This window comes from Micromonospora sp. NPDC049645, assembly GCF_040675155.1.
GTDB lineage: Bacteria > Actinomycetota > Actinomycetes > Mycobacteriales > Micromonosporaceae > Micromonospora.
This window is the reverse complement of the sequence record NZ_JBFAOI010000003.1, coordinates 154683-609439: the sequence shown is the minus strand read 5'-3', so window position 1 is coordinate 609439 and position 454757 is coordinate 154683. Positions and strand designations below refer to the sequence as shown.

Here is a 454757-nt window from a genome sequence, read left to right as displayed (position 1 = left end):
GTAGCCACCGGGCGACGGTTGGTCAGCGGCCTGGCGGGCGCCGAGCCGGTGCCCGACACCCGGCAGGGTGAGCAGGATCAGCGCCGGCATCAGGTAGCTGACCGCGTCCAGCAGGTAGACGATCTGGAAGGTGCCCGGTCGGTCGGTGTCGACGATCGCGCCGGAGGTCATACCGCCGATGCCGATACCGAGGTTGAGCAGCGCGAAGTTCAGCCCGAAAACGCGTTGCCGCTCACCGTCGTCGGTCAGCGAGGCGAGGATGGTGTTCTGCCCGGACCAGATCGCCGAGCTGCCGACCGCGATCACCGTCATCACGGCGAACGCCGAGGCGCTCGAATCGACCAGGGCCAGCGAGCCGGTGCCCACCGCCTCGATCAACAGGCACGGCAGCACCACCCGGCGGGCCCCGAACCGGTCGATCAGCGTCCCGCCCAGCGGCGACAGGGCCAGGGTTACCGCGCCGTACCAGCCGATCACCAGACCGGCCCGGGTGTCGGTGAGGCCGCGGACGTCGGTCAGGTAGATGAAGAGGAACGGCAGGGTGAGGCCACGCCCGATCGCCGACAGCAGGGTGCCGACGAGCAGCCGGCGAGCTTCCGGGCGGCGGGGTAGGGCGCGACGCAACATGACCGGCATTCTGTTCGCCGGGTCCGACGATCCGCCAATCGTTTACCGTGTCGGCGGCTGTCGGTGTGCTCTGCCATGCTGGCCCGGTGAGCGTGACCTGGCGACACCTGCCCGCAACCGCCCGCGAGATCGCCGGCGCCGCCACCGCCGCGGTCGAGGCCGCGAAAGACCAGGACACCGAGGCGTACGAGCTGGCTGCCGGTCGGCTCGCCACGGCCGAACGCTCCGGGTTGGTGCTCGGTGCCGTGGTGCGGCTGCTGCTGGAGACGACCCATCCGGACGGGCTCGACGGCGACGACGTACGCCAGGTGCTCCAGCGGTGCGTCCGCGCGGCGGCCCCGTGGCGACCCGACGTCGATCCGCACGTCGTGCTGGTGCTGCTGGCCGGGGCGCTCGGTGTGTACGACCCCGGCGAGGACGACTCCCCACCCGACCCGTCGGCGCTCGCCCGGCACGCCCCACTGTTGGTGGCCGACCTGCTCACGGTGGCGGGCCGCCCGCTCGACGGTTACCTGAGCGCGGCGTTCACCGAGATCGAGCGCACCGAACGGCACGACTGACCCCCAGACCGAACGGCCGGGGGTCCGGGCCGATCGGAGCTGATCACATCGTTCGGGGTCGCGCTACCCTCCTCTCGCTTGATCGACTTGCACGGGGGTGTGTGATGGACAGACGGATGATCGCGCGGCTGGCGGTCGTACCGCTGCTCGGTGGTGCGGGCCTGGTGGGGCCGGTGACGCCCGCGCTGGCGGCGGCCCCGGCGCCGGTCGCCCGAGCGGCGGCCAGCCCGGTGACCGAGCTGTACGTCAGCAGCAAGGACTGCGCGTCGGGTGCCAACGGCAGCGAAGACGCCCCGTACTGCACGATCTTCGCCGCGGCGGCGGTGGCGCAGCCCGGCCAGACGGTGTTGGTGCAGCCCGGGGACTACCCGGAGTCGGTGACCGTGACCCGCTCGGGGACCGAGGGAGCGCCGATCACCTTCCGCGCCGTCAACGGCGTGTCTGGGCGCATCAACGTCGGCAACATCGGCAACACCGTCGTGGGCACCGTCTTCCGGATCACCGGTGTACACGACGTGGTGGTCGAGGGTTTCGTGGTGGAGGACACGGACACGGTGGCGCCCATCGTGATCAGCGCGTCGACGAGGGTCACGGTCAACGACATCGCCGCGCACGCTTTCCGTGCCCCGGCGGTCGTGCACGTCACCGGGGGGTCCACCGACGTCACCATCAGCCGGGCGTTCCTGACCCAGATGGCGGCCCCGGCAATCCGGATCGATCCGGGTGTCGGCGGGACGGTGGTCGTCAACAACCAGCTGCACCTGGGCGGCCTGCTGGCCACCGACGCCCCCGGAACGGTCATCACCAACAACACGGTGCTCACCAACTGCGTTCGGGCAATCGACGTGGCCGGTGCCTCGACCGGGCTCTCGATCCAGAACAACATCCTGCGCACGAACATCTACCACGGCGCCTGCGCGACGCCGCAGGATGCGATCGCCATCGCGGTCGCCGTGCCGCCAGCGACGGGAACCGTCTCCGATTACAACCTGATCGACCCGATCAGCGGCGGTCCCGTCTACCAGTGGGCCGGCACGGCCTACGCCGACCTGTCGTCGTTCCGGACCGTGACCGGGCAGGGCGATCATGACATCGCCGGCGACCCGCTGATCGCCGGGAACACCAGCGGAGGGCTTCGGACCTTCTTCCCGGTCAGTCCCACCTCACCCGCCGTGGACTCGGCGAACGCCCTGGCGCCCGGCGTCACCCGTACCGACACGCTCGGCAACCCGCACAGTGACAATCCCGCCGTGGCGAACACCGGCACCGGCAACGGATTCCACGACCGGGGCGCGGTCGAGGCCCAGGGTTCCCCCGGGAACGGGCAGTTCGGCCTCCGGCACCGGTCGGGCACTGACTCGTTCGCAGTGACGGCCACCGGAACACCGCAGTTCGCCTGGCCGGTGGACGGACCGGGCGGCGTGATCTCGTATCGGTTCGACGGGAAGCGCTACCCCACCGTCACGTCGGCGCGCTCGGTGGACTCAGCCTTCCGGCAGGCCGGCGAGGGCTGCGTCACCATCGCGATCAGTTACACGGGTTTCCGGTGGGCCGAGACGAAGAGCGACCTCGTCTGCACGACGGTCGGGACGCGGTACACACCCACCGCGCCGAGGCGGCTGCTGGACACCCGGGCGGCGGTCGGCACCGCCACCACCACCCCGGTACCGGCCAACGGTGAGGTCGCCGTGCCGATTCCGGCCGTCAACGGTGTACCGGCGGCCGACATCGTCGCGGTGGTGCTCAACGTCACCGTCACCGCGCCCACCACCGCCGGTTTCATCAGCGTGCGCTCCCCGGGCGGTCAGCTCAGCTCGTCGAGTGTCAACTTCGTCGCCAAGGAGACCGTGCCGAACCTGGTCATGACGAAGGTGCACGGTGGAGTGGTCCGGCTGGTCAACCGCAGCGGCGGCACCGTCCACCTGCTCGCCGACCTGCAAGGCGTCTACGGCCGGCAGGGTTCCGGGTTCAAGGCGCTCGACCCGACCCGGGTGCTCGACACCCGTACCGGAAGCGGTGTCGCCCTGGCAGCGAACGGTGAGCGGCGGCTGGACCTCTCCGGGCGGCTGCCGGCCGACGCCACCGCCGCGATCCTCAACGTCACCGTGACGGGTCCGACGACGGCGGGCGTGCTCACCGTCTACCCGGACGGTTCCCCGGTGCCGCTGGCATCGAACCTGAACTTCGTGGCCCGGCAGACCATCCCCAACCTGGTCGTCGTACCCGTGGTCGCCGGGAAGGTCGTGGTCCGCAACGCCAGTTCGGGGACCACCCACGTCGTTGCCGACCTGGCCGGCTACTTCGGCTCGGCCGCCTCCGGAGCGGACCAGACCTTCGTGCCGTGGGAGGGCCGGATCGCGGACTCCCGCGACAACTCCGGGTGGCTCCGGACGACGAGCCCCGGCCCGTTCCCGGCCTTCGCCGAGGGCGGCGCGCCGCTCTGCGCGGGGTCGTGCGGATCGGGCGATGTCCCGGTGACCGCCGGCGTGTTGAACCTGACCGTCACCGGGCCGACGACAGCGGGCGTGTTGACCGCGTACCCGCGCGGGGCCGCGAGGCCGACCGCGTCGAACGTCAACTTCGTGGCCGGTGAGACCGCCTCCAACCTGGTGGTGTCGAAGGCGGCCGGCGGATACGTGAATGTCTTCAACAACAGCTCGGGTACCGCTCACCTCCTCGCCGACCAGGCTGGATACTTCATCGCCCCGGTGTCCTGAGCTGCCGAGCGTTCGGACGGCCGTCCATTTCACGTCCCGTGGACGGCCGTCTGCCCGCTCCGGGCCATCCGCCGCTCGGCGGCAACGCATAGCCAAACGTCGGTATAGGCTGCCCCGCGCAATGGCAATCTATATTCAGCGGGGGCTGTGGTGAGAAGAAGACTGTGGTCACTGGTGGTCGTACCAGTGGTTGGTGGGGTTGGCGTGGTCGGGCCGACGACGCCCGCGGGAGCGGCACCGGCCGCCGCGCAGGCCGCGCCGGCCGCGTCCGGGTCCGAGGTTTACGTCAGTAAGACCTACTGTCCGTTCCCAGCGAGCAACGCGGACGGATCTGTTGATCGTCCGTACTGCACTGTCTCGGCCGCCGCGGCGGTGGCACAACCGGGTCAGACCGTCCTCGTGCAGGCCGGCTCCTATGTGGAGAAGGTGGTGGTCAACCGGTCGGGCACCAGCGGTGCGCCGATCACCTTCCGGGCGGTGAATGGTCCGAACGGCTTCGTCACGTTGAGCGGGCCCTCGGGGGGCAACGCGTTCACGCTCGTCGGGGTGCACGACGTCAAGGTGGAGGGCTTCTCGCTGCGGTCGTCGGGCTCCGCCGAGCCGGTCCTGATCGACGGCGCGACCCGGGTGACCGTGAACGCGCTCACGGTCCGTCCGCCGGCCGGCGTGGCCGGCGTCCGGGTCACCGGAGCGTCGAGCGACGTGACCATCAGTCGGGGCTGGTTCGGCGCCTCCGGCGCGCCCGGGGTGGCGATCGACGCGGGTGTGGCCGGTGCCGTGGTCAGCGGCAACCAGTTCCGGGGCGGCCTCACCGTCACCGACGCACCCGGTACGGCGATCACCGGGAACACGCTGGTGACCGGTTGCACGTCCGGCATCACCGTGACCGGCGCCTCGCCGGGGGTGGAGATCCGCAACAACATCGTGCAGACCGCCGACGTGTCGGGCAGCGCCCCCGCCGCGTGCGCGGACCCGGCCACGGCCACCGCGATCGACGTCGCGTCCGGGTCGGTCGGGCAGAGCGTCGCCGACTTCAACCTGATCGATCCGGCGAGCGGTGGTGCCCTGTACGCCTGGGGTGACACCGACTACGCCGACCTCGCGGCGTTCCGGGCGGCGACCGGCCAGGGTGCCCACGACATCGCCGCCGACCCGAAGCTCACGCCACAGCAGGGCACCGAGCGGCCGTGGATCGCCCTTGATCGGACGTCGCCGGCGGTCGACTCGGCGGACGCGGGCGCCACCGGCTCCGACCCGGTTGACCTGCTCGGTCACTCCCGTGCCGATGTGCCGGAGGTGCCGAACACCGGCACCGGCCCGGGATACCGCGACCGCGGTGCGGTCGAGGTCGCCAGCCCGTGGGCCAGCGGTGGTACCGCAGCCACCGTCAAGCGGAAGGTGGGTGGCGGCGCGTACGACATCGTGACCCAGCTGCCGGTGACCTACCAGTGGCCGGTGGAGACGGTCGCCGGCACCTTCGGCTATCAGGTGATCGGCGAACGTTTCGTGGCGATGGCGGGCGGCCCGGTGCACGAGCAGACGGTGCGTCGGGCTGGGCAGGTCTGCATCCGGGTCTTCGTGAGCCCGGACGGTTACCGGACCATCCCCGAGTTCGACCTGCCCAGAGGCGGCTGCGCCATGGTCGGCGCCCGGTACAACCCGGTCACCCCGACCCGTCTGCTGGACACCCGGTCCGGGATCGGGGTCGGCACCTCCGTGCCGGTCGGGCCCAACTCCGAGGTGCTGCTGCCGGTCTCGACCATCGGTGGTGTGCCGGCGGCGAACATCGACGCGGTGGTGTTGAACGTGACGGTGACCCAACCGACGGCTGGGGGCTTCCTCACCGTCTACCCGAACGGTGCCCCGGCGCCAACCGCGTCGAACATCAACTACGTCGCCAACGAGACGGTGCCGAACCTGGTCACCGTGCCGTTGACGAGCGGGGGAATCCGATTCCGCAACAGCAGCAGCGGCACCGCGCACGTCGTCGCGGACCTGCAGGGGTGGTTCGGTGCTTCCGGGTCCGGTTTCAAGCCGCTCACCCCCGTGCGGGTCTCCGACAGCCGTGAGGGCACCGGCGGCCCGTACCTGCCAGACACCTCGCGGCAGCTGGACCTGTCGTCGAAGGTGCCGGCCGACACGACCGCCGTGATCCTGAACGTGACGGCCACCGCCCCGACGACCGCCGGCGTGTTGAAGGTGTTCCCGGGTAATTCCCTGGTGCCGCTCGCGTCCAACCTGAACTTCGTGGCGGGTCAGACGATCCCCAACCTGGTGATGGTGCCGGTCGTCAACGGCAAGGTGAACATCTACAACCAGAGTTCCGGCACCGTGCACGTGCTCGCCGACCTGGCCGGCTACTTCGGGTCCGCGGCGTCCGGCGCCGACCAGACGTACGTGCCGTACGGCCCGCGCCGGATCGCCGACACCCGGGACGGCACCGGCCTGTCGTACCGCCCGGTGGGACCCGTCGCCTCGAACTCGTCGATCGGCGTCATCCCGGCCAACGTGCCGAACAGGGTCTGCGCCGGCACCGCGTTCGACTGCCCGACCGCGGTGGTGGCCAACCTGACGGTCACCAGGCCGACCAAGGCCGGCCTCCTCATCGGGTACCCGTTCGACAACCCGCGGCCGGTGGCGTCGAACGTCAACTTCGTGGCCGGGGAGACGGCTTCCAACCTCGCCGTCATCGGGACCAGCGCGGGTTCGGTGTCGCTGTACAACGCCAGCTCGGGCAGCACCGACGTGATCGTCGACCAGGCCGGCTACTTCATCGCCGCCCCGTCCTGAGCACCGCTTCCGGAGCCGGCGCCGCCTGGCGGTGCCGGCTCCGGCCGTCTCGGCGACGAGCCTTCGACCGTTCGGTGGCCGCAGATCGGTTGCCGGTTTTGCGGTGAAGCCGGAAACGAATCAAGGCCCCTCGGTGGAGGGGCCTTGACCTTTGCTTACCTCTGTCGGGGTGGCCGGATTCGAACCGACGACCTCTTCGTCCCGAACGCGGGCATGGGGCGTCGTCTTCTGTCATCCCTTGTCGACCGATGCTGGTTAGCTCACCTGCATGCTCGCTTGTTGGTAGCAATTGTTCGCGGGAGGCGGTGGGTTCGCTGCCTCCCTGCTGCCTCGAACCGCTGCATAGCCCATGGCAACGCCGCTTGTTCCTGGCGCCAGACTGTACGGCTTAAGGCGCCCAAGCCGCACAGTCAGCCGAATGCACCGCTGACGGCCAGTTCGGTGATCGCCTGGGCAGCCCCGCCGGTTGCGGCGGCCACCGAGGCGACGCCGAGCTTGTCGGCTATGACGCGCAGCTTGCCAACCTTCTTGACCACGTCGCCAGTTTCAGGCTCATCACTCTCGACCGCGGCACGAAGCTCGGTCAGGGCATCGAGCAGCTCGGCGCGCTGAGCTTCCGCGATGTCAGCTGCCGCCACTTGGACCTTGTCGAGCAGCCGAAGTGCGTCCTCGACGGTCAAGCCCTCCATGCTGGCCGTTGCCTTGGCACCGATGGCTACAGGCCCCGTGGCTGTCTGGATTGTCGTGTTGTAGATGTCTCCGAGGCGGTGGCTCACTGCAGCATCGACCTGGCCTTTCTTGGGCAGCTCCGACATCGGCGTCTCCGCTGTGAGGTCGGCGACTACGTCCACGAGCTTGGTTCGAATTTGACCGAGGATGCCCACGACCACCGAGCCACTCATGACGTAGGAGAGGCCATCGATGTTCTGGAACGGACCAAGCTCCCTGCTCCAGATGGCCTGGGCAACGGCCAGGCCGGGTGCCGTGAAATTCAACTTCTTCTGACCTGCAAGGTGCTGCAGTTCCTCGATCGGCTGCCTGAACGTCAATTCCTCCGGCACGTACTTCCGAGCTTCAAGCGGTAGGTGGAGTCGGCTGATGGTGTCGCCCTGCCTCCAGAAACGCCCGCTCGTTGAGTCCACCGACATCGGCACATCGTGGAACTTGCGATACGTCGGAACCTCATCTTCCTCGCCGTACCCGTACAACTCCCTCCGAGCCCACTCCCGAAGGGACTCCGACCCGGTCTCGGCCCCAAGCAGCAGGCACTTGCGGAGCAACCCAGCGAGCGGCTCCGACTCGTCCAGTAGGTGCTCGCGCAGCGAGCGAAGCAACGTGTCGGTCACGTGCTAGAGGTTAGGGGAGGGATGCGACAGTGAGACCGCCTCACACAGACCCTTGCTGGCGTCGTCGCCGGATGCGTGCTGATGACCCGCTGCGTTTCCGAAGCTGCAAGCCGCCAAGGCGCCCTGCGGGAGGCAACACGCGGAAACCAAACGGCTATCGCGGATCGATGATCAAGCTGGTATGTTTTCCGGCATGGATTCGTACCCCTCGGCTGATGAGGTCTTCGACGATCTTGGCGACAAGGTGCTGAACGCCATCAGCGCTGCCGTCGCCTTGACCAAGGTCGACCTTGCGAGGTACCGCCAGGCTGAGCCAGGCTGGGTCGCCAGTCAGTCGATCCGAGGGCTGGCGAACTGGATTCATGACCGGCTGTGGTTCCACCTAACGGACAAGCTGGACAACGTGCCCGGCGTGACCTTGGTGGATGAGGAGCCGATCCGTGAGCTCTGGGTCGGTACGAAGTACAGGCTTCGAGCCAAGCGTCACCGTGAGGATGACGGACATGTCAGCACCTACCCGACGCAGGCGGCGCTGGACTTCCTCTCTCAGGTTCAGCCGGCGTTGGAAGGCTTGGAACGAGTTCATTTGATCACTGGCTACGAGTGGAACTCGGACAGCCGTGAGATGGGTGCAGCCGTAATATCGCTGCGCGATGGTAAGGAAAACGTGATCTGGTACGAGAAGTTGTCCCCGTCGGCCGCCGCTGGAAGCACTACGCGCTTCCCCGTGCCCTCGCAGCCTGGCCCCACTCCTCCCGTTATTGAAGTTGAGGGCGCCGCGGAGCGAGAGTCGCTTGGAGGGGCTGATTCGGCATGAGCCTTGGCGAGGCGTTAGAAACTGCGCGCCGAGCCCGCGGTCTCACCCAAGAGGAGCTAGCGAAGGCGATCGGAGTCAAGCAGGCAACCCTGTCTAGGTACGAACAGGACCGTAGGGAGCCGGATGACGAGACCCTCGCGAATCTTGCGGAGGCTTTAGGCGTAACTGAGTCGTTTCTGTTAGGTGCGGGGCGCTTGCATGGCGCGATGGCGATTGACGCCCACATGCGGAAAAAGGCCACAGCAAAGCCGACGGTTTGGCGTCAGCTTGAGGCAAAGCTAAACATGTACCGGATGCATGCGAGGCAGCTATTCGAAGAGGTATCGGTGAGGACCAGCCAGCACCTCCCAACCTTCGATCCGTTCGACACCGATCCGGCGTCAGCCGCTCGAATGGTACGGATGCAATGGAAGATGCCCATTGGCTCGGTTCGCAACCTTACGCAATGGGTGGAGGCCGCCGGGTGTCTAGTCATTGAGGAGGACTTCGGTACCGCTCGTGTCGACGGCTTATCGCAGTGGATCGGCGAATATCCGATCATGCTGATTAACATGCGCGCCCCCACTGACCGTAAGCGGCTCACAATCGCCCACGAGCTGGGGCATCTCTGCTTGCACGCCACTGATGTCTCCGAAGATATGGAGCAGGAGGCTAATGCTTTTGCTGGTGAGTTCTTGATGCCAGCGGAGGTGATTCGCCCGCAACTTCGAACACTTACTCTCGGTAAGTTGCATGACCTCAAGCGCGAGTGGGGCACCTCGATGCAGGCCCTGATCGAGAGGGCCAATGACCTCGGACTCGTTACACCAAGTCAGCGGACGAATCTCTATAAGTCGCTCAGTGCATACGGATGGCGGACGCGAGAACCCCTCAGCGAGGAGCTGGCGGTTGAGGCTCCGCAGTTGCTGCACAGCATCACCGATGCCTTGTCCTCGAAGGGTTTCACCGCTAGCGACATCGCTGAGAAGTCTGGCTTCGCGCCGGGAAATGTGGAGCAGCCGTTCCGCCCTGCACGCGCGCGACTACTCCGAGCAGTTTGAGACTTTGGTATAGAATGTCTGCGACTCTTCGAATGGAAGGAATGAGATGAGTCAGGAGCCTGCATCGCAACCACAGCCGGCGACCCCGCCGCCGCCCCCTCCTCCGCCGCCCCCTCCGGCCGACATCACTGGATTCATCACGACCGTGACAGTGCGCGGGAGCCGTGGCCCATCGGAGAGGGGAACGGAAGTCAGGGTTACAGAGCCGCACCGTGACCGAGCAAAGTGACATTTACTCAGGATTTATAGAGGCTGAGTTAAAGACGGAGCGGGAGCGCAAGTCGTCGCTTGATACTCGGGCGGCGTCGCTGGTCACCACGTCAGGCAGTCTTGTAACGATCCTGGCGGCTGTCGGAACATTCCTGGGCAAGGGTGACGAGTCAGCTTTTCCAAGGAAAGCGCTCGTCGTCCTTGTTCTGGCTTTAGCGGCTTTCTCCTTCGCTTCGCTTGCCGGCATTCTGAGTGGATGGAGCCGGCCTTATCTGGCGACTGACACTGAAGCCCTCAGAGTCATGTTGAATTCTCGGTGGGGCGATGATGAGAGGCTCGCGCGGAGAGAGATCGCAAGCGTTAATATCCGGTTCATTGATAGCCTTCGTCGCGTTAATCAGCGCAAAGAATGGTTTCTTCGCGCCGGTTGGGTGTGTCAAGTAATTGCCCTTGGATTGCTTTCTGCCGTCGTTCTGATCGTGCTTGCAACTCGTTGAGGCAGTTCGCTCGCCACAGTGGTGCCGCTCTTGCCATCCCGTCTGCCGCCGACCCACACACTGTGGAGCGGGCCAGGGTCAGGGTGACAAGGTGGAGCGCCCTACCGGACGTACGACCTTGGCGCCCTGACCCTGGTCTGCTCGGCTTGCCTGGGTCGGTGGTGGACGGGATGGCATCCCACCTCACCTACCCACCCACCGGAACCGTTCGGCAACTCCATCTCGGAGTCGTCTGGCCCCCGCCGGAGGCAGCTCTAACCCGTCCCTCCCTTACCTTCACCCTTCCCACCTCCTTCCTTCCTCTGGCCTCAGCGGTCCATGTGCGCCGTTCGGCAACTCCGACTGCCTGCGGTGACTACTGCATTCGTCGGTCTCTGGATCGCGGAGAACGGGTGGACGTACGTCCGCTTGCCCCGCGGTCATCCAGGACTCGTCACCGGGTCACCTCACTGACCCAGGCTGACGCGCGGGGCGGGCGTGGGCTTCGGGCCGGCTGACTTTCCGCCCCGCCGCCGAAGGCGGGCGGGGCGGCGGCTCCGTCAGGAGCCGGTTACCGCGCCCGGCCCGCGCCGCGCGGAGCGCCTTGATCTAGTACAGGCCAATTCGGCAACAGATCACAGGCAGCTCCGAGCGACCAAGGCCAGCGCGAGCCAACTCACCCGATCGAGCTTTCCACCGGCCGCGACGTGCCGCCCGGGTCACGCTCCGGGCGCGGATCTGGAAGCCTTCGCTGCAACGGGCCGGGCTGCCCCTCGCGCTCCGGTTTCACGACTTGCGGCACTCGTATGCGACCTGGCTCGTCTCCGATGGCGTGCCAATAAATGACGTTGCCAAGGTGATGGGCCACGAGCAGACGTCCACGACCCTAGACCGCTACACGCACTCGACCCGCGACCGCGATCGCAGGGTGCTCGCGTCGTTCGCTGCCTTCTTGCTGCCTCAGGATGAGCGATAAGCCCTGAAAACGAATCAAGACCCCTCCGTGGAGGGGCCTTGACCTGCTATTACCTCTGGTCGGGGTGGCCGGATTCGAACCGACGACCTCTTCGTCCCGAATTACGTCCGGCCACTCGACAGACCTCGGGTTCCCGTGATGCGCGCAGGTCAGCCCGTCGGTGTGCGTTGGTCCAGACGGGACGCTGACGCCAGCTTCTCCTAGTTCATCTCCCAGTTTTCTCCCAGCGGCGTGCAAGCCGCCGCATGGCCTGGGTAGCACGAAGACCGGCATAGCGGTTAGATCGACGCGCGCCACGGGTCGAACGAACGAACCCGACAGGATAACCTAGCGCAGCGACGATCGAGCGCCGTGTGGCATGATCGAGTCCGTGTACGCTACCCGGCTCGGTTACAGCGGGCGCGGGGTCAAGCGGGAGGCGGCCGAGCAGGGAGACGTGGTGGCGAGCGTGCAGACGGCTAAATCGGCAGAGCAGCAAGCTGAGGCCGAGGAACAGATCGTTGAGCAGTCGAAGCGCATTGACTTCTACATCACCGAGTACTCGGTCGAGATGCTTGCACACAAGATGCGAGCGCACGAGTACGTCGTCCCCGCCTATCAACGCGAATTTACCTGGGAAGACGAGCGGAAGTCCAGGTTCATCGAATCGCTAATCATGGGGCTTCCGATACCCTTCGTGTTCTTCTGGGAAATGCCGGATGGACGTCTTGAGATCGTGGATGGCTCGCAGAGACTCCGCACGATTGAAGAGTTTCTGTTGGGCGATTTTCGCCTAGGTGACCTCGAACAACTCGACAAAATTTCGGGCTTTCGTTTCGCAGAACTTCCAGAGTCTCGGCAAAGGAAGATTCGAAACAGGTCAATTCGGGGAATCGTCCTGAACGAGCATGCCGACGAGGCCGCCCGGCTTGATATGTTCGAGAGGATCAACACCGGCAGTAAAATCGCCAACAAGGCGGAGATTCGCCGGGGGGCGGTAGCCGGCCCCTTCCTGAACCTCATAATCGAACTTGCAAGCGATGAGCGGCTGGTAAGACTTGCGCCAATGAGCGAAAAGAGCAAACAGGAACGCGGGTATGAGGAGCTTGCCACTCGTTTCTTTGCATACGGCGACGGCTTAGCTGGCTACAAAGATCGCCCCGCCGACTTCATCTTCAACTATGCCAAGAAGATGAATGACAGATTCGAGAGCGATCCCTCCCTTGCTGAAACGTACCGTCAACGCTTCCATCACACGATGGATTTCATCGAACGGGTCTTTCCGCGCGGGTTCCGCAAGGGGCCTGCTGGCAAGGCCACCCCACGTGCGCGATTCGAAGCAATCGCAATCGGCTCTTACCTTGCTCTGCAAGAGAAGCCAGAGCTGGCTGATCGCACCTGGGCCAACCTCGACGTCACCCCCTGGATTGATGGGGAAGAGTTCACTGCGGTGACAGGCTCCGACGGAGCAAATGCTCGTGCGAAGCTAGAGGGGCGAATGGGCTTCGTTCGTGACCGGTTGGTTGGGTCATGAGCGCCGGCGATCTTCTTCCGTTCTTTGAGGAGCGCTTTAGCGAGGTCAGCGACTACCTCGACCTCCTAGAGCAGTTGGACGCTGTGACAGCTTCCTCGGGAACGCCGCGCTTAGCTGTTTCCAACTATCGAATTACCACATCCCAGCAGCGCATCCTTTATTCGAGTGTCTACCTTCAGCTCTACAACTTGGTTGAGGCGACAGTTGCGCGGTGCGTCAGCGCCGTTACTGATGCAGCCACCTCGGCAGGGCATTGGCTTCCTCACCAGCTCAATGAGGAGTTGCAGCGGGAATGGGTGCGAGCCGTGGCGCAAACCCACGTCGACATGACACCGGAGAAGCGGCTCAAGTTTGCGCTTGAGTTGAGTAACCACATTACAAACCAACTCCCGATCGCCGGGTTTGTCGTCGACACAGGCGGCGGTGGCAATTGGGATGACGAGGCGATCTTTAAGGTTGGGAAGAGGCTCGGGTGCCGTATCACGAATTCGCCTGAGGTCAGCAAAGCTGTGAAGAGCAAGACTTCTGGAAGCGAGCACGGTCCCCTCAAGCTGGTCAAGCTACGGCGAAACGACCTAGCGCACGGCTCGCTCTCTTTCGTGGAATGTGCTCAGAACCTCGTGGTAAGAGAATTGCGGGAGAATGCTAACCAAGTGGGTGCTTACCTGCGCGAAGTAATCGAATGCTTCACGCAATATATAAATTCCCATGCTTTCTTGCGGCCTGCCCACCAACCGAGCAATGGAGCAGCGTGATGGCAACCGAGTCGACGCCTGGCATTGTCGGAGTCGACCTTTTCTGTGGCGCAGGAGGCTTGACGCACGGATTGGCTCGCGGCGGCATCAACGTCAAGGCAGGGGTAGACCTGGACCCATCGTGCAGATACCCCTTCGAGGCGAACAACGACGCCGTGTTCCTAGAGCGAGATGTAAATGACGTCTCACCGGAGGAGCTTTCGCCCTACTTCGAGCAGGGCGATTTGTCGCTGCTCGCTGGCTGTGCCCCATGCCAGCCATTCTCCTCTTACAGCCAGGGCGGCCGAGGCAAAAGACGCGGGATGGATTGGCAACTTGTCTCAAGCTTCGGCCGGTTGGTGCAAAGTCTCCAACCCGACCTTGTGACGATGGAGAACGTCTCCCAACTCGCCGGGCACAGCGTCTTTGGGGAGTTCCTAGGACATCTAAAGGGCTACGCCGTCCAGTGGTCAGTGGTGGATTGTATTAAGGTTGGTATCCCTCAATCCCGTCGGCGACTCGTGCTCCTCGCGTCTAAGCTTGGATCCGAAGGCTTGGACATCGACTACGGATCTACTAACCCTGCACGCACGGTTCGTGATGAAATTGAAGGCCTGCCACCGATTGCGGCGGGCGAGCAACACTCCCGAGACCCCCTGCACATTGCCTCTTCTCTGAGCGAAATGAATTTGAGGCGCATCAGGGCGTCGAAGCCGGGCGGCACTTGGCGTGACTGGGATCCGGAGCTAATCGCGGCCTGCCATCGCAAAGACTCCGGATCCACCTACCCGAGTGTCTACGGACGCATGGAGTGGGACAACCCCGCACCTACAATCACAACTCAGTGTTTTGGTTTTGGGAACGGGCGCTTCGGCCACCCTGTCCAGGACCGTGCTATTTCCCTGCGTGAAGCTGCAATGCTTCAAACATTTCCAGAGTCCTACAAGTTCGTGCGGGATGGTGAGCCTATTCGCTTCAACAGGCTCGGCAGGTTAATTGGTAACGCCGTCCCGGTTCGCCTCGGGGAGGTTATAGGACGCACCCTAGTGAACCACGTTCGGATGGTCCGAGGCGAAACGGAAACTCCGTTGCCCGCTCGTCATGGCCGGCTCTTCTGAAGGGTCGCAGGGGCTTGGAGCAAGCGTGATGCAGGATCAGCAGCAACAATGCTGATCCTGCACGAACAGTCTCCGATGCTGCTTCCTAGCCAAGCAGAACCCGAGCTACCTCGCCCATACTCGTGATAACCACGTCAGCGTTGGCCGCTCGGAAAGCATCGACCTTCGAGCCCCGATTCGCGTAGCCGATCACCCGCACCCCGGCGGCTCGCGCCCCCTCAATGTCCGACAGCGAGTCGCCGACGAGGACGCAGCGGTCCGGCGGCTCGCCGAGGTGTCGAACGGCTCGCAGGATGGGATCTGGGTGCGGTTTCATCCGGGCCGGATCGGCGTACGCCCGGCCGACCACCGGCGACACGTGCCCGGCGAGCCGGTGCGCTGCCAGGTAGGCGCTGACCGCCTCTGCCGAATTGTTGCTGACTACCGCCACAGATAAGCCGGCCTGCCGAGCGGCCACAATGACCTCTCGACCGTACGACGTGGGTTCAGCCGTCTCGACGGCCCGGCGTTCAGCCGCGCAGAGAGCATCCTCGACGGCGGGCGTGACGCTTTGACCCATCGTTACCGATCGGCGCAGCACCTCAAGTGGGTCCGGCTCGCTAGCAAGTTCCGGCGGAACGTCAACGCCCCGTCGTCGCAGAACGTCAACCAACTCTGCGGCAACATGGGCCGCCGGGTAGCCCGCAAAAATGCTGCACACCGGCCCGTCGAAGTCGAGCAGCACCGCGCCGACCCCGCCGAGCAGTCGGCCAAGGTCGGCGCTCATCCGTCGTACCGGTAGGCGATGGTCGACCACACAGAGTCGAACCACTGGCGGGAAGCCTCTACGAACTGCGTGCCGTCGGACGTGTCGTCATCAGTCACGGCGTAGTGGAAAAGCGGCACGTCCTTGCCCATCAAGTCATAGATCGCCATCGGCTCACCCTTGATCGTTACGGTGCGCTCAACGGCCGGGTAGAAGCCGAAGAAGACCTCTTCCCCATTCAGCATGTAGAGCTTGAACAGGGGCGATGCACGATGCATCCGCACCTCTACCGTGGCCGATCGGACTAGACCGAGGTCGCCCAGCTCGGCCACCTGGTCAATGATTCCGTCCGCCGCCCGGCGCGTAATGCGCTCGGCCCGCTCGCGCACCGCCGGATCATCCGCCTGCGTCTCGGCGAGCGCCGGCAGCGCCATGGGCGCAGCCATGTCGGAGATCAGCACCCGCACCGCGATCGTCTCCGGTGCGAGCCGGCCGACCCGCACCTTGTCGAGCGCCTCGGCGAGCGCGTCCCGCAGCGTCTCGCCCGAGAACCCAGCGAAGTCGATGGTCACGTAAGGGCGTTCAAACGCCGCTTCGATATGCGGTCGCAACTCCACCGCCCGCTGCGTCTGCGCGCGCACGAATGCGCCACTCCCCTGCCTGGAAATGATCAGTCGCTCGGCACGTAGCAGCTCAAGCGCCCGCTTGACGGTCTCCCTGGCCACGCCGTACCGGGCAGCGAGATCGGGTTGCGACGGCAGCTTGTCGCCCGGGGCTAGCCGCCTCGTGAGGATCGCGGCCCGCAGCTTGTTCGCAATCTGCTGCGACGCCTGTTTTGGGTCGTCGGGGTCGAGTTCGCCAAGGAAGTCAAGGTTCTCGCTCACGAGGTCAGCCTAGCTCTGGCTAGCCAAGTTAGGGAAGTTCCGGCTTAGCGCTTGACTTGGCTAGCCAGGACGCCCTAGCGTCATCCGTGTTCGTACCTGGCTAGCCAGGTTGGACAAGCTGGCGAATCCTCAGCCGGCGGAGGTGGCTTCGGCTGCGCCGCTCGTGAATCTGCAGGACCGCCGTGGCGCAGGGCTCCACTTGAGAACTTCACAGAGGTCCGGGACGCAGGGAGATCCGTCTTCCTCATTGGTCCCGATGCATGCGACCTAGGGGTAGCTGCGGGTGTCAGCCGTGACGTGTCCGGCTGCAAGACGTGTCCGCTCGCTTGCTCAACCGAGGGTCGCCCGGCGTGCCAACACGGCACGCCCTTGTTGATCGCCCCCGGGGCGCGGCCGACCTGGCCGCGCTCCGGCTGTTCGTCCGACCTGATTCGAGCTGGGGAGAGGTGAGCCGACTTGTCCGTGAACATCGCCGCCGCCGTGCGGATTACGACCAAGAGCAACGCCGTCTGGCGCGACTGCAACGGGTGCGGCTCCCTCGCACCACTGGCCCCCGATGAGGACCGCTGCCGGCCGTGTCGTCAGTCGACCACCACCCGCCGCCGTCCGGCCGCGGGCACCCGTCGTTCCGGGAGGAACCGCAAGTGAATAGCTACGACCTGAACGACGCTGGCCCGGACGGGCCGAGCCTGGATGACCTGGCCGAGATCGAGCGGGAGATGCCGCTGATCGACGCCGAGGTGCTGTTGCTGGACGCGCAGATCACGATCCTGTGCGCCGAACCCGCCCCGTCGGATCTGGACTGGCAGCGGGTGCGCCGGGCGCGGCGGCAGGTGATGCGGGAGGCCCGCGCTCTGCTGGCCGTCCGCGCCACGTCCGGCCGCGGTATCCGGGTGGCCTGAATGGTCGCCCGGCTGATGCGCCCCGCTGACCCGGTACCCGGGCCGATCGTGGCCCGCCGCGTGGTCGGCACCCCGGGTGAGGTCGCCGCGGTGGTGGCGACGCTGCGCCACTCCAACCGCCTGATCGGCATGTCGCTGCCGGCGCAGATGCCAGCGGGTGACCCGCGCGTATGGGTGACGGTCCGCTTCATCGACCGCCCCCGCGCCGCCCGTGCCGCCGTTCCGGCTCGCACCGTCCGCCGCTGGCCGGTGGTGACCGCCGTTGCCGTTCCGGCCGCTACCACGGTGGCGGTGGCCGGCTACCTCGCCGTCCAGCTCGTGACGGCGCTCATCGCGCTGCTGCCGCTGCTGGCGGGCGGCGCGTTCGTCCTGGCCGTGCTGGGGCTGCTGCTGCGCCGCTCCGGGGTGTGCTGCCCCGGCCTGCACTGCCCCGGCTGCAACCACTGACCCGAAGGGAACCTCTGTTGACCGCACGTAAGAACCGCCGCGCCGTCATGGCCGAACTGCTCCTGCTCGCCAACCCGACCGCGATCACTGTCCGGGGCGACGGAACGTCCCTGCATATCGACTTCGACAGCATCGCCGAGCTGCGCTCATGGCTGCACCTGGCCGGGCTGAGCAGCACGGACCTGCTCACCACCCCGGAGCGCGAGTACACCGACTCCGACGGTCGGCCCTACCGGACGGTGTCCGCCTACCCGACGTGGCACGGCTGGGAGATCTTCGCCTTCGTCCGCGAATACACCGACAGCCGCACGCAGCTCGACGCGTCGACCGTCGAGCAGCTGGCCGCCATGGCGGTGGCCTGATGACCGCCCGCACCTACACACACCCGTCCGTGCTGGCTGGCATCGCCGCCGGGGCCGCGTGGGCGGACCCGGAGACGGACCCGACCCGCATCGACTGGACCGAGCGCCGCCACCGGGCCGCAATCCCGTTCCCGATCGTGGACGGCCGACCGGTCAACCCGTACGCGCCGACCGGCATCCGGTACGGGCGCAACGAGCTGGGCCACTGGGGCGAGGCGCAAGCCGCCGACGCCATCGTCGTGGCGACCACGCCGCACAACTGGCGGTGGATCGTCATGGTCGAGCGCGACGACGATCACGGGTGGGCGTTGCCCGGCGGGCACGTCGACCCCGGAGAGACCGCCCTTGCGGCGGCAGTGCGGGAGCTGGCCGAGGAAACCGGCCTGACCGTCGACCCGGACCGGGAGCCGTACGAGGTGCTGCCGGCCCGGTACGTGCCCGACCCGCGCGCCTCCGATGAGGCGTGGATGGTCACCACCCCGGTCGTGTTCGACGCGGGCATCTACGTGGGTGCGCTGCCTGACGTGACCGGCATGGACGACGCCCGCCGCGCCGTGTGGGTGCCGGCCGTCGACTACGGCTGCGTCGTGCGCCACCTGGCCGACGCCTACGGCGGCGAGGTGTTCGCCGCCCATCGCGATCTGCTCGCCGACATCCTCACCGACTGACCGGAAGGACACCGACCGATGTTTCGTCGTACGCCGGAAGACCCGGCGATCGTGGCCGCCCGCGCGGCAGCCAACCGTGAATCCGCCGCCGCCGAAGTCGAGCGTGCCCGCTTGGTGGCGCAGCTCGACCGGGAACAGCAGGAAGCTAACGCTGAGCACACCCGCCGGCAGGCCATCGCTGATGAGCAGGAGCGCCGCCGCCGGGAGGCCGCCCGGCGCATCGACCGGGCGGAGGCCAGCGCCCGCCGCCGGAAGGCGCGAGCGATGTTCCTCGCGAAGCTGCGACCGGTGCTGCCGCTGCTGCTGATCAACGGCGGCGCGGCCTATGCGCAGGCCGCCTACGCGTACTCCGAGATCGCCCCGGCCGCGTGGAACGGACCGTCTCGGGTGGCGTTCGCGGTGGCCTTCTCCCTGGCTTTGGAGTCCATCGCTGTCTACGTCCAGTGGCACGCGCACGACGCGCTGATGCTCAAGGCCCACGCGACCGCGGCGTCGCTGCGCCGGGCCGCGTGGGGAATCGCCGCGGTGGTGGCCGCGATCAACTACGCGCACTTCGCCAACGGCATCGCGCCGACGGCGGCGGCTATCGCGTTCGCGCTGCTGTCGCTGCTCTCCCCGTGGTTGTGGGGGCTGCACACTCGCCGCGCGCAACATGTGCAGTTGCTGGCGGAGGACGCGAGCCTGATCGATGACGCCGGGGTGGAGTTCTCTCCGAAGCGCCGCCGGATGTTCCCGATCCGCTCCCTGATGGCCGCCCGGTGGTCGATCGAGCACAACGAACGCGACCCGCGCAAGGCGTGGGACGGCTACAACGCCGAGCGGGCCGCCCGCGCTGCCGCCCGCCAGGCGGACAAGGCCATCCGGGCGGAGAAGATCACCGCGCCGCCAACGGCCGACCCGACGCCGGAGGTGCCGGAGCACGCCGAGCCGGTCACCCCGACCTCGGTCGCGCCGGTTCGTGAGCCGGTCCGCCCGGCGCGGGTCACGGCCCGCTCCCTGACCGCCAGTGAGCGGGTCGTCGCCGCCCACATCGCCGACCCGACCGCACCCCACGGGCAGATCGCACGGGCCGCGAACGTCAGCGTGAGCACCGTCAAGCGCCACCGCCCCCACCCCGAGATCGGGTCACCATTCCGCCCGGACGCTGCGGCAACGACGGTCAACGGCACCCCCGTGGAGGTGGCCGCATGACCGCCGAGAACTTCCAGGCGTTCCGCCGGTCCGGGCAGACCAACAAGACCCGCTCGGTGAGCCAACCCGGCACCGCCGAGCAGGCCCGACACGCGGCCGACGCGAAGCGGCGAAAGCTACCGCGCGGTTCATCGGACACGTTCGAGGTCCGCAAACCCCGCAAGAAGTAGCGCCGCCCGGCGGCACGGCCACCGGCTCGCAACCTGAGCCGTGCCGCCGGCCCACCCCCTCAAGCCTCATCGACCCTCGGGAGATACCCCTCATGTTCCCAGACCCGACCGGCGTGCACGCGGCGACGTTCGCCGCCGTGTTCATCGCCCTCTACGTCGCTCACCAGGTGGGCGACCACTGGATCCAGACGCAGCATCAAGCCGACTGCAAGGGCCTGCCCGGCTGGCCGGGCCGGATCGCGTGCGCCGCGCACGTCGCCACCTACACCGCCACGGCCCTGCTCGCGTTGGTGTTCCTGATCGCGGGTACCGGGCTGCGGCTCGACCCGTGGGCGGTCGGCGTCGGGCTGACCGTCTCGGCGGTGTCGCACTACATCGCTGATCGGCGCACCCCGCTCAAGCGCATCGCTGACGCGCTCGGTTCGGCCCGCTTCTACGCGCTCGGCACCCCACGGCCCGGCCGCGACGACAACCCCTCGTTGGGAACCGGCGCGTACGCGCTGGATCAGTCCTGGCACATCGGGTTCCTGTTCGTCTCCGCCCTGCTCATCGCGGCCTGACCGCCTCCGTCGCCACCGGCTCATCCCCCGGTGGTGCGCGGAGGCCGCCAGAACCGATCTGGACGACACGACCGGAAGGAATACCCGTGGGTAAGAAGTACCTGTTCAGCGAGGACAGCAACGGCCGCTCCCGTGAGATCAAGGTCGACCCGAAGTACCTCGACCGGCAGATCCGCGAAGAGCGGGCCGCCGGGCGTACCCCGACCGTCATGGACGAAGACGAGCGCATCCGCTTCGGCCAGCTCTCCCAGCAGTTCAAGGGCCGCCGCTGATGGCGCACCGCTGCGGCCGATGCGGCTGCCTCCACGCCAACTCCGGCGGCATCCCCGGTCGGGGGTGCCTGTCCTGCGGGTGCGCGTGCGCCCCGCTCAACCGTGGCAAGACGTGCCGCTGCTGCGGCGCGACCGACAAGTAGCCCCGCCCGGCGGCACAGCCCGAATGGCCTGGAAACCAGTGCTGTGCCGCCGGTCCAACCCCTCAACCCGCTTGGGATCTCGGGAGGACCACCAGTATGTCGGATCGTCAACTCCGCGAGCAGCACGACCGGATCGTCGCTCGCAACCGAGAAGCCCGTGAGGCGCAGATGCGTGAGGCGCAGCGCCAAGCAGACGAGCGCAACCGCGCCCGCGCCGCCCGCCAGGCCGAGCAGGGCCGCAAGCGGTGAGCGCCGACCGGTTCGCAGCAGCCTACGAGCGGTGGCGCGACACCGACGCCGCCGCGACCGCCACCGGCAGCAAGGCCGCGCGGCAGGACGCCGAGCGGCAGCGCAAGGCCCTTCACGACAGCGCGGAGGCGCAGCGCGCCCGGCAGCGGCTCAACGGCCGGGCCGCGCCGCGCGACCGCCGCTGACCTTCCCCACCCGCGTACCGCTGACCGTTTCCGCCGCCACCGGCTCATCACCCGGTGGCGTCCGGTGGCCGCCAGACCGTCTGGACGGCCGGGAAGGAACACCCGTCATGGGCAGCAAGAAGAACGTGGCTTCCGGCACTGACCGCGTGGCCGTTCAGGCCGGGCAGGTCCACGGTCGCCGCGACGCCGGCAAGACCTCGAAGGACACCCCGAAGGCCGACCCGACGCCGGGCCGCACGGAGAACGTGCGCTCCGGCAACGCCCGCGTGGGCCGGCAGGCCGACGTGATCAGCGGGGACCTGCACATCCGGTTCTGACCCTGCTACCCGGCGGCGCGGCCCCCCTGGTCTGGCAACCAGGGCCGCGCCGCCGGCCCCCATCCCGCTTGAGTTGGAGGAAGCCCCATCATGACGCCCCCACCCGATGACGACCGTTTCGACTGGCAGGCCGCCGAACACGACCTGACCGATCCCGCTGCCGCCTCCGCCGAGGTGGTGGACCTAGACGACGCGCGTGCCCGGCGTGCGCCCCGCCCGCGTCCCCCGGCGGGTAACGAGCGCACGCACTTCGACGTGCCCCTGGATGAGGAGCCGACTCCGGGCGGCGGGCCGGTCGACCTGCCGCCGCTGGCCCCGTCGGGGCGTCAGCCGGTGGTGCCGCCGCACCTTCAGGGGTGGGCGAACATCAAGGCATCGGCCCGCTACGGCCTCGCGGTGACCGCCTACCGTGTCGGTTTCCACGGGCTGCGCTCACCCTGGTACGCCGCGCAGGCGTCGTTCTGGGCGGTGGTCGGGGTGTTTCGGCTGGCCAACCGGCAGCGTCGCTGGTGGTGGGTCAGTGAGCAGACCGCGTTGCGGCAGGCCGCCGCGGATGCCAACGACCCGGCGATGTGGCACAAGCTGCACCGCGAGGTGAAGGCGACCCGGGCGTGGCGCGGCACCGTCCTGGCAGTCGGCACCGCCACCGCCGTCATCGGTGCGCCGATCGTGTGGGCGCTGGCCCCGGGGTGGGCGCTCACCGTCGCCGTGCTGCTGGCGGTGGCCGGGTTGGCGCACGTCGGCCGCCCGGCGGACCGGCCGATCATCACCGCGGCGACGGTGGCCGGACGCTTCCGGCGGATCAACTCCGATGTGGTGTTGCGCGCCTACTACGCCGCCAGCCTCGGGCACCCCGACCGGGCGAATCAGCAGATCACGTTCGGGTCGAACATGTCGCGCGACCGCACGGACACCGGCTCTCAGGTGCTCATCGACCTGCCGTTCAACGGCAAGACCTGGGAAGACGTACTCAAGGCCCGCGCGGCGATCGCCGCCGGCCTCGACGTGTCGGTCAACCAGGTGTTCCTCACCCGTGACAAGACCTCTCACCGGCGGCACACGCTGTTCGTCGCCGACCGCGACCCCCTGGCGGTGGCCGCCGGTCGGACGCCGCTGCTGGACGGTAAGGCCCGCGACATCTGGGCACCGGCACCGTTCGGCCTCGACGAGCGCGGGCAGCGCGTCGAGCTGCTGCTGATGTGGATCAGCGTGCTCATTGGCGCGCAGCCCCGCAAGGGCAAGACGTTCGCCGCGCGGCTGCTGGCCCTGTATGCCGCTCTCGACCCGTACGTGCGGATCCTCACCGTCGACGGGAAGATGTCGGCCGACTGGGACAAGTTCCGGCTCATCGCGCACCGCTACGTGTGCGGGGTCGTGCCGAACACCCGCGACACCGACCCGATCACGCACCTACTGGACATGCTGCGCGAGGTCAAGGCCCACATCCAGGAGGTCAACGACTTCCTGGCGAAGCTGCCCACCTCCGAATGCCCGGAGGGGAAGATCACGCGGGAGCTGTCGCGTAAGTACCCGCTGCTGCGGGTGTGGCTGCTGGTCATGGAGGAGTTCCAGAACTACTTCGAGACCGACGACCAGGAGGTCAACAAGGAGATTGCCGGGCTGCTGTCGTTCATCATGGCCGTCGGCCCGTCCGCCGGAGTCATCATCTTGTCCAGCTCGCAGAAGCCCTCCGGGGTGGGCGCGGGTGACGTGGCCCGGCTGTTCAACCGCTACCGCGACAACCACGCCGTGCGCTTCGCGCTCAAGTGCGGCAACGACGTGGTGTCCCGGGCGATCCTCGGCGGGGACGCCTACTCCGAGGGCTTCGACGCCTCCGCCCTGCCCACCGGCAAGGAGTACCTCGGCGTCGGCATCCTCTACGGCGCGGACGACAACACCCCGATCGTGCGGACCTACCTCGCCGACCACGGCGACGCCGAGAAGATCCTCACCGCCGCCCGGCGGCTGCGCGAGGCCGCCGGCACCCTGTCCGGCTACGCCCTGGGCGAGCAGATCACCCGCGAGGTCCGCGACGTCCTCGCCGACGTGCGGACGGTGTTCCGGGGCAAGGAACCCGGCTTGCACTGGAAGGTCATCGCCGCGCGGCTGGCCGAGGAGATGCCGGAGCACTATGCCGACGCCACCGACGAATCCGTGTCCGCGCAGTGCCGCGCGGTCGGTGTACCGAGCGTGAACGTCAACATGCGTGGGTCGGTCAACCGGGGTGCCCGGAAGGTCGACATTGTCCGCCTGATGGACGACCGCGAATCTGCCTGAGATGTAGCGGCGGCGCTGTTACATGTAGCGCCGCCGCTACATCCACCCGCTACATGCCTGGCCAGCCCCTATGCGCCGATGTAGCGGGTAGCGCCACCAACCCCCGCACCTGCCGAATCCGGCCCTGGAGGCACCCGCATGCCCTCGCTAGCCGCTACAGCTACACCCGCCGCCGGCACCGCCGCCGTCCTCCTGCTCACCCTCGCCGCGCTCACGCTCGGTTACCTCGCGGTGTGCTGGGTGCGGCCGTTCCGCCGCTGCCGCCGCTGCCACGGCACCGGCCGCCGCCGCTCCCTGATCCTGCGCGCCGGCCGCGCGTGCCGCCGCTGCGACGGCACCGGCGAGCACATGCGACCCGGCCGCGCCGCCCTCAACTACTTCCGCGAACTGCACGACAAGGGGACCCCGCGATGACCACCACCACGACCACCACGACGGCGGCGCGCTTCACCAACAGCCAGCGCGCCGCCATCATCGTCTGCGCACCCGCCCGGCTCGCCCCCGGCATGCTGGCGCACAAGGTCGCCCACCACAGCATCGGCACCGACACTGACGGCAGCCCTTCCGGCGGCGGCAGGTTGGTGTTCACCGCTGACCGGCGGTGGGTCATCGCCGCGGCCTGCCAGCCCGCCCCCGACCCCGCCGACCCGCACACGGGTCGGGGATGGGCGGAGTACTCCGCCGGGTGGGCCGACCACATGGGCGCGCTGGCCTGCCCGGCGTGCTTCCCACCCGAGGGCATCTGATGGCCGGCTACGGCGACCGGCCCTCGGGACGCGACGCGCCGCTGTCCGGCCTGGAGGTCTGGCTGACCGGCACCGCCGCCGAACTCGACGCCGCCGCCCGCGCCCTGGCCGCCGCCGGACACGTCGCGTGGCGCGGACCGCACCGTCCGCTGACCGGTGCCGACGCCGGCCGCGCCCGGCTCTACCTGCGCCTGAACGTCACCCCCGCCCGGCGAGCCGGACGGCCGGCGCGGCCGGCCAGCGGCGACGGCGGGACCGTGCTGCCGTTTCCCGACCTGCTCTCCGGTGGCGCGGCGTGAGCGGACTCAACGTGTTGTCGCTGTTCACCGGCATCGGCGGGCTCGACCTGGGCTTGGAGCGCGCGGGAATGCGCGTGGTGGGTCAGGTCGAGATCGACCCGTTCTGCCGCTCGGTGCTGTCCCGACACTGGCCGGAGGTGCCCTGCCATGACGACGTTCGCACCGCCCCCTCCTGGTGGGGGGCCGGTCGTTCCCCTGTTCACGTGGTCGCCGGAGGTTTCCCCTGCCAGCCGTTCTCCACGGCGGGCCGCCGCCGTGGGGTCGCTGACGACCGGTGGGGATGGCCGTGGTTCCTCGACGTGGTACGCGCAGTACGACCCCGGTACGTGCTCGTGGAGAACGTCGCAGCTCTCCTTCGAGACGCTGACGCCTTCGGCTGGCTGCTCGGTGACCTGGCCGCGTCAGGGTTCGATGCGCAGTGGTCGGTGCTTTCCGCGTGCGCCGTGGGTGCACCACACGTGCGGGAACGCCTGTTCGTGGTGGCCCACCCCCACGGCGAGCATGGGCCGCTCAGGGTGGCCGATCCGCGCGAACCCCGAAGGCGGCACCGGCCGGCGCATGCGCCCGTCGGTGACCGAGCGGGTGCGTGGGTTCATCCGGTCGACGGGCTCATGGAGGCCGAGCGGCGAAGCCGTCGAGTGGCTGATGGGCTTCCCGACCGGCTGGAGCCTGCCCGCGTCCGAGCCCTCGGCAACGCCGTCGTCCCCGCCGTCGGCGAAGTCGTCGGCCGCCTGATCGTCGCCCACCACCGGCAGCACATCGGCTGACGCCGAACACCTGACCGGCGCGCTTCGCGCGCTCACCTCCGTTGGTGGCCAGCGCCCGCGCGGCGCTGGCCACCTGCACGCCGCTGCCCTGGAAGGACCGTCATGCCCGACCTTTCGCTGTTGCTGGCCGCCGCGCTCGCCCACGCCGCACGCGGCTGGCACGTGTTCCCGCTGCGTCCCGACGACAAGCGGCCCGCGTTCCCCGACCACACCGCCGACGACTGCACCAGTCGCGACCCGCGCTGCCGTACCGGCCACACCGGGTGGGAGCATCGCGCCACCACTGACCCGGATCGCATCCGCCGGGCGTGGTCGGCGCGCCCCTACGGGATCGGCATCGCGTGCGGGCCGTCCGCCCTGGTGGTGGTCGACCTCGACGTGCCCAAGCATCCCGACGACACCCCGCCGGCCGAGTGGGCGGGGGCGTGTGACGGCCTCGACGTGTTCGCCGCCCTCGCCGCACGCCACGGCACGCCGGTGGACCCGTTCGACGGGTTCGGCCCCGGCGCGCCGCCGCGCGGGGGAATCGACGCCACGTACACGGTGTCCACGGCCAGCGGCGGCAGTCACCTCTACTACCAGCACCCCGACAGCGGCAGGGAGCTGCGCAACACCACCGGCGACCGGGGCGGGCTCGGGTGGAAGGTCGACACCCGCGCGCACGGCGGCTACGTCGTGGCCGCCGGGTCCACCGTCAACGGCCGCCACTACGAGACGGTGTTGGACTGCGAGCCCGCGCCGCTGCCGGCATGGGTCGCCGCGCTGCTCGGCCCCGCCCCGCGGCAGGTCCACCGGGCCGCCGCGGTGGTGTTGCCGCCGGACCGGCACGGCCGGTATGTCGCCGCAGCGATCCGCCGGCAGGTCGACCACCTCACCGCCGCCCCCGAAGGGGAGCGGAACAACGCGCTGTTCATCAGCGCGGCGGTACTCGGCGAGCTGGTCGCTGGCGGCGCGCTCACCGACACCGACGTGTACACCGTGCTGGAACCCGCCGCCCTGACAACAGGGCTGTCGGCGCGTGAGGTGGCCCGCACGATCGCCTCCGGCCTGCGTGCCGGCGCGCGGCGACCCCGCTACCTGCGCGACATCCGGGAGGCGGCATGACCGAGCGGCTAAAGATCGGCACCGGACCCGAAAGCATCCGAGCGCTCAAAGCCTCGCTGGTGGACGGGCTGCTGCCCGACACGTACGTCTCCGGCGGAGCGCTGGTGCACATGGAAGCCGTCTCCGGCGGAGTGGCCGCCGCCGCCGACGAAGACTCCCTACTCCCGGTGAGCGCAAGCACAATCACGCCCGCCAGGTTGGCCGGGCTACTCGCCGAGCATGCCTACGTCTACCGGATCAAGTCCCGCAAGGATGAGCAGGGCAACCCCACCACCTACGAGGAAGAGGCCACCCCGTCGCGCGAGGTGCTGTCGTCGGTACTGGCCGGCAAGACGTGGCCGGGCGTACCCGGTCTGCGCGGAATCATCGGTGCCCCCGTGCTGCGCCGCGACGGCACCCTGTTGCAGGCACCCGGCTACGACCCCGCGACCGGCTTCTACCTCGCCTCGAAGGTCGCGCTGCCGGCCGTGCCGGAGGCGCCCACCGCGGAGCAGGTGGCAGAGGCACGGCGGTTCCTGCTCGGCCGGTTCCTGCGCGACTTCCCCTGGGCATCCGCCGCCGATCGGGCGAACTACATCGCGTTGTTGGCCACACCGATCCTGCGGCACTTCACCCGCTCCCTGACGCCGTTCGCGCTGATCGACGCCACCATGCCCTCATCCGGCAAGTCCATCCTCACCGCCGGACCCGGCATGCTCTACGGCCAGCGCGTCATGCCCTGGGCCTACGCCGAAGAGGAACTCCGCAAGTCCATCACCGCCGTGTTCGCCGAACAGGTCGGCGTCGTCATCTGGGACAACCTCGCCGAAGGAACCGTCATCGACTCGCCCACCCTCGCCCTGCTCGTCACCGCCGGAGAGTGGTCCGACCGCCAGTTGGGCGCATCCCGCAACATCGCCACCGCCAACGACCGGCTGTGGATGGCCACCGGCAACAACCTGCAAGTCGGAGGCGACATGGCCAGTCGCACCGTGCGCGTACACCTCGACCCGGACATGCCCCGCCCCGAACTACGCGACCAGTCCGGGTTCGGCATTCCGCACCTCGACCAGTGGATCACCCGACCGGCCAACCAACTCATCGTCCTGTGGCACCTGCTCGTGCTCGTGCTCGACTGGACCCGCCAGGGAGCCCCCCGCGTGACGGGGGTGTCGATGCGACAGTTCACCCCGTGGGCGCAGTACCTCGGCGGTTTCCTGGCTCACCACGACATCGACGGGTTCCTTGCCAACGCCGCCGACGTCCGCGAGATCGACCAAGGCGAACAGCGCTGGGGGGCGTTCCTCGCCACCTGGCACGACCGCCACGGCGACCGACCGATGACCGCCGCCGAGCTACGCAGCGACGCCGAACCGACGCACTTCGGCAGCGACCTGCACGACCCGTGGGACGGGCAGTTCATCACCACCGACTCCGGTCGCCTGCCCAACCCGCTGCATCTCGGCAAACTCCTGACCGGACAGTCCGGACGGTGGCGCGGCCAGTACGTCGTACGCACCGGCACCAACGACCGAGGCCGCGCCGTCTACTGGGCCGAACACCGCGACGACTAAAACCGCTGAACCAACTCGGCAATTCGGCAACTCCGCACAACTGGCCTCCGAGCTGGGAAAACAACCTGCCGAGTTGAAGTCATCGACAAAAGGCCAACTCGGCAACTCGGCATGATCATGCCGAGTTGAACCCCGTTTGCCGAGTTGCCGAGTTGCCGACCGAAACCAACTCGGCACGCGTTTCCGCAGGTCAACGGCACGTTTGCCGAGTTGCCGAATTGCCGAGTTGGTTCAGCCCCGCTCGCAAACGAGAAGGGCAGAACCCGCCCGGCGCGGCCCGACTACGACGACGGCCGCGTGGCCGCGTCCCGGGCCGCCTTGCGCTGCGCAGCGACCAGGCGGCGCTGCGCCGCCAGTTCCTGCTCGTGCCGCCGCAGCGCGGGCAGAACGTCCGACACGCCGAACGCCACCTTCGCGCCCACCAACTCGGCAATGCCATCGCTGTCAAGGCCGTAGGAGTGCAGGCTGTCGACCGCGTGCACCAGGGCAGCCGCTTGAACCGCCGGAGCCCACCGCGCCAGCACGTCCATCAAGTCCCCGAAGTTGTCGACCTTGACATACGGCGATCCCTGGTTGACGTCCCAGACGTCAATCAGGAACTCGTCACGGCCATCGACCATCCGCCGGAACGACTGAATACGCAGAGCCGACTCATCACCGCCGATCCCCAAAAACTCGGACCAGCCCTGCTGCTCCAGCCACTCCCTCACATCGACAGTGTCCGGCGCACCCTCAAACGGATTGAAGATCTCATAGCTCATCACCACATCCTGCCGGCACGACCCCACCCCGCCCAGCACCCGCACACCGCGCCGCGCGCCAATCTCAGCAAGACCGGCCCGCTCATAGCCACAGAGAAGAACCGACGCGTGGCCTAACCCCAACCCACCGCAGATCTTGGCTGTACGGCGCTCTCAGCGGGCTGCTCTGCGTCGTTCTGTAGCGACGCCTCCCTTTCCCTCCGCAGATGACCCAAGTCGACCGGAAAGCCCTCACCGTGCGTCTCAGACGGCCGCAACCCACGATCCGCCACTAAGGAGGCTCGCGCGTGAAGCCGGACACCCCCAAGCTTCACCAAGACAAGCCAGGCCCCCCCGGAACGCTTTACCGCCCCGCCGAAGTCGCCAAAATCCTTCGCTGTTCTGAGTGGTGGGTAAAAGAGCAGGCCCGGAACGGTCGAATTCCCTATAGCTGGATCGGGGGAAGCTACCGGTTCACTGACGTGCATATTGCTGAGATCGTTCGGCTGTTCGAACGCCGACCTGCTGTCGATATGTCATTGGGCCGTACGTCCACCCCACGCCACAGTCGATCAGAAGGCACTGATCCGGCAGTCCAGCTCAAGGCGCGACCGCCCCGCCGGGCGCGTCGTGTGGCCGAACAAGCACCCCTCGCTGCCTAGAAATTTTGTTTCCGGTGCCGCCCGGCCTCATGTCGGGCGGCACCGTGCTATAAGGAGGCTGGTTTGGGATACGCCGAGAATCGCGGAGATTACTGGCGAGGGCGGTACAAGACAACGTCTGGCAAGTACGGCACCGTCAGTGACGCGACCGGCGCAACCGTTCGCTTCCGCAATAAACGTGAGGCTGAACGCGCCGCCAACGACGAAGAGGCCAAAGTGCGTGCCGGCCGTCTTCGCAACCCGGCGGCAAGCCGGATCACCTTCGGCCAGTACGTCAGCTCGTGGTACGCCGCGCAGGATCTGGCCGCATCGACGTTGCAGAACTATAAGCGGCACATCGAGGAACACCTGTTGCCCGCGTTCGAGCACACGGCGATTGTTGACCTGACAGCCACGGACGTGGCTGCCTGGGTAAAGAAGGAAAGAGCGCTCGGCTATGCCGAGTCGAGTATCAAGACATGGCGCGCGACCCTTCACCTCATTTTTGCTGACGCTGTAGAAGAGGGACTACGGGATTCCAATCCCGCCACCCGTCGCCGTGGGCGAGGTAAACGCGCTGGCCGCTCACGCAATCGAGGCCCGGAGAAGGCCGTTACGGACCCGCTTGGCATCTTGCTACTTGCCGAGCGTGCCGCGCTCCTGTCCGGTCGCGATGACGAATTCACGGCCGTTGTGCTCAAGGGTTACACGGGCATTCGGTGGGGCGAACTGGTCGGACTGGAGACGCAGTACGTGCGTTCGACCGGTTTAAGAGTGGAGTGGCAGCTATACGAACTTGACACCGGCGAACTGCACCGCTGCCCGCCTAAGGATGATTCCCACCGTACGATCGATCTGCCGCCGTGGCTATTCGGGCTGGTGTCCGATCACATCGCGAGCACGGAACCCAAGCCCTGCCCTTGCCACGGACTGAAGTACGTCTTCGGCGGCTATCGTGCCGCTAACGGGGCGGCGCAACGACCAGGGCCGAAGCTTGTCGACGTTGCCCGCCGCGCGGGCGTATCGACTGGCACCGCCTCTGCGGCCATGAATCATTCAGAGGTCGTGCGGGAGGCGACGCGCGTCAAGGTTCTGGCTGCGGCCGAAGACCTCGGATATGTCCGTGGCGCTGGATCGTCGGGGGAGTTGGCGGCGCATTGGCGGCGCAACAGCTTCGCTACGTGGCTTTTCCACCCGTCGGCTACTGGCTGGTATCCGAAGAAGGCCCCGCAGGAGGCGCGACCGGTGCCGCTGCTGGCTGACCCATGGCCAGGTGTGCCCGCGCGTGGCCGGAACGCTGCCGCACGTGCTGATTCGTGTTGGCTGCCGATCGCGCCCGGTCTGACGCCGCACGGGCTTCGGCACACGCACAAGACGGTCATGGTCGGCGCGGGCATTCCTTCGAAGCTGATGGATGACCGGATGGGGCACGAGGATGGTTCGGTACAGGCTCGCTATTCGCACGTCACGCAGGACATGCGGCAACGCCTCGTGGTCACCCTCACTGACCTGTGGGAAGCGTCGCTCGCGGCCCGCCGGGAGATGTCGCCCGGCTCGCCCGTGGGTGCGCTAGACCGGCTGTTGAGAGTGCCTGCGTAAGAGTGCCCTGGGAGCCGCGCTTCCCAAGATTTTCTCCCAGATTTCTCCCGAGGGCATTCTCGGGAGACAGTTCAGGGCCGGTCCCCTTTGCGGGAAACCGGCCCTGAACTGGCCTTACCTCTGGTCGGGGTGGCCGGATTCGAACCGACGACCTCTTCGTCCCGAACGAAGCGCGCTACCAAGCTGCGCCACACCCCGAGGCGTGCCGACAAATAGTAGCCCACCCGCCTCGATGGTCAAACTCGGTACCCCCGCCGCTTGGCGGCGATCGCGGGCGGCCTAGGTCGTTGATCGACTCGGCTTCAGGGAAGCCGGGGTGTCGGCATGACCAGGACACCCCAACTCCCAGGAACCGGAGTCGATCAACGACCGCCCGGACCCGCGCGGCGGGCCGACCACGGTCAGCGGGGGATGAGGGTGAGGACGCTGGCCTCCGGGGGGCAGGAGAAGCGGACCGGGGCGGTCGGGTGGGTGCCGAGGCCGGCGGAGACGTGCAGCCAGGAGTCCGACCCGGGCCAGCGGTGCAGGCCGCGCGCCATCGAGCGGGGCAGGCCGCAGTTGGTCACCAGCGCCCCGAAGCCCGGTACGCAGACCTGACCACCGTGGGTGTGCCCGGCCAGCAGCAGCCCGAAGCCGTCCGCGGCCATCTGGTCGAGCACCCGTGGCTCGGGTGAGTGTGTCACCGCGATGGACAGATCGGCCGAGGAGGAGACCGCGCCGGCCACCGAGGGGTAGTCGTCCCGGTCGATGTGCGGGTCGTCCACGCCGACCAGGTCGAGTTGCCGACCGCCGGCCTTCAGCATGGTCCGGGCGTTGTTGAGGTCGGCCCAGCCGGCGCCGGTGAAGACCTGACGCAGCTCCTCGTAGGGCAGCTCGACGCCCTCGGTGTACTCCCGGTCCGGCAGGAAGTAGGTGAAGGGGTTCTTCAACACCGGCCCGGTGTAGTCGTTGGAGCCGAACACGAACGCGCCCGGGTAGTCCAGCAGTGGTTGCAGGGCCCGTAGCACTCCGGGCACCGCGCCCGGGTGGGCCATGTTGTCGCCGGTCACCACCACCAGGTCGGGGTCGAGGGCGGCCAGCGACGCCACCCAGCGCTGCTTGCGTGCCTGGTCGGGCATCATGTGCAGGTCCGACAGGTGCAGCACGCGCAGCGGCTCGGCGTCGGCCGGGAGCACCGGCACGTCGTACCGCCGCAGGGTGAACATATTGCGCTCGACGAGCGACGCGTACGCGAGGGTGGCCGCGCCGATCGTGGCGGTTCCGGCGGCGAGCCGGAATAGTGTGCGCTTTCGCATGGCGTTCAGGGTAGTTTGACCGTCCATGAGCACGCTGAAGGACCGCCTCACCGCCGACATGCGTTCCGCGCTCAAGGCGCGCGACGAGCTGACCACCTCCACGCTGCGGATGGCCCTGGCCGCCGTGGGCACCGCCGAGGTCGCCGGCAAGGCCAAGCGCGAGCTCACCGATGACGAGGTGCTCGCCGTGTTGACCAAGGAAGCCAAGAAGCGTCGGGAGGCGGCCACCGCCTTCGCCGATGCCGGCCGCGCGGAGCAGGCCGCGAAGGAGAGCGCCGAGGGTGAGGTGTTGGACCGCTACCTGCCCAAGCAACTGTCCGACGCCGAACTGACCGAGCTGGTGTCGGGGGCGCTCGCCGAGGGCGGCTTCACCGGGAAGGCCCAGATGGGCCCGGCGATGAAGGCGGCCCAGGCCGCGGTGGCGGGCCAGGCCGAGGGCGGTCGGGTCGCCGCCGAGGTACGCCGACAGCTCGGTCTCTGAGCCGGCCTGAGCCGGCAGAACCGGCAGTACGGCGACGGTCGACGCGGCCGTTCCGGACAGACGAACGGGCGGGCACCCGAGGAGGGTGCCCGCCCGTTGTGTCCCGTTCGTCGGCTCAGCCGCCCGGACGGCCGTTGCCCGGTCGACCGGGCTGGTTGCCGGGCGGACCGCCCGGGGTGCCGTCGCTGTTGCCCGGCGTGCCGCCGCCGCTGCTGACCTGGATGGTGACCAGACCACCCTTGATCGTGCGGCCGTCGGGGCTGGTGCCGGCCGCGTCGCCCGCCTTGCAGGAGGACGGCACCTTCGTGCTGGAGACGACCGGCTCGAAGCCGGCGCCCTTGAGCCGGGACTTCGCCTGGTCCACCGAAACGCACTTCACGTCGGGGATGCTGCGCTGGTCGCCCTCGGAGATCTTCTGACCCGGCGGCTCGAAGTCCATCCGCGGTTTGCCCTTCATCGCGTCCCGCAGCGTCTCCCACACCGGCGGGTTGATGCCGTCCTTCTCAGCGTGCTTCATCTTCACGTTGGTCTGCGGCCAGTCCGGGTCGGCCATGATGCCGGCGACCGCGTACTGCTTGGTCATCGCGACCAGCGCGGCGGTCTTCTCCGAGTCGGTGGTGCCGGACTTGCCGGCCACCGGGTAACCGACGTCGCCACGGACGTTTCCGGCGGTCGCCCCCGTGCACCGGGAGGACGACGACTTGTCACCGACCGGGCACCGGGCCGCGTCCACCGCGGCGCGGGCCACGTCGGTGCTGAACCGCTTCTCGCAGCGCGGGTTGGCGATGTCGAGCTTGTTGCCCTCCGGGTCGCGGATCTCCTGCACCGGAATCGGTTCGCAGTACTTGCCGTCCGCGGCGAGGGTGGCGTAGGCGTTGGCCAGGTCCAGTGGGGTGGTCTGCGAGACGCCCAGGGTGAACGCGCCCCACTGGTGCGCCCCCTTCTCCAGGTCCAGGTCTTCCTCGGACCGGAAGTTGATGCCCAGCCGCTTGGCTGCCTTGACCACGTTCTCGGCGCCGACCTGCTGTTGCAGCGGCACGAAGTAGGTGTTCACCGAACGGCCGAAGGCGCTCCACATGTTGTGTACGCCGGCCATGCTCTCGGTCGAGTTGGTGGGGCAGTAGAGGTTGGTGCCGGGGCAGGCCGCCGGGCCGGGGCGGATGATGTACTCCGACCTGAACTGCTTCGGCGCGTTGATCGTGTGGCTGAGCGGGATGCCCTTCTCCAGGGCCGCGACGATGGTGAACATTTTGAACGTCGATCCGGCCTGGTAGCCGGTGATGCCGTCGCCGCCGGTGAGCAGCGGGTTGACCGTCGCCGGGTAGTTGCCCCGGATCTTCTTCCGGCTCTTCGCCGGATCGCTGGAGAGCTTGTTCTTCGGGTTTTTCGGGTCGTCCAGCTTGAACTGCCGGTTGACCGCCAGCGCCCGGACCCGGCCGGTGCCGGGCTCGACCACCGCGACCATGGCGGCTTCCTTGCTGTTCTCGCTCTTGGCCTTGCGGACCGCCTTGTCGGCTGCCTTCTGCGCCTGCACGTCGATCGAGGTCACGACGGTGTAGCCGCCGCTCTTGAGCCGCCGCTCCCGGTCGTACGTGGTCGAGCCGAACGTCTCCTGCTGCATCCACCAGCGGTAGAAGTAGTCGCAGAAGAAGCCCCAGCTGTTGACGTTGGCCGAGACGCAGCCGTTGGGGGTGCGCTTGTCCTTCACCTTCAGCTCGACGGCCTTGGCGGCGTCGGCCTCCTGCGGGGTGATGGCCTTGATGTCGACCATGTTGTCGATGACGTAGTTGCGCCGTTCCAGAGCGAGCGGGTAACCGGCCTCGGTGGTCGGGTCGTTCGTCGTCGGGGCCTTGACCATGCCGGCCAGCAGGGCCGCTTCCTCGATCTTCAGCTTGCTCGGCGGCTTACCGAAGTAGACCTGGCTGGCGGCGAAGACGCCGTACGCGCCGTTGCCGAACGAGGCGAGGTTGAGGTAGCGGGTGAGGATCTCGTCCTTGGAGAACTCCTTGTCGACCTGGAGGGCCAGCCGCATCTCGCGCAGCTTGCGGGCGCTGGTGTCCTCGGTCGCCGCCACCACGTCGGCCGGGTGGGTGGCCGAGTAGGCGATGGCCAGCCGGACGTACTGCATGGTCAGCGTCGAGGCGCCCTGCCGGCCGGCGGCCTCGTTCTGGTTGTTGACGAACGCGCGGGCGACACCGTTGATGTCGACGCCGTTGTGCTTGTAGAAGTCGTGATCCTCGGCCGCGATGATGGCCTTCTGCATGTACGGCGAGATATCAGCGAGCTTGACGTCGCGCCGGTTCTCGTCGTACATCGTCGCGAGCGGTGTCTTGCCGTCGGAGGCAAGTAGGTAGCTGATCTGCGGCGCGCGGGCCACCGTCAGCTCCGTGGGCAGGGCGCCGAATGTTTCGGCACCGGCCTTGGCCGCCAAGCCGGACATCGCCACCGCGGGAAAGGCCGCCGCAGCGACCACTACGCCGGCCAGCAGGCCACACACGAGTAGCGATGCGGCGTTGGTCAGCACATTGTGGTCACGTTTCCGCATCCAGGTCACCTCGACAGGGTACGCGAGTAGGGAACGAGGGGCGCTGGGGCGTTCTTTCCCCATTTCCTGCGCGCGCTGCCCTCGTTGTGCTAAACGCACGACCCCCGGTGCTTGGTTGCGTGTGACCTGGCGTGAGTCTCCTCCGATTCAGGGAGGCGGCGCAGCGTTATCGCTGACCTCGGCGGGGTAACCGGCGGTCGAAGGCCCGGGAAGCCGGGAGTGTCCGGAATGATGGATTTCGCCGACAACGTTGCGTAATCAGTCGACTACAGAGCATGATGGGGGCGGCGACAGCGCCACATGTCGTCCGCGCCGCCTTGGGGAAGGCGAGCCGGGCGATCGGGGGGAATTGCCGGCTGACGTGCATCGACGAGGTCGGTAGGTACTGCAAGGGGGGACGTGTACACATGGGCATGATCACTGACTGGCCGTCACTGGCGGCATGTCAGAACGGGGACCCGGACGCGTTGTTCGTACAGGGCGCCGAACAGAACGTGGCGAAGCGGATCTGCCGGAGCTGCCCAGTTCGGTACGAGTGCCTGGCCGACGCGCTGGACAACCGGATCGAGTTCGGTGTGTGGGGCGGCATGACCGAACGCGAACGGCGGGCGCTGCTGCGTCGTCACCCGCAGGTGACGAGCTGGCGCAAGATGTTCGAGGCCGCGATGAAGAAGAACAGCAAGGACAAGGCCGGCAAGGACAAGATTCTCGTCAGCGCGGCCAACTGACACCGGTCACGGCCGGCTGATCGCCGCGCCGATCGTCCGCAGCCCGTCGACGTCGTGCACGTCGGCGGGCTGCGCCGTCACCGAGACCGCCGGCACCAACGGGAACGCCTCGGTGAAGCGCGCGGCGACCTGCTGCTCGCGTACCGCCTGGCGAGCCAGCGTCGCGTGCGCCCGCAGCACGTCGGCGGTGGCCTCATGCCCACCCAGCTCGGTCAGCCGCTCGGCGGCGACCCGGCTCTGCTCGGCGCCCAGCTCCGGGACCACCGGGCGGTGCACCCGGTTGAGCACCAGGCCGGCAAGCGGCATCCGCTCGTCGCGCAGCCGACCCGCGAAGTAGGCGGCCTCCCGGACCGCGTCCGGCTCCGGTGCCGCGACCAGCAGAAAGGCCGTCTCCCGTGCCTGCAGGATGCGGTACGTCTGCTCGGCTCGCTGCCGGAAGCCACCGAACATCGAGTCCAGTGCGGCCACGAAGCCGGACAGGTCGGTGAGCAGCTGTGCGCCGAGCACCTTCTGCACCACCTTCGAGAACATCCCGAACGAGGCCGTGACCAGGCTGAACATGCTCCGGCCGCCGCTGCGCGCAGGGGCCAGCAGCAGGCGCAGCATCCGGCCGTCGAGGAAACGGGAGAGTCGAGCGGGCGCGTCCAGGAAATCCAGTGCCGAGCGGGACGGCGGCGTGTCGACGACGATCAGATCCCACTCGCCCCGGGCGTGCAGCTGACCCAGCTTCTCCATCGCCATGTATTCCTGCGTGCCGGCGAAGGTCGAGCTCATCGCCTGGTAGAACGGGTTCGCGAAAATCTCCGCGGCCTTCGTCGGATCGGTGTGCTGAAGCACCACGTCGTCGAAGGTGCGCTTCATGTCCAGCATCATGGCGTGCAACTCGCCGCCGCTGGCCTCGACGTCGATCCCCTTGACCTGGCGCGGGGTGTTGTCCAGCTCGGTCAGGCCCAGCGACTGGGCCAGCCGGCGGGCCGGGTCGATGGTGAGCACCACCGTGCGCCGCCCGTGCTGCTCGGCGGCGCGCAGCGCCAACGCGGCGGCCGTGGTCGTCTTTCCCACTCCGCCGGCACCGCAGCACACGACGATCCGCACGCCGGGGTCGGCGAGGATCTGGTCGACGTCCAGCTGCGGCGCCGCGTCTTCGGAAGGCACCAATCGAGCGTATCGGGCCGGTGGGTGTGCGCGCCCGTGCTGCGCTCAGGTGTGAGTCATTCGGCGCGGACGAGGGCCCGGGCCAGCGTCGCGAGCCCCGCCCGGTCCACCCCGTCGGGCAGCAACGGCAGCTCGATCATCGGCAGCCCCAGCTCCACCAGGTCGGCGCGGAGCGAATCCTCCAGTTCGCGCCGGATGAACTGGTCACGTGCCTCGTCGTGCAACCCGGCCACGATGTCGCGATCGGCCGGCAACCCGGCGGCGACCAGCCCGCGCTTCAACTCGGCGGCGGTGACCGCCCGGCCGGCGGGCAGCGGGGGCCGGGTGCCGTTGACGATCACCTTTCCGACGCCGAAGCCGAGCGCGGTCAGGTCGGCGATCGCGTCGACCGTCTCCTGGATCGGCATCTCCTCCAGCAACGTGACCACGTGCACTGCGGTCATCGGGGACCGCAACAACGCGGCGACCCCCTCGCTCTGGGTCTTGATCGGGCCCACCTTCGCCAGCCGGGCGGTCTCCGCCGTCACGTTGAGGAACCGGCCGATCCGCCCGGTCGGCGGAGCGTCCAGCACCACCGCGTCGTACGCGCGTCGCTGCCCGGTGGTGCGGGTGGTGGCCTCCTTGACCTTGCCGGTGAGCAGCACGTCCCGCAGGCCCGGCGCGATGGTGGTGGCGAAGTCGATGGCACCCAGCTTGCGCAGCGCCCGGCCCGCCGCGCCCAGCTTGTAGAACATGTCGAGGTACTCGAGCAGCGCCTCCTCGGCGTCCACCGCGAGCGCCCGCACCTCACCGCCGTCGGGGGCGTCGGCGAGGTGTCGCTCCTCGTAGGGCAGCGGGTCGATGCCGAACAGCTGGGCGATGCCCTGCCGCCCCTCGACCTCGACCAGCAGGGTGCGCCGGCCACCGGCGGCGAGCGCGAGGGCGAGGGCCGCCGCCACGCTGGTCTTGCCGGTGCCGCCCTTACCGGTCACCACGTGGAGGCGGGCTGACCATCCGGTACCGGCCGGGTCGATCGGCCTTTCAGCTGCACACACCCGTCGAGCCTATCCAGGCTCGGCGGTCACGCGACCTCGCAGACCCACCAACCCGTCTTCTGCACCACCGTGAAGCGCAGCTCCTGGTCCGCCACCTTCTCGTCGGCGGTGGTCATGGTGAGCCGGGTGGAGACGGTGGCCCGTTCCCCGGTCTGGTTGTCCACCTTTGGGGTGGTCCACCGGAAGCGGGGGTTCTGGTAGGTGGAGGCGTACTTCTGCACCTCGGCCACCTTGGCGGCGATCTTGTCGTCGTCGCGCGAGGCGGCGCAGACCCGGCTGGCGGCCTTGGTCGCGTCGCGGTCCTTGTAGACCGCAGTGAGGAACTCGTCGACGGCGACACCCGGCTCCTTGGCCCCCTCGCCGGTCTCGGCGTTGCGCAGCGTCAGGAACGCCACCACACCGCCACCCACGCAGAGCACCATGATCACGACGAGTGCGATCGCCGCGATCAGCAGGCCGCGCTTCTTCTTCGGCTCGGCGGTCCCCGGGTAGGGCGGGTATGCCGGTGGGGGCGGCGGGATCGCGGCGGAGTTCGGGGTGCCCGGCCCCGCCGGCACGGCGGCCGACGTGAGACCACCGGGCGCCTCCGGCTGCCCGCCGCCAGCGCCGGGCTGCCCCGGAAAGGCCGGTGCGGTGGGCAGGGTGGGGAAGGCCGGCGAGGTGGGGGCGGTGGGGTGCGCGGGAAGCGCCGGCTGGGCGGGGGACGTGGGGAGGGCGAGCTGACCGGGCGCGGCGGGGGCCGGCTGGCTGGGGATGGCCGGCGCGCCGGGTTGACCGTCCGGACCAGGGTGGGCCGGAGGGTGAGCGGGTGAGCCGGCCTGGTCGCCGCTGGGCGGTTGGGTCATGTCGTTCCCCCAGGGGTGCGGCGCCCGCCGCCACCCCTGGCGCCGAGCGTGATCGAGCGGGCGGCCGGGCGCTGTGCGACCCGTCCGACCGGAAGGGTAGCGGTCGATGACCGGATCGGTGTCGCCCCGGCAGTGCCGCGGGGGTGCATCGATTCGAACTCCGTACCCGCGTCGAAAGCGGTGTCGGGCCTCCGACCTGCGGTGTGTCGCATATGTGACTGTTGGTAACGCCTTGTGCGCGTCCTGTTGGCGGGACCGTGGCCGCAGACCTACCTTCGTCCCGGTGCGGGGGGCCGGAACGGACGAATGGGTCCGGGCCGGAAGCATGGTCCGAGAGGTACGACCGGAGGCAGTGCATGCGCGACGCGGACAACATCCCTCGCACCCAGTTCCCGACGAACGACCGGCCGCGCCGGCCCGGGTCCGTGGTCGAGGCCGGCGGGCAGGCCACCAGCCAGCCGATCAACGAACGGTCGTACCGCCGGATGCCGGAGCAGACGGAGGCGGCTCGGGTGCCGAGCCAGCCCGCCGAACGGGCCCGGGACGACGACGAGCCGGGCTTCGTCATCCACCTGCCGATCCGGGTGCCGGATCTGACGGCGGCGACCGTGCTGGCCGGCCGGGTCGCCGTGTCCCTGGGCTTCCTGCCCGAGCTGGACGCCGGCGAGACCACGGTTTCCAACGCCGACGATCAGAACAACAGACACCGGGTCTTCTGTGACCTGCTGCTGCCCGACCGGTCCCGCTGCCCCCAGGGGTACGAGCACGAAGGGCTCTGCGGGGAGTTGCCGGCCGCGCCGGAGCAGCGTCCCGTGCCTCGTCCGGCCAGCGGACCGTAGGCTGTCCCTCGAACAATTCCGCACCGAGAGGGAGCCCTTCAGCGATGCAGAAGTGGGAATACTCCACGGTCCCGCTGCTGGTCCACGCGACCAAGCAGATCCTCGACAACTGGGGCGAGGACGGGTGGGAGCTCGTCGCCGTGGTCCCCGGCCCGAACCCGGACCAGCTGGTCGCCTACCTGAAGCGGCCGAAGGCGTGAGCGCGAGGCGTGCAGCGCGGCGCAGCCCCACGGTCGAGAACACCGGGGTGACGCGGTGAGCAACGGTCCGCACGCGAAGCTCGCCGAGCTGGGGCTGGAACTGCCCGAGGTCGTGCCGCCGGTGGCCAGCTACGTCCCGGCCGTGCAGTCCGGGCAGCACGTGTACGTCTCCGGCCAGTTGCCGATGGCCGAGGGCAAGTTGCTCGCGACCGGCAAGGTCGGCGCCGGGATCTCCGCCGAGCAGGCGAAGGATCTGGCCCAGCGGTGCGCGCTCAACGCGCTGGCCGCGGTCGACTCGCTGGTCGGCCTGGAGAACGTGGTCAAGGTGGTCAAGGTGACCGGTTTCGTGGCCTCCGCGCCCGGCTTCACCGGTCAGCCTGCGGTGATCAACGGTGCCTCCGACCTCTTCGGCATCGTCTTCGGCGAGGCCGGCCGGCACGCCCGCAGCGCCGTCGGGGTGGCGGAGCTGCCCCTGGACGCCCCGGTGGAGATCGAACTGATCGTCGAGGTCGCCTGACGCGTCCGTCCAGCATTCCTGCGGTCTTGCACTTCCGGCCCGGACGAAAGCCCTGTACCGGGATGAATCAGGGACGGCAAGTGCAAGGTCGTGGGGTGTGGCGGGCAGGGTCGTACGATCGCAGCCATGAGCGGGCACGTGACGGGGGCGGTGGCGGCGCTTGCCGACGAACTGCCCCGCTGGGTGACACTGCTGCGCGCGCCCAACCCGGGGCCGATGACCCTCGACGGCACCAACACCTGGGTCCTGCGCGCCCCGGCAGCCCGGCACGCCGTGGTGGTCGACCCGGGGCCGGCGGACGAGGGACACCTGGCCCGGATCGCCGAGCACGGCCCGGTCGGGCTGATCCTGATCACCCACGGCCACCCCGACCACACCGAGGGCGCCGCCCGGCTGAGTGAGCTGCTCGGCGGCGTGCACGTCCTCGCCGTCGACCCGGCGCACACCATCGGCGCCGAGCCGCTGACCGACCCGGGCGATTCGATCGGCGACCTCGGCCTGCACATCCGTCTGCTGCGAACACCGGGGCACACCGCCGACTCGGTCTGCTTCCTGGTCGAACACGGCGACGAGCGGGTCGTACTCACCGGTGACACCATCCTGGGCCGGGGCACCACCGTGGTCGCCCACCCCGACGGGCACCTCGGTGACTACCTGGCCAGCCTGGAGCTGCTCTCCGCGTACCGGGGGATCGTGGCGCTGCCCGGGCACGGCCCGGCGCTGGCCGACTGCGCCGCCGCCGCCGACTTCTACCTGGCCCACCGCCGGGCCCGGCTCGACCAGGTCCGGGCGGCGGTCGCCGCCGGCGCCCACACCCCCGCGGACGTGGTGGCGACGGTCTACGCGGACGTGGACCGCTCGCTGTGGTGGGCGGCCGAATGGTCGGTCCGCGCGCAACTGGAGTATCTGGGTGTCGGCACCGGGGAATCCGCGCCCGGGGCCAGTGGGTTGGAGCACATGTGACCTGCCCCGTGTGTGGAACCGTTGCCGTTCCCGGTGCGCGGTTCTGCCACAACTGCGGTGCCGCGCTGCCGGCCGCCGCGACGTTGCCGGCGGCCGAGCGCCGGGTGGTCACCGTTCTCTTCGGCGACCTGTCCGAATTCACCTCCTGGTCGGAGGACCTCGACCCGGAACGCGTCGGCGCGGTCACCGACCGGGTGCTCGCGGCCCTCGCCGGTGCGGTGAAGACCTTCGGCGGGCACGTCGACAAGCTGACCGGTGACGGCATCATGGCGGTCTTCGGCGCCCCGGTGGCGCACGAGGACGACGCCGAACGGGCCGTCCGGGCCGCCCTGTCCATGCAACGGGCCGTCCGCCGGGTGCTCGACGACGAGCGGGGCGGCGGCGCGCCGCTCGGGCTGCGCGTCGGGCTGAACACCGGTGACGTCATCGCGGGGATCCAGGCCGCCATCGAGTACACGGTCATCGGCGACACGGTGAACACCGCGGCCCGGCTCGCCGACGCCGCCGCGGTCGGGGCCGTCTACGCCGGTGGGCGCACCGCCGCGGCCACGCGCCACGTCTCCTCCTGGCGGGCACTGCGGCCGTTGCGGCTCAAGGGCAAGCGCGAGCCGGTCGAGGCGTACGAGCTGCTGGGTCTGCTGGACGCTCCGGGCACCCGCTCGGGGCTCGGCGACGAAGCGCCGTACGTCGGCCGGGAGACGGAGATCGGTCGGGTCGCCGGCCGGCTCGCCGAGGTGATCGACCAGGGTGACCCACGGGTGCTGCTGATGACCGCCGAGGCGGGCATCGGCAAGTCCCGGTTCGCCGCCGAGGTGGAACGCCTCGCCGCCGGGTACGACGTGGGCGCCGGCCGGTACGCGGCGCACACCGGCGCCCGGGTGCTCTCGGTGCGCTGTGCCGCGTTCGGTGAGCGGCGACGGCTCGCGCCCCTGGCCGACCTGGTGCGCGCCGCCGTCGGCCTGCCCAGCGACGCCTCCACCGCGCTGACCCGCCCGGCCGTGGAGGAGCGGCTGCGCCGGCTCGGGCAGCGGCTGGCCCGCTCGGGTGCGGAGACCGCGCCGATCGCCACGGAGCAGCTGCTCGCCCTGCTCGGCTACGCCGAACTCCCGGCGCACGGTGGCACCGACAGCGGCGAGTGGGGTGGATCGGGGGCTCCGCCCGCGGACGCCGAGGTGGTGCCGAGCGCGGTCGCCGACCTGCTCAGCGGGCTCGCCTCGGAGGCGCCGCTGGTGATCGTGGTGGACGACCTGCACGATGCCACCACCGAGACGATCAGCGCCCTCGGGCTGACCCTGTCCAAGCTCACCGGCCCGGTGCTGGTGCTGCTGCTCGGTCGCCCCGAGTTGGTGCGTACCGCGGGGGCGTTGACCCGGGTCGCGGACGCCGAGGTGCACTCGCTGCCGCCGCTGCGCGGGGCCGACGCGGCGCGGCTGCTCACCAGCTACCTCGGTGGCGGCAAGCTGCCGCAGGCCGACGCCGACCGGTTGCTCGCCACCGCGCAGGGCAATCCGTTCTACCTGGCCGAGCTGGTCACCCTGCTCATCGAACGCGGAGCGCTCACCACGGAATCAACGCGCGGGGCGCGCGCGACGGTGGAGCGGCCCGGCACCGGCGAGCGGGAACAGGGTGGGTCGACCGGCTGGCGGTTGGTGCCCGGTTCGCTGGGCAGCCGACTGCTCTCCCGGGACCTCGCGGCCGTGCTCGCGGCCCGGATCGACGCGCTGCCGCCGGACGCCCGGTCGGTGCTGCGCGACGCCGCGGTCACCGGTGACACGGTGCCGACCGGCGCGCTGGAGGCGATGCGCGAGCAGCGCGCCGGCCGCGACGGTCGGCCGTCGGCGGTGGTCGCCGTGGAGCTGGACCGCGCCGTCGAGGAGTTGCTGCAACGCCGGATGCTGCACCGCTCGCGTGCCGGCTACTCGTTCGCGACGCCGCTGATGCGGGAGGCCGCGTACGCCGGGGTGAGCAAGGCCGAACTGGCCGAGCGGCACGCCGCGTTGGCCCGCTGGGCGGCGCCGGCGGACGACGCCACCCCCAGCACCGTGGGCGGGTTCACCGACGAGGCCCGGGACGACTTCGTGGCGACGCACGTCGAGCGGGCCGCCACGCTCGCCGACGCGGTGAAGCTGCGCCCGGACGCGTCGGCTCGCGCGGTGGTCCCGCTCGGCGTCGCCGCGCTCGGTCGGGCCGCCCGTCGGTCGCTCTCCGCCGGGGAGCCGGCCATGGCCGTCGAGTACGCCGAGCGCGCCACCGAGCTGGCCCGCGAGGGGGTGCCGGCGGCCGATCGGGTGGTGCACGCACGCGCGTTGCTCCAGGTCGGCCGGGTCTCCGACGCGTTGGCGTACGCCGAGAAGATCGCCGCGAACGCGGGAGACGAGATCACCCGGGTCAACGCCCTGCTGTTGGCCGGGCAGGCCCAGGAGACCCTCGGTGATCAGGGCCGGGCGGTGACCGCCTGGCAGGAGGCGTTGCAGGTGGCCACGGCGGGTCAGCTGCCCATCCAGCGCGCCACCGCGATGCGCCGGCTCGGCATGGCCGACTTCGTGGCGGGGCGGCTGAGTCAGGCGAGCAGCCGGTTGGCCGCCGCGTACCAGGTCAGTCTCGGCGCGCAGGACCGACGCGGGCAGGCGTGGTCGCTGCAGAACCTGGCCTGGGTCACCACCACCCGGGGTGACTTCGCCGGCACCGACGCGGTGCTCGGTCGGGCCGCCCGGCTCTTCGCCGAGCTGAAGGACCCGTACGGGCGGGCCTGGCTGCGCGGCACCACCGCGTTCGCCCGGTTGCTCGCCGGCCGTCTGCGCGAGGCGTGTCGGATGGCGCAGGTGTTCCTGCCGTTCGGCGAGCGGGTCGGTGAGGCGTGGGCGGTGGGCACGTTGCGGGCGGTGGCCGCGTTCGCCACCGCCGAGCTGGGTGACCTGGCCGAGGCGGACCGGGAGGCCCGGCGCGCGTACCGGGAGTTCGCCGCCGCCTCCGACGACTGGGGACGCGGGTTCGCCCTGGTGGTCCGGGCGGTCGTGGCGCGCGGGCTGGGCGAGCCGGAGCACGCGGCGGACCTGCTCACCGACGCCCTGGCGTACGCGGAGCGAACCTCGCACCCGCTGCTCACCGGGATGGCCGGCACGCTGCGGGGCTTCGTCGCGTTGGACATGGGCGACTGCGCGACGGCCGAACGGGTCGCCCGTGCCGTGCTGACCGCCGTGGAACCGCACAACCCGCAGGCGCCGGCGCAGGTGGCACCCCGGGTGCTGCTGGCGACGGCCCGCCTCGCCGCCGGCGACTCGGCGACCGCGGTCGGGTTGCTCGCCCCGGTGGCCACGGCCGCCGCGAACGCGCCTTCGCTGCTCTTCTCCCGCCGCCAGACGATGGCCCAGTACGCTGCGGCGTTGCTCGCTCACGGTCAGCGGGAGCAGGCGTTGGACTGGGCCCGCCGGGCGGTCACCGCACCGGCCGAGGACGTGCGGAGCCAGGTGATCGCGGCGAGTGTGCTGGCCGAGGCGCTGGCCGCCACCGGACGTCCGGCGGAGGCCCTGTCCTGCGCCGACGAGGCGGTCCGCCTGGCGTACGCGACCGAGCAGCGCAGCGAACGAGCGGCGGCGGACGCCCTGCGCGCCCGCCTGGCCGCCCTGGTCTGACCACCCGGCCGGGGTGGGCAGGTTTTGCCGGTTCCGGGGATGTGGTGGTCGGGGTGAGGGGCTAGCGTGTCACCACCGTGTGCGGGTCCACAGTGGTGACCCTCGCCGTGCCTGGGGAGGCTCTTCATGAAGCTGCCGCGATCCATCGCGGGCTGGACCATCGCGGTCTTCGGCGTGTTGGCGCTGGTCATGGGTGCGGTGGGGCTGCTCTGGCCGGAGGCGCAGCTGCGCATGCTCGGGTTCGAGGTGCCGGAGACGCGGGCCGTCGGTGACCACACCGGGACGTTCCTGCTGGCGTCCTCGATGGCGGCGTTCAACATGGGCGTCTACTACCTGCTCGCCACGGTGACCGAGTGGCGGGTGTTCTACCGGTTCACCGTGGTCTTCCGGCTGGTCACGTTCACCGTGTTCACCATCGCGGTGCTGGCCGACATCGCTCCCGACCGGTTCTTCGGGGTGGCGGCGTGGGAGGGGCTGGGGGCCGTGGCCACCGCCGTCGGCCTACGCCTGGACGCCCGCCGGGGTGTCCCGGCCGGCGGTGCCACATCGGCCGAGGGTGCCAGGACGACCGCGGTCGCCGAGGAGGGTACCGGTCCCGCCGATGCCGCTTCGGCGGACGCGGCGCGCTGAGCCATCGGTCGGGTTGGGTATTTTCGAGCGGTGACCGACACCCCGACCGGCGGCCCGCCAGTGCCGATCGTGCCCGGTCTGACCGATCTGCGGGTATTTGCCCGGGGTGGGTACGCGACCGTCTACCAGGCCACCCAGATCTCCGTGGGGCGCGAAGTCGCCGTCAAGGTGGAGAACCGGACGCTGGACAGCGAGCGCGACCAGGCCCGCTTCCTGCGCGAGGCGCGGGCGGCCGGTCGAATGTCGTCACACCCGCACGTGGTGGACCTCTTCGACGTGGGTGTCACCGTCGATCAGCACCCCTACCTGATCATGGAGCTCTGCGACGGCTCGTACGCCGAACGGATGCGCACCTCACCGCTCGGCCCGGTGGAGGCCCGTGACCTCGGCATCAAGATCGCAGACGCGCTGGCCCACTCGCACGCCGCCGGGGTGCTGCACCGGGACGTGAAGCCGGCCAACATCCTCTACTCGCCCTTCAACTCCGCGGTGCTCGCCGACTTCGGGCTCGCCGTTCTCGCCGAGCACCGGGACGCCTCGGTCACCCTGGAGGTGCTCACCCCGGCGTACGCGCCGCCGGAGATGTTCAGCCACAGCCCGCCGTCGCCCGCCGTCGACGTGTACGCGCTCTGCGCCACCCTGTACGCGGTGATGCACGGTCGACCGCCGCGCTGGCAGTCCGAGCGCAACCCGAGCCTGGTCACCGTCCTGGAGATGTTCAACCAGCCGCTCCCCGCCCTGCCCGGCGTACCGGACGAGCTGATCGACGTGCTGCGCGCCGGCATGGCCAACGACCCGGCCGAGCGTCCCTCCGCCCTGGAGTTGCACGACCTGCTCGCCAGCCTGCCGCTCGGCACGCCGGCGACGCCGGTCAGCGGCGCTCCGGTCGGCGGTGGCGCGACCCTCTCCGGCCCGTACGCGGCCAGCCAGCCGGTGCCCCGCCCGCCCGTCGAGGACACGCAGCGGGTCGCGCCCACCGGCCGGCGCTGGCGGCGCTGGCTCTTCGGAGGTGCGGGTGTGCTCGCGCTCGCCGCCTCCGCGACCGCCGGGGCCTGGGTCGCCGACCGGGCGCCACCACCCACCCCGTACCCGTCGGCCACCCAGATCGCCGCGCCGGCGACCGGGGCGCTGCCCGGCTGCGCCACCGGCGCCGGTGCGCCCACCGCGCTGCCCGAGGGCGCCCGGTGCCTGCCCGAGCTGGAATGCTTCGGCCCGATGCGGATCCGCGGCAGCCGCGCCGAGGCGGCGCGACTGTCCTGCGCCGGCCCACACACCTGGGAGACGTACGCCGAGGGCATCCTGCCGGTGTCACTGGTCGGCGCCGACTACGACGAGGTGGTCGCCGCCGAGCCGGTACGACAGGTCTGTAGCGCCACGACGTTTCGGCTGACCACCGGGATCAGCAAGCCGACCGGCTGGCATCTGGAGGTGCTACCGCCGGTCGACGGCAGCATCGACCGGACCTACCGGTGTCTGGCGGGGCGGGGCGTCGACGCGCTCACCGCGCCCACCCTCACCGGCCGCTGAGCCCGTTCGACCCGCGCCGCCGGTCACGCACCGCACGCAACGCGTCCCGACTGTCGAGTGCGTCGAGGGTGTCCGCGTCGATCCCGTACGGCATCAGCTCGGGCGGCCCGACAGTCGCCGACCGGTCCACCGGCTCCGGGTCGTCGACCTGACGAGCGGCGGAGACGGCGACCCCGGTGACCATGGTCAGCAGCACGCAGAGCAGCGCGAGGACCACGCCGAGGAGATCCTGCCGGCGCCACACGACCAGCATGACCAGCGGTGCGAGGGCGCCCAGCGCCGCGAGCACCGCCACCGTACGCGCATCGGGTCTGGACAATCGACTCACCCGTCCAGCATGTCGTCACGAGGCCGGCTGTCAACCGCGAAGCCGACCGCCGCGCCGATCGACGTCGATCCGAGCGGCCCGCCCGACATGATCGGTGGCATCCACACGGATTGGACGAGAACCGCTACTCTCGGTGTCCCGCAGGCTCTTTCAGCAGCGAGGTCGCCCATGAACTCACGCAGTTCGCAGTCCCGGCTCCGCTCGATCGCGTCGACGTTGGCGGTCGCCCTCGCGCTGGTGCTCGCCGCCGCCGCCGGGTGCGACAGTCGCAAGGAACCGGACCTGCCCTCGGTGCAGGAGAAGATGCGCGAGACACACATCTACGGCCAGTCGAAGCTGCGGATCGGTGTCGCCACGAACGAGCCACTCATGGGTGAGCTGCGCAACGGCCAGCACGTCGGGTTCGACGTCGAGATCGCCCGGTACATCGCGGCCTCCCTCGGCTACGAGGGGGACCAGCGGCTGGAGTTCGTCTCGGTGGCCACCGAGGACCGCATTCCGTCGCTACAGGGCGGCACCGTCGACCTCGTGGTCTCCAGCTTCTCCATGACCGAGGACCGTAAGCAGCTGGTCAGCTTCGCCGGGCCGTACTTCGTCACCACGCAGGAGGTGATGGTGCCGGTCCGACTCAAGGACAAGGTCCGCACCATCGAGGATCTGCGCGACCCGGTCTACAAGGTCTGCACCAGCGGTGGCTCCACCACCGAGGCCGAGCTGGAGAAGCACCAGGTCAAGACGTTCGTGGTCAAGGACGTCGGCGACTGCGTCGATGGCATCCGGAAGGGCCGGTACGACGCGGTCAGCTCCGACGAGTCGATCCTTGCCGGCTTCCTGGCCAGTTTTCCGAAGGAGTTCGAGATCGTCGACATGCCGTTCGGCACCAGCGAGTTGCTGGGCATCGGCGTGCCGATCGGCGATCCGGCTCTGCGGGACCTGGTCGCGTTCTTCCTACAGAAGAGCTACGAGCAGGGCCGCGACGGGCAGGCCAGTCCCTGGCTGACCGCGTACAACCGGACCCTGGGCCCGTGGCTGAAGGCCGAGAAGCGCCAGCCGCAGCCGTTGGAGGTGCCGAAGCTGGTCGACTTCGACGACAAGGCGCCGGCGAAGTGAGCGCGGCGCCGACCGCCACCGGCGGCGACGGCCCGGTCCCGCCGCCCCGCGCGTCCGTGCCCGACGACTCGACGACGGCCGACGGTACGGCGTCGTCGTCGATCGCCGATCAGCCAGCCACCGGCGCGTCGGGTGACGTCGCCTGGCCGGCCGGGGTGCCGGTCGCCGCGCCCGCCGCGCCGGTCGTCGCCGAAATCGAGCCCGGTCGGGTCCGCTGGGATCCGGCGGAGCGACGCGCCCGCGCCAGCCAGTCGTTCTGGACGGCCGTGGTGGGCGTCCCCGCGATCTTCTCGGTGCTCCGCCTCGGTGTGGAGGCCGGCGGCGAACTCCAGACCACGCTGCTCCTGGTGGCCAACGTCGGGCCGGTCAACCTGCTCGCCGGCTTCCTGACCACGGCGGCCCGGCTGCTCTCCACCGGGCTGGTCGCCGTCTTCGCGCTCGGCGCGGTGCTGGCGGTCAGCGCGGACCGCCTTCCGCCGGGCACCCGTCGTCGCCCGCTCTTCGCCCGCTGGGCCGACATCACCCCGGCCTGGGTGGTGCTGGCCAGCTTCCTGCTCGCCCTGATCACCTGGCCGTTGCTCTATCTTCCGTTGCTGTTGCCGGCGTTCGCGGCCGCGTTCCAGCTGCGCCCCGGGCGACTGCATGAGCGGCTCGTGCCTCGGCTGTTGCTGATCGGCGCGGTGCTCGCCGGGTACGGCTGGCTGATGCTGCCAACGCTGCGTGACGCGGTGCAGCAGGGCGATGAGTGGCTGGTGCTGGCGCTCCTCGTGGTGCCTCCGTTGCTGGCCCTGTTCATCGCCGGGCCGCTGCCGGGGCTGGTGATCCGGCCGCTGGCGTCGGTGACCGAGGTGGCGGTGCTGGCCACCCTGGTCTGGGCCGCGGTGCCGGTGATCAGCACACCGGTGTTGCCGCTGACCGTCACCACGGTGGGGCCGGAGAGCGGGCCCACCGAGGACGTACGCGGGCACGTGGTCACCACCGACGACGTCAACATGGTGATCCTCCAGGAGAAGGGCGGCGTCCGGTACGTCCCGGTCGGTCTGGTCCGCGCCCAGGTGCTCTGCCCCAGCGAGGAGGAGTTGCCCCGTCACCAGCTGCGCATCCTCGACTTCCACGTCGAGGATTCCCTGCTGGAGGGCATGGGCCGCCGGGTCCGCCCGGTGCACCGCATCGACGCCGCCTGCCGTACCCCGGCCTGACGGCCGTCGCCGGGCCGTCGCCGGGGCGTCGCCGGGCGTGATCGACTCGGTTTTCAGGAAATCGGGGCGTTAATGGCCCTCGAACACCCCGAAATCAAGAAAACCGAGTCGATCACACCCGGGCGGCAGGCAGGCCGGGGGTCAGTACGACTTGTCCTGGCCGAGGACGTGTTGGGCCACGAAGTTGAGGATCATCTCGCGGCTGACCGGGGCGATCCGGCCGGCCCGGACCGCGCCGAGCAGGGTCGCCACCCCGTACTCGGTGGTCATGCCGGCCCCACCGAGCACCTGGACGGCGGTGTCCACGGCGAGCGCGGCGGCCTCCCCGGCGGCGTACTTGGCCATGTTGCCGGACACTCCGGCCTCCAGGTCGCGGCCGGCGTCGTACAGGGTGGCCGCCTTCTGGATCATGAGGCGGGCCAGCTCCACCTGCACCGCCGCGTGGGCCAGCGGATGCGACACCCCCTGGTGCGAGCCGATGCTCCGACCACCCCAGACCTTGCGGGTGGCGGTGTACTCGCTGGCCCGCTCGATGGCGTACCGGCCGGTGCCGGCACCCATCGCGGCCACCGTGATCCGCTCCGGGTTGAGCCCGGCGAAGAGCGCCGGCAGCCCGGCGTCCAGCGACTCACCGAGCAGCGCGTCGGCGGGCACCCGCACGTCGTCCAGGTAGAGCAGGAACTGGTTCTCCGGAGACACGATCTCCATGTCCAGCTTGGAGCGGGTCAGCCCCGCCGCGTCGGTCGGCACCAGGAACAGCGCCGGCTTCAGCCTGCCGGTGGAGGAATCCTCGGTACGGGCCACCACCAGCACATGACCGGCCTCGTCGACCCCGGAGATGTAGCACTTGCGGCCGTTCAGCAGCCAGCCGTCGCCGTCGCGGCGAGCCACCGTGCCGAGCCGGTGGAAGTTCGACCCGGCCTCCGGCTCGGTGATCGCGAAAACGATCTTCTGGGAGCCGTCGGCGAGGCCGGGCAGGTGCCGCTTGCGCTGCTCCTCGGTGCCGTGCCGGTACAGCACCGTCGCCGCGATGGCGGGGGAGACCACCAGCAGCAGCAACGGGCAACCCGCCGCGGCCAACTCCTCGCAGACGATGGCCAGCTCGGTGATGCCGCCGCCCCCGCCGCCGTACTCGGTGGGGATGTTGACCCCCAGGTAGCCGAGCCGTCCGGCCTCCGCCCAGAGTTCGGTGGTGTGCTCGCCGGCCTTCGCCTTCTCGACGAAGTAACCGTGGCCGTAGCGGCGGCCCAACGCCCGCACGGCGTCGCGCAGCTGGTCCTGCTCGGGAGTGAGGTCGAAGGTCATCGGGGGTCCTCCTCGGGGCTCGACGGCTCCGGGTCGTGGTGCGACGCGGGGAGGTCGTCGAGAACGGCAAGCACGGCGCCGGTCCGCACCTGAGCGCCGGTCGGCACGGGCAGCTCGGCGACCACGCCGTCGACCGGGGCGAGCACGGGGTGTTCCAGCTTCATCGCTTCCAGGGTCAGCAGCGGTTCGCCGGCCGTGACCCGCTGGCCGACCTGGACGTGCACCCGGGTCACCGCGCCGGGCAGGGGCGCGAGCAGCGACCCGGCCGCCACCTCCGCGGTGGGCAACGGGAGGCGCGGCAGCTCGGTCAGGCTCGCCGACCCGTCCGGGCCGTCCACGAAAACCGCCGACCCCACCCGGTGTACGCGGTACCCGCGCCGAACCCCGTCGACGTCGAACACCACCCGGGCGGGGGTGGCCTCGACCAGCACCACGGTGGGCCGCTCGGCGGAATCCTCGGCCGGCGGGTTGCTGGACCAGTCGGCGAGCCGTCCGGCCCGGTCCAGCCGGTAGTGGATCTCGACCTCGTGGCCGTCCGGTCCGACGAAGCGGGTGACCTGCGCAACGGCGGGCACGTTGCGCCAGCCGGAGGGAAGCCCGGAGAGCACCGGCGCGGTGGCCCGACGGTGCGCGGCGCCCGCCAGCGCGGCGGCAAGGGCGGTGACCGGGACCTGGTCGGCGGGGAGCAGCGGTTCGAAGACCTCCGGGTGCCGGTCCAGGAAACCGGTGTCGATCTCCGCAGCCGCGAACTCCCGGCTGCGCAGCACCCGCACCAGCAGATCGCGGTTGGTGGCCACCCCGTGCAACTCGGCCCGGGACAGCGCGCCGGCCAGCAACCGGGCCGCCTCGGCCCTCGTCGGTGCCACGGCGATCAGCTTGGCGAGCAGCGAGTCGTAGTGGACCCCCACCACCGATCCCGCCACCACGCCGGAGTCGAGCCGCAGGCCTGACCGCTGGAGCCAGCCGAACTCGCGGTCCACCCCCGGCACGCTGAAGCGGTGCAGGGTGCCCGTGGCGGGCCGCCAGCCCAGCGCCGGCTCCTCGGCGCAGAGCCGTACCTCGATCGCGTAGCCGCGCGTGGCGGGGTAGTGGTGGGGCTCGGGCAGCGGGGCACCCTCGGCCACCAACAACTGCATCCGGACCAGGTCCAGCCCGACCGGGGTGATCAACTCGGTGACCGGGTGCTCCACCTGGAGCCGGGTGTTCATCTCCAGGAAGAAGAACTCGCCGGTCGGGGCCAGCAGAAACTCGACTGTGCCGGCCCCCACGTAGTCGACCGCCCGCCCGGCAGCCACGGCCGTCTCGTGCAGCCGCTCCCGCAGCCCCGGCGGGAGATCCCCGGGCGCCTCCTCGATGATCTTCTGGTGCCGGCGCTGGATCGAGCACTCCCGGACGCCGAGGGCCGCCACCGTCCCGTGGGCGTCGCCGAAGATCTGCACCTCGACGTGCCGGCCGCGCTCGACGTACCGCTCGATGAAGACCGTGCCGTCGCCGAACGCCGCAGTCGCCTCGCGGCGCGCGGAGGCGACGGCCTCGGCCAGGTCGTCGGCCGCCCGGACGATCCGCATCCCCCGGCCACCGCCGCCGGCGGACGCCTTCACCAGCACCGGGAAGCCCGTGACCTCGTCGGTGTCGGTCCAACTGGGCAGCATCGGCACACCCGCGTCGGCGAGCAGCGCCTTCGCCGCCAGCTTGTCGCCCATCGCGGCGATCACCTTGGCCGGCGGTCCGACCCAGGTCAGCCCGGCGTCGGTCACCGCCGCCGCGAACTCGGCGTTCTCGGCGAGGAAGCCGTAACCGGGGTGGACGGCGTCCGCGCCGCTGCGCCGGGCCGCCTCCAGGATCTTCTCGACCCGCAGGTACGTCTCGGCCGGCGTGTTCCCGGGCAGCCGCACCGCCAGGTCGGCCTCGGCGACGAACGGCGCGTCGGCGTCCGCGTCGGAGTACACGGCGACGGTCTGCACGCCCACCGCTCGGCAGGTGGCGAAGACCCGGCGGGCGATCTCGCCCCGATTGGCCACGAGCAGTCTGGTGATCATGTCAGCCCCTCAGTGCCGGAAGACGCCGAAACCGTCGGCGCCCCTCACCGGTCCGTTGTGGATCGCCGAGAGGCAGAGCCCGAGAACCGTCCGGGTGTCCCGAGGGTCGATCACCCCGTCGTCGTAGAGCCGGCCGGACAGGAAGAGCGCGCCGGACTGCGACTCGATCTGCTGCTCGACCATCATCCGCATCGCCGCGTCGGACTCCTCGTCGTAGTCACGCCCCCGGGCGGCGGCCGCCTGCCGGGCCACGATGGACAGCACTCCGGCGAGCTGCGCCGGGCCCATCACCGCCGACTTCGCGTTCGGCCAGGTGAACAGGAACCTCGGCTCGTACGCCCGGCCGCACATGCCGTAGTTGCCGGCCCCGTACGAGGCGCCCAGGTTGACCGTCAGGTGCGGCACCGTCGAGTTCGACACCGCGTTGATCATCAGAGCGCCGTGCTTGATGATGCCGCGCTGTTCGTACTCGGTGCCGACCATGTATCCGGTGGTGTTCTGCAAGAAGATCAACGGGGTGTCCGAGGCGTTCGCGAGCTGGATGAACTGGGCCGCCTTCTGCGCCTCCGCGCTGAACAGCACCCCCCGGGCGTTGGCCAGCACCCCCACCGGGTACCCGTGCAGCTCGCCCCAGCCGGTGACCAGCGCGTCCCCGTACGCCGGCTTGAACTCGTCGAAGTCACTGCCATCGAGGATCCGGGCCAGCACCTCACGGGGGTCGAACGGCACCTTCAGGTCGGCGCTGGTGATGCCGAGCAGCTCCTCCGGGTCGTACTTGGGTGGCCGCGGCACCGCCGTACGCGGCGACGGGCCCTGCTTGCGCCAGTTCAGCCGGCGGACGACCTGCCGGGCCAGCCGGATGCCGTCCCGCTCGTCGGTGGCCAGGTAGTCGGCCAGCCCGGACGTGCCGGCGTGCATCGCCGCGCCGCCCAACGACTCGTCGTCGGTGACCTCACCGGTCGCCATCTTCACCAGTGGCGGACCGGCCAGATAGACCTGCGACCGGTCCCGAATCATGATCACGTGATCGGACATCCCCGGCACGTACGCGCCACCGGCCGTGGCGTTGCCGAAGACCACGCTGACCGTGGGGATGCCCGCCGCCGAGAGCCGGGTCAGGTCACGGAACACCCGACCACCCGGGATGAAGATCTCCGCCTGGGTGGGCAGGTCCGCCCCGGCCGACTCGACCAGGTTGACCATGGGCAGCCGGTTGGCCAGGGCGATCTCGCCGGCCCGCCGGGTCTTGGCGAGCGACCACGGGTTGACCGCGCCGCCGCGTACCGTCGGGTCGTTGGCGACGATCAGGCACTCCACGCCCTCGACCACCCCGATGCCGGTCACCACGCTGGCTCCGACCGGGAAATCCGTGCCGTACGCGGCCACCGGCGACAACTCCAGGAACGGGCTGTCCGCGTCCACCAGCAGCTCGATCCGCTCCCGGGGGAGCAGCTTGCCGCGCTTGTGGTGGCGGGTCACGTACTTCTCGCCGCCACCCGCCCGCGCCTGGTCCAGCGCGGCGTCCAACTCGGCCAGCCGCTCCAGCAACGCCGCCCGGTTCGCCGCGTACCCGGGCGCGGACGGGTCGACCGCGCTGTCCAGGATCGTCACCGTGCCTCCTTCGTTCGCGACTGCGGGGCTCGCAAACCCGGCTCACTCCTCGCGCTCACAGACCCATGCCCTTCGCGATGATCTCGTTCATGATCTCGGTGGTGCCGCCGCCGATGCCGAGGATCCGCGCGTCGCGGTAGTGCCGCTCCACCTCGGCGTCGCGCAGGTAGCCGAAGCCGCCGTGCAGCTGCAACGCCTGGTCGACGACGTGGTCGCAGGCGGCCACCGCCACGTTCTTCGCCATCGCCACCTCGGTCACCACCGGCTCGCCGGCCGCGACCCGACCCGCCACCTCGTGCACGTACGACCGGGCCGCCTCGGCGCGCGTGTGCATCTCCGCCAACCGGTGCCGGATCAGCTGCCGGCTCGCCAGCGGACGCCCGAAGGTCTCCCGGTCCCGACACCAGCGGACCGCCAGCTCGACGCAGCGCTGCGCGGTCGCGTACGCCTGGGTGGCCAGCGAGAGCCGCTCCGCCGCGAAGTGCTGCATGATGGCCAGGAAACCGGTGTTCTCCGCGCCGATCCGGTTGGCCACCGGCACCCGCACGTCGACGAAGGACAGCTCGGCCGTGTCCGAGCAGTGCCAGCCCAGCTTCTCCAGCCGGCGTCCCACGGTGAACCCGGGCGACCCCTTGTCGATGACCAACAGGGTGAGCCCGCCGCTGCCGGGGAAGTCGGTACACACCGCCGTGGTCACGAAGTCGGCCCGGTGCCCGCTGGTGATGTACGTCTTCGACCCGTTCACCACGTAGTGGTCGCCGTCGCGCCGGGCGGTCGTGCGGATGCCGGCCACGTCGGAACCGCCGTCCGGCTCGGTGACGGCCAGCGCGCCGATCATCGTGCCGGACAGGGTGGGCCGGACGTACCGCTCGATCAGGCCGTCGTCCCCCGGGGACGAGGTGCGGCCGAGCCGACCGCCCAGCGAGCCACCGGTGCGGGCGCCGGCCGCCGCGACCATGTGCGGCAGCGCGATGCCATGCGTGAACAGGGCCGCCACCAGCCCGGACGAGCCGCCGGCGCGGATCATCTCCTCGGTCACGATGATCGAGTCGAGCAGGTCGCCGCCGCTGCCACCAACCGACTCCGGGAAGCCGATGCCGAGCAGGCCGAGCTTCGCGGCGGTCGCGTGCAGCGCCCGGGGCACCTCGCCGGCCCGTTCCCAGTCGTCCAGGTGCGGCAGCACCTCCCGGGTCACGAACGCCCGGGTCAGCTCGCGCAGCTGCCGACGCTCGGGGGTGTCCACGATGCTCACGGCTCGACTCCGGCGGGCAGGTCGACGATTCGGGCACGCAGCAGCTCACCGAGCGCCTTGGCCTGCGGGTCGAACCGGGTCGACGCGGCCACCCCCGCCCCGAGCAGACCCTCGATCACGAAGTTGACCGCACGCAGGTTCGCCAACTCGTAGCGCCGCACCGACAGCGACGCAATCTCCGGCAGGAGTTCGGCCAACCGCTGCACGGTCAACCAGCTCCGCAACCACGCGTACCCGGCGTCGGAGCGCGCCCACACACCGAGGTTGGCGTCCCCGCCCTTGTCCCCGGATCGCGCGCCGACCAGCTCGCCGAGCGCCCCGCGCCGGATCGGGCCGACGACCGCCGCGTCGCCCCCCGGGGCCGTCTCGTCCCGCGCCGTGGCTGCGGTGCGGATCGGCGGGGCGATCGGCACCCGCTCGCCGTCGGGCAGCACCGCGACGTGCGCCACCGCGTCCTGCGGCACCGCGTCGGCGGTGAAGACGCCGTACGGTGTCGCGTCCCCGGGCAGCGTGGTCAGCGTGCAGCCCGGGTACGAGGCCAGCGCCAGTTCCACCGCGGCGGCCGAGAACGCCCGCCCGGCCCGTGTCCTGTCGCCGTCACGCAGGTGTACGTGCAGTAGCGCACTGGCCGCCTCGGTGTCGGCGGCGTCCGGGTGGTCGGTTCGGGCCAGGGTGAACTCCAGCCCGTCCTTGCCCACCGCCTCCTCGATCTGTCCCCGGACCAGGGCCGCCTTCGCCTCGATGTGCAGACCGCAGAGGACGAACGTCATCGAGTTGCGGAAGCCACCGAGGTTGTTGACGCCCACCTTCAACGTGGGCGGTGGCGGCGTGCCCCGTACCCCGGAGACCCGGACCCGGTCGGGCCCGTCGGGATGCAGCGTCACCGTGTCCAGTCGGGTGACCACGTCCGGCCCGAGGTACGCCGGCCCGCCGATCTCGTAGAGCAGTTGGGCGGTGACGGTCTCCACGGTGACCGCGCCGCCGGTGCCCGGATGCTTGGTGAGCACCGTCGAGCCGTCGGGGTGCACCTCGGCGATCGGGAATCCGGGCCGGTGACCGCCGTCGGGCAGTTCGGTGAAGAAACTGAAGTTGCCACCGGTGACCTGGGCGCCGCACTCGACGAGGTGCCCCGCCACGGTGGCTCCGGCCAGCTCGTCGAGGTCGTCGCGCCCCCACCCGTACCTGGCGATGGCCGGGCCGACCACCAGCGACGCGTCGGTGACCCGGCCGGTGACCACCACGTCCGCCCCGGCGTCGAGGCAGGCGGCGATCCCGAACGCGCCGAGGTAGGCGTTCGCGCTTAACGCGTCCGGCCGCTGGATGGTGTCGCCCTCCACGTACCCGATCCGCGCCGGCAGGCCGAGCCGGTGGGCGAGCTTCTCGATCGCGGCGGCCAGGCCGGCCGGGTTCAACCCACCGGCGTTGGTCACGATCCGCACCCCTCGGTCGAGGGCGGTGCCGAGGCAGGTCTCCAGTTGCCGCAGGAACGTCTTGGCGTAGCCCAGGTCGCTGTCGCGCAAGCGGTCCCGGGCGAGGATCAGCATGGTCAACTCGGCCAGGTAGTCGCCGGTCAGCACGTCCAACTCGCCGCCGTCGAGCATCTCCCGCCAGGCGCTGAACCGGTCGCCGTAGAAGCCGGAGGCGTTGCCGATGCGGATCATGCCCGTACCCCGCTCCCGCCGGCCGGCTCGCGACCGTCACCCGGCGGCCCGGCGAAGGCCTGCGCCACGTCGAGCCACTCGTCGGCGACCGGACCGGTGGCGACCAGAGCGAGGTCCGCGCGGTGTCGGCGCTGGGTGACCAGCAGGCAGAAGTCCCGGGCCGGGCCGGTGAGCCGGTCGGCGGCGTCCGCCGGACCCCAACTCCAGGTGTCGCCGCCGGGCCCGACCAACTCGACCCGGACCGGCGCCGTCGGTGCCGCCCGGCCGTGCGCGGCGAAACCGTGCCCGAGGGTACGCACGCCCAGGTGCGCCACGTGTCGGAGTCGATCGCTGTCCGGGCGGACCACGTCGAGAGCGTCGGCCACGTCCGCGCCGTGCGCCCAGGTCTCCATGAGCCGGGCGGTGGCCATCGAGGTGGCCGACATCCGGGTGCCGTACCACGGCAGTTTCTCGTCGGCCGGAACGGCGGTCAGCGCGTCGACCAGCGCGCTCCGCCCGGCCCGCCAGCGCGCGAGCAGTTCGGCCGGCGGGGCGAGGAACTCCTCGACGCCGTCGTCGACGAGTCGGGTCACGTCCGGCGCGGCGGTCACCGTCGCGTAGAACGCTTCGGGATCGGTCGCGGCCAACAGCGCGACGTGGTCGGTCCAGGCGAGGTGGGCGATCTGATGCGCGACGCTCCACCCCGGCGCGGGGGTCGGCCTCGCCCAGTCGGCTGCGGGCAGTAGCGCCACCAGGGCATCCAGTTGGGCGGACTCGTCGGCCAGATCCGTGAGCAGATCGCTGAGGTCGACCATGGTGCCTCCGGTCGGTGGTGGCCGGTGCGGCCGGCGGTCAGGGCGTGAGCAGGGTGGCGAGCTGGCGCTTCCAGGTGGTCAACAGGGCGGTACGACGTGCGGAGTCGTCGCTGAGCAGGTTGGCCACCCCGAGCCCGCGGAGCAGGTCGAGCGTGGCCTGCACCGCTTCGCGGACACCGGGTCGCCGCTCGTCGACACCGAGCAGGACGACGGTGAGCCGGTGCATCTCCCGCCCGACCGTCGCCTCCAGCGGCACCAGAGCGTCGCGAAGCTCCCGATCGGTGCGGGCGGCGACCCAGAGTTCGAGCGCGGCCACGAACAGCGGCCCGGTGAACGCGACGGCGAGCAGGTCGACCACCCGGTCCAGACGTTGGGGACCGGCCGGCAGCGCCTCGGCCTCGGTGCGCAGCTCGTCGGCCCGCCGCTCGGCCAGATGGGCCACGGCGGCGGTCACCAGCGCCGCCTTCGTCGGGTAGTGATGCAGCTGGGCGCCACGCGAAACACCGGCCCGTGCCGCGACGACGGTGGTCGTGGTGCCGGACCAACCGTGCTCGATCAGGCAGTCGACGGTCGCCTCCAGCAGCCGGGTCTGGGTGGCGCGGCTGCGTTCCTGCTGAGGGACGCGCGTCGATGCGGTGGGCACGGGGACAGCCTGCGGCCTCCGAAACAAACAGTCAAGACTGACTTTTTCGAGGGTTCGGAGGTGCCGGCGCTTGGGTCCGGGTCCGGGTCCGCGTCCGGGTCCGGGTCCGGATCTGGCCCGGGTCCCGCGGGCTCAGCCGTCAGCGGCGGCCGGCAGCGGAATCGGCATCGGCATCGGCCGGCATTCGGGGGTCGGACGCCGGTGGACACTCCTGTAGAGCTGCCCCGGCAGTGGGGCAGGCCGGGCCGCGCGGCCCGGCCGCCCCGCCTGGCAGCACCCAAGCGCCGAGCGCGCCGACCGGGTTGGCCCTTGTCCCGCCGGGTTGGCCCTTGCCGATCGGGTTGGCCCTTGCCCGCTGGGGTTGGGCTTTGCCTCGACGGGGTTGGCCTTGCCTCGACCGGGGTGGTCCTTGCCCGCCGGGGTCGGCCCGACCGAGTTGGCCCGACCGTGGGCTGCCCCAGATCCGGGGCAGCTCTACAGGCAGCGAGCATGGACCCTCCCCGAGCCGACCCGGGCTCGCCGACCCGATACCACCCATTTCACTCTGACGCTGCCCGCACCCCGGCTGCCGCCCGCAGCCACGGTTGCCACCTCAGCGGCCGTCGCGGGGGCCGAAGGCGACCAGCGCGTCGGCGTCGCTGTGCTGGGAGCGCAGGTACTCGTCGGCCCAGGCGGTGGCGTCGGGGAAGGTCGACTCGGCGGCCACCCGGGCGCAGGCCGCGTCCACGTCGAAGGCGGTGCGGCGGAGTTGAGCGCCCGGCCCGAGCAGTGCCCACCACGCGCCCGCGCCCCCGTACGGCATGCCGATGCTGCCCGGATTGACCACCAGACGCCGGTCGACAAGTCGGGTGAAGGGCATGTGCGTATGGCCGCACACCACCGTGGAGACCTCGGCGGGGAGACCGTCGAACACCTCCGCCCAACGCGCCATCCGCGAGTCGACGAGCACGACCTCCTCGTCGTCGCGGGGGGTCGCATGGCAGAACAGCGTCGGGCCGAGGCCGTCGATCTCCAGCGTGGCCGTCGCCGGCAACGCGGCGAGGCGGGCCACCTGGTCGTCGCGCAGTTGCCTGGCGGCCCAGTCCGACACCTCGATCGACGCCGGGCGGCCGGCGCGGGCCTCGACCAGCTCGCGGTCGGCGTTGCCGCCGACCCAGCGCACCCGGTCGCCCAGGTCGGCGAGCACGTCCAGCACCTCGACCGGTTGTGGCCCCGCGGCGATGTCACCGGTGAGCACGATCAGATCGGCGGTGGCGACGTCCGGCTCGGCCAGTACGGCCTCCAGTGCCGGCAGGACGCCGTGGATGTCGGAGAGAACGGCAACACGGTTCACCATGGCCCCACCCTCACCGCTGGCGCCGCCCCGAGGCGAGTGTTTCTGCGCCAGGCAGACGACAACGTCCCCGCCAACCGTCGATGACGGCAGGCGGGGACGTCGGATTCTGCTCAGACGCGGGCGCGGCGGGCCAGCCGCTCCGGGTCCAGGATGATGATGCTCTTGCCGTCCAGCCGCAGCCAGCCGCGCGAGGCGAAGTCGGCGAGCGCCTTGTTGACGGTCTCCCGGGAGGCGCCGACGAGCTGGGCGATCTCCTCCTGGGTGAGGTCGTGGGTCACCCGCAGAACCCCGCCGTCGCGGGTGCCGAAGCGGCCCGCCATCTGGAGCAGGTTCTTGGCGACCCGGCCCGGCACGTCCGTGAAGATCAGGTCGGCGAGCGAGTCGTTGGTCCGGCGCAGCCGCCGGGCGAGCACCCGGAGCAACTGCTCGGCGATCTCCGGGCGGTTGTTGAGCCACGGCCGTAGCGCCTGCTTGCGCAGCCGCACCAGCCGGGTGTCGGTCACGGCGGTGGCGGTCGCCGTGCGCGGACCCGGGTCGAAGAGCGACAGCTCACCGACCATGTCCGACGGCCCCATCACCGCGATCAGGTTCTGCCGGCCGTCCGCCGCGCGGCGACCAACCTTGATCTTCCCGGACAGCAGGATGTAGAGACTGTCACCGGGCTCGCCCTCATTGAAGACGATCTCGCCCTTGCGGACCTCGATCGTCTCCATCTCCTTGGCGAGCGCCTCGGCAGCTTCCGGGTCAACACCCTGGAAGATCCCGCTGCGGGCCAGTACCTCGTCCATTGCGCACCTCCGGTTGCGCGTGCCGTCCGTCGGCCGGGGCCGCCGTCCGCTGATCCCCTCGCGCGCCGCCAAGTCTAGGCGCACGTGAGCATGAATCAGAGGTCGCCCCTGGAATCTTGATCGGTGGGCGTAACCTGCCCGACGTGCTGAGCGAGCCGACTCTGACCAGCCGCGCCGAGGACGGGCGGCACATTCCGCTGCTTGTCTGGCGCACCGAGGCGCCCCTGCGCGCGGTCAGCAGCGGCGCGTTGGGCGGTGGGATCGGGGTCCGGCGGTGGGTGCTGAACGCGACCGTACCGATGTCGTACGACCGGGAGGACCCAGCGGCGCACCTGGCCTCGCTCGCCGCCGAGCTGGCCCTCGACGGGCCCGGGGTTGGTCTGCTGACCGGCGTCGATGTGACCGAGGTGGTGGCCCGGACCGACGCCGGGGTGCGGGCCTGGGCGACCGTCGGGCTCGGCCTGCCGGTGCCCGCCGCCGCGCCCCCGCCGGCCACGCTCGTCCAGCGCGTCGGAACGGTCAACATCGTGGTGTACGTGCCGGTCCGGCTCGCCGACTCGGCACTGGTCAACGCGGTGGCCACCGCGACCGAGGCGAAGACCCAGGCGATCACCGACCTGGGGCTGCCGGGGACCGGCACGCCCACCGACGCGGTCACCGTCCTCTGCCCGGCGGACGGGCCGGAAGCCGCGTACGGCGGGCCGCGCTCCACCTGGGGCGCCCCGCTCGCCCGAGCGGTGCACGCCGCGGTGCTCGCCGGCGGCGCCCGACCGGTCGTACCGTGGTCTGAGCAGCTCAGGGGCACAAAGTCCAACCGATCGGCTGTCGTCGGCCCGTTTAACGACCGGTAGGGTCGCCGGCGATGTACGCTGCCGCCCCCCTCCTGTCCCGCCCGCGTCGCCGCGTCGCCCTTGGCGTCGCCGCGCTGCTGGCCGCCCTTCTCGTCGCCGGCTGCGCCGACCCCGGCGGAGAGGCGCCCGTCTGGCAACCCGGCGCCGGAGGTGGTGGCACCGGCGCGCCGGTCTCCACCGCCGGCCCGAAGGCCAGCGGGTCCGCGGCCGCCGGTCAGGGTGGCGCGATCTCGCTCTCCGCCACCGGCGACATCATCATGGGCAACGCGCCCAGTCGGCTGCCCGCCGCCGGCGGCAAGGGCTTCTTCGACTCGGTCGAGCAGGCACTCAAGGCCGACCTGGTGATGGGCAACCTGGAGGAGCCGCTGACCGTCGACACCGGCACCGGCAAGTGCGGGGCCAACTCCACCCGCTGCTACCAGTTCCGGGCCCCGCCGGAGTACGCCGCGCACCTGCGCGACGCCGGGTTCGACGTGCTGAACCAGGCCAACAACCACGGCTACGACTACGGGCCCAAGGGCTACGAGAACACCCAGAAGGCGCTGGAGAAGTACGACCTGGAGCACACCGGCGCACCGGACGAGATCACCGTGGTCGACGTCAAGGGCGTCAAGGTCGCGGTCGCCGGCTTCTCGTCGTACGTCTGGTCCAACAGTCTCGTCGACATCGCCGAGGCGAAGACGGTGGTCGCCAAGGCCGCCACCATGGCCGACCTGGTCGTGGTGCAGGTGCACATGGGCGGCGAGGGGGTCGACAAGACCCGGGTCAAGCCGGGCACCGAGATGTTCCTGGGCGAGAACCGGGGCGACCCGGTGAAGTTCTCGCACGCCATGATCGACGCCGGCGCCGATCTGATCGTCGGGCACGGCCCGCACGTGCTGCGCGGCATGGAGTTCTACCAGGGGCGGCTGATCGCGTACAGCCTGGGCAACTTCGCCGGTGGCGGCAACTCGTTGAGCAACACCGGTCGCCTCGGCTGGGGCGGGGTGCTGAAGGTGTCGCTCAAGCCGGACGGCAGTTGGGCCGGCGGCTCGTTCACCTCGACGTACATGAACTCCGCCGGCAAGCCGACGATGGACCCGGAACATCGGGGCCTGGGTCTGGTCACCGAGTTGAGCCGCGCCGACTTCCCGAAGGGCGGCGCTCGGCTGGACGGACAGGGAAAGATCTCACCGCCGACCGCCGGCTGACCCGAGCAGGACCGTCCGGGGTGCGACGTAGGCTGACCGTCGTGACCAGTAGCCCTCCCGGTGCCAGCGAGACCGACCTCGGGCGCAAACGCCGCGCCCGCAAGATCGGCCGGGTGTTGGCCGAGACGCACCCCGACGCGCATTGTGAGCTGGACCACACCAACGCCCTGGAGTTGGCCGTCGCCACGATCCTGTCCGCGCAGTGCACGGACAAGAAGGTCAACGAGGTCACCCCTAAGCTCTTCGCCCGCTACCCGAACGCCGCCGCGTACGCCGGGGCCGACCGGGGCGAGATGGAGGAGCTGATCCGGCCCACCGGCTTCTACCGCAACAAGACCGACTCGCTGCTCAAGCTCGGTCAGGCCCTCCTCGACCGGTACGACGGCAGGGTCCCGGGCCGGCTCGTCGACCTGGTGACGCTCCCCGGCATCGGCCGCAAGACCGCCAACGTGATCCTCGGCAACGCCTTCGACGTCCCGGGCATCACCGTCGACACGCATTTCCAGCGGCTGGTCCACCGGTGGCGGCTGACCACCGAGACCGACCCGGTCAAGATCGAGCACGCGATCGGCGCGCTGTACGACAAGCGCGACTGGACCATGCTGTCGCACCGGATCATCTTCCACGGGCGGCGGGTCTGCCACGCCCGCAAGCCGGCCTGTGGGGCGTGCACGCTCGCGAAGCTCTGCCCGTCGTACGGCACCGGCCCGACCGAGCCGACGGTCGCCGTCAAGCTGCTCAAGGGCCCCCGTGCGCGCGATCTCGCGGCGGCAGCCGGGGTCGACCCGGAGCTGGTGCCCGCGCAGGCCGTCGCTGCGGAGGTGCCGTGAACCGGCGCCTCGCCCCGGTCGTCCTGCCGCTGCTGCTGGCCGTCGCCGGTTGCACCAGCGGCCCGGCCGACGACGATCCGGCCCCCCGCCCGGCCGCCGCGGAACGGCCGTCGCCGTTCCGGGACTGCGCCGCGCTGAGCACGGCGCCCACGGCCGCCCCGTCCGGCGCCGGCACGACGGCCTCCGCCCCGCCCGGCGCCAGCACGACGGCCTCCGCCCCCTCCGGCTCCGGCACCACGGCCTCGGCCGCTGGCGGGCAGGCGCTGCCCGAGCTGACGCTGTCCTGCTTCACCGGCGGGGCTCCCGTCGCGCTGCGGGAGATGGCCGGGCCTGCGGTGATCAACGTATGGGCCTCCTGGTGCCCCCCGTGCCGCAAGGAGCTGCCCGCTTTCCAACGCCTCAGCGAGCGGGCCGGCGGTCAGCTCCAGGTGGTCGGGGTCAACAGCCGGGACAGCCGCGGCGGCGCCCAGTCCATCGGTGAGGACTTCGGCGTCCGGTTCCCGATCCTGGTGGACCAGGGCGAGGCGCTCCAGCGTGAGCTGAAGCGCAATGCCATTCCGCTGACCCTCTTCGTCGACGCCGACGGTCGGGTCCGGCACATCGACGCCAGCGGCGCGCTCGACGACGCCCAGCTCACCGCGTTGGTCCGCCAACACCTCGGCCTGACGGTGCCGGCGTGACCCGTCGACCGCCCGAGTGGATCGAGCCGTTGCTGACCCGGCTGGGCACCGCCCGCGCCGAGGATTTCACCCGGCTGACCACCCCTGCCGAGGGGGGCCGGGAGAGCGCAGTGCTGGTGCTGCTCGGCGAGCAGCCCGGCGCGGGTCCCGACGTGCTGGTCCTGCAACGCGCCGCCACCCTGCGCAACCACGCCGGCCAGCCGGCCTTCCCCGGGGGTGCGGCCGACCCGGAGGACGCCGACGTCCGGGCCACCGCCCTGCGCGAGGCGAACGAGGAGGTGGGCCTCGACCCGGCCACCGTGACCGTCCTGGCCGAGCTGCCGAAACTGTGGATCCCGGTCAGCGACTTCGTCGTCACGCCGGTGCTGGCCTGGTGGCACGACCCGCACCCGGTGCACCCCCGGGAGCCGGCCGAGGTGGCACACGTCGCCCGGCTGCCGGTCAGCGAGCTGGTCGATCCGGCCAACCGACTGCGGGTCCGGCACCCGAGCGGCTGGATCGGTCCGGCGTTCTCAGCCCGCGGGATGCTCGTCTGGGGCTTCACCGCCGGGGTGCTCGCCACCCTCCTCGAGATGGGTGGCTGGGCCCGTCCGTGGCCACGCGACCGGGTGGTGGAGCTTCCGCCGACCCGGGCCACACCGGCCCCGTCGGCCGGCACCGACGAGGCCGACGAGAACGCCCTGCGCTGACCCCACGGTCACCATCCGCAAGCGATGGTCATCCGGCCGGCGCACTGCCCGTACGCTTGACCCGTGTCCGTCGTGGATCTCGTCCTGCTACTGCTCATGCTCGTGTTCGCGATCAGCGGATACCGCCAGGGTTTTGTCATCGGCGTCACGTCGTTGTCCGGCTTCTTCCTGGGTCTGTTGCTGGGTCTCCAGCTCGGGCCGCTGTTTGCCAGACAGTTCGTGGACGCCGGCACCCGCGTGCTGATCTCGCTCGTGGCGATCTTCGGGCTGGCGGTGGTCGGGCAGGCGCTCGCCGGCTGGCTCGGCTCGCACCTGCGTAAGACGATCACCAGCGACGTGGGTAAACGGATCGACGACATCGGTGGGGCGTTCGTCTCGCTGTTCGCGGTGCTCCTGCTCGCCTGGCTGGTCGCCGTGCCGCTCGGCTCGTCCTCGGTGCCCTGGCTCGCCGCGTCGGTCCGCAACAGCGCGTTGATCACGGTGGTCAACCAGGTCCTGCCGGAGCAGGCCCACGAGTTGTCCACGGCGCTGGAGGACACCGTCGACACCGACGGTTTCCCGGACGTCTTCGGTGACCTCGCGCCCACCCGGGCCCGGCAGGTCGACCCGCCGGACCCCGCCCTGGCCGGCTCGCAGGTGGTGGTCAGCGGTCGGCAGTCGGTCGTCAAGGTGCTCGGCTCCGCGCCCAGCTGCTCACGCCGTATCGAGGGTTCCGGTTTCGTGTACGCGGACGACCGGGTGATGACCAACGCGCACGTCGTGGCCGGCACCCGTTCGGTAGCGGTGGAGTTGGGCGGCGAGCGGTACGACGGCAAGGTGGTGGTCTACGACCCGAACCGGGACCTGGCGGTGCTGCTGGTGCCCGGGCTGCCCGGCCCGTCCCTGCGGTTCGCCGCCGGCAACGCGGGCAGCGGCGCCGACGCCATCGTGCTCGGCTTCCCGCTGGACGGCCCCTACAACGCGCAGTCGGCGCGTGTCCGGGACGTCGACCGGATCAACGGCCCGGACATCTATTCCTCCGCCGACGTGACCCGGGAGATCTACACGATTCGGGCGCTGGTCCGCAGTGGCAACTCGGGCGGTCCGCTGCTCTCCGCCAACGGCCTGGTGCTTGGCGTGATCTTCGCCGCCGCGTCCGACGACCCCAACACCGGCTTCGCCGTGACGGCGGCCGAGGCGCGCCCGGTGGCGTTGGCCGGCGCCGAACGCAACCGGCAGGTCGGCACCGGCGAGTGCACCTGAGCCTCGCGTGGGGTCAGCTCAACTCCGTGCCGACAGCGTGGGCCGGCCGTCTGACGGTCGGCAGCTTCGCCCGCCCCCATCGCAGCCCCCGGTCCAGCACGGCACGAGCCATGATCGCCACGCAGGTGCCGCCGTTCAGGAAGGACGCCACCACGTCGCTCGGGTGGTGCATACCCCGGTACATCCGGGTCAGCGCCACGCCCAGCGGCACCATCAGCAGTAGCGTCCACCAGGCGACCTTCGCCCCGGTGCTCTGTGCCCGCACCGCCATCAGCACGGCGATGCCGACGTAGAGCGCCACCGCCGCCGAGGTGTGCCCGGACGGGAAGCTCGACGTGGGTGGCGAGACGTCCATGTGCTCCACCGCCGGCCGCCGTCGGTCGATCGCCAGCGTGGTCAGCAGGAACACCAACGCCTGGGCGGTCACCGCCGCGCACAGAAACAGAGGCTCCCGCCAGCGCTTCAGCCAGAGTCGCAGCGCCAGCGCCACCAGCACGGTGACCACGACGATCATCTGGGTGCTGGCCAGCGTGCTGAACACCAGCGAGACGTTGTTCCAGTCGCCGGTGCGGTCGGCGGCCAGCTCCCGGTTCACCGTGTCCTCCACGGTGAACGGCCAGGTCCGGGCGAACACCCGGGTGACCAGCACCCCGAGCAGCACCATGACTCCGAGCAGGAGGGACACCGGCAGCAGCACCCGCCGGACGATCTGGACCACGGTGTCGGACATGGGGTGCCCAGTACCCGGCCAGCTTCGTCGCCACTCCTCAGGCCGCTCCCGGGTGCCGCTCGACCTCGGGAGCGACGCCGTCGCGGGTCGGCCGGACCGGCCGGAGGCCGGTGTGTGCCCGCCAACTGGTGAACGCGGCGGTGGTCGCCGCGAGCACCGCCACGCCGAGCAGCCAGCCGCCCACCACGTCGCTGGTGAAGTGCACACCGAGCGCCACCCTGCTCAGCCCGGTCACCACGGTCAGCAGCACCGCGGCGACCCACAGCGCGGCGCGCACCATCCCCCGCCCGGCGTACGGCAGGAGCACCAGCACCAGCACCCCGGCGGCCAGGGTGGCGTTGAGCGCGTGCCCGGAGGGAAACGAGTAGCCGGCGGCCCGGGCCACCGGGTCCAGCAGTTCCGGCCGGTCCCGACCGACCAGGAGCTTGAGCAGCGGACCGACCGAGCCGCCGACGACCATGGTGGTGGCCGCCCACAGGGCCAGACGACGGGCGCCCCGGCGCAGCAACCAGACCACCAGGAGCAGGGCGACGGCGCGCAGCGGCATCGGCGCGAACACCTCGGTCCAGATCCGCATCAGCACCACCCAGGCCGGGTGATCCTGCGCGTAGTCGTGCAGCGTGTGGGTGACCCCCGTGTCCAGTCGATGCAGCGGGGCCCAGGCGCCGAGCACCAGCAGAGTGAGCAGGGAGAAGGGCACCAGCACCAGGAACGCCGCCGTCGCCGCCAGGGTGAGCCGCAACCCCAGCGCGTGGTCCCGGTCGAATCTCCGGTGTCGCCAGGACGGCTGGCCGGTGGGGGCGAGGGTGGGTGGCCGGTGCGTACTCATGGGTCCGTTCTACCCGGCCGGACGACCAGTCAGGCCTACCGGGCAAAGGGTGATCAACGGATCCGCTGACGAAGCCGGCGGAACAACAGGGCGGCACCGCCGGCCAGGGCGAGCAGAAGCACGAGCACGGTCCACACCTGCTCCGGCGCGGACGTGTCCTGACCGCCCGCCGCCCGGGCGGTCCACCGGCTCTGCTGACCGGGCGCGGCGAGGCCGAGCGGGTCGCTGCCGGCGCCGGCCACCGGGTCGTCGTCGACGGAGCCGGGTGCCGGACCGAAACCGGTCACCCCCGGCGACGTCTGGTCGTCGAGCGGATTGACGGTCACCGGCGGCACCTGGGCGGTCAGCGCGGCCACCGGGTCGACCACCCCGAACCCGAAGCGGTCGTCCCGCCCGGTCGGGCCCACGTCCCGCGCGGTGGCCAGCAACCGGTTGACGACCTCACCCGCGGGCATCTGCGGATAGCGGGACCGGACCAGCGCGGCGGTGGCGGCCACCAGCGGCGCGGCGAAGCTGGTGCCCTGCACCCGCCAGTACCCGCCGGGGGGCTTGGCGCCGACCAGCCCGCTGGCGGGGGCGGTGAGCACCGTGGCCCGGCCGGTGATCGACCCGGACCACAGGTTGTCGCTGCTGCGTTCGAGGCCGGCGACCGCGATCACGCCCGGTTCCCGGGCCGGATACCAGACCTTGCTGCTGGTGGAGGTGGCCAGGTTGCCGGTGCAGGCGACCACGACCACGTCCCGGACGAACGCGTAGTCCAGGGCCGCGGCCAGGGCCGGGCTGTCACCGCTGCCGCCCAGCGACAGGTTGATCACGCGGGCGCCGTTGTCGACCGCCCAGCGGACCCCCTGGGCGACGATCAGGGCGTCGTCGTAGCGGTTCTCCTCGTCCAGTACACGGACCGGCAGGATCCGGGCGTCCGGTGCCAAACCGACCACGCCCCGCTTGTCGTCCCCGCGCCCGGCGATCAGGCCGGCGACAGTGGTGCCGTGCCCCACCGGATCCGGGCCCGCACCGCCGCCGGCACCGACCAGGTCCTTGCCGGGCAGCACCTGACCGACCAGGTCGGGATGGTTGCCGTCCACTCCGGAGTCGACCACCGCGACCGTCACGCCCCGGCCGGTGGAGCTGCGCCACGCCGTCTCGGCCCGCAACTCGTCGAGCTGCCACTGCTCGTCGCGGACCTGGTCGCTGCGGGCGATGGTGTCACCGGGAGCGAACGCCATCGGCGCGCCGGCGAGCTGCCCCCCGCTGGTGGGCGCGGTGGCGGGCAGGGCAGCCGCGGTCGGGGCCACGACGGCGAGCGCCGCGGCCACACCGAGCAGCGCCCGGCCGGTCGCACGTCGGGCCGCTGACGGACCGCTGTACCGCACCCCAGTCACATCCCCAGCCATTCATCCCGACGGAACCATGACGATCGGAGATTACCGGTTTCCCCACCCGTCACGGGAAGAACCGGCGAGTCAGGTCACTGTGACGGCAGTTGGGCGAGCTGCACGAGGCGTACGCCCTCCCGCCGGGTGACCAGTCGACCACGCCCCGGCGGCAGCGGTCCGGGCCGTACCGGGCCGACGAGCGCGCCCTCCTCGGGGCTGCCCGCCATCACCAGCCCGGCGGTGGACAACTCCCGCAACCGCTGCACGATCGGCTCGTACTGGGCGCGGCCCGCCCCACCCGACCGGCGGGCCAGCACGAGGTGCAACCCGATGTCCCGGGCGTGCGGCAGGTGCTCCTCCAGCGCGCGCAACGGGTTCGCCGGCCCAGCCGCCACCAGGTCGTAGTCGTCCACCAGCACGAACAGCTCCGGCCCGGACCACCAGGATCGGTCCCGCAGCTGTTGCGGGGTGACCTCCGGCCCGGGGGCCCGACGTTCCAGGTAGCCGGCGGCCGACTCGACCAGGTCGGCGGTGTGTGCCGCCGCGGTGCCGTACCCGATCAGGTGCGGCGTCTCGATGGCGCCGAGCAGGCTGCGCCGGTAGTCGACGAGGATCACCCGGGCCTGCTCCGGGGTGAACCGGGTGATGATCGACGTGGCCAGCGCGCGCAGGAACGACGACTTGCCGCACTCCGAGTCTCCGAAGACCACGAAGTGTGGCTCGGTGGCGAAGTCGAGCAGCACCGGGCGCAGGTCGGCCTCCGCGATCCCGATCGGCAGCCGCAGCCCGGTCGTCGAGGTGAGGTCCAGATCGGCGTACGGCAGCACCGGGGGGAGCAGCCGCACCCGGGGCGCAGGCGGGCCCGCCCAGCCGTCGGCGGCCTTCTTGACCAGGTCGGCGGTGTCCCCGCCGGCGGTGCCGAGTTGCGGCAGCGCGGTGAGGAGGTGCAGGCCCTCCGCGGTCACCCCGCGGCCGGGGCGCTCCGGCACGTTCGCGGCCGCACGTCGGGCCACCAGCGAGTCGGCCGGGTCGCCGAGACGCAACTCCAGCCGGGAGCCGAACAGATCCCGGATCGCCGGGCGGAAATCCAGCCAACGCAGCGCGGTGGCGACCACGTGCAGCCCGTACGACAGGCCCCGGGTGGCCAGGTCGGTGACGAGTGGCTCCAGGTCGTCGTACTCGCCGCGGATGGTGCTCCACCCGTCGATCACCAGGAACACGTCGCCGTACGGGTCGGTGCCCGGCTGACCGGTCGCCGCCGCCCGGCGCTGCCGGTACGCGGCCATCGACTCCACGCCCAACTCGGCGAAGCGGCGTTCCCGATCGGCCAGCAGGGTGGTCATCTCGCCGACGGTGCGGCGTACGGCGGTCGGGTCGGCACGGCCGGTCACCCCACCCACCTGCGGAAGGTCGCGCAGCGCGGCCAGCCCGCCACCACCGAAGTCGAGGCAGTAGAACTGCACCTCGGCCGGTGTGTGGGTGAGCGCCAGCGCGCAGATCAGGGTGCGCAGAGCGGTGGACTTGCCGCTCTGCGGCGCGCCGACCACCGCGACGTGCCCGGCCGCGCCGTCCAACGCCAGCCAGAGCAGGTCCCGGCGCTGCTCCAACGGTCTGTCCACGACGGCCAGTGGCACCCCGAGTGCGCCGTGCAGCTCCGGGTTGCCCGCGGTGAGCCCGCGCTTCGGGTCCACCTCGACGGGGCCGAGCAGCTCGTCCAGTGCCGGCGGCTGACCGAGCGGCGGAAGCCAGACCTGGTGCGCCGGTGGGCCCTGCCCGACGAGCCGGTCCACCAGCAGGTCGAGCAGCGTCCCGCCGCCCTCCTCGTCGGTGACCACGGGCACGACCGGGGTCGCCGGCTCCGGCACCGGCACCACGTGGGTGGTGAACGTGAGCAGCCGCGCGCCCCCCTCGGCGGTGACGCCGCCCGGTGCGGTTCGACGGCGGACGGCACCGGACACGTACGCGGCCTTGAAGCGGGCCAGCGGGTCGGTGCCGGCGCGCAGGTAGCCGTGGCCCGGTGAACGGGGCAGCTCGTGCGCGTCGGCCACCCCGAGCACCGTCCGGGACTCCAGCGCCGAGAAGGTGCGCAACCCGATCCGGTACGACAGGTGGGTGTCCAAGCCGCGCAGCCGGCCCTCCTCCAGTCGCTGACTGGCCAGCAGCAGGTGCACGCCGAGCGAGCGGCCCAGTCGGCCGATCTGCACGAACAGGTCGATGAAGTCGGGCTTGGCGGAGAGCAGTTCCGAGAATTCGTCGCAGATCAGCAGCAACGACGGCAGCGGGGCCAGCGGGCTGCCGGCCGCCCGGGCCCGCTCGTAGTCACGCACGCTCGCGAAGTTGCCGGCTCGCCGCAGCAGCTCCTGGCGGCGGACCAGCTCCCCGTTGATCGCGTCCACCATGCGGTCGACCAGGGGCAACGCGTCGGCCAGGTTGGTGATCACCGCCGCGGTGTGTGGCAGCCGGTCGAACGAGGCGAAGGTGGCGCCACCCTTGAAGTCGACGAGCACGAAGTTGAGCTGCTCGGAGCTGTGCGTGGCGGCGAGCCCCAGCACCAGCGTGCGGAGCAGCTCGGACTTGCCCGAGCCGGTCGCCCCGATGAGCAGTCCGTGCGGGCCCATCCCGTCCTGGGCGGACTCCTTGAGGTCCAGCTCGATGGCGCCGCCGTCCGCGCCCACCCCGATCGGCACCCGCAGCCGGTCGCGTGCCGAGCGCGGCAGCCAGCCCTGTTCCACCGTGAAGCTCTCCGGGTCGCCGAGACCGAGCAGCTCGGGAAGGCCCAGGTCGGCCTGGAGCGGGGCGTCCGGTCCGCGCGCCGCACCGGCGAGCCGGAGCGGCGCCAGTCGCCGGGCGATCGCCTCGGCGTCCACCAGGTCCAACTGGTCGGCGGTGCCCACCTCGGCGTGCCCGTCGGACGACAACGAGTGCAGCCGCCGGCCGTGCAACTCGAGCAGCAGCGCGTACCGGTCCAGCAGGCGCGGCGGCGGGGTGTCCAGGTCCAGCACGGTGACCGCGTCGATGCCGCCGTCGCCGGTCAGGTCGCTGGCCCCGGTCAGGTCACCACCGTCGAGGACCACCACCACGTGCGGACCGTCGGTAGCCGGGCCGGCCGGGCTGAACCGGGACCGGGTGGCCAGCACGTCGGCCAGCAGCGACTCCAGCTCGGCGGCGGAGCTGGTGACCAGCCGTACCGGGCCGAGCGCGTCGGTGCGACCGGGGTGGTGCGCGTGCGGGAGCCATTTCACCCACTCCCAGCGGTTGCGGCGTTCCGGCCCCGCGCAGACCGCGATGAGCAGTTCGTCCGGGGCGTGAAAGACCGCCAGTTGGGTCAGCACGGCTCGGACCAGCGCCTGCGCCGCCGGGTCGCCGGTGGGTGGCCGGCCGGTGGCCGGGGCGTTCGCCCGGCCGCCGCCGGCAGGTCGGACATGCACCCGGGCGAAGCTGCGCAACGACAGCGCCACCGGCAGGTCCGGCACCACCGAGTACGCGTCCAGGAACCGCCGCAGCGCACCGGCGGTCATCGGTTCCAACTCCTCCAGGGGTCGGGTGACCGGCGCGACGAGCGGGGTGGCCAGGGTCTGCGGCCCGACGGCGACCCGTACCACCGCGAAATCCGGGTCGGCGGGCCGCCGTTCCCAGACCCGGTGGCTGTCCACCGTCGACCAGAGCCCGCCCGGGTCGGGGTGCCGGTAGTAGAGCCCGGCACGTTGCTGACCCGCGGTCCGCCGGACCCGGCGCCGCAGGGTGGCCAGGTGGCGCAGGTACTCCCTGCGGGCGGCCATCATCTCGGACTTCTTGGGGGTGCCGGACGCGCTGCCCCAGGACGTCACCAGCATCGCCAACGAGGAGAGCCCGAACATCCCACCCACCACGTACGAGTAGGCCCCGCCGCCCCGGCCGAACATCATCGCCATCGCCACCGTGCCGCCGAGCATGGGCAACAGCATGAGCATCTGCTGCCATCGTCCGCCGGTCACCACGGGGATCTCCGGCGGCGCCTCGACCGGCAGCTCACCGGCGGGGATCTCCGGCGCTGGTCGACGCGGCGGGCGCTTGATGACGACGGTGGACACTCGGCCTCCTGACAGCGCTGGGTAACCCGAGCCTGGCTCATGGTAGGTAAAGTCCTGTCGTCCGCGCAGCCTCCGATCCCCCTCGATATGGAGACCAGTCGATGACTACCGGGCTGGCACGCGTCACCATCAGCGCGCCGCAACGACGGGTGGACGTCGCCCTGCCGGAGCAGGTGCCCCTGGCCGAGCTGCTGCCCGACGTGCTCCGGCACGCCGGCGTCGGGCTGGCCGACGACGGCGAGCAGCACGGCGGTTGGGTGCTCCGCCGCACCGACGGCGCGCTGCTGGTGACGGCACAGGCGCTGCTGCCGCAGGGCGTCCGCGACGGCGAGGTGCTGCACCTCGTGCCGGCCCGCGCGCACTGGCCCGAGCTGGAGTACGACGACGTCATCGAGGCGATCGCCGACGGTGCTCGCCGCCGTGGCGGCGCCTGGTCGCCCACCGCCACCCGGGTCGCCGGCCTGGGCGGTGCCGCCGTGCCGCTCACGGTCGGACTGGCCGCGCTGCTCGCCGGCGGTCCGACGCACCGGGCCGGCTGGTTGGCTGCCGCCGCGGTGGCGCTGGTGCTCACCGTGGCGGGCACGGTGGCCTCCCGCGCCAACGGCGACGGCGCCGCCGGGGCGACGCTCGGCGGCTACGCGCTGCCCTACGCGTTCACGGCCGGCGCCCTCGCGGTCGGCTCCGGCGATCCGGTCGGGCCGGTCGGGCCGGCCCGCTGGGTGGGTGCCCCCGAACTACTGGCCGGCTCGGTCGCGCTGCTGCTGGTGGCGTTGATCGGTCTGCTCGGGGTGGCCAGCCGACTACGGGTCTTCGTGGGCGGGGTGACGACCGGCCTGATCGGCGCCGGGGCCGCGCTCGGTGGGCTGGTGATGACCACGGCCGGTACGGCGGCGGTGCTGCTCAGCGCACTGGTCTTCGCCGTCGGCGTGATCCCGCTGCTGGCCATCCGGCTGGGCAAGCTACCCCTGCCGCCGATCACCCTGCCGCCCTCGACCCCGGTGGAGCAGCCGGAGCGGGCCCGCGATCTGCCGGACCGCAGCCAGGTGCACGCCGCGGTGATCCGTACCGAGGAGATGCTCACCGGAATGCTGATCGGCCACGCCCTGCTGGCGGTGGCCACGGCCGTCGTACTCGCGGTCGCCGGTGGAACGGCCGGTCGGGTGCTGGTGGCGGTCACCTCGGCCGTGCTGCTGCTGCGGTCGCGGTTGTTCGTGGCGGTGCGACACCGGGTGCCGACGGTGCTCGCCGGGCTGGCCGGCTACGCGGTGCTGGGCGCCGCGCTGGTCGGCCGGGCCGACGAGGCCGGGCGGTTGGTGCTGGTCCTCGGCGGGGCGGCGCTGGCCCTGGTGGCCGTCGCCAGCGGCACCGGGTACGCCCGCCGACCGGTCTCGCCGTACCTCGGCAGGGTCGCGGACCTCACCGACACGGCCCTGGTGGTCGCCGTGGTGCCGATCGCCTGCGCGGTGCTCGACCTGTACGACCGGGCCCGAGGGCTGCTCGGTTGAGCGACCCTCGGGCCCGGTGCGTCAGCTGTCGTCAGTGGGCGGATTCGCCGCGCGCCTCGGCGTCCCTGGCCCGCTGGTAGGAGGCGTGGATCTCGGCCTCGGCCTCGGTGCGGCCGACCCAGGTCGCGCCCTCCACCGACTTGCCGGGCTCCAGGTCCTTGTACACCTCGAAGAAGTGCTGGATCTCCAGGCGGTCGAACTCGCCCAGGTGGTGGATGTCGCGCAGGTGCTCCTGGCGGGGGTCCTCGTAGGGCACGCAGAGGACCTTGTCGTCCCCGCCCTTCTCGTCGGTCATCCGGAACATGCCGATGGTGCGGCAGCGGATCAGGCAGCCCGGGAAGGTCGGCTCGGGAACCAGCACGAGCGCGTCCAGCGGGTCGCCGTCCTCGCCCAGCGTGCCCTCGATGAACCCGTAGTCGGCCGGGTACTGGGTGGAGGTGAAGAGGGTGCGGTCCAACCGGATCCGGCCGGTCTTGTGGTCCACCTCGTACTTGTTCCGGTGACCCTTGGGGATCTCAACCGTCACGTCGAAATCCATCTGCACGCTCCCTCGTCTGCCCACGCTGGCTAACGGAACCACTGGCGGCCCCCCGGACAGGTGAATGCCCACCCGCCGACTCCGGCCGCCGCATAGTCTTCGGACCGAAGTAGTGTCACCCAAGCCGTTTTTCGCTGGGGGAGGAGGGGGTCGTGGGGAGGGAAGATTCACACTACCGCCCGGACGGGGGCTCCGCGCACGGTACCGGACGTTCCGGCTCCGGCAGTGCCAAGGGGCGGGTCCCGGTGCCCGAGGCGCACCTTCCACGCGCCCCCGAACCATCGACTCCGACTCCCGAAACGGTGCCCGAGCGGCCCCCGCCGCTGCCCTGGCGCCCGCCGGCGGGTCCGGCATCACCCACACCCCCGAACACCGGTCACTTTCCGGTAGCGGGCGGCGACCGGCCGGTGAGCGGCCCACCGCGCGGCAACGCCACGGTTCCGGTCAGCCCCGCGCCGATCAGCCCGTCGTCCGGGCCGGCCACCTCCGGTCCGGGTGGGGTCCCCCCGCTGGGTCCGCCGATCTCCGCGTTGCCGGCGCCCGCCGGCGCCGCACCCGTACCCGCACCCGTACCCGCCACGCCGCCCCGCCGGAAGCGGCTGCCGGTGGTGCTCGCCGCCGTGCTGCTGCTGGTGCTCGTCAGCGTCGGAGTCGTGGTCACCCGTCCCGGCCCGGTCGCCGGATGGCTGGGCGACGACGCCGGGTCCGGGCCGAACGCGGCTGGCATGACCCCGGACCCCGCCCCGTCGGACGTGCTGGCCGGCCCGGATTCGAACGCCCCGGTGCCCACCCCGGACGGGGTTCGTGCCGCCCTCGACCCGCTGGTCGGCGCCGCCGCCCTGGGTGACCGGGTGAACGTCTCGGTCGCCGACGTGATCACCGGCCAGACGCTGTTCGCCAAGGGGGCGGACGACGGCACCGTCCCCGCATCGGTGACCAAGCTGGCGACCGCGGTGACCGTGCTGGCCGCCCGGGGGCCCGGCTACCGGATTCCCACCCGTGCGGTGGCCGGTACGAAGGCCGGCGAGGTGGTGATCGTCGGTGGCGGCGACCCGACGCTCGCGATCGACAAGAAGAGCTACTACCCGGGTGCGGCGCGCCTCGACGATCTCGCCGCCCAGGTGCGTACCGCGCTGGGCGGCACCGCGCCGACGAGCGTCACCGTGGACGGCTCGCTCTACTCCGGCCCGGTCTACGGCCCGGGCTGGGACGACGACATCCCCACCGGCGGGTCGGGCGGTGCGGTGACCGCGTTGATGACCGACGGCGCGCGTGTCGACCCGGGCGTGGAACACGGGTCCGCACCTCGGTTCGCCGAGCCGGACCTGGCGGCCGGCAAGGCGTTCGCCCGGTTGCTCGGTCTGCCGACCGACGCCGTGAAGCGTGGCACGGCGCCGGCCCAGGCCGCGGCCGGCGCCAACCCGGCACCCGGCACCGAACTGGGCGTGGTGCAGTCTCCGCCGCTGATCCGGCTGGTCGACGTCATGATCAGCGAGAGCGACAACCTGGTGGCTGAGGCGCTGGCCCGTCAGGTCGCGTTGGCCGGTAACCAGCCGGCCTCGTTCGACGGGGGCGCCGCCGCGATGGACGCCGAGGTGGCGGAGTTGGGCCTGCCGGCCGACGAGATCACCCTCTCCGACGGCAGCGGTCTGTCCCGCAGCAACCGGATCAGCCCGTCGCTGCTGACCGACCTGGTCCGGTTGGCCGCCAGCCCGGACCATCCGGAGTTGGCCGGCGTCTTCGGTGGTCTGCCGGTGGGCGGTTGGTCGGGGACCCTGAACGGGCGCTACCGCAGCGCCCCCGGCACCGCCGCGGGTGCGGGCAGCGTCCGGGCCAAGACCGGCACACTGACCGGCGTGCACTCCATCGCGGGTCTGGTCACCACCGCCGACGGTCGGCTGCTGACCTTCGCGGTACTCACCGACAAGGTGCCGGGTGGCACCGAGACCGCCCAACCGGCACTGGACCGGATCACCGCCGCGCTGGCCGGCTGCGGCTGCCGCTGACCGTCGCCGCTCCGGGGTGACGCGGGCGCCATCGGTGTCGATCGAGGGCGCGAGCCCGGGCCGGGGTGTCGCGGCGCGGGTACGGTGGGTCCATGGCGCAGTTCGTGGACTGGGATCTGGCCGCCGCCACGGCGGGGGCGTTGAGCAAGTCGGGCCCCCGGGTGTCGTACGCCGAAGCCACCGACGTGGTCGGCGACCTGCGCCGGCTGACCGACGAGGCGGCCGGGCACGTGGCCGACTACACCGGGCTGCGGGCGCAGGTGTCGCATCCGCCGGTCCGGGTGGTCGACCGCCGCGACTGGGCCGCGACCAACATCGCCGGGCTCCGCGAGGTGATCACACCGCTGATGAGCCGGCTCTCCGGCGACAAGCAGCCGGGCGCGTTGACCGAGGCGATCGGGTCCCGGCTGACCGGGGTGCAGGCCGGCACGGTGCTGGCCTACCTCTCCGGTCGGGTGCTCGGCCAGTACGAGGTCTTCTCGGCTGATCCCGGCCAGCTGCTGCTGGTCGCCCCGAACATCGTCGAGGTGGAGCGCAAGCTCGGCGCCGACCCGCGGGACTTCCGGCTCTGGGTGTGTCTGCACGAGGTGACCCACCGCACCCAGTTCACGGCCGTGCCGTGGATGCGGGCCTACTTCCTCAGCGAGGTGCAGGCGTTCGTGGACGCCTCGTCCAGCGGCGGTGAACACCTGGTCGAGCGGCTGCGGCGAGGGGTGGCCACGTTGTCCGAGGCGGTTCGTGACCCGGAGAGCCGCACCAGCGTGCTGGACATCGTGCAGACGCCGGCGCAGCGCGCCGTACTGGACCGGCTGACCGCGTTGATGACCCTGCTCGAGGGGCACGCCGAGTTCGTGATGGACGGCGTCGGCCCGCAGGTGATCCCGAGCGTGGAGCGGATCCGGGCGTCGTTCAACCGTCGCCGGGAGGCGGGCAACCCGCTGGAGAAGGCGATCCGCCGGCTGCTCGGGGTGGACGTCAAGATGCGCCAGTACGCCGAGGGTCGCAAGTTCGTGCACGGTGTGGTGGAACGGGTCGGCATGGACGGGTTCAACTCGATCTTCAACTCGCCGCTGACGCTGCCCCGGCTGTCCGAGCTGGGTGACCCGGATGCCTGGGTCGCCCGGGTGCACGGCCCGGCCGGCACCTTCCCGGCCGCTGGCTGATCACCCGCCGGTGGCCGCGCTCGCCCCGCCGGTGGCCGCGATCCGGGTGGCGGTCCGCCGCGCGCTGGCCGGTCTGCCGTCCGGCGGTCCGGTACTGGTCGCCTGCTCCGGTGGTGCCGACTCGCTGGCGCTCGCGGCGGCCACCGCGTTCGTGGCGCCTCGGCTGGGCCGCGCCACGGGGCTCGTCACCGTCGACCACGGCTTGCAGGACGGCTCTACGGAGCGGGCCGAGGGTGTGGCCAGCTGGGGGCGGGAGGTCGGGTTCGCGTCGGCGACGGTGGCTCGGGTGGAGGTGGCCGGGCGTCCCGGCGGGCCGGAGGCGGCCGCGCGCGAGGCCCGCTACCAGGCGTTGACCGAGGTCGCCCGGCGGCAGAACGCGGTCGCGGTGCTCACCGGGCACACCCGCGACGACCAGGCGGAGACGGTGCTGCTCGCACTCGCCCGGGGCGCCGGTCCACGAGGACTGGCCGGGATGCCCGCCCGACGGGATCTGGGCGGGGTGCCGCTGCTGCGCCCGCTGTTGGAGATCAGCCGGGACCAGACGCGCGCCGCGTGCGCGGTGCTCGGGCTGAGCCCCTGGCAGGACCCGCACAACACCGACCCGTCGTACGCCCGGTCGAGGGTGCGCGCCGACCTGCTTCCGGCGCTGGTGCGGGCCCTCGGACCGGGCGTGTTGGACAACCTCGCGCGTACCGCCCAACTGGTGGCCGCCGACAACGCCGCGCTCGACGAGTTGGCGGCGACGGCGTTGGCCGCGGCCCGGCACCCGGCGGGTGGACTCTCGGTGCCGGAGTTGGCCGGCCTGGCCCCCGCGGTACGCGGCCGGGTGCTGCACGCGTGGGCTCGTGAACTGGGTGCCGTGCCGGGTGCCCTGTCGTACCGGCACGTCGCCGCGCTGGACGCCCTGGTCCTCCGGTGGCGTGGTCAGGGCCCGGCCGACCTGCCGGGCGGTCTCCGGGTGCTTCGCCACGCCGACCGGTTGGCCCCGGTCGTCCCCGACTGAGGCTTCCGATCAGTCGCTGTGCGCCCGGTCAGTCGCTGTGCGCCCGGTCCCGAAAGGTGGTCCGGTAGCTGTGCGGGGTGGCGCCCACCCGGCGGCTGAAGTGGTGGCGCAGCGCCGCCGCGTCACCGAAGCCGGACTGGTCGGCGACCGCCTCCACGCTCAACGGGGTCTCCTCGAGCAGCCGCCGGGCGAGCAGCACCCGCTGGTTGGTGAGCCAGTCGTGCGGGGTGGTCCCGGTCTCGGCGCGGAACCGGCGGGCGAAGGTACGGGGTGCCATGCCGGCGCGGGCGGCCAACTCCTCCACGGTGATCGTCCGGTCCAGGTGACCCATCAGCCACTCCAGCACCGGTTCGAGGGTGGTCGCCTCGGGCGCCTTCGGGATGGGCGCCTCGACGTACTGGGACTGGCCGCCGTCGCGGTGCGGTGGGACCACCATCCGGCGGGCCAGCCGGGTCGCGGTGGCGGAGCCGTGCTCCTGGCGGATCAGGTGCAGGCACGCGTCGATGCCGGCCGCCGTACCGGCACTGGTGAGCAGCCGGCCGTCCTGGACGTACAGCGAGTTGCAGCGCACCCGGGCGCGCGGGTGCCGGCGTTGCAGTTCGTCCACGTACCGCCAGTGGGTCGTGCACTCCCGGTCGTCGAGCAGCCCGGCCTCGCCGAGCAGGAAGGCCCCGGAGCAGACGCTGAACAGGTGCGCGCCGCGGGCGTCGGCCCGGCGTAGCGCGTCGAGCACCGGGCCGGGGACGGTGGTGCCCTGGCTGTGCGCGGGGATGGCCACCAGGTCGGCCTCGTCGACCGGGCCGAGGTCCGCGTGGGGGGTCAGGTGGAAGCCGGACGAGGTACGCACGGGAGCGCCGTCCGGGCTGCACACCTGGAAGCGGTAGGCGGGAAAACCGTCGGCTGTCCGGTCGGTGCCGAACACCTCGGCGAGGACGCCGAGCTCGAAGGGGGCGACCTGGTCGAGGGCGAGGACGGCAACTGACCGCAGCATGTGACGAGGGTAACCCGACAGGTGGCAGAAAATCGATGAGCAATGGCATTTCTGCCACTGTCCCGGCGCTCCGAGTGGCCGCAGACTGGTCTCAGTCCGGTGCGCACCGGCGGCGAAAACGACAGCAACCATGCGAAAGCGAGCGCCGCCATGGAGTTCCTGCTCTTCCTCCTGTTCCTCGTCTTGCTCGTCGCCGCCTCGGCGGCCGGCCTCACCGCCGACAGCCACGATTCGGCCGACTGGAAGCCCAGCGACGACGGTCGCCGCTGGCGGTCACGCACCAACTGACGTGGTTAGCGTGATTTGCGCGGAAAATCCTCGGCGGGACCGCGCCAAAAGGTGCGGCCCCGCCGACGGAGGCCATCCGACGTACGGCAGGCTAGGAGTCATGGCTGACGGCTCCTGGTACGACGCCGACATCGACCACGTGATCATTTCTGAGGCGCAGATCCGCGAGAAGACGGCGGAGCTGGCCAAGCAGGTCTCCGCCGACTACGCCCACGTGAGCGACGGGCTGCTGCTGGTGTGCGTACTCAAGGGCGCGGTGATGTTCATGGCGGACTTCGCCCGGGCGCTGGGCCGTAACGGCCCCCCGGCGGAGCTCGACTTCATGGCCATCTCGTCCTACGGGCAGGGCACGACCTCCTCCGGGGTCGTCCGCATCCTCAAGGACCTGGACCGGGACATCGCCGGGCGGCACGTGGTCGTCGTCGAGGACATCGTCGACTCCGGGCTCACGCTCTCCTGGCTGCTGCGCTACCTGGAGTCACGCTCGGCGGCGAGCGTCGAGGTGGTCGCCCTGTTCCGCAAGCCGGACGCGGTGAAGGTGCCGGTCCCGGTGAAGTACGTCGGCTTCGACATCCCCACCGAGTTCGTGGTCGGGTACGGCCTCGACTTCGGTGAGCGCTACCGGGAGCTGCCCTACGTCGGGGTGCTCAAGCCCGAGGTGTACGCCCGCTCCTGACGCGGGCCCCGCCCCCTCGGGGTGCCCCGAGCAGCGCCGCGAGGTCGACTCGCATCGGCATTCATCAAGCCGACGTTCAGCGCGCTCTCAGGTGATGCGGTTACCGTGGAGCACGGTGGCCGGGAGGTTACTCCGGGCTCGACCCCCTCGATCGCGTGACCGGGCGTTCAGGTGGCCGAGCCGGACTCCCCGCCACGCCGGTCTCTACCCGGACCCGCCGTACGTTGGTTGCGGGGCTGGTGGGCCTGCCCACGGTGCGTGCCGTCGATGTCGAAGGCGCGCCGGGTGCGGAGGGCTCGCAGGCCCGCTGCTGGCGTACATGGTCTTTTGAAGGTGCACGACTGCGGGGCTCGCAAGCTCACTCCTCGCGTACACGGTGTACCGTCGAATGACCGCGGCGCGGCAGTTTTCGCGCCTCGGGGTCGAGGCCGGCCCGCACGGCGGCTCCGGCCGCCGCTCACCGCGGCGACACCATCAGACGGTCAGGACGTCGATCAGGAGGATGCGGGCGCCCCGGCGCTCGACAACAGTATGGAACGTACGCGTTTCTTCCGCCGACCGGTGGTCTGGATCATCCTGGTCATCCTCGGCGCCGTTGTGCTCAGTCAGCTGTTCACCGCTGGTCCCAGCTACCACCGCGTGGACACTTCCGTTGCGCTCGATCAGCTGCACACCGCCAAGATCAATAAAGTCGTCTTCCAGGACAAGGAGCAGACGCTCCAGCTGGATCTCGCCCAGAAGACGAAGTTCGGCAAGACCGAGACCAACAAGATCGAGGCTCAGTTCCCGTACCAGGCTGGCGACCAGATCTGGAACGAGGTGCTGGATGCCAAGGCGGCCAACCGCGTCACCGGCCCGGCCGACGCCAAGGTCTCCTCGGACAGCATCTGGGTAAGCCTGCTGGTCAACCTGCTGCCGATCGCGCTGCTCGTGCTTCTGCTGCTGTTCTTCATGTCGCAGATGCAGGGCGGCGGCTCCCGGGTGCTCAACTTCGGCAAGTCCAAGGCCAAGATGATCACCAAGGACACTCCGAAGACGACCTTCGCGGACGTCGCGGGTGCCGAGGAGGCCGTCGAGGAGCTGCACGAGATCAAGGACTTCCTGCAGAACCCGGCGAAGTACCAGGCCCTGGGTGCCAAGATCCCGAAGGGCGTGCTGCTGTTCGGCCCGCCCGGCACCGGCAAGACGCTGCTGGCCCGCGCGGTCGCCGGCGAGGCCGGGGTGCCCTTCTACTCCATCTCCGGCTCCGACTTCGTCGAGATGTTCGTCGGCGTCGGCGCCAGCCGGGTCCGTGACCTGTTCGAGCAGGCCAAGACGAACGCCCCGGCGATCGTCTTCGTCGACGAGATCGACGCCGTCGGTCGACACCGCGGCGCCGGCATGGGCGGCGGCCACGACGAGCGCGAGCAGACGCTCAACCAGCTGCTCGTCGAGATGGACGGCTTCGACACCAAGGGCGGGGTCATCCTGATCGCCGCCACCAACCGGCCGGACATCCTCGACCCGGCGCTGCTGCGTCCGGGCCGGTTCGACCGGCAGATCCCGGTGGACGCCCCCGACATGGAGGGCCGCAAGGCCATCCTGCGGGTGCACGCCAAGGGCAAGCCGTTCACCCCCGACGTCGACCTCGACTCGGTGGCACGGCGTACCCCGGGCTTCAGCGGCGCCGACCTGGCCAACGTGATCAACGAGTCGGCCCTGCTCACCGCCCGTAAGGATCAGCGGGCGATCTCCAACGACTCGCTGGAAGAGTCGATCGACCGGGTGATCGCAGGTCCGCAGCGACGGACCCGCGTGATGAGCGACCAGGAAAAGAAGATCACCGCGTACCACGAGGGTGGGCACGCGCTGGTCGCCTGGGCGCTGCCGCACGCCGCGCCGGTGCACAAGGTGACGATCCTGTCCCGTGGCCGCTCGCTGGGCCACACCCTGGTGCTCCCGACCGAAGACAAGTACACCCAGACCCGCGCCGAAATGATCGACACCCTGGCGTACGCGCTGGGCGGTCGCGCCGCTGAGGAACTGGTCTTCCACGAGCCCACCACCGGTGCCGGCAACGACATCGAGAAGGCCACCCAACTGGCCCGCGCGATGATCACGCAGTACGGCATGAGCTCCAAGCTCGGCGCGATCAAGTACGGCACCAGCGGGGACGAGCCGTTCCTCGGCCGCAACATGGGCCACGAGCGGGACTACTCGGACTCGGTGGCCGCCGAGATCGACGGCGAGATGCGGGCACTTGTCGAGCTGGCGCACGACGAGGCATGGGAGATCCTGGTGGAATACCGGGACGTCCTGGACAACATCGTGCTCGAGCTGATGGAGAAGGAGACCCTCTCCACGGCCGACATGGCACGGATCTGCTCCCGGGTGGTCAAGCGCCCGCCGCTGGCGCCGTACAACGGCTTCGGCAAGCGCCAGCCCTCCACCGAGCCGCCCGTGCTCACCCCCGCGGAGAAGGACAAGCTCAAGGCGCAGGCCCAGGCCGACGGCGCGCAGGCGGCGGTCGGCGGTGGGGCACCGTCCAACAACTCGGACGGTACGCACTGAGCAACGACCCGACGGCCAGCTCCCCCCACCGGGAGCTGGCCGTCTCCGCGACCGAACCCGACGGCGACGACGAGCTCGACTACGTGGCGGCGCGGCTGATCAGCGGCAAGCTGACCGGCCGCCCGGTCGAAGACGCGGTCGACCTCGGCCGGATCGAGAAGGCCGTCCGGGAGATCCTGATCGCGGTCGGCGAGGACCCGGACCGCGACGGACTTCAGCAGACCCCGGCCCGCGTCGCCCGCGCGTACGCCGAGCTCTTCGCCGGCCTGCGGGTCGACCCGGCCCAGGTGCTCAGCACCACCTTCGAGGCCAACCACGAAGAGCTGGTCATCGTCCGGGACATCGACGTGATGAGCCTCTGTGAGCACCACCTGCTGCCGTTCCGGGGCAGCGCGCACATCGGCTACATCCCCGGCCCGGACGGGCGGATCACCGGCCTGTCCAAGTTGGCCCGACTGGTCGAGGTCTTCGCCCGTCGACCGCAGGTCCAGGAACGGCTCACCTCGCAGGTCGCCGACCTGCTGATGAGCAAACTGGCACCACGCGGGGTCGTCGTCGTGCTGGAGTGCGAGCACATGTGCATGGCGATGCGCGGCATCCAGAAATCCGGTGCCAAGACCATCACGTCAGCCGTACGCGGCATCCTGCAATCCGACTCCAAGTCGCGGGCCGAGGCGATGGCGTTGATCATCCCCCGCTGACCCCCCGACGCACCACGGCCGGCCGACACCCCACCGGGGAACGGCCGGCCGACGCGTTCCCGGGGACTGGTCAGCCAGCGAGCAGAGCCAGCAGCAGACCCGCCGTGGCCAGCACCGCCGGCACCAGACACACCAACGCGCCGAAGCGCACCGTGCGGTCCAGCCGCTCGCTCGGGGCCACCCGGAACAGCCGCCCGATGCCGATCCAACCGGCGACGAACGCGACCGCCGGCATCGGCAGCCCACAGATAAGCGCCGCCACGGTGGCCGGCCCCACCCCCGTCGCCGCATACACCGCGAGCTGGATCAGCGGCACCAACAGCGCGAACGGCCCGTACACCAGCAGGTTGCGCGCTCGTGCGGGCCACGACCCCGGCCGGAGCCGACGGCGCGCGGCCAGCGCCGCGTCCGCCGCCTCGGCCCGACCCCGCGCGGCCCGCAGCGCCGCCAACACGGCCGCCGGGCCGCCCGCCATCGACCGGGCCGCCTCGGTCAGCTCCGGCGGCGACGGCACCAGCGAGATCGCCGGTACGCCCAACTCCCGCAGCCGGTCCTGCTGACTCGCCAACCCGGTGCGGACCACCGTCAACTCCTCCCGGGCGGCCTCCGCCGACCGGGCCTGCTCACCAGCGGCGGCAGCCGCGCCACGGCGTACCCCATCCAGCTGACGGGCCGCGGCCAGATACTCCGCCCAGGCCGCGCCCGGCTCGGCCACTGCCGACGTGGCGTCCCGCTGCCGCCCCGGCCCGGTCACCGTCGCGTTCGGATCCACCTCGACACCCCCCACGCGCGCCACCCGATCAGCCGGCCTCGTCGGCGAACGGCACCAGGACGGTGCCCCGCTCGCCCGGACCGTCCCAGAGCACCGCCCGGTCGGGCCGCGCCTGCCACTCCACCGGCCGACCGAAGACCGCGGTGAGCTGCGCGACCGGCACGTCCAACACGGCCACCGCGACCAACTTGTCGACCTCACCCGCCGGCTCGAACAGCGCGGCGAACGGCGGCACCGCACGCCACCAGCCCAACAGATGCCTCCCCGCCGGGGGGCCGTCCCGCAGAAGCGACCTCAGCCGCTCCACCGGCAGATCCCGAGCACCCGGCCGGTCCAACCCGAAGACCACCAGGTACGTCGGCAGGTCGTCGACCGCGTCCGCGAGCAGCGACGGCAGCTCCACCAACTCGGCCGAATGCCGGGTCGCCAACTCGGCCGTCAACGCCTCAGCCAGCGCCCGGGAGCCCGGATCCGGTGCCGCCACCAGGAAGCGGGCGGTGCCCGGCGCGTGGTGCGCCGACGCGCTCCGGGCCGCCGTCGCCAACAGCCCACCCGCCACCGTGCCCGAACCCAGCACCGCGAGGTTGCGCCCGGCCGCCGGCCCCAACGGTACGGCGACCGTCGAGCGGGCCACGTCCACCGCACGGCCCAGCAGCGCGGCCGGCCCGTGCGCCTGCCCCGCCAAGGCCGCCCGGTACCGCGGATCGTTGCCCAGCAGCGGTCGGGCGTAACCGGCGAAGACCACCGGCGGCACCGACCCGGCCGGCCGGGCCGCCCACAACTCGTGCCGCAGCTCCTCCACCACCTCCGGGTGGTCCTGCGGATCAGGGTGACGGATCAACCGCTCGTGACCCCGGATCGCACCCCGAGGACCGCCGAGCCCGCCGGCCGTGTTCACCACGGCGCTGCCCACCGGCAGACCGGCCGCCGAATCGTTCGTCGGCTCCAGCACCGGACTGCCACCGGGCAGCGCCACCCGAACCGGAAACTGCCCCAGCACCGAATCCCGGTGACCGGCATCGGCGCGCGTACTCAACCCCAACTCGCCCGCGCCCGCCAACACCAGGTGCACGCCGTACGCCCGACCGGCCCGGGCCAGCCCGTCCAACTGGGCGGCCACCTCGGCGGCGAGCCGGTCCCGCTCCGCGAAGATCAACGGCACATTGTCCAACACGCAGACAATCCTCGGCAGCGGCTGGTGCTGACGCAGCTCCGCGAAGCGTTGCCCGCCGGCCCGGGAACCCGCCTCCGTCCGGCGCTGAACCTCGGCCGTCAACTCGTCGAGCAGGTCCCGGACGTACTCCCGGTCGGCGGCCATCGCGGCCGCGCGTACCTGTGGAATCCACGACCGGTCCCGCTCGGTCTGCAGAAACTCCACGAAGGACTCGCCGGCACCGAGATCCGCCAGGTAGAACGCCAGATCGTCCGGGCCGTACCGGGCGGCCAGGCCGAGCAGCGCGGTGGTCAGGAACGCCGCACGCCCCGCCGCGGACCGGCCACTCACCAGCCAGTGCGGGGTCAGCTCGGTGAAGCCCAGCGACACCGACCGACCGCCGGCATCACCGACGGTGGTGGTCAGCCCGTCCGCGGAATCCGACTCCCACAGCCGCTCACCCGTCGGCGGCAGCAGAGCCCCCAACGCCAACCGGGAACCCGCCTCCACCTGCTCGGCGAGCCGTCGACAGACCGCGTCGACCAACTCTGCCGGTGGATCCGACTCGACGAAGACCGGCGAGTTCAAACCCCCCGGCGGATCGGCGCCCGGACCGGCGAACGACGCCCCAGGCGGGTCGCCGAGCAGCGCGTACGCGTTCCGCAGTGCCAGCGGCGTCGTACGCGGCAGCGGTGCCCGAGCCGAGTACGGGCCGGCGGGAGGCCAACCCGCCACCACCAGGTGCAGCCCCGCGGCCGGCCCCTGCTCGGCCAACGTCTCGATGCGGGCCAGATCGCTCGGCCCGGTCGACTCCGGCAGCGCGGCCACCACCAGCAACAGGGTGCGATCGTGACGGCGCCGCCCACTCGCCCCCGGCGTGACCCACTGCTCCGCCTCGGTCAGCACCGCGCGCAGACCCGCCACGTCCACCGCGGGCGGCGACAGCAGGCCCGCGTCCGCCAGCGCCCCGAACGGCGTCAGCGCAGCCCCGGTGGCATCCACCGCGCGAATCAGCAGCGCGCCCGCCGGTGCCGCACCCAACAACCGCAGGAGTACGGCCCGGAGCAACCCCGCCACCCGTGGCTCCCGTGCGTCGGCGTCCACGCTGAGGTGACCGGTGCCGACAAGCGGCACCAATGCGGGGAAGCGTGCGTCGTCCAACGGCGCGGCAGTGCCGACCCGGACGAACGGCGGGGGAGCATCACCCGCCGGAGAGTCCACAGTGAGCGAGTCCAGTGCCGCGCCCGACCAACCCGGCGCCAGCAACGCCGCTGCCGTCCGCAGCCGGTCGGCCACCTCGTACTGACGGCGTTGATCGGCCGGCGCCGGTCGCGTCTCGTCCAGGATCCCAGCGGCTGCCGTTGCGACGGCCGCCGCCCGACGGTGCAGGGCTGCGGCGCGGTTCGTGCGAGCATTCGGACCGGCCACCGCGTCCACCCCCTCTACCCGAGGCTGGCAACCCCTCCCCGAGCAGAGACGGTATCCCAGCCGAGGGCACTCCTCCGGGAGGTGCGTCGGCGCTGCGCCGGTGTTGTCGTGGATCTCACCGGTGGGGAGGGGTCCGTCACGATCCGCTGGATCTGAGGCATTGGCTCCGGAGCGTCCAGCCGATAACGTCAGGAGGTGGAATCAGTGCAGCCCCCCGCCGGTTCCCAGGTCTCCCGCGTACCGGCCCAACGGACCCCGTCCGAGCAACTGCCGCCCGCCCCGGCAACGCCGGCACCGCAGCCGCCCCGCCGTCGGATGCGGACGGTGCTCACGGTCGTCGCCGGAGTGCTCGCGCTGCTCTGTCTTGGCGGGGTCGCGACTGCCTACGTGTGGTACAACCGCGCGGCAGCACCGGATCGCAGCACACCCGACGTGGTTGTGATCAACTACCTTCAGGCGGCACTCGTCTCGCGGGACGCGAACCGAGCAAAGCTGTTTACCTGCGATGGCGCGGTCGCTTCGGTCGATAAGTTTGCTGCAGAGGTAGTCGCGCGAGAGCAAGAATTGGGCGTCTCGTTTTCGATCAATATCGAAGATGTTGCCGTTTCCGAATCCGCTTCCGACGCAGTTGTGACCGCTGTTGTCCGGCGAAGCGCCACAATTGACGGGATCCATCAGAGCTTGGCCGACAGGTGGCGATTCGATGTGGAAGACAGGGACGGCTGGCGCGTCTGCTCCGGCTCTCAAGTCAGCTGATTCTCATTCAATCCAGAGCAGGTGAACCGGGACCTCCAGGGTGGTGGGCGATTGCCCACGCCAGGCCCACCGGTACCACTCCACTTCGGGGGTGATGCGGACGCAGATGTCCCCCTCGGCTCCGGAGTAGGTCTCGGTGACCGCTCGAAGGTCACGGTGCTCCACGCCGCCCTCGACGTGCACCACCCGCCGACCGGTGACGGCGTCCGCCTCGAAGACCGGTGTGGGGGTGCGGTGCGCCGGGCCGTCCAGTGAGACCAGCCGGATGCCGGTTTCCCGGGGACCGTCCAATCCTGGTCGGCTGCCGACGGTTTCCACCCAGACCCGCTCCACCGGCACCAGCGGCGCGAACACCTCGACCTGGTCGGCTTCGGCCCGGTACCACTCGTGCTCGGGGATCACCGGCACGTAGGTCCGGGCGCTCTGCACCACCCGGTCGTCCGCGCGTAGGTCGCCGCGCCAGCCGAGCCCCGGCAGCCCGACCAGTACCCGTCGGCCGCGCAACTCCACCCGCTCAGTTGCGGGAACGATGGCCAGCGGTCGAGGGGGCTGCGGTGCCCAGTCGGGCTGGTCGGCGAACGGGTCGGGCATCGGTCCGGTCATGCCGGTGGTGGCCTCACTCCGCGGCGCGCAGCGGGGCACCCCGCTGGCGCATGAACGGGACCGGGTTCACCGCGCCAGACGCGTGGCGGTCGTTGCGCAAATGCACCTCGAAGTGCAGGTGCGGGCCGGAGGAGTTGCCGCTGCTGCCTACCTTGCCGATCACCTCGCCGGCCGCCACCATCTGACCTTCCTCGACGAAGGGCTTGACTACCATGTGGCAGTACCGAGTGATGTTGCCGCGGGCGTGCAGCAGGTCGACGAACCAGCCACAGCCCTTCTTGCCAGGGAATCCGTCCACGTCGCAGTCCTGCCGGCCGCGATAGTCCTCGTCGCAGGTGGCCACCAACACCCGACCCGCCGCTGCCGCACGGATCTCGGTGCCCTTGGCCGCGCCGATGTCGACGCCGTCGTGGCCGGGTCGGCTGGCTGTGCGGAAACCGGAGCCGACATTGCCAGGGATCGGTGCGGTCCAGCCGGAGGCGGCGATCTGGCCCCGCTCGGCCGCGTTGCACACCGCTTTGCCGTCGATTTCGACAGTGCGGGCCGCGCCACCGGCCAGCGCGTCCACGAGGCGGCTGGCCAGTTCCTCGTGTTTGGCGTACGCGTCGGGGTAGGCGCTGATCTGCACCCGCTGCGCGACCGTGGTCAGCGGTCGGCGCTGCCAACTTCCCACCTTGACGAGCTTCTCGTAGAACTTGCGGGCCGCGTACGCGGGGGTCAACCGCTCGGGAACCGAACCCCACCCCGGCCGCTGCTGGAACAGGCCCAACGAGTCGTGGTCCGCGCCGACGCCCTCGTGCGGCAGGGCGAGGGACTCGGGCACGCCGCTGTTCGCCAGGTTACGCAGGGCAGACTCCTGCATCGCGGTGGCGAGCGCGATCACCCAGCCCCGCGAGGGCACGCCCATGTCCTGGCCGACCTTGATGATGATCGCGGCGTTGCGAACCTGGCTGTCGCCGTACTCGGTGAACCGCGGTAGCTTGCCGGCGATATTGACCGGCCGGACCGGGCCGCACTCCAAGCCTGCCAGGGCGTCCCCGTTCTCGGCGTCGTCGCCACCTAGCCCGGTGAGGAAGAAGGCGGCGGTGCCGCCGGCGCAACAGAGCAGGAGCAGCATCCCGGTGAGCAATGCGGCGATCACACCGAGCCGGAGGGGCCGGCGGCGGGCTCCGGCGTTACCAACGTCGTTCACGGCCGCTCCCAGTCCAGAACGTCGACCAGCCAACCACTGTCGGAGGTGACCAACTCCAGCCGGAGCTGGCCAGAATCAAGGGGCAGCAGCAGCTCGACGAACGTCTCGGTCCGCTCCCGCATGGTTGGCGGCCCGGTGACCTTCTCGGCGGGCACACTCCCAGGCTCGGCGCCGGTCAACTTCTCTCTCAGCGCTGGCGTGGAGAGCGGCCGTAGGCCGGCCTGCCACTCTTCGGTGGTCATCCCGGGACGACCGAGCCAGGCTGCGGCGAAGCGGTCGGCGGTCTGCTCGGGCGTGCGGGCGCCGGGCGACGTCACGGGTGACGGCGGAGTTGCGCTGTTGAGCAGACCGTCGTCGCCGGCCGTCGGATCCACGGTGATGATCGGCCCATCCGGCCGGCTGCTCAACCCATCGGCTGAACCCGCCGGGTTGGAGATCAGGCGGGCTGCCCCGAGCACGCCGACGACCACCACCCCGATCACCAGCGCGATACCCAGCCGGGACCGCAGGGCCCGGGTGAAGAGAAACTCCAGTGCCCGTCGCATCACCGTCACCGTGCCTCTGAGCGCACCCGGGGTCCGGTGCGATCCGGTGCACGATCGGTGGAGCCGGGCCGGTAGACCACAAACGACGGATTTTCCGCAGGCACGTCCGGCTCGGTCCAGGTCGCCGGCTGCCGACGCCGAGGCTGCGGTGCGACCGGGCGTCCCCGGCCACTGCGTTCCTCCGCCGGCGCCTCGTCGGGCCGCTCCCGACCGTCGGGGCGCACCGCCTCTGCACGCCGGTCCTCGGCCACAGCGGTGGGCACCGGCGCCGGGTCCTCTCGCCTCGCCTCCGGCCGTAGCCGGGTCTGCTCCGCGTCGGGTGACCGTCGGCGCCCGCCCACGGGCTCAGCCGTCCCCCCAGGCTCCGCCACGTCCAGCCGCGCGGCCGTCCGCATGTCGCGGAAGAACCGGCGGTGCCAGGACCCGGCCGAGCTGACCGCCTCGCTGCTGTCCTTGCCGCCAAGTTGAGTGATCCGCCGGTACGGCCGCAGCAGTAGCCATCCGACCACCCCACAGAGCCAGACCAGCACCACCTGAAGCCAACCCGGCATGGTGGGAGTGCTCATGATCAAGTCGACGGCAAACAGATAGATGGCCGCCCCGGTGCCGAAAATGGCGATGTTGAACAATGCGGCAACGACGGCGTTTGCCAACCGCCGCAGACCAGCGCTAGCCGGCCGGAGTAGACCGATGGTACCGAGGATGGGTGCCGCAATCACCGCCCACCGGAAGATCAGGAAGCCCAGCAAGACCAGCAGCGACGCGGTTAGGTCGAACATCGCGAAGAGTACGGCCGCGAGCACGGCGATGAAGCCTGCGCCGACCCGGTCCATATCCCGCACACCCTGGAGGTACTCGTACGCCTCTGGATCCTCGGCCTCAATTTGCTGCGCAACCCGTGCCCACTGTTGCTGCTTAGCCTTTATTGTCGCAGTTCGGGCGGCCGAGCTGGCGCGCATAGATTTGGCTTCGCCCCACGTTAGAGATTTCGCATCGTAAAGTGCGGGGCCGTACTTGAGCGCGGTCTCGCTGTCGGCCGAGCCGAGAACGCCCCGGAGCCAGTTCCGGTAGAGCATTGTCTCGGTAGCGGTATCGCTGGCCCGGACAGCAGGAGTTCGAAGATCTTTGCAACGGCTGGGATCGATGCAACGTCCTGGGTCCGGTTCCTTCGCCTGCGGTCCAACGGCGTCGTGCACTACCCCGAGGCTCGTGACGAGTGCACCGTCGGCAATATTGGCCGACTTCACCGGCCAGGCTGCAATCGCGGTTACCGCAACCATCACCAGCAGCGCCCAGCCTGCGGTCGTCATCGCGTTGCTCATGTCTGACTGCCGAGATCGCCAGAGTAGGTAGAGTCCCACCACACAAAGGGTGACGATGCCGAATACGCTGAATACCTTTTGGTACACGGCCTTGGTCGCCTGCTCGACCAGTGGGTCCGCCCAACCCCACATCGAACCGGGATCCCAGGCGCGCTCTCTGAGTGCGTTCGACGCACCGATGATTGCTGTGGCAGCCATGAACTCGCCATTGGCGACGGTTGTGGTGAACTTGTAGTCCGGATGTAGCACACTCGAGGCGCAGCCGCCGTCGATGTCGTAGGTGTTGTAGCTGTAGCCCCCGTAGCCATAGAGGCTGTAACGACCAGCTATTCCATTCGCCGCGTCCGTTGGTGGTGCGGCCGCGAACCAGCCGGCGAGCCCGGAGTCCGGCGCGCCGGGGGTTGGCGCGTTACGACACTTGACCTCGTCCTCGCTGATCGCTTGGAGTTTCGCGACGCAGGCGCGGAAGTCGGCTTGCCATTCGGCGGTCGTGCATAGGTCGGCGCGGGCCTGGGCGGCTGCGGGCGGTGCGGCGGCCGCGGCCTCCGCGCCGATCAGCGGCCAGGTGAGGCTGGCTCCGGCCAGTACGCCGAGGGCGAGCAGGAACGACACGATCCTGGCCCGGGCCCCGGGGCGTGGGTCACGGCACTTCGCCTCGGCTTGACCGAGGACCCTGACCCAGGCCCTAGCCATGTCACGCCTCCAGATCCGGCAGGGGGATGCTCGGCAGCACTCCGGCCGCCGCGGCGATCGCGGCGGGCGTCGTGTCGAGGTGGTCCAGCAGTCCTTCGACGTACGAGACGTCGACTCGAACCTTCTGCACCCGGCCGTCGACGTCGCGCATCACGAACTCACGGAAGCCGAGGCGGGAGGCCGAGCTGGTGTCGGCGGCGGAGAGCGAGGCGAGCGTTGCCTCGTACCCGTCGTTGACGGGCACCCGCAGCAGCCGCAGCGCCTCGGAGGCGATCTCGGCGTCCTCGGCGATGCGGCCGACGAAGACGGTGGAGACGAGGTTCTGCACGTCGAGGCCGAGGATGTCGCGGGGGTTCTGCGAGGCGACCAGCGCGGCCAGGTTCCACTTGCGGGAGTCGCGGGCGAGCCGGACCAGGAAGGAGCGCCCGGACCGCCAGCCCTCCATGAAGTGTGCCTCGTCGAGGCCGACGAGTTTGCGGGACGACATCGAGCCGCCGTAGCAGCGGCGGACGGCGAGCCGGTGCGCGGTGTGCAGCATCGGCAGGGCCAGTGCCTCCTCGGCTGACCAGTACTCTCGTTCGATCTTGAGGTCGGGCAACCGCAGGCCGGCCATGGTGATCACGGTGAGTGCCGCGTCGGCACCGAGCAGGCCCTCCGGCGGTCGGCCGAAGAAGAGCATGGCCAGGGGCATCTCGGCGGTGTCCAGCAGGAGGTTGGCCAGTTCCTTGCCGGCATCGTCGTCGAGCCGCCCGAGGCAGCTCACCACGTCGTCCAGGGTGGAGGTCTCCTCGGCGGGAACCTGGCGGACGGCGTGCCGGAACAGGGTGGCGGTCGACGCCTCCCTGGCCACCTGCGGCGGAACGAGCATCATGCAGATGTCCTGGACCAGCATCCGCCGCTCGGCCCGAGCGTTGGAGACCGCGATCTCGAACTCCCGGTCGCCGGCGGCCCCGGTGCCGAACTCGCTGCGCAGTGGCGTCGGGATGAGCGAGTAGGGCGCCAGGGTGCCGTGCTCCGAGCCGGTCAGGTTCAACACCCGGGAGTACGGCCGCAGCTCGGGCATCGCGCACAGTCGGGCCAGCGGCCCGGACGGGTCGAGCAGGGTCACCTGGACACCTCGCCGGGCGGCCAGGTAGCCCAGGGCGCCGAGCAGGGTGGACTTACCACCGCCTGGTTCGGCGACGAAGACCGCGAGCCCGGAGCGTTCCCGGACCTCCATGGGAAAGTGCAGGTCGAGGAAGACCGGGCGGCGGCAGGTGCCGGCGGTCCGGCCGATCAGGTCGCCCCGCCGGTCGCCCACGTTCGACGCGGCCTGGGGGAGCGCGGCGGCGAGCAACGGCACCGGCATCCGTCGGACGTAGCCGGTGTTGGCGATCGGTTCGCCGGGGATGAACTCGCGGGCCAGCCAGTCCTGGTTCTTCGGGTGCTGCAGCGAGATGCGCAGCTCCCGGGAGTAGAGCTGGATCAGCCGGCGGGCCCGCTCCAGGCACTCCTCCCTGGTCCGGCCGCCGACCGCGATCCGGTGCCAACCGTGCGCACGGGCCGAGTCGACCGGCAGGCCGGTGGTCATCTCGTCGCCGATCACCAGGGCGCGCTTGGCAAGTCGTTCCAGCTCCGGGGGCGCGTCGATGCCGTGCTCGGCGTAGTCGAGCTGTTGCGAGCGGATCATCCGCAGCCGGTGTTCGAGATTACGGAACGAGTCACCGGAGCCGAGGATGTCGACGCGAGTCGAGATTTCCATCGGCCAGGGCAGCCGCTCGTGGAAGTGCAGCCAGGGCTCGTGCCGTTCCGGGATCTCCAGTGGCTCCATCCGGCCGACGGCGAGCACGGCCACGTGCCGTTCCTCGCCCGTCATCCGGTTGACCAGCTTGACGGTCGAGCCGTACGGGGTGCGGTAGCGCTCGACCTGCTCGGTCATGGCGAGCAGGTCACCGCGCTCCCAGCGCCCGTCCGTGACGGGGGAGAGGGTGCTCGGCGGCGACATGCACAGCGCCACCGAGCGGTAGAGCAGCCACTCCAACTCCTGGGCGGTGACCCGTCGACCGCGCATGCCGAACGCGCCGAGCACCTCGTCGAACTGTTCGACGGTGCGGCCCAGCTTGCGGCGTTCGCCGTCGGCGGTGCCCCGCCCGAAGGTGCGCAGCAGCCGCTCGGTGAGGGAGTCGCCGAGGGACCGGCGGGCGAAGGTGACGCCCAGGTACGTCTGCCCCTCGGCGTGGTTGACCGCCATCAGGTGTCGTTGGGCGGCGACCAGGTGGTCGGCCCAGCCGGTGGTGCCGGGTACGTCGGGCAGGGGTGCCGACGTGTGCGTGTCGATGGTGCGCGCCCACTCGTCGGCGGGGAACGGCCGGGTGGTGCGGCGCAGGTGCAGTCGGAAGCCGGCCAGGCCGGCGTACTGCTCGGAGATCGCCGACAGCAGCGCCTCACGTTCGGCGTCCGGCCGGAACGCCCAGCGGACCTCGGGCAGCCAGTACCAGGCGGTGACGGTGTTCGGAGTGAAGGTCAGGTGGCCGGCGATCTCGGTGATGGCCAACTCGACAGACGGATCCCGATCCCCGAATTTGATCTTCGGAGCGCGTACCCGGGTGGGTTTGACGGGTCGGTCCGGTCGGCCCGCGGCGCGCTGTCGGGGCGGGGCGACCTCCTTCCCGGCGGGTCGACCCGGGTCGGTGGCCCGGCGGGCCGTGCGCTCCAGAGCCGGCCGATCGGCGGCCGCGATGGCCGGCTGCTCCGGCGAAGCCGCCGGCCGAGCCGCTTGAGCCGCCGGTCGGGCCTCTTGAGGCGTCGGCTGGGCCGCTTGAGCCGCGGGTCGGGCCGTGGGGCGGCCGTTCGGCAGGGTGCTGGCCGGTCGACCAGCGGGACCGGGGACCACCGCCGGCGACCCACGGTCGGCGGTCGGATCGGACCCGTCCGGCGGACGGTGCAGGGGCCGTCGATCGCCGGCCTGATGCGGCACTCGGGACTCGCTGGGCGGGTGCCCGCCGCCGTGCCGTGGCTCGACGGGCCGCCCGCCGCTGCCGGGATTGTCAGCGGGTGTCCACGGTGGCTCCAGCTCGCGAGCCGGCGCCGAGCTGGCGGTGGGTGGCGGCTGATGCGGAATCGCCGGTTGCTCCCGCGTGCCCGGGCCAGCCGTGACGGCTCGCGCCGAGCCGGGCCGCGCCCCGCCGAACAGGTCCAGGAAGGGGGAGTCGATGTCGGCGTTCTCACCGGCCGACACCGCGGTGGGCTCGGCGGGTGGAGTGCGGCGGGGAACCGGCCGGGGCGCCTGGAAGACGCCGACGGCACCGTGGCCGGGCGAGGTCACCAGCGCGGGGTCGAGGGCGACTTCGTCCTCGTCCTCGGTGTAGTCGAACGAGTGCGCACGGTGACCGGTCGGCGCACCGGGGCGGCCGGCCGGGGAGCCCGGCGTGGAGGAGCGGCTCATGCGACCGCCTCGGCGACTGTCGGCAGAACCCTGCCCATGTCCTGCGACGGACCGTTCGACGCACGTCCGGTCATGCCAGCTCCTCCCGAATCCTGATCCGGCTGCCGACCAGGCGCGGGTCGCGCTGCTCGACCGCCGGCTCCCGGGTGCGTCGCCAGTCGGTCAGCGCGGTGCGGATGACCACCCGCGCCGGCCGGTCGGGGTCGACGTGCCGGAAGATGAACGACGTGGTCACGATGGCGAGCGCGATCTCCCAGGCGGGGAATAGCTCGACCGTGAACGTGAACAGCCAGTGGATGAACATGTAGAGGGGGACCAGCAGGATGAAGAGCCCGTACTGGGCGTAGGGCAGGTGGACCGGAAGGGTGTAACCGGGCGGCCCGAGGTAGACCAGGCGTGCCCGGTAGATGTCGTCGTCGGTGCGCAGCCGCATCTGGTGAACGCGCCTATTCGAAGATCAGGTCGATCAGGTAATCGCCGACGAAGAAGAGTGTTGCCGCGCCCGCGATGAAGGCGAGCCCGACGATGGCGATCGCGGAGCTGGTCAACACCTTGGAGATCTCGCCTCGGCTGGCGCGGCCGATGAAGATGACGCCCAGGACGGCGAGCAGGATCGGCGCGATCTTGCTGGCGAAGAAGGTGACGACACTGTTCGTGTCGATCCCCTTCGGGGCCGGCTCCGCGAGCGGAGTCGACGCCAGGGTGGAGAGCGCGTGGGCGACGCCGGACGACGCCGTCTCCATGAGCTCGTAGGCGATCACTGGAACCTCCCCATAGCGCGGCCGGCGATGCCGCGGCGGTGCAATAGGCAGACCTGGCGGGAAAAGTGCTCCACAGAGCATGGCGTTCTTGACCCTGTGTTCGTTACTCACCACGGAGGGTGGCGAGGTTTGGGCGGTTTTCCCCCGCTTCGGCCCTCCCTCCAAGCTTCGCCATCTCGATGCTGGCCAATTCCAAAGCGTACGGGCCGCCCCGGATTGCGACAAGCCGCGAAGGGGCTGCCGGATACTGCCCGGATGACCGATCGTACACCTGTTCTAATCGGCACGTCAGGGGTGGTGGTGCGAGGGCGACCCAGGCCGCTGGGCACCGCTGCCGCGACCGGTACCGTCTAGTCGTGACCGATCTGGTGCGGGCCTCGGGCCCGGTGGTGATGGGCGTCCTCAACGTCACACCGGACTCCTTCTCCGACGGCGGACGGTACGCCGACCTGGACGCCGCCGTCGGACACGGCGTCCGTCTGCGCGACGCCGGTGCGCACCTGGTCGACGTGGGCGGCGAGTCGACCCGTCCGGGCGCCGAGCGGATCGACGCCGCGACCGAGGCCGACCGGGTGTTGCCGGTCATCCGCGAGCTGACCGCCGCCGGTGTCCGGGTCAGTGTCGACACCAGCCGCGCAAAGGTGGCCGAGGCCGCCCTGGCAGCCGGCGCGGCGGTGGTCAACGACGTCTCCGGTGGGCTGGCCGACCCGGACATGGCCCGCGTGGTCCGCGACGCGCACTGCCCCTGGGTCCTGATGCACTGGCGCGGGCACTCCCGGGCGATGCGCGAGCTGGCCACCTACGGCGACGTGGTGGCCGACGTCCGAGCCGAACTCGCCCAACGGATCGACGAGGCGCTGGCCGCCGGGGTGGCCGCCGACCGCCTCATCGTCGACCCCGGGCTCGGCTTCGCCAAGACGGCCGCGCACAACTGGGAGCTCACCGCCCGGCTGTCGGAGCTGCTGGATCTCGGCTACCCGCTGCTCTTCGCGGCCAGCCGCAAGTCGTACCTCGGCGGGTTGCTCGCCGCCCCGGACGGCACGCCGCGACCGACCGCCGAGCGGGAGGCGGCCACCGTGGCCACCAGCGTGCTGGCGGTCGCCGCCGGAGCCTGGGGCGTCCGTGTGCACGACGTGCGGGCCACCGCCGACGCGCTCGCTGTCTGGGCCGCGACCGGCAGCCCGCGCCTCGCCGTGGCACCGCACGACCAGGGCCGGGCGCTCCCCGACCACGAGCAGGAGGTACGGCGATGACGACGGACCGGATCCAGCTGACCGGCCTGCGGGCGCGGGGCCGGCACGGGGTGTACGACTTCGAGCGCGAACAGGGGCAGGACTTCGTGGTCGACGCCGTCCTGGAGCTGGACCTCGCCCCGGCCGCGGCGAGCGACGACGTCACGACCACCGTGCACTACGGCGAGTTGGCCGAACAGCTGGTCGCCGTGGTCACCGGCGAGCCGGTCAACCTGATCGAGACCCTCGCGGACCGGCTCCTCGCGGTCTGCCTGGCCGACGAGCGGGTCGACACCGCCACGATCACCGTGCACAAGCCGGAGGCGCCGGTGCCGCACACCTTCACCGACGTGGCCGTCACCATGACCCGGACGCGTGCCCGGTGACCCAGGCCGTCCTCTCGCTCGGCAGCAACCTGGGCGACCGCCTGGAGCACCTGCGTACGGCGGTCGCCACGCTGGGCGACGCGGTGCTCGCGCTCTCCGGGGTGTACGAGACTCCGCCGTGGGGCGACACCGACCAGCCCGCGTACCTCAATGCGGTGGTGTTCGTCCAGGACGAGACCGCGGCCCCGCGCGACTGGCTGGAGCGGGCCCGCGACGCGGAGCGCGCGGCCGGCCGGGTCCGGGATCCGCAGCGGCGGTTCGGGCCGCGCACCCTGGACGTGGACGTGATCGCGGTCTGGGGTGACGACGGCGAGCCGGTGCTCAGCGACGAGGAGGAGCTGACCCTGCCGCACCCCCGGGCGCACCTGCGCGCCTTCGTGCTGCGTCCGTGGATCGACATCCAGCCGTACGGTCGGCTGCCCGGTCACGGCTGGCTGACCGACCTGCTGACCACCGGCCCCGTGGCGGACGAGGCGTTGGAACTGCGTCCCCGGCCGGAGTTGGCGTTAGAGTCGACGACATGACCGAGCGGAACCGGCCGGCATGACGCAGGCCAAGCCCCCACCCCCGGGCGGGTCGGACCCGGATCGGTCTCGGATGGGCCCGACCCGGATCTCGACCCTGGTCGTTGCCGGCCTGGCCGCCGCGGCGGTGGCCTGGCTGCTGATCAGCACCCTCTACTACAGCGGCATTCCCCGACTGCCCTGGCTGCCGGTGGTGACGTTGGCCGGGCTCGCCGTGCTGGAGGCGTACGCCGCCATCAACACCCGGGGCCGGATCGAGCGCAAGCCCGGCCGGGACCCGGTCAACCCGCTGATGGTGGCCCGCTTCGTGGTGTTGGCCAAGGCGTCGGCGCTGGCCGCGTCGATCTTCGCCGGTTTCTACGCGGGGCTCACCGGCTGGCTCTTCGTGGAGACCACCCGCGCCGCGCTGGACGACCGTCCGGCCGCTGGCGGGGGGCTGCTCGCCGCACTGGCCCTGGTCGGCGCCGCGCTGTGGCTGGAGCGCTCCTGCCGGGTGCCGGAGCGGCCGGACGACGAGCGCGAGCAGGACCCACGGGAGAGCCGCCCCGGCCAGCGCTGAGCAGGGGGTTACGCCCGGCTGCGGGCGCGGGTACGGTGCCTGCGATCGGAGAGCGAGGGCCGCCCGGGGTCCGTCCGCGCGCCGGACTGGGGACGGTCGGCCACTGGGGAGGCGGCGTGATGGGGTACGAAGAAGCGGGCCGGGACCGGTCGGCCGAACCCTCGTCGGGGGTGCCGTCCGCCGTTCTGGAGAACGTCTTCGACGACCCCACCCACGGTGAGCCGGGCCGGGACCGGATCGGCGTACACGTGGGGTGGGAGCTGCTGCTGTTGGTCGGGCTGGCGGCCGTGGGATGGCTGCTCTGGCAGGACGACCCGGCGGCCCTGCGCGACGGCAACCTGCGCACGCTGCTGGTCGACGCGGTCGGGCTCGGGTTGCTCGCCCTGGCCGCCGGGGTGAGCCTGCGTACGGCCGCTCCGAACCTGGCCGTCGGCCCGGTCGCGGTCGCGGCCGCCCTGCAATACGCCGAACAGGGTGACCGGGGCCTGCCGGCGTCGATCGGCCCGGCCGTGGCGGTCGCCGCGGTGGGCGGGCTGGCGCTGGCGCTGGCCGTGGTGGTCCTGCACGTGCCCGGCTGGGCCGTCAGCCTGGCCGGCGCGGCAGCGGTGGTGGTGTACATCGAACGCCGCTCGGCGCCCGTGCTGGTGCAGGGCGACTACGACCCGGGGCGCAACGCCGGGTACCTCTTCGCCGGCTTCGCCGCGGTGGCCGCCCTCGGCGGGCTGTTCGGTGCGATCCGGGCGATCCGCCGGCTGGTCGGCCGGTACCGGCCGATCGCCGATCCGGCCCGTCGGCGGGGCGCGGTGGCCGCCGCGGTGACCGCCGTCGCGCTGGTCGTCTCCACGGTGCTGGCGGCTCTCGCCGGCGTGCTGCTCGCCGCCAACGATCCCGAGCCGGTGGCGCCCACGTCGGGGCTGGACTGGACGGTGCTGGCGATCGGCGTGGCGCTGCTCGCCGGCACCAGCGCGTACGGCCGACGGGGTGGTGTGTTCGGCACGGTGCTGGCGGTCAGCCTGGTCGCCGTCTTCCAGGTGTACGCCCCGGAGCGCGGCTGGACGCTGAGCAACTGGGAGGTCGGCGGGGCCGCGCTCGGCGTCGGGCTGCTGGTCACCCGGCTGGTGGAGACGTTCGGGAGACCCCGACCCGGCAGCGTCGACATGCCCGAGCCGGTCAGCGACGGCACGATCAGCTCGGGGTGGACGATGCCGCAGCAGCAGTCGGTCGACAACTGGCCTCCCACGTTGCCGACCCAGGCCGCGCCGCAACCGGTCGACCCGTGGCGGGATCCGCGTTGGGAGGACAGCCCGCGTCGGTGGGACACGGACGAGCGGTGAGCCCTGTCGCGCGAGCGGTGAGTTCCGTCGCGCGAGCGGTGAGGCCCGTCGCGCGAGCGGTGAGCCCGTCGCGTCCGCCGAGCCGTAGCTGATCTCGACCGATAGGCTCGGCGGCATGACCGACACACCTGCCGCCACCCCCGGCGGAACCTCATTCGAGGAGCTTGACGCGCTGTCCACCGAGGAGCTGCGGGAGCGGGCGTTCGCCCGGGCCCGGGAGCGTCGGGACGTGGGTTTCTACTGGTCGGTGCTGCGCCACCTGCCGAACGCGGACGAGGCCACGGTGCTGGACGGCGCCCCGAACTCGATCGGCCCCACGATCGACGAGGCCAACGCGCTGTGGCGGGAGCTGACCGGTCACGGTTACGAGGAGTCGGCGCCGCTGCTGCGGGCCGCCTTCATCGACTACCTGATGAAGCACTGAGCCGCTCCGGGCAGCCCAGGTCCGCCCGAACCACCGGTTCGGGGCCTGGGCGGATCGCGTCGTTCGTCCACCGTTCCGGCCCGGTCGGCCGCTACGGCACGGCCGCCGGCACCGGCGCGCTCGCCGTGTTGCTGCTGGTCGGCATCTGCGGCAGTCCGGCGTACGCGGGCTGGGCCGCCGCCCAGACCGACCCCGACTCGGGCGGCGCCTTCTACGCGCGCCTGCTCGCCTGGCCGGCCTGGCGGCTCGACGCCGACGGGCAGGCCGGCGGGTTGTTCGCCGCCGACGTGCGTGCCGTACTGCTGGTGGTCCTCGCGGTGGCGCTGCTCTATTTGTTGCCGGCCGCCCAGGTCGCCCGGGTGCCCGGCCCGGTCAGCCAGTTCTTCTCCGGCTGGGCCGCGTACGTGCTGGCGGCCGGGCTCGCTGCCGTGCTGGCGGCACTGTTGGGCCCGGCACCGTCACTGCTCGGCGCCCTGCAGGACGCCAGCACCGGCGCCGGCTACGGCTTCCTCACCGGGTGGATCATCGGCACCGCCAGCCTCGGCGGACGAGCCTGACCGGACGAGCCTGACCGGACGAGCCTGACCGGACGAGCCTGACCGGACCGAGGCAGCCCAGCCGACCGAGGTTGGTCAGCCGGTCGGGCGGCCGAGGTCGAGGAGGCGCTGTCGGCTGAGCGCACCCACCGGGCGGCCGGCGTCGGTCACGATGAGCCGGTCCCGGCCCGAGGTGAGCAGGACCGCCAACGCGTCGTACGCCGAGCCGTCCACGGCGACGGTGGGCAGGTCGGCCGCCGCCTCTCCGGGCACCGGCTCCAGCGACTCCCGGTCGAGCGGGGTGACCGCCAGCCGGCGGATGCCCCGGTCGGCGCCGACGAACTCGCGGACGAACTCGGTGGCGGGTGCGCCGAGCAGGGCGGCCGGTGTGTCGTACTGCTCCAGGTGCCCGCCCGCGGAGAGCACCGCGATCCGGTCGCCGAGTCGCACCGCCTCGTCGAGGTCGTGGGTGACCAGCACGATCGTCTTGCGCACCTCGGCCTGAAGGCGGAGGAACTCCTCCTGGAGGCGGGCCCGGACGATCGGGTCGACGGCCGAGAACGGCTCGTCCATCAACAGCACCACCGGGTCGGCGGCGAGCGCCCGCGCCACCCCGACCCGCTGCCGCTGACCGCCGGACAGCTCGTGCGGGTAGCGACCACCGAACTCGGCCGGGTCCAGCCCGACCAGGTCGAGCAGCTCGTCGACCCGCGCCCGGGTCTGCCCCTTGGGCCACCGGAGCAGACCTGGCACGGTGGCCACGTTGGCTCGTACCGTCTGGTGTGGGAAGAGGCCGACGTTCTGGATCACGTACCCGATTCGGCGGCGCAGCCGCACCGGGTCGGCGTCGGTGACGTCCTCGTCGCCGAGCGTGATGCGGCCGGCGGTCGGCTCGATCAGGCGATTGATCATGCGCAGCACTGTCGACTTGCCGCAGCCGGACGGGCCGATCAGCACCGTCAGCTCGCCGGCCCGGACATCCAGGCTGAGTTCCCGGACAGCCTCGGTGCCGTTCGGGTAGCGCTTCTGGATGCCCTTCAGGGAGATCGACGCCGCGCGAGGGGATTGGGCCACGTTGGCAGCCTCCGGGGTAACGTCCACGTATGTCCTTCCGCCTGAGCTACCGGGCCGACCCGGGTAACCCCTGGTTCTCCTGGCAGTACGTGCGGGACAACTCTGACACGATCCTCGCCGCGCTGCGCGAACACGCCTCCCTCACCGGGCGGGCGGTGTTGATCGCGGTGTTGATCGCCCTGCCGTTGTCCGTGCTGGCGTACTGGGTCCGTCCGCTCGCCGGTCCGATCCTCGCCGTCAGTGGCGTGGTCTACACCATCCCGTCGTTGGCGCTCTTCGCGTTCATCGCGCCCTACCTGGGCACCGGGGCGACGACGGTGCTGGTCGGGCTGGTCCTCTACGCGTTGCTGCTGATCGTGCGCAACGTGGTGGCCGGCCTCAACCAGGTGCCTCCCGAGGTCCGCGAGGCCGCCGAGGGCATGGGCTACGGCCGGTGGCGTCGCCTGTTCCGGATCGACCTGCCGCTGGCGCTGCCGGGCATCGTGACCGGCGTACGGCTGGCGACCGTCTCGACGGTGGCGTTGGTCACGGTCGGGGTGCTGGTCGGGCACGGTGGACTCGGGCAGTTGATCTTCGCGGGCTTCCAGAACAACCTCTACAAGGCCGAGATCATGACTGCCGCCCTGCTCTGCGTGGCGCTCGCGATCGTGCTCGACCTGCTGCTCATCCTGGTCGCCCGACTGGTGACCCCCTGGTCCAGCCGGAGGGCACGGTGACCGTCGCGGAGAACCCGGTCGGCCAGGCGATCACCTGGATCAACGACCCGCTGAACTGGACCAACCCGGGCGGCCTGCTGGACCGGCTCGGCGAGCACCTGACGATCTCGGCCCTGGCGGTGGCGCTCGGCTGCCTGGTGGCCTGGCCGCTCGGGCTCTGGCTGGGGCACCTCGGCCGAGGTGGTGGCCTCGTGGTGCTGATCTCCAACGCCACTCTCGCCATCCCCACGCTGGCGCTGCTGACCATCCTGCCGGTGGTCTTCGCCAGCGGCTTCGGAAAGACACCGGTCGTGGTGGCGCTGGCGGTGTTCGCCGTGCCGCCGCTGCTGGCCAACGCGTACACCGGGGTGAGGCAGGTGGATCCGGAGGCCCGCGACGCGGCCCTCGGGATGGGTCTGTCCGGCGGTCAGCTGCTGCGCCGGGTGGAGTTGCCGCTCGCGGTGCCCTACCTGGCGGCCGGGTTCCGGACCGCGGCGGTCCAGGTGATCGCGACCGCCGCGCTGGCGTCCTTCGTCAACGGCGGCGGCCTCGGCCAGATCATCCGGAGTGGCTTCGGCATCGGCATCGCGGCCGGCGGTGGGCAGATCGTCGCCGGCGGTGTGCTGGTGGCCGCGCTCGCGCTGCTGGCCGAGGTCGTCCTCGGCGGCGTCGAACGGCTGGTCACCCCGAAACCGCTGCGGCGGGGGCGGCAACGTCTGGGGCGGCCCCGAGCCGCCGACGCCACCGGGAGCGCCTGACCCGTCCGGGTGAGCCTGCGTCGAGCCGGCGACCCACGCCGCACCGATCGGTGACGATGAGGTGACGAAGTCCATCCCAGGTTGTCGGTCGCGTGCGGAGCATGTTGGGTGGACATTCGCGGGCGACCGACTTTCAGGATCGCCCGTCGGACACGCGGCCGGCCCGGGACGGGCCGCGCCGGGACACGGAAGGCGGGCACATGCGCGCACGTACACGTCTGGCTATCGGGGCTGTCAGCGCCGTCGCCGGAGCCGCGCTCCTCACCGGATGCGGAGACGCCGGCTCGTCCGGCACCGACAAGCCCCAGCAGAGCGCCTCCGGTGCCGGGTGCGCCCCGGTCGCCGGTCAGCAACTCATCGCCCTGCAGGACGACAAGAAGCTCCAGAACTCCGACAACATCATTCCGGCGGTGAACAGCAAGGCGGCCAACCCGCAGCTGATCGCCGCACTGGACAAGGTCTCCGCCGCGCTCGACACCCCGAAGCTGATCCAGCTCAACAAGGCGGTCAACGAGGACCGCAAGACCCCCAAGGTGGCGGCCGAGGAGTTCGCCAGCGCGAACAACCTCACCGCGGGCATCGCCAAGGGCCCCGGCGGTGACATCACGGTGGGTGCCGGCAACTTCGCCGAGAGTCAGATCCTGGGCGAGTTGTACCGGATCGCGCTCACCGCCGCCGGCTACCAGGTCAAGGTGCAGCAGATCGGCAACCGGGAGCTCTACGAGCCGGCTCTGGAGAAGGGCGAGATCCAGGTCGTTCCGGAGTACGCGGCGACCATGGCCGAGTTCCTCAACACCAAGGCCAACGGCCAGAACGCCCAGCCGGTCTCCTCGCCCGACATCAACACGACGGTGACCGCGCTCAAGGCCGAGGGCGACAAGGTGGGCCTCACCTTCGGCACCCCGGCCGCCGCACAGGACCAGAACGCCTTCGCGGTGACCCAGGCATTCGCCGACAAGTACGGCGTACGGACCCTGTCCGAGCTGGCGGCCAAGTGCTCCGGCAGCGCGACGGTGCTGGGTGGCCCGCCGGAGTGCGAGCAGCGTCCGTTCTGCAAGCCGGGCCTGGAGAAGACGTACGGACTGTCGGTGGGCAAGTTCTCCTCGCTGGACCAGGGTGGACCGCTCACCAAGAGCGGCCTGCGCGACGGTTCGATCAGCGTGGGTTTGATCTTCTCCTCGGATGGGGCCTTCGCCACCAGCTGAGCCCCTCCCGTACGTGCTGAGGACGCCTCCGCCCCGGTCGGGGCGGAGGCGTCCGCACGTCCCGGGGACCCCGTTCCCTCCGGTGGATATCGTCGGTAGGCTGCACATCCATGCCAGCCCCGGCCACTTCCGACGTGCGGCGTCGACCACCGCTGCTGACCATGCTCTTCTGGGCGGGCGTCGCGCTCGCGCCGGTGGCGGCGCTGATCCTGCTGGTGGCCGACGGCAACGGTCCACTGCGCTTCGCCGCGGTGCTCGCCATTCTCGCGGTGGTGCTGATCGGCCTCTCCATCGCGCTGCGGCCCGACGGTGAGGGCGACTCCGCGCGGGCCGACGAGCTGCTGGACGAGATCGAGCAACTGCGTCGGGAGCTGCGCAGCGAGATCGTGGCCGCCGCGCAACGCGGTAACCAGGCGCTCGACCAGGCGCAACGGGCCCAGGAGCAGATCGTCGCGGTGCGCCGCCGGCTCGACGCCAGCGGCGCCGCCCTGGCCGGCGCCGCCCCCGCCGTCGAGCCGCCCGGCGCCGGGCGCGCGCGGGTGGCTGCCGTCGAGCCGCCGGTCGACGACGCGCCGGTGGCCCATAGCCGGGTTCCGGTGCCGGGTGACGCGCAGGCCGGCCGAGCCCGGGTGTCCGGCCCCGACGACGCGCCCCGATGGGGTCGCTCCGGGCACACGGACGACGACGAGCCGGCGTACGCACGGGCCGCCGCCGAGCCGCCAGCCGCCTCGGGGACGTACGGCTCCGCCCGCCCCCGGGAGCACGACCGCCCGGAACCGGCGCACCGCCCGGAACCGGCGCATCGCCCGGAACCGGCGCACCGGCCGGGTGGCGTGGTCCGGCACACCGAGACGGTGCACGTCACCACCCGGCACACCGTGGTGGACGGTGGCGCGGCCGAGCCGGCCGGGCGCTACGGCGGCGGGTACGCCGGCCAGTGGACCCCGCCCGCGCAGGAGTGGACCCGCGGTGGCGGCGCCGACGAACGGCCCCGCCCGACCGGCCGAGCCCGGAGCGAGCCGGAGGAGCGTCCCAGGACCGGGTACGGCGACGAGCCGGGTTGGGCGGGCCGCCGCGACGAGCCGGAGTGGACCGATCGGCGTGACGCGTACGCCCAGCCCGACGAGCCGGCGGCGGCGGCACGGTCGCACCGCACACCGGACCGGCCGGCCCCGAACTCGTGGGACAGCCCGGACGATCGTGGCTGGTCGGAGCAGCGTGATCGGGCGAGCGCCGCCGCGCCGCAGCCCGGGCCGCCGCTGCGGGCCGACGACACCGGCGAGTACTGGTCGCAGTTGCGGGCCGGTGACCGATGGGCCGCCGTCCGCGACGACGAGAACGGCCGGGAGCTGCGGGTCGGCGAGCGCCGGGCCGAGGTGCACGCCGACGCCACCGGCACCGAGTACCGGGTCGCCGACCGCTGGGCCGCCGTCCGACACGAGGAACCCCGCCGCCACGAAGAAGCCGGCCGGTACGAAGAAGCGGGCCGGTACGAAGAAGCGGGCCGGTACGAGGAACCCCGCCGCCACGACGACGCGGGCCGGTACGACTACGACGAGCCTCGCCGGCACGACGACACCGGCCGGTACGGGGAACGTGAGTCGTACCCCCGGGACGAGCCGGCCCGCCGCCATGACCGCGACGGCGGCTGGCGGGCCGACCCGGAACGGCCCGCGCTGCCGGTGGGCGGGGTGCCGGTGCCGGACGAGTGGCGTCCACCGCGCCAGCGCGGCCACCAGGCGGAACCCGTACCGGAGCGGACCGGCCGGCGGCGGGTCGACGAGCGGTACGGCTACCCGCCCCAGGACGACGTGCCGCGGGCCGGCGGCGCGCCGCCCACCGACCGCTGGCGGTGACCGGTCAGGTGGCCCGGGTCACTTGTCGATGTCGCCGACCACGAAGAACATCGAGCCGAGGATCGCGATCAGATCCGGGACCAGGCAGCCGGGGAGCAGGGTGGCCAGCGCCTGCACGTTGGCGTACGAGGCCGTGCGCAACTTCAGCCGCCACGGCGTCTTCTCGCCCCGGGACACCAGGTAGTAGCCGTTGATGCCGAGCGGGTTCTCCGTCCAGGCGTACGTGTGCCCCTCCGGTGCCTTGAGCACCTTCGGCAGTCGGGTGTTGATCGGCCCGGTCAGCCGGTCCACCCGGTCGAGGCACTGCTCGGCGAGGTCCAGCGACGCGTACACCTGGTCGAGCAGCACCTCGAAACGGGCATGGCAGTCCCCGGCGGTCTTGGTGACCACCGGCACGTCCAGCTCGTCGTAGGCCAGGTAGGGGTCGTCGCGGCGCAAGTCCAGGTCGAGACCGGAGGCCCGGGCCACCGGCCCGGACGCGCCGAACGCGGCGGCGTCCGCGGCGGAGAGCACACCCACGCCGACGGTCCGCGCCAGGAAGATGTCGTTACGCCGGATCAGGTGGTCCAGGTCGGGCAACCGGCGGCGCACCTCGCCGATCGCCGCCCGGGCCCGGCCGGTCCACCCGTACGGCACCTCTTCCTTGAGGCCGCCCACCCGGTTGAACATATAGTGGATCCGCCCGCCGGAGACCTCCTCCATCACCGCCTGGATGGTCTCCCGTTCCCGGAAGGCGTAGAAGATCGGTGTGATCGCCCCGATCTCCAGCGGGTACGAGCCGAGGAACATCAGGTGGTTGAGCACCCGGTTCAGCTCGGCGAGGGCCATCCGGAGCCAGGTGGCCCGCTCCGGCACCTCCATGCCCATCAGGCGCTCCACCGCGAGCACCACACCCAGCTCGTTGGAGAACGCCGAGAGCCAGTCGTGCCGGTTGGCCAGCACGATGATCTGCCGGTAGTCACGCACCTCGAAGAGCTTCTCCGCGCCCCGGTGCATGTAGCCGACGATCGGTTCGCAGGAGACCACCCGCTCGCCGTCGAGCACCAGCTTCAGCCGCAGCACCCCGTGTGTGGAGGGGTGCTGCGGACCGATGTTCAGCACCATGTCGGTGCCGAGCTGCTGATCACCGGTGCCGGCGATCAGCCCGGCCCCGGTGCCGACGGTCAGTTCACGAAGGGCCCCGGCGTCGGTGGTCATGCCCGTCATCGTGCCACGGCCGGCCCGAGCGGGATGCCGACCGGCTGGCGTAACCACCAGTGCCCACCGAGCCCGGCCGGGTCGGTCAGCTCGGCCACCGACGACGCGGCGGCCAGCGCCCGCACGTAGGCGGCCGGGTCGGTGCCGGCCAGGCTGAGCGGCGGTCGCCGGCCGTCGGCCCCGAGCGCCCGCAGCGCCTCCCGCTGCGAGACCAGGGAGTACGCGCACCGGGCGACCGCCGCACCAGCGGAGCCGACCGAGTCCATGGCCACGTGCGCGGTGACATCGCTCGACCCGTCGGGCACCGGGGGCACCTGCCGTCCGCCCCGGTATCCGGTCAACGTCCCGTCGATTGGCCTGCTGTCCCGCAGGTGCCCGTAGTCGACGGCCACGGCCAGGCCCCGCTCGACCTTCTGCACTGCGTTGGCCCACGCCTCGTCCCGTGGTCTGCCGATCTCTGCGCGGTGGTCGCTGTGGGGGGTTTCGGGGCAGCCCGGCCGGCTCCGGGCGGTCAGGCTTGATCCCTGCGCCGGCCGGGCTGCCCCGAAACCCGACGCGCTTCCGCCTGTCGCGTCCATTGAGGTCACCCTCAGATCCCGGCCACTGGCTGCCCTCGGAGCGCTCGCGGGACTGGGCCACCAGGCGGTCAGCCAGTCGAGGTCGGCAGGGCTGACCAGTTCCCCGATCGTCTCCACACCGCTGTCGGGGTCGACCAGTACGTACCGCCAGCCGTCTCCGGTGTGAACTGCCACGTCGAGGGGGACGTTGTCCAGCCATTCGGTAGCCAGCAGCACTCCCGTGATCCCGCCGGGGATCTCAGACACCCAGTTGATCTCTTCGGGCAGGTTCTCGGGGCGGTTCGCGTACTCCACCGCTGTGAAGCGGATCCGTTCCGCAAGCGACGGGCGGGCGGTGACCAACGACGGCTCGTCCGGCGGCCGACGGGCGGAGGTCGCGGGAGTCAGGGTTGCCGGGGAGCCCGCCCGCGGAGGGATCAAGCCTGACCGCCCGGAGTGGGCGGGCTCCCCGGAAACCCCCACCGCAAGCCCGACGGACGCCAGCAGGATTTGCAGGAGTTCCCCACGCCCAGCCCCCACGTCGACCACGTCGAGACGCGACGGGTGGCCGAGGGCGGCGTCCACCTCCTCGACAAGGCGGAGGAGCGCGGCGGCGAACGCCGGGGACGCGTGCACGCTGGTGCGGAAGTGATCGGCCGGCCCGCTGCCGGCCACGAAGAAGCCTCCCGGCCCGTAGAGGGCACCGGCCATGGCGTCCCGCCACAGTCTCGACATCAGTTCATTCCGGTTTCCGCGTGGGTCACCGTGCCGACCCTACGGTCACCGGTGACGGGGCGACCCGTGATCCCACCCTCGCGCGCTGCGCCGTCGATCATGGAGTCGTGGTGGGGGACATTTGCCCGTTCTGTTGCCTAAACGGGCACCACATCTCCATGATCGATGCGGTCCGGCCTGGGGCGGGTCGGGTGGGGGCCAGGCGGTGGTGAAGGTTTTCACACATGCTTGTCCGGGTTCGGTGGGCCGAGCGCATACTTGCGATCGACCGGTACCCCTACTCGAGGACTGGATCGTTATGAGCGCACCGTCGCGCCCGCGTTCGGCCGCCCCTCACGGGCAGGCCGTTCCCGGTACCTCCGCCACTCCCTCCACCTCCCGCGTGCTCACCGTCGGTGTCGTTGGCGCCGGTCGGGTCGGTTCCGTGCTGGGCGCCGCGCTCGCCGCCGCCGGGCACCGGGTGGTCGCCGTCTCCGGCAACTCCGGAGCCAGCCGCGCCCGCCTCGCCCTGCTGCTGCCCGAGGTGCCCCGCCGCCCGGCCGTCGCCGTGGCCCACGCCGCCGCCGACCTGCTGCTGATCGCGGTGCCGGACGACACCCTGGCCGGTGTGGTGGCCGACCTCGCGGAGCGGGGCGCGTTGCGCCCGGGCCAACTCGTCGCGCACACGTCGGGAGCACACGGCCTGGCCGTGCTGGCACCGGCCGTCGCAGCCGGCGCCCGGCCGCTCGCCCTGCACCCGGCGATGACCTTCACCGGTACTCCGGACGACCTGGCCCGCCTGGACGGCATCTCGTACGGGGTGACCGCCCCGGCGGAGTTGCGTCAGCTGGCTGCCCGGCTGGTCACCGACCTCGGTGGCGTCCCCGAGTGGGTGGCCGAGTCGGATCGTCCGCTCTACCATGCCGCGCTGGCCCACGGCGCTAACCACCTGGTGACCCTGGTCAACGAGGCGACCGACCGGTTGCGGGACGCCGGGGTGTCCCGGCCGGAGAAGGTGCTCGCCCCGCTGCTGCGGGCCGCGCTGGAGAACGCCCTGAGCCTCGGCGACGACGCGTTGACCGGCCCGGTCTCGCGTGGTGACGCGGGCACCGTGCGGCGGCACCTGGTCCGGTTGGCGGCCACCGCACCGGAGTCCGTTCCCGCGTACCTGGCGCTGGCCCGTCGTACCGCCGACCGGGCGATCGCCGCCGGCCGGCTGCGGCCGGTGGACGCGCAGTCGCTGCTCGGCGTGCTCGCCGACACCGGCCGGGAGGTGGCCGCGTGAGCGCGAGGATTGAGCCGATCTTGCGAGCCCCGCAGTCGCGAACCGAGGTGACGCCGTGAGCGCGAGGAGTGAGCCGATCTTGCGAGCCCCGCAGTCGCGAACCGAGGTGGCGCCGTGACCCAGGTCGTTCACACGCGCGCCGAGTTGGCCGAGGCCCGGGGCGGGCTGAAGGGCACGGTCGGGGTCGTGATGACCATGGGCGCGCTGCACTCCGGGCATGAGACGTTGTTGCGCGCGGCCCGGGAGCAGGCCGACCACGTGCTGGTGACGATCTTCGTGAACCCGTTGCAGTTCGGGCCGAACGAGGACTTCGACCGCTACCCGCGCACCCTCGACGCCGACCTGGAGGTGTGCCGGCGGGCGGGCGCCGATCTGGTCTTCGCGCCGTCGGTGGCGGACATGTACCCGGACGGGCAGCCCCGGGTCCGCCTCGACCCGGGGCCGCTCGGCGGGGAGTTGGAGGGCGCGAGTCGGCCCGGCTTCTTCCACGGTGTGCTCACCGTGGTGCTGAAGCTGCTCCAGCTCACCCGGCCGGACCTGGCGTTCTTCGGTGAGAAGGACTACCAGCAGCTCACCCTGGTCCGGCGGATGACCCGAGACCTGGACGTACCGGTCGAGGTGGTCGGCGTGCCGACCGTCCGGGAGCCGGACGGGCTGGCGCTCTCCAGCCGCAACCGCTACCTGAGCGAGCCGGAGCGGGCCGCCGCACTGAGCCTCTCCGCCGCGCTGCGGGCCGGTGCGCGGGCCGCCGACGACGGCCTGGACGCGGGGGCGGTGCTGACCGCCGCGCACGCCGCGTTCGGTGCCGGTACGCCCGGCGCCCGCCTCGACTACCTGGTGCTCACCGATCCCGAGTTGGAGCCGGGGCCGGTGTCCGGGCCGGCCCGGCTGGTGATCGCCGCCTGGGTGGGCGCCACCCGTCTGATCGACAACGCGGCGATCCACCTCGCCCCGCGCCGCTGACCCGGCCGCCGTCCTCCACCAATCCCGCGAAAGGCCACCCCGATGCTGCGGACCATGCTCAAGTCGAAGATCCACCGAGCCACGGTGACCCAGGCCGACCTGCACTACGTCGGCTCGGTGACGGTGGACGAGGATCTGCTCGACGCCGCCGACCTGCTCCCCGGCGAGCAGGTGGCGATCGTGGACATCACCAACGGCGCCCGGCTGGAGACGTACGTGATCCCGGGTGAGCGGGGCAGCGGCGTGATCGGCATCAACGGTGCCGCCGCGCACCTGGTGCACCCCGGTGACCTGGTCATCCTGATCTCGTACGGGCAGATGGACGACGCCGAGGCCCGGTCCTACCGGCCCCGGGTGGTGCACGTCGACGCCGACAACCGGGTGATCGAGTTGGGTGCCGATCCGGCTGCGGCTGCGCCCGGCACGGCCGGGAACCCGGTACCCAGTCCGCTGGCCGTGTCCGGAGTCTGATCCCGCGTACTCCGATTCCGGTCTGTTACCGGAAGGTCATTTCCGGTTACCCTGGGCACGCTGGCGGAAGCCGGTCGGTGGCTGGGGGAGGCCGCGATGCGCCGTGCCAGGACGACCCTGTTCGCCGCTGCCGTGACGGCGGTGCTGCTGGTGGGCTGCGCCGGGTCCGGCGGCCTGGACGGTGATCTGACCGACGACTGGGCGGCGCTGCCGGTGCCGTCGGCGTTCACCCCGGCGGCCGGTGTGTGTCACGCCGCCGACTTCACCGATCTGGTCAGCCTGGCCAATTACCAGCCGGTGGACTGCGCCGGTCCGCATCGGCTGGAGACCGTGCACGTGGGGGCGTTCCCGGTCGAGCGGACGACCGCGCCGGCGACTGGTTCGGCGGAGCTGCGGGGCGCGTTCGCCGAGTGCGACACCCGGGCGACCGGCTATCTGGGTGACGACTGGCGCTCGGGCCGGCTGCGGCTGTCCGTGGCGCTGCCCAACGGGCCGGGCTGGGCGACGGGCTCCCGGTGGTTCCGGTGCGACCTCACCGAGCTGACCACGGTCGAGGCGGCGGCCACCGTGGTCGTCCGGTCGGGCAGCCTGCGGGACGCGTTGAAGACCCCCGGCGGGCTGCGGCTGGGTTGCCAGCAGACCCGGGGTGGGTCCGGCCGGGGTGTGCAGACGCTCATCCCGGTGGAGTGCGGCAAGCCGCACGACGCCGAGTTCGTCGGGGTGTGGCGCGCACCGGACCGGGCGTATCCGACCCGGGAAACTGACTGGTTGCCGCTCTACACGGGTTGTCGCAGCGTCCTCGCCAGGTACGCGAGTGTTCCCGACGACGCGGGCCTGCGCTTCCGCAGCGGTGTGGTGGTCCGTCCGCCGGGGCCGGGGCGTTGGAAGGTCGGTGATCGGGGCGTCCGCTGCTACCTGTGGCTCAGCGACCGTACGGTGACCGCCTCGCTGAAGGGCGCGGGCCCGGCTGGTCTGCCGTTCCGGACGAAGTGACCACGGCCTGACGGCCGGCACGGAGCGTCCGGGGTCGCCCAAAACACTCGTCCCGCCCCCGCCGCCCCGGGCGAGGACGGTTCGGGTTGACTGGGGGGATGGACCTGCCGACCGTCGACCTGCCTGCCCTGCCCGCGTTGCTGGCCGCGCCCGCGCCCGGCTGGGTGGAGACCACCGACGTGATCGTGGTGGGTTCCGGCGTGGCCGGTTTGACCGCGGCGTTGCACCTGCGGGAGGCGGGTCTGCACGTCACGGTCGTCACCAAGGTCAACATTGACGACGGCTCGACCCGGTGGGCGCAGGGCGGCATCGCGGCCGTGCTCGACCCGGCCGACAGTCCGGCTGCGCATGCCCGGGACACCGAGATCGCCGGGGTCGGGCTGTGCGACCCGGCGGCGGTCCGCGTGCTGGTCGAGGAGGGCCCGACCCGGCTGCGTGAGCTGATCCGGATCGGCGCCGAGTTCGATCGTCACCCGGACGGCTCGCTGATGTTGACCCGCGAGGGCGGGCACCGGGCGGACCGGATCGTGCACGCCGGCGGGGACGCGACCGGCGCCGAGGTGCAGCGGGCCCTGCACGCCGCGGTACAGCGCGACCCGTGGATCCGGCTGGTCGAGCATGCCCTCGTGCTGGATCTGCTGCGCGCGCCCGGCGACGGCCCGGACGGGCTCGGCCCGGCCTGTGGGATCACCCTGCACGTGCTGGGTGAGGGCAGCGAGGACGGCGTCGGCGCGCTGCTGGCCCGGGCGGTGGTGCTGGCCACCGGTGGGATGGGGCAGGTCTTCGCGGCCACCACCAACCCGGCGGTCTCCACGGGGGACGGGGTGGCGCTGGCGTTGCGGGCCGGCGCGGCGGTGACCGACGTGGAGTTCGTCCAGTTCCACCCGACCGCCCTGATCACCCCGCCCGGCGCGGGCGTGCCCGGTGCCGGGCACGCGCAGCAGCCGCTGGTCTCCGAGGCGCTGCGCGGCGAGGGCGCGTACCTGGTGGACGCGGACGGCAAGAGGTTCATGGTGGGCCAGCACGAGTTGGCCGAGCTGGCTCCCCGGGACGTGGTGGCCAAGGGCATCCACCGGGTGTTGCTGGCCACCGGCGCGGACCACGTCTTCCTGGACGCACGGCACCTGGGCGGCGACTTCCTGGCCGGTCGGTTCCCCACCATCGTGGCGTCCTGCCTGGCGATCGGCGTGGACCCGGCGACCGACCTGATCCCGGTGTCGCCGGCCGCGCACTACGCCTCCGGTGGGGTTCGCACCGACCTGCGCGGCCGCACCTCCATCCCCGGCCTGTACGCCTGCGGCGAGGTGGCCTGCACGGGTGTGCACGGCGCGAACCGGTTGGCCAGTAACTCGCTGCTGGAGGGTCTGGTCTTCTCCCGGCGGATCGCCGAGGACATCGCGGCCGGTCTGCCCGAGCAGGCTCAGCCGGCGGACACCGGCGCCTGGCGCGGGGGTGCGGGCTGGGTGCTGCCGGCGGAGGCGACGCCGACCCTGCAACGGGCGATGACCCGGGGGGCCGGGGTGCTCCGATCCGCGGCGACGTTGGCCGGGGCGGCCGCGACGTTGACCGAGCTGGGCGTTGCCCGGGGTCGGCCGCGGACCGCCGACTGGGAGGCGACGAACCTGCTCACCGTGGCGTCGACGCTGGTTGCCGCCGCGTACGCGCGCGGGGAGACCCGGGGCTGCCACTGGCGGGAGGACTTCCCGACGGCCGACGAACGGTGGCTGGGCCACCTCGTCGGGGCGGTCGGGGCGCAGGGCCGGGTGACGCAACAGTGGGAGGGGACAACGCGATGACGGAGTCGACGCAGGCGGCGCTGCGGGCGGCCGGGCTGGATCCGGCGCAGGTACGCCAGGTGATCGAGGGTGCCCTGGTCGAGGACCTGGGCCCGGATTTCCTGGACGTCACCAGCGTGGCGACCATTCCGGCGGAGCAGACCGACACCGCCGACCTGGTGGCCCGCGCGGACGGGGTGGTGGCCGGGACGGCGGTGGCCGCCGCCGTGTTCGAGCTGGTGGGCGAGGTGACCGGCTTCGGTCGTACCGTCGAGGTGTCGGTGCTGGCCCGCGACGGCGAGCGGGTGGCTCGCGGCGACGTGCTGGCGACGGTGACCGGCCCGACCCGGTTGTTGCTGACGGCCGAGCGGACGGCGCTCAACCTGCTCTGCCGGATGTCCGGGGTGGCCACCCACACCCGTGCCTGGGCGGATGCGCTGGCCGGCACGAAGGCGATGGTGCTGGACACCCGCAAGACGACGCCGGGCCTGCGGGCGCTGGAGAAGTACGCGGTGCGGGCCGGTGGTGGCACCAACAAGCGGATGGGCCTCTACGACGTGGCCATGATCAAGGACAACCACAAGCTGGCGGCCGGGGGGATCACGGCGGCCTACCGGCGGGTCCGGGAGGCGTTCCCGGAGGTGCCGGTGCAGGTCGAGGTGACCACCGTCGACGAGGCGGTGGAGGCGGTGGAGGCCGGGGCGGACTTCCTGCTCTGCGACAACATGACGCCCGAGGTGCTGGCCGAGGCGGTGGCCGCGGTGGGTGACCGGGCGGAGCTGGAGGCGACCGGCGGGCTGACCCTGGACGTGGCCGGCCGGTACGCGGCCACCGGCGTCGACTTCCTCTCGGTGGGCGCGTTGACGCACTCGTCGCCGATCCTGGACATCGCGCTGGACCTGCGCAGCGAGTAGTTGTCTAGGCTGCGTGCGTGCTGCTCTGCATCGACATCGGAAACACCAACACCGTGCTGGCGACCTTCGACGGCGACAAGCTGGTGCACTCCTGGCGGATCAAGACCGATGCCCGCTCGACGGCGGACGAGCTGGGCCTGATGTTCCGGGGCCTGCTCGCCGGTGACAACGTCGAGATCACCGGTGTGGCCGCCTGCTCCACGGTGCCGGCCGCGCTGCGGTCGCTGCGCACCATGCTCAAGCGTTACTACGCCGACCTGCCGAGCGTGGTCGTCGAGCCCGGGGTGCGGACCGGGGTGCAGTTGGCGATCGACAACCCCAAGGAGGTGGGCGCCGACCGGGTGGTGAACACCCTGGCCGCGTACACCCTCTACGGCGGCCCGTCGATCGTGGTGGACTTCGGCACCACCACCAACTTCGACGTGATCAGCGAGCGCGGTGAGTTCCTCGGTGGCGCGTTCGCCCCGGGCATCGAGATCTCCTTCGACGCGCTGGCCGCGCGGGCCGCGCAGCTGCGCAAGGTCGAGGCCACCAAGCCCCGCTCGGTGATCGGCAAGAACACCGTCGAATGCCTCCAGGCCGGCCTGTACTTCGGCTTCGCCGGCCAGGTGGACCGGATCGTCGAGCGGATGACCGAGGAGTTGGGCGAGGTGCGGGCGGTGATCGCCACCGGCGGCCTCGCCTCCCTGGTGATCAACGAGTGTCGCAGCATCACCCACCACGAACCGATGATCACGCTGATCGGCCTGCGGATGGTCTACGAACGCAACCTGTGACCCCGCTGGTTCAGCGCCGTCGGGCGCGCAGCACCAACGTCCGGTACGGCAGCTCGACCGCCGCGCGCCCCACCAGGTCGGGGTGGGTGGCGAACAGCTCCCGAAGCCGTACGTCGATCGTCTCCCTCCGTTCTGCCGAGGCGGTGATCCAGTACGAGCGGGTGTGCATCATGGCGACGACCTCGTCCGGCGTGAGCACGGTGTGGTGGGCGAACTCGCCCAGCTCGATCGGTCCGAAGGCGGAACCGAAGTCGGTGTACTTGTCGACCACGTTGCCGGGGCTGTCCCCCAGGTGGGCGATCCGTCCCAGTTCCGCGACCCAGCCCACCCGGTCGTCCCGAAGGTTCCAGATGGGAGCGAACGTCCCACCCGGCCGCAGTATCCGCGCGATCTCGGCGTGCGCCCGCTCCCTGTCGAACCAGTGGTACGCCTGCCCCACCACCACTGCGTCCGCGAACCCGTCCGGCAACGGCACGGATTCGGCGCCGCCGGCCAACGCGGTGGTGTCGGGGGTGGCGGCGTCCAGTTGGGCGCGCATCTCCGGGTCCGGCTCCACCGGCGTCACCTGGTGGGCGAGGGCGAGCACGCCACGGGTGAGGATGCCGGTGCCGGCGCCCAGATCGACGACCCGGGCGTCGCGCAGCCCGTCGAGTGCCCAACGAACGGCGGCCTCGGGATAACGTGGTCGAAACCGGTCGTAATCGCTCGCGGCGGCACCGAACGAGAGGGCGGGAGTGTGATCGACCATGACGGGCAGGTTATCCCGTAACACCCTCCGGACCGCTTGAGTACGCTCGGGCCTGACCCCCCGTATCTCCGTGACGAGGAAGCGTGCCGTGAGCGAGCAGAACCCCGTGCCAGTGGACCCCGCCGACGACCTTCCCGAGCAGATGAAGGTCCGCCGGGAGAAGCGGGACCGGATGCTCGCCGAGGGCGTGGAGCCCTACCCGGTCGGCTTCCCCCGTACGACCACCCTGGCGCAGGTCCGGGCGCGCTACGCCGACCTGCCGACCGACACCGCGACCGGCGATCAGGTTGCGGTCACCGGCCGGGTGATCTTCGTACGTAACACGGGCAAGCTCTGCTTCGCGACCCTCCGGGACGGCGACGGCACCGAGTTGCAGGCGATGCTCTCCCTGGACCGGGTCGGGCCGGAGCGGCTGGAGGCGTGGAAGCGTCTTGTCGACCTCGGCGACCACGTGGGTGTCAGCGGTGAGGTGATCACCAGCCGCCGGGGTGAGCTGTCGGTGCTGGCCGAGCAGTGGGAGATGACCGCCAAGGCGCTACGACCACTGCCGGTGGCCCACAAGCCCCTCTCCGAGGAAGCGCGCGTCCGGCAGCGTTACGTCGACCTGATTGTGCGGCCCCAGGCGCGGGAGATGGTGCGTACCCGGGCCGCCGCGGTGCGCAGTCTGCGCGATTCACTGCACGGGCAGGGTTTCATCGAGGTGGAAACGCCGATGCTGCAACTCCTGCATGGCGGAGCGGCCGCCCGACCGTTCGTGACCCACAGCAATGCGCTGAACACCGATCTGTATCTGCGAATCGCTCCGGAACTGTTTCTCAAGCGCGCCGTGGTCGGTGGCGTCGACCGAGTCTTCGAGATCAACCGCAACTTCCGTAATGAGGGTGTCGACTCTTCGCACTCGCCGGAGTTCGCGATGCTGGAGACGTACCAGGCGTACGGCGACTACGACACGATGGCCGAGTTGACCCGCAATCTCGTGCAACAGGCGGCGATCGCGGTCAGCGGCTCGACCGTGGTGACCCACGCCGACGGACGGGAGTTCGACCTGGGCGGCGAGTGGCGGTCGGTGACGTTGTTCGGTGTGCTTTCCGAAGCGCTGGGTGAGGAGGTCACGGTCCGCACCGAACGCTCCCGCCTGGTGGAGTACGCCGACAAGGTGGGATTGGCCGTGGACCCGAAGTGGGGCCCGGGCAAGCTGGCCGAGGAACTGTTCGAGGAACTGGTCGTTCCCGGTCTGGAGGCGCCCACCTTCGTCCGGGACTACCCGGAGGAGACGAGCCCGCTCACCCGGGCGCACCGCAGCGAGCCGGGGCTGGCCGAGAAGTGGGACCTCTACGTGCTCGGCTTCGAGCTGGGCACCGCGTACTCCGAGCTTGTCGACCCGGTCGTGCAGCGCGAACGGCTCGTCGCCCAGACGCAGCTGGCCGCCCGCGGTGACGACGAGGCGATGCGTCTCGACGAGGACTTTCTTCGGGCGATGGAGTACGGAATGCCGCCGGCCGGCGGTATGGGAATGGGAATCGACCGGCTCTTGATGGCCCTGACCGGCCTCGGAATTCGGGAAACGATCCTCTTCCCGTTGGTCCGCCAGGAGTAGTCCCGACGAGCTCACGCCGAGCCGCAACGGGATCCTATTGACGTGACGAGCGGCGCGGGGGTTATTGTGCTCTCGTTAGCAGGATCACCCTGCTCGAAAGGAATGTGGGACGTGGCCAAGCAGATCATTCACAAGCTGGTCGATGACCTGGACGGCGGGGACGCGGACGAGACCGTCAAGTTCGCCCTCGACGGCGTTCAGTACGAGATCGACCTGTCGAGTGCCAACGCCGCAAAATTGCGCGATGCATTTGCGCAGTACGTGGGGGCCGGCACCAGGGTTGGCCGGGGCGGCGTGGTGATCGGTGGGCGGGCTGCCCGCGGTCGGGGCGGCGCGACCGCCGATCGGGAACAGAACAAGGCGATCCGGGAGTGGGCCAAGAAGGCCGGCAAGGACATCTCGGACCGCGGTCGTATCCCCCAGGAGATCGTCGACGAGTTCCACGCGAAGCGCTGATCCGTCAACAGCTGGGTGGCCAACCGCCACCGCAGGCGACACCGACGCCGGGCCGGAGGATTTCTCCGGGCCGGCGTCGCCGTATCCGCTCGGCAGCCGGCGTTGCGGTCGGCGTTGCGGGGTTCGTTCGGGTGGGCGCTCAGGTCGGCGCTGGCGTCCGCTCGGGTCCGCGTCGTGGGGGTCAGCGTTGTGGGGTCCGCTCGGGCCGGCCTGAGGGTCCCCAGCGGGCCGGGAAGCATTCCGGGACCGCCGACGTTGTCCACAACCAGTGGAGCAGCTATCCACAACCTGTGGAAAACCGTCCCCCAGGGCTCGGCGCGGCGCTGGTCGCGACCGTCGGTCCGCCCTCCCGGAGCCTTCCGGAGCGCTTCCGGAGCCGGGACAGGGCTTCCGGGGAGCCAGTCGGATTTCGCTCTGCGCGTAGCGACAGGGCTACCGGAACACCTCCTGAGCGCGGACGGTTGTTCAAAACGACGTGGAACCGACCCAGACCAGAGACACACGACCTCAGCTGAGTCGGTCAACGACGATAGAGTAAGGAGGCACGGACGCCCGTCCTGGACGTTCGTGCACCGGCCCCGCCAAGATCTTGACCATCAAGGCGCACGGCACGTGAGGAGCACGAGGGCATGTTCGAGCGGTTCACCGACCGAGCGCGACGGGTTGTCGTCCTGGCCCAAGAAGAGGCCCGGATGCTCAACCACAACTACATCGGTACGGAACACATCCTGCTGGGCCTGATCCACGAAGGTGAAGGCGTCGCGGCAAAGGCCCTGGAGAGCCTCGGCATCTCCCTGGAGGGCGTCCGCCAGCAGGTCGAGGAGATCATCGGCCAGGGCCAGCAGGCGCCGAGCGGGCACATCCCGTTCACGCCGCGGGCGAAGAAGGTGCTGGAGCTGTCGCTGCGCGAGGCGCTGCAGCTCGGCCACAACTACATCGGCACGGAGCACATCCTGCTCGGGCTGATCCGTGAGGGCGAGGGCGTTGCCGCCCAGGTGCTGGTCAAGCTCGGCGCCGACCTCAACCGGGTCCGCCAGCAGGTGATCCAGCTGCTCTCCGGCTACCAGGGCAAGGAGCCTGCCGCGGCGGGCGCCGCGCCGGGTGAGGCCGCGCCGTCGACCAGCCTGGTGCTGGACCAGTTCGGCCGCAACCTGACTCAGGCCGCCCGCGAGGGCAAGCTCGACCCGGTCATCGGGCGCGAGAAGGAAATCGAGCGGGTCATGCAGGTGCTCTCCCGCCGTACCAAGAACAACCCGGTCCTGATCGGTGAGCCCGGCGTCGGTAAGACCGCCGTGGTGGAGGGCCTGTCCCAGAAGATCATCAAGGGCGAGGTGCCCGAGACGCTCAAGGACAAGCAGCTCTACACGCTCGACCTGGGCGCGCTCGTCGCCGGTTCCCGCTACCGCGGTGACTTCGAGGAGCGCCTCAAGAAGGTGCTCAAGGAGATCCGCACCCGCGGTGACATCATCCTGTTCATCGACGAGATCCACACCCTGGTGGGTGCGGGTGCCGCCGAGGGCGCGATCGACGCCGCGAGCATCCTCAAGCCGATGCTGGCCCGTGGTGAGCTGCAGACCATCGGTGCCACCACGCTCGACGAGTACCGCAAGCACCTGGAGAAGGACGCCGCTCTCGAGCGCCGGTTCCAGCCGATCCAGGTGGGTGAGCCGTCGCTGGCCCACACCATCGAGATCCTCAAGGGCCTGCGCGACCGCTACGAGGCCCACCACCGCGTCTCGATCACGGATGCCGCTCTGGTGGCCGCCGCGACCCTGGCCGACCGGTACATCTCCGACCGTTTCCTGCCGGACAAGGCGATCGACCTGATCGACGAGGCCGGTGCCCGGATGCGGATCCGTCGGATGACCGCGCCGCCAGACCTGCGTGACTTCGACGAGCGCATCGCCCAGGTGCGTCGCGACAAGGAGTCCGCGATCGACGCGCAGGACTTCGAGCGTGCCGCCCAGCTGCGCGACAAGGAGAAGCAGCTCCTCGGTCAGAAGGCTCAGCGGGAGAAGGAGTGGAAGGCCGGTGACCTGGACGTCGTCAGCGAGGTTGACGACGAGCAGATCGCCGAGGTGCTCGGCAACTGGACCGGCATCCCGGTCTACAAGCTGACCGAGGAGGAGACCTCACGCCTGCTGCGCATGGAGGACGAGCTGCACAAGCGCGTCATCGGCCAGGAGGACGCGGTCAAGGCGGTCTCGAAGGCGATCCGGCGTACCCGGGCCGGCCTGAAGGACCCGAAGCGCCCGTCGGGCTCGTTCATCTTCGCCGGCCCGTCCGGTGTCGGTAAGACCGAGCTGTCCAAGGCGCTCGCCGAGTTCCTCTTCGGCAGCGAGGATGCCCTCATCCAGCTGGACATGTCCGAGTTCCACGACCGTTACACGGTCTCCCGGCTCGTGGGTGCCCCTCCCGGCTACGTTGGCTACGACGAGGGTGGGCAGCTGACCGAGAAGGTGCGGCGTCGGCCGTTCTCGGTGGTCCTCTTCGACGAGATCGAGAAGGCTCACCCGGACGTGTTCAACACGCTCCTGCAGATCCTCGAAGACGGTCGGCTCACCGACGGTCAGGGTCGGATCGTGGACTTCAAGAACACGGTCATCATCCTGACCACCAACCTGGGCACCCGTGACGTCGCCAAGGCGGTGTCGCTGGGCTTCCAGCAGTCGGAGGACTCCGAGTCGAACTACGACCGGATGAAGCAGAAGGTCAACGACGAGCTCAAGCAGCACTTCCGGCCTGAGTTCCTCAACCGGATCGACGACACCATCGTCTTCCACCAGCTGCGCCAGACCGAGATCCTCTCGATCGTGGACATCATGATCCAGCGGATCGAAGGCCAGCTGCGTAACAAGGACATGGGTCTGGAGCTGACCGACAACGCCAAGAAGTACCTGGCCGCGAAGGGCTTCGACCCGGTGCTCGGTGCCCGTCCGCTTCGTCGCACGATCCAGCGCGACATCGAGGACAACCTCTCCGAGCGCATCCTCTTCAACGAGCTGACCCCGGGTCAGATCGTCGTGGTGGACTGCGAAGGCGACCCGAACGACATCGACAAGTCCAAGCTCGTCTTCCGGGGCGCGGACAAGCCGGTCGAAGTTCCGGATGCCGTCCCGGCCGACCTCGGTGGCACTGCCGCTGGCACCGCCGCCGCAGGCGCGGACGAGTAACACAACCGGCAAGAGGCGGGGCCCCGATTGGCGCAAGCCATCGGGGCCCCGCCCTTTTGGCGCTCTCGCGCCAAGTCCACATCCGCCCCGTCGGACACAAGATCCCGCGCGATGCCGCAGGATCCGCGGGACGCCGCAGGGTCTGCGCAACACCGGCAAGATCCGCGCCGGACACCGCAGGATGACGCGACATCGCAGGATCGGCGCGGCCCAACAGGATCGGCTCAACACGGCAAGATCCGCACAACATCAGGGAAAGTGTTGCCTCACGACGTCCGGAGGCAGCACTTTCCCTGATGTTGCACGGCACGGCGCGGCGCGGGCGCGGGCGCGGGCGCGGAGCGCGGGAGTGAGGGCGCGGGGCGCGGGGGCGCGGGGTGCGGGGGCGCAGGGCGCGGGGCGTGAGGGTGCGGGGGCGCAGCGGTGCCCGGGGTGCGGGTGAGGAGCGTGGGTCAGGTGGTGAGGTCGGCCGTCGGGCGGGACGGGCCGTCGCCGACCAGCCGGAAAGAGTCGGCGCCGGCGGGTTCGACCAGCCCGTCCTGGACCAGTCCGGCGAGGGCGCGGGCGCGTTGCACGTCGTCGGTCCAGACCTGGTCGAGCCGTTGGTGCGGGACGGGCCCGGTGCTCTCCCGGAGCACTCCGAGCAGCAGGCCGCGTACCTGTCGGTCGGTGCCCGCGTACCGCTGGGGTCGGCGGCTTGGCCCCGCCGGGGCCTCCTGGCCGGACGCCCGCCAGGCGCAGATCGACTCGACCGGGCAGGCGGGGCAGCGCGGTGTGCGGGCCGTGCAGATGATCGCGCCGAGTTCCATGAACGCGGCACTGGCCAGCGCCGCCGCGGCCGGTTCGGTCGGGAGCAGCTCTTCGGTGGCGACCAGGTCGGCTGGTCGGGTGGTCGGCCCGGCGTCTGGTTCGCCGGCCACCGCCCGGCAGACGACCCGGCGCACGTTCGTGTCGACCACCGGGTGCCGCTGGCCGTAGGCGAACGTGGCCACCGCCCGCGCCGTGTAGGTGCCGACCCCGGGCAGTGCCAGCAGGTGCTCCAGCCGGTCCGGGACCTGGCCGCCGTGCCGCTCGACGATCGCTACCGCGCATTCCCGCAGCCGGACCGCCCGGCGGGGGTAGCCGAGGCGTCCCCACATCCGGATCGCTTCGGCCGGGGTGTCGGCCGCCAACGCGGCCGGCTCCGGCCAGCGGGCCAGCCAGGCATGCCAGGCCGGTAGCACCCGCACCACCGGTGTCTGCTGGAGCATGACCTCGCTGACCAGGATGGCCCACGGGGTGACGCCGGGTTCGCGCCACGGCAGGTCGCGGGCGTGCTGTTGGAACCATCGGCTGACCAGGGTGGCGAAATCGGGTGAAGTCATGGCGTCGTCGATGATGTCACGGGTGGTGTTCCCGTTGGGTGGGCGGCTCGGGCGGGGTGCCGCGGCGGCGTTCGCCGGACGGGGGAGAATGCCCGGATGAACGAGCTCGCGATCACCGTCATCGGTCGGGACCGGCCGGGCATCGTGGCCGACGTCGCGGAGGTGCTGGCCCGGTTGGGCGCGAACCTCACCGACAGCACGATGACGCGGCTGCGGGGGCATTTCGCGATGACTCTCATCTGCACCGGGCCGGCCGCCGCCGAGGTCGAGGCCGCGCTGGCGCCGCTGGCCGCCGAGGGGCAGCTGTTGGCGACGGTACGCGCGGTCACCCCGGACGGGGAGGTGCCAGCGGCGGGTGAGCCGTACGTGATGGCGGTGCACGGCTCGGACCGGATGGGGATCGTCGCGGCGATGACGCGGGTGCTGGTGGACGCCGGGGGGAATGTCACCGACCTGAGCACCCGGTTGACCGGTGCGTTGTACGTGGTGTTGGCGGAGGTCGAGTTGCCGGCCGGTGTGGCGGACACGCTGATCGACCGGCTGCACCGGACGGCTGCCGAGTTGGGCGTGGAGGTCACCCTCCGGCCGGCGGATTCGGATTTGTTGTGACCGGCGAGGAGGCTGGGCCGTACGTCGGTCTGGGGGACTGGACACCGGAGTCGCTGGACGTGCCGGGCGAGGTGCGGGCGGTGGTGTCCGCCCCGCACCCGGTGTTGAGTCGGGTCGCTGACGAGGTCGATCCCACCGCGAAGGAGACGGTGCGACTGGCGGCCGATCTGGTGGCCACGATGAGGGTGTCGCCGGGTTGCGTCGGGTTGGCCGCGCCGCAGGTCGGGGTGGGCGCGCGGGTCTTCGCCGTCGACGTGGCCGGGCACCCGAAGGCGGTCACGGTGCATGGCACGTTCGTGCTGTGCAACGCGCGCGTGGTCGAGGCGACGCGGTGGAAACCGGGCCGCGAGGGCTGCATGTCGGTGCCGGACCTGACCGGGGACGTGAAGCGGGCCAGTCGGCTGGTGGTGGAGGGTGACCTGCCGGGCACCGGTGAGCCGGTCCGGCTGGTGACCGACGGCTTCGAGGCTCGGGCGTTGCAGCACGAGATCGACCACTGCGCGGGGCTACTCTTTCTTGATCGGGTGGCCGGCGCGCACGCGGTCTACCAGCGCAAGGTCTACCTGTGACCGGTGTGCCGTCTGTCCTGAATAGAGGTTCGGGCGCACCCCTCGAATCGGTTCCGGCGCGTCGCGCCGCGCTGGTGGGTGGGGCGCGGCTACGGTGGGGGGCATCATGCGTCTGACGGTCGGCCCCCTGCCACCCGCCGTGTACTGGCGGCGTCGCGCCGTCGTACTCGGAGCGGGGTTTCTGTTCCTGATGGTCCTGCTCTACTCCTGCACCGGTTCGGGTCGTTCCGGCGGTCAGCAGCCGAAGGCGGGGGGTTCGCCGTCGGCGACGTCGGCCGCGACGTCCGGTCCCGGTGGGCCGGTCCTGACACCGCAGACCGGGGCTCCGTCATCGTCGGCGTCCGCCGATGCGGGCGCGACGAATCCGAGCCCGGCGATCACCAGCAACACGCCTCCGCTGGGCGCGGCCGCCGGGTCGGAGGACGACGGCACCTGCACCGACGAGGAGATCAAAGTGGTCGCCTCGGCGAGTCCGACCTCGGTGCAGCGTGGGGCGGTGGTCGAGCTGGAGCTGAGGATCAAGAACACGTCGGACCGGACGTGCAGTCGCAACGTCGGCGCGGACCTTCAGGAGATCTTCATCAAGTCCGGTGCCGAGAAGATCTGGTCGTCGGACACCTGCGGCAAGGTCCAGGGCTCGGACGTGCAGTCCTTCACGCCGAACTTCGAGCGCTCCTACCAGGTGCCGTGGAACGGGCGGGACACCAGCCGGTGCGACGGTGCGCTGGCCGGCGGGCCGTTCCCGCCGATCGGGTCGTACCAGGTGTTCGCGCGGGTCGGCACGAAGCTCAGCGATTCGGTGAAGCTCACCGTCACCGGCTGAGTCGGGTCAGACGTAGCGTTCCAGGATGGACGCCTCGGCGAGCCGGGACAGCCCTTCACGGACGCCCCGGGCGCGGGCATCGCCGACGCCCTCGACGGCCTGTAGGTCTTCCACGGTCGCGCCGAGCAGCCGCTGGAGGCTGCCGAAGTGCAGCACCAGCCGGTCGACCACCGCCACCGGCAGCCGGGGCACCTTGGCCAGCAGCCGGAAGCCGCGCGGGCTGACCGCGGCGTCGAGCGCGTCGGACGCGGCCGGGTAGCCGATCGCCTTGGCCACCGACACCAGGTCGATCAGCTCGGTGGCACCGAGCAGGTCCAGCTCGACGAGCGCCTCGTCGAGGGTGCGCGACTTGCGGCCGACGGGGAGGTAGTCCCGGATGACAAGCGTCCGGTCGGCGTCCACGCCGGCCATCAGCTCGTCGAGTTGCAGGGCGAGCAGGCGGCCGTCGGTGCCCAACTCCACGACGTAGCCGGCGATCTCGTCGGCGATCCGGCGGACCATCTCCAGTCGCTGCACCACGGCCACCGCGTCCCGTACGGTGACCAGATCCTCGATCTCCAGGGCGGAGAGCGTGCCGGAGACCTCGTCCAGCCGGAGCTTGTAGCGCTCCAAGGTGGCGAGCGCCTGGTTGGCCCGGGAGAGGATCGCCGCCGAGTCGTCGAGCACGTGCCGTTGGCCGTTGACGTAGAGGCTGATGATCCGCATGGACTGGCTGACCGAAATGACCGGATAGCCGGTCTGTCGGGCCACCCGCTCCGCGGTGCGGTGCCGGGTGCCGGACTCTTCCGTCGGGATGGACGGGTCAGGCATCAGGTGCACGGCCGCCCGGACGATCCTGGTGCCGTCGCTGGAGAGCACGACGGCGCCGTCCATCTTGCACAGCTCTCGCACCCGGGTCGCGGAGAACTCCACGTCCAGCGGGAAGCCGCCGGTGCACAGGCCCTCGACCACCTTGTCGTAGCCGAGCACGATGAGCGCGCCCGTGCGACCCCGCAGGATGCGCTCCAGACCGTCGCGCAAGGCGGTGCCCGGGGCCATCAGGGCGAGATTGGCGCGCAGCGGGTCTCCGGCGCTCCCGGCGGCTCCCGCGGTCACGCTCACGCTGATCGGGCGGGCGGGCGAGCCCACGGCGCCGGTGCGGGCCTGGGGCGGCGCGCCGGCTGGCTTGGTGGTATCGCGGTCGATCGGCACGGGCACAGTCTACGGACTGCCGTGCGGTGGGTGCTGTCGTGGTTACTGTGATGTGTCACGATGCCGCCCTTTCCTGCGTTTCCCGCTTGCGACGTGCTGTCCGGTTTCGCCGTCGGCGTCGGCACGGTGGGTCACTCGGCGGACGCGCGGGCCGCATGGTGCAGCGCCGAACGGACGTCGGTGACCTCGGTCACCCGCATCTGCCCGGGGCCGGCGCCGGTGCTGGCCGGGCCGCAACCGGGTGGCACCAGTGCCACCTTGAACCCCAGGCGGGCCGCCTCGGCCAGCCGGCGCGGCACCGCCCCGACCCGGCGCACCTCACCGGTCAGCCCCACCTCGCCGATCGCCACCAGGTGCGGGGCGATCGCCAGGTTGAGCCCGCCGGAGGCGACCGCCAGCGCCACCGCCAGGTCGGCGGCCGGCTCCACCACCCGGATGCCGCCCACCGTGGCGGCGAAGACCTCCCGGTCGTGCAGGGTCAGCCGCTCGGTGCGTCGTTGCAGCACGGCGAGCACCATCGCCAGTCGCGCCGAGTCGAGGCCGGAGACGGTGCGTCGGGGTGAGCCCGCCACGGTCGCGCCGATCAGCGCCTGCACCTCGGTGACCAGGGCCCGCCGCCCCTCCATGGCCACGGTCACGCAGGTGCCCGGCACCGGCTCCGCGTAGCGGGTCAGGAACAGCCCGGACGGGTCGGCCAGGCTGCTGATGCCGCCCTCGTGCATCTCGAAGCAGCCGACCTCGTCGGCCGCGCCGAACCTGTTCTTCACGCCGCGCACCAGCCGCAACGAGGAGTGCTTGTCGCCCTCGAAGTGCAGCACCACATCGACCAGGTGCTCCAGCACCCGAGGCCCGGCGACCTGGCCGTCCTTGGTGACGTGCCCGACCAGTACGGTGGCGATGCCCCGCTCCTTGGCGACCGAGACCAGCGCGGCGGTGACCGCGCGAACCTGGGTCACACCACCGGGCACCCCCTCGGTGCCGGTCGTCGAGATGGTCTGCACCGAGTCGAGCACCAGCAGGCCCGGCTTGACCGCGTCGAGGTGCCCGAGCACCGAGGCGAGGTCGCTCTCCGCGGCGAGGTAGAGCCGCTCGTGCAGAGTGCCCATCCGCTCGGCGCGCAGGCGCACCTGACTCACCGATTCCTCGCCGCTGACGACCAGCGAGGGACTGCCGGCGCCGACCGCCCACTGCTGCGCCACGTCGAGCAGAAGGGTCGACTTGCCGACACCGGGCTCACCGGCGAGCAACACCACGGCACCGGGGACCAGGCCGCCGCCGAGCACCCGGTCGAGCTCGCTCACACCGGTGGGACGGGCGCGGGCCGGAGCGGCGCTGATGGTGGCGATCGGTCGGGCCGGCTCGGACGGCATCCGGGAGCTGACCACCCGACCGGAGACGGTCGGGCCGGTCACCGTGCTCTCGACCACCGACCCCCACTCGCCGCACTCCGGGCAGCGCCCCACCCACTTGGGCGGCTGGTGCCCGCAGGCGTCGCACTCGTAGGCCGGACGCGGCTCGCGGGCGGCGGACCGACCACGCGCGGCACCGGCCGTGCCGCCACGCGGAGGAGTCGATCGGGAGGTGGTCACATCAGGACGCTAGTCCTCGCGTACGACGAAAACACCCCGGCGTGGTGGTCACCACGCCGGGGCGTTCGTCGATGTGCGGGTCAGGTCAGCCGTGGGTCGTGCCGCCCTCGTCGCCCTCGTAGCCGCCCTCGCGCTCGATGATCGGCGAGGGAGGCGCCGCCGGGGTGAGCGGCACGGCGATCGGCGCCTGGCCGGTGACCGTGTTGCCGTTGCCGAAGTCGAAGGTCACGACGACGTTCTGGCCGGAGCGCAGCGCCTCGGTCAGGCCGATCAGCCGGAGCTGGGTGGTGGCCTCCGAGTTGAACTGGACGTAGCTCAACGGCGCCAGCTCGATCCGGGCCGGCTGACCCGGGGCGGAGGGGCTGGCAGAACCCGACGCCCGCGCCGACTCCGGGGCGGACGGGGTAGCCGAGGACGACCCGGTCTCGGAGGGCGTGGCCGACGGGCTGGCCGAGCCGGACGTCGGGGTCGACGGGCTGGCCGAGCCGGACGGCGACGGGCTCATCGAGGCGGACTCCGAGGCGGACGGCGACGGGCTCGCCGAGCCGCCGCTGATCACCACCTCGCGGGCGCTCTCGGTGGTGACGGTGACCGTCACCGTCTCCTTCGAGTCGTTGTAGATCACGGCGCCGAGCCCCGCGTCCTGACCAGCCTTGTAACCCTCGGTGCCCGGGAAGTCCACCAGCAGGCCGCGCACCGAGAAGGAGCCGTTGCTGGTCGTGAGGTTGACGCCCTGGACCGACGGCTCCTTCAACGCGGTCTCGGCGATCTGACCGGCACCGCATCCGGAGGCCAGCAGGCTGGCCGCCGCGATCCCGGACAGCAACAGGGCCGCCCGCCGGGGTCCCCTGATCGAGCGCGTCACGTCGGTCCTCCTCGTCACAATCCCACCCGGGCCGTACGCCGGGCACGGTGGCCATACCCGCGCAGACCGCGCTCCAGGGTAGTTGGGGCTGATCGAGGCCCGCACGCGGACCCGGCAATGCCACCTTGCCGGGGGGCGTTCACACCACCCGACCGCTCGCCACCAGCAGAACGACGTCGATGAGGGCCACCAGCATCACCGCCCGGAACGCCGCCACCGGCCGCCGGCCCGCCCGGATCGCGGAGCGTCCGGCGTACCAGCTCAGCGGCGGCACCACGGCGGCCGTGCCGACCGCCGCCCAGCCGATCGCCGACGGCGGCCCGGATGGTCCGAGGGCCAGCGCCGCCGTCGCCGCGAGGAGGAGACCGGCCGCGGCCATCCGGCTGCCGGCGGCGCCCAGCCGGTGCGGCAGGCCGCGCACGCCCGTGCGGGCGTCGTCGGCCAGGTCGGGCAGCACGTTGGCGAAGTGCGCGCCGGCGCCCAGGCAGGCCGCCGCCACCACCAGCCAGGCGGGCGGGGCCGGCTGGCCGGGCAGCGCCAGCACCACGAAGGCGGGCAGCGCCCCGAACGACACCGCGTAGGGCAGCACCGAGAACACGGTGGCCTTCAGCGGCCAGTCGTAGAGCAGGGCGGAGACCAGGGCGAGCGTCAACCAGAACGCCGCCGCCGGGTTCGTGGTCAGCGCCAGCAGCGGGCAGGCCACCGCGGCCGCCGCGGCGGCCCAGGCCGTGACGCGCCGACCGACCGCGCCACTGGCGACCGGTTTGTCGGTACGCCCCACAGTGGCGTCCCGCTCGGCGTCCAGCGCGTCGTTGGTCCAGCCGACGGCGAGCTGACTGGCCAGCACGGCGAGCACCACCGAGGCGATCCCGACCGCCCGGTGGCCCACTCCCCACGCCAGCAGACCGGCCACCGTGGTCACCGCCGCGGCCGGTTCCGGATGGCTCGCTCTGACCAGCCCTAACACCCTCGACGACATAAGGGAAGTCTGGTCGTTACCGAGCAGTCGTGCCACGCTCGGTGCCATGCGAGACGTGGCTGCGGCCGGGGCATCCAGCGGTCCGAGGGTGCTGCCGCCGAACGATCCGCGTCAGTACGACGATCTGGCCGGCGAGTGGTGGCGACCGGACGGCGCGTTCGCGATGCTGCACTGGCTGGCGCAGGCCCGTGCGGCGCTGGTGCCACCGGCCACCCGTCCCGACGCGGTGCTCGTCGATCTGGGGTGCGGCGCCGGCCTGCTCGCGCCGCACCTGGCCGGCAAGGGTTACCGCCACATCGGAGTCGATCTGACCCGCTCGGCCCTTGTCCAGGCCGCCGAGCACGGGGTGCGCGTCGTCCAGGGTGACGCCACCGCGGTGCCGCTGCCCGACGGCTGCGCCGACGTGGTCTCCGCCGGGGAGTTGCTGGAGCACGTGCCGGACTGGCCGCGCGCGGTGGCCGAGGCGTGTCGGCTGCTGCGCCCCGGTGGCGTGCTGGTGCTGGACACTTTGAACGACACGGCGTTGGCCCGGCTCGTCGCGGTACGGATCGCCGAGCGGCTGCCGACGGTGCCACGCGGCATCCACGACCCTCGGTTGTTCGTGGACGCGCGGGCGCTGGTGGCCGAGTGCGCCCGGCACGGTGTCGACCTGCGACTGCGAGGCATCCGCCCGCAGGTCGGTGGCCTGCTCGCCTGGCTGGTGCGCCGCGTCCGGGCGGGTGGGGTCGCCGGCGGGGTGCCGGTCGGCCGTACGCCGCGCATCGTGCCGACCCGCTCGACCGCCGTGCTCTACCAGGGCCGGGGGGTCCGCAAAGGATAGTCAGGCCGTGGCGGGGTATGGAACGCCGAGGAGGAACGAGATGACGGTGCACGCGCTCGAGGCAGCACGCCGGTTGGCGCCGCGGTTCGCCGCGCGGGCGGCCGAGCACGACCGGGACGGTTCCTTCCCCGTGGACGACTTCGCCGACCTGCGCGAGGCCGGCCTGTTCGGGCTGATGGTGCCCCGGGCCCTCGGCGGTCTGGGCGCCACCTTCGCCGAGTACGCCGCGGTGGCCACCGAGCTTGCCCGGGGCAACGGTGCGACCGCCCTGGTGTTCAACATGCACGCCTCGGTGACCGGGGCTCTCGGCGCGGTCACCGAGGAGTTGGCCGAGGCGCTGGGTGTGCCGGACGAGGCGCTGGCCGCCCGGGACCGGCTGCTCACCGCCGCCGCCCAGGGCTCCTGGTACGCGGTCGCGATGAGCGAGCGCGGCGCGGGCGCCCGCCTGTCCCAGCTGACCACGGCGTACGAGCCGACCGACGGGGGCTGGCACCTCAAGGGCAGCAAGACCTTCTGCTCCGGCGCGGGGCACGCCGACGGCTACCTGGTGGCGGCCCGCAGCGCGGCCGACCAGTCGGTGGTCTCCCAGTTCCTGGTGCCGGCCGGCGACGGGCTGACCGTGGAGCCGACCTGGGACTCGCTCGGCATGCGCGCCACCTCCTCCCACGACCTGCATCTGGACGTCAGCGTGCCGGCGGACCGGCTGCTCGGCGGGGTGGAGGGGCTGGCGCTGGTGGTCGCCCAACTGATGCCGCACTGGCTGGTGGCCAGCTACGCCGCCGTCTACGTGGGGGTCGCTCGGGCGGCGATCGACGCGGCGGCCGAGCACCTCAACGCCCGTAACCTGGCCGGTCTGCCGGCGGTGCGGGCCCGGTTGGGTCGGGCGGACGCGGCGACGGCCGCCGCGCAGCTGGCGGTCGCGGAGGCGGCCCGCCGGGTGGACGAGGCGCCCGGCGACGAGGAGACCAACCGGTGGGTGTGGCGGGCGAAGCTGCTCGCCGGCACCACGGCCGCGGAGGTGGCGGCGTCGGTGCTGGAGGCGGCGGGCACCTCGGCGACCCGCCGTGGTCATCCGTTGGAACGGCTCTACCGCGACGCCCGGTGCGGCTCACTGCATCCGGCCACGTCGGATGTCTGCGCCGACTGGCTGGGCATCGCGGCGCTGGGCGGCGACCCGGATCGTGACGGATCGGCACCGCGTTGGTGAGCCCGCCGTTCGGGGCTCGCACGGAAGACGGACCAGCCGAGGTGGCTGGTGGGACGGCCAGGGGGAGGACAGCATCTGACGAGAGGTGGGGATCGTGTCCGTACCAGTGATCGCGGGGCTCGGGACAGCGCAGCCGCCGTCCGCTTCGCAGGACGAATTGTGGGAGGGTTTCTTCTCCCGGCACTTCTCCGGCACCACCCGGTCGTTGGCCCAGCGAATCTTCGCGAACTCGGGGGTGACCCGGCGGCAGGCCGCGGTCAACCCCCTGCTCGAGGACGTCTCGGACTGGCCGACCGAGCGGCGGATGCGCCGCTACCAGGTGGAGGCGTTGCCGCTGGGCAAGGAGGCGGTGGGTCGTGCGTTGACCGCGGCCGGGTTGAGCGCCGGCGACATCGGCCTGTTCATCGTCTGCTCCTGCACCGGGTACGCCACCCCGGGGCTGGACATCCTGCTCGCCCGCGACCTGGGCATGGCCGCGGACACCCAGCGGATGGTCATCGGCCACATGGGTTGTTACGCGGCGCTGCCGGGGCTCGGCGCGGCGAGTGACTTCGTGACCGCCCGGGGGCGCCCGGCGTTGCTGCTCTGCGCGGAGCTGACCAGCCTGCACATCCAGCCGTCCAGCGCCCGGGTGGACACCCAGCAGATCGTCTCCCACGCGCTCTTCTCGGACGCCGCGGTCGCCGCCGTGGTCGTGCCGGGCGGCCCGGGGTACGCGGTGCGCGAGGTCACCGCCGTCACCGACACCTCGACCGCCGACCACATGACCTGGGACGTCACCGACGTGGGGTTCCGGATGGGGTTGTCGCCGAAGGTGCCGCAGGTGCTGTCCCGGCACGTTCGCGGTCTGGTCGACGATCTGCTCGCCCGGCACGGTGTCAGCGACTCCGAGGTGGACGGTTGGGCCGTGCACCCGGGCGGGCCGCGGATCCTCAACGTGGTCGAGCGGGAGTTGGCGCTGCCCCCGCAGGGGTTGGCGGCGTCCCGGGCGACGTTGGACGAGCACGGCAACTGCTCCTCGCCGACGGTACTGCTGATCCTGGATCGGCTGGGCCGGGCGACGCCGTCGGCCCGGCGCGTCGTCATGCTGGCGTTCGGCCCCGGGCTCACCCTGTACGCCGCCCTGCTCGATCGACAGAGGTGAACCTCCGCCGGCCCGGGCCGGTACGCTCGGGGGGTGGATGCGACGGTGGACGACCAGCTGCGCTCGGCGGTGCTGTTCGGTGCCGCGGTGGCCGTTCTGGCCGTCGGTGGCTGGTGGTGGCGTGCCGCCGCGCCCGCGTCGACGGCCGGGTCGGCGCGGTCTTCGGTGGCGGTCGTGCCGAGCGTCGGGCCGACCGTCAGCAGCGCGCTGGATCGCGCGGTGGTCGGCGGGACACCCGGTGAGCGGCTGACGGTGCGGGTGGACGCGACGGGCGAGATGGTGCGAACGCAGATCGACCCGTCCACCGGCATGATCACCGACATCGAGGGTGATCCGAGCTGGTTCGTTCTCCAGGGTGAGCTGCCCACGTTCCGCGAGACGATCTGGCGGGCGCGGGAGGTGCTCGTGCCGGGGCAGCGCATCGTCCAGCAGGCGGGGGGCGGTGACTCCCGCTACCTGCTGCAGTACCGGTGTACCAGGCTGGGCACCCTGTCGGTGTCGGTCTCGGAGGGCGAGCTGGCCGGGCCGTCCGAGATCGACTGCGACGGCACGGTCACCAGCGCCGAGGTGCTCTCGCACGGCAGGCCGTTCCAGGTGTCGCTGTCGGTCGTCGGGGTGCGCGAGATCGACGTCGAGGCGCAGCTCGTCACCCTGCCCCGCTAGGTGGGTGGGGTCGCCCCGCCCGCCTGGTCGCAGGTCGCGGCAGGTCAGCCGGTGAGGGCGCTCAGGTCGCTCCGGTAGGTGTCGACCGTCCCCACGTCGGGCAGCGCCCGGGTCACCGTGCCGGTGCGGTCGACCAGCAGGGCGCTGGCGGCGCCCGGACGGGCCGGTTGGCCCAGGAACGAGCGCAGCCCTCCGGCGGGGTCGGCCAGGGCACGCGCCCCTCGTGGGGTGCTCGGCCCTGCTGGGACCGTCCGCCCGCCGGTGACGGTGACCACGGAGACGCCGGCGGGTGCGGCCGTGAGGGCGTCGGTGACCCGGTCCGGGCACGGGCAGCCGTCCAGCAGGATGATCATGGCGGGTAGCAGGCCGCGCAGTGGCACCGGCGCGTTCTCCGCGTCGACCAGGTCCAGTGCGGGCAGCGCCCGACCGGCGAGGGTCGCGGGTGGGGAGTAAGGGGTCGGGGTCGCACGGTCGGTGCCGCGGTTGGCCCGGGGCCAGGTGACCACCAGCAGGCCGGCCAGCGTGGTGAGGACCGCCACGAGCAGGACCAGCAGCGGCAGGCCCAGAGCGCGGTGGCCGCCGGCCCGGCGCAGCTCACGGCGCACCTGGGCGGCCTCGGCGGCCAGCGCGGAGGCGTCGTCGGGAACCACCACCCGGCCCCATTCGGGTGGCAGGCCGGGCAGGCCGTCGGCTGACCCGTGTCCCTCTGCGTCCGGCTTGCCCATCGGACCTCCTGGAAGCGTCTCGAGAGCGGAGTGCGGCTCGGTCTCCAGGGTCGCGCACCCGGGGCTCCTCCCGCTAGACCTGGGCGCGGTCCTGCCGGCCGGGCTACCATGGGAGGAGCGCATAGCCCTTGATCTCCACGTTCTGTTCACCCGTACCGGGCAGTCATTTGCCCGTTACGGAGCGTGTTCGAACCATCGGTTTGACCGCCTGTCAAGCTGAAGCAAGACCTCTCACAGGGCCCCTGAGCTGCGCCAACGGTCAGGACATCGGTGAGACATCGGTGCCTGACCGTGTTACCCTAGACACAGCGAAAGGGGTTTCGAACCTATGGTTTTCAGTGTCGGCGAGACCGTTGTTTACCCCCACCACGGGGCCGCACTCATCGAGGCAATCGAGACTCGGGTCATCAAGGGCGAGCCTAAGCAATACCTCGTCCTGAGGGTCGCGCAGGGTGACCTGACGGTCCGGGTGCCGGCCGAGAACGCCGAGATCGTGGGCGTGCGCGAGGTGGTTGGCGAAGAGGGCCTCGGTAAGGTCTTCGACGTTCTGCGGGCTCCGCACACCGAGGAGCCGACCAACTGGTCGCGGCGTTACAAGGCCAATCTGGAAAAGCTGGCTTCCGGCAACCCGCTGAAGGTCGCCGAGGTCGTGCGTGACCTGTGGCGCCGGGAGCGGGAGCGGGGCCTCTCTGCGGGCGAGAAGCGGATGCTCGCCAAGGCCCGCGACATTCTCGTCGGCGAGGTCGCGCTGGCCGAGAAGAGCACCAAGGATGAGGCGGAGACGCTGCTCGACAAGGTCCTCACCGAGGCCTAGTCCGCACAGCATCGTCGTACCCAGTTCGTAGTGATGAAACCACCGAGGACCGCGACGTGACCGCGCAGCTCAATCCGCGCGGTGACGTCGCGGTCCTCGTGCCTGCGGCGGGTGCCGGCGTACGGCTCGGCCCCGGCCGACCCAAGGCGCTGCGCCTGCTCGCCGGTGAACCCCTGCTGGTGCACGCCGTGCGTCGGCTGGCCGCCGCGCCCTCGGTGCACACCATCGTGGTTGCCGCGCCGGTCGCCGAGGTGCAGGCCGTCCGCGAGCTGTTGGCCCCGGTCGCACCGGTGATCGTGGTGCCCGGTGGTGCGGAACGGCAGGCGTCGGTGGCCGCCGCGCTGGCCGCGGTGCCCGCCGGCCCGACGATCGTGCTGGTGCACGATGCCGCCCGCGCGCTCACTCCGCCCGAGTTGGTCGAATCCGTCGCGGCGGCGGTCCGGGGCGGGTGCGACGCGGTGATCCCGGTGCTACCGGTCGTGGACACGATCAAGGAAGTCGGCGCCGGTGAGGTGGTGCTCGGCACCGTCGACCGGTCCGCTCTGCGCGCGGTGCAGACCCCGCAGGGCTTCCGGCGGGCCGTGCTCAACGCCGCACACGCCGCCGCCGGTGACTCCCTCACCGACGACGCCGGGCTGGTCGAGAAGCAGGGCGTCGCGGTGAGCTGCGTGCCGGGCTCGGAGTACGCCCTGAAAATCACCCGACCGTTCGACCTGGCTCTGGCGGAGCATCTGCTTTCCGCCGACGGGTGACGCGTACCCTCTGATCATGATCGTTCCCCGGGTGGCCATCGGCACCGACGTGCACGCGTTCGAGCCCGGCCGGCCCTGCTGGGTGGCCGGGCTGCTCTGGCCCGACCAGGACGGTCTCGCCGGCCACTCGGACGCCGACGTCGCCGCACACGCCGCCTGCAACGCGCTGCTCTCCGCCGCCGGTCTCGGTGATCTCGGATCCGCCTTCGGGGTCGGCCAGCCGGAGTGGGCCGGCGCGTCCGGGGTGGCCCTGCTGACCGAGACGGCCCGCCGGGTGCGGGCCGCCGGCCTGGAGATCGGCAACGTGTCCGTGCAGGTCATCGGCAATCGCCCCAAGATCGGGCGGCGTCGGGCGGAGGCGCAGGAGGTCCTCTCCGGCGCGGTCGGCGCTCCGGTCACCGTCTCGGCGGCGACCACCGACGGGCTCGGCTTCGCCGGCCGCGAGGAGGGGTTGGCCGGGGTCGCGGTGGCGCTGGTGTACGACGCGCCGACCACCTAGGCTCGCCGCGATGTCCAGCGACCCGACCCCCGACCAGTCCGCCGCCGACGGCTACGTCCAGCGGGCCCAACTTCTCGCCGAGCTCGGCCGCTACGACGAGGCGGCCGGGGAGCTGGCCTACGGGCTGGCCCTGCGGCCTGACGACGTGGACGCCCTCACCATGCTGGCCCGGGTGCACCTGGCCGCAGAGCGCCCGGCGGAGGCGCTCACCGCCGCCGACACGGCCGTGGCCGCCGCCCCGGACGCCCTCCCGCCGCTGGTCGCCAGGGGGATGGCTCTGGCCGACCTGGAGCGCTACCCCGAGTCGGCCGCCACCGCGGACCGGATCCTCACCCTCGGCCCGGCCGACGCGTACGCCCAGCGCAGCGCTGCGGCGATCCTGGCCGGCGCCCGCAACGGTCAGCCGGCGCTTAACGCGGCCTGGCGGGGTGTCGAACTGGCTCCGCAGGAGCCGCAGGCGCACCTGGTGCTCAGCCTGGTCGCCGCCCGCCTGGATCTGTTCGACCTGGCCGAGCGGGCCTACCGGGAGGCGCTGCGGCTCGACCCGCGGATCGCCGACGCCGGGCAGGACGTGGGTGTCCTGCGGCTGGAGCAGCGCCGCTGGTCGGAGGCATTGGAGCACGTGGCCGAGGCGGTGACGGTCAGCCCGAGCCGGATCGACTCGCCACGGACCCTCGCGTACGGGCTGCATCGTCTGGTGCTCTACGGCGCGGGCTGGTCGCTGGTGGCGGCGGTGCTCGTCGCGTTCGCGGCGTCGGCGAACGACGGGTTCTCCCGCGTTCTGGCGGTGCTCGCCGCGCTCACCGGCGGAGTGGTCGTCTGGCAGCTCGGGGCCCGGCTGCCGGGCCTGACCCGGACCGTCCTGCCGGCGATGCTGCACTCGGACCGCGCGATGGCCCTGGCGGTCTACGCCGTGGCCGCCGCGCCGTTGCTGCTGCTGGTGTACGCGATGGTCGGCTCCCCGTGGCCCCTGGTGCTGGCCATCGCCACCACCGCCGTGGCCGAGTTCGCCGTCTTCACCAGAACCGCCGTCCGCTAACCGCGACGCGCCCAGGTCCAGGCGTACCCCTCGTCCTCGCAGGCGCCGGCGGCGTCGCAGAGATCCAGCGGGCGGAAGGTGTCGACCATGACGGCCAACTCGTCGAAGTAGTCCGCGCCGATGGAACGCTCGGCGGCGCCGGGCTGGGGGCCGTGGGTGAAACCGGACGGGTGCAGTGAGATCGAGCCCTGCCCGATGCCGGAGCCACGCCGCGCCTCGTAGTTGCCTCCGGTGTAGAAGAGCATCTCGTCGGAGTCGACGTTGTGGTGGTTGTACGGCACCGGGATCGACTGCGGGTGGTAGTCGACCTTGCGGGGCACGAACGAGCAGATGACGAAGTTGGGCCCCTGGAAGGTCTGGTGCACCGGCGGGGGCTGGTGGATGCGGCCGGTGATCGGCTCGAAGTCGTGGATGGAGAACGCCCACGGGTAGAGGTGGCCGTCCCAGCCGACCACGTCGAACGGGTGGTGGGCATAAGTGTGACGAGTCCAAGCAGTGCCGCTGCCACCGGGGCCTGCGGCCCGGGACCGGTGCCGGACCAGCACCTCGACCTCCTCGCCGTCGACGAGCAGCGGGGCGTCGGGGCCGCGGACGTCGCGCTCGCAGTACGGCGAGTGCTCCAGGAACTGGCCGCGTACGGAGAGGTAGCGCTTGGGCGGGCCGATGTGCCCGGACGCCTCGACGGCGAGCAGCCGGACGGGCTGGCCGCCGGTGGGCACCAGTCGGTGGATGGTCGAGGTGGGGATGACGACGTAGTCGCCAGCGACCGCGTCCAGTGCCCCGAACGGGGACTCGACGCGCAGGGTGCCCGACTCGACGTAGAGGCAGTGGTCGCCGGTGGCGTCGCGGAACAGCGGGGAGGGCCGGTCGGCGAGCACGTAGCCGATCCGCACGTCGTCGTTGGCGAGCAGGTACTGCCGGCCGAGGATGGGGTCGGCGCCGCCGGTGTCGAGTTTGTGGGTGCGCAGGTGGCGGGGCTTGAGCGGCAGGTTCGGCGCCCGGGTGAACGCGGGTGGGGTGAACTCGTCGGCGGCCAGGATCGCGGTGGGCGCGTACCGGTGGTAGAGCAGGGACGAGTCGGACGAGAAGCCCTCCTGACCCATCAGCTCCTCGGCGTAGAGGCTGCCGTCCGGCTGCCGGAACTGGGTGTGACGCTTGCGCGGCACCTCGCCGACGCTGCGGTAGTACGGCATCTCGCCTCCCGATATATCCCGTTCACCGGCCGGGCGCGTCCGATAATCGGACGCTGTTGTCCGTTCCTCGTAGCGTCCCGTACATTCTTGTTCCGTGTCAACGCAGCTGCCCGCACTACTGCACGGCCTGGTGGACGACGCCGCCGTCTTCCCTCCGGGCAGCGCCACGCTGCACGACGCCCTGGCCGCCCACCGCCAGCACCGCGCCGGCTGGTACGCCGACCTGGTCGGCCCGCTGCTGATCCCCGCCTCCACCGTGGCGGCCGGTGAGCTGAGCGGTCCCGTCGACCCGGGCGAGGGCCTGGTGGTCGGCGTGATCGGTGACACCGGGATCGGGAACCTGCCGTTCGCGCTGTCGTTCCTCGCCCCGGACGGCATCACCGCCCATCAGGTCGAGGTGGCGGTCGCCAAGCGCGGCGAGGACCCGATGCCCGGCATCGCCGAGCTGCTGCGGCTGACCGACGCGCTACCGGGCGTGCAGGCCGTCTACGCCGAGCTGCCGCTGACCTTCGGACTGATGGGGGCACTGGACACGCTCGCCGCCGCGCGGGCCGACGGAGTGCCGATCGCGGCCAAGTTCCGCACCGGCGGCCTGGCCGCCGAACTCTTCCCCACACCGACCGAGCTGGCCGCGGTGATCTGCGCCTGCCGGGACCGGGGCCTGCCGTTCAAGCTCACCGCCGGGCTGCACCAGGCGGTTCGACACCTGGACCCGGAGACCGGGTTCACCCACCACGGCTACGCCAACGTGCTGGCCGCGACCCTGGCGGCGGCCGACGGCGACGGGGTGCGCCCGGTCGCCGAACTGCTGACCGTCGTCGACCCGCGCCCGCTGGTGGAGCGCGCGACCGCGCGGCTGGACGGGCCCCGCCCACTCTGGGTCGGCTTCGGCTCGTGCAGCATCCTGGAACCACTTACCGATCTGATCCGGCTTGGGCTGGTGAACGGGGGCTACGACGCATGACCTGGGTGACCGGCGCCGACGGTTCTGCGTACGGGGTGACGAACCTGCCGTACGGGGTGTTCCGGCGAAACGGGGGTCCGGCGCGGATCGGCGTACGGATCGGGTCCTGGGTCTTCGACCTCGCGGCGGCGGAGACCGCCGAGCTGGTGCTGGCCGCCGGCGCCCTGTGCCAGCCCGTGCTCAACGACTTCATGGCGCTCGGACGTCCGCAGTGGACGGCGGTGCGGCAGCGGATCACCGAGCTGTTGACCGACCCGGCGCACCGGGCCGCCGTGGAGCCGCTGCTGGTGCCCCTCGACGACGTGGAGCTGCTGCTCCCCGTCGAGGTGGCCGACTATGTCGACTTCTACTCCTCCGAGCACCACGCGTCGAACGTCGGACAGATCTTCCGCCCCGGCCAGCCGCCGCTGCTGCCCAACTGGAAGCACCTGCCGATCGGCTACCACGGCCGGGCCGGCACCGTGGTCGTCTCCGGCACGCCGGTGACCCGGCCGACCGGGCAGCGGGCCTCCGCCGACGGCCCGGTCACCGGCCCATCGGTACGCCTCGACATCGAGGCCGAGGTCGGCTTCGTGGTGGGCGTACCCAGCGCGCTGGGCGACCGGGTCGGCGTGGACGACTTCGCCGAACACGTCTTCGGGGTGGTGCTGGTCAACGACTGGTCCGCCCGGGACATCCAGGCCTGGGAGTACCAGCCGCTCGGCCCGTTCCTCGGCAAGTCGTTCGCCACCTCGATCTCGGCCTGGGTGACGCCGCTGGACGCGCTCGGCGAGGCCAACGTGCCGGCCCCCGACCAGGACCCGCCGGTGGTCGACTACCTGCGGGACGTGCCGCACCTGGGCCTGGATCTCCGGCTGGCGGTCGAGTGGAACGGCGAGCGGGTCAGCGAGCCTCCGTTCGCCACCATGTACTGGACTCCGGCGCAGCAGTTGGCGCACCTCACCGTCAACGGCGCGTCGCTGCGCACCGGCGATCTGTACGCCTCCGGCACCGTCTCCGGGCCGGAGCGGGGGCAGGTCGGGTCCTTTCTGGAGCTGACCTGGGGAGGCGCCGAGCCGGTCAAGGTGGGCGACGAGAGCCGTACCTTCCTCGCCGACGGTGACACGGTGACCATCACGGCCACCGCCCCCGGCCCGGACGGCACCACCATCGCCCTCGGCGAGGTCACCGGCACCATTCGTCCGGCCCACTGAGCGGGCGTCCGCCCTCCGTCTCGTGCACGGGACCCGTGATCGCACCGGCTGTGCGATCACCGACCCTGGTTGACCCGTTGATCGTCCGGATTCCGTTGCCACGCCGCGCGATCCGGGCCGGGCTGTGCCCGGGTCGCCAGCGGCGGGGCATCCCGACGCACACGGAGGTAACGACGATGCACGATCTTGCGGGCGCGGTCTGGCGTACCAGTAGCCGCTCAAACGATCAGGGGCTCTGCGTGGAGGTGGCCGACAACCTGGTCGATGTCCATGGTCTGGTCGGGGTCCGCGACTCCAAGGACCAGTCCGGCCCCACACTCGCGGTCAGCCCGCCGGGGTGGACGGCGTTCATCGGCGCGATTCGGGCCGGTCGCTTCGAACGCTGACCGGCGATCCGGCACCGGTCGACGACCGGTGCGAGCGACCGCCCAATCGGACAGCGTGGCCTCCGGGTGGTGGAAATTCCGTCCGGGGGCCCCGTCCGGCCCTCACTCCGCGTACCGTCGGGGACACGGGAGGGTGGCATGTCGACGGTGGCGATTACCGGATTCATCGAGGCGCACGCTGTCGACGTCTGGCGTCTGCTGACCGACCTGCCCGGCCGTGCGGCCCGGCTGACCGCGGCCGGCCCGATCGAGGTGCTCACGCCGGGTCCGTTCGGGCCGGGCACCTCCTGGCGTGAGGAGCGCGCCCAGCCGGGCGGCGGCACGCTGGCCGAGGAGTTCCTGGTGGTGGAGGCGGTCGCCCCGCAGCGCCTGGTGCTCTGTTCCTCCGGTGCCGGCGCGGACTACCGGATCACCTGGAGCCTGCGGCCGGTCCGACGCCGTCGTCGGGGTTGCACGGCGATCACCGTCACCCAGGAGGCGGTGCCGACCGCCCCGTACGGCCGGGTGGTGGCGCTGCTGCTCGGCGGGCTCGCCGCGCGGGCGGTCGAGGCGGCGCTCCGGCGTGATCTCGCCGACCTGGCCGTCGCAGCCGGTGCCACCGGCACCGTCGAAGCCGCCTGAGCGTCAACCGACGACCCGTCGCCTCCGCCCGGGTGTGGTCGCCGTGACCTGAGGCGGGTCCGGCCTCATCCGCTGGGTAGGGTGCCGGGCGGAGGTGCGGCATGAGGTTCCCGAGAGGTCGGCGACGGCTCGCGGTCGCGGTCGCGGCGCTGCTCGCGACGGCGGTCGTCGCGGTCATCGTCCACCGGGTCCTCGCGCCGGCAGAGGTGAGCACGGTGGCGCGGGCCGACTACCCGGCCCCGGCCCGACCGGCCGCCGGAGTGGTCGGGCGGCTGCCGGTCGCGCCGTTGATCGTGGACGAGAGGCTGCGGGTGTACGCCGCGCACCGCCAGGTCTACGCCGACCAACCGGTCGACGGGCGACACCGGACCTCGCCGTACTGGTCGTACCGGCGGTGGCCGGCCGAGCTGGCCGCGGTGGTGGCCAGCGGCGCCACAGTGGTCAGCCGCTGGTCCGACGGGGACCTTGTCGCACTCGACGCCCGGACCGGCGGGGTGCGCTGGAGGTCCGACGGTCCGGAGCCCGCCGAGAGTTCGACGGTGGTGCGGCGTACCGGGGCGGCCACCGTCTGGGATCCGCGCGGGCTCCAGCTCACCGAACTCCCGGACGGGCGGACGGTGCTGGTGGTGACCGGGGACGGCCAGGCGCGTGGGGTCGAGGTGAGCGACGGCCGGGAGCTGTGGCGCGCCGAGTTGCCGGGCGGTTGCCGCAGCGATATCGGCAGCACCGCCTCCGGGCAGCTGATCGGGCTGGACACCTGCGCGGGGGCGGCCACCGTCGAGTTCCGGGACGCGGCGACGGGCGCGGTACGGGAGCGTTGGCGTCCGCCGGGCGGCCCGGACGAGTTGGTGGTGACGCCGCTGGGCTGCCGTACCGGCCGGTCGGACTGCCTGGGGTTGCGGACCGCCGGACCGGGCGACGCGGGCGGTCGGGGTTGGCTGTTGGGCGCCGGCTCGCCGGTTGCCGCCCCCGCGCTGGACCAGGCCGGTGCGACGCTGATCGGTGAGCAGGCCGTCGTCGTGCGGGACGGGGTCGCGGTGGGTCGATCGGCGCGTACGGGGGCCGAGTTGTGGCGGTCGGCGGGCCTGGGCGCGGCTCGGGTGCTGGCCGGGCAGCCGGGTCGGGTGCACCTGCTGACCGAGGCGAACGACCTGGTGACGCTGGATCCGTTGACCGGTAGGGAGTTGTCCCGCTTCGTGCTCAATGTCGGCTCGGACGGGACCGGCTGGGCGCCCGGTGCGGTGGCAGCCGAGGACGGGTTCGTCGCGGTCGAACGGCTCCGCAAGCCGGTCGACCCCACCGGCGACGATCGGCGCTACTACTACACCGGGGAGACGGTGATCCTGGCCGCCACCTGATGGTGGCGTCTTCGACCCCCGCAACACCGAACCGATCGTGCCCTTTGTCCAAAAAGGGTATGTTTTTCACGGTTCAGGTTTCCGGTGGAAGGGGTCGGCGCATGGCCAGGACAGCAACCCACTACCTGGTGGGCGGCGCGCTCGCCGCCACCGCGAGCCTGACGTTGGCGCTGTCGCCGGTGCTGGCCGCCGAGCCCGCCTCGGCGCGTGGGTCCAGCGCCGTCCGGGCCGAGCCGTCCGCGGGCACCGGCGTGACGTTCGAGATCCTGCCGGCGTCGCCGACCCAGCCGCCACCCACCTCCACGCCGACGGCGCCACCCCAACCCACGCCCAGCCACGGCGGTGAGCTGCCGGTTACCGGGTCGGGCGGATCAGTGCTGCTGCTCGCCGCGCTGGGCGCGGCCCTGATCTTCCTCGGGTGGCTCGCAGCCCGGCGACGTCGGCCGGGCTGACAGCCTTGGCGGCGGGTGGGCTGACGGCCTGGCGTCGGCCGAGTTGACGGCCGGGCGGCGGGTGGGCTGACGGCCGGGCGTGGGCGAGTTGACGTCGGTGTCGGCCGAGTGGCCGGCGAGGTCAACGACCGGCCGAGGCATGCTCTCTCGGCCTGGCGGTGGGAGGCCGACCGGAGCGACGGGACCGGCGGGCCAGGACCGTCAGGCCGGCGATCAGCAGCAGGCCCGCGACGGCCGCCGCCAGGGTCCAGCCGGAGATGATCCGGGAGATGAGACTGCCCCGTTCGCCGATCTGACCCGGGTCGGGAAAGGTGATCCGCGCGGTCACGCTGCGCTGCACCAGACCGCTCTCCAGTTTCACCTCCGCGTTCCAGGGGCCGTTCGGCAGCGCTGCCGGGAACGTGGCGATGACCTGCCCGGCCGCGCCCGGCGCCAGCGTGACGCCCTGCCCGACCGGGAACGGGCCGGCTCTGCTGCCGGCCGGTCCGTCGGTCAGGGTGACCGTGCCGGTCAGGTCGATGGCGCGACCTCCGGTGTTGCTGACCTGGACGGTCAGCGACGGTTTCCCGTCGGGGTCGCGGGCTGGGCGTACCTCGCCGATCGAGAAGTCGGAGGGCGGTTCGCCGCCGGGCCCGATGTCGAGGTACATCCGGACTCCGACCCGGTGGACCTGGGTGATCTCGCCGCCGGTGCGGGGCGTCGAGGCGGTGGAGGCCCAGACCACCCCGTACCGCTCACCACGGGAGGCGGCCGGCGGCACCGTGATGGTCGCCTGGACCCTGGTCTCGTCCCTCGGTCCCAACTCGACGGAGCGCTCGTCCAGGGTGACCCAGGAGGTCAGCTCGTTCTCGGCGCGGCCCTCGCCGAAGCGGAACGCCGCATTCTCCAGGGTCGCGGCGGCCGGGTACAGGTCGACACGACGGGTCTGGTCGGTGCGGTTGACGATCAGCAGTTGTCGTTTGATGGTGGTGCCCGGCGGTAGGTGGTCGACGATGTAGCGCAGCGCGCGAGGGTCGGTGCGACGCTCGATCGGGGCTTCCAGCAGCCGGATCCCGATGGTGCCGTCGTCCGATCCCGCGTCCGGTTCGACCGCGCCGGCCCGGGTCGACAGACCCGGACCGGCGAGGCAGAACAGGGCGAGCGCGACCGCGATGGTCGACCGCCCGCGGGGGCTACGCCACCGAATGCGTCACCGTGCCGGTGTAGACGCCCGCGATGCTGTCCAACGGGACGTTGACCACCAGGGTGGGGTTCCAGCTGGCGGTGTTGCCGCCGGTGCCGCCGCCGTGGGTGAAGGCGGTGACCGGGGTGACGCTGGACAGCGGCTCCGCGTCGGCGGCGGTGGGCTGCCCCGGCGTGAAGGTGCCGTTGCCGGTGGTCGCCGTGGCCGGGCCGGACCAGTAGTCGATCTCCTCCGGAAGAACCGTCTCGGGCGGCGAGCCGCCGCCGGTCTGGAAGACCGTCGCGGTCACCGAGGCGACCCAGGAGGCGTCGGCGGCGCCGCGGGAGTCGGTGACCGTCACCGTGCCGAGCTGCCCGGTGATGGTGCCACCGGGAGCGCCGCTGCCGAGGTCGGCGGTGGCGGGCGCGACGATGTCGAGGGTGCCGGCGAGCACCTCGAACGTGGTGTCGGTGGTGTCGGTGGGCGCGGCGGAGGCCGGCGCGGCGAGGAAGCCCACCATCGCCGCGGCGGCCGCCCCGGCAAGGCAGATCTTGGCAGTACGCACTGTGTAGTACCCCGTTCTCGAAGTGAACCCGCCGCAGTCCTCGACTCGGCTGGCTACTTCGAAAGATAGGGCAATTCAGGCATAAAGCCGGACAAACACCCCATCTGTCACGAGATGGTCACAGGTGGGCGCCCGTCGGCTCAGGCCAGCGCCGCCTCCGCCGCCTCCGCCGCCGCCAGGAACGCGTCGTTCTCGGTCGGGGTGCCGATGGTGACCCGGACGCCGTCGCCGGCGAACGGCCGCACGATCACCCCGCGCGCCTCGCACGCCCTGCCGAACGCCACAGCCCGCTCGCCCAGCGGCAGCCAGACGAAGTTGGCCTGGCTCGTCGGCACCTCGGGCACGAACTTGCGCAGCGCCTCGGTGACCCGGTCCCGCTCCGCGACGACGAGAGCGCAGCGACGCTCCATCTCGGCGGCCTGGGTCAGCGCGGCGAGCGCCCCGGCCTGGGCTGCCGTGCTGCTGGAGAACGGGGTGGCCACCTTGCGGATGGCGGCGGCCACCACCGGTTGGGCGACCAGCCAGCCCATCCGCAGCCCAGCGAGCCCCCACGCCTTCGACAGCGTGCGCAGCACCGCCACGTTGGGCCGGTCCAGGTAGTCGAGACCGTCCGGCACCTCCGGGTCGGTGACGAACTCCCGATACGCCTCGTCGATCACCACCAGCACGTCGTCTGGCACCGCGTCGAGGAACCGGTCCAACTCGGCCCGGCGCAGTGCCGTACCCGTGGGGTTGTTCGGGTTGCAGACGAAAATCACCCGCGTCCGGTCGGTCACCGCCGCGGCCATCGCCGCCAGGTCGTGACCGTGCCCGGCGTCGTTGGGCACCCGCACGCTGGTCGCGCCGCTGGTCGCCACGATGATCGGGTACGCCTCGAAGGAGCGCCACGAGTAGAGCACCTCGTCACCCGGCAGGCAGGTGGCCCGCACCAGGTGCTCGGCCAGCGCCACCGAACCGCAGCCGGTGGCGATCCGGTCGGCGTCCACCCCGTACCGCTGGGCCAGCGCGTCCCGCAGCGCGACCACGCCCATGTCCGGGTAGCGGTGCGAGGTGGTGACCGCCTCGGTGACCGCCTCCACCACGCCGGGCAGCGGCCCGTACGGCACCTCGTTGCTGGCCAGCTTGATGGCCTCCGGCAGACCCAGCTCGCGGGCCAGGTCGGCGGGGCTGCGCCCCGGCACGTAGCTGGGCAGCGCGTCCAGGTCGACGCGGGTCAGCCGCAGTGCCGGCTGGTGACGTCCGGAGTCGGTCATGGGGTGTCTCCCGGGGGCTGGTTGCGGTCGTTCGAGGGGGCGGAATCGGTGCGGTACGGAACCTCGACGACCACCGTCTGCGCGCGCTTGTCGTGCAGCGCCTGACGCAGGGGGTGGTCGAAGAGGGGGGAGAGGGCGTCGACCAGTTGCAGCACCAGGCCGAGCCCGGCGCAGTACCAGAGCAGGGTCGGCAGACCCAACGTGCTCCAGCGGCTCAGCGCGCGACGGACCCCCAGCGGCTGGTCGGCGGTCATCGGCACCGCCCGGATCCGCATCACCCGCTTACCGATGGTCTGTCCGCCGGAGGCCATGGTCGGCACCTCGTACGCCAGCCAGAGCGCGGTGGCGATCAGCAGGATCGCCACCAGCAGCGACCCGGCCTGCTCACCGGGCATCGGCAGGCCCTCGGCGGAGGTGTCGCCGCGCGCCGCGCGCCGGAAGACCTCCTGCCAGTACGGCGCCCACTCCTGCGCCCAACGCCAGACGAACCAGCCGTTGACGACCACGTTCAGGGCGAGGACGAGGCCGAAGTCGATCAGCCGGGCGACGAACCTGCGGCCGTAGCCGGCCAGCCGGTGCCCGTGCGGTCGCGGCTCGGGCGGTCGTCCGGGCCAGCCGGGATGACCGGCCGGGGGAGCCCAGCCGGGAGGGGCACCCGGAGGCGCCCAGCCGGGCGGACCGGCCTGTGGACCCCAGCCGGGCGGACCGGCCTGTGGACTCGGGCCGGGAGTGCCGGCCTGCGGTCCCCAACCCGGGCCGGGACCCGGTTGCGGGCCGTACCCCGGGGGTGGGCCCTGCTGTGGCGACCAGCCAGGCGCACCGGTCGCCGAGTCGGGGGTCGTCGACGCGGCGGGCGCGGCGGGGGTCACCGGCGGGGGCGGCGGCTCGGCCGGCGGCGGGCCGTCCGGTGGGGTGGCGTCGACGGGAATGGGCGCACCGAGCCAGCCCTCGCCGTCCCAGTAACGCCGGGTCTCGGTGTCGGCGGGGTCGACGTACCACCCAGGTTGAACGCTCACGCCGCCACCAGTCCGCTTCGGTCACTCACGGGGACACCTTAACGACGACTGTCCCCGCGAACTCGTCATGGAGGTGTCGCGGGGCGTACCCCTGCGGGTGTGGTCCGGGCTGCGGCGCGAAGCCGCCGGCGGCGGGCTGGGGCCCACCGACCGGCGGCGTCGGGTACGACGGAGGTTGCGTCACGCTCGCAAGTGTTACAGGTTGCCGCGGGCTTCCTGCTCCCGCTCGATCGCCTGGAAGAGCGCCTTGAAGTTGCCCTTACCGAAGCCCAGCGAGCCGTGCCGCTCGATCAGCTCGAAGAAGACCGTGGGACGGTCCTGCACCGGCTTGGTGAAGATCTGGAGCAGGTACCCGTCCTCGTCCCGGTCGACCAGGATCTTGCGGGCCTTCAGCTCCTCGATCGGCACCCGCACCTTGCCGATCCGCTCGCGCAGCTCCGGGTCGTCGTAGTACGAGTCGGGGGTGTCGAGGAACTCCAGACCGGCCGCGCGCATGGCGTCGACGCTGGCCAGGATGTCGTTGGTGGCGACGGCGATGTGCTGCGCGCCGGGGCCCTGGTAGAACTCCAGGTACTCGTCGATCTGGGACTTCTTGCGGGCGATCGCCGGCTCGTTGAGCGGGAACTTCACCTTGCGGGTGCCGTTCGCCACGACCTTGCTCATCAGCGCCGAGTAGTCGGTGGCGATGTCGTCGCCGACGAACTCCGCCATGTTGGAGAAGCCCATCACCCGCTTGTAGAACTCGACCCACTCGTCCATCCGGCCCAGCTCCACGTTGCCGACCACGTGGTCGACGGCCTGGAAGAACCGCTTCGGCTGGATGCCGGCGTCGATCATCGGCTGCCGGTCCACGATCGGGCCGCGGGCCACGAAGCCGGGCAGGAACGGGCCGGTGTAGCGGGACCGGTCGACGAAGGTGTGCCGGGTGTCGCCGTACGCGGCGATGGCGGCCATCCGGACCGTGCCGTGCTCGTCGGTCACCTCGTGCGGCTCGACGACGCTGCCGGCGCCCTGCGCGATGGCGTGCGCGTACGCGGCGTCCACGTCCGGCACCTCCAGCGCGATGTCGCTGATCCCGTCGCTGTGCCGGGCCACGTGCTCGGCGCCGGCGGCGTCCGGGCGCACCGCGCCGGTCAGCACGAACCGGGCCGAGCCGCTGGTCAGCACGTACTGGGCGTGGTCGCGGTAGCCCTGCTCGGGGCCGCGGTACGCCACGCAGGTCATGCCGAAGGCGGTGGAGTAGTAGTGGGCGGCCTGCTTGGCGTTGCCGACCAGGAAGTGCACGTGGTCGAGGCCCCGGACCGGGAACGGGTCGTGGCTGATGTCGTGGTCGACAGCGCCGACGAGCCGGTCGATGTCGACGTCCTCGGTCGACTGGGGTCGGTCGATCGCCTGGGTCATGGTGGGCTCCCTCGCGTACCGGCCGGCCTTGTGGGCCGCCGTGGTCGGTTCTTGTGGCGAGGATCGCTGCCCCGGCGTCAGGTGGGCAACTGTTGGCAGAAACGCTGGTCAGGTTGCGCATTCGGTATGGTCTGCACTCATGAATGGTGAGCAGAATGTACAGCTCGACGCGCTCGACGTGCGCTTGATCGAACTGCTCGCCGAGGAGCCGCGGATCGGGGTGCTGGAGTGCTCGCGGCGGCTCGGGGTGGCCCGGGGCACCGTGCAGGCCCGGCTGGACAAGCTGGTCGAGCGGGGGGTCGTCCAGGGCTTCGGCCCCGAGATCGCACCGGCCGCGATCGGGTTCGGGGTGACCAGCTTCGTCACCCTGGAGATCAGCCAGCGGCACGGTCACGACCCGGTCACCGCCCACCTCGCCGCCATCCCCGAGGTGTTGGAGGCGCACACCATCACCGGTTCCAGCGACCTGCTCTGCCGGATCGTGGCCCGCTCCAACACCGACCTGCAACGGGTCATCGACCAGATCGTCTCGTCGGCCGGCATCACCCGGGCCTCGACGATCATCGCGTTGGCCGAGCAGATCCCCTACCGCACGCTCCCGTTGGTGCGCAGCGCCGTTCGGGCCGAGGGAAGGACGCTCTAACACCTCCGAGCCCAGAAAGCGTGGCGACACGGCGGCGCGGGCGTACGGAAGATCCCTGATCGTGGCTACGGTGTGCGGGTGGCGAAGGGGAGCGTGCGCGGCGGGCTGCTGCTCGGCCTCGCCGTGGTCGTCGCGCTCGCCGCGACCGGGGTGTGGAACCCGTTCCCCGGCCTGTGGGACTGGGTGGACCGCAGCGAACCCATCTCCGAGCCCGACGTGGTCTGGCAGCAACGGGTCGGCGGCACGCCGCGCAGCGTGACCATCGCCGGCGACGCCGTCGTGGTCGAGCAGCGCACCCGGGTCGAGGCGCGCAGCCTGGCCACCGGCGCCCAGCTCTGGGAGCGCAAGGCGGACTGGGCGGCGGTCGCCGGTGGCGACCGGGACCCGGTGGTGGCCGTGGGCAAGCTTCTGGTCAAGGGGTACGAGCTGCTCGACCCGACGACCGGGGTGACCCGCCGACGTGACGACGACGCGGTGGCCGTCTGGACGTACCGCAACCTGCTCCTCGACGCCCGGTGCACGGACGCCACCGACTGCACCCTGAGCGCCTGGGACCCGCGCGGCACCGCGCCGCTCTGGACGGCGTTCCTGCCCGGGGTGCACAGCGGACTGCTCGCCGACAACCCGGGGTTGCGCGGCACCCGCCGGCTCACCGCCACCCGGATCGACGACGGCGTGGCCGGGGCGGAGCCCGCGCCACCGCTGCTCGGCTTCCCGGTCGACGGTCGGGTGCACGTGGTCGACACCGCCACCGGCCGGGTGTTGCAGAACGTCGAACCCGGTCGGGAGGAGCGGCTGTCAGTGGTGGGCGGCCGGCTGCTCCGGATCACCGCCCGCTCCCAGGACGGCACCTGTTACTTCGCCATCTCCGCGCGGGACTCGGCGACCGGGCAGGAGGCGTGGCACCAGGCCGGGGTCAACCTGCGCACCGCCGACAGTGCCGGCTGCGTGCAACGCGAGGACCCGCAGGGTGCGCGCAACGTGCTGATCGGCGTCGGCCCGGACGGCCGCGAGGCGGTGATCGACGGGTACGACGGACGGCTGCTCTGGGTCGGCGCGTCGGGCACGAAGCTGGTCGCGGTCGACGACCGCCTGGCGGTGTTCCGCGCCGCCGACAAGCGCTCGGTGGTCGCCCGCGAGCTGGGCACCGACAAGGTGCTCTGGACCCGGGCCGCCAGCGGCAAGGCCGGCGCCGCGCTCACCCCGTACGCGGCGGTGCTGGCCGACGAGAAGCCGTCCCGGTTGCTGGCACTGGACCCGCGTAGTGGCCGGGAGCTGGCTGTCCTGCGCACCTCGGCGAACGCCCTCGCCGTCGGGTCACAAGGCATGATCATCGGTGAGGGGCGGGAGATCGGGTACGTCCGCTTCGTCGGCGCGATCGGCGGCTCGTCGCCCCGACCACCCGGCGACGGTGGGAATCCCGGGCCGGGCGGCCCCGGCCCCGGCCCAGGAGTGCCGGACAACGACGACTGCGGGCCGAAGGGCGAACTCTGCCCCGACCCGGGCGACGGCAAGGACGGCTGAGCGGGCGGGTGGCCGCCGACCGGACGGCTGAGCGGGCGGGTTCGGCCGCCGACCCGGACGGCGGCGGCTGCCGACACGCTCGGTGGATGAGAGCGGCGTCCCAGGACCCGCCCGGCGGGTGGGAGTGATCGACCGGTCTGCCCTAGGCTTGCCGCTCATGAGCAGTGCCGCCGCATTCTCGTACGCCCCTCTGCTGCCGACCGGCCCGGACCAGACGGACTATCGCCTGGTCACCGACGAGGGCGTGGACGTCGTACACGGCCCGGGAGGCCGCCGGTTCCTCACCGTGGAGCCGGCCGCGCTCACCGCGCTGACCGCCGAGGCGATGCACGACATCGCGCACTTCCTGCGCCCCGCGCACCTGGCGCAACTGCGGGCGATCATCGACGACCCGGCCGCCTCACCGAACGACCGGTTCGTCGCGCTGGATCTGCTGCGCAACGCCAACATCGCCGCCGGTGGTGTCCTGCCGATGTGCCAGGACACCGGCACCGCCATCGTCATGGGCAAGCGCGGTCGGCACGTGCTGACCGACGGCGCCGACGCCGAGGCCATCTCCCGGGGCGTCTACCAGGCGTATACCAAGCTCAATTTGCGCTATTCCCAGCTCGCCCCGCTGACCATGTGGGACGAGCGGAACACCGGCAGCAACCTGCCCGCCCAGGTGGAGCTGTACGCCGAGGACCCGGACGGGCACCCCGACGCGTACAAGTTCCTGTTCATGGCCAAGGGTGGCGGCTCGGCCAACAAGTCGTACCTCTACCAGGAGACGAAGGCGCTGCTGAATCCGACGCGGATGATGCAGTTCCTGGAGGAGAAGCTGCGGCTGATCGGCACCGCCGCCTGCCCGCCGTACCACCTGGCCATCGTCATCGGTGGCACCTCCGCCGAGTACGCCCTGAAGACCGCGAAGTACGCCAGCGCCAAATATCTCGACGCGCTGCCGACCTCGGGCTCGATGAGCGCGCACGGCTTCCGCGACCTGGAGCTGGAGGCGGAGGTGCTGGAGTTGACCCGTAACTTCGGCATCGGCGCGCAGTTCGGTGGGCGGTACTTCTGCCACGACGTACGGGTGGTCCGGTTGCCCCGGCACGGCGCGTCCTGCCCGGTGGCGATCGCCGTCTCCTGCTCGGCGGACCGCCAGGCCGTCGCCAAGATCACCCCGTCGGGTGTGTGGCTGGAGCGACTGGAGACCGACCCGGCGCGGTTCCTGCCCGACGTCACCGACGACTCGCTCGACGCCGAGCTGGTCGTCCGGGTCGACCTGAACCGACCCATGGACGAGATCCGCGCGGAGCTGTCGAAGTACCCGGTGAAGACGCGCCTCTCGCTCTCCGGCCCGCTGGTGGTCGCCCGGGACATCGCCCACGCCAAGATCGCCGAGCGGTTGGACGCCGGTGAGCCGATGCCGCAGTACCTGCGCGACCACGCGGTCTACTACGCCGGCCCGGCGAAGACCCCCGAGGGGTACGCGTCCGGCTCGTTCGGCCCGACCACCGCCGGCCGGATGGACGCCTACGTGGAGAAGTTCCAGGCCGCCGGCGGCTCGCACGTGATGCTGGCCAAGGGCAACCGCTCGGGCCAGGTGACCCGCTCCTGCCAGCAGCACGGCGGCTTCTACCTCGGCTCGATCGGCGGCCCCGCCGCCCGCCTCGCCCAGGACTGCATCAAGCACGTCGAGGTGCTCGAATACGCGGAGCTGGGCATGGAGGCGGTCTGGAAGATCGAGGTGGAGGACTTCCCCGCCTTCATCGTGGTCGACGACAAGGGCAACGACTTCTTCGCCGAGGTCACCAAGCCGGTCCTCACCGTCGGCCGCCGCTGACCCGACACCTACGCGAAAGGGCGCCGGACGAATCCGTCCGGCGCCCTTCCCGTCGTCCGTGCTCTGCCGACATCGGTGCGCCCACCCCTGAGGTGGGGCGGGCGCACCGCCCCCGTCGGATGTCGTCACCGACAACCCAGCGTGAGTCTGCTGTGCCCCGCTGTCGATCCACTCTCAGATCACTATCGCCTGACCGAGGCGATCCGTTACCGCCGGACTACTCTGCTGGAAGTTGCGGCATTGAAGCGGGGGAGCAGATGCGGTTCGGGATCCTGGGGCCCCTGCGGGTCGGCGGTGGCGAGTCCACTGTCACCGCCGGACGCGACCGGATCGTGCTGGCCATGCTGCTGTTGCGGCCCGGCCGGCTGGTGCCTGTGGACGAGCTGGTCGACGCGGTGTGGGAGGACAAGCCACCAGCCACCGCCCGCGCCCAACTACAGACCTGCGTGTCGCGGTTGCGTCGCCGATTCACCGAGCTGGGGCTCGCCCCGGAGACCATCGTCACCGACCCGGTGGGGTACGGCGTGCGCACCGCCTCGAACGACCTGGACGCCGAGGTCTTCGCCCGGGGCGTGGAGGTGGCCCGAGCCGCCGCCACCGCGGGTCGGCTGGTCGACGCCCGAGCCGAATTCCGCGCCGCCCTGTCGTTGTGGCGGGGGCCGGCGCTCGGCGGAATTCCGAGCAGGAGTGTCCGCCGGCGTGCGCAGGCACTCGACGAGCAGCGCCTCACCGCGCTGGAGGAGTGCGTCGACGTCGAACTGCGCCTTGGTCGGGCAGCCGAGCTGATCGAGGAACTGGCGGAGAGCGTCGACCGGCATCCGTTGCGGGAGCGCCTGCGAGGTCAACTCATGCTGGCGCTGTCCTCGGTCGGGCGCCAGGCCGACGCGCTCGCGGTCTACCGGGAGGGTCGGCGGTTCTACGCCGACGAGCTGGGCATCGAGCCGGGCGCCGAGTTGCAGGAGCTGCACCAGCGGGTGCTCGCCGGTGATCTGGCCCTGGCCGGTCGGGAAGACCGACCGATCGCCCCGGTCCGCTCGCTGCCCCGGGCGATCGGCGACTTCACCGGCCGGCAGCAGACGCTGGCCCGCCTGGTCAAGGAGGTGGAGGCCGGCGCCCGGATCCAGCTCATCGACGGCATGGCGGGCAGCGGCAAGACCGCCCTCGCGGTGCATCTCGCCACCGCTCTGGCGGACGACTACCCGGACGCCCAGCTCTACATCGACCTGCACGGGCACAGCGAACGCACCCCGTTGGCACCGGCCGCCGCGCTGGCCACGCTGCTGCGGCAGCTCGGTGTCCCCGCCGATCGGGTGCCGACGAACCTGGACGACCGACTGGCGCTCTGGCGCACCGAGCTGGCTGGCCGGCGGGCCGTGCTGGTGTTGGACAACGCGGCCACGGCGGACCAGGTGACACCTCTGCTACCCAACGGCTCGCAGTGCCTGATCCTGATCACCAGCCGTCGCCGGCTGGTCGGCGTGGACGAGGGACGACCGTCGTCGCTACCCGTGCTCGACGGCGACGAGGCGGTCGAACTGCTCGGCCGGGTGGTCGGCATGGACCGGGTGGCGGCGGAGCCGGAAGCGGCTGCCGAGGTGGTCCGACGCTGCGGCCACCTGCCTCTCGCCATCCGCCTGGCCGGTGCCCGACTGGCGCACCGACCCCGGTGGCGAATCGCCGACCTTTCCGAGCGGCTGAGCACCCGACCGGATCCATTGGCCGAGTTCGAAGCGGGCGAACGGTCTGTCGGTCGCGCCTTCGCCCTGTCGTACGCCCAGGTGTCGTCGGCCGCGCAGCGGGCGTTCCGGCTGCTGGGCCTGCATCCGGGGGTACGGTTCGACAGCTCGGTTGCCGCCGCTCTCGCTAAGCTGCCCCTGCCCGACGCGCAGGACCTCCTGGACGAGTTGGTGGACGCGCACCTGGTGGAGGAGTCGGAGCCAGGCCGGTATCGGCTGCACGACCTGGTCCGGGAGTACGCGCGGACGCTGGTGGCCGAGCCGGAGCGGGCGGTGGAGCGGCGGGGCGGCATCGAGCGCCTGCTCGACCACCACCTGCACGTCGCGACGGCGATCGCCCGGACGACGGAACTCTCCTCGGGCCACTCACTGATCGTGGTGGCGGAGCCGGCCCGCCCTGACCTGGTTGCGATCGTTGCCGAGCAGGGTCGAGCCTGGCTCGACGAAAACCTGGCCCTGTGGACCGCCCTATGCCGGCTGGCGGAGACCGAGGGGTTCCTCCAGCACTGCTGGCAGTTGGCGAGGGCCTGCTGGCACGCCCAGTTCGAGAGCGGTCGCCTGGACGAGTTGATCGAGACGCACTCCGCGGGACTGCGCGCGGCCGAGGAGTTGGGCGACGACCGGGCGGTGGCGACCATGCTCAACTACCTGGCCTCGGCCCACTATCGGCTGGGTGATTTTCCTGAGTCGATCCGGGTGATGGAGAGGTCGCTCGAAATCTTCCGCCAACTCGGTCTGCGGTACGCGTTCCGCAACACCCTCGGCAACCTGGGCACCTCGTACGCCGCCAACTTCGAGTTCCGCCGGGCCCAGGAGTGCTACGACGAAGCCAGGGCGCTGGCGACGCGGCTGCGGGACAAGGAGGCGCTGGCGAACGAACTCAACAACCTCTCGATGACCCTGCTGCTCTGGGGACGGTACGACGAGGCGCTGCGCACCGCTCGACGGCACCTGGGGATCGCCCGCGAGGTCGGCGACCCGCGTCGGATCGGCAACGCCCTCGGGCACCTCGGGATGATCCGGCATCGGATGGGTGACGTGGTGCCGGCAGGCCGGTTGCTGCGGGTGGCACTGCGCGTCAAGCGACAGGTGGGTGCCCGGTTCGGCGAAGGTGAGGTGCTGAACGAGATCGGGGTCATGGAACGGGAGGCCGGCCGCCCGGAACGGGCCGCCGACCTGCACCGCGCGGCGCTCGTCGCAATGACCGAGGTGGGGGACCGCATCGCCCAGTGCGGCTCGCGCAACCAACTGGCTCGGGCCATCCTGGATCAGGGGGACGTGGCCAGCGCGCTCGACCTGCATCGTCGGGTGCTCGCCGATGCCACCGGGCTGGCTTGCCGGCACGAGCAGGGCCGGGCGCTGGAGGGCATCGGCCGCTGCCTGCTCACGACCGACCCGGCGGCGGGGCGTGCACACCTGACCCGCGCGCTGGCGCTGTTCCGGCAGATCGACTCGCCGAACCAACACGAGGTGCAACGGCTGCTCGCCGAGTTGGGCTGACGGATCATCTGCGGGTCGGCCACGGGCGCGGCAGGATGGTACGCGTGACGACTCCAGAGGCGACCGGTTACCGCATCGAACGCGACTCGATGGGCGAGGTGGAGGTGCCCGCCGAGGCGCTGTGGCGGGCGCAGACCCAGCGTGCGGTGCAGAACTTCCCCATTTCCGGCCGGGGTCTCGAACCGGCCCAGATCAAGGCCCTCGCCCAGATCAAGGGCGCGGCGGCCGAGGTCAACGGCGAGCTGGGCGTGATCGACGCCAACGTGGCCGCCGCTATCGCGGCCGCCGCCGCGCACGTCGCCGACGGTGGTTACGACGACCAGTTCCCGGTGGACGTGTTCCAGACCGGCTCGGGCACCTCGTCGAACATGAACACCAACGAGGTGATCGCCACCCTGGCGGGCCGTGAGCTGGGCTCACCGGTGCACCCGAACGACCACGTCAACGCCTCCCAGTCGAGCAACGACGTCTTCCCGTCGTCGATCCACCTGGCGGCCACCCAGTTCATCGTCGAGGATCTGCTGCCGTCGCTGGCGCACCTGGCGTCGGCGCTGGAGGCCAAGTCGGCGGAGTTCGAGACGGTGGTCAAGGCCGGGCGTACGCACCTGATGGACGCCACACCGGTCACCCTCGGGCAGGAGTTCGGTGGTTACGCCGCCCAGGTCCGCTACGGGATCGAACGGCTGGAGGGCGCGCTGCCCCGACTGGCCGAGCTGCCGTTGGGCGGCACCGCCGTGGGCACCGGGATCAACACCCCGCTCGGCTTCGCCGCCGCCGTGATCGAAAAGCTGCGCGAGTCGACCGGGCTGCCGCTGACCGAGGCGCGCAACCACTTCGAGGCGCAGGGCGCGCGGGACGCGCTGGTGGAGACCTCCGGGCAGCTCCGGACCCTGGCGGTCGGCCTCTACAAGATCGCCAACGACATCCGCTGGATGGGATCCGGCCCTCGCGCCGGCCTGCGGGAACTGCGCATCCCGGACCTCCAACCCGGCTCGTCGATCATGCCGGGCAAGGTCAACCCGGTGGTCGCCGAAGCGATGCGGCAGGTCTGTGCCCAGGTGATCGGCAACGACGCGGCGGTCGGGTTCGCCGGCTCGCAGGGCGACTTCGAGCTGAACGTGATGCTCCCCGTGATGGGCCGCAACCTGCTGGAGTCGATCCGGCTGCTCTCGGCGGTGAGCCGGCTCTTCGCCGACCGGCTGGTGGTCGGCCTGGTCGCGGACGCCGAGGTCTGCCTGGCGTACGCCGAGGGCTCACCGTCGATCGTCACCCCGCTCAACCGCTACCTGGGGTACGACGAAGCCGCGTCGATCGCCAAGGAGGCGCTGGCCAAGCAGACCTCCATCCGCGAGGTGGTGATCTCCCGGGGCCACGTCGACTCCGGCAAGCTCACCGAGACCCAGTTGGACGAGACGTTGGACCTGCTCCGGATGACCCACCCCTGACCCGCCCTGCTCAACGGAGGTGCCGCGGCCTCGCCCAGCCGAGGAAGCGGGTGAAGAGCGCGGCGGGGTCCGGGCCGTCGTGCGGGTTCAGGCGGTACAGGTCGGCAGCCGCCTCGTGCAGGACCGTGCACAGGTAGATGCTCAACCCGACCCGGTCGTGCGCGTACTCCCGACACAGGGTGAGTCGGGCGACCGGGCACGGCCAGGGCGCGGCGCAGACCCGGCAGAGCCACAGCGGGCGCAGGGCCAGGTGCTGTCGACGTGGACTCGCGGCGCTGTCGGCCGGGGTGGTCCCTGACATGCGGCGGCTTTCCTTTCGACCTGAATCGTTTGTGGCATCACCACGCCCTCCGCTCGCCCCGGCCTGCCCCAAGATCGCGCTCGATCCTGGATGTAGTGGCTTCCAAGCGCCAGGACCCCACTGTTTCCACGATCGAGCAGGATCTCGCGCGGCGGGCGTGGGAGGGGCCTGGGCGTGGGCCTGGGTCGTGGGTGTGGTCGGGGCGGACGGCGTGGTCGGGGCTGTCGGGGAGGTGGGACCGCCCGGCACGGGGGAGCGGGCGGTCCCGTGCGGCGCCGGCAGATCCCGGGGGACGGGGAGCGGTGCCGCGCTTCACAGTCTGGTGATCAGGCGACTACGGTCGGAAGGGTTTGGCCGCGTCGTCATAGTCGCCCTGTTTCGGGTGGCACCGCCGCTGGCGGCCGGCTGGAGATGATCGTCGGCGGGGTGGAGGGCGGCACGGCATGGCCGATGGACAGATGACGGCGGCGGCGTTCCTGATCGCGGAGCTGCGCCGGGCGCGGGTCCGACGCGGCTGGAGTCAGGACGAGCTGGCCAAGGCGGTGAACTACTCGGCGTCGATGGTGAGCGCCGTCGAGTTGGGCCAGCAGCCGCCCACCGCCAAGTACCTGGAACTGGTCGACCGCGCCCTGGAAACCGGCGGCCTCTTCGGCCGCATGTCCACCGAACTGGTCAGCCTGGACCGGGCGCAGCCCTGGCTGCGCGGCTGGCGTGCGATCCTCGCGGAGGCGCGGGCGCTGCGATGGTTCGACCCGCTGCATGTCCCCGGGCTGCTGCAAACCGAAGGCTATGCCCGCGCCATCTTCGAGTCAGACCGACTGCTCGACGCCGATGAGGTCGAGCGTCGCCTGGCGGATCGGATGGACAGCCAGCGGGTCCTCTACGAAGATCGCCCGCCGCATGTGGTTGCGGTGCTTGACGAGTCGGTGCTGAGGCGACGCGTCGGCGGTCGGAAGGTCATGTCCGAGCAGTCGCTGCACCTGGCGCGCTTGGCGACCGAGCATCCGCGGGTTCAGCTCCATGTGGTGCCTCGCTCGGCCGAGGAGTATCCCGGTCTGAACGGGCCGTTCATCCTTGCCACCGTGGACGACCATAGCGATCTTGCATACCTCGGTGGCCAGATCGGCGGCCAGGAACTCGATCGACCTGCCGATCTGTTGCGTCTACAACGGACCTGGGAAGCTACCCTCGGGCAGGCGTTGCCACCGCAGGAGTCGATCGAGTTGCTGAGGGAAGTGGCAGAGTCGTGGAGTTGACCCGAGCCCGGTGGCGTAAGAGCAGCCGGAGTGGTTCCAACGACCAGTGCGTCGAGGTGGCGACGAATCTGGGGGACGTGGTCGGGGTGCGGGACAGTAAGGACTCGGACGGGCCCGTGCTCGTTGTCGACGCGTACTCCTGGCGGCTCTTCGTGGGCGCGCCCCCGCGCTGACCCGACCGCCTCGCCCGCGACGGCGGTCGGGGGTTGCCGCGCCGATCGGGTAAAGGGGTCGACGGGGTCCTGAGCGGGACGGATGATCCCGGCTATGGGTGACGATGGCGCGGGTGTGCCGGCGGGGACGGAGCGGTTGCGGTTGCGGCGGCTGACCATGGCTGACGTGGACGCGCTGGTCGAGCTGGACAGCGACCCCGAGGTGATGCGGTTCCTCACCGGCGGCGTGGCGACCCCGCCGGCCACCGTGCGGGACGAGCAGTTGCCGAGGCTGCTGGCCCAGTACGAGCGGCATCCCGGGCTGGGTCGGTGGGCGGCGCACGACCGGGAGTCCGACGAGTTTCTCGGCTGGTTCGCGCTGGACCCGTCGACGGACGGCACCGAGGCCGAGTTGGGCTACCGGTTGCGTCGCTCGGCGTGGGGGCGAGGGTTGGCGACCGAGGGGTCGCGGGCGTTGGTCCGGTACGCCTTCGACACGGTCGGGGTGCGGCGGGTCTGGGCCGAGACGATGACGGTCAACGAACGGTCCCGGCGGGTGATGGCGAAGGCGGGGCTGCGCTACGTGCGGACCTTCCACCTCCAGTGGGACGACCCGATCCCGGGCACCGAGCGGGGCGAGGTGGAGTACGAGTTGCGGGCCGAGGAGTGGGCGGTGGTCGGTCAGGAGCGTCCGGCCGCCCGTCGGGCGCGGTAGGCGGTCACCGCCGCGCGGTTGCCGCAGCCGGCCTCGCAGAACCGTCGGGACCTGTTGCGGGACAGGTCGACGACCACGTTGTCGCAGTCCGGGTATTCGCAGATCCGCAGCCGGCTCAGCTCCCGTGCGCGGACCAGGTCGGCGATCGCCATGGCGGCCTCGACCGCGATCCGGGTGGCCAGCGGCGCGTCGCGGGGGACGGCGTGCAGGTGGTACGGCTCGTCGTCGTGCTCGATCAGCTGGGGCAGCGCCTTGTGTTCCAGCAGCAGGCCGTTGACCACCGCGACGATCTCGGGTGGCTCGGAATACCAGATGCGGCGCAGTTGGGGCCGCAGCTCCCGGACGGCGTGCAACTCGGCGTCGGTGTGCTCGTGCCGCCCGCTGTAGGCGTGGCGGACGAAGAACGCGTCCAGCGCCGCGACGTCGGGCAGCAGCTCGCCGTCCCGGCCCGCGGTGTTGACCAGCGCGGCGGCGGCGATCAGCGAACATTCGGTGTCATGAGCGAATAGCAACTTGACTCCTGTCATGGCTTCCGCCTAGCGTCATCAGCACAAGGATAGTTTGCTCATGACACGGTGCCCATCCCGAGGAGCGCGACATGCACTCACGACCTGCTGCCGGCGTCGGACTGGCGCTGCTCTCCGCAGTCACCTTCGCCACCTCCGGCACCTTCGCGCGATCGCTCATCGAGGCCGGCTGGTCGGCCGAGTCCGCGGTGATCGCCCGGGTCGGCGTGGCCGCCCTGGTGCTGGCGATCCCCGCCCTACTGTCGCTGCGGGGCAGGTGGGACGTGCTGCGGAGCAACGTCACGGCCATCGGGCTGTTCGGGCTCCTCGGGGTGGCGCTGGCCCAGGTGTGCTTCTTCAACGCCGTGCGCTACCTGCCGGTCGGTGTCGCGCTGCTGCTGGAATACCTCGGCATCATCCTCGTCGTGGTCTGGATGTGGCTGCGACACGGGCAGCCTCCCCGCCGGCTCACCGTCGCCGGGTCGGTGGCCGCGCTGGCCGGGTTGGCGTTCGTGCTCGACCTCGCCGGGACCGCCGACTTCCACCCGGTGGGCGTGCTCTGGGGGTTGGGCGCGGCGTTCGGCCTGGCCGGGTACTTCGTGCTCGCCGGCCGGGTCGACCCACGACTGCCCTCGGTCGCCATGGCCAGCGGCGGAATGGCCGTCGGCGCCGCCGTGCTGCTCCTCATCGGGCTGACCGGCCTGCTGCCGCTGCAAGCGACCTTCGGCGAGGTCACCTTCGGCGGGCAGCCCACCAGCTGGTTGGTGCCCATCGCCGGGCTCTCGCTGGTGGCCGCCGTCGTCGCGTACCTGGCCGGCATCGCCGGCACCCGGATCCTCGGCCCCCGACTGTCGTCGTTCGTCGGACTGACCGAGGTGCTCTTCGCGGTGCTGATCGCGTGGCTGTTCCTCGATGAGTTGCCCACGGGGTGGCAGCTGTTCGGCGGTGTGCTGATCGTCGCCGGTGTCGCCCTGGTACGCCTCGACGAGCTGCGCGGATCGCCGTCGACGCCCGCGCCGGCCACCCCCGAGCCCGAGCTGGCGCTCGACGGTCGGTGAGGTGGGCGGTTGGTTGTGCGGGTTGGTCCCGGGCGGTTCTGCGGTGCGCCTGCTCGCGCTGCGGGACGCCCGGCGGTCGGTGAGAGAGTGACGTCGTGCTGACCACTGTGGTGTTCGACGCCGACGAGACACTGCTGGACCTGCGGCCCGCGGTGACCGGCGGGCTGGTGGCCGTCCTCGACGAGATGCGGCGACGCGCCCCGGCGGCGGCGGCCGGGGTGACGCTCGCCGAGCTGGAGTCGGACTGGGACGCGGTCTTCGGCGACCTGACGGCCGCCCCGGTGATGGAGATCCGGCGCGCCGCGCTGGCCCGATCGTTGACCCGCGCCGCGCTCGCCGACCACCTGGACGAGATCGCGGAACTGTTCTTCGCCCGCCGGTTCGCCCTCACCCGACCGTTCCCGGACGTGCCGTCGGCGCTGGCCACGCTGCGCGGCCGGTACACCCTTGGTTTCGCCACCAACGGCAACAGCCGCGCCGAACGGTGCGGGCTCGCCGGTGAGTTCGCCTTCGAGCTGTACGCGCACGAGAACGGCCTGCCCAAAAAGCCGGCCCCGGAGTTCTACGCGGCCGTGGTGGCGGCGGCCGGGGTGCCAGCCGGGCAGATCGTGTACGTCGGTGACTCCTGGGAGCACGACGTGATGGCACCTCAGCGTGCCGGCCTGCGATCGGTGTGGCTGAACCGGCTCGGTCTGCCTCGTCCGTCCGACGGCACACCCGATGTCGAGGTGTCGAGCATGGCCGACCTGCCGGCCGCGCTCGCGGGTCTGAGGGTCGAGCCGAACAGCGCCAGCGCTCTCGGCGCTCGTGCCGACGTGGCCGACGCGGCTGACGCGGCCGACGCGGCTGACGCGGCCGACGCGGCCGACGCGGCCGACGCGGCCGACGCGCAGGTCTAACTGACGGGATTCACGTCCATAACGGGCGTTCAGCTGGCGTAAATCGGAACGTTGTTGTGTGATGGCTGCCACGTCCCTCAACGAGAGGATCTGATGTGGTGAGCAAGCGCTTCACCGCCCGTACCGTCGCGACTGCGGCAGTGCTGGCACTTACGGCTGCGGGGCTCGGTATGCCGGCCGACGCCGCGCCAAGCAGTTCTCGCACCTTCACCGTTGTCGCCGAGGATGGCGTCGCCGCCGACACGGCCGTCGCCGCGATCAAGGCAGCCGGCGGCACGGTGGTGTCCCGGTCCGACGAGGTCGGCATGTTCCAGGTCAGCAGCGATCGGGCTGACTTCGCGGCCAGGGCGACCGCCGCGCCGACGCTGATCGGCGCCGCCGAGCAGAAGGCCATCGGCCGCAAGCCGAAGCTGGACCGGGTCGAGCAGGAGAACCTGACGGCCGCTGCCGGGGCTCGTGCTGCCGGCGCCGCCGCGAAGAAGGGCGCCAAGCTCGATCCGCTCGATGACAAGCTCTGGGGCCTGGAGATGATCCAGGCCGACAAGGCCCGCAAGATCGAGCCGGGCGACCGTCGGGTCACCGTCGGCGTCATCGACACTGGCGTCGACGCCAGCAACCCGGACATCGCGCCGAACTTCAACTGGTCGCTGTCGCGCAACTTCGCGCCGGACCTGACCGACCTGGACGGCCCGTGTGAGGTGGCGAGCTGCCTCGACCCGGTCGGCACCGACGACGGCGGGCACGGCACCCACGTGGCCGGCACCATCGGCGCCGCTGCCAACGGATTCGGTCTCTCCGGTGTCGCCCCGAACGTCTCGCTGGTCGAACTCAAGGGTGGCCAGGACTCGGGCTACTTCTTCCTCGACCCGGTGGTCAACGCCCTGGTCTACGCCGGCCGGTCCGGGATCGACGTGGTCAACATGTCGTTCTACGTGGACCCGTGGCTCTACAACTGCACCGCCAACCCGGCCGACTCGCCGGAGGACCAGGCCGAGCAGCGGGCCATCATCAAGGCGATGAAGCGTGCGCTGATCTTCGCGCACGACAAGGGCGTCACCCTCGTCGGCGCGCTCGGCAACAACAACGAGGACCTGGGCGCACCCCGTACCGACGTCACGAGCCCGGACTACGGTGCCGACCCGTACCCCCGGCCGATCGACAACGAGAGCTGCTGGGACCTGCCCACCGAGGGCCCGCACGTGATCGGCGTGTCGTCGGTCGGCCCGTCCGGCAAGAAGTCGGACTTCTCCAACTACGGCACCGAGCAGATCTCGGTCGCCGCGCCGGGTGGTTGGTTCCGGGACGGCTTCGGCACGGACACCTACCGCGCCGACGCCAACATGATCCTCTCCTCCTACCCGAAGCATGTGCTTCAGGAGGAAGGATCGGTCGACGCTGACGGCAACATCGTCGCCGGCTTCGAGAACTCGGTCTTCAAGCAGTGCAAGGCCAACGGTGAGTGCGGCTACTACACGTACCTCCAGGGCACCTCGATGGCGTCCCCGCACGCCGCCGGCGTCGCCGCGCTGATCGTCAGCCGGTACGGCAAGGCGCAGGGTCGGACCGGTTTCGGGATGTCGCCGGACCAGGTCGAGCAGCACCTCTACCGCACGGCCGCCGAGCACGCCTGCCCGGAGCCGCGCCTTCAGCAGTACCGCAACGAGGGCCGGGACGAGACCTACGACGCGTACTGCGCCGGTGGGGTCAACTTCAACGGCTTCTACGGCTACGGGATCGTCGACGCCTACGCGGCGGTGAAGACCCCGCTCAAGCCGAACGCCCGCCCGTAACGCACATCGCACTGTGGAGGTGGCCCTGCCGCCACCACCCTGCGGGGCCCGGTCGACACTCGTCGACCGGGCCCTGCGGTCGTCCGGGCCTGCCGCTCGTCGTCCCGGGTTCGTCGCTCTGACCTGAGTCATGATCGACTCGGCCTTCTTGAAGGCGCGGTGTCGGTGCCTGAGGGATAGCGCGGTTTCCAGAAACCCGAGTTGATCCTGGTCAACTGGGTGACCCCCGTCGCCATCCGCGGCTGACCAGCGCGTCGCGTACCTCCCGAAGCACCGCCGGGAACTCGCCATGCAGCCGTCGACTGGTCACGTGCAGGACCAACCAACCCGCGCCGGCCAGCTGATTCAGCCGACGACGGTCGCGGTGCAGTTGCTCCGCGTCGGAGTGCCACGTCCCGTCGTACTCCACCGCTATCCGGTATTGCGGCCAGGCCAGATCGGGGTGCATGACAACGCCGACGGGCAGGCGTATCGGATGTTGAACCGCCGGGCGCGGTAGCCCGCCCAGCACCAACCGCACGCGTAGGTGTGACTCCGGCGGAGACTCGGCTCCACCGTCGGCCAGGTCGAACACCCAGCGCGCTCGCCGCCCACCCGGTCGGTCAGCATTGCGGGCAGCCACGGCCGCCAGGGTGTCGCGATCGGCCAGCCCCTGCCCGAGCAGCGAGTCGACGATGGCGACTGCCCGGACCGGGTCGAGCCAGACGGCCGTCTCCCAGGCCGCCCGCCCGGGGTCGGATCGGGGGATCGGGAGGTCCCGATCGGTGAGGTCCCGATCCCTGAGCCGGGACGTGCTGGCCGCAGCCCAGCCATCGCCTCGACCGGCCGTCACCATGCCCACTGCTCCGACGGGGACCACGGCCGGGCGGGACAGGTGCCGTGCTGGGCGCGGTGACACTCCACCAGCAGGTGGGCGCGTGGCTCCCGTAGGGCGCGCTGCATCACGTGGACTTCCTGCGCCCAACGGACGGCCTGCGTCCGGCGTTCGTCCTGTGTCTGGCGGTCGGCCTGCGTCCGGTGGCCGGCCTGCGGCTGGCGGTCGCCCTGCGTCCGGCGATCGTCCGGTGCCTCGTGGTCGTCCTGTGTCTGGCGGTCGGCCTACGTTCGGTGGCCGGCCTGCGGCTGATGGTTGTCTTGTGCCTGGCAGTCGTCGCGTGGTGGGTGGGGGCGAGGTCGGCTCCGGCAGTCCGTTCGACATGAGAGGGGTGATGGCGTTGACGTGCACGCTGAGGCCGCGCTGGGGGCCGACCCGCAGCGATCGGGGCACGAGGACGTGCACATCGTCGGTGAAGCTCGCGGCGTGCTGGACGCCGTGCAGGTAGGCGGCGGACGGGCCGCCGACCACCACTCCGGGCGGTAGTCGGAGCAGGGCGGCGCGACACACGAGGGCGTGGTCCCGCTCCAGCCGGGAATCGGCGTAGATGTCGTGACGCAACCGCACCCAGGCGGAGCTGCGCAGCTGATGTTCGGTGAGCAGGCCCTCCCGGACCGCGTCGGAGCCGCGGAAGACCTGCCAGGTCAGGGCATCGGGGCGATGCGGACGTGGTGGCATACCGAGCAGCCTGCCGACCACCGGTCGACCATCGAAACCCCTGTGGACAACCCGGCCTGCGCGTGCCGCCGGACCTGTGGACAACCACGAATCCGCCTGCCGATCGTGCTATTACACCGGCCGAGTCCACCGACTTATCCGGCATCGGGGCGGCTGACGGACGGTGATCCACTCGCGTTTCTGAATGTCGGGCGGTCGTTGGCCCTGGGATACCGCGATTTCCATGAACCCGAGTCGATCAAACCGTGGCGCGCGGCGATGAGGCGGAGGGCGGTCGTGAGGCGGGGTGGTGGGCGGTGGGGTGGCGGCCGGGGGTCAGCTGAGGGCGGTGGTGACGGCTCGGGCGGCGGCCAGCACCTGCGGGCCGATCGTGTCGAAGTCCAGCGGGGCGAGCGCGACCACGCCGACGCTGGCCTCCAGGCCGGGTACGCCGAGCACCGGCGCGGCCACCCCGTACGCCCCGGCCTGCAATTCGCCGCTGCTGCTGACCGGTGCTGCCCGGCCGGCTCGCCCGGCCAGGATCGCCCGGCCCGCGGCTCCCCGGTCCAGTGGATGCCGTGCCCCTGACCGGTACGCGACGTGGAACGACGTCCAACTCGGCTCGACCACGGCCAGGGCGACACCCTCCCCACCCTCGACGACGGTCAGGTGCGCGGTCGCGCCGGCCTGCTCGGCGAGGCGGCGTAGCGCGGGCAGCGCGCCCTCGGCGAGCAGCGGCTGGGCTCGTCGGGCCAGGTGCAGCAGCCCGGCGCCGAGGCGCAGTCGACCCTCGTCGTCGCGGCGCAGCATGCCGTGCCCGGTCAGTGCGCTGACCAGCCGATAGACCGCCGCACGGCCGATGCCGAGCCGATTCGCGGCCTCGGTGACGGTCAGACCGCCCGAGGCGTCCGCGACCAGGTGCAGCAGCCGTAACCCCCGGTCCAGCGTCTGCGACGTCTCGCCACTCCGCCCCACGGCCGCGTCAACCCGCCCCACACCGGCGTCGGGACGGTCGAAATTCACGTCGCCGCCAGCGCTGGACGGCCCGGGGGCGGCGTCGGCGGGTTCGGCGGGTTCGGCTGGCGGGTCACCGGAGCCACCGGAGCGTGCGGTCGCATCCACGCCTGGCAGCGTACGACCCGGCACCGGCCGACCCGGAAAGGCACGGACAGCTACCCTTGTACGGTGACGTTACGCCTGTATGACACCGCCACCCGATCGGTGCGGGACTTCGTCCCGCGGGAAGCCGGCAAGGTGGGGGTCTACCTGTGTGGTCTCACACTTCAGGCCCCGCCGCACATCGGCCACCTTCGCTCCGGCGTCAACTACGACGTGCTGCGCCGCTGGCTGTTGGCCGCCGGCTACGAGGTCACCTTCATTCGCAATCTGACCGACATCGACGACAAGATCCTGGTCAAGGCCGGCGAGCAGGGGCGGCCGTTCTGGTCGATCGCGTACGCCAACGAGCTGCTGCTCGCCGAGTCGTACCGGTCGTTGAACGTGCTGCCGCCGACCTACGAGCCGCGCGCCACGGGGCACATCCCGGAGATGCACGAGCTGATCACGAAGCTGATCGCCGACGGGCACGCGTACCCGGCGAGTGACGGCTCCGGCGATGTCTACTTCGACGTGGCGTCCTGGCCGGCGTACGGGTCGCTGTCGGGTCAGTCTCCGGACGCCATGCAGTCCGCCGGGGACGCCCCCGATCGGGGCAAGCGGGACCCGCGTGACTTCGCGCTGTGGAAGGGCGCCAAACCGGACGAGCCGGCGGACGCGTACTGGCCCTCGCCGTGGGGGCTGGGCCGGCCCGGTTGGCACATCGAGTGCTCGGCGATGTGCTGGCGGTATCTCGGCCCGGAGTTCGACATTCACGGCGGTGGCCTGGATCTGACGTTCCCGCACCACGAGAACGAGATCGCCCAGTCCAAGGCGGCCGGGTTGCCGTTCGCCCGCTACTGGGTGCACCACGGGCTGCTCAGCATCGGCGGGGCCAAGATGGGCAAGTCCGCCGGCAACGCGCTGGGCCTGGCGTACGTGGACTCGCTCGGGGTGCGGCCGGTGGAGCTGCGTTACTACTACGCCGCCGCGCACTACCGTTCCGTGATCGACTACTCGGAGGATTCGCTGCGCGACGCGGCCACCGCGTACCGGCGGATCGAGGGTTTCGTGCAGCGGGCGGCCGAACGGGTCGGTGTCGGCCAGCTCGGTGAGCTTCCCGCCGGCTTCGTCGCGGCGATGAACGACGACCTCAACACCTCCGCCGCGCTGGCCGTGCTGCAACAGCACATTCGGGACGGCAACACCGCGCTGAGCGGCGGTGACGATGTGACCGTCCGCACCACGCTGGCCGTGGTGCGGGCGATGCTGGATATTCTCGGGATCGACCCCCTCGACCCGGCCTGGACCGGTGGCGGCCGCTCGGACGATCTGCGTGCCGTGGTGGACTCCCTGATCGCGCTGGCCCTGGAGCAGCGTGCGCAGGCCCGGGGCCGCAAGGACTGGGCTGCCGCCGACGCGGTACGGGACCAGCTCAAGCTGGCCGGCGTGGTGGTCGAGGACACCCCCCAGGGGCCCCGTTGGACTATTGGAGAGCAGGACTGATGGCCGGCAACTCGCAGCGCCGTGGCCGGCGACTGACGTCGAAGGCGACCGCCCCCAAGGGCTCCGGTGGCAAGAACAAGGACTCGTTGGCCGGTCGGGGCCGCACCCTGCCCGCCGACGAGCGGCCGTGGCACAAGGGCTACTCGGGCACCGAGAAGCTGCCCCAGCGCACCGCCTGGAAGCAGGACAAGGAGCGTCGCGCGGCGGCCGAGGAGGGGCGCGCCCCCAAGATCGGTCAGCCGGGCAGCAAGGACACCACCTGGGGCCGGGGCGGCGGTCGGGGCGTACCGGCCGGTCGGGGCGCCACCGGCGGCCGGGGCGGCAAGCCCTCCGCGCGGTCCGGTCCCCGGGTCACGCCGGGGCGCAAGTCCAACCCGTCGAAGGACACCCCGGAGCTGCTGGTCGGGCGTAACCCGGTGCTGGAGGCGTTGCGGGCCAGCGTGCCGGCGACGGCGCTCTACACCGCCCAGGGCATCGATATGGACGACCGGATCAACGAGATCATCCGGACCGCCGCCGACCGGGGCATCGCCAACCTGGAGATCAGCCGGGCCGAGTTGGACCGGATGACCGGCGGCGTGCTGCACCAGGGCGTCGGGTTGCAGGTGCCGCCCTTCGCGTACCAGCCGTTCGAGGACCTGGTCGCCGCTGCCCTGGAGCAGCAGGCCCCGCTGCTGGTCGCGCTGGACGGTGTCACCGACCCGCGCAACCTGGGGGCCGTGATCCGGTCGGCTGCCGCGTTCGGCGCGCAGGGTGTCTTCGTACCCGAGCGTCGTGCCGCCGGGATCACCGCGACCGCCTGGCGGACCAGTGCCGGCGCGGCGGCGCGGGTGCCCGTGGCGCAGGTGACCAACCTGACCCGGTCGCTGAAGGCGTGCCGGGACGCCGGCTTCATGGTCGTCGGCCTGGACGCCGACGGCGACACCGACCTCTACGACCTGGAGGCCGCGGTCGGGCCGCTGGTGGTGGTGGTCGGTTCCGAGGGGCGCGGGCTGTCCCGCCTGGTCGGGGAGACCTGCGACCTGACCGTGAGCATTCCGATGATCTCCGAGGTCGAGTCGCTCAACGCCAGCGTGGCCGCGGCGGTCGCGCTGGCCGAGGTCGCCCGCCGGCGCTCCGTCGAGCTGTAGCGCACGTCGACCGAAGGCCCCTCCACGCCGAGCGCGGGAGGGGCCTTCGTCGTCAGATCTGACGGGTCCACGCGACGAAGAGCACCGCACCGGCGAGGGCCATCAGCACCACGGTCGGGAGCAACCACAGCGGACTCCGCTCGCCGTCGAGGCGTCGGGTCAGCCGCTGGTGCACGGCGGCGATGCCGATCAGGGCGGCCAGACCGGCGGCGGCCATCGGCAGGCCGACGAGGAAGTGCGCCAGCCACGCGCCGGCCCGGCTCGGTCCACCCCAGGAATGGTCGTACGGGCCGGGGTCCACCACGCCGTACAGCACCCCGCGTAACACCATCAGCAGCTCGACACCGAGCGGCAGTAGCGCCACGGCGCCGACGAGCAGGCTGAGCAGCGCGTGGCCGAGCACCGCGACGGTGCCGGGCCGCCGGCCGGGCGCGGCCGTCGGCGGCATCCCGAGCAGTCCGGTACGCAGGGCGCGCCAGCGTGCGACGGCGGCGCCGGCTCCGCCCAGCGGCGTCGTCACCAGCGCGAACAGGGCGACCGGGACCAGCGTCGCGCAGTAGGCGAGGCTGCGACCGGTCAGGCGGGCCAGCCGGTACGACCGGGAACGCGTGGTCGGGTCGTGAGCAGCGGACTGGGCGAGATCGGTGGGCACGGCGCCTCCTCCGGTTCGAGGTCACCGTGACGGTAGGAGAACGGCCAGCCGTGCCGAGTCCCCCCGCAGAGCCACATCCGCGCTGGCTCCACAGGGTGAAGACCCCATTCGGGTACGACGAAAGGGGCGGCCCGCCGAAGCGGACCGCCCCCGTCGGTACGGCGTTACGTCAGATCCGGCCACCGGTGGCGGCGTGGAAGACGTGGCTGCGACCGGCGACCGGCTTCACGAACACGGTGTCACCCATGTTCGGCATGTTGCGCCGGTCGGTGCGGACGACGAAGCGCTCCGAGTTGCCACCCAGCGCGGCGTGGCCGTAGACGTTGGCGTCCGAGCCGAGGTCCTCGACCAGCTCGACCACGACCGGCATGCCGCCCTCGGTCGGGCTGACCAGCTCGCAGTCCTCCGGGCGGAAGCCTACGGTGACCTTGCCGTCGCCGCCCTCGGCGCGGGCCGCCTCGACCTGCTCCCGGGTCAGCGGGATGTTCAGCTCGGCGAACTCGGCACCCCGCTCGTTCAGCGGAACGGTCTTGATGTTCATGGCGGGGGAGCCCATGAAGCCGGCGACGAAGACGTTGGCCGGGGTGTCGTAGAGCGCCCGCGGGGTGTCCACCTGCTGGAGCACACCGTCGAGCAGCACGGCGACCCGGTGGCCCATGGTCATGGCCTCGACCTGGTCGTGCGTGACGTAGACCGTGGTGACGCCCAGCTTGGCCTGTAGGGACGCGATCTGGGTACGGGTCTGCACACGGAGCTTGGCGTCGAGGTTCGACAGCGGCTCGTCCATGAGGAAGACCTGCGGCTCGCGGACGATCGCCCGGCCCATCGCGACACGCTGACGCTGACCACCGGAGAGCGCCTTCGGCTTACGGCTCAGGTACTCCTCCAGCTGGAGCAGCCCGGCCGCCTCCTTGACCCGCCGGTCGATCTCCGACTTGGAGGTCTTGCGCAGCTTGAGGGCGAACGCCATGTTCTCGTACACCGTCATGTGCGGGTAGAGGGCGTAGTTCTGGAAGACCATCGCGATGTCGCGGGCCTTCGGGGGGAGGTGAGTGACGTCACGCTGGTCGATGTAGATCGAGCCGGCGTCCACGTCCTCCAGGCCAGCGAGCATCCGCAGGCTGGTGGACTTACCACAACCGGAGGGGCCGACGAGGACGAGGAACTCACCGTCGCCGATCTCGAGGTCCAGCTCGTTGACGGCGGGACGCTCTTGGCCGGGGTAGACCCGGGACGCCTTGGAATAGGTGACCGTAGCCATGGTGAAGCGCTTCCTTTCACCGGCAGGAACGTGCCGGACGATCCGAGTGAAGGAGCGATCGGCACGTGTCCGTGCCGGTCAGCGGACGTCGGCCCGGGTCGCGGGGGCGTCGGGTCGTCGTCCGTCTGTGAACCGTAAACGGGTTTCCCCCTGCTGCCAAGGCAGGGGAGCGCCGAACGTTGCAGACGGCTTACGCATTCCGGTCACTCCGGCACGGTCGGACATCAATCGACGCGCTATTACCGGAGCCGGCGTCGGGTTGTTGACGAATCCCGTGCTCGGGAGGCATCGCGAGCGGGATAACCGGACGTCAGTCGCTATGCTGACCTCGACGCACGCGCCCCTGTAGCTCAGCTGGCCAGAGCACTCGCCTTGTAAGCGAGATGTCGCCGGTTCGATCCCGGCCGGGGGCTCCAATTTCATCAGGCGATGTTGCGGTTGTCGATGTCCCGCACCGATCATCGATCGGCGGGATGGCACCGCTGTCCCGGGTTCGGTCTCGTCGGCGCGGACGGAGTCGACCACCGCCTCCGGCCCGATCGGACGACCAAGTGCCCGGCGTAGCCTGGCGTCGGAGAGCGAGCGGAGCGAGGCGGGGGCCGGTGAGTCGCGCGGCAGAGGAGTCGAACCGGGCGATGCTGCGTGCCCGTGACGCCATGGACCGGGCGTACGCCGAGCCGCTGGACATCCTCGCGCTGGCCCGGATCGCGCACGTCTCTGAGGCGCACTTCATCCGCACCTTCCGGGCCACGTTCGGTGAGACCCCGCACCGTTACCTGCAACGCCGCCGGATGGAGCGGGCGATGGCGTTGCTGGTGGAGACCGACCGGGACGTGACCGACATCTGCTACGCCGTCGGCTTCGGCAGCCTGGGCACGTTCAGCCGGACGTTCCGCCAGATCGTCGGCGAGTCGCCCTCGGATTTCCGGCGTCGGCGGGTCGCGCCGGCCAACGTGCCGTCGTGCTTCACCAAAGCGTGGACCCGACCAAGCGGTTTTGGATAAGCAGCAGGTCACGGTGGGCCTCTAGCGTCATGGGCATGACGATGAACGCGATCAGCCGCTCCCAGATCTACGTCCTCGACCAGGACGCCGCGCTTGACTTCTACGTGAACAAGCTCGGCATGGAGGTCAACACCGACCAGGACCTCGGCTTCATGCGGTGGTTGACGGTCAACCTGCCCGGTGACCCGGAGCGGGAGATCCTGCTGGAGAAGCCGGGCCCGCCCGCGCTGGACCCGGCCACCGCCGAGCAGGTCCGGGAGCTGCTCACCAAGGGTGCCCTGGGTGGGTACCTCTTCATGACCACCGACGACGCCCACAAGACCTACGAGGATCTCGTGGCGAAGGGCGTCGAGATCACCGACGAGCCGACCGAGCGCCCGTACGGGATCGACTTCGGCATCCGCGACCCGTTCGGTAACCGGATCCGCATCGGCCAGATGTTCCCCCGGGCGTAGGGGTCGGGCGTTGAGCCGGGCCGCGACGCTTCCGTCCGGCCAGGCGGCAACGCTTCCGTCCAGCCAGGGCTTCCGTCCGGCCAGGCCGACTGCGCTGACGGCCGCAGAACCGACTACCTGACGTTGGTGCCGGTGGCTCGTTGCAGCAGCTTGACCACCGCCTGCGTGGCCGGCGGTGGGGGCGCGTCGGCCGGGCAGTCGACGTACCCGGATTCGACGCTACCCACGATCAGCCGGTAGTGGATCGCGTCCGCGCAGCTGGTCGCGGTGGTCGGCGGTCGCGCCTCGGCGGCCAGCCGGGGGTCGGCGACCAGCCCCGTCAGGAGACCGAGGTCGGTGGGGGTGAGCCGGCCGTTGCGCCGACTGCCGGCGCGGTCCACCGCCGTCCACTGACCGTCGGGCTCGACGGTCACGGCGTCACCGCGCCCGGCGAAGCCACCGGAGGTTCGCAACGTCACCGCGGCGGGCGCGGCGCTGGCCCCGGGGCCGACGGTGGGGATGGTGGTCGGCAGCGGTGCGCCGGTGGCCGTGCCGGCCGAGCCGGAGGCGGTGGTGGTGGTCTGGGGCTGGGTCGGGGTGGTGGGGGCTCGGTCGACGCCGGTGCAACCGGTCAGGAGAGCGGCCAGGAGCGCGACCGTGACGGCTGTCGTCGATGCGGGTCTCATCTCCGTCGGACGCGCGCCCCCAAGCGTTGGTTCCCCCACCCGACGTCCGGCCGTCGTGGACAGTTTCCGTCAGCTCCTGACGGAAACTGTCCGCGATCGCTTCAGCGGTACGCCCGTGCCGGGCCTGACGATCGTGTCCGGGCTCGCGCCGTTAGGGTCGGCGCAGCGGCGTGGAACGCCGGAACGGCGGCGTCGCGCAGGTGGCGCAGGTGGCGCGGGGAAGGGACGGACGTGTCGGACGCGGAGTTGACCGTCGAGGTGACCGGGCCGGTCGCGACAGTGGTGATGCGCAACCCGGCCCGGCGCAACGCGATGACCGCCGCCATGTGGCGCCAGCTCCCCGAACTGCTCGACCGGCTGGAGCCCGAGCCCGACGTACGGGCGTTGGTGCTCACCGGCGCGGGCGACGCCTTCTGCGCCGGTGCCGACCTCGGCGACCTGGCCGAGCTGCTGGACGCCGGTGACGCCAGCATCGCGGTGGCCGCCGAGGAGCGGCTGGCCCGGTTCGCCAAGCCGACCATCGCCGCCATCCGAGGCGCCTGCGTCGGGGGCGGGGTGCAGCTGGCGGTCGCCTGCGACCTGCGGATCGCCGCCGACGACGCCCGTTTCGGCGTACCGCCGGCCCGGCTCGGTCTGGTCTATCCGGCGCCGACGACGCGCCGGCTGGCCCGACTGGTCGGCCCGGCCGCCGCGAAGCATCTGCTGTTCACCGCCGAGCTGATCGACGCGGAGCGTGCCCTGCGGGTCGGTCTGGTCGACGAGGTGCTGCCGTCCGACCGGCTCGCCGCGCGGGTGGACGAGCTGACGGCGACCATTGCCCAGCGGTCGCCGCTGAGCATCACCGCCGCGAAGGAGATCGTCGACGATCGGGCCGAGCCGGCGCGGATCGCCTGGTGGCACCGGAAGGTGACGACCACCGGTGAGGCCCGGGAAGGAGTCGCGGCGATCACCGAGCGTCGGCGGCCCCGTTTCGCCTGGCGGCCACCGGCCGACGACTGACCGCGTTTCAGCTCCACCCGTCGGCGGGTCGCTCCGGTCCACCGGTCGCACCCATCGCAATATCTCGATCCCGGGTGGCTTGCTCCCGGGCCGGTACGGCAGGCTGTCGGTCGTGCAGCGTGATCAGTTGCTTGCGGGCCGCTACCGGCTCCTGGAGCGCCTCGGCAGTGGTGGCATGTCGGCGGTGTACCGGGCGTACGACGAGGTGCTCGAACGGGACGTGGCGGTGAAGGTGCTGATCGGCTCGGACACCAACGCCCGACAACGGATCCGGGGCGAGGCCAAGGCGGCGGCCCGGCTCTCGCATCCGCATGTCACGGCCGTCTACGACTACGGCGAGTCGTCGCTCGACGGTGTCCAGGTGCCGTTCGTGGTGATGGAGTTGCTCGGCGGTCACACTCTCGAACACCGGTTGGCGGCCGGGCCGTTGCCGCCACGCGCCAGCCTGCGGGTGTGCGCCGAGGTGGCCGCAGCGCTCGCCGCCGCGCACGAGCAGGGGTTGGTGCACCGCGACATCAAGCCGGGCAACGTGATGCTCACGCGGACCGGCGCGAAGGTGCTCGACTTCGGCATCGCGGCCGCCGCCGGCGAGTCGGAGATCGACTTCGAGGGACGACTGCTGGGTACGCCGGCGTACCTGGCGCCGGAGCGATTACAGGCCGGCGAGGTGTCGCCGGCCAGCGACGTGTACGCCCTCGGTCTGCTCCTGCACCGGGTGCTCACCGGCCGGCTGCCGTGGCCCGCCGAGGCGCAGACCGGGATGCTGCGCGGGAACACGCACGTCGAGCCGGCGCCGCTGCCGCCGATCGACGGCGTACCGCCCGAGGTGCACCGGCTCTACCGCTGGTGCCTGGCCGGCGACCCCGCCGATCGGCCGCCGGCCGCCGACGCGGCCCGCATCCTGCTCGGGGCCGTCGCCGCCGCCGGCTCCCTGTCCGAACCGGCTGCCGTCGCCGCGGAACCGCCGGCACCCGTCGCCGAACCGACCGGCACCGACACGGACACCGGCTCCGCGGCCGGCACCGGCTCCGCGGCCGGCACCGGCTCCGCGGCCGGCACCGGCTCCGCGGCCGGCACCGGCCCCGCGACCGACTCCGGGACCGGGATCGCGACCGGTGATTCGACGACCGACACCGCCGCGACCGTCGATTCGGCGCAGCTGGCGCGGCGCAGGTCGTGGCGTCGGCGGCGGGCCATGCTGGCGGTCGGCGCCGCGGTGGTCGCCGCGCTGGGGTTGGCCGGGTCGCTCGGCGACTTCAGCAATCGTCGACAGGGACAGGTCGGCGCGCCGGACGGCAGTGGTCCGGGCACCACCACGGTGGGGATGCCCCGCAGCGAGGAGCCGACCGGGGCCGACGACGGCGGACCGTCCGCTGTCTCGCCCACCAGGAACTCCGCGCCCGCCTCCGGGGCCGGCCCCGCACCCGGTCCGGATAGGACAACGGCCCCGGTCCCGACGACCACCGTGCCGGGGCCGACCCCGACCGAGGTCGTGCCGACGCTCACCCCCGGTGTGGGCGTACCCGTGCCGGCCCGTGGCGGGACGGTCACCGTTCGCTGCGTGGGGAAGTTGGTCGAGGTGCTCGCGGTGACGCTCGCGCCCGGTTTTCGCGCCGAGGCGTACGACCCGGGCCCGGCGAAGCAGATCGACGTCGCGCTGACCTCCACGGAGTACCGCAGCGAGATCCGGGTGCAGTGCCCCAGTGGCCGCCCGAAGTCGAAGGTGAAGGAACGCGCCGCCTGATCGGGGGGCCGGCGGGTGCCGCGCGCCGGGACGTACCCGGGACGCGGCCCCCCGTTCCCGCCGGCCGGTCCGTCGCCGCCCGGTCAGCGCCCCCCACCCGGGTTCACCGGCTCCCGGCGCAGCGGCATACCCGCCTCGGCCGGCGTCCGGTCCCCCTTGCGCTGGTTGCAGGCGTAGCAGGCGGCGGTGGTGTTTCGCCAGGTGTTCCGGCCGCCGCGCGAGCGGGGCAGGAGGTGGTCGATGGTGGTGGCGGGGCCGCCCGGTCCGGCTCTCGGACGGGGCGGCTCAGCGCGTAGCGGTACGCGTCAGTCGGGCCGGCCCGCCCGTGGACCTTCCGTTCGGCAACCGTCACCGGGCAGCGGCGACGGCACGGTGGTGACGTGCGACATCGTCATGAGTTGCTCCGCGGTGGTGGTTGACCTTGCGCGCTCACGGTAGGTCGACGCGGGAGACGCGAGCAACGTATTTCGATCGGCCGGGGTCGTCGGGACGCCGCTGGCGGCGGGTGCGGGGGGCCGCCTTCGCGGTGGTCTGGGCGGTGGTCAGCGGCCGGTTCAGTCGCAGGGCCATCCGGGCGGTGAGTTCGCTGTCCAGCAGGGGTCGGTTCACCTCACCGGCGACCGCCAGCGCGGGCCCGGAGACGGACCGCCAGATCGCGGCCAGCCCGGCGCCGAGGCCCACCAGGGCGACGGTGGCCCGGGTGGTCGGTGATCCGGCGGCCGCGGCGGCACTCACCCCGACGACCGCGAAGAGCACCAGCAGCAGGGGTACGAGCACCGGCCAGAAGATGCCCCGGGCCGCCTGCGCCACCAACCGCCGGTCCCGGATGATCAGATTCCGGGCGATCACCGCGTAGTCCTCCTCGTCGAGCAGGTCGCGCGGGTGCAGGCCGCCGGTGAGCACGTCGCGCCAGAGGTCGCCCTGGCCGCGCAGCGCCCGGCTCAGGGCGGCGGGCGTCGGTTCGGTCGGGTCCCCGTGGCCGGCGCGGTCCACCGCACCCGCCCAGGTGGCCAGCGACCGGCGCACCACCGCCGCCGAGTACGGCGGCAGCACGCTGGCCAGCTCGTCCAACCACCGGCTGATCTGGACCTGCCGGCCGCCGAACTGCCTGAGCAACTGGGCGACATCGCCGGCCCGGACGGTGTCGGCGACCGACCGGCCCAGCCGGTAGGCCAGTCCGACCCGGTGGTTGGCGGCCATCGCCCAGCGCAGCACCTCCACGTTGAGGTCGTCGAGGGCGAGCAGCAGCGGCACCGGATCGGCGGGGTCGGGCCGGCTCAGGTCGGGTAGCAGGGCTCGGGCAGCGGTCGTGTCGGGTACCGGCCCGGTGTGTCGGGTGAGTTCGGCGATCTGGGCCAGGGCGACGTCCACCCCGTCGAGGTACATCCGCATCCGCCGGTGGGCGGACATTTCGGTGAGGTTGGAGAGTTTGGCCGGCGGTACGGCCGGGCGGGCCTCGACGAAGGCGCGGGGCTCCGCCTGCTGCCCGTGGTGGTAGGCGTCCGCCATCCACCAACCGAGCCGGAGCGCGGTGACGATGCAGGCGCGCTCGTCGCGGATCAGCGGGTACGCGTCGTCGCGGCCGATCTCGTCGATCGACGATTCGTTCTCCGCGCCGGCGCGGTGCAGTGGCGACATCGTCCGCTGCCCTCCCGCCCGGCCGATCGACGGTTGATCATTCGAGCGTACGGCAGCGTACCGGGGCTTATGTGGTGTTTTGTCGATTCGCCCTGCCGGCCAGCAGTCCACGCGGTCGGATCGAGCGCACCGGCTCGGCCGCGCCACCCTCGGCCCGCAGGATGTGGTTCGCGGCGATGATCCCGGTCGCGGCGGCGCGTTCCATCAACGCGCTCGGGAAGTCCGTGGCGATGCCGTCGCCGGCCAGGTAGAGGCCGTTCGCGTCGGTGCGTACCCCCGGTCGCCAGGTGTGGCTGCCCGGGGTGAACGCCGGCGCCTGCGCCTCCACCCGGGCCCGCAGCTCGCGGACCCGCAGGTCGCCGGCCTCCGGCCAGAGCGCGACAAGCTCGCGGCGCATCCGCTCGGCCAGCTCGTCGGCCGGCACGCCCGGCTCGCAGGCGTACGCGTGCAGCTCGATGACCGACCCGCCGGTCTGCCGCGCCCAGCGCCGCGGCTCGTTCTCCAACCGGTGGTACAGCGTCACCGAGTCCAGAGTGGGCTGGCGGGACACCCCGCTGAACACCGCCCGCCCGGCGGCCACGTCCCCGGCACACCAGTAGCGCGCCACCGCGTACGGCGGGCCGGGGGTGCCGAATGCCGGCATCCGTGCCACCAGCTCGGGCGCCTGCTCGGCCAGGTCCGGCGAGGCGGCGACCAACGCGGCGAGCGCCGGCGGGTCGACGGCGAGCACGACGTGACCCGCCGGATGGCTGCCGCCGTCGGTGGTCGTCACCCGCCAGCCCGTGGCGTCGCGGTGCACCCCGGTGGCGGCGCAACCGGTGACCACCCGGCCGCCGTGCCTCTCCACGTGCCGGGTGAGCGGCTCCCAGATCGCCGTGCCGTAATCCTCGTCGGGGCAGTCGAAGGCCAACCCCTCCGGGTTGCCGAGCAGATAGAAGTGGAACTGGGCGACCATCTCGGCCGCCGACATCTCCGCCTCGTGGTTGAAGAAGGAGTGCGAGAAGACCTCGAACAGCATCGCCCGCGCCCGGTCCGGCAGTCGCAGCGAGGCCAGCAACTCGTCGGCGGTGGTGTGGTCCAGCTCGGCGTAGGTGCCCACCGGGTCGAAACTGAGCAGCGGCAGCGCGGCGTTCCGGTCCATCAGGCGCAAATCGGCCAGGCGCACGCTGGGGCTGCGCAACAGCAGCGCGAGCAGGTTCGCCGGCGGCGCGGGCGGCAGCTTGCCGAACTCCTCCGTCGGCCACTGCTCACTGAGGATCGGGTAGCCCGGAATGGGCTTGAGGAAGCCCAGGTCACTGTCGATCCGGCGGAGGATGGACCGCCAGTTGTAGTACTGCCGGAAGAACGCGTGGAAGCCGTGCTCGTTCCGCTGGGCGCCGTCGGCGAGCGGCTCCGCCCAGGCGCCCAGCCGGCCGCCGAGCGTGGGCGCCGCCTCCAGCACCGTCACCGCCACACCCCGTTCGGCAAGCACCACCGCCGCCGACATGCCGGCGATGCCGCCGCCCACCACCAGCGCCGTCGTCGGTCGCGGCACACGGTCGGCGCCACCGCCGCCCGGGTCCACCTGGTGCTGCCGTACGCCGATCAGCCGACCTACCACTTGCGACAGCGCCATGCGTGCCAGTCTGCCCCACCCCGGCTCAGTCGGCCGTCAAGCAGCGGCGGGGGCGGTCCGAGGCGGGCCAGACGTACTCCAGGTCCTCGGGCACGTCGTCGCCGAACAGGGGGCGGTAGTGCGCCGGGTCCTTGCGCAGCAGCGACGACCGGTGACTCAGGTGCAGGTCGTCGCGGCCCAGCCAGGGTGGCAGCTCACCGGCCTCGGCCAGCTCGCCCTGGGTCCGGATGACGCCGGCCCCGCAGGCGGCGGCGAGGTCGACGGTCATCGTGGTGGCGCAGGTGTCGGCGCGCCCCGGTTCGGTCCACACCGCGCACATGTCCAACCCGTAGCGGACGAGTGCCTCCTCGTACCCGGCCCACATCTTCACCGCCGGGTGGTTGCGCCACCCGTACCCGGGTCGGGTCAGCCCGCGCAGCACCTGGATGGCCTCCACCCGCTGCTTGCCCAACCGCTTCTGGTCCAGCGTGCGGGCGCTGGCCAGAAAGCCGGGGTACGGGAGGAACGTCTGCATGTCGCTGCTCTACCCGCCGCCGGGGCGGACATACCTGGCCCCGGGATGATCCGGACGGGGTCGCCCAGCATGGCCGTGCTGATTACGATCCGGGCATGGCGGAGCCGTGGCGGGACCGGGCGCGACGGGCGGTCGAGTGGAACTGGCGGCTGCGGTCCGTCGGTGATCCGCGCCCGCACTACGTGATCTGCGGAAAGGACGCGCTCGCCTACTACGTGGCCCGGGCCATGCTCGAATCCGAGCTGCCGGCCGGCGGGGCGCGGGTGACCGTCGTGGTGCCGGAGCGTTACCGCAGCAACGGGCCGGACGTGGCCGGGCTGCGCGGGGTCCGGGTGGTCCGCTCGGACCGGCTGGACGTGGCCACCTTCGAGGCCGCCGGCCTGGCGGGGGCGACCGGGCTGGCCCTGCTGCACCAGGACGACGTGGGCAACCTGCACGCCGCGCTCTGCGCCCAGGCCGTCGACCAGCGGGTCCGTCAGGTGCTGCGGATGTTCAACGGCACCCTCGCCGACGGCGTCCGCAAGCTGCTCAAGGCGCCGGTCGAGGTGCTCTCCGACGCCGAGATGGCCGCGCCGGCCTTCGTGGCCGCCGCCCTCAACGAGGTCGACCCCAGTTCCTTCCAACATCGGGACAAGACGCTGCGGGTGGCGCGACGGGCCGACGTCCGACCACAGGACGTGGTCTGCGCCTTGGCGCACCTCACCGAGGCGCAGGGGGTGGAGCTGCTGCCGGCCGAGCAGGCCGGCGCCGACCTGGTGCTCGCCGAGGCGACCGGCCAGCCGCCGGGCACCGAGGTCGCCGCCCGTCGGCTGGTCCGGGCCCGTCGGCGGCGTCGCCCGGTCACGGTGGTGATGGGAGCGGTACGCGGCTTCGCCACCCGCAAGATCGGCATCGCCGTGATGTTGGTGCTCGTGCTGATCGCGGTGCTGGGGGCGCTGATCTCCCGTGCCGAGGATGTCTCTCCGCTGGAGGCGCTGTACCTGACGCTGGTCACCACGCTCAGCGGCGCCGACCCGGACACCGACAAGGCGGCCGACGCGCAGATCATGCAGGTGGTGCTCAACCTGGCCGGGTTGGCGCTGATCCCGCTGATCACCGCCGTCGTGGTGGACGGCATCGTCAACGCCCGGCTGGCCCTGCACACCGGCCGCCTGCAACCGGCGCGGGTCGGGCACGTGGTGGTGATCGGCCTGGGCAACGTGGGCACCCGGGTGATGGCGCAACTGCGCGAGTACGACGTCGAGGTGGTGGCGATCGACAAGGACCCGGAGCCACGCGGAGCGGCGCTGGCCCGCCAACTGGAGGTGCCGCTGATCGTCGGCGACGCCGCGTTGCCGGAGACGCTGGCCGCCGCCTCGGTGGCCGACTGCCAGGCGCTGGTGGTGGCGTCCACCGACGACGTGGCCAACCTGGAGGCGGCGCTCGCTGCCCGCGATCTCCGTGCCGACCTGCGGGTGGTGCTCCGGCTGTTCGACGGTGACTTCGCCGAACGGGTGGAGGAGACGTTCGCGCTCGGGGTGTCCCGGTCGGTCTCCTACCTGGCCGCCCCGGCCTTCATCGGGGCGCTCACCGAACGCGCCGTGATCACCACCATCCCGGTCGACCGGCACGCGCTGCCGGTCGCCGAGGTGCCGGTCGCCACCGGCTCCGAGTTGGACGGCCGACCGCTGGACGTGGTCAACCGGGACGGGCAGGTCCGGTTGATCGCGCGTACCCCGGCGGGTGGCGCCAAGACGATCTGGTGGAAGGACCTCGACCCCCGGCAGGTGATCTTCGCCGGTGACCGACTGACCGTGGTCGCCCGACGGCGCGGGCTGGACTGGCTGACCCGGCAGTGCGCGCCGCCCGCCCACCCGGGGCCGGTCCCGCGGCCGGCCGGGCCGGTGCACGGCACGGTGCCCGCCCCGGCGGCGGCTCCGTCGATGCCGGGTCAGACGGGCTCGGCGGTCGGCGCGGCGCACTCCGTTCCACCCGCCGTGGAGGTGCCCTCGACGACCAATGGTGGCCCTGCGGACGAACTGGAGCCGACCCACCGGCAGGACGGGATCGGTGAGGTGAGCTGACGCCACCCGGTGCGGCCGGAACCGCCCGGCGGTGGGCGACAATCCGAGGCATGCGTTTCCGCATCCTGGGGCCGACCCAGGTGGTACTGGCCGACGGGCGAGAGGTCCCCGTGGGCGGCCCGCGGCTGCGCGCCCTGCTGGCGCTCCTGCTGCTCGACGCGGGTCGGGTGGTCTCCGCCGAGCGGCTGATCGACGGCGTGTACGGGGAGCGTCCGCCCCGGGGCGCGGCCAACGCGCTCCAGTCCCAGGTGTCGCGGTTGCGCCAGGCCCTGTCCGCCGAGCACGACCCGGTCGAGTTCCACCCGGCCGGTTATCGCCTGGCCGTGGATCCCGACGATGTCGACGCGTACCGGTTCGAACGGCTCGCCGAGGCGGGCCGCCGCGCACTTGGCGACGGAGACTGGCCCCGGGCGGCGGCTCTGCTGCGCGAGGCGCTGGAGCTGTGGCGTGGTCCCGCCCTGGCCGATGCCACCGGCGCGCCCGCGCAGGCGGCACGGCTGGACGAGCTGCGGCTGGCCGCCCTCGAGGATCGGGTCGAGGCGGATCTGGCGTTGGGCGCGTCCGGCGCGCTGATCGCGGAGCTACGGGAATTGGTCGTGGCGCATCCGTTGCGGGAGCGGGCGCGCGGTCAGCTCATGCGTGCCCTGGCGGCACTGGGTCGGCCGGCGGAGGCGCTTACCGAGTTCGAGGACGCCCGGCACACGTTGGCCGAGCAGCTCGGCGTCGACCCATCGGCGGAGCTGGCCTCGGTCCACCTGAGTGTGCTGCGCGGTGCGGAACGCGGCTCGGCCGAGCCGGCGCTGCCGAGCCAGCTCACCACGTTCGTCGGGCGGGAGGACGAGCTCAAGCGCGTCGGTGACCTGCTCGGCGAGCGTCGGCTCGTCACCCTCACCGGTCCCGGCGGCGCGGGTAAGACGCGCCTGGCGATCGAGGCTGCGGGTCGGGTCGACGGGGAGGTCCGTTTCGTCGAGCTGGCTGGGCTGGCCGACGGTTCGGACGTGCCGCAGGCGGTGCTGAGCGCACTCGGCCTGCGCGACGCGGGCCTGCGTGCCCCGGCCGAGCCGGGCTGGCAGACCGCCGATCGGCTGGTCGAGGCGCTCGCCGAGCGGCGGCTGCTGCTGGTGCTCGACAACTGCGAGCACGTCCTCGTCGACGCGGCCCGGCTGGCCGCCCGATTGCTGAGCGCCTGCCCGGCGTTGCGCGTCCTGGCCACCAGTCGGGAGCCGCTCGGGCTGGCCGGTGAGGCGCTGTGCCCGCTGTCCGGGCTCACCCTGCCACCGCTCGGCGCGTCCGCGTCGGACGCCGACGACTACCCGGCGGTCGGCCTCTTCGCCCAGCGGGCCGCCGACGTCGCGCCCGACTTCACCATCACGCCGGCCAACGTGGAGATGGTGCTGCGGATCTGCCGCAGCCTGGACGGCCTGCCGCTGGCGATCGAGTTGGCCGCCGCCCGGCTGCGGGCGCTGTCCGTCGCCGAGGTGGCCGCCCGTCTCGACGATCGGTTCCGGCTGCTGTCGACGGGCAACCGGGCCGTGTCGCCGCGACATCGCACCCTCCGGGCGGTGGTCGAGTGGAGTTGGGATCTGCTCGACGACGCCGAACGGGAAGTGGCCCGACGGCTGACCGTCTTCGCCGGTGGGGTCACGTTGGAGGCGGCCGAGCGGGTCTGCGGCCTGCCCACCGCCGGGTTCGTCGACGCGCTCACCGGTCTGGTCGACAAGTCGTTCGTGGAGATGACCGGCGGCCGGTACCGGATGCTCGAAACGGTGCGGGCCTTCTGCGCCGAGCGTCTGGCCGAGGCCGGCGAGGCCGACCAGCTCCGTCGCGCGCACACCGCGTACTTTCTGGAGTTCGCCTGGACCGCCAGCAACCACCTCCGGTGCGCGGAGCAACTGCACTGGCTGTGCCGGCTCGACGCGGAGCGGGACAACCTGCACGCCGCCCTTCGCCGGGCCACCGCCGCCGGTGACGGGTCCGACGCGGCCGGAATGGTGGCGGCCCTGTCGTTCTACTGGTGGCTGCGCGGCATGCGCGGGGAAGGGGCGCGGCTGGCCGCGGACGTCCTCGAACTGCTCGGCACCGAGGCGCCGCCCGGGCTGGACGAGGAGTTCGCCCTCTGCGTCTACAACGCCTCGCTCGCGGGCTCCGGTCACCTGCCAGCCGTCGGGACACAGTCGTCGGTGATCCGCAGTCTGGACCGGCCGCCACGACAGCCGTTCCTGCTCTACCTGTCGGGGATCTCGACCGGCCCGCCTACCGGCGGCGCGGAGCATGTCGACGAGCTGATGGGGGAGCTGCGACGGCTGGTCGGCCCGGATGTGTGGATCAACGCGCTCGGCGCGATGGGCAGCGGCTCGGCGCTGATGTGGAGCGGCCAGTGGGACCGGGCACGGACCGCGCTGGCCACCGCGCTCGACGGTTTCCGGAGCACCGGGGACCGCTGGGGCACCATGATCACGCTCGGGGCGCTCGGCGAACTAGCCGCCTGGCAGGGGGATCCGGAGGCGGCCGGCGCCCACATGGATGAGGCCATGGACCTGGTCGGGCAACTCGGCTCGGCCGTCGACCAGGCCGACATGCTGCGGACCCGGGGTGAGATAAGGCTGCGCGCCGGTGACCTCGCGGCGGCCCGGGACGACTTCGCCGGTGCGCTGCTCCTCGCCCAGCGCAGCGGCGCGCCCGAGTTCGTGGCCAGCGCCCGGCTCGGCCTCGCCCAGGTGGCTCGACTGCGCGGTGAGCTGGCCGAGGCGAGGCGGTTCTGCGAGGAGGCGTTGACCGGCGGACTCACCGGCTGGTACGTCGGCGAGGCCGCCCGCGCGGAGATCCTCCTCGTCCTTGCCGAGATCACCGAGGCGGAGCAGGCCGGTGCGTCGCCGTCAGCGGACGGTGCGTGATCCGTCAGCGCCCGACGGCAGCGTGGGGGCATGACGACATTCGAGGTGGTCGCCGAGGGGCTGGGCAAGCGGTACGGCCCGACCCGCGCGCTCGACGCGTTTGACCTGAGGGTGCCGGCCGGCACCGTCCACGGACTGCTGGGACCGAACGGCGCGGGCAAGACGACAGCCGTACGGATCCTCACCACGTTGCTGCGCTTCGACACGGGAAGGGCCACCGTGGCCGGGTACGACGTGCTGCGCCAACCGGACGAGGTGCGCGCCCGGATCGGGCTGACCGGGCAGTACGCCGCGGTCGACGAGATTCTCAGCGGCCGGCAGAACCTGGAGCTGTTCGGCCGGCTGTTCCGGCTCGGCCCACGGGAGGCCCGCCGACGCGCCGGTGAACTGTTGGCACGGTTCGGGTTGGACGAGGCGGCGAGTCGCTCCGCCGGTGAGTACTCGGGTGGGATGCGCCGCCGACTGGACCTCGCCGCCAGCCTGATCCGTACGCCGCGCGTGCTCTTCCTGGACGAGCCGACGACCGGCCTGGACCCGCGCAGTCGCAACCAGGTGTGGGACCTGGTCCGCGGTCTCGTGGCGGACGGGACCACGGTGCTGCTCACCACGCAGTACCTGGAGGAGGCCGATCAGCTGGCCGACCGGATCTCGGTGATCGACGCCGGTCGGGTGGTGGCCGAGGGCTCGCCGGACCAGCTGAAGTCGTTGACCGGTGGTGACCGGATCGAGGTGGTGGTCCGGGACGCGGTCGAGCTGGACCACGCCGCCCGCCTCGTCGCCCCGATCTGCGGCGCGCAGCCCGACGTCGACCCGGAGTTCCGACGGCTCAGCGCGCCGGTGGTCGATCGTGTCGCCGGCCTGGTCGACGTGGTACGCGCGCTGGACGACGCCGGGATCGCGGTCGAGGACATCGGCCTGCGGCGCGCCACGTTGGACGAGGCGTTTCTGCACCTGACCGGGCACCGGCCGGACGAGGCCCGCGAGCCCGTGGTCGCCGGCCGGAAGGCGGACCTGGCATGACCACCATGATCGCCGACGGCTGGATGATGACCAGGCGGAACATGACCCACGTCATCCGGGCGCCGGAGGAGCTGATCCTCTACTTCTCGCTGCCGATCATGTTCGTGCTGGTCTTCGGGTACGTGTTCGGCAGCGGTATGCAGGTGTCCGGTGGTGGCAACTATCGCGAGTTCCTGCTGCCGGGGGTCTTCGTGATGACCATGCTGTACGGGCTGGGCGCCACCGCGACCGGCGTGGCGCTGGACCTCAGCCGGGGCGTGGTCGACCGGTTCCGGTCGATGCCGATGGCGCGGTCCGCGCTGATGACCGGACGCAGCGCCGCCGACCTGCTGCGCGCCCTGCTGGAGATGTCCACCCTGCTGGTCTGTGGGCTGCTCGTCGGGTGGCAGTGGCGTCAGGGGGTCGGCAGGGCGTTGCTCGCCGTCGGGCTCCTCCTGCTGCTGCGAATCGCGATCACCTGGGTCGGCATCTACCTGGCGTTGCTGGTCCGCAACCCGGACACGGTCGGTGTGATCGTCTTCCCGGCGGCGTTCCCGTTCACCGCGATCTCCAATGTCTTCGTGTCGCCCGAGCTGATGCCGTCGGTCATCGGGACGATCTCGGAGTGGAACCCGCTGTCGGCCACCGTCGCGGCGATCCGCGAACTGTTCGGCAACCCGGGCCTGGGTGGCGACTCCTGGCCGGCGGAACACGCGGTGCTGTTGGCGGTGCTGTGGCCGGCGCTGCTGATCGCGACGTTCGCTCCACTGGCCGTGCGTCGCTACCAGCGGCTGAGTCGCTGACCGGGCCCGCCTGCCGGGGTCAGCGGCGACCCCGCAGCGCGTAGCCGGCGGCACCGACGGCGAGCACGCCGAAGCCGGCGAGGACGCTGCCCAACGGCAGGTTGACCGCGAGCAGCAGACAACCGACCAGCCCGAGGCCGGCGAGCACCCGGACCGGCAACCGCCGGTCCGGGTCCCGGCCCAGGGTCAGCGCCGCCGCGTTCGTGATCGCGTAGTAGACGAGCACCGTGCAGCTGGAGAAGCCGATCGCGTCGCGTACGTCGCCGAGCAGCACCACCACGATCACCACGGCGGCGACCGCCAGCTCGGCGCGGTGCGGCACCTGGTGCACGGGGTGCACGGCGGCCAGCGCGCCGGGCAGGTCCCGGCGGCGGGCCATCGCGAGGGTGGTCCGGCCGACCCCGGCGACCAGGGAGAGCAGCACGCCGACCACCGCGATGGTGGCACCGGCCCGGACCACCCACGCCAGGCCGGGCAGCCCGGCGGCGGTCACCACGTCGACCAGGGGCGCGGCGGAATCGGCCAGCCGGTCGGCGCCGAGCACGCCGAGCGCGACCACGGCCAGCACCAGGTAGATCGCGAGCACCACCCCGAGCGCCAGCGGCACCGCGCGCGGGATGGTGCGCCGCGGGTCGCGGACCTCCTCGCCGAGCGTGGCGATCCGGGCGTACCCGGCGAACGCGAAGAACAGCAGCCCGGCGGCGGTGAGCACGCCCCGCGCCGAACCGCCGGTCCCGCCGAGCCGGTCCAGCTGCACCGGCCCACCGATCAGGCCGACGACGGTGACGAGGGTCAGCACCGCGAGGACCAGCGCGACCAACGCCCTGGTCACGGTGGCGGTCTTGCCGATGCCGCGCAGGTTCACCCCGGTCACCGCGAGCACCGCGCCGACGGCGATCAGCCGCGCCTGGCCCGGCCACAGGTACGCCCCGATGGTCAACGCCATCGCCGCGCAGCTCGCCGTCTTTCCGACCACGAAGCCCCAGCCGGCCAGGAACCCGGCGAACGGCCCGAGGCGCTCCCGGCCGTACACGTAGGTGCCGCCGGACTCCGGGTAACGGGCCGCCAGCCGAGCCGAGCTGGTCGCGTTGCAGAAGGCGATGAAGCCGGCCAGCACCAGCGCGGGCAGCAGTCCGGCGCCGCCGGCCACCGCCACCGCCGGGCCGAAGACCACGAAGATGCCCGCGCCGAGCATCGAGCCCAACCCGATGACAACCGCATCGGGTACGCCGAGCCGCCGCGCCAGTTGATTCACGAGCCGAAACCTAGGGGTACGAGGTGAACGGCCGGTCCCAGGCGCGTAACCGGCCGGGGAGCGGCACGTCGTCCCAGGGCACCCGGTGCAGCAGCCGGTCCAGGAGCAGGCCCAGCAGCAGCCCGGCCACCGAGTCGGTCAGCCAGTGCCAGCCCAGGTAGGTGGTGGTGGTGAGGACGACCAGCGGGGGCGCGACGCGGATCACGGTGACGAGCCGGGCCGGTAGGTGCCGGCCGAAGCCGCGGGCCAGCGGGGCGAGCAGCAGTGCGATGACGCCGTACCAGACGATGGCGTTGGCGACGTGCCCCGACGGGTAGGACTGGGCGAATCGGACCGGCAGGTCGTCGTGGAACAGCGGCAGGGTCTGCTCGGGCGGCAGGAACGGCTCCTTGGTGCTGGCGCTCGGTGCCGCCCGCGCGGTCCAGACCTTGAGCGGACCGATCGTCAGGTAGGTCAGCACGAAGCCGACCACCGGCGGCAGGATCGGCCGCACCGACCGCAGCCGGACGGCCAGCAGCACACCCAACCCGGCGGCGATCAGGGTCAGCGGGGTGCCCTGGCCGAGCAGGTTGAACACCCGGGCCACCCAGTAGGCGACCGTGGGCCGGTGCCCGTCGGCCCAGTCGGCGACCGCCCGGTCCAACCCGAAGAGCTGGTCGGCGGCGAGCGCCACCGTCAACCCGGCCAGGGCGACCAGCAGAAGCGCGTCGAACCACCAGCCGGCCGGGCGGACGGGCCGTAGCCGCAGGTCACGTCGTACCGCTGTGGGTTTGAGCACGCGACCACGCTACCGGCCCGGCGCGCGGCCGGGGTGTGCGGCGCTGTGGGCCGAACCACGATCAGGGGCGGATACGGGTGGCGACCAGTCATGCTTGTGCCCGTGCGGATCACCTCTGCTCTCGTGGACCCGGCGTTGCTCGACCTGCCCTGGTCGACACCGCTGGAGGAGTGGCCTGCCCAACACCTGGTGGCGCTGCCGCAGGGCATCTCCCGGCACATCGTCCGGTTCGTCCGGTTGGGCGAGTACGTGTACGCGTTCAAGGAGACCCGCGAGCGCATCGCCGAGCGGGAGTACGACCTGCTCCGGGCCCTGGAGCGGATCGATTTCCCCTCGGTCGAGGCGGTGGCCGTCGTCGCCGACCGGCAGACCGACGACGGGGAGCCGCTCGAATCGGTGCTGATCACCCGGCACCTGCAGTTCTCACTGCCGTACCGGGCGCTCTTCTCGCACACCCTGCGGCCGGAGACGATGAGCCGGCTGCTCGACGCGCTCGCCGCCCTGATCGTCCGGATGCACCTGACCGGCTTCTTCTGGGGCGACTGCTCGCTGTCGAACACGCTGTTCCGCCGGGACGCGGGCGCGTTCGCCGCCTACCTGGTGGACGCCGAGACGGGTGCCCTGCACAACTCGCTCTCCAACGGTCAGCGCGGCGAGGACCTGGAGATCGCCCGGGTGAACATCTTCGGTGAGGCGCTGGACCTGCAGGCCGCCGGCCTGCTGCACGAGTCCATCGACCCGGAGGTGGTCTGCGAGGAGGTCGTGCAGCGCTACGAGCGGCTCTGGTACGAGATCACCTATGAGCAGGCCATCGAGCGGGAGGCCCGGCACGACATCGAGGGCCGGATCCGCCGCCTCAACGACCTGGGCTTCGACGTCGCCGAGGTGGCCATGTCATCCATCGACGACGGGCGTTACCTGGTCCGGCCGAAGGTCGTCGACGCCGGCTACCACACGCGGCGGCTGCTGCGGCTGACCGGACTGGACGCCGAGGAGAACCAGGCCCGCAAGCTGCTCAACGACCTGGACGCCTACCGCGCGGAGAGCGACCTGGTCGACGAGCAGCAGGCCGCCCACCGCTGGCTCACCGAGGTCTTCGAACCGGTGGTCCGGGCCGTCCCCACGCACCTGCGCCGCAAGCTGGAGCCGCAGGAGCTGTTCGCCCAGATCATCGAGCACAAGTGGCTGCTCTCCGAGCGGGCCGGCCGGGACGTCGGCATGCGCCACGCCGTCCAGTCCTACCTGACCGACGTGCTGGTGCACCGTCCTGACGAGCAGGCCATCCTCGGCGTGGAAGTTCCCAGCCTCGGCCCTGTCGGATAGCCGGGCACGCCGGTGCCGAGACCGATGTCGTAGACGACGATTCAGCTCCGAAGTCTCTCCAGGCGCCCTGTCGAGCTGCCCCGGGTGTGGGGCGGGAGCACGGTGCACGCACGGAAGCTGCCAGGCGTCGATGGCGATGACCAGTGCGGCGCCCAGCGTCCACAGTTGCGCCCGCCCCGCCTCGCCTCGCCCCGCCCCGCCTCGCCCCGGCTCGACAGGCCGCGCCCCAACCGACCGGTCCTGGCAGACCAACGGCCACACAGGCCGGCGGGCGCAACAGCCACCCGGGGTCAGTCCACCCAGGAGCCCGCGCGCAGCACCCGCACCACGTTGAGGTCGTCGTCGAGCACCACCAGGTCGGCGCGGAGGCCCACCTGAAGCGACCCGACCCGGTCGCCCAGGCCGATGGCCCGTGCGGGGGTGGTGGCGACCATCCGTGCGGCGTCCGCGATCGGGATGCCGGCGTTCACGGCGTGCCGCAGCGCGGCGTCCATGGTCAGCGTGCTGCCGGCGATCGCGCCGTCGCGGGCCAGCCGAGCCACCCCGTCGGCTACGGTGACCGCCTGGCCGCCCAGTTCGTACTCGCCGTCGGCCATTCCGGCGGCGGCCATCGCATCGGTGATCAGCGCGGCCCGGTCCGGGCCGGCGGTCGCCGTGGCGAAGGTCAGCATGCCGTCGTGCAGGTGCACCCCGTCGGCGACCAACTCGCAGATCACGGTGGGCGCGTCGAGCAACGCCACCACCGGACCCGGCTCGCGGTGGTGCACCGGCCGCATCCCGTTGAACAGGTGGGTGCCGACACTGGCGCCGGCGTCGACCGCCGCGCGGGTCTGCTCGTACGTCGCATCGGTGTGACCCACCGCCGCCACCACCCGCTGCGCGGTGAGCAGCTTGATCGCCTCCAGTGCGCCGTCGCGCTCCGGAGCGAGGGTGACCATGCGGACCGCGCCCCGGCCCAGCTCGATCAGCTCGGTCAGCTCGTCGGTCGAGGGGTCGCGCAGGAACTCGGGGTTCTGCGCGCCGCAGCGGGCCGCCGACAGGTACGGGCCTTCGAAGTGGACCCCCGCCAACACGCCCTCGTCGACCAGCGGCGCGAACGCCTCGGTGGCCGCCCGCATCAGCGGGAAGGGCGCGCTGACCAGGCTGGCCAGCAGGGTGGTGGTGCCATGCGCGAGGTGGAAGTCGGCAGCCGCGCGGGCCTCCGTGGCGTCCCCGGTGGTGAAGGTGTGCCCGCCACCGCCGTGCGTGTGCATGTCGACGAACCCGGGCAGGATCCAGTGCCCGTCGCGTACCGACGGATACTCGGCCACCGCGGTGATCCGATCTCCGTCCCACTCGACGCAGCCCTGCCGGACGACTCCGGTCGGCGTCACCACTCGGCCGTTCACCCGTACGGTCATCGCTTCTCCTGATGGTCAGGGACGCGTACGGCGTCCAAGGCGAGCAGTGCGGCACCGAGGCAACCGGCCTCGTCGCCGAGGGCTGCCGCGACCAGCTGCGGCTCCCGGTGGAAGGTCATTCGCTCGTGCAGCGCCGCCCGAAGCGGGGTCAGCAGCCCGTCCCCGGCCTGGGCCAGGCCGCCGCCCAGCACGATCGTCGCCACGTCGAACAGCGCCTGCCCGGTGGCGAGACCGTCGGCGAGCGCCTCGACCGCCTCCTGCCAGACCCGGCCGGCGAGCGGTTCGCCGGCGGCGGCCCGCTCGGCCACCTGCGCAGCCGTCACCGAGGCGTCGGCCGTCCCGCCGGCCAACTCGGCGTAGCGGCGGCCGATCGCGGCCGCCGACGCCATCGCCTCCAGGCAGCCGGGTCGACCGCAGCCGCAGCGCGGGCCGTCCGGCCGGACCAGGATGTGACCGATCTCCCCGGCGGCGCCGTGGGCGCCCACGGCCGCCGTACCGTCGACGACGTGTGCGGCGGCGATGCCGGTGCCGATCGCCACGAACAGCACATGCCCGGTGCCGCGTCCGGCGCCGAGCCGGGCCTCGGCGAGACCCCCGACACGCACGTCGTGGCCGATCGCCGTCGGCAGGCCGAGCCGCGTCACCGCCAGGTCCCGCAGGGGTACGTCCCGGAAGCCCACGTTCGCCGACCAGACCGCGACACCGCGCGCCTCGTCCACCACCCCGGGCACGGCGATGCCGACGGCGATCGGGGTGAGCCCGTCGGCGCGGGCCTTGTCGGCCAGCCCACCGGCCACCTCCAGGATGGTGTCGACCACGGCGGCCGGGCCGCGCGCGGCGTCGGTGGGGTGCCGCTCGGTGCGGATCGCGACGCCGTCCGGCCGGACCAGGGCGCACTTCATGCCGGTGCCGCCAACGTCCAACGCGACGACCACGGGGTCGCTCACGCCAACACCACGGACCGGCTCAGGTGTCGGGGCGCGTCCGGGTCGAGGCCGCGACTGGTCGCCAGCGCGACCGCGAAGCGTTGGGCCAGGATCAGGTCGGCCATCGGGTCGACCGGGGTACGACCGGCGGACCAGCTGCCCAGCACCGTGCGCCAACCGTGGGTGCGGCTGTGCACGAAGGCGGCGCCGGTGGCGGCCACATCCTCCGGCAGCCCGTCGGGAAGCTCGCCGAACGCCCAGACCAGCCGGCCCGGCGCGGCGACCGAGATGGGCCCGTGCCGGTAGTCCATCGCCGGGTACGCCTCGGCCCAGAAGGTGGCCGCCTCGCGGCACTTCAGCGCCGCTTCCTGGGCCAGCCCGATCGTCCAGCCTCGACCGAGGAAGGTGGCCTGCTCGATGCTGGCCGGGTCGATCGGCAGCGGGGATCGCACCGCCACCTCGGCGTCGGCGGCGAGCGCGCTGACCGGGTCGCCCAGATGGGCTCGGAGCAGAGCCAACGCGGTGGTCGCGAAGCGGGTCTGCACCACCGACCGCTCGTCGGCGAAGGGCATCGCCACGGTCGCCGCGGCCAACTCGACCGCCGGGGACGCGGGATCACCGACGATGACGGTGGTGGGTGTCTCGCCGCGCAGCGCGGCGAGCAGGTCCAACACCTCGGTGGTGGTGCCGGAACGGGTGATGGCGATCAACCGGTCGTAGCGGCGGCCGGCGGGAAACTCGGACGCCTGGAACGCGTCGGTCTCACCGAGGCCGGCCTGCTCGCGGCGGGCCGCGTACGCCATCGCCATGAACCACGACGTGCCGCACCCGACGACGGCGACCCGCTCACCGGGGCGCGGCAGATCACCGCGTACGACGTCGGCCAGCTTGGCCGCCTCCCGCCAGCAGTCGGGTTGGCTCGCGATCTCCGCGTCCACGTACGCCATGGGAACTCCCTCGCAGGGCCGACCGGTGCGCAATACGGCTCGTTAGAGCCACATTTCGCGCGTCATTCTGCGCGAACGCGGGTGACCATGGCAACCGGCCGGCCGATCGCGCAGGTCAGTCTTTTGCGCCAGCCTAGTTTCGCGCACTAGTGTGCACGCAATCAATCACCGTCCGTGCAGTTGCTGGGAGGGCCCCCGCGGTGGACCGGTACGCCCGATGGAACGCCCTGCTCGAAATGCTGACCGACAACGGCCGGGTCAGCGTCGAGGCGGCAGCCGAGCGGCTCGACGTCTCCCAGGCCACCATCCGACGTGACTTCGACCAGCTTGCCCAACAGCAGATGATCACGAGGACCCGGGGCGGCGCGGTCGCCAACGGCGTGTCGTACGACCTGCCGCTGCGCTACAAGACGGCCAAGCACTCGGCCGAGAAGCAGCGGATCGGGGCGGCCGCCGCGGCGCTCGTCACGCCGGGCACGGTGGTCGGCCTGAACGGCGGCACCACCAGCACCGAGGTGGCGAGGGCGCTCGCCGTCCGGCCGGATCTGAACACCAGCGCCGAGGGCGCGCAGCTCACGGTGGTGACGAACGCGCTGAACATCGCCAACGAGCTGCTGGTCCGCTCGCGGATGAAGGTCGTGGTGGCCGGCGGCGTGGTGCGTCCGAAGTCGTTCGAGCTGGTCGGCCCGTTGGGTGGGGCGCTGCTTCGCGAGGTCACCCTGGACGTCGCCCTGCTCGGCGTGGACGCCATCGACCCGCAGCTCGGGGCCGCCGCGCATCACGAGGGGGAGGCGGCGATGAACAACCTGATGGTGGCCCGCGCCAAGCGCGTGGTGATCATCGCGGACTCGTCCAAACTGGGGGGTCACGCCTTCGCCCGGATCTGCCCAATCGAACGGGTGGAGACGCTGGTGACCGACTCCGGTGCCGCCCCGGAGCTGGTGGACGCGTTCCGCGTTGCCGGCGTGCAGGTCATCTGCGCCTGACCGGTCACGCTCCGTCGATGAATTAGCCCGATCGGCGCGTCGATGCATACCCGGTATTGCGCGCGTCTGCATACCGCGTATGGTGTCGGCTGTCACGCCCACCCATCGGGGGAGGTGCAGCTTGCCAGCTGTCCTGGAGATCGAAGGTCTACGTAAGACGTACAAGAGTCGTCGACGCGGCACCCGCAACGCGCTCGACGGCTTCGACATGCGGGTCGACGCGGGGCAGGTGCACGGCTTCCTGGGGCCCAACGGGTCCGGCAAGACCACCACGCTGCGTACCCTGCTCGGTCTGATCCGACCCGACGGCGGTCGGATGGCGCTGCTCGGGCACGAGGTCCCCGACGCGCTGCCCACGGTCGCCGGTCAGGTCGGCGCGATCGTGGAGAGCCCGCAGTTCTTCCCGCACTTCACGGCACGGGACACGCTGTCCCTGCTCGCGGGGGCGGGCGAGGTTCCGGCCACCCGGGTCGACGAGGTGTTGGAACTCGTCGGGCTGCGCGACCGGGCCGGCGAGCGGGTCAAGACGTACTCGTTGGGCATGAAGCAGCGGCTCGCCGTGGCCTCGGCCCTGCTGAAGAAGCCGAAGCTGCTCATCCTCGACGAGCCGGCCAACGGCCTCGACCCGGGCGGCATCCGGGAGATGCGCACGCTGATGCGCACCCTCGCCGAGTCGGGAATGACGGTGGTGCTGTCCAGCCACATCCTCGGTGAGATCCAGCTGATCTGCGACTCGGTCACCATCATCTCGCTGGGTCGGCGGGTCGCGTTCGGCCCGGTCGACGAGGTGCTCGCGCAGCACTCGTCCGGTGCGGTCCGGATCCGGCTGGAGGCGGTCAGCGACCTGCCGCTGGCCACCGAGGCGCTCACCCGGGCGGGGATCCGGGTCACCGGTCACCCCGACCACCTGATGCTGGCCGGCGTCGACAAGCCCGCCTCGGTGACCCGGCTGCTCGCCGAACAGAACCTCTACGTCAGCGAGTTGGCCCCGATCGCCGTCGATCTGGAGAGCGTCTTCCTCGAACTGACCGCCACCGCGCCGGTACCCGGCCAGAACCGGCAGGTCGACGAGTCCATGAAGGTCGGCGGGGCGGGTCAGCCCGGTCCCGCCGGGGGAGGGTGGGGCGCGTGAGCCTCTTTCGTACGGAGCTGCGCCGGCTCGGCAAGCGGCGCTTCACCCGCTACATGACGCTGCTCGGCCTGCTGGTGCTGGCCGCGGTGGTGGTCGGGGTGTTCTTCACCAACCAGAAGATCGACGCCGGTCAGCTCGCCCGGGCCGAGCGGCAGGCCGACCAGCAGTACCAGGAGCAGGTGCGCTGGAGCGAGCAGGAGCGGGCCGCGTGCGAGCAGGCCAAGGCGGCCGGCACGGCGACCGACGGCCGCTACCCGGACGACTGCTCGATGATCACGGCGCCGTCCCGGGACCAGATCGAGGCGAGGTGGTTCCTGCCCTCGACGTTCGACTTCAAGGAGACGTTCGACGAGACACTGATCCCGTTCGCGGCGATCCTCGCCCTGGTCGGGTTCGTCATCGGCGCGTCCTTCGTCGGCGCCGAGTGGAGCACCGGCGGCATGATGAACCTGCTGCTCTGGCGTCCGAAGCGGCTGACCGTACTGCTCACCAAGCTGGCCGCGCTGCTCACCGGCATCCTGGCGGTGACGCTTCCGGCCGCGGTGCTGTGGTTCGCCGGGTTCTGGGCGGTCGCCAACTTCCGGGGCAGCACCAAGGGAATGACCTCCGGGGTCTGGCAGTCCTTCATGCTGACCGGTGTCCGCGGTGTGGTGCTGGTGCTGGTGCTGACCACCATCGGCTTCGCCCTCGCCTCGCTGGGTCGGCACACCGCGATGGCCCTCGGTGGCGTGGTGGCGGTGATGGTGGTCGGCCAGTTCGGCCTGGGCATCCTGTTGTCCATGGCGAGTGTGCGGTTCGCCGAGGCATGGCTGCTGCCCACCTACGCGCTGGCCTGGATGACGAAGACGGTCACCTTGCAGGACTGGAACTCCTGCAACGCGACCTACTACGGGGAGTGCAAGCCGGCCACGATGGACATCACCTGGCAGCAGTCCTCCATCCTGCTCTCGGTCGGGGTGGTGGTGATCCTCGGAGCGGCGCTCTGGGCGATGCGTCGCCGCGACATCTCCTGACCTGACCGAAGTGACGCGGCGCGGCCGGCCCGGCCGTCGGGGTTCCCGGCGGTGCGGGTCGGCCGCGCCGCTTGCTGCGTCCCTGCTCGCCGCTGGTTAGGCTGAGCGACATGTCCGCCGACACCACCCCGGCCGCCTCCGAGCCGTCCACCGACGCTCGCCCGGGTGAGGTCGCGGGGAGCGCCGGGCCGAGCGTCCCGAGTCCCCGACCGGCGCCGCCCATCGAGACGGCCGACGAGTCGACGCCGCCCGCCGACGATTCCGCGCAGGCCACTGATCCCGCCCCCGGGCTGACCGAACGGGAGCGGGCCATCCTCGCCTTCGAACAGCAGTGGTGGCGGCACGCCGGCGCCAAGGAGCAGGCAGTCCGGGACACCTTCGGGATCTCGTCGACCCGGTACTACCAGTTGCTCAACGGTCTGCTGGACAAGCCGGCCGCCCTCGCCGCCGACCCCGTGCTGATCAGCCGACTCCGCCGGTTGCGCTCGTCGCGCGCCCGCAACCGCCGCCGCTAACCAACCCGCCCCACCCCCACCCCCGCACACCCCCTCGCTGCGGCGATCTTGCACTTCCTGTCGTCGTTTCGCGGTCTTCGGCCCGTTTTGGCGGGACACAAACTGCAAGATCGGCGGAGATGGCCGGTGGGCGCCTGGGCGCCTGGGTGCCTGGGCGTTTGGTGCCGGGTGGGTGGCCAGTCGCATGCCGCGTGACCAGGCGGGTAGGCGGGAGGCGTTCCGAGGTCGCACGCGACCTCGGCCCAGGAAGGAGCGGACTATGACGGCAACGAACCAGAGCGGCAGGGGACAGCAGGCCCGACAGGAGGCTTCGCGAGTCGGCCAGCAGGCCACACAGGCCGGGGGTCAGGTTGCCCACACCGCCGCTGAGCAGGGCGGGCAGGTGGCGGCGGAGGCGCGGCGGCAGGCCCAACAGTTGACCGGCGAGGCCACCGGACAGCTTCGGGGGCAGGCGCAGTCGCAGCAGCGGCGGGCCGCTGCGGGCCTGCGCGACCTGGGCCAGAACCTCAGTTCGATGGCCGAACGGGACGGCGATTCCGGACTGGCCGGTCAGGTGGTACGCAGGGCGGCTGACGCCGCCCAGCAGGCCGCGGGCTGGCTCGACGAGCGCGAACCCGGCGAATTGCTCGACGATGTCCGCACGTACGCGCGGCGGCACCCCGCGACGTTCCTCGCGGGCGCGGCGGTGGCCGGGCTGCTGGTGGGGCGGCTGACCCGTGGCCTGACCGCGCCGGCCTCGGGCAGCGGTCCGGGTGGCAGCGCCTCCGGTGCTCCGTCACCCGCGCAGGGCGCACCGGCGGATGCCGGTCAGCAGCCGTACGTGGGGACGGCGCGGGCGCAGAACGTCTCGGCCGCCGGTCAACCGGCGCGGGACCTGCCTGGCGGGGTGGCCCTGTGAGCGCCCCGGAGAAGGAGCGGACCCAGGCCTCGGTCGGCGAGCTGGTCGGCGATGTGACCCGGGACATGTCCACCCTGGTGCGCAAGGAGATCGAGCTGGCCAAGGCCGAGTTGCGCGAGGAGGCCAGTCAGGCCGGCAAGGCCGGCGGCATGTTCGGCGGTGCGGCGCTGGCCGGATTCCTGGCGGTGCTCTTCGTGTCGTACGCCATCTGGTGGGGGCTGTCCAACACGATGGACCAGGGGTGGGCGGCGCTGATCGTCGCGGTCCTCTGGGCCGCTGTGGCCGGTGGGCTCTTCATCAACGCCCGGACCCAGCTGAAGCGGGCACGCGCGGTTCTGCCCCGGACAAAGCAGACCGCCCGGGAGTTGCCGGACGCCATGCGAGGTCGGTGAACGAGTCGGGAGGGAACAGGTCATGTCGAGTGATCCGGATCGGATCCGGCGGGAGATCGAGACCACCCGCGACGAGTTGAGCAACGACGTCGACGCGCTGACCGACAGGGTCAGCCCGCGTCGGATCGCCGGTGATCGCGTGGGGCAGGCCCGCGGGGCGTTCACCCGAGCGAAGGAGAAGATGATGGGCAGCTCCAACCATCTGGGTCAGGAGGCCGGCCAGCGGATGTCGTACGCGGCAGGCTCGGTACGCGACGAAACCCGTTCACTCGGGCAGCACTCCCGCGAGCAGGCTCAGGGCAACCCGATGGCCGCCGGCCTGGTCGCCTTCGGCGTCGGTCTGCTGGCCGCCTCGTTGATCCCGCCGAGCGGGCGTGAGCGGCAACTCGCCGGACGAGCGCGCAGCATGGTGAGTGAACACTCCGGTGAGCTGCGCGAGCAGGCGAGTCAGGTTGGCCACCAGATGCAGGACAACTTGCGGGAGCCCGCGCAGCAGGCGGCACAGTCGGTGCGGTCCAGCGCCCAGCAGGGCGTGTCCGCGGTACGCGATCAGGGCCGTTCGGCCGCCGGTCAGGTGCAGGGAGAGACGCATGCGGCCGTCGACGACCTTCGGCAGCGCTGACCCGGTCGGCGCAGCGGGGCCGGCGCCGGTGATGCGGGTGAGTTCCGCATCCGCGCCGGCCCCGGGCCGGCCGGTCAACGAGGACCTGGTCTTCCGGTTCGGCCCGCTGGTGGGTGTCCTGGACGGCGCGACGGTGCCGGAGGGCTTCGACACCGGTTGCGTGCACGGGCCCGAGTGGTACGTCCGGCACCTGGCCGCCCGGATCGGCGTCGCCGAGGCGGTACGCCCGGCCGCCCGACTGACCAGCAATCTGGCCGCGGCCATCCTCGCGGTGCGCGCCGACCACGGCGGGCAGTGCGACCTCGACCATCCCGGTACGCCGTCCAGCACGGTCTGTCTCCTGCGCGACTGCGGCGACCAGGTGGACTACCTGGTGCTCTGCGACAGCCCACTGGTTCTCGACGCCGGTGGGCAGGTGAGCGTGGTGACCGACACCCGGCTGGACACGGCGATGGCAGAGCTGCGGGAGACCGTGGCCACCGTGCCGGGCGGCGCGGCGGACCCGGTCACCCGGTTCCGGCACGCGGTGAGCGTCCAGCGGGAGCGGATGAACCGCACCCACGGCTACTGGGTGGCGGCTGCCGACCCGGACGCGGCCTTCCACGCGGTGACCGGGACCCTGCCACGGCACGGTCCGGCGGCGGTACGCCGGGCCGCGCTGCTCAGCGACGGCGCGTCAAGCGCGGTGGAGCAGTTCGGGTTGACCGACTGGGCTGGTCTGCTGGACCTGCTGAGCGCCGATGGGCCGGGCGCGTTGATCGACCGGGTCCGGGACGCCGAGCGCGATCACTCCGATCGGCTGCGCCGGCACAAGTCCACCGACGACGCGTCGGTGGTGTTCTGCGAGTTCGGGTCGCCGTTCTGAGCGTTCGACACCCGGTCGGGTGACAACAGAGCGTGATGTGGAACACCCCGGCCGCCCGACCGGCCGGTACCGCTGTCCGGACCGCCAGTCGATCGCCAATGGGGTGGACTTCGGCCGATGAGGGCGGCAGACTGCGGCACGTGGCGGGTGCGGTCCGGCTGGAGCCGGTGGACGAGCGGAACCTGGAGCCGTTGCTCTCCGTAGCGGCTGCGGAGGCGGAGCCGGGCGATGTCATGCCTCCGGTCGAGGCTCCCGCCGGCTGGTCGCTCGCCCGCCGCGAGGCGTTCCGGGAGTTCCATCGGGCGAGCTTCGGTGGACTGGATGGCCCGACCCGTTCGCAGATGTACGCCATCCTCGTCGGTGGCGAGGTGATGGGCATGGTGCGGATGACGCGCTGTGACGAGCCCGGCACGGTGGAGACCGGGATGTGGCTCGGCCGCTCGGCCCGGGGGCAGGGGATCGGCGCCGCCGCGCTGCGGGAGCTGCTGAACGCCGCCGCGCGAGCCGGCATGCGGGCCGTGGTGGCGGAGACGACCCGGGACAACATCGGCGCGGTCGCCGTTCTCGAAAAATGCGGCGCGAAACTGCGCGACGACGACGGCAAGGTACGCGCCGAAATCTGCCTGGATTCGACTCCGCCCGCTCTCTGAGGGCGGTTTTTACATTTCGGCTCTCTGGCGTTATCCCTGCTCGTGACCGCCTGGAAGTCCGTTCTGGGCGCTTCGGTGCCGCGTTTCCGGATGCGTTCTTCCCAGCGTCGACGGACATTGTCGTAGCGGTTTCGGAGTAATGGCGACGGGTACTGCCCGCCGGGTCCGCAGATATGGGACGTCAGATCGAGGGCACGGTTCGCGCTGTTCCCGGTGGCCCTTTTCCGGCCCTCTCGGCAGACGTCCGGACCACCGGGGAGCGAGGGAGACCTGATGAAGACCGGAACACGAATCGGGCTGGCGGTGGGCTTCGGCTACCTGATCGGCCGCCGCCGCAAGCTGCGTACCGCGCTCACCCTGGCCGCGGCGGTCGCCGCCGGCCGGGCGAGCCGGGACCCGGGCGGTCTGCTGAAGCGGGGCACCGACGCGCTGCACTCGTCCCCCCAACTGAGCAACCTGGGCCGGCTCGGGGGCCCGCTAATCAACGCCGGCCGAGCAGCCGCGACCGCCGCGGCTGGCAGCGGCGTCGACGCGCTCACCGGGCGGCTGCGCGGCTCCGCCGACGCGCTGCGCCGCCGCTCCGGCAACCAGAACGGCGCGGGCAACCAGAACGGCGCGGGCAACCAGAACGGCGCGGGCAACCAGAACGACGCGGGCAACCGGCGTGGCGTGGGGAACCAGAACGCGGGCAGCGGGAACGGCGCCGACGACAACGGCCCTCGCGGCGACGGCGACCGCGGCGCGACCAACGACCGCGGCGCGACCAACGACCGCCGCGACGCGGCGGACCAGCAGCGGCGGGGGCGGTGAGCATGGCGGCGAACGACAACCCGGGAGGGCTCGGCGACAAGCTGCGCGGCCAGTTGGCCGACGAGGTACGCAACCTGGCCGGGGCGATCGGTGATCGCGCGATGAGCGTGGTGACCGAGCGGATCACCGGTGCGACCGGCCGGCTCAGCGAGTACGCGCGTCAGGGTGGCGGGCCCGGTCTGATCGCCGCCGCCACCGGGGCGCAGAAGTTGGCCGAGGGCGGCTCACCGGTGAAGGCGATGGTGCATGCCGGTGTGGCCGGCGGTAAGGAGAAGGTGATGTCGGCTCTCGGCCGGGTGGGCGGAAAGGGCGGCAAGGGCGGCAAGGGCGGCGGGAAGAACAAGGTCACCAACATCGTCGAGACGATCGAGGTCGGTGTGCCGGTACGGGCCGCGTACAACCAGTGGACGCAGTTCGGCGACTTCCCCAGCTTCATGAAGAAGGTCGAGAGCGTCGACGCCGAGTCGGACGAGAAGCTGACCTGGAAGGCGCAGGTCTTCTGGTCGCACCGGACGTGGGAGTCGACGATCGTCCGCCAGGTGCCGGACAAGCTCATCCACTGGCGGTCCAAGGGCGAGAAGGGCTCGGTCGACGGCACCGTCAGCTTCCACGAGATCACCCCGGACCTGACCCGCATCCTCGTGGTGTTGGAGTACCACCCGCAGGGCCTCTTCGAGCACACCGGCAACCTGTGGCGCGCTCAGGGCCGGCGGGTGCGGCTGGAGTTGAAGCACTTCGTCCGGCACGTGATGACCGAGGTGGCGCTCGATCCGGACCAGGTCGAGGGCTGGCGCGGCGAGATCCGCGACTCCCAGGTGGTCAAGGACCACGAGACCGGCCTGCGGGAGGAGCGGGAGCAGCGCGAGCGAGGTCGCGAGGAACGCGGCGGTGAAGCACCGGCTGGGCCCGAAGAGCAGGAGTACGCCGAGGAGGAGCCGCGTCGCCCGGGTGGGCGACTGCGTCAGCGGCCGGCCCGGCGGCCGGTCGAACCCGAGTACGACGACGAGTACGAGGCGTACGAGGACGGTTACGACGAGGGGTACGCGGACGAGCCCGACGAGGAGCCGCCGCCGCCACCCCGCCGCCGCGTACCCGAGCGGGCCCGGCGGGCCCAGCCCGGCGCGGAGCCGCAACGGCCTCGACCGCCCGTCCGACGCGGACCGGAACCGCCGCGCCGACCGGTGGTGCGCCGCCGTCGGGAGGAGGACGAATGACGCTGGTCCCCGGCGACGACGCCGTCGGCGGCGCCCTGGAACGGGTGGGTTCCGCCGGCGGGCTCGCCGACGTGGTGGAGACCGTGCTCGACAAGGGCGTGGTGATCGACGCGCAGGTGAGCATCGGCGTCGTCGGCATCCCGCTGGTGGAGATCAATGCCCGGGTGGTGGTGGCGAGCATCGAGACCTACCTGCGGTTCGCCGAGGCGGTCGACCGGCTGGACATCGCACCGGACGAGGGCGAGGGGCTGTCCGGCCTGCTCGGTGGTGTCACCGGCGCCGTCCGGGACGTCACCGGCTCGGTCGGTGGTGTCGCCGGCAGTGTGCGCGACCTCGGAAGGAGTTGAGATGGCGGACGAGACGGGATTGTTCGTCTACGGGTTGGTGCCCGCCGACGTGGAGGCGACGCCCGACGCCGCCGGGGTCGGCGACCCGCCGGGCGAGGTGACGGTGGTCCGGCACGGGGACGTCGCTGCCCTGGTCAGCCCGGTGCGGCTGGACGCGACGCTCGGCCGGTCGGCGGACCTGCGGGCGTACCAGGACCTGCTGGACGGCACGGCGGCGGTGGCGCCGGTGCTTCCGGTGCGGTTCGGCACCGTGGTCACCGGCCCGGACGCGGTGCTCGACCTGCTCCGACCGCACCACGACCGTTTCGCCGCCGCGCTCGCCGAGTTCGAGGGCAGGGTGCAGTACGTCGTGCACGGGCGCTTCGACGAGCGGGCGTTGCTGCGCGGCATCCTCGACGAGAACCCGACGGCCGCCCGGCTCGCCGAGCAGGTACGCGGTCGGCCTGAGGCGGCCAGCCGTGAACCACGCATCCGGCTCGGCGAGATCATCAGCCAGGCGGTGGAGCTGCGCCGCGAGGCGGAGAACCGGCGGATGCTCGACGCCACTGCCGAGTTCGTGGTCTCCGCCCAACTGCGCCCGCCCAGCCACGAGATGGATGCGACCCATGCGGCCCTGCTGGTGGAGAGCGACCGCGAGGACGCCCTGGTGGACGCGCTGGAGGCGTACGCGCAGGATCGCCGGGGACTGCTGCGGTTGCGGCTGCTCGGACCGCTGGCCCCGTACGACTTCGTCGGCGCCCACCAGTTGGCGGGCTGACCGGTGGACCTGCTCTGGGCGCTGCTGACCCTGCCGTACGCGCCGGTACGCGGGCTGACCGCGGTGGTCGGGGTGGTCGCCCGCGAAGCCGAGTCGCGCCAGCGCAACCCGGTCAACGTCCGGCGCGAGCTGGAGGCGTTGGACGCCGCGGTGGCGGCGGGTGAGCTGAGCGCCGAGGAGCGCGACCGGGCCGAGCAGCGGGTGCTGGACCGGCTGACCGGGGACCGCAGCGGCGAGCGGCTTCGGCCGGGCCAGACCGGCGAGCGGCTTCGGCCGGGCCAGACCGGCGAGCGGCTTCGGCCGGGCCAGACCGGCGAGCGGCCTCGGCCGGGCCAGACCGGCGAGCGGCCTCGGCCGGGCCGGCGCGGGACGGCGGCCTCGCCCGGCCCGGCGCGGCGCGGCACGCGAGGGAGGAGTGCGCCATGACCGACGACGCCCGGACGCGACGGCGTGACCCGGCCGCCCAGGGTTACCCGGACGACGAGTACGTGGAGCCGGTGTCGGCGGCCGAGGCGGCGCGGGCCGCGCTGCGGCACCTGGTCGAGCTGACCGGCCGCGAACCGTCCGTCACCACCTCCCTGGAGGCCACCGAGGACGGCTGGCTCGTCGGGGTGGAGGTCGTGGAGGCGCACCGGATCCCCAACTCGACCGACCTGCTCGGTCTGTACGAGGTGGAGTTGGACATCGAGGGGAGCCTGCTCGGCTATCGCCGGGTGCGGCGCTACCAGCGTGGGAAGGGTGAGGTGGGCTGAGATGACCGCTGCGCAGCCGCCGGTGGTGCAGAACTCCGGCCAGGTCCTGCCCGCCGGCCACGAGCCCGCCAATCTGGGCGACATCCTCGAACGGGTGCTCGACCGGGGCATCGTCATCGCCGGCGACATCCGGGTCAGCCTGCTCGACATCGAACTGCTGACGCTGAAGCTGCGGCTGGTCATCGCGTCGGTCGACACCGCACGCCAGATCGGCATCGACTGGTGGGAGCACGACCCGTGGCTCAGCTCGCGTGCTCGTCCCCCGGTGGAGCCGGGGCCGCGTGACCCGGAGGAGGTCGACGCGCAGCGGCGGCCCCGACTGGAGGCCCGGGCGCGACGTCGCGACGCCGAACTGGAGGAGTGGGATGGTTGACGTGGCGACCGACCTGCCCGCCGCGACCACCGGCGCGTGGCTGCACGGCGTGGTGCGCGACGCCGACCCTGCGACGCTGGCGACGCTGGCGACGATCGCCGGCATCGACGGCGGTCCGGTCCGCGCGGTGTCCGCCGCCGGACTTGTCGCCGTGGTCAGCACCGCGCCGTTGGACGAGTACGGCGAGGAGCCACTACGCCGCAACCTGGAGGACCTGGTCTGGCTGGAGCGGGTGGCCAGAGCGCACCACGCGGTGGTCGAGGCGCTGGCGCGACGTGGGCCGGTGGTGCCGGCCCGGCTCGCCACCGTGCACACGGACGACGGGCGGGTGGCCGGCACTCTCGCCGCCCGCCGTGCCGAACTCGTCGCCGCTCTGGACCGGCTGACCGGGCGCGGCGAGTGGGGCGTCAAGGGCTTCCTGGTGCCGGGCGCGGCCACGGTCACCGCCGGGACGGCCGCGGCCGGTGGGGTGGGGACGGCGTACCTGCGGCGGCGACGTGCCCAGTTGACGGCCCGGGAGGAACGTCAGCAGTTGGCGAGTGCCGCTGCGGATGCGGTGCACAGCGCCCTGTGCGAGCTGGCCGTGGTGGGCCGTCGGCACGCGCCGCAGGACCGGCGACTGTCCGGGGTGCCCGCCCCGATGGTGCTCAACGGGGCGTACCTGGTCGACGTCGCCGCGCTGCCCCGCTTCAAGGAGCTGGTCGGCTCGTTGGGCCGTCGGCATCCGGGACTGGAGCTGGAGCTGACCGGGCCGTGGCCGGCGTACTCCTTCGTCGCGGACCGACCCGAGCCCGCGCTCACCGTGGGGCGTCCGGGGTGACCACCGCGCTCGCGCCGAGCAGCGCCGACGACCCGCTCGGGTACCGGCCGGTCGCCCTGGTGGACCTCCTCGACCGGGTCCTCGCCACCGGCGTGGTGATCAGCGGGGACATCACCCTGGCCATCGCCGACGTGGACCTGGTCCGGATCTCGCTGCGGGCGCTTGTCGCGTCGGTCGGCGCGCTGACCCAGCCGGAGGACGGTGGATGACCGGGCGGGACGAGGCGACGGAGTTGGCCGCCGCGCTGGGCTCGGAGTCGTGGCAGCCACCCCGGGTGACTCCGCTGGACCGCCGGATCGCCGTGGACCGGGACTCGGTCGAGCGTGGGCTGGCGAGCCTGGTCCTCACCGTCGTCGAGTTGCTGCGGCAGCTGATGGAGCGGCAGGCCCTACGCCGGGTGGACCTCGGTGACCTCACCGAGGAGCAGGTCGAGCGCATCGGGGTGACGCTGATGGCCCTGGAGGAGCAGATGGTCGGGCTGCGCGAACACTTCGGACTGGCCCCGGAGGACCTGAACCTGGACCTCGGGCCGCTCGGCCCGCTCCTGCCCACGGACTGACCCCGAGCCGGCCGGCGGCAACCCGGAAGGGCCGCCGCCGGCCGCCCGTATCAGGCCGGGACCCGGACGATGTCGTAGTCGGTGCTCGGCGTCGACTCCACGTCGAACCGGCCGTTGACCATGTACAACGCCGAGCCGAACAGGTCACCGGTGGCCGGTGACCGCAACAGCGGGCTGGTGATCTCGCGCTGCACCACTCCGGCGGTGTATCCGGCGTTCAGCCGGACCACCGCGACGACGTTGGTCAGGTTCCGGATCACGTGCAGGGTGCGCCCGCGCAGCACCAACCCGTCGGCCCGCTCCACCGAGTAACCGCCGAGGTCGAGGACGCGGCTGCCGCCGGTACGCGGGTCGACGCGCACGAGCTGACCGGTCAGCATCTGCGCGACCAGCAGATCGCCGTCCGGCAGCGCCACGATCCCGTTGTTGAACGCGTCCGCCGTCGCGCCCGGACCGCTGAGTGGCAGCACCCGGAAGGCGGTGGGGGTCGGCAGCCGACCACCCGGGCCCAGCGGCACCACGTACAGCACCGGCTGGGTGGAGTCGGTGAAGTAGACCGCCCGTTCGGTGATCACCAGGTCGTTGACCAGGCTGCTCGGCTCGCTGGTGAACTGGTAGTGGGCCAGTCGGGCGCCGGTGCGTGCGTCGTACACGCTGGCCCCACCGCCGGAGAAGTCGGCGGTCCAGAGCCGGCCCCGCGGGTCGATCTTGATGCCCGCCTTGGCGGTGCCCGGTGTGCCGGGAATCAGCACCGAGCCGCGCCCGGTGCGTAAGTCACCCCGCCACACGGCACCGTCCAGGACGGAGCCCACGTAGACGGTGGTGCCCCGACCGATCGTCAACCCTTCCGGGGTGAACCCGTTCGGCAACGCGATCCGAGAGGGAAACGACTTCGTCGGATGAGCAGTCGCCGGTGCGCCGACCGAGACCAGGGTGGCCGCCGCCACCAGGGGGACGAGGAGAAGAGAGAGCCGCTTGCGCAAGGAACACCACCTGACGTCGCAGTGGATGACTCCACTGAGGAATGTGACGTACTAGGAACGTCCTGGGCGCGGCGAAAGGTTGGTCTGGCTTGATCACTCCCGGTTGGCGGCGTACGCGGCCAGCCACGCCACCTGCGCCGGGTCCAGCGACGGGCGTACCCGGGCCCGCGCGGTCGCCACATGCGCGGCGGTGACCGTGGCCGCGGCGAGCGACTCCCGCATCGCGGCCAGCGCCGCCTCCCGGACCAGCGCCGCGCAGTCGGCGGCGGAGAAGCCGGTCAGCTCGTCGCCGAGGGTGGGCAGGTCGACGTCCGGTGCCAACGGCACCGGCCGGGACGCCGCCCGCAGGATCTCCGCGCGGGCCGGCCCGTCCGGCGGCGGCACGTAGACCAGCCGCTCCAACCGGCCCGGCCGCAGCAGCGCCGGGTCGACCAGGTCCGGTCGGTTCGTCGCGCCGACCACCACCACGTTGCGCAGCGTCTCCACCCCGTCCAACTCGGTGAGCAGGGCGGCGACCACCCGGTCCGTGGTGCCACCGTCGGTGGCCTGGCCGCGCACCGGTGCCAGCGCGTCCACCTCGTCCAGGAAGATCAGCGTGGGGGCCGCCTCCCGGGCCCGCCGGAACAGCTCCCGGACGGCGCGTTCGCTCTCACCGACCCACTTGGAGAGCAGTTCCGCGCCCTTGACCGACAGCACGTTGGCCCGCCCCGAGCCGGCCAGCGCGGTGACCAGGTACGTCTTGCCGCAGCCCGGCGGCCCGTAGAGCAGCACGCCGCGCGGCGGTTGCACCCCGAGCCGGGCGAAGGTGTCCGGGTAGGTCAACGGCCACAGCACCGACTCGGTCAACGTCTGCTTGACGTCGTCCAGGCCACCCACGTCGTCCAGGGTCACCGAGGCCAGATCCAGGGTGGACGCCGCCATCGTGGTCGGCCGGACCACCTCCCGGGCGGCGGTGAAGTCGGCCATCGACACCGTCGGCGTCTCGGCGGACTTCTGCCGCAGCGCCGCGCGTACCCCGGCCTCCCGAACCAGCGCGGCCAGGTCCGCCGCGACGAACCCGGGGGTACGCGCGGCGATCTCGTCCAGTCGGACGTCGTCGGCCAACGGCACCTGCCGGGTCAGCACGGTGAGCTGCTCGCGGCGCAGCGCCTGATCCGGCAGTGGGACGCTGATCCGCAGCGACAGCAGGTCCGGCGCCCGCAGGGCGGGGTCGACCGCCTCCGGACGCCCGGTGGTGCAGACCACGGCGACGCCGGCGCGAATGGTCTCCGCGAGCACCTGGCGGAACACCGTCGCCACCGGACCGGGCGCCTCCGCCGGTGCGAGCGCCTCCACGTCGGTGACCAGCAGCACCGCCGGTCCGCCGGCTCGGGCGGCCCTCGCCGCGACGCGCATCCGCTCGGCGGCGGCCTGATCGGCCAGCGCGGCCACCTCGGGTGCCCAGAGCGGGTGCACGCGGGCACCGACCCGGGCGGCCACCGCGCGGACCAGCGCCGACTTCCCGGATCCCGCCGGGCCGACGAGCAGAACGCCCAACGAGATGGTGGTGCCCAGCCGGCCCAACACCTCCCGGTGGTGAAAGCCGAGGTCGAGCAGCTCGGTCAGCTCCTCGGCCTGGGTCCGCAGCCCGGGCAGCTCGTCCACGTCGGGCGCGTCGTCCGCCGGGGCCGCCTCGGCGGTGGCGTGCGGCCGGGGCGGTGCGGTGTCGACCGGAACGGGCTCGCCGTGGGTGGTCGCGCCGTGCTCCCACCCGATCACCGTGTTCATGGTGACCAACGCGCCGGCCGCCGGCTCGACGGTGACCACGGTGAGCAGGGTGCTCGTCCAGGCGAACCCGACGGTGTTGGCCAGGCTGCGCCGCGCCGCCTCCACCAGGCTGCGGACCGACGCGTCCGGCAGCACGTCCTGCGGCAGCAGCGACACGTCGTCGCCGGCCGTGAGGACCTTGCCCAACAGGGCGAGTCGGAGCATCTCCGGGCTGACCGCCGCGACGACCCCCACCGGCCCGGCCAGGACGACCCGGCCCGCCGGGACCAACGGCACCGGGCTCACCCGCACCTGACCGCCGTCGCGCAGACCCAGGTTGCCCAGGGTCAGGTCGTCGGCGTACAGCAGGGCGGTGCTCGCGCCCGGCGCGGCCGCCGCCGCGATCCCGGCCGTCTCCCGGCGGCCGGCGAGCCGGACCGGGTCGCCGGGGCGCAGCCCCAGTGCGGTCAGCGCCTCCGGGTGCAGCCGCACGATGCCCCGTCGGGCGTCGAGCGCGGCCGGCCGCAGGCTCGCCGTCAGGGTCAGGTCGGGTTGCGCCACCGCCCGACCGTAGCCGCCGGCAGCCAACCCCGCCGGTCAGCGCCGCGGATCCAACTCGTCCAACAACGTCGGGTCGCGCCGGATCAGCTCGGCCAGCCGGGCCGCCGGGTCCGGGGTCAGCCCGTCCGGGCCGGGCGCCCAGGCGGGAACCGTCCGCCCGGAGAGCGGCCAGGACGGTGGGGGTTCCAGCGGCGCCGGCGGGGGAACCGGTCCGACCGTGACGCCGGGCCCGTCCCAGGAGACCCGCATCGGGTACGTCCGCCCGGCGTGCTCCACCTGCACGGTCACCGCCAGCCCGGGGTGGGCCCCGACGACCTGGCGGACCGCCTCGGCCACCTCCTCGACCGGTCCCCAGCCGGGCACGTCATCGGGGGTCTCCACACCGGCGTGCCGCGGGTCGTGCCGGCCCGTTCGGGCGTTGCGGGCGCCGAGCCCGGGTGGGCTCGACGGTACGGCGGTGTCGTCACGTTCGGTGGCCCGACGGCGTGACGCCTCCTCACGTCGGGCCAGCCGGGCCAGCGTCTCGTCCAGGTCGCCCCTCACCAGATCACCTCTTCCCGCCACGGCCGGAGCTGGTCGGCTCAGGCCCTTCTGTCTCGGGTAGCGCGGTCCAGCGCGCGGTCCAGGACGACCAGTAGGGCGTCCCGCACCGAGAGCCGGTCCCGGGCATCGAACTGCACCAGGGGAACATGATCGCCGATTGCCAACGCCCAGCGGATCTCGCCCAGTTCCAGGGCCAGCCGGCCGTCGAAGGCGTTGACCCCGACCACGAACGGCAGCCCGGCCCGTTCGAAGAAGTCGATGGCCGGGAAACAGTCGTCCAGCCGGGCGCTGTCCACCACCACCAGCGCGCCGAGCGCCCCCCGGGCGAGGTCGTCCCACATGAAGCCGAACCGGGTCTGCCCGGGGGTGCCGAACAGGTAGAGCTTCAGGCTCCGGTCGATCGTCACGCAGCCGAAGTCCATCGCCACCGTGGTGGTGGTCTTGGTGGACCGGGCGCCCGGGTCGTCCACGCCGATCCCGGCGCTGGTCATCTCGGCCTCGGTGGTCAGCGGCGCGATCTCGGAGATCGCGCCCACGGTGGTGGTCTTGCCCACCCCGAACCCACCGGCGACCAGGATCTTGACCGGGATCGGCGGCGCGGCCGGTTTGCCGACCGGAGGCGGCACCGACGCGGTGCCCGACGAGGGCCGGTACGGCGGCGGGGCGGTCGGTGGTGGTCCGGCCCGCCCGACGATCGGCCCGGTGCCCGGGGACACGCCGTAGCGGGCGGCGGCGCTGTTCGCGGCGGCCCCGCCGAGCGGGGCGACCGGCCATTCAGGAGATCGCACGGAGTCCATCAATCACTCGCAGGATGAGGTCGGGATCGACAGCGTCGTCGGTGTCGGTGACGTGCACGTCCAGGTGCCCGGCGGCCCTCAGGTCGCCGACCAGGACCCGGGTCACGCCGAAATGCAGTCGGGCGCGGGCCGAGATCTCCGCCACCGAGATCGGCTCGGCGCAGAGCGCGATGATCGTCTGAAGTTCCGGTGCCAGCAGGGCGCCGGGTGGCCCCGCCCACCAGCCGCTGTCCGTGCGGGCGGTCACCTGGGTCTCCAACCCGATCGCCGGGTCCGCACCCGCCACCCGCCCGGAGGTGAGCACGAACGGGCGGGGACCGGCCGGCTGGTCCCCGCCCGGCTCCGGCTCGGGCAGCGCCGACGTCGCCGCCGCGCCGTCCCCGGTCGGGGGCGACGTACGCAGGTACGGGCGGATCCGTACTCGGGGATCCGGATCCGGGTCCTCGCCGGCGACGTCGGAGGTCACTGCTGAACGGCGTTCTTCAACTCGACGATCAGCCGCGGGGTCAGGGCGCCACCGGCCCGCCCGGCGAAGAGCGTCATCTCGTACGCGACGGTGCCCAGGTTCGCCGACCGGTCGGCGACCACCCCGAGCACGGAACCGCTGCTGATCGCACTGATCAGCAGGTAACCGTCGGCCATGTCGACGATCACCCGGTTGAGGCCGCCGAGCGCGTACCAACTGGCCGCCCCGCCGGCGAGGCTCGTCATCCCGGACACGACGGCGGCCAGTCGTTCCGCGTTGGACCGGTCCTTGATCGCCGACATGGCCATCAACAGGCCGTCCGAGGAGACCGCGATCGCCTCCAGGACGCCGGCCGTGCTGGAGGTGAAGGAGTCCAGCAGCCAGTTGAACGTACGGGCCTCCGGGCTGAGGTCCCCCGGGGTGCTGGGCTGACTCTGGTCGACGTTCTCGTGCAGGAAGGGGCTGGTCACCGTGATGATCCTTCTTCGTTGCGGTGGTCGGGGCTGACTTCGAGGAGAGCGCGGGCGACGCCCGCCTCGAACTCGGTGATGAGGTCACGGACTTCGGCCGGGTCACCGAGGTGGGTGCTGGGCGGCTGGCAGGCCGGGATGGCGGTGAGGTTCGCCCCCGGCACCCGTCGGCTCAACCGGGGCCGCCCCGGGCCGGCGTCGGCAGAGCCGCCGGCAGTCGGCACCGCGGGGCCGGTGCCGCCCGGTGTGCTCGGCAGGTCGACGGTCACCTCCGGGTGACCCACGGCCGTCCCGACCCCGGCCGACGAGCCGGCGAGGCCCGGTGCCACGTGCAGTTCGGCCCGACGTACACCGGCCTGGAATGCCTCGACCAGGGCGCGCGCGGCGGCGGGGTCCGCGCCGGTGGCGTCCACCGGCCGGGTCGGTGCGGCGGTGGCGTGCAGGCTGGCCCCGGGCACCCGCTGCCGGACCCGTGGCCCGGTCGGCTTGCCCGACGGTTCCGGCTCCTGGGCCTCGGGAGCGGTCTGCTCGGGCTGACCCCGACCGAACGCGTTCCAGGACGGGCCGGTGTCCAGGCTGCGGGTGGCCCGGCTGAGCAGGTCCGAGTCGAAGCGGGCCGGTGCGGCGACGACCGCCGTGCGGGGCGGCGCGGCGGGCTCCGGGTCGAGTGTCACCGTCGTACGCCGGTCTCGTGCCGGCACCGCGGCCCGTGCCACGGCCGCCCCGGGGCGCTCGACGCGACGCAGCACCAGTGACGTCGACGGGATCTCCAGGTGTGCGGTCACGCCCCCGCCGCCGGTGGCGGCCAGGCCGACCTGCCAGCCGTGCCGGCGGGCCAACCGGCCCACGACGAAGAGACCGAGCACCTCGGTGGGGGCCAGGTCGAGCCGTTCCCGGCGGGTGAACCGGGCGTTCTCCTCAGCCAGCCGTTGCTCACTCATGCCGATGCCGTGGTCCACCACGGTGAGTCGCGCGCCCAGGCCGGACGACTCGGCGGCCACCAGCACCCGGGTGTGCGGCGGGGAGAAGACGGTGGCGTTCTCCATCAGCTCGGCCAGCGCCAGGACGAGGTCACCGACCACCGCTGGCGCGGCCGAGATGCCCGTCGGCACCTGCACCTCCACCCGGGTGTAGTCCTCGATCTCGCCGAGTGCCAGCCGGACCACGTCGGCCAGTGGCACCGGTGCGGTGTGCGCGTCGGCCCCGGCCGAGCCGGAGAGCACCACGAGACTGCCCGCGTTGCGCCGCAGCCGGCTGGAGATGTGGTCGAGTCGGTACAGGTGCTCCAGGCGGCCCGGGTCGGCCTCCTGCTGCTCCAGCCGGTCGATCAACGCGATCTGCCGGCCCACCAGGTTCTGCGTACGCCGCCCGACGTGGCCGAACATCTGTGCCACGTTGCGCCGCCCGGCGACCTGCCGCTCGACCAGCTGCGCGGCGGTGTTCTGTACCCGGTCGAAGGCCCGGGCCAGGTCGCCGATCTCGTCGTTGGCCCGGATGTCGACCGGCTCCAGCCGGACCGCCTGGGGGCTCTCCGTCTCGTCGTCGGTGACCCGGACCAGCTCGGCCTCGGCGACCCGGGCGACCCGGTCGGCCGAGCGGGTGAGCCGGGTCAGCGGTCGGGCCACCGTCCGCGCGACCGCCACGCTGAGCAGCACCACCAGCGTCAGGATCAGCGCCGCCGCGGCACCGACCAGGTACGCGGCCGTCAGCGCCCGCCGCTGCTCGGCGGTCACCTCGGCGAGCACGTCGGCGACCAGCTTCTTCTCCACGAACTGACCGAGCCGGATCATCGTGCGGACGGCCGGGAAGAGCGCCTCCAGCGTCACGTCGTGGACCGCGGCGGCCGGGTCCCGGGCGCTCCTGACCAGGAAGTCGGGCTTGGTACGGGCGGCCACCGCGGCGTCGTTGAGCTGGGCCACCGTGAGCTGCTCGGGTGTGATCAGGCTGCGGAAACGCGAGTTGTCGACCATGAGCGCGGCGATGCACGCCACGTATCCGGCGGTGGTGTCCGGGGTGCCGACCGCCTTCACCAGCAGGCTCAGGGTGGCGCAGGTCGCCAGGCCCTCGTCGGCGCGGAGCAGCCCGTCGAGGGCGAGCACCTGACGGCCCGGCAACGTGTCGGTGTCCACCCCGACCACCAGCCGCAGCGACTCGATGATCCCCTTGTCGACCGGGCCGAACGCGTCCATCACCTGACCCGGGTTGGCGGCCCTGGCCAGCACGGCCGTCCGCAGGTCGACGAGGCTGGACACGCCGTCGAGGGCGTGGTCGACCTGGTCGGTCAACGCGTCGCTGCGCGCCGCCCGCAGGTCGGCCACCCGGTCGTCCACGTCGGCGGACTTGCGGACCAGCTCGCTCCGTTCGACCTGGCCGAGCAGGAAGCCGACGGAGAGGATGCGTTCCTGCTGGAGGTCCTGGACCAGGCTGCCGACCCGGCTGGCGAGTCGGACCCGTTCGGCGGTGTCGCCGGCCCGCTGTGCCGCGGCGACCCGGTCGAGCATCACCGGCACGGCGAGGCCGATCATGCTGAGCAGCGGGATCACCACGAGCATCGCCAGCTTGCCGCGGATCCGGAGCCTACCGAGCAGCATCGAAGGCTCCCCACTGCGCGGTCTCCGGTTCGCGGGCCGCGCCGGCGGGTTGCAGCGCACGCGGCTCGTCGACCGGCGGCTGCCAGGGGTCGCGGTGCAGCGGGGTGTCGGGGCTCTCCGCGTGGGTGGCGGCCTGGGCGGCCCGACGCCGCGACCGGCGGCCGGCGGCGATCAGCAGCGCGGCGAGGCAGCCCAGCAACAGGACGGCGACGAGCGCCGCTCCGGCGGTCAGCCAGCGGTCCCGGTCGAGCCGATCGATGCGCTCCTTCAGCAGAGCGTCCAGCTCGGCGAGAATGACCGGCTGGAGCTGGCGGGCCGAGCGGTGCGCGTTGAGCGCGGCGGCACCCAACTGGGCCGGGTCCACGGTGCCGGTCTCCCGGCCCGGCGCGGAGTACGCGGCGAGCGCCTCCACCGAGCGTTGGTAGGTGTCCAGCGGGGTCAGCACGTTGGCGCCCAGGTCGGTGCTCTCCGAACCGTCCACGGCCGAGCGCAGGTTGTCGACGAGGTCGGCGGCGGGGGCCAGTGCGGTCACCCGCAGACCGGTCAGCTCCATCAGGCCGCGAGGCCGCTCGGCGGCCGGCCGGCGGGAGACCAGCACGCCCAGGTCGCGAAGCCGGCCGGCGGCCACCATCGCCTCGGGCAGTTCCTGACCGACGCTGTCCTGGAGGAAGAAGGAGTCGGCCTCGGGGTCGCGGACCAGCCCGGAGCTTTCCCGGACCTTCCGGTGCAGGGCGAGCAGCAGGTCGGAGACCTCGCCGTACGCCGTGTAGGCGGCCTCCGGGTCGGCGGCGGCACGGCCGCGCAACGCCTCCAGCTTGGCCCGTACGCCGGCCCAGCGTTCCTGACTGAGCAGTTCACCGCCGATCCGGGCGTCCACGGCGGCGGCGTTCTCGACCGCTCGGTTCAACGCCTCCCGTGCGGCGGGACGCCCGTCCACCGCGGCGGACTGGGCCTCGACGAGAGCGTCGGTGACGGTGGCCAGAGCGGTGAGGTACTGCACGCCGAGCCGTTCCCGGGCGGCGAGGTCCCGGTCGTCGGTGATCTGCCGCCAGTTCGACGTGACGAGCAGGCCCAACGGTGCCAGCAGCGCTCCGATGAGCAGCAGGGGCAGCAGTCGGCCCAGCATGGACGGCCGTCGACGGGCCCGCGGCGCGGGGACTGTCATGTGTGTCTCCTCCGGCGTGGGGCGCGGATCGGCGCGGCGTCGGGTGGACCGACAAGTCCCGTGCACCGGACCGGAAAACTAATCGAACCCCCGGCTGGTCAGACCGCACTCGACGAGTCAGGTTCGCGTCAGTTCGAGTCATGTCACCATTTGTCCGCGTTACCGGCACGCTCTGTGTCAGCTGTGGGTGTGACATGGAGGGATCGAGGTGGATATCCGCGGAAGATCGGAATTCACGGGATCCGAAGTCAACTCACTGGGCCGCGTCGGACGCTGCGCGCTCGCACCACACTCCGCACCGATCGGAGCAACCGGACGGACGTACGGCGGATCTCAGCCAACGCTCAGGCTGCGGCCCGTACCGTGTGCCGCATGACATCGCCGTCGCCGGCCGCGTGGTTCCGGCGTGCCCTGCCCACCCGCCGCCGCGCGACCGCCGCCGCGGTGGTCGTCGTGCTGTTGGCCGCCGCCGTGACCTGGGCGGTGTGGCCACAGGGACCGGGCGTACGCACCGAGAGCGCGATGCTCACCGTCCGCTCCGGACCATCCGGGGACCAGCCGGTGGACCTGGACACCACCCTCTACCTGCCGGACGACGCCTCGTCGACCCGGAAGGTGCCGGCGGTGCTGCTGGCGCACGGGTTCGGCGGCACCAAGGAGTCGGTGCGTTCCGACGCGGAGGAGTTCGCCGGGCGCGGTTACGCGGTGCTCACCTGGACCGCGCGGGGTTTCGGCCGCAGCGGCGGTGAGATCCACCTCGACAACCCGGACTACGAGGTACGCGACGCGGAGCGGCTGCTGGACTGGCTGGCCGCCCGGCCGGAGGTGCGCACCGACGCCGCCGGCGACCCGAAGGTCGGCGTGGTCGGCGGCTCGTACGGCGGTGGGTTGGCGTTGCTGCTGGCCGCCCAGGACCGTCGGGTCGACGCGATCGTCCCCATGATCACCTGGAATGACCTGTCCCGCGCGTTCCTGCCGGAGAGCACCGGCGCGGCGCCGACCGAGGGCGTGTTCAAGAAGGGCTGGGCCGGCCTCTTCTTCGGCGGGGGCGGCAACGTGGGCTCCGGCCCGGCCGGGCTCTCCGGTGCGACCGCCGCCCAGCCGCAGGGCGCCCCGGCGTCGGCCGGCCCACCCAGCCCCGGGCCGGCCGCCGGCCCCGGCACCGGGCCCGGTGGCGCCCCGGCCGGTGCCGCCGACCCGTCCTGCGGTCGGTTCGCCGCCGACGTCTGCGCCGCGTACCTCCGGATCGCCACCACCGGCCGAGCCGACCAGGCCGCCGTGGACCTGCTGCGCCGCTCCAGCCCGGCGGGTGTGCTGGACCGGATCAAGGCACCCACCCTGCTGGTGCAGGGCGAGGCGGACACCCTCTTCCCGCTCGGTGAGGCGGACGCGAACGCGCGCGGCATCGCCGCCGCCGGCACCCCGGTCCGGGTCGCCTGGTTCACCGGCGGGCACGACGGCGGCAGCGGGCCCCGCTCGGACTCCGACCGGGTGAAGTTCCTGACCGTCCAGTGGCTCGACCACTACGTCAAGGGCGAGGGGGACGCGCCCGGCGACGACTTCACCTGGTCGCGGATCGCCGGCTTCGACGCGCTCGACCGAGGTCTGGTCGCCACCGGCTTCCGCCGCGCCGACTACCCCGGCCTGGCCGGCAACGGCCGCCGGGAGGTGGCGGTCGCGGGCCCGGTCCAGCCGATCGCGAACCCGCCGAACGGCAATCCCGCCGCCATCTCCTCGATTCCGTTCGCCGGCGGACTGGCCTCGCTGCTGGACGGCGTGGCCGGCGATGTGCCCGGCCAGCACGCCCAGTTCGAGTCGACGCCGCTGACCGAGGCGGTCGACGTGGCCGGCACGCCCACCGTCACGCTGCGGGCCGCGTCGCCGACCGGTACGGCGGTGCTCTTCGTCAAGCTCTACGACGTCGACAAGGACGGCGCGGCCACCCTGCCGAACGGCCTGGTCGCCCCGATCCGGCTCACCGGTCTGCCGCAGCGGGTGCAGGACGCCCGCCCGGTCACCGTGACGCTGCCCGGGATCGTCCGACGGGTGGAGGCCGGGCACCGGCTGCGGCTGGTGGTGGCCACCTCCGACCAGGCGTACACCACCCCCGCCGAACCGACCGTCTACACGGTCGCGGCGGACGGCGCGGTCAGCCTGCCCACGGTCAGCGGCGAGCCGATCCCCACCGCGGCGACGGTCTGGCGTTGGGTGCTCGCCGGCCTGCTCGCCGCGATCGTGATCGGGCTCGTCGTGGTCGTCGCCCTGGTCCGCCGCCGGCACCGCCGCCAGGACCGGTCGGTGCATCCGGAGTACGCGGACACCCCGCTGGCCGTGCGCGCGCTGCGCAAGGAGTACGCGGACGGCTTCGTCGCCGTGTCGAACGTGGACTTCGAGGTGCACCCGGGTCAGGTCGTGGGTCTGCTCGGGCCGAACGGTGCCGGCAAGACCACCACCCTGCGGGTGCTGATGGGGCTGACCCAGCCGACCGCCGGGGAGATCTACGTCTTCGGTCGTCGGCTGGTGCCCGGCTCGCCGGTGCTGTCCCGGATCGGGGCGCTGGTGGAGGGGCCGGGCTTCCTGCCGCACCTGTCGGGTCTGGACAACCTGAAGGCGTACTGGCGGGCAACCGGGCGGCCGTGGGAGGACGCACACTTCGACGCGGCACTGGAGATCGCCGGGCTGGGTGACTCCGTGCACCGGAAGATCAAGAACTACAGCCACGGCATGCGCCAGCGCCTGGCCATCGCCCAGGCCATGCTCGGCCTCCCCGAACTGCTGGTGTTGGACGAGCCGACCGACGGGCTCGACCCGCCGCAGATCGCCGAGATGCGCCGGGTGCTCCAGCGGTACGCCACGGACGGGAGGGCGGTGCTGGTCTCCAGTCACCTGCTGGCCGAGGTGGAGCAGACCTGTACGCACGCGGTGGTGGTGAACAAGGGTCGGATCGTGGCGTCCGGGCCGGTGGAGGAGATCGTGGGCGAGTCGCCGAGTGTGCTCTTCGACGTCACCGACCCGGTGGCGGCGCGGGCGGTGCTGGACCGGCTGCACGGGGTCCGCGTGCTGCCGGAGAGCGACGGCCAACTGGTGGTCGACACCAACGGCACGGCCCGCAGCGAGGTGGTGGCGGAGCTGGTGCGCGCCGGCATCGGGGTGGACCGGGTGGTGCCCCGGCGACGCCTGGAAGACGCGTTCCTCGCCCTGGTGGGCGACAACTCTCGGGGAAGCGGTGACCGGTGATGGTTGTTACTGACGCGGGTGAGGCCCGTGGCTACCGGCCGTCGGCCACCATGCCGTTCATGGCGGAGTTCCGTCGGCAGGCGTCCCGGCGACGGACCCAGTTGGCGCTCGGGTTCATGGTGCTGCTGCCGCTGATCATCCTGATCGCGTTCCAGTTCAACTCAGGTGGCGACGACGACAACGGCAACAACGAGTTCGCCAGCCTGGTCGACCTGGCCACGTCCGGCGGGCTGAACTTCACCCTGTTCGCCATCTTCGTGTCGGCGTCGTTCCTGCTGGTGGTGGTCGTCGCGCTGTTCTGTGGCGACACGGTGGCCAGCGAGGCGAGCTGGGGCAGCCTGCGCTACCTGCTGGCGATCCCGGTGCCGCGGGCCCGGTTGTTGACGGTGAAGCTGGTGGTCGCGCTCGCGTACTCGGGACTGGCCCTGCTGCTGTTGGCCGGCACCGCCCTGCTGGCCGGCACCCTGCGCTACGGCTGGTCACCGCTGCGCAGCACGGTCGCCGCCGAGCTGGAACCCACCGAGGGGCTGCTGCGGCTGCTGGCCGTACTGGGCTATCTGGCGGTCGTACTCCTGGTGGTGGCCGGGCTGGCGTTCCTGCTGTCGGTGACCACGGACGCGGCGCTGGGCGCGGTGGGCGGGGCGGTTCTGCTCTGGATCCTGTCCAGCATCCTGGACCAGATCACCGCCCTGGGCGGACTGCGGGACTTCCTGCCCACCCATTTCAGCACCGCCTGGCTGGGGTTGCTCTCGACTCCGGTGCAGACCGACGACGTGGTGCGCGGGTGCATCTCGGCGATCAGCTACGCGACGCTGTTCTGGGGGCTGGCGTTCTGGCGCTTCACCCGCAAGGACATCACGTCGTAGCGGGATGGCTCACAGCCGGCTGTCCGGCGGGCTCACCGAGGACGGCACCGCGCTCGGCGCCGGCGGCGGGGCCGGCCGGGACGGCACCGGCGTGGACGGGTCGGCCTTCTTCCAGGCGCTGACGCCGATTCGGCCGGTGTTGCCCAGGTCGATCGGCCCGTCCGGGTCCACCTCCTCGGCGGGCTGCCCGGCAGCCGGTGCCACGGTCAGGAACTCCCCGTTGGTGGCCACCACCGTCGAGTCCGTGACCAGGTTGCGCCAGAGCACCACGGCGGTGGCCCGTTCCCCGGGGTCGAGGGTGACCTGCCGGGGTGGCTGGTCGAAGCCCGAGGTGATCTCCTTGGCGCCGTTGACCACCCGCAACATGATCGGCTCGTGCTGCTCGTCGAACACGTGCAGCACCGGGTACCCGTTGAGCCGGTAGGGGCGGTCGCCGCAGTTGACCAGCTCCACTCCGAGGGCGCGCAGGCCCATGGCGGCGTCCCCGCCGGTCGACCGGATCCGAACGCCGCTGGCCGGGCAGCCGGCCAGCGGACCGCTGCTCGCTGACTGGCTCGGCGCGGTCGGCGGCCGGCTGGGAGGGTCCCCGCCCTGGCCGCGATGGTCGCCGGGAGTGCAGCCGCCGAGCGTGAGAGCCATCGCGACCGCCGCGCTGATGCGCCGCCGTGCCGCCGTGTCGCGGGAGACCATTCGTTGATCCTGGCCCACGTGGGTGTGCCGCCGCCGCCCGGCCCCGACAGTCGGGTGCCGTGTCAGGCTGCCCCACAGCTGGGCCGGCTGCACCGTCCCCGCCGGATTGCCTCCCGGGACGGGGGGCTCCTTGTCTTGGGCCCTTGTAGCTGACTCGTTTACGACATCGCTAGCCATGCCGGCGCATCGTGGTCTGGCGATCCTCCGCCGTGTCGGTCACGGCGCTCGATCTCGCACCTGCCCCGCCGAGTGAGGTCGCATGACCGCGAGGCACCTCATCAGGGGGTGAGGGCTCCTGTCTGCGCGTGCCTGGGGCAGTTCGACAGGCGGCACCCACAGTATGGGAGCGCGCCCACGGCGGGTCGACCTGCTGGAATTTGAACGTTTCGGCAGCTCAGGGGCTCAGGCGGCGCGCCTGCGGCGCTGCGGTTGCTCGACGCTGGCCGTGGACACCGGTACATTCCGACCGGGGACCTTCCCACTGGCAAGGAATTTATAACCTTCGATAGTTTCATGCCTCACATTGAAGGAATCAGATCCCTTCGATGGAGGTTCCAATGGATGTTTCTCGGCTCGGCGGGCCGGCCCTGTCCCTGTTTCGCATCGTGGTCGGCCTGCTGTTCACGTTGCACGGCCTGACCTCGGTCTTCGGGTTGTTCGGCGGCAACCCGATGACCGGTGCCGCGATACCAATCGGCACCTGGCCAGGCTGGTGGGCCGCGCTGATCCAGTTGGTCTGCGGCGCCCTGGTGCTGGCCGGGCTCTTCACCCGACCCGCCGCTCTGCTCGCATCTGGCTCGATGGCGTACGCCTACTTCGTGGTGCACCAGCCGGATGATCTGCTACCGCTGCACAACGGTGGTGAGCTGTCCGCTCTCTTCTGCTGGTCGTTCCTGCTGGTCGCGACCCTCGGCCCGGGTTCCTGGGCGCTCGACACGCTGCTCGCCCGTCGCCGCGACGTTCGACCCGCGCCAGCGGCGCCGGTGGCCGAGTCCAGCTCGATGGTCGTCTGACCCCACCCGGCACCGTGCTGATGTCGTAAACGATTCAGCTCCGTAGCGGGGCGGGTGGCAGGTTCCCCCGCCCCGCGCGAGAGCCGGGACGACCAAGCGGGAAGGTCAGGCCGAGGTGCGCGTACCGAGCACCGCGTCCAGGAGGCCGGGGTAGAGGCGGTCCAGCTCGTCGCGGCGGAGTCGAACCAGTCGGCTCGTGCCGGCGGCGCGGGTCCGGGTCAGGCCCGCCTCGCGCAGCACCCTGAGATGGTGGCTGCGGGTCGCCTTGGAGACGCCGAAGTCGAAGCTGCCGCAGGCGGACTCGCCGCCCTCGGCGAGCGTCCGGACGATCTGTAGCCGCACGTCGTCGGCGAGCGCGGCCAGCACGCTGGTGACCGGTACGGCGGTCAGGTCGGGTTCGTGCAGCTCCATGTGACCAGTGTAACCCTTGTTCGACAATAATCGAACAACACCCTATGGTCGGTGTCGTTGGTTCGACGATACTCGAACATTGGAGTTGCCGATGCGATCCCGCGCCGCCGCTTACCCACTGCTCGCCGTGCTCGGCTGGGGCGTGATGTTCCCGGTGCTGGCCAGCGCGCTGAACCGGGTCGATCCGCTCAACCTGACCACCGCGCGCTACCTGCTGGCCGCCGTCGTCCTGGTCGCCATCCTGCTGCTGCGCGAGGGCACTGCGGCACTGCGGCACGGGAGCCGGGCGGTCGAGGTGGTGGTGCTCGGCGTGGTCGGCTTCGCGGGCTTCAACCTGCTCACCAACCTGGCGCTCGAACACGCCGCCCCGCAGCAGATCTCCCTCTTCGTGGCCACCACGCCGGTGATCACCCAACTCGTCCGCTGGGCGCGGGACGGCGTACGCCCGAAGCCGCTCCTGCTTGCCCTCTCCCTGGTGGCGCTCATCGGGGTCGGCCTGGTGATCACGCGTGGGAGCCTGGCCGGGCTCGGCCAGTTCGGCCTCGGCGGGCTGATGATGATCGGCGCGGTGCTGGGCTGGGGCATCTACACCCACGGCGCCAGCCGGTTCGGCGAGTGGTCGCCACTGCGCTTCACCACGCTGACCGCGCTCTCCGGCACGGCCGCCATGCTCGCCCTGAGCATCGGCGCCGACGCCGTCGGCTGGCAGCACGCGCCAGGCGCCGACGACCTCGTGGCGGTCACCCCGCAGTTGGCGTACGCCGTGCTGGTGGGTGCGGTCGTCGCGGTCCTGGCCTGGAACACCGGCGTGCAGCGACTCGGCGCCGCCAACGCCGCGCTGTTCATGAACCTGGTCCCGGTGACCACCTTCGCCGTGCAGATCGCCCGCGGTTACCGGCCGGTCGGGGTCGAGCTCGCCGGGGCGGCACTCACCATCGCCGCCCTGATCGCCGCCAACCTGGCGACCCGCGCCCGCACCGCCCCCGGCTACCAGGCGACAGCCGTCGCCGACCCGGTGGCGGTAGTCGACCCGGTCGCCGTGGTGGGCCGTTAGCTAGGCCGGCCGGGTCAGTTCGACGGCGACCAGATTGGCGGGGTGGTTGAGCACGACCCGGTAGGCGCCGAGCTGGCCCTCCTCCCGCTCGGGCTGCGCAGCCTTGCCGGCGGTGACCCGGCGGTCCAGCCAAGCGTCCAAGCCGTCGCGGTCCCTGCCGGCGGGGAGAGCCCCGAGAGCGCAGTCGTCGATGAACTGCCGCCCCTCGCCGGTGAGCGGTCGATCGCCCGGACCGCTGGCCCCGCAGTACACCCCGCGCAGCCGCTTCTCCTTGTCGATGAACAGCGTCACCTGCCGGGTGCCGCTGGCCGGGTCGCCGGCCACCCCACTGTGCTGGGTGGCGGAGCCGAAGTACGGATTGCTGTAGAGCCGCAGCTTCCACCGCGCTGCCAACCGTTGCAGCAACACCTGTGGGTCGACTCCGGGCATCGCGGTGTCGCCGTTGTCGAAGGGCGAGCGAGCGGGCGCGGGGTTGGCGCCGTCGAGGGAAGCGCCGGGCACCGCGGAAGCCCCTGCCGGAACGCCCGTCTCCGGCCCGACCGCGCCCGGGGTGCCGGGGGCGGTCGCGGCGCTCGGTGTGCTCCGGGCCGCGTCCCGCTCCACCTGCGAATCGTCGGCCTGCCGAGTGACGGCGACCACCACGATGACGACCAGGGCCGCGACGGCGAGCAGGAGGGCCAGCCACCACAGTGATCGCCGATGTCGCTGCTGCTCGGGAGAGTCGGTCGAAGGCTGGCCGGTGGCCTGGTCGATGGTCATGCGGTTGCCACCATGCTCGATCCCCGTTTCATCCGCCCCGCCGAGCCGTCGGGGAGTGCTCGATGTCTACCACGCGACATCGACACACTCAAGTCTGTCGCGGCTACCTCCGGTAAGGCTAGCGTGACCCAAGGTCTCGTCCTTACCTACACGGGGGTGTTAACAGGTGCGACTACGTCTGCATGCGGTTTTTGCCGCGCTCGTCCTGATGGCGAGCGCGGGCGCTGTGGTCCAGGCCAGTCCGGCCCAAGCGGCGGTCAACTGCAACGGTTGGAAGTGCGACGGCCGTTGGCCCGGCGAGGAGGGTTGCCGAGCCGATCAGGTCGCGGTCAAGCAGATCGGGATGGACCGACTCGGCGGTGGCCGGGCGACCATCTACCGGTCCCGGGCCTGTGGGGCCGCCTGGGCCGACTTCGACTTCACCACGGCGCCGAACTATTCCTGGCTCTTCCTGTACCTCTGGGCGCAGCCCGCCTACGGAGGAAAGGGCAGGATCATCCGTAACGGCTCCGGTCAGCACTCCACACTCGTCTCCGGCACCACCAAGACGTACCGAACGGTCCTGGTCAGCTGGGACAACTCGGTGAAGCTGTGTTTCGGCGACGGCTACCAGATTCCCGGCCAGGAGTACGACCCGGACCCGGACTCGACCGGTAACGGGCCGTCGGGAGCGTGTTCCACATGGCAGTGAACATGTCGATCCTGCGATCTCGCCGCCGTCCGGAGGGGAACCCCATGCACGCCGCCCGCCTGCGGGCCGTCCTGGCAACCGTGGTGCTCACCTCGACTGTGACCATTGCGCCCCAGGCCGCGTCCGCCGTCCCCACCCCGTCGACCGACACCGGCCGGCAGGCCGCCGTCACCGACCCCGCCCGCGTTCTCGGCGACGACTGGAAGTCGTCCTCCGACGTCCTGGTCACCGGATCGGGCGACACCGACGGTTTCCACCTCTACATCGCCCGGGAGAAGGACGCCTTCGCCTGGTCGCGGCTGGCCACCCTGACCGGCGGGCGGACCGAGGCCGGCGCCTGGACCGGCTACGTCTGCCTGACCGGCTCCGGCCGGTACGCCGCCGTGGTCTACGCGCCGGTCATGGCCACCAACAAGCCGGCTCTGGTGAGCGCCGGTGCGCTCGCGGCCGTCGTCGACGTCCGCACCGGTGCCGCTCGAAAGATTGCCGACGACGTCCAACTCGCCTACTTCAACCCGGGCTGCGGACCGGACGACCGGATCCTGCTGACCCGAGCCATCGGCTTGGACCAGCAGCAGACCGACCTGTTGACGGTCGACGCAGCCGCCAGCAAGGTCGTGAGCACCCGGCGGGTCAAGGCGCAGCTCACCAATCCGGCCCCCGGGCCGGACGGCGACTACGGCGTGATCCGTGGCGAGGTCGTCCGCGTCGCCCAGAACGGCCGGCCGACTGTCGTCGCGCGGCCGGGCGGCCAGCCCTACGGCCTGCGGGCCACGGCCGACGCCGCCCTCGACGTGGTGACGCTCAAGTCGGAGGGCGGTGTCGAGCGATCGGCCGCCTACCGGCATCGGGCCGGCCGAACGACGCACCTCGGGACCTCGCCCGGGAAGCGGCTCGAACTCTTCGGCCTGTCCGAGGGGCGCAACGCGCTGGTCGGGGACGTGACCGGGATCGCCACCGGTGCCGCCCGCGACCTGCGTCTGCTGCGCAGCAGTCGGCCGGCCCGTGCCGTTTCACAGCAGGGGCACCTCGTCGTGCAGGGGTTGTCGGTCGAGCAGACGCGGGAGCGGATGGCGGGCCGGAAGGCGGCGGCCGGTGTTCTGCGGGTCTCGGTCGAGTCGCCCGTCAGCGGCAAGACCCAGTCCGGCACGGTGCGATCAGAGCGCCGGGCCCCCGCCGACGTGGCCCGGCCGACCTTCACCGGCCCGATGGCCGCCGCACTGGACGACCTGCCGCCGATCACCGACCCGGGCCAGCCGAAGTGCGTGATCGGTCGTAACGAGCTGTCCACCCAGGTTCTCCAGCCCAGCGCCAACCAGGTCGAGTGGGCAGTCGACCAGGCGGCCAACGGTGTGCTGTTGAACGATCGGAGCACTCCGGGCGCCGGCGAGCCCTACAAGCCGCAGGTGATGTTCAAGAAGCCGACGAACGCCCCGAACGTGCCGGCGCAGCTGATGCTGGCGATCCTCGCGCAGGAGACCAACCTGGCCCAGGCGTCGTGGCACGCCGTGCCCGGCGACGCGGGTAACCCGCTGATCTCGGACTACTACGGTCACCGGGCACACGAGGAGGACATCCGCATCATCGACTACTCGTCGGCGGACTGCGGTTACGGCATCTCCCAGGTGACCGACGGCATGGCCCGGGGCCAGACCACCTACAACTATTACCAGCAACAGGCCATCGCGATGGACTACCAGGCCAACATCGCCGCCGGCATGGCGATCCTCCAGGCGAAGTGGCTGGAGGTGGCGCGGACCGGATCCATGGTCAACAACGGCAACCCGGCCTTCATCGAGAACTGGTACCTGGCCGTGTGGGGCTACAACTCGGGCGTCTACCAGAACACCGGCGGTCCATACGGCGTCGGCTGGTTCAACAACCCGGCCAACCCGCAGTACAAGGCGACCCGCGACCCGTTCCTCCGGGTCGACAAGGACGACGCGAGCCACCCGGCCGACTGGTCGTACCCGGAGAAGATCATGGGCTGGGCCGAGGTGCCGCAGTGGCAGTGGATCGAACCGTTCGACAAGTACCTGCCGCCGGCCTTCGGGACCAACTCCAACAACCAGCTCCAGCTGCCCGGTCGCTACCAGTTCTGCGGCACTGTCAACTACTGCACTCCCAACGTCCTCAACGCCTGCCCGTCCGACAACTCGAACTGCTGGTGGCACGGCACGACGAGTTGGAGCGACGGGTGTGCCGCCAAGTGCGCCAAGGAGCGACTGGCGTTCCCGCTGTTCTCGTCCGAGCCACCGCTGTTGCGGGTCTATCCGACCGCCTGCACACCGTTCAAGGCCGACATCGGCACGGTCGCCGCAGTCATCGACGACAGCAACGGGGACTCCAGCTTCAACCGGTTGGGGTGTGCGCCACAGCCCCGGGGTGGCAAGTTCACGCTGCGCACCGGCAGCCCCTTCGGCTCGAACGCCGCCCTGTACGGCCAGGTGGACCTGCACCAGGTCGGTGCCGGCTATCTGGGGCACACCTGGTTCACCCACTCGTACGACGGTGACTCCGGGGGCAGCGAGGAGTACAAGCGTCACCGGGTGCTGGGCACCTGGACGACCGACCTGCCGTCGGACGACTACGAGATCGTCGTACACCTGCCCTCGCACGGCGCCAACGAACAGGTGGACTACATCATCTCGCAGGGCGACGGCGGTCCCGGTGGCTCCGACAACCAGATCGTCTGCTCGATCGACCAGAACTCCGCGAACTGGGAGGACAAGTGGGTGTCGCTGGGGTGGACGTGGCTCTACCCGGGCGCCAAGGTCCAGCTCGACAACATCGTCGCCCAGGCGGAGGGCACCGTTGACGTGGCGTACGACGCGATCGCCTTCGTCAACGTTCCCGGTTACGCCAACGGCCGCGACTGCGGAGATCCCTACCCGGGGAACTGACGCACGACCTGGTGGCCGGGGTGAGGCGACTCGCCCCGGCCACCGCCGCCCGTGCGGCAGGGATCCCGTGGGTCCGTTCGTGGCGGGGCTGGTGGGACTGCTCACCACGCGGGACACCCGTGGGCGTCCCGCGTGGTATTGCGTAGACTCGACGGCACAACTGAATACCTCATCCAGAGGGGCTGAGGGATACGGCCCGACGACGCCCCGGCAACCACCCCGCGCGCTCACCGCTGAGCGACCCGCGGGGCAGGTGCCAATTCCGTCCCCGCCGCACCGTGCGATGCGGGGAAAGATGAGAGGACTCTCGACATGACGTCGACGCTCGCCGCATCCGGCATCGACACCTCCGCCAGCCCCGCCCGCGCCCTGGTCTGCCGTGCCTGTTCGGCCCGCTACCCACTCGCCGCCCAGCACGCCTGTTACGAGTGTTTCGGTCCGCTGGAAGTCGACTATGACCTCGCCGCACTGGCCACCGTCACCCGGGAGCAGATCGAGGCCGGCCCGCAGAACATCTGGCGGTACGCCGCCCTGCTGCCCGCCGGTCAGGATCCGGCCAGCCGGGTGACCCTCGACCCGGGGCTGACCCCGCTGGTGGCGGCCCCGCACCTCGCCGCCGAGTTGGGCATCACCGCGCCGCTGTGGGTCAAGGACGACAGCGCAAACCCCACCCACTCGTTCAAGGACCGGGTCGTCTCGGTGGCGCTCACCGCCGCCAAGGCGCTCGGCTTCAGCCGCTTCGCCTGCGCGTCGACCGGCAACCTGGCCAACTCGGTGGCCGCCCACGCCGCCCGCGCCGGCGTACCGTCGGTGGTCTTCATCCCCAGCGACCTGGAGCAGGGCAAGGTCATCACCACTGCCGTCTACGGCGGCGACCTGGTCGCCATCGACGGCTCGTACGACGATGTCAACCGGCTCTGCGGCGAGTTGGTGGAGACCGACGAGTTCGAGGACACCGCGTTCGTCAACGTGAACGTCCGGCCGTACTACGCGGAGGGTTCCAAGACCCTCGGCTACGAGGTGGCCGAGCAGCTCGGCTGGCGGATCCCGGCTCAGGTGGTCATCCCGATGGCCAGCGGCGAGCTGCTCACCAAGATCGACAAGGCGTTCTCCGAGCTGGTGGAGATCGGCCTGGTCGAGGCGCCGGCCGGTGGCTGGAAGGTCTTCGGCGCGCAGTCCGCCGGCTGCAACCCGATCGCTACCGCCCTGCACGCCGAGACCGACACGATCATCCCGGTCAAGCCCACCGGCATCGCCAAGTCGCTCAACATCGGCGACCCGGCCGCCGGCCTCTACGCCCTGGAGGCGGTTCGCCGCACCGGCGGTTGGATGGAGTACGTCGACGACGACGAGATCCGGGCGGGCATCCGTGATCTGGCCCGTACCACCGGGGTCTTCGCCGAGACCGCCGGTGGGGTGACCGTGGCCGTGCTGCGCAAGCTGGTCGAGTCCGGTCGGCTCGACCCGGCGGCCGAGACCGTCGTGTTCAACACCGGTGAGGGTCTCAAGACCATCGACGCGGTGGCCGGCCAGGTCGGGCCGACCCACCACATCAAGCCCTCGCTGCGCGCCGCCCGCGACGCCGGCCTGCTCGGCTGAGGCGCCCCGGCGCGCGCCGGCCGCTCTCCGAGTGGGGGATGGGCGGCCACCCGGTCGGAGGACCAGGCGGATCCGCCGGGTAACTGGCTTTTCGCAGTGAGTGTGGAAAACCCGCCCCTACGGACTTGACGGCAGGAACCGGACGGCGCAAGATGCTCCGTGCGGGAGGGCATTTCGCCGAAGACTTTTGAAGTTCTTGCGACCCAACGCCGGAGGCGTTGTGCGAGTGTCCCTCCCGACCACGTTCGATCGGGCCAGCGGTTAATTCGCTGGCCCGATCGCTTTTCCGGGGTGCACCCTCAGCGGCATGAGCATCACGATCGCGTCGTTCGACGGCGCCGACCGGACGTCGGTCGACGAGGCGTACCGGATCGGGTCGGCGGCCAACGACGCCGATCTGCCCGACTTCCCGCCCTCCTGTCGGCGTCGCTTCGACGCGCTGTTCCACACGCCGATGCCCGGCACCCGGTCGCTCTGGGCACTCGCCCGACTCGACGGCGTACCGGCCGGCTACCTCCAACTGGACCTGCCGCAGCTCGACAACACCGAGAACGCCACCGCGGACCTGCTGGTGCATCCCGAGCTGCGGCGTCGCGGCGTCGGCCGGGCCCTGCACGAGTACGGGGTGCGCCTGCTGCGCGAGCACGGCCGCAAGCGGGTCGTGGCGATGGCCGTCTCCGCGCTGCCCGGCGGACCCGCCCGCAACGTGGCCGGCGACGCGTTCGCCGCCGCGACCGGAGCCCACCCCGCCCTCGCCGAGGTGCGTCGCCGCCTGCACGTCGGTGAGATCGACCGGATCGCGCTGCGGGCGGCGCTCGCCGAGGCCCGTCCGCGAGCCGAGGGCTACCAGTCGGTCTGCTGGCAGGGGGCGACCCCGCAGGAGTACGTCGCCGACATCGCCTACCTCGACGGCCGGCTGATGGTGGACGCGCCCATGGGTGACGTGCAGTGGGAGCCGGAGCAGGTGGACGCCGAGCGCATCCGCGGCAACGAACGGGCGCTGGACGCCCGGGGCCGGCGGCGCTACCACCTCGGAATGCGGCACGAGGCGTCCGGCCGGCTGGTCGCCTGGACGCTGCTGGACGTGGGCGCCAGCACCGACTGGCACGCCTTCCAGCAGATCACCATCGTCGACCCGGCTCATCGTGGGCACCGGCTCGGCCTCATCGCCAAGGCGGAGAACCTGCACCACCTACTCACCCACGAGCCGGCCGTACGGGTGATCGACACCTGGAACGCGACAAGCAACAGCTACATGGTGGCGATCAACGAGCAGCTCGGCTTCCGCCCGGTGGACTCCTGGACCGATTGGCAGCTCACCCTCTGACGGGTATCGGCGCTACTGTTCGCGGGCCTGACTCAGGCATGCGTCGCTGCCGGGCATTCGCGCTACTGTTCGCGGACCTGACTCAGGCATGCGTCGCTGCCGGGCATTCGCGCTACTGTTCGCGGACCTGACTCAGGCATGATGGCGGGCATGACGGAGACCCCGCAGCCCCTGTACGACAGGCACGCCGACACCCTCAACCGTGCGCTGACCGCGATCACGGAGCGGGGCTACTGGTCCGCCTACCCCGAATCCCCCAGCCCCCGGGTGTACGGCGAGACCGCCGCCGCCGACGGTAAGGCCGCCTTCGAGGCGTACCTCGGTGGTGACTTTCCGCTCGACCAGCCCGGCAGCGGCGCACGGGTCGCCACCGAGACGAGCCCGTTCGGGGTGGAGTTGGCGGTGCGTTACCCGCACGCCGGCCCCGGCGAGCTGGTCAGCGCCGCCTCCGCCGCGCTGCCGGCGTGGCGCGACGCCGGCCCGCAGGCCCGGGTGGGCGTCTGCCTGGAGATCCTCGACCGGCTGCACAAGCACATCTTCGAGCTGGCGAACGCGGTGCAGTTCACCAGCGGGCAGGCGTTCGTGATGGCCTTCCAGGCCGGTGGCGCGCACGCGCTGGACCGGGCGCTGGAAGCGCTGGCGTACGCGTACGCCGAGATGACCCGGCACCCGGGCACGGCGGGCTGGGAGAAGGCCGCCGGCAAGGGTGACCCGCTGCGGATGACCAAGACGTTCCACGTGGTGCCGCGTGGGGTGGCGCTGGTGATCGGCTGCAACACCTTCCCGACCTGGAACTCGTACCCCGGGCTGTTCGCCTCGCTGGTCACCGGCAACCCGGTGATCGTCAAGCCGCACCCGCGCGCGGTGCTGCCGCTGGCCATCACCGTGAAGTACGCCCGGGAGGTGCTCGCCGAGGCCGGCTTCGACCCGAACCTGATCATGCTGGCGGCCGAGGCGCCCGGTGAGAAGCTCGCCAGTGACCTGGCCCTGCACCGCGCCGTCCGGATCGTCGACTTCACCGGCTCCACCGAGTACGGCGACTGGCTGGAGACGCACGCCCGGCAGGCGTCGGTCTACACCGAGAAGGCCGGCCTCAACACCGTCGTCATCGACTCCACCGACGACTTCGCCGGCATGTGCCGCAACCTCGGTTTCACGCTGACCCTCTACAGCGGGCAGATGTGCACCACCTCGCAGAACATCCTCATCCCCGGCGGGGGCATCGAGACCGACCAGGGGCACAAGAGCTTCGACGAGGTGGCCGGCGGGATCGCCGCCGCGGTCGGCAAGCTCACCGCCGACCCGGGCCGGGGCGTGGAGCTGACCGGCGCCATCGTCAACGACGGGGTGCTGGAGCGGCTGGCCGAGGTCACCAAGGTCGGCGAGCCGGTGCTGGAGTCGCGGACGGTGACCCACCCGTCGTACGCCGACGCGGTGGTGCGTACCCCGACGATCGTGAAGCTGACCGCGGACGACGCGGACACGTACGGCCGGGAGTGGTTCGGGCCGATCTCGTTCGCGATCGCCACCGACTCCACCGCGCACAGCCTGGAGCTGCTGCGCCGGACGGTCGGTGAGAAGGGCGCACTCACCGCCGGGGTCTACTCGACGGACGAGGCGGTGCTGGACGCCGCCGAGGCGGTGGCGGTCGAGGTCGGGGTGCACCTGTCCTGCAACCTCACCGGCGGGGTCTTCGTCAACCAGTCGGCGGCGTTCTCCGACTTCCACGGCAGTGGGGCGAACGCGGCGGCCAACTCGGCGTTGACGGACGGGGCGTACGTGGCCAACCGGTTCCGGATCGTGCAGTCTCGGCGGCACGTCTGATCCTGGTTGCGGTCGGGGTTTTCGGGGTGGCCTCGTTGGTTGCGGTTGGGGTTTCGGGGCAGCCTCGTTGGTTGCGGCTTGAGAGTTCCGAGGTGGCCTCGTTGGTTGCGGTCGGGGGTTTCCGGGGCAGCCCGACCCGCGCAGGGATCAAGCCTGACCGCCCGGAGCGGGGCGGGCTGCCCCGGAAACCCCGCCGTGGGCACGGTGGTCGCCGACGGGACCGGTCAGGAGCCTTGCCTCACCACCCATGATCGTGCTCGATCCAGGATGTAGGGGCCTCCCGCTGGTGGGTTACCACTGGATCCTGGTTGCAGCACGATCATGGCCACCGGCGCGGCGCGGCGGCTCGTGGACGGGACCGGCCCGGGTCAGGCCGGGCGGCGCATCTGTAGTTCGGTCAGGGCGGGGATGGTGGGGTGCGGGACCCGTACCCCGGTGTCCTCGAAGCCCAGACGCTGGTAGGCGCGGTAGGCGCGGTCGTTGCCGACCACCACCTCCAGCAGCAGATCCGGGCGGCCGCAGGACCGCGACCAGGCGGCCACCCCGTCGATCAGCTGGCCGAGCAGCCCGCTGCCCCGCCACGTCGGGGTGACGTACACGGCGTAGATCACGGTCAGCCCGGGTTCGTCCGGGGCGGCGGTGCCACCGGCGTGCCCGACCAGCCGGCCGCCCGGGTCGGCGACGAACTGCGCGTTGCTGGAACCGGCGGACGTGTACGCGACCCGGGCGGCGTACTCGTTGTGCGGTCGGGCTGCCGCGTCCGCCAGGGTTTCCAGGAAGGCCAACGGCGCGTCGGCGAGCATCTCCAGGCGCAGCGCCCGCATCCGGGCGGCGTCCTCTGGCCGGACCCGGCGGATCTCCGCGTGCCGCAGGGCGGTCGAGCCGGTGTCGGTGGTCATGCCCGCATGCCTACCACAGGGGGTGGACACCAATTCGAGAGCTGTGTCCGATCGCGGACGCCTCGGCGGCGAGGGTGCGGCGGCCCCTCGACTCGCACTCGTACTGGTGAGTGGGGCGGGGTCGAGAATCCGGTCGATCGGTGCGGTGGGGCAGCCCCGGAGTGTGTCCGATTTGTGGCCGTGCGCGGCTGTCACTGCTCGTGTAGCGTGCGATTTCGGTCACCTTTTTCAATGGCGGTCATCGATCGCTGAGTCGGTGGTCCGGGGCGCCCGGCCGCGCCGTGCGCCGGGTCAGGCAACACCGCGCAGAGTGAGGGAAGTGCACCGTGGCACAGGGCACCGTGAAGTGGTTCAACGCCGAAAAGGGCTACGGCTTCATCGCCGTCGACGGCGGTCAGGACGTGTTCGTCCACTTCTCCGCGATCGAGATGGACGGTTACAAGGCGCTGGACGACGGTCAGCGGGTCGAGTTCGAGATCGCCCAGGGCCAGAAGGGCCCACAGGCGGAGCACGTACGCGTCGTCGGCTGACATTCCTGGCCGATCGGCCCCCGCGAGTCGGGGCTGCGGCGAAGCGGTGCAGCCGGGAAGATCGTGAACCGTTCCAGCCGATGCCGAGGAGCGTTCATGACTGACCAGCCACCCCCGCCCACGCCGTCCTCCGGGCCGGGTGAACCGGGCCCGTCCGACCCTTCCTCGCCCGCCGGCGGATCCGGCCCCGCCGGCCCGCCACCCGGCTGGCAGCCCGCCGTGCCTCCGGCCGGCCCACCACCGGGCTGGGATCCCGCCCAGGGTGCCTGGGGTGCGACCCCGCCGCCGCAGGGATGGGCGTTCCCGCCCACCGGGGGCTACCCACCGGGCGCGGGGCCGTATGGCGGGCAGCCGTGGTATCCGGGGCCGTCGGCCGGCTGGTACCCGCCGGGTTACGGGTACGACCCGAACGACGCCCTGGTCACCCCGCCCGGCGCCGGCATCGGTGGCTGGTTCAACCGGTGTGGGGGAGCGCTGCGCCGGGGGTGGCGGCAGTTGGTGCCCATCATGCTGCTCACCCAGGTGCTGCCCGCGGCGGTGCTCTCGGTGATCTCCCTTGGCGTGGACCCGTCGGCCAACTGGGCTGCTCAGGCCGAGTCGAGCCCGACCGCCGCGCTGCCGGACAACTTCGCCGTCGAGCTGTTGAGCCTCGTGGTGGTGCTGGTCGGCGGCAGCCTGCTGGTCGGGTTGGTGCAGGCCGTCGGGTGGGCCGCCGGCACCTGGGTGATCACCCGGCAGGCGGCCGGTCAGCCCGCCAGCCTGGAGTCGGCGCTGCGCTACGGCCTGCGTCGGGCGCTCGGGCTGTGGGGTTGGACCCTGCTGATCAGCGTGCTCATCGGCGTCGGTTTCTGCTTCTGCGTGCTGCCCGGCATCTACCTGGCCTTCGCGCTGAGCATGGCCGGTCCGGTCTACCTCTTCGAACGCCACAACCCGATGGGTCGATCGTTCCGGATGTTCCACGACCGGCTCGGTCTGTTGCTCGGCCGGGTGGCCCTGGTGGTCCTCGCGGTGATCGTCGGCACGTTGATCCCCGGTGGTCTGGAGGGGGTGGGCACCTCCGCGCTCGGTACCGATCCGCTGGCGTCGCCGGGTACGGCGGTCGGGGCGGTGGTGGTGATCGGGATCACCGCCGTGCTGGCCCTGCCCGCCCATCTCGCCCAGATGGTCGGTCTGCTGGTGACGTACGCCGAGCAGCGCGCCCATGAGGCGCCGGTGAACAGCCCCGGACTGGCTGCGGAACTCGGCTGAGCGCCCCCATCGTGCTTGCACTCGGCAGGGGAGAGTGCTAAACAAGTCATTGGCACTCGCATACCGTGAGTGCCAATGGTCGGGACGGTGGGGCCAGGTTGCACCGGCGTGGAGACGTCGGGGCGGCACATGGCCGGTCGTCGCGGGCTATCCGGCCCGGCCGAAGGACGTCGTCGTCGCCAGGTGGCGACGTCCCAAGGTGCGTACACCAGGCGGCCCATCCGGGGCACACATCTCGGGTGGCCCGTGAGTGTCCAGGAGGACAACGCCGTATGGCCAAGATGATCGCTTTCGACGAAGAGGCGCGCCGCGGCCTCGAGCGGGGCATGAACCAGCTCGCCGACGCCGTAAAGGTGACCCTCGGCCCGAAGGGCCGCAACGTCGTGCTCGAGAAGAAGTGGGGTGCCCCCACCATCACCAACGATGGTGTGAGCATCGCCAAGGAGATCGAGCTCGAGGACCCGTACGAGAAGATCGGCGCTGAGCTGGTCAAGGAGGTCGCCAAGAAGACCGACGACGTCGCCGGTGACGGCACGACGACGGCGACCGTCCTGGCCCAGGCCCTGGTTCGCGAGGGCCTGCGCAACGTGGCCGCTGGCGCCAACCCGATGGCCCTGAAGCGGGGCATCGAGGCTGCGGTCGCGAGCGTCTCGGAGGAGCTGTCCAAGCTCGCCAAGGACGTCGAGACCAAGGAGCAGATCGCCTCCACCGCCTCCATCTCCGCTGGCGACAGCACCGTCGGCGAGATCATCGCCGAGGCGATGGACAAGGTCGGCAAGGAAGGCGTCATCACCGTCGAGGAGAGCAACACCTTCGGGCTGGAGCTGGAGCTCACCGAGGGTATGCGCTTCGACAAGGGCTACATCTCGGCCTACTTCATGACCGACCCGGAGCGTATGGAGGCCGTCTTCGACGACCCGTACATCCTGATCGCCAACAGCAAGATCTCGTCGGTGAAGGACCTGCTCCCGATCCTGGAGAAGGTCATGCAGTCGGGCAAGCCGCTGCTGATCATCGCCGAGGACCTGGAGGGCGAGGCCCTCGCCACCCTGGTGGTCAACAAGGTCCGTGGCACCTTCAAGTCGGTCGCCGTCAAGGCGCCGGGCTTCGGTGACCGCCGCAAGGCCATGCTGACCGACATCGCCATCCTCGCCGGTGGCCAGGTCATCAGCGAGGAGGTCGGCCTCAAGCTCGACGCCGCCAGCCTCGACATGCTGGGCCGCGCCCGCAAGGTCGTGGTGACCAAGGACGAGACCACCATCGTCGACGGTGCCGGTGACGCCGAGCAGATCCAGGGTCGGGTCAACCAGATCCGGGCCGAGATCGACAAGAGCGACTCCGACTACGACCGGGAGAAGCTGCAGGAGCGGCTGGCCAAGCTGGCCGGCGGCGTTGCGGTGATCAAGGTCGGCGCGGCCACCGAGGTCGAGCTCAAGGAGCGCAAGCACCGCATCGAGGACGCCGTTCGCAACGCGAAGGCCGCCGTCGAGGAGGGCATCGTCCCGGGTGGTGGCGTCGCGCTGGTGCAGGCCGGCAAGACCGCCTTCGACAAGCTCGACCTGGTCGGCGACGAGGCGACCGGTGCGAACATCGTCAAGGTCGCGCTGGACGCCCCGCTGCGGCAGATCGCCGTCAACGCCGGCCTCGAGGGCGGCGTCGTGGTGGAGAAGGTCCGTAACCTCGAAGCGGGTCACGGTCTCAACGCCGCCAACGGCGAGTACGTCGACCTGCTGGCCGCGGGCATCATCGACCCGGCCAAGGTGACGCGCTCGGCGCTGCAGAACGCCGCTTCCATCGCGGCGCTCTTCCTCACCACCGAGGCCGTTGTCGCGGACAAGCCGGAGAAGACCCCGGCTGCCCCGGCTGGCCCGGGTGGCGGGGACATGGACTTCTGAGTCCAGTTCCGACACCGGACGGGGCGGGCCGCTGACGCGGTCCGCCCCGTTCGTCGTCAGGTGGGCAGTGGGCGCTGGTTGCGCCGCTTCTGTGCCCGGTTGTACGGCGGAGGCAACTGGATCGGCGCGTCCACCATCTCCTGCGGCTCCTCGACCAGCGGCGGCTCACCGTCGGTGGTCATCTCGGCCAGTTGCTCGGCATCGCCGTAGTCGAGCCGGTCGAACGGCAGTTGGCCGGGGAGTTCACCTACCGGTTTCCAGGTGATCGGCGGGCCGTCCTCGGTCTGGTTGTCATCCGTGGTCATGGCTGCCTCCTCTACCGAAACGGTAGGGGGCGTCGATGGCCGATGCGGGCGAATGGATCTATGTCCCGTTTGCCCCGGTTATCCGGCCAGGGTCCGTCGGTACAGGAAGAAGACCCGTTCGACCCGTGCGCCCGCGCTGCCCGAATAGAACGGCACCGGCCCCACCCAGCCGATCTGCGCCCGGTCCAGCCCTGCCGCCCGCTGGTCACGTAGGCAGCGCCGCAACAGCACACCACCGATGCCGGACCCCTCGGCGGCCGGTGCGGTGCCCATCGGCCCGAACCAACTCGGCCGCGACGACCCGTACGCGGCGAAGCCGAGCACCTCGCCGTCGCGCTCCGCCAGGTGGCAACCGGCGTCGGGGCGACCCACCGACCCGGCCAGCTCGCCGTCCCAGGTGCCCCCGAAGGTGGACCGGGCGAACGCCGTCAGCGCCGGCAGGTCCGCCGGCTCCGCCCGGCGTACGGTGACGCCCTGATCGGCCAACCGCCGCTCGGTCGCCTCGGTGGACCGCAGTGCCGGCGACCCGTCGTACGACAGGTCGGCGGTCATGTTCCAGGCGGTCCGGTCCTGCTGGTAACCCAGCGCGAGGGCGGCGCAGACCGCCGGCGTGTAGCGGACGTCGATGCCCGGCCACGCGTAGTACGGCGGATTGCCGGCCAGCAGCACCTCGGTCGCCCCGCGCTCGGCGAGCACCCGTTCGGCCCGCCGGAGCAGCGCCCGGCCGACGCCCCGACGGCGCTGATCCGCACGGACCACGACCAGGTCCACATGCCCGATCCCCGGCTCGGTCGACGACACCGAGCAGATCAGCACCCCGACCAAGTCCCCGCCCCGGTACGCGCCCAGCCCGACCACCGGCCGGTCGGCGGCGGCCCGGGGCCAGAGCACGTCCACGATGGCGGCCGCCTCGGCGGCGTCCTCGGGCAGGTCGAGAGCCTGCTCGCAGAGCCGTACCACGGTGGGGGCCAGGTCGGCGGTCAGCTCGGTGACGGTGATCTCGGCGTCCATGGTCGCCGACCCTAGATCACCAGGTGCGGGGGCCGCACCCCCACCCGACGCCTCAGGAAGGAAAGCTTCCTATTGCTGGGCGGCGCGCACGGCGGCGTAGGCGTCGACCTGGCCGGCGCCGGTGACGTTCGACGGATCACCGCAGGCGTCGGAGGGGCTGTCGGAGCGATAGGTGGGCGTCGCCGCCGTGGCGGTGTCCCGCAGGATCTGCCGGGTCCGGGCCACGTCGCCGACCAGCGCTGGGTTCGCCGACCACATCAGCGCGACCACCCCGGCCACCTGCGGGGTCGCCATCGACGTGCCGTCCAGCGCGGCGTACGTGCCGCCCGGCATGGCCGACACCACGCCCACCCCCGGTGCCAGCACGTCCGGCTTGCCGCTGCCGCCCGGCACCGGCCCCCGCGAGGAGAACTCCGCGACCCGCCGCTGGGCGTCCACCGCGCCCACGGTCAGCACGTCCGCGTACGGGGCCGGCGGGTCGTCGATCGACCCGCACCACGGGCCGGTGTTGCCGGCCGCGGCGACCACGAAGATTCCGGCGGCGTCCAGTGCGGCGGTGGCCGGCAGCAGGACCCGACGGTCGCAGCCCTCGATGGGCGGGCAGCCCCACGAGTTGGTCAGCACCTGCGGGGCGCGCTCCGGCCGGCCGTCGGCGAACGGGTCGCCACCGGCCGGAAAGGGCGCCAGCATGAACTGGAGACAGTCCAGGTAGTGCCCGGGGCTGCCGAGGTTGCGGTCCAGGTTGACGCAGCCCACCCACTGCGCGTCCGGCGCCACCCCGATGCCGTCCCGCCCGACCGCGCTGCCCACCGTGTGAGTGCCGTGCCCGCCCTGGTCGGTGGGGCTCCGGGTGCCGTCCCACGGGTCGTACCAGGAGTCGTTCCCACCACGGAACCCGGCTCGCAGCGCCGGATGGGTGCCGTCCACCCCCGAATCGGAGCTGCCGACCACGACGCCCGTGCCGGTGACCCGCAGTTGGGACCACACCCGGTCGGCGCCGATCTGCCGGATGTTCCACTCCGGCCCGGTGGGTTTGGGCGCGCTGCCCCGACTCTGCCCGGCCGGAGCCGGCAGGGGGCGCAAACGCTGGCTGACCAGCACCCGGGCCACCTCCGGTCGGCGGGCGAGCCAGACCCGCACCGCCGGGCCGCCGTCCACCTCGACGGCGTTGACCAGGTAGTACGACACCGGGTCGAGGCGAAGTCGGTGCAGCCCTCGGAGCAGGTCGCCCTGGCTCTGCTCGGCGGTCGTCACGAGCCGCCGGTAGACCTCCGCCGCGCGGGCGTCCCGCCCGACTCGCCCCGTGCCGACCGGCAGACCGCTCAGGTCGGCCTGCGCGCGCAGCACCACGAAGAGCCGCTCGCCGTAGAGGCCCGGCTGGCCGGGGCCGAGGTCGACCACGCCGAACGCCACCACCAGCAGCACGGCCGCCACCGCGGCGGCCCGCCGGTTCGGGGCGCCCGCCGTCGGCCGGGCCAGCAGCACCGCGTACCCGACGGCGACCAGGACCGCGACGGCGAGCCCGGCGCCGGCGGCGGCCGCCACCCAGAACGGGACGTCCCGGGTGCCGACCAGCAGCAGGGTGATCTCTTCCGGGTCGGTGAAGGCCAGCGGGCCGAGTGCGGCCAGGCCCACGAGCCAGCCGGTTGCCGTGCGGCCGGCCCGGGTGGCCTCGGCGGGGTCGGCGGTGGACCGCCAGGCCGCGGCCCAGAGCGCGGCCAGGGCGAAGCCGACCGGCGGCAGGGTCAACAGCGCGGGCAACTGTGCGCCGGACTGGCCGGTCCCGGCCGCGAGCAGCAGCAGCCCGACCCCGGCGACCAGGCCGCCCACCAGTACCAGTCGCGTCGGCCGAGGCGGCCGTCCCACCGCGAACCGGGACCAGAAGGTCGCGTCCAGCAGGGTGCTGGCCAGCGCCCCGAGCGCGGTCGCCGCCAGCAGCGCGAGCACGGTCTCCAGCAGGCCGCCGAGCGCGCCCAGCCAGGCCCACGGCAGCAGCAGCGCCAACCCGGCGGCGACCGCGAGCAGCGGCACCGCGCCGGGTTGCCGCGACCCCCGCCGGCCGACCGGCTCCGACCCCTCGCCGGCCGTCGCAGCGGTGTCAGCGTCCAGGGCCGCGCCACCGGCGGCCTCGGCTCGGGTGGCGTCGGCGTTCGGCCCCGGGATGGCGGTGGCCTCGGCTCGGGTGGCGTCGGCGTCCAGGGCCGCGCCACCGGTGCCGTCGACGGACGTCGGCGCGGTGGCGTCGGGCGCGGTGGTGTCGGGCGCGGTGCCGACACGCGAACGAGTCGACCGTCGCATCGACCAGCGGGCGGCGATCGCGCTGAGCAGCGCCGCGCCGGCAAGCGCGGCGAGATACGCCTCGTGGTGCACCGGCGGCACGACCCGGAGCAGGGTGAGCAACCCGAGGGCCAGTGCCGCGACCAGCCAGGCCCGGCCGGTGGCCCGGACCGCGGCCGACCTGGGTAGCACGGCCAACAGCAGGGCGGGTGTGCCCACCAGCACGACGGTGGCCAGGCCGAGCAGCGGCCAGAGCCACCCGAGTCGGTCCCGTCCGAAGCCCAGCAGCACCTGATCGGTGAGCCAGCCACCGGTCTGGGTGCCCACGGTGACCGCGACCGTCCAGCAGCCGACCAGCACGGCCGCGACGACTGGCCACGGGGAATTGCGGGCGCTGACTCCGGGGTACCCAGGCTGACCTTGCATTCCGAGAACCTTACGACCACGGTGAACGGTTTCGGATCGACTGCCTCATCGACGGGCGGAACTCGAAACGTACGTCTGCCGGCCGTCGACCAGATCGAGCGGCTCGGGTCGGCGGCAGCGAGGCGTCATCGTCGACGAGGCGTGCAGGTCCCCGGGCGGGCGGCGAATGTCGGCACCGGGGCAGGGCGGCTACCGTGGATGGGTGCGCGACCCCAACGTTTCCCGATCCGTCGCCGGTCAGCTCTCACCGGTCCGCCGTGCGTCCGACCTGCGTCGACTGCGCGCCGAGCGCTTCGACGTGCTGGTCATCGGTGGCGGGGTGACCGGTGCCGGCGCGGCCCTGGACGCGGCGTCCCGGGGCCTGAAGGTGGCGCTGGTCGAGGCGCGTGACCTCGCCGCGGGCACCTCCAGCCGGTCCAGCAAGCTGATCCACGGTGGCCTGCGCTACCTGGAGCAGTTGGAGTTCCACCTGGTGCACGAGGCGCTCACCGAGCGCGGCCTGCTGGCCACCCGGCTCGCGCCGCACCTGGTCCGTCCGGTGCCGATCATGGTGCCGCTGCCGGCCGGGCGGGGCCTGCGGGACCTGCCCGCCCGGGTCTTCCGCCGCTCCTACTACGGCGCCGGGGTGGCCGCGTACGACGCCTTCGCCGGGGTCTTCGGCGGTGGCCGGGGCATGCCCCTGCACCGGCACCTGACCCGGGAGGGCGCCCGGCGGATCTTCCCGAGTCTGCGGGCCGACGCGCTCGCCGGGGCGATCCGCTACTACGACGGGCAGGTCGACGACGCCCGGCTGGTGGTCACCCTGGCCCGCACCGCCGCCAGCCTCGGCGCCACGGTGGTGAGCAGTGCCCGCGCCGTCGGGTTGATCCGGCAGGCGCGTGAGGTGACCGGGGTGCGCGTACGGGATCTGGAGGCGCCGCCGGGCTCGCCGGACGCGGAGTTCGAGGTGCAGGCTCGTACCGTCATCGCCGCCACCGGGGTGTGGAGCGACGACATGTCCCGAATGCTCAACGACGTGGGCCTACGGCCGGGTGTTCGGGTGCGCGCCTCCAAGGGGGTGCACCTGGTGGTGCCCCGCTCGGCGATCACCGGCGAGACCGGGCTCATCCTGCGTACGGCGAGTTCGGTGCTCTTCGTCATTCCGTGGGGCGGGCACTGGATCATCGGCACGACGGACACCGACTGGCGACTGGACCGGTCCCACCCGGCCGCCTCGGCCCGCGACATCGACTACCTGCTCCAGCAGGTCAACACCGTGCTGGACCGGCCGCTGACCACCGCCGACATTGAGGGGGTGTACGCCGGGCTGCGACCGCTGCTGGCCGGGGAGGCCGACTCGACCTCGAAGCTCTCCCGTGAGCACGCCGTCTTCGAGCCGATGCTCGGGCTGCTGCTGGTGGCCGGTGGCAAGTACACGACGTACCGGGTGATGGCGTCCGACGTGGTCGACCGGGCCGCCCGCCGGCTCGGCGGCGCCCGCTCGTCGCGTACCGCCGACCTGCCGCTGCTCGGCGCGGACGGGTACCCGGCGATGTGGCGGGACCGGGCCGACCTGGCGCGCCGGCACGGCGTGCCGGTGGGCGTGGTGGAGCACCTGTTGGAGCGGTACGGCACCCTCACCCTGGATCTGCTGGCGCTGGTCGACGCCGATCCGCTGCTGGCGTCCCCGCTGGCCGGTGCTCCTGAGTATCTGGCGGCGGAGGTCGCCTACGCGGCGCGGGCCGAGGGTGCGTTGCACCTGGAGGACGTGCTGACCCGGCGGACCCGGATCTCGTTCGAGACCAGCCACCGGGGGCTGGAGTCGGCGGAGCACACCGCCGAGTTGATGGGCGCGGTGCTCGGTTGGGACGCGGCCACCCGGGCACGCGAGGTCGAGCACTACCGCGCCCGGGTGGAGGCGGAGCGGCAGTCCCAGTTGATGCCGGACGACGCGGCGGCGGACGCGGCCCGGCTCGGCGCTCCGGACGTCCGGGGTTACGCGGCCGACCGGGGTGGCGACGACGATCAGGCGGAGCTGCGCCCGTCCGCTCGATGACGAATTGCGACGTTACCAATGGGTAACCATCGATACCGACCCGGATGGTGGTTTCGGACGCTACCTACGGTGGGGTAGGTTTCCGCGCGTGCTACCCCGCGCGCACCCTCGTCTACTCGTACCCCTCCTCGCCCTTGCGCTCGTCGGTGCTCTGACCGGGTGTTCACTCTTCGACCGGGACAAGCCGGGCACGCCCCAGGCACAACCGTCCGGCGGCGCGGTGGGCGGCCAACCGCAGCTGGAGATTCCCGCCACGGTCGCCGCCGGCCAGGTCAGCCTCATCCAACGGCTCGGCGAAGACGGCCCACTGCGCACCCTGAGCGTCGAGCGCAACGGTGCGTGGCAGTGCAACGACTGCGCCGGCGACGGGGTCACCTCCCGAGGCACCCTCGCACCGGAGCTGACCGAACGGCTCCAGGTGCTGCTCGCCAACCCGGCGCTCGCCGACGAGACCGATCAGGCCCGGCGGTACCGGACCACCTGCATCGACGCGCTCACGTCCAGTCTCATCACCTCGACCGGGCTGATCACCTCGCAGGACTGCCCCGGCGAGGAGCGCACGCCGGTGGCCGGTGAGATCCTGTTGCTGCTCACCCAGGCGACCCCCGCCGAGGTCCAGGGCTGACCGCAGCCGGTCAGAGCACCTTGCCCGGGTTGAGCAGGCCGGCCGGGTCGAGCGCGGACTTGATCGCCTGGTGCACCCGGACCCCGACCGGCCCGATCTCCCGGGCCAACCAGTCCCGCTTCAGCAGCCCCACCCCGTGTTCGCCGGTGCACGTGCCGCCCAGGTCCAGGCCGAGCCGCATGATCTCGTCGAACGCGCGCCGGCCCCGCCGTACGCTCGCCGGGTCGGCCCGGTCGACCACGATGTTCGGGTGCATGTTGCCGTCCCCGGCGTGCCCCACCACCCCGATCGGCACCTCGCACTCGACCGCGATCCGGGCGACCCCGTCCAGTAGCGCGGCGAGCGCGCCGCGCGGTACCGCGACGTCGTCGATCACCAGACCGCCGTTGCCGCCCGGATAGGTGTCGGCCGCGAACCTCTCCATCGCCGGGTGGGCCAACCGGCGGGCCTGGAGAAGCGCCGCCGCCTCCACCGCGTCGGTGGCCGCGTAGACCTCGTCGGCGCCCACCGCCGTGCACACCTCGGCCAGCGCGGCCAGGTCGTCCGCCGCCCGGGGGCCGGTGTCGGCGGCGGCCAGCAGCAGGGCCTGCGCGTCGGTCCGCAACCCCATCGGTTGGTACGCCTCGATCGCCCGCAGGTGGGTCTGGTCCAGCAACTCCAGCAGGCTGGGGGTGAGCCCGCGAGCCGCGATCTCGGCCACCGCCGCGCCGGCCGTGGCGGTGGACCCGAAGACCGCCACCAGGGTCAGTGAGTCGGCCGGGGCGGGGCGCAGCGCCACGGTCACCTCGGTGATCACCCCGAGGGTGCCCTCCGAACCGACGAACAACCGGGTCAGGTCGTAGCCGGCCACCCCCTTGGCCGTACGCCGCCCGGTGCGCAGCACCTCGCCGGAGGCGAGCACCACCTCCAGGCCCAGCACGTACTCGGTGGTCACGCCGTACTTCACACAGCACATGCCGCCGGCGTTGGTGGCCACGTTGCCGCCGATCGTGGACGACTCCCAGGAGCCGGGGTCCGGCGGGTACCAGAGGCCCTGCTTGGCCACCGCTGCGGCCAGCGCCGCGTTGACCACCCCCGGTTGGACCACCGCGATCCGGCTCACCGGGTCGATCTCCCGGATCTCGTTCATCGCGACGGTGCTGAGCACCACCGCGCCGTCCACCGCGTTGGCCGCGCCGGCCAGCCCGGTCCGCGCGCCCTGCGGCACCACCGGTACGCCGTGCCGTGCCGCGGCCTGGACCACGGCGACCACCTGCTCGGTGTTGCGCGGGCGGGTCACCACCAGCGGAACGCCGGCGGCGCACAGGTCGGCTTCGTCCCGCTGGTGCACGCGCAGCAGGTCCGGGTCGGTGAGCACGGCGTCGTCACCGAGCGCGGCGCGCAGGTCGTCGAGGAGCGCGGTGGGGGCCATGCAGCCGAGGCTAGGTCGCGGACCGGCGATCATCAACATGATCGACTGCGCGGGATAACTTGGGCACCATGCTCTACCTGGACCGGCCGGCCTGGCCGTGGCGTGGTCGGCTCTGGTCACACCTGATCAGCGACGTGTCGTACGCCGAGCTGCACGCCTTCGCCGAGGCACTCGGCGCGCCCCGGCGCGGCTTCGACCGGGACCACTACGACATCCCGGCCGACCGGTTCGCGGCGGCGGTGTGGCTCGGTGCCCAGGTGGTGCCGAGTCGGGAGCTGGTCCGCTTGCTCCGCGCCGCCGGCCTGCGACGCCCGAAGCACCTGGTCAGCCCGCGTCCTGCGGCCCCTCGGTGAGCGTGGCCAGCTCGCGGCGCACGTTGTCCCGGGCGGGTTCCTCCCACCGGCTCGCCAGCGGGGGTGACCGGAACAGCGCCGGCAGCGCCAGCAGGCCGGTCAACACCGCGGCCCGCCCGGCCCGGAAGGCCGGCTCCGGCACGTGGGCGTACTCCCGGCGGATCGCCGCCGCGTAACGCTGGTAGGCGGCGGTCGGCGCGGCCAGCACGGCCAGATCCGCGTCACAGAGCAGGGCGCCGTCCCGGTCGCCCGGGGTCACGGCGTGCCCGGCGGTGAGCAGCACCAGCCGGTGCGTCTCGGCCACCGTGGGCGCCGGCACCCCGAGCCCGGTGAGCACACGCTCGGCCAGCGCGGCGCTGTCCCGCTCGTTGGCGTCGCCGGCGGCCCGAGGGTCGTAGACCGCGTCGTGGAACCAGGCCGCCAGCCGGACCACGTCGGCCCGACCGGCCAGGTCGGCGTGCTGGTCCACCACGTCGAGCACCGCCGTCAGGTGGGCCACCGTGTGATAGTGCCGGTGCGGCTCCCGCCACCGGGCGAGCAACTGCTCCCCGGCCCGGGTCGTGTGCGGTTCGGGCCCCGCGCCGGCACCCCGGGCCGCGGCCCGCCACCGGTCCAGCAGATCAACCACGGCCCGAGTCTGCCCCATCCGCCCGTGACGCGCGGGGAGGGAGGATTCAGCGGGTCCACCACGGGTAGTCGCGCCCATGGCCGTGGCCCGGGACAAACGATCTCCATTGGTGCGACGTGCCCGGCTTCGCGACGGGCTGGTGGACGTCGACGGCGCACGGATCGCCGAGGCCACCGAAGAGCTGCGCCACCGCGGCCGGGCCACCCTGCACGACCGGCTGCACCGGGTACGCATGGCCGGCGGACTCGCCGTGCAGGCCGGGCTGGCCGCCGGACTGGCGTACCTGATCTCGCACAAGGTGCTGGGCAACCCGCAACCGGTCTTCGCGCCGATCTCCGCGGTCGGCACCCTGGCCGCGTCGGTCGGCCAGCGGTTCCGCCGAACCGTCGAGTTGATCGCCGGGGTGGGCATCGGGGTGGCCATCGGCGACCTCCTGATCTACCTGCTCGGCACCGGAGCGTGGCAGCTCGGCCTGGTGGTCACCGTGGCGATCCTGCTCACGATCTTCGCCGGAGCGAGCGTGGCGATCGTCATCCAGGCGGCGGCCACGGCGGTGCTGATCGTCACGCTGAGCCCCTCCACCCAGAACCTGGAGATCCCACGCTTCGTCGACGCGTTCCTCGGAGGGGGGATCGCGTTGCTGGTCACGGCGGTGTTGCTGCCACTGAACCCGCTGCGTGTGATCAATCGGGCGGCCCGACCGGCGCTGGACCTGCTCGCCACTCAGCTCGACATCACCGCCGACGGGCTGCGCGGCCGAGATCGAGCCAGCATCCAGAGGGCACTGGATCGGCTGCGCAACAACAAGGAGGAACTCGCCACGTTGGGTGAGGCGATCCAGGGCGCGAAGGAGACCGCCACCCTCTCCCCGGCGCGCTGGCACCGGCGCGACGAGCTGACCCACTACGCGGAGGCTGCCGACCCGATCGACCGGGCGATGCGCAACAGCGGCACGTTGATCCGTCGGTCCGTCACGCTGATCGAGGACGAGGAACCGGTGCCCGATCCGATGCCGGACGCGATCGGTCACCTCGCCGAGTCGGTCCGGCTGCTCAAACACGAGTTCGCCGCCGGCGAGCAGCCGGACAAGGCCCGGGAGCGGTCGCTGCGGGCGGTCAGCGAGGCCGGCCGGGCGTACGGCGAGGGGGTCGGCTTCTCCGGCAGTGTGGTGATCGCCCAGATCCGGACCACGGCCAGCGATCTGCTGGTCGCCTCCGGGATCGAGCAGGAGGAGGCGAACCGGTGGATCCGCACCGCCTTCGGGGAGCAGGAACGACCGGTCGGTGAGGCCGCCGAGCCCGCCGAGCGGCCGAAGCCACCCACCGCCCCGCCGATCGGTTGAGCGCGAGCCCCCGCGGGTCGGTTGAGCGCGAGGCCCCCCGCGGGTCGGTTGAGCGCGAGGCCCTCGCCGGCCGGGCCTCAGCCCAGCTCGGCCAGCGCCGCGATCAGCCGGTCCACCTGGGCGGCCGTGCTGCCCAGACCGATGCTGGCACGCAACGCGGTGGGCGGCAGGTCCCGCCGGCCGGTACGCCCCGCCGCCTCGCCAAGCAACCGCCGGGCCAGCGGATGGGCGCAGAACAAACCGTCCCGTACGCCGATTCGGTGCTCCCTGGCCAGCCGCGCGGCCACCTCGGCGGAATCCCAGCCGGCGACCACGAACGAGACGATGCCGACCCGGGGCGCGTCCGGGCCGAAGGTGCGCAGCTCCACCACGTGCGGCAGGGCGGCGATGCCGGTCCGCAGCCGGGCCAGCAGGGCCTGCTCGCGGGCGGCAAGCGCGACCCGGTCCGCGTCGTCGAGCGCCGCACACACCGCCGCCAGCGCGACCGCGCCGAGCAGGTTCGGGGTGCCGCCCTCGTGTCGTGCCGGCCCGGTCGCCCAGGTCACGTCATGGGTGGCCGGCCCGACGTGGCTGGTGGCCCCACCGCCGGCCAGGTAGGGCGGGGCGGCGTCCAGCCAGTCCGCCCGGCCGATCAGCACCCCCGCGCCGAACGGCGCGTACAGCTTGTGACCGGACACGACCAGGTAGTCGACGTCGAGCGCGAGCAGGTCGACCGGGGCGTGCGGGGCGAGTTGCGCGGCGTCGAGCACGATCCGGGCACCGTGCCGGTGGGCCACCCGGGCCAGCTCGGCGACCGGCCACCGTTCACCGGTCACGTTGCTGGCACCGGTCACCGCGACCAGCACCGGCAGCGCCGGGTTGCTGCCCCGGCGCAGCTCGGTGAGGGCGGCGGCGAGGTCGCGTACCGCCCCGTCGGGCTCGGAGGGCACCGGCAGTCGTACCGAGCCGCGCGGCCAGGGCAGCAGGTTGGCGTGGTGCTCCCCGGCGAACGTGACCACCGTCGTGCCGGCCGGCACGGCCCGGGCCAACAGGTTGAGCGCGTCCGTGGTGTTACGGGTGAAGATCACGTGATCGTCGGCGCGCGCGCCGAAGAAGTCACCGATCGTCTGCCGGGACTGCTCGTACGCCAGGGTGCAGCGCCGCGACAGCGCTCCCGCGCCGCGATGCACGCTCGCGTACCAGGGCAGCAGCTCGGCCACCGCGTCGGCGGCGGCCCGCGCGCACGGCGCGGTGGCCGCGTAGTCCAGGTTGATCTCACCGGGCACGCCGAGGACGTCGAGCGGCGCGGACGGCGCGGCGGGAAGGGTGGGCAGCGAGGGGACGCAGGTGACGGACATGCCGGAACCTCCGGGGTCAGGGACCCCGGGTGCGGCATCGGGACGGGGTCCGCGCTTGCCCAGCACACCGATCGGGCTGGGCCCGGTCATCACCCGGGGCACCCCACCGCGAACTCGACGAGGGTTGCCGGCCAGCAAGCCGGGGCTTGACGCTGGCGCTCGTGACCTGCCGGCAGCATAGCGGCTACCGATGCGACCGAACCAGCCGGCAGTGGATGGCTACGCTGACCGCATGGCCGACACCCCGCCCGGTTCACCGCTGCCGCCGTCGCCCGCGTCCGCCCCGCCCACGGCCCCGTCCGCGCCCACCGCCCCGGCCGGTGCCGAAGCCCCCCGGATGCCGCTGCGCCGACTGGGCTGGCGGCGGTTCCTGGTGCTGGCCGGGGTGGTGCTGTTGATCGCGGCGTGCGCGGTGTTCATGGTCTTCACGCTCGGCCAGTCACTCGGGGCGCAGGCCCTGCTGATCGGCGTGGTCGCCGCCATCCTGCCGGTGCCGGTGCTGGTCGCCTGCTTCCTCTGGCTGGACCGGTACGAACCGGAGCCGCTGAAGTATCTGATCTTCTGTTTCGCCTGGGGTGCGTTCGTCTCCACCGCCGCCTCGCTCACGGTGAACGACTTCGCCGCCAACCGTTTCGCCGACTGGGGTCTGCCGTCCGCGCTCACCGGTGTGCTGGTGGCGCCGTTCATCGAAGAGCTGACCAAGGCGCTGGGCCCGATCCTGCTGCTGGTGTTCCGCCGCCGGGAGTGGTCCGGGATCACCGACGGCCTGGTCTACTGCGGGCTCTCCGCGGTCGGCTTCGCGATGGTGGAGAACATCCTCTACCTGGGCGGGTTGGGCTACGCGTCCGGCGCCGACCGGTACGGCCCGGCCACCGGCATCCAGCAGGTCATCGCGATCTTCATTTTGCGGATCCTGCTGTTCGGGTTCGCCCATCCGCTCTTCACCTCGATGACGGGTGTGGGGCTGGGTATCGCCTCCCGCACGGCCGACCGGCGCATCCGGGTGCTCGCCCCGATCGCCGGTCTGCTGTTGGCGATGATGCTGCACGGCACCTGGAACCTGCTGCCCACGCTGACCCAGGCCACCGGCGAGGCCGTGATCATGCTGTACGGCTTCCTGGGCCTGATGGTGCCGGTCTTCTTCGGCACGGTGGGGCTGGCGCTGTGGCTGCGTGCCTGGGAGGGGCGGCTCACCGAGCGTGCGCTACCCGACTACGTACGCGCCGGCTGGCTCAGCCCACCCGAGGTGGCCGCGTTGAGCAGCCTCGGCCGACGGCACGCTGCCCGCAGTTGGGCGCGGCGGGTGGCCGGCGACGCCGGGGTGCGGGCGATGCGCGGCTACCAGTCCGCCGCGACCCGACTGGCCCTGCTGCGCGACGGGACGCTGCGCGGGCTGGACCGCAAGCCCGCCGACCAGGAGCGGACCGCCCGCGAGGAGCGGGAACTGCTGGACGCGATCAGCTCGTACCGGTCGTTCTTCGTCGGTCGGGACCCGCAGGCCCCGGTGGGCGTCTGGGACGGCAGCCGCTACCACCTGCGCTTCCCGGACGGTACGCAGCGGTCGGTGGACGCGCCGGACGAGCCGGTGGTGCCGATTCCGGTGGTGCTGGCGCCCGCCCCGGCCCCGCCCGGGTACGCCCCGCCCGGTTGGCCCGGCCCACGACCGGCGTCGCCCTGGCCGCCGGCGCACCCCTGAGGCGGGCGGTCGCCGGCTGACCGTTCAGCTCATCAGGGAGGTGAGGAAGTCACCGAAGCCCTGGAACATCGCGATCAGGGCGGCCCCGATCGTCCGGAACATCTGCGCCGCGCCGTCCGGCCGGAAGGCCACGAAGTAGATCAGGAACGCGACAAAGCCCCAGGTCAACAGCTTCTTCACGAATACCGGCATCGTCCCTCCCCAGGGCCACGGTCGCCGGATGGCTTCCCGTCGTGGGGCCGGGCAAACGGTGCGGGACGGGGCCCGGTGGCCGGGGGAGGTGCGTCAGAGGTAGAGGCCGGTCGAGTCGTTCTCGATCCGTTCGGCGGCCACGGCGTGCACGTCGCGTTCGCGTAGCAGCACGTAACCGCGGCCGTGCAACTCGACCTCGGAGCGGTCGTCCGGGTCGAAGAGCACCCGGTCGCCGGAGACGATGGCGCGGACGTTGGGCCCCACCCCGACCGCGGTGGCCCAGGCGAGACGCTTGCCGACCGCCGCCGTCGCCGGAATGACGATGCCGGCGGTGGAGCGGCGTTCGCCCTCGCTGCCCTCCATCCGTACCAGCACGCGGTCGTGCAGCAGGCGGATCGGCAGGCCGGCGTCGAGATCGTTGTCGGCGGTCACCCCGCAGACGCTACCGTGTGGCCGACGGCGGCCGGCCGGTGGTTACGCCGGAGGTGGTCGGGGCATTGTGTGGCTGAACCGCCCCACGGTGTCGGGAACGGACGTATGCTGTCCGACCTGTCGCCGTCGGCGGGCCGGGTTTTCTGCCAGGAGGTGCGCTTGAGCCGCTTCGAGCGGGTACGCGGGCGGCTTCGCCGCGCCTACCAGTCACGACAGGAGTCGACGCGCGTCGGCGAGCGCACTCCGAGTGACGCGCTGGACGGTGCGTCGGAGGCGGCACGGGTGGCATCGCCGGCCGCGCCGGGGCCGACCGCGCCAACGAGCGCCACGGTGTACGGCGCGGAACCTGCGGCGGACCTGCACAACTCCACCTCCAGTCGGGACGACGCCGACGTTCCGCACGGGCTGCGGATCGCCGCCGCGTGGTGCTGGCGACTGATCGTGATCGGCGTGGTGGCCTGGGCCCTGCTGCGGATCGTCAGCACCGTCAAGATCGTGATCATTCCGTTGGCCATCGCGCTGCTGCTCTCCGCGCTGCTCGCCCCGGCGGTGGGCTGGCTGCTGCGGGCCCGGTTCCCCCGGTCGCTGGCGACGGCGGTGGTGCTGGTCGGCGGCCTGGCCGCGGTGATCGGCACGCTGACGCTGGTGGTCAACGAGTTCATCCGTGGCGTACCGGAGTTGAGCGAGAAGTCGTCCGAGGGTGTCCGGCAGATCCAGAACTGGTTGAAGACGGGCCCGCTGCACCTCTCCGACACCCAACTCGACCGTTACATCGACGAGGCGCAGGCCTGGATCAACAACAACACGTCGAGGTTCACCAGCGGCGCGTTGAGCACCGCTGCCACGCTGGCCGAGGTGCTGACCGGCACGCTGCTGGTCCTCTTCGCGACGTTCTTCTTCCTGCGCGACGGCAGCCGGATCTGGCGATTCCTGGTCCGGCTACTGCCGGTGGCCGCCCGGTGGAAGGTCGACGACGCGGGCCGCGCCTCCTGGCAGACACTCGTCGCCTACGTCCGGGCGACCGTCCTGGTCGCCTTCATCGACGCGGTCGGCATCGGCATCTTCCTGGTCATCTTCGACATCCCGTTCGCCTTCCCGCTGGCCGCGTTGGTCTTCCTCGGCGCGTTCATCCCGATCGTCGGTGCGGCGCTCTCCGGCGGCGTGGCGGTGCTGGTCGCCCTCGTCGACAGCGGCCCGGTCACCGCGTTGATCATCCTCGGTGCGGTGATCGGCGTGCAGCAGATCGAAGGCCACGTGCTCCAACCGCTGATCATGGGACGGGCGGTCGCCCTCCACCCGCTCGCGGTGATCATCGGCATCGCCGCCGGTGTCGTCCTCGCCGGCATCACCGGCGCGCTGGTCTCCGTGCCGCTGATCGCGGTGCTCAACACCGCGGTCCGCAGGCTCGCCGCCCGCAGGGTCCCGGACACCCCGCCCGACGCCGTGGTCGTCGCCTCGCAGGCCCCCTAGACCAACCGCCCCGCCCGGCACCCCCTAGATCACGCTCGATCCTGGAAAGAGTGGCCTCCCGACAGTGGGAGGCCACTCTTTCCAGGTTGTAGCCCGATCTTGAACTGCCCCCACGGCGCGGGCGCACGCGGCGCGGGCGCGGCGGGGGTCAGGACTTGGCCAGGCGTTCCAGGGCGCCGCGGGCCACCTCGGGACGGGTCGTGTACCAGAACGGGGGCAGTGAGCGGCGCAGGAACGGCCCGTAGCCCCGGGCCGTCTCCAGCCGGGAGTCGAGCACCGCGACCACGCCCTTGTCGCCGGTCGCCCGGATCAACCGGCCCACGCCCTGAGCCAGTCGTACCGCCGCGATCGGCACGCTGACCGCGGCGAAGCCGGAGCCGCCGCCCGCGTCCACGGCCGCCGCGCGGGCCGCCGCCAGCGGTTCGTCCGGGCGGGGGAAGGGCAGCCGGTCGATGACGACCAGTTGGCAGGCGTCACCCGGCACGTCCACGCCCTGCCAGAGCGACATCACCCCGAACAGGCAGCTGGCGCGCTCCTCGCGGAAGCGACGCACCAGCAGCGGCAACGCCTCCTCGCCCTGGAGCAGCACCGGCAGGTCGGTCCGCGCCCGCACCAGCTCCGCCGCCTGCTGCGCGGCCCGCCGGGAGGAGAAGAGCCCGAGAGTACGACCACCGAGCGCCTCGACCAGCCCGAGCAGCTCCTCACCGGCGGCCTCGGGCAGCCCGGAGACGCTGGGCCGGGGCAGGTGCGCGGCGACGTACAGGATGCCCTGCCGGGCGTAGTCGAACGGCGAACCGACGTCGAGTGAGCGCCAACCGGGGCCCTCGGTGGCCGGTACGACGGCGCTCGGGGTGACGTCGCCAGCGAGGCGACGGCCCGGCGTCTCGGCGGCCGGACGACCTGGGCCGGTGCGGGCGGCCAACGCGGTGGCGGCGGGGGTCGGCGGGGCGGGCGGTGGCGCGTCCAGCCCGAGGGCGCGGGCGACCGTGTCGAACCGGCCGCCCAGCGCCAGGGTGGCCGAGGTGGCGACGACGGTGCGTTCGTCGTACAGGTGGGTGGCGAGGGTGCCGGCGACCGACAGTGGCGCGACCACCAGCGCCCGGCGGGTGCCGCTGTCGTTCTTCTCGACCCAGGCCACGTCGTGGTCGGCCTCCTCCAGCAGCCGCTGCGCGGTGGTGGAGAGCTCGTCCAGCGCGGCCTTGGCCTGCTGCTTACGGACCGGGTCGGGGTCGTCGGCCTTGATGTCGCCGATCGCGTCCAGGGCGGTGCGGGTCGCCGCGTCGAGCAGCGTGCACGCCTCACGCAACGGTGTCGGCAGCCCGGCGGTGATCCGCCCGGCCGGCGCCTCGGCCAACCCGACCGCGAGGGCGTCACCGGCGGCGGTGAGTGCGTCGGCGGTCTCCGGCCGCAGCAGCGTACGGGCCCGTCGGGTGGTCCGGTCGATCAGCTCCGGCACCAGCTCCGCCTGGGCCGCGGAGGACACCCGGTCGGCCAGCTCGTGCGCCTCGTCCACGATGAGCAGCTTGTGCGGCGGCACGATGTGCCGGTCGGCGAGCATGTCGACCGCGAGCAGGCTGTGGTTGGTCACCACGATGTCGGCCTCCCGGGCGCGGGCCCGCGACGCCTCGGCGAAGCACTCCTGGCCGAACGGGCACCGGGTCGCGCCGACACACTCCCGGGCCGGCATCGACACCAGCCGCCACGCCTGGTCGTCGACGCCCGGGTCCAGCTCGTCGCGGTCGCCGGTGGCGGTCTTCTCGGCCCAGTCGCGCAGCCGCTCGATCTGTTTGCCCAACCGGCCCGCCTCACCGAGCCACTTCGTCCCGCCGCCGGGGCGCGCCGCCGGGGCGTCGAAGAGGGCGTCCTCCGGCTCCTCCTCGGTGGAGTTGTCCAGGCGGGCGAGGCAGAGGTAGTGGTGGCGGCCCTTGAGCACGGCGAAGGTGGGCCGGCGGCCGAGCACCGGCTCGACCGCGTCGGCGAGCCGCGGCAGGTCGTGGTCGACCAGCTGGGACTGCAGAGCCAGGGTGGCGGTGGAGACCACCACCGGACCGTCCACAGTGAGCGCCGGTGCCAGATAGGCAAGCGACTTGCCGGTGCCGGTGCCCGCCTGCACGAGCAGGTGCTCGCCGCCGGACACGCACTCCTCGATGGCCGTGGTCATCTGTAGCTGGCCGGGGCGTTCGGCGCCGCCGGGCACCGCGCCGACCGCCGCTGCGAGCAACTCGGTGCCGCTGGGCCGGGCACCCCGCCGCCGGCTCCCGGCGCGGGCCGAGGGGGTGGCGGAACCGGTGGCGGTGCGGGGCGGAGTCACCGTGCGACGGTACCCGGCGGTGCCGACACCAGCCGCGCCCATCCGCCGCGTGGCGCGATGCCGGCCAGGCAGGGCCGTGCAACCGATGCCGTCCGGTTACGGTCGCGCTACGACGCGTTGGGCTGTATCGGTTAGGGTGCGAATCATGCCGAGCGACATGGTCCGAGTGATCTACCGCAAGTACGACGGCAGCGCCCACCGCGACTACCCGGCCCGCCGGCTCACCGAGGATGATCTCGGCATCTGGCTCGGCGTGCCCGAGGGCACCGAGTCGGTCTACCACGGCCGGCCATCGGTGGAGAAGATCCCGTTCGTGTTGCTGGTGCCACATCGCGCCTGGTGGACGACCATGTTCAACCCGCCGCCGCGCACCAGCGAGGTCTACTGCGACATCACGACCCCGGCCCGCTGGGAGTCCGACGACACCGTCCATCTGATCGACCTGGATCTGGACGTCGTCCGGCGTCGGGCCACCGGCCTGGTGGAGCTGCTCGACGAGGACGAGTTCGCCGAGCACCGGGCCCGATTCGGTTATCCGGACGACGTGGTGGCCGAGGCCGAAGCCGCGGCGCAGCGGCTGTTCGGGGCCCTGGGCGACGGCACCGAGCCGTTCGCCACCGCGTACCGCAAGTGGTTGGCCCTGGTGGTCTGAACGCCGCACGCCCGGTCGGGCCGGCTCACCAGCGTGGCGGCCAGCTGTCGTCGGCGTCGAGCGGCGGCAGATCGGTCAGCTTCTCCGGGTTGAGTTGGTTGTAGATGGCGGTGATCCGGCCCTGGTCCACCGCGAACGCGCTGACCAGGCGGAGCGGCCGCCCGTCGCTGTGCACCGTCTCCATCTGGAGGCCGAGCAGGCCGTCGACGAGCACGAGCCGAGCCCGCACCCGGTCGACGTACCGGCCGGTCCGGCCGAACAGGCCCAGCGTGAGGCGACCGACGGCGTCCGCGCCGAGCACCGGTCGACGGGCCGCCGGGAAGTGCCCGCCGGAGTCGCCGACGAAGACCACGTCCGGCGCGAGCACCTGAACCAGTTGCTCCAGCTCGCCGGACTCGGTGGCCGCGACGAACGCCCTGAGCACCCGGCGCTGCTCGGCCGGGTCGGCGGTGTGCCGGGGCACGTCCGGCGCGGTGATCGCGCGACGCGCCCGGGAGGCGAGCTGCCGGGCGGCCACCTCGGTGGTGCCGAGCACCTCGGCGACCCGGGCGAAGGGCAGCGCGAACACGTCGTGCAGCACGAGAGCGACCCGCTGCTCCGGCGCGAGCCGCTCCAGCACCACCAGCAGCGCCGTGCCGACCTGGTCGGTGCGGATCGCCCGCTCCGCCGGGTCGGGCGCGTACCCGTCGGCCGGCGGGCCGCCGCCCACCGGGGTCACCACCGGCTCCGGCAGCCACTGCCCGGGGTACGCCTCCCGGCGGACCCGGGCCGAGCGGAGCACGTCCAGGCAGATCCGGGCGCAGGTGGTGGTCAACCAGGCGGGCAGTTCCCGGATCTCGGCGCGGGCCGCCGGGTCGGCCAGCGCCCCGGCGTAACGCAGCCAGGTCTCCTGCACCGCGTCCTCGGCGTCGCTGCGGCTGCCCAGCATCCGGTGGGCCACCGCGAGCAGTCGCCCCCGCTCGGCCTCGAACTCCGTCGCCAGGTCCCGCACGACCCACCACCTCCCCGGTCGGCACCCCGTCCTGGCCTACATCCTCCCGCCGACCGGGCCCGCCGGTGACCCCGCCCGGGACGGGTCGCCGCGGGCGGCAGTCGGGCGGCGGCCCACGGGGGTCCGGAGCTGGCTCTCGACGGGCGGATCGGCGGTGGGTGGGCGATGATCCGTGCATGAGCGCACCCCAGCAAGGGCAGATCGTGGCGCCGGACGGCGGCTCCGTACGGGAGCTGCTGCGGGTCAGCGCGCCGGTGGATCTCGGCGCGATCGACCCGCGGTCCATGCCCGGCCTGCCGGGTCCGGCGGATCGCGGTGAGCACCGGAAGACCTGGGCGCGGGAGCAGGTGGAGTTGGTCGGCGAGGAGTTGGGCCGGCAGCAGGAGATGCTCTTCGCGATGGCCAAGACCGGATCGGAGCGGCCGGCGCACCGGGTGCTGCTGGTGTTGCAGGCCATGGACTGCGGTGGCAAGGACGGCACGATCAAGCGGGTGGCCGGCGCGATGAACCCGCTGGGCCTGCACATCCGCTCGTTCGGGCCGCCGACCCGCGAGGAGCTGCGGCACGACTTCCTCTGGCGGATCCGCCGGGAGCTGCCGCCGCCCGGGTACGTGGGGATGTTCAACCGTTCGCACTACGAGGACGTGTTGATCGCCCGGGTCGGCTCGCTCGTGCCGGAGAAGACCTGGCGTGCCCGCTATGACGAGATCAACTCTTTCGAGCGGGAGCTGACCGAGGGCGGCGTGACCCTGATCAAGGTGATGCTGCACATCTCGTACGCCGAGCAGGGCGAGCGCCTGCTGGATCGGCTCGTCGACCCGCGCAAGCACTGGAAGTACAACCCCTCCGACATCGACTCGCGGCGGCACTGGGACGACTACCAGGCCGCGTACGCCGAGGCCCTGAGCCGGTGCGGGACGGACGTCGCGCCCTGGTTCGTGGTGCCCGCGGACCGCAAGTGGTATCGGGACTGGGCGGTGGCCCACCTGCTGCGTGAGACGTTCGACACGCTCGATCTGGGGTATCCGGCTGCCGATTTCGACGTGGCGCGGGAGCGGGAGCGCCTCCTGGCTGGGGGAGCGGGTACGGGTGGGGCGGCCGAGATGAACGGCAGGTGAACGAGCGGTGAATGACGCCTGGCCAGGGGTGGGCCGGCGAATTCGCGGATCCGCCGTTTCCTAGCATTCACCGGGCGGACGCTCATCGGGCGCCGCCACCCTTCCACCGACGCGACGAGGTCTGTGCTGTGAAGTTTTCCTTCCGCCCCACCGAGGGCGCCTTCTACGAGCTCTTCACCAGGGCCGCGCAGAACCTGGTCCGGGGCACCGAGCTGCTGAACGAGCTGGCCCTGCCCGGCGTGGACGTGCAGTCCGTCAGCGAACGGCTGACCGAGGTCGAGCACGACAGCGACCAGATCACCCACGACCTGTACAAGAAGATCAACTCAACCTTCATCACCCCGTTCGACCGGGAGGACATCTACCGGCTCGGCTCGCTGCTCGACGACGTCATGGACCACCTGGAAGCGGTCGGCGACCTGCTCTACCTGTACGGGCTGACCGAGCTGCCGGCGCTGCCCCGCGAGCTGCACGAGATGGTCAACGTGCTCGACCAGCAGGCCAAGCTGACCGCCGACGCGATGCCCCGGCTGAAGTCGATGAAGGATCTCGAGGACTACTGGATCGAGTGCAACCGGCTGGAGAACGAGGGCGACCGGATCAACCGGCAGCTGCTCGTCCGCCTCTTCTCCGGTGAGTACGACGCGCTGACGGTGCTGAAGATGAAGGAGGTCGCCGACGAGCTGGAGGCCGCCTGCGACGCCTTCGAGCACGTGGCCAACACCGTCGAGACCATCGCGGTCAAGGAGTCCTGATCCTGTGACTGTGACACCCGAACTCATCGCCGTGCTGGCGGTGATCGGGGTAGCCCTGGCGTTCGACTACACCAACGGCTTCCACGACGCCGCCAACGCGATCGCGACAAGCGTCTCCACCCGGGCGCTGACACCCCGGATCGCCCTCGGGCTCGCCGCGGTCGGCAACTTCGTCGGCGCGCACTTCGGCGCCGGCGTCGCCAAGACCGTCGGGGACGGTCTGGTCACCCTCCCGACCGGGGTGAACAGCCTCGGCGTGGTCTTCGCCGGGGTGCTCGGGGCGATCGCCTGGAACCTGATCACCTGGTACTTCGGTCTGCCCTCGTCGTCCTCGCACGCGCTGTTCGGCGGCCTGGTCGGCGCGACCCTGCTGTCCACCGGTGGCATCGTGCAGTGGGGCAACATCGGCGAGAAGGTGCTGCTGCCGATGGTGCTGTCGCCGATCGTCGGTCTCACCCTCGGTTACCTGCTGATGCTGGCCATCCTCTGGCTGTTCCGGAAGGGCCAGCCGGGCAAGCTCAACCGGGGTTTCCGCTGGGCGCAGACCGCCTCGGCGGCCGCCATGTCGGTCGGTCACGGTATGCAGGACGCCGCCAAGACCATGGGCATCGTGGTGCTGGCCCTCTACACCGGCGGTTTTCAGGAGAGCAAGACGCACATCCCCGGCTGGGTGTTCTGGACCTCGGCGACGATGCTGGCCCTCGGCACGTACGCCGGTGGTTGGCGGATCATCCGTACCCTCGGTCGCAAGATCATCGACCTGGGGCCGCCGGAGGGCTTCGCCGCCGAGACGGTCGCCAGCGCGGTGCTCTACTTCAACGCCCTGGTGCTGAAGGCGCCGATCTCCACCACCCACACCATCACCTCGGCGATCATGGGTGTGGGCGCGACCAAACGACTCTCCGCGGTTCGGTGGAACGTCGCCGGCAACATCGTGCTCGCCTGGATCATCACGTTCCCGGCCGCCGCGTTGATCGCGTGCATCACCTACCTGCTGGTCCGGCCGCTCTTCGGCTGACCGGACCCGGCACCTCGACGGCCCCGGTCACCGCGACCGGGGCCGTTCGTCTCACTCGTAACGCACGCCGATCTGCTCGCGGATCGTGTCCAGCAGGGCCATCACCTCAAGGGTCGTCGCGTGCGGCACCACCGGGCTCTCGGTCAGCCCGGCGGCCAGGCAACGCTGCACCTCGATCGCCTCGTACTGGTAGCCGTTGCCGGCCTCGTCCGCGATGATCGTCTCCGGTTCCGCGCCGGCCCGGTGCAGGGTCAGCGAACCCGGCCGGAAGAACGGCTCGGGCAGGTCGATCCGACCGGTGCTGCCGGTGATCGAGGCGGACAGCTCACTCGCCCCGACCATGCCGCAGCTCAGGGTCGCCAGCGCGCCGCTGTCGTAACCGAACAGGATGCCGGTGTTCTCGTCCGTACCCTCCGGGCCGAGCTGGGCCCAGGACCGGATGTGCTGCGGCACCCCGAGCAGCAGGTGGGCCAGGCTGATTGGGTAGATCCCCAGGTCGAGCAGGGCCCCTCCGCCCAGGGCCGCGTTGCGCATCCGGTGCTCCGGCGGGAACGGCCCGGCCACCCCGAAGTCGGCCCGGACGCCGGTCACCGTGCCGATCGTCCCGTCCTCGATCAGCTCGACCGCGCGCAGGATCAGCGGGTTGGTCCGCATCCACATGGCCTCCATCAGGAAGACCCCGGCGGCGCGGGCGGTCTCCACCAACTCGGTGCTGGTAGCCAGATCGAGGGTGAACGGCTTCTCCAGCAGCACCGCCCGGCCGGCGGTGAGGCAGGTCATCGCCGCCTCGTAGTGCGCGGAGTGCGGGGTCGCCACGTAGATCGCGTCCAGCTCCGGGTCGGCCGCCAACTCCACCCAGGAACCGTAGGCGCGCTTCGCGCCGTACGTGTCGGCGAAGCGCTGCGCGCTGTCCGCGGCGCGGGAGCCGACCGCGACCAACTCGGCGTCCGGCACCAGCCGGAGGTCTTCGGCGAAACGGCTGGCGATGTGGCCGGTGGCCAGGATGCCCCAACGAGTCATGCCGGAACGCTAGCCGAGCCAGGTGAACCGTCCGCTGCCCGGCCTGCTCCCGCTGTCCGGCGTGCTCCCGCTGTCCGGCGTGCTCCCGCTGTCCGGCGTGCTCTCGCTGCCCGGCGTGCGCCTCGGCCTCGTGCCCCGATGAGCGCTATGCCTCTGGGGCATATTCATGCCTCTGAGTCATAACGCGCACGCCGCCAACCGGACCCGACCGAGCCGACGTTCGCCGGCTCGGCGTGCGGCCGGCGATCGCGCTGTCGGGAACTAGGCTCGCGGGCATGACGATCGACAGTGACGGCTTCGCCGCGCCGGCCGCCCTGGTCGAGCACGCCCGCCGGTTCCAGGCCGAGGGTGGCACCCCGGCCACACCGCGGATCGCGGCCACCGTGTTGCTGCTGCGTCCGACCGACGTCGACTTCGAGGTGTACGTCATCCGCCGGGTCGCCGCGATGACCTTCGGCGGGATGTACGCCTTCCCCGGAGGCGGGGTGGACCGCTCCGACTCCGAGGCGCACCTGGACTGGGCCGGCCCGACACCGGGCGAGTGGGCGGACCGGCTCGGTGTGGCCCCGCAGGCCGCGCAGGCGGTGGTCTGCGCCGCCGCCCGGGAGGTCTTCGAGGAGGCGGGTGTGCTGCTCGCCGGCCCGAACCGGGAGACCGTGGTGGGCGACGTCAGCGGTGACGACTGGGAGGCGGCCCGGCAGGACCTGGAGGGGCGTCGGCTGGGCTTCGCGGCACTGCTCGCCGCCCGGCAGCTCACCCTCCGATCGGATCTGCTGCTGCCGTGGAGCCGGTGGATCACACCCGAGTTCGAGCCGCGCCGCTTCGACACGTACTTCTTCGTCGCCCTGTTGCCGGCGGGGCAACGGACCCGCGACGTCTCCGGCGAGGCCGACCACACCCTGTGGATCCGGCCGGCGGACGCGCTGGCCCGCGCGCAGGCCGGCGAGCTGACCATGCTGCCACCGACCCTGGTCACGCTGGCCCAGGTGGCGGCGGCCGGCGACCTGGCCGGCGTGGCGCGGACGGCGGCCGATCGGGACGCCGCCAGCCCGGTCACCCCGCGCCTGGATCTGCCCCCGAACGGCGAACCCCGGTTCCTCCTGGCCTGACCCCCCGCCCGCGCCTGCCACCGCCACCGCCACCGCAAGATCCCAGGAAGTAGTGGTGTCGTTGCGGAAGGAGGCCCCTACTTTCATGTTCGAGCGCGATCTTGGAGGTGTGACGGGTGTTGGCGGCGGGGTGGGCCGGACATGGCACCGGCGCCCACGCCGGGAGGGCGGGGCGCCGGTGACCGGACGCGGTCGGCTCAGCCGAAGCGGCCGGTGATGTAGTCCTCGGTCTTCTTCACGCTCGGGTTGCTGAAGATCTTCTGGGTGTTGTCGTACTCGATCAGCCGGCCCGGGTCGCCGGTCTTCTCGATCGAGAAGAAGGCGGTCCGGTCCGACACCCGCGCGGCCTGCTGCATGTTGTGCGTCACGATGATGATCGTGAACTTGTCCTTGAGCTGGAACATCAGGTCCTCGATCGCCAGCGTGGAGATCGGGTCCAGGGCCGAGCACGGCTCGTCCATCAGCACGACCTGCGGCTCGACCGCGATGGTCCGGGCAATGCAGAGCCGCTGCTGCTGACCGCCGGAGAGGCCCGCGCCGGGCTTGCCCAGCCGGTCCTTGACCTCGCCCCACAGGTTCGCCGCGCGCAGGGCCTTCTCGGCCGCGTCCTCCAGGATCGACTTCTTGCGGACCCCGTTGAGCTTCAGCCCAGCCACCACGTTCTCGAAGATGCTCATGGTGGGGAACGGGTTCGGCCGCTGGAAGACCATCCCGATCGTGCGCCGGACCGCGGTGACATCCACGTCCCGGTGGTAGATGTCCTGGTCGTCGATGGTCAGGCTGCCCTCGACCCGGGCACCCGGCAGCACCTCGTGCATCCGGTTGATCGACCGCAGGAACGTCGACTTGCCGCAACCGGACGGTCCGATCAGAGCCGTGACCGTCTTCGGCTCGACCGTCAGGTTGATGTTCTCGATCGCCTTGAAGCCGCCGTAGTACGCGGTGACGTTCGAGGCGGAGACGCGCTTGGCCATGGTGGTACCTCCGGGGTTCATCGGCTGAGCCTGTTGCGACGGGCCAGCAGCTTTGCCGCGATCGTCAGGATCAGCACGAGGGCGACCAGGGTGAGTGCCGCGGTCCACGCCCGCTCCGGCGCGTACTTCGACGCGTTTCCGGCCTGCTGGTAGACGTAGAGCGAGAGGGACGACTGGTTGTTCTCGAACGGGTTGAAGTTGATCGCGGCGCCACCGCCGGCGATCAGCAACACCGGGGCGGTCTCGCCGGCCGCGCGAGCGATGGAGAGCATGACGCCGGTGACGATGCCCGGGAGTGCGGTGGGGAGCACCACCCGCAGGATGGTCTTCCACTTGGGCACGCCGAGGGCGTACGCGCCCTCCCGCAGCGGTGCCGGGACGAGGCGCAACATCTCCTCGGTGGAGCGGACGATGGTCGGCAGCATCAGCACCGCCAGGGCCAGCGCGGCGGCGAAGCCGGAGAAGCTCGGCCGGCCGTCGTTGAACCACGGCGACACGATCAGCACCCAGAACGCCAGCACGAACAGGCCGCTGACGATCGACGGGATGCCGGTCATCACGTCGACGAAGAACCGGATCGCGAAGGCGAACTTGCCCCGGCCGTACTCGACGATGTAGATCGCGCAGAGCAGGCCGAGCGGCACGGTGATCAGGACGGCGATGCCGACCTGCTCCAGGGTGCCGATGATGGCGTGGTACGCGCCACCGTTCGGGTCCCGGGCGCCGATGTTGTTCATCGAGGTGAGGAAGAAGTCGGCGTCCAGCCGCTGGACACCCTTGCTGAGCAGCGTCCAGACCACCGAGACGAGGGGCACCACGGCAAGTACGAACGCGGAGTGGATCAGCGCGCTCCAGGTGCGGTTGCGGGCCGCTCGTCGCCCCTCGACGGCGTTGGCCGCCGCGAAGAGGCCGGCCAGGTATAGCAGCGCGCCCAGCACGATGACGAGGACGGGTCCGCCGATGCCCGCGCCGTAGACGATGGCGGCGGCGAGCGCCAACGCGGCCACCGCGATGGCGGGTGCGGCGTACCCGGGCAGCCGCCGGGTCCGCAGCGTTTCCGGTTGGGCCGGCGGCCGGGTGCGGTGTGAGGTGACCGTGGTGCTCATGCGGCGGACTCCGTGAACTCCCGGCGGCGGTAGATGATCGCCCGCGCGATGATGTTGACGACCAGCGTGATCGCGAAGAGCACCAGACCGGACGCGATCAGGGCACCGCGACCGGTGTCGTTCGCCTCGGCGAACCGGTTGGCGATGTTGGCGGCGATGGTGTTGCCGCCGGACTCCAGCACGTTGAACGAGATGCTGTAGGTGGCGCCGAGGGTGAGCGCCAGCGCGATGGTCTCGCCGAGCGCCCGACCGAGTCCGAGCATCACCGCGGCGATGATGCCCGGCCGCCCGTACGGCAGGACCGCGGTGCGCAGCATCTCCCATCGGGTCGCGCCCAGCGCGAGAGCGGCCTCCTCGTTCGCGGTGGGCGTCTGGAGGAACACCTCGCGGGTGAGCGAGGTGATGATCGGCAGCACCATGATCGCCAGCACGAGGGAACCGAGCAGGATCGAGTTACCGTACGGGCCGTCGCCGCCGAAGATCGGGATCCAGCCGAAGTACTTGTTCAGCCAGCCGGAGAGATCGGTGACCGGGCCGATGAGGTAGTCGCGCCCCCAGAGGCCGAACACCACACTGGGTACGGCGGCCAGCAGGTCGATCAGGAAGCCGAGCGCGTTGCCGAGCCGCCGGGGCGCGTAGTGGGACAGGTAGAGCGCGATGCCCATCGCCACCGGCACTGCCATGAGCAGTGCCAGCGCGGCCGTGAGCACCGTACCGAAGGCGAGCGCGCCGATGCCGAACGTGGGCGGGTTGTCGTTCGGGAACCAACCCTCGAAGGTCCAGAAGTTGGCGGTGTTGTCGCGCAGGGCCGGGATCGCCTTGGCGATCAGGAAGACCGCGATGGCGACGATGATGACCAGGACCGTCGTGCCGGCGGCCAGGGTGAGGCCGTGGAAGGCCCGCTCGGCGCCGAAAGCGCGGGCCCGGGGCAGCGCGCCACCGCCGCCCAGCCCGGAACCGTCAGGGGAACGGGTGCTGACTGGTGCCTCGGCCACACGCGCCGAGGCACCGGCGGGCCGCTCGTGACTTTCGGTCACGCGCGTCCCGCCGGTGCCGGCGTCGGCCGAGCGGTGAGGGGTTTCACCCATCTGCTCGCTCGATTCGGTTGCGGAGGTGTGGGGTCGGGTCAGGAGAGGTTCTTGACCGCGGTCTCGACCTTGGTGCGGACCGTCTCCGGCAGCGGGGCGTAGCCCAGCTCGGTGAGAGACGCCTGGCCCTCGGCGCTGGCGGCGTGGCCGAGCAGGCCCTTGACCAGCTTCAGCTTGTCGGCCGCGAGGCCCTTGCTGCAGACGATCTCGTACGTCGCCAGGACGATCGGGTAGGCCCCGGCCTCCTTGGTGTTGTAGTCGATCGACATCTTGAGGTCGTCGCCCTGGCCCTCGATCTTGGCGCCGGCGATGGTCTTACCGGCCGACTCGGCGGTCAGCGCGGCGAACTCGCCCGCGCCGTTGCCGACCTTGGCCATCTTCAGGCTGGCGTTCTCGGCGTAGGACCACTCGACGTAGCCGATGGTGCCGTCGGTGCTCTTGATCTTGCTGGCAACGCCGTCCGACTTGGCGGCGCCCACGCCACCCGGGGCCTTCCAGGCCTTCGCGTTGCCCAGGGTCCAGTCCGCCTCGGCGGTCTTGGAGAGGAACTTGGTGAAGTTGTCGGTGGTGCCCGACTCGTCCGAGCGGTGCACGGCCTGGATGGCGGTCGACGGCAGCGTGACGCCGGGGTTGTCGGCCTTGATCGCCGCGTCGTCCCACTTGGTCACCTTGCCGGCGAAGATCTTCGCCAGGGTGGCCGGCTTGACCTGGAGGTTGTCCACGCCGTTGAGGTTGTAGGCGATCGCCACCGGGCCGATGACCATCGGCAGGTTGATGGCGGCGCCACCGGCGCACTTGGCGTCGGCCTTCGGCTGCTCCTCCGGCTTGAGCGCGGAGTCGGAGCCGGCGAAGTCGGCGGTGCCGTTGATGAACGCCGTGATGCCGGCGCCGGAGCCGGACGGCTCGTAGTTGATCGTGGTGCCCTGGCACTTCTGCTGGTACGCCTTGATCCACTCGTCCATGGCGTTCTTCTGGGCCGACGAGCCCTGGGCGTTCACCGTGCCGGTGGCGCAGTCGACCGCGGCGGCCGAGCCCGAAGCGCTGGTGCTGGGCTCGTTGTTGTCCGAGCCGCATGCACTGAGACCGAGCGTCGCAGTAAGAGCGAGGCAGGCAATAGTGCCGTACCGCTGGAGCTTCACCTGAGGGGTTTCCCTTCGCGTCTGACTTGGCACCCCGTTCCCGGGGCCCGAGGACCGGCGCTGACCGGCTGACACGAAAGTTAGGAGTGCCAGGTAGCCGGTTCGCCGGTCGCAAATGAACGCGAGGTGAACACGTACGGCCGTCAAGGTGACCGCTTGCTGAGGGCGAGTTGTCCGTTAAGTGAACCGGGGTACACCTGTCGGAAGTATGGGTATATATCCGGTTCAGTGTTATCTCGCCGATGCTTGGCCGTTACCCACCGGTGACCCGGTCGGCGCGAGCGCCGCCGGTCAGCCCAGGTGGTAGTTGATGTGCGCGGACCAGCGTGCGAAGCCCAGCCGTTCGTAGAGCGCTACCGCCCCGGTGTTCGACTCGTCCACGTAGAGCATCACCCGGTCCAGGCCGCGCCGGTCCCGCAGGTACGCCAACCCGGCGGTGGTCAGCGCCCGGCCGAGCCCGCCGCCGTGCGCGGTCGGCTCCACGCCCAGGACGTACACCTCGCCGATCCGGGCCGACCCGGGCCGCTCGTGCACCTTGGTCCAGTGGAAACCGAGCAGCCGGCCGGTCGCGGTCTCCTCGGCGAGCAGGAAACCCGCCGGGTCGAACCACGGCTCGGCGAGGCGGACCCGCAGGTCCTCCGAGGTCCAGCGGCCCTGCTCGGGGTGCTCGGAGAAGGCCCGCGCGTTGAGCGCCAACCACGGGGCGTCGTCCACCCCGGGTCGGAACGCGCGCAGCGCCACCCCGTCGGGCAGGCGCGGCTCGCCCAGCGGGGCGGCCAACGGTCGGCGCAACTGCCAGAGCACCCGGGCGCGGGTGAAACCGAGGTCGACGGCGAGTGCGGCGGCCGAGGGGTGGTCGCCGTGTGCCCACGCCCGCAGCGGCCCGGTGGCCGAGGCGAGTACGCCCCGGGCGAGCGCCCGCCCGGTGCCCCGCCGGCGGTACGCGGGGTGCACCACCAGCTCGACGCCGATCCCGCTGACCGGGTCGGTGGTGTCCAGGTGCGCGTAGCCGGTGAGCGTCCCGTCGTCGGCTCGGGCGATCAGGTGCACGGCGGGGGCGTCGGGCTCACGCAGCCGGAGCAGGACGTGTTCGTCGAGTGGGTTCGCGCCGTCCGTGTCACCCGCGACGCCGGCCAGGGCCAGTACGTCGGCGATCTCCGCCGGTGCCAGTCGGTCGGTCCGGGTCACCTGGTCGCTGGTCGGCTCCGCGCTGCTCATTTCGCCACCGTATCCGCTGCCTGTCGTGCCGCCCGAACCGTCGTCGCAAAGCCGCGGCGGCTCACGTCGGGTCGGTGGGGAGTGCCTCCAGCTCGAACCGGGCGGTCAGGTCGGGCAGGATCCGGCGCAGCGCGTCCAGCGTGCCCTGGCGGTCGCCACCGGCGTCGTGCAGCAGCACCACCGAGCCGGGTTCGGCCTGGGTCAACACCGTCGCGGTGATTTTGCTGGCGCCGGGCAGATCCCAGTCCGACGGATCCACCGACCAGTGCAGCGGGGTCATGCCGAGCTGCCGCGCCACCGACACCACCGGGTACGTCCAGGCCCCACCCGGCTGGCGGTACCAGACGATCGGCGCGTCCGGCACCGCCGCCCGGATCGCCGCGTTGGTGCGTACGAGGTCGGCGCGGATCGCGTCGGCCGACCGGGCGCCCAGACCGACGTCGTGGTGCCAGGAGTGGTTGCACAGGGTGTGCCCGGCGCTCACGATCGCCTGGATCAGGTCGGGGTGGTCCTGCGCGTTTTCGCCGACCACGCAGAACGTGGCGTGCACGTCGTATTCGCGCAGGATGGCGAGGACCTGCGGGGTGTAGCGCGGGTCCGGCCCGTCGTCGAAGGTCAGCGCGAGCCGCGGGGTGCCGGTGGTGGCGTGCGCGCCGAACAGCTTGTCGTCGCCGGCGTCGGGTCCGGACCCGTCCTGACCGGTCTCGGCGGGGCCGGTGCTGGCGCTGGGGCTGGCGCTCGGGACGACCCTCGGCTCGCCGACGCTGGGTTGGTCGGCGTAGTGCGGCCCGTCGGCGCTCGTGGTCACGCCGGTGGAGTGCCGTGGGGTCTGGTCGGGGACGAGGCTGCGGCCCAGCACGTACGCGGAGCCGAGCAGCCCCACCACGACCAGCGTCACGATCCCTGCGGTCCGCGCGGTCGAGCTTCCCCGCGTCACGGCTTCCACCCGGCTCGCCGGTCAGGCCGGCCCGTCGCCCCCGTGTTCAGTGCGCGCACCGTCGCCCCTTTCTCCGACAAACCCGGCAGTCAGAATAGAGCTGCCAAGCTGCGCAAAAAGGGCATATGGGAAATCGTCCGGGTGACCCGCGGATCAGACCGGCAGGGGCGCGTGCTCCGGCTCGGGAAGCGACCGCGACGGCGGAACGACGAACTTGTAGCCGACCTGGCGAACGGTGCCGATCATCGACTCGTACTCCGAGCCGAGCTTGGCGCGCAGTCGCCGGACGTGCACGTCCACCGTGCGGGTGCCGCCGAAGTAGTCGTAGCCCCAGACCTCACGCAGGAGCTGATCCCGGGTGAACACCCGGCCCGGGTGCTGGGCCAGGAACTTCAGCAGCTCGAACTCCTTGTAGGTGAGATCGAGCGGGCGGCCCTTGAGCTTGGCCGCGTACGTGTCGGGGTCGATGGTCAGCTCGCCGGCCCGGATCGAGCCACCCGCACCAGCGGTCGCGTTGCTGAGCCGGCCCACCGCCAACCGCAGTCGCGCCTCGACCTCGGCGGGGCCGGCCGAGGCGAGGATGACGTCGTCGACGCCCCAGTCGGCGTTCAACGCGATCAGACCGGCCTCGGTCACCACCGCGACCAGCGGCACACCGAGCCCGGTGGCGTGCAACATCCGGCAGGTCGCCCGGGCCTCGCTCAACTCCGATCGGGCATCCACCATCACCGCGTCCGGACTGGGGCCCGCGACCAGGGTGCGAACGTCGCGCGGCGCGGTGCGGACCGAGTGCGGCAGCAGGTCGAGTGCCGGCAGCACAGCCGACGGTTCCCCTGCGCGCGCGGTCACCAGCAGCAGGATCTCCACGATCACCTCCGTCCCGGCGGCGCTCGGCCGCACGCGACCAGTCGCACTCACCAGGAGTGCGCTGAGAAATTGCGTGGTCCCGGCGTCGCTGACGGGCGGGTAACGGGTTGAGCGTAACCGATCGCCTCGGCCGCGCCGTCAGGCCATTTCCCGTTTGTCTACCTTGCCCCTGATCGTGGCGCAGATTTTAACGTCGCCGAAACCCGTGACCACCGCGTCGGCCGGTCGGTCTGGCACGATCGGGTCGTGTTTCCCTCCACCTCGCCCGAGGCCGGCCGCGAATCGTGGCCCGCCGGGCCCCACCCGGGCCCGGCCGCCACACCGACCCGCGGCAACCCGCCCGCGCCGCGTACCGGTCCGGCCACCACCGATGGCGATCGCCGCGAACGGGGTGGGCCACGCCGTGCCCGTCGTGCCGGCGAACCGGCCCGCCGATCCGAAGACGAGATCGACGAGCCGGAAGAGGAGGTCGTACCCCCGGTCGAGGTGCGCCGCCAGCTGGCCCTGACCATCGCCGGCTTCGCCGCGCTGCTCGGCGTCGGCCTGGTGCTCGGCGCGCAGACGTCGGGCCCCGGCCACCGGCTGCCGTTCGCCTTCATCATCTTCGGTGTCCAGCTGCTGTTCGTGCTCGCCTGGACGATGGCCATGCGCCCGCCCGCGTTGCTGGTGGTCGCCGGGATCAGCGCGGCGGTCGCGGCGCTGGCCGACATCGCCGCGGTGCAGACCGACGTCGCCGGTCTGGCGCCGCTGGGCTACCTGGCCGCTGGCGGGTTCCTCGCCGCGGTGCTCGGCCAGCTGGTCCGCCGGGTCGACCGGGTCCGGGTCACCGACTCACTCGGCGCCACGCTGCTCATCGTGGTCGGGGTGGTGGCCTTCGGCACCCTGATCGTGCTCAGCCGGATCCCGGCCGGCACCCAGGCGATCACCGTCTGCCTGACCGCGAGCGGCGTCGCGTTGACCATCGCCCGGCTCACCGACGCCGTGCTGCCCTGGCCCCGGCTGGCCCCGCAGGTGCCCCGGGGCGCTGCCGGCGTGGTGGCCGGCGCGATGGTCGGCACGCTGACCAGCGCGCTGCTCGGCAGTTACCTGGTGGCGCCCTTCACGCCGACCCGGGCCGCCGTGATCGGGCTGGTCGCGGCGGTCACCGCCGTCCTCTCCGACCTCGCCGTGGGGTACGCGGAGGCGGGCCGACTGATGGCCGGTGAACCGCCCACGATGTGGGTGGCCCGGCACATGCAGGGTCCGCTCGGGGGCTTCGCCCTGGCGGCGCCCGCCGCGTACGCGATGTGCATGCTCTTCCTCTGAGTCACGGTTGAGCGCGCGGCCGGTCGGGTACCTACGGGTGCGCCGCCCGGCGGCACCGGCACGGACGACCCGTCGCGGCGCGGCGGGCGGAGACAGGAGGCGGCGTGGCGCAGGACTATCCGGCAGACGAGGTGCGACCCCGACGGCGCGGCCGCAAGCTGCTGATCGGGCTGTTCGTGTTGCTCCTGCTCCTGGCCGGGCTGCTGGTGGTCGCCGACCGGGTCGCGGTCGGGGTGGCCGAGCGGACCATCGCCGACCGGGTCCGTCAGGAGATCGCCAAGCAGGGCGCGCAGTCCGCCGAGCCGGACGTGGAGGTTGCCGGCGTCCCGTTCCTCACCCAGGTGCTCGACGGCCGCTACCAGCGCATCTCGATCAAACTGCGGGACGTGCAGGCATCGGTCGAGGGTGACGCCGTCCGCCTCCCGGTGCTCGATGTGGACGCCCGTAACGTGCGGGCCTCGCTGGACACCCTGCGTACCGGCCAGGGTGACGTCGTGGCGGACACGGTCAACGGCACCGGCACGATCAGTTACGACAGTCTGGCCGCGTTGCTGAACCGCCCAGGGCTCACACTCGGCGAGCAGAACGGCAAGCTGACCGTCACGGCCCCGGCCGACATCCTCGGTCAGAAGCTCACCATCAGTGGCACCGCCGACGTCACCGTCGCCGACAACGGCGCGGTCGCCCTGCGCTTCAACGACCTGGACGCCGCGGGTCTGCCGAACCTGCCGCTGGCCCGCGCCTTCCTGAGCAACTACGCCAAGAGCATCTCCATCGACGTGCCCCTGCCCGACCTGCCGTTCCAGCTCGCGGTCCGGGAGGTCCGCCCACTGCCGGAGGGGCTGGCGGTCACCGCCGACGCGAAGAACGTGCCGATCAACTCCGCCGGCTGACGCCGGAGGCGCGGTGGGACGCCGAAAACCTCGGCGGCCCCCGCGCTTCCCGGATGGTGGTCGGCCCAGTGTCAGCACGGTCACTGGCTGGTAGGCTCCCTGTCCATGGGGACCCACCTCACCAAACGGCGCGCGGTCGACCTGTGCCGCGTGGCCACCTGCCTGTGTCGCCCCGTCATCTGACGGCGGGGCTGTCTCCGGCCGCCTGACGGCGGCCACCGGCACAGGGTTCTCGCACCCTCCGGTTATCCCACCGAACGCCCGGCAGCGGCGCCGTCGCACGAACCCGTGATCCCGTCCTTCCGCTGGGTCCCGCGCGTGGTGCGACAGATACACCCATCGATTCGCGCGCGTTGGCTCACCATCCATCCTCACCAGGGAGTGATTCGATGAGTCGCGACACCGCACTCGTTTCGGCCGAGTGGGCCGAGAAGAACCTCGACGTCCCGGGCGTCGTCTTCGTCGAGGTCGACGAGGACACCTCGGCCTACGACACCGGCCACATCGCCGGCGCCATCAAGATTGACTGGAAGACCGACCTGCAGGACCAGGTCCGCCGGGACTTCGTCAACAAGTCCCAGTTCGAGGCGCTGCTCTCCGAGCGCGGCATCAGCAACGACGACACCGTCATCCTGTACGGCGGCAACAACAACTGGTTCGCCGCGTACGCCTACTGGTACTTCAAGCTCTACGGCCACCGCGACGTGAAGCTGCTCGACGGCGGCCGTAAGAAGTGGGAGCTGGACGCCCGCCCGCTCGTCACCGACCAGGTGTCCCGCCCGGCGACGAAGTACGTGGCGCAGGAGCCGGACACGTCCATCCGGGCGTTCCGCGACGAGGTCGTCGCCGCGATCGGCACCAAGAACCTGGTCGACGTGCGCAGCCCCGACGAGTTCGCCGGTCGCCTGCTCGCCCCCGCCCACCTGCCGCAGGAGCAGGCGCAGCGGGCCGGCCACATCCCCACCGCGATCAGCGTGCCGTGGTCCAAGGCGGCCAACGAGGACGGCACCTTCCGGTCCGACGACGAGCTGCGCAAGATCTACGGCGACGCGGGGCTCGACGACGGCAAGGAGACCATCGCGTACTGCCGGATCGGTGAGCGCTCGTCGCACACCTGGTTCGTCCTGCAGGAGCTGCTGGGGCACCGCAACGTCAAGAACTACGACGGCTCCTGGACCGAGTACGGCTCGCTGGTCGGTGTGCCGGTCGCGCTCGGCGACGAACCCGGGGAGGCCTGATCATGACTCTGCCCATCGCCGCGGGTTGCGCCGCACCCGACCAGGCCGCGCCGCTGCCGGCCAGCCTGGATCTGGAGAAGGAAACCGTCATCACCGGCATCGTCCGCTCCGCCGAGGCCGAGCCGGTCCCGGGCGCGTACGTCCGACTGCTCGACTCGACCGGTGAGTTCACCGCCGAGGTGGTGACCTCGGCCGCCGGTCAGTTCCGGTTCTTCGCCGCGCCGGGCTCCTGGACGCTGCGGGCGTTGTCCCGGCACGGCAACGGCGACACCGCCGTCACTGCCGGCCGAGGCGTCAACGAGGTTGCCGTCACCGTCGCCTGACCCACTGCTCTGATCGACCGGGCCGGTCACCCTCGCGGGGTGACCGGCCCGGTCGTCGGCGCACCGCCGTCGGGCCCCCGAAATCCATCGGCATACGTCACTATCTACGGGTGGAATTGAGGGATGAAAGTGGCGTGTCCGACGAAGAGGTCCCCATCGTCGTCTGCGTGAGCACGGACCTGTCGATGCGGGAGCGGGTGCTGCGCCAACTCGACGGGCTCGCCCCGGTGCTCAGCTGCGCCGACCTGACCGAGCTGCGCGAGCTGCTGTCATCGTCGGCGGGCCCGGCGCCGGCCGTCACCGCGGTCCCCCCGCTCGCAGTGCCGCAGGGGCCGGCCAGGTGGGGTGAGCTGGTCGTCGACCGGGCCGGACACCAGGTCACCTGGCGCGGCGACCCGATCCCGCTCACCCCCACCGAACGGGAACTGCTCGCCCTGCTCATCGGCCCGCCGCCGGTGGTGTGGAGCTACGAACAGCTTTTCGCCGCAGTGTGGAGCGGCCCGTACCGGGGCAGCGCGATCGTGCACTCCGCCATCAAGCAACTCCGGCGCAAGCTCCGCGATCTCCCGGGCGGGCCGCAGGTGCACACCGTCCAGGGGGTCGGCTACCGGCTCGATCCACCGCCCCGGTCGACCTGAGCGCCTCCGCCGCCGGACCGGCGGCGGACGCGTGACACCATGACCGGGTGAGCGGTGCTGTGCAGACGGGTCGGGCCTCCTCGGCCGGCCCCGGCGCGCCGGCGCCGGCCCGGTCGCGGCGGCGTTGGCTGCTGGTCGCGACCGTGGCCTGGGCGGTGTTGCTGGCCGTGCTCACCTGGACATCGGTCCGCGACGACCCGCCGACCGTCCGCGAACAGCGCTCCCTCGACCAGGCCGCCCCGGTGGTCGACCGGGCAGTCGGAGAGCTGGCCCGCGCCGTCGGCGCAGCCGGTCTGCTGGAGTTGGGCCCGGCGCGGATCGCGACCGGCTGTCGGGTCACCCCGCTCGAAGACGGCGCGAGGCTGCGGCGCGAGGTCGGCGTGCTCGCGCCCACCGGTGACGAGCAGGCCGTGCTGGCCGGCATCGCCGAGCGGCTGCCGGCGAGCTGGCGCGCCGGGGTCGGGCCCGGGGTGGACGGCCCCGAGCTGCGCGCCGACGCGGGCGAATTCGTGGCCGTCGAGGGGCGGCCAACCGTCGACGGCCGGGTGCGACTGGTCGTGGACACCGGTTGCCGGCCGGTCGGCGCCGGTTACCCGCCGGCCCCGCCCGCGGCTGCCGGCCCGGAGGCCGCCGCGCTGACCGCCGCGCTGCGGGCGCTCGGCCGGCCGGGTGACGCCGCGCCGGAGCTGGTCACCGCGCCCTGTCCGGGCGGAGGGCTCGCCCGTACCGCGCGGTCCGCGAACGATGCCGGCCCGGCGGCCTCGACGGCCGCCCTCGCCCCGCTGGCCGGCAACGCCCCACTGCTGGAACAACCCCCGGTGTACGCGTACCGCGCCGGCGGCGTCACGGTGCTGGCCGAGCTCGGCCCGGACGCCACCCGCCTGGCCGCCACCGTCGGCTGCCCGGAATGAGCCGGGCCGGCCGCTCGGGTCAGCCGGCGCCCGGCTGATCGTCCGGGCCACGGCTGCGCCCCAACGCGTCGACCATGCCCCACCGGCCGGGGATGTCCAGCAGCTCGACCCGGCCCATCCCCGGCGGCACGGCCGGGTCGATGATCAGGTGTTCGCCCTGCGGCTCCAACCCCAGCATCACCCGCAGCAGCAACAGCGGCGTGCCGGTTGACCAGGCCTGTGGGCTGCACGCGGTCGGGTACTCCACCGGGTAGTCGGTGAGATCCCGGGCGTAACCGGCGAACGCCTCCGGGAGCCGCCCCTGGAAGTACCGGGACGCCGCCAGCATCCGGTCGCAGAGCACCCCGGCCTCGTTGCGGAAGCCGTACCGCCACAACCCCCAGGCGATGATCGAGTTGTCGAACGGCCAGACCGTGCCCACGTGGTAGCCGATCGGGTTGTACCGTCCCTCGTCCGCGGCGAGCGTCCGCACCCCCCAGCCGGAGAAGAGTCGGGGCCCGAGCAGGTGCTCGACGACCTTGCCGGCGCGGGACTCGTCCACGATGCCGCTCCACAGCAGGTGGCCGATGTTCGAGGTCAGCGCGTCCACCTGCCGGCCGTCGGCGTCCAGCGCGAGCGCGTAGTGCTCGCGGTCGGCGATCCAGAAGTCGCGGTCGAACCGTCGCTTCAGATCGGCGGCCTCCCGCTCCAGCTGGTCGGCGTACTCCGGGTCGTTCCAGAACTTCCGGGCCAGCCGGGCGGCCCGGATCTTCGCGTCGTACGCGTAGCCCTGCAACTCGCAGGTGGCCCGGGGAAAGCCGGGCAGCTGGCCGTCGGCGTACGAGATGGCGTCCCAGGAGTCCTTCCAGCACTGGTTCTGCAGACCGCTCTCCGGGTTCCGGGTCTGGTACCAGAGGTAGCCGGTGCCGAGCAGGTCACCGTAGGTGTCGATCCACTCCAACGCCGCGCGGACCTGCGGCTCCAGCCGACGCACCAGGGCGGCGTCGCCGGTCCAGCGTTCGTACTCGTCGATCAGGATGACGAACAGCGGCGTCGAGTCGGCCGACCCGTAGTAGGGCGAGTGTGGCTGCTCCTCGAAGCCGGCGGTCTCCCCGTACCGCAGCTCGTGCAGGATCTTGCCGGGTTCCTCGTCCCGGAAGTCGTCCACCCGCTGTCCCTGAAGGCCGGCCAGCATCAGGATGGTCGGCGGGACCAGCTCCGGCAGGAACGGCAGCACCTGCAACGAGGTGATGATGCTGTCCCGACCGAACAGGGTCATGAACCAGGGCAGCCCCGCGGCGATCAGCCGGACGCCCAGGGCGATCGACTCGTAGCGCAGGGCGGCCAGGTCGTTGAGGCTGCGCCGGTACGCCCCGGCCAACGGTTCACAGTCGCAGCCGAGCTTCGGCGCCCGGTCGATCAGCTCCTGCTGTTCGGCTCGGATGGCGTCCGCGCTGCGGCTGCCGCCGTACGGGAGGGTGGCCCGGATGTCCTCGCTGCGGGCCCCGTAGACGACGCTGGACACGTGCAGTCGGGTGGTCCACCACCCGTTGCGGGCCACCCGGATCCGGAAGCTCATCCCGTTGGCGTCGACCTGCGCCGGCGCGGTGCTACGGACCACCATCTCCCGGTGGAACGCCTCCCGCCGGTAGGTCACCCGCAGCTCGTTCTCGGCGACCGTGACGGTGGTCCGGCCCCGCTTCTGCCGAGAATTCTTGATCTCGAACACGTCGGCGAAGTCGGCCCCGATCTCGATCCGGACGGTGCACTCGACCTCCGCGCCGAGGTGGTTCAGCACGGTCAGCTCCTCCTCGAAGCTGCCCACGATCGCCCGGCTGCGGATCACCGACGCCTTCGCGTCCAGGTAGTGCGTGGGTTCCCCGGGGGCGAGGAAGAACTTGGTGCGGTACGACTCGGCGTCGTCGACGGAGAGGGCGTGCAGGCGTTCGCCGTCCAGAGTGAGCACCCAGGTGGACAGGAAGCGGGTGTCGAAGGAGAACAGCCCGGTGGGGAAGTCGTAGGACGGTTCGATGTCCCCACGCCGGTCACTGACCAGGAAGGTGTTGCCGTCCAGAATGCTGACGAGGTCCCTCACCTCAGTCGTCCGGCTGCTCGACGGGCCGTTTCGCGAGGGTCGCGGGTGCCGGGCGGGTTCGGAAAGAACCGGCGGAAGGCCAGGAAGAGCACCACGTTCCCGCTGAACGTGCTCTCGTTGCGCAGCACCGCCGCGACCCCCTGAGCCTCGCCGGTGATCAGTCGGTCGAAGAGGGCGGCGCTGCTGTACCAGATGGCGTCGGCCGGGCCACGCTCACGGCTGACCTGCACCGACCCGGGCCGCATCCGCACCAGCCAGTGTTCGGTCCGGTGGTCGTCGCCGAGGTCGATCTGGAGGGTGCCGTCGGCCAGGCCGCCCAGGACCTCGGAGGCACGCGACGGCAGTGCTTCGAAGAACCTCTCCGCCGCCTCGGTCACATCCGAATCGTAGGCAGTTGTCCGAGGTGTCGGGTCGGTATCGGCACTCCGCCCGGATCGACCCGCAGCCGCCGGACGGTCAGTAGACGAGCGCCTGCGCGCCCTCGGCCAACGCCTCCTCGACGAACACCGCGGCGCCCGCGATCCGGACCCCGGGGAGTACGTCGTCCGGGCCGATATCCCGTCGGGCCGCGCACTGGGTGCAGGCGGTCACCCGACCGCTGGTCAGGATGACGTGCAGCAACTCGGCCAGGGGCGCGGAGTGCGGCAGGTCGAACTGCTGGGCGCGGCCGGGCAGCGCGAACCAGGTCGACTCACCGGTCAACCAGAGCGAGACGTCCACTCCGGCCGCGACCGCCGTCGCGGCGACCGTGAATGCCTGTGCGCACCGCTCCGGGGCGTCCGCCCCCGCGGTGGCCTTGACGACGAGATTGCGGGCCATGTGGCCCAGCATAGGATGGTCGGGATGGTTACCGAGATCGGGTTTGTCAGCCTGCTGGTCGCTGGCCTGGGCGGGCTCGCCGGTGGCCTGGTCTACCTTGCCGTACGCATTTCGAGAGGACGCTGGTGAGTGGCCCAGTGAGCGAGAACCCGCTGCAGCCGCCGTGGCTGAACGCGCCGCCGGTCGAGGAGTACCCGTTCGAGGAGAGCCACGACCTGCGGGTCGGGCCGAAGCTGCACCCCGCGCTGGATGGCCTGCTGCCGTACATCGGCCTGTGGCGCGGTCGGGGCAAGGGTGGCTTCCCCACCATCGAGGACTTCGACTACGCGCAGGAGATCCGGATCAGCCACGACGGCCGACCGTTCCTGCACTACGAGTCGCGGGCCTGGATCCTCGACGAGCAGAGCAAGCCGGTCCGTCCGGCCGGTCGCGAGGTCGGTTGGTGGCGGCCGGTGCAGGTGGACGGGCGGGCGACCGACGACCTGGAGGCGCTGATCACCACCCCGACCGGGGTGATGGAGCTGCACCTGGGCAAGCGCACCGGCACGCAGGTCGAGTTCGCCACCGACGCGGTGATCCGGACGCCGACCGCCAAGGAGGTCACCGGCGGGCACCGGCTGTTCGGCATCGTCGAGGGCGCGCTGCTCTACGCGCAGGAGATGGCCGCCATGGGGCACGGGCTCAGCCCGCACCTCTCGGCCCGGCTCGTGCGGGTCGGCGGCTGATCAGACGGGGAAACCCAGCAGGGCGTGTAGGGCGGGGGTGCGCGGGCAGTCGTCCCGGCGCACCCCGTCCAGCATCCGGACCTCGGCGAGCCCGCGCACCGACGAGCTGAACCAGACGCCGTCGGCGGCGTGCAGCTCGGCCGGGGTGACCATTCGCTCGGCGGCGCTCAGGCCCAGCTCGGCGGCGTGGGCTCGCAGCCAGGCGACGGTCGTGCCGGGAAGGATGCCGGTGGTGGCGGCCGGCACCGTGCAGAGCGTGTCGCCGGTGAGCCACACCACATTGGCGATGGGGCTTTCCAGCGCGTACCCGTCTGAGGAGATCCAGAGCACGTCGTCCACGCCGGCGCGACGGGCCCAGCGACGGGCGGCGGTGTTGACCGCGTACGACGTGGATTTGATGCCGGCCGGCAGCCAGGTCAGATCGTTGCGGGCGGTGGCGGGCAGCCCCAGCGGCAGGGTGGCCACCGTGATGCCGTCCCGTCGGGCCGCCCGGGAGGCCGGCGGCACCTCGGCCAGCGTGGCGTAGACCGTCGGCGGGCCGCCGCCCTCCGGCCCTCGCGTGCAGACCAGTCGAAGTGCCCCCTCCACCTGCTCCGGCCAGCCAGCCCGCACCTCGTCCAGCAGGTCGATCAGTGCGCTGGTGGGCGGCAGGTCCAGCTCGACGGCGGTCGCCGCCGCGGCCAGGCGGGCCAGGTGTTCGTCGCGCAGCCACGGCCGGCCGCGCCGCAGGTGCATGCTCTCGAAGAGGCCGTCGCCGTGCAGCACCCCGAGATCGTCGCCGCGCAGCACCGGGTCGCCGGGTGGCACCGTGCCGCGCCCCAGAACGGCGATCCGCGCGGTCGGCTCGGCCGCGACCTTCCCGACCGACGACCCCACCATGACCGTCGAGCGTAGCGGTGGGTCGATCGCGATGGGGGGGAACAGCCTGGTGACCGAACTATGATCGGACGGTGTCCGAATCCTCCCTCGCGGAAATGCTGCGGGCCCGTGGGCTGCGACTGACGGCCCAACGGCAGCTCGTCCTCCAGGCGGTGCTCGATCTGGGCCACGCCACACCGGAGCAGGTGCACACCGCGGTTCGGGAGGTCGCCGCCGGCGTCAACATCACCACCATCTATCGCACGCTGGAGCTGCTGGAACGGCTCGGCCTGGTGACCCACACGCACCTCTCACACGGCTCGCCGACGTACCACGCGGCCGGTGAGCACCAACACGTCCACCTGGTCTGCCGGGAGTGCGGCGCGATCGACGAGATCGAACCGGAGCTGTTCCGCCCGCTCGCCGACCAGTTGGCCGCGCAGCGGGGTTTCCGGGTGGACATCGGGCACGTGTCACTCTTCGGCGTCTGCGCACGCTGCGAGAACGGGGACGACAAATGATCGACATCGCGGGCGCGGTGGCCGTCGAGAGCATCGACGAGGCCAGCCGTGACCAGCCGGATCCGGCGCACGTCGCGGCCGGGGTGCGGGGGGTCGCCGCGCACTACGGCGACCCGCTGCGTGAGCAGCGCACCCTCGACACCGAGGTCGGCCTCGTCGACCGGTCGCATCGAGGGGTCATCGCGGTGCCCGGGGAGGATCGGGCCGGTTGGCTGCACACGATCACCTCGCAGCACCTGAACGCGCTCGCGGCCGGCGAGGGCACCGAGCTGCTGGTGCTGTCGCCGCACGGTCACGTCGAGCAGCACGCCATGGTCGCGGAGGACGGCGAGACCGCCTGGCTGGACACCGAGCCGGGGGCGACCGAGGGCCTGCTGACCTACCTGGAGAAGATGCGCTTCTTCAGCAAGGTCGAACCCCGCGACGCGACTGCCGAGCGCGCGCTGTTGTCGCTGGTCGGGCCGGCGGCCACGGAGGCGCTGGGCACGCTCGGCGTGACCGGGCTGGCGGCACCGGACCTGGTCGCGGTGCCGGGTCCGAAGTTCGCGCACGGTGCCGTGCCACCTCGGGCGAGTGTTCGGTACGACGTACGGCCGCTGCCGGTCGGCGGCTGGGCCCGACGTGGTCCGCTCGGGGTGGACCTGCTGGTCCCCCGGTCGGCGATGGACCAGGTGGTGGCCGAGCTGCGCGGCGCCGGCGTGCCGGTCGCGGGGCTGTGGGCGTACGAGGCGATCCGGGTGGCCGCCCGGCAGCCCCGGGTCGGGGTGGACACCGACCACCGGACCATCCCGGCCGAGGTCGACCTGATCGCCCCGGCGGTGCACCTGGACAAGGGTTGCTACCGGGGGCAGGAGACGGTGGCCCGGGTGCACAACATGGGCCGCCCGCCGCGTCGCCTCGTCCTGCTGCATCTGGACGGGGTGACCACCGACCAGCCGCCGGTGGCCGGTACCCCGGTGACCCTGGACGGCCGGGCGGTCGGCTTCGTCGGCACCGCGGTGCTGCACCACGAGCTGGGTCAGGTCGCCCTCGCGGTGCTCAAGCGGAACGTCCCGGACGACGCCGCGTTGCTGATCGGCGAGACCGCGGCGGCGATCGACCCGTCCTGAGCGGGCCGTCTAGGATCGCCGGCATGACGACAGGGACGTTGATCACGGTGGCCCCGACCGGCGCTGAGTCGGCCAAGGCGGAGGTGCCGGCGCTGCCGGTGACCCTCGACGAGTTGCTGCTCACCGCCAAGGAGTGCGAGGCGCTCGGCGCCGCCGTGATCCACGTCCACATCCGCGACGACGAGGCCCGGCCGACGCTCGACCCGGTGCGCCTGGCCGACACGGTGGCGGCGCTGCGCGAGGGCACCGACCTGATCGTGCAGCTCTCCTCCGGCGGCGCGGTGACCGACCCGGAGGCCGCCCGGCTCGCCGTGCTCGACGCTCGTCCGGACATGGCCTCCTGCACCATGGGCACTGTCAACTTCGGCGACGACGTCTTCCTCAACCGCTGGGAGTTCATCGTCGACGTGCACACCCGGATGCAGGAACGCGGGATCGTGCCGGAGTACGAGATCTTCGACCTGGGCCACCTGTCCGCGTTGCAGCGGTTGCTCGGCAGGTACGGGCTGCCGGCAGGCGGGCACGTGCACGTCGACTTCGTGATGGGCGTGCCGGGCGGTATGCCGGGCACCACCGAGACGTTGGTCGCGGCCCACCGGATGCTGCGGGACCTGCCGGAGGGCACCACCTTCTCGGCCACCGGCGTCGGGCGGAGCACTCTCCCGGTGCTGCTGGCCGCGCTGTCGACCGGCGGGCACCTGCGGGTCGGCATGGAAGACACCGTGACGTACGCGAAGGGCCGCCCGGTGGAGTCCAACATGCAACTGGTCGCCCGCGCGGTGGGTTTCGCCCAGCTCGCCCAGCGCCCGCCGCTGACCACCACCGAGGCCCGCGAGCTGCTCGGCCTGTAAGGCCGGGTCCGTCCCGCGCTCCTGTCACCCGGGCGCTGGACCACCTGGTCACCCCGCCGACGGGCACCCCCGCAGCGTCGGTACCGTCCAGCGCGTGACGAAGACGTACGAGGGCGGCGCGCCGCTCGCCGAGGTGGTCCGGTCCGGGTTCGTGGAGGGTGCGCACCGCGGCTCGGTGGTGGTGCTGGACGCCGCCGGTGTGGCGGTGGCGTCCGCCGGGGACGTGACCTCACCGGTCTTCCCCCGCTCGGCCAGCAAGCCGATGCAGGCGATCGGGATGCTCCGGGCCGGCCTGGCGTTGACCGACCCGGCCGACGTGGCGCTGGTTGCGGCGAGTCACGCGGGCGAGGAATTCCACCTGGACCGGGTCGGTGCGCTGCTGGAACGTGCCGGTCTGGACGCGTCGGCGCTGCACTGCCCGCCCGACCTGCCGGTGGGCGCGGCGGCCCGGGAGGCGGTGCTGCGCGCCGGTGGTGGTCCGAGCCGGGTGCAGATGAACTGCTCCGGCAAGCACACCGGGATGCTGCTCACCTGCCAGGCCGCCGGGTGGCCGCTGGACGGCTACTGGCGGCCGGAGCACCCGCTGCAGCAGCGGTTGCGGGCCACCATCGAGGAGTTCACCGGCGAGCAGGCGGCGGCGGTGGGCGTCGACGGCTGCGGCGCACCGGTGCTCGCGGTGTCGCTGACCGGCCTGGCCGGGGCGTACCTCCGGTTGGTCGACGCCGAGCCCGGCTCGGTGCCGCGCACGGTGGCCGACGCGATGCGGGCGTACCCGGAGATCGTGGGCGGCACCCGGGCCGACGACTCCCGGTTGATGCGCGGGGTGCCGGGGCTGCTGGCCAAGGTCGGCGCCGAGGGCGTGATCGCGGTGGCGCTCCCGGGGGTCGGCGCCGTCGCGCTGAAGATCGACGACGGTGCCGACCGGGCCCGGATGCCGGTGCTGGTCTCCGCACTGCGCCGGCTCGGCGTGGACGCCCCGGTGCTGACCGAGTACGAAGAGCTGCCGCTCTTCGGCGGTGGCGTCCCGGTCGGGGCGGTCCGCCCGCTCTGGTGAGGCGGTCGCGGGGTCAGGCCCGTCGCGGCGCGCCTGCTAGCCCAGGAAGTCGAGCAGCGCGGTGTTGACCGGCTCCGGGCGCTCCAGCGGCAGCAGGTGCGCGGCGTCCGGCACGTCGGGCAGTCGGATCGCGCCGGGGACCTCGGCGGCGATCCGGTCGGCGAGCCGACTGATGTCCGGTACGTCCGCGGCACCGGCGGTGACCAGGACGGGGATCGTCAGTTCGCCGAGCCGTCCGATCGCCGGTGGCGTCAGCTCTCCCACCTCGACCGCGCCGAGCGCCAGCTCGGCGGCGAGGGCCCGCTGATCCATCTCCTGCGCGAACGCGACCAGCTCGGGGTCGACGTCCGCCGGCTGCCGTTGCGGGCCGACCACCCAGAACCGCACCTCGCCGGCCGCGCCGGCGACGAAGTCGTCGGGGTCGACCTCGCCGACCAGGTCGTCCCAGAGGTCGTTGGCCTCGTCGGACCACTCGTTGCCGGAGACCGCCGTGTCGAACAGCGCGAGCGCGCTCACCCGGTCGGGGTGGGCCAGCGCGGTGTCGATGGCGACCGCCCCACCGAAGGAGCAGCCGACCAGGGCGGCCCGGGGCAGGCCCAGCGCGTCCAGGAGCCCGACCACGTCGTCGTGGTGCGTGAACGGCGCCGGGGGCAGCTCCGAGTCTCCGTAGCCGCGCAGGTCCGGAACGATCACCCGGTGCCGGGCGGCGAGCGCGGGCACCTGTCCCCGCCACATCCGCCGATCGGCGATGCCGGCGTGCAACAGAACGACGGGCGCACCGGTGCCGGCCTCGTCGTACGCGATGCTTGCTCCATTGACTGTGATCTTGTGCACGAACGGACCGTACGGATCGGGCGAGCGGCGCGCAAACGGGATGTCGAGACCTTGCTAACTATGGTTAGCGTTTTGCTTGCAGGAGCTAGCGCGGCCGGTTAACGTCGCTGGCATGGCCACACCCAAGGACCTTCCCGACGTCGGCGGGTTCATCCGCGATCTGCGGCGCAACGCCAAGATTTCGCTGAGGCAGCTCGCCGAGCAGGCGGGGGTCAGCAACCCGTACCTCAGCCAGATCGAACGCGGCCTGCGCAAGCCCAGCGCCGAGGTGCTCCAGCAACTGGCGAGCGCGCTGCGGGTCTCCACCCCGGCGATGTACCTGCGCGCCGGTCTGCTCGACGACAAGGAAGGCCACGGGGTGCTCGCCGCCATCGCCGTGGACGCAGACCTGACGATGGCGCAGAAGCAGTCGCTGAGTCAGATCTACGAGACGTTCCGCCGGGAGAACACCCGGCTGGCCGAGGCCCAGGCCGAGGCGGCCCAGCCCGCCCAGCCCGCCCAGCCCGCCGAAGAGCCCGCCAGCCAGGCCGCCGACCTGGCCAATGTGGCCGCCACCGGCCCCACCACCGTGGGCGGCACCCCGACCGAAGCCGTGCTCGAGTCGGTCGCCGTCACCGAGGCGGGCACCGCCCCCGCCCCGGGCAGCAGCAGCAACATTCCCCAGAAGAAGAAGGCCGCCGAGGCGGCCGAAGAGGAGACGTCATGAGCGAGCCGAAGACCAACCGCATCCCCGCCCCGATCTACGCCGCCGCCGGCGCCGGTGAGCTGGCCATCGAGCAGCTGCGCAAGCTCCCGGCCGTGGTCGGCGTGCTCAGCACCCGGGTCGTCGCCGACCTGGGTGGCCGGGCCGTGCTGACCGGCTTCGAGTTGAAGCAGAAGGCCACCGAGACGCTGCGTACCGCCAACGAGACCGCCGACCTGGCGAAGCTGCGCGAGGTGGCCGACATCGACAAGCTGCGCGCCGCCGCGACCCGCAACGCCGCCCTGGTGGTGGCGGGCGCCCAGGCCGCCCAGGAGCGCGCGTTCGCCGCCTACGGTGCGCTGGTGGCCCGCGGTGAGCGGGTCGTCGGCGCCGGTGTCCTGGAGGCCGCCGACACGGTCAACGCCGACATCGAGGCCACTCAGGGCGGTGCGCCGGCCACCACCGCGGCGGCCACCACCGCCACCGCCCCGGCTTCCGCCGACGTGCCGACCCCGGCCGACGTGGCCGAGATCGCCGAGACCAAGCCGACCGCCGTCAAGAAGGTCGCCCGCGCGCCGAAGGCCGCCAAGCCGGCCGAGACCCCGTCGGCGAAGCTTCCCCGGGCCACCAAGCGGACCAGCCCGGCCGGCGAGTAGCTCGTCGCATCGACGACCCCGGCGGCGTCCTTGTCGGACGTAGCCGGGGTCGTGGACATAAACTTGCCGACATGGCCAACGCCGCGCCGATCTTCGCGTTCGAAGTCCGCTACGTGATCGAGCTGATCCTGCTCGTCTTCGCGCTGATCATCCAGGGTGTCGCGCTGGTGCACGCTGTCACGCAGCGCTCCGACGCCTTTCCCGCCATCGGGACGCTGCCCAAGGGCGGCTGGATCGCCATCCTGGCGGTCTGCCTGGTGCTCACCCTGCTCGGTTTCGGTCCGATCAGCCTCTTCGGACTGATCGGCATCGCCGCCGCGCTCATCTACCTGCTCGACGTCCGGGTCGGTCTGCGCGACCTGAGCGACGGCAAAGGGTTCTGGTGAGAGGTTTTCGCTGGCCGCCCCCACCCGACAGCGGGCCCCGCAGCTGGGGGCCCGGTCCGGGTGGGCCGCGTACCGGCCGCCCGGCGCTGCCGGAGCCGGAGACCGAGCTGGTCACCACCCCGCACGGCGTACGGCTGGAGCGGCTGGTCACCGGCACCGGTGATCCGGTCACCGTCTTCGCGCACGGGCTGGGCAACGGCATCGCCACCACCCGCCCGTTCGGCAGTGGGGTGAACGGCCGCAAGGTGTTCTTCCAGTTCCGCGGGCACGGCCGTTCCGAGGCTCCGGACGGTCCGTGGGACTACCTGGACCTGGCCCGGGATCTGCGGGCCATCGCCGATCTCGGGGGTGCCAGCCGGGCGTTCGGCGCGAGTCTCGGCGCCGGTGCCCTCTGCCGGCTCCTCGCCGAGAGCCCGGAGCGTTTCGACAGGCTGGTCTTCTTCCTACCGGCGGTCCTCGACGAGCCACGCGGCCCGGTGGCCTCGGAACGCATCACCGACCTGCTGGAGGCGGTGGAGAGCGGGGACGCCTCGGCGGTCGCCGACGTGGTCACCCTGGAGCTGCCCCCGGCGGTGCGCAACACCCCGGCTGGCTGGGCGTACCTGCGGCAACGGCTCGACCAACTGCTCCGCGACGGTCTGGCCGACGGCCTGGCCGCGCTCGCGGACCAGACCCCGCTGCGCCAGCTCAGTGATCTGTCGGCGGTCACCGCGCCAGCGCTGGTGATCGGCTGCGCGGGCGACGACCTGCATCCGGTCGAGGTCGCCGAACGGCTCGCCGTCGCGCTGCCCCAGGCCACCCTGCACCTGTACGACCGGCCCGGAGTGCTCTGGTCGGAACGCGCCGACCTGCGGGACCGTATCTCCGGCTTCCTGAACGAGTAGCCTGCCCTGTCATGGGCGTCACACAGCATGGCCGGACGCACCGGCTCGACCTTGCCGACCCGACCCTGCGCGAATGGACGTGCACGGTCCTGCACGCCGACCCGGAGCAGGGCATCGTGCTCGATCGTTCCGCGTTCTACCCGGGCGGTGGGGGTCAGCCACCCGACCACGGCGTGCTGCTCTGGCAGGGCGTGCAGACCCGGATCGTGGGCACCCGCAAGGGCGACGACCCGTACCTGATCCCCGCCGAGGGTGACCCGCTGCCGCCGGTCGGCACCGAGGTCGTCGGCGCGGTCGAGGACGAGCGCCGCACCCGGTTGATGCGCACCCACTCCGGCCTGCACGTGCTCTGCGGCGTGGTGTTCCGCGACTTCGGCGCGCTGGTCACGGGAAACTCGATGGAGCCGGGCGAGGCCCGGATGGACTTCAACCTCCCCGAGGTGCCCCCGGACTTCAAGGCCCGCATCGAGGAGCTGGTCAACGCCGAGGTGGCCGCCGACCGTTCGGTCGCCACCCGGGTGCTGCCGCGCACCGAGGCGCTGGCCCTGCCGGACATCATCCGTACCCAGTCCAACCTCATCCCGCCGGACGAGCAGGAGGTCCGGATCGTCGACATCGTCGGGCTGGACGTGCAGGCCGACGGTGGCACCCACGTCGCCTCCACCGCCCAGATCGGCAAGGTGCAGGTGGTCAAGGTGGAGAGCAAGGGCCGGGCCAACCGCCGGGTCCGGGTCCGACTGGTGGATTAGGCCGGCTGACGAATTCGGACGTCGGTTGTCAGGTATTCCTGACAACGTCGCAGGCATGACACAACCGCTCGCAGGGAAGATCGCGCTCGTCGCCGGTGCCACCCGTGGTGCCGGCCGGCAGATCGCTGTTCAGCGCCGCCGGCGGCACCGGCATCGCCGTCCAGGTCGATCACCTGGTGCCCGAGCAGGTCCGCGACCTGGTCGCCCGGATCGACGCCGAGCAGGGCCAACTCGACGTGCTAATCAACGACATCTGGGGCGACGGCACCAAGGCGTACAACGACGAGAACTACCGGCTGTCGGTCTTCTACGACCTGGCCAAGGTCTCGGTCAACCGGCTCGCCTTCAGCCAGGCGCACGAGCTGAAGCCGCACGGTTGCACGGCGGTGGCGCTCACCCCCGGCTGGATCCGTTCCGAGGCGATGCTTGAACACTTCGGCGTGACCGAGGAGAACTGGCGCGACGGCGCTGCCACCGACCCGAACTTCCTCATCTCGGAGACCCCGGCCTTCGTCGGTCGCGCGGTGGCCGCGCTGGCCGCCGACGAGGACAAGGTCCGCTGGAGCGGCAGGTCCGTCGATGCCGGCACGCTGTCCAAGGTGTACGGGTTCACCGACCTGGACGGCAGCCAGCCCGAGGGCTTCCGCTACATCACCGAGGTGGTGGACGCGGGCAAGCCGGCGGACGTGACCGGCTACCGGTAGAGCGCGGAGAGCCGGTCGGCGCTCGCCGCGAACAACTGCCGCAGCTCGGGTGGGTCGAGGACCTCCACCTCGGGGCCGAGCCCCAGCAGTTGGTGGTACGCCACCTGGACCGACTCGACGGGCAGCCGGGTCACCACCCAACCCTGTCGGTCGGGTTCTCCGGCGGCGGCGAGCAGTTCGTCGTACACGAAGGGGGCATCGACCAGGTGCCGGAGCTGGCGCAGGCCGGCGGGGCTCAGCCGGACGGTGACCTCGGCCCGCAGCATGGTCCGAAGGAACGACCCGGCCTGCTCGCGCCAGTGCCCGGCCAGGTCGAAGCCCTCGTCGCGGTCGAAGTGCTCGTCGCCCAGCTCGACCCCGGTGACCCGGTCCACCCGGTAGGTGCGCACATCCTCGCCGACCCGACCGACCAGATACCAGACCCCGCTCTTGAGCACCAGGCCGTACGGCTGGACCCGGCGGGTCACCTCCCGGTCGCCGCGTCGGTAGCGCAGCTCCACCACCCGGTCTCCCCACACCGCGCGGGCCAGCTCGGGCAGCCAGAGCGGTGCCGCGGTCTCCCGGAACCAGCCTGGCACGTCCAAATGGAACCGCTGCCCGGTACGGGCCGGCGCGTCGCGCAGGGCGGGTGGCAGCGCGGCGAGCACCTTCAGCTCGGCGGACGCGACCGCGTCGGCGAGCCCCATGTCACCGGCCGGGCCGGGTAGCCCGGCGAGGAACAGCGCCTCCGCCTCGTCCCGGGTCAGCCCGGTCAGCCGGGTGCGGTAGCCGCCGAGCAGGCGGTAACCGCCGGCCCGGCCCCGGTCGGCGTAGACCGGCACACCGGCGGCGGAGAGCGCCAGCACGTCCCGGTAGACGGTCCGCTCGGAAACCTCCAGCTCCCGGGCCAGCTCGCTCGCGGTCATCGACCCGCGCGCCTGCAACAGCAACAACAACGAGATCAGTCGGGACGCGCGCACCCGCCCATCCTGCCCGGTGCCGCCCGCCGTCCGGCGGATTCGATCACGGCTGGTTAGGCTGCTCGATCGTGGATGCCAGCAGAATCGCCAGCCCGGTGACCGGGGTCGTCGGACGCTTCCTCGCCGGAGCCGGGCTGCTCCTGCGCGGGCTGGGCCTCTACGTCCGCAGCCCGGGGTTGATGCTGCTCGGCATCGTGCCGGCGCTGATCTCCGGCGTGCTCTTCCTGGCCGCGCTCGCCGCGCTCGTGTACTTCGTGGACGATCTCGCCGCGCTGGTCACCCCGTTCGCCGACGACTGGTCGAGCACCGGCCGCAGCCTGGTCCGGGTGATCGCAGGGTTGGCCTTCCTGGGGCTCGGCGGCCTGCTCGGCGTGCTCACCTTCACCGCGGTCACCCTGGTGATCGGCGACCCGTTCTACGAGAAGATTTCCGAGCAGGTGGAGCAGCGGTACGGCGGCACGCCGGGCGCGGTGGACGTGCCGTTCTGGTCGTCGCTGCGGCGCAGCCTCGCCGACTCGGTACGGCTGGTGGCGCTGACCGCGCTGGTCGGGATTCCGCTCTTCCTCGCCGGCTTCATCCCGGTGGTCGGCCAGACGGTCGTCCCGGTGATCGGGGCGGCGGTCGGCGGCTGGTTCCTGGCCGTGGAGCTGGTCGGCGCGCCGTTCTACCGACGTGGGATGCGGCTGCCGCAGCGCCGGACGATCCTCAAGGCCGACCGCCCCACCGCGCTCGGCTTCGGCGTGGCCGTGTTCCTCTGCTTCCTGATCCCGCTCGGCGCCGTGCTGATCATGCCGGCCGCGGTCGCCGGGGCGACCCTGCTGGCCCGTCGCTCGTTGGGCCAGTCGATCGAGGGGAGCTGACATGGACATCGCCCTGGTCGAGGGGGACATCACCGCCCAGCAAGTGGACGCCATCGTGAACGCCGCGAACTCGTCCCTGCTCGGCGGCGGCGGAGTCGACGGCGCCATCCACCGGCGTGGCGGGCCAGCCATCCTGGAGGAGTGTCGGGCGCTGCGGGCGTCCCGCTATCCGGACGGGCTGCCCACCGGCCAGGCGGTGGCGACCACGGCCGGGGAGCTACCGGCCCGCTGGGTGATCCATACCGTCGGCCCGGTCTGGTCGGACAGCGCGGACCGGTCGGCGCTGCTGCGCGACTGCTACACCAACAGTCTCGCCGTCGCCGACGAGCTGGGCGCGACCACCGTGGCGTTTCCACTGATCTCCGCCGGCATCTACGGCTGGCCGCTCGACGACGCGGTCCGCCAGGCGCTGGCGGTGCTGCGCGCGGCCACCCCGTCAACCGTCACCGAGGCGCGCCTGGTCCTCTTCGGCGCCGACACCCACGCCACCGCCCGCCGGGTCCAGCGCTTGACGGTGTGATGGCGGTTGCGGCATCGCTTACCGGAGTGGCACCGTGCCGACGGGCGTCATCCGCGCACCAGCACGACGCCGGGCAGGTCAGGTCAGGTCGGCCAGGCAGGACCATTCGGCCGCCACCGGGCGGTAGCCCAGCCGGGTGTTGATCGCGAGCATCGGGGCGTTCGCCTCGTCGTTCGAGGTGTACGCGACGCGTACGCCGTTCGCGGCGGCCCGGTGCAGCGCCGCCGTCTTGGCCAGCCGGGCCAGTCCCTGCCCACGGTAGGCCGGGATGGTGCCGGTGTAGTCCGACCACATCCGGTCCCCGTCCCGCTTGACCAGGCTGAACGCGGCCACCTCGCCATCGATCTCGGCGGCGGTGCTGGCCGTCTTGTCCAGGCCGAGGTTGTCCCACACGTCGTACTGCCAGCTCTCGTAGCTTTTCGTGTCGAGCGGCACGTCGCTCGGTTCGTCAACGACCGAAGCCAGGTCCGCCGCGAACAGCAGCTGCGGGTCCAGGTCGGCGATCGGGCGCAGCCGTACGCCCGGAGGCGGTTCCGGCAGCGCGGGTGCCGGGTTCAGATCGAGCGCCGAGTAGCGCAGCTCGCGGCTGGGCTCGTAGCCATGTCGGCGGGCGAACGGCAGCGAGTCCTCCTGGGCCACGGCACGCAACCGGCGGGTTCCCAACGTGCGGAGGTGGTCGGTAGCGGCCGTCAGCAGCTCGCTACCGATTCCGCGCCGCCGGTGCTCCGGGTGCACGTGCAGCAGGTTGACGCCACCGAAGTTCGCCGTCGACGTCGCGCCGATGCGCTCGGCGGACACCCAGCCGACCACCCGGTCGTCGACCTCGGCCACGAACGCGGTCCAGCCCTCCCCGGGCGGGGGTTCGGCGATCATCTTCCGGGTCGACTCGATCCCGCGTACCAGGTACGGGTAGACAATCGCCCGTAGGGCCACCAGGCCCGGGGCGTCGTCCGGCTGCGCCTCCCGGATCCGCATGTCAGGCCCCCATCCGTACGGCGGCGACCGCCTCGACCTCGACGAGCTGGTCGGTGTAGCCGAGCACGGCCACCCCGAGCAGGGTGCTGGGCGGATCGTGGTCGCCGAAGAAGTCCCGCACCACCTCCCAGGTCGTCACCAGGTCCTTCTGCTGCGACGACGCCACGTAGACGGTGGTCTTGACGACGTCGGTCAGCCGCGCGCCGGCCGCGTCGAGCGCGGTCGTCAGGTTCGTCATCACCTGCCGGGCCTGCGCCGCATGGTCACCGGGCGCGACGGTGCGCCCCTCGGCGTCCAGCGGGCACGCCCCGGCGGTGAACACCAATCGGGCGGGTGCGTCGACGGTGGCCGCGTAGGCGTACTCGGCGACGTCGGAGAGGGCGGGGACGTGCAGCAACGCGACGGGTTCGGGCATGCCGGCGAGGCTAACGATGATCGCCCGCCGGAGCGACGCATTAACATCCCGCTCGACGGGCCCCAGGCAGCAACTTCAAGGAAATAGTGGCTTCCCACCGCTCGGAGGCCACTATTTCCTTGAAGTTGCGCGGATCTTGGGGCGCGGCGGGGTGGGCGTGGGCCGTGGGTCAGGCGGAGTCGCGCCGAATCAGCTCGGTGGGGAGCATGACGACCGGTTCGATCGTCTCCCCGGCGGCCAGCCGGAGGAGCTGCCGGGTCATCTGACGGCCGAGTTCCACGATCGGCTGCCGGACGGTGGTCAGTGGCGGCTCGGTGTAGGCGGCGGTCTCGATGTCGTCGAAGCCGACCACCGCCACGTCCTCCGGCACCCGCCGACCGGCCTCGCGCAGCGTACGTAAAGCGGCGTGTGCCATCAGGTCGGAGGCGGCGAAGACGCCGTCGAGGTCGGGATGCTCGGTGAGCAGGCGACGCATCGCGGCGGACCCGGACTCCCGGGTGAAGTCGCCGATGGCGATCAGCTCGGGCAGGCCCGCGTCGGCGACCGTGCTGCGGTAGCCACTGAGTCGTTCGATGCCGGCGACCATGTCCTGTGGCCCGGCGATGGTGGCGATCCGCCGACGACCGCTGTCGATCATGTGTCGGACGGCGGCGGTCACCCCGGCCACGTGGTCCACATCGACGTACGGGACGGGCACGTCACCGAGCGGCCGGCCGCTGACCACCACCGGGATGCCGAGTCGGGCCAGCGTGCCGGGCAGCGGGTCGGCGCCGTGCAGCGACGCGAAGAGCACGCCGTCGACGTGCCGACCGGTGGTGTACCGCTCGACCCGGTGGTGCCCGGCCGGCGAGCCGGCGAGCATCAGCACCAGTTGCTTGTCGGCCGCCTCCAACTCCTGGCTGACGCCGCGGATGATGCCGGGGAAGACCTGGTCGTCGGAGAAGACCCGGGTGGCCGCCTCCGGCATGACCAGGGCGATCGAGTCGGTGCGCTGGGTGACCAGGCTGCGGGCGGCGAGGTTGGGGACGTACCCCAGCTCGGCGACCGCCCGGGTGACCGCCTCGCGGATCGGCTCGGCGACGGTGGTGGAGCCGTTGACCACGCGGGACACGGTGGCGCGGGACACCCCGGCCCGCGCCGCCACCGCTTCGAGCGTCGGCCGCTGCGCCGTCGTCATCGCGCCTTCCCCCCGCTCGTCACAGCCCGTTCCGGGAGATCACCTCCTGGTACCACCGGGCACTGGCCTTCGGTGTGCGCCGCTGGGTCAGGTAGTCGACGTGCACGATCCCGAACCGCTTGCGGTAACCCTCCGCCCACTCGAAGTTGTCCAGGAATGACCATACGAGATAACCGCGCAGGTCCACGCCCCGGGAGATCGCCTCGTGCGCCGCGCGGAGGTGCCCGTCGAGGTAGGCGATGCGATCCGCGTCGATCACCTGCGCCGGCCCGTCGGGCGCGTCGGCGCCCGGCTTGTCGGGAAACGCCGCCCCGTTCTCGGTGATCAGCAGCGGTACTCCGGGATAGTCGGTGGCGATCCGCTCCAGCAGCCGGGTCAGCCCGGCCGGCTCGATCATCCAACCCATGTCGGTGAGCGGCCCGGCCGGCGGCAGGAAGTGCACCGCGCCCTCGGTGCCCGGATACGCGCCGTTGCCCGCGCCGTCGGGCCGACCGGCCACGTAACTCGGGGCGTAGTAGTTGATGCCGAGCAGGTCGATCGGGGCGGCGATCAGCTTCTCGTCGCCGTCCCGGATGAAGGTCGGCTCGACGATCCGGGCCACGTGCTCGCGGACGTCGTCCGGGTAACCGCCGGCAAGCAGCGGGTCGAGGAAGATCCGGTTGTGCAGGCCGTCGACCAGGCGGACCGCGGCGGCGTCCGCCGCGCTCTGCGGGTCGGCCGGGCGCACGTCGGCCGGGTTGACGGTGATGCCCACGCTGCGCGCGCCGGCCGCCCGCAACGCCCGTGCCGCCAGGCCGTGCCCCAACAGCAGATGGTGTACGGCGGTGAAGGCCGCCGCCGGATCCTGCTCGCCCGGCGCGTGCACGCCGTTTCCGTAACCGAGGTACGCCGAGCACCACGGCTCGTTGAGCGTGGTCCACACGTCGATCCGGTCGCCGAGACGGGCGTACACCGCCGTGGCGTAGGTGGCGAAGTGTTCGGCGGTGTCCCGGTTGGTCCAGCCGCCCCGGTCACCCAGTGCCTGCGGCAGGTCCCAGTGGTAGAGGGTGACGATCGGGTCGATGCCCCGGTCGAGCAGCGTGTCGGTGAGCCGGTCGTAGAAGTCCAGCCCACGCGGGTTGGCGGGGCCGGTGCCGTCGGGTTGGATCCGGGGCCAGGCGACCGAGAAGCGGTACGTCCGCAGCCCCAGCTCGGCCATCAGCGCCACGTCGTCGGCGTACCGGTGGTAGTGGTCGCAGGCGACGTCGCCGGTGTGACCCTGGTACACCTTGCCCGGCGTACGGCTGAAGGTGTCCCAGATGGACGGACCGCGACCGTCGTCGCGGGCGGCGCCCTCGATCTGGTAGGCGGCGGTGGCCGCCCCCCAGAGGAAGTTCTCGGGAAAACGGATCTCGTTCACGCCTTGACCGCACCTTCCATGATTCCGCCGATGATCTGCCGGCCGAACAGCACGAAGACCAGTAGCAGGGGCAGCGTCGCGATGGCGGTGCCGGTAAACACCTGCGACATGTCCTGGTAATACCCGTCCGACAGTGCTCGTAGGGACAGCTGCACGGTTGGATTCGCCGGGTCGTTCAGCACAGCGTACGGCCAGAGGAAGTCGTTCCAGGTGGTCATGAACGTGAGTAGGCCGAGGACGGCGGCGGCGGGACGCAGCGCGGGCAGCACCACGTGCCACCAGATCCGGGCGGTGCCACAGCCGTCCATCCGGGCGGCCTCGATCAGCTCGTCGCTGACCGCCTGGCCGGCGTACTGCCGCATCATGAACACCCCGAACCCGGTGACCAGGGCCGGCACGATGACCGCGGGCAGCCGGTCGTTCCACTGCAACCGGGTCATCAGCAGGTAGAGCGGGATCACGCCGAGCTGGGTCGGCACCATCATGGTCGCGATGATGACGAGCAGCAGGGCGTTGCGGCCCCGGAACCGCAGCTTGGCGAAGGCGAAGCCGGCCAGGCTGGAGAAGAACACCACGGACACGGTGACCGTGCCGGCGACGATAGTCGAATTGATCAGACCGGTCAGGAAGTACGCGTCGGTGTTGTCGAACAGCCGGGCGATGTTGGCGCCCAGGTTGCCGCCGGGCGTCATCGGTGGTGGCAGTTGCCCCATCGCGTCGCTGGATCGGCTGGCCACCACGAACATCCACCAGATCGGAAAGACCGACAGGCCGGCGGCGACGACCAGGGCGAGGTAGGTGAGCGGGCTGGCCCGCCAGAGTCGGCTCATCGCGCCGTTCCCTTCTGCGGGCGCTCCGCGCCGCTCGTTCCCTTCCGCGGGCGCTCCGCGCCGCTCGTTCCCTTCGTCGGGCGCTCTGAGCCGCCGAGACGGCGCAGGAGCAGCACGTTGACGGCCGCCACGATCGCGATGAGCGCGAAGAGCAGCCAGGCCACGGCCGAGCCGTACCCGAAGTTGTAGTGCGGCGCGAAGGCGTTCTCGAACATGTACATGGTCAGCGTCTGCGACTCGCGCATCGGTCCGCCCCGGATCGGGTTGGTGCCGGAGTGGAACAGTCGAGGCTCGGTGAAGAGCTGGAGGCCACCGATGGTGGCGATGATGGCGCAGAAGATGATCGTCGGTTTGAGAAGTGGCACGGTGATCGACCAGAACTGCCGGGCCCGGTTGGCGCCGTCGATGGACGCCGACTCGTAGAGGTCGCGGGGGATGGCCTGCATCGCGGCCAGGAGGATCAGCGCGTTGTAGCCGGTCCACCGCCAGTCGACCATCGCGGAGATCGCCACCCAGGAGGCGAACCGGTTGGACTTCCAGCCGATCGCGTCCACCCCGACCAGGTCCAGTAACCAGTTGATCATGCCGAACTCGCGGCCGAAGATCACCCCGAACACGATCGCCACCGCGGCGGTGGACGTGACGTTGGGGACGAGCACCGCCATCCGCCAGCCGGTGCGGGCCCGCAGGCCCCGGTTGAGCAGATTGGCCAGCCACAGCGCGGCCAGCAACTGCGGCACGGTCGAGATGACGAAGATCCCCAGGGTGTTGACCAGCGCGTGCCAGAAGTCGGCGTCGGCCAGCAGCCGGGTGTAGTTGTCCGCCCCGACGAAGGGATGGTCGACCCCGAGCAGGTCCCAGTCGTGCAGCGAGACCCAGAAGGTGTACGCCAGCGGGTAGACCCCGAAGACCGCGAAGAGCAGGAAGAACGGGGCGATGTAGAGGTACGGCGAGAGGCGGGTGTCGAGCCGGCTGAACCGACCCGGTGTGCGCTGGGGTGCCGGTACGACCGGCGGGCGGGCGTCGAGCTGGACGGTCATGCCCGGGGACTCCTTTCCGCGGTGCGGGCGGACTCCGGTCCTCGGAGCCCGCCCGCACGCTGGTTGGGCTACTTGGCGGCGGCCTTCTTCGCGTTGGCCACCGCGTCGGCCCAGCCCTGCGCGGGGTTGCGCTGGCCCAGCTCCACGGTCCGTACGGCGTTCTCCACCTCGGTTCGGACGGCCTGGTTCTTCGGGCCCATGTAGACCGGCTTCAGGCTCTTCGCGCCGGTGCCGAAGATGGCGCCGACCGGTGCCCCGGAGAAGTACGCGTTGGTCGCGCCGGTGATCGCCGGGTCGTCGAGCGCCTGCGGCGAGGAGGGCAGCGGGCCCTTGGCCTTGAACGCCCCGATCTGGCCCTTGGCGCTGGTCAGGAACTTGACCAGCTCGATCGCCTCGGCCTGGTGCTTGCTCTGCTTGGGCACGGCGAGGTGCGACCCACCCCAGTTGCCCCCGTTGCCGGGGACCCGGGCGATGTCCCACTTGCCCTGGGCGCCCGTGCCGGCGTTGGCCTCGATGACACCCGTCATCCAGGCGGGGCAGGCGATGGTGGCGAACTTCGACTGCTTGAAGGCGGAGACCCACTCCTCCGACCAGGAGCCGTACTTTCCGGACAGGCCCGAGTCGATGATGTCCATGGTGGTGTCCCACGCCTGTCGTACCGATGGGTTGCTGTCGACGACCAGGTTGTCGCTGGTGTCGTAGTAGCTGTAGCCGGTCGTGTTCCCGGCGGTCTGCAACAGGATGGTGTTGAAGGTGTTCGTCGCCGCGTCGAGGAACGACGCGCCGGTCTTCGCCGCGACGAACCGCTCTCCGGTGGCGATGTAGTCCGGCCAGGTCGGCCAGAGCTTGGAGACCGCGTCCCGCTCGGTGGGCAGGCCGGCCTTCTCGAAGAGGTCCTTGCGGTAGCAGATGGCGATCCCGCCGACGTCGGTGCCGAGGCCGATGAGTTGCTTGCCGTCGGCGGTCAGGCCGGCGTTCCACTTCCATTCGAGGAAGTTGCCCTTGAGGTCGGCGGCACCGTGGTCCAGCAGGTTGACGAAGTTCGCCGGATTGGCCTTGTACTCGACCAGCAGGCCCTCCTCGATGGCCACCACGTCGCCGGCGCCGCGGCCGGCGGCGAGCCACTGGGTCAGCTTCGGCGAGTACTCGTCGAGGTTGGTGCCGGTGCCGCGCTCGACGATCTTCACGTCGGGGTGCGCGGTCATGTACTCCTGGTAGAGCTGCTCGTAGCCGAACTGGCCGAAGACGTCGACGGTCAGGGTGATCTTTCCGTCGCCCGGCTCGTCGCCGCCGCCGCAGCCGGCGGTGACGAGCAGGGCGGTGGTGGCGGCGAGGGCCACCGCGGCGAGGCGGCGGCGCGGGAAGACAGCCATGGTTATCGACCTCTCTCAAGGCGGGGGGGTGGTGGCAGATGGCTAAGAGAGCGCTCTCACGACAGGGTGGTGGGTCGTCCACCCGCTGTCAAGAGAGCGCTCTCTCGGTGTCGCCGCCAAGCCTCAACACCAACGAGGGCGTCACCCCGTCCGGGGTGACGCCCTCGTCATGGCGCTCCGTCAGCCGGTACGCAGACCGTCCAGCAGCGTACGGTCGCCGGCGATGTCCAGCGTCTCGAAGCTCACCCGACCCCAAAGGGCCAGCAGCAGGTCGCTCGCGGTGCCGCTGACCTGGGCGCGGGCATGATGGTCGTCGTGGTCGAAGATGGTCGCGGTGTCGAGCAACGCCACCCCCTCGCCACGGAGCCGCAGATACCACTCGTGGGCCGCATCGGTCGCGGAGAGCTGCACCACCCCGTGCCAGTCACCAGGCACCGTCCGTCGGCCCGCGGGCAACCAGGTGTCCAGCACCTCGCTCACCCCGTCGGCCGCGAGCTTCGCCTCCACCGGGTCACCGGCACCGATGGCGAGCTGAGCGTCCCAGCGGTGCACCGCCGTCTCGTGCGCCATCCGACGCGGCCAGAAACCGGCCTTCTTCGGCTGGGGAGCCCAGTTCCACGCCGGCGCCTCCGGGTCCAGCCCGTCGAAGAGCGTCATCAGCCGGTCGTACCCCTGCTGCCACAGCTGGAACGCGTTCGCCCCCGAGCCCGCCTCGATCTGCTCCCGACGAGGCGGCTGCGTGGTCTCGCCGGAACCGGCGACCGACGAAACCCAGTGGTAGATGCCGGCCATGTGCAGGGTCAGGTCGTTGACCGTCCAGCCCGGACAGGACAGCACCGGTGTCTCCGGCGGCGCCTCGGCCACCGCCGCCGCGAAAGCCGGACCCTCCGTCCGGAGCGCCCCGATCCAAAAATCCTTGCTGCCCTGCAGTCTGCTCATCGCCATCCTCCCGGGGGTGCCGGGCGACCAGTGGGTGCCACGGCTATTACTCAGCCTAAGGTGAAGGGCGTGCCAGACGCCTCCGCCCAGCCGACAACCGACGCGGATCGTGCCATCCCCAATCCACTCGCCGGCTACACCACCCTGCGCATGGGTGGGCCGGCCGAGCGGATCGTGGCCGCCGGCAGCGCCGACGAGATCGTCCGGGCGGTCCGGGCCGCGACCGAGCCGGTCCTGATCCTGGCCGGGGGCAGCAACGTCGTGATCGGCGACCCCGGCTTCCCCGGCACCGCCGTCCTGGTGCGCTCCCGTGGCCTACGGGTCGTCGCCGAGGACGCCGGGTCGGTCACCGTACGGGTCGAAGCCGGCGAACCGTGGGACGACCTGGTCGCCGCCACCGTCGCCAACGGCTGGGCCGGACTGGAGTGCCTGTCCGGCATCCCCGGCTCGACCGGTGCCACCCCGATCCAGAACGTCGGCGCGTACGGCCAGGAGGTCGCCGAGACGATCACCGCAGTCGAGGTGTACGACCGGCTCGACGGCACCCGTCAGGTCATCCCCGCCGCTGACTGTGGGTTCGCCTACCGGGGCAGCATCTTCAAGTACGTGGACCGCTGGGTGGTGCTCTCCGTCGACTTCCGGCTCACCCGGTCCCCGCTCTCCGGGCCGGTGCGTTACGCGGAGCTGGCCAGGGCCCTCGGTGTCGAGGTGGGCGACCAGGTGCCGCTGGCGGACGCCCGAGCGGTGGTGCTGCGGCTGCGCGCGGGCAAGGGCATGGTTCTCGACGCCACCGACCCGGACACTCGCTCGGTCGGCTCCTTCTTCACCAACCCGGTCCTCGACCGCGAGACCTACGAGCTGCTCCTGGAACGCTCCGCCGAACTGGACGACCCGCCCGCCTGGCCCGGCGCCGACGGTTTGGTCAAGGTCAGCGCCGCCTGGCTGATCGACAAGGCCGGGTTCGGCAAGGGCCACCCCGGCCAGGGCGGCGTGGCCATCTCCAGCAAGCACACGCTGGCCCTGACGAACCGCAGCGGCACCGCCCACACCAGCGACCTGCTGGCCCTGGCCCGCGACATCCGTGACCAGGTCCACGCCCGCTTCGGCGTACCCCTGCACCCCGAACCAGTCCTCATCAACTGCACCCTCTAACCCACCCCGCACCACCCCCCACCCCTCCACTCCCGCGATCTTGCAGTTTCTGCGGTGATGAAACGGTCCAAAAGCCGCGAAACGTCAACAGAAAGTGCAAGATCGGCGAGGCGGTGGGGTGGGGTGGGGTGGGGTGCGGGGTGGGCTAGGGGTGGGGGTGGGGCCAGGGGAGGGTTAACTCGCCTTGGCGCCAGCGGGTGGGGTTGTTGAGGATGGGCCAGCCGGTTTCGCGGAGGTGCGTCACCGCTCGCAGCCAGCGTTGGCGGGGGCCGAACGTGGCGTAGGGGGCGGCGGCCTGCCAGGCGTCGTCCAGGGCGCGGATCAGAGCGTGTACCGGCTCACCGGGGACGTTGTGATGGATCAGCGCCTTGGGCAGGCGCTCGGCCAACTCGGCGGGGCTGCCCAGCGTGGTGAGCTTCGCGGCCAGGGTGAGCGTCCGTGGACCGTCGGCGTCGATCAGCAGCCAACTGGCCAGCCGACCCAACTCGTCACAGGTGCCCTCGACGAGCACCCCACCGGGGGCGAGCGCGGCCGTCATCGTCCGCCAGGCGTCGGGCACCTCGCTCTCGTCGTACTGCCGCAGCACGTTGAACGCGCGGACCAGGACCGGCCGGAGCCCGGCCAACTCGAAACCACCCCGGGCGAACGTCAGGCCGGGTGGGTCGGCGGCCGAAGCCGCGGCGGCCACCCGGGCGGGGTCGATCTCCAATCCGACCAGCCGTACGTCCGGGCGGACCTTGGCCGCCAGCCGGGCGCGCAGTTCCACCGCGGTCACCGGGTTTGCGCCGTAGCCGAGGTCGACCACCAGCGGATCGTCCGCCGTCGACAGCAGGTCGGCGCAGGTGGCGACGATCCAGTTGTCCACCCGACGGAGTCGGTTCGGGTTCGTGGTGCCGCGGGTGACCACACCGAGCGGCCGACGCCGTGCCGCAGGATTCACGTCGACCTCCCGGCGACCTCAGGGCCGATCTCCGTTCGTGACCGAGGGTCTACAAACCCGGCTCACCCCGCGGGGTTCGCAAACCCGGCTCACCCCGCGGGGTTCGCAAACCCGGCTCACTCCTCGCGCAGCACCACCAAGGTTCTGTGTCAGCTCGACCGAGGGCTTCGAGACAGACCCTAGACCCGGTGCACCTTGTGCTGGGCGGCCTGAGCCCGTGGCCGGACCACCAACCGGTCGATGTTGACGTGCTCGGGGCGGGTGGCGCACCAGGCGATGCAGTCGGCGACGTCCTCGGCGACCAGCGGCCCCGGCACCCCGGCGTAGACGGCGGCCGCCCGCTCCGCGTCGCCCTCGAAGCGCACCAGCCCGAACTCGTCGGTCTTCACCATGCCCGGGTCGATCTCGATCACCCGCAGCGGGCGGCCACACAGTTCCAGCCGGAGCGTGCCGGCGATCGCGGTCTGCGCGTGCTTCGCGGCGGTGTAGCCGCCCCCGCCCTCGTACACCGTCAGGCCGGCGGTGGAGGAGACCACCACGATGGTGCCGGAACCAGATGCCTCCAGCGCCGGCAGCAGCGCCTGCGTGACCCGCAGGGTGCCGAGCACGTTCACGTCGTACATCCACTGCCAGTCGGCGACCGAGCCGGACTCCACCGGGTCCAGCCCGCGCGCTCCGCCGGCGTTGTTGACCAGCAGGGTGACCGGCCCGGGTGCCCGAGCGGCAGCCTCGGCCAGCCCGGCCACCGACTCGTCCGACGTGATGTCGCAGGTCACGGCGGTGGCCTGCCCGCCGGCGGCGCTGATCTCGGCGACCAGGTCGGTGAGCCGTTCGGCGCGGCGGGCGGCGGCGAGCACGTGGAAGCCGTCGGCGGCGAGCCGGCGGGCAGTGGCCGCGCCGATTCCGCTGGACGCTCCGGTGACGATGGCGACTGGGGTCATCCCGACATTCTCTCCCCGGGCGCCTGACCCGCCCCGGGCGGGCGTAGGGCTGCCGTTGATGGGCGTTTGGTGATGAGGTCCGTCACCCCGGGGGGCCGCGCCGGGGAATTTCCGAAGCCCGATGGGGAAGATGAGTCCCGGCGTACAGGTTGACCGAGAAGCGCCGGTCGTGCGGGACGGCATCAACCGTGGCAAAGGAGCGGATGTGGCGGAAATGCACACCGGTGTCGGACGTCAGCGAGGTGCCCAGCCGTGGCCCCGCCCTCGCCGCATCGCCACCCTGTCGGTACACACCTCCCCACTGCACCAGCCCGGCACAGGCGATGCCGGCGGCATGAACGTCTACATCCTTGAGGTCGCCCGACGCCTCGCCGAGGCCAACGTGGAGGTGGAGATCTTCACCCGGGCCACCTCCGGCGACCTCCCCCCGGTGGTCGAGATGGCGCCCGGCGTGCAGGTTCGACACATCACCTCCGGCCCCCTGGAGGGTCTCACCAAGGAGGAGTTGCCCGGCCAGCTCTGCGCCTTCACGGCGGGGGTGCTGCGCGCCGAGGCGTCCCGCCCACCCGGGCACTACGACCTGATCCACTCCCACTACTGGCTCTCCGGCCAGGTCGGCTGGCTGGCCAAGGAACGGTGGGGCGTGCCGCTGGTGCACACCGCACACACCCTGGCCAAGGTCAAGAACGCCCAGCTCGCGGCCGGCGACCGGCCGGAGCCCAAGGCCCGGGTGATCGGCGAGGAGCAGGTCGTCGCCGAGGCGGACCGGCTGGTCGCCAACACCCGGGTCGAGGCCAGCGACCTGCTCGACCGGTACGACGCCGATCCGGCCCGGGTGTCCGTCGTGCAGCCGGGCGTGGACCTGGCCCGCTTCCGACCCGCGCCGGGCGACCGGGCCGCGGCGGCCCGCCAGGCCCGTCGCCGGCTGGGGCTTCCCGTCGACGGGTACGTGGTTGCCTTCGTCGGTCGGATCCAGCCGCTCAAGGCCCCCGACGTGCTGATCCGCGCGATCGCCGCCCTGCGGGACCGCGACCCGGCGTTGGCCGACCAGGTGACCGTGGTGATCTGCGGTGGGCCCAGCGGCAGCGGGTTGGACCGGCCGACGGCCCTGATCGAGCTGGCCGCCAAGCTCGGAGTCGCCGACGGGGTGCGGTTCCTGCCACCGCTCACCGGTGACGACCTTCCGGCCCTCTACCGGGCGGCGGACCTGGTCGCGGTGCCGTCGCACAACGAGTCGTTCGGGTTGGTCGCCCTGGAGGCGCAGGCCTGCGGTACGCCGGTGCTGGCCGCCGCCGTCGGTGGGCTGGTGACCGCGGTACGGGATCAGGTCAGCGGCGTACTCATCGACGGGCACGACCCGGTCGACTGGGCCCGCGCGCTGGGTCGCCTGCTGCCGAACCGGGCCCTCCGGTCGGTGCTGGCCCGCGGTGCCGAGCAGCACGCGCTGCGCTTCTCCTGGGACCGTACGGTGGCTGGGCTGCTCGGCGTCTACGGCGAGGCGATCGCCGCGCACCGCACCCGGCTCGCGGCCGATCTGGCGTGCGACCCGGCGCTCTCCTGCTCCTGGTGACCGGGCGCGTCGATCGCCACCGGGTGCGCGGGCCGGGTCGGTCGTAGAGTGGGTCCGGTGAGCCCGAAGAGCGATCTTGCGACCCTGATCGAGTCGGTCTGCGCCGAGCGGGACCTGGCCTGGGAGTCGACCGGCCCCGGCTCGTACGCGGTGACGCTGCCGGGCACCCACAAGCTCAAGACGGTCTGCAACCTGATCGTCGGGGAGCACGCGCTGCGGATCGAGGCGTTCGTGATGCGCCAGCCCGACGAGCGCCGCGAGGAGTTGTGGGCCTGGCTGTTGCAGCGCAACGCCCGGATGTACGGCGTCTCCTTCTCCACGGACGCGGTCGGCGACGTCTACCTGACCGGGCGGGTCAACCCGGCCGGCGTGGACGCCGACGAGTTGGACCGGCTGCTCGGCGCGGTGCTCACGTACGCCGACGAGTCGTTCGACACGATGCTGGAGATCGGCTTCGGCAGTTCGATCCGGCGCGAGTACGAGTGGCGGGTCAAGCGGGGCGAGTCGACCGCCAACCTGGCCGCCTTCGCCCATCTCTTCGAGCCGTCCAATGCCGCCGGCCCCGACCCGACCTGACCCACCGGCGGCACCGCGCTTCGCGCCCTGCGCCCGTGCCGGGCCGCGCCCTGCGCCGGGCACCCCTGCAAGATCGTGCTGAAACCAGGAAGTAGTGGTGTCGTCGACGTGGCGATGCCACTCGATCCTGGATCGAGCACGTTCATGGCGAACCGACGTGGTTCGGAGTGCTCCTGACGGGTATGCCGCACCGCGCGGTGCGGCGAGGGACCCCCGCGCGCCGATGACGGAGTGTCAAGGAGCGGAGCGTCCCATGGCTCAGCGGAACAGCTCAGGTCGCGGCGCGACTGCGACCAGAACGAAGCGACAGGCCGGCAACCAGACGCCGGGTACTCCCGGAGTCTCCGAGTCGGAGATCTCCCGGATGCGGGTGGAGGACATCCGCGGGCAGCTACGCAGACGCGGGGTCTCCGGGATTTCCGCGCTGCGCAAGCCTGACCTGGTGAAACAGTTGGTGCGCTCGATGCGGGCCGGCGCGGGTCGGAGCAGCACCGGTCCCTCGGGCCGGGCCACCGGCACCCGGGCGTCGGCGGGTCGCGCCGCCACCACCAAGAAGGCGGCGGCCAGGCCGGCATCGAGCCGGGCGAAGGCCGCGCCGGCGAACAAGAGCGCGCCTGCGAAGCGGGCCGCCGCAACGAAGGCGACCGCCGCGCGGAAGTCGACGGCGGCCGCGAAGAGGGCACCGGCGAAGAAGGCGACCGCGAGGAAGACGACGACGGCGGCGACGTCGACGGCCGCGCGTAAGACCGCGACCGCGAGCAGGACGACCGCCGCCCGTAAGACCGCGGCAGCGCGGAAGACCACGGCGGCCCGTAAGACAGCGACGGCGCGCACCGCTCCCGCGCGGAAGGCGCCGGCGAAGAAGGCGCCGGCGCGGCCGGCGGCGAAGCGTGCGGCGCCGGCCAAGAGTACGGCGGCCAAGCGGACGGCAGCGGCCAAGAGTACGGCGGCGAAGCGTGCGGCGCCGGCCAAGAGTACGGCGGCCAAGCGCACGGCGCCGGCCAAGAGCACGGCGGCCAAGCGGACGTTGACTCCGTCGACCGGTGGCGGGACGACGACCGGTGGGATCCGGACCGGTCGGGGCACGGGTCGGTCGGTCCGCAGCTCGCAGGTGATCTCGTCGACCTCGGATCGGCCGGAGCGGCCGGGGCGGAGCCTGATCACGGCTAATCACGAGGTGATCCAACGCTGGGCCCGGGAACGCGGCGCGAAGCCAGCGACCATCGCCGGCACCGAACGGGATGGCCGGGCGGGTGTGTTGACCTTCAACATTCCCGGATATCGGGAAAGCAGCCGGATTCGCGAGATCACCTGGGATGAGTGGTTCTACACCTTTGACCTGCGGCGGCTGAACCTGATTTATCAGGAACAGTTGCGCAACGGCCGGCAGAGCAGCTTCTTTCGGACCGAGTCACCCGATCGGGAGGACGGTTGAGGTGTTTGCGGGAATGGCTGACGGGTACGCGGCTGTTGCCAACGGACGAGGCCGGAGCAGCGGATACTCGCCAGTTGTGACGGGCGAGACAGCCGTTCTGGGTTGAATCCAGAATCCGGGCGAACTAGCTTTATTGCACCGCGCCACGTTTGGAAACGTTCGGGGGAGCGGCGGATCGATCAGATCCGCGCACCAGACGAGGCGCGAGGGGACGGGTGGATTAACCGTTGGGGGACGGTGCCCACCTGTTTGGACCGGCGGCGTGAGCGGGCGATGCTTACGGGGGTGAGTGTTGCCCGCCGCCGCCGGCCCCACGGCGGGCGCCCACTACGACCTCAGGGACGTGGTGGGCGCTTTGCGTTGTTCATCCGGTGGGTACGCGGTCCGCGCGGGATGTCCGCTCCAGTTCGGTGGTCCGGCGCAGTGCGGCGACGTGCCGCTCCCGGGGTGGCCCGGCGAGCAGGTGCCCGAGCGCCGCCAGCAGGCCCAGCCCGGCCACGATCAGCCAGTGCCGGTCGCCGAGGTGTTGCAGGCTCACCCCGCCGAGGGTGGGCGCGACGAACGCCGCCGCCGGGAAGGTCAGGTAGAAGACCGACTGGTAGCGCGCGCGTAGCTGCGGTGGTGCCAGGTCCGCGTTGATCTGCGCGTTGGGCGGGGCGGCGAGCATCGAGCCGACCGTCCAGATCACGGCGGCGCCCAGGTAGATGGCAAGCCCGTCGGCGACCGCGAGGACCCCGAAGCCGAGTGCGAGCAGCGCGGTGGACGCGGCCAGCACGACGTCCTTGCGGTGCCGGTCGATCAGCCGGGGCACGAACAGTTGCCCGACCACGATCAGCGCGCCGCCGAGCGCCACCACCAGCCCGTACGCCGACGGGCCCAGGCCGTCCGCGCGCATGGCCAACGGCATGATGGTCGACGTCTGCATGGTGAGCACGGCCAGCACGAAGGTGAGCCCGACGAAGACCAGGAAGGTGCGGTCGGTGAGCGCGGTGTGCAGCCCCGGCCGACGGGCCCGGACGGGCTTGGGCGTCGCCGGGGTGGCGGGTGGAAAATCCGCCGTCGGCCGGGCCAGCCGCAGGGTCTCCGGCACCTTCCAGCCGATCACGGCGGCGGCGGTCAGTGTGGCCCCCGCGTCGACCAGGAACAGCGCCGTGAAGCTCGCCTCGGCCAGCACGCCGGCGAGCAGCGAGGCGACCGCCATGCCCAGGTTGAACGCCCAGAACTGGAGGTTGAACGCGCGAGAGCGGCGCTCGGCGGGTACCACGTCGACGATGGCCGCCACGAACGCCGGGCTGGGCATCGAGTGGACCACGCCGATCAGCGCGGAGAGCGCCGCGATCAGGAGCAGGGATTGGGTGAAGGCGAGCGCCACCATCAGTACGACGGTGGCCAGGTGCGCGGCGAGCAGGGTTGCCCGGCGGCCCCACCGGTCGGCGAGCACTCCACCGAGCAGGACGCCGGCCGCCCCGCCGGCCCCGTACGCGCCGACCACCGTGCCGGCCAGCGCCTCGCTAGCGCCGCGTACGTCGGTGAGGTAGAGCGAGAGGAACAGCATGGCGAACGCGCCGGCTCGGTTGATCAGCAGACCGGCCCAGAGATACCAGAAGGTGGCGGGGAGCCCGCCTGCGGTGTCGTTCCACCAGCGCCGCAGGGCGTGCACCCGACCTCCCGACAGTTCGGATTGTTAACTGTTTCGACTGCACCCTAGGAACTTCGGCAGCGCCGCGCCACTCGTCAGGCGGACGCCTCGGCCGGGCGCGACGCCCGGGGGGCGGTGGTCGGGGCCAGCGCCTCGCCGGAGCGGCGCAGCGCGGCGGCCCGCCGCTCCCGGGCCGGCCCGGACACCAGGTGAGCCACCGCGGTCAGGAGGCCGAGCGCGGCGCAGCCGTACCAGAGGGTGTCGTTGCCGGCATGCTCCCGCACCAGGCCGCCGAGGATGGGCGCGGCGGCCCCGGCGACCTGCCAGGACAGGGAGAACACGCCCTGGTACCGACCGCGCAGCTCGGCCGGGGACAGCTCGGCGATCAGGGTGGAGTTGGAGGGCGAGTTGAGCATCTCGCCGAGCGTCCAGATCAGCACGGTCAGCCCGTAGAACCAGGCGGTCCCGGCGAACGCGGTCAGGCCGAACCCCACGCCCATCACCACGGAGGCCAGCGCGAGCACGTGCGAGCGGCTCCGCCCCCGGATCAGTCGCGGGACGAAGAGTTGGCCGACCACGATGAGGACGCCGTTGAGCGCGATCACGGAACCGTAGGTCGCCGGGCTCAGCCCGTCGTCGCCCATCGCGATCGGCAGCATCGAGATGTGCTGGAGGAACACCAGCGCGGCGAACAGGTTGAGTGCCACGAACCCGAGGTAGACCCGGTCGGTGAGGATGGTGCGCAGGGCGCCGCGCGGGGCGGCGTGCACCGAGGCGTCGATGGTCGGGCCGGCCTGCCGGGTCTCCGGCACCCTGGTGAAGATGATCAGAGCGGTGATCAGCATGGTGGCGGCGTCGACCACGAACAGCAGCAGGTAGTCGGCCTGGGCGGCGAGGCCGGCGAGCACGGCGGCGCAGGCGAAGCCCAGGTTGATCGCCCAGTAGTTCAGCGAGAAGGCGCGCAGCCGGTCCTTCGCCGGCACCACGTCGATCATCATGGCCCCGAACGCCGGCCGGGCCGCCTCGGCGAACGCGCCGAGCAGCAGGGCCCCCAGTGCCACCGCCCAGAGGTCCCGGGCCAGCCCGAGCGCGAGCATCATGGCCGCCGCGCCCACGTGGGCGGTGAGCAACGTCGGTCGACGGCCCCACCGGTCCGCGAGGGTGCCGCCGACGGTCGTGCCGAACGCCCCGCCGACGCCCCAGAGGCCGATCACGAGGCCGGCCTGTGAGGCCGAGAAGCCGCGTTCCTGGGTGAGGTAGATGGCGAGGAAGACGAGGACGAAGGAGCCGAGCCGGTTGATCAGAGTGCCGGACCACAGGTACCAGAAGGTGGTCGGCAGGCCGCCGGTGGTGTCCCGGAACCAACTCCGCATCGTCCGCATATGGCGCCCCGCTTGCAAGTAATGACCGATGTGACTGGCGTGCCTTACAACCCTAGTGGTGGGTCGATCCGCTGGTCATCCGCTTTTTCACGTGGTGGTCGTCACGACGGCTGCCCGCGTGTCCCCCGGCCGGTTGAGGCAGGATGATCCGCATGACTGCGAGCGAAGGGCCCACCATCGGGACGCTGGTCCTGCTGCGACACGGTGAGAGCGACTGGAATGCCAAGAACCTCTTCACCGGCTGGGTGGACGTCGACCTGACCGAGAAGGGCGAGGGCGAGGCGCGGCGCGGCGGCGAGCTGCTGCGCGAGCACAGCCTGCTGCCGGACGTCGTGCACACCAGCGTGATGCGCCGCGCGATCCGCACCGCCGAGCTGGCGCTCAACGCCGCCGATCGGCACTGGATCGCCGTGCGTCGGTCGTGGCGGCTCAACGAGCGGCACTACGGCGCCCTGCAGGGCAAGAACAAGAAGCAGACCCTCGACGAGTACGGCGAGGAACAGTTCATGCTCTGGCGCCGGTCGTACGACACGCCGCCGCCACCGATCGACGACAACGACGAGTGGTCGCAGGTGGGCGACCCGCGCTACGCGCTGCTGCCGACCGAGCTGATGCCGCGCACCGAGTGCCTCAAGGACGTCGTCGAGCGGATGCTGCCGTACTGGTACGACTCCATCGTGCCGGACATCCTGGCCGGCCGGACGGTGCTGGTCGCCGCGCACGGCAACTCGCTGCGCGCCCTCGTCAAGCACCTCGACCAGATCTCCGACGAGGCGATCGCCAAGCTGAACATCCCGACCGGCATCCCGCTGCGTTACGACCTCGACCCGCACCTGCGCCCGCTCACGCTGGGCGGCACCTATCTCGACCCGACCGCTGCCAAGGCCGCCGCCGCGGCCGTGGCCAACCAGGGGCGCTGACCGGAAAGCCGGCCACCGGCAAAGGGGCCCCTCGGCATCGTGCGAAACGATGCCGAGGGGCCCCTTGCCTGGGAGTCAGTTGTTGGGCGTGCTCTGCCCGGTGATCAGGTAGATCACGTGCTCGCCGGCGTTGACCGCGTGGTCGGCGAAGCGCTCGTAGAAGCGGCCCAGCAGGGTGGCGTCGATCGCCGTCTCCACCCCGTACGGCCAGTCGTCGCCGAGCAGCACCGCGAACAGGCTCTTGTGCAGCTCGTCCATGGCGTCGTCGTCGCGGTCCAGCTCACCGGCGAGGTCGGCGTCGGGCTTCGCCAGCACCGAACCGATCTTCGCGGCCATCCGGTCGGCGATCTCGGACATCTCGGTGAAGACCGTCCGCAGCTCGGCCGGGACGGCGGGGGAGGGGTGCCGGCGCAACGCGGTCTTCGCCACGTGCTCGGCGAGGTCGCCCATCCGTTCCAGATCGGCGGCCACGTGCAGCGCGGTGATCATCGCCCGGAGGTCGGAGGCGACCGGCGCCTGTCGGGCGAGCAGGTCACAAACCCGCTCCTCGACGTGCCGGTAGAGGTCGTCGATCTCGGCGTCCCGCTCGATGACCGTCTCGGCCGCCAGCCGGTCGGCGGTGAGCAGGGCCCGGGTGGCCTGGCGCATGGCGGCGCGGACGCCCTCCGCCATGTCCACCAGCAGTTGGCTGACGATCTGGAGGTCGGCCCGGAACTCGTCGCGCATCATCACGTCCTGTGGTCGGTCGCCGCCGACGGGTGCCGGCGCAGGGGGTTGAGCAGGTGCGACGCCAACGGTAGGGCGCGATGACGGACCTCGGATGAACCACGGTGAACGACGCCAGACGTGGGGGTGAACACTTCCGGAAGTGAGGGTAGTTCGTCCCGGTCTGTGTGGTAGCCAGGTTAACAATGACCCTACGATCGCCGGGTGGAGTGGGCGGTGGCGGTCGTGGTGGCCGTGGCGTTGGTGGCCGGGACGGCCGCCAGTTTGTTGCTGCCCCGGTTCCTGCCGAGGCGGGATGCACGCTCCACGTCGATGGGGAGCGACAGCTCCCGCTGGAGCAGGGGGAGGCCCGCGATAGCCGACGAGCAGCAGGCCGGGCTCGGCCGCCGGACGATCGACTCACTCCGGGCCGGTGTCGTGGTACTGGACAACGACGACGTCCCCGTGCTGATCAACCCGGCCGCCCGCGCGATGGGGCTCCTGCGCACCGGCAGCACCCCCGGCTCGATCGCCGCGCACCCGTTGATCCGTACCCTCGCCGGTCAGGTGCGACGCACCGGCGTGCGACGCGAGATCGAGCTGGACCTGCCCCGAGGTCGCGACAGCGCGGGGGAGAACCCCCTCGGTGTGCACCTGCGGGCGATGGGCCTCGGCAGCGGGTTCATCGCGGTCGAGGCGGTCGACGTGACCGAGTCACACCGACTGACCCGGGTACGACGCGACTTCGTGGCCAACGTGAGCCACGAGCTCAAGACCCCGATCGGGGCTCTGCAACTGCTCGCCGAGGCGTTGCTGGACGCGACCGAGCCGGCCGACGCCGCGGCGCCGGATCTCTCCGAGGACCTGGTGGCCGCCCGTCGGTTCGCCGAACGGATCCAGCACGAGTCGACCCGGCTGGGCCGGCTGGTGCAGGAGTTGCTGGAGCTGACCCGGTTGCAGGGGGCCGAACCGCAGCCGCCACCGGAGCCGGTCGCGCTGGACTGGGTGATCGCCGAGGTGGTCGACCGGACCCGCACCACGGCCTCCGCCCGGGGTGTCGAGGTGACCGTGGAGGGAGAGCGTGGTCTCACCGCGTACGGCAGCGACTCGCAACTCGCCACGGCGGTGGCGAACCTGGTGGAGAACGCCATCAACTACTCGGGCGAGGACACCACGGTGCGGGTGACCCTCCGCGGCGACGACGAGCACGTCGAGGTCGCCGTCGCCGACCAGGGCATCGGTATCGCCCCCACCGACGTGGACCGGATCTTCGAACGGTTCTACCGGGCCGACCAGGCCCGCTCGCGTGCCACCGGCGGCACCGGGCTCGGCCTGGCGATCGTGAAACACATTGCGAGCAACCATGGCGGACGGGTCGAGGTGTCGAGCACTCTTGGTGGTGGATCGACGTTCACCCTCCGGCTGCCCGCCAGTCCACCGGACGACCTTCTGGCGACACTGCCGCCGGTTGGGATCGAGTCCGGTCCGACTGGGCTACGGCAGGTCTGACAGCAAATGGAAAGGAAATCCCCGTTGAGCCGCGTTCTCGTGGTCGAGGACGAGGAGTCGTTCTCCGACGCCTTGTCGTACATGCTCCGTAAGGAGGGCTTTGAGGTCTCGGTCGCCGCGACCGGCACCGACGCCCTCACCGAGTTCGACCGGACCGGCGCCGACATCGTGCTGCTCGACCTGATGTTGCCCGAGATGTCGGGGACCGAGGTCTGCCGGCAGTTGCGGCAGCGATCCGCCGTACCGATCATCATGGTCACCGCTCGGGACAGCGAGATCGACAAGGTCGTCGGGCTGGAGATCGGCGCCGACGACTACGTCACCAAGCCGTACTCGCCACGGGAACTGGTGGCCCGGATCCGCGCGGTGCTGCGCCGGCAGAGCCCGGAGGTGGCTGAGGCGGGTGCCCCGACGCTGGCCGCGGGGCCCGTGCGGATGGACATCGAGCGGCACGTGGTGACCGTCGACGGCGGGGCCGTGCAGCTGCCGCTGAAGGAGTTCGAGCTGCTGGAGCTGCTGCTGCGCAACGCGGGGCGGGTGCTCACCCGGGGGCAGCTCATCGACCGGGTCTGGGGTGCCGACTACGTCGGTGACACCAAGACGCTCGACGTGCACGTCAAGCGGCTGCGCTCCAAGATCGAGCCGGAGCCGTCCGCGCCACGCTTCATCGTGACCGTGCGGGGTCTGGGCTACAAGTTCGAGCCGTGATCGGCGTACCCGAAGGGGGTCTGCGCTCGGCGTAGGCCCCCTTCGGGCTTTCCGTATGGTCAGCGGACGACTTTGATGTTGAAGATGGCGGTGTCGAACCGACCGTAGAGTCGCAACCACAGCGGCAGCAGGCCCGGCAGCTCACCCTGCTGCTGGACGGCGGGCTTGCCGGCGGGGTGCTGGACGGCGACCCGGCGATCGCCGAGGCGGCCCGGCGCAGCGCCCGCACCCTCGTCGACGACGCCCTGAGCTGAGCGGCACCCGAGGTCAGAACAGCTTGCGTAACGCCGCGGCGATCTCGGCCACCTCGGTCAGCCGGCTCTCCGTCACGCTGATCACCAGGTCGTACGCGATGTCCTGGTCGACCTCGTCGAGTTGAGCGATGGTGACTGCGTGATTCTGGAGCAGGAAGGTGATCGCCCCGATCCAGCCGATCCGCTTGTTGCCGTCCACGAATGGACGGTTGTTGACCAGCGAATGCAGCAGTGCCGCAGCCGTGGTCCACAGGTCAGGGTAGGCGTCCTCCCCGAACACGCTTGTCTGCGGCCGGGCCACGGCCGACTCCACCAGGCCGGCGTCCCGCTAGATCTCGTCGGCGGGGTGCGGGGCGACCATCCCCTGCCGGACGCGGGCGGCGCACAACTCGGCCAGCCGCTCGTACGCGGCGGCGCCGATCAGGGCGGTCAGCTCCGGCCCGTACGACAGGTACATCGGCTCGGTGCCGACGTGTGCGTCCGTGGAGGAGGTGCACCACCAGTCCAGGTCGTGCCCGCCGGCCCCCCAACCCCGCCGGTCGAACTCGGACAGGGTGGACACCAGCACCTTGCTGTTGTCCGGCCGCTTCACCCAGTCCTGATCTCGGCGGATCGGCAACTGCCAGCAGACGTCCGGCTTGTATTCCAACGGGTGCACCCCGTCGCGCAGCGCCTGGGCGTGCAGGGCGCAACCACCCCCACCGGCGAAGTCGGCGTCGTTGAGGAACACGCACGGACCGTCGGCGCCCTGGGTGGCGGTGCGCCGGGCCGGGTTCTTGCCGTCGATGGTGTCCTCGTCGGTCCAGTTCTTGAACCCGCGCCGGAAGTGCTGCCAGGTCGACGGGGTGAGCCGCTTGACGGCGTTGCGGACCCGCTTCTCGTCGTCGGAGTCGGTGAAGAACGCCCCGTGCGAGCAGCAACCGTCGGCGGCCCGGCCGGCGATGATGCCGTGGCAGCCCTTGCCGAAGATGCAGGTCCAGCGGGACAGCAGCCAGGTCAGGTCGGCCCGGATCAGGTGCGTCTCGTCGGCCGGGTCGGCGAACTCGATCCACTCGCGAGGGAAGTCCAGGGGCACCTCGCGGCTGCGCGGGTCGCCCGGGTCGTCCACCAGCACACGGAGCTCCATCGTCACCCGGCCCAGCGTACGCGCGGTGCCGTCCGCAGGTCGGTGAGCCGCGCAAACGTGTTGCACCTATGGTCTTCACCATGCGACTGGGTGTCCTCGACGTCGGATCCAACACGGTGCACCTCCTGGTGGTGGACGCGCACCACGGCGCGCACCCGTGGCCGGCGCACTCGGAGAAGGTGGTGCTCCGGCTGGCCGAGCAGATCGGCCCCGACGGCGCGCTGACCGAGGCGGGCGCGGACGGCCTGGTCAAGGCCGTGGGCATGGCCAAGGCGGCGGCTGCCGGGCTGGACGCCGACGACCTGATCGCGTTCGCCACGTCCGCGGTGCGCGACGCCACCAACGCCGCCGAGGTGTTGGCCCGGGTCCGGGACGAGACCGGCGTACGTCTGGCGGTGCTCTCCGGTGCGGACGAGGCCCGGATGACGTTCCTGGCCGTGCGGCGGTGGTTCGGCTGGTCGGCGGGTCGGCTGTTGGTGCTGGACATCGGCGGCGGCTCGCTGGAGATCGCGGCCGGCATCGACGAGGACCCGGACGTCGCGGTCTCGCTGCCGCTCGGGGCCGGCCGGCTGACCCGTGAGCGGCTGCGGGTCGATCCGGCCAGTGCGGCTCCGCCGTCGGCGGAGGCCGTCGACAAGCTCCGGGAGTACGTGGACGGCCGGCTGGACAAGGTCGTCGACCAGATGACCGAGGTGGGCTGGGGCCGCGCGGTGGCCACCTCGAAGACGTTCCGCACCCTGGCCCGACTGGCCGGGGCGGCGCCGTCCGGTGCCGGGCTGTGGGTGCGACGCAGCCTGACCCGGGCCGGCCTGCGGCAGGTCATCGGTTTCATCCGGCACATCCCCCCGGCCCAGTTGATGGAGCTGGAGGGGGTCAGCACGGGCCGGGCCCACCAGTTGCTGGCCGGCGCCGTGGTCGCCGAGGCGGTGATGCGCCGCCTGGATCTGGACTCGCTGGACATCTGCCCGTGGGCGCTGCGGGAGGGCGTCATCCTCCGTCGACTCGACCAGCTCGAACCGCTCTGACCGGCGGCCGTTATCGGTCGGTTTGCCGGCGCTCGTCACGATGGCCCCGGCGTTGCCGGGCTACGCTGACTGGTGTGACTTCCCGCGTTCCCGTGCTCCTGTCCAGCTCGTCGGTCTTTCCCGAGCCGACCGCGGCGGCGTTCCAACTGGCCGCGGCCCTCGGCTACGACGGTGTCGAGGTGATGGTCTGGACCGACGTGGTCAGCCAGGACGCGGGCGCGCTGCGCGGCCTCTCCACGCACTACGGCGTGCCGGTGCTGTCGGTGCACGCGCCCTGCCTGCTGGTCACCCAGCGGGTGTGGAGCCCGGACCCGTGGGAGCGCCTGCGCAAGGCCGCCGAGTTGGCCGAGACGCTGGGTGCGCCGACCGTCGTGGTGCACCCACCGTTCTCCTGGCAGCGCGACTACGCGCGGAACTTCGCCGAGGGTCTGGCCACGGTCGCGGACCGGTTCACCGGGCTGCGCTTCGCGGTGGAGAACATGTACCCGGTGCGGATGGCGGGCCGGCAGTTCGTCCCGTACGTGCCGGGTTGGGACCCCACCGACGCCGGCTACCCGTCGTACACCCTGGATCTGTCGCACTGCGCGGCCTCGCACAGCGACCCTCTGGAGATGGCCGACCGGATGGGCGCAGGGTTGGCGCACGTGCACCTCGGCGACGGCACCGGCGAGGGCCGCGACGAGCACCTGGTGCCGGGGCGCGGCACCCAGCCCTGCGCGGAGTTGCTCACCTCGCTGGCCGGGCGGGGTTTCACCGGGGCGGTGGCGGTGGAGGTCGCCACCCGGGGCGCGAAGAGCCGCGCGGTGCGCGAAGCGGACCTGCGCGCCGCGCTGGAGTTCGCGCGCCAGCACCTGACCGCGTCGTCCCCGGTCGACGCCTGACCCGGCCGCCCGCGACGGGCGGTGGCGGGGTCAGCTGACCGGCGAGAGCGAGTCGACGGCGGTCGGCTGCGCGGCGACCGTCACCTGTTCGCCGATCGCCGCCCGCTTGCGGGCCCGGTGCGCCGCCACGTGCGAGCGGGTGGCGCAGCGCTCCGAGCAGAACCGCCGGCAGCAGTTGGACGACGTGTCCAGGTAGACGTTGCCGCAGCGCTCGTCGGCGCAGACCCCGAACCGGGCACTGCCGTACTCGCAGAGCCAGACCGACAGCCCCCAGACCGCGCCGGCCAGGTACTCGGCGCTGACCGAGGCACCGCGACTGGTGACGTGCATGTGCCAGTCGCTGGAGTCGTGCCCGGAGATGCGCGGCTGCACCGGGAACGCCTCCAGCAGCGCGTTCAGCTCGGTGACCGCCTGGGCGTCCCGCCCCGAGGTGCCGTACTCGAAGACGTCGCGCAACCGCTTCTGGGCCCGGCGGAAGATCGCGACGTCCCGGTCCGCGACCTCGTCGCGCATCCAGGCGTTGTCGTCCGGGAAGAGGGCCCGCAGGTCGTCGAGGTCGTCCAGGCGGGCGTTGACCAGGTCAACGCCGGTCCGGGCGTACGCGTCGAAGTTCACGCCCCAACGGTAGACGACTCAGCGGGTGCGCGGCGCGTCGATGTAGTGCGGCAGGAACCGCGCGTAGCCATCGGTGATCAGACTCGCGCTCTCCCGGACACCCACGCCGGCCGACTCGCCGTCGACGACCCAGCTGCCCAGCACCATCCGGTTGCCGTCGAACTGCGGCAGCGCCCGGAACTCCTGGTAACACCAGCCCTCGTCGCCGTAGATCCCCGGATTGGTGATCTCCTCGTCCGCCGTGACGATGCGTACCGAGCCGCCCTCGCGGCCGAGCAGCGGCTTCGCGACGTACTCCGGCATGCCGCGCGGCGAGTCGAGGTACGCCGGCAGCAGGTACTCGTGGTCGGGGTACAGCTCCCAGAGGACGGCGAGCAGCGCCTTGTTGGACAGCAGCAGCTTCCAGGCCGGCTCGATCCAGGTGGTCGGGGTGCCCGGGGCCAGGGCCGGCGGCCCGTACGGCTCGGCCAGCATCCACTCCCACGGGTAGAGCTTGAAGCAGGTGGTCACCGGTCGGTCGTCGGCGTCGACGAAGCGCCGGCCGTCCCAGCCGATCTCCTGGATGGGTTGCAGCTCGACCGTCAGGCCGGCCTGCCGCGCGGTCTCGGCGAGGTAGCCGGCGGTCATGTGGTCCTCGCCGGACTCCTCCTCGTTCGACCAGAGCACGTGCACCCGCGGGTCGTGCAGCCCAGCCCCGATCTTGGCCCATGCACCGACCAGCCGCTCGTGCAGGCTGTTCCACTGGTCCAGCTCCGGCCGGGTCTGCTCCAGCCAGTACCACTGGACGATGCTCGCCTCGACCAGCGCGGTGGGGGTGTCCGCGTTGTACTCCAACATCTTCGGCGGCCAGGTGCCGTCGTACGCGAGGTCGAAGCGCCCGTAGAGGGTCGGTGGCGCCTCGCGCAGCGACCGGGCCACCGCCTCGGTCGCCCACTCCGGGATGCCGAACTCGGCGTACCGGCGCTGCGCCACCACGTGCTCGGCGGCGGCCACCGACATCCGGTGCAGCTCTTCGGTGGCCTCCTCCAGTCGCAGCACCTCGTCCAGGTCGAAGGCGTACGCGGCGGTCTCGTCCCAGTACGACATGATTCCGCCGTCGGGCAGCTCGGTGTCGACGTAGACCAGGCCCTGCGACCGGATGGTGGCGTCCCAGTCGGGGCGTGGCGTGACCGTCTCGCGGCGCACCTCAGCCGCCGCAGGCGGCGAGGTGGGTGCCGAATCCGCCGCGTTCGGGCAGGGCCGCGGTGGTCGGCTCCGGGGCGGTGCGACCGGCGGCCGGTTCGGTGACCCGCATCGCCAGCGCGACGGTCCCGCCGCCGCCGACCGGCCCGAGGGCGCAGTCGTCGTCATCGTCGTCGTCCGAGGTCATGTTGCAGCCGGAAAGGGCGAGCGCGAGAGCGGTGAGCGCGCCGAGCTGCACGGAGGCCGACCGGAGCCGGCGGCGGGGGCGTTGGTCCACGGCATCGTTGTAGCCGATCGACGCCACCGCCGCCGCCCCGCCCCTTGTCGAGGTGGCCCGGCCGCCCCTCGGCGGGGGCCCTGGCAGGGGCGTTACGCTCGGCTCATGCTCCGTTCCGTCATCCTCGCCGCCTCCCGGTCATCCCAGGTCGAGCGGCTCGTCGCGACCGCCCCGTACACCCGGGACGTCGTACGCCGGTTCGTCGCCGGCGCCGCCACCGACGACGCGTTGCGCGCGACCCGCGGGCTCGTCGACGACGGTCTCGCCGTCACCCTCGACCACCTCGGTGAGGACACCGTCACCCCCGAGCAGGCCACCGCCACCCGTGACGAGTACCTGAAGTTGCTGAAGATGCTCGCCGCCGCGGGGCTCACCCCGGCCGCCGAGGTGAGCGTGAAGCTCTCCGCCCTCGGCCAGATGTTCGACGAGCAGTTGGCGTACGACAACGCGCGGGCGATCTGCGCGGCGGCCGACGCGGCGGGCACCACGGTCACCCTGGACATGGAGGACCACACCACCACCGACTCGACGCTCGAGGTGCTCAGCCGGTTGCGCAAGGACTTCCCGTCCACCGGCGCGGTGCTCCAGGCGTACCTGCGCCGGACCGAGTCGGACTGCCGGGAGCTGTCCTCGGCCGGGTCGCGGGTGCGGCTGTGCAAGGGCGCCTACAAGGAGCCGGAGTCGGTGGCGTACCAGTCGGCCCGTGAGGTGGACAAGTCGTACGTGCGGTGCATGAACATCCTGATGTCCGGCGACGGCTATCCGATGCTGGCCACCCACGACCCCCGGATGATCGCCATCGGTGAGGACCGGGCCCGGTGGTTCGACCGGGGGCCGGAGCGCTTCGAGTTCCAGATGCTCTACGGCATCCGCCCCGAGGAGCAGGCCCGACTCGCCGGCGAGGGCTACACCGTGCGCACCTACGTCCCGTACGGCGACGAGTGGTACGGCTACCTGATGCGCCGGCTCGCCGAGCGCCCCGCCAACCTGGTCTTCTTCGGCCGCGCCCTGATCTCCAAGAAGTAACCTCTCCGGTTTCGGTCGACGGGCCGGCGGCGGCCCCCGGGGCACCGCCGGCCCGTTTCACGTTTCCGGTTGCCAACGATAGCTAAGTGCCTTAGCTTTAAGGCTATGACAACTAGCCAGGTGCGGCGGGACGGCGGACACATCGCGTACGACGTGCAGGGTGCGGGGCCGCTGGTCGTCCTCGCGCACGGCATGGGCGAGAACAGGGCGAGCTTCCGGCACCTCGTGCCCCTGCTGGTGGCCGCCGGTCACCGGGTCGCCTCGGTCGACGTCCGGGGGCACGGGCAGTCCAGCGCCGGCTGGCCCACGTACGCCCCGGCGGAGGTCGGCGCGGACCTGCTGGCCGTGGTCCGCGACCTCGACGCCGGTCCGGCCGTCCTGGTCGGCAGCTCGTCCGCCGCGGCGGCGGTGGTCTTCGCCGCCACCGACGCACCCGAGCTGGTCACCGGCCTCGTGCAGATCGGCGCGTTCGTCGGTCAGCCGAAGCTCAACCCGCTGCTGCGGATGGCGATGTGGTCCGTGCTGCACAGCCCCCGACTCTTCGGGATGTTCCACCACACGCTGTTCCCGGTGCACCGGCCCGCCGACGACGCGGCCTACCGTCGCGCGATGGTGGCCAACCTGCGCGAGCCCGGCCGGATGGCCGCGACGCGTGGCGTGATCGCACCGGCCGAGCCACACTGGACCGCCCGCGCCCGGCAGGTGCGGCAACCGGTGTTGGTGCTGATGGGGTCCAAGGACCCGGACTTCCCCGACCCGGGGGCCGAGGCGCGGGCCGCCCGGCGGCTCTTCGGCACCGCCGAGGCCCGGATGATCGGGGAGTCCGGCCACTACCCGCACGCCGACCAGCCACAGCGCACCGCCGAGGAGCTGCTCGGTTTCCTGGCGGTGTGCGCCGGTGCCTAGGGTCGGCCTCAACCAGCAGACCGTCGTCCGCGAGGCGGCCCGACTGGCCGACGAGGTCGGCCTCCCGCAGCTCACCCTCGCCGCGCTCGCCAGCCGGCTCGGCGTCGCGCTGCCCAGCCTCTACAAGCACGTGCGGGGGGCCGACGCGCTGGCCCAGAAGCTCGCCGCCCTGGCCACCGCCGAGTTGGCCACCGAGCTGACCAGCGCCGCCGTCGGCCGCTCCGGTACCGACGCGCTCCGGGCGATGGCGGACGCCTACCGCGACTACGCCCTGCGGCACCCCGGCCGCTACCCGGCGACCCAGCGGGTGCCCGACCCCGCCGACCCGGAACACGTCGAGGCGGGCGAACGCGCCGTCGGCGCCATCTTCGCCGTGCTGCGCGGCTACGGGCTCACCGGTGACGACGCGGTGGACGCGACCCGGGCGCTGCGCAGCGCCCTGCACGGTTTCGTGACCCTGGAGGCCGCCGGCGGCTTCGGCCTGCCCCGCGATGTGGACCGCTCGTACCACCAGTTGGTCGCCAGCATGGACATCTCGTTCCGCTCCTGGCCGGGGACCGGGGGGTGAGGAGCGCCCGGGGCGGCCTCGCCGCGCCCAGGGATTGGTCGTACCCTTCGGCGGGTGACTGACGGGGTGCAGCAGCCGGCACCACGACGGCTGTGGCCGTTGTGGACGGTGCTCGTGGTGGTCGTCCTGCTGCTGGGCTGCGGCCTGCCGGCGCTGCTCGTCGTCGGAGTGATCCGGGAGACCGGCACCCGCCCCACGGTCAGCCGGGTCGGCGCCTCGGCGGCCGACGACCCCGCCACCGCGGTGGCCCGTGGGTTGTCCGACCGGATCACCGCCCAGCTGCACCGGCAGTCCGCGGCACTCCTCGGCGGTGACCGCGCCGGTTTCCTCGCCGTCGCCGACCCCGCCGCCCAGAACGACCTGCGCCGACGCTTCGCCGCGCTTCGCGAACTCAGGGTGACCGGTTGGCGGGCCGAGCCGAGCGGCCTACCCGTGCCGATCATCGGCAAGCCCGGCGAGTGGCGGCTGCTGGTCCGCTTCCAGTACTGCTTCGTCACCCCGAACTGCCGGCCCAGCCCGGTGTTGATCGGCACCCGTTGGCGGGAGAACGGCGACCAACCCCGGTTGCTCGCCATGGAGGAATCCAAGTCGGCGGAGACCGGCACCCGGCCCTGGGAGATCAGCGAGCTGGCGGTGGCCGTCGGCGCGCGGACCATCGTCGCCACCACCCCCGCGCTGCGCGGCAAACTGACCGGCCTGCTCGCGCAGGCGGAGGCGGCGGCCAAGGTCGCCGACGGGTACGCGGTCGCCGGGTCGCCACCGCCGGACCGCTACCGGATCTTCTACGCCGGGCGCACCGAGTGGCAGCGCTGGTACGGCGGCGAGCGCCCGGAATGGACCGGCGGTTACGCGGTGACCGTGGGCGGCGGTCATCACGAGGTGGTGCTCAACGCCGAAGGGCTGTCCAAGAGCGGCACCGACGACCTGCTCCGGCACGAGTTGACCCACGCCGCCTCGTTGCCGGAGCGCGGCTACCCGGGCAAGGCCACCTGGTGGCTGGTCGAGGGCCTGGCCGAGTTCGCCGGCTCCGGCGGCCAGGCCGTCGACCGGTACGAGGGGATCCCGGAGGTGCGCAAACTGGTCCGGGGCGGCTGGGACGGCAGGTTGGAGGGCGTCAACCCGGCCGACGACGCTTCCGCCGAGCGGGTCGCCGGCAGCTACGGTGTCGGCTACCTCGCCGTCCGGCACCTCGTCGACCGGTACGGGTCACAGCGGCTGCTCACCTTCTTCAAGACTGTCGTGCACGACCGCAGGACCCTCGACGAGGCCGCCGAGCAGGCGTTCGGCGAGCAGTGGTCGACGCTGCACGACGAGTGTGTCGCGTACATCCGCGCCACGGCCAACTGACGCGGCTCAGGGGTGCAGGCGACGGTGCGCCGTACCATCGATGGGTGCACCGCCCTCAGTCACCGCGGCCGAGCAGCGCAAGCCGGCCTCGCCTGCTCATCGCTCTGACCGCCGTCGCCGTCCTCACCGCCACCACCGCCGCGTCCTGCGGCGACGAAGGCCCCGACCTCGCCCTCGCCTCGGCCACCCGCAACCCGGTCAGCGAGGTGATCGACGCGCCGGCCACGGTGACCGCCCGCGCCGCCGCCACCCTGACCGCACCCGCCGACGGCACCCTGGCGAGCCTGCGCGTCCAACCGGGACAGTCGGTCAGGCGCGGCCAGGTTCTCGCCGTGGTCGACTCGCCCTCCGCCCAGCAGCGGTTGCGTCAGGCGAAGCAGGCGTTGGAGGCCGCCAGGCGGGCCGGCCGGGGCGTCGGAACGGGCAGCCTGACCAGCAGCCGACGCGGCACCGACAAGGCCGCCGACGAGGCGTTCGACGCCGCGCGGAAGGCCGCCGAGAAGATCGCCGACCGGCAACTGCGCGACGCGCTGCTGACCCAGGTGACGTCGGCGCAGCGGCAGTACGCCGCCGCCGCGCGCAGCGCCGACCAGGCCGTCCGGGCGGTGCAACGGGGGATCGGCGGGTTGAACTCCGCCGTCGGCGCGCTCTCCGCGGCGCAACGGCTCCAGGCCCAGCAGGCGTACGACCTGGCGAAGGCGACCGTCGACGCGTTGACCCTGCGGGCCCCGGTCGCCGGGGTGGTGCAGCCGGGCGGCACCCGGGCCGGCGGTGGCGCGACCGGTGGTCTGGCCGGGTTGCTGGAGCAGGCGGGTGGCGCGGGCCTCGACCCGTCCGCACTGGCCCCCAGCCAGGGTGGGCCGCCCGCCGGGGTGGACGACGCGGTCGCGGTCGGCGGCCGGGTCACCGCCGGGACGCCGGTGTTGACAGTGGTGGACACCGGGCAGTTGGGTCTGCTCGCCGAGGTGGACGAGACCGACGTGCTGCTGGTCAGGGCCGGCGTGCCGGCCACCGTCGAGTTGGACGCGGTGACCGGCGCCAGCTACGACGCAACGGTCCGGTCGGTGGACGTGCTGCCCACCAGCTCCGCCCAGGGCGGTGTCACCTACCGGGTCCGCCTCGCACTGGGCGCCGGGAAGCTGGCCGAGAACGAGCCGGCCCCGGCACCCCGACCCGGCATGAACGCGATCGTCCGGCTGCGGGTCCGCGAGGCCGCCGACGCCGTGACCGTCCCCGCCTCGGCGGTGTTCTCCGCCGACGGGCGGGACGCGGTCTGGGTGGTCCGCGACGGCAAGGCCGGCCGGGCGGCGGTGACGGTGGGCGTGCAGGGGTCGGATCTGGTGCAGATCCTCAACGGCGTCCAACCCGGTGACCGGATCGTGGTGCGCGGCACCGACCAGGTGCGCGACGGCCAGGAAGTCCGGTGACCGAACCGGCCCTCGCGGATGCGCACGGCGACCGGCCGGCAGGGGAGCGGGTCCCGGCCATCGAGGCGGTGGACGTGTCCCGGACGTACCAGCTGGACGGGGTGTCCGTCGAGGCGCTGCGTGGGGTGTCGCTGGTCGTGCGACCGGGGGACTATGTGGCCCTGGTCGGTCCGTCCGGCTCGGGCAAGTCCACTCTCATGCACCTGCTCGGTGGGCTGGATCGGCCCACGGGTGGCCGGCTGGTGATCGGCGGGCGGGACGTCAACGCCCTCGCGCCGCCGGAGATGGCGACCCTGCGCAACGAGACGATCGGCTTCGTCTTCCAGGCGTTCCACCTGCTGCCGCGTACCTCGGCGGTGGAGAACGTGGCCCTGCCGTTGGTCTATCGGGGTATGTCGGCCCGGCAGCGGCGGGCGCGGGCGGCGGCGATGCTCGGCCGGGTGGGCCTCGGTCACCGGCTGGACCACCGGCCCAACCAGATGTCCGGCGGCGAGCAGCAGCGGGTGGCGATCGCCCGCGCGCTGGTCACCGAGCCGACGGTGCTGCTGGCCGACGAACCCACCGGCAACCTGGACAGCGTCACCGGCGCGGCCGTGCTGGAGCTGTTGGAGCAGTTGAACGCCGAGTCCGGGGTGGCGTTGGTGATGGTCACCCACGACCAGGAGGTGGCGGCCCGCGCCCAGCGCCGGATCACCATGCGCGACGGCGTGGTCGTGGCGGACAGCGCCGCGAGCGCGTCTCCGACCACGGACACCGACGAGCCCTCCTCGCCTCATGATCGACCGCCGTCCGTTGATCACGGTCGACCTGCGACACTGGTCCCCGCTCCCAGCGCGGAGCCCCGGTCCGCGTCCGGAAGCGGCCCGGGGCACCCGTCCGGTGGCTCCGGTGGCGCCGCCGGAGCCACCGGGCGCCTTCCGCGCGAGGTCGAGCCGGGTCGGCCCGACGCCGGGCGGCCGGGAGGCGCGGCGTGAGGGTCGCCGAGGCGTGGCGGGTGGCGATGGACGCCCTGCGGGCCAACCGGTTACGCAGCGCGCTGACCATGCTCGGGGTGATCATCGGGGTGGCCTCGGTGGTCCTGCTGGTGGCCATCGGCACCGGCACCAAACAGAAGGTCGAACAGCAGGTCGAGGGCCTCGGCTCCAACCTGCTGCTTGTCGTCCCCGGCCGGATCGAGGTGGGCAACGCGCCGGTGGTCTCCCCGCTGACCCTCAAGGACGTGGACGCCGTCACCCGGGTGGTCGGCGATCCCGACCGGGTGGCGGTCACCGTCGCGTCCGGGGCGACCGCGCGGGCCGGGGCCCGCTCCGACTTCACCACCGTGCAGGGCGTACTGGAGACGACGCCGACGGTGTTCACCCGGTCGCTGGCGCGGGGCCGCTACCTGTCCGGCACCGACGTGGACACCAGCCGGCGGGTGGCGGTGCTCGGCGACTCGGTGGCCCGCGCGCTCTTCCCCGACCGGGACCCGCTCGGTCAGCAGGTGGCGCTGGCCGGGGTCCGGTTCCGGGTGATCGGTGTCTTCGCGCCGCTCGGGCAGAGCCTCGGCGTCGACCGGGACGACGAGGTGCACGTGCCGGTGACCGCCGCGCAGCGACTCTGGGGCACCCAGCGGGTCGACGGCATCGCGGTGAAGGCACCGGACCGCGAGCGGATCGACGAGCTGGGCGAACGGATCGTCGCCGAGCTGAACCGCCGGCACCCGGACACCGAGTTCAGCGCGGTCACCCAGCAGCAGATCCTCGGGGTGCTCGGCGACATCCTCGGGGTCCTCACCGGTGTGCTGGCCGCCATCGCCGGCATCTCGTTGCTCGTCGGCGGCGTCGGCGTCTCCAACATCATGCTTGTCAGCGTCCGGGAGCGGACCCGGGAGATCGGGCTGCGCAAGGCGGTCGGCGCGCGTCCCCGCGACATCGGCGTGCAGTTCCTGCTGGAGGCGGTGCTGCTCACCACGATCGGTGGGCTCACCGGGATGGCGCTGGGCGTGGGGACCGCCCTGCTGGTCGACGCGCTGTCGCCCATTCCGGCCGCGATCACCTGGTGGTCGTTGGCGCTCGCCTTCGGTGTGTCGGCGGTGGTGGGCATCGTCTTCGGGGTGGTTCCCGCGCAGCGCGCCGGCCGGCTCGACCCGGTGGTCGCGCTGCGCACCGAATGAGCCGCCCCGGAACATCCGGACGGCGGGCGCGGGCGGGCGGATACCGGGAGCACGGATCGGGTGAACCGACCACCGAAACATGATCAGTTGCAGGAAGGGATCGCGCCGGTCACAACCGCCCCGCTACCGTACTGATAACACGCGCGTCGCTGGCCCGGCCCGGAGCATCCGTCGGGTTGGCACGCGCCGGGCATGGGATGGGTCGGTGAGCCATGGCCGGGTCACAGTCCGACGGACGGCTGTCGGAGGTCAAGTTCCTGACCGTCGCGGAGGTGGCGACGGTCATGCGGGTGTCGAAGATGACGGTCTATCGCCTGGTGCACAGCGGTGAACTCACCGCCGTCCGGGTCGGCCGGTCATTCCGGGTGCCCGAGCACGCGGTGCACGAATATCTCCGTGGTGCTTTTCAGGAAACCGCCTGAGCCATCGCACCGCCCTCCGGTCGCCGTCCCACCGGCACCGGTGAGCGCGCGGAGTGAGCTGGCGAGCCCCGCGACCGGGGACGAAAGGCGCCATCGACGGGGGCGCGTTGGTCCGCCTGACGCCCTCCGGCTACCCTGGAGCCCGACCGAGACCCCACCGGTGCGCCCTGCCGCCCAGACTGGTCCGGTCCGTTGTCCGCAAGCGGTCGCCGTCGCCACCAGCGTGGTGTCATCCGGTCCGCCCCGCACGTTGTATCGAAAGGCTGTCGTATGGGCTCGGTGGTCAAGAAGCGCCGTAAGCGCATGGCTAAGAAGAAGCACCGCAAGCTGCTGCGCAAGACCCGCGTCCAGCGTCGCCGTCTCGGCAAGTGATCGCCGCCGGGCTCAGCGGACAGGCCGGCGGCGCATGCTGCGCCGCAGCGGCTCATCCGACGGCCCGGCGTTCGGCGTCACTTGCCAAACTGTCGACCTCCGGAGGCTCAGGTGATCAGGCCGTGGTCGTCCCGGCTCGGTCCTTCCTGCCGGGGTAGGTGCGTCAGATGACCCCCGGTGGCACCTCAGGTGCTCCGGGGGTCGTCGTCGTCACCGGGGTCGGTCGTTACCTGGGTGCCCACGTCGCGGCCCGACTGGCCGCCGACCCGCGCATCGAACGGGTCATCGGGGTGGACGCACCTGACTCCGGCACCGAGTTCACGGACCTGCTGGACCGGGTCGAACGGATCCGCGTCGACAGCGGTTCGCTCGGTGGCCTCCTCGCCGACCTGGACGTCGACGCGGTGGTGCACCTCGCGTTGGTCACCTCAGCCGACCCGCAGCATGGCGGCCGGTCCGCGATGAAGGACCAGAACGTCATCGGCAGCATGCAGATGCTCGCCGCCTGCCAGCGGGCGCCCCGGCTGCGCAAGCTCGTGGTCCGGTCGTCGACCGCCGCGTACGGGGTGTCGTTCCGGGACCCGGCGGTGTTCACCGAGGAGACCGAGCCCCGTGAGGTGCCGCGCGGCGGTTTCGGCCGCGACATCCTCGACCTTGAGGGGTACGTCCGGGGTTTCCGTCGCCGCCGGCCCGACGTCACCGCCACCGTGCTGCGCTTCGCCCCGTTCATCGGTTCGACCGCCGACACCACGTTGACCCGCTACTTCTCGCAGCCCTTCGTGCCGACCGTCTTCGGCCGTGACCCCCGCCTGCAGTTCCTGCACTTCGACGACGCGTTGGAGGTGCTGCACCGGTCGATCGTGGAGGAGCATCCCGGCACGTACAACGTCGCCGGCCCCGGGGTGTTGTCGCTCTCGCAGGCGATCCGGCGCGCCGGTCGGGTCGCCGTGCCGGTGTTGGAGCCGGGTCTGTCCGGGGCCGCCGCGCTGGCCCGGACCATGGGTTTCGGCCGCTACGGCCTGGACCAGGTCGACCTCTTCGTGCACGGCCGGGTGGTCGACACCAGCCGGCTGGAGCAGGAGTACGGCTTCACGCCCCGCTCGACCGCCGCGGCCTTCGACGACTTCATCCGCGCCCATCACGGTGGGGTGGTGGTCACCCGGGATCAGTTGGCCGCCGCCGAGCAACTCGTCCTGGACGGCATCCGACAGGTCCGCGCCGCAGTGCGGGAGCGGATGTCATGAGTGGGCCGGAGGAGGGGCGCGACCCGCAGTCGGTCGGGCGTTTCGACGTACCGCAGCAGGTGCCCGCGCCGGACGCGGAGCCGGCGCGGCGCAACGGCCATCGCCCGGCGCCGCAGGCCGCGCCGACCCCGACGTCGAGGTTCGCCGGCGAGGTCGACGCCGGACCGGCCGGTGGCACCGAGCCGGCGGTGTCGGATCGACCGGGGGACCACTGGGACCGCAAGGTCGCGAACGGGCTGGCGTTCCTGCGCCGACGGCTCTCCGGCGACTACGAGGTCGACGAGTTCGGGTTCGACTCGGAGTTGACCGACGCGGTCTTCCATCCGCTGTTGCGGTTGCTCTACCGGGACTGGTTCCGCACCGAGGTCAGTGGGGTCGAGCACGTGCCCGTGGACGGGCCCGCCCTGGTGGTCGGCAACCACTCCGGGACGGTCGCCCTGGACGCGTTGATCCTCTCGGCGGCGCTGCACGACAAGCACCCGGCCCACCGCTACCTGCGGCTGCTCGGCGCCGACCTGGTCTTCCGGATGCCGGTCGTCTCCGAGTTGGCCCGCAAGACCGGCGGCACGGTGGCCTGCAACCCGGACGCCGAGCGGCTGCTCGGCGGCGGCGACCTGGTCGGTGTGTTCCCCGAGGGCTTCAAGGGGGTCGGCAAGCTCTACGCCGACCGGTACAAGCTGCAACGGTTCGGGCGGGGCGGGTTCGTCTCGGCCGCGCTGCGCACCGGCACTCCGATCGTGCCCGTCGCCATCGTCGGCGGCGAGGAGATCTACCCGATGCTCGCCGACATCAAGCCCCTGGCGCGGCTGCTCAAGCTGCCCTATTTCCCGGTGACGCCGACGTTCCCGCTGCTCGGCCCGCTGGGCATGGTGCCGCTGCCCAGCAAGTGGCTGATCGAGTTCTGTCCGCCGATCCCGACCGCTCACCTGACCGACTCGGCGGACGATCCGCTGGTGGTCTTCAACCTCGCCGACCAGGTGCGGGAGACCATCCAGCAGACCCTGCACACGCTGCTGGAGCGACGACCCGACCCGTTCGGTCCGTAGGCGCGGCGGTCAGCCGGCGCGGCGGCGGCGCTGGAGGGCCAGGCCGGCGGTGACCGCTCCGGCGACCAGCCCGGCCGCCGCCGTCGACGGTACGGCGATCTTGACGGCCCGTCGGCCGGTCCGGAAGTCCCGCACCTCCCAGCCGTGCTGGCGGGCCTGTCGCAGCAGGGCGCCGTCCGGGTTGACGGCCACCGCCCTGCCCACCGCGGAGAGCAGCGGCAGGTCGTTCGCCGAGTCGCTGTAGGCCGTGCAGCGGGTCAGGTCGAGCCCTTCCACCACGGCGAGCTGGCCGACCGCCTCGGCCTTGGCCGGCCCGTGCATCAGGTCACCCACCAACCGCCCGGTGTACGCCCCGTCCACCACCTCCGCCACCGTGCCGATGGCACCGGTCAGGCCGAGCCGGGCGGCGATCACCCGGCCGATTTCGACGGGGGCGGCGCTGACCAGCCACACCCGTTGGCCGGCGTCCAGGTGGCGCTGCGCGAGCTGGTGGGTGCCGGCCCAGATCCGGGGGGCCATCAGCTCGTCGAAGATCTCCTCGGCGAGGCGCGCGACCTCGTCGACCCGCCAGCCCTGGACGAAGGCCAGCGCGGTCTCCTTGGCCAGGGACATGTCACCGGCGTGCTCGCGGGCCAGCAGCCGGAAGCGGAGCTGTTGCCAGGCGAAGCGGGCCAGGTCGGTGGTGGTCACGTAGTTTCGGGAGGCGAGCCCACGGGCGAACCAGTAGATCGACGCGCCCTGCATCATCGTGTTGTCCACGTCGAAGAACGCCGCGGCGGTCGGGTCGGGTGCGCTGACCGGGGCCAGGTCGGTGTCGGCCCAGCCTGCGGTGTGCCCCTCGGCGTCGGTGCTGACCGTCACCTTACGGCTGCGCGCCACGCGATTCCCTTCCTCACCGGTACGACGACTGCCCCCTGGCGAGGGTAGCCGCCGCAGACGGTTGACCGGCCGGGCACACAGCGAACTGCGGCGCGGCCGGTCGGACGTGCGGTATAGGGGGCTCGGTCAGCGGGCGCCCGGGCAGGCTCTCGGGGCGGGGCCGAGGGCGTCGCTCGCGGTCGGTGCCGGCAGGCCGCAGGCGATCGCCGCGCGCAGGTCGTCCGAGCGTTCGCGGATGCTGTCCAGTAGTAGCAGCGACCGGTGGGTCCGATCCCGGTCGACGCGGGTGCCCCCGTCGAGCAGGCCGCGTACGGCCCGGCGCTGGCTCGACACGAAGGTGTTGAGCGTGTCCAGGCTGGCCGGCTCGGCGCGCTGCACGGCGGCCGAGGTCAGCAGGCGAACTCCCTGCCGGCTGTCGGCGTCCATGTCGTCGAGGACCGCGCTGTAGCCGATCCGGTCGCCGCGCAGCTTGGCGGCCTCGCCAACTCTGGTCCGGGCGAAGTCCAGGAAGAGTTGGCCGCGGCTGATGTCCGAGCTGGCCAGGGCGAGTTGTGCCCGTTCGGTGGAGCGCTTCATGCCGTACAGCGCGTCACCGGGCACCGCGTTCTCGCTGGCTGCGGAGATCCCGGAGACGGCGATGGCCCCGGCGGCGATGCCGACCAGGATCGCGCCCCGGGCTCGGGCCCGGCGGGCCGTGACCGCCGGCAGCAGCCGCGCGCGGGTGGTCGTGGTGGCCGGTTCGCCGACCGCTGCCGCCGGCGTGCTGCCCAGCCCTTCCCGCTCCGCGGTGGCGAGCAGCATCGCCCGCAGGCCGGTGCGGAATTCCTGGTCCACCTCGACAGCCGGGGGGTCGACGCTGAGCCGCTGACCCACGGCGACGAGTGGCGCGAGTTGACCGTCCACCCGGGATCGCACGTGGTGTCGCCGAGCGCCGTTGGCCTCGTCGAGAAGCTGCGCGAAGCGCTCCGCGCGCCGGCGGGAGAAGAGGGTGTTGTCCACCGCAGGCACCTCCTCTCGCTGGTCACGGCCGGTCGGCCGCCGTCGTTGCCAGCGACCGGGCGGCAGTGTGACACCACGGAGGTGAGGTGCCGCCGGTATGCCCGGTCGGACCTCGGTGACCCGGGCCTGCCGGGACATCCACCGGTCGCACCCGGAGAAACGCGGCGGGCCGGGCACGGGTTACGGGCCGGGCGGGGCGGAAATTACAGAAAGTGATCGTCATCACCGGGCGGGACCGACCCTGAGCTGCACGGACGTTGATCACGCCCATCGGCCCCGCCGTAACAACTACGGCTGGAAGCCGTCGGGCAGGAGTCGGGCCAGGGCGCGAACGGCCCGGTACTGGAGGGCCTTGATGGCACCCTCGTTCTTGCCCATCGCGCGAGCCGTCTCGGCGACCGAGAAGCCCTGGAGGAAGCGGAGCACGATGCACTCCTGCTGCTCCGGGTTGAGCTGCTTCACCGCGGTGAGCAGCGCGACGTTGGTGATGTGCTCCACCACCGCCGCCTCCGGGCTGCCCTCCGGGCCCCGGTCCTCCCGGTCGGCGTCGAGCACGTCGCCGGTGGTGACCTCCAGCCGGTACCGGCCCGACTTGAAGTGGTCCGCGACGAGGTTGCGGGCGATCGTCACCAACCAGGCGCCGAGGTCGCGGCCCTGCCAGGTGAAGCTGCCGATCCGCTTGAGCGCGCGCAGGAAGGTGTCCGAGGTGAGGTCCTCGGCGAGTTGCCGGTTGCCGACCCGGAAGTAGACGAACCGGAAGACGGTGTCCACGTACCGGTCGTAGATCAGACCGAACGCCTCGGACTCGCCGGCCTGGGCCCGCTCGATCAGCGTCCAGACCTCGGTTGCCGGGTCGGACGGGTCCGGGCGGCTCGGGAAGCCGGTCGGGGTGGTGGCGGTGCTGGCCGGCACCGCCGGGATCACCGCTGTCTCACCCGCCGCCGGGTCGGTGGTCACGGCCGGCGTGTCGCTTATCCGACGACCCTGCACGGGCATGGTGGGTCGGGGCGGCACGGCGACCCGGCCGCCGGCCGGCATCGCGTTGCCACCGGGCACCGCGGGTCGCGGCGGCGGCTCGTTGTGGTGTGGGCGGCTGCGGGTCCGCTGCGCCGCGCCGTGTTGTTCGTCGAGTGGCGCACGGGCGGCCGGTCGCTCGTTGACGTGGGAGCGGGCCGGCTGACCGGTCAGGCCGGCCGGGCGTTCCGCGTAACCAAAGGTGGTCACCGAGTTGCCCCCGTCCCATCGGTCGCCGGTCGGGCCGGTCTGGGTCTCGTCGGGGCGGACCGACCGGGCAACCGGTCGGGCAGGACGGTCGCGGGGCTTGCCGACGGGCGGCAATTCCCCTGGAGGTGCTGGTCCAATGCGCTCACAGGCACGGGGGCCTCCTCGGGCTGAGGGGTGTCGACTCACGGCAAATGGGGTGACCCGACCCGAGTGATGATAGGGCCAACGTCACCCGCGCGTGGCAAGTCCGTTACACAAGGCGGAAGTATTTCCCGCTCCGTCGCACCGGCGGCGGACCGGTTGTCCGTCGTGTGCGATTGACTTTCCGTCGGCGTGGTGTTCCAGGATGGATGCCCAGGTCGGACGCGTGTCGCCCGTTCGGTCCGCCGACGCCGCCGGCTCGTCGGGCCGGCGCGTCCGAACCGCCCCCGAACGGCGTCTCCCGTCCCACCGGCAGGACCTGATCGGATCGCCGGTGGCACACGGGACAGTCCCGTACATGGGACTGTCGCGGCACCGTCCGTCGAACGTGGCCCCGACCGTCGGGCATGGCCCGTCGCCGCCCGCTGTGCCAGACTCGATCACCGTGCCGGACCACTCGGAAAGCCCCGCACCGAACCTCGCCGACCGGGTCCGCCGGGTGGCTCTCGACCGCGCCGACCGGCCCGCGCTGCACTGGCGCGAGCACACCCTCACCTGGTCCGAACTGGACGCCGCGGTGGACGCCGCCGCCCGCGGTCTGTCCGCCGCCGCGCCGAACACCGACCCTGCCGGTACGCCACCACGCGTGGCCATCGCACTGCCCAACACGCCGGACTTCGTGATCGCCTGGCTCGGCGCCCTCCGCGCCGGGCTGGTCGCCGTGCCGGTCAACCCCGGCTTCACCGCCCCCGAGTTACGGCACGTGCTGAGCGACTGCGGCGCGTCGGTGCTCATCGCCACCGAACAGGTCCGGGGCCTGGTCGCCGAGGTGGCCGCCGAGCTGCCCGCGCTGGCCTCCGTGCACGGCACGCCACCGACCGCCGAGGCACCCGGACCGCCACCCCGCCCGCGACGGGGCGGCGCCGACCTGGCAGTACTGCTCTACACCTCCGGCACCGAGGGGCGACCCAAGGGAGCGATGCTCTCGCACCAGGCGCTGCTCGCCAACCACGAACAGCTGGACGCGATCGAGCCGCCGGTGGTCGGGCCGGAGGACACCGTTCTGCTCGCGCTGCCGCTGTTCCACGCGTACGGGCTCAACTCGGGGCTGGGCGCGGTCGTGCACCACGGCGCGACCGGCGTGCTGCTCGACGAGCCGGGCCCGACGGCGGGGCTGGACCAGGTCGCGCGGCACCGGGTCAGCGTGCTGGTCGGCGTACCGTCGATGTTCCTGACCTGGGCCGGTGCCGCCACCGCCCGCGCGGCGACCGCGTCGGTGCGGGTGGCGGTCTGCGGCGCGGCGCCGCTGGAACCCACGGTCGCGGCGCGCTTCACCGAGGTCACCGGGCATCAGGTGCACATCGGGTACGGCCTCACCGAGACCGCGCCGGTGCTCACCTCCACCCTGGTCGGCGGCGTGGCGAAGCCGGGCTCGATCGGCCGGCCACTGCCCGGTGTGCAGCTGCGCCTGGTCGCCGCCGACGGGGTGGACCTGTGGCGCGACGGGCTCGCCGTGCCCGACGACGACCCGGATGAGCTGGACATCTCCGACGTGACGCCGGGCACCGACCCGGGCCAGATCGTCGTGCGCGGCCCCAACCTCTTCGCCGGCTACTGGCCGGACGGTCGGGGCGGCCCGGACGCCGACGGCTGGTGGGGCACCGGCGACATCGCGTACGCCGACGAGGACGGCGACCTCTTCCTGGTCGACCGGCTCGGCGAGCTGATCCTGGTCAACGGGTTCAACGTCTACCCGCACGAGGTCGAGCTGGTGCTCACGGCGCACCCCGGGGTGGTCGAGTCGGCGGTACTGGGTGTGCCGCACCCACGGACCGGCGAGACTGTGCGGGCGTACGTGGTGCCGGCGCAGGGCCGACCGGTGACCAGCGAGGAGCTGCTCGCCCACTGCGCGCGGAACCTGGCCCGGTTCAAGTGCCCGACCGCCGTCGAGTTCGTCGACGCCCTGCCGCACTCGGCGATCGGCAAGGTACGCAAGACCCAGCTCCGGTCGGCGACGCCGACCGACCGCACGGAGGTAACCGATGGCCACTGACGCCCGACTCGCCCTGATCACCCGACCCGGCTGTCACCTCTGCGACGACGCCAAGGCGGCGCTCGACCGGGTGGTGGCGGTCACCGGCGACAAGTGGGTCGAGTGGGACGTCACCGGCGACGAGGGGCTGGAGCGGGAGTACGGGGACCGGCTGCCGGTGGTGATGCTCGACGGCAAGGAACACGGCTACTGGCGGGTCGAGGAGGACCGGCTGCTGCGGGACCTGACAACTCCCCAGCTCTGAGCGGTGCCTATGGTGCTCTGATGACCCCTGCGCACCCACACCTGGTCTGGGACTGGAACGGCACCCTGCTCAACGATCTCAGTCTGGTGGTGTCCGCCACCAACGTGGTGTTCGCGAGCCTGGGCGGGCCGACCGTCACCCCCGACGAGCACCGGGTGCGGTTTCGCCGGCCGATCGCCGAGTACTACGCCGAGGTGCTCGGGCAGGCCGTGGACGACGACGAGTTCGGCCGACTGGACCGGATCTTCCACGACGCGTACCGCACCGGGTTGACCACCTGTGAGCTGGCCGCCGACGCCCGCGCCGCGATGGCCGCCTGGCCGGGCAGCCAGAGCCTGCTGTCCATGTGGTTCCATGAGGAGTTGGTGCCCACCGTGCACACCTTCGGGCTGACCGACCACTTCACCCGGGTCGACGGGCTGCGGGCCACGGTCGGTGGCGATCGCAAGGCCGAATCGCTGCGGCAGCACCTGGTCGAGTTGGGCGTGGACGGCGCCTCGGTGGTGCTGATCGGCGACTCGATCGACGACGCGGACGCGGCGCTCGCGGTGGGCGGCCGGGCCGTGCTCTACACCGGCGGGTTCACCGACCCGGCCCGGCTGCGCGCCTCCGGGCACCCGGTCGCCGACACCCTCACCGAGGCGGTGACCCTGGCCCGGGAGGTCAGTTCCGCAGGTAGGTGAGGACGGCCAGCACCCGCCGGTGCTGCTCGGTGTCCGGCGGCAGGGTGAGCTTGGTGAAGATGTTGCGCACGTGCTTCTCCACCGCGCCGTCGCTGACCACCAGGGCGCGGGCGATGGCGGTGTTCGAGCGCCCCTCGGCCATCAGGGCGAGCACCTCGCGCTCACGGGGGGTCAGCTCGCGCAGCGGGTCGTCGCGGCGACGCCGGGCGAAGAGCTGACCAACCACCTCCGGGTCGAGCACCGTGCCGCCGCCCGCCACCCTGCGCAACGCGTCCAGGAACTCGTCGATCGCGGCCACCCGGTCCTTGAGCAGGTAGCCGATCCCGCCGCCGGCACCGCCGGTGGTGGCGAGAAGATCATCGGCGTACGAGACCTCGACGTACTGGGAGAGCACCAGGATCGGGGTACGCGGCACCAGCCGACGCGCCTCCACGGCGGCCCGCAGCCCCTCGTCGGTGTGTGACGGCGGCATCCGGACGTCGACGATCGAGACGTCGGGCCGGTGCTCCACCACCGCCTCGACCAGGGCGTCACCGTCCCCGACGGCGGCCACCACCTGGTGCCCGCTCTCGGTCAGCAGCCGGACCAGCCCCTCCCGGAGCAGGACGGCGTCGTCGGCGATCACGATGCGCATGGCTGTGTTGTCTACCACGTCCGGCCCGTCGTCCGGCCCCGGCGCGGTGCCGGACCGCTCACAGCATTCCCTTCGTTCGCGACTGCGGGGCTCGCAAACCCGGCTCACTCCTCGCGCTCATAGCGGCAGCTCCGCGCGGATCTCGGTGGGGCCGCCGGTCGGGCTGACCACCACCAGTTCACCGCCGGCGGCCCGGACCCGGTCGGCGATGCCGGCCAGCCCGTGCCCCTTGGCCAGGTGCGCCCCACCCTGCCCGTCGTCGCCCACCCGAACCTGTAGGTGGGTGCCCTGCCGGGCCACGGCCACCGTGGCCTCGGTGGCCCGGCTGTGCTTGGCGACGTTGGTGAGCGCCTCGGACACCACGAAGTACGCGGTGTTCTCCACCGCCGGGTCGAGCCGCCCGGCCGGGGTGCCGAGCTGCGGGTCCACCTGGAGTTCGATCGGGATCAGCCCGCGGCCGGCGATCGCGGCCAGGGCGCTGGGCAGGCCCCGGTCGACCAGGATCGGCGGCGCGATGCCCCGGGACAGCGCCCGCAGTTCGGCAAGCGTGTCCCGGGTCTGGGTGACTGCCTCGTCGATGGTGCGGCCGGCCGCCTCCGGGTCCGAGGCGAGCTGCATCCGGGCCCGGCTGAGGTCCATCGCCAGCCGGACCAGGCGCTGCTGGGGGCCGTCGTGGATGTCGCGTTCCAACCGGCGCAGCGCGGAGGCCTCGGCGGACACGGCTGCCCTCTTCTGCTCCTCCAGCACCGTGATCCGGTCGCGCATCTCGGCCACCCCGGTCAGCATGGCCTTGGCGAAGCTGGCCTGGAGCAGTGCGCAACCCCGTACCACGATCGGCAGGGTGATCAGAAAGAACACCCCGAGCGCCGTGTACAGGCCGATCCGGGCGGTGGTCGAGTCGCCCAGGCCGAGCAGCTGCGCAAGGTCATAGTCGCCTTCGCCGTCGCCTCGGGGCAGGGCCCAGTCGTAGGCCCAGTAGAGCGAGCCGGTGATCGCGGCGAGCCACCACGCCAGGGACACCACGAAGGTGCCCACCGCCGCGACCAACCGCAGGATGCCGTGCGCCAGGTCGAGCCAGGACTGGGCGTCCCGCATCGGCACGAAGATCCGCCGCCAGACGTTCGCGCCCGCCTCGGGCAGCCGGTAGTGCGGCCGGATCCGGGGCTGGTGCAGCACCGCGGGCAGCCGCAGCCGCTCGATGTCGGCCAGCCCACGGGCGGCGTACAGGGTGCCGCTGAGGATCGGCAGGCCGATCACCGTGACCACGAGGCCGATGCCGACCGCGAGGCCGACGATGAGGACGACGAAGCTGGCCACCGCCAGGGGCAGACCGAGCAGCACGTACCCGGAGTCGACGAAGAGCTGGCGGGGGATGCTCGGTGCCAGCGTCGGGCGGTCGCTGGTGGCGGCAACGGCGGTCATGCCTCAAAGGCTAGGCAGCTGGGCTCGGCGCCCCCATCCCGAAGCCCCGCCCATCCCCCGTAGTGCTGTCCCTACCACCGTCGGGACGGCCCCGGCCAGGCCCGGCGCGGGATTGGTCAGAGAAGTCGGGATTGAGCAATAATCGCCCGGGCGGCGAGCGGACCAGGCCGTTTAATCGATCTTGTGGAATGGAGGTGCTGGTGAGGTCGCGTCGCGCAGCGGCAAGATCGCGATTTGTGCACGTCTTCACAAGCGCCTACGCTGTGACTCCGACGCGCCCTGCTAGCACAGCCGGCAACCTCGGTCGCCAGCGGGAGTCCATAAACGGTCGACCAGCGGAGTTGGCCGAGGATCGCACCGCACGGAGTCTCATGAGTCAGCACCGTCACCCAGGCGCGCCCGGCCGCGCCGGTGCCGTACCGGCGCTCCCGGATCTGCCCGAGGCGACCGTCGCTCGGCTCCCGGAGTACCTGCGCGCGCTGCACAACCTCGCCGACAGCGGGCACGAGACGGTCTCCAGCGAGGGCCTCTCCGCCGCCGCCGGAGTCAACTCCGCCAAGCTCCGCAAGGACCTCTCCCACCTCGGCTCGTACGGCACCCGGGGCGTCGGCTACGACGTCGCGCTGCTGATCGAGCAGATCGAGTATGTGCTCGGGCTCACCCAACGCCGGGCGGTCGCCCTGGTCGGCGTGGGTAATCTCGGTCACGCCCTGGCCGGCTACGACGGCTTCGCCAGCCGCGGCTTCCGGATCGCCGCACTGCTCGACGCCGATCCCTCCCGGGTCGGCGAGGAGATCAACGGCCTGGTGGTCCGGCATGTCGACGACCTGCCGACGGTCGCCGCCGAGGAATCCCTCGCGATCGGCGTGATCGCCACCCCGGCCGCCGCCGCCCAGCAGGTCGCCGACCAACTGGTCGCCGTCGGCGTGACGAGCATCCTCAACTTCGCGCCCTGCGTACTCTCGGTTCCGGAGGGGGTCGACGTGCGCAAGGTCGACCTCGCCATCGAGCTGCAGATTCTGTCCTTCCACGAGCACCGCAAGGCATCGCTGACCGCGTTGCCCGCCACCGGCGGGTCCGCTCTCACCGCCCTGCCGGGCGGGTTCGCGGCCACCGACACCCAGGAGGCGATCGGCACGTGAAACTGCTCGTCGTCGGCGCGTCCTACCGGACCGCCCCGGTTGCCACGCTGGAGCAGCTGGCCGTACCCCCCGCCGACCTGACCCGCACACTGGACCGCCTGGTCGCCCAGCCGTACGTCGCCGAGGCGGTGATCGTCTCCACCTGCAACCGGGTGGAGGTCTACGCCGCCGTGTCCGGTTTCCACGGCGGGCTCGGTGACGTCTGCGCCGTCCTGGCCGAGCAGGCCGGCAGCTCGCCGGCGGCGCTCGCCAGCCACCTGTACGTGCACTACGACACCGCCGCGGTGGACCACGTCTTCCGGGTCGCCACCGGTCTGGACTCGATGGTGGTGGGCGAGGCGCAGATCCTCGGTCAGTTGCGTGACGCGTACCACTGGGCCACCGGCGCCGACTCGGCCGGCCGGCTGTTGCACGAGCTGATGCAGCAGGCGCTGCGGGTCGGCAAGCGCGCCCACGCCGAGACCGGCATCGACCGGGCCGGCCAGAGTGTCGTCACCGCCGCGCTGGAGTTGGCCGCCGGGCACCTCGACGGCGACCTCGTCGGCCGCCCGGCCCTGGTGGTCGGCGCCGGCGCGATGGGTTCGCTCGGGGTGGCCACGCTGTCCCGGCTGGGCGCCGGGCCGCTCACCGTCAGCAACCGGGGCGCCGACCGGGCCGTCCGGCTGGCCGAGTCGTACGGGGCGAGCGCCGCGCCGATGACCGAGCTGGCCGACACCCTCTCCACAGTGGACATCGTAGTGGCCGCCACCGCCTCCACCGAACCGGTCCTCACCCGGGCGGTGGTCACCGCCGCGCTGGCCGAGCGCGACCCGGGCCGGGGCCCGTTGGTCCTGCTCGACCTGGCCGTGCCCCGCGACGTCGAGGAGGGAGTCGCCGAGCTCGCCGGCGTCGAAGTGATCGACATCGACCGGATGGCGGCGCTGCTCGCCGACGGTCCGGCGGCCGCCGACGCCGCCGCCGTCGAACGCATCGTGCTCGGCGAGGTGGAGAGCTTCCTCACCTGGCTGCGCGGCGCCGACGTGGCACCCACCGTGGCCGCGCTGCGCGGCCGGGCCGACGACGTGGTCACCGCCGAGCTGCGCCGGCTGGCCCAGCGTCGCCCCGACCTCGCCGACGACCTGCGGGCCGAGGTGGCCCGCACGGTGCACCGGGTGGTGCAGCGGCTGCTGCACCAACCCACCGTGAAGGTCCGCCAGTTGGCGGCGGAGCCCGGCGGCGACCAGTACGCGGCACTGCTGCGCGAGCTGTTCGACCTCGAGGTGCCGCAGACCTCCCCGGTGGACACCGTTCCCGACGTGCTGACCCCCGACCTCGGCCCGGCGCTGCCCGGCGCCGACCCGGCGGCGGCCGACGCCGCCCAGCCGACCCCACCCACCGGAGGTGCGCGATGACCGCCCCCCTGCGCCTCGGCACCCGGGGCAGCACCCTGGCTCTGGCCCAGTCCAGCCAGGTCGCCGAGGCGGTGACCGCCGCCACCGGTCGCCCGGTCGAGTTGGTCGAGGTGGTCACCGCCGGCGACCGTTCCAACGCGCCGGTGCACCGGCTCGGCGTCGGGGTGTTCGTCTCCGCGCTGCGCGACGCGCTGACCGCCCGGACCATCGACTTCGCCGTGCACTCGTACAAGGATCTGCCCACGGCCACCGCCGCCGGGCTGCACATCGCGGCGGTGCCGCCCCGGCAGGACCCGCGCGACGCCCTGGTGGCCCGCGCCGGCCGGACCCTCGCCGAGCTGCCGCCCGGGGCCACCGTGGGCACCGGCGCGCTGCGCCGCGTCGCCCAACTGCACGCCCTCGGGCTGCAACTGGAGGTCACCCCGATCCGCGGCAACATCGACACCCGCCTGATGCGGGTGCTCGGCCCCGAGGCCGACCTCGACGCGGTCGTGCTGGCCCGGGCCGGACTGGCCCGGATCGGCCGGACCGACGTGATCACCGAGACGCTCGACCCGATGCTCATGCTGCCCGCACCCGCCCAGGGCGCGCTGGCCGTGGAGTGCCGGATCGACGATCAGGACCTGGTCGAGCTGCTCGCAGTGCTCGACCACGCACCGTCGCGCGCCGCGGTCACCGCGGAACGCGCGTTGCTGGCAACCCTGGAGGCCGGGTGCAGCGCACCCGTCGCCGCCTATGCCATCCTCGCCGAAGGCGAGCCAGTCGGCTCTGCCGCCGAAGGCGATGTTGTCCATGAGATCTACCTGCGCGGGGCGGTGATCAGCCCGGATGGCACTCGTGACCTCCGGCTGTCCCGCACCGGAACGCCCGCCGACGCGGCGGAGATCGGTAAGGCACTCGCCGCCGAACTCCTCGACCTCGGCGCCGACTCGATCCTCGGCCACGAAGGACACACCGGCCCGGGGACCCAGCAATTTGGGAGCACAGGATGACCCGCACCCGTAAGCCCGTCGGCCGTATCGCGTTCGTCGGGGCTGGCCCCGGTGACCCGGGCCTGCTGACCCGCCGGGCCCACGACGCCCTGGTCGACGCCGACCAGGTGATCTACGACCGGGGAGTCCCGGAGTCGTTGCTCGCCGTCGTCCGCGCCGAGGCCAGGGACGATGCCGAGTTCACTCCGGCCGAGGGCGCGCCGGGGGACGTGGCGAAGGTGCTGATCTCCGCGGCCCGCTCCGGGTTGAACGCGGTGCACCTGGTCGCCGGCGACCCGTTCGGGCACGACTCGGTGGTCAAGGAGGTGCAGGCGGTGGCCCGTACCGCCGCCCACTTCGAGGTGGTCCCCGGTGTCGGTCAGGCCGAGGGTGTGGCCACCTACGCGGGAGTTCCGCTGCCGGGGGTGCGGACGGCCGCCGACGTCGAGGACGTCAGCGCACTGGACTTCGAGGCGCTGGCCACGGCCGTCGGCCGGGGTTCGCTCGCGCTCGCCGTGGACGCCGGTGACCTCGCCGCCGTCCGGGACGGGCTGCTCGCCGCCGGAGTCGACGGCACCACCGGCGTCGGGGTGACCGGCGACGGCACCGGCGAGACCCAGTACACGACCACGTCGACCGTGGACAGCTTCGTGGCCGCCGCGCTCGGCTTCACCGGCCGCGTGGTGCTCACCGTCGGCGTCGGGGTGGGGCAGCGCGACAAGCTGAGCTGGTGGGAGAACCGCCCGCTGTACGGCTGGAAGGTGCTCGTACCCCGGACCAAGGAGCAGGCCGGCGCGATGAGCGCGCGGCTGCGCGCGTACGGGGCGATTCCGTGCGAGGTGCCGACCATCGCGGTCGAGCCGCCGCGCACCCCGGCGCAGATGGAGCGGGCCGTCAAGGGCCTGGTCGACGGCCGGTACGCCTGGGTGATCTTCACGTCGGTGAACGCGGTCCGCGCGGTCTGGGAGAAGTTCGCCGAGCACGGCCTCGACGCCCGGCACTTCGGCGGCGTCAAGATCGCCTGCATCGGTGAGGCCACGGCGGACGCGGTCCGCGCGTTCGGCATCCAGCCGGAGCTGATCCCCGCCGGGGAGCAGTCCTCGGAGGGTCTGCTGGCCGAGTTCTCGCCGCACGACGAGATCCTCGACCCGGTGGGCCGGGTGCTGCTGCCGCGCGCCGACATCGCCACCGAGACGCTCGCCGCCGGGCTCACCGAGCGCGGCTGGGAGGTCGACGACGTGACCGCGTACCGGACGGTGCGGGCTGCTCCGCCGCCCGCCGAAATCCGGGACGCGATCAAGTCGGGCGGGTTCGACGCGGTCCTCTTCACGTCGTCCTCCACCGTGCGGAACCTGGTCGGCATCGCCGGGAAGCCGCACGCGCGGACCGTTGTTGCCGTGATTGGGCCCAAGACGGCGGAGACCGCGACGGAGTTCGGCCTTCGGGTCGACGTCCAGCCACCGCACGCCTCGGTGCCCGACCTGGTGGAGGCGCTCGCCGCCTACGCCGTCGAGCTGCGCGAGAAGCTGGCCGCCATGCCGGCCAAGCAGCGCCGCGGCTCGAAGGTGCAGGGGCCGACCGCCCTCCGCTTCCGGTAGTCGTCCGAGGAGGACCCGCCATGTCGTACCCCGAGATCCGGCCCCGCCGGCTGCGCCGCACCCCGGCGGTCCGCCGGCTGGTGTCCGAGACCCGGGTCGACCCGGCCGAGCTGGTCGTGCCGATGTTCGTCAAGGAGGGGCTGACCGAGCCCCGCGCCATCGGGTCGCTCCCGGGAGTGCTCCAGCACTCCCGGGACTCGCTGCGCAAGGCAGCCGTCGAGGCGGTCCAGGCCGGTGTCGGCGGGATCATGCTCTTCGGCGTACCGGAGCAGCGGGACCCGACCGGCTCCGGCGGCATCGACCCGGACGGCATCCTCAACGTCGCCATCCGCGACGTGGTGGCCGAGGTCGGCGACGCCACGGTGGTGATGAGCGACCTGTGCCTGGACGAGTTCACCTCGCACGGGCACTGCGGGCTGCTCACCTCCGACGGCGAGGTCGACAACGACTCCACCCTGGCCGCGTACGCCGAGATGGCGGTGGCCCAGGCCGCCGCCGGGGTCGACATGGTCGGGCCGTCCGGGATGATGGACGGCCAGGTCGGCGTGGTCCGCCGGGCCCTCGACGCCGCCGGCTACCAGGACGTCTCCGTGCTGGCGTACGCCGTGAAGTACGCCTCCGCGTTCTACGGGCCGTTCCGCGAGGCGGTGGAGTCGGCGCTGGAGGGCGACCGGCGCACCTACCAGCAGGATCCGGCCAACCTGCGCGAGTCACTGCGCGAGGTGGCACTCGACGTGGCCGAGGGCGCCGACCTGGTGATGGTCAAGCCGGCGCTGCCCTACCTCGACGTGGTGTCGGCGGTGCGCGCCGCGGTGGACGTTCCGGTCGCCGCCTACCAGGTCTCCGGGGAGTACGCGATGGTCGAGGCGGCCGCCGCGAACGGTTGGATCGACCGGGAGCGGGTGATGCTGGAGACGCTCACCTCGATCAAGCGGGCCGGCGCCCAGGTCATCCTCACCTACTGGGCTGTGGAGGCCGCCGGCCTGCTCCGCCAGCGCTACTGACCGGGTCCGCGCGTCCCGTCGGGGTGGCCGTCTCGTCGGCACCCGCGGCGGCCGGGAGTCGCCGGCTGGTCAGCCAGGCGAGCGCCAACAGCACGGCCGACACCGCCAGCGCGAGCCGGGTGGCCTGCGCCAGTTCCGGCGCGAGGCCGAGCCGGCTGGCCGGGTCGAGCCGGTGGGCGGCCGTGATGCCCCCGCCGCCGAGGCTCGGGGCGAGCCGGTCCGCCAGCCAGGACAGGGCGGCGGCGATCAGCGCCGTGCCGGCCGCGACCGAGGTGTGCGACACGGTGGTGAGCAGCGTGGAGCCGGACGGCAGGTCGTCGGGCGGAAGCGACCGGCTGGCCGCGGTCATCGTCGGCATCAGCGTCGCACCCATGCCGAGGCCGATGACCGCACCCAGCGTGGCCAGCAGTGGGTACGACGTGTCGGCGTCGAGCACCAGCACCCGGGCCACCGTGCCGGCCACCGCGGTGGCGATGCCGAGCCCGACCACCCGCCGCGCCGAGACGCGATCGACGAGCCGGGTCGCGACCTGGAGCATCAGCCCGGTGGTCAGCGCCTGCGGGATGCCGACCACCCCGGCCAGGGTGGCCGAGTCACCGCGTACCACCTGCACGTAGGCCGGGATGATCAGGAACGAGCCGAAGTATCCGGCGGCGAAGAACGCCACCGTCGCGGCGCCGGGCGTCATCCCGGGCGCGCGCAGCACGGCCAGGCGAAGCAGCGGCTGCCGTACCCGGCCGGCCCGCCAGGCGAAGGTGACCACCAACATGGCGCCGAGCACGAGCGGCAGCAGCACGGACGCGGTGACGACACCGCCCCGCTCGCCGGTGACGCTGAGCCCGTACACCGCCAGCGCCAGACCGGGGCAGAGCAGCAGCAGCCCGACGACGTCCAGCCGGACCGGTGGTCGTCGCGGGTCGGCGACCGGCAGCACCGACCGGCCGAGCGCCATCGCCAACAGCCCCACCGGCAGGTTGATCCAGAAAATCCACCGCCAGGACGCGTGATCGAGCAGCAGCCCACCAAGCACCGGCCCGATCAGGGGCCCGACCAGCACCGGAAGGCCGAGCAGGCTCATCATCCGTCCTCGCCGCGCTGGCGGCACCGCGGCGAGAGCGACGGCCATCCCGACCGGATTGAGCAGTCCACCACCGAGCCCCTGGAGCACCCGGAACGCGATCAGCGACCCCACGCTCCAGGCGGCACCGGCCAACACGGAGCCGGCTGTGAACAGCAGCAGCGCGGTGAGGTAGGTGCGGCGGGCACCGAAGCGACCGATCGCCCAGGCGGCGGTGGGCATCACCGCGACCAGGGCGAGCGCGTAGCCGCTGGTGACCCAGCCGATCGTGGTGAGGTTGGTGTCGAGGTCGTCGACCAGCTTCGGCAGGGCCACCACGGTGACCGTGGTGTCGATCACCGCGAGCAGACCACCCAGGGTCAGGTACCAGCCGAGCCGTCGCGCGGAGGCGTCCATGTCGCCGGCTCAGGGCCGGACCCGGCGGGCGGTACGCAGCGCCTCGGCCCACCAGGCCAGCTCGCTCAACGTGGCGTCGGCGGCCAGCCGCGCACTGATCGGGCTGGCCGAGTTACCCCCGGGAGGGGTGTCCGCGAATGGCAGCGCCACCTCGGCGAGGTCGACGAGGTCCAAATCGAGGTCCGTGCGGCGGCTCCCGTGAGCGACGAACCAGTCGGCGATCGAGCGGCCCACCCGAGGCTGCCGGACGCTCCCGACGAGCACGGCGACGGTTGGCGGTGCGGCGTCCTCATGCGTAGTCATGCCTTCGACGCTAGGACTTGAACTAATGGTGAAGTCAATGGTGGCGGGGGAGGGGCGATGGGCACGTTGACGGTCGGCGAGGTGGCCCGGGGGAGCGGCGTCAGCGGCTCCGCCGTGCGGTTCTACGAGCGGCAGGGCCTGATAACAGCTGCCCGCACCGGCGGCAACCAGCGGCGCTTCGACGCCGACGCGGCCTGCCGGATCAGGGTGGCGCGCGTGGCCCAGCGCGTCGGCCTGACCGTGAACGAGATCCGCGACCTGCTCGCGGCCCTGCCATCCGGTCCCCAGCCGGCCGACTGGCAGGGCCTGCACGACCGGCTGACCGCCGAGGCCGAGCGGCGCATCCGCGACCTGCATGCGGCACTGGACGACATCGGCTCCGGCCGCCGCCTCTGCGACCTCTGACCGCGCCCGGTCCGCGATCCGTCGGCCGTTCTCCGCGCCCCGCGATCAAGGCAGCTGCCCCAGCTGGTCGACGATCGCCAGCTGAGTGACGGCGGTGCTCGTGTAGAGCGACTCCTTGCCGTCCCGCACGGCGAGTCGTCGGCTGCCGAGGTAGGCGTGGGTCTCCCGGTCGAAGATCAGATCAAGGTGAGCGCCGATCACGCCCGGCGTCCGCAGCGCCACCCCCCGTCGGCCGGCCGCGTCCCGAATCTCGGAGGGCAGCACGGTGGCCCCGGGCACCTGGGCCATCGCCTGGAACAGCGCGCCGAGGGACTGCGGCGGTACATAACCCTCGAGCATCCACATCCCGTCGCCGAAGATCGTCGTAGGGTCGTTCCGGATCGCCTCCAGGTCCGCGCCGGCGGGCAGGTCCAGGGGTACGGGGTGGTCCCGCAGGTACTTGACCATCTGGTCCGGTTCGGTGGGTAGGCCCTGGAAGTAGCCGGGCGGCGGAGACAGGTCCGAGACGTCGTCGGTCCGCCACTCGTTCGGGCGGCTCTCCAGCCGTCGCCGCTGCTGCCAGGTCGGGTCGTCGCCGACCGGCACCCAGCGCTGGAGCCGCTCCTCGGTGTACGGGCCGGCGACCGGCCGGTCCCGCCAGGTGATCCGTAGTTCGACGAAGAGGAACTGGCCGGGGCGCGCCACCAGGTTGGGCTGCTGACGAGCCGTCTCCGCGGCCTCGGTCAGGACCTCGGCCGCGCTCGCCGTCGGTGGCGCGTCGTCCACCGTCTGCACCACCAACCCGCCGACGGTCAGCACGCCGACCAGCCCTACTGCCCCGGCCAGGCGCCAGCCCGGCGCGTGCCGACGTGAGCGCAGGCGGGGTGCGGGGACGGGTGGCGTGGTCGGCGCCGGCTCGGCGGTCCGGTTGGTGATCTGGTCCCGCAGTTCGCCGAGGAGGCGTTCCTCGAAGTTGCCCAGTGGGGTGTGGGTCATGATGGTCATCCCTCCGATCGGACGAGCGCGGATTCGGACTGCGCGAGTGCGAGGCGTACCGCCCGGCGGGCCCGGTGCACACGGACCCGGGCGGCGACCGGCGAGATGCCGAGCGCGTCGGCCGCGTCCGCCACGGACAGGCCGTCGACGGCGACGAGTTCCAACAGGGCGCGGGTGCGCTCGGGTAGGCCGTGCAGCGCCTGGTAGGTGCGCCGGGCCAGCGCCTCGGCGTCGATGCGCTCCTCGATCCGGGCGATGTCGTCGGCATCGAGCAGCCGTCGTCCGGCTATGCGACCGCTGACCCGCAGGAGCCGGGTCGCCCGCCGGTGTTCGGCGGCGATGACGTTGCGGGCCACGCCGAAGAGCCAGCCCAACTCGTTGCCCCGCTCCGGTCGGTACCCGGCCGCGGAGTCGATCACCGCGAGGAACACCTCTGCGGTGAGGTCGGCTGCGGTGTGGGGGTCGTCGACGCGACGAGCGACGAACCGGCCGATCGTCTCGACGTGCCGTCGATAGAACCGCTCGAACGCCTCGGGGTCCGCGCCGATGGTCGCCAGGTCATCCCCGTCCGGGCTCGGGATAGTCACAGGCCGTCCTCTCGTTGGCCGTCCTTACACCCCTCCATTGGCTCGGCGGCGGCACGGTGTTACATCCCGCGCAAGATCATGCCCAAAGACGGATGTAGTGGCCTCCCGGAGTGCGGAGGCCACTACATCCTGGATCGAACGCGATCACCTGCGGATGAACGGAACCGTCAGTCGTCGTTGGTGATCGTTCCGGTTGCCAGCGGGTCGGCCAGCCGCAGACCGGGCACGCCGGCCACCAGCACTGTCAACCTCTCGTCCGCCTCCCGCTTGCGGTCACCGCGCACCGACACCGGGAAGGCCACCGACGTCTGCCCGGCGGCCAACACCTTGCAGCCGGCGTACGGGTCGAAGTCCGAACCCGCCTGCGCGGTGAGGCCGACGGTGGCGGCGCAGAGCAGCACCGACTGGGACAGCGGCCGGGACACCGTGGCGGTGAAGGTCAGCTGCCGGGTGCCCTGGTTGCCCTCGACCACCGCCGTGTCGGCGACGGTCAACGACGCCCGGGACCGGAACCGGGCCACCTGCGGGTCGTGGTCGCTGGAACCCCGTGACCCGTCACCGGCGAACTCCGCCGGCCAGTCGGCGTTGATGTGCGCCGCCCGCACCTGCACCAGGTCGCCGTAGAACGCGTCGTTGACGAACAGGTGGTCGAGTGTCTGCGCCTGCCCCTCGAAGCTGTACGAGTAGGCGGAGGCCGGCACGTCCGCGACGAGGTTGTCCCACAGGTTGTGCAGGCCCGCCTCGTACAGCGGGGCGAGCTGGTCCGACGGCGTCGGCTGGTCGCCGGTGGCGATCGGGTCGTCCGGACGCGGGAAGACGTTCAGGTCCCCGCCGTAGACCACCCGGGCGGTCTGGTCGGCGGCCTCGATCGCGGTGACGATCGCCGCGCCGTAGCGTGCCTGCTCCCGCCGCTGCCCGACCCGGCTGTCCGGGCCGGAGGAGTAGTGGTTGCTCAGCGCGTACAGGGTGAACCGCTCGGTCGAGCCGGGTGCCGCGGCCACACTGAACTTGCCCAGCTGAGGCGCCCGGGTGAAGACGTTGTTCCCGTCCTTGCCGGTCGAGGTGTCCACGTCCGACGGCAGCACCGCGTTGAGGGCCTTCGGGTTCTGCACGTCGGCGTTGGCCGGCAGCCCCGCCGCCCGGTACTGGACGGTCGGAGCCGACCCCAGCAGCGGGTCGTTCGCCGTCGCCGCCGCCAGCGACAACCGGTCCGTGCGGTACAGGAAGGCGGCGGTGATACCGCGGGCGTCCGCGCCGGTCCGGTCATAGGCTGCGGCGTACGCGGGCCCGCCGGCCGCCGCCACGGTGAGCGCCAACTCCTGGATGCTGTCCGGCGCGCCGTCGGCGTTGTTGGTGTCGCCGCAGCTCAACGCAGCACCGGAGACCGTGCAGATGTCCTGGTCCTCGGCCTCCTGCACCAGGATCAGGTCGGGTGCGTGCAGGTCCTTGACGATCTGGTCGGCGAGCGCGGCCAGCTGCTCGCGGTATTCCGTCTCGCTGTTCGGCACGTAGTCGAACGGCGGGGCCACGCCCACGCAACCGGCGTTACCGGCGAAGTCGCAGCCGTCGAACGGGTCGTCGCGGTAGTCGTACAGGTTCTCCACGTTGTAGGTGGCCACGGCCACCTCCTGCGACCGGTCGGCCGGCTTGGGCGGGTTGTTCTTCGACGGGTCGGCCCCGGCGTCGAACTGCGCCTGCTCCACCTGGACGCCGTACTTCTCGAACGAGTAGTAGACCCCGCCCACCGCGTCGGCCCGCAGCGTGTCGAAGGTGTGCGCCGGCGGGAGCAGCGCGGCGCTGTCCCCGGCGGTGGCCTTCACACCCATGCTGCCGAGCAGCGTCCGCTGGCCGTTGCCGTCGTCGAAGCGGCGGGTCGGGTCGTTGTCCAGCGGGTGCGAGTCCCGGAAGACCCGCCGGGAGTACGCGTCGGCGCGGTCCAGCAGCGGGTCGTCGCGGTCCACCACCCACAGCTCCGCGTCGGCGGTGGAGGCGAAGACGTCCCGGCCGCTCACCGCGCCGCTGCCCGCCCGTACCCGCATCCGGGAACCCTCGTGCCGCTCCCAGAAGCGCTGCGCGTCGGTCAGCACGGCCGGCGGCACCGCGTCGGTCACCGCGACCGCGGTGTCCACGGCCAGGCCGCCCCCGATCCGGCGGACCAGCGACGCGCCGGAGAGCTGGGTGAAGTTGTAGTACTCCGACACCCGGGCCCGCAGCACGACCTCGTCGCCGACCGTCGGCAGGTAACCGCCGACCAGCGTGCTGAACGTGCCCATGAACACGAAGATGCCGTCCGAGCTGGTCGGGTCGCCGTCGGTGTCACCGACCCGGCTCTGCAGGAAGAACCCGTGCTGCTCCGCCCCGGCCGCGGTACGGGCCAGGGTCAGCTGGGTGATCACGCCGCGGACGTCGTACATCGTGCTGCTCGTGCCGTTGCCGCTCGCCGGTGCGAGCGGCGACCGGTCGGCCTGACCGGCCTCGGCGTCGGTGGTCGGACCCTGCACCTCGCCGACGGTCAGCTCCCTGGTCACCTGCACGACAAGCGCGCAGCTGGCGGTGCCACCGCCCGCGTCGGTCGCGGTGAGGGTCACGGTGTACGCCCCGGCGGCGAGGTCGGCGCTCGCGCCGACCGTGGCGCGGGCGGTGCCGCCCACCGCGTCGGCCGGGGTGAACGCGGTGCGGGTGATCGCACCGGAGGCCGGGCTCGGGCTGATCGCCGTCACGGCCAGGTCGACGATCGTGTCGTCGGGGTCGGCGGCGGTCACCTCGCGGCTCGCGGCCGTGCCGGCGGCGGTGACCAGCGGCCCACCACAGGTCAGCGTGGCCGGTACGTCGACCGGGCCACCGCCGTCCACGGTGTGCGCGCCCAGCCCGTCGAACGTGTCGACGGGGAAGCCGGCCCACTGCGTGGCGGGGTCGAACGCGTCCGACGGGTCGGTGTCGCCAGCGGCGACGTTCGGCAGCCGACGCAGGGTGTTGTCCGCCGTGCTGGTGACGCCGGAACCCCACTCGGTGCCCGGGTCGACGCCCAGTTGGCCGATCGAGTCCAGCACCGTGGTCCCCCGACGCAGCACGATGGCGTCGTCACCGTTGAAGAGGCTGGCGCCGGTGGTCTGGTCGGCCTGGGCGAGGATGGCGGCCCCGGCCGAGGCGCTGGCGAACACGAACGCGTCGCCGGCCGCCACGCTGCCGGTCAGGGCGATCGTGGTGGCCGTGGTGGAGCCGTTGAAGTAGAGCTGCAACTGGTAGCCGCCGGCCGTCAGGTCGACGGCGGCACCGGTGCCGTTGAACAGCTCGATCGCCTTGTTGTTCGACGACCCCTCGACGTACTCCGAGATGAACAGGTCGGTGGGCGCGGCGCTGGCCGCGGTGGGTGCGACGCCGAGCGCCGTGAGGGTCACGGCGGCGGTGGCGGTCGCGAGCGCGGCAATTGAGCGGCGCGGGCGCATAGGGCCTCCACGATGGGCGGATGGGAGTCAACGCACGTTAAGGTGCGCGGCTGTCCACCGTCCATCCCCAAGTGGACAGTTTCGTGAATTCCTCAGCGTGGCGGATCGAGGCGGTGCACCAGCTCGGCGACATCGACGCTGTATTCGCACCAGTCCCGGTCGGGCCGGTAGCCCAGCTCCGCGTTGACCTTGAGCATCGCCTCGTTGGCCTGCGCGTTCCAGGTCTGCACCTCGATCAGCTCCGGCTCGGCGGAGCGCAGCTCCAGCAGCATCCGGGCCTTGATCGCCCGATCGATGCCGTAGCCCCGGTGATCCTGCGCGACGATCGTGTCGTACTGGTCCGCGCGGGTCGGGTGCTGCGCCGGCACCACCACCTCGGTCAGGCCGGCCACCTCACCGCTCTGCTCGTGCCGGGCGAGCACGATGTACGGCTTCATGCCCCGCCGGTGCAGGGTGTCGAGACTGTCGCGCAGCCGCTCCGGGTCGTAGGAGCTGGGGCGCAACTCGCCGTCGTCGACGTCACGCACCTCGGCCTTGGCCCGCGCGTACGCCTCGAGCAGGTCGTCCGGCGGCCCGCCCGGGAAGAACTCCACCTGGTAGCCCGCGCTGATGCCGGTGGCCATCTCGGTCAACTCGGCCCAGTCGACGACGGTCAGGTCGAGCACGCTGCGCGTCTCCACGTACTCCCGGGTGAAGCCGAGCGACTCGTAGAACCCGACCGCGGGCGTGTCGCCGACGACCTCGACCCCGATCGACCGGAAACCCTCCTGGTAGACCCGGCGCGCGGCGCGCAACACCAGGTCACGACCGAGGCCGGTGCGCCGCGCGGAAGGGTGCACCAGCACCTCGAGCACGCCGATGTCACCCAGAAGGAGTACGTGCACCTGGCCGAGCACCGCGCCCGGGTCGCCCGGGTCGGTCGGCTCGGCCTGGGCGATCCAGGAGATCCGCCGCTCGCCGGGCATCACCTCGGCGAGGTATTCCCGCAGCGAAGTCTCCCGCCAGGGCGGGTCCTGCGGCAGATCGGCCGCCAGGACCGCGTTCAGCGTGGCCAACAGCGACGCGATCTCGGCGGACGACGCGGTCCTGGGGTCCCACTCGCGCACCATCACCCGTCTAGCTTGCCGCTAACAGAGGCCCGGGGGAAGTGTCCAGTTCTCCAACGTATCGAGACGATCACTTCACGGCCGACTGGCCCGTCCGTACCGGTTCGCGGTGTCATAGACGTCCTGGGCGTACCGCCGTACATCGTTGTAGGACAGGATCGCGTTCCACCAGTCGCCCGCGATGCTCAGGTTGCGCCCGCCCTTGCAGAGGTAGTTTCCGGCTGCCAGCGCGGCGTCGTCCAGGTCGTGCGGGTCCTTGCGGCCATCGTTGTCCGCGTCCGCGCCGATCTCCTGCCAGGTGGTCGGGATGAACTGCATCGGCCCGATCGCACGGTCGAGGGTCGAATCCCCGTCGAGCGCCCCCCGGTCGGTGTCGATGATCCGCATCCGACCGTCCTTCCCGTCCAGCGGCAGCCCGATGATGTTGGGCTGCGCCTTGCCGTCCTGCCCCAGCCGGGCGCCGTTGGCGGAGCCGTGCCCCGATTCGACCTGACCGATCGCGGCCAGCGTGGTCCAACTCAGCGCACAGCTGCGGTTGGTCTGGGCGAGCACCAGCTCGGCGTAGCCGTACGCCTGCATGGCGACCGCGGGGACCCCGACCTTGGCGCCGACCTGCTGCGCCCAGCCGGCCAGCGCGTCCGACGGGCGGCCACCGATCGCCGGCCCACCGGCCGGTCCGGTCGGCAGCCCGTTGCCGGGCAGCCCGCTGCCGGGCAGGGGGACGGTGGGCAGCGGCCCGGTCGGCAGCGGGCCGGTGGGTAGGCCGGACGGCGCCGACGGCGGCACGACTCCGCTCGGCGCGGCGGAGGCGTCGACCGCGACCGGGCGCGGTGCGCGGATCGCGGCCGGCACGAGCAGCGCTCCCGCCGCGGCGGTCGCGGCCACCAGCGCCAGCAGGAAGACGCCGGGCAGGGTCAGCCGACCACTCGGCCGGCCCGCCCAGGCACGGGTGGCACGGGCGGCGGAGGCTGCCGCCTGGCTCGGCGGCAGACGTACCGCGTGGGCGAACGGCACCCGCCGCCGACGGGCCGGGTCGGACGCCGGCACGACCGGCACCACGTCCACAGTGGTCTTGGCCGGATCAGTGGAGGTGGCCACGGCGACGGTCTTCGCGTCGTCGGCCGGCGGGCCGTCGCTCGACCCCTCCGCTGTCACCACCGCTTCCGGCGCTGTGACCGCTGCCGCTGCCGCTTCCGGCGGTGTAGCCGGTGCCGTTGCCGGTGTCGCTTCCGGGGCCGTTGCCGGTGGCGTTTCCGGTGCTGGGCTCGGGGTGCCCGTGGGACGCCCGCTCAGCCAGGGGCGGCGCGGACGGGGCACCTTGCGCACCGGATCGGGCGCGGCCCCCGAGCCTTCGAGTGGCCCGTCCAGCGGCGCGGCCGGTCGTAACGGTTGCACACGCGTGTCATCCTCGCCGTCCACCACCCGTCGAGTATCACCCATGCTCCGCCAACCGTCAGATCCACGTACCCTGGGGGCATGCCCCGGTACGAGTTCCGTTGCCGCGCCTGCGGCGACACTTTCGAGGTCAACCGTTCGATGGCGGCGGCCGGTGAGCCGGCCAGCTGTCCACAGGGACACGCCGACACGGTCAAGCTGCTCTCCGCGGTCGCCGTCACCGGCCGGGGCGGCGCCGCCGGTGGTGCCCCGGCGCCCACCGGTGGTGGCTGCTGCGGTGGTGCCTGCGGCTGCTGACCGGGCCGATCCCCGCCGCCCGGTGGGCCAGCCTTGCCGGGAGCGGGTCCGAGTGGCACCTTGAGGCGGCACTTGCCCGGCCGTTCTCACGATGTGTGATCGTTCGGACTCGGGCAGCATGAACCCGACGTCACGGGCGGAGGTTCCTCGCATGTCGCCACGGATCCAGCTCCCGAGCGGTTGGGTGACCTTCGTGTTCACCGATATCGAGGGCTCGACCCGGCTGGCCCAGCTGCTCGGCCCGGACTACCGCCCGGTGCTCGCCGAGCATCGACGGCTGCTACGCCGGACGCTGGCCAGCACGGGCGGCGCGGAGCTACTGACCGAGGGCGACTCGTTCTTCCTGGCCTTCGAGGACGCGACCGCGGCGCTGACCGCGTGTCTGACCGCCCAGCGGGCATTGTCCAGCCACGACTGGCCCACCTCGGAAGCCGCGCCCCGAGTGCGGATGGGCCTGCACACCGGTTATGCCGAGCCGCGCGACGGCGAGTACGCCAGCCCCGAGGTGCACCGGGCCGCCCGGGTGGCCGCCGCCGCGCACGGTGGGCAGGTGCTCTGCACGGCGTCCACCGCACGTCGGGCCGAGCCGTTGCCGCCGGGTGCCACCCTGCTCGACCTGGGCCTGCACCGGCTGCGCGGCTTCGACGACCGGGAACGACTCTTCCAACTGGTCGCGCCGGGCCTGGAGCGGCAGTTCCCCCGGCCCCGCACCGCCGACGCGGTGGCGCACAACCTGCCCACCCAGGTGACCTCGTTCGTCGGTCGGCAGGCCGAGCGCATCGAGCTGGGCCTGCTGGTGCGGCAGCACCGCCTGGTCACCGTGCTGGGCGCGGGTGGAGCGGGCAAGACCCGGCTGGCGGTGGAGTTGGCCAGTGGGGTGGTCGAGGCGTACCCGGACGGGGTGTGGTTCGTCGACATCGCCTCGGTGACCGACCCGGGGCTGGTGGCGTTCGCGGTCGCCGCCGTGCTCGGCCTGCGACCCGAGCCGGGCCGGCCGATGCTGGACACCCTCGTCGAGTACGCGGCGGGCCGCCGGATGCTGGTCGTTATGGACACCTGTGACACCCAGCCGGCCGCCTGCGCGGCGGTGATCGCCCGGTTGCTGTCCGGTGGGAGTGGCGTACGGGTGCTGGCGACCAGTCGTGAGTCGTTCAGCCTGCCCGGCGAGGTGGTGTGGCGGATTCCGCCGCTCTCGGTGGACCCGCGCGCGGACGGCGCGGAGAGCGACGCGGTGGCGTTGCTGCTGGACCGTACGGCGGCGGCGCGCGGTGGTCGGCAGCCGGACCCGGCCGAGTCCGCCGACCTGCGCCGGGTCGTGCAGCGGTTGGATGGCCTGCCGCTCGCCATCGAGTTGGCCGCCGCCCGGCTGCGGGTGCTCTCCGTCGGCCAACTCGCCGAGCGGCTGGACGATGTCCTCGGCACCCTGGACGCCGGCCGGGAGGACCCGGATCCGCCACCGGTGGAGCGGGGTTGGTCCGGCAACCAGCAGGACACCGTTGACCTGGTCGCGGCGGCGGCCGGGGCGTCGCCGCCCAGCGCGGCGAGCCGGGCGGTGCAGCGCTCCGCCACCGAGCGGCATCTGACCATGCAGGCCACCGTGACCTGGTCGTACCGGACGCTGGGGCCCCGGGCCGCCCGTCTGCTGCGGTGGCTGGCGGTCTTCGCCGGCCCGGTGGATCTGGCGACGGTGGAGTGGTTGCTGGGTGACGATCCACTGGACCCGCTCTCGGTCCTGGTGGACAAGTCGATGGTGTTGGCCGAGCCGCGTGCCTCCGGCAGCACCTACCGGATGCTCGACCCGATCCGGGCGTACGCGGCGCGACGATTGGCCGAGGCGGGTGAGGAGCAGGCCGCCCGGGACCGGCACGTGGCCTGGTCGGCGCACGCGTTGGACAAGGCGCACCTGGGGCAGGACGGCCGGCCGGTGACGCTGTCGTTGTACTCCCTCGATCCGCTGGCCGGGGAGCTGCGCGCCGCGCTGCGCTGGTGCGCCACCGGTGGCAGCGCACGGGCCGGTCTCGGTTTGGCTGGCGGGCTGGACCAGTGGTGGCTGGAGCGGGGCCTGGCCCGGGAGGGGCGGCTGTGGCTGTTCCGGCTGTACGGGCGGATCGCCGAGACGGGCGAGCGGATCCCGGAGGCGGAGCTGGCGGCGGCGTACCACATGCATTCGCTGCATGCCAGCGCGGACGGTGAGTTCGCCGAGGAGCTGCGCTACTCCCAGCGGGCGGAGGCGGCGGCCCGGCAGGCCGGCGACGCCGGCCTGCTGGCCCGGGTGCTCGCCGGCCGGGCCGCGCCCCTTGTCGACATGGGGCAGTTCGTCGAGGCCGAGCGGGTGTGCCGGGAGGTCATCGACTGGGCGCACGGGCAGGACGTGGTCGGCGAGGCGCTGTTCGCGGTGTTCAGCCTGGCCGAGCTGCTCTGGCGGCGGGGCGCCCTGGAGGAGGCGGCGGAGCTGCTGGGGGCGGTGCGCCCGGTGGAGGCGGCCCGGCCCGTGGAGCGGGGTCGCCGGTCGGTGGACATGCTGCTCGGGATGGTCGCGTTGGCCCGGGGCGACGTGATCGCCGCGCACGAGCATCTGCTGGTGGCGCTGCGTTCCCGGATGGGTCACGGCTACCACGGCCGGGCCTGCGACACGTTGAACGCGATCGCGGTGCGCTGCGCGATCGGGGGGGAGCGGTTGACCGCGGCCCGGCTGTTCGGGGCCGCGCAGGCCACCCGGGCGAGCATGCGCGCCACGCCGGGCATCTACGGCGGTTACTGGGCGGAACAGCAGGCGGAGTTGCGGGCGGTGCTGGGCGACGCGACCTTCGACGACGCGTACGGCGAGGGTGCCGAGTTGGGCCTGGACGAGGCCGCGGCGCTGGCGCTCGACGTGGAACACCCGGACCTGGCGGCCGATTCGACCCGCTTCAGCACCGGCTTGTCCCAACCAACCCCGCGCCGCCCGGCCGACCCCGACCGCCACCCCGCAACCCGAACCGAACGCGCCTAACCCCACCCCCACCCCCCCGCCCCGTCCCGCCCCGGCGATCTTGCACTTTCTGTTGTGAGATAACGGTGCCAAAGCGGCAAAACGGCAACAGAAAGTGCAAGATCGCGCGAGTAGAGGGTGGGGCGCGGGGTTGGGGGGTGGGGTTAGCGGGTTGCGGCCTTGGCTTCGGCTTGGGCCTTCATTCGGGCGGCGCGGTCGATGTCGGCCTGCTGCACGGCCGCTACCGAACCGAAGATGCTGACCGCCTGGTAGTAGGTCCAGGCCAGGCTGTAGCAGGCCGGCCGGACGACCGAGTTGTACGTGGTGCAGACGCGCTTCAGGTCCTCGTAGAAGGCGCTGTCCAGGCGGGACTTGTTGGCCGGGAACTGGCCGACCGCCTTGTAGTTGCGGTAGCCGAAGTCGTGCCGGTAGCAGCCCAGGTTGAAGGTGAAGCCGAGCGGGTTGTCCGGGCTGGACGAGCAGTAGTCGGTGGACCAGTTGAAGGTGTACTCGGCCCAGGCGCCCTGGTTGACCCGGGCGCTGTTCCAGGAGTTGTAGCTGGACGCGCTGGTCTGGGTCCAGCTGGACAGCACGGACAGTCGTTGGGCGGGGGTGACGGCGGCGGCGGGGGAGGCGATGACGAGGGTGGCGAGCAGCGCTGACGCGCCCGAGGCGAGCAGGGTGGCGAGACGTCGGGGCACGGTTTACCTCCGCGGGGGTGAGCGGGTGCAGCAAGTTACCGGCGGGTTACCGGATGTCGATGAGTGTCGATCAGCTGATCAACTAGGCGGTATGCGCGTCGCCAACTATTGGTGACATACGTTGAAACAGACGAATGCCCCGGACGCGCGAGGCGTCCGGGGCATCCAGGGGAGCGGGTCAGCGCAGCACGAACACCGGCGGGCTCGCGGGGCTCTCGTTGGCCGACCGGTCCAGCGCGGTCAGCTGGTACGTGTAGCGCCGACCGGGCTGGGCCGAGCTGTCCACCCAGGACTGGGCGCCGCCGCCGGGCGTGGCCCGGACGGTGTCGACGAGGTGCGCGGCATCGGCCGTGGCGCACCGGCCGGGCAGCGTGGTGCCGTCGAAGCGGTAGATCGCGTACGAGGTGGCCGTGCCCAGCGGGCCGACGCCGTCGGCGGGTTGCCGCCAGGTGAGCCGGACCCCGTCGGCCTGCCGGGTCGCCCTGGTGGCCACCGGGAAGAGCAGCGGCCGGGCCGGGAGGTGCGGCATGGCCGGCACCAACGCCGGGCGCGAGTAGTGCTCCCCGGCGTAGATGTCGGTGGCGCCGAGCCGGTTGGCGCGTACCTGCACCGCGGAGAAGTGCACGTTGCCCTGCACCTCCGGGTAGGACCGGTTGAGCGTCAGGTGGTCGGACAGCTCACGCGGGTTCTGCCAGTACGGCCCGTACGCCGGGTCGCCGCTCTTGTAGTCGGCCTGGCCGATGTAGAGCTGCACGCGGGTGCCGCGCACCGTCTCGGCCCACCACGGCACCAGGCGCGCGTAGTCGGCGGCCGGGTACTGGCCGATGTACCAGTAGAGCTGCGGCACCACGTAGTCGATCCACTCCTGCTTGATCCACTTGCGGGTGTCGGCGGAGATGATGTCGTACGACTGGCTGCCGGTGGTGTCCGAGCCCAGCGGGTCGGCGGTCTTGTTGCGCCAGATGCCGAACGGGCTGACCCCGAACTTCACCCACGGCTTCGCCGCCTTGATCTTCCCGTTCATCTCCTGGATCAGCAGGTTGATGTTGTCCCGCCGCCAGTCGGCCCGGTCGGTGAAGCCCCGGTTGTGCGCCGCGAAGGTCGCGTCGTCCGGCACCTGGTAGGTGCCGCTGGGGTAGGGGTAGAAGTAGTCGTCGAAGTGGACGCCGTCGATGTCGTACCGCTTCACCGCGTCCATCATCGCGGTCTGGACGAACTCGCGGACCTCGGGAACGCCGGGGTTGTAGTAGAGCCGGCTGCCGGCCACGCCCGCCGGCGGGTAGGCGAAGGTCCAGTCGGGATGCTGCTGGGCGGGGTGGCCGGGGGCGAGTTGGGCGAGATCGGCGCCGGCGCCGCCGGGGGCCGGCATGGAGACCCGGTACGGGTTGAACCAGGCGTGGAACTCCAGGTTGCGCCGGTGCGACTCGTCGACCAGGAAGGCCAGCGGGTCCCAGCCGGGGTCCTGGCCGCGTACGCCGGTCAGGTATTCCGACCAGGGCTCGTACGGCGAGGGCCAGAGCGCGTCGGCGGTCGGTCGGACCTGCACCACGACGGCGTTGTGGTGCAACCGCTCGGCGAGGTCCAGCAGTGCGCGGTACTCGGCCTGCTGGGCGGCGATCCGGTCCGGGCTGGTCTGGGACGCCTTGCTGGGCCAGTCGATGTTGACCACCGACGAGATCCACATGGCCCGGAACTGCCGCTTCGGCGTGGCCGGGTCGGTGGCGCAGGTGGCGGTGGTGGCGGTGGTGGTGCCGGCCGCGCTGGGTGCGGCGTTCGCGGGGGTGATGGTGACGAGCGTGCCGATCACGGCCGCGACGAGCCCAGCTGCTCCGATTCGTATGGCTTTCATGCGGTGTGTCCCTTCGTTGGGGCTCCCGGATGTCCGCGCGACCCACGGCAACATTCGCCGTCGATGTCCGCGTTGCTGGTAGGAAATTTTCACAGTCTGGCCGTTGCCGCAAGGGTTCGTGGTTGACCAATCGCGCCGCTGGGTAGCAACGCCGGTCACCGGCCGCCACGGAGGTGGTCGTACGGCGGGAGGGGTGACCGGTGTCCGTACTGCGCACAAAACCGATCAAAGACGTGATAGCTCAAGGTGAGGCGGACGGCACCGACGGCCAACTGGGGTTGAAGAGACGGCTCGGCGCGATCGACCTCACCGGCTTCGGTATCGGCATCGTGATCGGCACCGGCATCTTCACGCTCACCGGGATCGAGGCGCGGGACAGCGCCGGGCCGGGCGTCGTGATCTCCTTCGCCATCGCCGGCGTGGTGGCCCTGCTCGCCGCCCTCTGCTACGCCGAGCTGGCCTCCAGCGTGCCGACCGCCGGCAGCGCCTACACCTACGCGTACGCCACGATGGGCGAGATCGTCGCCTGGATCATCGGCTGGGACCTGCTGCTGGAGTTCGCGCTCGGCGCCGCCGTGGTGGCCCGAGGCTGGTCCGGCTACCTCGCCGAACTACTCGACCTGCCGACAAGATGGTTCGGCGAGGAGGGCAGCACGGTCAACGTGGGCGCCATCGCCATCGTCCTGATCCTCGGCATCATCGCGATCGTCGGCATCCGGGAATCCGCCCGGATCACCAACCTGCTGGTACTGGTCAAGGTGGCCATCTGCGTCTTCGTGGTGGTCGCCGGGCTGTTCTTCGTCAAGGCCGCCAACCTCACCCCGTTCATCCCGCCGGCCGAGCCCGCCGGCAGCGGCGACGACGGCATCAAGCAACCGGTCACGCAGGCGCTGTTCGGGCTGGAGCCGTCGGTCTTCGGCTTCGTCGGCGTGCTCAGCGCCGCCGCCGTGGTCTTCTTCGCGTACACCGGCTTCGAGGCCGTGGCCAACCTGGGCGAGGAGACGAAGAAGCCCAAGCGGGACCTCACCCTGGGTCTGCTCGGCACGTTGCTGATCTCCACCGTGCTCTACATCGGCGTCTCGCTGGTGGTGGTCGGGATGGTGCCGTACACCGAGATCGACCGGGGTGCCCCGATCGCGTCCGCCTTCGAGTCGGTCGGCGCGGGCTGGGCCGCCGTGCTGGTCTCCATCGCCGCGGTCGCGGGTCTGACCAGCGTCATCCTGGTCGACCTGGTGGCGATGGGCCGGATCGGCTTCGCCATCGCCCGGGACGGGTTGATCCCGCCCTCGATCGCGAAGGTGCACCCGCGCTGGGGCACCCCGTACCGGATCTCGGCGATCATGACGGTGGCGGTCGCGCTGCTGGCCGGCTTCCTGCCGCTGTCCGCTCTGGCCGACCTGGTCAGCATCGGCGCGCTCTGCGCGTTCGTGCTGGTGTCGGTGGCGGTGCCGATCCTGCGCCGCAAGCGGCCGGACCTGGAGCGGCCGTTCCGGGTGCCCTTCTCGCCGGTGCTGCCGATCGTCTCGGCGCTGGCCTGCTTCTACCTGATGCTCAACCTGTCGGTGGAGACCTGGCTGCGGTTCCTGGCCTGGATGCTGCTCGGGGCGTTGATCTACTTCGGCTACGGCTACCGCCGTAACCGGCTGGCCCGACACGAGCCCGCCGTGGCCCCGGCCACCCGGGAGCCCACCGCCGACAGCTGATCCGGCGGTGCGGGAGCGCCCCATGCCGACGGTATGGTGCGCTCCTCACCCCGGGAGGCTGCGGCGTGCGACACAGGCTCAAGGACGTGGCCGAGCGGGCGGGTGTGTCCGTCAAGACCGTCTCCAATGTCGTGAACGACTGCGGGCATGTGCGACCGGACACCCGGGCCCGCGTCGAGGAGGCGATCGCCGAACTCAACTACCGGCCCAACCTCTCCGCCCGTCACCTCCGCACGGGCCGGACCGGCGTGATCGCGTTGGCCGTTCCGGAGCTGGACATCCCGTACTTCGCCGAGCTGGCCCGCCACGTGATCGCCGCCGCCGCCGAGCACGGCTGGACGGTGCTGATCGACCAGACCGGCGGTCGACGTGGGCAGCAGCGGGTGCTCGCCCCCGGCATCACCGACCACCTGATCGACGGGCTGATCCTCAGTCCGTTGGCGCTCACCGCGAAGGACCTGGCCGGCCTGGACGGCACCCCGATGGTGCTGCTGGGCGAGCGGGTCGAGCACGACCCGGCGGATCGCGTGGTGATCGACAACGTGGCAGCGGCCCGGGAGATCACCAACCATCTGATCCAGCTCGGTCGCCGCCGGATCGCGGCGATCGGCGCGCAGCGCACCGACGAGGCTGCCAGCTCCCGGCTGCGCCTGGCCGGTTACCGCGACGCGCTGAGCGCCGCCGGGCTCGACCACGACCAGGCCCTGGTGGCGTCCGCGCCGGCCTGGCACCGCACGGACGGCGCGGCCGCGATGCGCGGCCTCCTCACCGCCGGTGTACGCCCCGACGCCGTCTTCTGCTTCAACGACACGCTCGCCCTGGGTGCCCTGCGCGCCCTGCACGAGGCCGGCCTGCGCGTTCCCGAAGACGTGGCAGTGGTCGGCTTCGACGACATCGAGGACGGCCGGTTCTCCGTTCCGACCCTGAGCACGGTCGCCCCGGACAAGGAGCAGATCGCCCGCCTCGCCGTGCGACTCCTGGCCAACCGCCTGAACGACGACCGCACCGTCCCCGCCCAGCAACTCACGGCCCCGTACCGCCTGGAACTCCGCGAGTCCACCGACCCCTCCCGTTGATCATGAAGTTGTTGCCACGGATGACGCGTGTCGCCGCAACAACTTGATGGTCAATGCAGGTGGGGTGGGTGAGTGGTGGTCAGTCGAAGAAGCGGGCCAGGTGGGACTGGGTTGCCGGGTCGGCGTCCGGGGGGAGCGGGGTGAGATCGGCGAAGATCGAGGCGCCGTCGCAGCCGGCGTGCAGTGGGTACCACCGTGGGGTGCCCGGTGGCCGGAGCTGACAGATCCCCTTGAACGTCTGCACGTCCATCAGCCGGACGTGGGTCGGGTCGGCCACCGCGTTCACGTGCCCCCACCACGGGCTCATCACGTGCAGGACGCCGCCGGGGCGGAGCACCCGGTGGCACTCGTCGACGAGGGGCAGGAAATCGATCAGGTGTTCCAGGATGTGCACCGCGAAGAGGACGTCCACCGAGTTGTCGGCGAGTGGCAGCGAACCGGACAGGTCCGCGACGGCATTGACGCCGGGTGCCGGGTAGATGTCCAACCCGAGGTTGCTCGACCACTGTTTGGTCGGCCCGCAGCCGAGGTCCACCACCACCGGCGCTCGTCCGCCGATGCCCACCCGGCACCAGACGCCGTAGACACCGGCCAGTTGTCCCACCAGGTCCCGTACCAGCCGTAGCTGGGCAGGTTCGGCCACGTCGCCGGTGAGGTGGGCAACCCCACGGTCGAACCGCACCTCGATCGCCAGGTCCCGCAGCCGATCATCGTGCCGGACCTGGTCCGCCCACGCCTGCGCGAGAAAGTCGTCGATCGCCCGCAGCCGGTCGGCCGAGGGCGGAGTTTGTGCCAAAGCGACCATTCGGGCCACCTCCCGCCGCGCGATACCCGCAATCACGCCCGGTATGCCCCTCTCGTCCACCTGCTCGTGCGGCCCGGCGTCGCGACCTGCTCGTGCGGCTGGCTCGACTGACTGCTCGTGGGGGCGGCTCGACCGTCTGGGTCGTCGGACGGCTTGACCGTCTGGGGCGTGCGGTCGGCATTACCGTCTGGTCGTGCGGCTGGCGTGACCGCTTGGTGGTGCGGCAGGCTTGACCGTCTGTTCGTGCGGCAGGCTTGACCGTCTGGTCGTGCGGCCGGCTCGACCGCCAGCGGGCGTGTCGCGGCTGCGGACGGGACCGCGATGGCCGTTATGCCTGTGAGGCATAAATATGACACACAGGTATATCGCTTAACGGGGACACCGGACCAGGCTCAGGGCTCGCGTTGTTGCCCACCGAAGGCCCACGCGGCCGAGCGCCGGGCTGCCAAGCCCTGCCCCGTCCGAGCGTTGTCCTCCGAGCGGCCGCTTCCGAGCGTTGCCGTCCGAGCGGCCCCGTCCGAGCCTTGCCGTTCGAGCGCTCCCGTTCGAGCGGTGCCCGGTGGGCGTGCCTCACTGAGCGCTGGGCTGCCGGTTGCTGCTCGTCCGGTCGCTGTCCGATCGGTCGCTGCCCGTCCGGGCCTGGCCGTAGAGGGCTGCGTCAGCCGGAGAGGGTGCGGCGGCCACCGCGCATTCGCTGGCGGGGTGGCGGGTCGGCGGGCTTCGGCCGCTTGAGGTGGTAACGGTGCAGTTCGTGGTTGCCGGGTAGGGACGGGTCCTCGCTCATCGCGACCAACTCCCAGCCCTGGTCGCCGGCGCGGTTGAGGTGGGCCAGCGAGGTGTCGCCGTACGGCGTCACGTCGACCATCGAGCCGTCCGGGCCGTACCAGACGAAGACGACCTCCCAGCCGAGGTCGTTGGTCGCGGCCTGGCGGCGGCGGACCAGCAGGGCGTACTCCCACTTGAGCATGGCGTCATTCTCACCCCGCGCCGGCCCGCGGGCACGGATCAATCCTCGGCGATCCGCCCGGCGTCGACCCGCAGTCGCCGGTTCGTCTCGATGGCGGCCAGCATCCGCCGGTCGTGGGTGACCAGCAGCAGCGTTCCGGGGTAGCTGGCCAGCGCCGATTCGAGCTGCTCGATGGCGGGTAGGTCCAGGTGGTTGGTGGGTTCGTCCAGCACGAGCAGATTGACCCCACGGCCCTGGAGCAGGGCCAGCGCCGCCCGGGTCCGCTCGCCGGGCGAGAGGGTGGCCGCCGGCCGGGGCACGTGCGCCGCACGCAGCCCGAACTTGGCCAGCAGGGTCCGCGCGTCCGCCGGCGACAGATGCGGTACGGCCGCCTGGAACGCGTCGATCAGCGGCGCGTCGCCGAGGAACAGACCGCGGGCCTGGTCCACCTCGCCGACCACCACGCCCGGCCCGAGCGAGGCGGTGCCCTCGTCCAGCGGCAGCCGCCCCAGCAGCGCGGCCAGCAGGGTGGACTTGCCCGAACCGTTCGCCCCGGTCACCGCGACCCGGTCGGCCCAGTCGATCTGGAGGTCGACCGGGCCGAGGGTGAAGCCGCCCCGGCGTACGACGGCATGGCGCAGCGTGGCCACGACGGCGCCGGCGCGGGGCGCGGCGGCGATCTCCATCCGTAGCTCCCACTCCTTGCGGGGCTCCTCGACCACGTCGAGCCGTTCGATCAGCCGTTCGGTCTGCTTGGCCTTGGCGGCCTGCTTCTCGCTCGACTCGCTGCGGAACTTGCGGCCGATCTTGTCGTTGTCGGTGGCCTTACGGCGGGCGTTCTTCACGCCCTTCTCCATCCAGCCGCGCTGGGTGCGGGCCCGAGCCTCCAGCCCGGCCTTGGTGTCGGCGTACTCCTCGAAGTCCGCGCGGGCGTGCCGGCGGGCCACCTCGCGCTCCTCCAGGTAGGCCGCGTAACCACCGCCGTAGTGATTGACCTGCTGCTGCGGCAGGTCCAGCTCCAGCACCCGGGTCACCGTCCGGGTGAGGAACTCCCGGTCGTGGCTGACCAGCACCGTGCCGGCCCGCAGCCCGGTGACGAACTCCTCCAGCCGCTCCAACCCGGCCAGGTCCAGGTCGTTGGTCGGCTCGTCGAGCAGGAACACGTCGTACCGGCTGAGCAGCAGCGACGCCAGCCCGGCCCGCGCCGCCTGGCCGCCGGAGAGCCCGGTCGTCGGGTGGTCCAGGTCTACCGCGAGACCCAGGTCGGCGCTCACCTGCTCGGCGCGTTCGTCCAGGTCCGCGCCGCCGAGGGCGAGCCAGCGCTCCAGCGCGTCGCCGTACGCGTCGTCGGCGCCCGCCGCCCCGGCGGTGAGCGCCTCGGTCGCCGCGTCCAACGCCGCCTGCGCGGCGGCCACCCCGGTCCGGCGGGCCAGAAAGTCGCGTACCGTCTCGCCCGGTCGCCGCTCCGGCTCCTGCGGCAGGTGTCCGACGCTCGCGGTGGGCGGGCTGAGTCGCACGCTGCCGGCCTCGACCGGCAACAACCCGGCGAGGGTACGCAGCAACGTCGACTTGCCGGCGCCGTTCGGCCCGACCAACCCGACCACGTCGCCGGGGGCGACCACCAGGTCCAATCCGGCGAAGAGCGAGCGGTCGCCGTGCCCGGCGGCCAGGTCCTTGACGATCATCGTGGCGCTCATCAGGACGGCAGCCTATCCGGCCGCCCGCATACGACCGGCCACCAGCGGGCAGACTCAACGACGTGGTGACCACACTGGCGATCGACTGTGGCGGCGGAGGCATCAAGGCGTCCGTGCTCGACGAGGCGGGGACGATGCGGGCCCGGCCGTTGCGGGTGCCCACCCCGTACCCGTTGCCGCCTGCGTTGTTTGTCCGGACCCTGCTGGATCTGGGCGGGCGACTGCCGGCGGCGGACCGGCTCACGGTCGGCGTACCCGGGATGATCCGGCACGGAGTGGTGGTGACCACGCCGCACTACGTGACCCGCAACGGCCCCCGCACCCGGATCGACCCGGACCTGCTCGCCGAGTGGTCCGGCTGGGACGCGCGCGGCGCGCTGGCCGACGCGTTCGGGGTGCCGGCGCTGGTGCTCAACGACGCCGAGGTACACGGCGCGGGCGTGGTCGCCGGCACCGGCTGCGAGCTGGTGCTGACCCTGGGGACCGGGCTGGGCAGCGCGCTCTTCGACGGCGGGGTGCTCGCCCCGCACCTGGAGTTGTCACACGCGCCGGTGCGCTGGGGCACCACCTACGACACGTACGTCGGTGAGCCGGAACGGCGGCGGCTCGGTGACGCCTTCTGGTCCCGCCGGATCCGGCAGGTGGTGGACGGGCTCCGCCCGGTGTTCCGCTGGGACCGGCTCTACCTGGGCGGGGGTAACTCCCGACTGATCCGGCCCGAGCAACTGGCCCGGATGGGCGACGATGTGGTGGTGGTGCCGAACACCGCCGGAATTGTCGGCGGTGTCCGAGCCTGGGAGCTGTCCGCCGGGCGCCGGGACGCCCGGACCTGACCCTTCGGCGGCCGTCAGCGGCCCGTCGGCGGCCGGAAGTGACTCGATCTCGACTCCGGGAACAGTCGCCAAACGCCGGGTGTTGTGCCAGCGTCGGAACAGGTGACGGTGCGACCCGAGGAGGTGGCAGATGGATCTTCTGGCGGACTACCGGCGGGCGACCATGTTCTTCGAAACCGGTGACCCCAGCGGGGCGGCCCGACTGCTGGAGCCGATCATCGACGCCGAACCGGGCAACGCTGCGGTCCGGCAGTTGCTGGCTCGGGCGTACTTCCAGTCGGCCCAGCTCAACCGGGCCGAGGAGCACCTGCGGGAGCTGATCGAGCGGGACCCGAGCGACCACTACGCGCACCACGTGCTCGGTCGAACGCTGGAGCGGCTCAACCGACCCACCGACGCGCTGCGGCACCTGCGGATCGCCGCCGCGATGTACGCGGCCAACGACGACTACCGGACCGCGCTGGAGCGGGTGGAGACCCGCGTGGGCGGCCGGCGCTGAGCGCTCGACGTGACGTGGCAGGGGCGGTCCTCCGGGGCCGCCCCTTCGTCGTCGCCGGTCGATCTGACGGACGTGCCTAGGATGGCGGACATGGGACCTGACCGGCCGGGGGCTGCGGCATGAAGCTCAAGCTGGACCTGCACGAGATCTTCAACAAGGGCCAGGACATCGACCGCGCGTTACGCGGGATCATGGACGAGGCGGTGGCGAAGAAGGCCACCCTCGTCGAGATCATCCCTGGCAAGGGGTCCGGCCAGCTCAAGAAGCGGGTGCTGCGGTTCCTCGACCAGAAGGACGTCAAGCAGCTCTACCACCGCGTCGAGAAGGACTCGAAGAACTTCGGTCGCCTCTTCGTCCACTTCCGCTGGAAGTAGCAACGGCGCACCTCTGAACCGCGTTTTGAACTACTCACCATCAACTGAGCAACGGAGCGCGGTCAGAGGCTGGTGGCGAGGAGGCCACAGGCGAGCAGCGGAAGTACCGCGGCGAGAGAGCCCACCAGGGCCGACGAGCGAATCCGGCTGCGGGAGATGAGCACCGCCAGCGTCGCCAGACTGATCAGCAGCGCGAGGAACACCGCCGGCAGGGCCACATAGAAACCGAACATCAGCATGTCCGATCGTTCGGAGTCGCACACCTCGCCGCAGTCCGCCGGAACCGACCCGGGGAGCGTGCCGAGGAACAGGCCGAACGCCACGACGACGGCCACGTACCAGCCGGCAAGCACCAGGAACGAGGAGCGCGCGTCGATTTTGTCGGTGCGCGGCGGTGACAGAGTCATCGCCGGAGTATCCGCCGTTGTGCGGGGGAGCGTCAGCCCGCGAGGGCGTCGGCGCGGGCGCCGTGGCCGACCGGGCGTCGGGACCAGCACTGTGGGCGCTGCCGAACAGCGAGCTCCAGGGCCTGGTGGTCGGACTCGATCATTTCCCGGGCTATTCGACGCGCCGTTTCCAGGCGGTCGAGGTGCATATCAAGATCCGTCGGGCCGGCGCCTGCCATCTCGAACTCCTTGTCAGCGTTCGAACTAGTCGCATCATGCGTCACGCCGAGAATCGTCACCATTCCCCGATCGGTGGAAAGGTTCCGCCGTACGGCTCGGTGTCGCCTATCCCGGTTGTGCCGATGGTAGCGGCGTCCGCGCCACGCCGCCCGGAACTGACGGAACCCCGCCTTGCCGGAGGTTTGTACATTTCACGGTGCGCGGATCGGGGGGCGCGACATGTCCGGTGAGGGATCTTCGTTACGGGAGGACCGCCGTGCAGAATTCGAGTAGGACCGACCCCCTGTTCGTCGCCGTCGAAGCAGAGTCGATCACCCGTGCGGATGTCGCCGGGCTCATCGCGGGTCGGCTGGCCGCCGTCCGGGTGCCGGGATTGTTGTCCGCGGCCCGCTGCCAGGCGATCACCGCCGCCCTGGCGAACGCGCCGATGGATCGCTATGACGAGAGCCGGGTCTTTCCCGTCGTCGCCAAGTTCGGCCCGGCGATCAACGACCACCGGGCCGGCGGTGAACTCCGCGAGGACTACTGGGACGCCGCCCGCGCGGCCGAGAAGAGCTGGTCCACGCTGGGCCTGGCGGAATCGCCCCGGGAGCTGTGTCTGGCCGCGTTCCGCAGCGCCTGGCCGGACGTCGCGCCGGGGCGGCGGCAGGGCCGGGAGATGCACGTCGGCATCGTCCGCGAGATCAACGCGGGGCTCCAGGTGCACTTCGACGACGCGGTCCGGGAGTACGCGGGCAGGCTGCTCGACGGCGAGGCGGTGGCGCAGTTGGCGTTCAACATCTACATCCGGGTGCCGCCGTCCGGTGGCGAGACCGTGCTGTGGCGGCGGCGCTGGCAGCCGAACGACGAGGCTCTGCGGATTCCCGGCGGGTACGGCTTCCAGGAGTCGCTGGTCGCCGACGCGCAGTCGTTGACGCTACGCCCCACGCTCGGGGAGGGTTTTCTGTTTGATCCGCGGCATTACCACACGGTGCGTCCCGCGACGGATGGCCGACGGATCTCCATAGGATGTTTTGTCGGGCTCACCGACGATGGTCGACTGGCCCTCTGGTCGTAGTGAAGGGCGTTTCCCCATGGTGGACAGAAGCGACGTCGAAGCGGCTGCGGCTCTTGTCGAGGGGCGGGTCCGGGAAACCCCGGTCATCGCCGTCGACGGCGCCGATCTGGGGGTGCCCGGGCAGCTCAGCCTCAAACTGGAGCTGCATCAGCACACCGGCTCGTTCAAGCCGCGCGGCGCGTTCAACCGGATGCTTCAGGGGTCGTTGCCCTCGGCCGGGGTGATCGCCGCGTCGGGTGGCAACCACGGCCTCGCGGTGGCGTACGCGGCGCGGTCGCTGGGTGTGCCGGCGGAGGTGTTCGTGCCGGTGACCGCCTCGCCGGTCAAGGTGCAGCGGCTGGCCGGGCTGGGCGCCCAGGTGCGCCAGGTCGGTCAGCACTACGCCGAGGCGTTGGCGGCGAGCACCCAGCGGGCCGGGGAGACCGGCGCGTTGGTCGTGCACGCGTACGACCAACCGGAGGTGGTGGCCGGTCAGGGCACCGTCGGTCGGGAGTTGGAGCGGCAGGTGGACGGGCTCGACACCGTGCTGGTGGCGGTCGGTGGCGGCGGGTTGGTGTCGGGTATCGCCAGTTGGTTCGGTGGGTCGGTACGCGTCGTCGCGGTCGAGCCCGAGCAGATCCCCACCCTGCACTCGGCGCTTAAGGCCGGCCGTCCGGTCGACATCGAGGTGGGCGGCATCGCCACCGATTCGCTGGGTGCCCGGCGGATCGGCGAGATCGCCTTCGAGACCGCCCGGCGGACGGAGGTGATGTCCGTGCTGGTCCGCGACGAGGACCTGGTGCGGGCGCGCCGGCTGCTCTGGTCGGAGCTGCGGGTCGCCGCCGAGTTGGGTGGCGCCGCCGCGCTGGCCGCGCTGGTCGGCGGCGCGTACGTGCCGCAGCCGGGCGAGCGGGTGGCCGTGATCATCTGCGGTGGCAACACCGACCCGAGTGACCTGGGCCCGGTCGCGCCGCACTGACCGGTCAGTCGCCGCCGTTGCGCAGCCGGCGCAGCGCGTGCTCCACCTGGAGGGTGTCCAGGTGGGTGTCCCCGAGTAGTCGACGGCGGTCGGCCAGCAACTGCTCGTACACCTCGATCGCCGCGTCGACCTGCTCCTCGAGCAGCAGCACCAGGCCGAGGGTGAACCGGATGGCGAGCACCTCGCTGCGGTCGGCGTGCCGGGGTTCCACGGTGGCCAGGGTGGCCCGCAGTTCGGCCTCCGCCTCGGCGTACCGGCCCTGCGCCTGCATGCAACGGGCCAGCGTGTGCCGGGCCTGCCAGGTCTCCGGCTGGTTGAGCGGCCACAGCCGGTAGCGGACCTCCAGGATGGCGTGCAGCATCTCCTCGGCCTCGGGCGCCCGCTGCTGGGCGAGCACCGCCAGCGCCAGGCTGTGCCGCACGATCATGGTGTCCCAGTGTTCGGGGCCGCGGACCTGGTCCTCGGCGGCGACGATCTGCCGCAGCTCCAGCTCGGCCTCCGGCCACTGGCGCTGCGCCATGATCGCCTTGGTGAGCTTGTGCCGGCTGGCGAGGGTGTCGGCGTCGTCGCTGCCCAGCACCCTGGTGCGGTCGGCGATCACCTCGCGGAGCACCCGGTCGGCCATCTCCGGCTGGTTGCGCTCCAACCAGGTGCGGCCCAACTCGTGGCGCAGCGCCAACACCTGCGGCCGGTCCAGGTCGTGGTCGTACGCGGCGCAGCCCCGCACGATCGGGTCAAGGATGTCGAACGCCGAGCCGGGCAGGCCGGCCGCGATGAGGTAGCGGGCGGTGAGCCGGGTCAGCTCCAGCGCCCGGCGTACCGTCTCGGGGTCGTGCTTGTGTTTCTGCGGCACCAGATATTCCCGCACGGCCTCGACCAGGTGCGGCACCAGCACGTCCCAGTTGGGCCAGGCCGCCGAGTCGTCCGGGTTCTGCCCCTCGGTGGCGGCGAGCAGCAACTTCATCACCAGCCCGTGGTATTCGGCGATCTGCTCACGGACCTCGTCGCGGTCGCGGAACATCGCGTGCACCAGCGGGTGCAGCGACAGCACGTGCGCGAACGCCGGGTCGGTGACCTCCTCCTGGACGTCGAAGTCGACCAGGGCGAGATCGCCGATGCCTTCCAGCACCTTGACCCGTTGCCGGCCGGTGAGCCCCTTGAACAGTGGCGACTCGGCCAGGATGGCCGGCTTGAGCACCACCTCGTAGGGCACCGGGGAGATGCTCAGGCACGCCAACACGTTGAGCAGCGGCCGGCTCTGTTGGAGCTGGCGGCGGGCCAGCAGGTCGAGCGAGATGTCGTCGACCTCGCGGACGATCTCCAGGCCGAGGGACTCGTCGAGGTCGACGTCGGGGCTGTCCAGCGGCGAGCGGAATCGGCGCTGCACGGCGGATCGGTAGTCGGCGAAGGTGGTGATGGTCGAGGAGCCGCGCCAGACCGGGCTGGCGTTGACCGACCGCAGGTAGTTGCCAGCGGCGCGCAGGGCGAGGGGCAGCCCGCCCAGCTCCCGGGCCAGCTCCCGGGCGTCGGCCAGGTCGCCGGCCTGCGCGCCGGCCCGGTCGATCAGCACCTGGGCGCCGGCGTCGGCGCCGAGGGGGCGCACCTGGTGCAGCGTCGACCAGGTGCCCCAGGTGGCCCGGTTGCCGTCCCGGCTGGTCACGATGACCATGCCGTCGTCGGCCTCGGGGCGGCGCAGCCAACCGGTGCCGTCGGCGAGCACCCCGTCGGTGGGGCCCAACGTGGCGGGCTCGTCGGCACTGTCGAAGATCAGCAGCCAGGGCTGCGCGGCCTGGTTGAGGTAGCGCCACACCAGGTCGGTCGCGCTGATCATCCCGGCCCAGGCCTGGTCGACCTGGGTCTCCGAGGCGCCGAGTTGGCTGACCACCTCCCGCATGCCGGAGTTGAGCCGCCCCGCCTGCACCCACCAGACCGTCCGGCCGTCGGCCCGGGCCCGGCGGGCGATCTCCAGCGCGACGTGGCTCTTGCCGGAGCCGCCCATGCCACACAGGATGTGCACCGGGGGACGTCCCGCGGCATCTTCCCCCGGCTGCACGATCTCGTTGATCAGGTCGTCGCGCCCGTGCAGTGGGCTGTCGAGTCGCCCGAGTGGTGGATCGACGGAGACGCGACTCGGCCGGTCGTAGGCAGGCCGAGGCACGCCGGCATCCTCGGGTGGAGCGTCCGCAGTCAATGCGGTCCCCCTTCGGTGGCGAATTCCGCAATGGGCCGGCGGCGAAAGATCCTGTCCATCTGGTGGACAGTCGGAGGGATTGCCACCCGCACCATGTAGAACGCAAGGGTATCCACCACCGTACTGGGTTGCACACTCTCTGTTTAGGCCACCCGGATGGCCGGAATCGGTGCCGCAATTCCCAATTCGCCGTTGAATCGAGCCGACCGGCCGGGCGCGGCACTCGACAGGCGCATCCACGATGGACACATGAACTGGTCACCGATCCAGGACGTGGTCGACTGGGGTTCCGTACCGGACTGGTTCGGCGCGGTCGGCTCCATCGCCAGTGTGCTTTTCGTCTACCTCGGACTACGGCGGGAAATTCGCGCCCGCCGCAACGACGACCTGCGGATTCGGGCCACCCAGGCCCGGTTGGTCTCGGCGGTGGCCGAGATCCGCGGCACCTCGGTGCTGCGGGTCACCGTGGCCAACGAGAGTGACGCCCCGGTTCTTGACGTTTCGGCGCTGGCTCGGCTCGTCCCCGCCGACGACCCGGACGGCCCGCCGGTCGCGCTGGCCGCGGCGAAACAGGTCCGTCGGATACCGGGCCACGAGGTGCACGACCTCTTCGTCACCGTGGCGGCGGAGCACCGGTTGCGTGCGGCCGACACCGTCCTGGTGGACCTCACCTTCACCGATCACGACGGTAATCGCTGGCACCGAATCGGTGCCGGCCAACCCGAACCGGCGGGCTGACCGGAAGAGGCGAACCGGTGGTCCGGCGGGGCCGCAACATCCCGCCGGACCAACGTGACGTCAGATGGGATAGGTACGGGCGACCGCAAGCATCTCCGAACTGTGCGACCCGACGACGCCGACGGCCGGCGGCCGGGGACGGAAGCCGGGTAGCGCGTCCAACCCGTCGCTGGCGTCCATCGCCCGTAGCGCCACCTGCCCGGCGATCGGCCGCAGAGTCAACGTGACCTCGACGCCCTCCGTCGGCGGGGCGTGGAACACCAGCCCGAAGCCCCACCTCCCCGCTCGGGGTTCCACCGGCACCGACCGCCCCGCCACCTCGGCGCGCAGCACGGTGGCGGTCGACGTGTCCACGTGCAGGGTGGCGAGTCGAGCCGCCCGCTGCGGGATGAGTCGCAGCCGCAGCGTGCGCTCGCCGGCCGCGGTGGCGTCGGCCACCACCTCCAGCTTCGGCGCCGGCAGGTTCGCCGCCGCCGCCGGGCCGGCCCGCAGCTCACCGTCGCCCAGCCCGGGGAAGTCGTCGCCGACGTCGGTCACCCCGTCCACGTAGCCGTCCGTCCACGGCTGCGGATCGGTCTCGTGGCTGAGCCAACGGGCCTGGCCGGTGCCGGCGTCCATGGCGTACATCAGGTGGGTGGGCGCGGGATGGGCGGCGTCGAACCGGTCGACGCCCAGCCCGACCCCGGCGAGCACCACCGCCGCCACGGCGGCGGCGCCGGCCGGCAGCACCGCGAGTCGTCGGGCCCGCAACGCCCGCAGGCCGCGCTGACCGCCGGCCTGCGGGTGCAGCAGGTCGACCACCGGCAGGGCGACCAGGCCGAGCAGCACCGCGACCAGCGCGGCCACCCCGCCCATGGCCATTCCCAGCGCGGGGAAGAGCAGCACCACGGTGGGCAGCAGGATGACCACACCGACGGCCGCGGCGGCCGTCACCGCCACCACCGGCCACGGCCCGGTCTGCCGGGTACGCAGCGCCACCAGCCCGCCGAGGGCACCGGCCAGCGCCGGCAGGGTGGTGAGGTACGCCCCGCCGGGCACCGCCACGGCGAGCAGCACCCCGAACAGGGCCAGCCAGGTCAGCCCGCCGACGGCGAGCGCGGCCGGGCCGATCCGGCGGCGGGTCAGCGCGTACCAGGTGAACAGGATGGCGGTGGCGAGCGCCAGGACGGCCAGCCGGTACCAGATCGGCCGGTACGGGTCGAGCAGTTCCGCGTACCCCGGTCGGATCGTGGTGATCGCCAGCCAGAGCAGTTGCGCGGCGACCGGCGCGGCGACGATCGGCACCAGGGTCAGCGCGAAGCCGGCGACCAGCCGGCCGGTGCTGGCCCGGCCGCTGCGACGGGTCAGCCACCCCAGGGCTGCCACCGCCACCGCGGCGAGCAGGGCCAGCGGCAGGGTAAGCCAGCCCGGGTAGCGGACCAGTCCGCCGGGGACGGGGAAGTAGGTGGCGTCGTGCCCGGAGCGCAGATCGGTCAGGTCGGTGCCACCGAACTCGCGGGCCAGGCCCAGCGCGTTGTCCCCGTGCTGCTGGAGGCTGCCCCGGTCCATCGCGGCGGGAGTGTCCAACGGCGTGTGGTAGATGGCGCCGCCGTCGATGTACGCCGAGTTCAGCCCGACGAACTTCCGATCGAGGAAGGCGGTGAAGTCGGTGTCGTTGGGCAGCGCGCGGTAGATCTCCACCGCGAACGAGGTGCCCACCGGGTGCGGGGCGGCCCGGCCGAAGATGTCCACCAGCTTCGCGTTGTTCCGGGACGTCTCGAACATGATCACCGGCCCGGTGGAGCCCCGCGCCTCCAGGTTGAGCACCACGCCGCCGTCGACGGCGAGCGGGTGGCTGGCGGCGAACGCGGACGCGCCGCAGAGGCACGCCTCCTCGGCGTCGGTCAGCACGAAGACGATGTCGTTGCGGGGGCGGGGGCCGGTGGTCAGCGCACGGGCCACCTCCAGGATGGTCGACGTGCCGGCCGCGTCGTCGTTGCCGCCCGGCCCGGTCTGCACCGAGTCGTAGTGGGCGACCAGGAAGATCCGGCCCGTCGAGTCGGTGCCGGGGAGCCGGGCCACCACGTTGCGGACCCGGGCCACTGTCGCCCCGCCCGCCGCCCCGCTGAGCTGCCCGGCCTCCGGCGCCACGGTGTCCTGCACCTCGGTCTCCAGGCCCAGCCCCCGTAACCGCTGCTCGACGTGCGCGCGGACCTGCTCGTTGGCCGGGCTGCCGGCGACGTGCGGGCGGGCAGCGATCACCTGGACGTCCGCGTACGCCCGACCGGCGCTGAACGCCCCCGCCGGCGCGTCCGCCGGCCTCGGCGCCGGGGTGCGCAGGTCGAGCAGGCTGCCGGCGCCGACCGCGGCCAGCGCGACCAGCGCCGCCGCGGCGGCAACCAGCCGCCGACGCGGCCGGGTCAGCGCGCGGTCGGCCGGGGGTACGCCCGGAATCGGACGTGGCGGCGTGCCCGTCGTGGCCGGGGTGGTGGGTGCGCCCACGGGAACTCCTCGGGGATGGTGGGGCCTGGGGTGGGATCATCCTGCCGCCCTGCGGCGCCGGGCGGCACGGCCGGTCGGTCACCGATCGGCAAGGATGTCCGTCCGTGGGCAGTGACGCTGCCCATCCCCGCCCGCGCCGCACGCATCGTGTTGTGTGCGACCGTTGTCTAATACAGGATCAGCAGGGCACTCGGAAGGAGCCCGACATCACCAGCGAACTCCCGCGTCTCGCGGCGGTGACCCGGCCGCACCGGGGGGCCGGCTCGGCCGGTTCCCCAGTTGTGCCGTACCCGCACGGCGGGCTGGCGCGGCATGCCAACCTGCCGCCGGGTGAGCGGTTGCGGGTGCTGCTGGTGGAGGACGACGAGGGCGACGCCTTCCTGGTCGGTGAGCTGCTCGCCGAGACGAACTCGATGATCGACCTGCTGGTGGCCACCAGCCTGCGGGACGCGCGGCAGCGGATCGCTGACGTCGACTGCGTCCTGCTCGACCTGGGCCTGCCGGACGCGCAGGGGCTGGACGGGCTGCGCCAGGTGCTGGAGATGTCCAGCGGCGCGGCGGTCTGCGTGCTCACCGGTCGCACGGACGAGCACCTGGGCGTCGTGGCGGTCGCCGAGGGTGCCCAGGACTACCTGGTCAAGGGCCAGGTCGACGGGGTGTTGCTGACCCGGGCGCTGCGCTACGCCGTGGAGCGTAAGCGCGCCGACGAGAACGCCCGCCGGTTGCGCGAGGTCGAGCTGCGCCAGGCCGAGTCGGCCCGCCTCGAACGCGGCCTGCTGCCCCAACCGCTGATGACGACCGACCAGGTGGCGGTGCACACCTTCTACCGCCCCGGCCGGCACGCCGCGTTGATCGGCGGGGACTTCTTCGACGTGGTGCAGACCCGCCCGGACCGCCTGGACCTGATCGTCGGCGACGTCTGTGGGCACGGGGTGGACGAGGCCGCGCTCGGCGTGGAGCTCCGGGTCGCCTGGCGAGCCCTGGTGCTCGCGAAGGTGCCGGACGACGAGGTGCTGCCCGCGCTGGAGCAGGTGCTGATGAGTGAGCGCCGCCTCCAGGAGATCTTCGCGACGGTCGCCACCACCCGACTGGACCTGGACGCCAACCGGGCCACCGTCCGACTGGCCGGGCACCCACCACCGCTGCTGCTCTCCGGCGGCCGGGTCGCCCCGGTGCCCGCGCCCGGCGGCCTGCTGCTGGGCGTACGTCCTCGCCGGCCAATCGCCTACGACCTGGAGTTCGACACCGATGACTGGTCCCTGCTGATGTACACCGACGGCCTGATCGAGGGGCGGGTGGGCGTCGGCAACGAACGGCTCGACGTGCCGGGCCTCAGTGGGTTGCTTGACGAACCGGACAACCGTTCGGTGTCGTTGCCCGAGCTGCCGGCCTGGCTGGTCGGCCGGGCCGAGCGGCTCAACGGCGGCGCGCTCGCCGACGACGTGGCCATGCTGCTGGTCAGCCGCGGTGGTGGCCGGTGAGGCCGGTCGTCGGCGGCTGGAGCCTGCGCCGCCGGGTGATCACCCTGCTCACCGTCGTGGGCGTGTTGCTGATCGGCCTGGCCACCGCGGAGGCGGCGATGGCCGCCCGCAACCGCACCCAGATCGACGCGGTGCTGAACGAGACCGGCCCGCTTCGGGTGCAGTCGCAGGAGCTGCTCAACGCGTTGCTCGACCAGGAGACGGCGATCCGTGGGTACGCGGTAAGCGGTGACCCGGCCGACCTGAACCCCTACCGGGAGGGATTGCAGCAGGAGGAGAGCGTCGTCACCGCGATGCGGGCGCTGCTCGACAACTATCCGCAGGTCGGTCAGGAGCTGAAGCTCGTCGAGGAGCGCACGGCGCAGTGGCGGCAGTCGGTGGCGGTGCCGGTGATCGCCACCACCGAGCAGAGCGGCACCAACGCCGGTCAGGCGTTGGTCACCGAACAGGCCCGGCAGCAGTTCGACCAGGTGCGGTCGGCGGTGAACGACCTCCAGCAGGAGATCCTGGCCGCCCGGGAGCAGTCCGCCGCCAACGTGCGCAACAGCAGCAACGTGCTGGTCGTTCTGCTGATCATCGCCGCGCTGGTGGTGGTCGTCGCCGGGGCGCTGCTGCTGCTCTCCCTGGACCGGATGGTCGTCCGGCCCCTGATCGGGCTCGCCGACCAGGTCCGCGAGGTCGCCGAGGGTGACTACCAGCACCGCATCGCCACCACCGGCCCACCGGAGTTCCTCCGGCTCGGTGAGGACGTGGACGCGATGCGGCAGAAGATCGCCGCCGACCTGGCCGAGGTCCGGGCCGCCCGCGAGCGCATCGAGTGGGTCAACAGCCAACTCCAGAAGCAGGCCGAGGAGCTGACCCGGTCCAACCGTGACCTGGAGCAGTTCGCGTACGTGGCCTCGCACGATCTGCAGGAGCCGCTGCGCAAGGTCGCCAGCTTCTGCCAGTTGCTCCAGCGCCGGTACGCCGGGCAGCTCGACGAGCGGGCCGACCAGTACATCGCCTTCGCGGTCGACGGCGCGCAACGGATGCAGCGCCTGATCAACGACCTGCTCGCGTTCTCCCGGATCGGGCGGCTCACCACCGGCTTCGTCGAGGTCGACCTGAACAAGGTGATGGGTGACGTGGCCGGCCAGACCGAGGCCGCCCGGCAGTACGCGGACGCCGAGTTGACCTGGACCGAGCTGCCGGTGATCTCGGGTGAGGAACCGCTGCTCACCAATCTGCTGGCCAACCTGGTCAGCAACTCGATCAAGTTCCGTCGCCCGGACGTGCCGGCGAAGGTGCATGTCTCGGCCCGCCTGGTGGGCGCCGAGTGGGAGATCACCTGCCAGGACAACGGCATCGGGATCGAGCCGGAGTTCGCCGACAAGATCTTCGTGATCTTCCAGCGGCTGCACTCGAAGGACGCGTACCCGGGCACCGGCATCGGGTTGGCGATCGTCAAGAAGATCGTCGAATATCACGGGGGCCGGGTCTGGGTGGACACCGACGTGCCGGAGGGCACCGCCATCCGGTTCACCCTGCCGGCGCTGCCCGGCGACGTCGAGGCGGCTGCCGCTGCCGACCCGTCGGAGCAGTCGGAGGCCACGAGCGCGGGGGACACCACGTCCTCGAACGGGACGCTGACGGAGCAGGCTGACGGACCGGACCAGCCGGACCGGGCCGACGAGACGCCGGAAAGCGGTAGAACGGGTGACATGAGGGAGACGGTGGGATGACCGCGCCTGCGGATGGCAAGAGCCCGATCGAGGTCCTGCTCGTGGAGGACGACCCGGGCGACGTGCTGATGACCCAGGAGGCGTTCGAGGAGCACAAGCTGCGCAACCGGCTGACCGTCGTCTCCGACGGCGCCGAGGCGCTCGCCTACCTGCGACGGGAGGGCCAGTACGCCGACGCGGTGGCGCCCGACCTGATCCTGCTCGACCTCAACCTGCCCCGCCGCGACGGCCGGGAGGTGCTCGAAGAAATCAAGAAGGACCAGGACCTGCGCCGGATTCCGGTGGTGGTGCTCACCACCTCGCAGGCCGACGAGGACATTCTGCGCAGCTACCAACTGCACGCCAACGCCTACGTGACCAAGCCGGTGGACTTCGAGCGCTTCATCTCGGTGGTCCGTCAGATCGACGAGTTCTTCGTCAGCGTGGTCAAGCTGCCGCCGCGTGGCTGACACCCTGCTGGACGACGTCGGCGACCTGCTCTGGGAGGCCGCTGAACAGGTCGTGCTGCCACTCTTCCGCAAGCTCGACGACGATGACGTGTCGGAGAAGGCGCCCGGCGAGGTGGTCACCGTCGCCGACCGCCGGGCCGAGGAGCTGATCTCGGCGGGTTTGCGCCGGCTGCGGCCGGGCTCGATGGTGGTCGGCGAGGAGGGTGTCGCCGACGAGCCGGGGTTGCTCCGACACCTGCGCGGCGGCGGCGACGTCTGGCTGGTCGACCCGGTCGACGGCACCGCCAACTTCGCCGCGGGTCGCCGACCGTTCGCCCTGATGGTGTCGCTGCTGAGCGAGGGGCGACCGACCGCCGGCTGGATCCTCGACCCGCTCGCCGACACTCTCGCCGTCGGCTCCGCCGACGAGGGCACCCTGCTCAACGGCCGGCCGGTGGACCGCACCGGCGCGGTGCCGCCGCTGGGCGAGCTGCGCGGCGCGGCGATGACCAAGTTCCTGCCACCGGAGACCCGCGACCGGGTCCGCGCCGGCGGTCGGCGCCTCGGTGAGCTGCTCCCCGGCCAGCACTGCGCCGGTCGGGAATACCTGGACATCCTCACCGGCGAGCAGCAGTTCGTCCTCTTCTGGCGCACCCTGCCGTGGGACCACGCCCCGGGCACCCTGCTGGTCCGTGCCGCCGGGGGCGTCGCCCGGCGATTCGACGGCGACGACTACCACCCTGCCGACGACGGCCGGGGGCTGCTCGTCGCGGCCAACGAGCAGGTCTGGGCCGAGGTGCGCGACGCCCTCCTCAGCGCCTGATCCACGCGCTGCGCGACCAGCTGGGGACGCTGCGTCGACATCGAGACAGCCCGAGGCTCAGGGGGCTGGTCACCGGCCCACAGTCCGGTATCGTGACCGGCGGTCTCCGCCAGCAGGCCGCCGACCGGCGCCGGTGAAGACGCCGCCGCGTAGTGGTCAACCGGGGCCGGCGGTCGACGGAAGGACGCTTTCGTGCCCAGGACCAGGCTCAGCCCGCGGCTCGGTCGCCGCGCTCTGTTCGCCCTGCTCGCCGCCGTCGCGCTGGTGCTCGGCGGTGCCGCCGTGCCCGCGTACGCGGAGCCGGGCGAGGGTGGCAGCAAGAAGCTGCAGGACGCGTTGGAGCTGACCGCCAAGGGCCACATCGAGGCCAAGGCCAAACTGGACAACTCCAAGCGTCGCCAGACGGCGCTGACCGGCGAGCTGACGTCGCTGGAGGGCCGGCTGGTCGGGCTCACCGCCCAGGTCGGTGAGGTGGCCGCGCAGTCGTACCGTTTCGGTCGGTTGAGCGCGGCGTCGATGCTGCTCAACGCCGCCACGCCGGAGGCGTTCCTGCAACGCGCGGGCGACCTGGACCTGATGGCCCAGCGGGACAGCAAGCGGCTGCGTGATCTCACCGAGGCGCGGCAGCAGGCGCAGCAGGCCAAGGTCGCCATCGACGCCGAGGTCCGCGAGCAGCAGAAGCAGCTCGCCGTGATGGCGAAGAAGAAGAAGGAAGCCGAGGAGGCGCTGGCCGAGGTCAGCTCGGGCGGCAGCAACGGTTTCAGCGGCGGCAGTTCCGCGTCGGCGAAGCCCGCGCCGCGCAACTCCGACGGGTCGTGGCCGTCGGAATCCTGCTCGGTGAAGGACCCGACCACCTCCGGATGCATCACTCCGCGCACGCTCAACGCGCTCAAGCAGACCCAGGCGGCCGGCTACAAGCGGCACGTCTCCTGCAAGCGCAGCGGCGGTGGCGGCGAGCACCCGAAGGGGCGGGCCTGCGACTTCTCGGCCGCCACCAACGGCTTCGAGGACAAGAACGCGACCGGCGGCGACAAGGCGTACGGGGACAGCCTGGCTGCCTGGCACGTGCGCAACGCCGACCGGCTGGGTGTGCTCTACGTGATCTGGTACAGGCAGATCTGGCATCCCGGCACGGGGTGGCGTTCGTACAGCGGGAGCGGCAGTCCCGCCGCGTCCCACACGAACCATGTTCATCTCTCGATGTACTGACCCGAAGCACCAGCTTCGCTGCGTACCATCGCGACGATGAGTTCCCCACCGTCCGACGTAGCGGCCCCGCACGCCTCCCCGGCCCCGCCCGTGCCGGTCACCGGCCGGGCGCTGCCCAACGGCCTGGCCGCCTTCCTGGTCTTCTTCTCCAGCGGCGCCGTGCTGGTGCTGGAGACCGTCGCGCTGCGCCTGGTCGGCCCGTACGTCGGGGTGACCCTCCAGGTGACCAGCTCGGTGATCGGCATCGCGCTGGCCGCGATCGCCTACGGGGCGTGGACCGGCGGCTGGCTGGCCGACCGCCGCAACCCGCGCGGCCTGCTGGCGCCGGCGCTGGTGCTGGCCGGCATCGCCACCGCGGTCACCCTGCCCGTCGTCCGATACGCCGGTGAGGTGCTGCGCGGCGGTGCGGCCAGCGGCATCCTGCTCCTGGTCGCGCTGGCCGTGTTCGTGCCGGCCGCGCTGTTGGCGGCCGTCACCCCGTTGGTCGTGAAGCTCCAACTCGCCGACCTGCGCCGCACCGGCCAGGTGGTCGGCCGACTCTCCGGGATCGGCACCCTGGGCGGCATCACCGCCACCCTGCTCACCGGGTTCGTGCTGGTCGCCGCCCTGCGCAGCACCGTCATCCTGCTGACGCTGGCGGTCGCGCTCGGGCTCGTCGGCATCGGCCTCGGCTGGTACCTGCGCCGGCAGGAGCCCACCGAGCTGCCCGGTCCGGCCCGGACCCGCGCCGCGTTGGCCGTACTCGGCCTCGTCGGGGCGGGCCTGAGCACGGTGGCACCGAACCCGTGCGACATCGAGACGGCATACCACTGCGCCCGGGTCACCACGGACCCGTCCCGCGCCACCGGGCGGACGCTACTGCTCAACTCCGCCCAACACTCGTACGTGGACCTCGCCGACCCGAAGCACCTGGAGTACGCGTACACGAAGTGGATCGGCGCGGTCGCCGACGTGGCCGCGCCGGCCGGTCAGCGCCTGGACGCGCTGCACCTGGGCGGCGGTGGGTTCACCATGCCGCGCTACCTGACCGCCACCCGAGCGGGCACCGACAACCTGGTGTTCGAGATCGACGGCGGGCTGGTCGAGCTGGGCGAGCGCGAGTTGGGCGTACGCCCGGGGCCGGAGCTGCGGGCGGTGGTGGGTGACGCCCGGATGCTGGTCGCCGGCGAGCCGACGGACAGCCGCGACCTGGTGGTCGGCGACGCGTTCGGTCACCTGGTGGTGCCGTGGCACCTGGCCACCCGCGAGATGGCCGCCGACATCCGACGGGTGACCCGCCCCGGCGGGGTGTACGTGCAGAACGTCATCGACTATCCGCCGCTGCGGTTCATCCGCGCCGAGCTGGCCACGGTGGCCGCCGAGTTCGGGCACGTCGCGTTGATCGCGCCGCCGGAGGCGCTCGCCGAGGAACAGGGCGCCAACTTCCTCATCGTCGGCTCGGACGCGCCGCTGCCGCTGGACGCCGTCCGCGCCCGGCTGAGCGAGGTGGATCCGAAGGTCAGTCTGCTCTCCGGTGCGGCGCTGACGGACTTCGTCGGTGGGGCGATGGTGTTGACCGACGACTACGCCCCGGTGGACCAACTGCTGGCCACCGCCTGAACGGGTGACAGTCCTGACCGATTCCGATCCTCCAGGTGTAGGTCGGTTGTTCCTGGGCAACAACGGTCACCATGGGTGGTGGGGACCGAAACGGCGCGCAGCTGCTCGATGAGCGGTACCGGCTGATCGAGCAGCTCGGCGCCGGCGGTATGTCGGTGGTCTGGCGCGGATACGACGAGGTGCTCGGCCGTCAGGTCGCGGTGAAGGTGCTGGCCTCCCGGCTGGCCAGCGACCGGGCGTTCCGTCACCGGATCCGGATCGAGGCGCAGGCCGCCGCGCGGCTCTGCCATCCCAACATCACCAACGTGTACGACTACGGCGAGTCGGAGCAGGTCGGCCTGACCGTGCCGTACGTGGTGATGGAGCTGGTCGACGGCGCCTCGCTGGCCAGCCGGCTGGGTCGGGAGTGCCAGCTGCCGTGGCGCGAGGCGGTGACGATCGGCGCGGAGGTCAGCTCGGCGCTCGCCACCGCACACGCACGCGGTGTGGTGCACCGCGACGTCACCCCGGGCAACGTCATGCTCACCTCCACCGGTGTCAAGGTGGTCGACTTCGGCATCTCCGCGCTCGTCGGGGAGAGCGAGAAGGGCCCGGACGGCGCGCTGTTGGGCACTCCCGCGTACCTCGCCCCGGAACGCCTGGACAACGGTCAGGTCTCCCCGGCCACCGACGTGTACGCCGTCGGCCTGCTGCTCTACCGGATGCTCACCGGCCGGCTGCCGTGGCGGGCCAGCACGACCACCCAGATGCTGCGCGCGCACATGTACACCGACCCGGAGCCGATGCCCACCGTCGCGGGGCTGCCCGACGGGGTGGCCGAGCTGGTCGGGCGCTGCCTGGCCAAGCGGCCGGCCGACCGACCGGCCACCGCCGAGCTGACCCGTACGCTCGCCGAGGCGGCCGGCATGCTCGCGGCGGTGCCGGTCTCCCCGGCCGGGGGGCCTCTGGACGCGGCCATGCTCGGCAGTGCGCGTACCACGATCCTGCCCTGGTCGGCGGCGACCGACGCGTTGCCGTTGTCACGCACCCGGGACCGGAACCGTCGGACCCGGCAGCGGGTGACCCGGCGTCGGCGGGTGGAGGCCGGAGTGGCCGCCGTCGGGCTGATCGCGGTCACCGGGGCGATGTGGGGGTTCACCTCGCGCAGCCCGGCCAGCGGCGGGGACCGGCCGACGACGGAGGCCCGGATGGGGCTGCCGGAGGCGGCGCCCTGCGAGGTCGCGTACGCCCTGCGCACCGACTCCGGCCGGGAGTTCGCCGCCGAGCTGACCCTGACCAACACCGGTGGTCGTGAGCTGCGGGACTGGACGATGAGCTTCACCTTCCCCGGCCAGCAGACGGTGACGAAGGCGGAGCCCGCACCGGTGCAGCAGCAGGGGAGCACGGTGCTGGTCCGTCCGGCGGCGCACCGCAGCACGCTGGCGCCCGGCGCGGCCGAGAAGCTGACCCTGACGGGCAGGTACAGCGGGGCGAACCCGCTGCCGGTCGAGTTCCGCCTCGGCGAGGCGACCTGCGGTGTCCGGGTGTCCGGGGTCGCCGGCAGTGCGCCGTCGACGGCCGCGCCGAGCAAGGCCGCCACGACGAAGGCCCCGCCCAAGGCCGCGACGGTGCGCGGCGGCACCGGTGCGGGCGGCGGCGCTTCGAAGGCCAAGCCCCCGAAGCCGGCCAAGGCGCCCGCGAAGCCGAAGGCCGCGGAGCCGGGTGGTGGTCCGGGAAAAGCGAAAAGGTGACCAAGGGGCGGGATGGTCACCGGAAGGCACATTGAGCCCGCCCCGGGGCGACAGCGCGTCAGGGCCGTCAGACCAACTGGTCCGACGGCCCTGAGCGGTTCGCCGTTGGTCAGGCTCGGTCGACGGCGGTGGTGCCGGGATCTCAGAGGCTGCGGGCAACGATGTCGCCGTACGCGGTGGTGGCGTGGATGGTCAGGTCGGCGACGCCGTCGGTGTTCCTGAGCGCGTTCTGGATCCGTCCGTAGGTGGTGCCGGCGTCCAGCGAGGCCGAGACGCCCCGGGCGGCGCCGATCGACACCTCGCCGGCGTCGGTGCGCAGGACGACGGTGCCACGGACCGCCTCGGTGATGCGGATGTCGCCCTTCCGGGTGGTGATCTCCGCGGGGCCGTTGAGGCGGCCGATCGAGACGTCGCCCGCGCTGGTGGTGAGGCGGACGGTGGCGGCTTCGTCGAGCTTGATGTGCCCCTGCGCGCCGTCGAAGGTGACGTCGCCGAACCGTCCGACGGCCCGCAGCTCGGCGCTGGCGGCCTTGGCTCGGATCCGGGAACCGGCCGGCAGTTGCACGGTCACGTCGATGGATCCGGAGTTTCCGAAGAGCTGGTTCTTCGCCGAGGTCTCGATCCGCAGGGCGCCGTCGCGGTACTCGACAGTGGTCTGCTCCGCGACCTTCACGTCGCGGCCGTTGCTGGCGTCGGCGGGGAGGATCTCGACCACGGTGTCGGCGCGTTCGGCGGCGATGAATCGGACCCGGCCGGCGGGGATGTCGAGGGTGGCGGCGATCGGGGTGGGGGTGTCGAACTGCTGCATCACGCGCTCCTTGGACCAGTTGTTTCTGACATCGGAAACGCTACGTTGCTTTCCGCTGTTCTTCAACAACAATGTTGCGAATGTTGAGTGTTGTACCAGGTAAACGACGATAAATCATTGCAACCAAGAAGGATCTAACGCAACGACGCAGAGCAAGACCATTGCAATGAGGTGCACTGAACGCACCGTGACCCGCGACTCGTCCCGGGAGGTCAGCTCATCCCCGCGAACCGTTGAACCTGATCGATCCCACCCTCGACGATGAGCACCCCGCCCCGAGGAAGTGCCGTGTCGTCCGAGGCGTACTGGAAGCGTTCGCCCGGCAGCTTGGCGCCGACCACCCGCACCCCGAACCGCTCCTCCGGTCGCAGATCGAGCAGGGTGCGCCCAGCCAGGGGCTCCGGCACCCGGACGGTGGCGATGGCGAAGTCGTCGTCGAACTCGACGAAGTCGAGCAGCCTGCTGACGATCAGGTGGGCGACCCGATCCCCGGTCTCCGCCTCCGGAAAGATCACGTGGTGCGCGCCCACCGACGACAGGATCTTCGCGTGCTTCTGCGACGTGGCCCGCGCCCAGACCTGGGGCACCCCCAGCTCGACCAGCGCCAGCACGGTGAGCACGCTCGCCTCCACCGAGGCCCCGATGGCCACCACCGCCCGCCCGAAGCTGGCGATGCCCAGCTGCCGCAGCGCCCCCTCCTCGGTGGAGTCGGCCTGGACGACCCGGTCGAGCTGCGCCGACCAGCGCTGCACCTTGTCCGGGCTGCGATCGATGGCCAACACCTCACGGTTCATCCGGGTCAGCGAACCGGCCAGGTGACAACCGAATCGACCCAGACCGATCACGACGATGCCGCCGCTGTCCGCCCGTCTAGCCGACATCTCGGCCCTCCCTGCTCCACGGGCGTGTCTCGGAAGTGCCGGCCGGGCGACACCTGGACGCCGGCTCGGCCCGATCGACACCTCCGAAACACGCCCTAACCGACAATGGGTTGCTCCTGGGGATAGCGGTAGAGCCGGCGTCGGGTGTTCAGTGCGATCGCCGACCCGAGGGTGAGAGTTCCGACCCGGCCGATGAACATCAGCACGGTCAGCACCAGCTGACCGCCGGCCGGCAGTTCGGCGGCGAGGCCGACGGTCAGCCCGGTGGTGCTGAACGCGGAGGTGACCTCGAACAGGGCCGCGACGAAGCGGACGCCCTCGGTGAGCAGCAGCAACACCATCGTTCCGACAGTCACCAGTGCGACGCTGAGCAGCGCCACCGTGACCGCCTGCCGTTGACTGGCGGTGGCCACCCGCCGGTGCCCGATCGTCACGTCGGGCTCGCCCCGCAGCTCGGCCCAGAGGGTGAACGCCAGCAGGAAGAACGTGGAGACCTTGATGCCGCCGGCCGTGCTGGCGCTGCCGCCGCCGATGAACATCAGCACGATCAGGAGGGGATAGCTCTCCTCCTGGAGGGCGGTGATGTCCAGCACGCTGAAGCCGCCGGTGCGACTCAGCGCGATCTGGGTGAACGACGCGAGGATCTTGCCCGGTACGTCGTACTGACCGATCGTGCCCGCGTTGGTCCACTCGGCGGTGAGCAGGCCGGCGAAGCCGACCAGCAGCAGCACCCCGCTGCCCCAGATGGTCAGCTTTGTCGCCACCGCCCAGTGCGCCGGCTGACGCCACTCGCGGACCGCCTCGAACAGGGCGGGAAACCCGAGACCGCCGACGATCGCGCCGACCGCCAGCGGCAGCGACACCCACGGGTCGCGGCTGAACGCCAGCAGGCCGTCGGTGTAGAGCGCGAAGCCACCGTTGTTGAACGCCTGCACGGCGTGGAAGACGCCCGACCAGAGTGCCTGCCCGAACGGGTAGTCGTAGGTCAGCCAGAGCCGACCGGCGACCAGCACGGTCATCACCGCCTCGCAGGCGAAGACGGTCAGCGCGATCCGACGGAGCAGCCGGCCCACGTCGCCGATGCCGAACTCCGCGGTCTCGGCCTGCACCAGTAACCGGTTGCGCAGCCCGAGCTGGCTGGAGACCACCAGGATGACCAACGCCGCGACCGTGAGGATGCCGAGGCCGCCGAGTTGGGTGAGCAGGGTGATCACCAGCAGTCCGGCGCCGGACCAGTAGTTCGGTGTGTCGGTGATCGCCATGCCGGTGACCGACACGGCCGAGGTGGCGGTGAAGAGGGCGGTGACCACGGGTGGACGCTGATGCTCGACGGTGGCCCAGCGCGCCATGAGCAACCCGGTCCCGAGCAGGATCGGCACCAGGAACGCGAACGGCACCAGCCGCACGGGATTGCGGAAAAACCGGCGCACCAGACAATCTTCCTGTCCGCCCGCGGCCCTGGAGAGGGAACGGGCATTCCGGAGATTCATCTGCCGGCCAGCCATCGACCAACTCCCGGCAAATCACGGAGGGTCTGCTTACCCGGACCATCGATGACAGGAGACGGCGTTGCGACGTACCCTCTCGACCTTCGGCGTGGCCGGCGCTCTGCTCGCCGCCGCCGTGGCCCTGCCGACCGTGGCCGCCGCCGAACCGGTCACGACCGCGGACCGCTCCGGGGCGAACGACCAACCCATCGTGATCGGCCACCGTGGCGCCAGTGGCTACCGGCCGGAGCACACCCTGGAGGCGTACCGGTTGGCGATCCGGATGGGAGCCGACTACATCGAGCCGGACCTGGTTTCCACCTCCGACGGCGTGCTGGTCGCCCGGCACGAGAACGAGATCTCCGGTACCACCGACGTGTCGACCCACCCGGAGTTCGCGGCCCGCAAGGCCACGAAGACCATCGACGGTGTGGCGGTGACCGGTTGGTTCACCGAGGACTTCACCCTCGCCGAGCTGAAGACACTGCGGGCCAAGGAGCGTCTGCCGCAGGTACGCGTGGCGAACACCGCCTTCGACGGCCGCTTCGAGGTGCCCACCCTTCAGGAGGTCATCGACCTGGCCCGGACCGAGGGGCGGGCACGGGGCCGCACCATCGGCATCTACCCGGAGACCAAGCACCCGAGCTACTTCGCCTCGATCAACCTGCCGCTGGAGGGGCCGTTGCTCCGGGTGCTGCGGCAGAACAAGCTGGACCGGAAGAACTCTCCGGTCTTCATCCAGTCGTTCGAGACGGCGAACCTGCGCCGGCTGAGCCGGCTGACCGACGTGAAGCTGGTTCAACTGCTCGACGCCACCGGCCGCCCGTACGACTTCACCGCCGCCGGTGACACCCGCACCTACCAGGACCTGGCCACCCCGGCGGGGTTGAAGTGGATCGCCGGGTACGCCGACGGCATCGGCGCGAACAAGAACCTGATCGTGCCCCGGGACGCCGCCGGCGCCCTGCTCGCTCCGACCACCGTGGTCCGCGACGCGCACCGGGAACACCTGCTGGTGCACTCCTGGACGTTCCGCGCCGAGAACCAGTTCCTCCCGGTGGAGTTCCGGATCGGCACCGACCCGAACGCGCGCGGCGACATCACCGCCGAGTACGAACTCTTCCTCGGCCTGGGCCTCGACGGTGTCTTCAGCGACCACCCGGACACCGCCGTCGCCGCTCGCGCCGGCCGCTGACCCGACCCGGTGGAGGCTGCCCCGCCGAGCTGACCTCGGCCCGGAGCTGATCCGCTCCGGCCGACCCACCGGGCCGACCATGCCCGGCCCACACGCTGGCCCGTCGTCCGTCACCCGGACGACGGGCCAGCGGCACGTCCGGCCTCGTCCGCCGCGCAAGATCGCCGGACAAGATCGCACTCGATCCAGGAAGTAGTGGTGTCCCGGAGCGGGCGAGGCCACGACAACCAGGATCGAGCACGATCTTCAGGGCTAGGTGTACTCCCGCGTCTGGAGCCGAGGCGGCAGGGTCCTTCGGCTCAGCGGAACCGGGCGAATGGCGCGAGGCGACACACGGTTCGGGTGGTCCGTGGGGGTTGGGGCCATCGCGGGCGGGCGCTCTCGGCCGGTAGTGCGGCCCGTTGTAACCCTCGGCCACCTCATTCCTGTTACTTGTGTGTTTCTGCCACATAGCTCGTGGGTGACGTCACTTCTAGCGTGAGCCGACACGAAGAAGTTCTCTCCCTCCGAGTCCTCATGTGGAGTCGCAATGACGGTCCGGACGACGCGGCGGGTGTTCCTCTCCGCCGCCACGATGATGGCCGCGGCGTTGGCCGCCACGGCCTGTGGCAGCCCGCAGGACACCGCCACCGGCGGCGGCGACAGTGCCGCGCCGGTCAAGGTCGGCCTGGTGTACTCCCAGTCGGGAGCGCTGGCAAGTTACGGAAAGCAGTACATCGAGGGGTTCAACGCGGGCCTCGACTTCGCCACTAAGGGCACCGGCAAGGTCGGTGACCGGAAGATCGAGCTGACCGAGGTGGACGACGCGGGCGACCCGGCCAAGGCGGTCTCCGCGGCGAAGGACCTGATTGGCAAGGGCACGAAGATCATCGCCGGTTCCACCGCGTCCGGTGTGGCGTTGCAGGTCGCCCCGATCGCGGCGCAGAACAAGGTCCTCTTCATCTCCGGCCCGGCCGCCACGGACGCGGTGACCGGCGCGAACAAGTACACGTTCCGCTCCGGACGGCAGTCCTACCAGGATGTGGTGACCGCCAAGTCGTTCATCGGCGACCCGGCCGGCAAGAAGGTCGTGGTCTTCGCCCAGGACGGCGCGTTCGGCGACGCCAACGAGGCCGCCGTCAAGGCCGTCATCGGTGGCGCGGGCGCCACCGTGAGCAGTGTCCGGGCCCCGGCCAGCGCCACCGAGTTCACCCCGTTCGCCAGCCAGATCAAGGCCGCCAAGCCGGACCTGCTGTTCGTGGCGTGGGCGGGCACGACCGCTCCGGCCATGTGGCAGACCCTCGACCAGCAGGCTGTGCTCTCGTCCACCACGGTCGTCACCGGCCTGGACATCCGCGCCTCGTGGCCGACCTTCGGTGCGGCCGGCGCGAAGATCTCCTTCCTGTCGCACTACTTCGACGGTGCCAGCGACACCGAGGCCAGCAAGGCGCTGAAGGCCAAGGTCAACACCATCGACCTGTTCCACCCGGACGGCTTCGCCGCCGCGCAGATGGTGGTCCGCGCCGTACAGGAGGGCGGCGACGACGTCGACAAGATGGTCACCGCGCTGGAGGACTGGAGCTTCGACGGGGTCAAGGGCAAGATGACCATCCGGGCCGCCGACCACGCGCTGCTCCAGCCGATGTTCCAGGCCAAGCTGACCGGCAGCGGCACCGCGTTCACGGCGACCGCGCAGAAGAGCCTCACCGGTGACGAGACCGCGCCGCCGGCCGTGGCCATGAAGGGCTGACCCATGCTCGCCACCCGCGGTCTGACCTGGCGGATCGGTGAGGTCGCCATCGTCGACAGCGTCTACCTCGACCTGGCGCCCGGGGAGTTCCTGGGCGTGATCGGGCCGAACGGCGCCGGCAAGACCTCACTGTTCAACCTGATCACCGGCCTGCGCCGGGCCACGGAGGGCCGGATCACCCTGGACGGGCAGGACATCGGGGCGCTTGCGCCGCACCGGCGGGCCCGTCTCGGGCTGGGCCGTACCTTCCAGGCATCCTCGGTCTTCGGCTCGCTCAGCGTGCGGGAGAACGTGCGGCTCGCCGTGCAGGCGCACCGCGGGGGTTCGATGGCACTGTGGCGGCGAGCGGCGGCCGACCGGGAGGTGGCCGCCGCCGCCGACGCGGCGCTCGACCGGGTCGGCCTCGCCCACCGGGGTACGGCTCTCGCCGGCACCCTGGCCCACGGTGAGAAGCGCAAGTTGGAGATCGCCCTGCTGCTCGCCGGTGAACCGCGGGTGATGCTGCTCGACGAGCCGATGGCCGGGGTCAGCGCCGAGGACGTGCCGGAGCTGGTCGCCGTGATCAAGTCGTTGACCGGCGACAGTGGCCGGGCCGTGCTGATGGTCGAGCACCACATGGACGTCATCCTGGAGCTGGCCGACCGGATCGCCGTCATGCACCACGGCGCGCTGCTGGCCTGCGACACCCCGGAAACGGTGATGGCCAACCCCACCGTGCAAGAGGCCTACCTGGGGGAGTCGCTGTGAGCGCGAGGAGTGAGCCGGGTTTGCGAGCCCCGCAGTCGCGAACGGAGTCAGTCCTGTGAGCGGGAGGAGTGAGCCGGGTTTGCGAGCCCCGCAGTCGCGAACGGAGGCAGTCCTGTGAGCGCGAGGAGTGAGCCGGGTTTGCGAGCCCCGCAGTCGCGAACGGAGGCGGCTCAGCTGGAACCGATCCTCACCGTGGAGGAGCTGTCGGTCCGGATCTCCGGGCTGCACATCCTCCAGGGGGTGTCCTTCACGGTCGCACCGACCGGCGTGACCGTCCTGCTCGGCCGCAACGGTGTCGGCAAGACCACCACGCTGCGTGCGATCGTCGGCCTCACCCCGCCCGCCGGGGAGGTGCGCGGCACCATCCGGATGGGCGCGCAGAGCCTGCTGGCCCGACCCACGCACCGGCTGGTCCGCGGCGGGCTCGGTTACGTGCCGGAGGACCGCTGCGTGTTCGCCGGGCTCACCGTCGCCGAGAACCTGCGGCTCGCCGAGCGGCGTGGCACCACCCCGGCGTACGACAAGGTTTTCGCGCTCTTTCCGGAGCTGGACCGGCGTGGACGGCAACGGGCCGGTTCGCTCTCCGGGGGGCAGCAGCAGATGCTCGCCATCGGTCGGGTGCTGCTCAACGACAACCGGCTGCTGCTCGTGGACGAGCCGACCAAGGGGTTGGCGCCGAAGGTGGTGACCGAGGTGGCCGAGGTGTTGGAACGGGTCGCGGAGTCGGTGCCGGTGCTGCTGGTCGAGCAGAACCTGGCCGTGGTACGCCGACTCGCCCGGGACGCGGTGGTGCTGGCCGCCGGCAAGGTGGCCTGGACCGGCGACGCCCGGGAGTTGCTGTTGGAGACCGCGTTGACGAAGTCGCTGCTCGGTGTCGGCTCGGCGGAGGTGAACCACTGATGGGCACGGTGATCTTGTTGGCGTTGACCGGGCTGGGCCTGGCGGCGCTGTACTTCCTGGTCGCCTCCGGCCTGTCCCTGGTCTTCGGCCTGGCCGACGTGCTCAACTTCGCGCACGGGCTGTTCCTCGGCGTCGGCGCGTACGGCACCTGGTGGGCGGCGGGCAATCTGCCGGGCGCCGGCTCCGACGGGTTCGGCTTCGTGGTCGCGGTCGCCTTCGGGGTGGCTGCCGGCACGCTGGTCGCCGTCCTGGTCGAGTTGGTGCTGATCCGCCCGCTGTACTCGCGCACCATCGAGCAGGTCCTGGTCACCGTCGGGCTGTCCCTGGCCGGGGTGGCGTTGCTCCAGGCCACCTGGGGAGCGGACGCCCGGCCGTTTCCGCGTCCGGACTGGACCCGGGAGGTGACCGGGATCCTCGGCGCGCAGGTGCCCAACGGGGGCCTGCTGTTGATCATCGCGGCGGTGCTGGTGCTCGGTGCGATCCTGGCGTTCCTGCGCTGGACCCGGTACGGCCTGGTGATCCGGGCCGGGGTGGAGAACCGGGAGATGGTGACGGCGCTCGGCATCGACGTGCGTAAGGCGTTCACGCTGGTCTTCGCGATCGGTGGGGCGGCCGCCGCGCTCGCCGGCGCGCTGGGCGGGGTCTACTTCGGGACCGTCTCGCCCGGCCAGGGCGGTTCACTGCTGATCTTCGCGTTCATCGTGGTGGTGATCGGCGGGATGGGCTCGGTGGTCGGCTCCGCGTACGCGGCGGTCGTGGTCGGGCTGGTGCAGCAGTTCGTCAACTACTACGGCACGTCCGGGCTGGGCGACATCTGCGTGGTCGGGCTGCTGGCAGTGGTGCTGCTACTGCGCCCGCAGGGCATCGCCGGAAAGGTGGCAACGGCATGACGGTGATCGACGCGCCTCGCGCGCAGGTGCCCGACGAACTGACCCCGCAGCGGGGGCGGTGGCACCGGGCCCGCCCGTTCCTGCCGCTGGTCGCGCTGGTGGTGCTGGCGATCCTGCCGTACTCGACGATCTCCCTGCCGGGGATCTTCGAGGGGCCGGTCAACTCACCCGGCACCCTGCAACTGCTCGCCATCTGCCTGATCTTCGGTGGGTTGGCCGCCGGGTACGACCTGCTCTTCGGTCGGACCGGGATGCTCTCCTTCGGGCACGCGCTGTACTTCGCCGCCGGCGTGTACGGCACCGACATCCTGATCACCCGGGCCGGTCTGCCGCTGTGGCAGGCGGCGCTGCTGACCGTCACCGGCGGCACGATCCTCGCCGCGCTGCTCGGCGCGGTGGCGCTGCGCACCGTGGGCATCGCGTTCGCCATGGTCACGTTGGCGTTCGCCCAGGTGGGCGCGATCCTGGTGGCGCGGGACTTCGGTGGGCTGACCGGCGGCGAGGAGGGCCTGCCGCTGGACGTGTCCGGGCTGCCCGCCGGGCTGGTCGGGGTGACCAACACGGTCAACCTGTACTGGTTGGCGCTGGCGTACCTGACCCTCGTGGTGTTCGTGGTGCACCGGGTGAGCGGTTCGCCGACCGGGCGGGTGCTCGCCGGGCTGCGCGACGACGAGCGGCGCATCGGTGTGCTCGGGCTGGATCCGTACCGCTACAAGCTGGTGGCGTTCACCCTGGCCGGCGGGTTGGCGTCGGCGGGCGGCGTGGTCTACGTCCTGATCGTCGGCGGCGCGTCGCCGCACATCACGTCCTCCGAGTTGACCCTGTCGCTGCTGGTCATGGTGGTGCTCGGCGGGCCGGGCACCCGGTGGGGTCCGGTGCTCGGCGGTGTCCTCTACATGTACCTGGACCACCGGCTCACCGCCTTCGGCACGAGCGACGCGGTGGACAACCTGCCGGCCGTGCTCAGCCATCCGCTGAGCCAGCCGCTGTTCGTCCTCGGCACGGTCTTCATCCTGGCCGTCTACTTCTTCCCCGGCGGCCTGACCAGCCTGGCCCCCCGCCTGTCCCACCTGACCCGCACCCTCCGCCCCCGCCCACCCCGCTAACCCCCACCCCGCCCCCGGGGTTAGCCCCGTTGATCAAGAGGTTTGCGTCATCATCCGACCGGATCCTGACGCAATCCTCTTGATCAACAAGGGCTTGACGGACGGCGCTGGTAGAAATGCCGGGTGGAGACAGCAGAGCGGGCAGGCGTACGGGAGCGGGCCGAGGCGGTGCTGCGCCGGCTGGCCGGTGACCACGCCCGGCTGCGCGAGGATCAGTGGCGTGCCATCGAGGCGCTGGTCGTCGACCGGCGACGGGTGCTCTGCGTCCAGCGCACCGGCTGGGGCAAGTCGGCCGTCTACTTCGTGGCCACCGCCCTGCTCCGGGACCGTGAGCAGGGCCAGCAGGCCGGGCCGACAGTCATCGTCTCGCCGCTGCTGGCGTTGATGCGCAACCAGGTCGAGGCGGCGGCCCGCGCCGGCATCCGGGCCCGCACGATCAACTCGGCCAACCTCGACGAGTGGGACGAGATCACCGCCGAGATCCAGACCGGCGCGGTGGACGTGCTGCTGATCAGCCCGGAACGGCTCAACAATCCGGACTTCCGGGACGGCGTCCTGCCGAAGCTGGCCGCGACCACCGGCCTGCTGGTGGTCGACGAGGCGCACTGCGTCTCCGACTGGGGGCACGACTTCCGGCCGGACTACCGGCGGCTGCGGACGTTCCTCGCCGAGCTGCCCGAGCGCACGCCCGTGCTGGCGACCACCGCCACCGCCAACGCCCGGGTCACCCAGGACGTGGCCGAGCAGCTGGGCGACGCCCTCATCCTGCGCGGCACCCTGGACCGCGAGTCGCTGCGCCTCGGCGTGCTGGACCTGCCCAGCCCGGCGCACCGGCTGGCGTGGCTCGCCGACCACCTGGACCAGCTGCCCGGCTCCGGCATCGTCTACACGCTGACCGTGGCGGCTGCGGGGGAGACGGCCGAGTTCCTGCGCTCCCGGGGCTACCCGGTCGCCTCGTACTCCGGGCAGTCCGACGACGCCGACCGGCGGGCCGCCGAGCAGGACCTGCTCGACAACAAGATCAAGGCATTGGTCGCCACCAGCGCCCTCGGCATGGGCTTCGACAAGCCCGACCTGGGCTTCGTCGTCCACCTCGGCGCGCCGCCCTCCCCGATCGCCTACTACCAACAGGTCGGTCGCGCCGGCCGCGCCGTCGAGCACGCGGAGGTGCTGCTGCTGCCCGGTGTCGAGGACGCCGCGATCTGGCGCTACTTCGCCTCGCTGGCGTTCCCACCGGAGCAGCAGGTCCGGGCCGTGCTGGCCGCCCTGCACACCGACCGTCCGCTCTCCACCCAGGCCCTCGAACCCCTCGTCGACCTGCGCCGGGCCCGGCTGGAGCTGATGCTCAAGGTGCTCGACGTGGACGGCGCGGTCCGCCGGGTGCGCGGTGGTTGGCTCGCCACCGGCGAGCCCTGGGTCTACGACGAGGCCCGGTTGCGCCGCGTCGCCGAGGCGCGCACCGTCGAGCAACAGGCCATGCGGGAGTACGCGACCACGTCCGACTGCCGGATGCGGTATCTACGGGAGCGCCTGGACGACACCGGGGCGGCCGACTGCGGCCGGTGCGACAGGTGCGCGGCCCCACTCTTCGCCGCCGACGTGTCGACGGCCGCGCTCGCCGCCGCGCAGACCTTCCTGGGCCGACCCGGTGTGGAGATCGCGCCGAAGAAGCTGTGGCCGACCGGGCTCGACGCGGTGGGCGTACCCCTCAAGGGCCGGATCGCCCCCGCGGAGCAGGCGCTGCCGGGCCGGGCCGTCGGGCGCCTCTCCGACCTGGGCTGGGGTGGCCGGCTGCGTGCCCTCGTCGGCCCGGACGCTCCGGACGTGCCGGTGCCCGACGACGTCGCCGGCGCGGTCGTGGAGGTGCTGAAGGCGTGGGCGCACGGCGACGACCCGTGGCCCCGCCGGCCGGTGGCGGTGGTCGCGGTCGGTTCCCGGCGGCGACCCCGGCTGCTCGGCTCGCTCGCCGAGCGGATCGCCACCGTGGGTCGGCTGCCGCTGCTCGGCGAGGTCGGCGCAACCGGTCCCGGGGGCCCAGCCGGGCCGCGCGGCAACAGCGCCCAACGGGTACGCGCGCTGCACGACGCCTTCACCGTGCCGACCGACCTGGCCGAGGCCCTGGCCGGGCTGGACGGCCCGGTGCTGCTCGTCGACGACCTGATCGACTCGGGGTGGACGATGACGCTGGTGGCCCGGGCTCTGCGCCGGGCCGGCGCGCCCGACGTCCTCCCGCTCGCCCTCGCCGTGGCCGGCTGACCCGTTGCGGTTCGTCGCGTCCGGAGCCGTCGCTCGCGCTGCCCGCAGTGGCGGCGGTCGTGGCGCAGGCGCTGCCAGGTTGGTTCCCGGGCGGCGTCGAATGCGACAGTCGCCACGCCGTCCGGGCGTCGGCCCGACCCGATCGGAGCCGGCGGTACCGTGGGCGGCATGACCGACCAGCCGCCCGTCCGCCGCGCGTCCGCCGGCACGGACCTGACCGCCGGCGGCGAGGCCGGGCAGGGGCTGGGCGTGTCCGACCAGGTCTCCGCCGGGCCGGACCGCAGCACGCTCCGGCTGGCGCTGGTGGTCGGTGGGCTGGTGCTCGCGGTGCTGCTCGGGTTCGGCCTCGGCCGACTGAACGCCAACGGTGCCGCCACCGGCAGCCCGTCGTTGGCCGCCGAGCACACCGATCCACCGGGCGTCGGGCCGCACAGCCACGGCTCCGCCACGGGCACCGATCAGAGCGCGGCCACCGAGCCGGGCGGTCTGGCGGTCAGCTCTGCCGGGCTCACCCTGGCCCCGGTGGCCACCGACTTCGCGGTCGGCCGCCCCGGTCAGCTCCGCTTCCAGGTGCGCGACGGGCAGCGCCGGCCGGTCACCCGGTTCGCCATCGTGCACGACAAGCCGTTGCACCTCATCGTCGTGCGGCGGGACCTGACCGGTTACCAGCACCTGCACCCGACCATGGCGGCGGACGGCACCTGGTCGGTTCCGTTGACCCTCGCCCAGCCCGGCCTCTGGCGCGCGTACGCCGACTTCACCGTGGTCGCCGACAACGGCGCGCAGACGGCGGTGACCCTTGGCACGGATCTGGTCGCGCCCGGCGACTACCGGCCCCGTCCGCTGCCCGGGGCGGCCGTCTCGACGACCGTGGACGGCTTCACCGTCGGTTTCCAGGGCACCCCGCAGGCCGGGGCGACCGTGCCGCTGACCTTCCGGGTCGACGACGCCGGCGGTGCCGCCCGGCTGGAGCGGTACCTCGGGGCGTACGGGCACCTGGTGGCGTTGCGCGAGGGCGACCTCGGCTACCTGCACGTGCACCCGGAGCCCGAGCTGGTGGACGGCCAGATCAAGTTCTGGCTGACCACTCCCGGCCCGGGCCGCTACCGCCTCTACCTCGACTTCCAGGTGAACGCCGAAGTCCGAACCGCCGAATTCACCGTCGTAGTCCCCTAGACCGGCCCCACCCCTCGGGAGGAGTGGGTCAGCCGGCTCGGCGGATGGGGCGGCGGGCCAGGTAGCGGAGCAGGTCGCGGATGTGGTGCTTCTCCTCGGCGGGGACCGTGGGGTCGGCCAGTCGGTCCAGGATGGCCCGGACGTCGGCCTCGACCGGGCCGTCGTCGTGGCGTCGGCGGGGAGTGGGGCCGGCGTCGGGCAGCCCGAGCGCGCGGAACGCCGCGGCGACCGGCAGATCCAGTGCGGCGCAGAAGCCGCGAACCTTGGCCAACTCGGGATAATCCTGCCAATCGCCGGCCAGCCAGCGGAACACGGTGGAGCGACCCACGCCCGTGTGCGAGGCAAGATCGGTCACGGTCCAACCACGTTCGTCGCGAGCGTCATCGATGGCGCGCCGGACGAAGCGGGCGAAGGCCATCTGCGGTGATACGTCGGCGGATCCCATCCCTGTGTGTCTTCCCCCTCCCGCCGGAGCACCGGGGCGATGCGCCTTCCGAGGGTAGTACGCCCGGGGCGGGAAACAATTGACTGACCGCACAAACTGTCCCGTGGGCGAGACTTTCTTCTGGAAGCGTGTGTGCAGAACGAAAATTGCATCGAGCGATCATCGTCGTTCTTCCACTAAGCTCGGTGCCCGTCCCGACCTGGCGTCTTCCGCCCGCCGCATCCGACCGGACCACCGCCGAGGAGCACCATGGCCGAATCGAGCCGCCCCCAGCCGTACCAGCCCGGTGCGGTGAGCCTGTTCTTCGTCGCCAAGGCCGGCGTCTTCGCGGCCGCGTTCTGGATCTGGCTGCTGGTCCTGGTGCTCCGCACCGACTCCGCGACCGGTCTCCAGGTGCTGGCCGCCACCGGCGCCATCACCACCACGCTGGTCGCGGTCCTGCTCGGTGCCCGGATGGCGGTACAACACAACGCCGCCATCCGGCACGCCGAGATGAAGAGGCTGCTGGTGGACATCTCCTGGAACGCCTTCGCGGCAGCCGGAAACGCCGGAGGCTCGGGCAAGATCGTGCCATTCCCGACCGCCCCGGGCGACGGTGAGTGGTCCGCCCCGCGGTCGGTCGCGGACCGGGTGTCGGTCGTCGACCGCGGTGTCAGCGAACGCAACGGTGGCCGGGATCGCGGAGATCGTCGGCGTTAGCCACCGCCCACCGCACCGACCCGGGCACGTCGCCGGGCCGGCGCGGCCGGCCGCTAGGAGGCGGACGGCTCGTCGGCGGCCAGCAGGGTCTCCAGTCGCGGAGTGACCTGCCACTGGTCCACCAGCTCGCGGTACTCCGCGCGCTGCGGCTCGGTCGCCCCGGCGCCGGTACGGCGTGCGCGGATCAGCAGATTACGCGGCGTGTGCTGCGAGTCCACGAACTCCACCACCTCGGTCCGGTATCCGTGCACCCGCAGCAACCCGGCGCGCAGCGCGTCGGTGAGCACGTCGGCGAAGCGCTCACGCAGGATGCCCTGGCGAGTCAACAGCTCGTACGGTGCCGGGGTGGGGTGGGCACGGAGCTGCTTCGCCAGGTCGTGGTGGCAGCACGGCGCGGCCAGCACCCAGCGGGCCTCCCAGCGGACCGCGCGGGCCAGCGCCTCGTCGGTCGCGATGTCGCAGGCGTGCAGCGCCAGCACCAGATCGGGGGCGGGATCGACGACGGCGTCGGCGATCGTCCCGGCCACGAAGCTGACCCGGTCGGCCCAGCCCAGCCGCCCTGCCAGCTCGGTGTTGCGCCGCCGCTGGTCCTCCCGGACGTCCACGCCGACCAGCTGGACGTCGAGCCCCCGACTGGTCAGGTAGCGGTACGCGGCGAACGTCAGGTAGGCGTTGCCGCAGCCCAGGTCGACCACCCGCAGCGGACCGGTCAGATCGTCGGGCAGCGTCGCGGCCAGGGCACGCAGGAACGCGTCCACCTGGCGACGCTTCGCCGCCGAGCCGCCGATCTCCGCGAAGATCGGGTCACCGGGGTCGAGCAGGTACTCCTTGGCCCGGTCGTTGCCGGTGATCGCCGCCGCCGGGCGGGGAGTGGCCGCCCGATGCACCTGCGCTTCGCCGGATTTGGTCACCCGCAGTTGGAGCGTCGCGTCGGCCGTCTCGACGTGCCAGTTGCCGAACGGCTCGGCCAGCAGTTCGTCGACCGCCAGTGCGGCCTCCGGACCGGGGACGACGTTGCGGGTGTACGGGCGGGCACCGTCGGACGTGGTGATCTGCATCCGGGGCCCGGCCTTCAGCGTCACCGGCCGCAGTTCGGCCCGCTCGACGGTGGGGCGGCGTCCGCGGCGGCGTCCGGCGGCAACCGCCCGGGTCAGCGCGGGGTCGAGCAGCAGCGCCCGAACCTCGGTCAGGGCAGCGTCCAGTGGTTGCGGCATCGTTCCATCTTCGGCAGGTGGGGTGGGAGATGGGAACATCCCCCGTACCGCGCGAGGCGGTGCGGGGGATGTCAGGTGTGGCAGGTGTTCAGTCGGCGGTCGCCTCGGCCGGCGTACCCGCACCGGAACCGCCACCACGGCGGCGCCGGCGGCGGCGCGGCTTGGACGCCTCACCGTCGGACGCGGCGGCCGGCTCGGCGGGGCCGGCGTCGGCGGAGATCACCGCGGTCGCCTCGCCCGCGACCACCTCGCCGGCCCGGCGGCGACGCCGGCGGCGGGGGGTACGGCTGCCTTCGTCGGCGGCCTCGGCCGCGGGTGCCTCGGCGGCGGCCGGCGTGCCGGCGTCGGAGCGGTCGCGGCGGCCGTCGCCCCGACCACGGCGCTCGCCGCGACCCTCACCACGGCTCTCACCGCGTCGGGAGCCCCGACCACCGCTGTCGCCCCGGCGGGAACGGGTCGTCCCACCCAGGTCCTCTTCGATCTCGGCGGACAGGCCGGCGCGGGTGCGCTCGGCGGTGGGCAGCGTGCCGCTGACCTCGGTGGAGATGTGCAGGTCGGTGTAGAGGTGCGGCGACGTGTGGTACGTCTCCGGCGGCTCCGGCATCTCCAGACCGAGGGTCTTGTCGATGATCCGCCAGCGGGGCATGTCGTCCCAGTCGACGAAGGTCACCGCGACACCCGTCGCGCCGGCCCGGCCGGTACGACCGATCCGGTGGGTGTAGGTGTCCTGGTCTTCCGGGCAGTCGTAGTTGATGACGTGGGTGACGCCGGTGACGTCCAGCCCTCGGGCCGCCACGTCGGTCGCCACCAGGATGTCGATCTTCCCGGCCCGGAAGGCCCGCAGGGCCCGCTCGCGGGCGCCCTGGCCGAGGTCACCGTGCACCGCGGCGACCGCGAACCCGCGGAAGTCGAGATCCTCGGCGACCCGGTCGGCAGCCCGCTTGGTACGCGTGAAGATCATGGTCAACCCGCGCCCCTCCGCCTGGAGGATGCGCGCCACCACCTCGACCTTGTTCATCGAGTGGGTGCGGTAGACCAGCTGCTGGGTCTGCGGCGACGGGCCCGTCTCGGCGGTGTGCCCGGCGTGGATCGTCATCGGCTGGCGCAGGAAGCGCCGCGACAGGGTGACGATCGGGTCCGGCATGGTGGCCGAGAAAAGCATCGTCTGCCGGTCTTCCGGCAGCATCGCCAGGATCTTCTCGACGTCGTCGAGGAAGCCCAGGTCGAGCATCCGGTCGGCCTCGTCGAGGACGAGCGCGTGCACCCGGTCCAGGCGGAGGTGCTTCTGCTTCTGCAAATCCATCAGTCGGCCGGGAGTGCCGACCAGGATCTCCACGCCCTTGCGCAGCGCGTCGATCTGCGGCTCGTACGCCACGCCACCGTAGATCGGCAGCACGCGGACGCCGCGCGTGCGGCCGGCGGCGGCCAGATCCTTGGCGACCTGGATGCCCAGCTCACGGGTGGGGACGACGACCAGCGCCTGGGGGACGCCGTCGCTGCCCTCGCCCGGGGCGAAGACCCGGTCGAGCAGCGGTACGCCGAAGCCGAGGGTCTTGCCGGTGCCGGTGGGCGCCTGACCGATCAGGTCGACGCCGCGCAGCGCGATCGGGATCGCGTACTCCTGGATGGCGAAGGCGCGGGTGATGCCGGCCGAGGCCAGGGCCTCGACGGTCTCGGCGCGGGCGCCGAGTGCGGCGAACGTGGGAGCCTCCGGTCGGACCGGGGCGGTGGGAGCCAGTTCCTGGCCGTCCAGCAAATCTTGAGTCAGCTCGCTCATGTGGATGTGGGGGTGCCCTCTCGTGGGTGCGCCCGTCATGTCCTCAGGGCGCGATCGGTATGACGCGGGCCACACGGTCGGCGGCAGATTGCCGAGCCGGACCGGGCCGCACGCGCGCCGCGGGCTGAGCTTCGATCAGATCGGCGCCCACGGCAACTGCTCCATGTTACCTGAACAGGCACGCCTGCGTCCCGATTCCCACTCCGCCACTCGCCACGCGGGGCAAGCAATTGTGACCCACACCACATCTTGTCACTTGCCCCACCCGCCCTCACCCCACCCGCGCCCCGCCCCCACCCGCCCACACCCGCCCACACCCGCCCCGGCCCGCAACCCCGTCGGCGTCGATCATGGAGTTGTGGTGGGGTGCAAAGTTCGTGAAGCTGGATGAATCGGGCACCACTAGTCCATGATCGACCGGGACGGCGTGCAGGCCGTGCACGCGGTAGCCTGCGCTCGTGTTTGCCGTCGCCGGTTTGCTGGGTCTGGTCGCCTTCGGTGAGCTGCTCGCCTTCGAACGGATGGCCGGCGACGCCCGGCTCGCCCCGGACCTGCGCCGTCGGGCGGCGCTGAACGAGATGGCCGCGGCCGAGATCGCCAACTACCGGCGTTTGGCCGACCGGCTCACCGCGCTGGGTGTGTCGCCGGAGGAGGCGATGGCCCCCTATGTCGAGCCGCTGCAGGCGTACCACGACTCGACCGAGCCACGGGACTGGGCGGAAGTGGTCACCAAGGCGTACGTCGGCGACGCGATCACCGACGACTTCATCCGCGAGATCGCCGACGCGCTGGAGGATCCGGACCGAGCCTTGGTGCTGGACGTCCTGCACGACTCCCGGTACGCAGACTTCGCCGCGGCGGAGATCCGGCTGGCCGTGGCCGACGACCCCCGGGTGGCTGGTCGGCTCTCCATGTGGGCCCGGCGGCTGGTCGGAGAGGCGCTGTCCCAGGCCGGCCGGGTCGCCGCCGAGCGGGCCACGCTCACCACGCTGATCGCGCGGGACGGCCGGGTCGACGTGCCCGGCCTGTTCGGGAGGCTCACCACCGCGCACACCGCGCGGATGGCCGCCACCGGGCTGAACAACTGACAACCCGGTTGAACGAGAGACCGCCGGGCCGGTCAGGGCCCGGTGCCGGCCTGCGGCAGGTGGGCCGAACGCCGACCTGCCGCGATGGCCGGACCGGTCAGCGGACGGTGAAACCGACCGCCCGCGGCGACGCCTCGGCGATCTCGACGTAGGCGACCTTCTCGACCGGAACGATGACCCGCCGGCCCTTCTCGTCGGTCAGGGAGAGCGTGCCGCCGTTGCCGGCGAAGGCGTCGGTCACGATCTGCTCGATCTCGGCCGGCGACTGCGCGCTGTCCAGTACCAGCTCGCGCGGCGCGTACTGCACGCCGATCTTGACCTCCACTGTGCCTCCTCAACTGGGGCTAAAGAACCGCCCTGCGAAGGCTATCCGATCACGGGGTCGGCGGTCAGGCTGACTCACCTTGCAGCGGGAAGCTCGCGATGCCCCGCCACGACAGCGCGGCGACCAACGCTTCGGCCTCGGCCTTCGGCACCTGCCGGCCACCGGCCAGCCAGAACTGCGCGGCCGTCTCCGCCGCGCCGACCAGCCCGGAAGCGAGCAGCTCGGCGTGCGCCCGGCTCACCCCGGTGTCGGAGATGATGGTGTCGGTGATCGCCGCGATGCAGCCCTGCTCGACCCGCTCCACCCGCTGCCGCACCGCCGGGTCGTTGCGCAGATCCGACTCGAAGACGAGCCGGAACGCCTCGCTCTCGTGGTCGACGAAGTCGAAGTACGCCCGCACCGAGGCGCTGACCCGTTCCTTGTTGTCGCTGGTGCCCCGCATGGCCTCGTGCACTTTAGCGACGATGGCGTCACAGTGCGTGTCGAGCAGCGCCAGGTAGAGATCCATCTTTCCGGGAAAGTGTTGGTAGAGCACCGGCTTCGAGACCCCGGCCCGCTCGGCGATGTCATCCATCGCGGCGGCGTGGTAGCCCTGCGCGACGAACACCTCCTGCGCCGCAGCGAGAAGCTGCTTGCGGCGCGCGGAACGGGGCAGACGGGTGGGCCGGCCAGCGGTCTGTGCGCCGTTCCCCGCAGCGGTCATGGGTTCCTCCGAGTTCTCCGTACGAGCCGGCATTTTCCCCCCAGACCGGGCGAGGCCCGTGACCTCCGTCGTGGAAATGGCCCGCCGCTGTAACTTATCGCCACTCTCGGCACACGGTAGCCTCAGCGGGGGCGACCAAGGAGCGCGCGGTGAGTGAAACAGGGCAACCCGGAGCCGCCACCCCGGGAGAGCACGGTGACGGAGCGGGTCAGCACGACGACCCGAGCCGTTCCGTCAGTGGGTGGGCGCCTGCTGCGGGTGGGTGGCCCCGAGCCGCCGACCGCGAGGACGCCCGGGACGAGGCGCCGCGCTGGCAGCCCGACCCCGCGTCCGGCTGGCGTACCTCCTCCACCCGGCACGGCGATTTGCCTTCACCGCTGGTCGGCGGGTCGAGTGAGCTGGAGCCGCCGGCCCGCGCGAACGGCCACCACGCCAACGGCGTGCACCACCCGGAGGGCACCAACGGCGTCCGTCACCCCGGTCTCGAACCACCCGTGGGCCGTCCCACGCCGGTGAGCGCGCCGCCCGGGCTGCCCACCGAGGGTCGTCCCGGGGCTGCCGGCGACCGGCTCGTGGTGCCCGTCCAGCGTCCCGCGCCGTCGACGGAGCAGGGCGCCGCCGAGCCAGATCCGGGCCCCGCCCAACCCTCCACCGTCGATCCGACTGCCGGGCATCGTGCCCGCTGGGCGGAGCCGGGGTTGCCCACGTCGGCACCGCCGGCCGTCCAGGTGCCGCCCGTGGGCACCGCCGCGTCGGGTTTCGAGGTGCCGCCCGGCCTCCACGCGCCCGGCGGTGAGCGGCTGGCCGCCGACGAGGCCCCGACCGGGCCACGCGACTGGCGGGACCCGCTCGCACCGGAGCACCCCGCGACCCCCGGACGCACCCCGGCCGGGCACGCGGCCGAGAGCGAGCCCGGTCGCGCCGCCGACAGCTCCCGGCCGGGGGACACCCATCGCGCCGGCGACGCACACCATCCCGGCGAGGCGCACCGGGCTGGGGAGTCGTCGGCCATCGAGCCCGACTGGTCGGGGCCGAACTGGAACCGCCCGAGTTGGGGCGGCGGGTGGGCCCCGCCCTGGTCCCGCCAGGACGACGAACCGGTCAGCCCGGCGCCCACGGACGAGTCCGCGCCCGGCTGGGTCGCCGAGCCCCACCAGCCGTACGAGCCGGTGCGCGTCGAAGCCCCGCGCCCGTACGAGCCGGTGCGCGCCGATCCGCCCCGTGGATACGAACCCGTCCGGGCCGAGTCGGAGTCCACGTCGGAGCGCTCCGCCGAGCCGACCAGCGCGCCGCCCGTCGACCGGCCCTCCTGGGCGGGTGGTCCGACGCCGACCAGTGGTCCGCCCGCCGAACGGCCGAGCTGGGCAGGCTCCGGGGCGAGCAGCGGACCCCGGGCCGACCGCCCGTCCTGGGCCGGCGGGGCCGACCCCGAACCCATCAGCGCACCACCCGCGCGGCCGTCCTGGGCTGCGGGGTCCGATCCGTCGCCGACCAGCGTGCCGCCGGCGCGGCCGTCCTGGGCCGGCGGGTCCGAGGCGGCGACCGGCGCGCCATCCGGGCGGCCGTCCTGGGCTGCGGGGTCCGATCCGTCGCCGACCAGCGTGCCGCCGGCGCGCCCGTCCTGGGCCGGCGGGTCCGAGGCGGCGACCAGCGTGCCGCAGGTACGGCCGTCCTGGGCTGGCGGGTCCGAACCGCCGTCGACCGGCGCGGCGTCGGCGCGGCCCTCCTGGGCCGGCGGATCCGATCCGGTGCCGGCCAGCGCCCCGCCGACGCGGCCCTCCTGGGCCGCCAGCCCGGCATCGACCGACACTCCGACGTCGGCGGAGGCGGCACCGCCAGCGCCAGCCGGACCGCCGCCACCGCCAGCCGGGCCACCCGCCACGCTGGCCGACGCGCCACCGGCTCCGGCCGGCCCGTCCCTGGTCGCGGAACGCCCCTCGTGGACCGGCGGTCCGCCGACGGCGAGCAGTTCCCGGGCCGAGCGGCCGGACTGGTCCGAGGGCCGGATCCCCGCGACCCCGGTCGAGCGGCCGTCCTGGCCGGCCAGCCGATCCGCCAGCGGCATCGACGGGGGCGACGGGGGCGAGACGTCCGGCCGGTCACGATCCGAGGTCCGGCCGACCGCACCGTTCCGGCTCCGGCCGGAGCCACCCGACCCGTCACCCGCCGCGTCACCGCAGGCGACCGCGCCCGCCAATGACCCGCCACCAGCTGGCACCGCCCTGTCCTCCAGCACGGCGGTGCCCTCCGCCGCCGCGACGAGTTCCGGGCATCGCGACCAGCCCGCAGCGGCATCCGCTTCCTCCTACGCGGCTCGCCGGTCCGCTCCCGACCCGACGTCGGCCGACGCCGGCCCGCAGTCGGCCCCGGGCGCGGCGGTGCTGCCGCAGCGCGTCCCCGCCGAACCGGACGTGCCCGTCGTGCCGGAGCCGCCAGCCGTGGAGCCACCCGCCGAAACCCCGGAACTCGCCCGCATCGCCACCCACCTGCGTCGGGACGACGAACCAGCCCCGCTGCGGGAGCGCCCCGAGGGGTTTGACGTCAACGCCATCCTGGACGCCGTCCGGGAGGTTGCGGGTGTCCGCGACGCGGCCCTGCGCCGTACCCCGGCCGGGGCGCACAGTCTGCGACTTGACCTGGCCGACGGCGCCGACCCCGCCGAGGTGAGCCGCCAGGTGGCCCGGCTTCTTCAGGAGCGGATGGGTTTGGCCGCGGCCCCGCAGAACGTGCCCGGCCTACCCAACACGCCGCCTCCGCCGGTTCGTCGGCGCGCGGCCGAGCCCCGCGCCGCCGAGCCCCGCGCCGCCGAGCCCCGCGCCGCCGAGCCCCGCGCCGCCGAGCCCCGCGCCGCCGCCGAGCCCCGACCCGCCGAGCGGCGCGTTCCCGAGGCGCCGAGCGCCGCTTCGCGTGAGTCCGGCGACGCCCGGCTGGCCGAGGCGCCGACCGCCGCCAACCCGTCCGCCGCCCGGGTAGAGGCCACACCGGCAGCTCCGGAGCCGCGGACCGGCACGGATCCGACCCGCCGTCGTCGGTCGAACGCTCCGCACCGGGGCCGTGCCACGGTGGAGGAACCCGGATCGGTCTCGGCCGCGCCGGCCGGCGGGGCGACCGGCAGTCCGGCCACGCTCGGTACGTCGTACTCCGGTGGTCAGGTGACCACCACGGAGTCGGCGCCGTCGCGACCGCTGGAGACCGACGGCACGCCGGGGCCCCGGGTGGTGATCGACCACGTGCAGGTCAGCACGTTCGGCCTGGACGCGAACGTGGAGGTCCGGCTGCTGGCCGGGGGCGACAGCGCCTCCGGGTACGCCACCGGTCCGGCGGTGGACGGCTACGTGTTGCGGCTCTGCGCGGTGGCCGCCGCCGCGGCGGTGGACGAGTTGCTGCGCGGCACCGAGAACGCCGAGCGGGGTCGCTGCTTCGTCGAGCACGCCGCGGTGGTGCCGTTCGGCAACTGCGAGGTGGCCACCGTGGTGGCGCTGCTGGTCTGCGAGGGCTGGGTCGAGCAGCTCGCCGGGTCGGCCCTGGTCGCGGGTGATCCGCGGCAGGCGGTGGTCCGGGCGACGCTGGCGGCCGTCAACCGTCGGCTGGAGGCGCTGCTGTCCTGAGTGGTCCGGGGCAGACTGGAACGATGAGACGTGCCACCCTCTGGCCGGACCACCTGCTCCCCGACGATCGTGTTCCACCGCCGTGGCCGGGGCGGGAGGTTCACCTCGACGGCCTGTCCACGTACGTGCGGGACACGCCGGCCACCGCCGCCGGTGCCCAGCCGGCGCTGTACGTGCACGGGCTGGGCGGGTCGTCGCAGAACTGGACCGACCTGGCCGGGCTGCTCGCCGACCGGCTGGACGGTCAGGCCATCGACCTGCCCGGCTTCGGCCGCAGCGAGCCCGGCTCCCGCTACACGATCCCGGCCTTCGCGGATCGGGTCGTCCGCTGGATCGAGCATTCCGATCGAGGTCCGGTGCACCTGTTCGGCAACTCGCTGGGCGGCGCGGTCGCGGTGCACGTCGCCGGGGTGCGGCCGGACCTGGTTCGTACCCTCACGCTGATCTCCCCGGCGCTGCCGTTTCTGGATTTCCGGCGCTCGTTGCAGGGCCGGATGCTGCCGGTGCTCGCCATCCCGCGGGGTGAGCGGCTGGTCGCCCGACGGCTCACCCAGCTCGCGCCGGAGGTGATGGCCCAGCAGGTGTTGGAGGCCTGCGTCGCCGATCTGAGCCGGATCTGCGATCAACGCCGGGCCGAGGCGTTGGAGGAGATCCGGGTGCGGTACGAGGCCAAGCACTACGCCACCGCGTACGTCCGGACGTTCCGTGGGCTGGTCTCCAGTTTCCTGCGGGCGTACCTGCCGGGGTCGGGTTCGCTGTGGCGCCTCGCCGAGGCGGTGCGCGCGCCGACCCTGGTGGTGGGTGGCCGGGAGGACCGCCTGGTCGACGTGCGGGTCGCGCCGCAGACGGCCCGGGTCATCCCGGACAGCCGGCTGATGATGCTGGACGGCGTCGGTCATGTGGCGCAGCTGGAGGTCCCCCGGCTGGTTGCCCGCGCTGTGGTCGGTCTGCTCGCCGAAACGGGGGACGCCGTGGGGCGGTCCGATCTGGCAGGCTGACTTGGATGCCCAGCTCAGCGCGCCGCCCTGGTCGCCGTCGGCGACGTTTCGCACTGCTCGCCCAACTGGTGGCGGTGGTGTTGGCCGTCGGTGCGGCGGTGACCGTGATCGCCGAGGGGCCGGGTGGGCGCCCCGGCGCCGATCGGCTGGCCGCCGAGGAGATCGGCCCGCCGCCGCTGGTGGCCGCGCCGCTGCCGCCGTCGGCCGACCCCACACCCTCCGACGTGGTTTCGTCCAGCCCGCCTCCGGTGTTGCGGGTGCCCGGCGCGTTCCCGAGCGCCGGCACGGGCGGGTTCGGTTACGACACCCGCTCCGGGCCGGTGCTCGGTCGCGCCGGTGAGCTGCGGCGCTACCGGGTCGCGGTGGAGTCGGGCAGCAGTGAGGTCGTCGCCGAGTTCGCCGAGGCGGTCCGGGTGGCGCTCGCCGGGCCGGGCAGTTGGGTCGACAGCGGCGGGTTGCGGCTACAGCAGGTGCCGGGGAGCGCGCCTCGTGACTTCACCGTCTTCCTGGCCACCGCCCGCACCGCGGGTCGGATGTGCGCCGAGGGTGGGGTGGACATCCGGGTCGGCGGTCGGCCGTACACGTCCTGCCGGGCACCCGGCCGGGTGATCATCAATTTGGATCGGTGGCGGCTGTCCGTGCCGCACTTCGTCTCGGCCGGTGTGCCGCTTACGGTCTACCGGACGTACGTGGTCAATCACGAGGTGGGCCACCAGCTCGGGCATCGGCACGAGCGCTGCCCCGGTGCGGGCCGACCAGCGCCGGTGATGATGCAGCAGACGCTGTTCCTCGACGGGTGCCGGGTCAACCCGTGGCCCTATCTTGAGGGGCGTCGTTACGCCGGTCCCGCCCTCTGAGTCGATCGGGCGACACGCCGATCATCCGCCCCCATCAGGCGTCTTGCGGCAATAGCGGCGAAAGCGGAGAAATGCCCGAATAATCTGGCAGGCTCGACGTCATGACGCCGTCGTCCCCTTACGGCCCGCCTCGGCCGCCCGACCTCCGGTCGGCGTACCGGGGTGCGCGTCCCGCGCTGGTCCGGATGCGCCAGAGGCGTCGCCGCAGCCTGCTGCTCGGCCTCCTGGCGCTCGCCGTCGCCATCTCGGTGACGGTGAATCGGGCCGGCGAGCCGTCGAACGAGACTCCGGCGACCACCACCCAGGGCGGCATGGGTCACGGGGGCGGGGTGGCCGCGCACCCGGCGCCCACCGGCTATCCGTCCGTCGGCGCGGGACGCTTCACCGCCGCCGACGGCGAGACAGCCGTGCACGGCACGGACGGGCCGCTGCGGCGCTACCGGGTCGTGGTCGAACGCGGCACCGGCCAGGACGCCGACGCGTTCGCCGCCCGGGTGGACGAGGTGCTGGCCGACCCGCGCAGCTGGATCGCCTCCGACGAACTGCGGGTGCAGCGGGTGGCCGACGCCGGGACCGCCGACTTCACCATCTACCTGGCCACCCCGGTCACGTCCGAGCGGATGTGCGCCGAGGGCGGGCTGACCACCGAGCGCTACACCTCCTGCCGCCTGCCCGGCCAGGTCATCATCAACCTGGCCCGCTGGATGGAGGCGGTCCCCGACTACGGCGCCTCCCTGGACACCTACCGGACCTACGTCATCAATCACGAGGTGGGCCACGAGTTCGGCGAGGACCACGAGGCGTGCCCCGGCCCGGGGGAGCCCGCCCCGGTGATGCAACAGCAGACGTACGGCCTGCACGGCTGCGTCGCCAACGCCTGGCCGTACCTCGACGGACGTCGCTACGCGGGTGACATCGTCCCCTGATCGGCCGGGTCGTCGGTTATTCCCGCTCCCGCATACCGGACCACGTGTCGTCCCTCATGGCCGAGCGGGGCTCCCGCGAGCAACAATGGCGCGGTTCACACCGCCGATCCCGGGGAGTCCACCGTGTCGTTGCCCCCGCTCGTCGAGCCCGCCGCCGAGCTGACCGTAGACGAGATCCGCCGCTACTCCCGTCACCTGATCATTCCGGACGTCGGGGTGACCGGTCAGAAGCGGCTGAAGAACGCCCGGGTGCTCTGTGTCGGCGCCGGTGGCCTCGGGTCCCCCGCCCTGATGTACCTGGCGGCGGCCGGGGTCGGCACGCTCGGCATCATCGACTTCGACACCGTCGACGAGTCCAACCTCCAGCGCCAGATCATCCACGGCGTCTCCGACATCGGCCGGTCCAAGGCCGAGTCCGCCGCCGCGTCGATCCGCGAGATCAACCCGCTGGTCAACGTGGAGATCCACAACACCGCGCTGGACCGGGAGAACGTCCGCGAGATTTTCGCGCAGTACGACCTGATCGTCGACGGCACCGACAACTTCGCCACCCGCTACATGGTGAACGACGCGGCGGTGCTGCTCGGCAAGCCGTACGTCTGGGGCTCGATCTACCGCTTCGACGGCCAGGCGTCGGTGTTCTGGGCCGAGCACGGCCCCTGCTACCGCTGCCTCTACCCGGAGCCGCCGCCGCCCGGCATGGTCCCCTCCTGCGCGGAGGGCGGTGTGCTCGGTGTGCTCTGCGCGTCGATCGGTTCGATCCAGGTGAACGAGGCGATCAAGCTGCTCACCGGCATCGGTGAGCCGCTGGTCGGCCGCCTGATGGTCTACGACGCCCTGGAGATGGAATACCGCAAGATTAAGGTTCGTAAGGACCCGAACTGCGCGCTCTGCGGCGACAACCCGACGGTCACCGACCTGCTGGAAGACTACGAGGACTTCTGCGGCGCGGTCTCCGAGGAGGCGCAGGAGGCGACGGTCGACTCGACCATCACCGCGCTGGAGCTCAAGGAGTGGCAGGACGCCGGCAAGGACATCTTCCTCGTCGACGTGCGGGAGCCGGCCGAGTACGAGATCGTCCGGATCCCCGGCGCCACCCTGATCCCCAAGGGCGACATCATCTCCGGGGAAGCTCTCGCGAGGCTGCCACAGGACCGGCAGATTGTGCTGCACTGCAAGTCCGGCGTCCGCTCGGCGGAGGCACTCGCCGCGCTCAAGGCGGCCGGGTTCAAGGACGCCGTGCACGTGCAGGGCGGCGTGCTGTCCTGGATCAAGCAGATCGACCCGGCGCTGCCCGCGTACTGACGATCGAGGCCGGGGCGACCACGCCGTCGAGCCGGGGTGGCCCGCACGGCCGCCCCGGCAATCGACGCAGATGACACCGAGCGGCCGTCCGGCTGAAGCGACGCAGCCAGTCCTGGCTGGCCGATTCTCCGAGGCGGCATCGCGTCTGCGCAGGTAGCGTCTCCGCCGTGGTCGACTTGGAAGCCGCGATCGGGTTCGTCGTGGCGCATGGGGATGCGGTGGAACGCGCCCGCCTCTCCTGGCTCCGCAACGGCACCGCCGTGCCCGCCGAGTTGTTGGAGACGGCCGAGGTCGGCCAGTCGCCCGACGGCGGTTGGCCGGCCACCTGGGGTGGTGGAGTCGCCTCGATCGACGCCACCTGCTTCCGCCTCGCCGAGCTGGACGACCTGGGCGCGCTCGGCCGGCCCGCCGCTCGCCGCGCGCTGGACTGGCTGGCGTCCCGGCAGCAGGCCGACGGCGGTTGGGAGGAGGACGCGTCGCTCGCCGACTCGGCACCGGAGTGGGCCCGACCCGGCGACCCGGAGGCCGGCTTCCTCGTGTCGGCCAACGCCGGTTTCTGGCTCACCGTCGCCGGACTGGACGCCCGCGCCTCGGGTCCGCTCGACCACCGGGTCGGTGGGGCGTACGCCGGGGTGGTTCAGGCGGCGGCCCACTCGCTCGCCGCGCGGCTTCGCCCGGACGGTAGCTGGCCGTCGTTCCTGGCCGCCGGGTGGCTGAGCGCGGCCGTGTTCCACCGGCAGGAGATGTTCCAGGAGTCGGCGCGGATCCAGGTGGTGCTGGCCGAGCGCATGCCGAAGATGTCCCCGGGGGACGTGGCGTGGCTGGCGGCCACCCTGCGCCGCGCCGGCATCGACGTACAAGACTGGACGATGGTGCGGGCGCTACGCCGGCTGACCGAGACCCAGCGCAGCGACGGCGGCTGGGAGAGCGACGACGGCCACCAGTTCGACGTGCACACCACGCTGGCCGCGATCCGAGCGGCCCGCCCCGCGCCGCCCGGCTGAGGCCCCCGCCCCGCCGCGGCCTCAGCGCACGTGCCCGTCCCCGGTGACGACGTACTTGGTGCTGGTCAGCTCGGGCAGGCCCATCGGGCCACGGGCGTGCAGCTTCTGGGTGGAGATGCCGATCTCCGCGCCGAAGCCGAACTCGCCCCCGTCGGTGAACCGGGTCGACGCGTTCACCATCACCGCCGCCGCGTCCACCCGCGCGACGAACTCGCGGGCCGCGCTCGCCGAGTCGGTGAGGATCGCCTCGGTGTGCCCGGTGCCGAAACGGCGGATGTGGGCGACCGCCGCGTCCAGCGAGTCGACCACCGCCACCGAGATGTCGGCGGACAGGTACTCGGTCGCGTAGTCCTCCTCGGTGGCCGGCACCACTGCGGCGGAGTACGCGGCCACCTCGGGTGAACCGTGCACGGTCACCCCCGCCTCGGCCAACGCGGCCAGCACCGGCGGCAGGAACGCGTCGGCGATGCCGGCGTGCACCAGCAGCGACTCGGCCGTGTTGCAGGTGGACAGGCGTTGCGTCTTGGCGTTCAGCGTCACCGCGACGGCCTTCGCCAGGTCGGCGGCGGCATCGACGTAGACGTGGCAGTTGCCCACCCCGGTCTCGATCACCGGCACTGTCGACTCCTCGACCACGGTGCGGATCAGCGACGCGCCACCGCGCGGAATGAGCACGTCGACCAGCCCTCGGGCCCGCATCAGCTCCTTGACCGAGTCGCGGGAGCCGGCGTCGAGCAACTGCACCGCGTCGGCGGGCAGCCCGGCACCGGCGACCGCGTCGCGCAGCACCGCGACCAGAGCGGCGTTGCTGTTCGCGGCTGACGACGACCCGCGCAGCAGCGCGGCGTTGCCGGACTTGAGGCAGATCCCGGCGGCGTCCACCGTCACGTTGGGCCGCGCCTCGTAGATGATGCCGACCACCCCGAACGGCACCCGGATCTGGCGCAGCTCCAGGCCGTTGGGCAGGGTGGACCCGCGGACCACCTCGCCGACCGGGTCGGGCAGGGCGGCCATCTCGCGCAGCGCGGCGGCGATGCCGGCCACCCGACCGGCGTCGAGGGCGAGCCGGTCCAGCACGGCCGCGCTCAGCCCGGCCTCGCGGCCCGCCGCCAGGTCCGCCTCGTTCGCGGTCAGGATCTCCGGGGTACGCGCCACCAGCGCGTCGGCCATCGCCACCAGCGCGGCGTCCTTGACCGTACGCGTGGCCACGGCCAATTCAGCGGCGGCGTCCCGCGCCCGTCGTGCCTGCTCAACGACGCTCATGCCAGCACTCCTCGGGAAAGGTGGGAAGGTCCTCGGCTCACAGCAGCACCAGGTCGTCGCGGTGGACGACCTCTCGTTCGTACGCCGGGCCGAGCGCCGCGGCGAGTTCGGACGTGGAGCGGCCGAGCAGCCCGGGTAGCTCCACCGCGTCGTAGTTGACCAGCCCCCGGGCCACCGACGCGCCGGCGGTGTCGACCAGGTCCACCGGATCGCCGGCGGTGAACGTGCCGTCCACGGCGGTGATGCCGGCCGGGAGCAGCGACTTGCGCCGCCCGACGACGGCGGCGACCGCGCCTGGGTCGAGGTGCAGCCGCCCCCGGGGCGAGGTGGCGTGGGCCAGCCAGAACAGCCGGGCCGTGGGGCGCTGCCGCTGTGGGTGGAAGAGGGTGCCGACCGGTTCGCCGGCCAGCGCCGGCGTGGCCAGGTCGGCGGCGGTGAGCACCACCGGGATGCCGAACCCGGTGGCGATCCGGGCGGCCTCGACCTTGGTCACCATGCCGCCGGTGCCGACGCCGGACCGGCCGGCCCCGCCGATGGTGATCCCGGTGAGATCCGCGTCGTCGCGGACCTCGGCGATCCGGGTCGAGTGCGGGTTGGTGGGGTCGCCGGTCCAGAGCGCGTCCACGTCGGAGAGGAGCACCAGCAGGTCGGCGTGCACCAGCGCGGCCACCAGGGCGGCAAGGCGATCGTTGTCGCCGAACCGGATCTCCTGGGTGGCCACCGTGTCGTTCTCGTTGACGATCGGCACCGCCCGCAGGTCGAGCAGTTTGCGCAGCGTCCGGTACGCGTTGCGGTAGTGCGCTCGCCGGGTCACGTCGTCGACGGTGAGCAGCACCTGCCCGACGGTGCGGCCGTGCCGGGCGAAGCTGGCCGCGTACCGGCCGATCAGCAGCCCCTGCCCGACGCTGGCGGCGGCCTGCTGGGTGGCCAGGTCGCGCGGGCGTCGGGCCAGCCCGAGCGGGGCGAGCCCGGCGGCGATCGCGCCGGAGGACACCAGCACCACCTCGCGCCCTTCGGCGGTGAGCCGACCGAGGGTGTCGACCAGCGTGTCGACGCGCTCGTCGGCCAGCCCACCGGTCGCGGTGGTCAGCGAGGAGGATCCGATCTTGACGACGACCCGCCGGGCCGTCGTGACTGCGTCGCGCACCCGCCCATTCTGCGTGGTCACGGCGGCACCGCCCGGCGGCGTTCCCATATGGTGGCGGATTGTGACTCCTGACGAGTACGTCGAGGCGGTGCTCGACCTGGTCGAGCGGATCCCGGAGGGCCGGGTGATGTCGTACGGCGGGGTGGCCGACGCGTTGTCCGAGCGTTCGGGGCGTACCTCGGCCCGGTTGGTCGGCAACATCATGGCTCGGCACGGTGGCTCGGTGCCCTGGCATCGGGTGGTGACCGCGAGTGGTCGACTGCCACCTGGGCACGAGCGGGAGGCGCGGGCCCGACTGCGGTCCGAGGGCGTGCCGCTGCGCGGCGAGGGAGTGGACATCGCGGCGGCGGCCTGGTCGCCTGATGAGGGGATGTGACCCACGTCCTAACGTGAGTAACATTCGGCCCCATGAAAACGCCGCCGGGCGCAGGCTCGCCAGTCAGCGGGCCGTTACCCCGATCGGTGCACGCCGGCTACGCGCTCGGCTCGCTGGCGACCGGAGCGTTCGGCACCGTGCCCGGTCTGCTGCTGCTGCCGTACCTGACCGACACCCTGGGCGTGGCCGCCGGGCTGGCAGCCCTGCTGGTGTTGCTGCCCAAGGCGTGGGACGTGCTGGTGAACCCGGTCGCCGGGCGGATCTCCGACCGCACCCGCTCACGCTGGGGCGCCCGCCGGCCGTACCTGCTCGTCGCCGGCATCGCGCTCGCCGCCCTGTTCGCGTCGATCTTCGCCGCGCCGTTCGGTAACGGTCCGGCCGCCGCGGCGTACGTGGCGTTCGCGTTCCTCGCCACCGCCACCGCGTTCGCCTTCTTCCAGGTGCCGTACGTGGCCATGCCGGCCGAACTGACCGACGACCACGCCGAGCGCACCCGGTTGATGACCTGGCGGATCGCGGTACTGGCGTTGGCCATCCTGGTCTCCGGCGCGGTCGCCCCGCTGGTGGTGAGCGCCGGTGGTGACGGCGTGGCCGGGCACCGGTGGATGGGGCTGTTCGTTGCGGTGCTGATCGCCCTGGGCGCCCTCGGCGCGTTCCTGGGCACCCGGTCCGCGCCGACCGGCACGGTGGGCGAGAGTGAGCCGACCCTGCGCGCCCAGCTCGCCGTGGCCGGCGCCAACCGCCCGTTCCGGGCGTTGCTGATCTGCTTCGTGGTGCAGTCCGCCGGGGTGGCGACGATCCTGGCCGGGGTCAACTACTTCGCCGGGCAGATCCTGCGCGACGAGCAGAGCGGGCCGACACTGCTCTTCGTCTGCTTCGTCGGGCCGGCGCTGCTGGTGATGCCGCTCTGGTCCCGGATCGGCGCCCGGCTGGGCAAGCGGACCGCGCTGGTCGTCGCCTCGCTGATCCTCGCCGCCGGTGCCCTCGCCCTGGTGGCCGCGTCGGTGCTACCACCGGTCGCCGTCTATCTCGTGGTCGCGCTGATCGGTGTGGGGTACGCCGGGCAGCAGGTCTTCGCACTGTCGATGTTGCCGGACTGCATCGCGCACGAAACGGCGCGCACCGGTCGACGGCAGGCGGGCGTCTTCACCGGCCTGTGGACCGCCGGGGAGACCCTCGGTCTGGCGCTCGGGCCGGGCATCTACGGCCTGGTGCTCCAGCTGTCCGGTTACGTGTCCTCGGACACCGGCTCGGCGGCGACCCAGTCCGACACGGCCAGGCTGGGCGTCCTCCTGGGCTTCACAGTGCTCCCGGCCCTGCTGATCGCCACGCCGATCCTGCTGCTGCGGCAGTACACCCTCACCCCCGCCACCGACCGGCTCGATCACGCAGTTGTGCTGGGGACAAGGGCCGTTGACCGTCACGAGAAGGGCACCATGACCCCATGATCGACGAGAACCGGGTTGAGGCCGGGGCGCTCTCCGCCACCGGGGTCGCCGCCGAGGTCGCGCTCTCCGAGGTTCGGCAGTTGCGGGGCGCGGACCGGCCCACCCACGGGGGACGGCTGTTCGCGTACGTCTACGACCCGGCGGTGCCGGGACTGGACGAGCTGTCCGCCGCCGCGCACCGGGAGAGCGCCCACGTCAACGGGCTGGACCCGACCGCGTTCCCGTCCCTGCTGGCCATGGAGAACGCCCTGGTCGGCGCCGCCGGTCGGGTGCTGGGCGCCGGCCCCGGGACCACCGCCCCGGACGTCGTCGGCAGCGTCACCAGCGGCGGCACCGAGTCGCTGATCCTGGCCGTCAAGACAGCCCGCGACGCCCACCCGGAGATCGCCGCACCCCGGATCGTGGTGCCGTCGAGCGCGCACGCGGCGTTCGCCAAGGCGGCGCACTACCTGCGGGTGGCGCTGGACGTCGTGCCGGTCTCCCCGGACACGCTGCGCCCCGACCCGGCCGCGATGGCCGCCGCGATCCGCCCCGAGACGGTGCTGGTCGCCTGCTCCGCGCCGTCGTACGCGCACGGGGTGGTGGACCCGGTCACGGAGATCGCCGCCGCGGCGGCCGAGGCCGGGGTGCGCTGCCACGTGGACGCCTGCTTCGGCGGTTGGACCCTGCCGTATCTGCGCCGTCTCGGGGTGCCGGTGCCGCCGTTCGACTTCGCGGTACCTGGCGTCACCTCGATCTCCGTCGACCTGCACAAGTACGCGTACGCGCCGAAGGGGGTGTCGGTGCTGCTGCACCGCGACGCCGCCCTGCGCGCCCCGCAGTACTTCGCGTACGCCGACTGGCCCGGGTACACGATGATCAACCCGGTGATCGCATCCACCCGCTCGGGCGGACCGATCGCCGCCGCGTACGCCACAGTGCGGCACCTCGGCGACGACGGCTACCTGCGGCTCGCCGGCATCACCCGGGACGCGGTCGCCGGTCTGGCCGACGCGGTCCGAGCCGTCGACGGGTTGCGACTGATGGCCGAGCCGGAGTCGACGGTGGTCTGCTTCACCGCCACCGAGGGCGGCCCCGACCTGTTCGTCCTGGTCGACGAGCTGACCGCGCGGGGCTGGCACACCCAACCCCAGCTGTCGTACGCCGATCTGCCCGCCAGCGTGCACCTCACGGTGACCGCCGCGGTGGCACCCCGGGTCACCGAGTTCGGGCCGGACCTCATCGAGGCGGTGGCCGCCGCCAGGGCGGCCGGGCCGGTGCGGCTGCCCGCCGACCTGGCGGCGGTGGTCGGCGCCCTGACCCCCGAGGCGCTGACCCCGGAACTGGTCAGCAGCCTGGCCGCCGGGCTGGGCCTGGGCGGCGATGCGGGGTCGGGCGCGGGGCCGCTGCCGGAGCGGACGGCGCTGGTGAACACCCTGCTCGACGCCGCCGCGCCGGCGCTACGCGAGCGGTTGCTCGTCGAATTCGTCAGCCTGCTCCAGCGCCCCACCTGGGCACCCAGCTGACCGGGCGGCACCGGACCCGGCCGGGAGTGTCGGCCGGGTCCGATCGGCGCGGTCAGGAGACCACCCGCACGTCCACGCGGTTGTCGCCGTAGGTCAGGTCCCTCCAGTGCCGGTCCTGGTCGTCGAAGTGCACCACCCGGACGCTCGGCTGGTTCAGCTCCGTCGGATCGACCCGCAGGTGGAAGGTGTACGTCCGGCTCTTCCCGGACTTCAGGCCGGCGGTGCGACAGTTGGCCCCCGACTCGTCGCCCTCCCGCCACGCCACGCAGGTCGCCGAGTCGGCCGCACTCAACGTGCCGACGAAACTCAGCTGCGCGAAGCCGATGTGGGCCACGTCCACCGGTCCCTTGTTCGTCACCGTCAGGGTCAGCGTGCCCGGACGCGTCCCGTCGACTCCACTCGGGCCGAGCACGAGGTCGCCGCCGCTCAGCACCAGGTCGGTCAGCCGGGGGTCCCTGCCGAAGGACCTCGGCCCCTCGACCTGGGTGAAACCGTCACCGGTCCAGCGGTACGTGCGCCACTGCTGCTGCGCCCAGTAACTCGGCATCGAGCAGCAGGGTTGGATGTCCACCACCTGTGCCCGTACCTTCCCGTCCTCCGTCACGACGGCGTCGGTGATGTCGTCGAGACCCTTTGCGAATCCGACGACTCGAGCCATGGTGACGATCCGACCGCGCTCGTCCCGGTCGAACGCCACGAGTTGTTTCACCGAGCCCTCCCCGGCCGCACAGGTGACCAGGGCGACCGTCTCGGTCGCGCCGTCGTCGTCGAGATCGGTGTAGCCCAGCTCCAGATCCGCCAGGAGCGGCCCGTTCTGGGCGCGCGACCATGGTTGCAGCCGCACGTCAGAGGTGTCGCAACGCTGCGCGTACGAGGGCCAGGCCGGCAGGGTGACACGCGCGGCCAGTAGCTGCGCCCGGCTGATCCGGCCGTCCGGCGCGGCCGGGCTCGAGGGCGTGGCGGCGCTGGGCGTGAGCGGGGTGGACGGCGTGGGTGCGGGGACGCTCGGCGGCGGGGTGGTCGGCTCGCCGGTCTGCGCCGGTGTCGGCACCGACCCGTCACCTCGCAGCGCGGCATTCGCGACGATCGGCAGGACCGCCAGAACGATCGCCGTCACGGCCACCACCACGGCCCTCGTCCGGCGACGCCGACGAAGGGTACGCCGGGCCTGGTCAGGCCCCGGACCGGAAAGGTGGGCAACCGTCTCGGCGCGGTACGCGGCGAACCGCTCCCGCAGCCGCGGGTCGATGTCAGACATTGCCCACCCCCTCGGTGCTCTCGTCGAGCAACCCCGCCAACGCCAACCGGCCACGGTGCAGCCAGGACTTGACCGTGCCCTCGGCCACCCCCTCCTGACTGGCGATCTCGTTGACCGACAGGTCGGCGAGGTAGTGCAGGATGACGGCCCGTCGGTGGTTGGCGGGCAGCTGGGCCAGCGCGGCGTCGATCGCCACCCGATCGGGCGTCGGACCGGCCATCGTGGCCTCGGTCTGCCGCTGCCGCAGCAGGTGGTTGCGCGCGGTCCGGAGCCGCCGCCAGCGACTCCGGGCCAGGTTCCAGGCGACCTGCCGGACCCAGGCGACCGGGTCGTCGTACCCGGCCAACCGGTCCCACCGGGCCAGGGCCCGGCAGAACGCCTCCTGGGCGAGGTCCTGGGCCTGCGAAAAATCGCCGATGTAGGCGCCGAGCTGCGTGGTCACGTTGCGGAAGTGCGCGTGGTAGAAGTCGTCGAAGCTCGGCGTCGCCACCTGCCCAACGGCCGGAGCGGCAGTCGCACTCGGTGGTTCGTTGGCGCGGGCCCCCGTCATCGCTGTCACTGCCCCTCCCCGTTAGCACTGGCGTCGCCGGCCGGGACTCCCGTGCCCGGCCGGCGACGCGCAGCCCACTCAGCTGTCGTCGGAAGCGCTCAGGCTGACCTGGACACGGTTGTCAGCCGGTGTGACGTCGGCCAGCTCGTCGGCGCCGTACCGGGTGCTCAGGACCAGGTCCACGGTCCCCAGCTCACCGACGACGGTGTCCGCCGACGCGCGGAACAGCACCGCGAAGGCGCGCTCCGCACCCGGTGCCATCCGCCCACCCGGCACCTCGAAGAATCCGCCGAAGCTCGGCGAGTCCTGCGGGTCCGTCCCGGCGATCTCCACCCCGGAGGGCAACGTCGCCTGCACCGAGAGGTAGTCGTGCGGAGCGTCGCCGGCGTAGCGCACGGTCACCGGCAGCCGTCCCGCGTACGTCCCGTTGGCCTGCCGGGTCAGGGTGAGCGCGCCGGTCCCGGCGGTCAGCGAGGCGTTCGCGGAGGTGTCCTGGACGTACGGCCGCGGGTTGCGCAGCGATCCGTTGGTGCCCCGGAACAGGGTGCTGAAGTCCTTCCCGGCGGCCACCTGCTGGGTGTGCCCGGGCACGACCTCGACCCGACCACCGGTGGCCGACATCGCGTACGGGCGGGGTGCGGTCCGCACCTCGAAGGCGACGTCGAGGCTGCGTCGCTCACCCGGCGCGAGATCCGGCCCCGCCACCGAGCACGCCATGACCCGCCGGTTGTCCACCGGCTCGGCCTGGATGCAGGCGCCGTTGGGCACCAACCCGTCGAAGGAACCGGCGACCGGCTCGGTGACCAAAATGGTGTAGTAGTCGGCGGCCCGGCTGCGGTTGGTGATCGTCACCGGCAGAGTGCCCTGGTAACCGTTCCCGGTCGGCTCCAGGACCAGCCGGCCCGCCGAGATGGCGGCCGGTGCGCCGGTCGACGCCAGCGCGGCGGTGCCCGGCAGCGCGGCCACCAGGGCCAGCGTCGAGCCGAGCAGCACGCCTGCGCGCAGTCTGGTACGAGTGTTCATGAAAAGGTCCTCCCGTGGTCCCCGTTGCCGGCGGCCGTGCTCGGCGCGCCGTCCCCGTTAGAAGTCCTGAACGGGCCTCGGGGTTGCAGCGGGGCGCTGTGGTTGACTGTCGGTTGGGGGACAGGAGGGGGGCGGTCGTGCAGCTGCCGGCAGTGCTCGGTGAGCCGATCCGGTTCGTGCTGAACTGGGGGCGCCGCTACTCGCTCTGGGTGTTCAACTTCGGTCTGGCCTGCTGCGCGATCGAGTTCATCGCCACCAGCATGGGTCGGCACGACTTCATCCGGCTCGGCGTGATCCCGTTCGCGCACGGCCCCCGGCAGGCCGACCTGATGGTGGTCTCCGGCACGGTGACCGACAAGATGGCGCCGGCGATCAAGCGGCTCTACGACCAGATGCCCGAGCCTAAGTACGTCATCTCGTTCGGCGCCTGCTCCAACTGCGGTGGCCCCTACTGGGATTCGTACTCGGTGACCAAGGGCGTCGACCAGCTCATCCCGGTCGACGTGTACGTGCCCGGCTGCCCGCCCCGGCCGGAGGCGCTGCTGCACGGCATCCTGCGCCTACAGGAGAAAATCGCCGCCGAGCAGTCCGGCATCGGGGGTGTGCCGCAACGGGACGTGCTGGCCGCGCCGCTGGACGCGCCGCCCCGCGAGGCCGCCGCGCCGCGCTCGGTCGACTCGCTCACCGCCCCGCCGGTCCGCCCACCCGCCGCGAGTTGAGAACGGGGGCCGCCACCCGGAGTTGCTGATCCGGGTGACGGCCGGTAGCCGTGCAGTCAGCTGGTCGACAGGGCCAGGCTGAAGGTGACGGTGTTGTCGCTGGGGTCGACGTCAGGAATGGTCGTGTCCAACCACCTGGTCGACAGTTCCAGGTTGATCGGGTTGGACTCGTCCGCCGGGTCGGTCGGCCGGGTGATGAACAACACCAGGTCACGCTCCTCGCCGGCCATCATCGGTCCGCCCGCCACAGCGGCCTCACCACCGAACGTCGGACCGTCAGTGGGCTCGGTGTAGAGGATCGACGAGCCGGCGGGCAGCGGTGTGGCGCTGACCCAGAGATACCTGTGCGGGGCGTCGCCGGCGTACCGGGCCCGTACCGGCACCCGCCGCGTGTTGTAGGGGCCGTCGGTCACCGGACCGGCCAGCTCGATGGACGCGTCGGGCTGGGTGTCCTGGACGTACGTCTGGGGGTGGGTCAGCTTGCCGTCGAGGGAGCGGAACTGGGCGCTGAACGGGACTGTTCCCAGCGATCCTGCGCTCCACGAGTAGACGGTGATCAACCCACCGGCCGCGATCATCGGGTAGTTGCGGGGGGTGGTCAGCACCTGGAAGTCGACGGTGGCCCTGCGGCTCTCGCCCGGAGCCAGTTCGTTGCTCTGCGGCAGGCCACAGGAGCGGACCTGCCGCCCCTCGGACAGACCGTCCGGGTCGCAGGGTGACTGCGACGTCTCGTCGAAGGAAGCTGCCACCGGCTCCCGGACCTGGAAGTAGAAGCCGTCGGTGGTGTCGCCGTTGTTGGTGATGGTCACCCGAAGGCTGCCCCGGTAGCCGCGTTCGGTGGGTTCGAGCACAAGCCGGCTCACCGAGAACGTGGGGGCGTCGGCCGAGGCCGACGGTGCGGCAGCGGCCGGTCCGGCCGAGCCGATCGTCGCGGTCAGGCCGAGCAGTACGGCGGTGAGCAGGGTCCCCGTTTTCCGGTACATGTGTATCTGGTCCTCCATGGTCGACGCCCGGCGAGGGACCTGCCGCCGCTTGTGGCGGCGGCCTGATCGACCGACGTGACCGTGGTGTCCGGGCCCCCGCGCCGTGACGCCAGACAGCATGATCGATGTGTGGGTGGTTCGCCACCCCGTTGTTGATCCGCCGCACTAGCCTGCGCACTATGAGCAGCTCAGCGGACCAGCGCTCCGCCCACATCGTCGACGTGCTGACCGAGGAGTTCGGCGCGTCGATGGCGATCGACCCGGCCGCCTTCCGCCGCAAGTTCCGGAAGATGGCGGCCTCCCCGTTCGCCTTCTACCGGGGCAGCGCCGCGCTGTTCTACGCCGACCAGCGCGGTGACTTCGCCGACGACCGGTTCCTGGACGAACGGACCAGCCGGGTGTGGATCCACGGTGACCTGCACGCGGAGAACTTCGGCACCTACATGAACGCCTCCGGGCAGCTGGTGTTCAACGTCAACGACTTCGACGAGGCGTACGTCGGGCCGTTCACCTGGGACCTGCGCCGGCTCGCGGCGAGCGTGGCGCTGCTCGGCTACGGCAAGGCGCTCTCCGACACGTCGATCGGCGAACTGGTGGCCGGTTTCGCCCGGTCGTACCTGACCGAACTGAGGGCGATTGCCGCCGGCGGCGACGACGCGATCGGCTCGATCACCCTGGAGAACGCCGACGGGGTGCTGCGCCGGGTGCTCCAGCAGGCCCGGCTCAACACCCGGGTCGACCTGCTCGCCGCGCAGACCACCATCGACAACTACGAGCGGCGCTTCTCCATCGGCGACGGCGTCTTCGAGATCGACGACGCCACCCGGGAGCTGGTCAGGGCCGCCTTCCAGGACTACCTGGGCACCCTGCCCGTCGCCTCGACGAGGCTCCGCCCGGTGGCGGCGCGGATCAAGGACGTGGTGTTGCGCAAGGGGGTGGGCATCGGCTCGGCCGGGCTGCCGTCGTACAACCTCCTGCTGGAGGGGCACACCCAGGCACTGGAGAACGACGTCGTCATCTACATGAAGCAGGCGCAGGTGCCGGCCGTGGCCCGGTACGTCACCGACGAGTCGGTGCGCGGCTACTTCCAGCACCAGGGGCACCGGACCGCCGAGTCGCAGCGGGCGTTGCAGGCGCACGCCGACCCGTGGTTGGGCTTCACCGAGCTGAACGGGGCCGGTCAGCTCGTCGCCGAGGTCTCCCCGTACGCCGCCGATCTGGACTGGTCGGACGTGAACGAGCCGGAGGAGCTGACCGGCGTGCTCGTCGACCTGGGTCGGGCGGTGGCCCGGATGCACTCGGTCGCCGACGACGAATCGAGTCACGACCTGGTGGACTACTCCACCGAGGAGGCGATCGTCGCGGCGGTGGACACCGACGAGGCGGGCTTCGTCGAGCACCTGGTGGACTTCGCGCACGCGTACGGGGTGCGCGCCCGGCAGGACCACCAGCTCTTCGTCGACCTGTTCCGCAACGGTCGGCTGCCCGGCATCTGATCGGACGGAGCGGCGTTCAGGACGCGAACTCCAGCACCACCTTGATGTCGTCCGGCCCGGGGGTGTACGCGTCGGCGTACCGGTTCACCGGCACCCGACGGGTGATCAGCGATTCGAGCCAGACCTGGTCGGCGCGGGCGAGGGCCTGCGCGGCCATGTTCCAGTGCCGCTGGTTGGCGTTCACCGAGCCGAACACCACATTGTTCTCCAGCACCAGCTCCCGGTTGAGGGCCCCGGCGTCGAAGTCGATGCTCCGGCCACCGCTGGACACCCCGGCCAGGCAGACGATCCCGGTGGGGGCCGCCTTGCACATGACGTCGAGGACCACGGTGGGCGCGCCGGTGCACTCGATCACCACGTCCGGCTCGAGGGGCAGGTCGTTGACCGGCACCGCGTGATAGGTGGCACCGAGCCCGGCGACCAGTTCCGGTTTCGGCCCGTCGGTGGCCCGGTCCAACACGTGCACGGAGAGCCCGCGCTGGGTGCCGAGCAACGCGGCCAGCAGCCCGATCGGCCCGGCCCCGGTCACCAGGACGGTCTGCGGCTGCCACTCGGCCCGGTGCCCGATCCGCTCGACGTGGTCCCAGGCCTTCGCCACCACGCTGGTCGGTTCCAGCAGCACGCCCACCTGGGCCAGCGCCGGGTCGAGCGGGACCGCGAACCGCGGCTCGATCCGCCAACGGTCCCGGGCGAACCCGGGTAGCGCCTTGATGCCGTGCTCGGTGTACTGACCGTTGCGGCACATGTCCCACTCGCCGACCGCGCAGTTCGGGCAGGGCACCGGATCGGGATGCCGGACGATACCGGCCACCAGGTCACCGGGTTGCAGGGTGCCGCTCGAGTCCTCGATCACCCGACCCAGTGACTCGTGCCCGATGATGAGGCGATCCGCGCCCGGTGGCGCCTCGCCGTACTCCCCGGCGATGATCTCGTGGTCCGTGCCGCAGATCCCGACGGCCAGCGCCTCGACCAGGACCGAGCCCTCCTCGGCAGCCGGTTCCGGCTGATCCTCGACGAGGCTCAGCGAGTTGGCGACCCCGGGTCTTACCGTCACAGCGCGCACGCCCTCATCTTTCCCCGCCGGGGGCCCCGCCGCGCCCAAAGCCGGCAGATCGTCGGGCCTCGGCGGCGACCAGGCGCGGGCCCGTCCGGCACTAGGATCAGCGGCATGACTCCCGAAGAGGTCGGCGCTCGGCTGGTCGCGCTGCTCGCGCCGGTCGAGGCGACCCCGTCGGTCTCCGGCGGCCAACGGTTCGCCCGCGCCACCGTCGATGTGCCGCCGGCGAGTTGGCTGACCGCCGTCTCCGCCGCCCGCGACGACGCCGAGCTTGCCTGCGACTTCTTCGACTGGCTCTCCGCCGTCGACGAGTTGGCCGAGGGCTTCGACGTGGTGGCGCACCTCTGGTCGACGCGACTGCGCCACGGCCTGCTGCTGCGTACCCGGTTGCCGCGCGGCGCGCCAACGGTCGCCTCGGTGGTCGACGTCTACCCCGGTGCCGCCTGGCACGAACGGGAGACGCACGAGATGTTCGGCATCGACTTCGCCGGCCACGGGGAGCTGCTGCCGCTGTTGCTGCCCCCGGAGTTCGAGGGCCACCCGCTGCGTAAGGAGTTCGTGCTCGCCTCCCGGGTGGCCAAGCCCTGGCCGGGTGCGAAGGAGCCGGGCGAGTCCGAGGCCGGCGGTGGGCGTCGACCCATCCGCCCGCCCGGCGTACCCGCACCCGGCGAGTGGGGGCCCACGCCCACTCCGGCCGGTGCCGGTGGCGTGGGGGAGGGCCCCCGTGGCGGCACCCCGGCCAGGCCGGCCCGTGAACGTCCGGCGCGGCCCGCGCCGGGGGCCCGTCCGACGCGTACTCCCCGGCCCGCCGGCACCGCCGACGTCCCGGCCCCGGCCGATCAGCCCGCGCCCGGCGCGGGCGCGGTCGATCAGCCGGTGTCCGGCGTTGGCCCGGCCGATCAGTCCGCGCCCGGCGCGGGCCTGGCCGATCAGCCGGTGTCCGGCGCGGGCGCGGTCGATCAGCCGGTGTCCGGCGCGGGCCTGGCCGATCAGTCCGCGCCCGGCGCGGGCCTGGCCGATCAGCCGGTGTCCGGCGCGGGCCCGGCCGACCCGACCGCCTCCGAGGCGGGCGCGAGCGACACGCCCGCGCCGGGCGGCGAGCCGGTCGCGGACCCGCCGGGCCGCGACGACCGGAGCGACCACGACGGGGGTACGCCCTGATGCCGCTCTGGGTGGAGTTGGTGCTCCGGATTGGCGGCGTGATCGTCGCGTTCCTCACCCTGCCCCTGCTGGTCGGCCAGGCCGAGCACAAGGTGATGGCGCACATGCAGGGCCGGCTCGGCCCGATGTACGCGGGCGGCTTCCACGGCTGGGCGCAGCTCGTGGCCGACGGGGTCAAGTTCGTGCAGAAGGAGGACATCACGCCGCGCGAGGCCGACCGGGCGGTGTTCCGGCTGGCGCCGGCGGTGGCGTTGGTGCCCTACCTGCTGGTGCTGCTGGTCATTCCGCTCGGCCCGAACGACCTGGTCGGGCAACCGTTGGACATCGGCCTGTTCTTCGTGCTGGCCGTGGTCGGCGTCGGGGTGGTGGCGGTGCTGATGTCGGCGTGGGCGTCGGCGAACAAGTACAGCCTGCTCGGTGGGCTGCGCGGCGCCGCCCAGTTGCTCGGTTACGAGCTGCCGCTGGTGCTGGCGGCCGCGTCGGTGGCGATGGCGGCCGGCACGCTCAGCCTGCCCGGCATCGTCGAGGCGTGGCAGCCGTGGTGGCTGCTCTGGCAGGCACCCGCGATGATCATCTTTTTCGTCGCCGGGTTGGCCGAGATCCGCCGGCCACCGTTCGACATGCCGGTGGCCGATTCGGAGTTGGTCTTCGGCTACATGACCGAGTACACCGGTCTGCGGTTCGCGTTCTTCCTGCTCGCCGAGTACGTCGGCATCGTGGTGATCGCCGCGCTGACCACTGTGCTGTTCCTGGGTGGTTGGCAGGGTCCGTTCGCCGATGATCAGCTTGGCTGGCTCTGGACGCTACTCAAGGTCTTCGCGGTCTCCTTCGTGATCATCTGGCTCCGGGTGTCCTACCCCCGCCTGCGCGAGGACCAGCTCCAACGCCTCTGCTGGCTGGTGCTGGTCCCCGCGTCCCTAGCCCAACTGATCCTCACCGCAGCCGTCCGCATCGCCCTGTGAGCCCCACCCCGGCTCTGCCCCGCCTCTGCCCCGCCCCGCCCCGCCCCGCACGCGTCGATCATGGAGTTGTGGTGGGCGACAAACCGCCCGTTAATCCCCAATCCGGGCACCATAACTCCATGATCGACGGATTCGGGACGCCACCACCCCGCGATCTTGCACTTTCTGTGGCGGCATAAGGGGCGTAGTACTCGAATCACCAACCGAAACTGCGAGATCGGCGCAGGCTGGGGCGCGGTGCAGGCTGGGGCGGGGTGCGGGCTGGGGCGGGGCGGGTGAGCGCGGGCGGGGCGTGCTTGTTAATTCAGTGGGGTGTGGGTTGGGTCTACGGGCTCGGCTGGGGGTGGGGGTGGGGTGCCGTCGCCGAAGGGGCGGCCACCCAGCGACTCCCGGCCGTGCGGGGTGAGCCAGTTGGACAGGTCGGGGCCGAGCGGAACGATCCCGGTCGGGTTGATGTCGCGGTGCACCTCGTAGTAGTGCCGCTTGATGTGGTCGAAGTCGATGGTGTCGCCGAAACCGGGAGTCTGGAACAGGTCGCGGGCGTACGCCCACAGCACCGGCATCTCGCTCAGCTTCTGCCGGTTGCACTTGAAGTGGCCGTGGTAGACCGGGTCGAAGCGGACCAGCGTGGTGAACAGCCGCACGTCGGCCTCGGTGATGGTGTCGCCCACCAGGTAACGCTGGTCGGTCAACCGCTCGGTGAGCCAGTCCAGCCGGTCGAAGAGCTGGTGGTACGCCTTGGCGTACGCCTCCTGGCTGCCGGCGAACCCGCACCGGTAGACGCCGTTGTTGACGTCCCGGAACACGACCGCGTTGACCTCGTCGATCTGCTCCCGCAGGTGTTCGGGGTAGAGCTGCGGGGCGCTCTCGCGGTGGTACGCGCCCCACTGGGTGGACAGGTCCAGGCTCATCTGCGCGTAGTCGTTGGTCACCACCTGCCCGGTCGGCACGTCCACGATCGCCGGCACGGTGATGCCGCGCTCGTAGCCGGGGAAGCGCTTGAAGTACGCCTCCTGGATGCGCTCGATGCCGAGCACCGGGTCCCGGCCGCCCGGGTCGAGGTCGAAGGTCCAGCTCCGGGCGTCGTGGGTGGGGCCGGCGACCGCCATCGAGATGGCGTCCTCAAGGCCGAGCAACCGCCGCACGATGATCAGCCGGTTGGCCCACGGGCAGGCCCGGCTGACCGCGAGCCGGTACCGGCCCGGCTCGACCGGGTACCCGTCGCGCCCGTCCTCGGTGATCCGGGTGGCGATGTACCGCTGGTCGCGGGTGAACTCGCCGCCCGGCTCGACGTACTTGCCGCCTTTTTCCTCGCCCACGTCGCTCTCCCAGTTCGGTCGGTGTCTCCGACCAATCCTCGCGGATCTACCGCCCGCCGTGGTCCCGGATACCCTGCCGGCATGACGGATGTGGAGGCGGCGGCCCGGCGGTTCATCGCCGACGTGTGGAACGCCCGCCAGGAGGAGTCGGCGTACGAGCTGGTCGCCGAGGAGTGCCCGGGGCTGGGCGGCACCGGGCCGGAGGCGACGCTGGCCTGGCACCGTGAGCGTCGGGCGGCCTTCCCGGACCTGCGCTACAAGATCGTCGACGTGGTCGCGGCCGGCGAGCGGGTGGCCGTGCACTGGCGGGCCGCCGGCACCCACGCCGGGCAGTTCGGGCCGGTGCCGCCGACCGGGCAGGTGGTCAGCTACTCGGGGGCGACGTTCCTGCGTTTCGACGCGGCGGGCCGGATCGTCGAGGTGTGGAGCTGCAACGAGCTGTTCCAGTTGTTGCAACAGCTCGGCGTCGAGATGCTCCCACCGGCCGTGGTCAGCGGACCCAGGGCGTGATCCGACCGATCCGCAGGTGACGGTGCTCCTCGGGTAAGCCGTAGGGTCGTGGACCTGTGGGTGGTGGTCGCGCGCGCCGTGGCCACAGGGCAGGATGGTCGACATGAGCGACCCCAGCGAGCGCGGTGCCACCGGCGAACGCGGCCTTCCCGGCGCGGGCCTGGTGAAAGGGCTGGCGGTCACCCTCAAGACGATGACCAGCCGTTCGACCACCCAGCAGTACCCGGACACCGCGCCCGACCTGCCGCCCCGCTCGCGCGGCGTGATCGCCCTGTCCGAGGAGAACTGCACGGTCTGCATGCTCTGCGCGCGCGAGTGCCCGGACTGGTGCATCTACATCGACTCGCACAAGGAGGAGGTGGCGGTGCCCGGCGCCGCCCGCCCCCGCCAGCGCAACGTGCTCGACAAGTTCGACATCGACTTCTCGCTCTGCATGTACTGCGGCATCTGCATCGAGGTCTGCCCGTTCGACGCGCTCTACTGGTCGCCGGAGTTCGAGTACGCCGAGTACGACATCAAGGACCTGCTGCACGACAAGGACCACCTGGGCCAGTGGATGGCCACCGTCCCGCCGCCGCCCGCGCACGACCCGAACGGCGAGCCGGCCAAGGAGGAGACGTCCGCCGCGCGCAAGGCGGCTGCCGCACGTCCCGCTCCTCCGGCGGTACGGTCCGACGCCGACCAGGACCCGGCGTCGTGACCGCCCGAGCCGGAAGGGCGGCCCGGTGACCGGGGCGGATGTGCTGCTGCTCGCCCTCGGCGCGGTGGCGGTGGGCGCCGGTGTGCTGGTGGTGACCACGAAACACCTGGTCCGGGCCGGGCTCTACCTGGTGGTGTGCCTGGGCGCGTTGGCCGGCGATTTCCTGGTGCTCAGCGCCGAGTTGGTGGCCTGGGTGCAGGTGCTGATCTACGTGGGCGCGGTGGTGGTCCTGCTGCTGTTCGCGGTGATGTTGACCCGGGCGCCGATCGGGGTCTCCGACGACCTGGACCGGCCCGGTTGGCCGGCCGCGCTGATCGGCGGCGGCGCCGGGCTGGGGCTGACCGTCCTGCTTGTCGACGCCTACCGCTGGGGCGCCGTGACGCTGCCCCGCGCCGGCACCGCCGAGCGGCTGGGCGAGCAGATCTTCCAATCCTGGGTGCTGCCGTTCGAGGTGCTGTCGGTGCTGCTGCTCTCCGCCCTGGTGGGCGCGATCGTGCTGTCCCGGCCGGACATCGGCCGAGCCGCCCCGCGCAGTGACGACCGGGCAGCTGACCTGGTCGACAGTGAGCCCGGGAGGCGCCGGTGAGGCCGGTCATCCCGTACGTCACCGCCGCGCTGCTGTTCGGCCTCGGCGTGTTCGGCGTACTGCGCCGACGCAACGCGGTGCTGGTGCTGATGTCGGTCGAGTTGATGCTCAACGCGGTCAACCTGATCCTGGTCACCGCGGACACCACCGCCCGTGCCGTGCTCCCGCACTCGGGGCAGGTGTTCGCGTTGTTCGTCATCGTCCTCGCCGCCGCCGAGATCGGGGTGGGGCTGGCGATCGTCCTTCAGCTCTACCGGTTGCGGGCGACCGTGGCCGTGGATGACGTGCCGCTGACCGAGCCGCCGGAGCCCGTCGGTGGGCGCGAGCCGGCCGTCCTGGACACGGAGGCGGGCCGGTGACCGGGCTGCTCGGGGCGCTGCTGCCCGCCGTACCGCTGGTCGCCGGGCTGCTCGGCCTGCTGCTGCCACCGGCTCCCCGGCGCGGCAACGCGACCGGCGGTGACCGGGCCCGGACGGCCGCCGTGACGCTCGGCGTCGTCGGCGCGGCCGGCGCGCTCGCCCTGGCCGTCGCGCTGCTGCTCACGGTCGACGGGCCGACGGAAACGTCGAGCACCTGGGTCGACATCGGTGGCCTGGTGGTGACCCTCGGCGTACGGCTGGACGGCGCCGCCGCGCTGGTCGCGGTGGCGGTCACGGCGGTCGCCCTGGCCGTGCAGGTCTACTCGGTCGGCTACCTGCGGCGCGGTCCGCACGACGACGTCGACGTCGATCACCGGTACCCGCCGTACGCCGCCCAGATCAGTCTCTTCACCGGCGCCATGTTGCTGGTGGTGGTCGCCGGTGACCTGATCATGCTGCTGGTCGGTTGGGAGGTGATGGGCCTCTGCTCGTACCTCCTGATCGCCCACGACCGCCGACTGGCCGGCGCCCCCGCCGCCGCCATGAAGGCGTTCCTGGTGACCCGGGTCGGTGACGTCGGGTTCCTGCTCGGCATCGCGCTGCTCGGCGTGTCGACGGGCAGCTTCCGGATCGCCGACGTGCTCGCCCACGACCATTCCGGCGTCACGTTGACCGCCGCCGGCCTGCTGCTGCTCGCCGGCGTCGCCGGCAAGAGCGCGCAGTTCCCCCTGCACACCTGGTTGCCGGACGCGATGGCCGGCCCGACGCCGATCTCCGCGCTGATCCACGCCGCGACGATGGTCGCCGCCGGGGTGTACGCGGTGGCCCGGCTCTATCCGCTGTTCACGGCGGCGCCGGTGACACTGACCGTGCTGGGCGTGGTCGGCGCGATCACGCTGCTGCTCGGCGCGCTCGCCGCCACCGCGCAGGACGACATCAAGCGGGTGCTGGCCTGGTCGACCGTGTCCCAGTTGGGCTACATGACCGGCGCGCTGGCGGTCGGTTCGCCGTCGGCGGCGCTGTTCCACCTGCTCACCCACGCCGCGTTCAAGGCCCTGCTGTTCCTCGCCGCCGGCGCGGTGATCCACGCCGTCGGCACCACCCTGATGTCGGACATGGGCGGGCTGCGGCGCAGCATGCCGGTGACGTTCTGGTGCACGGTGGTGGGCCTGGGCGCGCTGGTCGGGGTGCCGCCGTTGGCCGGTTTCTGGAGCAAGGACGGCGTGCTGACGGTCGCCGAGTCGGCCGCGCTGGAGGGCACCGGCCCGGCACCGTCCTGGGTGGGCTGGATCGTCTGGGTCGCCGGGCTGGTCGGCGTGGCTCTCACCGCCTGGTACGCGGGTCGGCTGCTGCTGCGCGCCTTCTTCGGCACGGCGCGGCTGCCGCTGGTCCGGCCGCACGACCCGCCGGCGGTGCTGCGCTGGCCGGTGCTGCTGCTGGCCGTGCCGGCCGCGCTGCTCGGTCTGGCCGGGTTCGTCGGGGCGTTCGCCGACCGGCTGCGGTTCCCCACCGTCCCGGTGGCCGGCTCCGAGGACGGCCTCGTCCACCTGGGGCCGGGAGTGCTGCTGCCGCTGGCGTTGCTGCTGCTCGGCGCCGGGCTGGTGACGCTTGGCTGGCGGCGCGACCCGGCCGTCGACCCGGCGGACGCGCTGGGTCCGCTGCGGCCGGTCTTCGCCCGCGCGTTCCGGTTCGACGACGTCCAGCACACCCTTGTGGTACGCCCCGTCCGCGCGCTGGCCCGCGCCACCCGCGCCGGCGACGAGGTGGTGGTGGACGGTGCGGTCGAGGGCAGCGGGCGCGCCGCGTCCGGTCTGGGCGCGGGCCTGGCCGCGCTGCACCGGGCGGCGCTGCCCCGGGCCGCCGCCGGCGTACTGGCCGGTGCGCTGCTGATCGGCCTGGCCGCCGCCCTACTTGGAGTCAACCAGTGAGCGCGAGGAGTGAGCCGGGTTTGCGAGCCCCGCAGTCGCGAACAGAGGCGGTCCAGTGACGTTTGGGCAGGTGTTGTTGGTGGCCGTCCTGGCGCTGCCGGCGCTGGGTGCGGTAGCGGTGGCGGCGACGCCCCGGGACCGGGTGGCCCGGTTGGTCGGCACGATCGCGGCGGCGTTGACCCTGCTGGCAGCGGTGCCGCTGGTGTTCGGTGGTCGGGGTTGGGTTGCCTGGTCGGCAGACGCCCCGGCCGTGCGCCCGTGGCACCAGCTGGACCTGCCGTGGGTGCCCGGTCTGGAGTTGCGTTTCCACCTCGGTGTGGACGGCATCTCCTGGCCGCTCGTGGTGTTGACAGCGCTGCTCACGTTGCTCTGCTGCGCGTACACGATGTGGCGGGTGCCCGACGGCGGCAGCGGCCGGGCGCTCGTCGCGCTGCTGTTGGTGGTCGAGGTGGGCATCCTGGGCACCTTCCTCGCCCTGGACCTGGTGCTGTTCTTCCTCTTCTTCGAGGTCGTCCTGCTGCCGATGTACGCGATCATCGCCGGCTGGGGCGGCGCGGACCGTCGCCGGGCGGCCCGCAAGTTCGCCCTGTACACGCTGTTCGGGTCGGTGCTGCTGCTGGTCGGCGTGTACGTGGTGGTCGCCGCCGCCGGCACGGCCGACCTGGTGACACTCACCGGTGGCGCGGGCATGTCCCGGGGCACCCAGTTGGCCGCGTTCACACTGCTCGCGGTGGCGTTCGCGGTGAAGAGCCCGTTGTGGCCGCTGCACTCCTGGCTGCCCGACGCGCACACCCAGGCACCCACAGTGGGCAGTGTCCTGTTGGCCGGGGTGCTGCTCAAGATGGGCACGTACGGCCTGATCCGGGTCGCGGTGGGGGTGGCGCCGGAGGGTGCCCGTTGGGCGGCGCCGGTGCTCGGTGTGCTGGCGGTCGCCGCGATCCTGATCGGTGCGCTGGTCTGCCTGGCCCAGTCGGAGGTGAAGCGGCTGATCGCGTACTCCAGCGTGGGGCACATGGGCTTCGTCCTGTTGGGCGTCGCCACGCTGACCGCCACCGGCATCCAGGCGGCGTTGATCGGCAACGTCGCGCACGGGGTGATCACCGGATTGCTGTTCTTCCTGGCCGGTGCGGTGAAGGACCGTACCGGCACGGGCACCCTCGCCGAGTTGTCCGGGCTGCGTGAGACCGCGCCCCGGTTGGCCGGTCTGCTCGCGTTCGCGGCGATCGCGTCGCTGGGCCTGCCCGGCCTGGCCGGCTTCTGGGGCGAGGCGTTCGCGGTGATCGCCGCCGTGCAGGTGGGCGGCCCGCTCTGGACCACGCTCGGGGTGCTCGCGGCGGTCGGCGGGGCGCTCACCGCCGCGTACTTCCTGCGGTTGCTGCGCCAGGTCACCCACAACCGTCCGAGCCCGGCCGTCGGGCCGGTCGGCCCCGGCCTGGCCGGTGCGGAGTTGACCGCGTGGGTGCCGCTGGTGCTGCTCGCGTTGGCCATCGGGCTGGCGCCGACGCTTGTCCTCGGGGTCGCCGAGGCCCCCGTCGACGCCCTGATCGGGGTGGTTTCCCGGTGAGCGCGAGGAGCGCAGCGAAGCGGAGCCCCGCAGTCGCGAACGAAGGTGGGCTCGGATGACCCTCGTGCAGAGCGTGGACAGCGTCGCGCTGCTGCCGGCCTATCTGGCCGCCGGCACGGCCGTGCTCGTGCTCATCACCGATCTGGTCCTGGCCCGACCCCGGGCCACGATCGCGGTGGCCGCGCTCGGCGCGCTCGGCACCGCCGTCGGCTCGGCGCTGGTCGGGGCGGGCGCGGAGCGGCGGACGTTCTGCGTGGGCGCCGACTGCTCGTGGATCTTCGGTGGGCGGGCGGCGCTGGTCGGCGTGGTGGTCGCGCTGCTCACCGTGGGCGTGCTCGGGCTGTCGGTGCCGGCGCTGCGGGCCGGGCGGTCCCCGGTGGGGGAGTACTGCTTCCTGCTGGCCTGCTCGATGACCGGCGGCGTGGTGCTCGGCGCGGCCGGCGACCTGATCACGTTGATCGTCGCCCTGGAGACGTTGACCCTGCCGCTGTACGTGCTGGTCGGCCTGCGCCGGGGCAGCCTCGCGAGCGCCGAGGCGGCGTTGACCTTCTTCGTGGTCAGCGTGGTGGCGACCACGCTGACCCTGCTCGGCGCGGCGCTGCTGTACGCGGTGACCGGTGGGCTGCACCTGGACCGGCTCGGCGCGTTGCTCACCGAGCGGCCGGAGCTGCGGGACCTGCCCTTGACCACCGCCGCGGTGGCGGTGCTGCTGGTCGGGCTGGCGTTCAAGGTGGCGGCGGTGCCGTTCCACGCCTGGGCGCCGGCCACCTACGACGGCGCGCCGCTGCCGGTGGCCGCGTACCTGTCCACGGCGTCGAAGCTGGGCGGTCTGGTCGCCCTGCTCGCCGTGGTGCAGCGGGCGCTGCCGGCGGATCAGACCGGTCCGGTGCTCGCCCTGCTCGCGGTGCTCACGATGACCGTCGGAAACCTGGTGGCCCTGCGGCAGCGGCGGACCGTTCGGCTGCTCGCCTGGTCGTCGGTCGCGCAGGCCGGCTACATCCTCGCTCCGCTGGGCGCGTTGGCGCTGGCCGCCGGGCGCACCGACGAGGCACGGTCCGCCGCGTACGCGGCCGCCGTCGCGTACGCCGTCTTCTTCGTGGTGTTGGAGCTGGCCGCCTTCGCCGCGGTGACCGCCCTGCGGCCGGCAGGCGCGGACGGCGGCACGCTCGACGACCTGCGCGGGGCGGCCCGCCGGCACCCGTGGCGGGCCGCGGCCCTCGGTCTCGCGCTGGTGGGTCTGGCCGGCCTGCCGCCGGGCCTGGCCGGCCTGTTCGCGAAGGTGACCGTGGTCCGGGCGCTGCTGGACGGTGGCGCGGCCTGGTTGGCGCTGGTGGTGGCGCTGAACGCCGTGATCGGCCTCGCCTACTACCTGCGGGTGACCGCCGCGCTCTGGACGCCGACGCCCCTAGCCGCCCCGAGTTCCGGCGGCACTGCGGCCGTACCCGTGGTGGGCGTGGTGGGGGTGGTGCTGGCGGCGGCGACGGTGGCCGCGGTGGTGCTCGGCTTCGCTCCGCAGCTGGTGCTCGACCTGGCCGGCCGCTGACCCACCCGGGCCCCCGTCTCAGTGAACTCTCAGCGTTGAGACGGATGGTTGGCGGGTACCGGGTTGTTACACCGGTCAGCGGATCCCGGCGATCCGTGCACCGAAGGAGACATCGTGCACCACAACCGTCTGAAGACCGCGGCGCTGCTTGGTCTGCTCACCGCCCTGATCCTCGCGGTGGGTTACTGGTTCGGCGGCAGCGGCGGCCTGGTCATCGCCGTCCTCGTATCGCTGGTCATGAACGGCGTTTCCTACTTCTACTCCGACAAGCTCGCACTGCGCTCGATGGGGGCGCAACCGGTCACCGAGGCGCAGTTCCCCGAGCTGTACCGGATGGTGCGGGAGTTGGCCACCGACGCCCGGCAGCCGATGCCGCGGCTCTACGTCAGCCCGACCGCCCAGCCCAACGCGTTCGCCACCGGTCGCAACCCGCAGCACGCGGCCGTCTGCGTGACGCAGGGCATCACCGAAGTCCTCGACTACCGCGAGTTGCGCGGCGTGATCGGGCACGAGCTGTCGCACGTCTACAACCGGGACATTCTCATCTCCAGCGTGGCGGCCGGCCTGGCCAGCATCATCACCCTGCTGGCGAACCTCGCCTTCTTCATCCCGTTGGGCGGTGGCGACGACGAGGATCGGCCCAACCCGGCTGTGCTGCTGCTCACCCTGATCCTGGGTCCGATCGCGGCCACGGTGATCCAGTTGGCGATCAGCCGGAGCCGCGAGTTCCAGGCCGACGCCTCTGGCGCCGAGTTGAGCCGTGACCCGCTGGCCCTGGCCAGCGCGCTCCGCAAGATCGACGCGGTGGCCAGCCGCCGGCCGTTGCCGGCGCAGGGCCAGCTCACCAGCACCGCGCACCTCATGATCGCCAACCCGTTCCGGGGTGGCGGCATGGCCGCCCTCTTCTCCACGCACCCGAAGATGGAGGACCGCGTCGCCCGGCTGGAGCAGATGGCCCGCAACTCGGGGCCCGTGCAGTTCCAGCGCTGACCCGCCGAACCACGCCTCCGCCCGTATCCGCACATCGCGGGTACGGGCGAAGTGCTGTCTCCGCAGGCTAAACCGGTGTCGCCCGGTCGGACGCTGACGTTAGGGTCGTAACGGCTCACGCTCATTACATCTTCGGGGGGTTCACGGTGACCGCGCTGCGTCAGTACCTGGGTGTCTGGCGGATCCCCGGCGCGCCCATGCTGCTGATCACCGGCATCATCGGGCGGCTCGGCATCGGCATGACACCGCTGGCGCTGCTCCTGGTAGTCCAACAGGTCACCGGGCGATATGCGCTGGCCGCCATCGCGGGCGGCATCTACGCCGTCGCCGGTGCCGCGCTCAGCCCGGTCGCCGGACGGATCGCCGACCGGGTCGGCCCCAGCCCAGTCCTGCTCGTCACCGCCGTGGCCCACCCCCTCGCGCTCACCGGGCTCCTGCTGGCCAGCCGCTCCGGCGACGACGCCCTCCCGGCCATCTACCTCGCCGCAGGCGTGGCCGGCGCCACGTACCCGCCGCTCACCGCCGCCATCCGAGGTGCCTGGAACGACCTGACCGGCCCCAACTCCGGCCGGTACGCCCTGCGCAACACCGCGCTGGCCGCCGAGACCACCCTCTTCGAAATCGTCTTCGTGCTCGGCCCACTGCTCGTCGCCGGCTTCGTGCTCGTCGCCGACGCGGCCGCCGCGCTGATCGGTGCCGCCGTCGTCACCCTGGTCGGCACGACCGCCGTGGCCCTCGGCCGGGTCATGCGCGGCTGGCGTCCGCACCCGCGCGAACACCACGCCCGCGGGCTCGGCCCGCTGCGGGTCGCCGGCTTCCCCGCCCTACTGGCCTGCGTCGCCGGCCTGGGCATCGCGTTCGGGGCCGCCGGGGTGATCGTGCCGGCGTTCGCGAGCGGCCACACCACCGAAGACCCGGAGAGCCTCGCCGGCCTGCTGCTCGCCGTCTGGGGAATCGGCAGTGCCATCGGTGGGGTCTGGTTCGGCGTCCGCAAGCCGGCCCCGAACATGACCCGCCAGTTCGCCCTGCTGCTCGCCGCGCTGGCCGCCACCTTCGTCGTGTTCGCGGTGATGCCCACCCCGCTGGCGCTGGGCGTCGCCCTGATCGCCGGCGGGGCCACCATCGCGCCCGCGCTGACCCTGGAGAACACCCTCGTCGGCCGGATCGCCCCGGCCGGCATGCTGAACGAGGCGTACACCTGGGTGGTCACCGTGGCGGTGGCGGCGAGCGCCGCAGGCGGCTCGGTGGCCGGCCTGATCGTGGACCACGCCGGCGGCGTCCGGTGGGCGTTCCTGTTCGCCGGGGCGGCCGTCGCCGTCGGGGCCGCAGTCGCCGCCCTGCCCGCCGGGCCCATCGCCCGAGCGGAAACCACAGCGGTACGCGCCGAACAGCCCCTAACCGTCTGACCGTCCGCCGGTCTCGTGGCCTCCTGGCTGGCCCCTCGCCTCCTGGCTTGGCCTCTTGGCCCGGCTTGGCTTCTCGTCGGGTGCCTTGATCGACTCGGGTTTCTTGATGTCGGGCTATCCCCGCCCGGCGGATGCCCCGACATCAAGGAACTTGAGTTTCGCGTCGTATCCTCGGCTCATGGCTAAGGTCCTGTATTCGGCAACGGCGTCCCTCGACGGCTTCATCGCTGGCCCGGGCGGCGACATGTCGTGGCTGACCGAGCACCTCGGCGGCGGAAACCCCACGGCGGAGCGCCTGTTGCCCAACGTCGGCGCCATCCTGGCCGGCAACGCCACCTTCGGCGGCGACGACCCGAACCGGGGCACCGACAGCGAAGGCGCGTTCGGCGGCCAATACCACGGGCCGGTGTTCGTCCTCACCCATCGGCCGCCGTCCCCGCCACCGCCCGATGTCACGTTCGTCGGTGACCTGCACACCGCCGTCGCACAGGCGAAGGAGGCCGCCGGGGACAAGTACGTCAACGTCCTCGGCGCGAACGTCGCCAAACAATGCATCGAAGCCGGGCTGCTCGACGAGATCCTCATGTTCTACGCCCCGGTGCTGCTGGGCGACGGGGTGCGCATGTTCGACCACGCGGGCGGCACCCAAGTGCGCTTGATGCCGGTGCCGGGCGAGACCGAGCACTGGTACAGCGTCGTCTACTGAGCCGCTACCGGTAGTTGTTGAACTGGAGGGCGACGCCGAAGTCCTCACCCTTGAGCAGCGAGATGACGGCCTGGAGGTCGTCGCGCTTCTTCCCGGTCACCCGCAGCTGGTCACCCTGGATCTGCGCCTGCACGCCCTTGGGGCCCTCCTCGCGGATCTTCTTGCTGATCGCCTTGGCCTTGTCCGTCTCGATGCCCTGGATCACCTTGCAGTCGATCTTGAAAATCTTGCCCGACGGACGCGGCTCGCCAGCATCAAGCGACTTCAGCGAGATGTTCCGCTTGACCAGCTTCTCCTTGAAGACATCAAGTGCGGCGCGAACGCGCTCCTCGGTCTCCGCCTGAAGGCCGATCGCCTCCTCGCCGGACCAGGAAATCTCCGCACCGGTGCCGCGGAAGTCGAACCGCGTCGCAAGCTCCTTCTCCGCCTGCCGAAGGGCGTTGTCGACCTCCTGGCGGTCAACCTTGCTCACGATGTCGAACGACGGGTTCGCTGCCATGTTTCTGCTCCTGCTGTCCGGTGGTCTGGACGTACCATCGGCCGCCGACCAGCGGCACGACCCCCTGACCGTACCCGGTTGCACCGGCACCGGGGGGAGCCGCTATCCTTGCTTCCGCCGCCGCGTTACGACGCGGTGGGGTGCCCTGGCGGGTTGCCCGAGCGGCCAATGGGAGCGGACTGTAAATCCGTCGCGAAAGCTTCAGAGGTTCGAATCCTCTACCCGCCACCAGGTGCAGACACGGCCCCTGACCTGCGAGAGCGCAAGTCAGGGGCTTTGTCGTCTTTGCCTGCTGCTGGCCGCTGCTGTCCTTGGCTCTCCGCCGTTCCGGCACGCTGGCCGGGACCTTCATCTCGGGAGGTGCGGTGCAAGTCTTCATCAGCTGGTCAAAGCGTATGAGCCACGGCTTGGCCCTCGCTCTACACACCTGGCTCCCGGAAGTGATCCACCGCGTAGAACCTTGGATGTCGAGCGAAGACATCAGCAAGGGTCAGCGGTGGGCGACTGAGGTGGGTGCTCGCTTGGAAGAGACGAGCCAGGGAATCATTTGTGTCACCAGGGAAAATGTTAAAGAGCCGTGGCTCAACTTCGAGGCCGGCGCTCTGGCAAAGTTCTTGGACGGCGCGCGTGTGCGTCCCGTCCTACTCGGCGTTCAGCCTTCGGAGATCACCGGGCCGCTAACCCAGTTCCAAGGGACCAACGGCACTGACCAGCGGGACATGTTGAAGCTTGTCAAGTCCTTGAACGAGTCGTGTGATATCCCGCTGGAGGAGAATCGTCTGGAGCGGTCCTTCAGGCGGACCTGGGATGAGTATGAGGCCCAGGTGAGCAAGCTTCTTCTTCAGCACACGAACGGAGCGCCAGCCAAGCCGAAGCGTGACGTTGAGGACATGGTCGCGGAGATCCTAGAGACCGTTCGGGGCCTACAGAGACGGGATGTGACCGCGAGCTCCCATCTGAATCAGGGCCCAGGCGTCCTGGTGGAGCGCGAGTGGCAAGCAGCGTCTCGGCCTAGCGGAGTGGTAATCGGAGAAAGCGATCGCAGGATCCGGAGGCGAGGAGGCGGCGAGCTTGGGGACATGTTGCTACCCGAGCTGCAGAGTCTTGCTGCCTCGCTAGGGATCTCCGGGGTAGCCCGGATGAGGAAAGGCGAGCTCATTAGTGCGATTCTGGAGGCGAGATCCCGCTAGCTGAGCAGTGGAGGATCTTCTCGTCCGCAGTCGTGGGTTGTTCAGCCTCGGGAAGAGGCTGCCCTACTGGACGAGCGCCCTTGGTGCCCGCCCGGTTATCCGGGCGCGGTCGACCACCTGCGGCGGATCATCCTCGGCGTGAGCAGTCGGTGGGCGCGGCCGCGAAGGCATCGAGAGTTGGCGATAGCTCGTAGCTCGACGCATAAGACAAAGCCGTTACCGACGTCGGTGTGCGCGGTCGACCGCGATTCGCGTTTCACCCTGGCGGCTGCCGGGCCGCAACGAGAACGGGGCCGGGCCGCCGGGGCGCGGCTCCTCCGCCGGGCTCGGTTCCGATCGGCCTCGACACGTCCCCGACGGGACCTGGGCCGCCTCGCTCAGCTCGGGTCGAGGCCGTTCTACCCCGGTACCGCGTACTTTGAGAAAGCTGAGCGCGGCGGACATTTCGCGGCCTGGGCGGCCGGAGTTCTTCCCCGCCGACGTGCGGGTCACGTCCCGGCCTTCGCGGAAACCCTGACGACTCCACCTAGAACAAACGGAGGTTCTCGTGGTGGGCGCGGCCATGGCTGGTCTCAAAGCGGCGTTGCGGATTCACTGCGAGAAGCACGGCGCTCAGCCGCCCCCTGATCGCCGCCGGTCGTGACGCGTTCGGCGGCGGGAATCACCTGTGAGCCCACCGGGCAATCGTTCGGCTAGCTCATTGTGGCCGGACCTTCCTGTCAACCCCGGATCCACGCATCGAACGATTTCTCTGCGTGTTCGCTCCCGTAGCCGGGCGAGTCCAGCTACTCTGACCCGTTGGTGACACCTCAGGGTGAGCGGCGCAGCCCAGCCTGGACACTCGGCGGGGCGCGGCCGACCAGAGGCTCATCCCCGCACCCTCCGACCTCCGACCCAGGGGTCCGAAGGGCCAGGCATCGAGCGATTTGTCGCCTCTGGGCTAGCAAGGGCAAAGTTCCGAATCGCCGCCTTGGCTGGAAGCCGCACGATGTGCCAACGAGGCGTCACCGATCGCATTCCGTAGACGCTCTGTCTGCCCCTTATTACGCGACGGTCACATAGCGGCCTCGCTCGCCCGGTCGGCCAAGCCGATCGGCCGTACGTGGGCTTTGCGCGTGGTTTCGACTGTGGCACGATCGGAGGCACTGATTCTTGTACTGACCCCCGACAGGAGCACGCTGATGTATGGTCGGACGCCTCGCCGCCTTCGCGCCGCCCTCGCGTTCGCGGCCGTGGTCGCGTTCGCGGGTTCCTTCCTCGGCGCGACTACCAGTTTTCAGCAGTTTGACTTCTCTTGGGGTGCTCCGGCCGTTGACAAGGGCGCTGCTGTAGCCCGATAGGCCCGCTCCGCACCACCCAGCGAGGGAGCGGAATGAAGCCTGGCTCGCCCCCAGCCCGTCGATCCAACGAGCAGGCCTGGCTGATCACTGGACCGTTGGCCGTCCTGGCCATCGTCTGCTCGTTCGTCCTCGCGCTGGCCGGGCCACCGCCTCCGGGCAATCTCCTCGGGGCGGTGGTCATCTTCGTCGTGATGGTGGCTGCCAGCACCCAGGTGCTGCAGATCGTGGTGCGCCGGCAGGCGCTCGAAGTCATCGTCATCGAGATCCCGCTGCTACTGGCCTTCTTCTACCTGCCGCCCCTGACGGTCGTGGTGATCGCGGTCCTGGCCGCGCTGATCGGCCAGCTGCGCCGACGCCTCAGCGCTCCGAAGGTCTGGTTCAACCTCGCCCGTGCCGCGGTGGCCGCCTCACTGGCGGGAGTTGTCCTGCTGGCGCTCCCTCCCGTCGGCGACGAGGTGGGCCCGAAGACGTGGGCCGTCCTCTTCGCGGTGGTCAGCGTCAACAGCCTCATCTCGTTGGCGGCCATCAGCGCGGTCATCTCTCTGCTGCACGGCTGGCAGGCAGGGTGGGAGCTGATCCGCAACGGCACCGCGCCGCAGCTGATCTGCGCGATCAACACCGTCGTCGGGCTGGTGATCCTGATGGCGATCGAGTCCAACCTGTGGTCCGTGCTACTGATCGCGGTGTTGGCCGTCGCGGTCGTGCTGGTCTACCGCTCGTACGCGCAGTTCCTTCGGCAGCACCGCACCCTAGGCAACATGTACGAGCTGACCCGGGCGATCAGCGAGAGCGGCCAGGACGGCGGTCTGGTGGACGCGTTGCTGGACCGGGTCCGGGCCCTCATGCAGGCCGAGTACGCCACGCTCTGGCTGCCGGCCCAGGGGCGCCACCTCGAGGTGCTGTTGAGCGCCAGGCTCGATGACCGCGGTCTCCTCGATGTCGCGGTCACGCCTCCGATCGTGCGCGAGCGCGCCCGGCAGTCCGGCCGCACGGTGGCCGCCGGCCGGGCCTTCGACGATGACGAGGATGTCCGGGCGGCGCTCGGCAGGCATCAGGTCAAGGACGTCATCGTGGTGCCACTGCGGTCGGGCCAGGCGGTCATCGGCACGCTCGAGGTGGTCAACCGGCTCAGCGACGTCGGCCATTTCACGTCCGCGGACATCCCGGTGTTCCAGACCGTGGCCGCCCACGCCGCGGTGGCGCTCGAAAATTCGCGGCTGGTCGACCGGCTGCGACACGACGCGTACCACGACACGTTGACCGGGTTGCCGAACCGGCGGCGGATCACCGCGGCGCTGGACGAGTCGGTCAAGATCCGCGCGCCGGGCGAGGTGGTGGCGTTGCTGCTCTTCGACGTCGACGGCCTACGCCAGGTCAACGAGTCCCTCGGTCACGCGGCCGGGGACAAGGTCCTCGCCGAGGTCGCGAACCGGTTGCGGGCCAGCGCGCCGTCGTCGGCTCTGGTCGGCCGTGCCGGTGGGGACGAGTTCCTGGTGACGCTGCGGTTGGAGAGCGCTGAGGCCGCGCTCGAGTTGGCCGCTCAACTGCGCGAGCAGATCCGCGACGAGATGGTCTTCGACGCGCTCACCCTCGACGTGAACACCGCCGTCGGGGTGGCCGTACACCCTGATCACGGCAGCGATGCGGCGACGCTGCTGCTTCGGGTCGACCTCGCGGCGACGGCGGCCAAGTCGGTGCCGGGCAGCGTGCAGTTGTTCAACCCCGCGTTGGAGTCCCGATCGTTGCGCCGGCTCGGTCTGGCCGGTGATCTGCGCCGGGCCTTGGACCAGAACGAGCTGGAGGTCTACTTCCAGCCCAAGGTGACGTTGCGGGATCGGCGCCTGGTCGGTGTCGAGTGTCTGGCCCGGTGGGAGCATCCGGCGCACGGCACGGTAGCTCCCGAGGATTTCGTGGCGGTGGCCGAGCACACCGGTCAGTTGACCCGGCTCACCGAGGTGGTGCTCCGCGAGGGGCTGCGCCGCAGTCGGGACTGGGCGCTGGCCGACCAGCCGTTGCCCATCGCGGTCAACCTCTCGGCCCGTACGCTCATCGACCAGCACTTCCCGGACCGGGTCCACGAGCTGTTGACCGAGTACCGGGTGCCGGCGCAGCGCCTCACCCTGGAGATCACCGAGTCGGGGGTGCTGGACGGCACGGACCGGCCCATTCCCACTCTGCAACGACTGCGGGATCTCGGCGTCCGGTTGTCGGTGGACGACTTCGGCACCGGCGACTCGTCTCTGGCGCACCTGCGCCGGCTGCCGGTGCACGAGGTGAAGGTGGACCGCTCCTTCGTGCAGGGCATGGCGACCGATCCGGGGGACCTGGCGATCGTCAACGCGGTGGTGACGCTCTCCCAGCAGTTCGGCCTGGCGGTGGTGGCCGAGGGGGTGGAGAGCGAGCTGACCCTGGAGCTTCTCCAGGACATCGGCTGTGAGATCGGGCAGGGTTTCCTGTTCAGTCGGCCGCTGCCGTACGAACGGTTGGCTGCCTGGTTCGGTGCCCAGGTCGAGCCGGAAACGATCTCCAACGGGGAGCTGCCGCGCCTTCGTGTCGTGCCCTGAGCAGGGCGCGGACGATCACCGGGGATCCGATTTCACCTGTCGAGCCGGGCCGTGTACTCTTACTCCTGCGCGCCCCACGGGGAGATCGCGCAGGCCCCCTTAGCTCAGTCGGCAGAGCGTCTCCATGGTAAGGAGAAGGTCTACGGTTCGATTCCGTAAGGGGGCTCGAGGGTTCAGCTGGACCCATCGCAGCGGTGTAGCTCAGATGGTAGAGCAAGCGGCTCATAATCGCTGTGTCGCCGGTTCAAGTCCGGCCACCGCTACTCTCGTCTTCCGGGTTAGTTGCCGGTGGTCGTAAGAATGGGCGCTTCTGGCGCCCACTTTGCATGTCCGCGCTGTCAGCGTCTAGGCTGGCGCGTCGTAGTTGTTTCCGTTAGCGAGGAAGGCACTCCGCCGTGGCGAAGGCTACCGATGTCCGGCCGAAGATCACTTTGGCGTGTGTGGAGTGCAAGGAGCGCAACTACATCACGCGCAAGAACCGGCGCAACGACCCCGACCGCATCGAGCTGAAGAAGTTCTGCCCGCGCGACGGTCGGCACACGGTCCACCGCGAGACCCGCTGATCGCCGGCCGGCTCACGCCGGCCGCTGTCGAAGCTCCCATCGCCGATCTGCCCGGTTTGGGTGCGGCTCCGCCGCCGCCTACCGGTCAGGTCGGCGATCGTGCTTTCCGTGTAGGTTCGCGGCATGCCTCTGGACCCTTCCTTCGTCGGCCGGATCTATCCGCCGACCGCCCCCTACCAGGTGGGCCGAGAAAAGATCCGTGAGTTCGCCCGCGCCATCGGTGCCACCGACCCGGCCCACCACGACCCGGTGGCCGCGCAGGCGCTGGGCCACGCCGACGTGGTGGCCCCGCCGACCTTTCCGGTGATCGTCACGATGGCCGCGAGCCAGCAGATCATCGACGACCCGGCGCTGGGCGTGGACTTCAGCCGTCTGGTGCACGGCGACCAGCGGTTCGCGTACACCCGGCCGGTGGTCGCCGGCGACGAGCTGGTCTGCGTCAACACCATCGAGGACGTCAGCACCCGGGGCGGGCACGGCTTCCTGACCACCCGCACCGACGTGAGCACCGTCGGCGGGGAGCCGGTCGTCGCCGTCTGGGCCAAGTACGTCGTACGCGGGGAGGGCTGAGATGGAGTTGGCAGCACAGACGTTCCGGGTGACCCGGGCCGACCTGGTCCGCTACGCCGGCGCCTCGGGTGACTTCAACCCGATCCACTGGAGCGACCGCGTCTCGACCAAGGTGGGTCTGCCCGGGGTCATCGCGCACGGCATGTTCACCATGGCGCTGGTCGGCCGGGCGATCACCACCTGGGCCGGCTCGCCGGACGCGGTGGTCGACTACGGCGTGCGGTTCACCCGGCCGGTGGTGGTCCCGGACGATGATCAGGGGACCGAGATCGAGGTCACCGCGCGGGTCCGTGAGGTGACCGAGGACGGCCTCACCCGACTCGATGTGACCGCCACGTGTCTGGGCGAGAAGGTGCTGTCGCAAGCCCGGGCAACCATCCGCACGGCGGCCTGAACCGGGCCCGCCACGCGTGGCGGAGAGACCGGTTGGGAAAGTCGGGCGGCTACCCGTACACTGGTCCGCCGTGGGGCAAGTGACCCCTGCTCGGTCGTCTGTGGCCGCGTGGGGCGAGTGTTGCCGCATAGGGGTGTAGCTCAATTGGCAGAGCAGCGGTCTCCAAAACCGCAGGCTGCAGGTTCAAGTCCTGTCACCCCTGCGCCTCAGGCCTGACCGTTCCCGTGGGTCGCGCCGCCAGCTCGGCGGCGTCCGGCCCGTGGTGGTGGCATCGGCGGGGTGGTTCCGAGGCAATCGGGCCCTCCGGGTGATCCACCGGCCGCGGCCCGTCGCGGGACGGTTGGGTCCGGCCGGCGTGACCAGCGCCGCGTACGCCACCCGGCGTACGACCCGAGATTCCGCGACGGAGGGCGAAGTGGCCGACAACAAGCGGCGCGGCGAGGACGCCGGCGACGATCGTCTGGACGACGAGGTCGTCGACGAGGTAGCCGACGACGACGCCTCCAGCGCGGACGAGCCGGTTTCCCGGGGCGGCACCGCCACGCGGTCGCGTGCCCGGGCCGAGTCGGCGGACAGCCGACCGACCACCAAGTCGGAGACGGGTCGGGTGGGTGTCTTCGGGCGCATCGCCCGGTTCTTCCGCGAGGTGGTAGCTGAACTGCGTAAGGTCATCTGGCCGACCCGCAAGGAGCTGCTGACCTACACCGCGGTGGTGGTGGCGTTCGTCACGGTGATGCTGACGATCGTGGGTGTGCTGGACTTCGGCTTCGCCAAGGTCGTGTTGTTTGTCTTTGGCAACTCGGACTGACCGGCTGCCTCCAGCCATAGTGACGGAAGTGAGCGAGCGTGCCTGAGTACGACGAGACCGCCGGACCGGTGGACGAGCAGTCCACGGTCGCGACGGCGGCTGGTGACGAGTCGGTCGAGGCCGCCAGCGAGCCGGATTTCCCAACGACCGAGCCCGCGCCGGACGAGGACTACGACGCGGTCGCGGAGCTGAGGCAGAAGCTGCGCTACGCGCCGGGTGACTGGTACGTGGTGCACTCGTACGCCGGCTACGAGAACAAGGTCAAGACCAACCTCGAGACCCGGATCACGAGCCTCGACATGGAGGACTTCATCTACCAGGTCGAGGTGCCGACCCGGGAAGAGGTCGAGGTCAAGAACGGTAAGCGTTCGCAGATCCAGGCCAAGGTCTTCCCGGGTTACATCCTGGTCCGGATGGAGTTGACCGCCGAGTCCTACTCGTGTGTCCGGAACACTCCGGGCGTGACCGGCTTCGTCGGCGCGACCGACCGGGCCGACCGGCCTGCTCCGCTCTCGCTCGACGAGGTGCTGAAGTGGCTGGCGCCGGCGGTCGAGACCGAGCAGAAGAAGGCCAAGCCGGAGATCAAGGTCCTCGACTTCGAGGTGGGCGACTCGGTCACCGTCACCGACGGCGCGTTCGCGTCGCTGCCGGCCACGATCAGCGAGATCAACGCCGACCAGCAGAAGCTCAAGGTGCTGGTGTCGATCTTCGGTCGCGAGACTCCGGTGGAGCTCAACTTCAACCAGGTCGCCAAGATCTGACTGGTCGTCGGCGGCGGGTCCGGCCCGCCGCCGACGTCGGCGTACGCGCTCTCGCTCGACCTCGGCGGACGAGTGGGCTGCGGCCTGCGCTACTCTTGAATGTCGCCGCTGTCGCACCGCGCTGACCGTGCGCGCCCCGAGGGCGGCGACAGCCGCATTTTCCCAGCTCCAAGCCCCAGGAAGTGACATGCCTCCGAAGAAGAAGCTCGTCAAGACGTTCACGCTTCAGCTGCCGGCGGGCCAGGCCACGCCGGCGCCGCCGGTCGGCCCCGCGCTCGGCCAGCACGGCGTGAACATCATGGAGTTCTGCAAGTCCTACAACGCGCAGACCGAGTCTCAGCGGGGCGACATCGTCCCCGCCGAGATCAGCGTCTACGAGGACCGGTCCTTCACGTTCGTGCTGAAGACCCCGCCCGCCGCCCGGCTGCTGCTCAAGGCCGCCGGTGTGCAGAAGGGTTCGGGTGTTCCGCAGTCCGACAAGGTCGGCTCGGTCAGCCGCGTCCAGCTGCGGGAGATCGCCGAGAAGAAGATGGCCGACCTCAACGCCAACGACCTCGCCCAGGCCGAGAAGATCATCGCCGGCACCGCCCGGTCGATGGGCATCACCGTCAACGACTGACGTCGGCCCCGGCCTTCGACCCGATCGTGGGAGGGCTCGCGCCGAGCGGCCCGCCAGAGACCACAGGAGTAATCAGCAATGCAGCGCAGCAAGAGCTACCGCAAGGCCGCCGATGTCATCGACCGGTCCAAGCTCTACACCCCCACCGAGGCCGTGAAGCTGGCCAAGGAGACCACCAACGTCAAGTTCGACGCCACGGTCGAGGTCGCCATGCGCCTCGGCGTCGACCCCCGCAAGGCGGACCAGATGGTCCGCGGCACGGTCAACCTGCCGCACGGCACCGGTAAGACCGCCCGCGTGATCGTGTTCGCCAGTGGCGCGAAGGCCGAGGAGGCCGTCGCCGCGGGTGCTGACGAGGTGGGCACCGACGAGCTGGTCGCCCGGATCCAGGGTGGTTGGCTCGACTTCGACGCGGCGATCGCCACGCCGGACCAGATGGCCAAGATCGGCCGGATCGCGCGGATCCTGGGCCCGCGCGGTCTCATGCCGAACCCGAAGACCGGCACGGTGACCATGGACGTCACCAAGGCGGTGCAGGACATCAAGGGCGGCAAGATCACCTTCCGGGTGGACAAGCACTCCAACCTGCACCTGATCATCGGCAAGGCGTCCTTCACGGAGAGCCAGCTGGTGGACAACTACGCCGCGGTGCTCGACGAGGTGCTGCGCGCCAAGCCGTCCGCGGCCAAGGGCAAGTACCTCCGCAAGGTCATCCTGACCACCACGATGGGCCCGGGCGTCCCGGTCGACCCGAACCTGGTGAAGAACCTTCGGGAGGACCAGGCCGACGCCTGAGTCGACAGTTCGCTCCGCCGGGGCGCCGCCACCACCGTGGCGGCGCCCCGGCGCGTTCGGGGTGTGGCAGGCTCGACCCCATGCGGCTGGAGAACGTCTGGTTGCGGTACCACCGGCGGGGGCCGTGGGTGCTGCGCGGCATCGACGTGCGGATCGGCCCCGGCGAGGTGGCGGTCGTACTGGGCCGCAACGGGGTGGGCAAGTCGACCCTGCTCCAGGTCGCCGCGGGGGTCCTCCGGCCGGACCGGGGTCGGGTCACCGACCGGCCGGCGCGAGTGGGCTGGGTGCCGGAGCGTTTCCCGTCCGACCAGCCGTTCACGGTGACGCGCTATCTGACCGGGATGGCCCGGGTGGCGGGGCTGGGCAGGGCCGCGGCCGACGAGGCGGTGACCTCCTGGACCGACCGGCTCGGGCTGTCCGCGTTCCGCGCGGTCCGGCTGCCGGAGCTGTCCAAGGGCACCGCGCAGAAGGTGGGCCTCGCCCAGGCGATGCTGCGCACGCCGGGCCTGCTGGTGCTCGACGAGCCGTGGGAAGGGCTGGATGCCGCCACCCGCGAGTTGGTGCCCGAGCTGATCGACGAGGTGCTCGCCGCCGAGGGGTCCGTCCTGGTCAGCGATCATCGCGGCGAGACGGTCCGGCTGCCGGCCGCGCGCCGCTGGTTGGTGGCCGACGGTGCGCTCTGCGAGGAGACGTCGTCGACGGACGAGACGATCGCGGTGGTCGAGGTCGCGGTGCCGGCCGCGCGGGTCGCCGGCACCGTCGCCCGGTTGCGCGCCGAGGGCCACCAGGTGCTGCGGGTACGCGCCGACGCCTCCACCGCCGCACCGCAGGCCCGACCCGCCGAGCCACCTGTGGCGGCCGGTGCTGCCCGACCCGCCGAGCCACTGGAGGTGGCCGGTGCTGCCCGACCCGCCGAGCCGCCGCGCCCGGCGGCCGGGGAGTTGGCGGTGCCGCAGTCGGAGGTCGCCGACCCGGTGGTCGAGCCGGCAGCGGGGGAGGCCCGGTGAGCGCCCTGGTTCGGATGCGGCTGGCCGGTTTCCTGCGTACCGGCCGGGCGGTGGCGCCCTTGCTCGCCGGCCTGATCACGCTCGGCATCCTCTACGGCGGGGGCCGGGCCCAGCCGGCTGAGGCGTACGGCGTCTCGGCGGTGGTGCTCTTCCCGGTGCTCGCCTGGCAGACCAAGATTCTGTTGGACGTCGAGCCGGACGTGCAGCGTCGGCTGGCGCAGGTGACCGTCGGGGTGGCCCGGGAGCGGTCGGCAGGGTTGCTCGCCGCCGGCGTGGCGGCCCTGGTGACGGTCGCCATCGCGCTGCTCTTTCCGTGGCTGGTCGGCGGGGTGTCCGGCCCGGTGGACCCGGGGGACCGGTCGATTCCGGTCGGTCTCGCGCTGGGATTGTGGGCGCACCTGCTGGTCGTACCCGCCGCGGTTGCTCTTGGCGCGCTGGCCAGCCGGGCGTCGGTGGGCAGCGCCGGGTACGGCGTCGCGGTGCTGGCCCTCGGCGGGGTCGGCGCGGTGGTGCTCGGCCTGACCGGCTCGGTGGCCCCCTGGCTGGCGCCACCGATCATGGCCGCCGCCCGCACGACCGGCGGGGACGCCGCCGCGCTCACCCTGCTGGCGCTGACCGGGTGGGGGCTGGCCTGGAGCGCCGCCGTCGTCGGTGGCTACCTGTGGCGGCGGCGGGCCCAGGGCTGACCGACGCCGGTGGCGCGGCTCACCGGTGGCGATTTGGCGCTGCCGGCCGGGGCGCGTACTCTTCACACCGTCATCCGTGTTCTCATGGATGAGGAACCACCCAGAGACCGCTGGTCACCGTGCTCCGGCACGGTCGAAGGTCCCGCGACAACGGGCGACCCGCGTAGGGCGGCAAGCGTAACTCGGCAGTGAGCGTGGTCCGCCGACCATGATGATCTGCTGGCCCTCGCCCCGTGCGCCCTGCGCCGGGGCTTTTTCGTTGTCGTGCTGCCTCCGCCCCCGTTCCGGCTTCGGCCGAGACGGGGACCAGCCTCGAGTAACGAGAGAGGAGGGACATGGCGGACAAGCCGATCCGGGCCGACAAGGCCACGGCCGTCGCTGAGCTGACCGAGAGCTTCCGCAGCTCGGGCGCCACCGTGCTGACCGAGTACCGCGGTCTGACGGTTTCCCAGCTCACCCAGCTTCGGCGCTCGCTCGGCGCCGAGACCAGCTACACGGTCGCGAAGAACACGCTGGCGAAGCGTGCTGCGACGGACGCGGGCATCACCGGCCTCGACGAGCTGTTCACCGGTCCTACCGCGCTGACTTTCGTTTCGGGCGACGTCGTCGAGGCGGCGAAGGGGCTTCGCGACTTCGCGAAGGCCAACCCGAAGCTCGTCATCAAGGGCGGTGTCTTCGAGGGCAAGGCCATCACCGCGGCCGAGGTCACGAAGCTCGCCGACCTGGAGTCCCGCGAGGTGCTGCTGGCCAAGCTGGCCGGCGCGATGAAGGGCAACCTGAGCAAGGCCGCGGCCCTGTTCCAGGCCCCGCTGTCGAAGACCGCCCGTCTGGCGGCCGCACTGCAGGACAAGCGCGAGAAGGAGGGCGCCGAGGCGGCCTGAGGCCCCCACGGCGCACCAGTTCTTACTTAACAGAATCAGGAAAGGACGCCAGATATGGCGAAGCTCAGCACCGACGAGCTGCTCGACGCGTTCAAGGAGATGACGCTGATCGAGCTCTCTGAGTTCGTGAAGCAGTTCGAGACGACCTTCGAGGTCACCGCTGCCGCTCCGGTCGCGGTTGCCGCTGCCGGCGGTGGCGCCGGTGGCGCTGCCGCCCCGGCCGAGGAGGAGCAGGACGAGTTCGACGTCATCCTCGAGGCTGACGGTGGCAAGAAGATCCAGGTCATCAAGGTCGTGCGTGAGCTGACCGGCCTGGGCCTCAAGGAGGCCAAGGACGCGGTCGAGTCCGCGCCGAAGGCCATCCTGGAGAAGGTCAACAAGGAGACCGCCGACAAGGCGAAGGCCAAGCTCGAGGGTGAGGGCGCCAAGGTCACCCTCAAGTGACCTGAGGCTCCACCTACGCGTAGCCCGGCTCGTGAGCCGGGACACCATCGCGTCGCGGCGGGCGGTGATCCGACACGGATCGCCGCCCGCCGTATTGGTGGATCCGCCCCCGACCGGTCCTGAGCTGGGCTCCGACCGGCGACTGCGTCGCCCGGAACGAGGATGACGGGTCGCTCTCCAGTGGGAAACACGCGGCGAGGGGGATACCGGCCCTTGACGCGGCCCGGGGCTGCCAGGCACGCTGACACCAGCAAGACACCGCGCTTGCGACGGCCACGACGTGGGTATGACAGCGGCGGCACCATCGGCCGCGGTAACCCGAGCGGCCCAGTGGGGAGTTGCGTTCTGAGCGGCCCGGCAGACCCCGGTTGACGGGGGCCGAGGCGCGCTCCGCAAACAACCTGCGGGGTGGGCTGGACAGCGGTTAGCCTCTCGGCTACACTGCTAGTTTGCGCTGCCTTCCGACTTGACCCCTGCTCGGAAATGTCCGTTTACGGATATTTCTGGTGGGGTCATTGGAGTGCACGCGTACCAGCCGTTCTGCAGCACCGGTCCTCGGAAGGACGCATCTTGGCAGCTTCCCGCCCTGCGAAGACCAGTCGTACGTCGAGCGCATTCGCTCCCCGCCGAGTTTCATTCGGCAGGATCACCGAACACCTCGAGGTCCCCAACCTCCTTGCCATTCAGAACGAGTCCTTCGACTGGCTCGTCGGCAACGAGGCTTGGCAGGGCCGGTCGGCGGACGACCCGCACGCACGATCGGGTCTCGCGGAGATCCTTGAAGAGATCAGTCCCATTGAGGACTTCTCCGGCACCATGTCGCTCTCCTTCTCGGCGCCGCGCTTCGACGAGGTCAAGGCCTCGATCGAGGAGTGCAAGGAGAAGGACCTGACCTACTGCGCTCCGCTCTTCGTGACCGCGGAGTTCACCAACAACACCACCGGCGAGATCAAGAGCCAGACGGTGTTCATGGGTGACTTCCCGATGATGACGCCGAAGGGCACCTTCGTCATCAACGGCACCGAGCGCGTCGTGGTCAGCCAGCTCGTCCGGTCTCCGGGCGTGTACTTCGACAAGCAGCCGGACAAGACCTCCGACCGCGACCTCTCCAGCGTCAAGGTCATCCCCAGTCGGGGTGCCTGGCTGGAGTTCGACATCGACAAGCGCGACACGGTCGGCGTACGCATCGACCGTAAGCGTCGGCAGGCCGTCACCGTCCTGCTCAAGGCCATCGGATGGTCGGCCGAGCGGATCCGTGAGCGGTTCGGCTGGTCCGAGCTGATGATGACCACGCTCGAGAAGGACCACATCGCCGGCGCCGACGAGGCTCTGCTCGACATCTACCGCAAGCTGCGCCCTGGCGAGCCGCCGACGCGCGAGAACGCCCAGACCCTGCTCGACAACCTCTTCTTCAACCCGAAGAGGTACGACGTCGCCAAGGTCGGGCGCTACAAGTTCAACAAGAAGCTCGAAGTCGACGTGCCGATCACCACCGGCACGCTGACCGAGGACGACATCGTCGCCACCGTGGAGTACCTGTGCCGGCTGCACGCCGGTGAGGACGGCTACGAGGCCGACGACATCGACCACTTCGGCAACCGGCGTCTGCGTACCGTGGGCGAGCTGATCCAGAACCAGGTTCGGGTCGGCCTCTCCCGGATGGAGCGGGTTGTCCGCGAGCGGATGACCACGCAGGACGTCGAGGCGATCACCCCGCAGACCCTGATCAACATCCGCCCGGTGGTGGCGGCGATCAAGGAGTTCTTCGGGACGTCGCAGCTGTCCCAGTTCATGGACCAGACCAACCCGCTGGCGGGCCTGACCCACCGGCGTCGGCTGAGCGCGCTCGGCCCGGGTGGTCTGTCCCGGGAGCGGGCCGGCTTCGAGGTCCGCGACGTGCACCCGTCCCACTACGGCCGGATGTGCCCGATCGAGACGCCGGAAGGCCCGAACATCGGTCTGATCGGCGCGCTCTCCACCTTCGCCCGGGTCAACCCGTTCGGCTTCATCGAGACGCCGTACCGGAAGGTCGTCGAGGGTCGGGTCACCGACCAGATCGACTACCTGACCGCGGACGAGGAGGACCGGTTCGTCAAGGCCCAGGCCAACGCGCGCCTGAAGGCTGACGGCACGTTCGCCGAGGACCGGGTGCTCTGCCGTCGTAAGGGCGGCGAGACCGAGGACGTCGTCCCCGGTGCCGTCGACTACATGGACGTCTCGCCCCGGCAGATGACCTCGGTCGCGACCGCCATGATCCCGTTCCTCGAGCACGACGACGCCAACCGGGCACTGATGGGCGCGAACATGCAGCGCCAGGCGGTGCCGCTGGTCAAGGCCGAGGCGCCGCTCGTGGGTACGGGCATGGAGTACCGGGCCGCGGTCGACGCTGGCGACGTGGTGGTCGCCGAGGTCGGCGGTGTGATCGAGGATCTCTGCGCCGACTACGTCACCATCCACCAGGACGACGGCCACCGCCGGACGTACCTGCTGCAC

At 71.9% G+C, this 454757-nt stretch carries 424 protein-coding genes, 6 tRNA genes, 10 pseudogenes and 2 riboswitches (2 of these 442 cut by a window edge); of the genes and pseudogenes, 280 read left to right on the top strand and 160 right to left on the bottom strand.

Translation table 11 applies throughout. The annotated features are described in order from the left end of the window. A protein-coding gene (locus tag AB0J33_RS11425) for an MFS transporter (protein WP_363612306.1) crosses the window boundary here: on the bottom strand, window positions 1-627 show its start. Its footprint begins 657 nt before the window's first position; 627 of the gene's 1284 nt are visible here — the first part of the coding sequence; its start codon is at window positions 625-627; its stop codon lies off the left edge, out of view. A gap of 86 nt (window positions 628-713) precedes the next feature. On the opposite strand from AB0J33_RS11425, the gene AB0J33_RS11420 reads away from it, so the two are divergent. The 3 genes from AB0J33_RS11420 (at window position 714) to AB0J33_RS11410 (ending at window position 6694) form a co-directional block, all read left to right on the top strand. Further along, window positions 714-1187, top strand: coding sequence for a hypothetical protein (locus AB0J33_RS11420; RefSeq protein ID WP_363612303.1), 474 nt, complete (start codon window positions 714-716; stop codon window positions 1185-1187). A 116-nt stretch (window positions 1188-1303) separates the two neighbouring features. After that, window positions 1304-3904, top strand: a complete 2601-nt coding sequence (locus tag AB0J33_RS11415) for a hypothetical protein (protein ID WP_363612301.1) — start codon at window positions 1304-1306, stop codon at window positions 3902-3904. 372 nt (window positions 3905-4276) lie between these two features. Continuing rightward, entirely contained in the window at window positions 4277-6694 is a 2418-nt protein-coding gene (locus AB0J33_RS11410; protein WP_363612298.1) for a right-handed parallel beta-helix repeat-containing protein, read from the top strand. Between the two features lie 410 nt (window positions 6695-7104). On the opposite strand, the gene AB0J33_RS11405 is transcribed toward AB0J33_RS11410, so the two are convergent. After that, the gene (locus AB0J33_RS11405; protein ID WP_363612296.1) at window positions 7105-8040 is read right to left on the bottom strand and encodes a hypothetical protein; all 936 of its coding nucleotides are present in this window, start codon (window positions 8038-8040) and stop codon (window positions 7105-7107) included. A gap of 193 nt (window positions 8041-8233) precedes the next feature. Here AB0J33_RS11405 and AB0J33_RS11400 point away from each other — a divergent pair, with 193 nt between their 5' ends. The 7 genes from AB0J33_RS11400 (at window position 8234) to AB0J33_RS11370 (ending at window position 14924) form a co-directional block, all read left to right on the top strand. Further along, the gene (locus AB0J33_RS11400) at window positions 8234-8857 is read left to right on the top strand and encodes a hypothetical protein (protein ID WP_363612294.1); all 624 of its coding nucleotides are present in this window, start codon (window positions 8234-8236) and stop codon (window positions 8855-8857) included. Beyond that, window positions 8854-9897 carry an XRE family transcriptional regulator gene (locus AB0J33_RS11395; protein WP_363612292.1) on the top strand — a complete coding sequence of 348 codons (1044 nt, stop codon included), beginning with the start codon at window positions 8854-8856 and terminating at the stop codon, window positions 9895-9897. The genes AB0J33_RS11400 and AB0J33_RS11395 overlap by 4 nt, the downstream gene beginning before the upstream one ends. Window positions 9898-10109: 212 nt before the next feature. Continuing rightward, window positions 10110-10604 carry a hypothetical protein gene (locus AB0J33_RS11390; protein WP_363612290.1) on the top strand — a complete coding sequence of 165 codons (495 nt, stop codon included), beginning with the start codon at window positions 10110-10112 and terminating at the stop codon, window positions 10602-10604. Between the two features lie 601 nt (window positions 10605-11205). Then, window positions 11206-11559 (top strand): tyrosine-type recombinase/integrase, encoded by a 354-nt coding sequence (locus AB0J33_RS11385; RefSeq protein WP_363612411.1) that lies wholly within the window; start codon window positions 11206-11208, stop codon window positions 11557-11559. 370 nt (window positions 11560-11929) lie between these two features. Continuing rightward, window positions 11930-13072, top strand: coding sequence for a DUF262 domain-containing protein (locus tag AB0J33_RS11380; protein WP_363612288.1), 1143 nt, complete (start codon window positions 11930-11932; stop codon window positions 13070-13072). After that, window positions 13069-13827, top strand: coding sequence for an MAE_28990/MAE_18760 family HEPN-like nuclease (locus tag AB0J33_RS11375; RefSeq protein ID WP_363612286.1), 759 nt, complete (start codon window positions 13069-13071; stop codon window positions 13825-13827). The genes AB0J33_RS11380 and AB0J33_RS11375 overlap by 4 nt, the downstream gene beginning before the upstream one ends. Continuing rightward, the gene (locus AB0J33_RS11370; protein WP_363612284.1) at window positions 13755-14924 is read left to right on the top strand and encodes a DNA cytosine methyltransferase; all 1170 of its coding nucleotides are present in this window, start codon (window positions 13755-13757) and stop codon (window positions 14922-14924) included. The genes AB0J33_RS11375 and AB0J33_RS11370 overlap by 73 nt, the downstream gene beginning before the upstream one ends. Window positions 14925-15009: 85 nt before the next feature. On the opposite strand, the gene AB0J33_RS11365 is transcribed toward AB0J33_RS11370, so the two are convergent. Together AB0J33_RS11365 and AB0J33_RS11360 are read right to left on the bottom strand one after the other, a co-directional pair. Continuing rightward, a complete protein-coding gene (locus AB0J33_RS11365) occupies window positions 15010-15690 on the bottom strand; it encodes an HAD family phosphatase (RefSeq protein WP_363612282.1) in 681 nt (226 codons plus the stop codon). After that, window positions 15687-16553 carry a winged helix-turn-helix domain-containing protein gene (locus AB0J33_RS11360; RefSeq protein WP_363612280.1) on the bottom strand — a complete coding sequence of 289 codons (867 nt, stop codon included), beginning with the start codon at window positions 16551-16553 and terminating at the stop codon, window positions 15687-15689. The genes AB0J33_RS11365 and AB0J33_RS11360 overlap by 4 nt, the downstream gene beginning before the upstream one ends. Before the next feature lie 644 nt (window positions 16554-17197). Here AB0J33_RS11360 and AB0J33_RS11355 point away from each other — a divergent pair. The 18 genes from AB0J33_RS11355 (at window position 17198) to AB0J33_RS11270 (ending at window position 28765) form a co-directional block, all read left to right on the top strand. Continuing rightward, the gene (locus tag AB0J33_RS11355) at window positions 17198-17455 is read left to right on the top strand and encodes a DUF6284 family protein (protein ID WP_363612278.1); all 258 of its coding nucleotides are present in this window, start codon (window positions 17198-17200) and stop codon (window positions 17453-17455) included. After that, complete coding sequence (locus AB0J33_RS11350; protein WP_363612276.1) at window positions 17456-17902, top strand: hypothetical protein; 447 nt, start codon at window positions 17456-17458, stop codon at window positions 17900-17902. 47 nt (window positions 17903-17949) lie between these two features. Further along, complete coding sequence (locus AB0J33_RS11345; protein ID WP_363612408.1) at window positions 17950-18264, top strand: hypothetical protein; 315 nt, start codon at window positions 17950-17952, stop codon at window positions 18262-18264. Beyond that, complete coding sequence (locus AB0J33_RS11340) at window positions 18264-18932, top strand: NUDIX domain-containing protein (protein WP_363612274.1); 669 nt, start codon at window positions 18264-18266, stop codon at window positions 18930-18932. The genes AB0J33_RS11345 and AB0J33_RS11340 overlap by 1 nt, the downstream gene beginning before the upstream one ends. An 18-nt stretch (window positions 18933-18950) precedes the next feature. After that, complete coding sequence (locus tag AB0J33_RS11335) at window positions 18951-20123, top strand: hypothetical protein (protein WP_363612272.1); 1173 nt, start codon at window positions 18951-18953, stop codon at window positions 20121-20123. Continuing rightward, entirely contained in the window at window positions 20120-20293 is a 174-nt protein-coding gene (locus AB0J33_RS11330; RefSeq protein ID WP_363612270.1) for a hypothetical protein, read from the top strand. The genes AB0J33_RS11335 and AB0J33_RS11330 overlap by 4 nt, the downstream gene beginning before the upstream one ends. A gap of 92 nt (window positions 20294-20385) precedes the next feature. Then, a complete protein-coding gene (locus AB0J33_RS11325; RefSeq protein WP_363612268.1) occupies window positions 20386-20853 on the top strand; it encodes a DUF3307 domain-containing protein in 468 nt (155 codons plus the stop codon). Between the two features lie 86 nt (window positions 20854-20939). Continuing rightward, entirely contained in the window at window positions 20940-21125 is a 186-nt protein-coding gene (locus tag AB0J33_RS11320) for a hypothetical protein (RefSeq protein WP_363612266.1), read from the top strand. 239 nt (window positions 21126-21364) lie between these two features. Further along, window positions 21365-21517 (top strand): hypothetical protein, encoded by a 153-nt coding sequence (locus AB0J33_RS11315; protein WP_363612264.1) that lies wholly within the window; start codon window positions 21365-21367, stop codon window positions 21515-21517. Next, a complete protein-coding gene (locus AB0J33_RS11310; RefSeq protein WP_363612262.1) occupies window positions 21514-21702 on the top strand; it encodes a hypothetical protein in 189 nt (62 codons plus the stop codon). Before AB0J33_RS11315 ends, AB0J33_RS11310 begins: the two co-directional genes overlap by 4 nt. Before the next feature lie 107 nt (window positions 21703-21809). Further along, a complete protein-coding gene (locus tag AB0J33_RS11305; RefSeq protein WP_363612260.1) occupies window positions 21810-22019 on the top strand; it encodes a hypothetical protein in 210 nt (69 codons plus the stop codon). Window positions 22020-22109: 90 nt separating this feature from the next. Continuing rightward, window positions 22110-24296 (top strand): cell division protein FtsK, encoded by a 2187-nt coding sequence (locus AB0J33_RS11300; protein WP_363612258.1) that lies wholly within the window; start codon window positions 22110-22112, stop codon window positions 24294-24296. Window positions 24297-24434: 138 nt separating this feature from the next. Then, window positions 24435-24710, top strand: coding sequence for a hypothetical protein (locus tag AB0J33_RS11295; RefSeq protein WP_363612256.1), 276 nt, complete (start codon window positions 24435-24437; stop codon window positions 24708-24710). Beyond that, complete coding sequence (locus AB0J33_RS11290) at window positions 24707-25042, top strand: hypothetical protein (protein ID WP_363612254.1); 336 nt, start codon at window positions 24707-24709, stop codon at window positions 25040-25042. Before AB0J33_RS11295 ends, AB0J33_RS11290 begins: the two co-directional genes overlap by 4 nt. Continuing rightward, on the top strand, window positions 25042-25341 hold the full coding sequence (locus tag AB0J33_RS11285) for a hypothetical protein (RefSeq protein WP_363612406.1): 300 nt from the start codon (window positions 25042-25044) through the stop codon (window positions 25339-25341). Before AB0J33_RS11290 ends, AB0J33_RS11285 begins: the two co-directional genes overlap by 1 nt. An 11-nt stretch (window positions 25342-25352) precedes the next feature. Continuing rightward, entirely contained in the window at window positions 25353-26108 is a 756-nt protein-coding gene (locus tag AB0J33_RS11280; protein ID WP_363612404.1) for a DNA cytosine methyltransferase, read from the top strand. A gap of 102 nt (window positions 26109-26210) precedes the next feature. Continuing rightward, window positions 26211-27212: a bifunctional DNA primase/polymerase gene (locus AB0J33_RS11275; protein ID WP_363612252.1), complete on the top strand. Its 1002-nt coding sequence runs from the start codon at window positions 26211-26213 to the stop codon at window positions 27210-27212. Beyond that, the gene (locus AB0J33_RS11270; protein ID WP_363612250.1) at window positions 27209-28765 is read left to right on the top strand and encodes a hypothetical protein; all 1557 of its coding nucleotides are present in this window, start codon (window positions 27209-27211) and stop codon (window positions 28763-28765) included. Before AB0J33_RS11275 ends, AB0J33_RS11270 begins: the two co-directional genes overlap by 4 nt. A 281-nt stretch (window positions 28766-29046) precedes the next feature. Here the strand turns inward: AB0J33_RS11270 and AB0J33_RS11265 are convergent, their stop codons facing one another. Next, window positions 29047-29526: a hypothetical protein gene (locus AB0J33_RS11265; RefSeq protein WP_363612248.1), complete on the bottom strand. Its 480-nt coding sequence runs from the start codon at window positions 29524-29526 to the stop codon at window positions 29047-29049. A gap of 287 nt (window positions 29527-29813) precedes the next feature. On the opposite strand from AB0J33_RS11265, the gene AB0J33_RS11260 reads away from it, so the two are divergent. After that, window positions 29814-30167: a helix-turn-helix domain-containing protein gene (locus tag AB0J33_RS11260; RefSeq protein ID WP_363612246.1), complete on the top strand. Its 354-nt coding sequence runs from the start codon at window positions 29814-29816 to the stop codon at window positions 30165-30167. Window positions 30168-30230: 63 nt separating this feature from the next. Continuing rightward, window positions 30231-31745 (top strand): LacI family DNA-binding transcriptional regulator, encoded by a 1515-nt coding sequence (locus tag AB0J33_RS11255; protein ID WP_363612244.1) that lies wholly within the window; start codon window positions 30231-30233, stop codon window positions 31743-31745. A 121-nt stretch (window positions 31746-31866) separates the two neighbouring features. On the opposite strand, the gene AB0J33_RS11250 is transcribed toward AB0J33_RS11255, so the two are convergent. Both AB0J33_RS11250 and AB0J33_RS11245 read right to left on the bottom strand, forming a co-directional pair. Next, window positions 31867-31943: transfer RNA gene (locus AB0J33_RS11250), tRNA-Pro, on the bottom strand. 203 nt (window positions 31944-32146) lie between these two features. Continuing rightward, a complete protein-coding gene (locus AB0J33_RS11245) occupies window positions 32147-33040 on the bottom strand; it encodes a metallophosphoesterase (RefSeq protein ID WP_363612242.1) in 894 nt (297 codons plus the stop codon). A 25-nt stretch (window positions 33041-33065) separates the two neighbouring features. On the opposite strand from AB0J33_RS11245, the gene AB0J33_RS11240 reads away from it, so the two are divergent. Then, complete coding sequence (locus AB0J33_RS11240; RefSeq protein WP_363612240.1) at window positions 33066-33521, top strand: GatB/YqeY domain-containing protein; 456 nt, start codon at window positions 33066-33068, stop codon at window positions 33519-33521. 115 nt (window positions 33522-33636) lie between these two features. On the opposite strand, the gene AB0J33_RS11235 is transcribed toward AB0J33_RS11240, so the two are convergent. Beyond that, the gene (locus AB0J33_RS11235) at window positions 33637-36066 is read right to left on the bottom strand and encodes a transglycosylase domain-containing protein (RefSeq protein WP_363612238.1); all 2430 of its coding nucleotides are present in this window, start codon (window positions 36064-36066) and stop codon (window positions 33637-33639) included. 407 nt (window positions 36067-36473) lie between these two features. Between AB0J33_RS11235 and AB0J33_RS11230 the strand changes: the two genes are divergently transcribed. Continuing rightward, window positions 36474-36794, top strand: a complete 321-nt coding sequence (locus AB0J33_RS11230) for a WhiB family transcriptional regulator (RefSeq protein WP_030328078.1) — start codon at window positions 36474-36476, stop codon at window positions 36792-36794. 6 nt (window positions 36795-36800) lie between these two features. Here AB0J33_RS11230 and AB0J33_RS11225 read toward each other — a convergent pair whose 3' ends face one another. Genes AB0J33_RS11225 through AB0J33_RS11215 form a run of 3 tightly spaced genes read right to left on the bottom strand, consistent with a single transcriptional unit; the run spans window position 36801 to window position 39540 of the window. Beyond that, the gene (locus tag AB0J33_RS11225) at window positions 36801-37952 is read right to left on the bottom strand and encodes an ArsA-related P-loop ATPase (protein WP_363612235.1); all 1152 of its coding nucleotides are present in this window, start codon (window positions 37950-37952) and stop codon (window positions 36801-36803) included. A gap of 53 nt (window positions 37953-38005) precedes the next feature. After that, window positions 38006-38983 carry an ArsA-related P-loop ATPase gene (locus AB0J33_RS11220; RefSeq protein ID WP_363612233.1) on the bottom strand — a complete coding sequence of 326 codons (978 nt, stop codon included), beginning with the start codon at window positions 38981-38983 and terminating at the stop codon, window positions 38006-38008. Between the two features lie 26 nt (window positions 38984-39009). Then, window positions 39010-39540, bottom strand: a complete 531-nt coding sequence (locus AB0J33_RS11215; protein WP_363612402.1) for a hypothetical protein — start codon at window positions 39538-39540, stop codon at window positions 39010-39012. 644 nt (window positions 39541-40184) lie between these two features. On the opposite strand from AB0J33_RS11215, the gene AB0J33_RS11210 reads away from it, so the two are divergent. The 7 genes from AB0J33_RS11210 (at window position 40185) to AB0J33_RS11180 (ending at window position 48136) form a co-directional block, all read left to right on the top strand. Continuing rightward, entirely contained in the window at window positions 40185-40667 is a 483-nt protein-coding gene (locus AB0J33_RS11210) for a hypothetical protein (protein WP_363612231.1), read from the top strand. 44 nt (window positions 40668-40711) lie between these two features. Beyond that, window positions 40712-40867 carry a DUF4177 domain-containing protein gene (locus AB0J33_RS11205; RefSeq protein WP_007466198.1) on the top strand — a complete coding sequence of 52 codons (156 nt, stop codon included), beginning with the start codon at window positions 40712-40714 and terminating at the stop codon, window positions 40865-40867. Window positions 40868-40922: 55 nt separating this feature from the next. After that, on the top strand, window positions 40923-41384 hold the full coding sequence (locus AB0J33_RS11200; protein WP_124856656.1) for a RidA family protein: 462 nt from the start codon (window positions 40923-40925) through the stop codon (window positions 41382-41384). A 126-nt stretch (window positions 41385-41510) separates the two neighbouring features. Beyond that, window positions 41511-42347, top strand: coding sequence for an MBL fold metallo-hydrolase (locus AB0J33_RS11195; protein WP_363612229.1), 837 nt, complete (start codon window positions 41511-41513; stop codon window positions 42345-42347). After that, complete coding sequence (locus AB0J33_RS11190) at window positions 42344-45979, top strand: adenylate/guanylate cyclase domain-containing protein (RefSeq protein WP_363612227.1); 3636 nt, start codon at window positions 42344-42346, stop codon at window positions 45977-45979. Before AB0J33_RS11195 ends, AB0J33_RS11190 begins: the two co-directional genes overlap by 4 nt. Window positions 45980-46105: 126 nt before the next feature. Continuing rightward, window positions 46106-46609, top strand: a complete 504-nt coding sequence (locus AB0J33_RS11185; protein ID WP_363612225.1) for a hypothetical protein — start codon at window positions 46106-46108, stop codon at window positions 46607-46609. 30 nt (window positions 46610-46639) lie between these two features. After that, a complete protein-coding gene (locus AB0J33_RS11180) occupies window positions 46640-48136 on the top strand; it encodes a serine/threonine-protein kinase (RefSeq protein ID WP_363612223.1) in 1497 nt (498 codons plus the stop codon). Here the strand turns inward: AB0J33_RS11180 and AB0J33_RS11175 are convergent. Beyond that, window positions 48123-48464 (bottom strand): hypothetical protein, encoded by a 342-nt coding sequence (locus AB0J33_RS11175; protein WP_363612221.1) that lies wholly within the window; start codon window positions 48462-48464, stop codon window positions 48123-48125. The two genes, AB0J33_RS11180 and AB0J33_RS11175, sit on opposite strands and share 14 nt — an antisense overlap. Window positions 48465-48632: 168 nt before the next feature. On the opposite strand from AB0J33_RS11175, the gene AB0J33_RS11170 reads away from it, so the two are divergent. Both AB0J33_RS11170 and AB0J33_RS11165 read left to right on the top strand, forming a co-directional pair. After that, window positions 48633-49574, top strand: a complete 942-nt coding sequence (locus tag AB0J33_RS11170; protein ID WP_363612219.1) for a transporter substrate-binding domain-containing protein — start codon at window positions 48633-48635, stop codon at window positions 49572-49574. Beyond that, window positions 49571-50773 carry a hypothetical protein gene (locus AB0J33_RS11165; RefSeq protein WP_363612217.1) on the top strand — a complete coding sequence of 401 codons (1203 nt, stop codon included), beginning with the start codon at window positions 49571-49573 and terminating at the stop codon, window positions 50771-50773. The genes AB0J33_RS11170 and AB0J33_RS11165 overlap by 4 nt, the downstream gene beginning before the upstream one ends. Window positions 50774-50914: 141 nt before the next feature. Here the strand turns inward: AB0J33_RS11165 and AB0J33_RS11160 are convergent, their stop codons facing one another. From AB0J33_RS11160 to AB0J33_RS11120, 9 genes are all read right to left on the bottom strand, one after another. Further along, complete coding sequence (locus tag AB0J33_RS11160) at window positions 50915-52078, bottom strand: acyl-CoA dehydrogenase (RefSeq protein ID WP_363612215.1); 1164 nt, start codon at window positions 52076-52078, stop codon at window positions 50915-50917. After that, window positions 52075-54117, bottom strand: a complete 2043-nt coding sequence (locus AB0J33_RS11155) for a biotin carboxylase N-terminal domain-containing protein (RefSeq protein WP_363612213.1) — start codon at window positions 54115-54117, stop codon at window positions 52075-52077. The genes AB0J33_RS11160 and AB0J33_RS11155 overlap by 4 nt, the downstream gene beginning before the upstream one ends. Window positions 54118-54126: 9 nt before the next feature. After that, the gene (locus tag AB0J33_RS11150; protein ID WP_363612211.1) at window positions 54127-55728 is read right to left on the bottom strand and encodes a carboxyl transferase domain-containing protein; all 1602 of its coding nucleotides are present in this window, start codon (window positions 55726-55728) and stop codon (window positions 54127-54129) included. A gap of 55 nt (window positions 55729-55783) precedes the next feature. Further along, window positions 55784-56980, bottom strand: a complete 1197-nt coding sequence (locus AB0J33_RS11145; protein WP_363612209.1) for an acyl-CoA dehydrogenase family protein — start codon at window positions 56978-56980, stop codon at window positions 55784-55786. Continuing rightward, window positions 56977-58641: an acyclic terpene utilization AtuA family protein gene (locus AB0J33_RS11140; protein WP_363612207.1), complete on the bottom strand. Its 1665-nt coding sequence runs from the start codon at window positions 58639-58641 to the stop codon at window positions 56977-56979. Before AB0J33_RS11140 ends, AB0J33_RS11145 begins: the two co-directional genes overlap by 4 nt. Then, on the bottom strand, window positions 58638-59435 hold the full coding sequence (locus AB0J33_RS11135) for a TIGR03084 family metal-binding protein (RefSeq protein WP_363612205.1): 798 nt from the start codon (window positions 59433-59435) through the stop codon (window positions 58638-58640). The genes AB0J33_RS11140 and AB0J33_RS11135 overlap by 4 nt, the downstream gene beginning before the upstream one ends. Before the next feature lie 37 nt (window positions 59436-59472). Continuing rightward, window positions 59473-60078 (bottom strand): TetR/AcrR family transcriptional regulator, encoded by a 606-nt coding sequence (locus AB0J33_RS11130; protein ID WP_363612203.1) that lies wholly within the window; start codon window positions 60076-60078, stop codon window positions 59473-59475. Window positions 60079-60670: 592 nt separating this feature from the next. After that, window positions 60671-61414, bottom strand: a complete 744-nt coding sequence (locus AB0J33_RS11125) for a metallophosphoesterase family protein (RefSeq protein ID WP_363612201.1) — start codon at window positions 61412-61414, stop codon at window positions 60671-60673. A 110-nt stretch (window positions 61415-61524) separates the two neighbouring features. Continuing rightward, on the bottom strand, window positions 61525-62202 hold the full coding sequence (locus AB0J33_RS11120) for a Crp/Fnr family transcriptional regulator (RefSeq protein ID WP_007466162.1): 678 nt from the start codon (window positions 62200-62202) through the stop codon (window positions 61525-61527). 143 nt (window positions 62203-62345) lie between these two features. Between AB0J33_RS11120 and AB0J33_RS11115 the strand changes: the two genes are divergently transcribed. The 6 genes from AB0J33_RS11115 to AB0J33_RS11090 all read left to right on the top strand — a co-directional run bounded on the left by AB0J33_RS11115 (window position 62346) and on the right by AB0J33_RS11090 (window position 67684). Beyond that, the gene (locus AB0J33_RS11115; protein WP_363612199.1) at window positions 62346-63053 is read left to right on the top strand and encodes an adenosylcobinamide amidohydrolase; all 708 of its coding nucleotides are present in this window, start codon (window positions 62346-62348) and stop codon (window positions 63051-63053) included. 11 nt (window positions 63054-63064) lie between these two features. After that, a complete protein-coding gene (locus tag AB0J33_RS11110) occupies window positions 63065-64243 on the top strand; it encodes a CapA family protein (RefSeq protein ID WP_363612197.1) in 1179 nt (392 codons plus the stop codon). Window positions 64244-64284: 41 nt separating this feature from the next. Next, entirely contained in the window at window positions 64285-65073 is a 789-nt protein-coding gene (gene nth / locus AB0J33_RS11105; RefSeq protein ID WP_363612195.1) for an endonuclease III, read from the top strand. Further along, window positions 65070-65753: a redoxin family protein gene (locus AB0J33_RS11100; protein WP_363612193.1), complete on the top strand. Its 684-nt coding sequence runs from the start codon at window positions 65070-65072 to the stop codon at window positions 65751-65753. Before nth ends, AB0J33_RS11100 begins: the two co-directional genes overlap by 4 nt. Then, window positions 65750-66442: a CoA pyrophosphatase gene (locus AB0J33_RS11095; protein WP_363612191.1), complete on the top strand. Its 693-nt coding sequence runs from the start codon at window positions 65750-65752 to the stop codon at window positions 66440-66442. The genes AB0J33_RS11100 and AB0J33_RS11095 overlap by 4 nt, the downstream gene beginning before the upstream one ends. A gap of 63 nt (window positions 66443-66505) precedes the next feature. Then, entirely contained in the window at window positions 66506-67684 is a 1179-nt protein-coding gene (locus AB0J33_RS11090; protein ID WP_363612189.1) for a MarP family serine protease, read from the top strand. A gap of 13 nt (window positions 67685-67697) precedes the next feature. Here the strand turns inward: AB0J33_RS11090 and AB0J33_RS11085 are convergent, their stop codons facing one another. From AB0J33_RS11085 to eccCa, 4 genes are all read right to left on the bottom strand, one after another. Further along, window positions 67698-68414, bottom strand: a complete 717-nt coding sequence (locus AB0J33_RS11085; RefSeq protein WP_363612187.1) for a phosphatase PAP2 family protein — start codon at window positions 68412-68414, stop codon at window positions 67698-67700. Between the two features lie 37 nt (window positions 68415-68451). Continuing rightward, window positions 68452-69243, bottom strand: a complete 792-nt coding sequence (locus AB0J33_RS11080) for a phosphatase PAP2 family protein (protein ID WP_363612185.1) — start codon at window positions 69241-69243, stop codon at window positions 68452-68454. A gap of 53 nt (window positions 69244-69296) precedes the next feature. Next, a complete protein-coding gene (gene mycP, locus AB0J33_RS11075; RefSeq protein WP_363612183.1) occupies window positions 69297-70637 on the bottom strand; it encodes a type VII secretion-associated serine protease mycosin in 1341 nt (446 codons plus the stop codon). A gap of 74 nt (window positions 70638-70711) precedes the next feature. Further along, a complete protein-coding gene (gene eccCa / locus AB0J33_RS11070; RefSeq protein ID WP_363612181.1) occupies window positions 70712-74689 on the bottom strand; it encodes a type VII secretion protein EccCa in 3978 nt (1325 codons plus the stop codon). Between the two features lie 101 nt (window positions 74690-74790). Between eccCa and eccD the strand changes: the two genes are divergently transcribed. After that, a complete protein-coding gene (gene eccD / locus AB0J33_RS11065) occupies window positions 74791-76194 on the top strand; it encodes a type VII secretion integral membrane protein EccD (protein ID WP_363612179.1) in 1404 nt (467 codons plus the stop codon). Between the two features lie 31 nt (window positions 76195-76225). Here the strand turns inward: eccD and AB0J33_RS11060 are convergent, their stop codons facing one another. Then, on the bottom strand, window positions 76226-76732 hold the full coding sequence (locus AB0J33_RS11060; RefSeq protein ID WP_109816465.1) for an inorganic diphosphatase: 507 nt from the start codon (window positions 76730-76732) through the stop codon (window positions 76226-76228). A gap of 599 nt (window positions 76733-77331) precedes the next feature. Here AB0J33_RS11060 and dacB point away from each other — a divergent pair. From dacB to tilS, 3 genes are all read left to right on the top strand, one after another. Continuing rightward, the gene (gene dacB, locus AB0J33_RS11055; RefSeq protein WP_363612400.1) at window positions 77332-78738 is read left to right on the top strand and encodes a D-alanyl-D-alanine carboxypeptidase/D-alanyl-D-alanine-endopeptidase; all 1407 of its coding nucleotides are present in this window, start codon (window positions 77332-77334) and stop codon (window positions 78736-78738) included. A 92-nt stretch (window positions 78739-78830) separates the two neighbouring features. Continuing rightward, window positions 78831-79901: a zinc-dependent metalloprotease gene (locus AB0J33_RS11050; RefSeq protein ID WP_363612177.1), complete on the top strand. Its 1071-nt coding sequence runs from the start codon at window positions 78831-78833 to the stop codon at window positions 79899-79901. Between the two features lie 10 nt (window positions 79902-79911). Then, complete coding sequence (tilS, locus tag AB0J33_RS11045) at window positions 79912-80904, top strand: tRNA lysidine(34) synthetase TilS (RefSeq protein WP_363612175.1); 993 nt, start codon at window positions 79912-79914, stop codon at window positions 80902-80904. Between the two features lie 28 nt (window positions 80905-80932). Here tilS and AB0J33_RS11040 read toward each other — a convergent pair whose 3' ends face one another. Continuing rightward, entirely contained in the window at window positions 80933-81895 is a 963-nt protein-coding gene (locus AB0J33_RS11040; RefSeq protein ID WP_363612173.1) for a helix-turn-helix domain-containing protein, read from the bottom strand. A gap of 99 nt (window positions 81896-81994) precedes the next feature. Between AB0J33_RS11040 and AB0J33_RS11035 the strand changes: the two genes are divergently transcribed. The 4 genes from AB0J33_RS11035 to folE all read left to right on the top strand — a co-directional run bounded on the left by AB0J33_RS11035 (window position 81995) and on the right by folE (window position 86110). Further along, window positions 81995-82183: a hypothetical protein gene (locus AB0J33_RS11035; protein ID WP_363612417.1), complete on the top strand. Its 189-nt coding sequence runs from the start codon at window positions 81995-81997 to the stop codon at window positions 82181-82183. A gap of 100 nt (window positions 82184-82283) precedes the next feature. Continuing rightward, window positions 82284-82859 carry a hypoxanthine phosphoribosyltransferase gene (gene hpt, locus AB0J33_RS11030; RefSeq protein ID WP_363612171.1) on the top strand — a complete coding sequence of 192 codons (576 nt, stop codon included), beginning with the start codon at window positions 82284-82286 and terminating at the stop codon, window positions 82857-82859. Window positions 82860-83390: 531 nt separating this feature from the next. Then, window positions 83391-85409: an ATP-dependent zinc metalloprotease FtsH gene (gene ftsH, locus AB0J33_RS11025; protein ID WP_363612169.1), complete on the top strand. Its 2019-nt coding sequence runs from the start codon at window positions 83391-83393 to the stop codon at window positions 85407-85409. A 35-nt stretch (window positions 85410-85444) separates the two neighbouring features. Beyond that, window positions 85445-86110, top strand: a complete 666-nt coding sequence (gene folE, locus AB0J33_RS11020) for a GTP cyclohydrolase I FolE (protein ID WP_091403265.1) — start codon at window positions 85445-85447, stop codon at window positions 86108-86110. A 70-nt stretch (window positions 86111-86180) separates the two neighbouring features. On the opposite strand, the gene AB0J33_RS11015 is transcribed toward folE, so the two are convergent. Further along, the gene (locus tag AB0J33_RS11015) at window positions 86181-86864 is read right to left on the bottom strand and encodes a hypothetical protein (RefSeq protein WP_363612398.1); all 684 of its coding nucleotides are present in this window, start codon (window positions 86862-86864) and stop codon (window positions 86181-86183) included. A 46-nt stretch (window positions 86865-86910) separates the two neighbouring features. Then, window positions 86911-89472, bottom strand: a complete 2562-nt coding sequence (locus AB0J33_RS11010) for an FtsK/SpoIIIE domain-containing protein (RefSeq protein ID WP_363612167.1) — start codon at window positions 89470-89472, stop codon at window positions 86911-86913. 315 nt (window positions 89473-89787) lie between these two features. Here AB0J33_RS11010 and AB0J33_RS11005 point away from each other — a divergent pair, with 315 nt between their 5' ends. After that, a complete protein-coding gene (locus tag AB0J33_RS11005) occupies window positions 89788-90219 on the top strand; it encodes a hypothetical protein (protein ID WP_363612165.1) in 432 nt (143 codons plus the stop codon). A 3-nt stretch (window positions 90220-90222) separates the two neighbouring features. Here AB0J33_RS11005 and AB0J33_RS11000 read toward each other — a convergent pair whose 3' ends face one another. The 7 genes from AB0J33_RS11000 to AB0J33_RS10970 form a co-directional block, all read right to left on the bottom strand. Then, window positions 90223-90822, bottom strand: coding sequence for a hypothetical protein (locus AB0J33_RS11000; protein WP_363612163.1), 600 nt, complete (start codon window positions 90820-90822; stop codon window positions 90223-90225). A gap of 13 nt (window positions 90823-90835) precedes the next feature. Then, on the bottom strand, window positions 90836-91939 hold the full coding sequence (locus AB0J33_RS10995; protein WP_363612396.1) for a M23 family metallopeptidase: 1104 nt from the start codon (window positions 91937-91939) through the stop codon (window positions 90836-90838). A gap of 71 nt (window positions 91940-92010) precedes the next feature. Continuing rightward, window positions 92011-92568, bottom strand: a complete 558-nt coding sequence (locus AB0J33_RS10990) for a hypothetical protein (RefSeq protein WP_363612161.1) — start codon at window positions 92566-92568, stop codon at window positions 92011-92013. After that, window positions 92565-94574, bottom strand: coding sequence for an MFS transporter (locus AB0J33_RS10985; RefSeq protein WP_363612159.1), 2010 nt, complete (start codon window positions 94572-94574; stop codon window positions 92565-92567). The genes AB0J33_RS10990 and AB0J33_RS10985 overlap by 4 nt, the downstream gene beginning before the upstream one ends. 1 nt (window position 94575) lies before the next feature. Then, a complete protein-coding gene (locus AB0J33_RS10980) occupies window positions 94576-97998 on the bottom strand; it encodes an ATP-binding protein (protein WP_363612157.1) in 3423 nt (1140 codons plus the stop codon). A gap of 70 nt (window positions 97999-98068) precedes the next feature. Further along, window positions 98069-98431, bottom strand: coding sequence for a hypothetical protein (locus tag AB0J33_RS10975; RefSeq protein WP_151488070.1), 363 nt, complete (start codon window positions 98429-98431; stop codon window positions 98069-98071). 13 nt (window positions 98432-98444) lie between these two features. Then, window positions 98445-98759 carry a hypothetical protein gene (locus tag AB0J33_RS10970; RefSeq protein ID WP_355005962.1) on the bottom strand — a complete coding sequence of 105 codons (315 nt, stop codon included), beginning with the start codon at window positions 98757-98759 and terminating at the stop codon, window positions 98445-98447. 356 nt (window positions 98760-99115) lie between these two features. Between AB0J33_RS10970 and folP the strand changes: the two genes are divergently transcribed. The 7 genes from folP (at window position 99116) to AB0J33_RS10935 (ending at window position 103775) form a co-directional block, all read left to right on the top strand. Further along, the gene (gene folP / locus AB0J33_RS10965) at window positions 99116-100012 is read left to right on the top strand and encodes a dihydropteroate synthase (protein WP_363612155.1); all 897 of its coding nucleotides are present in this window, start codon (window positions 99116-99118) and stop codon (window positions 100010-100012) included. Next, window positions 100009-100377 carry a dihydroneopterin aldolase gene (gene folB, locus AB0J33_RS10960; protein WP_363612153.1) on the top strand — a complete coding sequence of 123 codons (369 nt, stop codon included), beginning with the start codon at window positions 100009-100011 and terminating at the stop codon, window positions 100375-100377. The genes folP and folB overlap by 4 nt, the downstream gene beginning before the upstream one ends. Beyond that, on the top strand, window positions 100374-100901 hold the full coding sequence (gene folK, locus AB0J33_RS10955; RefSeq protein WP_363612151.1) for a 2-amino-4-hydroxy-6-hydroxymethyldihydropteridine diphosphokinase: 528 nt from the start codon (window positions 100374-100376) through the stop codon (window positions 100899-100901). The genes folB and folK overlap by 4 nt, the downstream gene beginning before the upstream one ends. Before the next feature lie 19 nt (window positions 100902-100920). Next, entirely contained in the window at window positions 100921-101460 is a 540-nt protein-coding gene (locus tag AB0J33_RS10950; RefSeq protein ID WP_363612149.1) for a DUF3180 domain-containing protein, read from the top strand. A 119-nt stretch (window positions 101461-101579) separates the two neighbouring features. Continuing rightward, window positions 101580-102794 (top strand): ABC transporter permease, encoded by a 1215-nt coding sequence (locus tag AB0J33_RS10945; RefSeq protein WP_363612147.1) that lies wholly within the window; start codon window positions 101580-101582, stop codon window positions 102792-102794. Between the two features lie 115 nt (window positions 102795-102909). Continuing rightward, entirely contained in the window at window positions 102910-103218 is a 309-nt protein-coding gene (locus tag AB0J33_RS10940) for a hypothetical protein (protein ID WP_279515403.1), read from the top strand. Between the two features lie 125 nt (window positions 103219-103343). Then, window positions 103344-103775, top strand: coding sequence for a hypothetical protein (locus tag AB0J33_RS10935; protein ID WP_363612145.1), 432 nt, complete (start codon window positions 103344-103346; stop codon window positions 103773-103775). Between the two features lie 75 nt (window positions 103776-103850). Here AB0J33_RS10935 and AB0J33_RS10930 read toward each other — a convergent pair whose 3' ends face one another. Continuing rightward, the gene (locus tag AB0J33_RS10930) at window positions 103851-104828 is read right to left on the bottom strand and encodes an ABC transporter ATP-binding protein (RefSeq protein WP_363612394.1); all 978 of its coding nucleotides are present in this window, start codon (window positions 104826-104828) and stop codon (window positions 103851-103853) included. Between the two features lie 29 nt (window positions 104829-104857). Here AB0J33_RS10930 and AB0J33_RS10925 point away from each other — a divergent pair, with 29 nt between their 5' ends. The 4 genes from AB0J33_RS10925 to AB0J33_RS10910 all read left to right on the top strand — a co-directional run bounded on the left by AB0J33_RS10925 (window position 104858) and on the right by AB0J33_RS10910 (window position 109342). After that, window positions 104858-105544, top strand: coding sequence for an ABC transporter permease (locus AB0J33_RS10925; RefSeq protein WP_363612143.1), 687 nt, complete (start codon window positions 104858-104860; stop codon window positions 105542-105544). After that, entirely contained in the window at window positions 105541-106281 is a 741-nt protein-coding gene (locus AB0J33_RS10920) for an ABC transporter permease subunit (RefSeq protein ID WP_363612141.1), read from the top strand. The genes AB0J33_RS10925 and AB0J33_RS10920 overlap by 4 nt, the downstream gene beginning before the upstream one ends. Before the next feature lie 200 nt (window positions 106282-106481). Continuing rightward, window positions 106482-107486: a glycine betaine ABC transporter substrate-binding protein gene (locus tag AB0J33_RS10915; protein WP_363612139.1), complete on the top strand. Its 1005-nt coding sequence runs from the start codon at window positions 106482-106484 to the stop codon at window positions 107484-107486. Window positions 107487-107596: 110 nt separating this feature from the next. After that, complete coding sequence (locus tag AB0J33_RS10910) at window positions 107597-109342, top strand: hypothetical protein (RefSeq protein ID WP_363612137.1); 1746 nt, start codon at window positions 107597-107599, stop codon at window positions 109340-109342. A gap of 18 nt (window positions 109343-109360) precedes the next feature. On the opposite strand, the gene AB0J33_RS10905 is transcribed toward AB0J33_RS10910, so the two are convergent. Beyond that, complete coding sequence (locus tag AB0J33_RS10905; RefSeq protein ID WP_363612135.1) at window positions 109361-110548, bottom strand: NADH-quinone oxidoreductase subunit D; 1188 nt, start codon at window positions 110546-110548, stop codon at window positions 109361-109363. Further along, window positions 110545-111831, bottom strand: a complete 1287-nt coding sequence (locus tag AB0J33_RS10900) for an SAM-dependent methyltransferase (protein ID WP_363612133.1) — start codon at window positions 111829-111831, stop codon at window positions 110545-110547. The genes AB0J33_RS10905 and AB0J33_RS10900 overlap by 4 nt, the downstream gene beginning before the upstream one ends. Before the next feature lie 298 nt (window positions 111832-112129). Here AB0J33_RS10900 and AB0J33_RS10895 point away from each other — a divergent pair, with 298 nt between their 5' ends. The 7 genes from AB0J33_RS10895 to AB0J33_RS10865 all read left to right on the top strand — a co-directional run bounded on the left by AB0J33_RS10895 (window position 112130) and on the right by AB0J33_RS10865 (window position 118987). Beyond that, window positions 112130-113095 (top strand): Rossmann-like and DUF2520 domain-containing protein, encoded by a 966-nt coding sequence (locus AB0J33_RS10895; RefSeq protein WP_363612131.1) that lies wholly within the window; start codon window positions 112130-112132, stop codon window positions 113093-113095. 114 nt (window positions 113096-113209) lie between these two features. After that, window positions 113210-114058: a pantoate--beta-alanine ligase gene (panC, locus tag AB0J33_RS10890; RefSeq protein ID WP_363612129.1), complete on the top strand. Its 849-nt coding sequence runs from the start codon at window positions 113210-113212 to the stop codon at window positions 114056-114058. 42 nt (window positions 114059-114100) lie between these two features. Continuing rightward, entirely contained in the window at window positions 114101-114529 is a 429-nt protein-coding gene (gene panD / locus AB0J33_RS10885) for an aspartate 1-decarboxylase (protein WP_030327945.1), read from the top strand. Between the two features lie 96 nt (window positions 114530-114625). Beyond that, the gene (locus AB0J33_RS10880) at window positions 114626-115522 is read left to right on the top strand and encodes a septum formation family protein (RefSeq protein WP_363612127.1); all 897 of its coding nucleotides are present in this window, start codon (window positions 114626-114628) and stop codon (window positions 115520-115522) included. Between the two features lie 98 nt (window positions 115523-115620). Beyond that, the gene (locus AB0J33_RS10875) at window positions 115621-117318 is read left to right on the top strand and encodes an L-aspartate oxidase (RefSeq protein WP_363612125.1); all 1698 of its coding nucleotides are present in this window, start codon (window positions 115621-115623) and stop codon (window positions 117316-117318) included. Then, window positions 117315-118211, top strand: a complete 897-nt coding sequence (gene nadC / locus AB0J33_RS10870; protein WP_363612123.1) for a carboxylating nicotinate-nucleotide diphosphorylase — start codon at window positions 117315-117317, stop codon at window positions 118209-118211. Before AB0J33_RS10875 ends, nadC begins: the two co-directional genes overlap by 4 nt. A 17-nt stretch (window positions 118212-118228) precedes the next feature. After that, entirely contained in the window at window positions 118229-118987 is a 759-nt protein-coding gene (locus AB0J33_RS10865) for a type III pantothenate kinase (RefSeq protein ID WP_238660076.1), read from the top strand. 10 nt (window positions 118988-118997) lie between these two features. Here AB0J33_RS10865 and AB0J33_RS10860 read toward each other — a convergent pair whose 3' ends face one another. Next, window positions 118998-119735, bottom strand: a complete 738-nt coding sequence (locus tag AB0J33_RS10860) for a class I SAM-dependent methyltransferase (protein WP_363612121.1) — start codon at window positions 119733-119735, stop codon at window positions 118998-119000. 88 nt (window positions 119736-119823) lie between these two features. Here AB0J33_RS10860 and lysS point away from each other — a divergent pair, with 88 nt between their 5' ends. From lysS to AB0J33_RS10845, 3 genes are all read left to right on the top strand, one after another. Further along, a complete protein-coding gene (lysS, locus tag AB0J33_RS10855; RefSeq protein ID WP_363612119.1) occupies window positions 119824-121332 on the top strand; it encodes a lysine--tRNA ligase in 1509 nt (502 codons plus the stop codon). 111 nt (window positions 121333-121443) lie between these two features. Continuing rightward, window positions 121444-121788, top strand: a complete 345-nt coding sequence (locus AB0J33_RS10850) for an Lsr2 family protein (protein ID WP_363612117.1) — start codon at window positions 121444-121446, stop codon at window positions 121786-121788. 629 nt (window positions 121789-122417) lie between these two features. Then, entirely contained in the window at window positions 122418-124961 is a 2544-nt protein-coding gene (locus AB0J33_RS10845) for an ATP-dependent Clp protease ATP-binding subunit (protein WP_278149421.1), read from the top strand. Between the two features lie 452 nt (window positions 124962-125413). On the opposite strand, the gene AB0J33_RS10840 is transcribed toward AB0J33_RS10845, so the two are convergent. Continuing rightward, a complete protein-coding gene (locus AB0J33_RS10840) occupies window positions 125414-126325 on the bottom strand; it encodes an A/G-specific adenine glycosylase (RefSeq protein ID WP_363612115.1) in 912 nt (303 codons plus the stop codon). A gap of 96 nt (window positions 126326-126421) precedes the next feature. Between AB0J33_RS10840 and AB0J33_RS10835 the strand changes: the two genes are divergently transcribed. The 3 genes from AB0J33_RS10835 to AB0J33_RS10825 all read left to right on the top strand — a co-directional run bounded on the left by AB0J33_RS10835 (window position 126422) and on the right by AB0J33_RS10825 (window position 128326). Beyond that, the gene (locus tag AB0J33_RS10835; protein WP_363612113.1) at window positions 126422-126934 is read left to right on the top strand and encodes an ACT domain-containing protein; all 513 of its coding nucleotides are present in this window, start codon (window positions 126422-126424) and stop codon (window positions 126932-126934) included. Then, complete coding sequence (locus AB0J33_RS10830) at window positions 126931-127503, top strand: peptide deformylase (RefSeq protein WP_363612111.1); 573 nt, start codon at window positions 126931-126933, stop codon at window positions 127501-127503. Before AB0J33_RS10835 ends, AB0J33_RS10830 begins: the two co-directional genes overlap by 4 nt. A 106-nt stretch (window positions 127504-127609) precedes the next feature. Next, complete coding sequence (locus AB0J33_RS10825; protein WP_363612109.1) at window positions 127610-128326, top strand: hypothetical protein; 717 nt, start codon at window positions 127610-127612, stop codon at window positions 128324-128326. A 6-nt stretch (window positions 128327-128332) separates the two neighbouring features. On the opposite strand, the gene disA is transcribed toward AB0J33_RS10825, so the two are convergent. The 4 genes from disA to AB0J33_RS10805 all read right to left on the bottom strand — a co-directional run bounded on the left by disA (window position 128333) and on the right by AB0J33_RS10805 (window position 132950). Then, entirely contained in the window at window positions 128333-129517 is a 1185-nt protein-coding gene (disA, locus tag AB0J33_RS10820) for a DNA integrity scanning diadenylate cyclase DisA (protein ID WP_030327921.1), read from the bottom strand. Window positions 129518-129648: 131 nt separating this feature from the next. Continuing rightward, window positions 129649-131106 carry a DNA repair protein RadA gene (radA, locus tag AB0J33_RS10815; protein WP_363612107.1) on the bottom strand — a complete coding sequence of 486 codons (1458 nt, stop codon included), beginning with the start codon at window positions 131104-131106 and terminating at the stop codon, window positions 129649-129651. A gap of 85 nt (window positions 131107-131191) precedes the next feature. Continuing rightward, entirely contained in the window at window positions 131192-131971 is a 780-nt protein-coding gene (locus AB0J33_RS10810) for a hypothetical protein (protein ID WP_363612105.1), read from the bottom strand. A gap of 139 nt (window positions 131972-132110) precedes the next feature. Next, window positions 132111-132950: a UbiA family prenyltransferase gene (locus tag AB0J33_RS10805; RefSeq protein WP_363612103.1), complete on the bottom strand. Its 840-nt coding sequence runs from the start codon at window positions 132948-132950 to the stop codon at window positions 132111-132113. Window positions 132951-132996: 46 nt separating this feature from the next. Here AB0J33_RS10805 and AB0J33_RS10800 point away from each other — a divergent pair, with 46 nt between their 5' ends. The 4 genes from AB0J33_RS10800 to AB0J33_RS10785 all read left to right on the top strand — a co-directional run bounded on the left by AB0J33_RS10800 (window position 132997) and on the right by AB0J33_RS10785 (window position 136784). Further along, window positions 132997-133770, top strand: coding sequence for a methyltransferase domain-containing protein (locus AB0J33_RS10800; RefSeq protein WP_363612101.1), 774 nt, complete (start codon window positions 132997-132999; stop codon window positions 133768-133770). A 40-nt stretch (window positions 133771-133810) separates the two neighbouring features. Further along, on the top strand, window positions 133811-134977 hold the full coding sequence (locus AB0J33_RS10795) for an acyl-CoA dehydrogenase family protein (RefSeq protein WP_363612099.1): 1167 nt from the start codon (window positions 133811-133813) through the stop codon (window positions 134975-134977). A 94-nt stretch (window positions 134978-135071) separates the two neighbouring features. After that, complete coding sequence (locus AB0J33_RS10790) at window positions 135072-136121, top strand: type III polyketide synthase (RefSeq protein WP_363612097.1); 1050 nt, start codon at window positions 135072-135074, stop codon at window positions 136119-136121. 33 nt (window positions 136122-136154) lie between these two features. After that, window positions 136155-136784, top strand: coding sequence for a hypothetical protein (locus AB0J33_RS10785; RefSeq protein WP_363612095.1), 630 nt, complete (start codon window positions 136155-136157; stop codon window positions 136782-136784). A gap of 44 nt (window positions 136785-136828) precedes the next feature. Here AB0J33_RS10785 and AB0J33_RS10780 read toward each other — a convergent pair whose 3' ends face one another. Next, window positions 136829-137509 (bottom strand): hypothetical protein, encoded by a 681-nt coding sequence (locus AB0J33_RS10780; RefSeq protein ID WP_363612093.1) that lies wholly within the window; start codon window positions 137507-137509, stop codon window positions 136829-136831. Between the two features lie 328 nt (window positions 137510-137837). Between AB0J33_RS10780 and AB0J33_RS10775 the strand changes: the two genes are divergently transcribed. The 4 genes from AB0J33_RS10775 to AB0J33_RS10760 are packed head-to-tail and all read left to right on the top strand — an operon-like array spanning window position 137838 to window position 140613. Then, window positions 137838-138323 (top strand): CarD family transcriptional regulator, encoded by a 486-nt coding sequence (locus AB0J33_RS10775; protein ID WP_007073334.1) that lies wholly within the window; start codon window positions 137838-137840, stop codon window positions 138321-138323. Between the two features lie 56 nt (window positions 138324-138379). Further along, window positions 138380-139075 carry a 2-C-methyl-D-erythritol 4-phosphate cytidylyltransferase gene (gene ispD / locus AB0J33_RS10770; protein ID WP_363612090.1) on the top strand — a complete coding sequence of 232 codons (696 nt, stop codon included), beginning with the start codon at window positions 138380-138382 and terminating at the stop codon, window positions 139073-139075. Between the two features lie 13 nt (window positions 139076-139088). Next, the gene (gene ispF / locus AB0J33_RS10765; protein WP_363612392.1) at window positions 139089-139574 is read left to right on the top strand and encodes a 2-C-methyl-D-erythritol 2,4-cyclodiphosphate synthase; all 486 of its coding nucleotides are present in this window, start codon (window positions 139089-139091) and stop codon (window positions 139572-139574) included. 10 nt (window positions 139575-139584) lie between these two features. Continuing rightward, the gene (locus tag AB0J33_RS10760) at window positions 139585-140613 is read left to right on the top strand and encodes a tetratricopeptide repeat protein (RefSeq protein WP_363612088.1); all 1029 of its coding nucleotides are present in this window, start codon (window positions 139585-139587) and stop codon (window positions 140611-140613) included. Here the strand turns inward: AB0J33_RS10760 and AB0J33_RS10755 are convergent. Then, entirely contained in the window at window positions 140610-141806 is a 1197-nt protein-coding gene (locus AB0J33_RS10755) for a homogentisate 1,2-dioxygenase domain-containing protein (RefSeq protein WP_363612085.1), read from the bottom strand. The genes AB0J33_RS10760 and AB0J33_RS10755 overlap by 4 nt on opposite strands. Before the next feature lie 94 nt (window positions 141807-141900). On the opposite strand from AB0J33_RS10755, the gene AB0J33_RS10750 reads away from it, so the two are divergent. The 6 genes from AB0J33_RS10750 (at window position 141901) to AB0J33_RS10725 (ending at window position 146780) form a co-directional block, all read left to right on the top strand. Further along, the gene (locus tag AB0J33_RS10750; RefSeq protein ID WP_363612083.1) at window positions 141901-142770 is read left to right on the top strand and encodes a hypothetical protein; all 870 of its coding nucleotides are present in this window, start codon (window positions 141901-141903) and stop codon (window positions 142768-142770) included. Then, window positions 142767-143963 (top strand): fumarylacetoacetase, encoded by a 1197-nt coding sequence (fahA, locus tag AB0J33_RS10745; RefSeq protein WP_363612081.1) that lies wholly within the window; start codon window positions 142767-142769, stop codon window positions 143961-143963. Before AB0J33_RS10750 ends, fahA begins: the two co-directional genes overlap by 4 nt. A 176-nt stretch (window positions 143964-144139) precedes the next feature. Beyond that, entirely contained in the window at window positions 144140-144349 is a 210-nt protein-coding gene (locus AB0J33_RS10740) for a DUF397 domain-containing protein (RefSeq protein WP_354940223.1), read from the top strand. Window positions 144350-144487: 138 nt separating this feature from the next. Beyond that, window positions 144488-144970, top strand: coding sequence for an SRPBCC family protein (locus AB0J33_RS10735; RefSeq protein WP_363612079.1), 483 nt, complete (start codon window positions 144488-144490; stop codon window positions 144968-144970). A gap of 101 nt (window positions 144971-145071) precedes the next feature. Further along, window positions 145072-146328 carry a PQQ-binding-like beta-propeller repeat protein gene (locus AB0J33_RS10730; protein WP_363612077.1) on the top strand — a complete coding sequence of 419 codons (1257 nt, stop codon included), beginning with the start codon at window positions 145072-145074 and terminating at the stop codon, window positions 146326-146328. A gap of 101 nt (window positions 146329-146429) precedes the next feature. After that, window positions 146430-146780: an LPXTG cell wall anchor domain-containing protein gene (locus AB0J33_RS10725; protein WP_363612075.1), complete on the top strand. Its 351-nt coding sequence runs from the start codon at window positions 146430-146432 to the stop codon at window positions 146778-146780. Between the two features lie 121 nt (window positions 146781-146901). On the opposite strand, the gene AB0J33_RS10720 is transcribed toward AB0J33_RS10725, so the two are convergent. The 5 genes from AB0J33_RS10720 to hppD all read right to left on the bottom strand — a co-directional run bounded on the left by AB0J33_RS10720 (window position 146902) and on the right by hppD (window position 152177). Further along, a complete protein-coding gene (locus AB0J33_RS10720) occupies window positions 146902-147582 on the bottom strand; it encodes a hypothetical protein (RefSeq protein WP_363612073.1) in 681 nt (226 codons plus the stop codon). Window positions 147583-147952: 370 nt separating this feature from the next. After that, window positions 147953-148507, bottom strand: a complete 555-nt coding sequence (locus tag AB0J33_RS10715) for a hypothetical protein (RefSeq protein WP_363612071.1) — start codon at window positions 148505-148507, stop codon at window positions 147953-147955. Window positions 148508-148647: 140 nt separating this feature from the next. Then, on the bottom strand, window positions 148648-149760 hold the full coding sequence (hisC, locus tag AB0J33_RS10710) for a histidinol-phosphate transaminase (protein ID WP_363612069.1): 1113 nt from the start codon (window positions 149758-149760) through the stop codon (window positions 148648-148650). Beyond that, a complete protein-coding gene (locus tag AB0J33_RS10705; protein ID WP_363612067.1) occupies window positions 149757-150776 on the bottom strand; it encodes an RDD family protein in 1020 nt (339 codons plus the stop codon). The genes hisC and AB0J33_RS10705 overlap by 4 nt, the downstream gene beginning before the upstream one ends. A 195-nt stretch (window positions 150777-150971) precedes the next feature. After that, complete coding sequence (gene hppD / locus AB0J33_RS10700; RefSeq protein WP_363612065.1) at window positions 150972-152177, bottom strand: 4-hydroxyphenylpyruvate dioxygenase; 1206 nt, start codon at window positions 152175-152177, stop codon at window positions 150972-150974. Window positions 152178-152316: 139 nt separating this feature from the next. Between hppD and AB0J33_RS10695 the strand changes: the two genes are divergently transcribed. The 5 genes from AB0J33_RS10695 (at window position 152317) to AB0J33_RS10675 (ending at window position 160850) form a co-directional block, all read left to right on the top strand. Next, entirely contained in the window at window positions 152317-152820 is a 504-nt protein-coding gene (locus tag AB0J33_RS10695) for an Lrp/AsnC family transcriptional regulator (RefSeq protein WP_363612063.1), read from the top strand. 105 nt (window positions 152821-152925) lie between these two features. Beyond that, on the top strand, window positions 152926-154344 hold the full coding sequence (locus AB0J33_RS10690; RefSeq protein ID WP_363612390.1) for a PQQ-binding-like beta-propeller repeat protein: 1419 nt from the start codon (window positions 152926-152928) through the stop codon (window positions 154342-154344). Between the two features lie 157 nt (window positions 154345-154501). Then, a complete protein-coding gene (locus tag AB0J33_RS10685) occupies window positions 154502-156169 on the top strand; it encodes a fumarate hydratase (protein ID WP_363612061.1) in 1668 nt (555 codons plus the stop codon). A gap of 257 nt (window positions 156170-156426) precedes the next feature. Further along, complete coding sequence (locus AB0J33_RS10680) at window positions 156427-159405, top strand: BTAD domain-containing putative transcriptional regulator (protein ID WP_363612059.1); 2979 nt, start codon at window positions 156427-156429, stop codon at window positions 159403-159405. Window positions 159406-159440: 35 nt separating this feature from the next. Further along, window positions 159441-160850, top strand: a complete 1410-nt coding sequence (locus AB0J33_RS10675) for a class II fumarate hydratase (protein ID WP_363612057.1) — start codon at window positions 159441-159443, stop codon at window positions 160848-160850. A 10-nt stretch (window positions 160851-160860) separates the two neighbouring features. Here AB0J33_RS10675 and AB0J33_RS10670 read toward each other — a convergent pair whose 3' ends face one another. After that, on the bottom strand, window positions 160861-161151 hold the full coding sequence (locus AB0J33_RS10670) for a hypothetical protein (RefSeq protein ID WP_363612055.1): 291 nt from the start codon (window positions 161149-161151) through the stop codon (window positions 160861-160863). Window positions 161152-161594: 443 nt separating this feature from the next. Between AB0J33_RS10670 and AB0J33_RS10665 the strand changes: the two genes are divergently transcribed. The 3 genes from AB0J33_RS10665 (at window position 161595) to AB0J33_RS10655 (ending at window position 163274) form a co-directional block, all read left to right on the top strand. Beyond that, window positions 161595-162407 (top strand): helix-turn-helix transcriptional regulator, encoded by an 813-nt coding sequence (locus AB0J33_RS10665; RefSeq protein ID WP_363612053.1) that lies wholly within the window; start codon window positions 161595-161597, stop codon window positions 162405-162407. Beyond that, on the top strand, window positions 162398-162580 hold the full coding sequence (locus tag AB0J33_RS10660) for a DUF397 domain-containing protein (protein ID WP_238658740.1): 183 nt from the start codon (window positions 162398-162400) through the stop codon (window positions 162578-162580). The genes AB0J33_RS10665 and AB0J33_RS10660 overlap by 10 nt, the downstream gene beginning before the upstream one ends. A 94-nt stretch (window positions 162581-162674) precedes the next feature. Continuing rightward, window positions 162675-163274, top strand: a complete 600-nt coding sequence (locus AB0J33_RS10655) for a GNAT family N-acetyltransferase (RefSeq protein WP_363612051.1) — start codon at window positions 162675-162677, stop codon at window positions 163272-163274. Here AB0J33_RS10655 and AB0J33_RS10650 read toward each other — a convergent pair. Beyond that, window positions 163241-163786, bottom strand: coding sequence for a CGNR zinc finger domain-containing protein (locus AB0J33_RS10650; RefSeq protein ID WP_363612388.1), 546 nt, complete (start codon window positions 163784-163786; stop codon window positions 163241-163243). The two genes, AB0J33_RS10655 and AB0J33_RS10650, sit on opposite strands and share 34 nt — an antisense overlap. A gap of 86 nt (window positions 163787-163872) precedes the next feature. Here AB0J33_RS10650 and AB0J33_RS10645 point away from each other — a divergent pair, with 86 nt between their 5' ends. The 3 genes and pseudogenes from AB0J33_RS10645 (at window position 163873) to AB0J33_RS10635 (ending at window position 167527) form a co-directional block, all read left to right on the top strand. Next, window positions 163873-164838, top strand: coding sequence for a DMT family transporter (locus AB0J33_RS10645; RefSeq protein WP_363612049.1), 966 nt, complete (start codon window positions 163873-163875; stop codon window positions 164836-164838). A gap of 95 nt (window positions 164839-164933) precedes the next feature. Beyond that, window positions 164934-165599: pseudogene (locus AB0J33_RS10640) on the top strand (HAD family hydrolase); the annotation flags it as partial. A 236-nt stretch (window positions 165600-165835) separates the two neighbouring features. After that, window positions 165836-167527, top strand: a complete 1692-nt coding sequence (locus tag AB0J33_RS10635; protein ID WP_363612047.1) for a S8 family serine peptidase — start codon at window positions 165836-165838, stop codon at window positions 167525-167527. Window positions 167528-167738: 211 nt separating this feature from the next. On the opposite strand, the gene AB0J33_RS10630 is transcribed toward AB0J33_RS10635, so the two are convergent. Continuing rightward, window positions 167739-168362 carry a DUF559 domain-containing protein gene (locus tag AB0J33_RS10630; RefSeq protein WP_363612045.1) on the bottom strand — a complete coding sequence of 208 codons (624 nt, stop codon included), beginning with the start codon at window positions 168360-168362 and terminating at the stop codon, window positions 167739-167741. Between the two features lie 110 nt (window positions 168363-168472). Between AB0J33_RS10630 and AB0J33_RS10625 the strand changes: the two genes are divergently transcribed. Together AB0J33_RS10625 and AB0J33_RS10620 are read left to right on the top strand one after the other, a co-directional pair. After that, window positions 168473-168727: a hypothetical protein gene (locus tag AB0J33_RS10625; RefSeq protein WP_363612043.1), complete on the top strand. Its 255-nt coding sequence runs from the start codon at window positions 168473-168475 to the stop codon at window positions 168725-168727. A 19-nt stretch (window positions 168728-168746) separates the two neighbouring features. Continuing rightward, complete coding sequence (locus AB0J33_RS10620; RefSeq protein WP_354969166.1) at window positions 168747-168887, top strand: hypothetical protein; 141 nt, start codon at window positions 168747-168749, stop codon at window positions 168885-168887. 507 nt (window positions 168888-169394) lie between these two features. Here AB0J33_RS10620 and AB0J33_RS10615 read toward each other — a convergent pair. Then, complete coding sequence (locus tag AB0J33_RS10615; protein ID WP_363612386.1) at window positions 169395-170081, bottom strand: helix-turn-helix domain-containing protein; 687 nt, start codon at window positions 170079-170081, stop codon at window positions 169395-169397. A 162-nt stretch (window positions 170082-170243) separates the two neighbouring features. On the opposite strand from AB0J33_RS10615, the gene cysS reads away from it, so the two are divergent. Together cysS and rlmB are read left to right on the top strand one after the other, a co-directional pair. After that, entirely contained in the window at window positions 170244-171659 is a 1416-nt protein-coding gene (cysS, locus tag AB0J33_RS10610; protein WP_363612041.1) for a cysteine--tRNA ligase, read from the top strand. Beyond that, window positions 171659-172789, top strand: a complete 1131-nt coding sequence (gene rlmB, locus AB0J33_RS10605; RefSeq protein WP_363612039.1) for a 23S rRNA (guanosine(2251)-2'-O)-methyltransferase RlmB — start codon at window positions 171659-171661, stop codon at window positions 172787-172789. The genes cysS and rlmB overlap by 1 nt, the downstream gene beginning before the upstream one ends. A gap of 52 nt (window positions 172790-172841) precedes the next feature. Here rlmB and AB0J33_RS10600 read toward each other — a convergent pair whose 3' ends face one another. Together AB0J33_RS10600 and ugpC are read right to left on the bottom strand one after the other, a co-directional pair. After that, entirely contained in the window at window positions 172842-173441 is a 600-nt protein-coding gene (locus AB0J33_RS10600; RefSeq protein ID WP_363612037.1) for a hypothetical protein, read from the bottom strand. 169 nt (window positions 173442-173610) lie between these two features. Continuing rightward, window positions 173611-174702 carry a sn-glycerol-3-phosphate ABC transporter ATP-binding protein UgpC gene (ugpC, locus tag AB0J33_RS10595; RefSeq protein WP_363612035.1) on the bottom strand — a complete coding sequence of 364 codons (1092 nt, stop codon included), beginning with the start codon at window positions 174700-174702 and terminating at the stop codon, window positions 173611-173613. A 339-nt stretch (window positions 174703-175041) separates the two neighbouring features. Here ugpC and AB0J33_RS10590 point away from each other — a divergent pair. From AB0J33_RS10590 to AB0J33_RS10580, 3 genes are all read left to right on the top strand, one after another. Next, a tRNA-Thr gene (locus AB0J33_RS10590) sits at window positions 175042-175118 on the top strand. Between the two features lie 186 nt (window positions 175119-175304). Beyond that, entirely contained in the window at window positions 175305-175706 is a 402-nt protein-coding gene (locus AB0J33_RS10585; RefSeq protein WP_363612033.1) for an AraC family transcriptional regulator, read from the top strand. Window positions 175707-175741: 35 nt separating this feature from the next. Beyond that, window positions 175742-176161, top strand: coding sequence for a VOC family protein (locus AB0J33_RS10580; protein ID WP_036392805.1), 420 nt, complete (start codon window positions 175742-175744; stop codon window positions 176159-176161). Window positions 176162-176274: 113 nt separating this feature from the next. On the opposite strand, the gene AB0J33_RS10575 is transcribed toward AB0J33_RS10580, so the two are convergent. Then, entirely contained in the window at window positions 176275-176826 is a 552-nt protein-coding gene (locus AB0J33_RS10575) for a hypothetical protein (RefSeq protein WP_363612031.1), read from the bottom strand. A 231-nt stretch (window positions 176827-177057) separates the two neighbouring features. Here AB0J33_RS10575 and AB0J33_RS10570 point away from each other — a divergent pair, with 231 nt between their 5' ends. After that, window positions 177058-177825, top strand: coding sequence for an enoyl-CoA hydratase/isomerase family protein (locus AB0J33_RS10570; RefSeq protein WP_363612029.1), 768 nt, complete (start codon window positions 177058-177060; stop codon window positions 177823-177825). A gap of 112 nt (window positions 177826-177937) precedes the next feature. After that, window positions 177938-179569, top strand: a complete 1632-nt coding sequence (locus tag AB0J33_RS10565) for a serine/threonine-protein kinase (protein WP_363612027.1) — start codon at window positions 177938-177940, stop codon at window positions 179567-179569. An 83-nt stretch (window positions 179570-179652) separates the two neighbouring features. On the opposite strand, the pseudogene AB0J33_RS10560 reads toward AB0J33_RS10565, so the two are convergent. The 4 genes and pseudogenes from AB0J33_RS10560 to AB0J33_RS10545 all read right to left on the bottom strand — a co-directional run. Beyond that, window positions 179653-179820: pseudogene (locus AB0J33_RS10560) on the bottom strand (HNH endonuclease); the annotation flags it as partial. A 178-nt stretch (window positions 179821-179998) separates the two neighbouring features. Next, window positions 179999-181207 carry a hypothetical protein gene (locus AB0J33_RS10555; protein ID WP_363612025.1) on the bottom strand — a complete coding sequence of 403 codons (1209 nt, stop codon included), beginning with the start codon at window positions 181205-181207 and terminating at the stop codon, window positions 179999-180001. A gap of 67 nt (window positions 181208-181274) precedes the next feature. Continuing rightward, window positions 181275-182822, bottom strand: coding sequence for an FAD-dependent oxidoreductase (locus tag AB0J33_RS10550; RefSeq protein ID WP_363612023.1), 1548 nt, complete (start codon window positions 182820-182822; stop codon window positions 181275-181277). Window positions 182823-182847: 25 nt separating this feature from the next. Continuing rightward, window positions 182848-183336, bottom strand: coding sequence for an MSMEG_6728 family protein (locus AB0J33_RS10545; protein WP_363612021.1), 489 nt, complete (start codon window positions 183334-183336; stop codon window positions 182848-182850). 95 nt (window positions 183337-183431) lie between these two features. Between AB0J33_RS10545 and AB0J33_RS10540 the strand changes: the two genes are divergently transcribed. Genes AB0J33_RS10540 through AB0J33_RS10525 form a run of 4 tightly spaced genes read left to right on the top strand, consistent with a single transcriptional unit; the run spans window position 183432 to window position 190095 of the window. Next, window positions 183432-185399 carry an NAD-binding protein gene (locus tag AB0J33_RS10540; protein ID WP_363612019.1) on the top strand — a complete coding sequence of 656 codons (1968 nt, stop codon included), beginning with the start codon at window positions 183432-183434 and terminating at the stop codon, window positions 185397-185399. A gap of 50 nt (window positions 185400-185449) precedes the next feature. After that, window positions 185450-188293: a BTAD domain-containing putative transcriptional regulator gene (locus tag AB0J33_RS10535; protein WP_363612017.1), complete on the top strand. Its 2844-nt coding sequence runs from the start codon at window positions 185450-185452 to the stop codon at window positions 188291-188293. Between the two features lie 30 nt (window positions 188294-188323). After that, the gene (locus tag AB0J33_RS10530) at window positions 188324-189313 is read left to right on the top strand and encodes an ATP-binding cassette domain-containing protein (RefSeq protein ID WP_363612015.1); all 990 of its coding nucleotides are present in this window, start codon (window positions 188324-188326) and stop codon (window positions 189311-189313) included. Next, a complete protein-coding gene (locus AB0J33_RS10525) occupies window positions 189310-190095 on the top strand; it encodes an ABC transporter permease (RefSeq protein ID WP_363612013.1) in 786 nt (261 codons plus the stop codon). Before AB0J33_RS10530 ends, AB0J33_RS10525 begins: the two co-directional genes overlap by 4 nt. Before the next feature lie 19 nt (window positions 190096-190114). Here the strand turns inward: AB0J33_RS10525 and AB0J33_RS10520 are convergent, their stop codons facing one another. Then, a complete protein-coding gene (locus AB0J33_RS10520) occupies window positions 190115-191350 on the bottom strand; it encodes an APC family permease (protein ID WP_363612011.1) in 1236 nt (411 codons plus the stop codon). A 10-nt stretch (window positions 191351-191360) separates the two neighbouring features. Further along, window positions 191361-192098 carry a phosphatase PAP2 family protein gene (locus AB0J33_RS10515; RefSeq protein ID WP_363612384.1) on the bottom strand — a complete coding sequence of 246 codons (738 nt, stop codon included), beginning with the start codon at window positions 192096-192098 and terminating at the stop codon, window positions 191361-191363. Window positions 192099-192218: 120 nt separating this feature from the next. On the opposite strand from AB0J33_RS10515, the gene AB0J33_RS10510 reads away from it, so the two are divergent. Beyond that, on the top strand, window positions 192219-193451 hold the full coding sequence (locus AB0J33_RS10510; protein WP_363612009.1) for a DUF4032 domain-containing protein: 1233 nt from the start codon (window positions 192219-192221) through the stop codon (window positions 193449-193451). Between the two features lie 290 nt (window positions 193452-193741). Here the strand turns inward: AB0J33_RS10510 and nagA are convergent, their stop codons facing one another. Genes nagA through AB0J33_RS10495 form a run of 3 tightly spaced genes read right to left on the bottom strand, consistent with a single transcriptional unit; the run spans window position 193742 to window position 196724 of the window. Next, window positions 193742-194851: an N-acetylglucosamine-6-phosphate deacetylase gene (gene nagA / locus AB0J33_RS10505; RefSeq protein WP_363612007.1), complete on the bottom strand. Its 1110-nt coding sequence runs from the start codon at window positions 194849-194851 to the stop codon at window positions 193742-193744. Then, a complete protein-coding gene (locus AB0J33_RS10500) occupies window positions 194848-195798 on the bottom strand; it encodes an ROK family protein (protein WP_363612005.1) in 951 nt (316 codons plus the stop codon). Before AB0J33_RS10500 ends, nagA begins: the two co-directional genes overlap by 4 nt. Beyond that, complete coding sequence (locus AB0J33_RS10495) at window positions 195795-196724, bottom strand: sugar isomerase (RefSeq protein ID WP_363612003.1); 930 nt, start codon at window positions 196722-196724, stop codon at window positions 195795-195797. The genes AB0J33_RS10500 and AB0J33_RS10495 overlap by 4 nt, the downstream gene beginning before the upstream one ends. A gap of 200 nt (window positions 196725-196924) precedes the next feature. On the opposite strand from AB0J33_RS10495, the gene AB0J33_RS10490 reads away from it, so the two are divergent. The 19 genes and pseudogenes from AB0J33_RS10490 (at window position 196925) to AB0J33_RS10400 (ending at window position 209429) form a co-directional block, all read left to right on the top strand. Further along, window positions 196925-197710: a DeoR/GlpR family DNA-binding transcription regulator gene (locus AB0J33_RS10490; protein WP_363612001.1), complete on the top strand. Its 786-nt coding sequence runs from the start codon at window positions 196925-196927 to the stop codon at window positions 197708-197710. A gap of 121 nt (window positions 197711-197831) precedes the next feature. Beyond that, on the top strand, window positions 197832-198842 hold the full coding sequence (locus tag AB0J33_RS10485) for an ATP-binding cassette domain-containing protein (RefSeq protein WP_363611999.1): 1011 nt from the start codon (window positions 197832-197834) through the stop codon (window positions 198840-198842). Continuing rightward, complete coding sequence (locus tag AB0J33_RS10480; RefSeq protein WP_363611997.1) at window positions 198839-199855, top strand: ABC transporter permease subunit; 1017 nt, start codon at window positions 198839-198841, stop codon at window positions 199853-199855. Before AB0J33_RS10485 ends, AB0J33_RS10480 begins: the two co-directional genes overlap by 4 nt. Before the next feature lie 110 nt (window positions 199856-199965). After that, window positions 199966-200370: a DUF3263 domain-containing protein gene (locus tag AB0J33_RS10475; protein WP_363611995.1), complete on the top strand. Its 405-nt coding sequence runs from the start codon at window positions 199966-199968 to the stop codon at window positions 200368-200370. 259 nt (window positions 200371-200629) lie between these two features. Beyond that, window positions 200630-201268 carry a hypothetical protein gene (locus tag AB0J33_RS10470; RefSeq protein WP_363611993.1) on the top strand — a complete coding sequence of 213 codons (639 nt, stop codon included), beginning with the start codon at window positions 200630-200632 and terminating at the stop codon, window positions 201266-201268. Beyond that, on the top strand, window positions 201265-201660 hold the full coding sequence (locus AB0J33_RS10465) for a phage holin family protein (RefSeq protein ID WP_363611991.1): 396 nt from the start codon (window positions 201265-201267) through the stop codon (window positions 201658-201660). Before AB0J33_RS10470 ends, AB0J33_RS10465 begins: the two co-directional genes overlap by 4 nt. Before the next feature lie 22 nt (window positions 201661-201682). Then, window positions 201683-202282, top strand: a complete 600-nt coding sequence (locus tag AB0J33_RS10460; RefSeq protein ID WP_363611989.1) for a DUF3618 domain-containing protein — start codon at window positions 201683-201685, stop codon at window positions 202280-202282. A 31-nt stretch (window positions 202283-202313) separates the two neighbouring features. Further along, window positions 202314-203147, top strand: a complete 834-nt coding sequence (locus tag AB0J33_RS10455; RefSeq protein ID WP_363612382.1) for a hypothetical protein — start codon at window positions 202314-202316, stop codon at window positions 203145-203147. Between the two features lie 140 nt (window positions 203148-203287). Continuing rightward, on the top strand, window positions 203288-203797 hold the full coding sequence (locus AB0J33_RS10450; protein ID WP_363611987.1) for a GNAT family N-acetyltransferase: 510 nt from the start codon (window positions 203288-203290) through the stop codon (window positions 203795-203797). A 273-nt stretch (window positions 203798-204070) separates the two neighbouring features. Further along, window positions 204071-204607, top strand: coding sequence for a hypothetical protein (locus tag AB0J33_RS10445; protein WP_363611985.1), 537 nt, complete (start codon window positions 204071-204073; stop codon window positions 204605-204607). 2 nt (window positions 204608-204609) lie between these two features. Beyond that, on the top strand, window positions 204610-205821 hold the full coding sequence (locus AB0J33_RS10440) for an SRPBCC family protein (protein WP_363611983.1): 1212 nt from the start codon (window positions 204610-204612) through the stop codon (window positions 205819-205821). Further along, window positions 205818-206033 (top strand): annotated as a pseudogene (gvpJ, locus tag AB0J33_RS10435) (gas vesicle protein GvpJ); the annotation flags it as partial. The gene AB0J33_RS10440 and the pseudogene gvpJ, both read left to right, overlap by 4 nt. A gap of 136 nt (window positions 206034-206169) precedes the next feature. Beyond that, on the top strand, window positions 206170-206925 hold the full coding sequence (locus AB0J33_RS10430; protein WP_363611981.1) for a GvpL/GvpF family gas vesicle protein: 756 nt from the start codon (window positions 206170-206172) through the stop codon (window positions 206923-206925). 3 nt (window positions 206926-206928) lie between these two features. Further along, window positions 206929-207351, top strand: a complete 423-nt coding sequence (locus AB0J33_RS10425) for a gas vesicle protein GvpG (protein WP_363611979.1) — start codon at window positions 206929-206931, stop codon at window positions 207349-207351. Then, window positions 207348-207677: a gas vesicle protein GvpO gene (gene gvpO, locus AB0J33_RS10420; RefSeq protein ID WP_363611977.1), complete on the top strand. Its 330-nt coding sequence runs from the start codon at window positions 207348-207350 to the stop codon at window positions 207675-207677. The genes AB0J33_RS10425 and gvpO overlap by 4 nt, the downstream gene beginning before the upstream one ends. A gap of 1 nt (window position 207678) precedes the next feature. Further along, a complete protein-coding gene (locus tag AB0J33_RS10415; RefSeq protein WP_363611975.1) occupies window positions 207679-208050 on the top strand; it encodes a gas vesicle protein in 372 nt (123 codons plus the stop codon). Beyond that, window positions 208043-208870 carry a GvpL/GvpF family gas vesicle protein gene (locus AB0J33_RS10410; protein ID WP_363611973.1) on the top strand — a complete coding sequence of 276 codons (828 nt, stop codon included), beginning with the start codon at window positions 208043-208045 and terminating at the stop codon, window positions 208868-208870. The genes AB0J33_RS10415 and AB0J33_RS10410 overlap by 8 nt, the downstream gene beginning before the upstream one ends. Beyond that, window positions 208867-209079 carry a gas vesicle protein gene (locus tag AB0J33_RS10405; RefSeq protein WP_363611971.1) on the top strand — a complete coding sequence of 71 codons (213 nt, stop codon included), beginning with the start codon at window positions 208867-208869 and terminating at the stop codon, window positions 209077-209079. Before AB0J33_RS10410 ends, AB0J33_RS10405 begins: the two co-directional genes overlap by 4 nt. Further along, window positions 209076-209429 (top strand): gas vesicle protein K, encoded by a 354-nt coding sequence (locus AB0J33_RS10400; protein WP_363611969.1) that lies wholly within the window; start codon window positions 209076-209078, stop codon window positions 209427-209429. Before AB0J33_RS10405 ends, AB0J33_RS10400 begins: the two co-directional genes overlap by 4 nt. Window positions 209430-209479: 50 nt before the next feature. On the opposite strand, the gene AB0J33_RS10395 is transcribed toward AB0J33_RS10400, so the two are convergent. The 8 genes from AB0J33_RS10395 to AB0J33_RS10360 all read right to left on the bottom strand — a co-directional run bounded on the left by AB0J33_RS10395 (window position 209480) and on the right by AB0J33_RS10360 (window position 218751). After that, the gene (locus tag AB0J33_RS10395) at window positions 209480-210412 is read right to left on the bottom strand and encodes a superoxide dismutase (RefSeq protein WP_363611967.1); all 933 of its coding nucleotides are present in this window, start codon (window positions 210410-210412) and stop codon (window positions 209480-209482) included. A 93-nt stretch (window positions 210413-210505) separates the two neighbouring features. Further along, the gene (locus AB0J33_RS10390; RefSeq protein WP_363611965.1) at window positions 210506-212719 is read right to left on the bottom strand and encodes an AAA family ATPase; all 2214 of its coding nucleotides are present in this window, start codon (window positions 212717-212719) and stop codon (window positions 210506-210508) included. A gap of 36 nt (window positions 212720-212755) precedes the next feature. Beyond that, window positions 212756-213262 (bottom strand): hypothetical protein, encoded by a 507-nt coding sequence (locus tag AB0J33_RS10385; protein ID WP_363611963.1) that lies wholly within the window; start codon window positions 213260-213262, stop codon window positions 212756-212758. Between the two features lie 38 nt (window positions 213263-213300). Further along, window positions 213301-214059, bottom strand: coding sequence for an ATP/GTP-binding protein (locus AB0J33_RS10380; protein ID WP_363611961.1), 759 nt, complete (start codon window positions 214057-214059; stop codon window positions 213301-213303). Then, on the bottom strand, window positions 214037-214525 hold the full coding sequence (locus AB0J33_RS10375) for a DUF742 domain-containing protein (protein WP_363611959.1): 489 nt from the start codon (window positions 214523-214525) through the stop codon (window positions 214037-214039). Before AB0J33_RS10375 ends, AB0J33_RS10380 begins: the two co-directional genes overlap by 23 nt. After that, window positions 214522-214995 (bottom strand): roadblock/LC7 domain-containing protein, encoded by a 474-nt coding sequence (locus AB0J33_RS10370; RefSeq protein ID WP_363611957.1) that lies wholly within the window; start codon window positions 214993-214995, stop codon window positions 214522-214524. Before AB0J33_RS10370 ends, AB0J33_RS10375 begins: the two co-directional genes overlap by 4 nt. Beyond that, window positions 214992-217586 (bottom strand): nitrate- and nitrite sensing domain-containing protein, encoded by a 2595-nt coding sequence (locus AB0J33_RS10365; RefSeq protein WP_363611955.1) that lies wholly within the window; start codon window positions 217584-217586, stop codon window positions 214992-214994. Before AB0J33_RS10365 ends, AB0J33_RS10370 begins: the two co-directional genes overlap by 4 nt. After that, window positions 217573-218751 carry a hypothetical protein gene (locus AB0J33_RS10360; RefSeq protein ID WP_363611954.1) on the bottom strand — a complete coding sequence of 393 codons (1179 nt, stop codon included), beginning with the start codon at window positions 218749-218751 and terminating at the stop codon, window positions 217573-217575. Before AB0J33_RS10360 ends, AB0J33_RS10365 begins: the two co-directional genes overlap by 14 nt. Before the next feature lie 372 nt (window positions 218752-219123). Between AB0J33_RS10360 and AB0J33_RS10355 the strand changes: the two genes are divergently transcribed. Next, window positions 219124-221988 (top strand): alpha/beta fold hydrolase, encoded by a 2865-nt coding sequence (locus tag AB0J33_RS10355; RefSeq protein WP_363611952.1) that lies wholly within the window; start codon window positions 219124-219126, stop codon window positions 221986-221988. Continuing rightward, the gene (locus AB0J33_RS10350) at window positions 221988-222854 is read left to right on the top strand and encodes an ABC transporter permease subunit (protein ID WP_363611950.1); all 867 of its coding nucleotides are present in this window, start codon (window positions 221988-221990) and stop codon (window positions 222852-222854) included. The genes AB0J33_RS10355 and AB0J33_RS10350 overlap by 1 nt, the downstream gene beginning before the upstream one ends. 9 nt (window positions 222855-222863) lie before the next feature. On the opposite strand, the gene AB0J33_RS10345 is transcribed toward AB0J33_RS10350, so the two are convergent. Further along, window positions 222864-223544, bottom strand: a complete 681-nt coding sequence (locus tag AB0J33_RS10345; protein WP_363611948.1) for a DUF4232 domain-containing protein — start codon at window positions 223542-223544, stop codon at window positions 222864-222866. A 557-nt stretch (window positions 223545-224101) separates the two neighbouring features. Between AB0J33_RS10345 and AB0J33_RS10340 the strand changes: the two genes are divergently transcribed. Further along, window positions 224102-224557 carry a DoxX family protein gene (locus AB0J33_RS10340; protein WP_363611946.1) on the top strand — a complete coding sequence of 152 codons (456 nt, stop codon included), beginning with the start codon at window positions 224102-224104 and terminating at the stop codon, window positions 224555-224557. Between the two features lie 105 nt (window positions 224558-224662). On the opposite strand, the gene AB0J33_RS10335 is transcribed toward AB0J33_RS10340, so the two are convergent. Next, a complete protein-coding gene (locus tag AB0J33_RS10335) occupies window positions 224663-224968 on the bottom strand; it encodes an ArsR family transcriptional regulator (protein WP_363611944.1) in 306 nt (101 codons plus the stop codon). 91 nt (window positions 224969-225059) lie between these two features. Here AB0J33_RS10335 and AB0J33_RS10330 point away from each other — a divergent pair, with 91 nt between their 5' ends. Further along, on the top strand, window positions 225060-226022 hold the full coding sequence (locus tag AB0J33_RS10330; RefSeq protein WP_363611942.1) for a DMT family transporter: 963 nt from the start codon (window positions 225060-225062) through the stop codon (window positions 226020-226022). On the opposite strand, the gene AB0J33_RS10325 is transcribed toward AB0J33_RS10330, so the two are convergent. Then, window positions 226023-226781, bottom strand: a complete 759-nt coding sequence (locus AB0J33_RS10325; RefSeq protein ID WP_363611940.1) for a hypothetical protein — start codon at window positions 226779-226781, stop codon at window positions 226023-226025. It lies immediately after the preceding gene. A gap of 166 nt (window positions 226782-226947) precedes the next feature. On the opposite strand from AB0J33_RS10325, the gene AB0J33_RS10320 reads away from it, so the two are divergent. From AB0J33_RS10320 to paaN, 5 genes are all read left to right on the top strand, one after another. Continuing rightward, window positions 226948-227472, top strand: coding sequence for a hypothetical protein (locus AB0J33_RS10320; RefSeq protein ID WP_363611938.1), 525 nt, complete (start codon window positions 226948-226950; stop codon window positions 227470-227472). A 44-nt stretch (window positions 227473-227516) separates the two neighbouring features. Beyond that, complete coding sequence (locus AB0J33_RS10315) at window positions 227517-230375, top strand: hypothetical protein (RefSeq protein WP_363611936.1); 2859 nt, start codon at window positions 227517-227519, stop codon at window positions 230373-230375. 166 nt (window positions 230376-230541) lie between these two features. Then, window positions 230542-230677: riboswitch (SAM riboswitch) on the top strand. A 10-nt stretch (window positions 230678-230687) separates the two neighbouring features. Further along, a complete protein-coding gene (thrC, locus tag AB0J33_RS10310) occupies window positions 230688-231974 on the top strand; it encodes a threonine synthase (RefSeq protein ID WP_363611934.1) in 1287 nt (428 codons plus the stop codon). Between the two features lie 307 nt (window positions 231975-232281). Beyond that, window positions 232282-233301 (top strand): GNAT family N-acetyltransferase, encoded by a 1020-nt coding sequence (locus AB0J33_RS10305; RefSeq protein WP_363611932.1) that lies wholly within the window; start codon window positions 232282-232284, stop codon window positions 233299-233301. Between the two features lie 150 nt (window positions 233302-233451). After that, window positions 233452-235125 (top strand): phenylacetic acid degradation protein PaaN, encoded by a 1674-nt coding sequence (gene paaN / locus AB0J33_RS10300; RefSeq protein WP_363611930.1) that lies wholly within the window; start codon window positions 233452-233454, stop codon window positions 235123-235125. Window positions 235126-235493: 368 nt separating this feature from the next. Here paaN and AB0J33_RS10295 read toward each other — a convergent pair whose 3' ends face one another. Continuing rightward, window positions 235494-236024 carry a GNAT family N-acetyltransferase gene (locus AB0J33_RS10295; protein ID WP_363611928.1) on the bottom strand — a complete coding sequence of 177 codons (531 nt, stop codon included), beginning with the start codon at window positions 236022-236024 and terminating at the stop codon, window positions 235494-235496. A gap of 326 nt (window positions 236025-236350) precedes the next feature. Between AB0J33_RS10295 and AB0J33_RS10290 the strand changes: the two genes are divergently transcribed. From AB0J33_RS10290 to groL, 3 genes are all read left to right on the top strand, one after another. After that, the gene (locus AB0J33_RS10290) at window positions 236351-236554 is read left to right on the top strand and encodes a cold-shock protein (protein WP_363611926.1); all 204 of its coding nucleotides are present in this window, start codon (window positions 236351-236353) and stop codon (window positions 236552-236554) included. 96 nt (window positions 236555-236650) lie between these two features. Further along, the gene (locus AB0J33_RS10285; RefSeq protein WP_363611924.1) at window positions 236651-237802 is read left to right on the top strand and encodes a hypothetical protein; all 1152 of its coding nucleotides are present in this window, start codon (window positions 236651-236653) and stop codon (window positions 237800-237802) included. A gap of 272 nt (window positions 237803-238074) precedes the next feature. Further along, window positions 238075-239697: a chaperonin GroEL gene (gene groL / locus AB0J33_RS10280; RefSeq protein ID WP_030490078.1), complete on the top strand. Its 1623-nt coding sequence runs from the start codon at window positions 238075-238077 to the stop codon at window positions 239695-239697. A 56-nt stretch (window positions 239698-239753) separates the two neighbouring features. On the opposite strand, the gene AB0J33_RS10275 is transcribed toward groL, so the two are convergent. From AB0J33_RS10275 to AB0J33_RS10265, 3 genes are all read right to left on the bottom strand, one after another. Then, a complete protein-coding gene (locus AB0J33_RS10275) occupies window positions 239754-240002 on the bottom strand; it encodes a hypothetical protein (protein ID WP_363611922.1) in 249 nt (82 codons plus the stop codon). Between the two features lie 78 nt (window positions 240003-240080). After that, window positions 240081-241013 (bottom strand): GNAT family N-acetyltransferase, encoded by a 933-nt coding sequence (locus AB0J33_RS10270; protein ID WP_363611920.1) that lies wholly within the window; start codon window positions 241011-241013, stop codon window positions 240081-240083. 69 nt (window positions 241014-241082) lie between these two features. Continuing rightward, window positions 241083-243716 (bottom strand): S8 family serine peptidase, encoded by a 2634-nt coding sequence (locus AB0J33_RS10265; RefSeq protein WP_363611918.1) that lies wholly within the window; start codon window positions 243714-243716, stop codon window positions 241083-241085. A 166-nt stretch (window positions 243717-243882) separates the two neighbouring features. On the opposite strand from AB0J33_RS10265, the gene AB0J33_RS10260 reads away from it, so the two are divergent. Both AB0J33_RS10260 and AB0J33_RS10255 read left to right on the top strand, forming a co-directional pair. Continuing rightward, entirely contained in the window at window positions 243883-245751 is a 1869-nt protein-coding gene (locus AB0J33_RS10260; RefSeq protein ID WP_363611916.1) for a glycerol-3-phosphate dehydrogenase/oxidase, read from the top strand. 88 nt (window positions 245752-245839) lie between these two features. After that, window positions 245840-246376 carry a hypothetical protein gene (locus AB0J33_RS10255; RefSeq protein ID WP_363611914.1) on the top strand — a complete coding sequence of 179 codons (537 nt, stop codon included), beginning with the start codon at window positions 245840-245842 and terminating at the stop codon, window positions 246374-246376. Between the two features lie 10 nt (window positions 246377-246386). Here the strand turns inward: AB0J33_RS10255 and AB0J33_RS10250 are convergent, their stop codons facing one another. Beyond that, window positions 246387-247787 carry an FAD-linked oxidase C-terminal domain-containing protein gene (locus AB0J33_RS10250; RefSeq protein ID WP_363611912.1) on the bottom strand — a complete coding sequence of 467 codons (1401 nt, stop codon included), beginning with the start codon at window positions 247785-247787 and terminating at the stop codon, window positions 246387-246389. A gap of 68 nt (window positions 247788-247855) precedes the next feature. On the opposite strand from AB0J33_RS10250, the gene AB0J33_RS10245 reads away from it, so the two are divergent. Then, on the top strand, window positions 247856-248140 hold the full coding sequence (locus tag AB0J33_RS10245) for a DUF4031 domain-containing protein (RefSeq protein ID WP_363611910.1): 285 nt from the start codon (window positions 247856-247858) through the stop codon (window positions 248138-248140). On the opposite strand, the gene AB0J33_RS10240 is transcribed toward AB0J33_RS10245, so the two are convergent. Next, window positions 248112-248768 (bottom strand): metal-dependent phosphohydrolase, encoded by a 657-nt coding sequence (locus AB0J33_RS10240; protein ID WP_363611908.1) that lies wholly within the window; start codon window positions 248766-248768, stop codon window positions 248112-248114. The two genes, AB0J33_RS10245 and AB0J33_RS10240, sit on opposite strands and share 29 nt — an antisense overlap. Before the next feature lie 139 nt (window positions 248769-248907). On the opposite strand from AB0J33_RS10240, the gene AB0J33_RS10235 reads away from it, so the two are divergent. Continuing rightward, on the top strand, window positions 248908-250110 hold the full coding sequence (locus AB0J33_RS10235) for an FUSC family protein (protein WP_363612380.1): 1203 nt from the start codon (window positions 248908-248910) through the stop codon (window positions 250108-250110). Window positions 250111-250187: 77 nt separating this feature from the next. Here AB0J33_RS10235 and AB0J33_RS10230 read toward each other — a convergent pair whose 3' ends face one another. Continuing rightward, the gene (locus tag AB0J33_RS10230; RefSeq protein ID WP_363611906.1) at window positions 250188-251447 is read right to left on the bottom strand and encodes an aminotransferase class V-fold PLP-dependent enzyme; all 1260 of its coding nucleotides are present in this window, start codon (window positions 251445-251447) and stop codon (window positions 250188-250190) included. Window positions 251448-251493: 46 nt separating this feature from the next. Continuing rightward, window positions 251494-251614: riboswitch (SAM riboswitch) on the bottom strand. Between the two features lie 23 nt (window positions 251615-251637). Here AB0J33_RS10230 and AB0J33_RS10225 point away from each other — a divergent pair. After that, the gene (locus AB0J33_RS10225; RefSeq protein ID WP_363611904.1) at window positions 251638-253143 is read left to right on the top strand and encodes a PrsW family intramembrane metalloprotease; all 1506 of its coding nucleotides are present in this window, start codon (window positions 251638-251640) and stop codon (window positions 253141-253143) included. 24 nt (window positions 253144-253167) lie between these two features. On the opposite strand, the gene AB0J33_RS10220 is transcribed toward AB0J33_RS10225, so the two are convergent. Continuing rightward, window positions 253168-253335: a hypothetical protein gene (locus AB0J33_RS10220; RefSeq protein WP_363611902.1), complete on the bottom strand. Its 168-nt coding sequence runs from the start codon at window positions 253333-253335 to the stop codon at window positions 253168-253170. A 93-nt stretch (window positions 253336-253428) separates the two neighbouring features. Then, window positions 253429-253767 carry a co-chaperone GroES gene (locus AB0J33_RS10215; RefSeq protein WP_030327790.1) on the bottom strand — a complete coding sequence of 113 codons (339 nt, stop codon included), beginning with the start codon at window positions 253765-253767 and terminating at the stop codon, window positions 253429-253431. Window positions 253768-253872: 105 nt separating this feature from the next. Here AB0J33_RS10215 and AB0J33_RS10210 point away from each other — a divergent pair, with 105 nt between their 5' ends. Next, window positions 253873-255237: an AI-2E family transporter gene (locus AB0J33_RS10210; protein WP_363611900.1), complete on the top strand. Its 1365-nt coding sequence runs from the start codon at window positions 253873-253875 to the stop codon at window positions 255235-255237. A 148-nt stretch (window positions 255238-255385) separates the two neighbouring features. On the opposite strand, the gene AB0J33_RS10205 is transcribed toward AB0J33_RS10210, so the two are convergent. Continuing rightward, window positions 255386-257590 (bottom strand): ATP-dependent DNA helicase, encoded by a 2205-nt coding sequence (locus AB0J33_RS10205; RefSeq protein WP_363611898.1) that lies wholly within the window; start codon window positions 257588-257590, stop codon window positions 255386-255388. Between the two features lie 103 nt (window positions 257591-257693). Between AB0J33_RS10205 and AB0J33_RS10200 the strand changes: the two genes are divergently transcribed. Next, on the top strand, window positions 257694-258200 hold the full coding sequence (locus tag AB0J33_RS10200) for a DUF402 domain-containing protein (RefSeq protein WP_363611896.1): 507 nt from the start codon (window positions 257694-257696) through the stop codon (window positions 258198-258200). Between the two features lie 25 nt (window positions 258201-258225). Here AB0J33_RS10200 and sigJ read toward each other — a convergent pair whose 3' ends face one another. Beyond that, window positions 258226-259191: an RNA polymerase sigma factor SigJ gene (gene sigJ, locus AB0J33_RS10195; protein ID WP_363611894.1), complete on the bottom strand. Its 966-nt coding sequence runs from the start codon at window positions 259189-259191 to the stop codon at window positions 258226-258228. A 176-nt stretch (window positions 259192-259367) separates the two neighbouring features. Here sigJ and AB0J33_RS10190 point away from each other — a divergent pair, with 176 nt between their 5' ends. The 3 genes from AB0J33_RS10190 (at window position 259368) to AB0J33_RS10180 (ending at window position 262082) form a co-directional block, all read left to right on the top strand. Beyond that, window positions 259368-260309: a PPK2 family polyphosphate kinase gene (locus AB0J33_RS10190; RefSeq protein WP_363611892.1), complete on the top strand. Its 942-nt coding sequence runs from the start codon at window positions 259368-259370 to the stop codon at window positions 260307-260309. Between the two features lie 128 nt (window positions 260310-260437). Then, window positions 260438-261064, top strand: a complete 627-nt coding sequence (locus AB0J33_RS10185; protein ID WP_363611890.1) for a DUF47 family protein — start codon at window positions 260438-260440, stop codon at window positions 261062-261064. Between the two features lie 10 nt (window positions 261065-261074). Beyond that, window positions 261075-262082, top strand: a complete 1008-nt coding sequence (locus AB0J33_RS10180; RefSeq protein WP_363612378.1) for an inorganic phosphate transporter — start codon at window positions 261075-261077, stop codon at window positions 262080-262082. A gap of 51 nt (window positions 262083-262133) precedes the next feature. On the opposite strand, the gene AB0J33_RS10175 is transcribed toward AB0J33_RS10180, so the two are convergent. After that, window positions 262134-263102: a Gfo/Idh/MocA family oxidoreductase gene (locus AB0J33_RS10175; RefSeq protein ID WP_363611888.1), complete on the bottom strand. Its 969-nt coding sequence runs from the start codon at window positions 263100-263102 to the stop codon at window positions 262134-262136. A gap of 275 nt (window positions 263103-263377) precedes the next feature. Here AB0J33_RS10175 and AB0J33_RS10170 point away from each other — a divergent pair, with 275 nt between their 5' ends. Next, window positions 263378-264211, top strand: coding sequence for an NUDIX hydrolase (locus AB0J33_RS10170; protein ID WP_363611886.1), 834 nt, complete (start codon window positions 263378-263380; stop codon window positions 264209-264211). A gap of 197 nt (window positions 264212-264408) precedes the next feature. On the opposite strand, the gene pstB is transcribed toward AB0J33_RS10170, so the two are convergent. The 7 genes from pstB to AB0J33_RS10135 form a co-directional block, all read right to left on the bottom strand. After that, on the bottom strand, window positions 264409-265185 hold the full coding sequence (pstB, locus tag AB0J33_RS10165) for a phosphate ABC transporter ATP-binding protein PstB (RefSeq protein ID WP_238659680.1): 777 nt from the start codon (window positions 265183-265185) through the stop codon (window positions 264409-264411). Between the two features lie 17 nt (window positions 265186-265202). Next, on the bottom strand, window positions 265203-266291 hold the full coding sequence (gene pstA, locus AB0J33_RS10160; RefSeq protein WP_363611884.1) for a phosphate ABC transporter permease PstA: 1089 nt from the start codon (window positions 266289-266291) through the stop codon (window positions 265203-265205). Beyond that, window positions 266288-267379 (bottom strand): phosphate ABC transporter permease subunit PstC, encoded by a 1092-nt coding sequence (gene pstC, locus AB0J33_RS10155; RefSeq protein WP_363611882.1) that lies wholly within the window; start codon window positions 267377-267379, stop codon window positions 266288-266290. The genes pstA and pstC overlap by 4 nt, the downstream gene beginning before the upstream one ends. A gap of 38 nt (window positions 267380-267417) precedes the next feature. Further along, window positions 267418-268518, bottom strand: coding sequence for a phosphate ABC transporter substrate-binding protein PstS (pstS, locus tag AB0J33_RS10150; protein ID WP_363611880.1), 1101 nt, complete (start codon window positions 268516-268518; stop codon window positions 267418-267420). Between the two features lie 291 nt (window positions 268519-268809). After that, window positions 268810-269736: a mycothiol synthase gene (mshD, locus tag AB0J33_RS10145; protein ID WP_363611878.1), complete on the bottom strand. Its 927-nt coding sequence runs from the start codon at window positions 269734-269736 to the stop codon at window positions 268810-268812. A gap of 61 nt (window positions 269737-269797) precedes the next feature. Then, window positions 269798-270673, bottom strand: coding sequence for a polysaccharide deacetylase family protein (locus AB0J33_RS10140; RefSeq protein WP_363611876.1), 876 nt, complete (start codon window positions 270671-270673; stop codon window positions 269798-269800). A gap of 153 nt (window positions 270674-270826) precedes the next feature. Further along, window positions 270827-271546, bottom strand: a complete 720-nt coding sequence (locus AB0J33_RS10135; RefSeq protein ID WP_363612376.1) for a response regulator transcription factor — start codon at window positions 271544-271546, stop codon at window positions 270827-270829. Window positions 271547-271786: 240 nt separating this feature from the next. On the opposite strand from AB0J33_RS10135, the gene AB0J33_RS10130 reads away from it, so the two are divergent. The 7 genes from AB0J33_RS10130 (at window position 271787) to AB0J33_RS10100 (ending at window position 276848) form a co-directional block, all read left to right on the top strand. Next, window positions 271787-272845, top strand: a complete 1059-nt coding sequence (locus tag AB0J33_RS10130) for a hypothetical protein (protein WP_363611874.1) — start codon at window positions 271787-271789, stop codon at window positions 272843-272845. Between the two features lie 104 nt (window positions 272846-272949). Further along, window positions 272950-273738, top strand: a complete 789-nt coding sequence (locus AB0J33_RS10125) for a DUF2993 domain-containing protein (protein WP_363611872.1) — start codon at window positions 272950-272952, stop codon at window positions 273736-273738. Window positions 273739-273843: 105 nt separating this feature from the next. Next, on the top strand, window positions 273844-273921 hold the full coding sequence (locus tag AB0J33_RS10120) for an Ms5788A family Cys-rich leader peptide (RefSeq protein WP_310503780.1): 78 nt from the start codon (window positions 273844-273846) through the stop codon (window positions 273919-273921). Between the two features lie 206 nt (window positions 273922-274127). Continuing rightward, complete coding sequence (locus AB0J33_RS10115; protein WP_363611870.1) at window positions 274128-274976, top strand: sulfurtransferase; 849 nt, start codon at window positions 274128-274130, stop codon at window positions 274974-274976. Between the two features lie 2 nt (window positions 274977-274978). Beyond that, window positions 274979-275299 (top strand): DUF1416 domain-containing protein, encoded by a 321-nt coding sequence (locus tag AB0J33_RS10110; RefSeq protein WP_130405043.1) that lies wholly within the window; start codon window positions 274979-274981, stop codon window positions 275297-275299. A 179-nt stretch (window positions 275300-275478) separates the two neighbouring features. Beyond that, the gene (locus AB0J33_RS10105; protein WP_363612374.1) at window positions 275479-275937 is read left to right on the top strand and encodes a winged helix-turn-helix domain-containing protein; all 459 of its coding nucleotides are present in this window, start codon (window positions 275479-275481) and stop codon (window positions 275935-275937) included. A gap of 47 nt (window positions 275938-275984) precedes the next feature. Next, on the top strand, window positions 275985-276848 hold the full coding sequence (locus AB0J33_RS10100) for a hypothetical protein (protein WP_363611868.1): 864 nt from the start codon (window positions 275985-275987) through the stop codon (window positions 276846-276848). A 19-nt stretch (window positions 276849-276867) separates the two neighbouring features. Here AB0J33_RS10100 and AB0J33_RS10095 read toward each other — a convergent pair whose 3' ends face one another. From AB0J33_RS10095 to AB0J33_RS10085, 3 genes are all read right to left on the bottom strand, one after another. Beyond that, window positions 276868-278922, bottom strand: a complete 2055-nt coding sequence (locus AB0J33_RS10095; RefSeq protein ID WP_363611866.1) for a glycogen debranching N-terminal domain-containing protein — start codon at window positions 278920-278922, stop codon at window positions 276868-276870. Continuing rightward, window positions 278919-279299: an SCP2 sterol-binding domain-containing protein gene (locus AB0J33_RS10090; RefSeq protein ID WP_363611864.1), complete on the bottom strand. Its 381-nt coding sequence runs from the start codon at window positions 279297-279299 to the stop codon at window positions 278919-278921. Before AB0J33_RS10090 ends, AB0J33_RS10095 begins: the two co-directional genes overlap by 4 nt. A gap of 79 nt (window positions 279300-279378) precedes the next feature. Further along, a complete protein-coding gene (locus AB0J33_RS10085) occupies window positions 279379-279753 on the bottom strand; it encodes a DsrE family protein (RefSeq protein ID WP_363611862.1) in 375 nt (124 codons plus the stop codon). Between the two features lie 12 nt (window positions 279754-279765). On the opposite strand from AB0J33_RS10085, the gene mtfM reads away from it, so the two are divergent. Together mtfM and AB0J33_RS10075 are read left to right on the top strand one after the other, a co-directional pair. Next, entirely contained in the window at window positions 279766-279870 is a 105-nt protein-coding gene (gene mtfM / locus AB0J33_RS10080) for a small membrane protein MtfM (RefSeq protein WP_030327764.1), read from the top strand. A gap of 8 nt (window positions 279871-279878) precedes the next feature. Further along, window positions 279879-280466, top strand: a complete 588-nt coding sequence (locus AB0J33_RS10075; RefSeq protein ID WP_363612372.1) for an FABP family protein — start codon at window positions 279879-279881, stop codon at window positions 280464-280466. Here the strand turns inward: AB0J33_RS10075 and AB0J33_RS10070 are convergent, their stop codons facing one another. Next, on the bottom strand, window positions 280467-281345 hold the full coding sequence (locus AB0J33_RS10070) for an aminotransferase class IV (RefSeq protein WP_363611860.1): 879 nt from the start codon (window positions 281343-281345) through the stop codon (window positions 280467-280469). It abuts the gene before it with no gap. Between the two features lie 95 nt (window positions 281346-281440). Here AB0J33_RS10070 and AB0J33_RS10065 point away from each other — a divergent pair, with 95 nt between their 5' ends. The 4 genes from AB0J33_RS10065 to AB0J33_RS10050 all read left to right on the top strand — a co-directional run bounded on the left by AB0J33_RS10065 (window position 281441) and on the right by AB0J33_RS10050 (window position 284859). After that, window positions 281441-281845: a Fur family transcriptional regulator gene (locus AB0J33_RS10065; RefSeq protein ID WP_363612370.1), complete on the top strand. Its 405-nt coding sequence runs from the start codon at window positions 281441-281443 to the stop codon at window positions 281843-281845. After that, on the top strand, window positions 281842-282954 hold the full coding sequence (locus tag AB0J33_RS10060) for a folate-binding protein (protein ID WP_363611858.1): 1113 nt from the start codon (window positions 281842-281844) through the stop codon (window positions 282952-282954). Before AB0J33_RS10065 ends, AB0J33_RS10060 begins: the two co-directional genes overlap by 4 nt. 23 nt (window positions 282955-282977) lie before the next feature. Beyond that, complete coding sequence (locus AB0J33_RS10055; protein WP_363611856.1) at window positions 282978-283805, top strand: 3-keto-5-aminohexanoate cleavage protein; 828 nt, start codon at window positions 282978-282980, stop codon at window positions 283803-283805. 94 nt (window positions 283806-283899) lie between these two features. After that, on the top strand, window positions 283900-284859 hold the full coding sequence (locus tag AB0J33_RS10050) for an asparaginase (protein WP_363611854.1): 960 nt from the start codon (window positions 283900-283902) through the stop codon (window positions 284857-284859). 36 nt (window positions 284860-284895) lie between these two features. Here the strand turns inward: AB0J33_RS10050 and AB0J33_RS10045 are convergent, their stop codons facing one another. Further along, the gene (locus AB0J33_RS10045; protein WP_363611852.1) at window positions 284896-285693 is read right to left on the bottom strand and encodes an alpha/beta hydrolase; all 798 of its coding nucleotides are present in this window, start codon (window positions 285691-285693) and stop codon (window positions 284896-284898) included. 112 nt (window positions 285694-285805) lie between these two features. Here AB0J33_RS10045 and AB0J33_RS10040 point away from each other — a divergent pair, with 112 nt between their 5' ends. From AB0J33_RS10040 to AB0J33_RS10015, 6 genes and pseudogenes are all read left to right on the top strand, one after another. Continuing rightward, window positions 285806-286399, top strand: a complete 594-nt coding sequence (locus tag AB0J33_RS10040; protein WP_363611850.1) for a helix-turn-helix transcriptional regulator — start codon at window positions 285806-285808, stop codon at window positions 286397-286399. Then, on the top strand, window positions 286396-287031 hold the full coding sequence (locus AB0J33_RS10035; RefSeq protein ID WP_363611848.1) for a hypothetical protein: 636 nt from the start codon (window positions 286396-286398) through the stop codon (window positions 287029-287031). Before AB0J33_RS10040 ends, AB0J33_RS10035 begins: the two co-directional genes overlap by 4 nt. Before the next feature lie 71 nt (window positions 287032-287102). Further along, the gene (locus tag AB0J33_RS10030; RefSeq protein ID WP_030327754.1) at window positions 287103-287417 is read left to right on the top strand and encodes a DUF2516 family protein; all 315 of its coding nucleotides are present in this window, start codon (window positions 287103-287105) and stop codon (window positions 287415-287417) included. Then, window positions 287414-288301 (top strand): alpha/beta hydrolase, encoded by an 888-nt coding sequence (locus AB0J33_RS10025; protein WP_363611845.1) that lies wholly within the window; start codon window positions 287414-287416, stop codon window positions 288299-288301. The genes AB0J33_RS10030 and AB0J33_RS10025 overlap by 4 nt, the downstream gene beginning before the upstream one ends. A gap of 11 nt (window positions 288302-288312) precedes the next feature. Next, window positions 288313-289050, top strand: a complete 738-nt coding sequence (locus tag AB0J33_RS10020) for an alanyl-tRNA editing protein (RefSeq protein ID WP_354972269.1) — start codon at window positions 288313-288315, stop codon at window positions 289048-289050. Between the two features lie 55 nt (window positions 289051-289105). Next, window positions 289106-289754, top strand: a pseudogene (locus AB0J33_RS10015) (short-chain dehydrogenase). Here AB0J33_RS10015 and AB0J33_RS10010 read toward each other — a convergent pair. Further along, complete coding sequence (locus AB0J33_RS10010; protein ID WP_363611843.1) at window positions 289745-290713, bottom strand: YafY family protein; 969 nt, start codon at window positions 290711-290713, stop codon at window positions 289745-289747. The pseudogene AB0J33_RS10015 and the gene AB0J33_RS10010 sit on opposite strands and share 10 nt — an antisense overlap. Window positions 290714-290781: 68 nt before the next feature. Between AB0J33_RS10010 and AB0J33_RS10005 the strand changes: the two genes are divergently transcribed. Both AB0J33_RS10005 and AB0J33_RS10000 read left to right on the top strand, forming a co-directional pair. Continuing rightward, window positions 290782-291573 (top strand): EI24 domain-containing protein, encoded by a 792-nt coding sequence (locus AB0J33_RS10005; protein WP_363611841.1) that lies wholly within the window; start codon window positions 290782-290784, stop codon window positions 291571-291573. Between the two features lies 1 nt (window position 291574). Next, the gene (locus AB0J33_RS10000; RefSeq protein WP_363611839.1) at window positions 291575-292093 is read left to right on the top strand and encodes an O-acetyl-ADP-ribose deacetylase; all 519 of its coding nucleotides are present in this window, start codon (window positions 291575-291577) and stop codon (window positions 292091-292093) included. A gap of 78 nt (window positions 292094-292171) precedes the next feature. Here AB0J33_RS10000 and AB0J33_RS09995 read toward each other — a convergent pair whose 3' ends face one another. From AB0J33_RS09995 to AB0J33_RS09960, 8 genes are all read right to left on the bottom strand, one after another. Continuing rightward, window positions 292172-293068, bottom strand: coding sequence for a GNAT family N-acetyltransferase (locus AB0J33_RS09995; RefSeq protein WP_363611837.1), 897 nt, complete (start codon window positions 293066-293068; stop codon window positions 292172-292174). 1 nt (window position 293069) lies between these two features. Beyond that, a complete protein-coding gene (locus AB0J33_RS09990) occupies window positions 293070-293483 on the bottom strand; it encodes a RidA family protein (RefSeq protein ID WP_363611835.1) in 414 nt (137 codons plus the stop codon). Window positions 293484-293652: 169 nt separating this feature from the next. After that, entirely contained in the window at window positions 293653-294660 is a 1008-nt protein-coding gene (locus tag AB0J33_RS09985) for a LacI family DNA-binding transcriptional regulator (RefSeq protein WP_363611833.1), read from the bottom strand. A gap of 19 nt (window positions 294661-294679) precedes the next feature. After that, the gene (locus AB0J33_RS09980) at window positions 294680-296059 is read right to left on the bottom strand and encodes a GH1 family beta-glucosidase (RefSeq protein WP_363611831.1); all 1380 of its coding nucleotides are present in this window, start codon (window positions 296057-296059) and stop codon (window positions 294680-294682) included. Continuing rightward, window positions 296056-296889: a carbohydrate ABC transporter permease gene (locus AB0J33_RS09975; protein WP_363611829.1), complete on the bottom strand. Its 834-nt coding sequence runs from the start codon at window positions 296887-296889 to the stop codon at window positions 296056-296058. Before AB0J33_RS09975 ends, AB0J33_RS09980 begins: the two co-directional genes overlap by 4 nt. Beyond that, window positions 296886-297929 carry a sugar ABC transporter permease gene (locus tag AB0J33_RS09970; RefSeq protein ID WP_363611827.1) on the bottom strand — a complete coding sequence of 348 codons (1044 nt, stop codon included), beginning with the start codon at window positions 297927-297929 and terminating at the stop codon, window positions 296886-296888. The genes AB0J33_RS09975 and AB0J33_RS09970 overlap by 4 nt, the downstream gene beginning before the upstream one ends. A gap of 68 nt (window positions 297930-297997) precedes the next feature. Continuing rightward, window positions 297998-299302 (bottom strand): extracellular solute-binding protein, encoded by a 1305-nt coding sequence (locus AB0J33_RS09965; RefSeq protein WP_363611825.1) that lies wholly within the window; start codon window positions 299300-299302, stop codon window positions 297998-298000. A gap of 180 nt (window positions 299303-299482) precedes the next feature. Beyond that, the gene (locus AB0J33_RS09960; RefSeq protein WP_363611823.1) at window positions 299483-300241 is read right to left on the bottom strand and encodes a maleylpyruvate isomerase family mycothiol-dependent enzyme; all 759 of its coding nucleotides are present in this window, start codon (window positions 300239-300241) and stop codon (window positions 299483-299485) included. 69 nt (window positions 300242-300310) lie between these two features. Between AB0J33_RS09960 and AB0J33_RS09955 the strand changes: the two genes are divergently transcribed. Continuing rightward, window positions 300311-301393, top strand: a complete 1083-nt coding sequence (locus AB0J33_RS09955; RefSeq protein WP_363611821.1) for a UDP-N-acetylmuramate dehydrogenase — start codon at window positions 300311-300313, stop codon at window positions 301391-301393. A gap of 145 nt (window positions 301394-301538) precedes the next feature. Here the strand turns inward: AB0J33_RS09955 and AB0J33_RS09950 are convergent, their stop codons facing one another. Together AB0J33_RS09950 and AB0J33_RS09945 are read right to left on the bottom strand one after the other, a co-directional pair. Then, window positions 301539-302333 (bottom strand): class I SAM-dependent methyltransferase, encoded by a 795-nt coding sequence (locus AB0J33_RS09950; RefSeq protein WP_363611819.1) that lies wholly within the window; start codon window positions 302331-302333, stop codon window positions 301539-301541. A 179-nt stretch (window positions 302334-302512) separates the two neighbouring features. Next, window positions 302513-303274: an SDR family oxidoreductase gene (locus tag AB0J33_RS09945; protein ID WP_363611817.1), complete on the bottom strand. Its 762-nt coding sequence runs from the start codon at window positions 303272-303274 to the stop codon at window positions 302513-302515. 205 nt (window positions 303275-303479) lie between these two features. On the opposite strand from AB0J33_RS09945, the gene mshA reads away from it, so the two are divergent. From mshA to AB0J33_RS09930, 3 genes and pseudogenes are all read left to right on the top strand, one after another. After that, window positions 303480-304844, top strand: coding sequence for a D-inositol-3-phosphate glycosyltransferase (mshA, locus tag AB0J33_RS09940; RefSeq protein WP_363611815.1), 1365 nt, complete (start codon window positions 303480-303482; stop codon window positions 304842-304844). 57 nt (window positions 304845-304901) lie between these two features. Beyond that, complete coding sequence (locus AB0J33_RS09935) at window positions 304902-305420, top strand: YbjN domain-containing protein (RefSeq protein ID WP_363611813.1); 519 nt, start codon at window positions 304902-304904, stop codon at window positions 305418-305420. Window positions 305421-306369: 949 nt separating this feature from the next. Further along, window positions 306370-306855 (top strand): annotated as a pseudogene (locus AB0J33_RS09930) (hypothetical protein); the annotation flags it as partial. Between the two features lie 364 nt (window positions 306856-307219). On the opposite strand, the gene AB0J33_RS09925 reads toward AB0J33_RS09930, so the two are convergent. Further along, window positions 307220-308515 (bottom strand): MFS transporter, encoded by a 1296-nt coding sequence (locus AB0J33_RS09925; RefSeq protein WP_363611811.1) that lies wholly within the window; start codon window positions 308513-308515, stop codon window positions 307220-307222. A gap of 74 nt (window positions 308516-308589) precedes the next feature. Next, entirely contained in the window at window positions 308590-309876 is a 1287-nt protein-coding gene (locus AB0J33_RS09920; protein ID WP_363611809.1) for an MFS transporter, read from the bottom strand. Window positions 309877-310028: 152 nt separating this feature from the next. Between AB0J33_RS09920 and AB0J33_RS09915 the strand changes: the two genes are divergently transcribed. Continuing rightward, window positions 310029-310796, top strand: coding sequence for a phosphoglyceromutase (locus AB0J33_RS09915; RefSeq protein ID WP_363611807.1), 768 nt, complete (start codon window positions 310029-310031; stop codon window positions 310794-310796). Between the two features lie 75 nt (window positions 310797-310871). Here the strand turns inward: AB0J33_RS09915 and phoU are convergent, their stop codons facing one another. Beyond that, window positions 310872-311522: a phosphate signaling complex protein PhoU gene (gene phoU / locus AB0J33_RS09910; protein WP_363611805.1), complete on the bottom strand. Its 651-nt coding sequence runs from the start codon at window positions 311520-311522 to the stop codon at window positions 310872-310874. Between the two features lie 204 nt (window positions 311523-311726). On the opposite strand from phoU, the gene AB0J33_RS09905 reads away from it, so the two are divergent. Both AB0J33_RS09905 and AB0J33_RS09900 read left to right on the top strand, forming a co-directional pair. Continuing rightward, a complete protein-coding gene (locus AB0J33_RS09905; RefSeq protein WP_363611803.1) occupies window positions 311727-313010 on the top strand; it encodes an ATP-binding protein in 1284 nt (427 codons plus the stop codon). A 24-nt stretch (window positions 313011-313034) separates the two neighbouring features. Continuing rightward, the gene (locus AB0J33_RS09900) at window positions 313035-313718 is read left to right on the top strand and encodes a response regulator transcription factor (RefSeq protein WP_030329696.1); all 684 of its coding nucleotides are present in this window, start codon (window positions 313035-313037) and stop codon (window positions 313716-313718) included. A gap of 267 nt (window positions 313719-313985) precedes the next feature. Here the strand turns inward: AB0J33_RS09900 and AB0J33_RS09895 are convergent, their stop codons facing one another. Together AB0J33_RS09895 and AB0J33_RS09890 are read right to left on the bottom strand one after the other, a co-directional pair. Then, window positions 313986-314285 carry a Fic family protein gene (locus AB0J33_RS09895; protein ID WP_363611801.1) on the bottom strand — a complete coding sequence of 100 codons (300 nt, stop codon included), beginning with the start codon at window positions 314283-314285 and terminating at the stop codon, window positions 313986-313988. Window positions 314286-314300: 15 nt separating this feature from the next. Further along, window positions 314301-315098: a hypothetical protein gene (locus AB0J33_RS09890; protein WP_363612368.1), complete on the bottom strand. Its 798-nt coding sequence runs from the start codon at window positions 315096-315098 to the stop codon at window positions 314301-314303. Window positions 315099-315178: 80 nt separating this feature from the next. On the opposite strand from AB0J33_RS09890, the gene AB0J33_RS09885 reads away from it, so the two are divergent. Beyond that, window positions 315179-316123 (top strand): Ppx/GppA phosphatase family protein, encoded by a 945-nt coding sequence (locus AB0J33_RS09885; RefSeq protein ID WP_363611799.1) that lies wholly within the window; start codon window positions 315179-315181, stop codon window positions 316121-316123. Window positions 316124-316197: 74 nt separating this feature from the next. Then, entirely contained in the window at window positions 316198-317004 is an 807-nt protein-coding gene (locus AB0J33_RS09880) for a sugar phosphate isomerase/epimerase (RefSeq protein ID WP_363611797.1), read from the top strand. Between the two features lie 30 nt (window positions 317005-317034). Here AB0J33_RS09880 and AB0J33_RS09875 read toward each other — a convergent pair whose 3' ends face one another. From AB0J33_RS09875 to AB0J33_RS09865, 3 genes are read right to left on the bottom strand one after another with little or no spacing between them, the layout of a single operon-like run. Then, window positions 317035-317619 (bottom strand): CGNR zinc finger domain-containing protein, encoded by a 585-nt coding sequence (locus AB0J33_RS09875; RefSeq protein WP_363611795.1) that lies wholly within the window; start codon window positions 317617-317619, stop codon window positions 317035-317037. A gap of 18 nt (window positions 317620-317637) precedes the next feature. Further along, window positions 317638-318804, bottom strand: coding sequence for a glutathionylspermidine synthase family protein (locus AB0J33_RS09870; protein ID WP_363611792.1), 1167 nt, complete (start codon window positions 318802-318804; stop codon window positions 317638-317640). 1 nt (window position 318805) lies between these two features. Continuing rightward, entirely contained in the window at window positions 318806-319078 is a 273-nt protein-coding gene (locus AB0J33_RS09865) for a hypothetical protein (protein ID WP_363611790.1), read from the bottom strand. 105 nt (window positions 319079-319183) lie between these two features. Here AB0J33_RS09865 and AB0J33_RS09860 point away from each other — a divergent pair, with 105 nt between their 5' ends. The 11 genes from AB0J33_RS09860 to AB0J33_RS09810 all read left to right on the top strand — a co-directional run bounded on the left by AB0J33_RS09860 (window position 319184) and on the right by AB0J33_RS09810 (window position 329591). Further along, window positions 319184-320104: a proline dehydrogenase family protein gene (locus AB0J33_RS09860; protein WP_363611788.1), complete on the top strand. Its 921-nt coding sequence runs from the start codon at window positions 319184-319186 to the stop codon at window positions 320102-320104. Between the two features lie 105 nt (window positions 320105-320209). Beyond that, window positions 320210-321010 carry an alpha/beta hydrolase gene (locus AB0J33_RS09855; RefSeq protein WP_363611785.1) on the top strand — a complete coding sequence of 267 codons (801 nt, stop codon included), beginning with the start codon at window positions 320210-320212 and terminating at the stop codon, window positions 321008-321010. Further along, entirely contained in the window at window positions 321003-321578 is a 576-nt protein-coding gene (locus tag AB0J33_RS09850; RefSeq protein WP_363611783.1) for a WHG domain-containing protein, read from the top strand. Before AB0J33_RS09855 ends, AB0J33_RS09850 begins: the two co-directional genes overlap by 8 nt. Before the next feature lie 54 nt (window positions 321579-321632). Next, entirely contained in the window at window positions 321633-322925 is a 1293-nt protein-coding gene (locus tag AB0J33_RS09845) for a hypothetical protein (protein WP_363611781.1), read from the top strand. Between the two features lie 44 nt (window positions 322926-322969). Next, window positions 322970-324352, top strand: coding sequence for an efflux RND transporter periplasmic adaptor subunit (locus tag AB0J33_RS09840; RefSeq protein WP_363611779.1), 1383 nt, complete (start codon window positions 322970-322972; stop codon window positions 324350-324352). Then, window positions 324349-325326: an ABC transporter ATP-binding protein gene (locus tag AB0J33_RS09835; RefSeq protein WP_363611777.1), complete on the top strand. Its 978-nt coding sequence runs from the start codon at window positions 324349-324351 to the stop codon at window positions 325324-325326. The genes AB0J33_RS09840 and AB0J33_RS09835 overlap by 4 nt, the downstream gene beginning before the upstream one ends. Further along, on the top strand, window positions 325323-326507 hold the full coding sequence (locus AB0J33_RS09830; protein ID WP_363611775.1) for an ABC transporter permease: 1185 nt from the start codon (window positions 325323-325325) through the stop codon (window positions 326505-326507). Before AB0J33_RS09835 ends, AB0J33_RS09830 begins: the two co-directional genes overlap by 4 nt. A gap of 212 nt (window positions 326508-326719) precedes the next feature. Beyond that, a complete protein-coding gene (locus tag AB0J33_RS09825; protein ID WP_007465625.1) occupies window positions 326720-326929 on the top strand; it encodes a helix-turn-helix domain-containing protein in 210 nt (69 codons plus the stop codon). Between the two features lie 270 nt (window positions 326930-327199). Next, window positions 327200-327301 (top strand): AURKAIP1/COX24 domain-containing protein, encoded by a 102-nt coding sequence (locus AB0J33_RS09820; RefSeq protein ID WP_007465623.1) that lies wholly within the window; start codon window positions 327200-327202, stop codon window positions 327299-327301. Between the two features lie 167 nt (window positions 327302-327468). Further along, entirely contained in the window at window positions 327469-328545 is a 1077-nt protein-coding gene (locus tag AB0J33_RS09815; RefSeq protein WP_363611773.1) for an NAD-dependent epimerase/dehydratase family protein, read from the top strand. Next, window positions 328542-329591, top strand: coding sequence for a lysophospholipid acyltransferase family protein (locus AB0J33_RS09810; RefSeq protein ID WP_363611771.1), 1050 nt, complete (start codon window positions 328542-328544; stop codon window positions 329589-329591). Before AB0J33_RS09815 ends, AB0J33_RS09810 begins: the two co-directional genes overlap by 4 nt. Before the next feature lie 9 nt (window positions 329592-329600). Here AB0J33_RS09810 and AB0J33_RS09805 read toward each other — a convergent pair whose 3' ends face one another. The 3 genes from AB0J33_RS09805 to AB0J33_RS09795 all read right to left on the bottom strand — a co-directional run bounded on the left by AB0J33_RS09805 (window position 329601) and on the right by AB0J33_RS09795 (window position 332693). Next, a complete protein-coding gene (locus tag AB0J33_RS09805; protein WP_363611769.1) occupies window positions 329601-330470 on the bottom strand; it encodes an HAD family phosphatase in 870 nt (289 codons plus the stop codon). Between the two features lie 126 nt (window positions 330471-330596). Next, the gene (locus tag AB0J33_RS09800; RefSeq protein WP_363611767.1) at window positions 330597-331469 is read right to left on the bottom strand and encodes a DUF5667 domain-containing protein; all 873 of its coding nucleotides are present in this window, start codon (window positions 331467-331469) and stop codon (window positions 330597-330599) included. Window positions 331470-331757: 288 nt separating this feature from the next. Beyond that, entirely contained in the window at window positions 331758-332693 is a 936-nt protein-coding gene (locus AB0J33_RS09795; RefSeq protein WP_363611765.1) for an ECF subfamily RNA polymerase sigma factor, BldN family, read from the bottom strand. Window positions 332694-333192: 499 nt separating this feature from the next. On the opposite strand from AB0J33_RS09795, the gene AB0J33_RS09790 reads away from it, so the two are divergent. Genes AB0J33_RS09790 through AB0J33_RS09780 form a run of 3 tightly spaced genes read left to right on the top strand, consistent with a single transcriptional unit; the run spans window position 333193 to window position 335814 of the window. Next, window positions 333193-334887 carry an AMP-binding protein gene (locus AB0J33_RS09790; protein ID WP_363611763.1) on the top strand — a complete coding sequence of 565 codons (1695 nt, stop codon included), beginning with the start codon at window positions 333193-333195 and terminating at the stop codon, window positions 334885-334887. Further along, window positions 334877-335131 (top strand): glutaredoxin family protein, encoded by a 255-nt coding sequence (locus AB0J33_RS09785; RefSeq protein WP_030329740.1) that lies wholly within the window; start codon window positions 334877-334879, stop codon window positions 335129-335131. The genes AB0J33_RS09790 and AB0J33_RS09785 overlap by 11 nt, the downstream gene beginning before the upstream one ends. A gap of 20 nt (window positions 335132-335151) precedes the next feature. Then, a complete protein-coding gene (locus tag AB0J33_RS09780) occupies window positions 335152-335814 on the top strand; it encodes an HAD hydrolase-like protein (protein ID WP_363611761.1) in 663 nt (220 codons plus the stop codon). Here AB0J33_RS09780 and AB0J33_RS09775 read toward each other — a convergent pair. Together AB0J33_RS09775 and AB0J33_RS09770 are read right to left on the bottom strand one after the other, a co-directional pair. After that, window positions 335795-336448: a response regulator transcription factor gene (locus AB0J33_RS09775; protein ID WP_030329744.1), complete on the bottom strand. Its 654-nt coding sequence runs from the start codon at window positions 336446-336448 to the stop codon at window positions 335795-335797. The genes AB0J33_RS09780 and AB0J33_RS09775 overlap by 20 nt on opposite strands. A 117-nt stretch (window positions 336449-336565) precedes the next feature. After that, window positions 336566-337870: a sensor histidine kinase gene (locus AB0J33_RS09770; RefSeq protein ID WP_363611759.1), complete on the bottom strand. Its 1305-nt coding sequence runs from the start codon at window positions 337868-337870 to the stop codon at window positions 336566-336568. Between the two features lie 371 nt (window positions 337871-338241). On the opposite strand from AB0J33_RS09770, the gene AB0J33_RS09765 reads away from it, so the two are divergent. Genes AB0J33_RS09765 through hemB form a run of 5 tightly spaced genes read left to right on the top strand, consistent with a single transcriptional unit; the run spans window position 338242 to window position 343976 of the window. Further along, the gene (locus AB0J33_RS09765; RefSeq protein ID WP_363611757.1) at window positions 338242-339012 is read left to right on the top strand and encodes a redox-sensing transcriptional repressor Rex; all 771 of its coding nucleotides are present in this window, start codon (window positions 338242-338244) and stop codon (window positions 339010-339012) included. Beyond that, entirely contained in the window at window positions 339009-340403 is a 1395-nt protein-coding gene (locus AB0J33_RS09760) for a glutamyl-tRNA reductase (RefSeq protein WP_363611755.1), read from the top strand. The genes AB0J33_RS09765 and AB0J33_RS09760 overlap by 4 nt, the downstream gene beginning before the upstream one ends. Next, window positions 340400-341395, top strand: a complete 996-nt coding sequence (hemC, locus tag AB0J33_RS09755) for a hydroxymethylbilane synthase (protein WP_363611753.1) — start codon at window positions 340400-340402, stop codon at window positions 341393-341395. The genes AB0J33_RS09760 and hemC overlap by 4 nt, the downstream gene beginning before the upstream one ends. Further along, complete coding sequence (locus tag AB0J33_RS09750) at window positions 341392-342972, top strand: uroporphyrinogen-III synthase (protein WP_124819086.1); 1581 nt, start codon at window positions 341392-341394, stop codon at window positions 342970-342972. The genes hemC and AB0J33_RS09750 overlap by 4 nt, the downstream gene beginning before the upstream one ends. Window positions 342973-342992: 20 nt before the next feature. Continuing rightward, window positions 342993-343976: a porphobilinogen synthase gene (hemB, locus tag AB0J33_RS09745; RefSeq protein ID WP_363611751.1), complete on the top strand. Its 984-nt coding sequence runs from the start codon at window positions 342993-342995 to the stop codon at window positions 343974-343976. Here hemB and AB0J33_RS09740 read toward each other — a convergent pair. Together AB0J33_RS09740 and AB0J33_RS09735 are read right to left on the bottom strand one after the other, a co-directional pair. Then, window positions 343927-345450: a DHA2 family efflux MFS transporter permease subunit gene (locus AB0J33_RS09740; protein ID WP_363611749.1), complete on the bottom strand. Its 1524-nt coding sequence runs from the start codon at window positions 345448-345450 to the stop codon at window positions 343927-343929. The genes hemB and AB0J33_RS09740 overlap by 50 nt on opposite strands. Before the next feature lie 9 nt (window positions 345451-345459). Next, entirely contained in the window at window positions 345460-345753 is a 294-nt protein-coding gene (locus AB0J33_RS09735) for an NAD(P)H-dependent oxidoreductase (RefSeq protein WP_363611747.1), read from the bottom strand. A gap of 57 nt (window positions 345754-345810) precedes the next feature. On the opposite strand from AB0J33_RS09735, the gene AB0J33_RS09730 reads away from it, so the two are divergent. Beyond that, window positions 345811-346158 (top strand): MerR family transcriptional regulator, encoded by a 348-nt coding sequence (locus AB0J33_RS09730; protein ID WP_363611745.1) that lies wholly within the window; start codon window positions 345811-345813, stop codon window positions 346156-346158. 45 nt (window positions 346159-346203) lie between these two features. Here AB0J33_RS09730 and AB0J33_RS09725 read toward each other — a convergent pair whose 3' ends face one another. From AB0J33_RS09725 to AB0J33_RS09705, 5 genes are all read right to left on the bottom strand, one after another. Beyond that, window positions 346204-347142, bottom strand: a complete 939-nt coding sequence (locus AB0J33_RS09725; RefSeq protein ID WP_363611743.1) for a CU044_5270 family protein — start codon at window positions 347140-347142, stop codon at window positions 346204-346206. Next, window positions 347139-347720 carry a sigma-70 family RNA polymerase sigma factor gene (locus AB0J33_RS09720; RefSeq protein WP_363611741.1) on the bottom strand — a complete coding sequence of 194 codons (582 nt, stop codon included), beginning with the start codon at window positions 347718-347720 and terminating at the stop codon, window positions 347139-347141. Before AB0J33_RS09720 ends, AB0J33_RS09725 begins: the two co-directional genes overlap by 4 nt. A 167-nt stretch (window positions 347721-347887) precedes the next feature. Then, a complete protein-coding gene (locus AB0J33_RS09715; protein WP_363611739.1) occupies window positions 347888-351166 on the bottom strand; it encodes a lamin tail domain-containing protein in 3279 nt (1092 codons plus the stop codon). 92 nt (window positions 351167-351258) lie between these two features. Continuing rightward, the gene (locus AB0J33_RS09710) at window positions 351259-352275 is read right to left on the bottom strand and encodes a GNAT family N-acetyltransferase (RefSeq protein ID WP_363612366.1); all 1017 of its coding nucleotides are present in this window, start codon (window positions 352273-352275) and stop codon (window positions 351259-351261) included. A 72-nt stretch (window positions 352276-352347) separates the two neighbouring features. After that, the gene (locus AB0J33_RS09705; protein WP_363612364.1) at window positions 352348-353694 is read right to left on the bottom strand and encodes a lytic murein transglycosylase; all 1347 of its coding nucleotides are present in this window, start codon (window positions 353692-353694) and stop codon (window positions 352348-352350) included. Between the two features lie 54 nt (window positions 353695-353748). Between AB0J33_RS09705 and AB0J33_RS09700 the strand changes: the two genes are divergently transcribed. Then, on the top strand, window positions 353749-353964 hold the full coding sequence (locus AB0J33_RS09700) for a zinc ribbon domain-containing protein (protein ID WP_363611737.1): 216 nt from the start codon (window positions 353749-353751) through the stop codon (window positions 353962-353964). 151 nt (window positions 353965-354115) lie between these two features. Then, window positions 354116-356956 (top strand): adenylate/guanylate cyclase domain-containing protein, encoded by a 2841-nt coding sequence (locus tag AB0J33_RS09695; protein ID WP_363611735.1) that lies wholly within the window; start codon window positions 354116-354118, stop codon window positions 356954-356956. A 143-nt stretch (window positions 356957-357099) separates the two neighbouring features. Here the strand turns inward: AB0J33_RS09695 and AB0J33_RS09690 are convergent, their stop codons facing one another. Continuing rightward, the gene (locus AB0J33_RS09690; RefSeq protein ID WP_363611733.1) at window positions 357100-357636 is read right to left on the bottom strand and encodes a phospholipase; all 537 of its coding nucleotides are present in this window, start codon (window positions 357634-357636) and stop codon (window positions 357100-357102) included. Between the two features lie 178 nt (window positions 357637-357814). Beyond that, a complete protein-coding gene (locus AB0J33_RS09685; protein ID WP_363611731.1) occupies window positions 357815-359485 on the bottom strand; it encodes a family 10 glycosylhydrolase in 1671 nt (556 codons plus the stop codon). Between the two features lie 200 nt (window positions 359486-359685). On the opposite strand from AB0J33_RS09685, the gene AB0J33_RS09680 reads away from it, so the two are divergent. After that, on the top strand, window positions 359686-361188 hold the full coding sequence (locus tag AB0J33_RS09680; RefSeq protein WP_363611729.1) for an amino acid permease: 1503 nt from the start codon (window positions 359686-359688) through the stop codon (window positions 361186-361188). A 65-nt stretch (window positions 361189-361253) separates the two neighbouring features. Next, window positions 361254-362264, top strand: coding sequence for a LacI family DNA-binding transcriptional regulator (locus tag AB0J33_RS09675; RefSeq protein ID WP_363611727.1), 1011 nt, complete (start codon window positions 361254-361256; stop codon window positions 362262-362264). A gap of 79 nt (window positions 362265-362343) precedes the next feature. On the opposite strand, the gene AB0J33_RS09670 is transcribed toward AB0J33_RS09675, so the two are convergent. The 3 genes from AB0J33_RS09670 to AB0J33_RS09660 form a co-directional block, all read right to left on the bottom strand. Further along, window positions 362344-363069 carry a methyltransferase domain-containing protein gene (locus AB0J33_RS09670; protein WP_363611725.1) on the bottom strand — a complete coding sequence of 242 codons (726 nt, stop codon included), beginning with the start codon at window positions 363067-363069 and terminating at the stop codon, window positions 362344-362346. A gap of 658 nt (window positions 363070-363727) precedes the next feature. Then, the gene (locus AB0J33_RS09665) at window positions 363728-364036 is read right to left on the bottom strand and encodes a hypothetical protein (protein WP_124822832.1); all 309 of its coding nucleotides are present in this window, start codon (window positions 364034-364036) and stop codon (window positions 363728-363730) included. A 38-nt stretch (window positions 364037-364074) separates the two neighbouring features. After that, window positions 364075-365712 carry an ABC-F family ATP-binding cassette domain-containing protein gene (locus AB0J33_RS09660; RefSeq protein ID WP_363611723.1) on the bottom strand — a complete coding sequence of 546 codons (1638 nt, stop codon included), beginning with the start codon at window positions 365710-365712 and terminating at the stop codon, window positions 364075-364077. 62 nt (window positions 365713-365774) lie between these two features. Between AB0J33_RS09660 and AB0J33_RS09655 the strand changes: the two genes are divergently transcribed. The 3 genes from AB0J33_RS09655 to AB0J33_RS09645 all read left to right on the top strand — a co-directional run bounded on the left by AB0J33_RS09655 (window position 365775) and on the right by AB0J33_RS09645 (window position 367418). Continuing rightward, a complete protein-coding gene (locus AB0J33_RS09655) occupies window positions 365775-366545 on the top strand; it encodes an ROK family protein (protein WP_363611721.1) in 771 nt (256 codons plus the stop codon). Between the two features lie 130 nt (window positions 366546-366675). After that, window positions 366676-367044, top strand: a complete 369-nt coding sequence (locus AB0J33_RS09650; protein ID WP_363611719.1) for a tetratricopeptide repeat protein — start codon at window positions 366676-366678, stop codon at window positions 367042-367044. 119 nt (window positions 367045-367163) lie between these two features. Further along, entirely contained in the window at window positions 367164-367418 is a 255-nt protein-coding gene (locus AB0J33_RS09645; RefSeq protein WP_007465523.1) for a Smr/MutS family protein, read from the top strand. A gap of 62 nt (window positions 367419-367480) precedes the next feature. Here the strand turns inward: AB0J33_RS09645 and AB0J33_RS09640 are convergent, their stop codons facing one another. Both AB0J33_RS09640 and AB0J33_RS09635 read right to left on the bottom strand, forming a co-directional pair. Then, a complete protein-coding gene (locus AB0J33_RS09640) occupies window positions 367481-367825 on the bottom strand; it encodes a hypothetical protein (RefSeq protein WP_363611717.1) in 345 nt (114 codons plus the stop codon). 32 nt (window positions 367826-367857) lie between these two features. Next, entirely contained in the window at window positions 367858-368106 is a 249-nt protein-coding gene (locus tag AB0J33_RS09635) for a hypothetical protein (protein ID WP_363611715.1), read from the bottom strand. A 194-nt stretch (window positions 368107-368300) separates the two neighbouring features. Between AB0J33_RS09635 and AB0J33_RS09630 the strand changes: the two genes are divergently transcribed. Together AB0J33_RS09630 and AB0J33_RS09625 are read left to right on the top strand one after the other, a co-directional pair. Next, a complete protein-coding gene (locus tag AB0J33_RS09630) occupies window positions 368301-369101 on the top strand; it encodes a proline hydroxylase (RefSeq protein ID WP_363611713.1) in 801 nt (266 codons plus the stop codon). Between the two features lie 16 nt (window positions 369102-369117). Continuing rightward, window positions 369118-370059, top strand: coding sequence for a threonine/serine dehydratase (locus tag AB0J33_RS09625; protein ID WP_363611711.1), 942 nt, complete (start codon window positions 369118-369120; stop codon window positions 370057-370059). 4 nt (window positions 370060-370063) lie between these two features. Here AB0J33_RS09625 and AB0J33_RS09620 read toward each other — a convergent pair whose 3' ends face one another. Continuing rightward, complete coding sequence (locus AB0J33_RS09620) at window positions 370064-372217, bottom strand: tetratricopeptide repeat protein (RefSeq protein WP_363611709.1); 2154 nt, start codon at window positions 372215-372217, stop codon at window positions 370064-370066. 282 nt (window positions 372218-372499) lie between these two features. On the opposite strand from AB0J33_RS09620, the gene AB0J33_RS09615 reads away from it, so the two are divergent. Continuing rightward, window positions 372500-372988, top strand: a complete 489-nt coding sequence (locus tag AB0J33_RS09615) for a hypothetical protein (RefSeq protein ID WP_363611707.1) — start codon at window positions 372500-372502, stop codon at window positions 372986-372988. A gap of 60 nt (window positions 372989-373048) precedes the next feature. On the opposite strand, the gene AB0J33_RS09610 is transcribed toward AB0J33_RS09615, so the two are convergent. Further along, window positions 373049-375421, bottom strand: coding sequence for a M28 family peptidase (locus AB0J33_RS09610; protein ID WP_363612362.1), 2373 nt, complete (start codon window positions 375419-375421; stop codon window positions 373049-373051). Between the two features lie 329 nt (window positions 375422-375750). On the opposite strand from AB0J33_RS09610, the gene AB0J33_RS09605 reads away from it, so the two are divergent. The 7 genes from AB0J33_RS09605 to AB0J33_RS09575 all read left to right on the top strand — a co-directional run bounded on the left by AB0J33_RS09605 (window position 375751) and on the right by AB0J33_RS09575 (window position 384460). Continuing rightward, window positions 375751-376950, top strand: coding sequence for a fused response regulator/phosphatase (locus AB0J33_RS09605; protein ID WP_363611705.1), 1200 nt, complete (start codon window positions 375751-375753; stop codon window positions 376948-376950). After that, complete coding sequence (locus AB0J33_RS09600; protein WP_363611703.1) at window positions 376947-378671, top strand: ATP-binding protein; 1725 nt, start codon at window positions 376947-376949, stop codon at window positions 378669-378671. The genes AB0J33_RS09605 and AB0J33_RS09600 overlap by 4 nt, the downstream gene beginning before the upstream one ends. Further along, a complete protein-coding gene (locus AB0J33_RS09595) occupies window positions 378668-379120 on the top strand; it encodes a response regulator (protein WP_030491688.1) in 453 nt (150 codons plus the stop codon). The genes AB0J33_RS09600 and AB0J33_RS09595 overlap by 4 nt, the downstream gene beginning before the upstream one ends. Next, on the top strand, window positions 379113-379922 hold the full coding sequence (locus AB0J33_RS09590; protein WP_363611701.1) for an inositol monophosphatase: 810 nt from the start codon (window positions 379113-379115) through the stop codon (window positions 379920-379922). The genes AB0J33_RS09595 and AB0J33_RS09590 overlap by 8 nt, the downstream gene beginning before the upstream one ends. A gap of 192 nt (window positions 379923-380114) precedes the next feature. Then, window positions 380115-381131 (top strand): hypothetical protein, encoded by a 1017-nt coding sequence (locus AB0J33_RS09585; protein WP_363611699.1) that lies wholly within the window; start codon window positions 380115-380117, stop codon window positions 381129-381131. A 36-nt stretch (window positions 381132-381167) separates the two neighbouring features. Beyond that, window positions 381168-382730: a fused MFS/spermidine synthase gene (locus AB0J33_RS09580; protein WP_363611697.1), complete on the top strand. Its 1563-nt coding sequence runs from the start codon at window positions 381168-381170 to the stop codon at window positions 382728-382730. Between the two features lie 71 nt (window positions 382731-382801). Beyond that, window positions 382802-384460: a serine/threonine-protein kinase gene (locus tag AB0J33_RS09575; protein ID WP_363611695.1), complete on the top strand. Its 1659-nt coding sequence runs from the start codon at window positions 382802-382804 to the stop codon at window positions 384458-384460. Between the two features lie 142 nt (window positions 384461-384602). Here the strand turns inward: AB0J33_RS09575 and AB0J33_RS09570 are convergent, their stop codons facing one another. The 3 genes from AB0J33_RS09570 to AB0J33_RS09560 form a co-directional block, all read right to left on the bottom strand. Beyond that, on the bottom strand, window positions 384603-385268 hold the full coding sequence (locus tag AB0J33_RS09570) for a DUF4097 family beta strand repeat-containing protein (RefSeq protein WP_363611693.1): 666 nt from the start codon (window positions 385266-385268) through the stop codon (window positions 384603-384605). 212 nt (window positions 385269-385480) lie between these two features. Continuing rightward, a complete protein-coding gene (locus AB0J33_RS09565; RefSeq protein ID WP_363611691.1) occupies window positions 385481-386149 on the bottom strand; it encodes a TrkA family potassium uptake protein in 669 nt (222 codons plus the stop codon). Window positions 386150-386244: 95 nt separating this feature from the next. Next, window positions 386245-387579, bottom strand: coding sequence for a potassium transporter TrkG (locus AB0J33_RS09560; RefSeq protein ID WP_363611689.1), 1335 nt, complete (start codon window positions 387577-387579; stop codon window positions 386245-386247). 139 nt (window positions 387580-387718) lie between these two features. Here AB0J33_RS09560 and AB0J33_RS09555 point away from each other — a divergent pair, with 139 nt between their 5' ends. From AB0J33_RS09555 to AB0J33_RS09520, 8 genes are all read left to right on the top strand, one after another. Beyond that, window positions 387719-388831: a glycerophosphodiester phosphodiesterase gene (locus AB0J33_RS09555; protein ID WP_363611686.1), complete on the top strand. Its 1113-nt coding sequence runs from the start codon at window positions 387719-387721 to the stop codon at window positions 388829-388831. Window positions 388832-389360: 529 nt separating this feature from the next. Next, complete coding sequence (locus AB0J33_RS09550) at window positions 389361-390560, top strand: substrate-binding domain-containing protein (RefSeq protein ID WP_363611684.1); 1200 nt, start codon at window positions 389361-389363, stop codon at window positions 390558-390560. A 3-nt stretch (window positions 390561-390563) separates the two neighbouring features. Next, the gene (locus AB0J33_RS09545) at window positions 390564-391307 is read left to right on the top strand and encodes an ABC transporter ATP-binding protein (RefSeq protein ID WP_334498563.1); all 744 of its coding nucleotides are present in this window, start codon (window positions 390564-390566) and stop codon (window positions 391305-391307) included. 174 nt (window positions 391308-391481) lie between these two features. Next, window positions 391482-392207, top strand: coding sequence for an ABC transporter ATP-binding protein (locus AB0J33_RS09540; RefSeq protein ID WP_363612360.1), 726 nt, complete (start codon window positions 391482-391484; stop codon window positions 392205-392207). Then, entirely contained in the window at window positions 392207-393097 is an 891-nt protein-coding gene (locus AB0J33_RS09535) for a branched-chain amino acid ABC transporter permease (RefSeq protein WP_363611682.1), read from the top strand. The genes AB0J33_RS09540 and AB0J33_RS09535 overlap by 1 nt, the downstream gene beginning before the upstream one ends. Beyond that, window positions 393094-394203: a branched-chain amino acid ABC transporter permease gene (locus AB0J33_RS09530; RefSeq protein WP_363611680.1), complete on the top strand. Its 1110-nt coding sequence runs from the start codon at window positions 393094-393096 to the stop codon at window positions 394201-394203. The genes AB0J33_RS09535 and AB0J33_RS09530 overlap by 4 nt, the downstream gene beginning before the upstream one ends. 123 nt (window positions 394204-394326) lie before the next feature. Next, on the top strand, window positions 394327-396459 hold the full coding sequence (locus AB0J33_RS09525) for a DEAD/DEAH box helicase (RefSeq protein ID WP_363611678.1): 2133 nt from the start codon (window positions 394327-394329) through the stop codon (window positions 396457-396459). A 168-nt stretch (window positions 396460-396627) separates the two neighbouring features. Continuing rightward, window positions 396628-397635, top strand: coding sequence for a hypothetical protein (locus tag AB0J33_RS09520; RefSeq protein ID WP_363611676.1), 1008 nt, complete (start codon window positions 396628-396630; stop codon window positions 397633-397635). A gap of 28 nt (window positions 397636-397663) precedes the next feature. Here the strand turns inward: AB0J33_RS09520 and AB0J33_RS09515 are convergent, their stop codons facing one another. Continuing rightward, on the bottom strand, window positions 397664-398080 hold the full coding sequence (locus AB0J33_RS09515; protein WP_363611674.1) for a helix-turn-helix domain-containing protein: 417 nt from the start codon (window positions 398078-398080) through the stop codon (window positions 397664-397666). 249 nt (window positions 398081-398329) lie between these two features. On the opposite strand from AB0J33_RS09515, the gene AB0J33_RS09510 reads away from it, so the two are divergent. Next, window positions 398330-398779 carry a hypothetical protein gene (locus AB0J33_RS09510; protein ID WP_363611672.1) on the top strand — a complete coding sequence of 150 codons (450 nt, stop codon included), beginning with the start codon at window positions 398330-398332 and terminating at the stop codon, window positions 398777-398779. Window positions 398780-398832: 53 nt separating this feature from the next. Here AB0J33_RS09510 and AB0J33_RS09505 read toward each other — a convergent pair whose 3' ends face one another. After that, window positions 398833-399993, bottom strand: a complete 1161-nt coding sequence (locus tag AB0J33_RS09505; RefSeq protein ID WP_363611670.1) for an SAM-dependent methyltransferase — start codon at window positions 399991-399993, stop codon at window positions 398833-398835. Window positions 399994-400081: 88 nt separating this feature from the next. After that, window positions 400082-401770, bottom strand: coding sequence for a DEAD/DEAH box helicase (locus AB0J33_RS09500; protein ID WP_363611668.1), 1689 nt, complete (start codon window positions 401768-401770; stop codon window positions 400082-400084). 458 nt (window positions 401771-402228) lie between these two features. Here AB0J33_RS09500 and AB0J33_RS09495 point away from each other — a divergent pair, with 458 nt between their 5' ends. Beyond that, window positions 402229-402858 (top strand): ferritin-like fold-containing protein, encoded by a 630-nt coding sequence (locus AB0J33_RS09495; protein ID WP_363611666.1) that lies wholly within the window; start codon window positions 402229-402231, stop codon window positions 402856-402858. 97 nt (window positions 402859-402955) lie between these two features. On the opposite strand, the gene AB0J33_RS09490 is transcribed toward AB0J33_RS09495, so the two are convergent. Continuing rightward, the gene (locus AB0J33_RS09490; RefSeq protein WP_030329796.1) at window positions 402956-403183 is read right to left on the bottom strand and encodes a DUF3107 domain-containing protein; all 228 of its coding nucleotides are present in this window, start codon (window positions 403181-403183) and stop codon (window positions 402956-402958) included. Window positions 403184-403247: 64 nt separating this feature from the next. Then, window positions 403248-403886: a TetR/AcrR family transcriptional regulator gene (locus tag AB0J33_RS09485; protein ID WP_282264422.1), complete on the bottom strand. Its 639-nt coding sequence runs from the start codon at window positions 403884-403886 to the stop codon at window positions 403248-403250. A 2306-nt stretch (window positions 403887-406192) separates the two neighbouring features. On the opposite strand from AB0J33_RS09485, the pseudogene AB0J33_RS09480 reads away from it, so the two are divergent. From AB0J33_RS09480 to AB0J33_RS09455, 6 genes and pseudogenes are all read left to right on the top strand, one after another. Next, window positions 406193-407494 (top strand): annotated as a pseudogene (locus AB0J33_RS09480) (hypothetical protein); the annotation flags it as partial. A gap of 23 nt (window positions 407495-407517) precedes the next feature. Further along, on the top strand, window positions 407518-408492 hold the full coding sequence (locus AB0J33_RS09475) for an alpha/beta hydrolase (RefSeq protein ID WP_363611663.1): 975 nt from the start codon (window positions 407518-407520) through the stop codon (window positions 408490-408492). 5 nt (window positions 408493-408497) lie between these two features. Beyond that, window positions 408498-409349 (top strand): DUF3152 domain-containing protein, encoded by an 852-nt coding sequence (locus AB0J33_RS09470; RefSeq protein ID WP_363611661.1) that lies wholly within the window; start codon window positions 408498-408500, stop codon window positions 409347-409349. 185 nt (window positions 409350-409534) lie between these two features. Then, on the top strand, window positions 409535-410275 hold the full coding sequence (locus AB0J33_RS09465) for a DUF3152 domain-containing protein (protein WP_363611659.1): 741 nt from the start codon (window positions 409535-409537) through the stop codon (window positions 410273-410275). A gap of 56 nt (window positions 410276-410331) precedes the next feature. Then, a pseudogene (gene moeZ, locus AB0J33_RS09460) lies at window positions 410332-411580 on the top strand (adenylyltransferase/sulfurtransferase MoeZ). A gap of 167 nt (window positions 411581-411747) precedes the next feature. Then, the gene (locus tag AB0J33_RS09455) at window positions 411748-412584 is read left to right on the top strand and encodes a prenyltransferase/squalene oxidase repeat-containing protein (protein WP_363611656.1); all 837 of its coding nucleotides are present in this window, start codon (window positions 411748-411750) and stop codon (window positions 412582-412584) included. Between the two features lie 21 nt (window positions 412585-412605). Here the strand turns inward: AB0J33_RS09455 and AB0J33_RS09450 are convergent, their stop codons facing one another. Then, window positions 412606-413847 (bottom strand): glutamate-5-semialdehyde dehydrogenase, encoded by a 1242-nt coding sequence (locus AB0J33_RS09450; protein ID WP_363611654.1) that lies wholly within the window; start codon window positions 413845-413847, stop codon window positions 412606-412608. A gap of 37 nt (window positions 413848-413884) precedes the next feature. Continuing rightward, window positions 413885-415042, bottom strand: a complete 1158-nt coding sequence (gene proB, locus AB0J33_RS09445) for a glutamate 5-kinase (RefSeq protein ID WP_363611652.1) — start codon at window positions 415040-415042, stop codon at window positions 413885-413887. A gap of 13 nt (window positions 415043-415055) precedes the next feature. Between proB and AB0J33_RS09440 the strand changes: the two genes are divergently transcribed. Genes AB0J33_RS09440 through AB0J33_RS09430 form a run of 3 tightly spaced genes read left to right on the top strand, consistent with a single transcriptional unit; the run spans window position 415056 to window position 418323 of the window. After that, window positions 415056-415370 (top strand): MGMT family protein, encoded by a 315-nt coding sequence (locus tag AB0J33_RS09440; protein WP_363611650.1) that lies wholly within the window; start codon window positions 415056-415058, stop codon window positions 415368-415370. A 32-nt stretch (window positions 415371-415402) separates the two neighbouring features. After that, a complete protein-coding gene (locus AB0J33_RS09435) occupies window positions 415403-416818 on the top strand; it encodes an MFS transporter (protein ID WP_363611648.1) in 1416 nt (471 codons plus the stop codon). After that, entirely contained in the window at window positions 416815-418323 is a 1509-nt protein-coding gene (locus AB0J33_RS09430) for an aminotransferase class V-fold PLP-dependent enzyme (protein ID WP_363611646.1), read from the top strand. Before AB0J33_RS09435 ends, AB0J33_RS09430 begins: the two co-directional genes overlap by 4 nt. 52 nt (window positions 418324-418375) lie before the next feature. Here AB0J33_RS09430 and AB0J33_RS09425 read toward each other — a convergent pair whose 3' ends face one another. The 3 genes from AB0J33_RS09425 to AB0J33_RS09415 all read right to left on the bottom strand — a co-directional run bounded on the left by AB0J33_RS09425 (window position 418376) and on the right by AB0J33_RS09415 (window position 421154). Further along, on the bottom strand, window positions 418376-419581 hold the full coding sequence (locus AB0J33_RS09425; protein WP_363611644.1) for a hypothetical protein: 1206 nt from the start codon (window positions 419579-419581) through the stop codon (window positions 418376-418378). Continuing rightward, entirely contained in the window at window positions 419574-420140 is a 567-nt protein-coding gene (locus AB0J33_RS09420) for a SigE family RNA polymerase sigma factor (RefSeq protein WP_363611642.1), read from the bottom strand. The genes AB0J33_RS09425 and AB0J33_RS09420 overlap by 8 nt, the downstream gene beginning before the upstream one ends. A gap of 69 nt (window positions 420141-420209) precedes the next feature. Next, window positions 420210-421154: a hypothetical protein gene (locus tag AB0J33_RS09415; RefSeq protein ID WP_363611640.1), complete on the bottom strand. Its 945-nt coding sequence runs from the start codon at window positions 421152-421154 to the stop codon at window positions 420210-420212. Window positions 421155-421291: 137 nt separating this feature from the next. Here AB0J33_RS09415 and AB0J33_RS09410 point away from each other — a divergent pair, with 137 nt between their 5' ends. Then, on the top strand, window positions 421292-421873 hold the full coding sequence (locus tag AB0J33_RS09410; protein WP_124861683.1) for an NADH-quinone oxidoreductase subunit B: 582 nt from the start codon (window positions 421292-421294) through the stop codon (window positions 421871-421873). A gap of 56 nt (window positions 421874-421929) precedes the next feature. Here AB0J33_RS09410 and AB0J33_RS09405 read toward each other — a convergent pair whose 3' ends face one another. Further along, window positions 421930-422856: a hypothetical protein gene (locus tag AB0J33_RS09405; RefSeq protein ID WP_363611638.1), complete on the bottom strand. Its 927-nt coding sequence runs from the start codon at window positions 422854-422856 to the stop codon at window positions 421930-421932. Window positions 422857-423035: 179 nt separating this feature from the next. Between AB0J33_RS09405 and AB0J33_RS09400 the strand changes: the two genes are divergently transcribed. After that, window positions 423036-424352, top strand: coding sequence for a DUF2252 domain-containing protein (locus tag AB0J33_RS09400; protein WP_363611636.1), 1317 nt, complete (start codon window positions 423036-423038; stop codon window positions 424350-424352). 16 nt (window positions 424353-424368) lie between these two features. On the opposite strand, the gene AB0J33_RS09395 is transcribed toward AB0J33_RS09400, so the two are convergent. Continuing rightward, window positions 424369-425415 carry a glucose 1-dehydrogenase gene (locus AB0J33_RS09395; RefSeq protein WP_363611634.1) on the bottom strand — a complete coding sequence of 349 codons (1047 nt, stop codon included), beginning with the start codon at window positions 425413-425415 and terminating at the stop codon, window positions 424369-424371. A 105-nt stretch (window positions 425416-425520) separates the two neighbouring features. Here AB0J33_RS09395 and AB0J33_RS09390 point away from each other — a divergent pair. Further along, window positions 425521-426099 (top strand): annotated as a pseudogene (locus tag AB0J33_RS09390) (NADH-quinone oxidoreductase subunit C); the annotation flags it as partial. A gap of 470 nt (window positions 426100-426569) precedes the next feature. Further along, window positions 426570-427532, top strand: a complete 963-nt coding sequence (locus AB0J33_RS09385; protein WP_363611632.1) for a complex I subunit 1 family protein — start codon at window positions 426570-426572, stop codon at window positions 427530-427532. A 299-nt stretch (window positions 427533-427831) separates the two neighbouring features. Here AB0J33_RS09385 and AB0J33_RS09380 read toward each other — a convergent pair whose 3' ends face one another. Then, window positions 427832-428851, bottom strand: coding sequence for a glutathione S-transferase C-terminal domain-containing protein (locus tag AB0J33_RS09380; protein WP_363611630.1), 1020 nt, complete (start codon window positions 428849-428851; stop codon window positions 427832-427834). 81 nt (window positions 428852-428932) lie between these two features. Between AB0J33_RS09380 and AB0J33_RS09375 the strand changes: the two genes are divergently transcribed. From AB0J33_RS09375 to AB0J33_RS09330, 10 genes are all read left to right on the top strand, one after another. After that, entirely contained in the window at window positions 428933-429361 is a 429-nt protein-coding gene (locus tag AB0J33_RS09375; RefSeq protein ID WP_363611628.1) for an ester cyclase, read from the top strand. 94 nt (window positions 429362-429455) lie between these two features. After that, window positions 429456-430061: an NADH-quinone oxidoreductase subunit I gene (locus AB0J33_RS09370; protein WP_363611626.1), complete on the top strand. Its 606-nt coding sequence runs from the start codon at window positions 429456-429458 to the stop codon at window positions 430059-430061. Window positions 430062-430086: 25 nt separating this feature from the next. After that, entirely contained in the window at window positions 430087-430647 is a 561-nt protein-coding gene (locus AB0J33_RS09365) for an NADH-quinone oxidoreductase subunit J (protein ID WP_363611624.1), read from the top strand. After that, window positions 430644-431006 (top strand): NADH-quinone oxidoreductase subunit NuoK, encoded by a 363-nt coding sequence (gene nuoK / locus AB0J33_RS09360; protein ID WP_363611622.1) that lies wholly within the window; start codon window positions 430644-430646, stop codon window positions 431004-431006. The genes AB0J33_RS09365 and nuoK overlap by 4 nt, the downstream gene beginning before the upstream one ends. Next, entirely contained in the window at window positions 431003-432934 is a 1932-nt protein-coding gene (locus AB0J33_RS09355; RefSeq protein WP_363611620.1) for an NADH-quinone oxidoreductase subunit L, read from the top strand. The genes nuoK and AB0J33_RS09355 overlap by 4 nt, the downstream gene beginning before the upstream one ends. Window positions 432935-432989: 55 nt before the next feature. Further along, window positions 432990-434498 (top strand): NADH-quinone oxidoreductase subunit M, encoded by a 1509-nt coding sequence (locus tag AB0J33_RS09350; protein WP_363611618.1) that lies wholly within the window; start codon window positions 432990-432992, stop codon window positions 434496-434498. A 55-nt stretch (window positions 434499-434553) separates the two neighbouring features. Continuing rightward, window positions 434554-436041 carry a proton-conducting transporter membrane subunit gene (locus AB0J33_RS09345; RefSeq protein ID WP_363611616.1) on the top strand — a complete coding sequence of 496 codons (1488 nt, stop codon included), beginning with the start codon at window positions 434554-434556 and terminating at the stop codon, window positions 436039-436041. A 114-nt stretch (window positions 436042-436155) separates the two neighbouring features. Next, on the top strand, window positions 436156-437031 hold the full coding sequence (gene htpX, locus AB0J33_RS09340) for a zinc metalloprotease HtpX (protein ID WP_363611614.1): 876 nt from the start codon (window positions 436156-436158) through the stop codon (window positions 437029-437031). A 146-nt stretch (window positions 437032-437177) separates the two neighbouring features. Beyond that, window positions 437178-438437, top strand: coding sequence for an MFS transporter (locus tag AB0J33_RS09335; protein ID WP_363611612.1), 1260 nt, complete (start codon window positions 437178-437180; stop codon window positions 438435-438437). Between the two features lie 178 nt (window positions 438438-438615). After that, window positions 438616-439143 carry a dihydrofolate reductase family protein gene (locus tag AB0J33_RS09330; RefSeq protein ID WP_363611610.1) on the top strand — a complete coding sequence of 176 codons (528 nt, stop codon included), beginning with the start codon at window positions 438616-438618 and terminating at the stop codon, window positions 439141-439143. A 4-nt stretch (window positions 439144-439147) separates the two neighbouring features. Here AB0J33_RS09330 and AB0J33_RS09325 read toward each other — a convergent pair whose 3' ends face one another. After that, the gene (locus tag AB0J33_RS09325) at window positions 439148-439642 is read right to left on the bottom strand and encodes a YajQ family cyclic di-GMP-binding protein (protein ID WP_091402478.1); all 495 of its coding nucleotides are present in this window, start codon (window positions 439640-439642) and stop codon (window positions 439148-439150) included. A gap of 147 nt (window positions 439643-439789) precedes the next feature. On the opposite strand from AB0J33_RS09325, the gene AB0J33_RS09320 reads away from it, so the two are divergent. From AB0J33_RS09320 to AB0J33_RS09230, 19 genes and pseudogenes are all read left to right on the top strand, one after another. After that, window positions 439790-439873, top strand: a tRNA-Tyr gene (locus tag AB0J33_RS09320). A gap of 134 nt (window positions 439874-440007) precedes the next feature. Then, window positions 440008-440319: pseudogene (locus tag AB0J33_RS09315) on the top strand (TIR domain-containing protein); the annotation flags it as partial. A gap of 342 nt (window positions 440320-440661) precedes the next feature. Next, a pseudogene (locus AB0J33_RS09310) lies at window positions 440662-440826 on the top strand (Rho termination factor N-terminal domain-containing protein); the annotation flags it as partial. Between the two features lie 1378 nt (window positions 440827-442204). Further along, entirely contained in the window at window positions 442205-444736 is a 2532-nt protein-coding gene (locus tag AB0J33_RS09305; RefSeq protein WP_363611608.1) for a bifunctional diguanylate cyclase/phosphodiesterase, read from the top strand. A 93-nt stretch (window positions 444737-444829) separates the two neighbouring features. Then, window positions 444830-444902, top strand: a tRNA-Thr gene (locus AB0J33_RS09300). A gap of 24 nt (window positions 444903-444926) precedes the next feature. Next, window positions 444927-444999, top strand: a tRNA-Met gene (locus AB0J33_RS09295). Window positions 445000-445131: 132 nt separating this feature from the next. After that, window positions 445132-445299, top strand: coding sequence for a 50S ribosomal protein L33 (gene rpmG / locus AB0J33_RS09290; RefSeq protein ID WP_007073056.1), 168 nt, complete (start codon window positions 445132-445134; stop codon window positions 445297-445299). A gap of 123 nt (window positions 445300-445422) precedes the next feature. After that, window positions 445423-445869, top strand: coding sequence for a MaoC family dehydratase N-terminal domain-containing protein (locus tag AB0J33_RS09285; protein ID WP_363611605.1), 447 nt, complete (start codon window positions 445423-445425; stop codon window positions 445867-445869). Between the two features lies 1 nt (window position 445870). Next, window positions 445871-446263 (top strand): MaoC family dehydratase, encoded by a 393-nt coding sequence (locus AB0J33_RS09280; RefSeq protein WP_363611603.1) that lies wholly within the window; start codon window positions 445871-445873, stop codon window positions 446261-446263. A 129-nt stretch (window positions 446264-446392) separates the two neighbouring features. Further along, a tRNA-Trp gene (locus AB0J33_RS09275) sits at window positions 446393-446465 on the top strand. 213 nt (window positions 446466-446678) lie between these two features. Then, window positions 446679-447071 (top strand): preprotein translocase subunit SecE, encoded by a 393-nt coding sequence (gene secE, locus AB0J33_RS09270; protein WP_363611601.1) that lies wholly within the window; start codon window positions 446679-446681, stop codon window positions 447069-447071. A gap of 38 nt (window positions 447072-447109) precedes the next feature. Beyond that, the gene (gene nusG, locus AB0J33_RS09265) at window positions 447110-447832 is read left to right on the top strand and encodes a transcription termination/antitermination protein NusG (RefSeq protein ID WP_363611599.1); all 723 of its coding nucleotides are present in this window, start codon (window positions 447110-447112) and stop codon (window positions 447830-447832) included. 187 nt (window positions 447833-448019) lie between these two features. Further along, window positions 448020-448451, top strand: coding sequence for a 50S ribosomal protein L11 (gene rplK, locus AB0J33_RS09260; protein ID WP_363611597.1), 432 nt, complete (start codon window positions 448020-448022; stop codon window positions 448449-448451). Between the two features lie 78 nt (window positions 448452-448529). Further along, on the top strand, window positions 448530-449246 hold the full coding sequence (gene rplA / locus AB0J33_RS09255; protein WP_363611595.1) for a 50S ribosomal protein L1: 717 nt from the start codon (window positions 448530-448532) through the stop codon (window positions 449244-449246). An 80-nt stretch (window positions 449247-449326) separates the two neighbouring features. Beyond that, on the top strand, window positions 449327-450253 hold the full coding sequence (locus AB0J33_RS09250) for an ATP-binding cassette domain-containing protein (protein ID WP_363611593.1): 927 nt from the start codon (window positions 449327-449329) through the stop codon (window positions 450251-450253). Next, entirely contained in the window at window positions 450250-450939 is a 690-nt protein-coding gene (locus tag AB0J33_RS09245; RefSeq protein ID WP_363611591.1) for a hypothetical protein, read from the top strand. The genes AB0J33_RS09250 and AB0J33_RS09245 overlap by 4 nt, the downstream gene beginning before the upstream one ends. A gap of 335 nt (window positions 450940-451274) precedes the next feature. Continuing rightward, the gene (gene rplJ, locus AB0J33_RS09240; protein WP_030489577.1) at window positions 451275-451820 is read left to right on the top strand and encodes a 50S ribosomal protein L10; all 546 of its coding nucleotides are present in this window, start codon (window positions 451275-451277) and stop codon (window positions 451818-451820) included. A 54-nt stretch (window positions 451821-451874) separates the two neighbouring features. Beyond that, the gene (gene rplL / locus AB0J33_RS09235; protein WP_363611589.1) at window positions 451875-452264 is read left to right on the top strand and encodes a 50S ribosomal protein L7/L12; all 390 of its coding nucleotides are present in this window, start codon (window positions 451875-451877) and stop codon (window positions 452262-452264) included. Between the two features lie 570 nt (window positions 452265-452834). Beyond that, window positions 452835-454757, top strand: the 5' portion of a protein-coding gene (locus AB0J33_RS09230) for a DNA-directed RNA polymerase subunit beta (protein ID WP_363611587.1). 1509 nt of this gene lie beyond the right edge of the window; only the first 1923 of its 3432 coding nucleotides appear in the window; its start codon is at window positions 452835-452837; its stop codon lies off the right edge, out of view.

Excerpts from the sequence above, each read along its gene's own strand:
- AB0J33_RS11415 (WP_363612301.1), top strand. The coding sequence starts at position 1,304 with ATGATCGCGCGGCTGGCGGTCGTACCGCTGCTCGGTGGTGCGGGCCTG.
- AB0J33_RS11400 (WP_363612294.1), top strand. The coding sequence starts at position 8,234 with ATGGATTCGTACCCCTCGGCTGATGAGGTCTTCGACGATCTTGGCGAC.
- AB0J33_RS11395 (WP_363612292.1), top strand. The coding sequence starts at position 8,854 with ATGAGCCTTGGCGAGGCGTTAGAAACTGCGCGCCGAGCCCGCGGTCTC.
- AB0J33_RS11375 (WP_363612286.1), top strand. The coding sequence starts at position 13,069 with ATGAGCGCCGGCGATCTTCTTCCGTTCTTTGAGGAGCGCTTTAGCGAG.
- AB0J33_RS11370 (WP_363612284.1), top strand. The coding sequence starts at position 13,755 with ATGCTTCACGCAATATATAAATTCCCATGCTTTCTTGCGGCCTGCCCA.
- AB0J33_RS11365 (WP_363612282.1), bottom strand. The coding sequence starts at position 15,690 with ATGAGCGCCGACCTTGGCCGACTGCTCGGCGGGGTCGGCGCGGTGCTG.
- AB0J33_RS11350 (WP_363612276.1), top strand. The coding sequence starts at position 17,456 with ATGGTCGCCCGGCTGATGCGCCCCGCTGACCCGGTACCCGGGCCGATC.
- AB0J33_RS11345 (WP_363612408.1), top strand. The coding sequence starts at position 17,950 with ATGGCCGAACTGCTCCTGCTCGCCAACCCGACCGCGATCACTGTCCGG.
- AB0J33_RS11340 (WP_363612274.1), top strand. The coding sequence starts at position 18,264 with ATGACCGCCCGCACCTACACACACCCGTCCGTGCTGGCTGGCATCGCC.
- AB0J33_RS11335 (WP_363612272.1), top strand. The coding sequence starts at position 18,951 with ATGTTTCGTCGTACGCCGGAAGACCCGGCGATCGTGGCCGCCCGCGCG.
- AB0J33_RS11330 (WP_363612270.1), top strand. The coding sequence starts at position 20,120 with ATGACCGCCGAGAACTTCCAGGCGTTCCGCCGGTCCGGGCAGACCAAC.
- AB0J33_RS11325 (WP_363612268.1), top strand. The coding sequence starts at position 20,386 with ATGTTCCCAGACCCGACCGGCGTGCACGCGGCGACGTTCGCCGCCGTG.
- AB0J33_RS11315 (WP_363612264.1), top strand. The coding sequence starts at position 21,365 with ATGTCGGATCGTCAACTCCGCGAGCAGCACGACCGGATCGTCGCTCGC.
- AB0J33_RS11305 (WP_363612260.1), top strand. The coding sequence starts at position 21,810 with ATGGGCAGCAAGAAGAACGTGGCTTCCGGCACTGACCGCGTGGCCGTT.
- AB0J33_RS11300 (WP_363612258.1), top strand. The coding sequence starts at position 22,110 with ATGACGCCCCCACCCGATGACGACCGTTTCGACTGGCAGGCCGCCGAA.
- AB0J33_RS11295 (WP_363612256.1), top strand. The coding sequence starts at position 24,435 with ATGCCCTCGCTAGCCGCTACAGCTACACCCGCCGCCGGCACCGCCGCC.
- AB0J33_RS11290 (WP_363612254.1), top strand. The coding sequence starts at position 24,707 with ATGACCACCACCACGACCACCACGACGGCGGCGCGCTTCACCAACAGC.
- AB0J33_RS11285 (WP_363612406.1), top strand. The coding sequence starts at position 25,042 with ATGGCCGGCTACGGCGACCGGCCCTCGGGACGCGACGCGCCGCTGTCC.
- AB0J33_RS11275 (WP_363612252.1), top strand. The coding sequence starts at position 26,211 with ATGCCCGACCTTTCGCTGTTGCTGGCCGCCGCGCTCGCCCACGCCGCA.
- AB0J33_RS11270 (WP_363612250.1), top strand. The coding sequence starts at position 27,209 with ATGACCGAGCGGCTAAAGATCGGCACCGGACCCGAAAGCATCCGAGCG.
- AB0J33_RS11265 (WP_363612248.1), bottom strand. The coding sequence starts at position 29,526 with ATGAGCTATGAGATCTTCAATCCGTTTGAGGGTGCGCCGGACACTGTC.
- AB0J33_RS11245 (WP_363612242.1), bottom strand. The coding sequence starts at position 33,040 with ATGCGAAAGCGCACACTATTCCGGCTCGCCGCCGGAACCGCCACGATC.
- AB0J33_RS11240 (WP_363612240.1), top strand. The coding sequence starts at position 33,066 with ATGAGCACGCTGAAGGACCGCCTCACCGCCGACATGCGTTCCGCGCTC.
- AB0J33_RS11235 (WP_363612238.1), bottom strand. The coding sequence starts at position 36,066 with ATGCGGAAACGTGACCACAATGTGCTGACCAACGCCGCATCGCTACTC.
- AB0J33_RS11230 (WP_030328078.1), top strand. The coding sequence starts at position 36,474 with ATGGGCATGATCACTGACTGGCCGTCACTGGCGGCATGTCAGAACGGG.
- AB0J33_RS11210 (WP_363612231.1), top strand. The coding sequence starts at position 40,185 with ATGCGCGACGCGGACAACATCCCTCGCACCCAGTTCCCGACGAACGAC.
- AB0J33_RS11205 (WP_007466198.1), top strand. The coding sequence starts at position 40,712 with ATGCAGAAGTGGGAATACTCCACGGTCCCGCTGCTGGTCCACGCGACC.
- AB0J33_RS11195 (WP_363612229.1), top strand. The coding sequence starts at position 41,511 with ATGAGCGGGCACGTGACGGGGGCGGTGGCGGCGCTTGCCGACGAACTG.
- AB0J33_RS11185 (WP_363612225.1), top strand. The coding sequence starts at position 46,106 with ATGAAGCTGCCGCGATCCATCGCGGGCTGGACCATCGCGGTCTTCGGC.
- AB0J33_RS11170 (WP_363612219.1), top strand. The coding sequence starts at position 48,633 with ATGAACTCACGCAGTTCGCAGTCCCGGCTCCGCTCGATCGCGTCGACG.
- AB0J33_RS11160 (WP_363612215.1), bottom strand. The coding sequence starts at position 52,078 with ATGACCTTCGACCTCACTCCCGAGCAGGACCAGCTGCGCGACGCCGTG.
- AB0J33_RS11155 (WP_363612213.1), bottom strand. The coding sequence starts at position 54,117 with ATGATCACCAGACTGCTCGTGGCCAATCGGGGCGAGATCGCCCGCCGG.
- AB0J33_RS11140 (WP_363612207.1), bottom strand. The coding sequence starts at position 58,641 with ATGATCCGCATCGGCAACGCCTCCGGCTTCTACGGCGACCGGTTCAGC.
- AB0J33_RS11135 (WP_363612205.1), bottom strand. The coding sequence starts at position 59,435 with ATGGTCGACCTCAGCGATCTGCTCACGGATCTGGCCGACGAGTCCGCC.
- AB0J33_RS11125 (WP_363612201.1), bottom strand. The coding sequence starts at position 61,414 with ATGGTGAACCGTGTTGCCGTTCTCTCCGACATCCACGGCGTCCTGCCG.
- AB0J33_RS11120 (WP_007466162.1), bottom strand. The coding sequence starts at position 62,202 with ATGGACGAGGTACTGGCCCGCAGCGGGATCTTCCAGGGTGTTGACCCG.
- AB0J33_RS11110 (WP_363612197.1), top strand. The coding sequence starts at position 63,065 with ATGTACGCTGCCGCCCCCCTCCTGTCCCGCCCGCGTCGCCGCGTCGCC.
- AB0J33_RS11085 (WP_363612187.1), bottom strand. The coding sequence starts at position 68,414 with ATGTCCGACACCGTGGTCCAGATCGTCCGGCGGGTGCTGCTGCCGGTG.
- AB0J33_RS11080 (WP_363612185.1), bottom strand. The coding sequence starts at position 69,243 with ATGAGTACGCACCGGCCACCCACCCTCGCCCCCACCGGCCAGCCGTCC.
- mycP (WP_363612183.1), bottom strand. The coding sequence starts at position 70,637 with ATGGCTGGGGATGTGACTGGGGTGCGGTACAGCGGTCCGTCAGCGGCC.
- eccD (WP_363612179.1), top strand. The coding sequence starts at position 74,791 with ATGACTACCGGGCTGGCACGCGTCACCATCAGCGCGCCGCAACGACGG.
- AB0J33_RS11060 (WP_109816465.1), bottom strand. The coding sequence starts at position 76,732 with ATGGATTTCGACGTGACGGTTGAGATCCCCAAGGGTCACCGGAACAAG.
- AB0J33_RS11050 (WP_363612177.1), top strand. The coding sequence starts at position 78,831 with ATGGCGCAGTTCGTGGACTGGGATCTGGCCGCCGCCACGGCGGGGGCG.
- AB0J33_RS11040 (WP_363612173.1), bottom strand. The coding sequence starts at position 81,895 with ATGCTGCGGTCAGTTGCCGTCCTCGCCCTCGACCAGGTCGCCCCCTTC.
- hpt (WP_363612171.1), top strand. The coding sequence starts at position 82,284 with ATGGCTGACGGCTCCTGGTACGACGCCGACATCGACCACGTGATCATT.
- ftsH (WP_363612169.1), top strand. The coding sequence starts at position 83,391 with ATGGAACGTACGCGTTTCTTCCGCCGACCGGTGGTCTGGATCATCCTG.
- AB0J33_RS11000 (WP_363612163.1), bottom strand. The coding sequence starts at position 90,822 with ATGACCGGACCGATGCCCGACCCGTTCGCCGACCAGCCCGACTGGGCA.
- AB0J33_RS10995 (WP_363612396.1), bottom strand. The coding sequence starts at position 91,939 with ATGCTGCTCCTGCTCTGTTGCGCCGGCGGCACCGCCGCCTTCTTCCTC.
- AB0J33_RS10985 (WP_363612159.1), bottom strand. The coding sequence starts at position 94,574 with ATGGCTAGGGCCTGGGTCAGGGTCCTCGGTCAAGCCGAGGCGAAGTGC.
- AB0J33_RS10980 (WP_363612157.1), bottom strand. The coding sequence starts at position 97,998 with ATGAGCCGCTCCTCCACGCCGGGCTCCCCGGCCGGCCGCCCCGGTGCG.
- AB0J33_RS10975 (WP_151488070.1), bottom strand. The coding sequence starts at position 98,431 with ATGCGGCTGCGCACCGACGACGACATCTACCGGGCACGCCTGGTCTAC.
- folB (WP_363612153.1), top strand. The coding sequence starts at position 100,009 with ATGACGACGGACCGGATCCAGCTGACCGGCCTGCGGGCGCGGGGCCGG.
- AB0J33_RS10950 (WP_363612149.1), top strand. The coding sequence starts at position 100,921 with ATGACGCAGGCCAAGCCCCCACCCCCGGGCGGGTCGGACCCGGATCGG.
- AB0J33_RS10945 (WP_363612147.1), top strand. The coding sequence starts at position 101,580 with ATGGGGTACGAAGAAGCGGGCCGGGACCGGTCGGCCGAACCCTCGTCG.
- AB0J33_RS10940 (WP_279515403.1), top strand. The coding sequence starts at position 102,910 with ATGACCGACACACCTGCCGCCACCCCCGGCGGAACCTCATTCGAGGAG.
- AB0J33_RS10925 (WP_363612143.1), top strand. The coding sequence starts at position 104,858 with ATGTCCTTCCGCCTGAGCTACCGGGCCGACCCGGGTAACCCCTGGTTC.
- AB0J33_RS10915 (WP_363612139.1), top strand. The coding sequence starts at position 106,482 with ATGCGCGCACGTACACGTCTGGCTATCGGGGCTGTCAGCGCCGTCGCC.
- AB0J33_RS10910 (WP_363612137.1), top strand. The coding sequence starts at position 107,597 with ATGCCAGCCCCGGCCACTTCCGACGTGCGGCGTCGACCACCGCTGCTG.
- AB0J33_RS10905 (WP_363612135.1), bottom strand. The coding sequence starts at position 110,548 with ATGACGGGCATGACCACCGACGCCGGGGCCCTTCGTGAACTGACCGTC.
- AB0J33_RS10900 (WP_363612133.1), bottom strand. The coding sequence starts at position 111,831 with ATGTCGAGACTGTGGCGGGACGCCATGGCCGGTGCCCTCTACGGGCCG.
- AB0J33_RS10895 (WP_363612131.1), top strand. The coding sequence starts at position 112,130 with ATGAGCGCACCGTCGCGCCCGCGTTCGGCCGCCCCTCACGGGCAGGCC.
- panD (WP_030327945.1), top strand. The coding sequence starts at position 114,101 with ATGCTGCGGACCATGCTCAAGTCGAAGATCCACCGAGCCACGGTGACC.
- AB0J33_RS10880 (WP_363612127.1), top strand. The coding sequence starts at position 114,626 with ATGCGCCGTGCCAGGACGACCCTGTTCGCCGCTGCCGTGACGGCGGTG.
- AB0J33_RS10875 (WP_363612125.1), top strand. The coding sequence starts at position 115,621 with ATGGACCTGCCGACCGTCGACCTGCCTGCCCTGCCCGCGTTGCTGGCC.
- nadC (WP_363612123.1), top strand. The coding sequence starts at position 117,315 with ATGACGGAGTCGACGCAGGCGGCGCTGCGGGCGGCCGGGCTGGATCCG.
- AB0J33_RS10860 (WP_363612121.1), bottom strand. The coding sequence starts at position 119,735 with ATGGTCGATCACACTCCCGCCCTCTCGTTCGGTGCCGCCGCGAGCGAT.
- AB0J33_RS10845 (WP_278149421.1), top strand. The coding sequence starts at position 122,418 with ATGTTCGAGCGGTTCACCGACCGAGCGCGACGGGTTGTCGTCCTGGCC.
- AB0J33_RS10840 (WP_363612115.1), bottom strand. The coding sequence starts at position 126,325 with ATGACTTCACCCGATTTCGCCACCCTGGTCAGCCGATGGTTCCAACAG.
- AB0J33_RS10835 (WP_363612113.1), top strand. The coding sequence starts at position 126,422 with ATGAACGAGCTCGCGATCACCGTCATCGGTCGGGACCGGCCGGGCATC.
- AB0J33_RS10825 (WP_363612109.1), top strand. The coding sequence starts at position 127,610 with ATGCGTCTGACGGTCGGCCCCCTGCCACCCGCCGTGTACTGGCGGCGT.
- AB0J33_RS10805 (WP_363612103.1), bottom strand. The coding sequence starts at position 132,950 with ATGTCGTCGAGGGTGTTAGGGCTGGTCAGAGCGAGCCATCCGGAACCG.
- AB0J33_RS10800 (WP_363612101.1), top strand. The coding sequence starts at position 132,997 with ATGCGAGACGTGGCTGCGGCCGGGGCATCCAGCGGTCCGAGGGTGCTG.
- AB0J33_RS10795 (WP_363612099.1), top strand. The coding sequence starts at position 133,811 with ATGACGGTGCACGCGCTCGAGGCAGCACGCCGGTTGGCGCCGCGGTTC.
- AB0J33_RS10780 (WP_363612093.1), bottom strand. The coding sequence starts at position 137,509 with ATGGGCAAGCCGGACGCAGAGGGACACGGGTCAGCCGACGGCCTGCCC.
- AB0J33_RS10775 (WP_007073334.1), top strand. The coding sequence starts at position 137,838 with ATGGTTTTCAGTGTCGGCGAGACCGTTGTTTACCCCCACCACGGGGCC.
- AB0J33_RS10760 (WP_363612088.1), top strand. The coding sequence starts at position 139,585 with ATGTCCAGCGACCCGACCCCCGACCAGTCCGCCGCCGACGGCTACGTC.
- AB0J33_RS10755 (WP_363612085.1), bottom strand. The coding sequence starts at position 141,806 with ATGCCGTACTACCGCAGCGTCGGCGAGGTGCCGCGCAAGCGTCACACC.
- fahA (WP_363612081.1), top strand. The coding sequence starts at position 142,767 with ATGACCTGGGTGACCGGCGCCGACGGTTCTGCGTACGGGGTGACGAAC.
- AB0J33_RS10740 (WP_354940223.1), top strand. The coding sequence starts at position 144,140 with ATGCACGATCTTGCGGGCGCGGTCTGGCGTACCAGTAGCCGCTCAAAC.
- AB0J33_RS10735 (WP_363612079.1), top strand. The coding sequence starts at position 144,488 with ATGTCGACGGTGGCGATTACCGGATTCATCGAGGCGCACGCTGTCGAC.
- AB0J33_RS10730 (WP_363612077.1), top strand. The coding sequence starts at position 145,072 with ATGAGGTTCCCGAGAGGTCGGCGACGGCTCGCGGTCGCGGTCGCGGCG.
- AB0J33_RS10725 (WP_363612075.1), top strand. The coding sequence starts at position 146,430 with ATGGCCAGGACAGCAACCCACTACCTGGTGGGCGGCGCGCTCGCCGCC.
- hisC (WP_363612069.1), bottom strand. The coding sequence starts at position 149,760 with ATGACCGACTCCGGACGTCACCAGCCGGCACTGCGGCTGACCCGCGTC.
- hppD (WP_363612065.1), bottom strand. The coding sequence starts at position 152,177 with ATGACCCAGGCGATCGACCGACCCCAGTCGACCGAGGACGTCGACATC.
- AB0J33_RS10695 (WP_363612063.1), top strand. The coding sequence starts at position 152,317 with ATGAATGGTGAGCAGAATGTACAGCTCGACGCGCTCGACGTGCGCTTG.
- AB0J33_RS10685 (WP_363612061.1), top strand. The coding sequence starts at position 154,502 with ATGAGCAGTGCCGCCGCATTCTCGTACGCCCCTCTGCTGCCGACCGGC.
- AB0J33_RS10680 (WP_363612059.1), top strand. The coding sequence starts at position 156,427 with ATGCGGTTCGGGATCCTGGGGCCCCTGCGGGTCGGCGGTGGCGAGTCC.
- AB0J33_RS10675 (WP_363612057.1), top strand. The coding sequence starts at position 159,441 with ATGGTACGCGTGACGACTCCAGAGGCGACCGGTTACCGCATCGAACGC.
- AB0J33_RS10670 (WP_363612055.1), bottom strand. The coding sequence starts at position 161,151 with ATGTCAGGGACCACCCCGGCCGACAGCGCCGCGAGTCCACGTCGACAG.
- AB0J33_RS10665 (WP_363612053.1), top strand. The coding sequence starts at position 161,595 with ATGGCCGATGGACAGATGACGGCGGCGGCGTTCCTGATCGCGGAGCTG.
- AB0J33_RS10655 (WP_363612051.1), top strand. The coding sequence starts at position 162,675 with ATGGGTGACGATGGCGCGGGTGTGCCGGCGGGGACGGAGCGGTTGCGG.
- AB0J33_RS10645 (WP_363612049.1), top strand. The coding sequence starts at position 163,873 with ATGCACTCACGACCTGCTGCCGGCGTCGGACTGGCGCTGCTCTCCGCA.
- AB0J33_RS10630 (WP_363612045.1), bottom strand. The coding sequence starts at position 168,362 with ATGGTGACGGCCGGTCGAGGCGATGGCTGGGCTGCGGCCAGCACGTCC.
- rlmB (WP_363612039.1), top strand. The coding sequence starts at position 171,659 with ATGGCCGGCAACTCGCAGCGCCGTGGCCGGCGACTGACGTCGAAGGCG.
- ugpC (WP_363612035.1), bottom strand. The coding sequence starts at position 174,702 with ATGGCTACGGTCACCTATTCCAAGGCGTCCCGGGTCTACCCCGGCCAA.
- AB0J33_RS10580 (WP_036392805.1), top strand. The coding sequence starts at position 175,742 with ATGACGATGAACGCGATCAGCCGCTCCCAGATCTACGTCCTCGACCAG.
- AB0J33_RS10575 (WP_363612031.1), bottom strand. The coding sequence starts at position 176,826 with ATGAGACCCGCATCGACGACAGCCGTCACGGTCGCGCTCCTGGCCGCT.
- AB0J33_RS10555 (WP_363612025.1), bottom strand. The coding sequence starts at position 181,207 with ATGTCGCCACTGCACCGCGCCGGCGCGGAGAACGAATCGTCGATCGAC.
- AB0J33_RS10550 (WP_363612023.1), bottom strand. The coding sequence starts at position 182,822 with ATGGCGCTGTCGCAAGTGGTAGGTCGGCTGATCGGCGTACGGCAGCAC.
- AB0J33_RS10545 (WP_363612021.1), bottom strand. The coding sequence starts at position 183,336 with ATGCAGACGTTCCTCCCGTACCCCGGCTTTCTGGCCAGCGCCCGCACG.
- AB0J33_RS10540 (WP_363612019.1), top strand. The coding sequence starts at position 183,432 with ATGGCGGAGCCGTGGCGGGACCGGGCGCGACGGGCGGTCGAGTGGAAC.
- AB0J33_RS10535 (WP_363612017.1), top strand. The coding sequence starts at position 185,450 with ATGCGTTTCCGCATCCTGGGGCCGACCCAGGTGGTACTGGCCGACGGG.
- AB0J33_RS10530 (WP_363612015.1), top strand. The coding sequence starts at position 188,324 with ATGACGACATTCGAGGTGGTCGCCGAGGGGCTGGGCAAGCGGTACGGC.
- AB0J33_RS10525 (WP_363612013.1), top strand. The coding sequence starts at position 189,310 with ATGACCACCATGATCGCCGACGGCTGGATGATGACCAGGCGGAACATG.
- AB0J33_RS10510 (WP_363612009.1), top strand. The coding sequence starts at position 192,219 with ATGCTTGTGCCCGTGCGGATCACCTCTGCTCTCGTGGACCCGGCGTTG.
- nagA (WP_363612007.1), bottom strand. The coding sequence starts at position 194,851 with ATGACCGTACGGGTGAACGGCCGAGTGGTGACGCCGACCGGAGTCGTC.
- AB0J33_RS10495 (WP_363612003.1), bottom strand. The coding sequence starts at position 196,724 with ATGGCGTACGTGGACGCGGAGATCGCGAGCCAACCCGACTGCTGGCGG.
- AB0J33_RS10475 (WP_363611995.1), top strand. The coding sequence starts at position 199,966 with ATGTCCGCCGACACCACCCCGGCCGCCTCCGAGCCGTCCACCGACGCT.
- AB0J33_RS10470 (WP_363611993.1), top strand. The coding sequence starts at position 200,630 with ATGACGGCAACGAACCAGAGCGGCAGGGGACAGCAGGCCCGACAGGAG.
- AB0J33_RS10460 (WP_363611989.1), top strand. The coding sequence starts at position 201,683 with ATGTCGAGTGATCCGGATCGGATCCGGCGGGAGATCGAGACCACCCGC.
- AB0J33_RS10455 (WP_363612382.1), top strand. The coding sequence starts at position 202,314 with ATGCGGGTGAGTTCCGCATCCGCGCCGGCCCCGGGCCGGCCGGTCAAC.
- AB0J33_RS10445 (WP_363611985.1), top strand. The coding sequence starts at position 204,071 with ATGAAGACCGGAACACGAATCGGGCTGGCGGTGGGCTTCGGCTACCTG.
- AB0J33_RS10440 (WP_363611983.1), top strand. The coding sequence starts at position 204,610 with ATGGCGGCGAACGACAACCCGGGAGGGCTCGGCGACAAGCTGCGCGGC.
- AB0J33_RS10430 (WP_363611981.1), top strand. The coding sequence starts at position 206,170 with ATGGCGGACGAGACGGGATTGTTCGTCTACGGGTTGGTGCCCGCCGAC.
- gvpO (WP_363611977.1), top strand. The coding sequence starts at position 207,348 with ATGACCGACGACGCCCGGACGCGACGGCGTGACCCGGCCGCCCAGGGT.
- AB0J33_RS10415 (WP_363611975.1), top strand. The coding sequence starts at position 207,679 with ATGACCGCTGCGCAGCCGCCGGTGGTGCAGAACTCCGGCCAGGTCCTG.
- AB0J33_RS10410 (WP_363611973.1), top strand. The coding sequence starts at position 208,043 with ATGGTTGACGTGGCGACCGACCTGCCCGCCGCGACCACCGGCGCGTGG.
- AB0J33_RS10400 (WP_363611969.1), top strand. The coding sequence starts at position 209,076 with ATGACCGGGCGGGACGAGGCGACGGAGTTGGCCGCCGCGCTGGGCTCG.
- AB0J33_RS10380 (WP_363611961.1), bottom strand. The coding sequence starts at position 214,059 with ATGGACTCCGTGCGATCTCCTGAATGGCCGGTCGCCCCGCTCGGCGGG.
- AB0J33_RS10365 (WP_363611955.1), bottom strand. The coding sequence starts at position 217,586 with ATGCTGCTCGGTAGGCTCCGGATCCGCGGCAAGCTGGCGATGCTCGTG.
- AB0J33_RS10360 (WP_363611954.1), bottom strand. The coding sequence starts at position 218,751 with ATGACAGTCCCCGCGCCGCGGGCCCGTCGACGGCCGTCCATGCTGGGC.
- AB0J33_RS10355 (WP_363611952.1), top strand. The coding sequence starts at position 219,124 with ATGACATCGCCGTCGCCGGCCGCGTGGTTCCGGCGTGCCCTGCCCACC.
- AB0J33_RS10350 (WP_363611950.1), top strand. The coding sequence starts at position 221,988 with ATGGTTGTTACTGACGCGGGTGAGGCCCGTGGCTACCGGCCGTCGGCC.
- AB0J33_RS10345 (WP_363611948.1), bottom strand. The coding sequence starts at position 223,544 with ATGGTCTCCCGCGACACGGCGGCACGGCGGCGCATCAGCGCGGCGGTC.
- AB0J33_RS10340 (WP_363611946.1), top strand. The coding sequence starts at position 224,102 with ATGGATGTTTCTCGGCTCGGCGGGCCGGCCCTGTCCCTGTTTCGCATC.
- AB0J33_RS10335 (WP_363611944.1), bottom strand. The coding sequence starts at position 224,968 with ATGGAGCTGCACGAACCCGACCTGACCGCCGTACCGGTCACCAGCGTG.
- AB0J33_RS10330 (WP_363611942.1), top strand. The coding sequence starts at position 225,060 with ATGCGATCCCGCGCCGCCGCTTACCCACTGCTCGCCGTGCTCGGCTGG.
- AB0J33_RS10325 (WP_363611940.1), bottom strand. The coding sequence starts at position 226,781 with ATGACCATCGACCAGGCCACCGGCCAGCCTTCGACCGACTCTCCCGAG.
- AB0J33_RS10315 (WP_363611936.1), top strand. The coding sequence starts at position 227,517 with ATGCACGCCGCCCGCCTGCGGGCCGTCCTGGCAACCGTGGTGCTCACC.
- thrC (WP_363611934.1), top strand. The coding sequence starts at position 230,688 with ATGACGTCGACGCTCGCCGCATCCGGCATCGACACCTCCGCCAGCCCC.
- AB0J33_RS10305 (WP_363611932.1), top strand. The coding sequence starts at position 232,282 with ATGAGCATCACGATCGCGTCGTTCGACGGCGCCGACCGGACGTCGGTC.
- paaN (WP_363611930.1), top strand. The coding sequence starts at position 233,452 with ATGACGGAGACCCCGCAGCCCCTGTACGACAGGCACGCCGACACCCTC.
- AB0J33_RS10295 (WP_363611928.1), bottom strand. The coding sequence starts at position 236,024 with ATGACCACCGACACCGGCTCGACCGCCCTGCGGCACGCGGAGATCCGC.
- AB0J33_RS10285 (WP_363611924.1), top strand. The coding sequence starts at position 236,651 with ATGACTGACCAGCCACCCCCGCCCACGCCGTCCTCCGGGCCGGGTGAA.
- groL (WP_030490078.1), top strand. The coding sequence starts at position 238,075 with ATGGCCAAGATGATCGCTTTCGACGAAGAGGCGCGCCGCGGCCTCGAG.
- AB0J33_RS10275 (WP_363611922.1), bottom strand. The coding sequence starts at position 240,002 with ATGACCACGGATGACAACCAGACCGAGGACGGCCCGCCGATCACCTGG.
- AB0J33_RS10270 (WP_363611920.1), bottom strand. The coding sequence starts at position 241,013 with ATGGACGCCGAGATCACCGTCACCGAGCTGACCGCCGACCTGGCCCCC.
- AB0J33_RS10265 (WP_363611918.1), bottom strand. The coding sequence starts at position 243,716 with ATGCAAGGTCAGCCTGGGTACCCCGGAGTCAGCGCCCGCAATTCCCCG.
- AB0J33_RS10260 (WP_363611916.1), top strand. The coding sequence starts at position 243,883 with ATGTCGGCACCGGGGCAGGGCGGCTACCGTGGATGGGTGCGCGACCCC.
- AB0J33_RS10250 (WP_363611912.1), bottom strand. The coding sequence starts at position 247,787 with ATGGCCCCCACCGCGCTCCTCGACGACCTGCGCGCCGCGCTCGGTGAC.
- AB0J33_RS10245 (WP_363611910.1), top strand. The coding sequence starts at position 247,856 with ATGCTCTACCTGGACCGGCCGGCCTGGCCGTGGCGTGGTCGGCTCTGG.
- AB0J33_RS10230 (WP_363611906.1), bottom strand. The coding sequence starts at position 251,447 with ATGTCCGTCACCTGCGTCCCCTCGCTGCCCACCCTTCCCGCCGCGCCG.
- AB0J33_RS10225 (WP_363611904.1), top strand. The coding sequence starts at position 251,638 with ATGCGACCGAACCAGCCGGCAGTGGATGGCTACGCTGACCGCATGGCC.
- AB0J33_RS10220 (WP_363611902.1), bottom strand. The coding sequence starts at position 253,335 with ATGCCGGTATTCGTGAAGAAGCTGTTGACCTGGGGCTTTGTCGCGTTC.
- AB0J33_RS10210 (WP_363611900.1), top strand. The coding sequence starts at position 253,873 with ATGCTGTCCGACCTGTCGCCGTCGGCGGGCCGGGTTTTCTGCCAGGAG.
- AB0J33_RS10205 (WP_363611898.1), bottom strand. The coding sequence starts at position 257,590 with ATGGGCGCGGCTGGTGTCGGCACCGCCGGGTACCGTCGCACGGTGACT.
- AB0J33_RS10200 (WP_363611896.1), top strand. The coding sequence starts at position 257,694 with ATGCCGAGCGACATGGTCCGAGTGATCTACCGCAAGTACGACGGCAGC.
- AB0J33_RS10190 (WP_363611892.1), top strand. The coding sequence starts at position 259,368 with ATGAGCGCACCCCAGCAAGGGCAGATCGTGGCGCCGGACGGCGGCTCC.
- AB0J33_RS10175 (WP_363611888.1), bottom strand. The coding sequence starts at position 263,102 with ATGACTCGTTGGGGCATCCTGGCCACCGGCCACATCGCCAGCCGTTTC.
- AB0J33_RS10170 (WP_363611886.1), top strand. The coding sequence starts at position 263,378 with ATGACGATCGACAGTGACGGCTTCGCCGCGCCGGCCGCCCTGGTCGAG.
- pstB (WP_238659680.1), bottom strand. The coding sequence starts at position 265,185 with ATGGCCAAGCGCGTCTCCGCCTCGAACGTCACCGCGTACTACGGCGGC.
- pstA (WP_363611884.1), bottom strand. The coding sequence starts at position 266,291 with ATGAGCACCACGGTCACCTCACACCGCACCCGGCCGCCGGCCCAACCG.
- pstC (WP_363611882.1), bottom strand. The coding sequence starts at position 267,379 with ATGGGTGAAACCCCTCACCGCTCGGCCGACGCCGGCACCGGCGGGACG.
- mshD (WP_363611878.1), bottom strand. The coding sequence starts at position 269,736 with ATGAGCAGCGCGGAGCCGACCAGCGACCAGGTGACCCGGACCGACCGA.
- AB0J33_RS10120 (WP_310503780.1), top strand. The coding sequence starts at position 273,844 with ATGGGGACCCACCTCACCAAACGGCGCGCGGTCGACCTGTGCCGCGTG.
- AB0J33_RS10115 (WP_363611870.1), top strand. The coding sequence starts at position 274,128 with ATGAGTCGCGACACCGCACTCGTTTCGGCCGAGTGGGCCGAGAAGAAC.
- AB0J33_RS10110 (WP_130405043.1), top strand. The coding sequence starts at position 274,979 with ATGACTCTGCCCATCGCCGCGGGTTGCGCCGCACCCGACCAGGCCGCG.
- AB0J33_RS10085 (WP_363611862.1), bottom strand. The coding sequence starts at position 279,753 with ATGCTGGGCCACATGGCCCGCAATCTCGTCGTCAAGGCCACCGCGGGG.
- mtfM (WP_030327764.1), top strand. The coding sequence starts at position 279,766 with ATGGTTACCGAGATCGGGTTTGTCAGCCTGCTGGTCGCTGGCCTGGGC.
- AB0J33_RS10070 (WP_363611860.1), bottom strand. The coding sequence starts at position 281,345 with ATGGTGGGGTCGTCGGTCGGGAAGGTCGCGGCCGAGCCGACCGCGCGG.
- AB0J33_RS10065 (WP_363612370.1), top strand. The coding sequence starts at position 281,441 with ATGCTGCGGGCCCGTGGGCTGCGACTGACGGCCCAACGGCAGCTCGTC.
- AB0J33_RS10060 (WP_363611858.1), top strand. The coding sequence starts at position 281,842 with ATGATCGACATCGCGGGCGCGGTGGCCGTCGAGAGCATCGACGAGGCC.
- AB0J33_RS10055 (WP_363611856.1), top strand. The coding sequence starts at position 282,978 with ATGACGACAGGGACGTTGATCACGGTGGCCCCGACCGGCGCTGAGTCG.
- AB0J33_RS10040 (WP_363611850.1), top strand. The coding sequence starts at position 285,806 with ATGGCCACACCCAAGGACCTTCCCGACGTCGGCGGGTTCATCCGCGAT.
- AB0J33_RS10035 (WP_363611848.1), top strand. The coding sequence starts at position 286,396 with ATGAGCGAGCCGAAGACCAACCGCATCCCCGCCCCGATCTACGCCGCC.
- AB0J33_RS10030 (WP_030327754.1), top strand. The coding sequence starts at position 287,103 with ATGGCCAACGCCGCGCCGATCTTCGCGTTCGAAGTCCGCTACGTGATC.
- AB0J33_RS10020 (WP_354972269.1), top strand. The coding sequence starts at position 288,313 with ATGGGCGTCACACAGCATGGCCGGACGCACCGGCTCGACCTTGCCGAC.
- AB0J33_RS10000 (WP_363611839.1), top strand. The coding sequence starts at position 291,575 with ATGGACATCGCCCTGGTCGAGGGGGACATCACCGCCCAGCAAGTGGAC.
- AB0J33_RS09995 (WP_363611837.1), bottom strand. The coding sequence starts at position 293,068 with ATGCGGATCCGGGAGGCGCAGCCGGACGACGCCCCGGGCCTGGTGGCC.
- AB0J33_RS09990 (WP_363611835.1), bottom strand. The coding sequence starts at position 293,483 with ATGCCCGAACCCGTCGCGTTGCTGCACGTCCCCGCCCTCTCCGACGTC.
- AB0J33_RS09985 (WP_363611833.1), bottom strand. The coding sequence starts at position 294,660 with ATGACGACGGCGCAGCGGCCGACGCTCGAAGCGGTGGCGGCGCGGGCC.
- AB0J33_RS09975 (WP_363611829.1), bottom strand. The coding sequence starts at position 296,889 with ATGAGCCGACTCTGGCGGGCCAGCCCGCTCACCTACCTCGCCCTGGTC.
- AB0J33_RS09970 (WP_363611827.1), bottom strand. The coding sequence starts at position 297,929 with ATGACCGTCCAGCTCGACGCCCGCCCGCCGGTCGTACCGGCACCCCAG.
- AB0J33_RS09965 (WP_363611825.1), bottom strand. The coding sequence starts at position 299,302 with ATGGCTGTCTTCCCGCGCCGCCGCCTCGCCGCGGTGGCCCTCGCCGCC.
- AB0J33_RS09960 (WP_363611823.1), bottom strand. The coding sequence starts at position 300,241 with ATGAGCAGACTGCAGGGCAGCAAGGATTTTTGGATCGGGGCGCTCCGG.
- AB0J33_RS09945 (WP_363611817.1), bottom strand. The coding sequence starts at position 303,274 with ATGACCCCAGTCGCCATCGTCACCGGAGCGTCCAGCGGAATCGGCGCG.
- AB0J33_RS09920 (WP_363611809.1), bottom strand. The coding sequence starts at position 309,876 with ATGCGGACGATGCGGAGTTGGTTCCGGGACACCACCGGCGGCCTGCCG.
- AB0J33_RS09915 (WP_363611807.1), top strand. The coding sequence starts at position 310,029 with ATGACTGCGAGCGAAGGGCCCACCATCGGGACGCTGGTCCTGCTGCGA.
- phoU (WP_363611805.1), bottom strand. The coding sequence starts at position 311,522 with ATGCGCGACGAGTTCCGGGCCGACCTCCAGATCGTCAGCCAACTGCTG.
- AB0J33_RS09890 (WP_363612368.1), bottom strand. The coding sequence starts at position 315,098 with ATGGAGCTCCGTGTGCTGGTGGACGACCCGGGCGACCCGCGCAGCCGC.
- AB0J33_RS09885 (WP_363611799.1), top strand. The coding sequence starts at position 315,179 with ATGCGACTGGGTGTCCTCGACGTCGGATCCAACACGGTGCACCTCCTG.
- AB0J33_RS09860 (WP_363611788.1), top strand. The coding sequence starts at position 319,184 with ATGCTCCGTTCCGTCATCCTCGCCGCCTCCCGGTCATCCCAGGTCGAG.
- AB0J33_RS09855 (WP_363611785.1), top strand. The coding sequence starts at position 320,210 with ATGACAACTAGCCAGGTGCGGCGGGACGGCGGACACATCGCGTACGAC.
- AB0J33_RS09825 (WP_007465625.1), top strand. The coding sequence starts at position 326,720 with ATGGCCGGGTCACAGTCCGACGGACGGCTGTCGGAGGTCAAGTTCCTG.
- AB0J33_RS09820 (WP_007465623.1), top strand. The coding sequence starts at position 327,200 with ATGGGCTCGGTGGTCAAGAAGCGCCGTAAGCGCATGGCTAAGAAGAAG.
- AB0J33_RS09815 (WP_363611773.1), top strand. The coding sequence starts at position 327,469 with ATGACCCCCGGTGGCACCTCAGGTGCTCCGGGGGTCGTCGTCGTCACC.
- AB0J33_RS09810 (WP_363611771.1), top strand. The coding sequence starts at position 328,542 with ATGAGTGGGCCGGAGGAGGGGCGCGACCCGCAGTCGGTCGGGCGTTTC.
- AB0J33_RS09790 (WP_363611763.1), top strand. The coding sequence starts at position 333,193 with ATGGGACTGTCGCGGCACCGTCCGTCGAACGTGGCCCCGACCGTCGGG.
- AB0J33_RS09785 (WP_030329740.1), top strand. The coding sequence starts at position 334,877 with ATGGCCACTGACGCCCGACTCGCCCTGATCACCCGACCCGGCTGTCAC.
- AB0J33_RS09780 (WP_363611761.1), top strand. The coding sequence starts at position 335,152 with ATGACCCCTGCGCACCCACACCTGGTCTGGGACTGGAACGGCACCCTG.
- AB0J33_RS09775 (WP_030329744.1), bottom strand. The coding sequence starts at position 336,448 with ATGCGCATCGTGATCGCCGACGACGCCGTCCTGCTCCGGGAGGGGCTG.
- AB0J33_RS09770 (WP_363611759.1), bottom strand. The coding sequence starts at position 337,870 with ATGACCGCCGTTGCCGCCACCAGCGACCGCCCGACGCTGGCACCGAGC.
- AB0J33_RS09765 (WP_363611757.1), top strand. The coding sequence starts at position 338,242 with ATGAGTCAGCACCGTCACCCAGGCGCGCCCGGCCGCGCCGGTGCCGTA.
- hemC (WP_363611753.1), top strand. The coding sequence starts at position 340,400 with ATGACCGCCCCCCTGCGCCTCGGCACCCGGGGCAGCACCCTGGCTCTG.
- AB0J33_RS09750 (WP_124819086.1), top strand. The coding sequence starts at position 341,392 with ATGACCCGCACCCGTAAGCCCGTCGGCCGTATCGCGTTCGTCGGGGCT.
- hemB (WP_363611751.1), top strand. The coding sequence starts at position 342,993 with ATGTCGTACCCCGAGATCCGGCCCCGCCGGCTGCGCCGCACCCCGGCG.
- AB0J33_RS09740 (WP_363611749.1), bottom strand. The coding sequence starts at position 345,450 with ATGGACGCCTCCGCGCGACGGCTCGGCTGGTACCTGACCCTGGGTGGT.
- AB0J33_RS09735 (WP_363611747.1), bottom strand. The coding sequence starts at position 345,753 with ATGACTACGCATGAGGACGCCGCACCGCCAACCGTCGCCGTGCTCGTC.
- AB0J33_RS09730 (WP_363611745.1), top strand. The coding sequence starts at position 345,811 with ATGGGCACGTTGACGGTCGGCGAGGTGGCCCGGGGGAGCGGCGTCAGC.
- AB0J33_RS09725 (WP_363611743.1), bottom strand. The coding sequence starts at position 347,142 with ATGACCATCATGACCCACACCCCACTGGGCAACTTCGAGGAACGCCTC.
- AB0J33_RS09715 (WP_363611739.1), bottom strand. The coding sequence starts at position 351,166 with ATGCGCCCGCGCCGCTCAATTGCCGCGCTCGCGACCGCCACCGCCGCC.
- AB0J33_RS09710 (WP_363612366.1), bottom strand. The coding sequence starts at position 352,275 with ATGGTGCGCGAGTGGGACCCCAGGACCGCGTCGTCCGCCGAGATCGCG.
- AB0J33_RS09700 (WP_363611737.1), top strand. The coding sequence starts at position 353,749 with ATGCCCCGGTACGAGTTCCGTTGCCGCGCCTGCGGCGACACTTTCGAG.
- AB0J33_RS09695 (WP_363611735.1), top strand. The coding sequence starts at position 354,116 with ATGTCGCCACGGATCCAGCTCCCGAGCGGTTGGGTGACCTTCGTGTTC.
- AB0J33_RS09685 (WP_363611731.1), bottom strand. The coding sequence starts at position 359,485 with ATGAAAGCCATACGAATCGGAGCAGCTGGGCTCGTCGCGGCCGTGATC.
- AB0J33_RS09670 (WP_363611725.1), bottom strand. The coding sequence starts at position 363,069 with ATGGTCGCTTTGGCACAAACTCCGCCCTCGGCCGACCGGCTGCGGGCG.
- AB0J33_RS09665 (WP_124822832.1), bottom strand. The coding sequence starts at position 364,036 with ATGCTCAAGTGGGAGTACGCCCTGCTGGTCCGCCGCCGCCAGGCCGCG.
- AB0J33_RS09660 (WP_363611723.1), bottom strand. The coding sequence starts at position 365,712 with ATGAGCGCCACGATGATCGTCAAGGACCTGGCCGCCGGGCACGGCGAC.
- AB0J33_RS09650 (WP_363611719.1), top strand. The coding sequence starts at position 366,676 with ATGGATCTTCTGGCGGACTACCGGCGGGCGACCATGTTCTTCGAAACC.
- AB0J33_RS09645 (WP_007465523.1), top strand. The coding sequence starts at position 367,164 with ATGAAGCTCAAGCTGGACCTGCACGAGATCTTCAACAAGGGCCAGGAC.
- AB0J33_RS09640 (WP_363611717.1), bottom strand. The coding sequence starts at position 367,825 with ATGACTCTGTCACCGCCGCGCACCGACAAAATCGACGCGCGCTCCTCG.
- AB0J33_RS09635 (WP_363611715.1), bottom strand. The coding sequence starts at position 368,106 with ATGGTGACGATTCTCGGCGTGACGCATGATGCGACTAGTTCGAACGCT.
- AB0J33_RS09625 (WP_363611711.1), top strand. The coding sequence starts at position 369,118 with ATGGTGGACAGAAGCGACGTCGAAGCGGCTGCGGCTCTTGTCGAGGGG.
- AB0J33_RS09615 (WP_363611707.1), top strand. The coding sequence starts at position 372,500 with ATGAACTGGTCACCGATCCAGGACGTGGTCGACTGGGGTTCCGTACCG.
- AB0J33_RS09595 (WP_030491688.1), top strand. The coding sequence starts at position 378,668 with ATGACCGCGCCTGCGGATGGCAAGAGCCCGATCGAGGTCCTGCTCGTG.
- AB0J33_RS09580 (WP_363611697.1), top strand. The coding sequence starts at position 381,168 with ATGAGTTCCCCACCGTCCGACGTAGCGGCCCCGCACGCCTCCCCGGCC.
- AB0J33_RS09575 (WP_363611695.1), top strand. The coding sequence starts at position 382,802 with ATGGGTGGTGGGGACCGAAACGGCGCGCAGCTGCTCGATGAGCGGTAC.
- AB0J33_RS09570 (WP_363611693.1), bottom strand. The coding sequence starts at position 385,268 with ATGCAGCAGTTCGACACCCCCACCCCGATCGCCGCCACCCTCGACATC.
- AB0J33_RS09565 (WP_363611691.1), bottom strand. The coding sequence starts at position 386,149 with ATGTCGGCTAGACGGGCGGACAGCGGCGGCATCGTCGTGATCGGTCTG.
- AB0J33_RS09550 (WP_363611684.1), top strand. The coding sequence starts at position 389,361 with ATGACGGTCCGGACGACGCGGCGGGTGTTCCTCTCCGCCGCCACGATG.
- AB0J33_RS09545 (WP_334498563.1), top strand. The coding sequence starts at position 390,564 with ATGCTCGCCACCCGCGGTCTGACCTGGCGGATCGGTGAGGTCGCCATC.
- AB0J33_RS09535 (WP_363611682.1), top strand. The coding sequence starts at position 392,207 with ATGGGCACGGTGATCTTGTTGGCGTTGACCGGGCTGGGCCTGGCGGCG.
- AB0J33_RS09530 (WP_363611680.1), top strand. The coding sequence starts at position 393,094 with ATGACGGTGATCGACGCGCCTCGCGCGCAGGTGCCCGACGAACTGACC.
- AB0J33_RS09520 (WP_363611676.1), top strand. The coding sequence starts at position 396,628 with ATGACCGACCAGCCGCCCGTCCGCCGCGCGTCCGCCGGCACGGACCTG.
- AB0J33_RS09515 (WP_363611674.1), bottom strand. The coding sequence starts at position 398,080 with ATGGGATCCGCCGACGTATCACCGCAGATGGCCTTCGCCCGCTTCGTC.
- AB0J33_RS09510 (WP_363611672.1), top strand. The coding sequence starts at position 398,330 with ATGGCCGAATCGAGCCGCCCCCAGCCGTACCAGCCCGGTGCGGTGAGC.
- AB0J33_RS09505 (WP_363611670.1), bottom strand. The coding sequence starts at position 399,993 with ATGCCGCAACCACTGGACGCTGCCCTGACCGAGGTTCGGGCGCTGCTG.
- AB0J33_RS09500 (WP_363611668.1), bottom strand. The coding sequence starts at position 401,770 with ATGAGCGAGCTGACTCAAGATTTGCTGGACGGCCAGGAACTGGCTCCC.
- AB0J33_RS09485 (WP_282264422.1), bottom strand. The coding sequence starts at position 403,886 with ATGACCGCTGCGGGGAACGGCGCACAGACCGCTGGCCGGCCCACCCGT.
- AB0J33_RS09475 (WP_363611663.1), top strand. The coding sequence starts at position 407,518 with ATGAGACGTGCCACCCTCTGGCCGGACCACCTGCTCCCCGACGATCGT.
- AB0J33_RS09470 (WP_363611661.1), top strand. The coding sequence starts at position 408,498 with ATGCCCAGCTCAGCGCGCCGCCCTGGTCGCCGTCGGCGACGTTTCGCA.
- AB0J33_RS09465 (WP_363611659.1), top strand. The coding sequence starts at position 409,535 with ATGCGCCAGAGGCGTCGCCGCAGCCTGCTGCTCGGCCTCCTGGCGCTC.
- AB0J33_RS09450 (WP_363611654.1), bottom strand. The coding sequence starts at position 413,847 with ATGAGCGTCGTTGAGCAGGCACGACGGGCGCGGGACGCCGCCGCTGAA.
- proB (WP_363611652.1), bottom strand. The coding sequence starts at position 415,042 with ATGGGAACGCCGCCGGGCGGTGCCGCCGTGACCACGCAGAATGGGCGG.
- AB0J33_RS09435 (WP_363611648.1), top strand. The coding sequence starts at position 415,403 with ATGAAAACGCCGCCGGGCGCAGGCTCGCCAGTCAGCGGGCCGTTACCC.
- AB0J33_RS09430 (WP_363611646.1), top strand. The coding sequence starts at position 416,815 with ATGATCGACGAGAACCGGGTTGAGGCCGGGGCGCTCTCCGCCACCGGG.
- AB0J33_RS09425 (WP_363611644.1), bottom strand. The coding sequence starts at position 419,581 with ATGTCTGACATCGACCCGCGGCTGCGGGAGCGGTTCGCCGCGTACCGC.
- AB0J33_RS09415 (WP_363611640.1), bottom strand. The coding sequence starts at position 421,154 with ATGAACACTCGTACCAGACTGCGCGCAGGCGTGCTGCTCGGCTCGACG.
- AB0J33_RS09405 (WP_363611638.1), bottom strand. The coding sequence starts at position 422,856 with ATGTACCGGAAAACGGGGACCCTGCTCACCGCCGTACTGCTCGGCCTG.
- AB0J33_RS09400 (WP_363611636.1), top strand. The coding sequence starts at position 423,036 with ATGAGCAGCTCAGCGGACCAGCGCTCCGCCCACATCGTCGACGTGCTG.
- AB0J33_RS09385 (WP_363611632.1), top strand. The coding sequence starts at position 426,570 with ATGCCGCTCTGGGTGGAGTTGGTGCTCCGGATTGGCGGCGTGATCGTC.
- AB0J33_RS09375 (WP_363611628.1), top strand. The coding sequence starts at position 428,933 with ATGACGGATGTGGAGGCGGCGGCCCGGCGGTTCATCGCCGACGTGTGG.
- AB0J33_RS09370 (WP_363611626.1), top strand. The coding sequence starts at position 429,456 with ATGGTCGACATGAGCGACCCCAGCGAGCGCGGTGCCACCGGCGAACGC.
- AB0J33_RS09345 (WP_363611616.1), top strand. The coding sequence starts at position 434,554 with ATGACCCTCGTGCAGAGCGTGGACAGCGTCGCGCTGCTGCCGGCCTAT.
- AB0J33_RS09330 (WP_363611610.1), top strand. The coding sequence starts at position 438,616 with ATGGCTAAGGTCCTGTATTCGGCAACGGCGTCCCTCGACGGCTTCATC.
- AB0J33_RS09325 (WP_091402478.1), bottom strand. The coding sequence starts at position 439,642 with ATGGCAGCGAACCCGTCGTTCGACATCGTGAGCAAGGTTGACCGCCAG.
- AB0J33_RS09305 (WP_363611608.1), top strand. The coding sequence starts at position 442,205 with ATGAAGCCTGGCTCGCCCCCAGCCCGTCGATCCAACGAGCAGGCCTGG.
- AB0J33_RS09285 (WP_363611605.1), top strand. The coding sequence starts at position 445,423 with ATGCCTCTGGACCCTTCCTTCGTCGGCCGGATCTATCCGCCGACCGCC.
- AB0J33_RS09280 (WP_363611603.1), top strand. The coding sequence starts at position 445,871 with ATGGAGTTGGCAGCACAGACGTTCCGGGTGACCCGGGCCGACCTGGTC.
- rplK (WP_363611597.1), top strand. The coding sequence starts at position 448,020 with ATGCCTCCGAAGAAGAAGCTCGTCAAGACGTTCACGCTTCAGCTGCCG.
- rplA (WP_363611595.1), top strand. The coding sequence starts at position 448,530 with ATGCAGCGCAGCAAGAGCTACCGCAAGGCCGCCGATGTCATCGACCGG.
- AB0J33_RS09250 (WP_363611593.1), top strand. The coding sequence starts at position 449,327 with ATGCGGCTGGAGAACGTCTGGTTGCGGTACCACCGGCGGGGGCCGTGG.
- rplJ (WP_030489577.1), top strand. The coding sequence starts at position 451,275 with ATGGCGGACAAGCCGATCCGGGCCGACAAGGCCACGGCCGTCGCTGAG.
- rplL (WP_363611589.1), top strand. The coding sequence starts at position 451,875 with ATGGCGAAGCTCAGCACCGACGAGCTGCTCGACGCGTTCAAGGAGATG.